The sequence below is a fragment of the Lelliottia sp. EB106-05-01-XG201 genome (assembly GCF_058791735.1).
The window spans coordinates 2,130,180-2,585,786 of the sequence record NZ_JBYTDV010000001.1; the positions used below are offsets into that span (position 1 = coordinate 2,130,180).

The window sequence follows — 455,607 nt, forward strand, 5'->3', positions numbered from 1 at the left end:
CCATATCCATCTGTGCCATTAACCAGCCGCCAAAAATATCACCGTTCGCATTGGTGTCGGCGGGCATTGCAAGTGTGCGTAAAACCAGTTCGCCCTGAGGGGCATCAATCTTTGTTGTCATTGTTTCTTAAGCTCGTTACGGAAGACGACAGGCGGGATGCTACTATGATTTCTTTACGGTGGGAATCTGCGGTGGGAAAAGAAGGGAAAGGCCAGACAGGAACTGCCTGGCCTGAAATCTTAGTGCTTGTCGTCCTGCGGCATATGGCGATAGATATACACACCACTCAGCAGCGTGAAAATCAGGGTTAACGCCGTCAGGCCGAAGACCTTAAAGTTGACCCAGATGTTCTGCGGCAGCCAGAACGCGATATAGATATTCGCCAGCCCACACAGAATAAAGAACAGCGCCCAGGCGATGTTGAGGCGCGACCACACCTGCTGCGGAAGGGTAATCTCTTTCCCGAGCATGCGCTGGATCAGCGGCTTATTCATCACCCACTGGCTGACCAGCAGCGCACCGGCGAACAGGGCGTAGATCACCGTCACTTTCCATTTGATAAACTCGTCGTTATGGAAGAACAGGGTTAATCCGCCAAACACCGCCACCAGGACAAAGGTGATCAGCGCCATTTTTTCGACTTTACGGTAGCGGAACCAGCTGTAAATCAGCACGACGGCCGTCGCGACGATCAGCGCCGCGGTCCCGGCATAAATGTCGTAGAGCTTATAAAACGCGAAAAACACGACCAACGGTAAAAAATCAAGAAACTGCTTCATTCTTCGATTCCATCATCTGCTTTCAGGGAAACTACTGGCGAATCAACATATACAGGCGGAACAAATAGACCAGCAATACGGCTGAAATCAGGTTGCTCAGCGTATTCGCGACCACCGCGCCGACGTTCGGCGTCAGTACCGCAAAGTTCGGTGCAAACAGCAGCAGCAGCGTTTTGGCCAGCAGCCAGCTGATCACCGCCGGTGCGACCAGACGCATATTCGCCCAGGCCAGTTTTGCACTGCTGCGCATCGCTGTAAATATCCCCATTTTGTCCTGCACCAGCATCACCGGGGCGAACGAAAGGATAATCGCCAGCAGCACGCCCGGCACAACGACCAGCATCACGCCGATCTGCACCAGCATGGTGGTCAAAAAGATCAGGATAAACAGCTTCGGCAATACCGGCGCGCTGGCACCGATAGCGCGCAGGGCGCTGACGCGATGACCCGCAGACACCAGCTGGACCATCAGCAATACACCACCTGCCAGAATCGCATTGCCGATCAACCCGGAGAAGGTCGATGCCGCAGAGGCGCGCAGCAAGATCTGCTGCTGTTCTGGCGTCATGTTCTGAACCAGATCAAACAACCCACCGCTGCCGGCGAGATGATCGCCCTGGCTAAGGGTCGCAATTTGATCATCACTCGGCGAAAACGCATGGCCAAGCACCACCGTGATAAACGCGCATAGCAAGGCGATCAGTAAAAAGGTAATGAACTGATTGCGGAAAAAATTCCCCGTGTCACGGTAGACGGACTTCGCCGTGATAGACATGCACTCTCCTTGAGTATTGCAGGTATTAATAAGCGGGCAATTGTACCCTGGATAACTCTGCCGTGGCAGCACCATGACTTGTATGGAAAAGCATATCTTTGTAAAGCAATGGTCATTTCGCAAAATTGACCTGCACAGGGGATATGCGTTCGTCTCTGCACGGCAAAAATTAATCTGGATCAATGAATGTTAAATTACCAGCCCAAGTGTGATCTGAGTTAGATCACTTGTTACTCATTTATGAGTATATTCACCGCGCCAATAAAACCACAACGATGGAGCGGATATGAAAAAGTTAGCAGTGGCAGCCCTGATCTTAAGCAGTATCTCTGGCGGCGCGTATGCGCATGAAGCGGGTGAGTTCTTTATGCGTGCCGGTTCGGCAACGGTGCGTCCGACGGAAGGGTCTGACAATGTGCTGGGGAGCCTGGGCGGCTTTAACGTCAGCAACAATACCCAACTGGGCCTGACGTTTACTTATATGGCAACGGACAATATCGGGGTTGAACTCCTGGCGGCAACGCCGTTCCGTCACAAGGTCGGCACCGGGCCGACGGGGAATATCGCCACCGTTCACCAGCTCCCGCCAACCCTGATGGCACAGTGGTATTTTGGTGATGCCACCAGCAAAGTGCGTCCATATATTGGCGCGGGCGTGAACTACACCACTTTCTTCGATGAGAAGTTTAACGATACAGGCAAAGAGGCGGGTCTTACAGATCTCAGTCTGAAAGATTCCTGGGGCGCTGCAGGGCAGGTCGGGCTGGATTATCTGATCAACCGCGACTGGCTGCTGAACATGTCCGTCTGGTATATGGATATCGACACCGACGTGCGCTTCAAGGCGGGTGGAGAGCAGCAGAGCGTTCATACACGCCTGGACCCGTGGGTGTTTATGTTCTCGGCGGGCTATCGCTTCTAATTGCCGGCAGAAAACTGGCCGCCGCTTGTGGCCAGTTTTCTGATAACGATGCTAATCCACCAGCTCCGGTATATTCTCCAGCACAAATTCCAGCACTTTCTCACCGTCCAGTGATGCAAACGGATAGCTTTCGATAACCGTTATCGGCTTGCCTTCGCCAATCTCAGCCCTTAACTCTTCAAGCTTGTATTGAATATGCGGCGCGACTAAAAAGGCGTCAAATGCCGGCGCGACGCTGGCGAAATTATCCAGCCCAACGGCGCTAATCAGCAGCCTCATTCCGCGCGCATCGGCAGCATGCTGCATTTTTTTGGCAAGCGACTGGGCGGTATTGCCGAACAGACAACAGATCAGTAACTTTTTCATCAGATTATCCTCATGGAAACTGGGGATACAGTATTCTCAGGCGGGAAAATAAAATGAGAGCTAACGCACCGTGTTGGCTGTTTTTTCGTCAGAAAAGAGAGGGAGACAACGCTCCCGCCAGGGAACGTTGTCAGAGGGACGTTACTTCTGAATCAGATAGCGAATGGTCGGGCCATCCTGCTGAATTTCCAGCACGGTGTAACCGTGGTTTTTGGCATCCAGCGGAATATTGTTAATTGACTGCGGACAATCGCTGACCACTTCGAGAATTTCCCCTTTTTTCAGCAGCGGCAAGGCTTCGAGCGTCGCAACAGCCGGGTAAGGGCAAGGTTCGCCCACCATATCGAGGCGGTAATTCGGGACGATTTGCGTCATGCCACATTCTCCTGTGTTTCAGTTTTGCGCGCGGTGCGGCGGAAGAAGCGCTTTTCATGGGCGATAACCAGTAAAAAGGCGATCAGCAGCAGGGCGTAGGTGACTAACAGCCCGCCCAGCGGACCGAAGGTGTTTAGCAGATTGACCTTATCCCAGCTGGTGGCGAGCGCCGGGGAGAGATCGTCCCAGTAGTAGGCCAGAATGGTGGAACCAATCACGTTGCCAAGCCCCACCCACCAGTAATGCACCTGACCTTCCACCGCGCGATACATCCAGCCGGTTTCACACCCGCCCGCCAGCACGATACCAAAGCCAAAGAGCAAACCGCCGATCACGGCGTTCGGGCCAGCCCACATGATCTTCGGCTCCACGCCCAGCTGCACATAGCTGAAAATACCGATGGCGCTCACCGCCATCCCGGCAATAATCGCTTTTGCCATCATGGTGCGACCGGTGATCCACATATCGCGGAACGCCGAGGTGAAGCAGATTTGCGCGCGTTCAATCAACAGCCCAAAACCGACGCCAAACAGCATCGCCAGCCCCAGCTTCGGCTGATTCATGGCGGTACAGAGTGCCCAGGCGATCATCGCGAAAAAGACCAGCATGCCAAGGCGGAAGCGGCGCTTCGCCTGATCCGGCTTTTGCGTCAGCGGCGAGGCGGCGCTGACTTTGGTCATTTTGACCGGAATACGGAAGACAGGCAGCAGCGTGAAACGTGCGCCAAAGTACGAGCCGATCGCCGTCGCCACGGCGAAAAACCACGCGTGCAGGGAGAACTGAGGGATCCCCGTGAAGAAAGCCGCCAGATTGCACCCCATCGCCAGACGTGCGCCAAACCCGGCGATGATCCCGCCGACAACCGCCTGTGCAATACGGATGCGGCTGCGCGGCATACGCAGTTTGACGTTATTGGCCCACAGCGCGGCGGCAAAACAGCCCCCGAACATGCCAATGATCATCATCCCGTCGATACGGGTGAGCGGGGTGCCGTCAAGATGAATCAGTTTGAAATAGCCCCATTCCTCGGCATGCACGCCCGCCAGCTGTAAAAGCTGACCGCCCCAGCGGGTAAATTCACCCGTGACCGCCCAGAAGGTGCCGGTAATGCCAAAGTAATAGGTAGAGAGGATGCCGGCTGCGATGACGGCCGGAACAGGGGACCAGAACTTAATCAGATAAGCCTGTTTGAAGTGTTGCCATGACATGTGTAAGCCTCTGAACTCAGAAGGATTTGAAGCGGCAGAGAAGCCGAAAAAGAGTGAGGATCATACACTCAGGGTCGCATTTGAAAAGCGCTGCACACCCAAAAGCTCGACCCGATCAATTTTGTCCTCACCCTAAAGACGTAGGCGCCCTGCCGCACATCCCTCAGTCCATCACAAACAGGGTTCTTTTTTTGCTGTCGTCCTGCGACCACGCCTCGGCGACATCGTCCAGTCGCGCCGGGGTGGTGGCGATGGTGAACCCGCCCGGAACGGCGGCGTGTAGCATTTCGCCCGTCGCCTGGATCAGCTGCGTCAGCGACAGGCTGCCGATCCCGCTGCCCATTAAGACAATCGGGGATGAGCGCAGCACGGCGCTGGGTAAGGCGATGTCCGCACCGGAAAGCGATCCCACCTGGACATATCGAACGGGCGTCTGCCCCGGCGTGTGTTTGGCAAGCGCCGTCAGAATGGCCAGCGCGCTCTGGCCCCAAAGATAGTCGACCACCACATCAATCTGTTGTGCGGCCAGGTCGGCCAGCTGTTGAGCGATAAGAGTGGCGTCGTCGCTGAGCAGGACGCGCACGTCAGCATCCAGCTGAGCCAGCACCTGCGGGTTACGGCCGGTCACGATAATCTTTCCTGCGCCGCGATAGCGGGCAATTTGCACGGCCAGTTGCCCGGCGCTGCCAGTGGCCCCGTTGATCAGTACCGTCTCGCCCGGCTGAAACTGTGCGCGGGTGACAAGCGAAGCCCATGCTGACATCCCAGGGTTTGCCATTGCGGCGGCCGTCGCGTCATCGAGTCCGTCGGGGAGGGGAAGACAAAGATTCGCGTCGACAGGAACGAATTCCGCCATGCTGCCCCACGGCGCTGGCGGAAACGCAAAGTAAACGCGCTGACCCTCTTCGGTCACGCCCGTCCCGTCGATTCCGGCGATAAACGGCAAGGTGCCGTCAAAACTGTAATGTTTACCGGAAGCCCGGCTTTTCACCACGTGGCTGATCGCCGAGGCGGTGACGCGAACGAGGTGCTGACCTGGCCCGGCGTGAGGCGTGGCAAAATCGGCGTAAACCGGCCCGGTTGCCGGATCAAAAACCACTGCTGCTTTCATAACCTTTCTCCTGTGCGGTAATATGTGTAAAATGCACATATCTGATAAGGGCACTATACTCGCCAGGAAAATATATGCAAGATGCACATAAATACGACGTCACGGATTTTCACGGCGCGCTGCTGGATATCATCGGCGTCATGAATCAGCCGCAGCGCGACGACACTTTGCTCACAGAGGCGGGCGTTACGCTGGATCAAATATTGTTTCCGCTGCTGGTGACCATTGACCGCTATGGGCCGCTGGGTGTCGTCGAGCTTGCCGACAGGCTGGGGCGCGATTACACCACCGTCAGTCGCCAGGTCAAACGGCTGGAAGCGCAGGGGTTAGTGCAGAAGAAGCCTGGGGCGAAGGATAAGCGCGTGTCAGAGGTCACCCCATCCGAACAGGGAAAAGCGTTAACGATGAAAATCGCTCAGGCGCGTATGACGCTGATGAATCAGATTTTCAAAGACTGGCAGGAGGAAGAAGTGAGGGCGCTGTTCCGCCTGGTACGAAAATATGCGGATAGCATTAAAGGGGAATAACCGTCTGGCGGGCCGCCAGACGGTCAGGAACATCAGGCGTTGCGCGTTGCCGCTTTCATCGCTGTCACGAATTCGTACAGCTCCGTCAGCATCTGCTCTGGCTTATCGACGTTGCGCTCGATGATTTTGACAATCGCCGAGCCGGAGATCGCGCCCGCAGCTTTAGCATCAATCGCGGCGGTCACCTGTTCAGGAGAGGAGATCCCAAAGCCCTGTAGCGGAGGAGCGGCGTGGTACTCGGCCAGTTTTTCCACCAGATGATGCAGGGGAAGCGCCGCTTTGTTTTCCGCACCGGTCACGCCTGCCCGCGACAGCAGGTAGGTATATCCGCGACCGTGAGAGGCTATCTGGCGCAGCAGTTCGTCATCGGCGTTTGGCGGGCAGATGAAGATCGGCGCGACGTTATGGCGCATCGCTGCCTGGCGGAACGGAGCAGATTCTTCCACCGGCACATCGGCAACCAGCACGGAATCCACGCCCACGCGGGCGCACTCGGCGTAAAAGTTATCGATGCCTTTGCTGAATACCAGGTTGGCATACATCAGCAGGCCAATTGGAATGGTCGGGTGCTTCTGGCGGATCGCCGCCAGCATTTCAAAGCACTGGGTCGGCGTCACGCCTGCGGCAAAGGCGCGCAGGGTGGCATTCTGAATGGTCGGGCCATCCGCCAGCGGATCGGAGAACGGAATCCCCAGCTCCAGCGCATCAGCGCCTGCGGCAATTAAAGTGTCGATGATTTTCAGCGACTGCTCAGGGCCCGGATCGCCCAGGGTGACGAAGGGAACAAACGCGCCTTCCTTGCGGGCTTTCAGTTCTGCAAATGCGTTATCGTAGCGTTCCATCAGATTTCCCCTCGTGCTTTCAGAATGTCGTGAACGGTGAAGATATCTTTATCACCGCGACCGGAAAGGTTCACCACCAGCAGTTGCTCTTTTTCCGGGTTTTCTTTAATCATTTTCAGGGCGTGAGCCAGCGCGTGAGAAGACTCCAGCGCCGGGATGATCCCCTCGTTGCGGCACAGGGTCTTGAACGCTTCCAGCGCTTCGTCATCGGTGATCGAGACATAGTCGGCGCGGCCAATGCTGTTCAGGTGTGCGTGCTGTGGCCCGACGGACGGGAAGTCCAGCCCGGCAGAGATGGAGTAAGACTCCTCAATCTGTCCTTCGTCGGTCTGCATCATTGGCGATTTCATGCCGAAGTAAATCCCGACGCGGCCGTGTTTCAGCGGCGCGCCATGCTCGCCGGTTTCAATGCCGTGACCCGCAGGTTCAACGCCGATCAGGCCGACGCTTTCGTCGTCGATGAAATCAGCAAACATGCCGATAGCGTTTGAGCCGCCGCCGACGCAGGCGATCACCGCATCCGGCAGTCGCCCCTCTTTTTCGAGGATCTGTGCTTTGGTCTCTTCCCCGATCATGCGCTGGAATTCACGCACAATGGTCGGGAACGGATGAGGACCGGCAGCGGTGCCGAGCATGTAGTGCGCGGTGTCGTAGCTGCCAGACCAGTCGCGCAGCGCTTCGTTACAGGCATCTTTCAGCGTGGCGGACCCGCTGTGTACCGGGATCACTTCCGCGCCCATCAGACGCATACGGAACACGTTCGGCGACTGGCGCTCGACGTCTTTCGCACCCATGTAGATACGGCACTTCAGGCCGAGCAGGGCGCTCGCAAGCGCTGAGGCCACGCCGTGTTGTCCGGCACCGGTCTCGGCGATGATTTCAGTTTTGCCCATGCGCTTGGCAAGCAGCGCCTGGCCAAGCACCTGGTTAGTTTTGTGCGCGCCGCCGTGGAGCAGATCTTCACGCTTGAGGTACAAAGTGGTGTTCGTGCCTTCGGTCAGGTTGCGGCATTTGGTCAGCGCCGTCGGGCGGCCTGCGTAGTTTTTCAGCAGGTCGGTAAATTCAGCCTGGAACGCCGGATCTTTCTGCGCGCTGACAAAGGCTTCTTCGAGCTGGCGCAGGGCCGGCATCAGGATTTGTGGCACATACATGCCGCCGAACTCACCAAAATAGGGATTTAATAAAGTTGTCATTTTCTCTTCCTTAATAGGCACGCAGCGTCTTAAATACCGAGGCCAGCTTACTGGCATCTTTGATGCCCGGCTGAGACTCCACGCCTGAATTGAAATCGAGGCCCGCGCAGCCCGCTTTCGCGGCTTCTACGCAGTTGTCAGGGCTTAATCCGCCCGCCAGCAGGACGTTGTCCAGCTTCTCACCGTTGAGCAGGGACCAGTCGAAGCGTTCACCGGTTCCGCCCTGGCCGTTATCCAGCACATATTTATCGACGTGCTGCAGATCGCGGGCGGGCAGTGAGTCGCTCACGCTCTGCGCTTTCCAGATTTGTACCTGCGGAGCCAGCGCCTGGCGGAGTTCGTTAATGTAAGTTTGATCTTCCTGCCCGTGCAGTTGCACCGCAGTCAGGGATAAGCTTTCAGCAAGGGCTGTCACATCAGTCACTGGCGCGTCGCGGAACACGCCGACGTAGCTCAGTGGTGCGCCAGCAATGACTTCGCGCGCCTGATCTTCGGTCACAAAGCGCGGCGAGGCGTCAACGAAAATCAGCCCACCGTAAACGGCACCCGCTTCGAGGGCGGCGGCGGCATCCTCAGGACGCGTCAGCCCGCACACCTTGTTCTCGCCCAGCAGCACGCGGCGAACGGCGGCGTTCAGATCGTCGTGAGACATCAGGGCCGAGCCAATCAAAAAGCCGTTGGCGAAATGACTCAGCTCACGAACCTGAGCGTAGGTATTAATGCCGGACTCGCTGATGACCGTGACACCCGCACCCAGACGCGGCGCCAACTGGCGCGTGCGGTTCAGGTCGATGGAGAGATCGCGCAGGTCGCGGTTGTTGATGCCAACGACTTTGGCTTTCAGCGCGATGGCGCGTTCCAGCTCCTCTTCGTTGCTCACTTCCGTCAGCACGCCCATGTTCAGGCTGTGGGCGACGGCGGAGAGCTGGCGATACTGCTCGTCATCCAGCACGGAGAGCATCAGCAGGCAGGCATCGGCCTGATAAAAACGCGCCAGCCAGATTTGGTACGCGTCAATTATGAAGTCTTTGCACAGAATCGGCTGCGGCGCAATCTGGCTGACAATCGGCAGAAAATCAAAACTGCCCTGGAAATATTTCTCATCCGTCAGCACCGAAATGGCCGACGCATGGTGTTTGTAAACCCCGGCAATGCGCGCGGGATCGAAATCGTCGCGGATCACGCCTTTCGACGGCGAGGCCTTTTTGCACTCCAGGATAAACGCGGTGCGCGCACCCTGCAGGGCATCATAAAAACGGCGCTGACTTGGAACCACTTCATTCTGGAAGCTGGCCAGCGGCTGCTGCTCTTTGCGCGCCTCTACCCAGATGGCCTTATCGGCGACGATTTTCGCTAAAACGGTCTGCATCTTTTATCCTCTTGCCGCAAGTGCGGTAACGCGGTCGTAAGCTGCGCCGGAGCGCAATACGTCCAGAACTTTTTGTGCGTTCGCCTGTAAGTCTTCTTCGCCGTGCAAACGCATCAACATCGCAACGTTGGCGGCAACGGCGGCCTCGTGGGCGGCTTCACCTTTACCTTGTAGCAAGCGTGTCAGAATGTCACGGTTTTCTTCCGGCGTGCCGCCTGCCAGCTGCTCCTGGCGATACGGCGTCAGGCCAAAGTCGGAAGCTTCAAGCTGATAGCTCTGGATTTCGCCGTCGCGCAGCTCGGCCACCAGGGTTGGGGCATGAAGCGACACTTCATCCATCCCGCCGCTGTGGACCACCGCCGCACGCTGATAGCCGAGCACGCGCAGGGTCTCTGCAATCGGCAGCACCAGTTCCGGGCTGTAAACACCGATCAGGGCCAGGGGCGGATGCGCCGGGTTGATGAGTGGGCCCAGCACGTTAAACAGGGTGCGGGTTTTCAGCTGCTGGCGGACCGGCATCGCATGGCGGAAACCGGTATGGTATTTCGGTGCGAACAGGAAACAGACGCCCAGATCGTCCAGCGCTTCACGGGAACGTTCGGCGTTCATTTCGAGGTTAATCCCGAACGCGGCCAGCAGGTCTGAAGAGCCGGAACGGCTGGAGACGCTGCGGTTACCGTGCTTCGCCACTTTCATCCCACAGGCCGCAGCCACAAAGGCGCTGGCGGTGGAGATGTTAATGCTGTTGCTGCCGTCGCCGCCGGTGCCGACGATATCGGCAAACTGATAGTCAGGGCGCGGGAACGGGGCGGCATTTTCCAGCAGAGCGGTGGCGGCACCGGCAATTTCCTGCGGCTGCTCGCCGCGCACTTTCATGCTCACCAGCGCGGCGGCCAGCTGTTCGGGTTTCAGTTCACCGCGCACCACCGCAGAGAAGAGCTGGTGGCTCTCCTGCTGGGTCATGGTCTGGGCCTGATACAGTTTTTCCAGAATCGGCTGCAGGGTGTTGGTCTGCTCCAGCTTCTGCAGCGCCCAGTTGAGGGTCTGCTCCAGCAGGCGCGCGCCGTTAGAGGTCAGAATCGATTCCGGGTGGAACTGCAGGCCGCAGACGCGATCCGCGTCGTGGCGCACGGCCATCACCATCCCTTCAAAAGAGGCGTTGATGGTCAGCCCCGCCGGAATGTTGCTTCCGACCAGAGAGTGATAGCGCGCCACCGGCAGCGGGTTTGGCAGCCCGGCGAACATCGCCTGGCCGTCGTGTTCAATGCTGGATGCTTTGCCGTGCAGGATCTCGCCCGCCTGACCCACGTATCCGCCGTAGGCTTCAACGATCGCCTGATGCCCCAGGCAGATGCCGATGATCGGCAGTTTGCCGCGCATGCGGGTCAGCAGCTCAGGCATACAGCCCGCTTCGCTCGGCGCGCCAGGGCCTGGAGAGAGCATCAGCACCGGGTTTTGCATGGTTTCCAGACGCTCGATCAGGGTCTGGGCCGGAACATGATTGCGGTAAATCACCACGTTGTGCCCGTTCGCACGCAGCTGGTCTGCCAGGTTGTAGGTAAAGGAGTCGATATTATCGAGCAGCAGAATGTCAGCCATCAGAAAATCTCCTGTGCGTGGTGTGCGGTGGCAATGGCGCGCAAGACCGCGCGAGCTTTACTGCGAGTTTCGTCAGCTTCGGACTGCGGAACAGAATCCAGAACAATACCTGCGCCGGCCTGGACGGTGGCGATGCCATCTTCCACGTAGGCGGAGCGGATGACGATGCAGGTGTCCAGGTCACCGTGCGCGGTGAAGTACCCGACCGCGCCGCCGTAGCTGCCGCGACGACGGCCTTCGGCTCCGGCAATCAGCTGCATGGCACGCACTTTCGGTGCGCCGCTCAGGGTGCCCATGTTCATGCAGGCGCGATAGGCGTGCAGGGCGTCGAGATCGTGACGCAGCTCACCGACCACGCGGGAGACGAGGTGCATCACGAAGGAGTAACGGTCGACTTTGGTCAGGTCCGCCACGTAGCGCGTGCCTGGGGTGCAGATGCGCGCCAGATCGTTACGCGCCAGGTCGACAAGCATCAGGTGCTCGGAGAGCTCTTTGTGGTCGGTGCGCATCTCCAGCTCAATGCGGCTGTCGAGATCGCGATCTAACGACCCGTCGGGGCGACGACCGCGCGGACGCGTTCCGGCAATCGGGTAAATTTCAATCTGGCGGCTCGGCGCGTCATATTTCAGCGAGCTTTCCGGCGAGGCACCAAACAGGGTGAAATCGTTGTCCTGCATAAAGAACATGTACGGGCTTGGATTGCTCTTCTTCAGCACGTCATACGCGGCCAGCGGAGACGGGCACGGGAGCGAGAAGCGGCGGGATGGCACCACCTGGAAAATTTCGCCGGCGCGAATCGCTTTCTGCATTTGACGCACCACCGCGCCGTACTGGTCGTCGGTCTGGTTCGTTTCGCACTGCATATGCTCGATGTGCTGGACCGGCAGGGCGGTTGGCTCTTCGGTCATCTGCAGCTGGAGCTGCTCGATACGCTGCGCCAGACGCTTTTTTTCAGACGCTGACGGGGTAAACAGGCTGGCCTGAATGCGGGTGTATTTTTTCTGATGGTCAATCACCATCAGCGTTTCTGCCAGATAGAAGCAGTAGTCCGGGCAGCGGTTGCCCTGTTCGGTTTCAGGCAGATCTTCAAATCCGGCGACCAGGTCATAGGCAAACAGCCCGCCGAAGAACATCGCTTCGCGCTCGTCTTCAGGCACGTCCACCAGGTTTTGCAGCAGGCGGAAGGCGTCAAAGACGGACAGAGAGCACAGGCGCGCGTCTTCGTCCAGCAGCTGGCTCACCGGCGGGAAGTGCAGAATACGGGTTTCCGGATGACGTTCATTTTCAATACCTGCAGGCAGCGCGGCATCCAGCAGCGGCAGCAGGGCGGCGCCGTTTTCTGAAAGCGCTTTAATGGTGACAGTGTCACCTAGCGCGGTAATGCGCAGCGCGCTGTCGACCAGCAGCAGGCTTTTGAGATCGTCTTTGCTGTCGATGTCAGCAGATTCCAGCAGCAGGGTGGCCGGACGTGCGCCGCAAACCTGATGGAACAGCGCGGTAGGGTTATGGCGATACACCGCTTCGCAGGTCAGCAACTCAAGGTGTGTTTTGGCTGTTTGCATAGTGTTGTTCTCATATTCTGTTCATAAAAAAGCCCGCATCGTCGCGGGCCTGGTATCTGTTTGCGTTTCGCACACGAGTGACACTGCCCGATAATCAGGAAGTGCGCCACCAGCCGTGCAAAGAGAAATGTGCTTTCATTTTCAGATACCTTCTTGAGTGAACTTGCGTACTAGTTAACTAGTTCGATGGCGTAATGTCAACCCCTGATTTCAGAATTTGCTCGCAAGCCGTTATCATAGTCTTCCTGAATACGACAAACCTGTGATGGAAACCGCTTTGAGCGAAACAAAATACGCCGTGATTTATGATTTACACAGCCACACTCAGGCCTCCGATGGCCTGCTGACGCCCGAAGCGCTGGTTCACCGCGCGGTAGAGATGCGCGTGGGCACGCTGGCAATAACCGATCACGACACCACGGATGCCATTCCGGCGGCTCGGGCCGAAATTGCCCGCAGCGAACTGCCATTAAACCTGGTCTCCGGCGTAGAGATTTCCACCGTCTGGGAAAATCACGAAATTCACATTGTCGGCCTTAATATTGATATTGAACATCCGGCCCTGTGCGCGTTTCTCGAAGAGCAGAAAGAGCGCCGCAATCAGCGCGCGGAGCTGATTGGCGAGCGGCTGGAGAAATCGCAGATCCCCGGTGCGCTGGAAGGGGCGCGACGCCTCGCCAACGGCGGGGCCGTGACGCGCGGGCACTTCGCCCGTTTTCTGGTCGAGGCTGGTAAAGCGAATAACTTTGCCGATGTATTCAAAAAATACCTCGCGCGCGGTAAAACCGGTTACGTTCCGCCACAGTGGTGTACAATAAAACAAGCTATTGATGTCATTCATCATTCTGGCGGCAAGGCGGTGCTGGCCCATCCAGGGCGGTATAACCTTTCAGCTAAGTGGCTGAAAAGACTGCTGGCGCACTTCGCCGAAAATGGCGGAGAAGCGATGGAAGTCTCCCAGTGCCAGCAGGCACCCAATGAGCGCAGTCAACTGGCGACCTATGCGCGTCAGTACGGTCTGCTTGCGTCGCAAGGCTCTGATTTTCATCAGCCTTGCGCATGGATTGAGCTGGGGCGCAAGCTCTGGTTACCCGCAGGCGTGGAACCGGTCTGGGCACTTTGGGAGCAGCCGCAGCAACATATTGAAGAGAGGGAAGCATGAGTCAATTTTTCTATATTCACCCGGATAACCCGCAGGCGCGGTTGATTAATCAGGCGGTGGAGATTGTTCGCAAAGGCGGCGTGATCGTCTATCCAACGGATTCCGGCTACGCGCTGGGCTGTAAAATCGAAGACAAAGGAGCGATGGAGCGCATCTGCCGCATCCGTCATCTGCCGGACGGGCATAACTTCACCCTGATGTGCCGCGATCTCTCGGAAATCTCGACCTACGCCTACGTGGATAACGTCGCCTTCCGCTTAATCAAAAACAACACGCCGGGCAACTATACTTTCATTCTGAAAGGGACCAAGGAAGTGCCGCGCCGTCTGTTGCAGGAAAAGCGTAAAACCATCGGGATGCGCGTGCCGTCAAACCCAATTGCGCAGATGCTGCTGGAGACCCTCGGCGAGCCGATGCTCTCGACCTCCCTGATGCTGCCGGGCAGCGATTTCACCGAGTCCGACCCGGAAGAGATCAAAGACCGTCTGGAGAAACAGGTGGACCTGATTATTCACGGCGGCTACCTCGGTCAGCAGCCGACCACGGTTGTCGATCTGACGGAAGATGCACCAGAAGTGATTCGTGAAGGCGTGGGTGACGTAAAGCCTTTCTTGTAAAGGTATAAGCGGCTATACTACGCGGCCATCAAAACAGCGGTAGACCGCTTTTTTGACCCTAATTCGACGCCTGTGAAGGCGACACCTGAAGGATGCTCAATGAGCGAAAAATTACAGAAAGTGCTGGCCCGTGCTGGCCACGGTTCACGCCGTGAAATCGAAACGATTATCGAAGCGGGTCGCGTCAGCGTTGACGGCAAAATTGCCAAGCTGGGTGATCGCGTTGAAGTCATTCCGGGGATGAAGATCCGTCTCGACGGTCACGTGATCTCCGTGAAAGAGTCTGCCGAACAGATTTGTCGCGTGCTGGCTTACTACAAGCCGGAAGGCGAACTGTGTACGCGTAACGATCCAGAAGGCCGCCCGACGGTGTTCGACCGTCTGCCAAAACTGCGCGGCGCGCGCTGGATTGCGGTGGGTCGTCTGGACGTAAACACCTGCGGTCTACTGCTGTTCACCACCGACGGTGAACTGGCGAACCGCCTGATGCACCCAAGCCGTGAAGTAGAGCGTGAATACGCGGTGCGCGTGTTCGGTCAGGTTGATGAAAACAAACTGCGTGACCTGTCGCGCGGCGTTCAGCTTGAAGACGGTCCTGCGGCGTTCAAAACCATTAAATTCACCGGCGGTGAAGGGATCAACCAGTGGTACAACGTCACGCTGACAGAAGGGCGTAACCGTGAGGTTCGTCGTCTGTGGGAAGCGGTTGGCGTGCAGGTAAGTCGTCTGATTCGCGTGCGCTACGGTGACATTCTGCTGCCGAAAGGGATCCCGCGCGGGGGCTACACCGAGCTGGATTTAACCCAGACCAACTACCTGCGTGAACTGGTGGAACTGCAGCCAGAAACCACGACCAAAGTGGCGGTTGAAAAAGACCGTCGCCGCGTGAAGGCGAACCAGATTCGCCGCGCGGTGAAACGCCACAGCCAGGTGAGCACCACTCGCCGCTCTGGCAGCCGAAACAACAACGGCTAAAAAAACAAACCCGGCTGCTGCCGGGTTTTTCATTTCTAGTAGTCGATACCGATTTGCGCTTTTATTCCGGCATCAAACGCATGTTTGACCGGGCGCAGTTCGCTGACCGTATCGGCCAGCTCCAGAATATCCCGGTGGCAGCCGCGGCCGGTCACGATCACTGTCTGATGCGCAGGACGATTTTTCAGCGCCTCAAGCACATCTTCCAGCGGCAGATAGTCGTACGCCACCATGTAAGTTATCTCATCCAGCAGGACCATATTCAGCTCCGGGTCGGCCAGCATGCGTTTGGCGTGTTCCCATACGGCAAGACAGGCGGCGGTGTCGCTCTCGCGGTTTTGTGTGTCCCAGGTAAAACCGGTCGCCATCACCTGAAACTCCACGCCGTGCGGCTCGAGCAGGTTACGCTCGCCGTTCGGCCATTCGCCTTTGATAAACTGAATCACGCCCACTTTTTGCCCGTGACCGACGGCGCGCGTCGCGGTGCCAAAGGCGGCGGTGGTTTTACCTTTTCCGTTGCCGGTAAAGACGATAACGATGCCTCGCTCTTCCTGCGCGGCGGCAACTCTTGCATCCACCTGTTCTTTCAGGCGCTGCTGACGCTGCTGATGACGTTCTTCACTCATTGCGAAATCCCTGGCTTACGGCCCGGCTGGGCGTCAAAGGTCATACCGGTTTTACGGCGGCTGTCATCGCCCATCAGCCACAGGTAGAGCGGCATAATTTCGGCGGGCGTTTTCAGCTTTTGCGGATCTTCCGTCGGGAAGGCGCTGGCGCGCATGCCGGTGCGCGTCCCGCCCGGATTGATGCAGTTTACGCGCAGATGGCGGGTCTGATACTCCTCGGCCAGCACCTGCATCATCCCTTCGGTGGCAAACTTCGACGCGGCATAAGCGCCCCAGTTGGCGCGACCCTGGCGGCCGACGCTCGATGAGGTAAAGACCAGCGAGCCAGATTCTGACTTGAGTAATAAAGGAAGCAGCGCCTGAGTGAGGAAAAAGGTGCCGTTGACGTTAACCTGCATCACCTGCTGCCAGATCTCAGGATCCTGTTCATCCATCGGGCGAACTTCGCCCAGCAGACCGGCATTGTGCAACACGCCGTCGAGGCGCGGGTAGTGCGCTGCGATTCGCTCTGCCAGTTCCGCGCAGGACTCCGGCGTACAGGTCAGCAAATCGAGGGTATACCAGCGCGGCGTTTCCCCGCTGGCGTCGGCAATCTCTTGCGCCACGCGGCGCAGCTTCTCTTCGTTACGACCAAGCAGCACGACCTGCGCGCCGTAGCGGGAATAGGTGAGCGCGGCTTCGCGACCAATGCCGTCGCTGGCGCCGGTGACCAGGATAATACGGTCCTGTAGTAAATCTTTTTGCGGTTGATAATGCACGAATACTCCTGTGGCGCATGACGGGCCTGCGGCGCCTGCTGTTCTTTCACTTTTTGGCTTTATGCCCGAAACGGCGAGTGATTTCAATCAGTCTACAGGAGAGAAGGCTTCGAAATTAACAATTTGCAACTATTTCAGTAACAAGACCAAATTCCTGAAAGCGCCTCGCAACGGTATTGTAGGACGCGAGACGCCTGGCACAGGCTGTTGTACACTGGTCGTGAAAGATTCGTGGTTAAATCAAGGTGGAACACGTGGAATTACTTTCTGAGTACGGTCTGTTTTTGGCCAAAATTGCGACGGTGGTGATCGCTATTGCGGTGATTGCGGTGCTGATCGTGAACCTGACGCAGCGTAAGCGTCAGCGTGGTGAACTGCGCATTACCCGCTTAAGCGAGCAGTATAAGGAGATGCAGGAAGATATGTCCGTGGCGCTGCTGGATGGGCATCAGCAGAAGCTGTGGCATAAGGCGCAAAAGAAAAAGCTCAAGCTGGAAGCCAAAGCGGCAAAAGCGAAGGCGAAACAGGATCATCAGGAAACAACCAAACCACGGGTCTATGTGCTGGATTTTAAAGGCAGTATGGATGCCCATGAAGTCACGTCACTGCGTGAAGAGGTGACGGCGGTGCTGGCGGTGGCAAAACCTCAGGACCAGGTCGTGCTGCGACTGGAAAGCCCTGGCGGCGTGGTGCACGGTTACGGTCTCGCGTCCTCACAGCTGCAACGTCTGCGTGAGAAACAGATCCCACTGACGGTGGCGGTCGATAAAGTGGCAGCGAGCGGTGGCTATATGATGGCCTGCGTGGCCGACAAAATTGTTGCGGCGCCCTTTGCGATTCTCGGCTCGATTGGCGTTGTCGCGCAGATCCCTAACTTCAATCGTTTTCTGAAAAACAAAGAGATCGATATCGAGCTGCATACCGCCGGGCAATATAAGCGTACGCTGACGCTGCTGGGTGAGAATACAGAAGAAGGGCGACAGAAATTCCGCGAAGACCTCAACGAAACGCATCATCTGTTTAAGGATTTTGTGAAGCGGATGCGTCCGTCGCTGGACATTGAGCAGGTGGCAACCGGTGAGCACTGGTACGGCATACAGGCGCAGGAAAAAGGGCTGGTGGACGAAGTTGGCACCAGTGACGATCTGCTCCTGAGCCTGATGGAGGGCCGTGAGCTGGTGGGTGTGCGCTATACTCAGCGTAAGAGACTGCTCGACCGCTTTACCAATAGCGCGGCGGAGAGCGCCGACCGCTTGCTGTTGCGATGGCTACAACGCGGACAAAAACCGCTGCTGTAAACAAAAACGCGAGGCATTTGCCTCGCGTTTCGCTTTAATCGACCAGGTGATATTTCTCTGAGAGCGCATGGGCCAGGTATTTAAACATGTTAAATACGGCCGTGCTCTTCGGGGTGGGTAACCCTTGCTCGTCGAGATAGTATTCGCCGCTGAACACCAGCACACCGTTGCGCTGCTCCACACCCGTGGCTTCGATACCGGCCAGGGTATCTTCGTGTTCACGAATCAGTTTATTGGCTTCGACAAGCAAAGTCTCACGATCGATAGGTTGGGTAGTTTGCTGCATATTCCACTCCTTAAACAGTGGCAATAGTCTACGCCGGACGCGCAGCCTGGGCAAATTTTCCCTGTTTTTCGCGGGGCTACGCGAAAGGGGCAAAGCTGGCGCGATTTGCTTTTGCATGCTAATAAAGTTGCGTAACAGATTTTATCAGGTAGAGTGTGCGCTTTCGTCATTCTGGCAACAGAATTGCTTGACATTCAACCGAAAGCTCGTCGCATCGTTATTTTGATGTGAGTGAAATGCCCGATAACTCAATCACCTGGACCGGTTTTGTTATTGTCCGGTCAGAACAAAGGGGTTGATATCCCCTGGCGGAGTCGCAATATCAACATCGCGTCGCCAGCGGAAGGGAAATCAACATGCGGCGTATTCCTGGAAGAATTAAATTAGGTAAAGGTGAATATGGGTAAAGCTCTCGTCATCGTTGAGTCCCCGGCAAAAGCCAAAACGATCAATAAGTATCTGGGTAATGACTATGTGGTTAAATCCAGCGTTGGTCACATCCGCGATTTGCCGACCAGTGGCTCAGCCAGTAAAAAGAGCGCAGACTCTACCTCCACCAAAGGGGCTAAGAAGCCTAAAAAGGATGAACGTAGCGCGCTCGTCAACCGTATGGGTGTCGATCCCTGGCACGAATGGGAAGCACAGTACGAAGTGCTGCCCGGCAAAGAGAAAGTCGTCAATGAGCTGAAACAGCTCGCCGAAAAAGCTGACCACATCTATCTCGCAACCGACCTTGACCGCGAAGGGGAAGCCATTGCATGGCACCTGCGGGAAATCATTGGTGGTGATGAATCACGATACAGCCGTGTCGTGTTCAACGAGATTACAAAGAATGCGATTCGTCAGGCGTTTGAAAAGCCGGGCGAACTGAATATCGATCGTGTTAACGCTCAGCAGGCGCGTCGCTTTATGGACCGCGTGGTGGGTTACATGGTTTCGCCACTGCTGTGGAAGAAAATCGCGCGTGGCCTTTCCGCCGGACGTGTTCAGTCCGTAGCGGTGCGTCTGGTCGTCGAGCGTGAGCGCGAAATCAAAGCGTTTGTGCCAGAAGAGTTCTGGGAAATCGACGCGAACGTCGCAACGCCTGGTGGTGATGCACTGCCGCTGCAGGTGACGCACGAAAAAGACAAGCCGTTCCGTCCGGTGAACCGCGATCAAACCATGGCGGCGGTTGCGCTGCTGGAAAAAGCACGCTATCAGGTGCTGGATCGTGAAGACAAACCGACGAGCAGCAAACCCGGTGCTCCATTCATCACCTCCACACTCCAGCAGGCGGCCAGTACGCGACTGGGCTTTGGCGTGAAGAAAACCATGATGATGGCGCAGCGTCTGTATGAAGCGGGCTACATCACCTACATGCGTACCGACTCAACCAACCTGAGCCAGGACGCAGTGAGCATGGTGCGTGACTATATCGGCGATAACTTCGGTAAGAAATATTTACCGGAAAGCCCGATTCAGTACGCAAGCAAAGAGAATTCTCAGGAAGCGCACGAAGCGATCCGTCCGTCGGATGTTTCCGTTGAGTCTGAAGCGCTGAAAGACATGGAAACGGATGCCCAGAAGCTGTATCAGCTGATCTGGCGTCAGTTCGTGGCCTGTCAGATGAATCCGGCAAAATACGATTCCACGACCCTGACCGTTGGCGCGGGCGATTTCCGCCTGAAAGCGCGCGGTCGTATCCTGCGCTTCGACGGCTGGACGAAAGTCATGCCGGCTCTGCGTAAGGGCGACGAAGATCGTACCCTGCCTGCCGTGAACAAGGGCGATGAGCTCTCGTTAACGGAACTGACTCCGGCACAACACTTCACCAAGCCGCCTGCGCGTTTCAGCGAAGCGTCGCTGGTGAAAGAGCTGGAAAAACGCGGTATCGGCCGCCCGTCCACCTATGCGTCGATCATTTCGACCATTCAGGATCGCGGCTACGTTCGTGCTGAAAACCGTCGTTTCTATGCGGAAAAAATGGGTGAAATCGTCACGGATCGTCTGGAAGACAACTTCCGCGAGCTGATGAACTACGATTTCACCGCGCAGATGGAAGACCGTCTGGACCAGGTGGCTAACCATCAGGCGGAATGGAAGAAGGTGCTCGACAGCTTCTTCGGCGATTTCACCCAACAACTGGAGAAAGCTGAAAAGGCGCCAGAAGAGGGCGGAATGCAGCCGAACCAGATGGTGCTCACCAGCATTGAATGTCCGACCTGTAGCCGTCAGATGGGTATCCGTACCGCAACCACCGGCGTGTTCCTCGGCTGTTCCGGCTATGCTTTAACGCCGAAAGAGCGCTGCAAAACCACCATCAACCTGGTGCCTGAGAACGAAGTTCTCAACGTGCTGGAAGGTGACGATGCAGAGACCAACGCTCTGCGCGCTAAGCGTCGCTGCCAGAAATGCGGCACGGCGATGGACAGCTACCTGATCGATCCGAAGCGTAAATTGCATGTCTGCGGTAACAACCCGACCTGCGACGGCTATGAGATCGAAGAGGGCGAGTTCCGCATCAAAGGCTATGACGGCCCGATTGTGGAATGTGAGAAATGCGGTTCTGAAATGCACCTGAAAATGGGACGTTTCGGTAAGTACATGGCCTGCACCAACGACGAATGTAAAAACACGCGTAAGATCCTGCGTAACGGCGAAGTGGCTCCTCCGAAGGAAGATCCGGTTCCGTTGCCAGAACTGCCGTGTGAGAAGTCAGACGCGTACTTTGTGCTGCGTGACGGCGCTGCGGGTGTGTTCCTCGCCGCCAACACCTTCCCGAAATCGCGCGAGACCCGTGCCCCGCTGGTGGAAGAGCTGTACCGCTTCCGCGACCGTCTGCCAGAGAAACTGCGTTATCTGGCCGATGCGCCACAGCAGGATCCGGAAGGGAATAAGACCGTTGTCCGCTTTAGCCGTAAAACGAAGCAGCAGTATGTCGCTGCCGAGAAAGAGGGTAAAGCGACCGGCTGGTCTGCATTCTTCGTGGATGGTAAATGGGTTGAAGGCAAGAAATAATCTTTTCTTACCATGACTTACCTGAAAGGGCCGGGCTTCCGGCCCTTTTTTATTGGCCGTTATTATTTTTTGTTCCGTACTATACACTCGGGATATAAATGATATAGTGGTTATAGTTAACCCCTTTCTTATTATTAAATCGTCTTAAGCGATTGTCCCTGTGCGCTAAATCGGATGGTCAGGCATGAAACTACAACAGCTTCGTTATATCGTTGAGGTGGTCAACCACAACCTTAACGTCTCTTCGACCGCAGAAGGTCTTTATACGTCTCAGCCCGGCATCAGCAAGCAGGTGCGGATGCTGGAAGATGAACTGGGTATTCAGATATTTGCCCGTAGCGGCAAGCATCTGACTCAGGTCACTCCCGCCGGACAGGAGATCATCCGTATCGCCCGGGAAGTGCTTTCCAAAGTCGATGCGATCAAATCGGTGGCAGGGGAACACACCTGGCCGGATAAAGGCTCGCTTTATATTGCGACTACCCACACCCAGGCTCGATACGCGCTCCCAGGGGTGATCAAAGGTTTTATCGAGCGCTACCCGCGTGTGTCACTGCATATGCATCAGGGATCGCCGACGCAAATCGCGGAAGCGGTCTCAAAAGGCAATGCGGATTTCGCCATTGCAACCGAAGCGCTGCACCTGTATGACGACCTGGTGATGTTGCCTTGCTACCACTGGAACCGTTCGATTGTGGTGACGCCGGAGCATCCGCTGGCAGGGAAGGGATCGGTCACCATTGAAGAGTTGGCCCAATACCCGCTGGTGACCTACACCTTTGGCTTTACTGGCCGTTCTGAGCTCGACACCGCCTTTAACCGTGCTGGCCTGACGCCGCGTATCGTCTTCACAGCCACCGATGCCGACGTCATCAAAACTTACGTGCGTCTGGGATTGGGCGTAGGCGTTATCGCCAGCATGGCCGTTGACCCGGTTTCTGACCCGGATCTGGTGCGTCTGGATGCGCACGATGTCTTTAGCCACAGCACCACCAAAATCGGTTTCCGCCGCAGCACCTTCCTGCGCAGCTATATGTATGATTTCATTCAACGCTTCGCGCCGCATTTAACCCGCGACGTGGTGGATACTGCGGTCGCCTTGCGCTCCAATGAAGATATTGAAGCGATGTTCCAGGACATTAAACTTCCGGAAAAATAATCACACCCGGTATCTTTCCGCCCGGAAAGATACCGAAATTAAGTCTTAAAGCTAAATTAGAATTATCATCATCCCCATTCTCTGCTGCATATAACCCGATAAACAGAATGAGTTTACGGCCAAACTGTCGCAAATTTGCGACAAAAGTAGAAACGAAATTCCCGCTACGCAAATTCCTCGTCTCAATTATTTATTTCTGGTCAAAAGATTAATTATTTCCCTGGAAACGTTCGTAAATTCACTAGCTTTTCAGCTAAAGTTTCTTTAGGATTTATCTCAACTCATGATTACTTGTACCGATTGTTTGGTATCAAAATGATAAGCGAAGTCGATTGTATGAGGTTAGCAATGCCGTCAGGAAGTGAAGATCCGCAAAGGGACCCGGCGCTTAAGCGTAAAGCCTGGCTGGCGGTATTTCTTGGCTCCGCCCTGTTCTGGGTGGTGGTGGCGTTACTGGTCTGGAAATATTGGGGATAGATATGGCAGTTCACATGCGTATTGAACCGGTTAAAAAAAGGTGTCAGCCAGGTGACAATGGCCATAAAGCACGTAAAGAACCTGTAACAAGCGTGCCTGCATCCTGGAAGCTCTCCGCGCAACAACAAGCCTTTATTGATACGTTCGCAGAAGACGAACCCAAAAAACAATAATTGATAATAAGGTGAGCCTGCGAATATCCAGGTGATACCTGTGTACTCTTTTATAAATACACATCAGCAATAAAGAACGGGGGAATACCCCAGCTAATCATATAAATATAAGTCTGGTGTCAGATGATGAATACTCTACAAAACATGAAGTACTGGTCCTGGATGGGGGCTTTTAGCATATCCGTCCTGTTCTGGGCGCAGCTAATCTGGCTGGCCTTAAACTAAATACAAAACCTCGCTCCGGCGGGGTTTTTTGTTTATATCCCACCGTTCATCGTTTATCCCGATTTATCAATTCGGGTTGTTATCAAAACGTTACGACATCTTTGTGTTATCTTTAATTACAGCCCCGATGATTGTCGGGGTATCCCTATCATTAAGGAGGAGCTTATGTCGTTAACCCTACGCGAAGCCAGTAAGGACACGTTGCAAGCCGAGAATAAGACCTATCACTACTACAGCTTGCCGCTGGCCGCCAGGACACTTGGGGACATCGCGCGCTTACCCAAGTCACTGAAAGTTTTACTGGAAAATCTCTTACGCTGGCAGGATGACGAGTCTGTCACTGCCGATGATATCCATGCCCTGGCGGGGTGGCTGAAAAATGCCCACGCCGATCGTGAGATCGCCTATCGCCCGGCGAGGGTATTGATGCAGGACTTCACCGGCGTGCCTGCGGTGGTGGATCTGGCGGCGATGCGCGAAGCCGTCAAACGCCTCGGCGGCGATACCGCCAAAGTGAACCCGCTTTCTCCTGTCGATCTGGTCATTGACCACTCCGTGACCGTTGACCATTTCGGCGATGACGACGCGTTCGAAGAGAACGTGCGTCTGGAGATGGAGCGAAACCACGAACGCTACGTGTTTTTGAAATGGGGCCAGCAGGCCTTTAGCCGTTTCAGCGTGGTACCGCCGGGCACCGGAATTTGCCACCAGGTCAACCTGGAGTATCTGGGTAAAGCAGTGTGGAGCGAACTGCAGGGCCAGGAGTGGATTGCCTATCCCGATACCCTGGTGGGGACCGACTCCCACACCACGATGATCAACGGACTCGGCGTGCTGGGATGGGGCGTGGGCGGCATCGAAGCCGAAGCCGCGATGCTCGGTCAGCCCGTCTCAATGCTGATCCCGGATGTGGTGGGCTTTAAGCTGCTGGGCAAACTCCGCGAAGGCATCACCGCCACCGACCTCGTACTGACCGTGACCCAGATGCTGCGTAAACACGGGGTGGTCGGTAAATTTGTGGAATTCTACGGCGACGGTCTGGATTCCCTCCCGTTAGCCGACCGCGCGACCATTGCCAACATGGCACCGGAATACGGCGCGACGTGCGGCTTCTTCCCGATCGACGGCGTGACCCTGGAGTACATGCGCCTGAGCGGGCGCAGCGATGAGCAGGTCGCGCTGGTGGAGGCCTATGCCAAAGCGCAGGGGATGTGGCGAAATACGGGCGATGAGCCGGTCTTCACCAGCACCCTGGAACTGGATATGGATGAAGTCGAAGCCAGCCTTGCCGGGCCGAAACGTCCGCAGGATCGCGTTGCGCTGCAGAATGTGCCGAAAGCCTTCGCCGCCAGCAACGAGCTGGAGCTCAACTCTGCGCAAAAAGACCGCCGTCCGGTTGATTATGTTATGAACGGGCATCAGTACCAGCTTCCCGACGGCGCCGTGGTGATTGCGGCGATCACCTCCTGTACCAACACCTCCAACCCGAGCGTGCTGATGGCTGCCGGGCTGCTGGCGAAAAAAGCAGTCACCCTGGGCCTCAAGCGCCAGCCGTGGGTCAAGGCCTCGTTAGCGCCGGGATCGAAAGTGGTGTCGGACTATCTGGCGAAAGCCAAACTGACGCCATACCTCGACGAGCTGGGCTTTAACCTGGTCGGCTACGGGTGTACCACCTGTATCGGTAACTCCGGTCCGCTGCCGGACCCTATCGAGCAGGCGATCAAGCAGGGTGATCTGACCGTGGGCGCGGTGCTTTCAGGCAACCGTAACTTCGAAGGCCGAATTCATCCGCTGGTCAAAACCAACTGGCTGGCCTCGCCGCCGCTGGTGGTCGCCTATGCTCTGGCAGGCAACATGAACATTAACCTGGCAAGCGACCCGATCGGCCACGACCGCAAGGGCGACCCGGTGTATCTGAAAGATATCTGGCCGTCGGCGCGCGAAATTGCTCGCGCCGTTGAGCAGGTCTCGACCGAGATGTTCCGCAAAGAGTATGCCGAAGTGTTTGAAGGCACGCCGGAGTGGAAAACGATCAAAGTGGAACGCTCTGACACCTACGGCTGGCAGAGTGACTCGACCTATATCCGCCTGTCGCCGTTCTTTGATGACATGGAAGCTCAGCCGAAACCGCTGGTCGATATCCAGGGAGCGCGCATTCTGGCGATGCTGGGAGATTCCGTCACCACCGACCACATCTCTCCGGCGGGGAGTATCAAACCCGATAGCCCGGCGGGGCGTTATCTGCAGGGGCGTGGCGTGGAGCGTCGCGACTTCAACTCCTACGGCTCTCGTCGCGGGAATCACGAAGTGATGATGCGCGGGACCTTCGCCAATATTCGTATTCGCAACGAAATGGTGCCGGGTGTGGAAGGCGGGATGACGCGCCATCTTCCGGGAACGGAAGTGATTTCGATCTACGATGCGGCGATGAAATATCAGCAGGAAGGCACGCCGCTGGCGGTGATCGCCGGGAAAGAGTATGGCTCCGGTTCAAGCCGCGACTGGGCGGCGAAGGGACCGCGTCTGCTTGGCGTCCGGGTGGTCATCTCCGAGTCGTTTGAACGTATTCACCGCTCGAATCTGATCGGCATGGGGATTTTACCGCTGGAGTTCCCGCAGGGCGTGACGCGTAAAACGCTGGGCTTAACCGGGGAGGAGCGGATTGATGTTCGCGATCTGCAAAACCTGAAACCGGGGGCGACCGTTCCGGTCCAGCTCACGCGCGCGGATGGCAAAACGGAAGTGCTGGATTGCCGCTGCCGCATCGATACGGCGACCGAACTGACGTACTACCAGAACGACGGCATTTTGCACTATGTGATTCGTAATATGCTGAACTAGCGGTACCGGCCCGGCGAAAGCCGGGCCATTTGACTTACTCGCTCAGAAGGTGGCCCATCTTCGCGGCTTTGGTATCAAGGTAATGGGCGTTCTTCGGGTTACGGCCCACAATCAGCGACACGCGTTCCACGATATTGATCCCGGCTTCGGTCAGGATTTCCACTTTGCGCGGGTTGTTCGTCAGCAGACGCACTTCGTCCACGCCCAGCAGTTTGAACATATCCGCACACAGGGTGAAGTCACGTTCGTCAGCGGCGAAACCGAGCTGATGGTTGGCTTCGACTGTATCGTAGCCCTGATCCTGCAGCGCATAGGCGCGGATTTTATTCAGCAGACCGATATTACGACCTTCCTGGCGGTGATAGAGCAGCACGCCACGACCCTCTTCGGCGATATGCGACAGCGCCGCTTCGAGCTGGAAACCGCAATCACAGCGCAGGCTGAATAAGGCGTCGCCCGTCAGACACTCTGAATGGACGCGAGCCAGTACCGGCGTCTTGCCGGAAATGTCGCCAAACACCAGTGCGACGTGGTCCTGCCCGGTTGCCAGTTCTTCAAAACCCACCATCAGGAAATCGCCCCATGGGGTTGGCAGATTGGCTTCTGCCACACGTTTAAGCTGCATGTGATTCTCCAGAGTATGCTGACACGTTTCGTGCCAGTCGCCCTTCGGCTTTAGTATCCCGCTATTTTGCCACAAGCCGACAGCGTTCACCTAGCTGAGGGCATGCTATACGGATGTTAAACGCACAATCCGACATTTTCACCCATTGCGTTAAATTCGGTTATGATTGTTGAGCTTAGCGAAAAAGGAGACAACATGCTTTCGATTGCCCGCCGCACGGCTGCCGGTGCCGCTATTTTACTCATTATGCCCTTAGCGGTATGGATTTCAGGCTGGGCCTGGCAACCGGGACAAAACAGCGCGTGGCTGAAGACGCTGTACTGGGTGACGGAAACGGTCACTCAGCCCTGGGGCATTATTACTCACGGGCTCCTTTGCGCATGGTTTTTGTGGTGCCTGCGTTTTCGCCTGCGTCCGGCGATCATGCTGTTTATCATTCTCGGCGGGGCGATTGTTGTTGGGCAGGGGATTAAGTCCTGGGTCAAAGATCGCGTCCAGGAACCGCGTCCTTTCGTGGTGTGGCTTGAAAAAACGCATCATATTCCGGTAGATACCTTCTACAATTTAAAGCGTAATGAGCGCGGACATCTGGTGAAAGATCAGCTGGCCGAAGCGCAGGAAATTCCGAATTTTTTACGCCAACACTGGCAAAAAGAGACCGGATTTGCCTTCCCGTCCGGCCACACGATGTTTGCGGCCAGTTGGGCGCTGTTGGCCGTCGGTTTACTCTGGCCGCGCCGCCGTACCCTGACCATCGCCGTTTTACTGGTCTGGGCGACAGGGGTGATGGGCAGTCGTCTGCTGTTGGGGATGCACTGGCCGCGCGATCTGGTGGTGGCAACCTTGATCTCCTGGCTGTTGGTGACCTTCGCGACCTGGCTTGCGCAACGTCTCTGCGGGCCGTTGACGCCGCCGCCGGAAGAGAACAAAGAGATTGCCGAACGAGAGCAAGAAGCGCCCTGATGGTTGAATTTCGCCGTTTCGCCCTCAAATCATGTTGGACCCTATCACTTTTTCCGTTTCACGCTCGCGGCTAAAATGGTAGTTTATAAGGCTGATTGCGGCGAGTTGAACATACTTTATTCGCTTGAACCACATAACGGGAAGTCATGTGAAATATCTACTCATATTCTTACTGGTGTTGGCGATTTTTGTTATTTCGGTCACGCTGGGTGCGCAAAACGATCAACTGGTGACCTTTAATTACCTGCTGGCGCAGGGCGAGTATCGCGTATCGAGCTTGCTTGCTGTGTTATTCGCCGCCGGTTTTATCATCGGCTGGCTCGTTTGTGGCCTGTTCTGGCTGAAAGTTCGTGTTTCTCTTGCGCGTGCGGAACGTAAAATCAAACGTCTTGAAAATCAAATTGCGCCTGTGGCTGACGTACCGGTTAATTCTGGTGTGCCGGTCGTGAAGGAATAAACGAATATGCTGGAGTTGTTGTTTCTGCTTTTGCCTGTAGCCGCAGCCTATGGCTGGTATATGGGCCGCAGAAGTGCGCAACAAAATAAGCAGGACGAGGCAAACCGGCTTTCCCGTGACTACGTCGCGGGGGTGAACTTCCTTCTGAGCAACCAACAGGATAAAGCGGTAGACCTGTTCCTCGACATGTTAAAAGAGGACACCGGCACCGTTGAGGCCCATCTCACCCTCGGAAACCTGTTCCGCTCGCGTGGCGAGGTCGACCGCGCCATTCGCATCCACCAGACGCTGATGGAAAGCGCTTCACTGACTTACGATCAGCGTCTGCTGGCGGTGCAACAGCTGGGCCGTGACTACATGGCTGCGGGTCTTTACGACCGCGCGGAAGACATGTTCAGTCAGCTGGTGGATGAAACGGATTTCCGCGTCAGCGCCCTGCAACAACTCCTGCAAATTTATCAGGCGACCAGCGACTGGCAGAAAGCCATCGACACCGCGGAACGCCTGGTGAAGCTCGGTAAAGACAAACAGCGCGTCGAAATCGCCCATTTCTACTGTGAGCTGGCTCTGCAGCAGATGGGCAGCGATGACATGGAAAAAGCCATGTCGCTGCTGAAAAAGGGCGCTTCTGCCGATCGCAACAGCGCACGTATCTCCATCATGATGGGGCGCGTGTTTATGGCGAAAGGCGAGTTTGGCAAAGCGGTGGAGTGCCTGCTGCGCGTGATTGACCAGGACAAAGAGCTGGTCAGCGAAACCCTGGAGATGCTGCAAACCTGCTATCAACAGCTTGGTCGTCCGGACGAGTGGGTGGCCTTCCTGCGTCGCTGCGTGGAAGAGAACACCGGCGCGACGGCGGAACTGATGCTGGCCGACGTTGTCGAGCAGCACGAAGGCAACGATACCGCTCAGGTGTACATTACCCGTCAGCTGCAGCGTCATCCGACGATGCGCGTCTTCCACAAACTGATGGACTACCATCTGAACGACGCAGAAGAAGGGCGCGCCAAAGAGAGCCTGATGGTGCTGCGTGATATGGTGGGCGAGCAGGTACGGAGCAAGCCGCGCTATCGCTGCTCGAAATGCGGATTTACCGCTTACACGCTCTACTGGCACTGTCCTTCCTGCCGCGCCTGGTCAACCATCAAGCCGATCCGTGGTCTGGACGGTCAGTAGTTTTTTAAAACCTCGTATTTTAGTTACAACATACTCATGTCGTTTTGAGAATGGTTCGGCACCGTGCGGTCTTTCGCCGGGCAGGAGGGTAAATCGATTCTGTCAATTTCTGCCGCTGGCAGGTAGAATGCTCGCCGTTTATCTATCCCGCGCCACTGCGGCGCCCATAGACGAAAAGGGCTGGTCATGACGTCTGTTGCATCCTCTTCTTCCCGCGTAGTTACTGAATCTCCCGTTGTTGTTGCACTCGACTATAACAATCGCGACAGCGCACTCGCTTTTGTCGATCGCATTGACCCACGCGACTGCCGTCTGAAAGTCGGCAAAGAGATGTTCACCCTGTTTGGACCGCAAATCGTGCGTGACCTGCAGCAGCGTGGCTTTGATGTCTTTCTCGATCTCAAATTCCATGATATTCCCAACACCACGGCACACGCGGTGGCCGCAGCGGCCGATCTCGGCGTGTGGATGGTGAACGTGCATGCCTCCGGCGGGGCGCGAATGATGACCGCCGCGCGCGAAGCGCTGGTGCCATTTGGCAAAGACGCGCCGCTGCTGATCGCTGTTACGGTTTTAACTAGCATGGAAGCGAGCGATTTGCTCGATCTGGGCGTGACGTTGTCACCAGCCGAACATGCCGAGCGTCTGGCGCGTCTGACGCAAAACTGCGGCCTCGATGGGGTGGTGTGTTCCGCACAGGAAGCGGTGCGTTTTAAAGCCGAGCTTGGTCAGGCATTCAAACTGGTCACCCCAGGCATCCGTCCTCACGGCAGCGATGCGGGCGATCAGCGCCGTATCATGACGCCAGAGCAGGCGCTGGCGGCAGGAGTCGACTATATGGTTATTGGTCGCCCGGTCACACAATCTGCTGATCCAGCGCAGACCTTAAAAGCGATCAACGCATCATTGAGCAAGGGGGCGTAATGAGCGATTCCAATAGCCGTCTGGTCTATTCAACGGATAGCGGACGTATCGACGAGCCTAAAGGGGTCGTACAACGTCCGAAAGGGGATGGCATTGTGCGCATCCAGCGTCAGACCAGTGGCCGCAAGGGCAAAGGCGTGTGCCTGATCACCGGCATTGATGAAGACGACGCGACCCTCGCCAAACTGGCGGCAGAGCTGAAAAAGAAATGCGGCTGTGGCGGCGCAGTCAAAGAGGGCGTTATTGAGATCCAGGGCGACAATCGCGATTTAATAAAGACGCTGCTGGAAGCCAAAGGAATGAAAGTCAAACTGGCGGGCGGTTGAAAATAATAAGCCACGGTATATACCGTGGCTTTTTTCTTTGTGCGTCAGTCAGAAAATAGCGTTCTGAAATAATGCAAACATACGGTGGTTATTCTATATATCTTATTTACCCACCTGGTGGCCGATGATACCACCCACCGCTGCACCACCCAGGGTACCCAGGGCACTACCATCGGTTAACACTGCCCCACCAACAGCACCCGCACCCGCACCAATCGCGGTGTTACGGTCACGTTTGGACCAGTTAGAACATGCGCTCAGAGACATGGCGAGAGTGACGGCCAAAACGGCTGCTGCTAATTTTTTGCTGGTTAAATTCATCATACTTTCTCCTGAATTATCGATTCACGGAAATAAGCTATCAGTAAGTATAGACAATGAAATACGTCAGCGTCATTTCCGTGAAACCTGGTCGCGCAGGTGTTACAAAATCACGCAGGTGATAGTCACTTCCTGTTATATCGCTAATACTAATTTTAAATTTTTGCTGGCGAAACGACAGGTAAATAGTCTTAAAGGGATGTTCAGAATTGTCTCAGATAGAATTCATGCGCTCTGCGCCCGTTGAAGCGGGCGCAGGAGAGGGTCAGGCGGAGTGTTTGACGATATCGACGGTCAGGCCGTCGCGCTGCAACTGCTGGCGATGCTCATCGCTCAGACGCTCATCGGTAATCACGCGGCTAAAGCGCGATACCGGCCCCATCATATAGGGATGCACGGCACCAAATTTAGAGCTGTCGGTCAGGACAATGGCTTCGCAGCCTTTTTCCAGCACCGCGTTGACCACATCGGAACGCATCATATCCCGGCCCGTAAAGCCCGTTTCCGGCTGCCAGCCGTCAATGCCGATAAAAGCTTTGCTGAAGTGAACCTGCTGAACATACTGACGCGTCAGCGGCCCCACCATGCTTTCGCTTTTCTTCTGATAAATACCGCCCAGCAGAATCACTTCGCAGCGCGTCTCTTTGAGCAGGTGCGCGATATAGCTGCTCACCGTAATGATGGTGATGTCTTTCTGCTCCGCCAGGGTGCGCGCCAGCAGGGCGTTGCTGCTGCCGTTCTCGATAAACACGGTTTCGCCGTTATTGACCAGTGAGGCGGCAAATTCCGCCAGCTCGCGCTTCAGCGCAAAGTTGGTCATCATGCGCGTTTCAACGTCTTCACTGTCCAGCGGTACCGCGTAGCCGTGAGCCCGGCGCAGGTAACTCTGTTTTTCCAGAAGGTTCAGGTCCTGACGGATGGTCACCTCTGACACGCCGGTTGTTTTCGCCAGCTCGACGACACTCACGCGTCCTTTGTCGATCACCATCTGCAGAATGATTTGTTGTCGGGAATTCATAGCATCCAAATAAAGAAAACGAAGACGAAAAAGGGGTGAAGATTACACTTCCCACGGGGCTTTCGGCTGGGTGGGATCCTGCGCCTGGCTTGCGCCATGCTGTGCCAGTAATTCAGATTTCAGGATCTCAAGATTACGAATAGCGGAGTGGTAATCGCCAGCGACCAGAATATCCAGCACTGTATCAATACGTTGTGCCACTTTCTGCGCGTCAACTTCAGACATCATCTCACCCTCAGAACGAAAAGTTAATAATTTCAATGATGCAGAAATTGCCGACAAAAGAGAAGGGAAAAAATGCACTAAGCAAATTACATAAATGAAAGTGATAAATTTATCCCTTCGCATACAGACGAGTTGGGGAGTGGATTAGTCTAAAACTGCGCGCAAGGCGCTTTTTTATATGAGGAATTAGACTATGACAGTCATCAACCAAGCAACCTGCAAACTGTTCACCGATCCTGAACGTTTCACCCAGCTCGCAGGCTATTACGAGGAAGAACGGCGTACGGTATGGATGATGCTGCGGGCTCAGCCGCGCCCCTGTTTCAACCATGCGTTAATCGAGGAAATCATGAACATGTCGTGGCTGGTCCGGCAATCGGGCTTTGCCGTGGACTTCTGGGTGACCGGCTCACTGGTCCCCGACATGTACAACACGGGAGGGGACTTGCGCTTCTTCGTCGAATGCATCCAGAACGGACGGCGCGAAGCCTTACGCGCTTACGCCCGGGCGTGCGTCGATTGCGTCCACGCGGCGTCACGCGGCTTTGATACCGGCGCCATTACGCTGGCGATGGTGGAGGGCAGCGCGCTCGGGGGCGGCTTTGAGGCGGCGCTGGCGCACCATTTTGTGCTGGCGCAGCGCGACGCGCGGCTCGGGTTTCCGGAGATTGCCTTTAATCTCTTTCCCGGCATGGGCGGATATTCGCTGGTCGCCCGTCGTGCAGGCATGAAGCTGGCTGAGGAGCTTATCTATCGCGGGGAATCCCACACGGCGGAGTGGCACGAGCAGTACGGACTGGTGGATGTACTGTTTGAGCCAGGCCTGGGATATGTCGCCACACGCACCTTCATCGACACCTTACAGCCGAAGCTGAACGGCGTACGGGCGATGCTCCGCGCTCGTCAGCGGGTGTTGCAACTCCCGCGCAGCGAGCTGATGGATATCACCGAGGACTGGGTCGATGCGGCATTCTGCCTGGAGCCAAAGGACATTGCCTATATGGAACGTCTGGTGATGCTGCAAAATCGTCACAACGCCGTCGGAATGCGTAAAGCCAGTTAACGCATTTTCTTTGCCTGGTAACGCTTGAGCCAGCGCTCGAATGCGGCAGCGGGCATTGGCTTCGCGAATAAAAAACCTTGCCGTTCGTTGACGCCATTCTTGGTGAGAAAGGCGTCTTCTTTCGCACTCTCCACCCCTTCGGCGATCACCTGTAAATTCAGCGCCTGGGCCACGGCCACGATGGCGCGCACCAGCGACTGGGAAATCGACTGCTTATGAATGTCGCGCACGAACACCTGATCGAGTTTGATGGCGTCAATCGGGAAACGCGCCAGCTGCGAGAGGGACGAATACCCGGTACCGAAGTCATCGAGATGGATCTGCGCCCCTAGCTGGCTGAACTGCTGGATCACCGACAAGGCCAGCTCCTCGTTCTCAATCAGGCAGCTTTCGGTCAGCTCCACATCAATCGGGCAGTATTCAAAATTGAGATCCTTCAGCGCCTGTTTGAGATCGCTGAAAATAGTCTGGTCGGCGAGCTGACGGGCAGAGACGTTCACCGCCACCCGAAGATTGATGCCTTTATCACGCCACTTCGCCACCTGACGCACCACGTCGAGCATGACCCAGCGCCCGAGCGGAACAATCAGGCCCGACTCTTCGGCGTAGGAGATAAACTCCAGCGGCGGGATCAGACCGCGCTCCGGCGACTGCCAGCGCACCAGCGCCTCGAGGCTACGCACTTCGCCGCGCCAGGTCATTTTCGGCTGATAGTGGATCAACAGCTGGTCGTTATCCAGAGCCTTGCGCAGGTTGGTGTCCAGCCACAGATATTCGAACACGCGCTGGTTCATTTCCGGCGAGAAGACGCAGAACTTGCCGCGTCCGCTCTCTTTGGCCGTGTACATCGCCGTATCAGCGTTGCGAATAATACTTTCCCGATCGGTGCCGTGCTGCGGCGCGAGGGAAATCCCCAGCGAACAGCCGGTATAGATTTCGATGAGACCGATGCGGAAGGGCTGGCGCAGACGCGTCAGGATGCGCGAGGCCATCGCCTCAAGGGTGCTTTGCGAGGTGTTGGTCGCCAGCACGATAAATTCATCGCCGCCGAGACGCGCCAGCACCTGGCCCTCTTCAAGGCAGCTTAAAATCGCCAGCGCCACCGCCTGCAACAGCTGATCGCCAAACATATGCCCGTAGGCATCGTTCACTTTTTTAAAGTTATCGAGATCGAGATACACCACGCCGACCTGAGCGTCGTCTCGCGTGTCTATTGCGTCGCTGATCAGCTCATGGATGGCGTTACGGTTGGGAAGGCCGGTGATGGTGTCCGTGTTGGCCAGCACGCGCAGGCGCTCCTGGGCACGGCGCTCTTCGGTGATATCGGTGCCAGAACAGATAAGAAAAATTTCATTTTTCCCGCTGCCGCTGTGGACGAATTTGTTTCTGAACAGAAACAATCGTTGTCCTTTCCGCGTCTTGATCCAGCGTTCCACTTCGTAAGAACTGCCGTTACGGAAGAAGCCGGAAATATTACGCTTCGACGCAGCGGCTTCGCTGCGGCTCATAAAGAGTTTAAAGACGTTTTGCCCGATGACTTCCTGCTCTTTCATGCCGGTATACTCTTCGCTCAGGCGGTTAAAGCGCTGAATATTGCCCTGCTGATCGAGGATCACAATCACCGAGTTGGCTTCAGAAACGACCTGTTCGGCGAAGGATAAACCTTGCACCAGATCACGCGCCACGGAAGGGGTGTCATTCCAGGCAGAGGCCGTACCGGCCCACTCCTTTTTATTGATTTTGCGCCCCACCAGATGCACGGGAACGTCGGAGCCATACAGGGAAAGCGTCATGGTAATGCTGGAAGTGATGACGGTGAGCTGGCGAATCTGTTCGGCCTGATCGTCGCTCAACGCAACGACCTGAGTCGTATCGGCGTTTTCGCTGGCGGCCAGATGCAGAGCATTGCTGTCCGCTGTCAGTCGCCACCAGGGACTGTGTGTGCCCATGTAACGAAACAGCAAATTATGCTCCAGTTCGTCAATCATGCTTTCTCCCGGACCCGCTCAATGGCGCAAATTATGCATTTTCATTCGATTTTACCGAGGCATTGCAGCGGCATTATCGAAGTGAACTTATTGTTTTTCCCTGAATTCTTATATTAAAACGAGAAGAGCCAAAAAGGATACATGTGGATAAAAATTCCCGTAACCAAAGATGACGGCCTTCTTTTACTGTAGATAATGGTGGTGGTTTTTGTGGGGAGTAAGCGGAAAATATTAAGAAAAAGTGATGAATATGCGGTTTATCAGCGGAGGAAAATGTCGGCGTTCCTCAAAAAGAAATCGCCGACATGTTTAAAGCTTATCAGGCGACAGGGCGCGCGATAATACTGCGGGTTTCCATGCGAACTTCGGCGATGTTTACATCAATCACATCCGTGACTTTATAAACCGTTTCACCTTTGATCTGCACGGCACCATTTTCCTGGCTGCAGGTCAGCTCATCGCGAACCGCATGCAGGAACGGCGCAGGAATAAAGGCAACCGCGCCATTGTCCACCAGACGCACGCGCATCCCGCCGCGGCTCACGTCAATGATTTCGGCAGCGAAACGGGTCTCCGTTCCGGCTTTGTCATTCAGGAAACGGGCATACAGCCAGTCGCCAACATCGCGTTCCGCCATACGGTTCAGGCGACGACGCTCCGCCATCTGCACGGTGGTCTCTTCCTGCGGACGAGCGATGGTTTCACCTTTGATGATCGCTTTCAGCAGACGATGGTTCACCATGTCGCCGTACTTACGAATCGGTGAGGTCCAGGTCGCGTAGGCCTCAAGACCCAGACCAAAGTGCGGGCCCGGTTCGGTGCTGATTTCAGCGAAGGACTGGAAGCGACGAATACGGCTGTCGAGGAAACCAGACGGCTGTGCATCCAGCTCACGGCGCAGTTTGCAGAAGCCGTTCAGCGTCAGCACTTCCTGCGGATCCACGTGGACGTCATGCGTTTTCAGCAGGGCGGCCAGCGCTTCGGTGTTCGCCGGATCAAAACCAGTGTGGACGTTGTAAATGCCGAAGCCGAGCTTGTCGCGCAGTACGCGGGCGGCGCAAATGTTAGCGGCAATCATCGACTCTTCAACGATGCGGTTGGCGATGCGGCGCGGTTCGGCAACGATATCCAGCACTTCGCCTTTTTCACCGAGCACAAAGCGGTAGTCCGGACGGTCTTTGAATACCAGCGCGTGGGTTTTACGCCATTCGCCGCGGCTCAGACACAGGCGCTGCAGCAGAGTAATCTGCTGGGCAATCGCCTCGTTTTCCGGTTTCCAGCTGCCGGTATTTTCCAGCCAGTCAGAAACATCGTCGTACGCCAGCTTCGCTTTCGACTCGATGGTGGCGGCGAAGAATTCGATATCGTCTTCGATGGTGCCATCAGCCGCAACGGTCATGCGGCACGCCAGCACCGGGCGCACTTCGTTAGGGCGCAGGGAGCAGAGGTCGTCGGAGAGTTCACGCGGCAGCATCGGGATGTTAAAGCCCGGCAGATAGTTGGTGAACGAGCGAATTTTGGCGGAATCGTCGAGCTTGCTGCCTTCGGCAATCCAGGCTGTCGGATCGGCAATCGCAACGGTCAGATGGAGTTTGTTGTCGCTGCCTTCTTCAACGTACAGCGCATCATCCATATCCTGGGTGCTGGCGCTGTCGATGGTCACGAAGTGCAGGGCGGTCAGATCGCGACGCGCCAGACCTTCATCCATCATCTCTGTCGCGACACCGTTTGGTGCCTCTTTTTCCAGATTATGACGGGCGAGGGTGACCCACCACGGCACGAAGTGGTCGTCGCCGTAGGTGATGAAATGAGTGAGTTCGGCGTAGAAGCCGCGATCGCCTTTCAGCGGATGGCGACGCATTTGAGCAACCGCCCAGTCGCCTTCTTTGAAATCGTGTTCAACGCCGCGTTCTGCGCGGCAAGGGATGGCCTCTTTCAGCAGAGGATGGTCCGGCACAATGGAAAGACGGTCGTCTTTACGATGCACTTTGCCCACAAAACGGGTCAGGAAAGGTTCGATCAATTCTTCTGGCTCGGCGGATTCACGATCTTTCTCGGTGTGAATCACTGCCGTAACACGATCGCCGTGCATCACTTTCTTCATCTGCGGAGGCGGAATGAAGTAGCTTTTCTGCGCATCGACTTCCAGGAAGCCAAAGCCCTTTTCCGTGGCTTTTACCACCCCTTCCGCACGTGGCGTCTGGGAATGCAATTGCTGTTTAAGCTGCGCTAGCAGCGGGTTGTCCTGAAGCATAGTGTTCTATTTTCGTGGCCATTGAGCGGCTGACAGTTTTACGCGAATCTCACTGTGACAGCAAGCCAATTTAGGGGTTGCGTCAGGTTATTCGCCCTTATTTAAGGCAATTTTAAGGCGACTGAGCCAGCCATAAAAAGCCTCCCAGGACAACAGGTTAATCGCTTCAACACCAGGAATACCTTCATCGATAAGCGGGGTAAACTGCGCCGCGCTGAACCGGTCGGGAGAGCGGGCCAGCAGCTCGGTCGCCCCAGAGACAGACGTATATGTCGCATAGCGAAGATTCGCCTGCTGAATATCACTTGTCAGGATCTCGCCGGTCAGGTCGAGGAGCGCAGATTCATGACACAGCACCGGCGTCAGGTCGCGCAGCAGAGGCTCGGTTTGCCAGCGCGAGAGCGACTCCAGCTGCGCAGCTGTGGCATAGCGCAGTTCAACGCCCGGGAAGATCGGCTCCCACTCGCTCATGTTGATCTCATTGAGGGCCGCATGCGGCGGAATGTGGTGCCCCGGCAGCCAGCGAACGGGATGGCCGAGCAGCGCCTGGAAGGCGGCCACCACGCGCGCCTGAAAGCCGACAAAACCAATAATCTGATTCATCACAATCATGTCGAACGTCGTCAGACCGACTTCATCCAGCTGCAGCTGCGCTTTGCCGTCGATAATATCCGGCGAACTGGCCAACTGGCGGGCGTACTGGGTGATTTGGGCGAGGCGCTGATTACTTTCACGTGAGGAGTCGGGGCCGGGAAGCGGGGCGAGCAGGGCGGCGTAATGGTTACAGAGGCGCTGAACGCCGCACGCCTGCGCCACGGTGAGCGCGGTGCTTAGCCGGTCGTAAGCGCTAAGGGTATGCAGACGATTCACCGGGACTTGCAGCGGAAACAGCAGGTGACACAACGCCCGGGCCGGATTTAGCCAGCTTTCACACGGGGTAACAATGTCTAAAGGCAGGGCTAAATCGAGCAAAAAACGATCCTCGACATGCGCGGCCTCGGGAACCAGCGGCAGAACATCATCCGGACAGTGATTTGTCTGGGTTTCGTGATACCAGTGGCCTTTGCCGGAAAAACGGCGTTGTTCCATGTGCGTTCCTTGATCTCAAATGGCGATCAATATCCTGGCGCATGGCTATCAGTGCGAAAAATATTGTTAGGTGATAACAAATAGCGGAACGGAATAACGGAAGGATTTGGCGGGGGGGAAACTCTCTTCCCGTGAGGGAAGAGAGTCAAACAGCTTATTTAATTTCCAGCTCGTTCATTGCCGCGATGTTGAAACCGCCGTCAACGTGAACCACTTCGCCGGAGATGCCAGCAGAGAGGTCAGAGCACAGGAATGCTGCTGAGTTACCCACGTCTTCGATGGTCACGGTGCGACGAATCGGGGTAACAGCTTCGCAATGCGCCAGCATTTTACGGAAGTCTTTGATACCGGAAGCGGCCAGCGTACGGATTGGGCCAGCAGAGATACCGTTAACACGCACGCCTTCAGGACCCATCGCGTTCGCCATGTAGCGCACGTTAGCTTCCAGAGAAGCTTTCGCCAGACCCATCACGTTGTAGTTAGGGATCGCACGCTCAGCGCCCAGGTAAGACAGGGTCAGCAGCGCAGAGCCCGGATTCAGCATGGTGCGGCAGGATTTAGCCATCGCCACGAAGCTGTAAGAGCTGATGTCGTGAGCGATTTTGAAGCCTTCACGGGTTACCGCGTTCACGTAGTCGCCGTCCAGCTGATCGCCCGGTGCGAAACCGATGGAGTGCACGAAGCCGTCGAATTTCGGCCAAACTTTTGCCAGTTCAGCGAACATGCCGTCAATGCTTTCGTCCTGAGCAACGTCACATTCCAGAATGATGCTGGAACCCAGCTGCGCGGCGAACTCTTCAACACGGCCTTTCAGCTTGTCGTTCTGGTAGGTGAACGCCAGCTCAGCGCCTTCGCGGTGCATAGCCTGTGCGATGCCGTAGGCGATGGACAGTTTGCTGGCGACGCCAGTCACCAGAATGCGCTTACCGGAAAGAAAACCCATAGCTTAGATCCTTATATTCATTGTTATGGCGAACGCCCTCTCATTGTGGCGATCGTCGTTAAAACGCGGCGATAATATCACGTGTCGCGTTCAGAGTTAATCCGACCACTTTATAGTAAAGCTGTCATTTATCCTTTCGCCACGCATCCGCCGTCAGCGCCTCACCAAAATGCCCGGCAATTAACCGTTTGGTCAGGTCGTGCAGCGGGGAGGCCAGCACGTCGGCGGTGCTTCCACGCTCGACCACTTCACCCTGATGCATCACCAGCACCTGGTCGCTGATGTGCTTCATCATCCCGAGATGCTGGGTCACGTAGATATACGAAATGCCCTGTTTCTCCTGCAGCTCCAGCATCAGGTTAATCAGCTGGGAGCGCATCGACATATCCAGCGACGCCAGCGCTTCATCGGCGATAATCACCTTCGGGCGCAGGATCAGCGCGCGCGCCAGCCCCAGACGCTGCTTCTGGCCGGGGGCGAGCATGTGCGGATAATAGCTGACGTGATCGGGCAGCAGGCCGACCAGGCGCAGCGTCTCGATCACGCGTTTACGCCGCTCTTCCGGCTCCAGATCTGTATTCAGACGCAGCGGGAAATCCAGAATCTGCGAGATGCGCTGACGCGGATTCAGCGACGTCGACGGGTCCTGGAAAATCATACGAATGCGCTGGCTGCGGAACGAATAATCCCCGAAAGACAGAAAATGGTCGTCAATCAGCACATCGCCCGCCGTCGGCTCGACCATCCCGGCCAGCATCTTCGCCAGGGTAGATTTCCCCGAACCGTTCTCGCCGATAATCGCCAGCGTCTGTTTCTCGCGCAGGGTAAAGCTGAGAGGCTTCACCGCTTCGACGGTCTGGCGATGAAACAGCCCCGTGCGATAGCGGAAGGTCTTACTCAGGTTGCGAACTTCCAGCAACGTTTCGACCATTTACTCTCTCTCCATGTTCAGCGGGAAATGACAGGCGTACAGATGATTTTTCGCGCCGGTCAGACGTGGCGTTTCAATGCATTCGCGCTGGGCGTAAGGGCAGCGTGGCCCCAGTCGACAGCCAATCGGCAGCGACTCCAGCAGGGGAATCGCTCCCGGCAGGGTGTTCAGGCGGCTTTTATGCGGCATCGCGCTGCCAAAATCGGGGATCGCGCGGATCAGCGCCTGGGTATAGGGATGATGCGGCGTGTTCACCAGCTCTTCGCTGATGGCCGTCTCGACCGTCTGGCCGCAGTACATCACGTCGATTTTATCCGCCCATTTGCTCAGCATCTGCAGGTCATGGCTGATCAGCAAAATGGTGGTGTTGTTGTTCTGATTGAGGCGCGACAGCAGGCGGAAAATCTGCGCCTGAGTGGTCGGCTCCATGGCGTTAGTCGGCTCATCGGCGATCAGCAGGCGCGGCTGATTAGCCAGCGCGATGGCGATCATCACCTTCTGGCACTCGCCATCCGTCAGCTCGTACGGGAAGCTGCGCATCGCATCTTTGTGATCTTTAATGCCGACGCGGTGCAGCAGTTCGATTGCGCGGCGTTTACGCCAGCCGACGCGCTGCCACCAGCGGCCTTTGTAGGTCCAGCCGGGAATGTTCTGCATCAGCTGTTTCCCGACGCGTTCCGACGGGTCGAGACACGACTGCGGCTCCTGGAAGATCATCGACACGTTGTGACCCACCAGCTTGCGGCGCTCGCGCGGCGACAGGCGCAGCAGGTCGATATCATCAAACCGCATACGGTCCGCGGTGACGCGCCAGTTATCTTTGGCGACGCCGCAGATCGCCTTGGCGATCAGACTTTTACCGGAGCCGGATTCACCCACCAGCCCGCGGATTTCGCCTTCGGCCAGGGTAATACTGATGCGATCGACCGCTTTCACCCAGCCTTCGCCGGTCTTAAATTCGATGGTCAGATTGCGGATATCAAGTAACGGCATTATTGCACCCCCGCGTTGATGGCGCGGCGAATCCCGTCGCCCAGCAGGTTGATCAGCAGCACGCTCACCATAATGGCGGCACCGGGCAGCATCACCGTCCACGGCGCAACGTAGATAAGCTCCAGCGCATCGCCGAGCATCGCGCCCCATTCAGGCGACGGCAACTGCGCGCCGAGATCGAGGAAACCGAGCGCGGCAATATCAAGTATCGCCATCGACAGGGCGCGGGTGATTTCCGTCACCAGCCCCGAGGCGATGTTTGGCATCACCGCGAACCACAAAATATTCAGCGTGGTCGCGCCGTCGAGACGGGCCGCCACCACGTACTCTTTTTCCAGTTCGTCATGCACCATGCTGTAGACCGAACGCACCATGCGCGGGAGCAGCGCCAGCCAGACGGCAAACATCGCATGGGACAGATGCGGCCCGGCGAACGCGACGACGATAATCGCCAGCAGCAGGGACGGAATCGACAGCAATGTATCGAGAATATGGTTCAGCACCGCCGAGCGCAGGCCGTGGGTGGCACCCGCGAACACGCCCAGCAGCAGGCCAAAGAAGGTCGCGGCAAAAGTCACCACGAACGCGCCGCCGACGGTCGGTGCCGCGCCGCTCAACAGACGGCTCAGAACATCGCGGCCTAAATCATCGGTACCGAGGAAGAACGAAACCTCTCCATAACGCGACCACGACGGAGGCAGCAGCTGATAGCCGAGGAACTGCTGGTCAAGCCCGTAAGGAGCAAACCAGCCGCCAAAAATACACAGCAGCGCCAGGCCAGCGCAGCCGTACAAACCGATCATCGCCGCGGTGTCGCCGTAGAATTTGCGCCACACGGTACGAACTACGCCGGGCGTGCGCTTTTCCCTGTATACGCTATCGTAAGGCATACGATTCCTTATGTTTCAGCGGGTTGGCCATCGCACCCAAAATGTCAGAAATCACGTTCACGATAATCACCAGCGAGCCGATCACCATCACCCCGGCGGAGATCGCCGCGTAGTCCTGCTGACGAATGGCGTTGATCATCCAGCGTCCAAGACCCGGCCAGCTGAACACCATCTCGGTGATCATCGCCAGGGTCAGCATGGTGGAGAATTGCAGCCCGAGGCGCGGGATCACCGGCGGAAGGGCGTTGTGCAGCACGTGCCGACGTAAAATCGTCAGGCGCGACAGGCCGCGCGTGGCGGCGGCTTTCACGTAGTTTTGGTCAAACACATCGATGGTGCTGGTGCGCATCAGGCGAATCACTTCCGTGGTCGGCGCGACGGCCAGCGTCAGAACCGGGAGCACCATGTGGCGCAGGGTGCTGATGATCATCTCGTGACGCCAGACGGAATCCGAAAGCCAGGCGTCGATAATCGCGAAACCGGTGACGGTTTTGACGGCGTACAGCAGGTCAAAACGCCCGGAGACCGGCAGCCAGCCCAGCGTCAGGGAGAAGAACAGCGTCAGGAGCAGCGCCAGCCAGAACACCGGGATCGAGAAGCCGAGCAGGGCGAGAGCGCTGATCAGCTTATCCTGCCATTTGTTACGCGTGATCCCCGCCAGCATCCCCACCGGAATACCGACCATAAGGGCAAAACCAAAGGCCAGAATGCACAGCTCCATGGTTGCCGGGAAGACCTCTTTCAGCTGTTGGGAAATCAACTGACCGTTAATGCTGGAGACACCAAAATCCCAGTGCAGCACGCCGTTGAACCAGAACAGCCACGCGTCCCAGAAGGACGAACCCTGCAGCGGGGCGTGGGGCGTGAAATAGCTCAGGCTAAAGCCGATAAAGGTCAGGAAAAACAGCGTGACGGCCAGCAGGAGCAGGCGTCGCAAGGTAAAAATAATCATGGTTTTTTCACCTCATCCTGTTTCTCACGTGACACGCCCGCGAACGAGGCGTTGCCGAATGGGCTCAGCACCAGGCCTTTAATATCATAGCGATAGGCCTGCAATCGCAGGGAAGAAGCCAGCGGCAGCACCGGCAGTTCACGGGCCAAAATGTTCTGCGCTTCATCGTACGCTTCAATGCGCGAGGCCAGTTGCTGTGACGACAGCGCCTTTTGCAGCACCGTGTCAAATTCACGGTTACACCAGTGAGCGTAGTTGGTCTGGGAACGAATGGCGGCGCAGCTCAGCAGCGGGCGGAAGAAACTGTCGGGATCGTTACTGTCCGTCGACCAGCCCGAAAGCGTCAGGTCATGATTCATGTCCATCAGACGCGCCTCCTGGAAGCGGCCTTCGACGGGGACGATCACCACTTTCACGCCGACCTGGGCCATATCGGCCTGGATCAGCTCCGCTGTTTTCAACGGACTCGGGTTCCACGCCTGGGAACTGGTCGGGACCCACAGCTGCAGGGTGAGGTTGGTCGCGCCCAGCGCTTTGAGCTGTTCGCGCGCTTTCGCCGGATCGTATTCGGTGATTTTCGCTTCGCTGTCGTACGCCCACGACGCACGCGGCAGAATCGACGCCGCCGTTTCCGCCGTGCCGTAATAGATCGACTGCATCAGGCGCTGGTTATTGATCGCCAGCGCCAGGGCATGACGCACGGCAGGATTGTTGAGCGGCGGTTTGTCGGTATTAAATGCCAGATAGGCGATATTCATGCCGGGGCGCAGGGTCAGACGCAAGCGCGGATCGTCGCGCAGAATGGTCAGCTGGCTGGCGGCTGGCCACGCGAGCACGTCGCATTCCCCGGTCAGCAATTTAGATAATCTGCCGGTCCCGCCGGAGCCCAAATCGACCACCACCTGTGGCATCAGCGGGGTGCCGCGCCAGAAATGTTCGTGACGTTGTAACCGAATGTACTGCCCGGCGCGGTACTCCGCCATCTGGAACGGGCCGGTGCCCACCGGCTGGCGGTCGAGCAGCTCCTGATGATCGGCTTTCGTCAGCTTATCGGCGTACTCCGCCGACATGACCGACGCATAGTGGGTCGCAAGATGCCACAGGAACGAGGCATCTGGGCGCGTCAGGCGAAACTCCACCGTCCGGCTGTCGAGCTTGCGCACGTCTTTCACCGTGTCGGCAAACTGCAGGCTGTCGAAATAGGGGAAGTTGCCGCCGTTGACGTTATGCCACGGGTGATTGCGGTTAAAAATGCGCTGGAAGGTAAACACCACGTCGTCGGCGTTCAGCTTGCGGGTCGGTTTGAACCACGGCGTAGACTGAAACGCCACGTCGTCGCGCAGGTGGAAGCGGTAAGTCGCGCCATTGTCCAGCACTTCCCAGCTCTCGGCGAGTTCCGGCACCAGGCGATAGGTATAAGGGTCAACATCGAGCAGGCGATCGTAAAGCTGTGCGGCGAGGGTGTCGACGATCAGGCCGCTGCCTGCTTTCTGTGGGTTCAGGGTGTCGACTTGCCCGTTCACGCAATAGACAAAACCACTGTCGCGAATATCAGGAAGCGCAGTCTGTTCGGGCGCAGCAAAGACCAGGCGGCTAAACAGACCGAGTGCAATCAGGGACGATAAAACCAGACGCATAATTTTCAGGGTTTTTAGATTCGATCTGCAAAGTGTATCGCACTTACCCCCGATTCGGAAAATGTCTGCGGGTAAGTGCCGATAATGTCAGCGCATTTGATGCTTTTTGAGCAATGCCCTTAATTGATGGTAGGTCAGACCCAGCAGTTCGGCAGCCTGCTTCTGGTTATATTTTGCCTCTTTCAGACTCAGTTCCAGCAGTTGCTGTTCCTGTTTGTGCTGGAACTGTCGCAAATCGAGCGGCAGAGAAGGGGTATCGGCGTGCGACGTCGCTTCCCGTTTTGTCGGTGCGGCGCGATGGAAGGGATCGATAATGATGTTATCCAGCTCGGTTTCGCTGCTGGCGTGGCGGTACACGGATCGCTCGACCACGTTTTTCAGCTCGCGAATATTGCCCGGCCAGCGGTAGTCCAGCAGGGTTTCCCGGGCGTAGTCGCTAAAACCGGGAAACAGCGGCATGCCCAGCTCGCGGCACATCTGAATGGCGAACTGTTCGGCCAGCAGCATGATATCGCTGCGGCGTTCGCGCAGGGGCGGGAGTTGCACCACGTCAAAGGCCAGACGGTCGAGCAGATCCGCACGGAATTTCTCCTCCGCCACCATCTCCGGCAGATTGGCATTGGTGGCGCACACCAGACGCACGTTGACCTGTAACGGTTGACTGCCGCCGACGCGCTCCAGCTCGCCGTACTCGATCACCCGCAGCAGCTTTTCTTGCACCAGCATTGGCGCGGTGGCGAGTTCGTCGAGGAACAGCGTCCCGCCGTCGGCACGCTCGAAACGCCCCGGATGACGTTTTTGCGCGCCGGTAAAGGCGCCCGCCTCATGGCCGAACAGCTCCGTATCAAGCAAGTTTTCGTTCAGCGCCGCGCAGTTTAGCGAGATAAACGGCCCGTCCCAGCGTCCGGAAAGATAGTGCAGGCGGTTGGCGATCAGCTCCTTGCCGGTCCCGCGCTCACCAATAATCAGCACCGGCTTGTTGAGCGGGGCGAGGCGGGAAACCTGCTCCAGCACTTCAAGAAAACTGTTCGCTTCGCCCAGTAAATTGTCTTTGTAATCAGCCATGATGAAATTAACCACTCGTTAGCGATATTCACCAGGTGAGAGTAGATTCTCTGTGGCGCAAAATCAACCACAATCATATAAATCAATAAGATAAAAAACTGGCACGGGATTTGTATTAGCTCATCAGCAGGGCATCGCCCGATAACAGAAATGTGAGGATTGAATTATGGGTATTTTTTCTCGTTTTGCCGACATCGTGAACGCCAACATCAACTCGCTGCTGGAGAAAGCGGAAGACCCGCAGAAGCTGGTGCGTCTGATGATTCAGGAAATGGAAGACACGCTAGTTGAAGTCCGTTCCACCTCTGCCCGTGCGCTGGCTGAAAAGAAACAGCTGTCACGTCGTATCGAGCAGGCCACTGCGCAACAGACAGAGTGGCAGGAAAAAGCCGAACTGGCGCTGCGTAAAGAGAAAGACGATCTGGCCCGTTCGGCGCTGATCGAAAAACAGAAGCTGACCGATATCGTCGCGACGCTGGAGCATGAAATCACGCTGGTGGATGAAACCCTGACCCGCATGAAAAAAGAGATTGCGGAGCTGGAAAACAAACTCAGCGAAACCCGTGCTCGCCAGCAGGCGCTGACCCTGCGCCACCAGGCCGCCAGCTCATCCCGCGACGTTCGCCGTCAGCTGGATAGCGGTAAACTGGATGAAGCGATGGCACGTTTTGAATCCTTCGAACGCCGCATCGATCACATGGAAGCCGAGGCCGAGAGCCACAGCTTTGGCAAACAGAAAACGCTGGATCAGCAGTTTGCCGATTTGAAAGCGGATGACGAAATCAGCGAGCAGCTTGCGGTGCTGAAAGCCAAAATGAAGCAAGACAATCAATAATAATGAATGCGGCACCGCGGCGTGCCGCAACGCATCGTAAGACAAGGAGACCCTATGAGTGCGCTGTTTCTGGCTATTCCCCTGACCATTTTCGTGCTGTTTGTTCTGCCGATCTGGTTATGGCTGCACTACAGCAACCGTTCTTCCCGCGGTGAACTCTCGCAAAGCGAGCAGCAACGCCTGTTGCAGCTCACCGATGACGCGAAAAAAATGCGCGAACGCATCCAGTCGCTGGAAGCGATTCTGGACGCGGAACATCCGAACTGGAGGGACAATTAATGGGCGGACTGAATCTGAATAAAAAGCTGTGGCGCATTCCCCAGCAGGGGATGGTGCGCGGTGTCTGTGCCGGTCTGGCGCACTATCTCGACGTGCCCGTCAAGCTGGTGCGGGTTGTGACCGTATTGTCCATTTTCTTCGGACTGGCGTTCATTACTCTTGTCGCCTACATCGTCTTATCCTTTGTACTCGACCCGATGCCGGACAGCGCCTGGTCATCGGAAGATGCACCGACCAGCAGCGACTTGCTCGACGCGGTCGATGCCGAACTGGCTTCCGGCGAGAAGCGGTTGCGCGAAATGGAACGTTACGTCACCTCCGACACGTTCACGCTGCGCAGCCGTTTTCGTCAGCTTTAACTGAGAGAATAAAATATGAATCGTAACTGGCAGCAGGCCGGTCAGAAAATGAAACCGGGCCTCAAAATCGCAGGCAAATTCGTTTTACTGACCGCGCTACGTTATGGCCCGGCAGGCGTCGCGGGTTGGGCGGTGAAATCTGTTGCCCGTAAACCGATTAGAATGTTGCTGGCCGTGGCACTGGAGCCACTGCTGAAGAAAGTCGCAGGCCGCTTTTCCCGCCGTTATTTTTCCTGATCGCCCTCATTCGTTGCCTTCTCTTGAGACGAGAGAGGGCAACAGCCCCTCTCTGAATATCCTTCTCACCGTTTCATCCTTTCTTTGCGGCAGCTCACATTAATGAGCAGAGTCGCTTTTTATTTGCGCTTTTCTCCCCTGAGGTTCGTTGACAGAAATTTTTAGGGGGAGTAGATTGCCTTTCGTGGGACCGCTACCATGGAAATCAATGTGAACGATAAAATAACGAATTTAATTAATCTTGTTTATGGGGAATCTTTTTCTGATAAGGATTTAAAGGTTCTTTTAGAAAAGATTGAACACGCGAAAGGGGTAATTAGTCACCAGCGTAAAAAGAACTGGGATGAAAAGGATGTGGTATTAATTACCTACGCCGATCAGTTTCAGAAAAGTCACCAGAAAGCGTTGCCGGTTTTTACGCGCTTTTATAATCGCTGGCTGGCGAACTCATTTTCCCATGTTCATCTGTTACCTTTTTACCCCTGGTCTTCCGACGACGGTTTTTCTGTGATTGATTATCATCGCGTCGCGCCTGAAACAGGCGAGTGGGGCGATGTTGCAGAATTAAAACAGTCCACAAACCTGATGTTTGATTTTGTCTGCAACCATATGTCGGCAAAAAGTGAATGGTTCCAGCGCTATTTGAATCAAAAACCTGGCTTTGAAGATTTCTTTATTGCGATCGACCCTGAAACAGATCTATCTGCCGTTACCCGTCCGCGGGCGCTGCCGCTATTAACGCCGTTCACCCTGGCAGAAGGCACCGTGCGCCACCTGTGGACCACCTTCAGCGATGACCAGATCGATCTGAACTTCGCCAGCCCGCAGGTCTTGATCGCCATGGTCGATGTGCTGCTGCACTATCTGGCGGAAGGGGCCGATTATATCCGCCTCGATGCGGTCGGGTTTATGTGGAAAGTTCCAGGAACCACCTGTATCCATCTGGAACAAACTCACCGTCTGATCCAGCTGTTCCGCGCGATCACCGAGGCGGTGGCACCCGGCACGGTCATCATTACCGAAACCAACGTCCCGCACAAAGACAACATCTCTTACTTCGGCGATGGCACCAATGAAGCGCAGATGGTGTATCAGTTCTCGCTCCCGCCGCTGGTGCTGCACAGCGTGCACAGCCAAAACGTTGAAGCCCTGTGCCAGTGGGCGCAACAGCTGGCGCTGCCTTCCGAGAAAACCACCTGGTTTAACTTCCTGGCGTCCCACGACGGCATTGGTCTCAATCCGGTGCGCGGCATTATTCCTGAGAGCGATATTCTGGCGCTGGTTGAAAAGCTGCAGCACGAAGGCGCGCTGGTGAACTGGAAAAATAACCCGGACGGGACGCGCAGCCCTTATGAAATCAATGTCACGTATCTTGATGCATTAAGCAGCCAAAGCAGTACCGATAGCGAACGCCTCGCGAGATTCTTGTTGGCCCACGCGGTGTTATTAAGTTTTCCGGGCGTGCCCGCAATTTATATTCAAAGCATTATTGGCTCGCGTAATGATTATGATAACGTCGAACGCCTGGGATATAACCGTGCGATTAACCGGCGAAAATATCAGGAAGGGGAAATGGATGCCCAGCTTGAAGATAATAAAACCCTGAGACATAACAGTTATCAGGCGCTGACAAAAATGATTGCTATTCGTCGTCAGCAAAAAGCGTTTCACCCTGACAGTCAGGCATTTTATGACGCAGTGAATCAGCATGTTCTTAGAATCATTCGCGTCGCCGGGAACGGTGAGCGAATAACGGCGCTATTTAATTTCCAGGAACATGCTCAAACTATTTTCCTGGAAATTCAGTCTGGGACGGAATTGCTCACGGGAACCCCTATTAGCGGAAATTCTGTGACGCTCAATCCGTGGCAGGTGATGTGGATTAAAGAAATCTAAAAGGACGATAAAAATGAAGATACCCAAAATTGTGCTGATATCAGCACTGGTTTCGTGCGCCCTGTTGTCAGGCTGTCGGGATGACAATAATCAGGTCGTGACCATTGAGTTCATGCACTCGTCGGTGGAGCAGGAGCGCCAGGCGGTGATCACGCAGCTCATTGAACGCTTCGAGAAAGACAACCCGTCCATCAAGGTGAAACAGGTGCCGGTGGAAGAGGATGCCTACAACACCAAAGTGATTACCCTTGCCCGTACCGGTGCGCTGCCAGAGGTCATCGAAGTCAGCCACGATTACGCCAAAGTGATGGACAAAGAGCAGCTTCTCGATCGCGATGCCATCAGTGCCGCGATTGGCGCGGTCGGCGAAAACACCTTCTACGACGGCATTCTGCGCGTAGTGCGCACGGAAGATGGCAAGGCGTGGACGGGCGTTCCGGTCAGCGCGTGGCTCTCCGGCGTCTGGTATCACAAATCGGCGCTGGCGGCGGCAGGTATCCAGGAGCCGACGACCTGGGAACAGCTGCTGAAAGCCAGCAAGGGCCTGAACCATCCGGAGAAAAAACAGTACGGCATCGCCTTGCCTACGGCAGAAAGCGTGATGACCGAACAGGCGTTTTCGCAGTTTGCCCTGTCAGGCGGCGCTAACGTCTTTAACGCGAAAGGGGAAGTCGACATCAACACCCCTGAGATGGCGAAGGCGCTGGCGTTCTATCGCGATCTGGCAGCGACGACGATGCCTGGCTCAAACGACGTGATGGAAATCAAAGACGCCTTTATGAACGGCTCCGCGCCGATGGCGATCTACTCCACCTACATTCTTCCTGCGGTATTTAAAGACGGTCATCCTGCCGATCTCGGCTTTGTCGTGCCGACGGAAAAAACCGCGGCGGTTTACGGGATGATCACCTCGCTGACCATCACCAACGGGCAAACCGAACAGGAGACCAAAGCGGCAGAGACCTTTGTCACCTGGATGGAGAAGGCACAAAACGCGGCCGATTGGGTAATGATGTCGCCGGGGGCGGCGCTGCCGGTGAACAAACTGGTGGTGGGCACGGACTCCTGGAAAAACAACAACGTTATTCAGGCCTTTGGTCAGCTGCCTTATGAGCTGATCGCCCAGTTCCCGAACGTGCAGGTCTTTGGTGCCGTGGGGGATAAAAACTTCACTCGCATGGGCGACGTGACGGGTTCGGGGGTGATCAGTTCGATGGTGCATAACGTGACGGTCGGCAAAAAAGATCTCAACACCACCTTAAGTGACAGCCAGAAACGTCTGGCCGATCTAATCTCGCAACGATAGGGGCGCTCTGCGAAAGGAATTATGAAGAGGTTGTTTTCTGGTCGTTCCGATCTGCCTTTCGCCATGCTGCTGTTGGCCCCCAGCCTGATATTGCTGGGGGGCCTGGTGGCCTGGCCGATGATTTCGAATATCGAGATCAGCTTTTTACGCTTGCCGCTGAATCCGCGCATCAGCGCCACTTTTGTCGGTCTGGATAATTACATCCGCATTCTGGGCGATACGGCGTTCTGGCACTCCCTGTGGATGACCTTCTGGTACACGGCGCTGGTGGTGATCGGCAGCACGGGCCTTGGGCTGGCGGTGGCAGTCTTCTTTAACCGCGAGTTTCGCCTGCGCAAGACGGCACGATCGCTGGTGATCCTCTCGTACGTCACGCCGTCGATCTCGCTGGTCTTCGCCTGGAAGTACATGTTCAACAACGGCTACGGCATCGTGAACTATCTGGGCGTGGATTTGCTGCACCTCTACGATCAGGCTCCGCTGTGGTTTGACAACCCCGGCAGCAGCTTTGTGCTGGTGGTGCTGTTCGCCATCTGGCGCTACTTCCCGTATGCGTTTATCTCGTTCCTGGCGATTTTGCAGACCATCGATAAATCCCTGTACGAGGCGGCAGAGATGGACGGCGCGAACGGCTGGCAGCGTTTTCGCATCGTCACGCTTCCCGCGATCATGCCGGTGCTGGCGACGGTAATCACCCTGCGCACCATCTGGATGTTCTACATGTTCGCGGACGTTTATCTCCTCACCACCAAGGTCGATATTCTCGGCGTCTACCTCTACAAAACGGCGTTTGCCTTTAACGACCTGGGGAAAGCGGCGGCCATTTCGGTGGTGCTGTTCGTGATTATTTTCGCCGTCATTCTGCTGACCAGAAAAAGGGTAAACCTCAATGGCAACAAATAAACGCACCCTCAGCCGTGTCGGTTTTTATGTCGGACTGGCGCTGTTTCTGATCGTCACGCTGTTTCCGTTTTTCGTGATGCTGATGACCTCGTTCAAAAGTGCGAAAGAGGCGATCTCGCTGCACCCGACAATCCTGCCGCAGGCGTGGACGTTGCAGCACTACGTCGACATCTTTAACCCGCTGATCTTCCCGTTTGTGAACTACTTCAGGAACAGCCTGGTGGTGTCGTTAAGTTCCTCGGTGATCGCCGTGTTCCTGGGCACGCTCGGCGCCTACGCGCTCTCAAAGCTGCGCTTTAAAGGGCGCGCCACCATCAATGCCAGCTTTTACAGCGTCTATATGTTCTCGGGCATTTTGCTGGTGGTACCGCTGTTCAAAATCATCACCGCGCTTGGCATCTACGACACCGAACTGGCGCTGATTATCACCATGGTGACCCAGACGCTGCCGACCGCGGTGTTCATGCTCCGCAGCTATTTCGACACCATCCCGGACGAAATCGAAGAAGCGGCGATGATGGACGGGCTCAACCGTCTGCAGATCATCTTCCGCATCACCGTGCCGCTGGCAATTTCCGGCCTGGTTTCGGTGTTCGTCTACTCCTTCATGGTGGCCTGGAACGACTATCTGTTTGCGTCGATTTTCCTCTCCAGCGCCAGCAACTTCACCTTACCTGTCGGGCTGAACACGCTGTTCAGTACGCCGGACTATATCTGGGGTCGCATGATGGCGGCATCGCTGGTGACGGCACTGCCGGTGGTGGTCATGTATGCGCTTTCTGAACGTTTCATTAAAAGTGGTTTGACCGCCGGTGGCGTAAAAGGCTAAGGCGGCCAGTTTTTAACAAGGAGTCAGGCATGAAAAAGTTAGTTGCGACAGCGCCGCGTGTGGCCGCGCTGGTCCAGTATGAAGACCGCCCGGTGGCGGCCAACGAAGTCAAAATTCGCGCGCGTTTCGGCGCGCCAAAACACGGAACCGAAGTGGTGGATTTCCGTGCGGCAAGCCCGTTTATCGACGAAGAGTTCAATAGCGAGTGGCAGATGTTCACCCCGCGCGAAGAGGGTACGGCTCGCGGGATTGAGTTCGGTAAATTCCAGCTCGGCAACATGATCGTCGGCGACATCGTGGAGTGCGGCGCGGACGTCAGCGGGTATCAGATCGGAGATTCCGTCTGCTGCTACGGCCCGCTGCAGGAGACGGTGATCGTCAACGCCGTTAATAACTACAAGTTGCGCAAAATGCCGCAGGGCGCGTCATGGAAAAACGCCGTCTGCTATGACCCGGCGCAGTTCGCCATGAGCGGCGTGCGTGATGCCAACGTGCGCGTCGGTGATTTCGTCGTGGTCGTCGGGTTAGGCGCGATTGGCCAGATCGCGATTCAACTGGCGAAAAAGGCGGGGGCATCCATTGTGATTGGCGTCGATCCTATCGAACACCGCTGCGACATTGCCCGCCGCCACGGCGCAGATTTCTGCCTCAACCCGATCGGGAGTGATGTGGGGCTGGAGATTAAACAGCTCACCGGCAAGCAGGGCGCGGACATCATTATCGAAACCAGCGGTTTTGCCGACGCGCTGCAATCCGCCCTGCGCGGGCTGGCGTACGGCGGCACCATCTCCTACGTCGCATTCGCCAAACCTTTCGCCGAAGGGTTCAATCTGGGCCGCGAAGCGCATTTCAATAACGCGAAGATCGTCTTCTCGCGCGCCTGCAGCGAGCCGAACCCGGACTACCCGCGCTGGAGCCGCAAACGCATCGAAGAGACCTGCTGGGAACTGCTGATGAATGGCTATCTCAACTGCGAGGATCTGATCGATCCGGTGGTGAGTTTCGAAACCAGTGCCGAAAGCTATATGACCTACGTCGATAAGCATCCGGAACTGAGCATCAAAATGGGCGTCACTTTTTAAGCTAAGGAGAGCAAACGATGAAAATTGCAACGCAGAACCAGGCCTTTTTTCCGGCCAATATTCTTGAAAAATTCCAGTACATCAAAACGATGGGTTTTGACGGCTATGAAATCGACGGCAAGCTGCTGGTAGACAATCTGGCGGAAGTCAAAGCCGCCATCAAAGCCACCGGTCTGCCGGTGACCACCGCCTGCGGCGGCTACGACGGCTGGATCGGCGATTTTATCGAAGAGCGTCGTCTCAACGGACTACAGCAGATCGAACGCATTCTTGAAGCCTTAAGTGAAGTGGGCGGGAAGGGCATTATCGTCCCCGCGGCCTGGGGTATGTTCACTTTCCGTCTGCCGCCGATGACCTCTCCGCGCAGCCTGGCGGGCGATCGCAAGGCGGTGAGCGCATCCCTGCGCTGGCTCGACGAGGTGGCGGCGCGCACCGGAACCATCGTCTACCTTGAACCGCTGAATCGCTATCAGGATCACATGATCAACACTCTGGCTGACGCGCGTCGCTACATCGAAGAGAACGATCTTAAGCACGTGCAGATCATCGGCGATTTCTACCATATGAATATCGAAGAAGACTCACTGACTGAAGCGCTGCACGCCAACCGCGACAGACTGGGCCACGTCCATATCGCCGACAACCATCGCTATCAGCCGGGCAGCGGGTCGCTGGATTTCGCCGCGCTCTTTGATCAGCTCCGCGCCGATGATTATCAGGGCTACGTGGTGTATGAGTGCCGCGTACGCGCCGAGGATCCGGCCAAAGCCTATCAGGTTTCACTCAACTATTTACGCGATTGCTAAGGATGACGAGCGTGATGAGTGCTTCAACACCTTTGCCTCTGCGCGTCGCCATTATTGGCGCCGGGCAGGTAGCAGACAAAGTGCATGCCTCGTACTACGCCACGCGAACCGATCTGCAGATGGTGGCTGTCATGGACAGCCGCCTGGATCAGGCGCAGGCGTTCGCTGAACGCCACGCCATCGCCGGGGCGTATCAGGACTTAAGGCTGATGTTGCAGGAGGCTAAACCCGACATCGTGAGCGTCTGCTCGCCAAACCGTTTTCACTTTGAACATGTGATGGCGGCGCTGGCGGCGGGCTGTCACGTAATGTGCGAAAAGCCGCCCGCGATGACGCCAGAACAGGCAGACCAGATGCGTCTGGCGGCACGAAAAGCCGGGAAAGTGCTGGCCTACGATTTTCACCATCGTTTTGCCCTGGACGCCCAACTGCTGCGCGAAGCGGTGCTGGACGGCACCTTTGGCGAGATCTATGTCACCCGTGCGCAGGCCTTGCGCCGCTGCGGCGTGCCGGGCTGGGGCGCCTTCACCAACAAGTCGCTGCAGGGCGGTGGACCGCTGATCGATATCGGTATTCACATGCTGGACGTGGCGATGTACGTGCTGGGCTTTCCGGCGGTCAAACGCGTCACGGCACACAGTTTTCAGAAGCTCGGCACCACAAAGCACTGCGGCCAGTTTGGCGAGTGGGACCCGAAAAGCTACACCGTCGAAGATGCGCTTTTCGGTACTATCGAGTTTTGCAACGGCGGGATTTTGCGCCTTGATACCTCGTTTGCGCTCAACATTCGCGAACAGTCGATCATGAACGTCTCATTTTGCGGTGAAAAAGCCGGTGCGACGCTGTTCCCGGCGCATATCTATGACGACGTGGGCGGCGAACTGCAGACGATTTTAAGCCGGGACGAAGCCGACGATCAGCGCCATCTGCGCAGCATGGATGCCTTTGTGCGCCACGTAATGGGAGAGCCGGTGATGATTGCCGACGCCGAACAGGGGCTGGTGATCCAGCAGCTGGTGGCCGCGCTGTATCAATCGGCGCAAACACGGGAGAGCGTGGAATTATGCTGACCCTTTCTCGTCTTTCCGACCCGGCGTTCAGCCCGCACAGTCTGAACAAATTTGCCTCCACTATGGCGTGTGGCAACGGCTATATGGGGATCCGCGCCTGCCACGAGGAAGACTACACGCAGCAAACGCGCGGGATGTATCTGGCTGGCGTTTATCATCGCGCCGGGCGCGATGAAACCAACGAACTCGTCAATCTTCCTGACGTGATCGGCATTGCGCTCCAGCTCGACGGCGAGCCTTTTACCCTGCTGGCGGGGGAGATCCTCTCCTGGCAGCGTGAGTTAGATTTTGCCTGCGGTGAGCTGGAGCGCCGTCTGGTCTGGCGTTCAACCACCGGAAAACGCTTCCAGATCGACAGCCGCCGCTTTGTCTCGCTGGATCAACTACCGTTAGCCGCGCTGCAATTCTCCGTCACGCCGCTGGATGACGCAGCACACATCAGCCTCTCAACGGGGATTGACGCGACGCAAACCAACAGCGGGCGACAGCATCTGGACGAAACCTCAGTTCAGGTGTTCGATCAGCATTATCTGCAAGGGGTGTACGACACCCAGGATCGCGCGACGGAGGTAGTGATTTCGGCGAGCTGTCGGCTGAATGTGGCGAGTGAAAACTGCTTCACCGCCAAAAACCGGCGTCTGAATTGCCACCACGCCCTTGTGGCGCAAAAGGGCGAGACGGTGATGCTGGAGAAAATCGTCTGGGTCACGCATCGCAGCGATAAAACCCTCGCGTCTTCTGACTTTGCGCAGAATGCGATGTGCGAGCTAAAACGTTGCGCCACCCAGGGCTACGATGCGCTGCGGGCGCAGACGGCGCTGGCCTGGCAAAATATCTGGCAAACCTGCCGCGTGGAGGTCTGCTCTGACGATCCTCAGGATCAGCGCGCGCTGGATTACGCCGTCTGGCAGCTGACGGCCATGACGCCCGCGCACGACGAACGCTGCAGCATCGCCGCGAAAGGGCTGACCGGCGAAGGTTATAAAGGTCATGTGTTCTGGGACACGGAAATCTTCCTCCTGCCGTTCCACCTGTTTACTCATCCACAAACGGCCCGCAGTTTACTGCGCTACCGCTGGCTGAACCTGGCCGGGGCGCGTGAGAAAGCCCGGCGTAACGGCTGGTCCGGCGCACTATTCCCCTGGGAGAGCGCCGCGACAGGGCAGGAGGAAACCCCTGAGTTTGCGGCTATTAATATCCGCACCGGCGTGCGGCAGAAAGTGGCCTCGGCGCTGGCTGAGCATCATATCGTGGCCGATATCGCCTGGGCCGTGGTGGCCTACTGGCATGCGACACACGACCGCGAATTCATGCGCCATGAAGGGTTGACGCTGCTGATGGAAACCGCATCGTTCTGGATTTCGCGGGCAACTGAGGTTCATGGCCGACTGGAAATCCATGACGTTATCGGCCCGGATGAATACACCGAGCACGTGAATAACAACGCCTTCACCAATTTTATGGCCTGGCAAAACGTGCATGATGCACTGGAATTTATGCAGCAGTTTGAGCGCAGCGATAACGCCTTTGTGCAGGCGGCTCAGGACTTCCTGACGCGGCTGTGGCTACCATCCCCAGACGAACGGGGCGTGATCCCGCAGGATGACACCTTTATGGCGAAGCCGGCCATCGATCTCAGTGGCTACAAAGCGAAAGCCGGTAAGCAAACCATTCTGCTCGACTACTCGCGCGCAGAGGTGAATGAGATGCAGATCCTCAAGCAGGCGGACGTGGTGATGCTCAACTATCTGCTGCCGGAGAAGTTTGACCGCGAGCAGTGTGCGGCGAACCTGGCGTTTTATGAACCCCGCACCATCCATGACTCCTCTCTGAGCCAGGCGATCCACGGCATCGTCGCTGCCCGTTGCGGTGACACTGCGCAAGCGTATCAGTTCTGGCACGCAGGCGCGGCTATCGATCTGGGTGAGGATCCGCACAGCTGTGACGACGGGATCCACGCCGCCGCGACAGGGGCAATCTGGTCGGGCGTGGTTCAGGGTTTTGCCGGGATGCAGGTTATCGACGGCGAGCTGCATCTGGCACCGAATCTGCCTGAGCACTGGCAGCACCTGAAGTTCTCCCTCAAATGGCGTGAGGCACGGCTTAATATTTTCGTGGAAGGCGCGACTGTGACGATCGATTCCACCGCGCCAGTGACGCTGACCCTGTGGGGCGAAAACCTTCATCTTGCCGGTTCAGATTTATCTTTTGTTGGGACCGCTACCACGGAGGGCCGCCGTGATGCTTAAAGCCATCATTTTCGATCTGGATGGGGTGATCACCGATACCGCGCATCTGCATTTTCTGGCGTGGCAGCACGTTGCCGCGCAGATCGATATTCACATCGATGAGGAATTCAACGCCGGGCTGAAGGGGATTAGCCGGATGGACTCTCTGGCGCGCATCTTGCGCCACGGCGGTAAGGAAAACGCCTACAGCCAGGCGGAATGCGTACAACTGGCGCAGGCCAAAAATACGCTCTACGTCGAGTCGCTTAAGGGACTTACCCGCGATTCACTCCTGCCGGGGATTGCTCAGGTCCTGGCAGACATTCGTGAAGCGAACGTGCGCATCGGGCTGGCGTCGGTCTCCCTCAACGCGCCTGCAATCCTTAAAGCGCTGGAGATTGACCGTGCCTTTGATTTCTGCGCCGACGCCTCGCGCATTCAGCACTCAAAACCGCATCCGGAAATCTTTCTCGCGGCCTGCGCAGGCTTAGACGTCAGCCCAGAGCAGGCGATAGGCATTGAAGATGCGCAGGCAGGGGTTGCGGCGATCAACGCGGCGGGGATGTTATCGGTCGGAATTGGTGACGATTTATTCGACGCCGGTTTACGGCTTTCGTCCACGGATGAACTGACCTGGCACTGTTTAACCGACTTCTGGCACGCCGCGCGCGGCCCGAACCGGCATCAATAAGGGGGCAAAATGGCTCAACTATCTCTGACACATATTCAAAAAATCTACGACAACCAGGTCCACGTGGTGAAGGATTTTAGCCTCGAAATTGAGGATAAAGAGTTTATCGTTTTTGTGGGCCCGTCGGGCTGCGGTAAATCCACGACCCTGCGCATGATTGCCGGGCTGGAGGAGATCAGCGCCGGGGATCTGGTGATCGACGGCGTGCGGATGAACGATGTTCCGGCCAAATCGCGCGATATCGCGATGGTGTTCCAGAACTACGCGCTCTATCCGCACATGACCGTTTACGACAACATGGCCTTTGGCCTCAAAATGCAAAAGATTGCCCCGGCGGTGATTGAGGAGAGGGTCAGCTGGGCGGCGCAAATCCTGGGACTGCGAGATTACTTAAAGCGTAAACCGGGCGCGCTGTCGGGCGGGCAGCGTCAGCGCGTGGCGCTTGGGCGAGCGATCGTGCGCGAGGCGGGTGTGTTCCTGATGGATGAGCCGCTCTCTAACCTTGATGCCAAACTGCGTGTGCAGATGCGCGCCGAGATCAGCAAGCTGCATCAGAAGCTGAACACCACCATGATCTACGTGACGCACGATCAAACGGAAGCCATGACCATGGCGACGCGGATTGTGATCCTCAAAGACGGGTTTATTCAGCAGGTGGGGGCACCTAAGCAGGTCTATAACGAACCGGCCAATATGTTTGTCGCCGGGTTTATTGGCTCTCCGGCCATGAACTTTATTCGCGGTGCCATTGATGGCCGTTATTTCGTCACCGAAACCCTGCGCCTGGAAATCCCGGAAGAGAAACTCGCGGCCCTGAATGCGAAGGGCTATCAGCGTAAGGCAGTGGTCTTTGGCATCAGGCCGGAAAATATCCTGACCTCTCCTGGAATACCGTCTGAAATCAACGCCAAAGTCAGTGTCGCAGAGCTTACCGGGGCGGAATTTATGCTGTACGCCGCCGTCGGTGGGCATGAATTAGTGCTTCGCGCAGGGGCAGTGAATGACTACCGCGCCGGGGATAATCTGGCGATTCAGTTTGAAATGGATAAATCTCACTTCTTCGACGCTGATAGCGAAATAGCGATTAGATAAAAAGTTCGTTGCCGGGAATTTATCTTCCCGGCTTTTTAGCTGTTATTTTATAAAGGAATATAGAAATGAGTACTCTACAAAGATGTGCTGCGCTTTTATTATGCGCAGGGGCAACATGCGTCCATGCAGCAGAAAATACTGATAAGTGGACCTTTAATATCGGTGCCATGTATGAAATTGAAAACGTCGAGGGGCAGGGCGAAGATAAAGACGGATTATATGAACCCTCTGTCTGGTTCAATGCCACTTACGACGCCTGGACAATTTCTATGGCGATGTATCAGGAAGGTCCGGTGGATTACAGCAGCATGACCCGTGGCACCTATTTCGACCGCCCGGAGCTTGAACTGCGCTATCGTTTTATCGGCACCGATGATTTTACTTTCGGCCTCACCGGCGGTTTTCGTAATTACAGTTATCATTTTAAAGATGAGCACGGTGCGAAAGACGGAACCGCAAATATGCAGCGCTATAAAATTCAGCCCGACTGGGATCTGAAACTGAGCGATGACTGGCGCTTTAGCGGCTGGTTTGCGATGTATCAGTTTGCCAACGATCTGGAAAAAACCGGTTATTCCGACAGCCGCGTGGAAACCGAAACCGGATTTACCTGGACCATTAGCGAAACCTTTTCGGCGAAAGCCAATTACTATTTAGAGCGCGGCTTTAATATGGACGGCAGCCGAAATAACGGTGAGTTCTCCACGCAGGAAATTCGCGCCTATTTACCGATCTCTCTGGGTAATACCACCTTAACGCCGTATACCCGCATTGGTCTGGATCGGTGGTCGAACTGGGACTGGCAGGACGATCCTGAGCGCGAAGGGCACGATTTCAACCGACTGGGCATGCTCTACGCCTATGATTTTACCAACGGGCTGTCCATGACCCTGGAATATGCCTACGAGTGGCAAAATCATGATGAAGGTAAAAACGACCGCTTCCACTATGCGGGCGTGGGCGTGAACTACGCGTTTTAATGGCTGGATGCCAGGGGCTGAAACGCCCCTGGTTTTAGCGCAGGGAGCGTGTTTTGGTCAGATGAGTATCGACAATCACCTGACGCGGCGCCGCTTTCCCGGCGATGCGGTTAAACAGCACCTCGCAGCTCTGCTCGCCGAGCTGTCGGGTCGGGATCTCAAAACCACCCGGCTCCGGCGTTAAAATCAGCGACAGCAAAGGGTCGGTGTATCCGGCGACCGCCAGCTGCTCCGGGATCATCAGGTTGAGCTCGTCCGCGGCGCGATACAGGGCGAGCAACTTCATGCTGTCGGTCGCAAACACGGCGCGCGGCGGCTGCCCGGAAGAGAGCAATTGGCAGGCGGCCTCAAGGGCGCTCTCGTGGGTATAACCGCCGTCGACCACCCAGTCTTCGTTGAATGCAATCTGGTGTTTTTCGAGGCTCGATTTATAGCCCGCCAGGCGATCGATGGAAACGTGATAATCGAGTGGGGCGTGCAGGCAGGCAATTTTACGATGACCATTTTGAATAAAGGTCTCGGTTAATATCTGGCTGCCGTGAAAATTATCCGTATCGACAGAGTAGATATTCTGGAAATCCCCTTCGACTTTACCAATCACCACCACCGGAATACCGTAGCTGTCGAGACGGGGGAAAAAGGATTCATCAGCCGGTGAACTGAGCATGATAATTCCCTTGACCATTTTTTGCTTAATTTTACTTTCGCATTTCTGCAAATCATCTTCGCTGCTTTTCGAGGTCTGCAAAATAACGTCAAAACCTTCCTCTTCGGCTTTTTCGGTAATGGTATGCAGAACGTCGGAGAAGAAAGGATTACCGGCTGTGGTTTTTGCTGAACGCGTGGAAATAACCATGATCGCGTCAAAGCCCGAAGAGGTCAGGGCTCGGGCAAGTTTGTTGGGTTGATAATTTAATTCATCAATCGCTTTTTGCACTTTCTCAAGCGCTTCCGGGGAGATATTTGTTTGCTTGTTAAGAACCCTGGACACGGTTGATTTTGATACGCCTGCAACGCGTGCAATATCATAAATGGTGGGTGACATACACCTTACAACTCCATGATAGCGGTAGTGGGTTTATATTACGGGAGAAAAAACGGGAATGACAGTGACAATGAATTGAAAATCAACGATCTGCCCCAATTTATTGTATTCTGAAGCTGATATCAGCGGTCTTCGGGGCAAAACAGGATGGCGATGAAGCGACTCAAAAACGAATTCAACTCACTGGTTAACCGTGGCGTAGACCGCCATTTACGGCTGGCGGTCACGGGATTAAGCCGCAGCGGCAAAACTGCGTTTATCACCGCGATGGTTAACCAACTGCTCAATTTACACGCCGGGGCGCGCCTGCCGCTGCTGAGCGCCGCGCGCGAAGAGCGCCTGCTCGGCGTCAAACGCGTACCCCAGCGCGACTTTGGTATCCCGCGTTTTACCTATGACGAAGGGCTGGCGCAGCTGTACGGCACGCCGCCCGCCTGGCCGACGCCGACGCGCGGCGTGAGCGAGATCCGCCTCGCCCTGCGTTTTCGCTCGAACGAATCTGTGCTGCGCCACTTCAAAGAGACCTCCACGCTGTATCTGGAAATCGTCGATTATCCCGGCGAATGGCTGCTCGATTTACCGATGCTGGCCCAGGATTATCTGAGCTGGTCGCGGCAAATGACCGGTCTGTTGCAGGGCCAGCGCGCGGAGTGGTCGGCAAAATGGCGTGCACTCTGCGCCGGGCTGGACCCGCTGGCACCGGCGGACGAAAACCGTCTGGCAGCGATTGCCCAGGCCTGGACTGATTATCTTCATCAATGCAAACAGCAGGGGCTGCACTTTATCCAGCCTGGCCGGTTTGTCCTGCCGGGCGAAATGGCAGGTGCGCCCGCGCTGCAATTCTTCCCGTGGCCGGATGTCGATGGCTGGGGCGAATCCAAACTGGCGATGGCGGACAAACACAGTAACGTCGGGATGCTCCGCGATCGCTTCAACTATTACTGCGAGAAAGTGGTGAAGGGGTTCTACAAAAATCACTTCCTGCGCTTCGACCGTCAGATCGTGCTGGTGGACTGCCTGCAGCCGCTCAACAGCGGGCCGCAGGCCTTCAACGATATGCGCCTGGCGCTCACGCAGCTCATGCAGAGTTTCCACTACGGGCAGCGAACCCTGTTCCGCCGCCTGTTTTCGCCGGTGATCGACAAGCTGCTGTTTGCGGCGACCAAAGCGGATCATGTGACGGTCGATCAGCACGCAAACATGGTCTCGCTGCTGCAACAGCTGGTGCAGGATGCCTGGCAAAATGCGGCGTTCGAAGGGATCAGCATGGATTGCCTGGGGCTGGCGGCGGTTCAGGCCACGCAAAGCGGGCTTATCGACGTCAATGGCGAGAAAATCCCGGCTCTGCGCGGCAACCGTCTTAGCGACGGCGAACCGCTGACCGTCTATCCCGGCGAAGTGCCCGCCCGTCTGCCGGGGCAGGCGTTCTGGCAAAATCAGGGTTTTCAGTTTGAGGCGTTTCGCCCTCAGGCAATGAATGTCGACCAGCCGTTGCCGCACATTCGCCTGGACGCGGCGCTGGAGTTTTTAATAGGAGATAAGCTGCGATGACCGAACCTTTAAAGCCACGCATCGATTTTACCGGCACGCTTGAGCAGGAGCGGGCCGAAGCTTTCAAAGCGGCTCAGGCCTTCAGCGGTCCGGAGGCCGAGAAATTTGCGCCTGTCGTCGCCGATGAACTGCTTGCGGACGAGGGGCAGGCAGAAGCGGTGGTCGAGGCGGCGCTGCGGCCCAAACGCAGCCTGTGGCGCAAAATGGTGATGGCCGGGCTGACGCTGTTTGGCGTGAGCGTGGTCGGACAGGGCGTCCAGTGGACGATGAATGCCTGGCAAACTCAGGACTGGGTCGCCCTCGGTGGTTGCGCGGCAGGGGCGCTGATCGTCGGGGCGGGCGTGGGCTCCATTGCCACCGAGTGGCGTCGCCTGTGGCGACTGCGTCAGCGCGCCCACGAGCGCGACGAAGCCCGCGATCTGTTGCACAGCCATGCCACCGGAAAAGGGCGCGCCTTCTGTGAAAAACTGGCCAGCCAGGCCGGGATCGATCAGTCGCATCCGGCGCTACAGCGCTGGTATGCGGCGATCCACGAGACGCAAAACGACCGCGAGATCGTCACGCTGTACGCCAATATCGTGCAGCCGGTGCTCGATTCCCAGGCGCGGCGGGAGATTAGCCGCTCGGCGGCGGAATCAACGCTGATGATCGCCGTCAGCCCGCTGGCGCTGGTGGATATGGCCTTTATCGCATGGCGCAACCTGCGACTCATCAACCGAATCGCCACACTGTACGGCATCGAGCTGGGCTATTACAGCCGTCTTCGCCTGTTCCGCCTGGTGCTGCTGAACATGGCGTTCGCCGGAGCCAGCGAACTGGTGCGTGAAGTGGGGATGGACTGGATGTCTCAGGATCTTGCCGCGCGATTGTCTACCCGCGCGGCGCAGGGGATCGGGGCCGGGCTGTTGACCGCACGTCTGGGGATCAAAGCCATGGAGTTGTGCCGCCCGCTGCCCTGGATTAACGACGACAAACCGCGCCTCGGGGACTTCCGTCGTGAGCTTATCGGGCAACTGAAAGAGACATTGAGCAAAAAACCGCAGTAAACGCTGAAGAAATCACCTCGCTGTCAATATTTCTTGACAGCGAGCTTCCAGCCAGACGATATCTGACATATCATTTTAAGGTTACTGGCTTAAAGAGTGAATTATCCATGCGTCTGGAAGTGTTCTGTCAGGACCGTATCGGCCTGACCCGCGAATTACTCGATCTCCTTGTTTTGCGTGACATTGATTTACGCGGCATCGACATCGACCCTATCGGGCGAATCTACCTCAATTTTGCCGAAATCGAATTCAATACATTCAGCAGCCTGATGGCTGAAATTCGCCGTATCGCTGGCGTTACGGATGTGCGCACCGTGCCGTGGATGCCGTCCGAGCGTGAGCATCTGGCGCTGAGCGCGCTGCTTGAAGCCATGCCTGAACCCTTCTTATCTCTTGATCTGAAAGGCAAAGTCGAGCGCACCAACCAGGCGAGCTGCCAGCTCTTTGGCCAGAGCCAGGAAAAACTGAGCAGCCATCATGCGGCGCAGCTGATAGCCGGTTTCAATTTCCAGCGCTGGCTCGACAGTAATCCGCAGGGGACCCAGAGCGAACATGTGGTGATCGGCGGCCAGAACTTCCTGATGGAGATCACCCCGGTGCATCTGCGCGGCGAGAACGATGTCAGCGTGCTGACCGGCGCGGTGATCATGCTGCGCTCCACCATTCGCATGGGTCGTCAGCTGCAGAATCTGTCTAACCAGGATGTCGGCGCGTTCAGCCAGATTATCGCCGTCAGCCCGAAAATGAAGCACGTGGTGGATCAGGCGCGTAAGCTCGCCAACCTCACCGCACCGCTGCTGATCACCGGCGAAACGGGAACCGGCAAGGATTTACTGGCCCATGCGGTTCACACCGCCAGCCCGCGCGCGGCGAAACCTTATCTGGCTCTGAACTGTGCGTCGATTCCGGAAGATGCGGTGGAGAGCGAGCTGTTCGGCCACGCGCCGGAGGGCAAAAAAGGCTTCTTCGAGCAGGCCAACGGCGGCTCGGTATTGCTGGATGAGATCGGCGAGATGTCGCCGCGCATGCAGGCCAAACTGTTGCGTTTCCTCAATGACGGTACTTTCCGCCGCGTCGGGGAGGATCATGAAGTGCACGTGGATGTGCGCGTTATATGCGCGACGCAGAAAAACCTCGTTGAACTGGTGCAGAAAGGCGTGTTCCGCGAGGATCTCTACTACCGACTGAACGTACTCACCCTCAACATTCCGCCGCTGCGCGACTGTCCGCAAGACATTATGCCGCTGACCGAACTTTTCGTGGCGCGCTTCGCCGACGAGCAGGGCGTTCCGCGTCCGAAATTGTCTGCAGATTTAGGCTCAATGCTGACCCGCTACGGCTGGCCGGGCAATATCCGCCAGTTGAAGAACGCTGTCTACCGCGCGCTCACCCAGCTGGAAGGTTACGAGCTACGCTCGCAGGACATTCTGCTGCCGGATTACGATGCGGGAACCGTGTCTGTGGGCGAAGAGGCGATGGAAGGATCGCTGGACGATATCACCAGCCGTTTCGAGCGTTCAGTCCTGACCCAGCTTTATCGTAACTACCCGAGCACCCGAAAACTGGCGAAACGCCTCGGCGTGTCGCACACGGCCATCGCCAATAAATTGCGCGAGTACGGTCTGAACCAGAAAAAAACTGACGAATAAAAGAGAAACGTATGAGCAACGAAATCCCTTTAAAGTTTTATGACATCGCCGATGAATATTCGAAAGAATCCACCAAGCCGTTGAGCGAAGCAGAGCGCGACGCGGTGGCCTGGTATTTCCAGTCTCTGATCACCCGTTTGATGAATAACGAAGAGATCAGCGAAGAAGCGCAGAGTGAGATGGCGAAAGAAGCCGGTATCGATGAAACGCGAATTGATGAGATCGCGGAGTTTTTGAATACGTGGTGATGGGGTGATTCTGATCCAACCCTATTGAGTGCGATGTCCGCTGACTGTTTATACGCGACCCGAAATGCATTGGGTCCGCGCTATATCAGCAGCGGGCATTTTATTTACGCCTCGCAAAACCGAATCCTGTTCCCAAACGGATCACACACTTCCAGTATTTTCCCCCAGTCCTGCTGAACGATCTCAGGCCGCCCGTAGCCGTAATGCTTCTGCTTCAGTTCATCCCTTAATAATTCAATATTGCTCATTGGAACGAAGAGGGTCGCGCCTGGACAAGCGTCGCCATGGTGTTCAGAAAGATGTAGTTGCAGGCCGTTGCGGCTGATGCCCATATACAGGGGCAGGTCAGCTTCGAAGCGGTGTTCAAATTCGACGTTGAACCCGAGAAAATCCAGATAAAATTCTCGCGCTTTTTGTTCGTCAAACATGCGAAAAATGGGAATGCTTTTTTCAAAAGAGATCATTTTTGTTCCTGTTTGTTCTGAGACGGGTAAAAAGAAAGCTCCGCATTGCGGAGCTTTCATCGCCGGGTGGCGCTGCGCTTACCCGGCCTACAAAATCAATGCAATTACGCTTTCAGCACGTCCAGCGCGGCGGTGTAATCTGGCTCGTTGGTGATTTCATTCACCAGCTCGCTGAAGATCACAGCGTCGTTTTCATCGATCACCAGTACCGCACGCGCGGCCAGGCCTTTCAGTGGGCCTTCGGCGATACCGACACCGTAGTTTTCCAGGAAATCTGGGCTACGCAGGGTAGAAAGCGTGATAACGTTGCTCAGGCCTTCTGCACCGCAGAAGCGGGACTGGGCGAATGGCAGGTCAGCGGAAATGCACAGCACCACGGTGTTGTCCACTTCGGTCGCCAGCTGGTTGAATTTACGCACGGACGCGGCGCAAACGCCGGTGTCGATGCTCGGGAAAATGTTCAGGACTTTGCGTTTACCGGCGAACTGAGCCAGCGTTACGTCAGACAGATCTTTTGCCACGAGGGTAAAAGCCTGCGCCTTGCTGCCTGCCTGCGGAATGGAACCTGCAACAGAAACCGGGTTGCCCTGGAAATGAACGAGTTGTGACATAGATATCTTCCTGTTTACATATAGTTAACGTCGTGGTTAGTGTATGACAACAGCGGATAACACGGCAAACCTATTTTGCCCTACAGGAGCGAGTGATGAGAACCGTCAAGGTCTATGAAGAAGCATGGCCGTTGCATACGCCGTTTGTGATCTCTCGCGGCAGCCGCAGCGAAGCCTGCGTGGTGGTGGTAGAAATTGAAGAGGACGGGATAAAAGGCGCGGGCGAATGCACGCCGTATCCACGCTACGGCGAAAGCCTGGCCTCGGTGATGGCGCAAATCATGACCATCGTTCCTGAGCTGGAAAAGGGCATGACCCGCGAGGCGCTGCAGCAGGCGTTACCGGCGGGTGCGGCGCGCAATGCCGTCGACTGTGCGTTATGGTCGCTGGAGGCGCATCGCCTGAATCACACCATCTCTGAGTCCCTCGGCGTGGCGCTGCCGGAGACTATCGTCACGGCGCAAACCGTGGTCATCGGCGAGCCGTCGCAAATGGCCGCCAGCGCCAGAGCGCTGTATGAGTCCGGTGCGCGGCTGTTGAAAGTCAAACTCGACGATCATCTGATTAGCGAGCGGATGGTGGCGATCCGCGGCGCGGTGCCTGACGCGACGCTGATTGTCGACGCCAACGAATCCTGGAGGAGTGAAGGTCTGGCCGCGCGCTGTCAGCTGCTGGCGGATTTGGGCGTGGCGATGCTCGAACAGCCGCTGCCGTCGGCGGAAGATGCCGCGCTGGAAAACTTCATCCACCCGCTGCCCATCTGCGCCGACGAAAGCTGCCATACGCGCGCGAGTCTCGCGGGCCTGAAAGGGCGCTATGAGATGGTGAACATTAAGCTCGATAAGACCGGCGGACTGACGGAAGCGCTGGCGCTGGCGAAGCAGGCGCGTGCAGAAGGTTTTGCCCTGATGCTCGGGTGCATGCTCTGCACCTCCCGAGCCATCAGCGCCGCATTACCGCTGACAGAGCAGGTGAGTTTCGCCGATCTCGACGGACCAACCTGGCTCGCCGTTGACGTCTCACCCGCGCTGAATTTTACCACCGGTACGCTTCACCTCTGAGAGTGCCAGCGCAGGAGCCCGGTCATCGCTTTCAGGTATTTCTCGCTCGCTTCATCCGATGAAACGGGCGGGAACTCGGCGGTGATGCAGTGCAGGCCGAGGTCCGCACACCAACTGCCAAAAGAGCCCGGTGTTTCATAGCCCACGCTGGTGACCAGCGGCAGGGCGAAAGCGTCCGCCAGCCACTCGCCTAATTCCGTGTGGCGCGGATCTTCGATGCAGGCCAGCGGATCGTGGAATGACACTACCCACGCCGGTTGCAGATGATGGATCAGCTGGCACAACCCCTGCGTTTCAGGCTCTGAGCCCGGTTTTTCGCCGGTGAGCAGCACCACGTCACGCTCGTCCGCCGCGCTGTTCCAGCGATAGACGGTTTCTCCCGCGCGCCAGTTGGCCGCCGGGAAGTTACGATTGAGATCGACACCGCGCGCGTTGGCGCGCAGCCCAAGCTGACAGCCGTCCGGGTTGACGGTTAACACCACATGATGACGGCGCAGGTCAGGGGCGAGGGTGCGCAGGGCGCAGGAGAGGGTGACGATAGAGGAGTTCTCATCCCCGTGCGTACCGGCGATGATCAGCCCGCTGTGACGGTCGGCCTGCGGGGCAGGAAACCAGATCAGCGGAGCGCCTAAAAATGAGCGACCGTAGTGTTCCGTTCCGGGCGGGAAAGCGCCACGTTCCGTTCTTGGGCGGTTAAGTGACATACGAAATCCTGATAGCGAGTTCTTTACAGCAGTGTTGTGTAAAACACGCGGTTAATCAAATAGTTTCAACGTCGCGAGAAACTGGCCCGATTTCAACTTTCCGCGCGAAGGTATTTGCATTTCTCTGTTTCGAAACAAATAATTACGCATCTGCTTGTTACCCACCATTTTAAAGGGGATCTCATGAAGCATCCTGTTTCGCTGCTCTGTACTGCGCTGTGGCTGTGCGGACTCTCATCGGTTTCCTACGCGGCCGACATTCCTCAGGGAACTCAACTTGCGCCAAAACAGGAGCTGGTCCGCCATATTAAAGACGAACCCGCCTCGCTCGACCCGGCGAAAGCCGTGGGATTACCGGAAATTCAGGTGATCCGCGATCTGTTTGAAGGCCTGGTGAATCAGAACGAAAAGGGTGAGCTGATCCCCGGTGTCGCCACCAAATGGCAGAGCAATGACAACCGCACCTGGACGTTTACTCTGCGTGATAACGCGAAGTGGTCCGACGGAACGCCGGTAACGGCGCAAGATTTTGTCTACAGCTGGCAGCGTCTGGTGGACCCAAAAACTACCTCGCCATTTGCGTGGTTTGCGGCGCTGGCGGGGATCACCAACGCCCAGAGCATTATCGAAGGCAAGGCGCAGCCCAACCAGCTTGGCATTACTGCGGTGGATGCTAAAACCCTGCGCGTACAGCTCGATAAGCCCCTGCCGTGGTTCGCCAATCTGACGGCCAGTTTTGCCTTCTATCCGGTGCAAAAGGCCAACGTGGAGAGCGGTAAAGAGTGGACCCGTCCCGGCGCGCTGGTCGGCAACGGCGCTTACGTGCTGACCGATCGCGTGGTGAATGAAAAGCTGGTCGTTGAGCCGAATACGTCGTACTGGGATAACGCCAAAACCGTGCTGAAAAAAGTGACCTTTATTCCGATTAACCAGGAGTCATCGGCCACCAAGCGCTATCTGGCGGGGGATATTGATATCACCGAATCTTTCCCAAAAAATCTCTATCAGAAGCTGCTCAAGGATATTCCGGGCCAGGTGTACACGCCGCCGCAGCTGGGCACTTATTACTACGCGTTTAACACCCAGAAAGGGCCAACGGCTGACCAGCGCGTGCGTCTGGCGCTGAGCATGACCATCGACCGCCGGATTATGGCCGAGAAAGTGCTGGGTACCGGTGAAAAACCGGCGTGGCATTTTACCCCGGATGTGACGGCCGGCTTTACCCCTGAAACCTCGCCGTTCGAGCAGATGCCGCAGGCGGAGCTGAATGCGCAGGCCAAGATGCTGTTGCAGGCCGCGGGCTACGGGCCGCAGCGTCCGCTGAAACTGACTCTGCTGTACAACACCTCTGAAAACCACCAGAAAATCGCCATTGCGGTGGCGTCGATGTGGAAGAAAAATCTCGGCGTGGACGTGAAGCTGCAGAACCAGGAGTGGAAAACCTACATCGACAGCCGTAACACCGGCAATTTCGATGTGATCCGTGCCTCGTGGGTGGGGGATTACAACGAGCCGTCAACCTTCCTGTCCCTGCTGACCTCGACGCACAGCGGTAATATTTCGCGCTTCAACGATCCGGCATACGACAAGATTATTAATCAGGCGTCGCTGGAAACCACGGCAAAAGCGCGTAATGCCGATTACAACGCCGCGGAGAAGATCCTAGCGGAAAAAGCGCCTATCGCGCCAATTTATCAATATACCAACGGTCGCCTGATTAAGCCGTGGGTAAAAGGGTATCCGATAAATAACGCAGAAGATGTGGCTTACAGTCGGACGATGTATATCGAGAAACATTAATCCGTAAAAAAGGCCCGTCGCAGTACGGGCCTGATTTTATCAGTCAGGGCGCATCTATCGTCGGATAGAGACTGCTTTCAATGAACCCCACCAGATGCCACATCTCACCGCTAAAAATAAACCAAAAACCAAATATAATTACGCTGAGAATAATTAGGATGAGTATGACTTCTGTTTTCCCCATAGCAAAAGTTACCCACCTGACGTCTGTTTATTCGAGGGGGCATTGTAACGAGGCTTTTATCAATACTCCAGTTTTCAGGCCGCGAGGACTTTATTTCGGCCATTGTTTTTGGCGCGATATAAAGCGTCGTCAACACGCTTAAACAGGTCGTCGATACTCTCGTCCGGGTTATGACGCGCCACGCCAATACTCACCGTAAAGCGGGGCAGGCCGGGGATGGCAATGCGTGCCACTTCCGCGCGAATGGTCTCGGCCACCTGCATCGCCACGTCCAGCGTGGTGCGCGGCAGCAGGAGCACGAACTCCTCGCCACCCCAGCGGAAGACAAAATCGTCTTTGCGGCTGCAGGCTTCAAGCATACGCGACAGGGAAATCAGCACCTCATCGCCTTTCGAATGACCAAACACGTCATTGATATTTTTGAAATGATCCGTATCGACCAGCAGCAAGCTGAACTGGTGCTGGGCAGGCAGATGAGAAGGATTAGTCTGTTCGGTGATGAGATAAAACTGCCGACGGTTGAGCAGGCCGGTCATGGAGTCGCGTAGCGCCGCGTGCTCCAGCTCTTGCTCCAGCCTTTTCTGCTCGGTGATGTCGTGAATGATGCACAGCATGAGCTTGTCGCCATAGATCTCAATCGGACCGGCGTAAGTTTGCACGTGGCGGGTCGAGCCGTCGGCTAAACGGTGAACGAAATTGAGCGGTTTATGTCCACCGGGCAGACGCGCAATCTCAGTCATGATCGGCAAAATATCGCGGCCTAAGGTATTAATTTCCCACGTATGTTTGCTGCACATCGTATCGTGGTGATAGCCGTAAAAATTCAGGGCGGCCAGGTTGGCATCGACGATCAGCCCGTCCCGGGCCGGGTCAATCAACAGCATGGGGGCGCTGTTGGTCTGAAAGAAGCGGGCATAGAAACCCTGTTTTTTGCGTTGATAGTTCGCCGAGCGGCTGGCTTTTAGCCCGGAAGGGGCCTGGGATACGATACCCTCGAAGACGATAACGTCGCCCACGACCTCGTGCCCGGCGAGAGACAGGCGACAGCTGAGCGTGGTTTCATGACCATCGCGCCAGACCGTCCAGATCTCGACGATATCGAGTTCGGATTTGAGATCCGGAACATACATCGCCAGTTGCTGCTGCGCGCTGGCGGAATAGATCCCCTGACGCATCTCGGTGAGCGTTTTATTACGCATCATATCGGTCGCCGCAATATTGGCGAAAATAAGATGTTCAGAAACGGGTGAAACTAACCATACCGGTGTTTTGATGAAATTCAGCGCATCAAAGCTGTGTGGCAACATAGATTCTTCCCATTCATCGGCAGACCTGCCTGATGTTCACGACGCAATATAGACTCGTGGGCTTACCAAAAACATACTCTACTTCAGCACATCAGGCATGATTTTTTTGTGAATTCAGTGGGGGTTCTATTTGATTTTTACCGATTGGTATAATTTGTTTGTCAGATTTATTTTGTAATACCAGCCACGGCACTTGTTCCGCCGGGAGAGGGCGGGAGAAATAATAGCCCTGTAAATAATCACACCCCAGGCTTGCGAGCGTCAGCTGTTGCTCTTCCGTTTCAATCCCTTCGGCGACAACGACCATATCCATAGTGCGCGCCACGTGAATAATCGTTTCGACAATCTTTTTGCTTTTCTCGTTTTCCAGCATGCTGTCGATAAAGCTTTTATCTATTTTGAGCTCTTTCGCAGGAAGCACATTGAGCATCAACAGGTTTGAGTATCCGGTACCAAAGTCGTCGATAGAGACCGTAAAACCCGCATGGTTAAATGCGTCTAATAATTCAATGCTGCGTTCAAGGTTTTTTAACGCGGTGCTTTCGGTCACTTCCAGAATCAATCGCGACGGTTCAAGGTTGTATTTCTGCATGGTGCTGGAAATGACCTCGAATATATCCTGTTGCTCAAACTGAACGGGGGACAAATTAAAGGAGAGCGTCCACTGGCTAAACCCTTGCTCCGTCCAGAACCGTAATTGCCGACACGCCTGCTCAATGGCCCACACGCCGACGGGAATGATTAAACCGGTCTTCTCCAGTGACGACAGGAATACACTCGGTAGCAGAACCCCCTGTTCTGGGTGGTGCCAGCGCAGCAGCGCTTCAAAACCGTGGATCTCTTTCAGTTCAGCGAGATAGGTGGGCTGATACCAGAGCTCAAACTGCTCGCGCTCCAGCGCCTGGGTCAAATCCTGCAGGAAAGACGGCTCGGCCGAAATGCTTTTGGACATCTCCGGGCGGTAAATCGCCCAGCCGTTTCGTCCCTCCTGTTTGATATGGTACATCGCCGCATCGGCTTTGAATTTCAGCTCGTGGAGCGTTTCACCGTGCTGCGGGTAGAGGCTCACGCCAAGGCTCAGGGTGATATTGAGCGTATGGCCGCAAATGAAGAAAGGGCGGCGGATCTCGTCGAGCAGGGTCATGGCCAGGGAGGATATTTTGTCGTCATCGCTGTCGGGCAGCAGCAGGATAAACTCATCCCCGCCGAGTCTCGCGAGGGTCACCCCTTGCGTCAGTCTGGCGGTGATCCGCTGCGCAACGCTGATTAATAGCTCATCGCCCACCTGGTGACCCCAGGCGTCATTCACCAGCTTGAAGTGATCGATATCGAGAAACATCACCGCAAACTGTTTTTTATTCAGCAGCGAAGTGTGCAGGCAATCCTGCAGGCTGAGATCCATCTGATGACGGTTGGCGAGGCCGGTGAGGGCGTCAAACCGTGCCTTGAGCTCCAGCTGTTTATTCAGCTGGCGCAGATTCTCCGTCAGGCGGTGGGTACGGAAATGAGAGTCCACGAGGGAGATAATGAGCATGATCCCCAGCAGCACCAGAGTGGTGGATGAGACCCAAATAGAGAGGCCCAGCTCGCTTACGCCGCCGGGCATGTTATCCATCTCATGGTGAAAATTCGCGGCGCTCATGCCCGTGTAGTGCATGGCGCAAATCGCCAGCCCCATCACGAAGGCGGCGGCAACGCGGTTAATAAAGACACCTTTATGGCGATGGCGCAGATGGAAAGCGAGCCAAAGGGCGGCACCCGACGCGACGATAGCAATGGCGACGGACAGCGCGACGATATTCATATTCCAGCTGATATCGTCGTGCAGCATCAGGGCTGCCATCCCGGTGTAGTGCATGGCGACGACGCCTGCGCTGAGGATCAGTGTGGATAAAAACCAGCGTGTCAACGACAGAGAGTTGCCCGGTACGGCGATATTAATTGCGCTGGTGGCCGCGATAATCGCGATAGCCAGTGAGGCCACGGTGAGCCAGAAGTGGTAGCTCATCGCCATCGGCATTTTCATGGAGAGCATACCGATAAAATGCATCGACCAGACGCCAATTCCGAGAGTGGCGCCTCCGGCAATGCGCCACCAGAGGGCGGCTTTGCGGCTGGCTCCCGATATTTTGCCCGCACTGTCGAGTGCGACAAATGAAGCGATAAAGGCCACCAGGAATGAGATGGCGATGAGTACGGGGTCCCAGGACACATCGAGCATTGTGTAATCCCACGCTAAAAGTCGTTATTGAGTTCATCCGGTGCGCGACTCATCACCGCCGTGGCTTACTCTAACTAATTCCAAGATTAGTTGCTTATCAAAAATCAACAACAAACGCGTTATTTTTTGCGAGTTAAAACGCATTGAGGATATATTCTCTCATTAATGACTTAAGTAACGCTACATGATTTTAATCACTAACAGCATTAACTCTTAATAAACTGAACGGTCATATTTAATTATCTGTTTGCTAATGATTGTTGTCACAGGAAAAGTAAGGGTTAAAAAGAGATTATGCCTGCCGTCTGGAATATTCTGATTCTCTGTGCTGACTTAAGGTAAATTCCCGGCATCCGAAGGTGAATAATAAATGCCACTTAAAATGTGGTGGAAAAAGAAAATGCGAATGCTATAACCAATATACCTCCTCCGACTTGTGGTATGGGATCAATTATGCTTAGAAATATTAGCGTAAGAACATTTATTATTTACTTTCTGCTGGTCGTGCTTTTAGTGATTGATGGTTTGGTTTGGGCTTTATCGAAAAGTACATCGCTTTTTATCGCAGTAAATATTATTAATGTGCTTGCGGTCTTGTTGCTCTGGTCCTACATGACAAAATATCTTGTGACGCCGATCAATACCGTGAAAAAAAGTATCGAAGAAGTGACCTCGGGCAATCTTGCCGTCTCCATTCCTGAGTTCGGCAATAACTGTGCAGGCCGCCTGATTCCAGGGATCAACAGTTTATCCAGCAACATCGCCACCCTGGTGCGTGAAATCCGCGCCTCGTCGCAAACCGCGATGACCCTCTCAGAACAACTCTCCTCCCGTAGCGCACAGCTGGCGGTGAAAACGGAACAACAGTCCGCTTCGCTGATCCAGACTGCCGCGAGCATGGAGCAAATGGCCGCCAGCACCCGCAACAATGCCGACAACACCCGTCTGGCGAGCGAAAGGGCGAACCTCGCCACGGTGCAGGCGCGTAAAGGGGGCGAGCTGATGGGGCAAGTCGCCAATAACATGCAGTCGATTACGGAATGCGCGCAGCAAATGACGGAGATCATCTCTCTGATCGACGGAATTGCCTTCCAGACCAACATTCTGGCGCTCAACGCGGCGGTTGAAGCGGCGAGGGCGGGCGACCATGGTAAAGGTTTCTCTGTGGTCGCTGGTGAAGTGCGCAATCTGGCCCACCGCAGTGCGGAAGCGGCCAAGAGCATCAAGTCGCTGATCGACGTGACCAGCAGCAACGTCACGCAGGGGGTGACGGTGGTCTCTGAAGCAGAAAAGAACATGCACGAGATCGTCAACGGTTCCGGGCATGTCAGTAAACTGATGGATGAAATTTCTGCGAGCACCGCCGAACAGGAAAAAGGGATTTCGCAAATCACCCAGGCGCTGTCCGAGCTGGAGCGAGTCACGCAGAGCAACGTGGCGATGGTGGATGAGCTATCGGGTTCCTCCGACGTGCTGAAAAACCAGGTGATTGAGCTTCAGACCCGCACCCGGAATTTCAGACTGGAAGGGGGCTCGCAACCTGACTGGCAGGAGTCGCCACAGCACGAACACCGGGTTTATCCGCGTCATGCCGAGCACTCGTTTTGACAAGTTCCTGATGTAGCGCAAAAGCCTGGTTCGCCAGGCTTTCTTATTTATAGCGGTTTCGTCCTTCCTGCTTCGCCTGATACAGCGCTTTGTCGGCTCCGGCAATCAGGTCTCGTGCCGTCACGCCGGGCTGCCAGAGCGCCAGCCCCTGACTCACCGTCACCCGGTCGCTCACCAGCGAGGCGGCGTGAGGAATATTCTGCGCCTGAAGTATGGCAGCGATGTTCTGCGCGGCGGTTTCCAGGGCCTTCGCATCTGCGTCGGGCAACAGCAGTACAAACTCCTCCCCACCAAAACGACCGACAATTCCGCTGGACGTCAGCGCAGCCGATTCCAGCGCCCTGGCAATCGCCGTCAGACACAGATCGCCTTTCTGATGGCCGTAATAGTCGTTATAAAGCTTAAAGTGATCGACATCGAGCATGACTAGCCCAAAGCTGTTTCCATCCTGCTGATGGCGAAGAATGGCCTGATCCATCTGCGCTTCAAAGGCGCGGCGATTCGCAATCCCGGTGAGCGGATCGTGGTTCGCCAGCAGGCCCAGCTGCTGTATCAGGTCGGCGTTTTCCTGCTCGCGGCGCAGGGCCAGCATGAACCAGCGGTTGAGAATGCGCCTGCCAGATTCAATCAATCCCGCCAGAAATATCCACTGCAAACCGTTCATCACCGTCAGGCCATCGCGGTAAAAAAGTGAGGTGATGAGGATGGTTAGCCAGATGGGCAGGATAAAACTCAGCAACACTTTCGGGTCAAAGTAGAGCGAAATCAGAGCGGTAAAAAGCAGTAAAGCGGCGGAGGGGAAGATAATCCGCACATCGTTGCTGACAATCAGCACAAAGAAACAGCCCGCCCAGCACAGGCTGAGGCCTATCACCGTCCACTTGGCTAAACCGCCCAGCCACTGCGCATTTTGCAGCGGGGCCATGCGCATGATGAATAACACGGCGGCGGAGAGCGTCAGGTCGATAACCATCATGGTTTCGAGCAGCGCCGCGGGGTGATGGAACAGCACTTCCGAGTGGGACGTAGAGAAATAGTTACGTCCGAGGATGAAGGAGGAGAACATCATGTTCACCCAAAGGAACCAGGTCACGCTGGTTTTAATGGCGATGGTCCGCATTTCTGCGAGACGAACATCGAAGGCCGCACAGGGCTTTTTCATCGTCACACTCATCAAAGATACATTTGAAAACAAATTGGCAGCATTTGCGTAACTCTACTGTTTTGCATCTTGCTGTCCAGTGATTAGAGTAGGAAAAGGGCTAATTCATGAACGAATTCAGCGCTATGCTGGCGTTAGATGTTGAATAACCTTGCGGGAAGGCTAGACTGACGATGATCATGACGAAAAGGTGGAGGCGCTGTGGAAGGCATTAAGGGATCGGACGTGAACGTTCCGGATGCAGTATTTGCGTGGCTGCTGGACGGCAAAGGTGGGGCGCGACCACTGGAAGATAGCGATGTCATCGACAGCGAGCACCCCTGCTGGCTGCATCTGAACTATACCCATCCGGACAGCGCGCAGTGGCTGGCGACAACGCCCTTGCTGCCAAACAGCGTGCGGGATGCGCTGGCGGGAGAAAGCCTGCGTCCGCGCGTCAGCCGTCTCGGGGAAGGGACATTAATCACACTGCGCTGCATCAACGGCAGCACCGACGAGCGGCCGGATCAGCTGGTCGCCATGCGTCTGTATATGGATGAGCGTCTGATTGTCTCCACCCGGCAGCGCAAAGTGCTGGCGCTGGACGATGTGGTCAACGATCTGAAAGAGGGGACCGGGCCGGAGGGTTGCGGCGCCTGGCTGGTAGATACCTGCGATGCGCTGACCGATCATGCAAGTGAATTCATCGAAGAGCTGCACGATAAAATTATCGACCTCGAAGATAACCTGCTCGATCAGCAAATTCCGCCGCGCGGTTTTCTCGCGCTGCTGCGCAAACAGTTAATCGTGATGCGCCGCTATATGACCCCGCAGCGCGATGTTTATGCCCGCCTCGCCAGCGAGCGTCTGCCGTGGATGAACGATGACCATCGACGTCGCATGCAGGATATCGCCGACCGTCTCGGACGCGGGCTGGATGAGATCGACTCCTGTATTGCCCGCACGGCGGTGATGACCGATGAAATTGCGACGGTGATGCAGGAGTCGCTGTCGCGCAGAACTTACACCATGTCGTTAATGGCGATGGTCTTTTTGCCCAGCACCTTTCTGACGGGCCTTTTCGGGGTGAATCTCGGCGGGATACCCGGCGGGGGTTATCGGTTCGGCTTTTCCGCTTTTTGCATCATGTTAGTTGTTTTGATTGGCGGTGTTGCGTGGTGGTTGCATCGTAGTAAATGGCTGTAAATTTACACTTTTTCCGCGGCGTTCCGGCTTCAAAAGGCAATTTTGTTTGAGCGAAGTCAATAAACGGCTACCCCGTTCGGTGCAGTATTACTCCCGCAGGTGAATGCAACGTCAAGCGATGGGCGTTGCGCTCCATATTGTCTTACTTCCTTTTTTGAATTACTGCATAGCACAATTGATTCGTACGACGCCGACTAAATTAGTCGGCTTTTTTTTGCCTCCAGAACCTCAGCGTCTACCCTAAAAGGGTCACCCCGATAAACTGGAGGGAAACATGAGCTTCCTGCTTTCAATGCTTCACATGCATATGACGCTGCCTGACTCGATACCCATCGATCCGGTGCCAGTCCCCGATCCCATCCCGCGCCCGCAGCCCATGCCGGACCCGCCGCCGGATGAAGAACCGATTAAATTGTCGCATCGGTAGCGCAGATCTGCGAGGATACGCGCCAACTGACTGTGATTTTTTACCTTGAGAATACATTGTGACCGCTTTTTCTACGCTGAACGTTCTGCCTGCCGCCCAACTCGATAACCTTAACGAGTTGGGATACCTCGCGATGACCCCTGTACAAGCTGCCGCGCTTCCGGCGATCCTGGAAGGAAAAGACGTTCGCGTGCAGGCCAAAACCGGCAGTGGAAAAACGGCCGCATTCGGCCTCGGTCTGCTTCAGCAGATCGACGCGGGCCTGTTCCAGACCCAGTCGCTGGTGCTCTGCCCGACGCGCGAGCTGGCGGACCAGGTGGCAGGAGAGCTGCGTCGTCTGGCCCGTTTCCTGCCGAACACCAAAATTCTGACCCTCTGCGGCGGCCAGCCGTTTGGCGCGCAGCGCGACTCGCTGCAGCATCCGCCGCACATCATTGTTGCTACCCCTGGCCGTCTGCTCGATCACCTGCAAAAAGGCACCGTTTCGCTGGATGCCCTGCAAACGCTGGTGATGGATGAAGCGGACCGCATGCTGGATATGGGATTCACCGACGCCATTAATGAAGTGATCCGCTTTGCGCCTCCGTCCCGCCAGACGCTGCTGTTCTCCGCCACCTGGCCGGAAGCCATTGCCGCGATCAGCGGTCGGGTGCAGAACAATCCGGTCACCATTGAAATTGATACCGTGGACGCGCTGCCGTCCATCGAACAGCAGTTCTACGAAACCTCGCGCAACGGCAAAATCCCGCTGTTGCAAAAACTGTTGAGCAAACATCAGCCAGCGTCCTGCGTCGTCTTCTGTAATACCAAGGTAGATTGTCAGGCGGTGTGTGACGCGCTGGAAGAGGCGGGGCAGAGCGCCCTGGCGCTGCATGGCGATCTGGAGCAGCGCGACCGCGATCAGACGCTGGTCCGTTTCGCTAACGGCAGCGCACGTGTGCTGGTGGCAACGGACGTGGCAGCCCGCGGGCTAGATATTAAATCTCTGGAGCTGGTCGTGAACTACGAGCTGGCGTGGGATCCGGAAGTGCACGTTCACCGCATCGGCCGTACGGCGCGTGCGGGTAACAGCGGGCTGGCGATCAGCCTGTGTGCTCCGGAAGAGGCGCAGCGCGCGAATATTCTCTCTGAAATGCTGCAACTGAAACTGAACTGGATGCCTGCTCTGGGCAGCATCGCGATTGCCCCTCTGGCCGCTGAAATGGCGACCCTGTGCATCGACGGCGGCAAGAAAGCCAAAATGCGTCCGGGCGATGTGTTAGGCGCGCTGACCGGTGATATCGGTCTGGATGGGGCGGATATCGGTAAAATCGCGGTGCATCCGGCGCATGTCTACGTGGCGGTACGTCAGAAAGTGGCGAACAAAGCGTGGAAACAGCTGCAGGGCGGGAAGATTAAAGGCAAAACCTGTAAGGTTCGTTTGCTGAAATAAGCCATTAAAAAAGCGTCTCAGATGCAATATCTGAGACGCCAGATTTTTACTTCACTTCTAAGACGTTCAGTCGCATTTCAGCCAGCTGAGAATCATCTTCTTCCGGCTGCCAGCCCGCTGGCTGCATCGGGATCTCTTCGCGATCGAACGCCAGATCGCCGCCATCAATCACTTCTGAACCGTGCTTAATGCCTTTGAAATCGAACAGTTCGGTGTCGCACAGGTGTGAAGGCACCACGTTTTGCATGGCGCTGAACATAGTTTCAATGCGGCCAGGGTAGCGTTTATCCCAGTCGCGCAGCATATCGCCAATCACCTGACGCTGCAGGTTCGGCTGGGAGCCGCACAGGTTGCAAGGGATAATCGGGTATTCGCGCGCCTCGGCAAAGCGTTCAATGTCTTTCTCACGGCAGTAGGCCAGCGGACGAATAACGATGTGTTTCCCGTCGTCGCTCATCAGCTTCGGTGGCATGCCTTTCATTTTGCCGCCGTAGAACATATTCAGGAACAGGGTCTGCAGAATGTCGTCGCGGTGATGGCCGAGGGCAATTTTGGTCGCACCCAGTTCGGTCGCTGTGCGATACAGAATACCGCGACGCAGGCGTGAGCAGAGAGAGCAGGTGGTTTTGCCTTCAGGGATTTTGTCTTTCACGATGCCGTAGGTGTTTTCTTCGACAATCTTATATTCGACGCCCTGTTGCTCCAGGTATTCCGGCAGAATGTGCTCCGGGAAGCCCGGCTGTTTCTGGTCAAGGTTGACCGCCACCAGCGAAAAGTTTACCGGTGCGCTTTGCTGCAGATTGCGCAGGATCTCCAGCATCGTGTAACTGTCTTTACCACCTGACAGGCAAACCATGATGCGGTCGCCTTCTTCAATCATGTTGAAGTTTGCAATGGCTTCACCCACGTTGCGGCGCAGACGCTTTTGCAGTTTGTTCAGGTTGTATTGTTCTTTCTTGTTAATTTCTTGATTTTGTTGCATTTATTCGTTACTCAACTATCAAATGGGGCACCAGTGGGACAAAACCATTTCAAAGCGCAAGCTTCGTATTCAGCATCGCCACCTGTTCGCTATTCATTTCTTCTATCCATGTAGCATAGATTTCATACACCATCTGCGCATTTTCGTGCCCCATCTGATTGGCAATAAAAGACGGGTTAGCGCCTGCAGATAACAACCAGCATGCGAAAGTGTGCCGTGTATGGTACGGATTGCGGCGACGAATGCCAGCACGTTTTACAGCAGAGTCCCAACGAGCTCCAATACTGCCCAGCGAGTAGTGCGGTTTCTGGGCTCCATTCCTGACTCGGGGCATAACAACGAAATGCAAGTTCTGTTGCTCAGGCCTCATGGATTACTGAATCCTGAAAATGACATCAAGGCTTACTCGAACAGTATAATAAAACTAAAACATGATACCTGGAACCATACGTAAGGACTCACTGCCCTGAGAAAATAACTGAATGAATTAAAAATCTTTTATCAATTGCGACGCTGCATGCAAGTTTTTTTCTAAGACAGCGACGATTGCTGATGAGATCTTTCCCTGCTTAGCAATAGTTTTAAGTTCTCCTATAGCCTCTAAAGGTTTCTTCGACTTTTTGTAAGGTCTCGGCTCAATCATTGCTGTGAAGATATCCGCGACCATGATTATTTTAGATTCGAACTCGAGTTCGTCCTGTGTTAGTCCGTATGGATAGCCACTGCCATCTAAACGTTCATGATGCTGTGAAGCCCATATGCCAATTTTTTTTAGAGAGGGTGAGTTTTCAAACATCTCCATGGTGCTAAAACTATGTTGCTTAACAAGCATATACTCTGAGTTCGATAATGGGCCTTTCTTTTCAAGCAAATTCGAAGGGACACATAGTTTCCCGACATCATGGAGAAACCCAGCAGAGTGTACCAATGTAGCCTCATTAGATGAGAATCCTAGATTGACAGCAATCAGGTTAGATATATCTCCTACGCTATGGCTATGCATATGTGTAAACCCAGAAAATGTATCGATCACATAACCTATTAGGGAGGTCGCTTCCAAAAAATCTGAAGGAGGGATCAGTGTATTTTTTGCCGGTGAATTTTTTGATACAGTGATTAAATGATTTCTTGAATCTAACGTGTACCAGAAGTAATCACAATTTCTCAACTGGTCAATGGCATGTTCAATTTTTGGACCGATATAGCTATGCTCTGCCAGAAGAAGATCGCAAATGGTATCGGCATGCACGGAAATGCGCCCTGAAAATCTCCGAAGTATTAACTCCATTCTGTCGGCAACGTGAACGATCTGGTTTTTTATACCATAGTGGTTATATTCTTGATCACTTAGATGGTGATTTTCAACGATAGGGGCTATTGATTTAAATATTTCAATATTCTTAAGTAATAAGGCTCCTTTTTTTTCATGATCTTTATTTTCGTTAACGGGGGTCGGGAAAATAATATTTCTATCCTTCGACACAGCCACGCCGACATCATGCAGCCAGGCTGCAGTATAAATTGCTGCACATTCCTTTTTACTCAATCCCGTTTTTTCCGCGAGTTGGAGAGCTATGTAAGCCACCCTAACATGGTGCATTGCAAGGTCAGGGTTTATCTGGTTAATGACCCGTTCTGTTAGATTTAAAAAGTCTTGTAAATAAAGATTCATAACTGATCCCTATGTTCATAGATAAATAAAGGTGTTTTTCCCGTTTTTTTTACCGAAGTACATGGCATTGTCCGCTCTTGTAATTGACTCATAAATACTTTCTTTATTTGATTTAGAAGAAATACCAATTGTTGCCGTGATTTTTCTATCCTCGATGGCCACGTTTTCTTCTATATTTTTTAATATTCTCTGAGCAATGTCTTTTGCTTCAGCTACATTGTGCGCTTCTAGAATGGCTAAGAATTCTTCTCCCCCATATCTTAACAATCTGTCCGTATCTCTTAATGTATCGTTAAGAATTCTGGCCACATCCTTGAGTACTTTGTCTCCGGCATCATGTCCATAGGTATCATTAATCGATTTAAAATCATCCAAATCGATAAATAAAACATAGAAGTTTGATGGTTTTGATTGTGGTTGCAGTTTTGTTTCAATATCAAGATAGTTAAGGCTATCTCTCAAATTGAGTTTAGTCAGAGGATCTATTTGCGCTCTGTTCTCATAAAAAAGATTTTTAAGATCGTTTAACTTTCCTCTAAATTTCAGAAATTCGAGCTTAAAAACTAAAAAAGTCTTTTTGCTGTTAATTTCTTCGCTAAGTTCAGATAACCGGTCGTTAATGGCAATCAAATCTTTTATGATTTCCAGCCCTTCAGTCGGGCACCTTTTTGTTGCGTATAAGAGTGTTTGAAAATGTTCATTTTTTTTACTGACATAATGTTGATCACTTTCGTCATTAAATGGTTTTGCAAAAATTGAGAATAACCAGTCATAGTAAGCAATTGTTACGCAATCAATATCATGCGAAATCTTTGGCGCAATTATCATTTAGTTTTCCGTGCAAGCGGGCTAAGGTTTCAGAGTAAATAGAATTATATTTCAAAGTAAATTGGCGGGGTATATATTAAAAAATGATTGATAGTAATTCAATTGACAATTCTAATTGTTTCGGTCGTTAATTATGATGAGGGTTATGATTATTGATTAATTAACGCCAAAAATACCCCTTTATTAGTATGTGGAGCATAAAAATAGTGTCGATATAAACCGATTTAAGAAAAGGTAAATGACAATCGGAAATGAAATTAAACATTCACACTTCCAGGTTTCAGTTTCGAATTAAACCATGATGTGTACGATTTTAAGTGGATGTTAATATAAATCGTATGAAGTGGGTATTTCGCAAAAACCGTTTTAACGTCGCACTCTCTGGGCAAAAAGGCAGCGGGTTATAGAGCACCCGTGAGAGTTTGAGAGTCGTTCAGAAATACGATGCCTGTTAATCCGCTTCCAGTGCCAGCAGAAATTCACTGAGATGATGCATGACATTGCCAAAATCAAAAATTAACGCCATCCACAAGCAGGTTAAAAAAGCGAGTGCAGCCATCGACAAACGGGTAAACACGGCGACTATCCTTGAATGCGGGTTGGGCGATAGATTTCAGTATATCGGGATTTCCTTAAACTTCCCCTTTACGACCCCATCATAAAAGCGACCTTTTGACACCACCTGCAAAAAATCATTATAGATGCGCACCGGCACCTGCTGATACTGCAGCGTCCGGCGGTCGAGAAAGCGGATTTCCAGCGTTGCGCTGCGCTCATCATAGCCAATGGAGGCGATGCGTGACGATCTGACGGGATGATGGACCATGATAATTTGTCCCTTACAGCTTGAAACAGGAGATTTATCATCTATCACGCGTCGCAGGGGCGCAACTCGTTCGTTTTTTAAAATAATCGTGATGAATGCAATTCATTGAATCATATGAAATAAAAATTATTCAACGGCAGCGGGGAAGGGTAGAATTAGCGCTGTTATATGCCTTTAAGATTCTTAATCCGTTAATGAATTGATTTAGCTATCATCCAAAATTGACAGGATATGCCCGGAGCTGATGCCCCGGGCTTTTTTTTATCACTCGCTGGTCGATTTCTCGCCTTTCCCAGCCATCTGCGCCAGGAAGTCATAGCGTTTTTGCAGATCCGCCGCCGCGTCTTTCCACAGCTGCTCGGCCACTTCTGGCTGCTGAGCATTGAGGCGACGGAAACGTTGTTCCTGCATCAGGGTTTCTGCCAGCGCATCCGACGGCGGACGGGAGTCCAGCGCCAGCGGCAGTTTCCCTTCATCGGCACGACGCGGGTCGAAGCGATACAGCGGCCAGAAGCCGGTTGCGGTGAGCTGGCGCATCTGATCGTGGCTCAACGCCAGATCGTAGCCGTGCTCTTCGCAAGGGCTGTAGGCGATGATCAGCGACGGACCCGGATAAGCTTCCGCCTCCTGAATCGCTTTCACGGTCTGGTTCAGCTGTGCGCCAAGCGAAATCTGTGCGACATACACATGACCGTACATCATCATGCTCACGCCCAGGTCTTTACGCGCTTTGCGTTTGCCGTGTTCGCCAAACTTGGTCACAGCCCCCAGCGGAGTCGCTTTCGAGGCCTGGCCGCCGGTGTTGGAATAACACTGCGTATCGAGCACCAGAATGTTGACGTTCTCCGTCAGGCTCAGGACGTGGTCCAGACCGCCGAAACCAATGTCGTACGCCCAGCCGTCGCCGCCAATCAGCCAGATCGACTTCTCGACCAGCGCGTCGGCGTCCGTTAACAGCTGCTGTGTGCCTTCCACACCCTGAAGGTGCTGGCGCAGCTCGGCCACCTGCTCACGGCGTACTTCTGGCGTCGCGTCGCTGTGCAGGGCTTCATTCAATTCAGCCGGGAGCTTATCGGCGAACTGTTCCAGCAGACGCATCACGCGGGCGCGATGCTGGTCGACGGTCAGACGGAACCCCAGCCCAAACTCGGCGTTATCTTCAAACAGCGAGTTCGCCCACGCCGGGCCGCGACCGTTCGCATCCGTGGTGTATGGCGTCGAAGGCAGGTTACCACCGTAAATAGAGGAACAGCCGGTTGCATTGGCGATCAGCATACGGTCGCCGTACAACTGGGTGAGCAGCTTGATGTATGGCGTTTCGCCGCAGCCGGAGCAGGCGCCGGAGTATTCGAACAGCGGCGTGATCAGCTGGGAAGTGCGGATATCAATGCGCTCGAGCTTGCTGCGGTCGATTTCCGGCAGGTCGAGGAAGAAGTCGTAATTCACTTTCTCCTCTTCGACATGCTCCAGACGTGACATCATATTGATGGCTTTGATTTCCGGGTTCTGACGATCTTTCGCCGGGCACACTTCGACGCATAGATTGCAGCCGGTGCAATCTTCCGGGGCGACTTGCAGGACGTATTTTTGGCCACGCATATCGCGGGATTTCACATCCAGCGAGTGCAGGCTGGCCGGGGCGTTTTCCATATCCTCAGGAGAAACCACTTTGGCACGAATGGCCGAGTGCGGACAGGCCGCGACGCAATGGTTGCACTGCGTACACAGCTCTTCCTTCCAGATCGGGATCTCTTCGGCGATGTTACGTTTTTCCCAGCGGGTGGTGCCCACCGGCCAGGTGCCGTCTGGCGGCAGAGCGGAGACAGGCAGTGCATCGCCAAGACCGGCCAGCATCGCGGCGGTAACGGTTTTAACAAAATCAGGCGCAGCGTCAGAGACCACAGGCGGACGGTTAGCGCTGCTGGCATTGACCGGCTGAAGCGGGATTTCGGAAATCGATTCGCGCGCCAGGGCCAGTGCCTGCCAGTTCCGCTCGACCAGATCCTGGCCTTTGCTGCTGTAGCTTTTGGCAATCGCGCCCTGCAGTTCCGCCAGCGCGCTGTCGCCCGGCAGAATGTTAGTCAGGTGGAAGAAGGCCATCTGCATGACGGTGTTGATACGCGCCGCCAGTCCGCATTCGCGGGCGATTTTTGCCGCGTTGACGGTAAACAGACGGGCCTGTTTCTGGTTCAGCACCGCCTGCACTTCCTGCGGCAGGCGGGACCAGACTTCGTCGGCGTGGTACGGCGTGTTAATCAGGAAAATTCCGCCCGGTTTCAGGCGTTCGGCCATCTGATATTTATCGATAAATTGCAGCTGGTGGCAGCCGACAAAATCTGCCTGCGACACCAGATAGGCCGAGCGAATCGGTTTTTCGCTGACGCGCAGATGCGAAACGGTCAGGCCGCCCGCTTTTTTGGAGTCATAGACGAAATAACCCTGGGCATACCACGGCGTGGAGTTCCCGATAATTTTGATGTTGTTCTTGGTGGCCGAGACGCTGCCGTCGCTGCCCAGACCGTAGAACAGCGCTTCGAGTTTAGAGGTCGAAGGCAGCGTGTTTTCCGGCAGCAGCAGGGAGAGATTGGTCACATCGTCGTAGATACCGACCGTAAAGCGGGGTTTCGGTTTGGCTTCGCTCAGCTCGTTGAACACCGCCATCACGCAGTCCGGCCCGAACTCTTTCGACGACAGGCCGTAGCGGCCGCCAATCACACGCGGCAGCGTTTCACGTTCGCCGCAGTTAAAGGCTTCGGCAAGCGCCGTCATCACATCCAGATACAGCGGTTCGGCGTGCGCGCCCGGCTCTTTGGTGCGGTCGAGCACGGCAACGGAACGAACGCTTTCCGGCAGAACGGAAAGCAGATGTTTTGCCGAGAACGGACGATACAGACGCACTTTCAACACGCCGACCTTTTCGCCGTGGGATAGCAGCTCGTCAACGACCTCTTCACAGGTACCAATCGCAGAGCCCATCAGCACAATCACGCGCTCGGCCTGCGGGTGGCCGTAGTATTCAAACGGCTTATAGTCGCGTCCGGTAGCGGCGGAGAAATCGCTCATCGCCTGCTCGACGTGATCGTAAACCGCGTTGTACCAGGGGTTGGTGGCCTCACGGGACTGGAAATAGGTGTCCGGGTTCGCGGAGGTACCGCGAATGACCGGATGCTCCGGGTTCAGCGCGCGGGCGCGGTGAGCATCGATCTCCGCCTGCGGCATCAGGTCCAGAATCGTATTGTCCGACAGCGGAACAATTTTATTGATTTCGTGCGACGTGCGGAAACCGTCGAAGAAATGGATAAACGGCACGCGGCTTTTGAGGGTCGCGATGTGGGAGATCAGCGCGAAGTCCTGGGCTTCCTGCACGTTGCTGGCGCAGAGCATGGCGCAACCGGTCTGTCGGACCGCCATCACATCGGAGTGATCGCCGAAAATAGACAGCGCGTGCGTGGCGACGGTACGCGCCGCGACGTGCAGCACGAATGGCGTTAATTGTCCCGCCAGCTTGTAGAGCGTCGGGATCATCAGCAGTAAACCCTGCGACGAGGTAAACGACGTCGAGAGGGCACCGGTTTGCAGCGCGCCGTGTACCGCGCCGATGGCTCCGGCTTCCGACTGCATCTCGACAACCCGTGGGACATCGCCCCAGACGTTTTTTAGCCCGTTGCCCGCCCAGGCATCAGCCTGCTCCGCCATGGTCGAACTTGGTGTAATGGGGTAGATGGCGATAACTTCGCTGGTGCGAAACGCGACGGACGCGGCCGCGCCATTACCGTCAATAGTGATCATGTGACACCCTTACATTGCGCAAAAAAGAGGGACCCGTGAAACGTCGACGAGTCCTGTAGTTATATATCCTTATTTTAGCAAAGGTCGGGCTTTCCGATTTTCGCTTTTGTGTCCTCGGTATTCCTGGCATCAATGTGTAGATCAACTTTCTGGCAAAAAAATCGCAAGATTTTGTTTCGGCGGTGCATAAATACGCAGTTCCGCTCTCGACGGGGCGGCGTGTGATGCCTATTATGCTTAGGTTTCGCAAAATGTATGGGGAAGAGAGAATGCGTTCAGCGTTTTGGGTAGGGTGTGCGGCGTTACTGTTGTCTGCATGCAGCAATGAGCCGGTTCAGCAGGCGACCGCGGCACATGTTCCGCCGGGAATGAAAGCCACGATGTCCAGTTCGGGTGAGGCCAGCTGTGCGATGGTGGGCGGTTCGTTGTCCGTTGCCCGTCAGCTTGATGGGTCTGCTGTCGGGATGTGCGCATTACCCAATGGCAAACGCTGCAGTGAACAGTCGCTTGCCGTGGGCTCTTGCGGCGCTTACTGATTAGTCTGCGCGTTTAAACATCAGCGTTTTTTCGGCTGTGGCCAGCGTGAGCTGATCCTCAGTCAGGTCTACCTGCGCGCCTTTGCTCAGCATATCGCCGATCGTCGCATCCAGCTCATTGAGCTGCGGCCCGGTGCAGAGTTTGCGCGTCATCGCCATGCCTTTGACCTTGAGTTCGCCCTCAGACAATTTCCCCTGGCCGCTGAAGCGGTTACACATCACGCCGGAGACGGCCATTTTCTCGCCAAAGCTCATTTCTGGCGGTACGGCGCTGGGTTTGATCGCCACACCGTTCACGCTTTCCAGCACAAAACGATGCCCTTCAAGTTGTCCTGCCTGCACAGAAGCCTTACCGGGATTCACACACCCGGCCAGCGCCAGGGAAAACAGGCTTAACGCCACGAGCTTTTTCATATTGCTTCTCAAACTATAAACACAATGAATATATCTGGATATTTTAACGATACCCTGAGGATTGTCATGGGTGTTTATCTGAAAGTGCGAGAAGGCCGGGCAGGGCGCGCCGCCCGGCTGTGGGAATAATTAATGCGATTTAAATCCTGCGGCGGTCATCAGAATGCGGAAGAACATCCCGACAGCAGCCAGCGCCAGCACGCTGCCACCCCAAATAATACTCAGCCACATCAGGCGTTTCCAGATCGGTTGTTGCATCAGTGATACCCCTCCCCATGTTGAACTTTTCCGCGAAACACGTAGTAACTCCAGAACGTGTAGACTAGGATAATCGGGATGATCAGCAGGGCGCCGACCAGCATAAAGCCCTGGCTTTGCGGCGGTGCCGCGGCCTGCCACAGCGTGATCGACGGCGGAATAATGTACGGCCAGATACTGATCCCAAGCCCGCTGAATCCAAGAAAAATCAGCCCCAGCGTCAGGACGAACGGCGCGTTGTGGCTCTCGGTATCGTTGAGCTTTTTCCACGCCCAGCCGCTCAACACCACCACCAGCACCGGGACAGGCAGCAGGAAAAAGAGGTTCGGCAGGCTAAACCAGCGTTCGGCGATAGCCGGGTGCGCCAGCGGCGTCCAGAGGCTGATGGCCGCGATTACCAGCAGCAACACCACCAGGAGCTGTTTTGATACCTGACGCATTCTCGCCTGCAGCGGGTTCTCGCTCTTCATCACCAGCCAGGTTGCGCCGAGCAGGGCATACGCCACCGTCAGGCCGACGCCGCAGAACAGGTTAAAGAGCGTGAACCAGTCAAACGGCCCGCCGCTGTAGGCCCGGTTTGTCACCTCAAATCCGTTAATCACCGCGCCAACGACCACGCCCTGACTGAACGTCGCCAGAATCGAGCCGCCGATAAAGGCTTTGTCCCAGAAGGGCCGATGCGCTGGTGTGGCTTTAAAGCGGAATTCAAAGGCCACGCCGCGGAAAATCAGGCCGATCAGCATCAACGTCAGTGGGATGGTTAACGCGTCGATGATCACCGCGTAGGCCAGCGGAAATGCGCCAAACAGCGCTGCGCCGCCGAGCACCAGCCAGGTTTCGTTTCCGTCCCAGACCGGAGCGACGCTGTTGACCATCACGTCACGATCGTCCGCGTCGCGGGTGGTCGGGAACAGGATGCCGATGCCTAAATCGAAGCCGTCCATCACGATATACATCAGCGTGGCGAATACGATGATCACAAACCAGATAATGGAAAGATCGATACCCATTATGGTTTCTCCTTAGTTACAAACTCAGGGCTGGCGGCAGAAAGCGGGCGAGCAGGGCGGCCATCGTTTTCCGTCGGGAAGGATTCGTGTTCCTGCGGGCCTTTTTTGATGAGCCGCACCATGTAGCTGTAGCCGACGCCAAACACCGAGGTGTACACCACAATAAAGGCCAGCAGACTCACGCTCATGTGCAGATCGCCATGAGCGGACACCGCGTCAGCCGTGCGTTGCAGGCCGTACACCACCCACGGCTGACGTCCGACCTCAGTCGTCACCCAACCGGCCAGAATGGCGATCAACCCGGACGGCCCCATCAGCAGGGCGAACCACAGGAACGGGCGCGAGGTATACATGCGCTGTTTATAGCGCAGCCACAGCGCCGCCACGCCTAACAGCAGCATCAACATTCCCAGGCCCGCCATGATGCGGAAGGACCAGAACACAATCGTCGAGTTCGGACGATCTTCTTTCGGGAAATCCTTCAGGGCCGGAACTTGTTTATCCAGGCTGTGCGTCAGGATCAGGCTGCCGAGCGCCGGGATCTCCAGCCCGTAGCGGGTACGCTCTTGCTCCATATCCGGCCAGCCAAACAGCAGCAATGGCGTCGGTTCACCCGGCGGGTTCTCCCAGTGGCCTTCGATGGCGGCAATTTTGGCGGGCTGATGTTTTAAGGTATTCAGGCCGTGCATATCGCCGACCATCGCCTGGATTGGCGCCACGATCAGCGTCATCCACAGCGCCATGGAAAACATATGGCGGATGGCGGGGGTGTTATTCCCGCGCAGCAGATGCCAGGCCGCGGAGGCGCCGACGAACAGGGCGCTGCTCAGGAAGGCGGCAATGGACATGTGGAACAGGCGATAGGGGAAGGAGGGGTTAAACACCACGGCGAACCAGTCGACGGGCACCACTACACCGTTGACGATTTCATAGCCCTGCGGAGTTTGCATCCAGCTGTTCGACGCCAGGATCCAGAAGGTCGAAATAATGGTGCCCAGCGCCACCATACAGGTGGAAAAGAAGTGCAGGCCCGGCCCGACTTTATTCCAGCCAAACAGCATTACGCCGAGGAAACCGGCCTCCAGGAAGAAGGCGGTCAGCACTTCGTAGGTCAGCAGCGGGCCGGTAATACTCCCGGCGAACTGCGAAAAGCCGCTCCAGTTGGTGCCGAACTGATAGGCCATCACCAGCCCGGAGACCACGCCCATACCAAAGTTTACGGCGAAGATTTTCGACCAGAAATGGTACAGAGAGCGCCAGACCGGGTTTTTGGTCTTCAGCCAAAGCCCTTCGAGCACGGCCAGATAGCTGGCGAGACCGATGGTGATCGCCGGAAAAATAATGTGGAAGGATACGGTAAATGCGAACTGTATCCTCGCCAGATGAAAAGCATCTAAACCAAACATGCACAGCCTCAATGTCAATCGGTGTGGTGTTATGGTATAGGGCGCGAATTCGAACGAGCAGACGCAGAAACGGGATATTTATGTATAACAGTTTGCGAAAGTGGTGAGGTTTACTCATCTGATATAGTGAGTTAACCAGTACAAATGACTGATGATTTTGTTAAAAGTTCTGATTATAAAAGTTTTCTTTTTTATCACTTTTCTTCATTTAAGGGCTTGCGTTGTTCTCTCCGCCGTGCGTTAATGCTTGCTCGGTTTGAAAGCCAAATAATATCTGACGTCGTCTCAAAGCATTTCTCATCACGTTGTGCCTCTCCGCAGCCTCTTGGGTCTTCTCTTTACACTCTGATTAGTTTTGTCTCAGACCACTATCGCCTTGAATGGCCCCAATTAGCTTATTTACGTTTTTACGTTGACTGGAGAATCCTATGATTTCTTACATCCATTTTCGTTGCCCATGCTGTCATGGCTCACAGTACCGCACATCCATTTTTGATGTGTCCGAAAAAAATCCACACGGTGCGAAGTGCATTTTCTGCAAATCGTCCATGATGACCCTTGACCACCTGGCTGCCTCTTCTTTCCCGGAGCAAGCTCAGTACAGTCACCGTCCGTCATAACACCGCGCATACCATAACAGTTCATTAAAACTGCCAATTTTCTCCTGCTGATATACTATGTTGTGAAGCAAGGAGAGAAGAATGAAAAAATACCAGCGCCTGGCGCAGCAAATCATTTCGCAAATCGAACTTGGCGTGTGGTTGCCGGGAGATAAGCTACCGTCGTTGCGTGAGCAGGTTGCCAGCAGCGGCATGAGTTTCATGACCGTCGGTCATGCATATCAAACGCTGGAAAGTCAGGGGCGAATCGTTGCTCGCCCACAATCGGGTTACTACGTTGCTCCGCGCCCGGTTAAGCAGCAGCCTGCGCCACCCGCGCAGGTGATGCGCGACGAAATGGTCGACATCAACACCTATATTTTTGATGTCCTGCAGGCCAGCCGCGATCCCTCTGTTTTACCCTTTGCTTCCGCTTTTCCCGACCCCAGACTGTTTCCGCTCCAGCAGCTCAACCGATCTCTTGCCAACGTCAGCAAAACGGCAACCGCCATGAGCGTCATTGAAAATCTGCCGCCCGGCAACGTCGATCTCCGTCACGCCATCGCCCGCCGCTACGCGCAGCAGGGGATGAATATCTCCCCAGAAGAGATTGTGATCACCGCCGGGGCGCTCGAAGCGCTCAACCTGAGCCTTCAGGCCGTGACCGAGCCGGGCGACTGGGTGATCGTCGAAAACCCCTGTTTCTACGGTGCGCTGCAGGCGCTCGAAAGGCTGAAACTCAAAGCGCTGTCTATCGCCACCGACGTGCGCGAAGGGATCGATCTGAATGCCCTGGAACAGGCGCTGAACGACTACCCGGTGAAAGCCTGCTGGCTGATGACCAACAGTCAAAATCCGCTCGGGTTTACCCTCAGCGCCGAGAAAAAAGCGCATCTGGTGGCGCTGCTGACGAAGCATAACGTCACCCTGATCGAAGATGACGTGTACAGCGAGCTCTATTTTGGCCGCGAAAAACCGCTGCCCGCCAAAGCCTGGGACAGCCAGGACATGACGCTTCACTGCTCGTCTTTCTCGAAATGTCTGGTCGCCGGGTTCCGCATCGGCTGGGTGGCGGCAGGCAAACATGCGCGTCGTATTCAACAGCTACAGCTGATGAGCACGCTCTCGACCAGCTCCCCGATGCAGCTCGCGCTGGTGGATTATCTCGCCACCAAACGTTACGACGCCCATCTTCGCCGCCTGCGCCGCACGCTGGCCGAGCGTAAACAGCAGGCGTGGCAATCCCTGATGCGCCATCTCCCCGCGGAAGTCAAAATTCACCACAACGACAGCGGCTACTTTTTGTGGCTGGAGCTGCCTGCGCCGTTAGACGCCGGAAAGCTCTCCGAACAGGCGCTGGCGCACCATATCAGCATTGCGCCGGGCAAGATGTTCTCTACCTCCGATGCCTGGACGCCATTCTTCCGCTTTAATACGTCGTGGGCGTGGGGCGAGCGGGAAGAACAGGCCGTCGTTCAGTTAGCAAAATTAATTAGCGCGATGCTGAAATAAGCCGAAAGGCTTATTTTTCACAGGCGTCATATTCCCGCATAAATAAACAATCCTTATCCTGCGACAGGCATTGGGTTTATTCCCGGATGCCTGTCATAGGAAATCTGCATACCGCCGCTCGCCGCTAACTCCTTGTCTATAATCCAGTTAACAGGGAATGCGCCCTCTGTCACAACCTGATGAAATTTCCAAAGCCCGCAGGGTGCGGCGCATTTGCGCAGTCTACGTTTATTAAGGGAGATATTTTTACGGCATGGCTGCCGCCAAATTTCATTGCGACAGGAGTAAATCAAATGAGCAAAAAATTTGCCCGCAGCAGCCTGTGCGCGCTCGGCATGACGATCATGACCGTGCAAGCCGCAGAGCCGCCGAAAGAGATCGGCAAAGGCGAGGGAAGACTGGATATCATCGCCTGGCCGGGATACATCGAGCGCGGCCAGACGGATAAAAATTATGACTGGGTCACCCAGTTCGAAAAAGAGACCGGCTGTGCGGTGAACGTCAAAACGGCGGCGACCTCCGACGAGATGGTCAGCCTGATGGCGAAGGGCGGCTATGACCTGGTCACCGCATCCGGCGACGCCTCTTTGCGCTTGATCATGGGCAAACGCGTGCAGGCCATTAACCCGGATCTGATCCCCAACTGGAAAACCATTGATTCGCGCATCGTCAAAGGCGAATGGTTTAACGTCGGGGGCAAAGTCTACGGCACGCCGTATCAGTGGGGGCCGAACCTGCTGATGTACAACACCAAAACCTTCCCGACGCCGCCGGACAGCTGGGCCGTGGTCTTTAAAGAGCAAAATCTCCCGGACGGCAAAACCAACAAAGGCCGCGTGCAGGCCTATGATGGCCCGATCTATATCGCTGATGCGGCGCTGTTCGTCAAAGCCACCCAGCCGCAACTGGGCATTACTGACCCATATCAGCTCACCGAAGCGCAATACTCAGCCGTACTGAAAGTGCTGCGCGATCAACACGCGCTTATTCACCGCTACTGGCACGATACCACCGTTCAGATGAGCGACTTCAAAAACGAAGGGGTGGTGGCTTCAAGCGCCTGGCCGTATCAGGCTAACGCCCTGAAAGGGGAAAACCAGCCGATTGCCACCGTCTTCCCGAAAGAGGGCGTGACCGGCTGGGCGGACACCACCATGCTGCACGCCGAGGCCAAACATCCGATGTGTGCTTACAAGTGGATGAACTGGTCGCTGACGCCAAAACTGCAGGGCGATCTGGCGGCGTGGTTTGGCTCTTTGCCGGTGGTGGCCGAAGGCTGTAAAGCCAGTACGCTGCTCGGCGAAAAAGGCTGCGAAACCAACGGCTACAACGAGTTCGACAAAATCATGTTCTGGAAAACCCCGATTGCAGAAGGCGGCAAATATGTTCCGTACAGCCGCTGGACGCAGGATTACATCGCCATCATGGGTGGCCGTTAATCGCCCGGGAGCAGATCATGACGTACGCAGTAGAATTTAACGACGTCTCCCGTCTGTACGGCGACGTGCGGGCGGTGGATGGCGTCACCATTGGCATTCGTGACGGGGAATTTTTCTCCATGCTGGGGCCTTCGGGCTCCGGCAAAACCACCTGCCTGCGCCTGATTGCCGGGTTTGAACAATTGAGCGGCGGGGCGATCACAATCTTCGGCAAAGAGGCGAGCGAGCTTCCGCCGTGGGAGCGCGATGTGAACACCGTGTTCCAGGATTACGCCCTGTTCCCGCATATGTCGATTATCGACAACGTCGCCTACGGGCTAATGGTCAAAGGGGTCGACAAAAAGAAACGCCAGTCGATGGCGCGCGATGCGCTGGAAAAGGTGGGATTAGGTTTCGCGGAAAAGCGTAAACCGTCGCAGCTTTCCGGCGGCCAGCGTCAGCGGGTTGCTATTGCCCGCGCGCTGGTCAATGAGCCGCGCGTTTTGCTGCTTGATGAACCCCTCGGGGCGCTGGATCTGAAACTGCGTGAGCAGATGCAGTTCGAGCTGAAAAAACTTCAGCAGGAGCTGGGGATCACCTTCATTTTCGTCACCCACGATCAGGGCGAAGCGCTGTCGATGTCCGACCGCGTGGCCGTGTTTAACAACGGACGCATTGAGCAGGTCGACACCCCGCGCGAACTCTACATGCGCCCGCGCACGCCCTTTGTTGCCAGCTTTGTCGGCACCTCGAACGTCTTTGATGCCGCCGTTGCCCGGCAGGTGTGCGGCATGGAGGGGATCTATTCGCTCCGCCCGGAACATATTCGCCTTAATGAGAGCGGAGATGTTCAGGTACAGGGCGTGGTGCAGGCGGTGCAATATCAGGGGGCGGCGACGCGGTTTGAGCTGCGTCTCGCCGATGGCGCCAAGCTGCTGGTCAGTCAGGCCAATCTGAGCGGAGCGAATATTCCGCTGGACGTGGCTCCGGGGCAGCAGGTGCTGGCCTCCTGGTCGCGCGAGGCGATGGTGCCCTTGCATGAGGAAAGGTGAGATGGATATGAGCGTTTCTCCTGCACCCTCATCCCGAGGCCCGGTCAGCCGGGTCACCACGCTGCTCTGGCGTAAACCCTCGCTCGGGCTGTTCCTGCTCCTGCTTGGCCCGCTGATGTGGTTCGGGATTGTCTATCTCGGTTCGCTGTTGACCCTGCTGTGGCAAGGTTTCTACACTTTCGACGACTTCACCATGTCGGTGACGCCGGACCTGACTTTCGCGAACATTCTGGCACTTTTTAACCCTGCCAATTACGACATCATCCTGCGCACGTTACTCATGGCGATCGCGGTCTCCCTTGCCAGCGCCATTCTCGCCTTTCCAATGGCGTGGTATATGGCGCGATATACCCGCGGCAAATGGAAAGCCTTTTTCTATATCGCGGTGATGCTCCCGATGTGGGCGAGCTACATTGTCAAGGCCTACGCCTGGACGCTGCTGCTGGCAAAAGATGGCGTCGCACAATGGTTTCTCGGCTATATGGGGCTGGAGCCGGTGCTGATGTCGGTCCTGACGCTGCCTGCGATTGGCGGTAATACGCTCTCGACCTCCGGGCTGGGGCGCTTCCTGGTCTTCGTCTACATCTGGCTGCCGTTTATGATCCTGCCGGTACAGGCCGCGCTTGAGCGTCTGCCGCCATCGCTGTTACAGGCCTCGGCGGATCTCGGCGCGCGCCCGCGCCAGACCTTCCGCTATGTGGTGCTTCCGCTGGCAATTCCCGGTATTGCCGCCGGGTCGATATTTACCTTCTCGCTGACGCTGGGTGATTTCATCGTGCCACAGCTGGTCGGCCCGCCGGGGTACTTCATCGGCAACATGGTCTACGCCCAGCAGGGGGCGATCGGCAACATGCCGATGGCGGCGGCGTTCACATTAGTGCCCATTGTTCTGATATCCCTCTATCTGGCGTTCGTGAAACGTCTGGGAGCCTTCGATGCACTCTGAACGCGCGCATTGGTTCCTGAAAGTGGCGGCCTGGGGTGGGGTGATCTTCCTGCACTTCCCGCTCCTGATTATCGCCATCTATGCTTTTAATACGGAGGACGCGGCGTTCAGTTTCCCGCCGAAGGGGCTAACGCTGAAGTGGTTTAGCGTGGCGGCGTCGCGCAGCGATATTATCGATTCAGTGACGTTGTCACTTCAAATCGCCTCGCTCTCGACTGCTATCGCGCTGGTACTGGGCACGCTAGCGGCTGCGGCGCTGTGGCGCAGCGAGTTTTTTGGCAAAAACGCCATCTCGCTGCTGCTTCTGCTGCCGATTGCGCTGCCGGGGATCATTACCGGCCTGGCGCTGCTGACGGCGTTTAAAACCATCAATCTGGAGCCGGGTTTTTTCACTATCGTCACCGGTCACGCGACCTTCTGTGTGGTGGTGGTGTTTAACAACGTCATCGCGCGTTTCCGCCGTACCTCGTGGAGCCTGGTGGAAGCGTCGATGGATCTGGGCGCTGACGGCTGGCAAACCTTCCGCTACGTGGTGTTGCCGAATCTAAGCTCCGCCTTACTGGCGGGGGGCATGCTGGCGTTTGCGCTGTCGTTCGATGAAATCATCGTCACGACATTTACGGCGGGGCATGAACGTACGCTCCCGCTGTGGTTGCTCAACCAGCTCGGTCGTCCGCGCGATGTTCCCGTCACCAACGTGGTCGCGCTGCTGGTGATGCTGGTGACAACCATTCCGATTCTGGGAGCCTGGTGGCTAACCCGCGACAACGAAAACGTGGTCGAAAGCGGGAAATAACTTTGATTTCAACAGGACAATGCTATGCAAAATCAACTGCTGATTAATGGTGAACTGGTCACCGGCGAAGGGGAAAAACAGCCGGTTTACAACCCTGCCACGGGCGAAGTGCTGCTGGAGATCGCCGAAGCCTCTGCCGCGCAGGTCGATGCGGCGGTGCGATCCGCCGATCGTGCTTTTTCCGGGTGGGGTCGCACCACGCCGAAAGCGCGTTCCGAGTGCTTACTGAAACTCGCAGATGTCATCGAAGAACATGCGGAAATTTTTGCGCGCCTCGAATCGCAAAACTGCGGTAAGCCGCTGCACTGCGTTATCAACGATGAGATCCCGGCGGTGGTGGACGTGTTCCGCTTCTTTGCCGGTGCGGCTCGCACACTGAATGGTCTGGCGGCGGGCGAGTACCTCGACGGTCACACCTCGATGATTCGCCGCGATCCGGTTGGCGTAGTAGCCTCTATCGCGCCGTGGAACTATCCGCTGATGATGGCGGCCTGGAAGCTGGCCCCGGCACTGGCCGCCGGGAACTGCGTGGTGATCAAACCCTCGGAAATCACGCCGCTGACGGCGCTGAAGCTGGGTGAACTGGCAAAAGAGATCTTCCCGGCAGGCGTGCTAAACGTGTTATTCGGACGCGGCAAAACCGTCGGCGACCCGCTGACCGGACACGAAAAAGTGCGCATGGTCTCTCTGACCGGCTCGATTGCCACCGGGGAACACATCATCGGCCATACGGCATCGTCGATTAAACGCACCCATATGGAGCTGGGCGGTAAAGCGCCTGTTATCGTTTTTGACGACGCGGATCTCGACGCGGTGGTGGAAGGCGTGCGCACCTTTGGTTTCTACAATGCGGGACAGGACTGTACCGCGGCCTGCCGGATTTATGCCCAGAAAGGCATTTACAATGCGCTGGTCGAAAAACTCGGTGCAGCGGTGGCGACGCTGAAAACCGGCGCACCGGACGACGAGTCCACCGAGCTGGGGCCGTTGAGCTCTGCGGCGCATCTGGCGCGCGTCTCTCAGGCCGTGGATGCCGCCAAAGCGCTCGGTCATGTGAAAGTGGTGACCGGGGGCAGCAAAGTGGACGGGGCAGGCTATTACTTCCAGCCTACGCTGTTGGCAGGTGCGAAGCAGGAGGACGCTATCGTTCAGCGCGAAGTCTTTGGCCCAGTGGTGAGCATGACGGAATTTGACGACGAAGAGCAGGTGCTGGCCTGGGCCAACGACTCGCAGTACGGACTGGCGTCATCGGTCTGGACCAAAGACGTGGGTCGCGCGCATCGCATGAGCGCGCAGTTGCAATACGGTTGTACCTGGGTGAATACCCATTTCATGCTGGTGAGCGAAATGCCGCACGGTGGGATGAAATTATCCGGTTACGGGAAGGATATGTCGGTGTACGGGTTGGAGGATTACACCGTGGTTCGGCATGTCATGATTAAACATTAGTGCCGCCCGGCAAAAAACGCATCAATTCCGTAGGCCGGGTAAGGCGAAGCCGCCACCCGGCAAAATCCCGTACCAAACTCTATGCCGGGCAACGCAAAGCCGCCGCCCGGCAATCATCTACCACCCGCACACATCATGCTCATTTTCTGTGTCATACGCGCGCACGGTATTCACCAAATCCTTCACGACATCCGCCGCGACATCGGGAATTAACAGCTCCATCGGGGCCTGTGTCTCGTAATCCACCGACACGCCGTTGCTGTTGTTGGTGACGGTGACGGTATACGTTGCCTTGCCCATCTTCTTACTCCTTATGTGTATTAACGACTTTACCCAGGCCCGCGCCTTCAAGTTTTGACTGCGGATCGGCGAAGAAATCAATACTGAACCAGGTATCGTCGGTCAGAAGCTCAATGCGGTGCCATTTTTGCGGCGGCGAAATGCCAAAGGATCCGGCTTCAATCACCACTTCCATATCGGGTTCGCTGGCGTCAGCGTCCGGGAAACCAAAATATTTCACCGCACCCTGCATCACCGACAGGCGACCGTATACGCCCGCTTTGGTGTTGTGATGGGTGAACAGGGCCTTCGGCGCGGAATCTTTGTTCCAGAAAGGGGTCGCACGAGTGTGAACAAAGTTTTCAGGAATACGTAGCATAGTGAGTTCCTTATAAGCGTTTATTTGCTCAAAGAGATTTCAGAACCTCGGGTTCAACAAAGAAGTCGACATTAAAAATCGTATCGTCGGTCATCGCTTCGATGTGGTGCCATTTTTCAGGTGGGAAAACGCCGAAATGACCGGCCTCGATAATGAGTTCGCTGTCAGGCTCAGGCGTGAATTCGTCGGCATAACCTAAGTAACGAATCGCCCCCTGGCTTACGGATAAACGGGGATAAACGCCCGGTCGGGTGCCACGATCAAGATGGCGCTGGAAAATGCCAGCAGGGGCGGTGTCCTTGTTCCAGAACGGGGTGGAACGGGTATGAATACAACTCGGCGGTATGCGTAACATAGTAACTCCCTCTAAAGCCTGCTGTTATTACACCACTTTCCGGACAGGACAATTGTGCAAAATGTGCATTTAAAATGCAACTTTAAAGGGGTAGGAAAAGAGGTAGAAAAGGCAGGGGGTTAGCGTGAGATAAATACTCAATTGTTATTAACCACATGATTTTGGTGGTTAATGTGTAACATTAAAACTTGATCTGTATCAACATATGACGCATATTGCGCGCGGTTATTTTATCGATCGGGTGCACAGAATGACGCTGTATCAAAAAATGTTGGTGTTTTACGCAGTCATGGCGACGATTTGCGCCCTGATCACCTGGTTTCTGTCGAAAGACCGCAAGCGCATTCGTTTTCTGAGCGCATTTCTGGTGGGCTCAACCTGGCCGATGAGCTTCCCTGTGGCGCTGTTGATCTCGCTTTTCTGAAGCACGCTTCCAGATTTTAAAGACAAAATAGCATTCTGCTGCGCGTGACTGTATAAATACACAGTGCATCGTCAAAGGAGTGCTTATGAACAGTTTTTACTCACAGCAGGCTGGCTGCACCGTCCGCTGGCAGGACCTCCCCGGTTCCGGCGACCCCGTGGTATTTATTCACGGCCTCGGCTGCGCCTCTTCTTATGAATATCCCCGCGTAGTCTGCGATCCGCAGTTTGGTGCGCGTCGGGCCATTCTTATCGATCTCCCTGGCAGTGGCTACAGCGACAAACCTGAACACTTTAGCTATCGAACATGCGATCAGGCTCAGGTCGTTGTTGAACTCCTCACTCATCTCAATCTCGACGCTTTCTGGCTCTACGGCCACAGTATGGGCGGCAGCATTGCCATTGAAACCGCCGCGCTGATTCAGGACCGTCTTCGCGGGCTGATTGTCTCCGAACCCAATTTTCACGCCGGAGGCGGAATGTTCAGCCGCGGGATTGCCGCGCAGGAGGAAACCACCTTTATCGAGAGCGGATATGCCGCGATGCTGGCCGCTGAAACCTCACCCTGGGCGGGGTGCCTGGGCAGTAATGCGCCATACGCCGTCTGGCGCGGGGCGGCGTCGTTGGTCGCAGGCGTTCAGCCCGACTGGGCCGCACAATTTTTGGCGCTGCAATGTCCGGTGACACTGCTGTTCGGCGAGCTGTCGCTCCCGGACGCGGAGGCGGCAGAGATGCAGCGAAATGGCGTGAAGACGATCGTTATCCCCAGGGCCGGGCATTCGATGTCATGGGAAAACCCTTCGGCGCTGGCAAGCGCGATCTCGGGCTGTCTTACTGATGGGTAACAGCCCGCAGCATCGCGGGCTGTTTGAGAGGCTATCGCAGAATCGCTTCTAAGGCCTGGCGCGCAGCGGGCTGAACATCATGTGGATGTTGATACCCAATGTTCTCAATCGCGCGCGTATAGAGCGCGACCAGCCAGTCGTAAACGTAAACGGTAGCGGCGTGAACCGGCTGCTCGCCGAGCTGCGTCAGCCTTGGCGTGGCGCTGCTGACTACCGGCGTCACGAAGATGGCCTGGCCCTTGCGCACACGGCTCGCCGGACGGGAAGCATGCGTGGTTTCGGCGTAACCCAGCCAGCCGATGAAGTTTCCGATGGTGGCTTGGAGCTGTGCCGCACTGCTTTTATCGGCTTCCACTATGCGCTGTAGCTGCTGCGGGAGGTTAAGTCGGTAGCTGCTGAGCACCAGCGTATCGGCAATGAGCGGCAGAACGGTAGCATCCAGCCCCAGACGACTGGCGGCGGCCTCGTTGCGGCTCCACTGACGCAGATGATTGATCCACACGCGATGGGCCAGACGCGCTTTATCTTTGGTCTGGAACATTTCCTGACCTTCGCTGGCGTTGTCGGCAAAGAGATCGATAACGTCAGTGAACAGGCCGTTGACCTGCTCTTCGCGCGGCTGCTGGACGGCGAGCAACGTTTCGAAGGCTTTCAGCGGAGGCAGCAGTCCTTCCAGCAGTTCGCCGTGGCGGGCGGCGCTGGATTGCAGGTTGCGCACCATCCCTTCGGCCTGGGTGCGCTGCGCAACAGGCTCTGCGGCGATGGGGGCCAGATAGCTTTGCATCAGCGCGCGAAGCTCACGCTGTTGCGCGGTTTTCAGAGCCAGCAGTCGAGACTGGCGCTGTGTGGAAAGGGTTGCCTGAGACAGCCACTCCATCACGCGCTGCATGCTGTGCGTGTCCAGCGCCTGCAAGGTTCCCCAGCGCTGGCCGGGCTTGCCGAGCAGATGCTGTACGGCCTCGTCGAGGTTTTGTTTGGTGAGGAAGCGCGCGTCGTGCGGGGTAATGGCCCATACCAGGCCTGGCAACGCCGACTCTTCTGCGGTCTGGGTCTCTTTCACCCAGTTCAACAGGGTCTTGGCCGTTTTAGCCGTTTGCTCATGGCGGGCGGTAGCATTGCAAATCACCAGCACATCGGGCTGCATCTGCTGGCGATAATGTTCCAGCAGCCAGGTGCATTTTGCCTCTGCCAGCGGGGACAAATCCGCCTCCGATGGCGCGGGGATATCGATGATATCGACGTTATCGAGCACGCTGTTTTCCGCCGGCAGAACCAGTTCGCGGGTCAGGAAAGCCAGCACGTCGACGGGAATACTGATGGCGTTCAGCATCTCGCCGTCATTCAGCGGATGCAGTACCGCTTCCTGCGCATCTGGTGCCGTAAATTCTGCGCGGGTGAGGAAGCCCTCGCTCGGCAGGCCGAAGTTATCGACCAGCAAACTTAGCGGAGCCGCCAGCTCGCGGGCGTGGCTGGTCTGATGCAGCACGTGAGCGAATTTCAGCCACTGTTGCGTGATTTCCTGCTGCTCGCCCCACAGCAGGGACCAGACGCTGGCGCGGGTGCTCAGATCCAGCGAGGGGATCAGCTGGGCGAACTGGTGCCACAGGGCGTCGTCCATCTGCTGTTCAGATCCGGGAACCGTCGTGCGCCAGTAGCGGGCAATGGTCGCCACTTCCTGGGCAGTGATCCCCGGTACACCCTGCGGCTGACGTAGCGCACGCCATTTATCAACGCGCGCTTCGATGACCGATTTTTCCACCGGGCGAATCAGGGTGTGCATCGTCGTGCGGGCGATAAACAGCTGGACCAGCTCGGCTTCGGTGACCAGGCTCAGGCGCAGCGGGAAGGCATCGTCGCTGACATCACTGGCGCGCGGCGTGAAACGCACGGCCATGTTGGTCAGGGCGTGGCCGGGGTTGATATGGGAAAAATAGTCGAAGGTGCGCTGGCCGGGAGAAACATCCAGTCGACCGTTTCCGCTCCCACAAAGCGACGTCAGCAGATGGGCTTTTGCCGCCTGGGAGTGGCCGTTCAGGCCAATGCTGCTGTGGCCGGTTAGAGCACGGTCGAGCGCCTGTCCGCGCGCCTGCGCACAGGTCAGGCGGGCCAGCAGGGCGTCGGCGTCGTTATCCAGCATCGGGGCGTGCAGGCGCGTTTCATTGATCCACTCGATTAAGGCCTGAGTGGTGGCAGTCATCGCTGTCATTTGAGATATACGCTCCCGCTGTCGATCCAGTAATGGCTTCCGCTGTGGCGGCGGTCGGCCAGGGTATTCAGTTTAAACGTTAAGGCGTCCGGCGGAACCGGCGTTCCGTCCTGCAGCCAGGCGTCGCTCAGCTCAAACGACTCCGGGCCTTCGTGTTTCGTGCCGCCGCGCAGCTGTAGACGCACGTTCAGCACCCCGTCACCGGCGATGGCTTTTGCCAGCTCGGCGGAGTTGATGCTCAGGGTATATAGCGGCGTGGCAGGCCAGCGGGCGTTCGCCAACTGACGGAAACCGAGCGTGACGTTGCCGCGCAGAGGGAAGTGCAGTTTTGCATCCAGCTTCGCGCCCGGTTTATCGAGATCGATGTCCTGATACCAGACGTTCTCTTCGCGAAGGGTGTTGACCGTGTTATCCAGCACGCCCAGATAACGCACGGTCGAATAGGCGCCAATATCCGCCGCCTTGAAGTTAAAGCGCGGCAAACGCAGGTCGAGGGCGAGGCTGCAGAGCATTGCGCCCACGGCTGCCGTGGATTTTGGATTGCCAATACGTCCCTGCTGACTGAACGGGTACCACTCGTGGACGCGATATTTATCCAGCCAGACGATGCGGTTGACCGGCACCGGCTGCAGGTGGCGAATCAGCGCCTGCACGCCAGGCAGACAGCCCGGACGCCCGGTGATCAGCAAAATGTCGCAGGCATAGTGGGAAATGGCTTCGCACACGGCATGCAGCGGCGCGGCAAGGGTAAACTGGCCCGCCAGCATCGCATCCTGCATCTCGTGGAAGTTCACGTGCAGCGGAACGGCAAACAGATCGAACGGCGCAGAACCGGCCGGAAGCGCATGATCGATCGCCTGCTGCAGATAGTTCATCACGTTGCGGGTTGGCTGCTGTTTGAGCAGATCGCCGAAGGTGGCGTGTAAACCCGCCAGCGGATCGTCGATGTCGCTGCTCTCCCAGGCCGCCAGAATGCCATGACCAATCGGCATAAACAGCTGAAGCGCCGTTTGCTGCCGCAGGACTGCCTGAGTATCAATGCGCCCGGAATCGCCAAACAGGGACGCCATCAGCAGGGAGGCGTCGGCGATACCCGATTTTTGCAGCTGCGTTTGCAGGGCGGGCAGGACGTAGCGCTGGATAACGTCCAGCAGCGTATCGTCGCCCGCGACTTTGAAGCCTTCGCGGAACAGCAGCTGTGGCGTGATTTTGACGTTATTCCCTGAACCATCATCCAGTTGATAGTGGGTGATCGCCATATCGGTCGTGCCGCCGCCGATATCAATAGAGGCGACGCGCAGGGAGCGCCCTGGCTGCGCGCCCGGTTCGACTTCGCGGTCCGGGCGGGCGAGGGAGGCGAAGAAGGCTTCCGTCTGGCCGCCAAAGTGGGAAATAGCCTCGTTATACAGCCACACCAGCTGACCGCAGCTCGCTTCGTCCCACTCCATCTGAATGGCCGGGACGGGAACCACGCTTTTATCCTGCTGTTTGCGGCTGGCAAAATCATCATCCTGCGGGTGCCAGCCCATCGCTTTCCAGACGATAGCGATGGCTTCAAACATGCGGCGGCGGAAAATCTCGCGCTCCTGTTTTGGCATCGCAGAAGGCAGCGTCAGGATCAGGGTGCGCAGCTGGCGCGGTGACGCCGGGAAGCCAAGGCGCAGACGCGTGGCGACGCTGTTGATCTGCCCGAGTGCCTGAGCGAGGAGCTCGCACAGCATATGGGTCATCAGGGTGCTACGGCTGTACTGCGGCGAAAAGACCGGCAGACGCTCATCCTGTGGCAGGGTGAACAGCGGCTGTCCGTCATCGTTCATCAGGTTCATCAGCGGGAACGCGGTCGCCAGCGGTTCGCGCTGGGTCTTGGCGTTCATCTGGCTAAAGCGCCAGTCCTGGACCGTTGGGGTTTCATCCCACAGATAGCGGCGCGGGCTGGAGATCCCGCTGTTGCCTTCGGTGCCCAGACGCTGCATCGCCAGTTTGCGCGCTTCGTCGCCGACGCGCACGATAGACGGCCAGACAAAGGCGTCTTCACGGCCACTTTCGACGGAGAAATGCTGTTTGCCAAAGCGGGCTTCAGAGAACTCAAGGCGGCTGGTAAACAGCGGCTCGTTCAGGAACTGCGGTTCGCTCAAAGAACGCACCTGTAATTCGGCGGTCTGGCGCAGGCCGTCGTTGGCATCGCCGTGATCTTCAATGATTACGCCGCAGGTGTGGGTGTTGCCAACATCCAGAATCAGATCCACCGGAATCGCCGGGGTGCTCAGGGTGTGAGTTACGAATTTGACTTCCGGAACGGTGATCTGCTCGCCGAGCATGGTCATCAGGTTCAGCCAGTGGGCCTGATATTCAAAGCCGCGCATCGCCTGATGCAGGTCGCGCTCGGAGCGGTTTTCCACGCCCGTCGCGTAGCCGCTGAACGCTTCGCGCAGCCAGCCGTCAATCCATGTCTGATCGAGGAAACTCAGCACCTCGTCGTCACGCCAGGCCAGCGCAAAACGGGTACCGTTCAGAATATCGTTTTCGACCGGCGACAGGCCCGGCGTGGCGTGATCGGCAATCTGGCTGTCGAGGGCGAAGGTCACGCGGTGGGTATTACCCGCACTGTCCGGCGTCTCAAGCTTACGAACCTGCGCGCGCGCCCAGTTATCCGGGCCGTCGACAAAGGTACGCGGTGGGTTAAAGCGTAAAAACGGCACCGGAATCCAGACGCCATCCAGCACCGTCAGGGACTGATGCAGGGTGAAGGTGCTCTCGGGTTTCACCACTTCCGGCTGACCGCCACGCGCCGCGGGCAGGGTGTAGCGACCATTCACCAGATCGTAGTTCAGGCGCAGCAGAGGGCCATTGGCGGTTTTACGCACGAACCGGCCCAGGCTTGCCGAGTCCTGCGGGGTCAGACCGAAATCGAGAAACTGTACGCCGCTGTTCGCAATCAGCGTGACGCTTTGTTTGTAGTCGCAAAGATTTACCAGCATAGGATCAGGCACCTGCTTTCTTGAACGTCAGCGGAACGACGGTTTTGGCATCATAACGGGCAGTACATTCCGCCACGTCGTTAGTCCCGGCTTTACAGGCGATCTCCGGCATCGGGTAGCGCGAACCGTCCGAGCAGCGAGCGTTGCCGCGGCTCTTAATCATCAGTTCGCCGTTGCTGTGCAGCCCGGAGAAAATGTCGCTGCGACACACCACGTTGTCGCCCTGGACCACACGGGCGATGCCCTTGTTGTTCTGAATCTGATAGCGCAGGGACGGCGCTTTGCCGGTCACGGGATCTTTAATGTCCAGCATGGCGCGCCAGGTGCCGTTGAGGAATTTGGTGGAGCCGGTTTTCACCTGAACCGCGTCCATCACCATCGCATCTTTAGGAATGGCGGTGATGACGACCGCTTGTGCCGCTGGTGCTGGAGCTGGTTCTGCGGCTTTCACCGGCAGGACCTCGGCCTGATGCAGCGGCAGGTTCATCGCCATCTCCACCACCGGTTTCACCGGTTTAGGAGCGATAGCGACCGGGGCTGGCGCTGGCGTGGCGACAGGTTCTGCCGTCGGCGCCTGTTTTGGCCACAGCAGCGGCGCGGCCACGGCGGCGACAATCACAGCGGCCACAGGCAGGGACCAGAGCGGAACGCGGCGCTTCTTGCGGATAACCGCAGGTGCAGGCTCTGCAGGAGCGGCCACTTCTGGAACCACCTGCGGCGCAGGTTCGGCGGAATAGAGATCGTCTTCGGTGACACGAACCACAGGCGGCGGGGCGATAAGCGGCGCGTCGGCCTGTTCAAACACAATGGTCGGCGCGGGCTCTTCGGGCTCCGGCTCTTCGACTGGCGCGGGCATCGGTTCCGGCTTGAGGGATTCGCGCAGGCAGTCGAGCACATCGTCGCGCGCGTTTTCATTGAGGTTCACGAACCCCCAAAAGGTGATAACCGGCTTGCCGTCGACGAGGAACAGGAAGTTTTCACTCGGGAACTGGAACGCTTTTGAGAGCAGGGAACCAAACAGCTGCTGAGCGGTTTTTGGCGACTGGAGGCTCTTTTTACTCAGCGACTCGACGCTGGAGAGGGTGTTCTCCAGATAGCGCAGGGCGCGAAAACGTTCGTCTTCATCGGCGGCATTCCAGCTCGCAATATCGCCATCCAGCGGCGCATACCAGTCCACCCGGTCGCCGCCGTCGTTGACCTGCGGGATTGCCAGACAATCGACTATCGCCTGCTGCTTGCGCAGACGAAGCGCTTCACGGATTTGTAGTGCTGATTCAAATACGGCCTGTCCGCCGCCGCCAACGGCCTGAAAATCATCGAGATTACCGCTGCGTAAAAGTGTTTTTGCCACGATTTGGTCCTGTAGACTTCTTCACCCCATTACTTTAACCAAACCGGAATGCAAGCAAACGGACGAGAAGACGCTAAAAGCGGCGATTTCTTACAGGATAGAAAGCGGCATTAGTGCTTGACGAAGCAGCACACTTAAGACAAATCACTGCGCGCGGGCTGTCTGTTAAACCAGCAAAAATGACGCCTTTAGAATAACCTGAGCGTGTTTCGTTATTTGCCACTCACTCGGGCCTGTGCTGTTATTGTGGTTCTATATATAAAAATCATAAGGCTTATAACCATGACCACAGGGAAAACGCTGCTCGCGCTGGCGCTGAGCACTCTCTTACCGGCAAGCGCCGCATGGGCGGCAAACACAGATACGATTATTTACTGCTCCGAGGCATCACCGGAGTCGTTTAACCCACAAATCGCCAGCTCCGGCCCGTCGTTCGTGGCCAGCTCCCAGGTGCTTTACAACCGTCTGATCAATTTTGATCCGGTGAAAAACACCGCGGTTCCTTCGCTAGCGGAGTCCTGGACTATCTCTCCGGACGGCAAAACCTATACCTTTACGCTACGTAAAGGCGTGAAATTTAACAGCAATAAATTCTTCAAACCGACCCGCGATTTTAACGCCGATGACGTTATTTTCTCGGTGCTGCGTCAGAAAGACCCTAAGCATCCGTATCACAACGTTTCGCAGGGGAATTACGAATATTTCAATGACGTCGGCCTGGACAAACTGATCCAGGAGGTCAAAAAAGTCGATGATTATCATGTCCAGTTTGTGCTGAACGAGCCGAACGCGGCGTTCCTCGCCGACTGGGGAATGGATTTCGCCTCCATTTTGTCTGCGGAATACGCGGACGTGATGCTTAAAAAAGGGACGCCGGAAAACGTCGATACCTGGCCAATCGGCACCGGCCCGTACGTGCTGCAGCAGTATAAAGTCGATTCCCTGATCCGCTACGTCGCTAACCCGAACTACTGGGACGGCGAAGTGCCGACCAAACACCTGATTTTCTCCATCACGCCTAACGTCGAAACGCGTCTGGCGAAGCTGCAAACCAACGAATGCCAGATCATTCCTGCGCCTTCGCCGGTGCAGTTTGACGTGATTAAGAAAAACAAAGACCTGACGCTGCACTCCGTGGATGCACTGAACGTCGGCTATCTGGCGTTCAACACCGAGAAAAAGCCGTTTGATAACGTGCTGGTGCGCCAGGCGCTGAACTATGCAACGGATAAAACCGCCATTGTGAACGCAGTGTTTATGGGCTCCGGTACGGTGGCGAAATCGCCGATCCCGCCAAATATGCTCGGGTATAAAAAGGACCTGAAGGATTACAGCTATGATCCCGAGAAAGCGAAAGCGCTGCTGAAGCAGGCGGGGCTGGAGAAGGGCGCGGAAGTGACGCTGTGGTCGATGCCGGTTCAGCGTCCGTATAACCCGAACTCGAAGCGCATCGCGGAGATGATTCAGAGCGACTGGGCGAAGGTCGGCGTGAAGGCGAAAATTGTCTCTTACGAGTGGGGCGAGTATCTCTCCGGAATGCGCAAAGGCGAGCACGATACGGCGCTGTTCGGCTGGATGTCGGATAATGGTGACCCGGATAACTTTGCCGATGTGCTGCTGGGCTGCAACAGCATCAAGACCGGCTCCAATGCCGCGCGCTGGTGCGACAAGGGGTATAATGACCTGGTCGAGAAAGCGAAGCTGACCAGCGATCCGGCGCAGCGCGCGGCGCTGTACGGCCAGGCGCAGGAGATGTTCTATCAGCAGGCTCCGTGGATTGCGCTGGCAAACGGCAAAACGTTCTACGCCACGCGCAGCAATGTGACGGGTTATAGCGTGAGCCTGATGGGCAGCGATTTCTCGAAAGCGAAGTTGAATTAACATTTCAGTATTTGTAGGGGCGGTGCGGCCTAAAATGCCCGGTGGCGCTGCGCTTACCGGGCCTACAAGACCGCGCAGAACCCGTAGGTCGGGTAAGGCGAAGCCGCCACCCGACAAAAAGACCGCACAGAACCCGTAGGTCGGGTAAGGCGCAGCCGCCACCCGAGAAAAAGATCGCACAGAGCCCGTAGGTCGGGTAAGGCGAAGCCGCCACCCGACAAAAAAGAACGCACAGAACCCGTAGGTCGGGTAAGGCGCAGCCGCCACCCGGCAAACTCAGTTAACAAGGAGTGACAATGTCACATTTAGATGAAGTGATTGCCCGCGTGGATGCGGCGGTGGAAGAGAGTGTTATCACCCACATGAACGAACTGCTGGTCGAGCTCAGCGAAGACACCGAACTCACCCGCGAAGATCGTTACGCCCAGCAGCAGCGTCTGCGCAACACCATCGCCCACCACGGCAAACAGCACAAAGAAGAAGCAGAAGCCCGCCATGAGCACCTGACCCAGGGCGGCTCGATTCTGTAAGGTTCAGAACTGGCGTCTCGCCACCAGCCAGGCGCCTATCACCAGCAGGACAGCCCCGCAGACCGGGCCAATCAGCGCCCGCAGCGGGATCCCCTGGCTTTTTAGCACGTCCATCACCAGCCCGCCAATCAGCTGACTGGCGACCAGCACCGCAATCGTGGTCGCCGCGCCGACGTACTGATAGCCGCTGATGCTGGCAAAGACAAAAAACGACCCTAACAGTCCCGGAATCAACGTCCACCAGCGGATCGTCGACGCCAGTTCGCTAAAGCCTGCCACGCCGTTTTTAATCAGCAAAATGCTGACAAACAGCACAATACCGACCAGAGAGTTCAGCAGCATGGCGATCAAAATCGTCGATGACGACTGGGTGATGCGCACCATCAACGTGTTCTGCACCACCAGGCCGATTCCGGCCGCCACCAGAAAAACCAGCGTCAGGGACTGATTCATCAGATGGCGTCCGGATCGTTGCGCTCGTCGAGCTGGAGCTGCATAAACGTCAGATCCAGCCAGCGGCCAAATTTAGTGCCGACCTGCGGCATCTGCCCGGTAGTGACAAACCCGAGCGTTTCATGCAGATGAATCGAGGCCTGATTTTGCGCCTCAATACCCGCCACCATCACGTGTTTGCCGATAGTGCGCGCTTCAACGATCAGCTGTTTCATCAGCTCGCGGCCAATGCCTTTTCCCTGATGATCCCGGTGAACGTAGACCGAATGCTCGACCGTGTGGCGGAACCCGTCGAAGGCGCGCCAGTCGCCGAACGAGGCATACCCCGTCACCACGCCATTTTCTTCGCTCACCAGCACCGGGTAGCCCATCAGCGTGCGCGCTTCGAACCAGGCAATACGGTTATCCGTGTCAACGGTGGTATCGTTCCAGATCGCCGCGGTATGCAGCACCGCGTGGTTGTATATCTCGCCGATAGCGGCGCAATCTTCTTTGCTGGCGTGACGAATAATCATCGGAACCTCGGAATGTGTTGTTCACTATAGTGGTACGAATAGTTTACTATGTTATCGGATTTAATAGAATCATGTTTATAAATAGTATTCGCCCACCATCACTCAGATACTAAAATGCTCGTTGATAGAATGACTTCTTGACATTCTTAGCCTGTGATTTAGAGTTGAAATTGGTTTTTTTGCATCAAAATCACAAAAAAAGGAGTTTCACTTTGCTCATTAACTTTTCATTACGCAATTTTAAGAGCTTCCGAGATGAACAAAGTTTAAGCTTTGTTTCCTCCATGGGTGATGAATTTCCTAAACATACCATTGAATTAGAAAATGGTCTTCGCGTGAACAAAATTTGTTCAGTGATTGGTGGGAACGGAGTTGGTAAGACACAACTTTTCGATGCGGTAGAGAAGTTTTCTTCAGGAATAACTTACAACACACTACATGAATTACATCTGCCATATATCTTTTCAAAAGAAAACATAGCAAAACCTACTAGTTATGAAATAATTATTACTGATTCAGAAAATAAAAACTTCCTCCGCTATGGCGTTTCTGTACTTAATAAAATGATAGTAAGTGAATATTTATTTAGTCGGCCAATAAAGAAAGGTGCGAAAGAGTCATGTATTTTTGAAAGGTTAGAAGGACAACTATCATTCAAGAAAGCCGAATATAAAAAACATGAGACTTTAATAAAGCCGGTCCTTAAGGATAGTGGTGCTGTCGTCACGTTCGCTAATTCCCTTGAAATTCCCGAATTGAATTCAATTGTTGAGTGGGGATACTCACATATTGCATATGAATCTGAGGACCCTGAACGTGAAATAAATTTCATAGAGGAACAACTTCATAACAAACTAATTTCTAATGAGAATGACAATGCAGAGTATGTTAATAGTTTTCTTTTAATGTACAATCATTATATAAAATCTTTCCCGCTGCACATTAATCGTGTTGAGTTTACTCCTTCCAGTAGCGATGGACATCATAGATTTATTTATGTGATAGATAATCTTGATGAAGGTGTTACTACAATTCCTCCTGGTGCCAGAGAATTCTTTTTTTCAAATGGCACACTAAATATCCTTGCATTTTTAAGTGTTTTTTTATGGGCGAAGGATGTTGGATTTAGCATATTTGTAGATGAAATTGATTCTTCAATACATCATTCCTTAGCCAATGCACTTGTAAAAATGGTAATTGATTATACTTGTGCTGAAAATGGTGATGGAAGTCAGTTTGTGTTTTCAACACATAATATAGCTTTATTGGATGATTGCATTAGACGTGATGAGTTAAATATAATATACAAAGATTCAGATATGTCTTCACACATAGTAAACGCTTCATCATTCTCGGTAAGAAAAGACTCGAAAATTTCAGCTAAATACTTCCGTGGCGAATTTGGAATGTTACCGGCATTTTTAGACAAGGAATAGTTCGTATGACTAGCAGAACATTTGATTATGACACACCTCGTTCTGGTGTGGTTAGTTGCGAATTAACAAGTGTTGAGTCAATTTTAACAAAGGCAAAAGGGAAAAATGTTTCCATATTCCTTGGTGCCGGTTTTTCAAAGGCTTGGAGTAACGACTATCCTTTAAGTAATGAGATATTTTCTATTTCAGAGAAAGATGCTGCAAAAGAAAGAGCGGAGTATAAATTTTTCGATTTATTTGATTCGTTGTCATTAAAGTGGGCAGATGATAATGCTTCCGACACAGATAAATCAAATGTTTTTAAAATGTTTAAGTATACAATGGATATTTACAGGAGATATCCGAGTTTATTGCCATCTCATCTTGATAAACATACCATTGATTTTTTTGAATCTGAAATCAAAGCCTACATTAAGAAAAGATTTTTTGACAAAGTTGGAATTAAGGAGGCTGAATTAAAATTACCTTCAAGGATTAGAACATCTCAAAAAGACATTTTATCTTTTTTTGACAAGTTAAGCCTAAGCTGCAATATTAATGTTATAACAACTAATTATGACATAGTAATTGATAGAATACTTCATTCCTTAAAATGTAAAAAATCAATTTTACGTGGGCATCCAGTACATATAGATGGGAAAGTACAATGCCCTTCCTCAAAAGGAATTAGTTTATTTAAGCTTAACGGAGGGTTTGAAGTTGTAAGTCAAGGTGATATATTCAAAGTTGATTATAATTCAATTGAACAAGCTTCGCTTAGTCCTAACATTATACTTCCGTCAAATGAGCAAATATATGATGACAAATACTTCAAAAATGTTTTTATAAAGTCATCTAATAAATTAAGGGCGTCAGATCTTCTTATTTTCATCGGGTATTCTTTTCCATCGGAAGACCATATTATACGTTTTTTATTGAAATCCTTTTTAGATGCCGATAGCGTCGACAAAGAAACCATTATAATTAGTCGTAGTAAAGATAGTGCAATACGTAATCATGAAGCTTCTTGCGATTTATTTAAGGAGCTGGATGACAATTCTGGGGTTTATTACTATGGAGGGGCATTTGCACAACTCTGTAATGAAATGGCAAAACTTCCCTAATTAGAGGGAACTATGCTTGTATTTTTAGATTTTGGTAGTGTGTCATACTGTTAAATTTATTGCCTTTATTTTCTGTACTCTTGATCCTTAATGTTATAAGACATATTTTTTTGTTATGACAATGCCATTGAAATCGGGTCCATACACTATAGTATGACGATATGAACACTATGCCAGACGATATGAATCAACGGATTAGCGCGCGCATTCGGGTCGAACGCGAGTCGCGCGGCTGGTCTCTTCGCGAGCTTGCTGAACGGGCAGGCGTCTCACGCGCGATGATCCACAAAATTGAACGCAGCGAAAGCAGCCCAACCGCGACGCTTCTGGCGCGGCTTTCTGGTGCGTTCGGCATCAGCATGTCGACCCTGATTGCCCGCGCCGAGATGCAGGAGGGCAAACTGCTGCGCTTCGCCAACCAGCCCGTGTGGCGCGACCCGCAAACGCATTATCTGCGACGCCACGTGTCACCACGCACGGATTTACCGATCGATTTGGTGCAGGTCGAGCTTCCCGGCGGGAGCGACGTGCCTATGCCTGCGTCGTCGTATGCGCTGGCGCGGCAGCTGATCTGGCTTCAGTCCGGCGAGCTGGTGTTTCAGGAAGGCGATACACGCCATGAGATGCAGGCCGGAGATTGTCTGGAACTGGGGCCGCCGAACGACTGTCGCTTCATCAATGAGACGCAGGAATCCTGTGTTTATCTGGTGGTGCGCCTGAATCAGTCTGGCTCGTAATGGTAAGGCAGTTGTCGAAAACAGGCGCTAGTCTCTAAGGACATTTGCGCAACTGAGGAGCAATCCATGAGTCAATCTGCAAACACAAACCGCCGTCTGGTGCTGGCCTCTCGTCCGCACGGTGCGCCGGTGGCGGATAATTTTCGCTTAGAAGAGCAGCCGATCCCGACGCCAGCGGAAGGGCAACTGTTGCTGCGTACCGTCTGGCTGTCGCTTGATCCTTACATGCGGGGCCGCATGAGCGATGCGCCGTCCTATTCACCGCCGGTCGAGATTGGTGCGGTGATGGTCGGCGGCACGGTCAGTCGCGTCGAGCAGTCGAACCATCCGAAATTTAAAGCGGGCGAGTGGGTGTTGGGTTACAGCGGCTGGCAGGAGTTCGAGCTCTCTGACGGCACGGGCCTCGTCAAGCTGGGCGAAGAAGTCGAACATCCTTCCTGGGCGCTGGGTGTGCTGGGGATGCCAGGCTTTACCGCCTACATGGGGCTGCTGGATATCGGCCAGCCGAAAGCGGGCGAGACGCTGGTCGTTGCGGCGGCCACCGGGCCGGTCGGGGCGACCGTCGGGCAGATCGGTAAGATCAAAGGCTGCTATGTGGTTGGCGTCGCAGGCGGTGCAGAGAAATGCCGTCATGCAGTCGAGGTGCTCGGGTTTGACCAGTGTCTGGACCATCATGCGGATGATTTTGCCGAACAGCTGGCGAAAGCCTGCCCGAAAGGCATCGACGTCTATTATGAAAACGTCGGCGGCAAGGTCTTTGATGCGGTACTCCCGCTGCTGAATACCTCGGCGCGCGTGCCGGTGTGCGGCCTGGTAAGCGGCTATAACGCCACCTCACTGCCGGACGGGCCGGACCGCTTGCCGCTCCTGATGGGGACGCTGCTCAAAAAACGTATCCGCATGCAGGGCTTTATCATCGGTCAGGACTACGGGCATCGCATTCAGGAGTTCCAGGAAGAGATGGGGCGCTGGATCAAAGAGGGCAAAATTCAGTATCGCGAACAGGTGACTGACGGGCTGGAAAATGCGCCGGAAACCTTCATCGGCATGCTCGAAGGCAAAAACTTCGGCAAAGTCGTGATTCGCGTCGCGAAGGATAACTAATTGTACATATTATGGCGGGAATCCCCGCCATAATATATTCTTAAAGTTTGACTATAATGTCTTTAATAATACCAGCATAGCGATCGGCCATACCGGATTCGGTGAGCCGAGGGCAAAAAAATTGCATAATTTTTGGTTTTGAAACTTTTTGCGTCATTCCAATACCAGCGTGAAGATACAGGATATATCTGACAAGTCCCGTTTAGGTCAAAACGGGGCGGTGAATAGCGCTTATTTTTAAGCTGAAGGAAATGAACATGCTTGAATTGGAACATTTAGAAAAAGCACAACGCTTGAGCCTCACGATGCAAGTTGAGGTGAGCCTGAAAGGGGCGTTGATTGCCGGAGCGCTCAAGCCAGGCGCGAGGCTAATTACCAAAGAGATTGCGGATAAATTAGGCACCAGCATCACTCCCGTTCGCGAAGCGCTGTTACGACTGGTCTCCGCCGGAGCCCTGCACGCCACCCCGGCGCAGGCCTTTCTGGTGCCGGAGATTACGCTCGATCGTTATAACGAAATTAACGCTATTCGAAAGCAACTGGAAACTATGGCCGTCGCTGCCGCCTGCGAAAATATGACCGACAGCAAGATGCTGGAATTACGGGATCTGGCTGAAAAATTCCATTCGGCGATGCGTAATGGCGAGGCGCAGCGCGCCTTACATGCCAATCGTGCGTTTCGCTTCCGACTGTATGAATACGCCCAGATGCCAACCTTAACGGCGATGATTGAGCAACTTTGGGTGCGTATTGGCCCTTGCTTTAATTATCTCTATGAAGACGTTCACGACATCACAAAATATTCCTACCGCTATGACGATCTGCTGAATGCCCTTGAGCGTCGCGACGCGGTGGCCTGTGATAAAGCGATAGATAAACTGATTGACGGGTCGACGGCGCTTTTATTGCAGCAATATTTTAATTAAGGAACGATTAAATACGGTTTTAATTTATTGTTATCACTATCCCAGTGGTGAACTATTTCCCGGAAGAATTGATCTTCCGGGAAGGTATTATATTTAACCACTCAACGTGCGTTACTCAAAACGATAGGAAACCGACATCCCCACGCCGTAATTGCGTCCCGGAGCCGGTTCGTAGTAGCGGCCATTGGATTCGTTTACGATGACCGATCCGACATACTCTTTGTCGAACAGATTATCGACGCGACCAAAGAGGTCCATTCCCCAGTTGCCGTAGTTGAATTTGTAGCCCGTATTCAGGCCGACCACGGTGTAGGAAGGGGCTTTGGCGGTGTTTTCATCGTCCGCCATGATGTCGCTCATGTAGCGTACATCGGAGCCAGCGTACCAGCCTTCTTCCGGCTGCCAGCCGAATGACGCGTAACCCATATTGCGGGCGATGCCCGGCATACGGTTGCCGTTACAGTCGGCGTCGGAGCAGACGTTGGTGCGGTAGGTTGCATCCAGATACGTCCACGCCATTTTCAGCTTCCAGTTCTCGGCAAACTGCTGATCGAGAGAAAGCTCGACGCCCTGACGACGGGTTTTCCCGGCGTTTTTATAGCTGGTGCGACCGCCGGAGCTGGCGTCTACCACGATCTCATCATCCGTATCGGTGCGGAACAGCGCCGCCGTCAACAGACCATTGCCGACGCGGGTTTTGCTGCCCACTTCGTAGGTATTGTTGGTGGACGGTTTCAGGCCGAAGTTCAGCCCGCTCTGGTTGCCGGAACGGTAGGAGAGTTCATTGATGGTCGGCGTTTCGAACCCGCGACCGGCGGCAGCGTAGACATTCCACGCATCGGTGATGGCGTATTTTAACGAGCTGGCAGGCAGCCATTTGTGATAGCTCGCGTCGCCGCTGTCATCCCCGTTGGCGCCCTGCACGTAATGATCGTTGGAATCAAACCACACGGAGCTGTAGCGCACGCCCGCATCCAGGGAGAGTTTTTGCGTCAGCTGCCAGCTGGTTTGCAGATAGGGATCGACGTTCCACATCAGGTTACGTTCATCGCGACGTTTATCGCCTTTGACGCCGTATTCTGGCACGCCGTTGTTCATGACGAAGTTTTCGTACCCGCGACGATCTTCGCTCATGTTTTCGTAGTTCAGACCGGTGGTGAAAGTGACCGGGACCAGCAGTTCACCGCGATGGGTCCAGCGGGTATCCACGCCCTGATAGTGGCGCTGCATGTCGATCACCCCGCCGGAGTGGGTCTCTTTCAACTGCGGCTGGTACGGAATCGACTGGTACTGCGTCATTTCGCGCTCACCGGCGTACATCATCACGCTGAGATCGTCCTGCTCTGTCAGCTGACGCTCATAGCGCAGGCCCGCCTGGGTCTGCTTGATGGTTTTGCGGGTGTTGTACTGGTCGGCGCGCGGCGACTGACGCGGGTTGTCGCGCCACTCCTGATAATCGAGTCCGCCCGGATCGTTGGCTTTCATATCGACGCTGTTAAAAATTAGCGTCAGTTTGCTGGCGTCATCAATGCGCACGCCCAGTTTGGCGTTTGCCAGATTTTTGCGCGCGCCGCTGTGATCGCGATAGCCCTGGGTGGTGAAACGGGTGGTCGACACGGTGTAATCCACGTCGCCCGCGTGCGTGCCGTCGCCCATCGCGCCGGTGGCTTTCAGGCCGTAGCGCCAGGTGCCGTAGCTGCCGTAATAGCTGCTCGCCTCAATGGTCGGCGGCTGTTGCCCGGTCTGGCTGGCGATATTGATCACGCCGCCCGAGGCGTTGCCGTACAGGGCAGAGAACGGGCCGCGCAGCACTTCGACGCTGTCGATGCTGGAGAGATCGATGTTTGAGGTTTGCCCCTGACCGTCCGGCATCGTCGCCGGAATGCCGTCGACATACATACGAATGCCGCGCACGCCGAAGGTTGAGCGCGCGCCGAAGCCGCGCATCGAGAGCTGCAGGTCCTGAGCGTAGTTCTGTCGGTTCTGGATCTGTAAACCCGGCACGCTGCCGAGGGATTCTGAAAGGTTGATGCGCGGCGCGGCCTGACGCATATCGTCCCCGTTGACCACGCTGACGGCGGCGGGGGTATCAAGCTCGGAAACGGTCTGCGGCGTGGCGCTGACGATCATCGTTTGCTCTTGTGCAGCCAGCGCGGCGGCAGGGGTTAAGACGATCGGTATCCACAGCAGGGAGAGCGAAGCCTGACGGGCAGAGATGATTTTCATGAATAAAAGCCGGTTATGGGAAAAAACGAACCAAATGGAACACGTGCGCGTATGGTAAATCTTTTGTAAAAGTTTTGAAAACTTTAACAGCACATTGCGTTAACAGAAGTGTAGATAAAAACGAAACGAAGCGCGAAAGAGGAAACAAAGGCTCCACATTCCGGTGAATAATGATTACTATTCTCAACAATAAAACAGGGCGGAGCGATGACTTCGTCTCAGGGAAGCAATGTCGGCATTACACATTTTTTATCAAAGGGAGTCGTCATGTCATTACGTCATCTGTGCTCGCCGCGTCTGCGTGGTTCTTTACTGCTGGGTTCACTGCTGGTAGCGGGTTCGTTTAATGTTCATGCTGCAGAAGAGATGCTGCGAAAAGCGGTCGGTAAAGGCGCTTACGAAATGGCTGTCAGCCAGCAGGAAAATGCCCTGTGGGTGGCCACCACGCAAAGCCGTAAAACGGATAAAGGTGGCGTGGTTTACCGTCTTGATCCCGTCACGCTGGAAGTGACGCAGGCCATTCATAACGATTTAAAACCGTTCGGCGCGACTATCAACAGCGCCACTCAGACCCTGTGGTTTGGTAACACCACCAACAGCGCCGTGACCGCCATCGACGCCAAAACCGGCGACGTGAAAGGGCGTCTGGTGCTGGACGATCGCAAACGCAGCGACACCGTGAAGCCGCTGCAGCCGCGCGAACTGGTGGCCGATGACACTACCAACACGGTGTATATCACCGGGATCGGCAAAGAGAGCGTGATCTGGGTGGTCGACGGCGAAACGCTGAAACTGAAAGAGACTATCGCTAACACCGGCGCGTTCAGCACCGGTCTGGCGCTGGATGCCGCGGCAAAACGTCTGTACAGCACTAACGCCGACGGCGAGCTGATCACCATCGATACGGCCACGAACAAAGTGCTGAGCCGCAAAAAAGTGCAGGACGACGGGAAAGAGCATTTCTACCTGAACCTGAGCCTGGACACCAAAGGGCAGCGCGCGTTCCTGACCGATTCCAAACAGCCGGAAGTGCTGGTGGTGAATCTGAAAGACGGGAGCGTGATCGAGAAAATCGCGGCACCTGAGTCCCTGGCGGTGCTGTTTAACCCGGCGCGCAACGAAGCGTATGTGACGCATCGCGAAGCGGGTAAAGTCAGCGTGATCGACGCGAAAACCTACCAAGTCACCAAAACCATTGATACGCCAACCTTCCCGAACAGCCTGACGCTGTCCGCCGACGGTAAAACCCTGTACGTGACGGTGAAGCAGAAATCCACCCGCCAGCAGGAAGCAACCCAGCCCGACGACGTGATTCGCATCGTGTTGTAACAGGGTGTTGTCGTTGTAGGCCCGTGCAAGCGTAGCGCCGCCGGGCAAAAAAAAGGAAGGCATATGCCTTCCTTTTTTATTGTTGTCGGGTGGCGGCTTCGCCTTACCCGACCTACAAGACCTGCGCGGGCTTGTGAGTTTCTTGCGGTTGTTCTTCCGCCAGCACCGGCGCGGTGCTGTGGATCTCGTTCACGCGTTTACGCACACCAAACCAGCCAATAATGAGCAGGATAGCCAGCAGCGGGATCGTGGCGATGGTGTAGGTGCCGTTCGGATAGTCAAACGCCATCAGCACCAGCACGCTGAACAGGAACAGCAGAGTCAGCCACGAGGTCACCGGAGCGCCCGGCATTTTGAAGCTCACGTCCGCCGCTTTGCCTTCTTTGATTGCTTTACGCAGGCGCATCTGGCACACCACGATAAACGCCCAGGAGGCGATAATGCCGATGGCCGCTACGTTCAGGACGATCTCAAACACCTGAGACGGCACCAGATAGTTCAGGAACACGCCAAAGACGTACACCACCAGCGTGGCGAGAATGCCCGCGTACGGCACCTGCTGTTTGCTCATTTTTGACATGAACTTCGGCGCGGAACCGCCCATCGACATGGAGCGCAGGATACGGCCCGTCGAGTACAGACCCGAGTTCAGGCTGGAGAGCGCTGCGGTCAGTACCACGATGTTCATGATGCTGCCCACGTAAGGCACGCCCAGCTTCGAGAAGAAGGTGACGAACGGGCTCTGACCCGCCTGATAGGCGTTCCACGGCAGGAGCAGAACCAGCAGCACCACGGAGCCGACGTAGAACAGACCGATACGCCAGATCACGCTGTTGATCGCTTTTGGCACCATGGTCTGCGGATCTTTACATTCGCCCGCCGCCGTTCCGACCAGCTCGATCGAGGCGAAGGCAAACACGACGCCCTGAACCAGCACCAGGGCAGGCAACAGGCCGTGCGGGAAGAAACCGCCGTTATCGGTAATCAAATGGAAGCCGGTCGCGCCGCCGTCGAGCGGTTTACCGCTGCCGAGGAACACGGTACCCACCACCAGGAAGATCACAATCGCCAGCACTTTGACCAGCGCAAACCAGAACTCCATCTCGGCGAACCACTTCACGCCAATCATGTTCATGGTGCCGACAATCGCCAGCGCGCCAAGGGCAAACATCCACTGCGGGACATCGCCGAACGCGCCCCAGTAGTGCATATACAGCGCAACGGCGGTGATATCGACAATCCCGGTCATCGCCCAGTTAACGAAGTACATCCAGCCCGCCACGTAGGCGGCTTTTTCGCCGAGAAACTCACGGGCATATGAGACAAAGCTGCCGCTGGAAGGGCGGTGCAAGACCAGCTCGCCGAGGGCACGCAAAATAAAGAAGGAGAAAATCCCGCACACCAGATAGACCAGTGCCAGAGCCGGGCCAGCCATTTGCAGACGTGCGCCTGCACCTAAAAACAGCCCCGTACCGATGGCGCCACCGATGGCGATCATCTGTACCTGACGGTTACCCATCGCCTTGTGATAGCCCTCTTCGTGAGAGTTCAACCAGCGACGTTTCGCAGCGTGATGATCGGCTGCGTTTTTATTGCTTGTTTTCATTGAGATACCTGTTTACCTGTCTGAATCATCTTAGGGATGCCCGTACATGGCCGTCAGCAGACCAATCGATTGCTTCTGCGCAGCCAGATGCCGCCTTTCCAGTCATTCTGCGTATGGATAAGGCAAAACATGGCGAAGCATCCTACCCGCAATCCATAAGCGACGCAAAATATAACCGGCCTGAAAGTGATACGGATCGAATGAATGCGTGTGGTCAGAGCAGACGGGGGTGACAACGTGCTGAATGGTGAACAGTTTCCAGGCAAAACATCCGATTCACTGCTGCTTTAATCATCAGTTGTGCTTAATAGTTGCTCAATGGTATTGATGAGCTGAATTCATAAGCACAAGCTTTTCTGCGCTGTAGTCCTCATGAGCTGTTCCCTCTACAGTAACAGCGTTCATTACGAAAACGCATGAGGTCAACAGATGCAACAGCGACAACTCGGACAAAATGGTTTAACAGTTTCGGCCCTGGGGCTGGGATGTATGGGCTTAAGTTTCGGCTACGGTCCGGCGACGGACAAGACGCAGGCGATTAACCTTATCCGCGCGGCGGTGGATCGCGGCGTGACCTTTTTCGATACCGCCGAAATCTACGGCCCGTACACCAACGAAGAGGTGGTGGGCGAAGCGCTGGCCCCGCTGCGCGACAAAGTGGTGATTGCGACCAAATTCGGTTTTGACTGCGATCAGCCGGGCCAGGTACTCAACAGCCGCCCTGAACATATTCGTGCGGCGATTGAAGGCTCGCTGAAACGCCTGAAAACGGATGTCATTGACCTCTATTATCAGCACCGCGTCGATCCGGATGTTCCGGTGGAAGACGTCGCCGGGACCATTGCCGATCTGATTGCCGAGGGTAAAGTGAAGCACTTTGGTCTGTCGGAAGCGGGCGTCGAGACCATCCGTCGTGCCCATGCGGTGTGCCCGGTGACAGCGCTGCAAAGCGAATATTCCCTGTGGTGGCGCGAGCCGGAGCAGGCGATCTTACCTCTGCTTGAGGAGCTGAACATCGGTTTTGTGCCCTTCAGCCCGCTGGGGAAAGGCTTCCTGACCGGGGCGATCAACGCCCAGACCACCTTTGACAGCAGCGATTTCCGCAACGTCGTACCGCGCTTTAGCGAAGCCTCGCGGCAGGCCAATCAACAGCTGGTCGACGTGGTGCAACGGCTGGCCGCCGAGCAGGGCGTGACGGCGGCGCAAATCGCGCTGGGGTGGCTGCTCGCGAAAGCGCCGTGGATTGTGCCAATCCCGGGCACCACCAAACTGCATCGTCTGGAGGAGAATCTGGGCAGCGTCAACGTGACATTGTCACCGGAAGCGCTGGCGCGCATTAATCAGGCGCTGGCCAGCATTGACGTAGTGGGAGAGCGTTACCCGCAGCATCTGCAGGCGCGCGTCGGGAAGTAATTTATCTCTGGCGCAGGGCGTCAACAAGCAGGGAAAACGCGGTGGTGTGCTGACGACGGCTCGGATAATAAAGGTGGTAGCCGTCGAAATAAGGGCTCCAGTCCTGCAATACCGGAATTAACCGTCCGTCAGCGATCGCGTCCTGCACCGTATCTTCCGGGACATACGCCAGCCCCAGACCTGCCACGGCGGCATCGATGCGCTGCGGCAGGTTGTTTAACGTCAGCTGACCGTCCACCCGGACCCGCAGTTCCCGCCCGTCCTTTTCAAACTCCCAGGCATACAGCCCGCCGAGCGTCGGCAGGCGCATATTGATGCAGCGGTGATTCGCCAGCTGTTCGGGCGAGTCCGGCACGCCGAAATGTGAGAAATAGTCCGCCGATCCCACTACCACCATGCGCATATCCGGCGCGATACGCACCGCAATCATATCTTTGGCGATCTGCTCGCCCAGCCGCACGCCCGCATCGAAACGCCCATCGACGATATCCGTCAGGCCGTTGTCCACGGTGACTTCAATGTGAATGTCGGGGTATTGCGCCATAAAGGGTTTCAGCACCGGCCACAGCACCGCCGCCATGGCGTGCTCCCCGGCGGTGATACGAATATTCCCTGCGGGTTTGTCGCGCATATCGCGCAGGGCGGTCAGCTCCTGTTCGATCTCCAGCAGATGAGGGCTTAAGCGCATAAATAGCTGCTCGCCCGCCTCGGTCGGAGCCACGCTGCGGGTAGTTCGGGTGAGCAACCGCATATCCAGACGCGCTTCGAGATTGCGCATCGCGTGGCTTAACGCCGACTGCGACACCCCCAGCTGCGCGGCGGCACGGGTAAAGCTGCGCTCGCGGGCCACCACCATAAACGACAGCAGATCGTTAAAATTGTCTTTCAGCACGGAATAACCCCAGATATATGAATTACATTCATGGTTCCTTTCTGATTATGCAGTCTAATGCTGCCTCCGGGATTGCGCTACTGTTAACGCATCAGCAAAACAGGAGGCAGCATGAAAATTATCCGAAGTGGTTCGTTACCTTCAGTGCGTGGCCCGGAGGCGTGGTTTAGCGGAACGGTGCGTATTGACGCGCCGTTTCAGGCAACAGAACCGGCGTCCGTGGGCGGTGCTACGGTGACCTTTGAACCCGGCGCGCGCACCGCATGGCACACCCATCCGCTGGGGCAGACTCTGATTGTGACGCAGGGACGCGGCTGGCTGCAGGAGTGGGGCCAGGAGGCGCAAGCGCTGAATCAGGGCGATATCGCGTGGATACCGCCCGGCGTGAAACACTGGCACGGAGCCAGTTCACAGACCGCGATGACGCACATTGCTATCGCCGAATCCGTGAACGGTAGCCCGGTGGAGTGGCTGGAAAAGGTGAGTGACGAGGAGTATCAGGGGCGTTAACCGCCAAACACAGCAATCGCCTGCTGTAGCCGCGTGGTGCGCTCCGTCAGGTGATTCGCGGCCCCGGTGACGTTATCGACCATCCCCGTATTGTTGTGGGTCATCACGCCGATGCGGGAGATGGACTCGTTGATCAGCGTCAGGGCCAGGGTCTGTTCCTGAGTCGCATGGCCGATCTCTTTGATCAGCGACGTCACCTGTAGCACGTTGCCAATCATCGCCGTGAGATGGGTTTCGGTCTGCTCGACCATCGCCACACCGGCGTTGACGCTGGCGACGTTCTTCTCGATCAAGGTTTTGATCTCTTTCGCCGCCGACGCCGAATGCTGGGCCAGATTGCGCACTTCTGCGGCCACGACCGCAAACCCGCGGCCCGCTTCGCCCGCACGCGCCGCTTCCACGGCGGCGTTGAGCGCCAGAATATTGGTCTGGAAGGCGATGCGGTCGATCACGCCGATGATATCCACGATCTGGCTGTTATCTTTCGACACCGACTGCATCATGCCGATGGTCTGCTTCATCGCCGTTTCACCGCTGTGGGCGCTACTGCTGGTACGATCCGCCATGTGGATCGCTTCTCCGGCGGTTTGCGCCGTTTGCTGTACGGCGCTGGCGATCTCCTCCACGGCGGCAGCGGTTTGCTGCAGATCGTCGGCGGTCTCTTCGGAGCGCGCCTGTAACGCCGCACCCTCTTTCGCCACCTGCTGGCTGATGGTGCTGATCCCGGCAATTTGTGTTCCGACATCATCCACCAGAGAATTTAAATTCAGCCCCGACTGATTCACCAGGCGCATCATCATGCCCACTTCATCGACGCGATCGAAATGGAAATAAGCGGGTTTCCTTCCGGAAACGACGTGCTGCATCTGATGGACAATCTTTTTCAGTGGGCGACAAATCTGGGCATTAAGATAAAACCCAAGCCCAATAAAGAGGGCAAGCAGCGCGCTGATTTGCAGAGCGCCTTGCGGTAATAAAAATGTAATAACAAAGACCAGCAGGGCGGTGGTCACTATTCCGTAATTGACTCTTTTTGCGGTGCTGATTTTTTTAAACAGCGAAAGAAAAGAAAATAAACCCCGACGGACCAGTAATCCTTTATAAAAACGATGACGGGTGACCTGGTTATTTCTGACCCGCTGATAGAGATTTTCACTGGCTTCTATCTCGTCGCGCGGCGGAATATTCCGCACGGAAATATAGCCGGTCAGGGTGTCGTTTTGATACACCGGGGTGACGTTAGCGCGAACCCAGTAGTGATCGCCGTTACCCCGACGGTTCTTGACAAGCCCAGTCCAGCTCTGGCCCTGCTGTAAAGTGAACCACATATCGGCAAAAGCTTCGGGTGGCATATCCGGGTGACGAATGACGTTGTGCGGCTCGCCAATAAGATGTTCTTCTTTATAGCCACTGGCTTCAATAAACGCCGAGTTGGCATAGGTAATATGGCTTTGCGTGTTGGTGGTCGACATCAGCGTCGACCCTTCGTTAAGTAAAAACTCGCTTTGTGTAACAGGAGTGTTATTTCTCATGAAAAACTCCATGGTGATGTCAAAAAAAACAGAGAAGCCGCCCGAAAAATATTCAGGCAAGACAAAAGTTATTGTTGTGTTTATTACGGCCTGCGCATTCTTCCACAAAACAGGGTGAACAAGAAAGCACCTGAATTAAATATTTTTTATCTATTAAACTTTGCTTATGTAATGAAATTGAAAACAATTAGAGTCTTTATTTTTAATGGCGAATTTAATTTTTCCCTTAAGTTAAATATTAAGTGAAATAGGAATGCGAAAACTGAAACTCATGCCGTTATTGCCGGGTGGCGCTTCGCTTACCCGGCCTACGAAACCTGTAGGCCAGCGCAAACGAAGTGCCGCCGGGCGACGTTCCATTTCTGATTTCCGGCAAACCAAATGTAAATTAATTGTTTCTCAGAGGTGAAATCCCCCTTTAATAATGACGACATGTTAAGTCAAACGAGAACACAACATGTCCTGGCGAATCAGCATTCTGGATAAAAGCCCCGTCGCGGTGAACGAAACGGCAGCCGATGCGCTGGCGCGCACCTTAAGTCTGGCAAAACAGGCCGAAGCGCTGGGTTTTCATCGCTTCTGGATTGCCGAGCACCACAATACCGCTCAGCTGGCCAGCCCGTCTCCTGAGCTGCTTATTGCCTGGATTCTGGGACAGACAAAGCACATCCGCGTCGGCTCCGGCGGCGTGATGCTCCAGCATTACAGCCCCTATAAAGTGGCGGAAAACTTCAACGTGCTGGCCTCGATTGCCCCAGGCCGCGTCGATCTCGGCGTCGGTAAAGCGCCCGGCGGTTTGCCGCTCTCCACCCGCGCCCTGCAGGTGGGTTTGCATCAGGATGAGAAGGGCGATTTTGCCGATCAGCTGACGCAGCTGAATCACTGGCTCATCCCGTCGGCGGATGAGCAGGACGACAGCGTCAAAGCGACACCGCTCCCGTCTGCGCCAGCGGAGAAATTCCTGCTCGGTGCCAGCGTGGAAAGCGCGCTGCTCGCCGCGAAACTCGGCTGGAACTTTGTCTTTGCCGCGCACCTCAACGGGGATGTGAATCTTCTGCGCGAGGTGCTGGAAACCTGGCGCGCCCACAGTGCGCTGAGTGTGACCGTGGCGGTGCAGGCGATCGTCGCACCGACCCAGGCGCAAGCCGATGCGCTGGCGGAAAAAGTGGAAGTGTGGGGCGTGGAGCTGGCGAACGGCCAGCGGGTGACCGTCGCCAGTGAAGAGCAGGCCTACGCCTTTGCGCGTCAGGCGGGAAGCGAACCGCTGCGTATCGCCCGTCGCGCCCAGTCGCTGATCAAAGGCACGGCGGAATCGGTACTCGACGAGCTGGAAACCCTGCATCAGACCTGGGGCATCGACGAATTTATTATCGATACGCCCGTGGCGGACGGCCTCGCCCGCACGCAATCCCTGCGCCTGCTGGCGCAAGCGAAATTCGCCGGGGAGGTGCTGGCATGAGCCTCGGACAACAGCTGATTGACTGGCGACGTGAACTGCATCGCCATCCTGAACTGTCAGGACAGGAAGTCGAAACCACGGCCCGTCTGCGCCAGTGGCTGTCGGACGCCGGGATCACCGTTTTGCCATACGATCTTCACACCGGCATTGTGGCTGAGATCGGCAAAGGGCAGAAACAAATTGCCCTGCGCGCGGACATTGATGCGCTGCCAATCGAAGAGCGCAGCGGCGTGGAATTCAGCTCGCAAAACCCGGGGGTGATGCACGCCTGCGGCCACGATATTCATACCAGCGTCATTCTCGGTGCAGCGTTGCAGCTCAAGGCTCGCGAAGCTTCGCTGCCCGGTCGCGTGCGTATTCTGTTCCAGCCCGCTGAAGAGAATTTCGGCGGTGCGAAAAGCCTGGTCCGCGCCGGTGCGTTGCAGGATGTGAGCGCTATTTTTGGGATGCACAACGAGCCGGGCCTTCCCGTCGGCGCGTTTGCCACCCGCGGCGGGCCGTTTTATGCCAACGTCGACAGGTTTGTGATCCGCGTGACGGGCAAGGGTGCCCACGCCGCCCGTCCGCATGAAGGGTCAGACGCGATCCTCCTCGCCAGCCAGCTGGTTACCGCACTGCAAAGCGTCGCCAGCCGCAACGTCAACACGCTGGATTCCGTGGTGCTGAGCGTAACGCGCATCGAGGGCGGCAATACCTGGAATGTCCTGCCGGAAAGCGTCGAGCTGGAAGGGACGCTGCGCACCCATCGCATCGAAGTGCAGCAGAATGTCAAAGCCCGCGTCGGCGAGATCGCCGCCGGGTTTGCCAGCGCCTTCAACGCTCAGATTGATATTACCTGGTACGCCGGACCGACGGCGCTGGTGAATGACGAGCGCTGGGCCGATTTTGCCACTTCGGTCGCGCGTGAAACCGGCTATGAAACCCAGCACGCGGAGCTGCATATGGGCGGCGAAGATTTTGCCGTCTATCTCCAGCATATTCCTGGCGCGTTCGTCAGTATCGGGAGTAACAGTCCTTTTGGTCTGCATCATCCGGGCTTTAATCCGGACGAGGCATTGATCGAGCCCGCCGCGCACTATTTCTCGCAGCTTGCAGAAAAAGCACTCCATCAAATTTAACCACTAAGAGGTGAATATGTCTGCAACACGACAATTGCGTCTGGGGACGATATTGCATGGCGCATCCGGAAATATGTCCGCCTGGCGTCATCCGGCGGCTATCGCTGATGCGAGTATTAATTTTGATTTCGTCAAAGAGACGGCGTTAAAAGCAGAAGAGGGCAAGCTCGACTTTTTATTCGTCGCTGACGGCCTTTATATTAACGAGAAATCGATCCCGCATTTTCTTAATCGCTTTGAGCCGGTGACCGTCTTATCGGCGCTGGCGAGTCTGACCTCCCGACTTGGCCTGGTCGGCACGCTGTCGACCTCTTACAGCGAACCCTTCACCGTTGCGCGCCAGTTTGCCAGTCTCGATCATCTGAGCAACGGCCGTGCCGGCTGGAACGTGGTGACCTCGCCGCTGGAAGGTTCGGCGAAGAACTTCTCTCGCGAGAAACACCCGGAACACGCCCTGCGCTATCGCATCGCCGACGAATATCTCGACGTAGTGAAAGGGCTGTGGGATTCCTGGGAAGAGGACGCTTTTGTGCGTAACAAACAGAGCGGACAATTCTTTAATCCAGAGAAATTACACACGCTGGATCATCACGGTGATTTCTTCCAGGTCGCCGGGCCGCTGAATATTGGCCGTACCCCGCAGGGGCGTCCTATTGTATTTCAGGCGGGCGCATCGGATGACGGTAAAAAACTGGCGGCGAAACATGCCGATGCCATTTTTACCCATCACGACACATTAGAAGAAGCTCAAGCCTTTTATCGTGACGTGAAATCACAGCTGGAATTACATGGTCGCCGTGCCGATGAACTGCATATTTTCCAGGGCGTCAGCGTAATTGTCGGAAAAGATGCGGCGGACGTGGAAGAGCAGTATCAAACCACCGCTGCGCTGGTGTCGATTAACGATGCGCTGAACTATCTCGGGCGCTATTTCGAGCATCATGATTTTAGCCAGTATCCGCTCGATGAACCCTTCCCGGATATCGGCGATCTCGGGCAGAACAGTTTCCGCAGCACCACCGATGAGATCAAACGCAACGCCCGCGAACGGAACCTGACTCTGCGCCAGGTGGCGCTGGAAGCGGCTTCTCCGCGCCCGCGCTTTTCCGGTACGCCGGAAGAGGTGGCCGATGGCCTGCAACAGTGGTTTGACGCCCATGCCGCCGACGGTTTCATCATTCAGGGCGGCACGCCGGATACCTTCCCGCGCTTTGTCGACAGCGTCGTTCCGGTATTACAGGCGCGCGGCCTGTTCCGCACGGAATACCCCGGCACCACGCTTCGCGAAAGTCTGGGCTTAGACCTGCCAAAAAACCAGTTCACACAACAATAAGAGAAAATACGCTATGCAGAAATCATCGCTCGTTCTGGCGCTCGCGCTGGCCTTTACCCCTGCCGTCTGGGCAGAGAATGTGAACATTAACGGTACCGGTGTGAGCATCGAGGCCAATAAAACCCCGGTGAATACCACTAAAAACGGCGATGCCGTGGCGCAGTTGCCGAAGGATTATCGCTTTGCGGTGCCGGGGAAATTCACCGTCGCCGTGGCAGGGCTGAACCAGCCGCCGCTGACCGTATTTTCAGATGACAACAAAACCCTGCTCGGCAGCGAAGTGGACGTCGCGCGTCTGGTGGCGGATAGCCTCGGGCTGGAGCTGAACGTGGTTCCGACCTCCTGGGAAGACTGGCCGCTCGGCGTGGCTTCCGGAAAATATGACGCGGCGATCAGCAACATTACCGTGACCAAAGAGCGCAAAGAGAAGTTTGATTTTGCCACCTACCGCAAGGATTCCCTCGGCTTCTACGTCAAATCGACCAGCCCGATCACGTCCCTTGAGAAGGCGGAAGACATCGCCGGGCTGAAGATTATCGTCGGGTCGGGCACCAATCAGGAGGCGATCCTGCTGGCGTGGAACGCCGAAAACCTCAAGAAAGGCCTCAAGCCGTTCACGCCTGTTTATACCAAAGATGACGCGGCTCAGACCCTGGCGCTCCAGTCCGGGCGCGCCGATGCCTACTTTGGGCCAAACGTGATTGGCGCGTGGAAAGCGGCGCTGACGGGCAAAACCAAATTGGTGGGCAGCGTGGACGGCGGCTGGCCGAAAGCGGCGCACATCGCCGTAACGCTGAAAAAGGGCTCCGGGCTGGTTGAACCGGTACAGACCGCGCTTAATGGGGTTATCAAAAACGGGGATTACGACAAAGTGCTGAACCGCTGGGGCGAAGGCGTCGAGCGTATCCCAAGTTCAGAAGTGAACCCGGCCGGACTCGGCGACTAAGGAGGCCACATGAGCGATCTTTTTCGCGACGTATCGCCGGAAGACGCCGATCTTCAGCCCATCATTGATGGGCTGTTCGGAGAGTACGCGGCGCGTTATGGCGATTACTTTTCCAAAGACGCCGAAATCGAACTGACCGAGTGGTATCTCGCACCGCAGGGGCTGTTTATCGTCCTGGAGCGCGACGGCAAGATCATCGCCACCGGCGCCTACAAACCCTTTGACGAGCAAACGGCGGAAATCAAACGCATCTGGACCAATAAAACCCTGCGCCAGCAGGGGCTGGCCGCGCGCGTGGTGCAGGAGCTGGAGCGCCGGGCGGTGCTGGCGGGGTACAGCGGCATTTACCTCACCACCGGTTTTCGTCAGCCGGAGGCGGTGAAGCTCTATCTGAGCCAGGGCTATGCGCCGCAGTTCGATCTCGACCGCGACCCGGAAGAGTACAGCCAGCCGCCGTTTGACGGGCGTCTGCGCTTCACCAAAACGCTGGTACGCGAAGCGTTCAGTAAATCCGCATGAGGAACGACGATGAACAACAACGTTGAAACCATCAAAGTGGTCCCGGCGCGCTACCCGTGGCGCACCGTCGGGGCGATTGCCGCGCTGTTTGTGCTGGCCGTCGTCGTTCAGTCGGTGGCCTTTAATCCGCGCTGGGAGTGGGGCGTGTTCGCGCGCTGGTTCTTTGATCCGGTGATTCTGGAAGGGGTCGGGCAGACTCTGCTCCTGACCCTGATCGGCACGGCCCTGAGCGTGGTTTTGGGCGGGATGTTAGCCCTGGCGCGGCTGTCCTCGTCGTGGCTGTTGAGCAGCCTGGCGTTTGGCTACATCTGGCTGTTCCGCTCGCTGCCGCTGATCGTGGTGTTGATCATCCTCTATAACTTTTCATATCTGTACGACACGCTCTCACTCGGCGTGCCGTTCACCAGCATCACCTGGGGCAAATTTGAGACCATCAACGTGCTGGGGCAATTTTCCACCGCGGTGGTCGGCCTGACCCTGGTCCAGAGCGCTTACACCGCCGAGATCATCCGCGGCGGCTTTTTGGGCGTCGATCACGGGCAGTACGAAGCGGCCGCTGCGCTGGGTTTACCGGCCTGGCGTCGCACGCTGCGCATTATCCTGCCCCAGGCGCTGCGCACCATTTTACCGTCCGGGTTTAATGAGATTATCAGCCTCGCGAAAGGCACTGCGATGGTGTACGTCCTCGCGATGCCGGAGCTGTTCTACACCATTCAGATGATCTACAACCGCACCCAGGAAGTGATCCCGTTATTAATGGTCGGTGCAGCCTGGTATCTGGTCATTACCACCGTCTTATCCGCGATTCAGCATGTAGTGGAACGCGGCCTGGCTCGCAGCGAACGCCGCTCGGCGGTGAATCAGTCTCGCGCCAGCGCACGCACCCGTTCCGTTACCCCTGTACAGGAGCCAATCCATGCCAGCCTCTCCTGAAGGACATATTTCGATCACCGGTGTCAGTAAGTTCTTTGGCCGCCACAAGGCGCTGGATAACGTGTCGCTGGAAATCCCGCCCGGTTCGGTGACGGTGATCCTTGGGCCCTCCGGTTCCGGTAAATCGACACTGCTGCGAACCATTAACCATCTGGAGCGCGTCGACGAAGGATTTATTCAGATCGACGGGGATTACATCGGCTATCGCCGCCAGGGCGACAAGCTGTATGAGCTGAAAGAGAAAGAGATTCTCAAACAGCGCGTTAACGTCGGGTACGTGTTCCAGAATTTCAACCTGTTCCCGCATCTCACGGTGCTGGAGAACCTGATCGAGGCGCCGATTGCGCATAAACAATTAAGCCGCAAAGAGGCGGTCGAGCGGGCTTACGGCCTACTGGATGTGGTGGGTCTGCGCGAAAAAGCCGACGCCTGGTCGCGCCATTTGTCCGGCGGGCAGCAGCAGCGCATCGCCATCGCCCGCGCGCTGGCCCTGCGACCGCGCGTCATGCTGTTTGATGAACCGACGTCGGCGCTCGACCCGGAGCTGGTGGGCGAGGTGCTGGACGTGATCAAAAAGCTCGCCCGGTCCGGCACTACGCTGGTGGTGGTGACGCACGAGATCGGCTTTGCCCGTGAAGTGGCGGATCAGGTGGTGTTTATGGTCGACGGCAAAATCGTCGAGCAGGGTAGTAGCGACGAGGTGTTAAACCGTCCATCCCATGCGCGAACGCGCCAGTTTCTGTCGAAAGTGCTGTAAGGAGAGGGTATGAAATACGGATTTCTGGCGCTGCTGGGCGTCGTATCAGTAAGCCAGGCGAGCATCGATTTAAAAGCGAACGAGCAGCCGCTGCCTGTTGCAGTCGATCAGGCGGCGATCGCCAGGATCCCTCAGGGGTATAAGTTTGTCGAGCCGGGCACATTGACGGTGGCGATTTCTGCCCTGAACTCTCCGCCGCTGGCACTGCTCGCCAGCGATAACCGCACCCGCATCGGCAGTGACCCGGATATCGCCCGTCTGCTGGCGGGGAGTCTCGGGTTAAAACTCAAACTGGTGCCGACGGCGTGGGAGGACTGGCCTCTCGGGATCAGCTCCGGGCGCTACGACGTGGCGCTGGTGAATATCGCCGTGACCGAGCAGCGCAAAGAGAAGTTTGATTTCGCCACCTATCGGGTCGATTCCCTGGCCTTTTCGGTGAAATCCACCAGCGACGTGCAGTCGATCAAAAACGCCGAAGATCTGGCGGGCAAAAAAGTGATCGTCGGCTCCGGGACCAATCAGGAACGTATCCTGCTTGGCTGGAACGAGGAGAACAAGCAGGCCGGGCGCGAGCCTGCGCTGCCGGTTTATCTGACGGATGACGCCTCAGGGAATTTGTATATCCAGTCCGGTCGCGCGGATGTGTTCTTCGGCCCGCAGTCGGTTTCGGCTTATAAAGCGGCGCTGACGGGGAAAACCCGCGTGGTGGGCCTGGGGCCGAAAAAGGCTTACGTCGCCACGACGACGAAAAAGGGCAACGAACTGGTGTATGCCCTTCAGGCGGCGCTCGACGGGGCGATTCAGCGCGGGGAGTATCAGCAGGTGCTGGCGCGCTGGGGCGAGCAGGGCGAGGGGGTGGCGCAGTCCGAGGTCAATCCGCCGGGCATCACCTACTGATGTTCTACACTTAGAATTTGTTCTGAGTGGGGGCAGTATGATTAACCTGTACGGCGTACCCGGCTGGGGATCGGCCATCAGCGAACTGATGCTCACCCTGGCCGATATTCCCTATCGGTACATCAATGTTGAGGGGTTTGACTCGCCCGGCCCGCAGCGTGTGCTGCTGGAGAAGCTTAATCCTCTGTGTCAGGTTCCGACGCTGGAGCTGGAAAACGGCGCGGTGATGAGCGAAACGGCGGCCATCGGGCTGATGATTCTCGATCGTTGCCCGGATCTCGCGCCACCGGTGGGCCATCCGGACCGGGCGCAGTTCCAGCGCCTGCTGATCTGGCTGGTCGCCAATGTCTATCCTACCTTCACTTACGCCGACTACCCGGAACGCTGGACGCCCGACGCACCGGAACAGCTGCGGGAAAACTGCATGGCGTATCGCAAATCACTCTATCTGTGGCTGGATAACCACCTCAAAGCCGCGCCCTGGGCGTTCGGCGAGCAGCTTACGCTGATTGACGTCTATATCGCGGTGATGCGCACCTGGGGCCCGCGTCATGAATGGTTTGCCGCCAACACGCCGCATATTACCGCCATCGCCGATTCCGTCTGTCAGCTGCCAGAACTGCACAAGGTGTTAAAGGCCAACGACATTATCTGATATGTTGAAAAGCTCACAACAACAGGAGCCTGCAGATGCCACACGTCGATATCAAATGTTTTCCCCGCGATCTGAACGAAGAACAAAAAACCGCCCTGGCGGCGGACATCGCCGAAGTGATTATTCGTCATTTCAACAGCAAAGACGCTTCCGTTTCCGTTGCCCTGAACCAGGTGCAACAGGAAGACTGGAAAGCGCAGGTCTGGGATACGGAGATCGGCCCGAAACTGGATGAGCTGATTAAGAAGCCTGGGTATTCGATGTAAGATTTTTGCCGGGTGGCGCTGACGCTTACCCGGCCTACAAAATCATCGGACCCGTAGGCCGGATAAGGCGCAGCCGCCATCCGGCAAGGTTTTCAGATCTACGCGGCTCGATAATAGCCTGAAACACATTTGTCACTTTTTATTGCCTCGTCAGAGGGTTATGCTGATCTGATTCACATTTTCGAGGTCACAACATGACGTTACTGCAGACATTTCAGGCACCCATGGTTAACCGTATAAAAATTGGCAATATGCTGGTGACTATGCTCAGCGATGGGTATCTGGATGCTTCATTTGAACTTCTGTCGGGAATCGATGGTTCCAGAGCCGAAGCACTCCTTCAACAGCGTGGGGTCTCTAAATTGCCGCGCATGAATATCAACGTGTACGTTATTCAGACCGGTAGTCAAACGATCCTCGTGGACAGCGGCGCAGGGAATTTTAAAGGCTGGGGCGGACGTTTGCCGGTCGCGCTGGCGGCGGCAGGGATTGACCCTCTGCAAATAGACACCATCCTGCTCACCCACGCGCACCCCGACCATATTGGTGGGATAGCCGGCCCGTTAAATACGCCACTCTTTCGCCATGTTGAAAGAGTGTATATCCACGAGAAAGAGCTGGCCTTCTGGCGTAATCAAACGGTCCAGGCGAGTGCCCCTGGCGCGTTTAATCCTTCCTTCGCGCTTGCCCAGAATGCGCTTGCTGCTTACGAGCAGAAACTGGTGCCGTTCTCTCAGGAGGATATTGTGACGGGGATTCAGGCAGTTCCGTTACCCGGACACACCCCAGGCCATACCGGGTATCTGGTCGGTAGCGGTCAGGAGTCATTATTAATCTGGGGCGATATTGTACATTTCCCCCATATCCAGGTTGAGCATCCAGAAGTGACCATTGCGTTTGATACCGATCCCGTCACCGCCGCAGCCACCCGTAAACGCCTGCTGGAAAGGATTGTCTCCGATAATATAAGCGTAACGGGCATGCATTTTAATTCACCGGTTACAGGTAGCGTGAAAAGAGATGATGCACATTTCACGCTGCACTATGACGGGTGGTCTCCAGAAGTTTAAAGTGGCAATTAAGCCGGGTGGCGCTGACGCTTACCCGGCCTACAAATTCATCAGACCCGTAGGCCGGGTAAGGCGCAGCCGCCACCCGGCATAAAAACGGCTACATCACCCGCAACAACGTATCTAACAGCCCCGGAAAACGGGCGTCCAGGTCTTCTCTTCGCAACGAAATCATATTCTCGCGTCCCTGCGGGCGCTGCCAGATCACGCCGCTGTCACGCAGGACGCGCCAGTGGTGGGTCATCGTCGATTTGGCAATGTCTTCCGGGCGCAGGGCGTTGCAGCTCAGTTCGCTGCCGTCGGCGAGCAGGCGGAGGATTTCCAGTCGCAGCGGGTTGCCGAGGGCTAACAGCACATTTTCCAGCGTGATTTGTTCAGGTTCGGGGTGGTTGGCGATCATAGACTTCCTGGGTTAGCGGGAAGGTGAGCTATCTTAATGATAGGCCCATCCTTAAAAAAATAGTTCGTATATACTCGTACAATAGGACTATTATAGCAGACGAACACACAGACGACCATTCCGGTCGTTCTACTCAAGTCAAACTGACTAAGGATTTATCATGCCCCGACCCGTCCCCCTCGAACGTTATCGCAACATCGGTATCTCCGCGCATATCGATGCCGGTAAAACGACCACCACCGAGCGCATTCTGTTTTACACCGGAATGAGCCACAAACTGGGTGAAGTCCACGATGGCGCGGCAACAACTGACTGGATGGCGCAGGAGCAAGAGCGCGGAATCACCATTACGTCCGCCGCCGTGAGCGCTTTCTGGCCTGGCATGGATCGTAATTTTGAACCGCACCGGATCAACATTATCGACACCCCAGGGCACGTGGATTTCACCATTGAAGTGGAACGATCCATGCGCGTTCTCGACGGCGCGGTGATGGTTTATGACTCCGTCGGCGGCGTGCAGCCGCAGTCGGAAACCGTCTGGCGGCAGGCGAATAAATATCACGTCCCACGCCTGGCGTTCGTCAACAAAATGGACCGCCCGGGAGCCGATTTCTTCCGCGTGGTACAGATGATGATTGACCGCCTGAAGGCCAATCCGGTGCCGATTGTCATTCCTGTCGGCGCAGAAGAGCACTTCACCGGCGTGGTCGATCTCATTAAAATGCGCGCCATTTTGTGGGACGATGCGACGCAGGGCATGACCTTTAGCTACGGTCCTGTGCCGGACGATCTGCTGAGCACCGCGAAGATCTGGCGGGAAAAAATGGTCTCCGCCGCGGCGGAAGCCACTGACGCGCTGATGGATAAATACCTGGAAACGGGCGATCTGGACGAAGCCGAAATCATCGACGGGCTGCGCCAGCGCACCATCAAAGGCGAGATCCAGCCGATGCTGTGCGGCAGTGCCTTTAAAAACAAAGGCGTGCAGCGCATGCTCGACGCGGTTGTCGAACTGATGCCGTCGCCCCTCGACGTTCCGGCCATTGATGGCGTGGATGAAAAAGGGCAACACGCCGAGCGCCATCCGAGCGATGACGAACCCTTCTCGGCGCTGGCGTTCAAGCTGATGACCGACCCGTACGTTGGCCAGCTGACCTTTATCCGCGTCTATTCCGGCGTGCTGAGAAAAGGCGATGCGGTCTACAACCCGGTGAAAGACAAGAAAGAGCGTATCGGGCGTATCGTGCAGATGCATGCCAACGACCGTCATGAAGTCGATGAACTGCGCGCGGGGGATATCGCCGCCTGCGTCGGGCTGAAAGATGTCACGACGGGCGACACTCTGAGCGATCCGGATCACCTGATCACGCTTGAGCGTATGGAGTTCCCGGACCCTGTCATTTCCCTGGCAATCGAGCCGAAAACCAAGGCCGATCAGGAGAAAATGGGGATCGCGCTGCAGCGTCTGGCGGCAGAAGATCCGTCGTTCCGCCTGCACACGGACGAAGAGTCAGGCCAGACGATCATCTCCGGGATGGGGGAGTTGCATCTGGAAATCATCGTCGACCGCATGAAACGCGAGTTTGGCGTCGAAGCGAACATTGGCCGCCCGCAGGTGACCTATCGCGAGACGCTACGCAAAGCGGTGAAAGAGATCGAAGGCAAATTTGTGCGCCAGTCCGGCGGGAAAGGGCAGTACGGGCATGTGGTTCTGAGCCTCGAACCCCTCGAGCCGGGCAGCGGCTTTAAATTTGAAGATGCCACCAAAGGCGGCGTGGTGCCGCGCGAGTACATTCCATCGGTGGAAAAAGGCCTGCGCGAAGCCATGAACAGCGGCGTGCTGGCGGGTTATCCGGTGGTGGACGTGAAAGCGACCCTGACGTTTGGTTCGTATCACGACGTTGACTCCTCGGAAATGGCCTTCCGCATGGCGGCGATCTTCGGCTTTAAAGACGGCGCGCGCAAAGCGGATCCGGCGATTCTGGAACCGGTGATGCACGTCGAGGTGGAAACGCCGGAAGAGTACGCCGGGAACATTATGGGCGATCTCTCTTCTCGCCGCGGAATGGTGCAGGGCATGGAAGAGCGGTTCGGCAGCCAGATTATTCGCGCTGACGTCCCGCTGGCTGAGATGTTTGGTTATGCGACCACATTGCGATCCATGTCGCAGGGCCGTGCAACCTACAGCATGGAGTTCCACCATTACGCCGAAGCGCCGCGCAACGTGGCGGACGACATTATTGCCAGCCGCGCGAAAGGGTAGTTGTTATCTCAGCGCCGGAGTTTACTCCGGCGCTTTCACCATCTTCCCGCTGGTGACAAAAGTTCCCGCCCCCAGGTGGTGCAAGGTATTCCGGCTGTCACTGTTGAACTGCCAGCGTCCGGCGACGAACGCCAGTTCATCCGCGGCCGCGGCCACCACTTCGCCGAACAGCGTATCGTATTTCTCGGCGGCAGAGGTCGCAGGCAACAGGCGGCACTCCATCCACGCCAGACACTTCTCTTCAATCACCGGCAGGCCCAGCACCGGGCCATTAATCGCCGGGATCCCATAGGCGTTGAACTTGTCTTCGTCGCGACCGCTAATGCTGCCGACGGCGTAGGTCCAGTTCGCCGCAGCGACACCCGGGATCACAATCCCGAACATCCCGCTGCGTTCAATCAGCTCGCGGGACCACGCGCTTTTGTCGACCACGATCGCAATCCGCGGTGGTTCAAATTCGACGGGCATTGACCAGGCGGCAGCCATCACGTTGCGTCGGTTTATGGTCTGGTCGCGGCTGGTGATCAACACCGTAGGACCGTGATTCAGAAGGCGGCTCGCATGTTTTAATTCGACGGGGCGGAAGTGGCTCACAGGAACTCCTCAGACAGGGGCGATAGGGCATTAAACGACTGAACCGAGGGTGAAAGCAAGCGGCATCCGGCGTGCGCGGCTGAGAACAGAATTATCGCGGATCTACGACTAGCATATTTCCGGGTTATGCCATACTGATCAATGAGAAACACAGTTTCAGGACGCCCGGATATGCTGCCAGATACACTGTCCCGCCTGAAGTATCGCCATCCTTTGCATCTCCAGATTGCGACGCTTTTTACCCTGCTGATTGTCATTATTGGCTCGGTCATCGTTATGTTTAGCTACAGCCAGCTGACTCGCCTGACGGAAAACAGCACCAACCAGCAATATCAGAAAACCGGTGAGGCCGTTGCGACCGAACTGGATGCCGTGACGCGCGGGATGATGATGTCCGTCAATCTGCTTGCCGGTACGACGATCGCCGACGCCACCTCGCCCGAACAGCGCATGCTGTCCGTCGGGAAGTTGATCGAAATATTGCGCCAAAACGACTACGCCAGCTCGGTTTACGTGGCCTGGCCTGACGGGGATTTTTTTATGCTGCGGCGCATAACAGAAGCCAATCGCCGCTTTTTCCAGGTGCCCGATAATGTGCAGTGGCTGGTGCAGAGCAACAGGCTGGTCGCCGGGAAATCTGAAAAGCGCTTGATGTCCCTCAACGAGCAGCTGCAGGTCATCGGCACGACAACGGCCGCTAACGATCCGTTCGATCCTCGCACACGTCCGTGGTTTATTCAGGCGTCTAAAACCTCAGATCTTATCACCTCTCCTAACTACCGATTCCATAGCACCGGCGAGACCGGGTTTACCTACAGCAGGCGGGTGGATAACCAGCAGGCGGTGCTCGGCCTGGATGTCTCCCTGGCTTCTCTGTCTCAGTTTCTGAAACAGCAGGGATTACCCGCAGGCAGTCAGGCCGCCATTGTTAACGCGTCCAATGAAATGATCGCCAGCCAGCCGCCGCTTAACGGCGGTGAAAAGGGGTTCAACCAACTGGAACGCTCGCCGGTGTTAAATACGCTGTCCGGCTTGCCCGCTGAAAACGCCGGTAAAAGTCGGCAGTTTAACGTCGACGGCCAGGACTGGTACGGTTCAGTGGTGAATATTGATAACAGCGGAAATCACTATCGGCTGATTATCGCCACGCCGTCGGCGCTTCTGACGGCAGACGCGAACGCGATCCGCAACAACGCCACCCTGATCGCCTTTGTTCTGCTGCTGCTCAGCCTGCCGGTGGTCTGGTACTTCTCCCGGCGAATCTCCAGGCCGCTTATCCGGCTGTGCAAAGATGCCGAAGCCATCAGTACGCTGACCTTCAATGAAGGTGACGCTGAGCATTCAATCATTGAAGAAGTGGATGATTTGCACCGGGCGATGGCAAAAATGAAGCGCACCCTGAATCAATTTATCTCGATGGGCAGCATCCTGTCGGCCAGAGACAATTTCCCGCAGCAGATGCAGGGGCTGCTGAATGAAACCACGGAAATCGCCGCCATGAACGGCGGGATTATTTATCTGGCGGATAAAACGCAGCATATCTTCACGCCAGTCGCCGTTAATCGCGAAAGCCAGACGTTGACCCAGCCAGAGATGGAGGCGATGCAGTTCGATGAGCGGGATACGCCTGCGTTTGCGCAAATCCGTGAAGGCCAGTCTGTCTGCGGCGTTTTTGATCTGCAATCGAATCCCACTGCCGTGCCCGCACCGTTGCGCGCCTTTTTGCAGTCTTATCATCGGGTCTCGTACATTGCCGTCCCCATGCAGACCCACGACGGCCACCTGCTGGGATTCCTGCTGCTGCTCAACTTCCACGAGATGAACGCAGAACGTCAGGCGAAAAAAATGCAGCTGGTCAACGCCCTGATCGGCAGTATGTCTGTGGCTATTGAAACCCAGTACCTGCTGCAGGAGCAAAAGCATCTCCTGAATGCCTTTATCGAGCTGATCGCCGGTGCCATCGACGCCAAAAGCGCCTATACGGGGGGACATTGTCAGCGCGTGCCTGAAATTACCAAAATGCTCGCCCGCGCTGCCGTGGAGGCGAAAGAGGGACCGTTCGCCAGTTTCACGCTCTCTGAAAATGAGTGGGAGGAGTTACACACCGCCTGCTGGCTGCATGACTGCGGGAAAATCACCACCCCGGAATTTGTGGTGGATAAAGCCACCAAACTGGAGCTGATTTACGATCGCATTCATGAAATTCGCATGCGCTTTGAGGTGCTAAAACGCGAAAAAGAGATCGCCTCGCTGCGAAGCCGCATTCCGGGCGCCTTGCTGGCAGAGCCGGATCGACAGCTGGAAGAGGCGCTTAGGAAACTGGATGAGGATTTTTACTTTATTGCACAGTGCAATATTGGCGGCGAGTTCCTGCCTGACAGCGCTCTGGCGCGCATTCAGGAGATTGCCGATTATCGGTGGACGCGAACCCTCGACGACACCGCGGGCGTTTCCAGCGCCGAGCTGGCGCGCAAAACCCGCCAGCCCGTGCAACCGCTGCCCGTGCAAGAGCCCATCCTTGCCGATAAAGAAGAGCACGTTGTTTACCGTGATACCAAAAGTCATCTGCCAGAAAGCTACCATTTCCGGCTGCGGGAGCCCGAGTATCTCTACAACTACGGTGAGATTTACAACCTGTCGATCCGCAGAGGCACGCTCACGGACGAGGAGCGTTACAAAATCAACGAGCACATCATGCAGACCATCATCATGCTCAAAAAACTGCCTTTCCCAAGGACGATGGCCAATGTGCCGGTGATCGCGGGCGGTCATCACGAGCGCATGGATGGGAAAGGGTACCCCTACCAGCTGCGCGAAGAGCAGATGAGTATTCCGGTCAGGATGATGGCGATTGCCGATGTGTTCGAAGCGCTGACCGCGGCCGACCGCCCATATAAACCGGGGAAACGACTTTCCGAGGCGCTGAATATTATGGTGATGATGGTCAACGAGAATCATCTCAACCGGGATCTGTTTATTCTCTTCCTGCAATCCGGAGTCTGGAAAACCTACTCGACGGCCTTTTTGCAGGGGGCGAATGTGGATGAAGTCGATGTCGGGAAATTGCTGGATAAGGTGGAGCTCAGGCTGGCAGTGTGACGGGGATAAAGGTGAAAAGCACTTTTGCGCCAGTGGATGCGCAAAAATAGTTTATAAACAGGGAATATCTCTATAAGGAACCCCACTATGTCCCCATTTCTGAGCGCTTATTTTGCCCGTATCGGCTGGCAGCAGCCGGTCTCCGTGGATATCGAGACCCTGCGGGCGCTGCATTTGAGCCACAACTGCGCTATTCCGTTTGAGAATATTGACGTGGTGATGACCCGCGAGATCCAGCTCGACGATCAGTCCGTAATGGACAAGCTGGTTTCCGCGCGTCGCGGCGGCTACTGCTTTGAGCAGAATGGATTGTTTGAGCGCGTGCTGCGCGAAGTGGGCTTTGAGGTGCGTAGCGTACTTGGGCGCGTGATTCTGGCGAATCCGCCGCAGATGCCGCCGCGTACGCATCGGCTGCTGCTGGTGGAACTCAACGGCGAGCGCTGGATTGCGGATGTCGGATTCGGTGGCCAGACGCTGACCGCGCCGATTCGTCTCATCACCGGGGAAGAGCAGGCGACGCCGCACGGCGTTTATCGTCTGATGAACGAGAATAACGACTGGGTGTTGCAGTTCCGTCATCACGAGCACTGGCAGTCGATGTACCATTTCGACCTGGCGACCCAGTATTTCACCGATTACGTGATGGGCAACTTCTGGTCCGCCCACTGGCCGCAGTCCCATTTCCGTCACCACCTGCTGATGTGCCGCCATCTGCCGGACGGCGGCAAGCTGACGCTGACCAACTACCACTTTACCCACTGGCAGGGCGCTCGCGCTGTGGAAACGGTCAATTTGCCGGATGCCAGTGCGTTGTATGTCGTGATGCAGGAGCGTTTTGGCTTGGGCGTGGACGATCCGAAACACGGATTTTCACTGACGGAATTAACAGCGGTGATGGCGGGGTTTGATACCCATCCGGAAGCGGGGAAATAGCGGTAAATGTCGGGTGGCGGCTTCGCCTTACCCGACCTACAAAACAAAGCGAACAAACCTAACCGTAGGCCGGATAAGCGCAGCGCCATCCGGCGCAATCAGCGCCGCGATCTCACCACCTGATACCGGCGCGTCAGATACTCCACCGGCGCGCTCCAGACGTGCACCAGTCTCGTGAATGGGAACAGCAGGAAGATGGTCATTCCGAGCACCAGATGCACGCGGAAAATATAGGCCACGCCGTCGAGATGCGCCGATGCGCCGCCGTGGAAAGTTACCACCGCCTGCGCCCAGTCGACCAGTTTCAGCATTTCACTCCCATCCGGATGCTGCGCGGAGAACGGAATCGTCGCCAGGCCGAGAATGCACTGCACCAGCAGAACGCAAAGGATCAGAATATCCGCCGTCGAAGAGGTCGCGCGGATACGCGGATTGGTTAAACGCCTCACCAGCAGCCCCGCACCGCCGACCAGCGTCAGCACGCCGCAAACCCCGCCGAGGATCATCGCCATCAGCTGTTTCTGCGACATCGGCAGGAACCACGAATAGACCCAGTGCGGCGTCAGCATCCCGAAGGCATGGCCGAAAAAGATCCCCAGAATGCCGATGTGGAACAAGTTCGACCACAGCACCATCCCGCGTTTATCCAGCATCTGGCTGGACGACGCACGCCAGGTGTACTGCCCGTAGTCGTAGCGCAGCCAGCTCCCCAGCAGGAACACCGTCCCGCACAGATACGGGTAGATATCGTAAAAGAAGACGTTCAGATAGTGCATCATTTCGGGCCTCCGGCGCTGACGTCCACGTACTGAGGCGCGACGTCCTGGCTAAAGCGTCGTTGATATTGCTGCATCGGCGAGCTGTCGCACGCCGTGGCGTTGTCCTCGATAAACTTGACCTGTTCCTCTTCCCACACGGCGTCCAGCGCCTGACGGGTGTCATCCCGCTGTTCTGTCGCCACCTGTTTCGTGACACTGTCACTTGTCAACTTGCTGGCCGCAAGCGCCAGCAGGGCGTCAAACAGCTGATACTGCGGCACATCGCGCTGTTTTAGCCGCCCGCCGATCAGCGCCAGAATCGGCGCGACGTTCTGCAATCCCTCGCGCGCCTCGTCGTCAGAAATGATGCTCAGATACTCCAGATAGAGCGGCAGATAGTCCGGCAGCTCGCGGCAGTCGAGGGCTAAACCGGCTTTCTCGTACTGGCCCATCAGATCGACCATCGCCTGGCCGCGATCGCGGGACTCGGCGTGAACATGCTCGAACAGCAGGAGCGACGTCGCGCGCCCGCGCTCGAACACCTCACACCACTGCGCCTGTTTATCGAGCAGCGCCGCGCCGAGATGCTGCTGCGCAAACGGCAGCAGCTGCGGCGCGTCCTGGGCGATCAGGGAGAGGGCTTCGTCGCGACTCTCCCAGAGCGCCTCGTCCGGGTATTCAATGAGCAGGGCGATAATTTTCAGAATGCGCATTACTCTCCCTCCCCGTGTTCACGCACCTCGGAAATATTGATGGCGTCAATGCGCTGGCTGTTGAACAGATTGAATTTGGTGTCGGAGCCGTGGCAGCCGTCGCCGAAGGTAAAGCCACAGCCGTTTTTCTCCGGGAAGGCATCGGCGGCCATTTCACGATGGTTGGTTGGGATCACGAAACGGTCTTCGTAGTTGGCAATCGCCAGGTAGCGGTACATCTCTTCCACCTGTTCCACGCTCAGGCCCACTTCGTCGATGGCGCGGGTATCGGTCACGCCTTCCACGGTTTGCGAGCGTTTGTAGTGGCGCATCGCCATCATGCGTTTCAGGGCGCGCAGCACCGGGCCGGTATCGCCCGCACTCAGCATATTCGCCAGATACTGCACCGGAATGCGCAGGCTTTCGACGGCAGGCAAAATACTGTCGGTCTGCGGCAGACCGCCGGCGTCGGCGTAGGACTGGATCGGTGACAGCGGCGGCACATACCAGACCATCGGCAGGGTGCGGTACTCCGGGTGCAGCGGCAGAGCCAGCTTCCAGTCCATCGCCATTTTGTAGACCGGCGAGCGCTGGGCCGCTTCGATCACGTTCTGCGGGATACCCTGTTTCAGCGCTTCCTCAATCACCGCCGGATCGTTCGGGTTCAGGAACACGTCGCACTGACGCTCGTACAGATCCGTTTCATGCTCGGTGCTGGCCGCTTCTTCAATGCGATCCGCGTCATACAGCAGCACGCCGAGATAGCGAATGCGCCCGACGCAGGTTTCCGAGCAGACCGTTGGCTGACCGGACTCAATGCGCGGATAGCAGAAGATGCATTTTTCCGACTTTCCGCTCTTCCAGTTGAAATAGATTTTTTTGTACGGACAGCCGCTGATGCACATGCGCCAGCCGCGGCATTTGTCCTGGTCGATCAGCACGATGCCGTCCTCTTCGCGCTTATAAATCGCGCCGCTCGGGCAGGTGGCGACGCAGCTCGGGTTCAGGCAGTGCTCGCACAGGCGCGGGAGATACATCATGAAGGTGTTTTCGAACTGGCCGTACATCTCCTTTTGCATCTTGTCGAAGTTACGGTCGCGGGCGCGTTTCTCGAATTCGCCGCCGAGCAGCTCCTCCCAGTTTGGGCCGCCGACGATTTTGTCCATTCGTTTGCCGCTGATCAGCGATCTTGGACGGGCAGTCGGGAGATGATCGCCCTCCGGCGCGCGGTGCAAGTCCTGATAGTCAAAGGTGAAAGGCTCGTAGTAGTCGTCGATGCCTGGCAGCGACGGGTTAGCGAAGATTTTCGACAGCACGCCCACGCGTCCGCCGAGGCGGGGCGTCAGTTTCCCGGTGATCCCGCGCACCCAGCCGCCTTGCCACTCCTCCTGGTCTTCCCAGTTTTTCGGATAGCCGATGCCCGGTTTGGTTTCGACGTTGTTAAACCACGCGTATTCCATCCCTTCGCGCCCGGTCCAGACGCTTTTGCACGTCACCGAGCAGGTGTGACACCCAATGCATTTGTCGAGATTCAGTACCATGCCGACCTGTGAGCGTATTTTCATTTTTTCGCCTCCTGTACCTGATCCCGACCTTCGCCATCCAGCCAGTTAATGTTTTTCATCTTGCGGATCATGATGAATTCGTCGCGATTCGAGCCGACGGTGCCGTAGTAGTTAAAGCCGTAGGCCAGCTGCGCGTAGCCGCCAATCATGTGCGTCGGTTTCGGGCAGACGCGGGTGACGGAGTTGTGGATCCCGCCGCGTCGTCCGGTCACTTCCGAACCCGGTATGTTCAGAATGCGCTCCTGAGCGTGATACATCATGGTCATGCCCGGCGGCACGCGCTGGCTGACGACCGCGCGAGCGGTGAGGGCGCCGTTGGCGTTGAAGGCTTCGATCCAGTCGTTATCTTCAATGCCTAACTCGCGGGCGTCGGTTTCGCTGATCCAGACGATCGGCCCGCCGCGCGACAGGGTCTGCATCAGCAGGTTTTCGCTGTAGGTGGAGTGAATGCCCCATTTCTGGTGCGGCGTGAGGAAGTTCAGCGCTTTTTCCGGGAAACCGTTCGGCGGGATTTCGCGCATATGGGTCACGCTGCGGGTGTCGATCGGCGGACGATAGGCCACCAGGCTTTCGCCAAAGGCGAGCATCCACTGGTGATCCTGATACAGCTGCTGACGGCCCGACAGGGTGCGCCACGGGATCAGCTCGTGCACGTTGGTGTATCCGGCGTTATAGGAAACATGCTCGCTCTCGATGCCGGACCAGGTCGGGCTGGAGATGATTTTGCGCGGCTGGGCCTGGATATCGCGAAAACGAATCTTCTCGTCTTCTTTGTTGATTGCCAGATGGGTATGGTCGCGCCCGGTAAACTCGGCGAGGGCCTTCCAGGCTTTGACCGCCACGTGGCCGTTGGTTTCCGGGGCAAGCGACAGGATCACCTCCGAAGCGTCAATGGCCGTATCGATCAGCGGACGCCCTTTGCACGGGCCATCGAGCTTGACGTAATTCAGCTTGCCGAGGAAATCGACTTCGTCCTGGGTATTCCAGGAAATACCTTTCCCGCCGTTGCCGAGCTTGTCCATCAGCGGCCCGAGCGAAGTAAAGCGCTCGTACGTTTCCGGATAATTACGCTCGATAACAGCGATGTTCGGCGCGGTTTTACCGGGAATCAGATCGCATTCGCCTTTGCGCCAGTCCTGAATATCAAAGGGCTGCGATAGCTCCGCCGGGGAGTCGTGCTGCAACGGCTGCAATACCACGTCCGTTTCAGTACCCAGATGGCCGACGCACACTTCGGAAAACACTTTGGCGATGCCCTTGTAGATATCCCAGTCGCTGCGGGATTCCCACGCCGGATCCACGGCGGCAGAAAGCGGGTGAATAAACGGATGCATATCCGAGGTATTCATGTCGTCTTTCTCGTACCAGGTGGCGGTCGGCAGGACGATATCCGAGAACAGACAGGTGCTGGACATGCGGAAATCGAGGGTCACCAGCAGGTCGAGCTTGCCCTCGATGGCGGCGGTTTGCCACTCCACCTCTTCCGGTTTGACGTCGTCGGTCGAGCCGAGATCGTCCCCCTGAATGCCGCTCTCGGTGCCGAGCAGGTATTTAAGCATGTACTCGTGACCTTTCCCGGAGGAGCCGAGCAGGTTCGAGCGCCAGACGAACAGATTGCGCGGGTGGTTTTTGCCGTTGTCGGGCTGTTCGCAGGCGAAGCGCAGATCGCCCGATTTCAGCGCCTGAACTGTGTACTCCTGCGGCGTCATACCGGCGGCATCAGCGCGGGCTTTGATGTGCAGCGGGTTGAGCGACAGCTGCGGGGCGGACGGCAGCCAGCCCATCCGCTCGGCGCGCACGTTAAAGTCGATCAGGTGCCCGGTGAATTTCGACGGATCCGCCAGCGGGGAGAGCAGCTCCTGTGCGGTGAGTTTTTCGTACCGCCACTGGCTGGCGTGGTTGTAGAAGAACGAGGTGCTGTTCATCTGGCGCGGCGGGCGGTTCCAGTCAAGGGCAAACGCCAGCGGCAGCCAGCCGGTTTGCGGGCGCAGCTTTTCCTGGCCAACGTAGTGCGACCAGCCGCCGCCGCTCTTGCCGACACAGCCGCAGAAGACCAGCATATTGATCATCCCGCGGTAGTTCATGTCCATGTGATACCAGTGGTTCACCCCCGCGCCGAGGATGATCATCGAGCGACCGTGGGTTTTGTGAGCGGTATCGGCGAATTCACGGGCGATCTGTTCGATGTGACGACGCGGCACGCCGGTGATTTGCTCGCCCCAGGCCGGGGAGTAGGCTTTAATTTCGCTGTAATCTTTAACGGCGTTGTCATCCTCCAGCCCGCGATCCAGGCCGTAGTTCGCCAGAATCAGATCGTAGACGCTGGCGACCTGCTGCTGACGGCCATCGGCCAGCGTCAGGGTTTTCGACGGCACTTTGCGGATCAGCACCGGGTCCTGTTTCACGCTGCGAAAATGCGGGTTTTCGTTGCCGCCAAAGTAGGGGAAGGCCACGTTCGCAATATTGTCGTGAGTAATCAGCAGCGAGAGCGTCAGCTCAGTTTCCTGGCCTGCTGCCAGCGCTTCGAGGTTCCATTTACCTTTTTCGCCCCAGCGGAAACCAATTGAGCCGTTCGGCGCGACCAGCCCTCCGGCGATATCAAAGGCCACGGTTTTCCATTCAGGATTGTTCTCCTCGCCCAGACCCTCGGCCAGATCCGAGGCGCGCAGCATCCGTCCCGGCACCAGACTCCCGTCGTCACGCGCATCGAGCATCACCAGCATCGGCATGTCGGTATAGCGGCGGCAGTAGTTGAGGAAGTAGTCGCTGGGGTTATCGAGATGGAATTCCCGGAGGATCACGTGGCCCATCGCCATGGCCAGGGCGCTATCGGTGCCTTGTTTCGGGGCCAGCCACTGATCGCTCAGCTTGGCAACTTCTGAGAAGTCCGGGGTGATAGCGATGGTTTTGGTGCCTTTGTAGCGCACTTCGGTGAAGAAATGGGCGTCCGGGGTGCGCGTCTGCGGCACGTTCGAGCCCCAGGCGATGATGTAGCTGGAGTTGTACCAGTCGGCGGATTCCGGCACGTCGGTCTGCTCGCCCCAGGTCATCGGCGAGGCGGGCGGCAGGTCGCAGTACCAGTCGTAGAAACTCAGACAGGTCCCGCCGAGCAGCGAGAGATAGCGCGTCCCGGCGGCGTAAGAGACCATCGACATCGCAGGGATCGGCGAGAATCCGGCGACGCGATCCGGGCCATAATGTTTAATCGTCCAGACGTTAGCGGCGGCGATCAGCTGGTTAAGCTCTTTCCAGTTCGAGCGAATAAATCCGCCGTGGCCGCGCGCTTTTTTGTAGCTGCTGGCCTTCTGCGGATCGCTCATGATGGCGTTCCACGCCAGCACCGGGTCGCTGTGCTGGCCCAGCGCTTCGCGCCACAGCTCGATCAGTTTCCGGCGCACCAGCGGGTATTTCAGGCGGTTGGCGCTGTAGAGATACCAGGAGTAACTCGCCCCGCGCGGGCAGCCGCGCGGTTCATGGTTGGGTAAGTCGGGGCGGGTGCGGGGGTAGTCGGTTTGCTGCGTTTCCCAGGTCACCAGGCCGTTTTTGACGTAAATCTTCCAGCTGCAGGAGCCGGTACAGTTCACCCCGTGGGTGGATCGCACTATTTTGTCGAACTGCCAGCGCTGGCGATAGCTGTCTTCCCAGTCGCGGTTGGTGTGCATCACCTGACCGTGGCCGTCGGCGAAGGTCTCGCCTTTTTGTTTGAAATACCGAAAGCGATCCAACAATTTACTCATGACGTTTCTCCTGACGGGGCGACGCCCACCCCGTGGTTACACTGCTCACAAATGTGTCGATCTGAGTTGTTATGATTTGACGTGTTTCTGTCGGCGGCCATAGACCAGCCAGGTGACAAACACGCAGACGATATAAAACACGAGGAAGACTTTCATCGCGCCGACAGGCGAACCGGTCATTGCCAGCGAGGTACCGAATGCTTTAGGAATGAAGAAGCCGCCGACCGCGCCGATGGCGGAGATAAACCCGAGCGCCGCCGCGGTGTCCGACACCGCTTCCTGCTGGGCTTGCTCTTCGCTGCCGCCGCGCAGTTTGACGTTGTAGATGGTGATCTGGCGGAAGATCACGGCAATCATCTGGAAGGTGGAGCCGCTGCCTAAACCTGCGGTGAGGAACAGGCCCATAAACACCAGATAGAAGGCGGTGAAGTTGCCAGAGCCGGAGCCGGGGAGCGTCAGGAACAGCAGGGCGCTGAAGACGGCCATCAGGATAAAGTTCACCAGTGTGACGCGCACGCCGCCGAGTTTGTCCGACACCACGCCGCCCGCTGAACGCGCCAGCGCGCCGATGAGCGGGCCGAAGAAGGCGAGATGGAGAATGTTCACATCCGGGAACTGGGTTTTCGCCAGCATCGCAAAACCCGCGGAAAAGCCGATAAAGGAGCCGAAGGTCGCCAGATAGAGCAGGCTCAGCAGCCACAGATGCGGCTGTTTCAGCACCGGCAGCTGGCTGGCAATCGAGGCTTTCGAGCTGGCGATATCATTCATGCCGAAAAAGGCGGCGAGGGTGGCAATCAGCAGCAGCGGCGCCCAGATCCAGGCGGCGTTGGCCAGCGACAGCACAGAGCCGTCCTCCTGCGGCACGCCGTGGACGCCGAGAAAGGCGAACATCGGCAGGAAAATCACCGCCGGGGCCACCATCTGCATCACGCTGACGCCCAGATTGCCCAGCCCGCCGTTAATCCCCAGCGCGCTGCCCTGTTTGGCTTTCGGGAAGAAGAAGCTGATATTACCCATGCTGGAGGCGAAGTTCGCCCCGGCAAATCCGCACAGCAGGGCGATGGTGATAAAGACCCAGTACGGCGTAGCGCTATTCTGTACGGCGATCCCGAGCCACACGCAGGGAACAATCAAAATCACGGTGCTTAATATTGTCCAGTAACGACCGCCAAATATTGGCACCATAAAGGAATAGGGGACGCGCAATATTGCGCCGGAGAGGGAAGGTAATGCGGTTAACATGAAAAGCTGATCGGTGGTGAAATTAAAGCCGACTTTATTAAGATTGACCGCAACAGCACTAAATAACATCCAGACGCAGAAGGCGAGGAGCAGACAAGCGACCGAGATACACAGATTTCGTCGCGCGATGTGTTTGCCTTTATTTTCCCAAAATGCCGCGTTTTCAGGTTTCCAGTTATTTAAAAGATAATGATTATTTTTCTCACTTTGTTGTGACATATCGCCCTCGTACTTACCCGTAAAAAACAGAAAAGAGAAGTGAAAACAGTCAGATGGCTGACGTTATACGATTAAGATTTTTGGAATTTTTCAGATGCTTCTGAAAGGATAGATAAGAAAGCGAATCCCTGAGTTTGTCAGGGGAAAGATGATTCGCTTTATGTGTTACCAATTGTAAAATATTGCGGTTTTTAATACTCAGAAAGGAGTATTAAAACAATTCGAGGGTAATTAATTTATCCAGATGGCTATTAAAGGCGGCGTCATCCATTTCTGGCATATTTAACACATAGATACCGTCAAGCCCGCAGACTAAACCAATCAATCGCCAGGCGATATTCTCTGCGCGATCGGAGAGGGTAAAGGCGTTTGCCTCTGCGCCCGCGCAGATAATGGCGACGGTTTCCTGATGCCACATTTCCATCGTCACCACATAGGCGCTTTTAATTTCCGGATCGCGGCTCGCGAGGATTTGCGCTTCCCTCCAAAGGCGGATGTAGGGCTCGAATGCGCCGTCATCACTGCCGAGCATGGCGTGCAGGCGCTGTCGCCAGTCGGCGTTTTCGCCGACGATTTCGGCATCAAGCAGATCGCGGATCAGACGCACAAAGGCCAGGGATTTGAGCTCACCGGCGCTGGCAAAGTGGTGATGTACCTGCCCGGAAGCAATACCGGCCTCGCTGGCTATGCGCCGCACGGTCATGGCGCTAAACCCTTCGCTCAACGCGACGCGCATCGCGGCCTGCAGGATATCTTCCCGCCGTTCGTCCTTGCTCAAATAGCTCATTTCAACTCACTCTCAATGGCGACCAAACGAGTGTAACAAAAAGCTGGACACGCGTTCAACTTTCCGTAGGATCGCATCCTGGACACGTGTCCAGATTCAGTTGAAAGGGAAATTTATGTTTCAAAGGTGGTTAGCGTTAGTGATTATCGTGCTGGTCTATATTCCGGTCGCGATTGACGCAACGGTACTGCATGTCGCCGCGCCGACGCTGAGTATGACGCTCGGGGCCAGCGGTAACGAATTGCTGTGGATTATTGATATTTACTCGCTGGTGATGGCGGGCATGGTGCTGCCGATGGGCGCGCTTGGGGATCGCATTGGCTTTAAAAAGCTGCTGATGCTCGGCAGCGTGCTGTTCGGCCTGTCGTCCCTGGCCGCGGCGTTTGCTCCGTCTGCCGCCTGGCTGATTGCTGCCCGCGCGACGCTGGCGATTGGCGCGGCGATGATTATCCCGGCGACCCTGGCGGGTATTCGCACCCTGTTTGTCGAGGCGCGTCACCGCAATATCGCGTTAGGCGTCTGGGCCGCGGTCGGTTCCGGCGGGGCGGCATTTGGTCCGCTGGTCGGTGGTCTGCTGCTGGAGCATTTCTACTGGGGATCGGTATTTTTGATCAACGTTCCGATCGTGGTGGTAGTGGTCGCCCTGGCCGCGCACTTCGTACCGAAACAGCAGGGACGCCCGGAGCAGACGCTCAATATCTCTCATGCCCTGATGCTGATCGTGGCGATTTTGCTGCTGGTCTACAGCGCTAAAACGGCGCTGAAAGGCACGCTTTCTCCGGCGATCGTGACGGGAACATTGCTGACCGGCGCGGTGATGCTGTTTATCTTCGTGCGCATCCAGCTGCGGGCCAGCAAGCCGATGATCGACATGCGCCTGTTTTGCCATCGCATTATTTTGAGCGGTGTGGTGATGGCGATGACCGCGATGATCGCCCTGGTGGGCTTCGAACTGCTGATGGCCCAGGAGCTGCAGTTTGTCCACGGCTTTACGCCGTTTGAGGCGGGCATGTTTATGCTGCCGCTGATGGTTGCCAGCGGATTTAGCGGGCCGATTGCGGGCGTGCTGGTGGGTAAACTCGGGCTGCGGCTGGTCGCGGCGGGCGGTATGGGGCTGAGTGCGGTGAGCTTTATTGGGCTTTCGATGCTCGATTTCAGCACCCAGCAGTGGCAGGCCTGGAGCCTGATGGTGCTGCTCGGTTTCAGCGCCGCAAGCGCCTTGCTGGCCTCAACCGCTGCGATCATGGCCGCAGCGCCAAAAGAAAAAGCGGCCGCGGCGGGTGCGATCGAAACCATGTCCTACGAGTTAGGCGCGGGTCTCGGGATCGCGATATTTGGCCTGCTGCTCACCCGCAGCTTCTCGGCGTCCATCGAGTTGCCACAGGAGTTGAGCGGTTCCCTAGCTGAAAAAGCCGCGTCGTCCATCGGTGAAGCGGTAAAAGTCGCGCAGGATCTCTCGCCGACGCTGGCCGAAGCCACTATCGAGGCCGCCAAAGCTGCGTTTATCACCTCGCACAGCGTAGCGCTCGGCAGCGCGGGTGCCATGCTGCTGATACTGGCGACCGGGATTTGGTTTAGCCTGGCGAAGGTGGAGCAGAAGTAAAAATAACCCCGACAGCATAACTTTGGCTGTCGGGGTTATCATTTAGGTTAACCTAAATCATGATTAACGATGGTTTTGCAAATGGCTGGGTCAGTGGCGAAATAATGAGACAGCATTGGGATGGGCTTGCATGAACTAAAGGAACTCATAAAGATAATATAAAAATAAACAAAGAGGGAAACTATATTAAATAGAACTAAGAATAATATTGATAGCATTGCTAGGAGATTTCCAGAAAAAGCAAAAACCTTTGGCACTTGATTGTCTTTAGTAAAAGGAACACATGCGATCATTATAATTCCGTATACTAGCATAGGTGCAAATGATAACATTGCCAAATGTCGACCATCAAACCAAAAGAAATTACTATCGCTAAAAAACAGCATAAAATCATGGTATGGTATATTGATAGAGAAATAGAGAAGCATACTTAGTATTGCTATGAGGACGAATGAAATCGTGGTGTATGCTGTTTTAGTTATTGTTTTAATAAGCATGATTATCTCCATTTAATAACTTATAAAGAAGGAAGAGGGTAAGCCAGTATTCATGTATTGATTGTTCCATTCTAATATTTTTTGTTCTTTTACTAATAACTCATTTATTTTTTCTTTTAATGTCGTGGACCATCCATTCTTTTCGTCCAGTCTGTTTAATGTCTTGTTTAAGTACACACCGGTAATGATGAGAAACCCGGCAGTGAGAATAACAGGGGCGCTAATTAGCGTAAACAAAAAACCAACAGCACCAACAATTACGCAGGAAATAATTGTTTTTGCCGCATCTGCAATAACATCACCAAAAAAATCAATGAGCGTGTAATCATTTTTGAAAATCAACTCCATGGCCCTAAATGCGAGAGAGAAATAAACACAAAACTTTGCACCCTGGTAAATGCTGTAAGTCATCCCGCGCCAGCCTATGCCCAATTCCAGTAACTGCATATTACCAGCGCGATAGCGGGTACCTTTTAAAATCCGTCTCAAGCTGGGGTATCCGTTAATTTTGATATAAGCAACTCCACCATAGCGGCAGGCCTTAGCCGTTATCCCCAGACCTTTTAAATTAAACTGAAGCTGGTTCGCCTCATCAAGGTACGTTGAAAATCCCGCGAAATTATGCGCTCCATCCCAGATGTCTTTAATGTTCCCTCCACCCAGCGTGTAGGAAAAGAAATCGTCCGTCTGCCCAATCAGATCGCTTAATACTCCCCGCGCTTCCGCCAGGGTTAGCAACATGAAATATTGAGTGTTTTTCTCCAGCAGTTGTTCGATTTGTGGGAGAGCATCAATATAGGGATGGTTAGGGATTAGCTGATTAATGGGCTGTTGCCCGCGCAACATATCGCCCATGTAGCCTGCCCAGGTATTGTCTCTTAAAGGATCAAAGTTATTCATATTTTCTTTCCCTAGAAAATGTTTTCTTCCCACAGACTATAGGTGCTGGTGCCTGCATTAACATGTTCCCAGCTAATGGATTTATAGCTGAATGAAACTCTGTCCTGTGCTTCCTTTCCATTTTGAGACACTGAGTGGGGAATATGTAAATCCAGTTCAGCAATCCGCGCATCCGTGAGTTTTAAACGGTAATAACACTCCATGCATCCGGCTTTGTCAGTGCGATAAAAATCGGACACGCAGCTGAGAGATTCGTTATCCGTAATGGCTTTTGCTAATAATGGAGAGGATTTATCAAGAGGTTTAACAATAGAGACATTGTGGTGATTCACGTTCCGTTCTCTTGAAAGGGTGTGGGAGAGAGAATAAACGAGTATTTGATCGCCATGCGCAACTTGCGCTTTATTACCAACAGATGCCTGAGTCAGACATCCGGAAGAGATTAACCCTTGAATTTCACCTACCAGCGTAAGATAAACTAACCCTGCCATATGATTCTTCCTTTTTCATTCATTCCATTTATAAGTGCATCACTTATCATATTGAAGTGAAACGCTGCACGATTATTCAGCGTTCATTTTTAGCAGGCAATGTGAAATAAGGAAAAATGAGGAGGTTGTTAAATATACAGCATGAATAGTCAAAAAAGCCCGGATGCGCGAAGCTTACCAGGCCTACAAATCACACCCAACCCGTAGGCCGGATAAGCGCAGCGCATCCGGCTTATTTTTCGAGTGCAGCGCTCAACACACTGTGCAGCAACACGTTCGCCCCTTTTTCTGACCACTCAGGCAGGATATTTTCCGCTTCGTTGTGGCTGATGCCTTTTTCGCAGGGAATAAAGATCATGCTCGCCGGGGCGATTTTGCTGATATAGCAGGTGTCGTGCCCGGCACCGGAAACCATCGATTTTGCCGAATAGCCGAGGGCTTCGATCGCTTTTTCACTGCGCGCCAGACAGGCTTCATCGAAGGCGATGGGCGCGTAGTCGAAGATCCGCTCAACGTTTGCGGTTACGCCCCGCGTCGCCAGTCCTTCAGCGGCCTCACGCAGCGCCACTTCCATCGCTTCCAGCACCTCGCTTTGGGGATGACGAAACTCCACGCTGCACACCACGCGTGAGGGCACGACGTTGCGGGAGTTTGGCGTGACCTGCGCCATGCCGATGGTCGCGCGACCGTCGGGTTTGTGCTGATAGCCGATCTCTTCCACCATCAGGGCCAGCTCGGCAAACGCAGTTAACGCGTCGCGGCGGCTGTGCATCGGCGTGGTGCCTGCGTGCGCGGCAAAGCCGTCCAGCGTCAGGGTAAACCAGCGCTGGCCCATCGCGGCGCGCACCAGACCGATATCAATCGCTTCGTCTTCCAGAATCGGGCCTTGCTCAATGTGCAGTTCGTAGCAAGCGTGGATCGGAAACGCGCGGGCAGGCTGGGTACCGCGATAACCGATCGCATCCAGCGCTTCGCCTACCGTAACACCCGCATTATCCGCGCGGGCGAGGGCGTACTCTTCGCTAAACTGCCCGGACCAGACGCCGGAGGCCAGCATCGCCGGGGCGAAGCGGGCGCCTTCTTCGTTGGTCCAGTTCACCAGCACGATGTCGCGCTCGGTTTCCACCTGATGGTCATTCAGGGTGCGCAGCACTTCCAGCCCGGCCAGCACGCCGTAGATCCCGTCGTAATTGCCGCCGAGCGGCTGGGAATCCACATGCGAGCCGGTCATCACCGGCGGCAGGGCGCGGTTTTTCCCGGCGCGGCGAATAAACATATTGCCCATGCTGTCGACGTCACAGGCAAATCCCGCCTCCTGCGCCCAGTCGCGCAGCAGATTGCGCGCGATGCGGTCTTCTTCACTCAGGGCCAGACGCGTCACGCCGCCCGCGGGCGTGCCGCCGATTTGTGCCATCATCGTAAGCGTGGACCACAGACGCGGCGCATCAATGCGGATCATGCTTTGTCCTTTTTGGTCTGATAGCGGAAATCGCAGCATTTTCCGCCCTGCATAATGGTGGTGGTGCGCGTCAGTTCCACGTCCGGCGCGTAGCCGACGATGAATTTCTCATCGCGGGCGCAGGAGAGCAGGTGGCCGATCTCGCCGAGCCCCATCTCGTGATACATCTCGGCGTAGCGGCAGCGCGTCACGTTGTAGTTGTACTGCTGGTCGTCGGCGTCGATCACTTTCACGTCCAGCGCGTTGTCTTTTTCCCAGAGATATTGCAGGGCGATAAAGCTTTTCACGTCCGCGCCGTTCGGCTCCTGGCGGGCAAAATGCGCCCCGGCGTCAATTGCCGCCTGTTCTATCGCTTCGCCAATCACCGCCTGGGCGCGGGTTTTCCCTATCTCGCGCACCAGGATCTCGTAAATGGGTTTAATAATTTCTGCTTCTATTTTGCGGCGGGCGAGAATGCCCAGCTCATTGTTATCGCTCATCACATTGCCTCACTGCGTTACTTCGTTTTTGCGCCGCCCAGAACGGTTTGCGGCTGCCATTTCCCGTCGACCACTTTGTAAACGGTAAAGGACGGGGATTTCAGGTTGCCCTGATCGTCAAAGGCGATCTGGCCGGTGACGCCGGAATAGCTGATGGCGCGCAGGGCGGGCAGGTACTCAGACGGATCGACGGAGTCGGCTTTTTCCATTGCCGCCACCAGCACGCGGGTGGCGTCATAGGCGAACGGGGCGTGCAGTTCGATATGGGTATGGTAGCGGGACTGGTACGCCTGCTCGAAAGCTTTGCCGCCCGGCATCTGGTCGACCGGCAGGCCTGGCTCCAGCGCCACTACGCCTTCGCCTTCTTTCTGTGCCAGCTGCAGGAAGGTCTGGCTGACGAAGCCGCCTGCGCCCATCAGGGTGGCGTTCATATTCAGCTGCTTGATGCGACGCGCCAGCGGAGCGGCCTGGCTGTCCACACCACCGAAGAACACCAGATCGGCGTTTTTACTGCGAATGGCGGTTAACACGGCGCTAAAGTCGACGGTTTTGTCGTCAACGTACTGACGGTCAACAATCTTCACGCCCTGTGCTTCCAGCGATTTGATGAATTCATCTGCCAGACCCTGGCCGAAGGCGGTGCGGTCGTCGATCACCGCGATGCGTTTGGCTTTCAGGGTTTTCACCGCATATTCGCCCGCGAACTGCCCACCGTCATCGTCGTGCCCCATCACGCGGAAACTGGTGTCAAAGCCTTGTTTGGTGTACGCGTGACCGGTGGCGACAGGCGCGACCTGGGCGATCCCGGCGTCATGATAGACACGCGCCGCCGGAATGCTGGTCCCGGTGTTCCAGTGGCCGACCACACCGGCCACGCCGCTGTCGACCAGACGCTGCGCGACGGCCACGGCGGTGCGCGGGTCGGACTGGTCATCTTCGGACTGCAGTTTGAAGGTCACCGCTTTGCCGCCGATGGTCGGGTGCTGTTTGTTGATGTCATCGATCGCCAGCTGTGCGCCGTTCTCCAGATCTTTCCCGATACGCGCGGAAGGGCCGGTGAGCGGGCCTGCCAGGCCGATGATGACGGTTTCGCTCTGGGCCGCCCATGAGGCGGAGGAGGCAAAACCACTGAGCAAAAGCGCGGCGCTGAGCGCACTGATTTTTAAGGTTTTCATTATAATTTCCCTGGTGTTGGTTGGTGTGTTAAACGGGCATTTCGCCCAAATAAATCTGTGCAATCTGGTCGTCATCGAGCAGCGCTTTTGATTTGCCGTGATGCACGATGCTGCCGCTGTCCATCACCCAGGCCTGGTCCGTCACTTCCAGCGCCAGCCGGGCGTTTTGTTCAATCAGCAGCAGGGCCACGCCGCGTTCGCGCAGCCCTTTGATAACCTGAAAAATGTTCTCGACCATTTTCGGTGCCAGACCCATCGACGGCTCATCGAGGATCAACAGGCGCGGGCGGCTGAGCAGGGCGCGGTTCAGCGCCAGCAGCTGCTGTTCACCGCCGGAAAGCAGCCCGGCGAGCTGATGCTGACGTTCGCCGAGGCGAGGGAAACGGTCGAAAATCTCGTCCATTTCTCTTTTTACTGTGACAGTGTCACGGCGCAGCCAGGCACCCATTTGTAAATTCTCCAGCACCGTCATGCGGGCGAAGATGCCGCGACCTTCCGGGACCATCACCAGCCCGTCGCGCAGCAGGGATTCGGCCTTGCGTTTGCGCACCGGCTGGCCGTTAAACAGAATGTTGCCCCCGAAGTTTTCCAGCCCGGTGATGGCGCGCACGGTCGAGCTTTTGCCCGCGCCGTTAGCACCGATCAGCGTCGCCTGTTCGCCTTCCTGCAGGGTGAACGACACGCCGCGCACCGCCTGAATCCCGCCGTAATGCACGTCCAGGCGTTCGACTTTGAGTAATTCAGACATGAGCGTTGCCTCCCAGCCAGGCGGCGATCACCGCCGGGTCACGTCGTACCGTGTCGGGCGTGCCGACGGCCAGCGTTTTGCCGTAATCCAGCACCGTGAGGCGATCGCAGATCCCCATCACCAGCTTGACGTCGTGCTCTATCATCAACAGGGTTTTGCCGTCGTCACGAATACGGGTGAGCAGTTCGCCGAGAGCGTTTTTCTCAGCGGCGTTCATGCCCGCAGCCGGTTCGTCGAGCGCCAGCAGCAGCGGGTCGGTCGCCAGCGCGCGGGCGATCTCCAGCCGACGCTGATGGCCGTATGCCAGGTCGCAGGCGCGGTAGTGGGCGAATCGGGCGATCCCGGTGTACTCCAGCCAGTGCCAGGCCAGCTCGCGGGTTTGTGCCTCTTCCGCGCGGGCGCGTTGATGGCGCGTTAGTGCCGCCCAGAGTCCGTTGCGGGTGCGCACGTGGCGACCGACCATCACGTTTTCCAGCACCGACATTTCGTTAAACAGGCGCACGTTCTGGAAGGTGCGGGCGATACCGGCGGCAGTGACTTTGTCGATCTGCTTCGGGAAATAGGGTTTATCGGCAATCGAAAACTCGCCGCTGTCCGCCGGATAGAGGCCGGTGATCAGGTTAAAACAGGTGGTTTTTCCTGCGCCGTTGGGGCCGATCAGACCGTAGATTTCGCCTTTATTAATGGAGAGCGAAACGTCGTCCACGGCGGTCAGACCGCCAAAGCGTTTAGACATATTACGCACGGTTAACAGGCTCATGCCTTGACCTCCTTGTGACGGACCGGCCAGATCCCGGACGGGCGCAGGAGCATCACCAGCACCAGCGCCAGGCCGTAGAACAATTGACGCAGGATTTCCGGGTCGATCAGCACGGTGCCAAACAGCGCCTGCTGAACGGGGGCCGCCTGGCTGCGCAGGATTTCCGGCAGGGCGGTCAGGAGCACCGCGCCGAGGATCACGCCAGGGATGTGGCCCATCCCGCCGAGTACCACCATCGCCAGCACGGCAATGGACTCCTGCAGGGTGAAGGATTCTGGCGACACGAAGCCCTGGAAAGCACCGAACAACGCACCTGCGACACCGCCAAAGGAGGCGCCCATCGCAAAGGCCAGCAGCTTGAAGTTGCGCACGTTGATGCCCATCGCGCGGGCCACGTCCTCATCTTCACGAATGGCATGCCACGCCCGGCCAATGCGCGAGTGTTGCAGGCGCAGGCAGACAAAAATAATCAGCACAATCACCAGCATCAGCAGGTAGTACCACAGCCACAGAGCCGGGACTTTCATGCCAAACCAGTGATAGACGCCGCTAAATTTCAGGCCAAACAGATTAAGGGTATCGACGCCGGTAATGCCTTTCGCACCATTGGTGATGTTCACCGGGCGGTCGAGATTGCGCATCAGAATGCGGATGATCTCCCCGAAGCCGAGGGTGACAATCGCCAGATAGTCGCCGCGCAGTTTTAGCGTCGGCGCGCCGAGGATAATGCCGCACACCGCCGCGACCAGCGCCGCCAGCGGAATAATCAGCAGGTACGAAGTGTGCAGCCCGTCCGGGAACCAGACGCTGAGGATCGGGAAGACCTCCAGCAGATGCGGGGAGGCCAGCAGCGCCGCCAGATACGCCCCGACGGCGTAAAAGGCGATAAAGCCCATATCCAGCAGGCCGGTGTAGCCGACGACGATGTTCAGCCCGAGCGCCAGCATGATGTACAGCAGCGCAAAGTCGATCACGCGCACCCAGTAGTTGCCGCCGATCTGGCTGGCGACGATCGGCGCAACCAGCAGGGCGATGACGAACAGCGTCATGCCGGACCAGAAGCGGCGCGAAGAGGCAGGAGCCTGGAGTGATGTGGTTGTCATAATTTTCCCTACGCCCTGTGCGCCACACGTTCGCCCAGCAGACCTGCCGGACGGAATACCAGTACCAGAATCAGCACGATGAAGGCGAAGACGTCCTGATAGTTACTCCCGAATACGCCATTTGTCAGTTCACCCAGATAGCCTGCGCCCAGCGCTTCGATGATCCCGAGTAAAATCCCGCCGATCATCGCGCCGCGAATATTGCCGATCCCGCCCAGCACGGCGGCAGTGAAGGCTTTAATGCCGGGCAAAAAGCCCATCGAGAAACTGGCGTTGCCGTAGTTGCTGGCCATCATTACGCCTGCGAGGGCGGCGAAGATGCCGCCGATGGCGAAGGTGAGGGTGATAATGGCGTTAGGGTTGACGCCCATCAGCGTGGCGACGCGCGGGTTTTCCGCCACCGCGCGCATCCCGCGCCCAAGACGGGTGTATTCCACGAGCAGCCACAGGCCGATCATCACGATCAGCGCCAGCGACACGGTGACGATGCCCGTGACCGTCACAATGGCCGGAGGATGGTCAACGCTGCCCGAGGTGACGGCAATGGCGTCCATCGGCAGGATTTGTGGGAACATCAGCGGGTTGCGCGTCCAGATAATCATCGCCACGGTTTGCAGCAAGACGGAGACGCCAATCCCGGAGATCAGCGGCGCCAGACGCGGGGCGTTGCGCAGGCGGCGGTAGGCGAAGCGCTCCACCGCCATCGCCAGCAGGGCGCAGACGGCCATGGCAATGACCAGCGCAAAGCCGAGCAGCAACAGCTGCGGCATATGTGGGAACGTGCTGTTCAGCGCGTTCAGGGCCGACAGCGTGGTGAGCGCGCCGACCATCAAAATGTCGCCATGGGCGAAGTTAATAATGCGCAAAATGCCATACACCATCGTATAGCCCAGCGCGATCAGCGCGTAGATGCTGCCCAGCATCACGCCATTGATCAGTTGTTGTATCAGTGTATCCAATGTGTTTACCCGACAGATTGCTCTTTCAGCGGGTAACATCCGACAATTGAATTAAATTGTAAAATACGCATATATTATTTCTTATGATATTTCGAGATTGATTTATCACAATGATTTTAAAGAGAATAGTTAATCGTCATCTTGACGAGAAGAGACCAATAAAATCAACATATGAATAAAACAGAACAATCACTCCAGCTGCCTGCGTATGCGGAAAGCCGTCTGGCGAACGATCCACCCCTGCGGGCCGTGCGCGCTTTCGAGGCGATCGCCAGGCTGGGGAGCGTCACCCTGGCGGCGCAGGAGCTGGCGATATCGCCCTCTGCCGTGAGCCATCAGCTCAAGGTGCTGGAAGGGTATCTGCAAATGCCGCTCACGGAGCGTCAGGGGCGCAGGCTGATCCTGAGCCAGCAGGGGCGCGACTATTACCGCTCGATCCGCGCGGCGTTTAACGTCCTGCGCCAGGCGACGGAGCACCTGGTGGAGCAGGCCCAGACTCGCCAGGTGACCATCAGCCTGATCCCGCTGTTTGGCATGGGCTGGTTTATTCCGCGTCTGCCCGCGTTTATGCGCGCCAACCCGCAGACGGAAATTAACGTCGTGTATGCCAACCATCGTAACTATCTCAGCGACGCGTCGGATATGTCGATTCGCTTTGGAAACGGCCAGTGGGCGGGGTATCAGAGCGAAAAACTGATTTCCGGGCAGATGGTGCCGGTGTGCAGCCGGGCGTTTTTGCGCATTCACGGGCATATCGATACCCCGGAACAGCTGCTGCAAATGCCGCTTCTGCACGACGAAGAGCGCAGTACCTGGCAACAGTGGTTTATCCAGCAGGGCGTGAAACGGACAGCGCGCAAGAGTGGTCCGCTGTTTGAGGATGGATTACTGACTCTGGCGGGCGTTCAGGCGGGGCTCGGCTGTGCGCTTATGCGCGAGCCGCTGATCGCGCCCTATCTGGAGAGCGGCGAGCTGGTGAAAATCTTCGATGCTCCCATCGATGACGGGCGCGATTATTATCTGTGCGTCCGTCAGGATTCGGACATGACCGAGGATGGCAAACTGCTGCAAGCCTGGCTCCGGCGCGCGGCGGGCAGCGTTACGGTGTAAACGAGCAGTGCTTATCCAGGGCTTCGATTTCGGTGCCGCTGAATCGGGCGTACTGGCCGGTGAGGCGCCAGAAGGCCGGTTGCGTTTCCGTATAGATTTCGGCGGCCAGCACCAGGCGACGACGATCGTCTTCGTTGAGCTCGAGCAGCGTCCAGGGGACAAAATAGCGCCCGGTGGGGGTGAGTTCAAACCACAACGGACAGCCGCAGCCGGGGCAGAACCAGCGTTCACCGCGCGCGGAAGATGAGAAGTGCGAAGGGGCAATCGAACCGCTTTCGACAATGGGTTCGCCCTGAGTTTCCAGATACATGGCAATACCGCCCGACCACTTCTGACAGTTGGTGCAGTGGCAGGCATAGACATCGAGCGCTTCGATGTTGACGCTAAAATGGCTCATCCCGCACAAGCAGCGTCCCGTATAGAGATGCATGGCGTACTCCTTTATCACGCCTGATGACTGCGATAAAAAAAGCCAGCCGCAAGGGCTGGCTTTTTTAACAGACAAATTCTTAGAACTGGTAGGTCAGACCCAGTGCAACGATGTTGTCGGTGCTTACACCAGCAGCTTTGGTGAAGGCATTGTCATCAACCAGGTTGATTTTGTAGTCAACGTAGGTGGACATGTTTTTGTTGAAGTAGTAAACGGTACCCACTTCAATGTATTTCACCAGATCCTGGTCACCGTAAGAACCGATGTCCTTACCTTTGGACTGCAGGTACGCCAGGGATGGACGCAGACCGAAGTCGAACTGGTACTGGGCAACCGCTTCGAAGTTCTGAGTTTTATTCGCAATGTAACCGTCACCGAAGTTGGTCATGTTGCGGGTTTCAGAGTAGGTGGTTGCCAGGTAGATGTTGTTCGCATCGTATTTCAGGCCAGCAGCCCAAACTTCTGCGTTTTCGCCGCCTGCGTTCAGGTTGCTTGCAGCGCGAACCTGGTTGTCAGTACGGTCAGATTTCGCATAGGTAGCACCCACGCCGAAACCGTCCATTTCATAGGTAGAAGACAGACCCCAGCCATCGCCGTTCGCGGTGGTGATGTCACGGTCGTCGTTTTTACCCTGGTACTGTGCAGCGAAGTTCAGGCCGTCAACCAGACCGAAGAAATCGCTGTTACGGTAGGTTGCAACACCGGTAGTACGGCCAGTCATGAAGCCGTCAGTCTGAGTCCAGGTGTCTCCGCCGTATTCTGGCAGAACGTCGGTCCATGCGCCGATGTCGTAAGCCACACCGTAGTTACGACCGTAGTCGAAAGAACCAAATTCGTTGAATTTCAGGCCAGCAAACGCCAGACGGGTTTTGTTGCCTTTATCGCCGTTGGATTCGTCGTTGTTGCCTTTGAACTCATATTCCCACTGGCCGTAACCGGACAGCTGGTCGTTGATCTGAGTTTCACCTTTGAAGCCCAGACGCACGTAAGTTTTGTCGCCGTCGTTGCTGGTGTCGTCAGAGAAATAGTGCAGACCTGTTACTTTACCGTACAGATCCAGCTTGTTACCGTCTTTGTTAAAGACTTCAGCCGCGTTTACCGCGCCTGCAGCCAACATTGTAGTCACTGCCACTGCAACTAATTTAAGTTTCATTTTAATAATCCTTATAATTTTCTTTGGCTATCTGCCTTTGCCATTAATAAACGATTTCTAAACGAGGTCGTTCGTCAATGGCATGCTATTTTTAAGAATGTTGTAGCCTCTTTTCAATAATAAGTTTCAAAACATTGCTGATAATTTCAATTAGTGTGACGTGGGTCCGATAAAACGGCCAATATTACGCGGAATTGATTAATTATTATTCTGATATTGAGTATTTTCTTAGAAAAATAATATGGCATCGCATAGTTTTAGTGGGTTTTTATTTATCATGGGGATTATCAATCATTGCGGATGTATGGCGGTTTAAAAATAAGCTTCGCAACCGGTAAATCAGTGGGTTACGGAGTTAGCGTTGATATAACAGACAGCTAATGGTGAAATATTCAGTCATAAACTATTGCAGCGTAGGTTATATCTAAGGGGATTATTAGAGGGTAACTAATCCCGCTGCGTTGTCAATTTGCGTCAATATAAATGTAAAAGGAAGTTTCAAGGCAGGGAGATATAAACAGAATTTAAATGTAAACACTATGTTAATTATAAATAACCGGAGGCGGGATCACATTATATTTGGGTGAGGAATACAGCAGGGGGAAAATCCCCCTGAAAACGGTTATTTTCGCGTCGCATACCAGCACAGCAACGAGCCCGCACACACCATCAGCGCCCCTTGCCAGAAGGTGAAGGACAGCGGGGCGTTGAGCAGCACGGCGGCCAGCGCAGCGGAGAGGACCGGTGTGAAATAAGAGACGGTGGCGAGCACAGAGACATTCCCGTGCAGAATACCGATATTCCACGAAGCGTAACCGAATCCGAGCGCAATCCCGCACATCAGCAGTTTAATCACCACCGGTACGCTAAATACCATTTCCGGCTGATCGCTAAACAGATATTTCATCCACAGCGCCAGCGCGGTGAGTAAAACGAACAGCGTGATACCGTTCTGACCTTTGGCATATTTACTGGTCACCGTGCAGTACGCCGCCCAGATAAATGCCCCGGCAAATGCCAGTCCGTAGCTCAGCGGATTGGAGATCACATTGGCGGTAATTTCATCGATATGCAGACCATTCTCACCGCCTAATACCCAGCAAACGCCCAGCAGCGCGAGCAATAATCCAGGGATAATCCACAGGTTCGATTTTTGACCGTTAAACAAAATAGCGAACACAATCGTCAGGCTCGGCCAGAGATAATTCACCATTCCGACTTCAATCGCCTGATGGCGGGTATTGGCGTAACCGAGTGAGAGGGCGAGACATATTTCGTAGCTGACGAATAAGACGCTGCCCGCAATAAGATAGCGGGTTGAGAAGCGTCTGATATCCGGAAAACCCACGGTGACTAAACAGAGTAACCCGCTGAGGGTGTAGATCATTGCCGCACCACCGACGGGCCCCAGTCCTTCGCTCACGCCGCGAATGAGCCCGACCATCGTGCTCCACAGCACAATGGCGGCGAGTCCCGTCAGTGTTGCTCTTTTCCTGTCCATTATTCCCCCAAAGACCTGTTCATCCAGGGGCAATTTTATAGCACTGTTTCAGGCGCTTGCGCGAATGAATCTAGCGGATCCTTTTGCCAGACGCATCAACGACTTTCTCACCATCCTCTTTGGTGAACGCCCCTTGCTGGGTTTGCGGCAGAATATCCAGCACCACTTCCGAAGGGCGGCACAGACGAGTGCCAAGCGGCGTCACCACAATCGGACGGTTGATCAGAATAGGGTGCTGGAGCATAAACCCGATCAGCTGTTCATCCGTAAAACGCGCATCGGCAAGATTCAGCTGTTCATAAGGCTCAACGTTTTTGCGCAGCAGAGCGCGCACAGGAATACCCATGTCGGCGATCAGTTTCACCAGCTCATCGTGCGACGGCGGGGTGTCGAGATAGTAAATAATATCTGGTTCAGTTCCGCTGTTGCGGATCATCTCCAGGGTGTTGCGCGACGTGCCGCAGGCCGGGTTGTGATAGATAGTAATGTTGCTCATAAGATATCTCATTACGCAGTGACAGAGAGCCGCAACGCCAGCGCGGCCAGAGTGACGAACAGGACCGGCAGAGTCATGACAATGCCGGTACGGAAATAATAGCCCCAGGTGATGTTCATATTTTTCTGGGAAAGCACGTGCAGCCACAGGAGTGTCGCCAGACTACCAATCGGGGTGATTTTCGGACCTAAATCGCAGCCGATGACGTTGGCATAGATCATCGCCTCTTTAATGACGCCCGAGGCGCTGCTGGCGTCTATCGACAAGGCGCCAATCAGGACGGTCGGCATATTGTTCATGATGGACGACAGGAATGCCGTCAGGAAACCGGTGCCGAACGTCGCTGCCCATAAACCTTTATCGGCGAGGAGATTCAGCATTCCGGAGAGGTATTCCGTCAGGCCGGCATTGCGCAGGCCATAGACCACAAGATACATCCCCAGCGAGAAAATGACGATTTGCCACGGTGCGCCGCGCAGGACCTTTCCGGTGTTAATCCTGTGACCTTTTTTGGCGACAGCAAACAGCACCGCCGCGCCGGTGGCGGCAATCGCACTGACGGGGATCCCCAGCGGCTCCAGCACGAAGAAGCCAACCAGCAGAACCACCAGCACAATCCAGCCCGTTTTGAAGGTGGCCGGGTCTTTAATCGCGCTGGCGGGAGTTTTCAGCAGCGCCACGTCATAGGTCGCCGGAATGTCCTTGCGGAAAAAGAGATGCAGCATTCCGAGCGTGGCGGCAATCGCGGCGAGATCGACGGCGATCATGATGGACGCATAGTCGGTAAACCCAAGCTGGAAGAAATCCGCCGAAACGATATTCACCAGGTTAGAGACGATAAGCGGCAGGCTGGCGGTGTCAGCGATAAACCCGGCGGCCATCACGAATGCCAGCGTCGTGCCTCGGCTGAAGCCCAGGGCATGCAGCATGGCAATCACGATCGGGGTCAGGATCAGGGCGGCACCGTCGTTAGCAAACAGTGCCGCGACCGCCGCGCCAAGCAGCACAATCCAGGTGAAGAGCAGGCGTCCGCGTCCGTTTCCCCAGCGGGATACATGCAGCGCCGCCCATTCGAAAAAGCCGGACTCATCGAGCAGCAAACTGATAATAATCACCGCAATAAAGGTTGCCGTCGCATTCCAGACGATATTCCAGACCACCGGAATATCAGCGACGTGAATGACGCCGAACATCAGCGCCAGCGCCGCGCCAATACTCGCGCTCCAGCCAATACTCAGTCCTCTGGGCTGCCAGATGACCAGGATCAGCGTCAGGACAAAAATAGTCCCTGCCAGTAACATGTATGACTCCAACAGATATGTTTTAAAGAATATGTTTATTTCAATCAGCAAGACGATGACGAAGATTTTGCCAGCCACGCGCGGACATCATCCCGCAGACATAGCCAGCTCGACGTAATGATTTCCGCCGCCCAGGCAGGCATGTGCGGGGATAAGCGGTAATGGATCCATTTCCCTGCGCGGCGGTCAATCACCAGCCCTGACTCGCGTAAAATCGCCATGTGGCGCGATATTTTCGGCTGCGACTGCCCGGTGGCCCCGCAGAGATCGCAGACGCACAGCTCTGCGGATTCCCGCAGAAGCATGACGATCGCCAGACGGGTTTCATCCGACAGAATTTTGAACAGCTGAACGGGATGTTGCATGTGTTTGCCCAGGTGAGTTTGATGTATACATATGGTAAAGCATATGTGTAATGTTGGAAACCCACTTTCATCAAAGAACATATAAGAAGCTAACCCTAAAGGATTACGCGAAGCCGCCAGGGCGGACTATTAAGGGGGCGAAGATCGAGGAGATTGATTTGACGCAAAAAAATCAGGGGCTTTGCTGATAGTTTGCGGCGCGAAGTCTCCTGAAAATAACGAGGACAACGATGGACGTCAGCCGCAGAAAGTTTTTTAAAATCTGCGCGGGCGGTATGGCCGGAACCACAGCTGCGGCGTTGGGCTTTATGCCTAAAATCGCGCTGGCTCAGTCGCGCAACTACAAATTACTGCGCGCGAAAGAGATCCGTAACACCTGCACATACTGCTCCGTGGGATGTGGGCTATTGATGTATAGCCTGGGCGATGGCGCGAAAAACGCCAAAGAAGCGATTTACCATATTGAAGGGGACCCGGATCATCCGGTGAGCCGCGGGGCACTTTGCCCGAAAGGCGCAGGCCTGCTGGATTATGTCCACAGCGACAACCGCCTGCGTTACCCGGAATATCGCGCGCCTGGCTCTGACAAATGGCAGCGTATCTCCTGGGATGATGCCTTCACCCGCATCGCCAAATTAATGAAAGCCGACCGCGACGCCAACTTCGTCGAGAAGAACGCGCAGGGCGTGACCGTGAACCGCTGGCTTTCCACCGGGATGCTCTGCGCATCTGCGGCAAGTAATGAAACCGGCATGCTGACGCAAAAATTTGTGCGCTCACTCGGCATGCTGGCGGTAGACAACCAGGCGCGCGTCTGACACGGACCAACGGTAGCAAGTCTTGCTCCAACATTTGGTCGCGGTGCGATGACCAACCACTGGGTTGATATCAAAAACGCTAACGTCGTGGTGGTGATGGGCGGTAACGCCGCTGAAGCCCATCCGGTGGGATTCCGCTGGGCGATGGAAGCGAAAAACAACAATGATGCGACGCTGATCGTCGTCGATCCGCGCTTTACGCGTACGGCATCGGTGGCGGATATCTATGCGCCGATTCGTTCCGGTACGGACATTACGTTCCTGTCTGGCGTGCTGCTGTATCTGATCGAAAACAACAAAATCAACGCCGAATACGTTAAACACTACACCAACGCGAATTTATTGGTGCGGGAAGACTTTGCCTTTGATGACGGGCTGTTCAGCGGCTATGACGCGGAAAAACGTCAGTACGACAAATCTTCCTGGAACTATCAGTTCGACGAAAACGGCTTTGCGAAACGCGATGAAACCCTGACCGATCCGCGCTGCGTGTGGAACTTGCTGAAACAGCACGTTTCCCGCTATACGCCGGAGGTGGTGGAAAACATCTGCGGCACGCCAAAAGCCGACTTCCTGAAAGTGTGTGAAGTGCTGGCCTCCACCAGCGCGGCGGATCGTACCACCACCTTCCTGTACGCCCTGGGCTGGACGCAGCACACCGTCGGTGCGCAGAACATCCGTACCATGGCGATGATTCAGCTGTTGCTCGGGAATATGGGTATGGCAGGCGGCGGCGTGAACGCCCTGCGCGGACACTCCAATATTCAGGGCTTAACGGATCTGGGGCTGCTCTCCACCAGCCTGACTGGCTATCTGACGCTGCCATCGGAAAAACAGACGGATCTCCAGACCTATCTGACCGCCAGTACGCCAAAAGCGACGCTGCCGGACCAGGTGAACTACTGGAGCAACTATCCGAAGTTCTTCGTCAGCCTGATGAAATCTTTCTACGGCGATGCGGCGCAGAAAGAGAACGACTGGGGCTTTGAGTGGTTGCCGAAATGGGACCAGGCCTACGACGTCATCAAGTATTTCAACATGATGGATAAGGGTAACGTCACGGGCTACATCTGCCAGGGCTTTAACCCGGTGGCGTCTTTCCCGGACAAAAACAAAGTCGTGCGCAGTTTGAGCAAGCTGAAGTACATGGTGGTGATCGATCCGCTGGTAACCGAAACCTCCAACTTCTGGCAGAACCACGGCGAGATGAACGATGTCGATCCGGCGTCGATTCAGACCGAAGTGTTCCGCCTGCCGTCGACCTGTTTCGCGGAAGAAGATGGTTCGATTGCCAACTCGGGCCGCTGGCTGCAGTGGCACTGGAAAGGCCAGGACGCACCGGGCGAAGCGCGTAACGACGGCGAAATTCTGGCCGGGATTTACCACCGTCTGCGCGATATGTATCGCACCCTGGGCGGTAAAGGCGTAGAGCCGCTGCTGAAAATGAGCTGGAACTACAAACAGCCAGATCATCCGGAATCGGAAGAGATTGCCAAAGAGAACAACGGCGTTGCGCTGGCGGATCTCTATGATCCGAACGGCAATCTGCTGGCGAAAAAAGGTCAGCTGCTCAACAGCTTTGCGCTGCTGCGCGATGACGGTACCACCGCGTCCTCCTGCTGGATTTACGCCGGGAGCTGGACCGAGCAGGGCAACCAGATGGCCAACCGCGATAACGCCGATCCGTCAGGATTAGGCAATACGCTCGGCTGGGCATGGGCGTGGCCGCTCAACCGCCGCGTGTTGTACAACCGTGCCTCTGCGGACATCAACGGCAAGCCGTGGGATCCGAAACGCAGCCTGATCGAATGGAACGGCACGAAGTGGGCGGGGAACGATATCCCGGACTTCAATACCGCGCCGCCGGGCAGCAAAACCGGGCCGTTTATCATGCAGCCGGAAGGTCTGGGGCGTCTGTTTGCCCTCGACAAACTGGCGGAAGGGCCGTTCCCGGAACACTACGAGCCGATGGAAACGCCGCTCGGCACCAACCCGCTGCACCCGAACGTGGTGTCGAGTCCGGTGGTTCGCCTGTACGAAGACGACGCGCTGCGCTTAGGTAAGAAAGATAAGTTCCCGTACGTCGGGACCACCTATCGTCTGACCGAGCATTTCCACACCTGGACCAAGCACGCGCGGCTCAACGCCATCGCTCAGCCGGAACAGTTTGTCGAAATTAGCGAAACCCTCGCGAAGTCGAAAGGCATTACCAACGGCGATCGCGTGAAGGTGAGCAGCAAACGCGGTTTTATTCGCGCGGTGGCAGTAGTGACGCGTCGTTTGCAGACGCTCAACGTCAACGGCCAGCAGGTGGAGACCGTTGGGATCCCGCTGCACTGGGGCTTTGAAGGGGTGGCGCAAAAAGGCTATCTCGTCAACACTCTGACGCCAAACGTCGGCGATTCCAACTCGCAAACGCCGGAATATAAAGCGTTTCTGGTCAACATCGAGAAAGCGTAAGGAGCGATCGAATGGCAATGGAAACACAAGACATTATCAAACGCTCCGCCACCAACGCCATGACACCCGCGCCTCGTGCGCGGGATTACAAAGCGGAAGTGGCCAAGCTGATTGATGTCTCCTCCTGCGTGGGCTGCAAAGCCTGCCAGGTGGCCTGTTCGGAGTGGAACGATATCCGCGACGAGGTGGGGCACTGCGTGGGGGTTTACGACAACCCGGCCGATCTGAGCGCCAAATCCTGGACGGTGATGCGCTTTAGCGAAACCGAGCAGAACGGCAAGCTGGAGTGGCTGATCCGCAAAGACGGCTGCATGCACTGCGAAGATCCGGGCTGTCTGAAGGCGTGCCCGTCGGCGGGTGCGATTATTCAGTACGCCAACGGTATCGTCGATTTTCAGCAGGATAATTGTATCGGCTGCGGGTACTGCATCGCCGGGTGTCCGTTCAACGTGCCGCGTCTGAACAAAGATGATAACCGGGTATACAAATGCACCCTGTGCGTGGACCGCGTCAGCATCGGGCAGGAGCCTGCGTGCGTGAAGACCTGTCCGACCGGCGCGATTCATTTCGGTACCAAGAAAGAGATGCTCGACGTGGCGCAAGAGCGCGTCGATAAGCTCAAAGCGCGCGGGTACGACAACGCGGGGATTTACAACCCGCAGGGCGTCGGCGGTACGCACGTGATGTACGTTCTGCATCACAACGACCAGCCAGAGCTGTATCACAATCTGCCGAAAGAGCCGGCGATCGATACCTCGATCAACCTGTGGAAAGGGGCGCTGAAACCGCTCGCGGCAGCCGGTTTTATCGCCACCTTCGCCGGGCTGATTTATCACTACATCGGTATCGGGCCGAACAAAGAGGTGGATGACGACGAGGAGGAGCATCATGAGTAAGTCGAAGATGATTGTGCGCACGAAGTTTGTCGACCGCGCCTGTCACTGGACGGTGGTCATCTGCTTCTTCCTGGTGGCAGTGTCCGGGATTTCGTTCTTCTTCCCGACGTTACAATGGCTGACCGAAACCTTCGGCACACCGCAGATGGGGCGCATTCTGCATCCGTTCTTCGGCGTGCTGATCTTCGTGGTGCTGATGTTCATGTTCGTGCGCTTCGTGCATCACAACATCCCGGACAAGCAGGATATTCCGTGGCTGAAAGGGATTGTCGAAGTGCTGAAAGGCAACGAGCACAAAGTCGCGAAAGTCGGCAAGTACAATGCCGGACAGAAGATGATGTTCTGGACCATCATGAGCATGATTTTTGTGCTGCTGGTGACCGGGGTGATTATCTGGCGTCCGTACTTTGCGCATTACTTCCCGATTCAGGTGATTCGCTACAGTCTGCTGATCCATGCGACCGTCGCCATCATTCTGATCCACGCCATCCTGATCCATATGTATATGGCGTTCTGGGTGAAAGGGTCGATTAAAGGAATGATCGAAGGGAAGGTGAGCCGCCGCTGGGCGCAAAAACACCACCCGCGCTGGTATCGTGAGGTCGAAAGACTGGAAGCGAAAAAAGAGAGTTCGGAAGGGATGAAGTAAATCGCTTTCTGCGACGCGTTAAACCTCTCCCCCTCGCCGGAGCACTGGCCGGTGCGGGGGATTAAGAAAAGATGGCCCATCAGCATGCGCATTCAGGCAATGATAAATAGCCATTTATTAACAAAAAGAATGACGCAAAAACTTAAAACGATTGATATAAAAACGAAGTCACGCCCATTACATCACTCAGGACGCTTAGTATTTAGCGGGCAGATTGATGATTTCTTTTAAAACACCATTGTTCAAAACAATGTATCCACCGGCTTTTAACTGGGCCAGAATGCGCATAATGCCACTTCGCGAAAGCTGCGTTTTACTGCGAATGTATTTCTCCGCGCTAATGTTGTCGCGAATGGCGGGCGACAGGCTCATTAACTCCATCAGCTGAAAACGTATCGCTTCATATGCACTGGGTGAAGTGATATGTGCCATATGAACGAAAAGCGAACTGGCAAGCACCTGCATATGCCTCGCGAAAATTTCCCATAAGTTATTTTTTTCAATGATGTCCATCAGGTCCGGATAGCTAATACACGCAATCTCGGAGACAGCAGCAACCCTAAAGGAAAGCTCCTGACTGCCCGTTTCCGGGACCAAACCTCTTATGCTCGGGGCTTCAAATACGCCTATAAGCACATCTTCCGGCTGTCGATAAAGGTGGATAACGCCTGTGCGAACGAGGTAACAATGGCGGATTTCAGAAGACTGCATACGCAACCAGGTTCCAACCGGATACGTTTTATATTTCGCATAAGGATCAAGTTTCTCAAAGAATATATCTGTGTAAGGAGACCTTAACATGTTTAAAGGTTTCGAAGGGTTCATTTTTTTAGTCATGATTGAGAAGGAGATTAACCTGTTTTTTAGTATTGTAGCATAGTATACAGGTTGCACCAATTTCTGCCGATTTTGCAGATGCCAAAAAAACCCTTTAGTATCATACAAATATTGAAAATGGCTGAAACAGGATGGCATGTCTACTTTTAGACAGGCTGTTACTGGAATCATTAAGAAGTTTAACTCAAAATACCTTCCATCGAAATGATATGGCCTGAAAAATTAATTCCTCAGGTTGTTTTCGATTAAACAGGCATTGCCTGTTTGATGAGCTTGTTATTTCAAATAAGCAATCATATATGTCAGGCACAACCCACCCCGCAAATAAACGTTAAGTTGCGCCAAGGAAAATATTTATCATGGAAAATTTTAAAATGAAAAAATCTTTATTAGCAATGCTGGTTATGACTTCTGCACTGGTTGGCGTAAATGCGGCGAATGCTGCTGAACCCGCTAGCGTAACGGTAAACGGCGGTACTGTGAAATTTGAAGGGACTGTTGTTGATGCAGCTTGTGCAGTTTCAAATGAATCTATCAACCAGACTGTAATCCTGGATCAGGTTCGTACCGTGCGTCTGGCAACAGCAGGTTCTGCGGCAGGTCAGCAAAAAGATTTTAATATTAAACTCCTGGATTGCGACACCACTGTAAGCCAGAACGCCAGCGTAACCTTTAATGGCCAGGCTGACGGCACAACCGCTACCGCACTGGCAAACACCGCAGGCGCTGGCGCAGCTAAAAACGTTGCTCTGCAGCTGTACGGCCCGGATGGCAAAGTACTGGCAGTAGGTGATGAGTCTTCTACCATCACTCTGGTTGACGGTACAAACGTCATTCCATTAAGCGTCGACTATGTTGCTACTGCAGCAGCTGCAACAGCGGGTAGTGTTGCTGCAACGGCAACGTTCAACGTTACTTATTCCTAATAATTCATTTTTTTCAACACCCCATGCACCCATTAAAAAATGCATGGGGTGTTTTTTTCAACGATAAAGAAGTGAGCTATGTTTCAGGGAAAGATCAGTTCCGCATTAATATCGCGAAAAATAGCTTGTTTGCTGGCAGTTTTATTACCAGCAACCGGTCTGTGCTCCAGCTATGTTACCGTTCATGGTGGGGATGTCAGTTTCAAAGGGGGGGTTGTCAGCGCCGCTTGTTCAGTCCGCTCAGACAGCCAGAATCAGGTTGTACAGATGGGGCAGGTGCGTAGTAATCAATTTTCAGAACTGGGTTCATGGGCAGATCCTACGCCGTTCAGAATTTATCTTGAAGATTGTGATACCAGTATAAGTGAAACCGCAGGCGTGCTATTTACCGGAATTAGCGATGGTAAAGATCCCACCGTGTTTAAAACCGGTTTTGGTGCCAATGCCTCCCATGGTATTGGGTTAGGTATTTTTGATGCAAAGGGTATTTTGGTGGTTCCAAACAGTAAACCATTGTGGAGCGTACCGCTCAACGATGGGGAAACAATAATAAATTACACCGCAAAATATCGCGCAACAGATCGTAAAGTGACATCGGGTGACGCCAGTACTCAGGTGTGGTTTTCAATATTATATCAGTAGTTTTAATTAAGCTGTTTCTTCTATTCAGAGCCTGTGTCTGAAACGCAGAGAGGCATCTGCATCGATCATCCGCAACAAATAGAGCAAAGAAAGGAAAAGTCATGAAAGAGTCCATCGTATGTACATTAGCAAAACCAGGTAGCAGGATAGGGCATGCCCTTGTGATGCTGGCGGGTTCTATGATTCTGCTGCTTTCCCAGAACGCTCAAGCGGGTGGTATTGCATTAGGTGCGACACGTGTCATTTACCCTCAAGGGCAAAAACAAGTTTCATTACCTATAACAAACTCTGATGATAAGGGTGTATTTCTTATTCAGACGTGGGTGGCCAATGCTGATGGAAGTAAATCAAATGACTTTGTCGTGACGCCACCATTATTTGTCAGTCAGCCTAAGAAAGAAAATATCCTTCGAATTATGTATGTTGGCGGACAGTTACCTACCGATAGAGAAGCTGTTTATTATCTTAATAGCAAAGCTATTCCTTCCGTGGATAAGTCTGGTCTTGATGGGAATACATTACAGATAGCAACCCAGAGCGTGATTAAGCTTTTTATGCGGCCAAAAACATTGCCTACAAAATCAGATGAAGCCCCTGGAACATTGCGCTGCCAGGCTGATGCTGGCGGAATTAAAATCACGAACCCATCACCTTATTATGTCTCACTGGTGCAATTGTACGTGAATGGCAACAAATTACCGAACAATATGGTTCCACCAAAAGGTTATCAGGTTATTGATGCTGCAGTTCAAAAAGGTACTGTCACATTCCAGACCGTGAATGATTTTGGTGCCAATACTGCTAAGCAAACCTGTATTTGGCAATAGAATAAAATATCTTAAGAATGGTAAAAGAGTGTGAGGGAAAGGGAATTGGGCTCATTAACACAACATACTAATAAGAAATTTAAATACTCACCTCTGGCCTTGGCGCTGCTGATTGCAGTGACACCAATGTCATCATATGCTGATAACTACTTTAACCCTCAGTTTTTATCCAGCGATCCTGAGGCTGTGGCTGATTTATCGCATTTTGAAAATGGTAATAGCCAGGCACCGGGAACTTATCGTGTCGATGTTTATCTGAATGAAAAATTCATCGCCAGTAAAGATGTAAAGTTCGTTAATAAAAAAGGGCTGACTGCACCTGCGTCAAAGAGTAATGATACTTCGCTACCGGCGAACACAGCAAGGAATATCAGTGCGCCAGCGGCCGTGGTGAAAAATGATGACACCGGTTTGCAGCCCTGCCTGACGATTAAAAGTCTGGATCTCCTTGGAGTAAAGCTGAGTTCTTTTCCTGAGCTGGCCAAACTTCCTGCTGATGCCTGCGTAGATATTAATGCAGCTATTCCTTCCGCTGGCTCAAGGTTTGATTTTGAGCAACAACGGCTGGATATTAGCATTCCGCAGGCCGCGATGAACAATAATGCCCGTGGTTATATTCCACCAGAACAATGGGATAACGGTATTCCGGCGATATTGTTGAACTACAATTTCACCGGTTCAAACAGCAAGGACATTAGTAACAATACCCATAATAGTAACAACAGCTACTTTCTTTCGCTTAATAGCGGCATAAACATAGGCCCCTGGCGTTTACGTGATTTCTCAACCGGCAGCTATACAAGTGGTGGTGATAGCGACCAATCTACGCATGACTTGCAGCATGTTAGCACCTATTTACAGCGCGCGATTATTCCTATTAAAGGGCAGTTGACCGTAGGTGATAGCTATACGCCTGGTGATGTGTTCGACAGCCTAAGCTTCCGTGGGGTGCAACTGGCCTCTGATGACAATATGCTGCCTGACAGCCTGCGAGGTTTCGCGCCTACCGTGCGCGGGATCGCGAAGAGTAATGCCCAGGTGACGGTTAAACAGAATGGGTATGTCATATATCAGACCTATGTTTCGCCGGGCGAATTTGCCATTGATGATCTTTATCCGACCTCTTCCAGCGGCGACTTACAAGTCACTGTTAAAGAAGCTGATGGGTCATCTTCCAGCTTTACCGTTCCGTATTCTGCCGTGCCGATCTTGCAACGTGAAGGCCTCATGAAATACGCATTAACGGCCGCGAAATACCGGAGCAGTAATGGCGAGCAGGACGATATGAACTTTGCGCAGGGCACATTGATATATGGCCTGCCACGCGGCTTTACGGTGTATGGCGGTTCACAGTTCGCCACAAATTATCGCTCGCTGGCCCTTGGTGCAGGGGTCAACATGGGCGACTTTGGTGCACTCTCAGCGGATGTGACTGGCGCCAAAAGTACACTTGCAGATGACAGCGAGCATACCGGGGCGTCGTATCGCCTGTTGTACGCAAAATCGCTTAACAGTATCGGCACAAACTTCCAGTTGATGGGTTATCGCTACTCAACATCGGGCTTCTATACCCTGGATGAAACTGCCTTTACTCGCATGCAGGGTTATACCGTTAAAACGCAGGATGGGGATGAAGAATACACCCCTGATTTGAGTAGCTATTACAACCTGTATTACAGCAAGCGTGGGAAATTACAGTTAAATATTTCGCAGCAGTTGGGTGATTATGGTTCCCTGTTTGCAACCGGCAGTCAGCAAAGTTACTGGCATACCGACAAGACAGATAGCTTGCTGCAGTTGGGCTTTAACAGCGTCTGGAACGATATTAACTACAGCCTGAGCTACAACTATAACAAGTCTGCGGGCCAGCCGAATTCAGATCAGATGTTTGCCTTGACGTTCTCAGTACCGTTAAGCAAATGGCTGTCGCCGAACAGGAACATGACTGACGCGGGGAATAACGCGTATGCCACTTATAGTGCGAACACTGATACTCATGGCAACACCACGCAGAACGCGGGGATTAACGGTACCTTACTTGAAGACCACAACCTGAACTATAGCGTGCAGCAGGGGTACGGTAATCATGGCGTCGGCGCCAGCGGTAGTGCGAACCTGAATTACCAGGGTGGTTACGGTAATGCCAATGCGGGCTACAACTACAGCAGCAACGGTGATTACCAGCAGGTGAACTATGGCGTTTCTGGCGGGGTAGTAGGCCATGCGGAGGGTATCACGTTCAGCCAGCCGCTGGGTGATACCAACGTACTGATTGCTTCACCGGGTGCAGACAATGTTTCAGTCGAAAACAGCACCGGTATTAAAACTGACTGGCGCGGCTATGCGGTTGTGCCTTATGCCACGACGTACCGTCAAAACCGTGTGGCGCTGGACACTAACTCTCTGGATAACAATATCGAAGTCGAAGATGGCGTGGCCACCGTCGTACCCACACAAGGAGCGATGGTGAAGGCAACATTTAAAGCGCAGGTCGGCGTACGTGTGTTATTGACGCTTATGCGCAATCAGAAACCTGTCCCGTTTGGTGCCGTTGTGTCTCTGATTGAAGGAAGCAGTACGGGAATGGTTGGCGATGATGGTCAGGTATATCTGGCCGGGATGCCACTGCAAGGCAAACTGAAAGTGCAGTGGGGCGAAGGGACAGGTGACCAGTGTATGGTTAATTATATTCTACCTGATAATTCAGTGAATCAGGCTATTACCAGAATCAAGCAGGTGTGTCAGTAATGAAATATATCCAGCAAAACAGAATGATCTCCTTTGTTTTTTTCTGTTCTCTATTATTCATGGTCTTTTCAGGGAAAGCGTTTGCGTATAATGGATGGTGCGAGATAAATTCCGGGACATTACAGTTTTCTTATGATTTTGGGAATAAGAGTATAACTAACATTGATGATAATGTGGCAGGTAAAACATTTCCTGATGCTTATACCTGGGACCTGGGGAGGTCAGCGGAAGGCTCTTGTGACTGCCCTTCGAATTACAAAGGTTCAGAAGTATTTTATCAAACTGCAACCTCATTGGTTCCCGGACATACAGATGGTACTCGTCAATATTATAAAGTTAACGACTATATAGAACTGGCTACAGAGGTTTGGGTGGCTGGTCATGTGAATCAATACATCGAAACACCATGGTATAACCAAGGAAATGATTACTTCAACCCAGATTCTTGCAAAAGTCACGCTCCGTTTGGAACAGGAAGTAAAGGGCGACTTTCAATCTATATCGCAAGACCATTTATCGGTACAACATTAATTAACAACATCAAAGTCGTTGATATTTTCGGCTCTGTGTACAGTAATAATTTTGGTGGCAGCCCGATTTCAAGTGTCTATATAAGCGGAACAGTGACGGTGCCGCAATCGTGCACTCTCAATTCGGGTTCAATTGTTACAGTAGATTTTGGAAATATTGTTGCCGGAAAATTCAACAAGCAGGGAGAGAAGCCTGATGGCGTTACCGCTAAAACAATTAATGTTCCGGTGAAGTGTAACGGTGGTGTAGAAAGCATGGCTAATTTAACCATGCGTTTTCAGGCAACACCTGATAGCGACTATAGTAGTGCAATAGTGTCAGATAAAACCGGTGTGGGTGTTGTTGTCACCGATATGAGTGGCAATATTCTGAAGCCTGATACGGGTTTAATACCATTTAAGTTAAATGATAGCCAGGCGACAGTCTCTTTCCAGACCTATCCTGTCAGTACAACGGGTATTCCTCCATCTATTGGTAAGTTTACCGCGCTGGCCTATATTCGTGTGGATTTTGCATAAATCAATCGCTGTTTTATAAGGACCAAAAATGCGAGTTATTCATTTTATTACCAGAACAACAGCGTTGTTATTTATCAGTAGTGCTGTCGTTTATGCCACACCGGTTCCGCTGGGCTACGCAAACTTTCAGGCATCCGGGACAATTACGCCACAAACTTGTGATGTCACAGTAGCAAGCAAAAATAAAACGATCACTATCGGTGATTTTGCTGCTAACAGTTTTACGACTGTTGGTAGTGTCACCCCAGCAAAAGACTTAGTCATTGACCTGGAAAACTGTGCGCAGACCAGTACGGGAAGTACCATTACTTTCAGTGGTACTCAGGATGAGACCGATCCTGCGCTCCTGAAATTGAGTGATACAAAGGGGCAGGGCAATATGGCGACAGGCATCGCGGTTGAAATTCTTGATGCCGTATCAGGGACACCCATTAAATTGAACCAGCCTTCAGCGGGGATATCCCTGGTAACGGGTGCTAATACCCTTAAATACCAACTGCGCTATAAATCTACGGCATCAACCGTCACTGCCGGTAATGCCACTGCGATTATGTATTTTGATATGAATTATCAGTAAGGACCAGGCATGAACAGCAAATTAACAGCAAGGCTATTAGCCATTCGCCCGCGCCGGTTTTTGTCTGGGACCCTGTTATTGTGGGCGGCAACAGCCTGTGCTCATGACGGTACCGTCAATATTGATGGCACAATTTTGAACAATACCTGTACGATCTCCTCTGAGTCGAAAAATATCACCGTCCCAATGGGCATGGTCGCCAGTAAGCAGTTTTACAAAGCAGGTGATACGACTAACCCCATTCAATTCTCCATTAATCTGGAAAACTGCGGTTCAGCTGTCAGTGGCGTTGATGTCACTTTTACCGGTGCAACTGATACTGCAAACAAGGATTTACTGGCAATTGATACAGGGACGGGCAATGCTACGGGTCTTGGTATTGCCTTATTAGATCAAAATAAAACATTGATTCCTATTTCCGAACCCAGCAAACAATATGCATTAACACCTGATGCAAAATCCGTGTCATTAGTGTTTTTTGCTCAATACACCGCGACTGGGGCAAAAGTTTCCGCTGGGGTCGCTAACGCAACGGCAACCTTTACATTAAATTATGCGTAATAAATTTTTGATGACCCGAATTATTGCCCCTTCGTTATTGATGGTAATGTTCTGTTCTGCCGCTCACGCTGGCGTTATTGTGGCAGGAACGCGTTTCATTTATGACGAAAAAACAAAGTCGCTAAATATTACTGTCGAAAATACAGATGAAGCCGACTATTTGGTGAAAGCACAAATCCTTCCATTTAGTCCCGATCAGGAGAGTGGGGCTCAACCTGCAAAGGGAAACATGCCATTTGTTGCCACACCGCCACTTTTTGTTTTACACGGGAAGCGGGAAAACAAAATTCGCGTATCACAAACAGACGGTAATTTACCGAACGACCGCGAAAGTGTGTATGCATTTAGCGTAACGGCCATTCCTTCAGGAGAACCGGCGCCAAATTCTGTACAAATGGCAGTGCGCTCGAGGTTTAAATTCTTCTACCGCCCATTAGGGCTGAAGGGCGATCCCCTTAAGGCCTATGAACAGCTTCGCTGGCAACGCTCGGCAGGCCAGGTCATGGTAGAAAACCCGACCCCCTATTACGTCACGTTAGTGAATTTGAAAGCCAATGGGCAGGCGGTAGAAGACGCGGCGATGTTAGCGCCATTCGAAAAACGTTCTACTGACTGGTGCGCGAAGAAGGAGAGCTGCCAAATACAGTGGCAATCAATCAACGATTACGGAAGCGTATTACCCCCAGTAACAATTCCTGTCACACCGGCAGTCAGTACTGTTGAGCCCTCAACCACTAAATAAATAGTCAGGCCAGATCAACGCTGGTATTCATCCTTAATATTGAGTTACAGACAATGAAAAATCTAAATCTCCGCGCGAATCCGCGTCATTTACTCGCCACGTTGATACTGACCTGTTTCGGCCTGAATGCCAGCCAGACACCCGTTGTATCGGCGCCATATACCCAGGAACAGAAAGCCCAGATCGGTAAAATTGCAGAGGACTACCTGACGGAACACCCTGAAAAAATGGGAGAGGTTATTGCTACTTACCTGGCGGAGAACCCTGCGTTTTTGGTGGCTGCGCAGGAAAGTCTGCATCAGCAACAAGTCATCTCGCAAAAACAAATGAAGCAGCATTTGGCTTTACAAAATAAGGCAGCACTGCTGGATCCTGAGTCTCCGTCTGTCGGCCCTGTGGATGCCAAAACTGCCGTTGTGGTCTTCTTTGATTACCAATGCATCTATTGCAGTAAAATGACGCCTGAATTTGAGCAACTCATGAAGGACAATCCCCAGGTGCGTTTTGTGTTCAAAGAATTGCCGATATTCGCCTCACGCTGGCCAGCTTCCGGTTATGCCGCTCGCGTAGGTCAAGCCGTTTGGCAGGCAAAAGGAGGGGCTGCATACGTGGAGTTTCATAACGGTATCTTTGCGACAGGGAAAACAGAAGGGGCGCTCACTACCAAAGACATCAACAGTGTGGCAAAAACCTGGCTGAGCGCTAAAGAACTGCAGGAAATTGAGAAGAATGGTAGCCCGCAAGATGCCCAGAATCTGGCTATATCGAAGAATTTACAACTTGCCCAGCAACTGCAGCTCACCGGAACCCCTGCCTTTGTTGTCCTGTCACAAGCAGAAACCGAAGCAAACAAAGTTAATGTCTTTCCTGGCAGCGTAGGCAAGGATACGTTGCAGCTCGCCATTTCCGGATCGTCTCAACCCTAAAACGGGAAAGGAAACAAACCTGCAGTAAGCGCGTGACGCCATGTGCGGATTGCAGGGATGTTTACCTTCCAGCAGGCGGAACCATTCAGCGCTTTCAGAACCGTTCCGTAATATACCTGAACGGATAATCCGTTGGTTTCACCTTACCCACCTTCCGCTTCGGCAGTTTCACCGGTTCAACGGGCAGCGTCTTGTAAGGGATCTGCGTTAGCAGATGAGAGATGACATTCAGCCGCACCCGTTTTTTATCCTCAGATCGCGCAACAAACCACGGCGCCCAGGCGGTGTCGGTGGCGGCAAACATCGCGTCGCGCGCTTCAGTGTATTTATCCCACAGCTTGAAGGATTTGATGTCCATCGGCGACAGCTTCCAGGTTTTGCGCCCGTCATCAATGCGATCGCGCAGGCGGCGTTCCTGCTCTTTGGGCGTCACCTCCAGCCAGTATTTGATCAGGATAATGCCCGCATCCACCATCGCATGCTCCATGGTCGGCGTACCATCGAGAAACTTTTGCACCTGTTCCGGCGTGCAGAATCCCATCACGCGCTCCACGCCCGCGCGGTTATACCAGCTGCGGTCGAAAATCACGATTTCACCCGCCGAGGGCAGATGCGACACGTAGCGCTGGAAATAGAGCTGGCTTTTCTCTTTCTCGGTAGGTGCGGGCAGGGCAACGACGCGGAACACGCGCGGGCTGACGCGCTCGGTGATGGCCTTAATGGTGCCGCCTTTGCCTGCGCCGTCGCGGCCTTCAAACACCACGCAGACTTTCAGACCTTTGCTGACCACCCACTGCTGGAGCTTGACCAGCTCTACGTGAAGACGCCGCAGCTCCTTTTCATACGCCTTGTCCTTCAGCGGCTGGGGCGTGCTTTTTTCTGCCGGGCTTTTCGCTTTCTTGATATTTGCCATAACGATCCTCTGCAGCTGGAGGGAGGGGTAACTCTTTGAAGTGTAATCGTGCCAGCCGACTCTCGCGGGAAATATTAGTGATACTGTGTATTTATACAGTCACCGGTAAAATCCTCATTTTTCCCGCAGTGGGATATTCACAACCCTACCCGAATTGATGGATTAACGTGCCAGAGCGCCAATTCGAACTGGCTCACCATACCCGTTTGTTCAATAATGGCTGTTGCAAATTTTTAACAAATGGCTGTGGTATGAAAAAAACCGTTTTTTCACTGGCGCTGGGCACCTTTGGTTTAGGGATGGCGGAGTTTGGCATCATGGGCGTGCTGACCGAGCTGGCGCAGGATACCGGCATTTCGATCCCCTCCGCCGGGAGCATGATTTCGTATTACGCCTTTGGCGTGGTGATTGGCGCACCGATCATCGCGTTGTTTTCAAATAAGTTCTCGCTCAAGACGGTTCTGCTGTTCCTGGTTGCCCTGTGCGTGGCCGGGAACGCCATTTTCACCTTCTCCACCTCCTATTTCTGGCTGGCCGTCGGGCGGCTGGTGTCCGGTTTTCCGCACGGGGCATTTTTCGGCGTCGGTGCGATCATCCTGTCGAAAATCGCGCCGCCGGGAAAAGTCACCCTCGCCGTGTCCGGGATGATTGCCGGAATGACGGTCGCCAATCTGGTCGGCGTGCCGCTCGGCACCTGGCTCGGGCATGAATATAACTGGCGCTACACCTTCTTCCTGATTGCGGCGTTTGACGCTCTGGTGATCCTCTCGGTGATCTTCTGGGTGCCGACACTGTACGACAAGGCGGAAACCCGGCTCACGGAGCAGTTTCACTTTCTGAAAAAACCGGAACCCTGGCTGATTTTTGCCGCGACGATGTTCGGCAATGCCGGGGTGTTTGCGTGGTTCAGCTTTGTGAAGCCGTTTATGGTCAACGTCTCCGGATTTTCGCCGGGCTTTATGACCGTCATCATGATGCTGATGGGGCTCGGGATGGTGCTGGGGAATCTGCTCAGCGGCAAACTGTCCGGGCGTTACAGCCCGCTGCGCATTGCGGCGACGACCGATCTGGTGATTGTCCTGTCGCTGCTGATGCTGTTCGCCTTCGGTGAAAATCAGTCGGCGTCGCTGGTGATGGGCTTTATCTGCTGCGCGGGTCTGTTCGCGCTGTCGGCACCGCTGCAAATTATGCTCCTGCAAAACGCGCAGGGCGGCGAACTGCTGGGCGCGGCGGGCGGGCAGGTGGCCTTTAACCTCGGCAGCGCGATTGGGGCTTATTTTGGCGGGATGATGATTATCCTCGGCTACAGCTGGAGCTACGTGACGTTACCGGCGGCGCTCCTCTCGTTCGCCGCCATGTCGTCTCTGCTGCTGTATGGCCGTCAGAAAGCCAAACGGGCTCAGGCTAACGCCCGCGCGTTAGCCTGATTGCCGTTACGGAAGGTAAGGTTCGCCGAGGGTCAGCATTAACCGGTTGGCCCAGGCGAAAAACGCCGCAGACTGAATCAAATCGAGCTGTTCAATCGTGTCCAGCTCCTGCTTCTCCAGTGCCGCCAGATGCGCGGGCGTGACCGCCGGTGGCGTCACGGACAGCGCCGCCGCAAAATCAATTTCCGCCTGCCAGCGTGCAGACTGACCCTCGCTTAACGACTGCCCCGGACGCACCGCCAGCAGCGCTTGTACGGCGTTGTCATCCTTCGACAGCTGGCTGGCTTTTCGCGCATGGACAGATGCGCAGTAGATGCAGCCGTTGATCTTGCTGGCCACCGTCGCCGCCAGTTCACGCTCCGCGCGCGGCAGGCCGCCCGGCGTGTAAAAAATCCCTTTATCGGTCAGCGTGCGCTGTTCCAGCACCGGCAGATTGCGCGCCAGCAGGCGGAAATAGTCAGAGTCCGTGTGGCCAAATTTTGCCAGAATTGCCTGTTCGTCAGCGTTAAATTCCGCCAGCGGTTTTGACGCCAGCCACGGCTCCCAGCCCAGCTCCTGCTGGGTAAACTGCACCGGTGCAGCTTTGCCGCTTTTGGTGGCTGGCGTGGCGTGCCAGATCCCCGCCACGACCGGCGTGTCGCTGGTAGCGATGCTTTTATCATTCAGCAAGCGCAGCCCGGCGACGAGACGGCTCTGGAAACTGACGAACGCGATCAGCTGCGCCAGCGTCACGATCGCCTCTTTACTCCATCCCGCCTGGGTCAGCGCCGTTAATGCGCCGGGCGTGGCCTCGACGGGAGAAAACGTCAGCAGGCGCGCGAAGGTTATTGCAGGCGTCAGTCGTAAAGAGGTGGGGTCGGCCAGACCAAACCCGGCGTAGTGCGCGGCCAGCGCATCGGCGCGGTGCCACTTCGCGACTTTCGCGGCCACCGCCACGCGCTCATCCAGCGGGAACGCCGCGTCCTGCTGGCTAAAGAGCGTTTCATAGCTGCCCTGCGCATGACGGGTGGCGGCTTCGCGGGTCGCACGCGCCGTCGCCAGCGGCGAACCGGGTGCGATCTCCGCTAATTCAGCAACAATATCCTGACTTAAAGACATAGAAACTCCTTAAAGAAGTTGAGGGGCGATATGTTCAGCGATCAGCTCAATGGAACGCAGAGTGTCCCGGTGAGACGGCTCTACGGAGTGGACCTGGAATGAAATATCCGTCGCCCGTTTAAGGACCGAATCCTCAGCCAGCGACGCCAGCACGGTGTTCGGCGCGCCGATATGGGCGTCGAACTGACGGATATAATCCGTGACACTGTCACCTATGGCGGGGTGGCCCGCCGCGCTGTGTGCCTGAGCCTGGCGGGTTAAACCGGGCGTCGCGACTTTCAGGGCATACTCATCGCTGTCGGCGACAAACGCCGTGCGCGAGGCCAGAATTCTCGGGGCAATGCCCGAGGGCAGCGCGGCGAGATAGGCGTCGACAATCGGGTTCTGGATCTGGTCGAGGGTAAGAGCGAGCTGGTCCGCCGGGCGCGGCTGAGTGCGGGACAACATCAGCCCGTGTCCGGCCTGCGCTGCCCGTACCGCGCCGTCGACGGAAAAGGTCGCGATCCACACGCGCTCCGCCAGCTGTGGCGCAGGCGGGTAAAGATGGTTATCCGGATGGGTCAGCGAATCCCCGCGCCAGGCGCTCTGGATCAGGTGCAAATGGTCGGCAAAGGTCGCGCCGCGCTGTTCAAAGGTCAGGCAAAACGGCAGAAATGAGGTCGGGGTGCCGCCGGAGCCAAAACCGACTTCGAGACGACCGTCCGCCAGCAGATCCAGCACCGCCGCGTCTTCCGCCACGCGCAGCGGGTTTTCCATCGGCAGGGTGATAATCGCTGTGCCCAGACGAATGGTTTCCGTTTGCGCCGCAACGTGGGCGAGGAACACCAGCGGAGACGGCAGGCCGCCTTCGCGCTCGTGGAAATGGTGCTGCGCAATCCAGGCCGTATCAAAACCGTGGCGCTCCGCATGGCGGATCTGTTCGGTCGCCAGGCGATAACGCTCTTTAGCTGGGGCGTCGTCCAGCAGGCGGGTAAAGAATCCCAGGCGTTTACGCGTCATGCGTACTCCTTAGTCGCAGGTGAAAAATGGGGGATAGCGTCGATCAGCTCGCGGGTGTAGCTGTTCTGCGGTGAGGAGAAGAGCGCCTCCACCGAGCCATGTTCAACCACCTGGCCGTTTTTGAGCACCGTCACGCTGTGGGCGATGCGGCGAACGGTCGCCAGGTCGTGGGTGATAAACAGGTAGGTCAGCCCCAGCTGCTGCTGGAGCTGTTGCAGCAGGGCGAGGATCTGCGCCTGCACCGTGACGTCCAGCGCCGAGGTGGCTTCGTCCAGCACCAGAATTGTCGGTTCCAGAATCAGGGCGCGGGCGATGGCGACCCGCTGGCGTTGCCCACCGGAAAGCTCGCGCGCCGTGCGATTTAATAGCTCAAGCGGCAGGGCGACGCGCGTGGTCACGGCCTCAACGCGGGTTTTGCGTTCCACTCTGGTGATTTTGCCGAAGTTTTTCAGCGGCTCTTCGATGATCTCAAACAGCGTTTGCCGCGGGTCGAGGGAGGCAAACGGGTTCTGATAGACGAACTGAATTTTCTGGCGCAGCTGGCGGCGCGCCTCCACGCTGAGCTGCGTCGCATCGATATCATCAAGGATGACGCGCCCGCTGTCCGCCTGCTCAAACCCGAGCAAAATGCGGGCAAGGGTGGTTTTCCCCGAACCGGATTCCCCGACCAGCGCATGGGTGCTCCCGCGCGGCACCTCGAAACTGACGTTATCCAGCGCCTGCAGGAAGTGGTTTTTGCTGAGGGAAAATTGTTTGCTGATCCCCTGCGCGCGAATGGCGGCAGAGGCCAGCCGGTGGCCGGATACCGGGGCGATAGTTAAGCGAGAGCCCTGCAAATCGCTCAGGAGCTGACGGGTATAGGCATGCTGCGGGGCGCGCACCACATCGGCGGTCGCGCCGTGCTCCTGCACTTCACCGTGGCGAAACACCAGCAGGCGATCGGCGCGCTGGGCGGCGAGAGCCAGATCGTGCGTCACGAACAGCACCGCCGTCCCGGATTCGCGGCGCAGAATATCCAGCAGATCGAGAATGCGTTTTTGCACCGTCACGTCCAGCGCGCTGGTCGGTTCGTCGGCGATGATCAGGTCCGGGCGCAGGGCGATGGCGATCGCGATCAGCACCCGCTGTTTCATCCCGCCGGAAAGCTGGTGCGGATACTGTTTCATCCGCTGCTCCGGGTGGCTCAGACCGACTTTGGTCAGCAGAGCCAGCACCTGATTTTCTTGCTCATCCTTCGTGATTTTCTGATGAATATGCAGGACTTCACCTACCTGCGCGCCGATGGTTTTGACCGGGTTAAGGGAGTTGCCGGGGTCCTGCGGCACCAGGCTGATGCGTGCTCCGCGCAGGGCGTTGAGCCGCTTCGCCGACCACTGGCTAATCTCTTCGCCGTTGAGCACAATTTTGCCGCTGTCGCGACGGGCGTTGTCCGCCAGCAGGCCGATGATCGCCTGCGCGGTGGTGGTTTTGCCGGAGCCGGATTCACCAACAAAGGCCAGCATTTCCCCGCGTTTCAGGGTGAAACTGACGTTATGCACCACCTCACGCCACTGGCGGCCGATGCGATAGCTTAAGGTCAGATTTTCCACGGACAGAACGGTCATGAGCGGCCTCCGCTTAACTGCTGGCTGATACGGTTGGTGGCAAGCACCACGGCGATCACCACGATGCCGGGGAAGGTGGTCAGCCACCAGGCGGTTGAAAGATAGTTGCGCCCTTCGGCAATCAACAGACCCCATTCCGGGACCGGCGGCGGAGTGCCGTAGCCGAGGAAGCTCAGGGTCGAGAGGGCAAGAATGGCCTGACCAAACTGGAGCGTTGCGAAGGCCAAAACAGCAGTCAGCGAGTTCGGCAAAATATGTCGCCACAGCACCGCCCAGAAGGTGCCGCCGCTGCCATAGGCCGCTTCGACAAAATCCGCGTGACGAATGCGCACCACCTCCCCGCGCGCCAGGCGGGCGAAGCTGGCAATCGACGCCACACCGACGGCGATGGCGGCGTTAACGGTGCCGAAACCGAGCAAAATAATCACCGTCAGGGAGAGCAGCAGCGAGGGAATCGACAGCAGCACGTCGACAAAGCGCATCAGCACCGACTCCACGCGTCCGGCAAAAGCCCCGGCAATCACGCCGATTCCCGTGCCGACCAGTAAGCCCATCGCCACGGCGGCCAGCGCGGCGCTCAGAGAATGAGACGCGCCATACACAATGCGTGCGTAAACATCCCGGCCCAGCTGATCGGTTCCCAGCCAGTGTCCGGCCTGGGGGGCTAAGCGCTGTGCGCCCGCGATCCCTTCAATCGGGCTGTACTGGGTGAGCAAACCCGGCGCGAGCGCGGCCAGGGCTGCCAGAATAATCACACCCCACGCCAGCCATAAACCGGGCTGAACGTCGAGCGAGCCAAGGGCCGGAACGCGTTTTCGCGCCGCGGCGGCGTAGTCCACCAGACTCATGATGCACCTCCGGTCACGGGTTGCAGGCGAGGGTCAAAGAGCGGCATCAGCAGATCCACCAGCAAATTAATCAGCACAAAACCGAGCGCCGAGATCATCACCACCGCCTGTAGCACGGCGATGTCCTGATTATTCACCGCCTGCTGCGTCAGCTGGCCCAGGCCGCTGCGGCCAAACACGGTTTCGGTAATCAGCGCCCCGGCGATCAGCTCGCCGAGCAAAATTCCGGCGATATTCAGCACCGGCAGCAGGGCGTTGCCGGTCACGTGACGCCACAGGACGCCCGTTTCACTCAGCCCTTTGGCGCGCGCCACGGCGACAAACGGCTGGGCCGCGACCTGATCGAGGCTGCGCATCAGGATTTGCGCCAGCGGAGCGGAGATCGGAATGGCGACGGTGACGATCGGCAGGATCAGCCCCTGCAGAGGCGACGGGTTAATCACCGGGATCAGCCGCAGCTGGAAGGAAAACAGCTGGATAAGCGCGATGCCGAGCCAGAAAGTCGGCAGGGAGATAAACAGCACCGGCACCGACTGAATGGCATTGCTTACCCAGCGCAGCCCCGGAAGACGCGCGGCAAACGCCAGCGCGAAGGCCAGCACCACCGCCAGCGCGAACGCAGGTAGGGCGAGGCTCAGGGTGTCGGGCAGATTAGTGGCGATCAGCTCGCTCACCGGCACCCCCGCCTGGAGTGAAAAACCAAAATCGCCGCGCAGCATGGCAAACAGAGTGTGGAAATACTGCTGCCATAGCGGACTGTCCGCGCCATAGGCGACGCGCATCTCCTCGATTTGCGCCGGGCTTAAGCCCAGATCCGGGTTCTGGAATTTAATCAGCACCGCGTCGCCCGGCAGCACCTGAAGCAGCACGAAGGAGAGGGTAAACGCGGCCCACAGGACCAGCAGCCCCATCCCGGCCCGTCGCAGCAGATAATGGCTCATCATCTTAATGTTTCTCGATCCACGCGCCGTAGAACGACGGACGTCCTACCGCTTCGAAATTCACCCCTTTCAGCCACGGCGCACCGGCGAAGACCTGCGGCTCCTCGAAGATCGGGATCACGTAGGCGTTATCCAGCAGATAGCGCTGGGCATCGCCCGTTAATTGCAGACGTTTTTGCGGGTCAACTTCGGCGGAGATATTTACCAGCAGTTCGTTAAGTTTGTCGTCGCGGAAGCTTTTCACCTTGTCGCTCGAGCCGCCTTTTTGCAGCAGCGCGTCGCGGTTGGCCGGGTAGAACATGCTTTTCACCACGTCCGGATCGGCGCGGCCCACTTCGGAAACGGTCAGTGGCGTTTTCAGCGGATCGAGGTTATCCAGCGTGCGGCTGCCCGCATCGCCCGCTTTGACGTTCAGCGCCACGCCGACCTGTCGCCACTGCTGGGCGACCAGCTGCAACACCTCTTTGTTTTGCGGCTGCGGCAGGGATTCGTACACCGTCAGCGCCAGGCGCTGGCCGTCTTTGGCGCGGATGCCGTCGCTGCCGGTTTTCCAGCCTGCGTCGTCGAGCAGAGCGTTGGCTTTCGCTGCGTCGAAGGTGAGCTTGTCGCTGAGATCGACAAAGCCAGCGGCAGAATCGGCAATCACCGATTTGGCCTGAGGATAGTTAGGCGAGAAGAGGGTCTCTACGACCTGTTTCGCATTGGTGGCGTGGAGCAGCGCCTGACGGACGCGCAAATCCGACACCAGCGGGTTGTCCGGGCGGAAGCTGATACTGTCATTCACGCCGCGCGTCGGGGCAGCGTAGATTTTATACCCCTGTTCGGTGGTCTGTTTCTCATCGTAGGCCTGAACCTGGCGGATAAAATCAGCCTGGCCCGCCAGCAGCGCGCCGACGCGCACGCTGTCTTCCGGCGTGACGATAAACTTAATGCCATCGAGATTCGCCGGGCCTTGCTGGGCGAGGTTTTTCGGCCCCCACTGGTACTCTTTGCGCGCCTCGAGCGTCACTTCCCGACCCAGTTTTTCCTCTTTCACCACGAACGGGCCAGAGCCGATGATGTGGCGCGCGTCGCCCAACTCCTCAAAGTTGCGCTTCAGGGTGCTCAACGAGACCAGCCCGGAGCCGATAGTCGCGGTGCCTTGCAGGAAACCCGGCGACGGTTTTTTGAAGTAGAACTTCACGGTCTGCGGATCGACCACTTCGCTGCGGTCGTAGTTGTTGATCACCTCCGAAACCGGCAGGCGCTGGGCTTTGTTGCCCAGCCCGTAGGTGTCGAAGTTTTTGGCGACGGCGTTGGCGTCCAGCGGCGTGCCGTCAGAGAAGGTCACGCCGGGACGGATTTTAAAGGTGTATTCGGTTTTGTCGGCGTTGGTGGACCAGCTTTCGGCGATCCACGGCTCCACTTCCAGCGTTTTCGGGTTCTGCCAGGTGAGCTTGTCGGTGATCTGATTCAGGATACCGCCGTTCGGATAGAAACCGCCCGCCGGGGGATAGAGATTGGTGTGCGCCTGTTGCTCCAGATAGACGAGCGTCCCGCCTTTAACCGGCGTGTCGGCGGCGTGTGCAGCAGTCGCTGCGAGGATTAACGCCGTCAGCAGCGGCAGGCGAAAAGGGGTTTGCATGGTGAATTCCTTTGTTATCTTTGTTTTAGCGTCGGATTCATCATCGGGCGCGGGTGAAAACAAGGGAACAAAGGAATTGAGATAAGGATTGCCGGAAATCGGGAATATCGAAAAACCGCTCCCGGTCAGGAGCGGTGGATTTCACTACACAAATTTCGCCAGCGGATCGGCAGCGGCAAAGGCGACCGCGCGGTCTGCGGCGGGTGGGTAGATCAGTTCATTGGTAATCGCGATTTTGAGCTTCTTCGCCTCTTCGCGCACCAGTTTCACCTCTTGTTCCCAGCCCTCGGTGTACACCGCGCCCCAGGCACCGAGATCCAGGCAGGTGACATAGTTCACCTGACGGTACGGATACGGCTCGACGTTCAGCAGGCTGGCGGCGGCGTTGTGTCCGGCAAATTTTCCGAGCTGGATCGCATGCTGACAGGTCATCAGCGCCGTATTACCCACATCGTCCGTTTTCGCATGGGCGGTGTCGCCGGTGGCGAACACATCAGGATGGGCCGGGATCTGCAGCAGTTCGTTCACGCGCAGACGCGCCTGAGCGTCGCGCTCGCCGTCAATCTGCGTCGTCAGCGGATGAGCTTCGACGCCAGCCGTCCAGACCACGGTAGAGGATTCGATGCGCTCGCCGTTTTTCAGGATGACGCCCTGGGCATCGACGGCTTCGATTTCGCTGTTCAGACGCCATTCCACGCCCAGCTCTTCGCTGGCATTCGCAATCACATCGCGCAGGGCTTCGCTGTAACGACCGCCAATCACCGGACCGCGTTCAACTACGATAACTTTAGTCTGCGTATCTTCACCGAAACGGGCACGCAGACGCGCCGGTAATTCGGTCGCCAGTTCGATACCGGTAAAGCCGCCGCCGCAAACCACCACCGTATTACGGGCCGGAGTAGAGGGCTGATGAACCAGCGCATCGAGGTGTTTTTCGAACACCTGCGCGGATTCGAGCTGGTCGATGTCAAACGCAAATTCAGACAGACCGGCGACCGCTGGGCGCTTAGTCTGACTGCCCGTGGCGAGAACCAGACGATCGTAAGTGGCGAGGGTGGTGTTGCCGTGGCTGTCGCGATACCAGACCGCTTTCTCTTTGGTATCAATACGTTCTGCGCTGCCCTGAATATACTCAATATCCAGTTCGGCGAAGAGATCCGTCAGGGGAGCCACCAGGCCTGCCACTTTTTCTTCATAGAAACGCGGGCGAACGCGCAGCTCGGGTTGCGGAGCCAGCACGCTAATACGCAGATCGCTGCTCTCGTTCAGTTCCGCCAGACGCGCCGCGCTCACCGCTGCCCACATACCGGAAAAACCACTGCCCACAATTAAAATATGCTTCTTCATCTTCGATCCTTTTGCTCATCAGGCTTTGTGTCTGACCTGACTGCAACTATACTTGTCGGAGTTAACTCCGACAACTTTTTTCTGAGTTAGCGATGATAAAAATGGAAAGTGAAGTAAAAATAACAGGTTAGATAACAAATGGTTTACAGGCTGTTTTTTCGCTCGCGAACACGGCTATAATAACCACGAATAATGAGAGCGGAGTTAAACATGGCCTTTTACAGTTCCGGTGTGGAATACGCCATTCATAGCCTGATGTGTATGGTGGATGCCAAAGGCAACGAGCGGGAGTTGAGCGTCAGGGAGATGGCGGACTTACAGGGTGTGCCTTACGACTACCTGGGTAAAATCTTCACCCGTCTGTCGCGCGCCGGTCTGGTGAACAGCACGGAAGGCAAGGGCGGTGGGTTTAAACTCGCGCGTCCGGCGGAACTCATTTCGGTGCTGGATGTGGCGCATGCCATTGATGGTGAAAAGAATATGTTTGAGTGCCGGGAAGTGCGCCAGCGGTTGGCAGTCTTTGATGAAGCGCCGCCTGCGTGGGTCTGCGACGGGCCGTGCGGCGTGCGCTCGGTGATGGACAGCGCCCAGCAGCGGATGGAAGAAGAACTGGCGCGCCACACCATTCTCGATCTGGCGCGCAAAATGTATCGAAAAGCGCCCGATACATTCCTGATTGAAGTGCAGGACTGGATTACGGATCGCCGCAGCCCGTCCTGAACCCCTTAAGAACGGAAATCAATCACCATACGGCCACGGATCTGGCCCTGTTCCATCTCTTTGAAAATCGCGTTGATGTCGCCCAGCGGACGCATCGTCACTTTCGGCACCACTTTGCCTTCGGCGGCAAACTGGAAGGCCTCGATCAGATCCTGACGGGTCCCGACCAGCGAACCGACCACCTGAATCCCATCCAGCACCAGACGCGGAATATCCAGGCTCATGGCTTCTGGCGGCAGACCGACAGCCACCACGCGGCCACCGGCGCGCACTGCGTCGACCGCAGAGTTAAACGCCGCTTTCGCGACAGCCGTGACCACGGCGGAGTGTGCGCCGCCGGTTTTTTCCTGAATCACTTTCGCCGCATCTTCGTTGCGGGAGTTGATGGTCAGATCGGCACCCATCTCTGCGGCCAGTTTCAGCTGTGCATCGTTGACGTCGATGGCGATCACTTTGGCATTGAAGACGTTTTTCGCGTACTGCAGCGCCAGGTTGCCCAGTCCGCCCAGACCGTAGATCGCAATCCACTGTCCCGGTTTGATATGAGAAATTTTCACCGCTTTATAGGTTGTCACACCCGCGCAGGTGATGCTGCTTGCGGCGGCAGATTCCAGACCGTCCGGCACTTTCACCGCGTAATCGGCGGTGACGATGCACTCTTCGGCCATCCCGCCGTCGACGGAATATCCGGCATTTTTCACGTCACGACAGAGCGTTTCGTTGCCGGAGTTACAGTATTCGCAGTGCCCGCAGCCCTGGAAGAACCATGCCACGCTGGCACGATCGCCCACTTTCAGCGAGGTCACGCCAGGTCCGATCTGTTTGACGACGCCAATCCCTTCATGGCCGAGGATCACCCCGGTTTTATCGCCAAAATCACCGTTCTTCACGTGAAGATCCGTGTGGCATACGCCGCAGCACTCCATCTTCAGCAGCGCTTCACCGTGTTGCAGGGCGCGCAGGGTTTTATCGGTGACGTCTACGTGGTGATCTTTTGTTACGACAGCAGCCTTCATATGTTTCTCCATGTTCATTTAAGTGTCTGCATAGCGTGCAAGAAAGATGAGAATCGTTCTTACTCCTTAAGGATTAATGCTTTGGTCGTTTTATACAAGGGCGGGGCAACATAATGTAATAATTTCGTTGGGATTCAGGCGATTAAAGCATCAATAAACCATTCAAGCCCTGAATAATTGGGGGGAGGGAAACTGACAACAAAACGTCATGGTTCTGTCATCTGGAAAACGTAATGTGTTGTCTTTCCAATAACCGAAGAGTTACAAGACCATGAAGCTGTTCAAAACATTGCTTGCCGTCAGTGTTCTCCTTTCTGCCTCTGCGCAGGCGCAAAATATCCTGGAATTCCCACAGCCGGAAAACAACCCGGAAGAGTTTTATGCCGTCACCGAAATTCCAGCGGGCGGGATTATCAAATACGAAACCGATGCCAAAACCGGCTTTATCGTTGCCGACCGTTTCCAGTCGATGCCGGTAGCTTACCCGGCCAACTACGGCTCTCTGACGCAGTCCCTGGCCGGAGATGGCGATCCGCTGGACGTGATTTTCTATACCCGCGCGCCGATGGCACCGGGGACGCTGATCAAGCTGCGCGCGATTGGCGTGCTGAAGATGGTCGATGGCGGGGAGAAGGACGACAAAATTGTGGCCGTCCCTGCGAGCAAAATCGACCCGACCTACGACAATATTAAAGAGCTGAGCGATCTGCCAAAAATTGAGGTGCAGCGCCTGGAGTCGTTCTTCCGCGTCTACAAAGAGCTGCCGGAAGGGCGCAAAAAGGTGGAGCTGAGCGGCTTCAACGATGCCGCCACCGCGAAGCAGGAAATCAAACAGGCGTGGGACGCCTGGAAAGAGAAAAAACCGCAGTAAAGAACTGGCCCGGCAGGAAGTCCCGCCGGGCGCAGGGTTACAGCGGGGCTTCTATCTGGTTAATCTCCTCACGCCATTGCTCCTGCAGCTGAGGCTTTTGATGCTTCGGCTTACGCGCCAAATCCTCTGCCAGCAGGGTCTCCAGCGTCACCAGTCTTTCGAGAAGATCATCACACTCATTCGGCGATGATTCTGCCGGTTTTGCTGACTCGGCAGGTAGTGTTAATCCGCCGCTTTCTCGCAGGCGTTCAAACACCGCTTCGGCGTCGTGCCATTCGCTGAGTTTTCCGTCCTCAATCAGCCAGAAGCGGTTGCAGCTTTGGCTGATCAACTGCCTGTCATGACTCACCAGCAGAACGCCACCTTCGAACTGTTGCAGGGTGTCGGCCAGCGCCTCTTTGCCTTCCATGTCCAGATGGTTGGTCGGCTCATCGAGCATCAGCAGGCTATAGCGGGCGAGCGTCAGGCCGATAAACAGCAGGCGCGAACGCTCGCCGCCGCTGAGGGTGCTAACTTTCTGCCCGTGACGCACCCAAGGAAAACCGGCGCTGATGAGCGACATTTTGCGCACCTGCGGGTCCGGGGCGAACGGCTCGAGCGCATCCAGCAGCGAGGCGTCATCCGGCAGCTGGTGTAGCGTCTGGTCGTAATAACCCAGCGTCAGGCGAGGATGGATTTTCAGCTCATCCGTCGACTGCTGTGCAACAAACTGCCGCCAGATCAGCTTCATCAGTGAGGATTTCCCGCAGCCGTTGCGGCCCACAATGGCGACGCGATCGCCGCTTTTGAGTCTGGCGATCTCCACCTCAAACAGCGCAGGCAGACCAGGAGCCGGAGGGACGTCGAGATTTGCCATCTCCAGCAGCCGGTCGGCCCGCAGGGCATCGCCGCGCAGGGTGAGCGTCCACGGGCTGCCCGTGGTGAGATCGGTCTGGCTCTCCTTCAGGCGCTCGACCTGTTTTTCCATCTGTTTGGCTTTGCGGGCCAGATCTTCGTTGTCATAGACCTTGCCCCAGGTCGCCAGCCGTTTGGCGCTGGCCGCCACACGGTCGATCTCCTTTTGCTCGGCTTTGTGCCGCAGGGCATCGCTCTCATCTTTTGCCGCCAGCGCCTGACGCGCAGCGGAGCAAGGCAGGGCGAAGCTGTGCAGGGTTTTGTCGCGCAAAATCCAGCTGCCGTTAGTGACGGCATCAAGCAGCTGTCGGTCGTGCGAAACCAGCACAAAACTCCCGGACCAGTTCTGTAAAAACTGCTCCAGCCAGAGCATGGTCGGGAGATCGAGGTGGTTGCTGGGTTCGTCCAGTAACAGCAGATCGGGATCGCTGATTAAGGCGCGCGCCAGCAGCAGCCGCGTGTGTAGCCCGCCGCTCAGTGTCGCAGATTGCAGAGTCATATCCTGCGGGGTGAAGCCCATGCCGCCGAGCAGCGTTTCAGCCCGCCAGCGCAGGCTGTCGCGTTCCGCGGCGGGCAGTTGCGCCAGCACGGCGTCGAGCATCGACAGGGGATAAATTGATTCCGGCAGATGCTGTTCCACGCGCGCCATCAGGCAGTATCCGGCGAGCGCCACGGTGCCAACAGACGGGGATTCCGTCCCGTCGAGGATCTTCAGCAGGGTACTTTTACCGCAGCCGTTATCGCCCAGCAGACCAATGCGGTCGCCTTTTTTCAGGGTAAAGGAGAGCGAGTCGAAGAGGGTGTTAAACGCCGTTTCAACGCGGAGAGATTGTGCAGTTAGTAATGTGCTCATTGTTGCTTACTCAAGTGTTACAGGCATGGAAATGCCTCGTCAAACATCGCTGACGATAACTTAGTAAGCCCGAGAGAAGGGATTAAGGTGGATGGTGTCTTCGCTCAAGCAGAAGTTATCGCAGCACGATACCGATAACGCTTGAGCTGGTGCGATCACCAAATGTATGTGAAACATTGAAAATTTCACTATACAGCATAATTAGCCTCCTTATTTATTCAGTGGGTTGATGGATGAAGGGAGTGTAGCGGGGTTTTACATGCCCGGCAAGCAGAGCGCCGTCAGGCATGGGAGCCGATAGTTGCCGGGTGGCGGCTTCGCCTTACCCGGCCTACAAAAACCTGGAACGTAGGCCCGGTAAGCGCAGCGCCACCGGGCGTTTAGGCCGCACCGTCGTTTGCTGCCGGGTGGCGGCTTCGCCTTACCCGGCCTACAAAACCCTGGAATGTAGGCCCGGTAAGCGCAGCGCCACCGGGCGTTTAGGCCGCACCGCCGTTTGCTGCCGGGTGTCGGCTTCGCCTTACCCGGCCTACAAAATCCTGGAACGTAGGCCCGGTAAGCGCAGCGCCACCGGGCGTTTAGGCCGCACCGTCGATCAGATAGACGTCCGGCGGTAGTTCCGGTACTCCGGCATCCAGAAGTTATCGTCGATGGCCTGCTGCAACGCATCGGCGGAGGTTTTGACCGCCACGCCCTGTTGCTGGGCCATTTTACCGACCGCAAAGGCTATCGCTCGCGACACCGTATGGATGTCTTTCAGCTCTGGCAGCACCAGCCCTTCGCCGTTATTCACCAGCGGAGAGTGCTTCGCCAGGGTTTCGCTGGCAGACATCAGCATTTCATCGGTAATGCGTGACGCACCGGCGGCGATCACCCCTAGACCAATTCCCGGGAAGATATAGGAGTTGTTGCACTGGGCAATCGGGTAGGTTTTGTCTTTCCACACCACCGGATCGAACGGGCTGCCGGTCGCGACCAGCGCGGCACCTTCAGTCCAGGCGATGATGTCCTGCGGCGTCGCTTCCACGCGCGAGGTCGGGTTGGAGAGCGGCATCACGATCGGACGCGGGCAGTGCTTGTGCATTTCGCGGATGATCTCTTCGGTGAACAGTCCGGTCTGGCCGGACACCCCGATCAGAATATCCGGCTTCACGTTGCGCACCACGTCCAGCAGGGAGAGCACTTCGTTGTCCGTATCCCAGTTTTTCAGGTTCTCGCGCTTTTGCACCAGCTTGGTCTGGAACGGCAGCAGGTTTGGCATGCCGTCCGTCAGCAGGCCGAAACGGTCGACCATAAACACACGCGAGCGGGCCAGCTCTTCACTTAAGCCTTCGCGCTGGGTCTGGGCGATGATCTGTTCTGCGATCCCACACCCGGCAGAGCCCGCGCCGAGGAAGACAATTTTCTGGTAGCTCAGCTGGCTGCCCGCCGCGCGGCTGGCGGCGATCAGCGTCCCGACGGTCACTGCCGCGGTGCCCTGAATATCGTCGTTAAACGAGCAGATCTCATCGCGATAGCGGTTCAGCAGCGGCATGGCGTTTTTCTGCGCGAAGTCTTCAAACTGCAGCAGCACGTCCGGCCAGCGGTGTTTGACGGCCTGAATGAAATCGTCGACGAACTGGTAATACTCGTCGTCCGTCACGCGCGGGTGACGCCAGCCCATATACAGCGGATCGTTCAGCAACTGCTGGTTATTGGTCCCGACATCCAGCACCACCGGCAACGTGTACGCCGGGCTGATCCCGCCGCAGGCGGTGTAGAGCGACAGCTTACCGATTGGAATCCCCATCCCGCCGATACCCTGGTCGCCAAGGCCCAGAATACGCTCGCCGTCCGTCACCACGATCACTTTGATATTGTGGTTTGGCACGTTTTGCAGGATGTCATCCATATTGTGGCGGTTCTGATAGGAGATAAACACGCCGCGCGAACGACGGTAGATCTCGGAGAAACGCTCGCAGGCCGCGCCGACGGTCGGGGTGTAGATCACCGGCATCATCTCTTCGAGGTGATTTTGCACCAGGCGGTAGAAGAGGGTTTCGTTGGTGTCCTGGATGTTGCGCAGGTAGATGTGTTTGTCGATTTCGGTTTTAAAGCCCTGGTACTGGATCCAGGCGCGTTCAGCTTGCTCTTCGATGGTTTCAACCACTTCCGGCAGCAGGCCGAGCAGGTTAAAGCTGCTGCGCTCTTCCGCACTGAAGGCGCTGCCTTTATTCAGCAGGGGGAATTCCAGCAGGACCGGGCCTGCGTAGGGGATGTAAAGAGAACGATGCTGTTTTACTTTGTTGTCCATGTCACTCACTCGATTTTTTGAATATCCGTCCCTGGCACTGCGTATTGTCATCTTTCTGGCTTGCTGGCAGGGCGACCTCGGGCGGCATTATAAAGGAGCTGAATGTTAATTACCGCAACACACATACAAAAACACCATCGGTTTTGCCGATGGTGTTGTGATTCAGATGCGGGATTTACTTGTCTGCGTGGCGTTTTCTGCCATGCGTGTGGGTGACTACGGTTTCGTTGCTGCCCTCGATCACCACTTTACGTTGATTCGACAGCTTGTAGTTCAGTCCCAGAATGTGACGTGCCTGACGGTTCGATTTCATGTTAACTCCTCAATCCTGTTGATAGTTTTAAGGACCAGTTTGCTTGCGCAAACGAAATGTAACCCCTTAGGTTGCAGATCCAGCATAGCAGGGTTTTTACAGGGGGCGATGTTGACCACTCACTACGTAGTTAATGGTCTGCTGGTAGATATCACTGAGGATGTCATTATCCGAGGCTTCTACCCAGCGGGTGAGTTCCATCAAAATGTCATCTTCAGTGACCGCGCCATGTTCAGCGCGCAGGCCTTGCTCAATGGCATTGACCAGCGCCGGTTGAGCGGAATGAGTATTTGCTGAGTAATGAGTAAACATGCTGCCTCCGTGTCGTTATCTGTTTAATATTCCGGTTCGCAATTCATAATTCACATTCAGAATGGCAAATATTCTTCCCGCTGTGGTTCAGATTCATCCTGGAAATAAAAATATCATATTACCCCTTTTTTTTCGATAAATCAGGGTTTCCAGCGGCGCAGTTCAGTATATTTTTCGTAGGGCATCGGGGACGGCCAGGAGATTAATTCCACCACACTTCCCCAGGGGGTTTTGCCGTAGCAAAACGCATTGCCTTCGCCGCGTTCAGCGGGAAAAGAGAGGGGTTTCGGCTCGGTAAACATCTCCCCGCCCGCGGCGGTGAAAGCAGATATTGCGGTTTTAAAATCATCGACATAGACGGCGAAGTGCTGTAGGCCGAAATCACTGGGGCGGGAGGGGGATTGCTGTTCCGGGCCGTGCATTTCAAACAGCTCGATGCCGGGGCCGTTGGGCAGGGCCAGCATCCTGATGGCGCGGATTTTTGTTCCGGGAAATAACTTTAAGGTATTTTCCTGCGCCTGATGGTCAATATTTTCACTGCCGGGTTCGACGGAGTGATATATCACGGTTGCCGCGAAGGCTTTTTCAAAAAATAACGTTGCTGCTTCGATGTCCGGAACCGTAATACCAATGTGGTCAATTCCTCTGACTGAGGTTTGCATAAGCATCTCCTGCTATAAAAAGAATAAATATAGCAGGAGACAGTTAGCCTGTTACCACTTCATTTCGCCGGTATTGACCTTCGCGCTCAGGTCCAGGGAGCTGACTTCGGCCAGGTTCGGCTGCTGTTTTTTCATCGCCTCTATCACACCCGCCGAGTCTTTATGAGCGGCCAGCGCCTGCTCAAATTGCTGCAGGTAAGTGCGGGTAAAGTTGATGGCTTCGATACCCGCTGGCGGTGTACCGAGGTAATGACCCGGGATCACGCGTTCCGGTTTGTGAGCAGCCATTTCATCGAGCGTGGCGATCCACTGCGCGCGGCTGGCTTTGGTTTGCGTATCCGCGGTCCAGACGTGAATGCCAGACGAAACGCCGGTGCCGCCGAGAATGGCTTTCGCGGAGGGGATCCAGACGTACGCGGCGTAGCTGTCAGCCTGCTCGATATCGATTTTTTCCCCGTCGACTATAAAGGTGGTTGAGGCAATCACCTGCGGCACAATCAGTTCAGACGGCGCGCCGTCTTTCATCTGCGGGCCCCAGAAGGCCAGTTTGGCATCTTTGGTGGCCTTGATATGGTCCACGACCGCCTGAGTGGCGACCACTTTGGCATTCGGGAAGGCTTTCACCAGCGGCTGCAGGCCGAAGTAAAAATCGGGGTCGCCGGAGGTGATCACAATTTTGCTAAGCGTTTTACCGCTGTCGCGCACTTTTTTAACCAGGGCTTCGCCATCTTTCACGCTGAACTGCGCGTCGAACAGCACAGCCTCTTTCGGGCCGGAGACCAGCGTCGAGGAGACGGCGAAAATCCCTTTCTCCTGCGGGTTGTAGGTATCCAGGGTTAACGGCGCGGCAAAAACCGCAGGAGTGAACAGGGCGCACAGCAGGGCAAGGCGATTGAGCTTCATCATTTTGTCTCGGTATTGTCGGAAAGTCTCTATTGTACGGATCTCTCGATTTGCCAGAATTCCTGAAACAAGACATGCTTAGTTTCATAAATCGAGCAGATGGAGTCATACCAATGGATCGCGTGATCGCCGCCCAGGTCTATAACCGTATTTGTGAGCTGGGGAGTCTGAGCGCTGCCGCCCGCGCGCTGGGTATTTCGCGCCCGATGGTCAGCCGGTATCTGGAGCAGATGGAAAAATGGGCCGGAACCAGGCTGGTGCACCGTTCCACGCGCAAACTGACGCTAACGCCCGCCGGGGAAAAGGTGCTGCAGAAGACCCGTAACCTGACGCGGCTGTCGCAGGAGATCGAGGATCACTCCTCGAAAGAGACCCCCTCCGGCACGCTGCGCGTGGCCTGCGCGCACTTTACCGCGATGCAGCTTGTCGCCCCAATGCTGCCGGATTTTCTGGCCCGTTTTCCGCAGGTGCGCGTCGAAATGGACGTTAACAACCATCCCGTAAGCCTGGTGGGCGAGCGCATCGACGTGGCGATCCGCATTACCGACAACCCCGAGCCGGGGATGATTGCCCGCCGTCTCGGCGAGTGCCGCTCTGTGCTGTGTGCGTCGCCAGACTACCTGGCCTCCCACGGAACGCCTGACGCACTGGAGGATCTGGCGCAGCACAACTGCCTGCACTACAGCTTCTTTGCCGGGCAGTCGTGGAATTTTGTTAATGAGGCGGGGGAAGTGGTTTCTATGGCGGTGAGTGGCAACCTGAGCGCCAGCATTTCGTCCCTGCTGATGGAGGCCGCCATCCATCACTGCGGCATTGCGATGCTGCCGGAATGGGAAGCGCAGACAGCGCTGGCGAGCGGAAAGCTGGTTCCCGTTCTCGGTAATTTCATGCCGAAACCGATCGGCATTTTTGGGATCTATCAGTCGCGGGATTACCAGCCTGCGGCGCAGCGTCTGTTCCTGGATGCGCTGGGCGAGTCGTTGATGGCTTTGTGAACAATTGCCTAAGACTGTTCTGCCTTCCTCTCAGATCGGAATCAACGTTCTATACTTAACCCTTTGCAAGCCAAAAGGAGAGCAATAATGACGATTCATAAGCACGGTTCGGCACACTGGTCTGGCGACATTAAGCGCGGGAAAGGGACGGTTTCGACGGAAAGCGGCGTCCTGAATCAGCAACCCTACGGCTTTAATACTCGTTTTGAAGGCGAAAAAGGGACCAACCCGGAAGAGCTGATTGGCGCGGCGCATGCGGCCTGCTTCTCAATGGCCCTGTCGCTGATGCTGGGGGAGTCCGGGTATACCGCGGATTCCATCGATACCACGGCGGATGTGTCGCTGGATAAAACCGACGGCGGATTTGCTATCACGAAAATTGCCCTGCAAAGCAAGGTGACCGTGCCAGGCATCGACCCGCAGCAGTTCGACGGTATTATCCAGAAAGCGAAAGCCGGATGCCCGGTTTCGCAGCTCCTGAAAGCGGAAATTACCCTCGATTACACCCTCAACTAAGTCTCTTGCCAGCGGCGGCTCCGCCGCTGGTTCTCGTGACGTTGTCACTGATTTCTGCACAATCGACTTATGCTTAATGCAATCGCACACCCTGATGCAGCGACCGCCAGCCATAAACTGACTCTCACCGCCTGATCCTGCTGCGCAATGGTGTTCGCCGAGACCATTACGGCCAGCAACACGCTGACCAGCGCCGCTCCGAGGCACTGACCGAAGGTGCGCACAACCGCCAGCACGCCTGACGCGTTTCCGCTCCACTCCCGCACCACGCTCGACAACATTTCACGATTATTCGGGCTCTGGAAACAGCCGAAGCCAATCCCACAGATCAGGCTGCGCAGGCCAATATCCCACTGCGCCGCTGAGTCGGGCAAGGTCGCCAGCAGCGCCAACCCGATAGCAAAGATCAGCAGGCCCGCCGTGGAGATGATCGACGGGGCGTATCTGTCCGCCAGTTTTCCGGCCCAGGGCGCAACCAGCGCAATGCCCACCGGCCACGGGGTGAACAGTAGCGCGGAGGTAAAGGCGCTGTAGCCATAGACACTCTGAAACAAGAACGGCAGGGCGACGAAGGTCACGCCCTGGCTGATAAAACTGGCCAGAGAAGTCAGCGCCGCAAGGGAAAACCGGCCTGAATGAAAAATCGCGGGCGGCAGCAGGGGTTTATCCGCCCGCCGGATGTGGCGGATAAACGCGATACCGCTGAGAAGCGCCAGCCCAAACCAGTTGATAACCGACGCGCTGATGCCGTGGTCGGCGGCGTGCGGACTGGCAAAACTGTTGGTCGCCATAATCGCCGCGCCGAGCAGGGTGGAGGAAAGTAGCGCTCCCTTGAGATCAAACGGTTGTCCGCTCAACGCCGGTTTATGCGGTATGGCTTTGTAAGCCAGCATCAGGGCGAGCAGACCGGGTACAACGTTAATCGCGAACAGCCACTGCCAGCTCAGGGCACTAAGAAGGAATCCTCCCAGCACGGGTGCGACGGCGGTGCTGGAGGCGATAAGCAATGCATTCAGGCCGAGGATGCGGCCTAACAATCGCCCCGGAAACACTGAACGCAATATCGCCGGAGCGATGCTTAAGGTGGCGGCCCCGCCCACCCCCTGCAAAATTCGCATGACGATCAGGGTTTCGGCGTTTGGCGCGAGCGCGCAGCCGAGTGAGGTCAGTGTGAAGAGGCTCAGGCCGAAGATAAACACCGGCCTGAAGCCAATGCGCGTGGCAAGTGCGGCGAAAATCAGCAGCGTCATGGCCGCCGAAAGCAGATACCCGTTGGCGAACCAGACGGCCACCGGGGCGGCAACGTTCAGCGCATGCGTCATCTGCGGCAGGGCGATGTTCACCATTGAGCCGTCAAAAACCGCCATCAGGGTAGAGGTCATGACGGCGGCCATCACCCATCCACGTTCGCGGCCCGGCAAACCTTCGTCTCCGGCTTTATCAGAAAAAAGTTCCATCATCTGTGTCTCATCAGCAAGTATGTGTATGGGAGAAACTCTATTCCCTGACCACGAGAGGCGGAAGACACAGCATTGATACTGTATAGTTGCATCAGACGCCTTATCTCTTGTTCACAGGAGTTCTCTGATGACCGATCCCGATTTTAATCTGTTGATTGCGCTGGACGCGCTGCTGACAGAGGCCAGCGTGGCGGGTGCCGCGCGAAGGATGAATGTGAGTACCTCTGCGATGAGCCGCACGCTGGGCCGGCTGCGGGAGGTGACGGGCGATCCGCTCCTGGTCCGGGCTGGCCGACATATGGTGTTGACGCCCTTTGCCGTGGCCAGTCGGGAGAGGGCGCGTAATACGGTGCTGGAGGCGAGGGCGGTATTGCAGCCGTCCGCGGCGTCACTCGATCTGGCGGAGCTGGAAAGAGTGTTTGTCGTGCGCGCCAATGACGGATTTATCGAGGCGTTCGGCCCGGCGTTGATTACACAGGTTGCCGATGCGGCCCCTCAGGTGTGCCTGCGCTTTGCGGCCAAACCGGAGAAAAGCTCGCGCTCCCTGCGTGAAGGCCTGGTGGATCTGGAAATTGGCGTGCTCAGCCAAATGGGACCGGAAATTCGTGTTCAGGCGCTGTTTCGCGATCGCTTTGTTGGCGTTGTCCGCCACGATCATCCTCTGGCGGCATTCGCCACCGTCGGCGTCAGCGATTACATTGCGTGGGGGCATGTGGTGGCTTCCCGCCGGGGCCAGATGCAGGGACCGGTGGACGAGGCATTAGCCGAACGGGGTCTGACGCGTAAAATCGCCAGCGTGGTGCCGGGGTTCCCTGCGGCGCTGGCGGTCGCCGAAGCGTCCTCCCTGATTGCGCTGGTTCCCGCGTCATTTTTGCATCGCCCGCAAACCTCCGCCCGGCTGCATGCGTTTGAGTTGCCGTTTAAAACCCGGACCATCACCGTCTCGCAAATGTGGCATCCACGGCTGGAAATGGATCCGGCTCACCGCTGGCTGAGAAAAACGGTGTTGGCCGTTTGCCGGGAGATTAAGGGTGAAGCCATGTAGTCGCGAATCATTTTTATTACGTTATGGCTTAACGATATTATTTCCATAAGTCTTTAACGTCTGCGTTAAATTATTCTAAAAGACGAACACGTCATTCATTAAAATGCCTTAAAGAATAATTAAATTATGATAATCAATTAGAAAACACTTTCTGAACATACACATAGGTGTTGCCAGTCTCAAATTCCAGATGCTTCATCCTTTTTAAGGGTGAAGTTTTACAGGTAATTAATTAACATGCTTTGCTCTTGCCCATATTCATTTCTTGTTAAGAGAATGGCTGAAAAATCAATCGGTATCCGCACAATTTTACCACCAAAGAGTCACTTGACTCTTCAGAGATTAAAAAATGTCTAATACCATGCTGTTATATAAAAATGTTACTGCATTGTCTCGTGATACACATAAATCACTAAAACTGGATCCGGTAACCGGTTTCGAAGTCGCGGCGAAGACGCATTGGGTACCGACTGCTGGCGTTGAGCTGTATCAGGCGGCGCATCATTATCCTGTTGTTTTCGTCAATGAAAACCATAATGGCGACGTCACCACTACCCCTCTTTTACTTCTGGGTCTTGAGGCTGGTCGTAATGATTTTGTCGCGAGTGATTATTCCTGGAAAAAGGGGTGTTATATTCCGGCATTTATTCGCCGCTATCCCTTTGTGATTGCCGCTGCGAATAAAGACGCCAGTGAATTCACCCTGTGCTTTGATTCTTCTTTCCCGGGTTTTAATAAGAAAAAAGGAAAAGCGCTGTTTACTAAAGAGGGTAAAAACAGCGAGTTTCTTGAAGAGACGCTTCAGTTTATGAATGGGTTTAATATTGAAATGAAACGTACACGTGAATTTGTTGACCTGCTGAATAAACATCTGCTTCTTGAAAAATGCGCCGCCCAGATAGTCAGCAGTAGCAACGTTGCATTTAACGTTCAGGATTTTCTGGTGGTGAGTGAAAAAAAACTGGCGAATCTGGACGGAGAAGCCTTGGTTGAACTCAACCAAAAAGGGTATTTGGGCTGGATAACGGCTCATTTAATGTCCCTGTCAAACTTACCCAAACTCCTCGATATGCATCTGGAGAATAAATCCTCCGCTGACGTTAAACATTAATCCTGACAACCATCTTGCGGTAAAAATTGAGAAAGGCGGCCTGATTTTGAGGCTGCCTTTTTGCTGTCTGCTTTACACTTTTGGTATCCAGCGTTATCTCTTTTACTATAGACCTCAATTTTTTCAGAAAGAGAGATCGAAATGACGACTCTGCCGTGGCGGATACGCAGGCGTTTGTGGGCGGTGACAAAACACGCCCTGGTGGTGCTGGGCATTGTGGCGGTCGTGCTGCTGGCCGTGAGAATTTATAAGTCGCAAACCGGCCCGGCGCTGCACCCCTGGCATACCTGGACGGCGGATGAGTTTTCCGTACAGGAGACCGACCGCGCCAGCTTTGGTGATTATCTGACGCGCGAAACGGCAATTTTTCACGATCTACAAACCCAGGTGACGGACAAGCTGGACGAGGCTGACCGGACGCCGCTCAACCGGTTTTATCGTCACAGCCCAATATGGCCGGGGCAGTTTCCCGACGACGCTAACCACTCCTTTGTGCTGATGCCGCAGGGCAAACCGAAAGGGGCCGTCGTTCTCCTGCACGGTCTGACGGATTCTCCCTACAGCGTGCGCAGTATCGCCGTTGATTATCAGCAGCGCGGGTTTGTAGCCGTCGCGCCGCGTCTGCCCGGACACGGTACCGCACCGGGTGCACTGACCAACGTCGACTGGGAAGAGTGGCTGGCCGTGGCGCGTCTTTCAGTGCGCGAGGCCACCCGTCTGGCGGGCAACGACGTGCCGTTGCATCTGGTGGGCTATTCCAACGGCGGGGCGCTGGCGATGAAATACGCCCTCGACGCCATTGACGATCCTCATCTTCGCAAACCGCAGCAGCTGATCCTGCTGTCACCGATGATCCGCGTCCACGCCTTCGCCCGTTTTGCCGGTCTCGCCGGACTGCCTGCGCTGCTGCCTCCCTTTGCTAAAGCGGCCTGGCTCAGCGTGCTGCCGGAATATAATCCGTTCAAATACAATTCGTTTCCGGTGAATGCCGCCCGCCAGTCCTGGCAGTTAACTCAGGCGCTGCAAAAACAGATCAACATTCTGGCACGCCAGAACAAACTGACGGCACTCCCGCCGGTGCTGGCGTTTCAGTCGGTGATGGATTCAACCGTCAGCACGCGCGGGGTGGTCGATTCACTGTTTAATCTGCTGCCGGAGAACGGCAGCGAACTGGTGCTGTTTGATATCAACCAGGCGAGTACGCTGCGCCCGCTATTCAGACCGGGCTCTTATGTGGCTGTGAATGCGCTGCTGCCGCCCACGCCGCGCCGTTTCGCGATCACGGTAGTTACCAATGCGTCTGCGCAGACCTTAGATACCGTCGCCCGAACCACGGCGGCGGGGGCAAAGGATGAAACCGTCCAGCCGTTGACGACGCCGTATCCGCGCGATCTCTACTCCTTATCCCACGTGGCGATCCCGTTCCCGCCGACGGACGATCTCTACGGCATTGTACCGGTGGATCCACGGCGTTATGGCATCAATCTGGGCAACATCGCCCTGCGCGGTGAGACCTCCACGCTGGTGGTGGGAATGGATTCCCTGATGCGCGTGACCTCGAATCCGTTTTACGGCTATATGCTGGAGCGGATTAATCAGCGGGTTGAGTGTGCAGACGCCTGTCAACCAGCAGCCAGTAAAGCATTGCCAGGCCGCTGATTGACATACCGAGCGCACACACGCCCGGCCAGGCGTAGTGGCTCCAGATCCAGGTAGCGAGTAACGCGCCGCTGGCGCTGCCGATGGAGTAGAAAAACATATACGCAGCCACCAGTCTGCTGGTGGCCTGCGGTCGTTCGGCAAAAATCAAACTTTGACTGGTGACATGAATGGCCTGGACGGCGAAATCCAGCAAGATGATCCCCGTCGTCAAGGCGATCAAGGAGGTTCCGCCCATGGCAATCGCCAGCCACGAGAGCATTAACAGCAGTAATGCGATACCGGTGACGCGCTGCCCCAGTCCGCTGTCAGCCAATACGCCCGCTCTTCTGGCAGCCAGTGCACCGGCAATGCCCGCGAGGCCGAACAAGCCGATTTGCGCCGTCGTCAGGTTAAACGGTGGGTGACTCAGCGGAAACACGACCGATGTCCACAGCACACTAAAATTCATGAATATCAGTAGCGCGAGGACTCCACGGGAACGCAGCGCGGGGATCTCCCGCCAGAGTGTCCAGACAGAGCTCATCAGCCGTAGGTAGGAATGGGGCTTTTCCGTTTTACGATCGTCTGGCGCGATACGGATAAAGAGCAGGCTTAGCAGCAGCATCGCCCCAGCGGACACCTGGATTGCCACTCGCCAGTTTGCCCATTCCGCCAGAGCTCCCGAGATCAGTCGCGCCAGTAAAATCCCGAGGACCACACCGCTGGTCACGACGCCGGTGACGTGCCCGCGACGGGCTGGTAAAGCCAGGCTTGCGGCAAATGCGACGATGATTTGCACCACCACAGCCATCAATCCTGTCAGGCCCAGCGCCGCGCTCAGCCAGTAGAGAGAAGGCGCGATGGAGGCGAGCATCAATAGCACACTGCTGGCGAGTAACATCCCTGCGACCAGATGTTTGCGGTTCACGAGATCGCCCAGCGGAACCAGCATCAGCAAACCGAGCGCATAGCCGATTTGCGTGGCCGTAATGATCATCCCCATTTTGGCCGTCTCTTCATGAAGTGAGATCGCAATTTGGTCCAGTAACGGCTGTGTCATGTAGACATTCGCCACGGCAAAAGCGCAGAGCACTGCAAAGAGCAACATCATCTTTGAAGAGAGCGGTGTGACGTTCTCTGTGCATGGGGTACAGGTCATTTGCTTTATCCTTTAATTTGGTTTTAAATAAAAACCAGTTGATCATTATGCTTTCTGGTTTTTATTTGCAACTAGTTTTGAGTGTTGATCCTATGACCTATGAAGAAACCTTTGTGACGACGACGTGCCCGGTGGCCCGCACGGTAGATTTGCTGGGCGATCGCTGGATGCTCATGATTATCCGCGATGCCTTTGATGGCATAAGTCGTTTTAGTGATTTCCAGAAGAGTTTGGGAGTCGCGAAGAATGTGCTCGCCTCGCGGCTAAAGATTCTGGTGGATGCGGGGGTTTTCTCGCTAATTCCGGCAAAAGAAGGCGGGGCGTATAAAGCCTACCAGTTGACGGATAAAGGTAAATCGCTGCTTCCGCTCATTGTGAGCCTTCGTCAGTGGGGAGAAGAGAATCTGTTTGATGAGGGCGAGGCGATTTCACACCTGGTGGATGAAAAGGGTCTGCCTGTGGCGAAACTGGTAGTCACTTCTCAGAACGGCGCCGTCCTCAAATCCGAACAGCTCCAGCGTATCGGCGGCATATCCCCGACAAGGGATAAATCGTAAATATCCCTTTGCGAGGATAATTTGCTTTTATCCGCGATCGGGGATATTTTAAATTTATCCGCGATCGGGGATAAAAGAGGACACCATGAAAATTACCACATCCGCTACGCTCGCTAACGCGATACGCGATCAGCGTAAATCGCTGCAGCTGACACAGGCAGAGACCGCCGAACGTGTGGGCATGAAGCAGACCACCGTGTCAGGCTTTGAGCAAAACCCGGATACCAGCAAGCTGGAAACGCTGTTCCGTCTGCTTTCCGCGCTGGAGCTGGAGCTGCACGTCGTCCCGCGCGGCGCGGCTGCTGACAAGGACAGCGGCTGGACTCAGGAGTGGTAAATGAAAAATAGTCAGCTCACCGTGGCGATGAATGGCACGGTAGTCGGCACGCTTTATCGCAACGGTAAAGGCGCGATGTCCTGGCAATATGCGCAGACGTGGCTGCAAACGTCCGGTGCGCGTGTGATCTCCCAGTCGCTGCCGCTCACGCCGCGTCGTCAGGAAGGCGAGGCGGTCTATAACTTCTTCAGCAATTTGCTGCCCGATTCGCAGGCGATTATTGCCCGCATGCAAACCCGTTTTAAAGTGCCGACCGATCATCCCTTTGATCTGCTGGCAAGCGTCGGACGCGACTGCGTCGGGGCGATTCAGCTCTATCCCGATGATATCGCCATGCCTGCGGTGACGCAGATACATTCCACGCCGCTGACGGATGCGGACATTGCGACGCTGCTCGACGGATACCGTAACGCGCCGCTGGGCATGAGCGACGACCAGGATTTTCGAATTTCCCTTGCCGGGGCTCAGGAGAAAACCGCGCTGCTCTGGCATCAGGGGCAGTGGCAGCGACCGCACGGCAGCACGCCGACCAGCCATATCTTTAAACTCCCGATCGGGAAAATCGAACAGAACAATATCGATCTGACGGAAAGCTGTGAGAACGAGTGGCTTTGCCTGCAGATTGCTCGGGAGTTTGGTTTCGCCGTCGCGAAGGCGTCCTTAGCGACCTGGGCGGATAAAACGGTGCTGGTCGTTGAGCGTTTTGACCGCAGATGGTCGCGGGACGGAAGCTGGCTGATGCGACTCCCGCAGGAAGATATGTGTCAGGCGCTGGGGTATTCCCCGGCGCTGAAATATGAGTCTCACGGCGGCCCCGGTATTGCGGAAATCATGACCCTGTTACTGGGTTCGCGTCGCGCTTTGCAGGATCGCGATACCTTTTTCCGCACGCAGATCTTCTACTGGTTGATTGGCGCCATTGATGGCCACGCGAAAAATTTCAGCGTGTTTATCGAGCCGGAGTCTTCGTACGTTATGACACCGCTTTATGACATCCTGTCGGCTTATCCCATTCTGGGCGCAAAGGGCATCTCTGCACAGAAAGCGAAAATGGCGATGGCGTTACAGGGTAAAAACCGTCAGTACCACTGGGCGCAAATTCAGCCGCGTCATTTCCCGGCCACGGCTGAACGTGTCGGTTTCTCGGCCACGCGGGCGAGGGCCATGATGGCGGAGATAGGATCCATGACACCTGATGTCATTGATAAAGTGAGTGCGCTGTTACCCGCTGATTTTCCTTCGCATATTAGCGAGGCGATTTTCCGCGGGATGGAAAAGCAGGCGGAAAGGCTGCTCAGGGCGGAATAAACCCGCGCTTACATTTACATTGTTTATGTATATACCAGGCAATCTGAAAACGATTTTTTGAGGATATATTATTAGTCGACAGCGATAAATTATGATAAACAATCGCTTAAAGACCAAATTATCATGACGGGATACACGCGCTGTGCTGACTACACTCATTTATCGAAGCCAGTTAAATTCATCCTGTGAACCTTTCAAACTCATTTCACTGGTCGAAAAAGCGAAGCAGCGGAATGCAGGGCTGAACATTACCGGCATTCTGCTGTTTAACGGCGCTGAGTTCCTGCAAATCCTCGAGGGGAAGGAAGAGAGCGTCGTTAAGCTGTTCCATAAAATCCGCGCGGACAAGCGTCATCACGGCGTGGTGGAGCTGATGCGCGATTATGGGCCAAGACGACGTTTCGAAAACGTCGGCATGCTGCTTTTCGATCTGCAGGTCGATACGCCTAAATCCGTACTGGAATCGGTGCTGCGCTACAGCAAACTCGAAAGCTATCTCACCTCGGAAGATCGGGTCTTTAAATTTATTCAGTCCTTTATCACCCGGCAAAAGAAGCCAGGGGATGACGGCCTGTTTCGCCCGGATTACTGGAAGCTGGAGTCCGAAGTCGCGCCTTTTGGTCGCGGCGTCGAAGGTTTGATGACCAATCAGATTTGCCAGTTTGCCTTCCAGCCAATTGTTGAACCCTCGGAGGGGAAAATTACCTCTCTGGAAGCCCTGATTCGCGGCAATGACGGCGGTAGCCCGGAGCGATTCTTTAACGAGATCCCTGCCGACAAACTCTACGAAATTGATCTCCAGACCAAAGCCTATGCCTTCGCGCTGGCGGAGAAGATTGGCATTGGCGATCACAAAATCGCGATTAACCTGCTGCCGGGTTCGCTGATTAATGTTCCTGACGCGGTGGAGTTTCTGGTCGATAACATCGCCAGACACCATCTGTTGCCTGAGCAGGTGGTGGTAGAAGTGACGGAAAACGAGATGATTTCCGGCTTCAATCAGTTTATCAGCGCCATTAAACAGCTGCGGGTAGCGGGAATAGGGCTGGCGATCGATGATTTCGGTTCGGGCTATGCCGGGCTGTCGCTGCTCACTAAATTCCAGCCGGACAAAATCAAAATCGATCGGGAAATTGTCAGCGATATTCACCTTAGCGGACCGAAGCAGGCGATTGTGAAATCCATTGTCAGCTGCTGTACCGATATGGAAATTACGCTGGTGGCAGAAGGGATCGAAAAAATGGAGGAGTGGTGCTGGCTGGAGTCTGCCGGTATCAAGCGCTTCCAGGGGTTTCTGTTTGCCCGTCCGCAGCTGAACGGCGTCGGAGATATTCACTGGCCGCAGATTAATCCTTCCCATCACATCAGAAACTAAAAGACGACGAGCCCAGACGATATTTCCCATTGTGCCATGATGTGCTTAAATAGCTAAACCGGTTTAATTAATGTTTAGCTTGAGGTGAGCATGAAAAAAATATGGGTGCTGGGCGACGCCGTGGTCGATCTTCTTCCGGATGGAGAGGGCCGACTATTACAGTGTCCGGGCGGAGCGCCAGCCAATGTGGCGGTCGGTATTGCGCGGCTTGGCGGGCATAGCGCGTTTATTGGCAGAGTGGGCGATGATCCTTTTGGTCGTTTTCTGCGTCAGACATTAATCAGAGAAAAGGTGGATGTAGAATGGATGCATCTCGACCCTCTGCATCGCACCTCGACAGTGGTGGTGGACCTGGACGAAAGCGGAGAGCGCTCGTTTACCTTCATGGTACGGCCGAGCGCTGATCTGTTTCTGACGCGAGAGGATCTGCCAGGCTTTCACGAGGGCGACTGGCTGCACGTCTGCTCGATTGCACTGAGCGCACAGCCCAGTCGTACCACGACGTTTCAGGCGATGGATGCCATCAAAGCGGCGGGGGGTTATGTCAGCTTTGACCCCAACATTCGTCCCGATCTCTGGCAGGATGATAACGAATTACGCGAGTGTCTGATGCAGGCGATGCGTAAAGCCGATGTCGTAAAACTATCCGTTGAAGAGCTAACCTTTTTGAGCGGACTTGATGAGCTGGAGCCCGCGCTGGCGCTGGTGGTTAGCCAGTCTCAGTCACCATTAGTGCTGGTGACAAAAGGCAAAGAGGGCGTTGTCGCCTGGCACAATGGGACGTTGACCGCGTATTCCGCAGCGTCGGTGGTGAGTGTGGATACCACCGGGGCCGGTGATGCATTTGTCGCCGGACTGCTGTATGGGCTGGTCAATCATACGGGCGATCTCCCTGCGATCCTGACGCTGGCGCAGCGCTGCGGGGCGCTGGCGACAACTTCGAAAGGTGCGATGACCGCGCTGCCTTACCAGCACGAACTGTAATTGCTTTCCCTCTCCAGACCGCTCGTCTGCGGTCTGAATTGTCGCCCTGGTCACATTTACTAAATCGGTTTAGCAAAAAACATTGCCGATCCAAAATTCAGCAGTTTAGTATCACTCACCTAAACCGGTTTAGCAGATTAGCAACTTTCAATAACCTCTTTTAGGGATGCGACAAAATGTATAAAAAACGCAGACTTGCCGTGATGATTGGCATGCTGGCCGGGAGTGCCTCCGTCTACGCTCAGACGGATATGAACAGTATTGAAGCGCGTCTTGCGATGCTCGAACAACGTTTGCAGGAGGCAGAGAACCGCGCGCAGGCCGCTGAAAAGCGCGCCAGTGCCGCAGAGCAGAAAACGCAGCAGCTGGTGGCCGTGCAACAGCAAACCCAGACCACCACTCAGGAAGTCGCGCAGCGTACCGCGGCGCTGGAGAAAAAAGCCGACCAAACCAGCGGGTTTGAGTTCCATGGGTATGCTCGCTCGGGTTTACTGATGAACGATGCGGCATCCAGCAGCAAAAGCGGTCCTTATCTGACGCCTGCCGGGGAAACGGGCGGTGCAGTGGGGCGTCTTGGCAACGAAGCCGATACCTACGTCGAACTGAACGTGGAGCATAAACAGACGCTGGATAACGGCGCGACCACGCGTTTTAAAGCGATGCTGGCCGACGGCCAAAAAACCTATAACGACTGGTCGGCCGATTCGAGCGATCTCAATATTCGCCAGGCCTTTGCCGAGCTGGGGCAATTACCTGATTTCAGCGGACCATTGAAAGGCAGCACCTTCTGGGCCGGGAAGCGTTTCGACCGCGATAATTTCGACATTCACTGGCTCGATTCTGATGTGGTGTTCCTCGCAGGGACCGGCGGCGGGGTGTATGACGTGAAGTGGAGCGATGATTTCCGCAGTAACTTCTCCCTGTATGGGCGCAACTTCGGCAGCCAGGAAGAGATCGACAACAACGTCCAGAACTACATCCTGAGTATGAATCACTTTGCCGGTCCGCTGCAGGTGATGGTGAGCGGGATGCGCGCCAAAGATAACGATGACCGCAAAGACGCCAACGGCGACGCCATCAAAACCGACGCAGCCAATCAGGGTGTTCACGCCCTGGTCGGTCTGCATAATGAGAGTTTCTACGGCCTGCGAGAAGGTTCTGCGAAAACCGCGCTGCTGTATGGCCACGGCCTGGGCGCCGAAGTGAAAAGTCTCGGCTCTGATGGCGCGCTACTGTCGGAGGCGGACACCTGGCGATTCGCGACCTATGGCACGACGCCAGTCGGCGGCGGGTGGCATATTGCCCCGGCGGTGCTGGCCCAGAGCAGCAAAGATCGCTATGTCAAAGGCGACAGCTACGAGTGGGTCACCCTGAATACACGTTTAATCAAAGAGGTTACGCAAAACTTTGCGCTGGCCTTTGAGGGCAGCTATCAGTACATGGATTTAGACCCGAAAGGCTACAAAGATCGCAACGCCGTCAACGGCAGTTTCTACAAACTGACCGTCGCGCCAACCTTAAAAGCCGGCAAGATCGGCGATTTCTTCAGTCGCCCGGAACTGCGTTTGTACGCCACCTGGATGGACTGGAGCAGCAAACTGGATCACTACGCCAGCGATGATGCCTTTGGCAGCAGCGGTTTCAACGCGGGCGGGGAATGGAACTTTGGGGTACAGATGGAAACCTGGTTTTAACCCTCTACGCTCCCGCACTGCGGGGGCGTCACTTACATCATAAAAATGCGTTCAGACAGAGGTGTCTATGGATTTTGATAATATCGCCCGCGCGCTTATTCCGCTGCTCGGTGGCAAAGAGAACATCGCCAGCGCGGCACATTGCGCAACGCGGTTGCGTCTGGTGCTGGTTGACGACGCGCTCGCCGATCAGCAGGCGATTGGGCAGGTCGAAGGGGTGAAAGGGTGTTTTCGTAACGCAGGCCAGATGCAGGTCATTTTTGGTACCGGCGTGGTCAACAAAGTCTATGCGGCGTTTATCCAGGCCACCGGCATTGGCGAGTCGAGCAAGTCGGAAGCGGCCGACATCGCCGCGCGTAAACTGAACCCATTCCAGCGCATTGCCCGACTGCTGTCGAATATCTTTGTGCCGATTATTCCTGCCATTGTGGCATCCGGCCTGCTGATGGGTCTGCTCGGCATGGTCAAAACCTACGGATGGGTGAATGCGGATAACGCCATCTACATCATGCTCGATATGTGTAGTTCGGCGGCGTTTATTATTCTGCCGATCCTGATTGGTTTTACCGCCGCCCGAGAATTTGGCGGCAACCCCTATCTTGGGGCCACGCTCGGTGGGATCCTGACTCACCCGGCGCTAACCAACGCCTGGGGTGTGGCCTCCGGTTTCCATACCATGGACTTTTTCGGCTTTGAAATTGCCATGATCGGCTACCAGGGAACGGTGTTCCCGGTGCTGCTGGCGGTGTGGTTTATGAGCCTCGTCGAGAAGCAGCTTCGCCGTGTGATCCCGGATGCGCTGGATCTGATCCTGACCCCATTCCTGACCGTGATTATCTCCGGCTTTATCGCATTACTGATTATTGGCCCGGCAGGCCGCGCGCTGGGCGATGGTATTTCGTTTATTTTAAGCACCCTGATTGCCCACGCCGGATGGCTGGCAGGACTGCTGTTTGGCGGGTTGTATTCGGTTATCGTCATTACCGGGATTCACCATAGTTTTCATGCGATTGAAGCGGGGCTGTTGGGCAATCCGTCGATTGGCGTGAATTTCCTGCTGCCGATTTGGGCGATGGCGAACGTCGCGCAGGGCGGAGCCTGTCTGGCCGTATGGTTCAAAACGAAAGATGCCAAAATTAAAGCGATCACGCTGCCGTCGGCGTTTTCGGCGATGCTGGGGATCACCGAAGCGGCTATTTTTGGTATCAACCTGCGCTTTGTGAAGCCGTTTATTGCCGCGCTGATCGGCGGTGCCGCGGGCGGTGCCTGGGTCGTATCGGTACATGTTTACATGACGGCGGTCGGGCTGACGGCGATCCCGGGCATGGCGATCGTGCAGGCGAACTCGCTGCTTAACTATATTATTGGAATGGTGATCGCATTCGGCGTCGCCTTTGCGGTCTCATTACTGCTGAAATACAAAACGGACTCTGAATAATGACGCTTCCTTCCCGCTGGCCTGCCGTGTTGCAGGCCGTCATGAAAGGGCAACCGCGTGCGTTAGAGGATAGCCACTATCCGCAGTGGCATCCCGCGCCCGTGACTGGTCTGATGAACGATCCCAACGGTTTTATCTGGCATGCCGGACGTTACCATCTGTTTTATCAGTGGAATCCGCTGGGTTGCGATCATCGCTATAAATGCTGGGGCCACTGGAGCTCAGAGGATTTAGTGCAGTGGCAGCATGAGCCCATGGCGCTGATGCCCGACGAAGAGTATGACCGCAGCGGCTGCTATTCCGGCAGCGCGGTCGATAACAATGGCGTGCTGACGCTCTGTTATACCGGCAATGTGAAGTTCGATGACGGTAGCCGCACGGCGTGGCAGTGTCTCGCCGTACAAAATGCCGACGGAGGATTCGATAAACTCGGCCCGGTACTGCCGCTACCGGAGGGTTATACCGGCCACGTTCGCGACCCGAAAGTGTGGCAGCACAACGGAAACTGGTACATGGTGCTGGGCGCGCAGGATCAGCAAAAACGCGGCAAGGTGCTGCTATATAAATCGGCTGATTTGCACACCTGGGACGCCTGCGGAGAAATTGCCGGGCACGGCGTGAACGGGTTGCAGGACGCGGGATACATGTGGGAGTGCCCGGATCTGTTCGAGCTGGAGGGTACGCAGGTGTTGATCTGCTGTCCGCAAGGGCTGGCACGCGAGCCGCATCGGTATCTCAAGACCTATCCCGCCACCTGGATGAGCGGTGATTTTGCCTGGGACAGCGCCACGTTCAGCCACGGACCGTTACACGAACTGGACGCCGGGTTTGAGTTCTACGCCCCGCAAACCACGCTTTCAGCCGACGGTCGCCGCATTCTGATCGGCTGGATGGGCGTACCGGACGGGGAAGAGATGCTGCAGCCCACGCGGGAACACGGCTGGATCCACCAGATGACCTGCCCGCGGGAGCTCAATTTCCGCGAGGGTAAACTCTATCAACTGCCAATCCGCGAGCTGACGTGTCTGCGAGAGCAGGAGCATCAATGGCAGGGGCGCGCCGACGATGCGCCGAGGCTTGATGCCGGTCGGCTGGAATTCACGCTGATCCCCGATGGGCCTGTGAACGTGAATTTTGCCGATACGCTCTGGCTGAGCGTGGATGAGCAGGGAATTCAGCTGCAGCGTCGAAGTCTGGAAAATGGCGACATGCTGACGCGCTACTGGTGCGGAAAGGCGGTATCGCTGCGAGTCCTGTGCGATCTCTCGAGCGTTGAGATTTTCATCAACGACGGCGAAGGGGTGATGAGCAGCCGCTATTTTCCTGAACATCCGGCGCAAATTCGCTTCGAAGGTGCGTCCGTCATCACATTACGCTACTGGTCGCTTCGCGCCTGCATGATAGAATGAGGGTTTTGGCAGCCGGGTCTAAGTCGTTGTGAGAAAAACAAAACGCGTCACCATCAAAGACATTGCTGAGCTGGCGGGGGTGTCCAAAGCGACCGCCAGCCTGGTGTTGAATGGTCGTAGTAAAGAGTTACGCGTGGCAGAGGAAACCCGCGACCGGGTTCTGGCTATTGCGAAACAGCATCATTACCAGCCGAGCATTCATGCGCGTTCACTGCGAGATAACCGCAGTCACACCATCGGACTGGTGGTGCCGGAAATCACTAACTATGGTTTTGCCGTGTTTTCTCATGAGCTGGAAACCTTATGCCGCGAGGCCGGAGTCCAGCTGCTAATCTCCTGTACGGATGAAAATCCAGGGCAGGAGACGGTGGTGGTCAACAATATGGTCTCGCGTCAGGTCGACGGGCTGATTGTGGCTTCCAGTCTGCTCAACGATGCGGATTATCAAAAACTGAGCGAACAGCTTCCGGTGGTGCTCTTCGATCGCCATATGAACGACAGCTCTTTGCCGCTGGTGATCACCGATTCCATTACCCCGACGGCCGAACTGGTGGCGGATATTGCCCGCCAGCATCCGGACGAAATCTATTTTCTCGGCGGGCAGCTGAGACTCTCCCCGACCCGCGATCGTCTTGAAGGTTTTAAGCAGGGGCTGGCGAATGCTGGCGTTGAACTGCGCCCGGAGTGGATCATTCACGGAAACTATCACCCCAGCTCTGGCTACGAAATGTTTGCTGAGCTGTGTGCCCGATTAGGCCGCCCGCCTAAAGCCCTTTTCACCGCCGCCTGTGGTTTGCTGGAAGGGGTATTGCGCTATATGGGGCAGCATCACCTCTTGCAAAGCGAAATGCGGCTGGCCAGCTTTGACGATCACTATCTCTATGATTCATTGACTATTCCGATAGATACGGTGCGCCAGGACAATCGTCAGCTGGCATGGCACTGTTTCGATTTAATTGGCAAGCTGATCGAAGGGGAAACCCCGGAACCGCTGCAACGCAAGCTGGCAGCGACACTGCAGAAACGCTATCAGGCCGGTCAATGATCCTTCACACATTCAGGAGCGATATGCGCCGTTCACTTCTTATCATGACGTCATGGTTTCTTCCCGCGCTGGCGATGGCGGCCAGCGATCTTCCGCCGATCGTGAAGCAGTTTGGCGAGCAGCAGGGCATTCAAAATATCAAAGAAATTGACGCCCCCGGCGGCATGAAAAGCTGGATTGGTCAGTATCAGGATATGGGCGTGACGTTGTTTATGACGCCTGACGGGAAGCATGTCATCTCTGGTTATCTTTATGATGAAAAAGGGAAAAACATCAGCGAAGACTATTTCCAGAAAGAGATTTACATCCCGCTGGGCCGCCAGATGTGGGAAACCCTCAACAAAACGCAGCCATTGAAAGAGGGCGCGGAAACGGCTCCGCGGAAGGTGTTTGTCTTTGCCGATCCGTTCTGCCCGTACTGCAAAAAATTCTGGGCACAAGCGCAGCCGTGGGTAAAAGCCGGGAAAGTACAGCTGAATACGCTGCTGGTTGCGTTCCTGAATCCGAAAAGCGGCCCGAATGCGACCGCCATTCTGAATGCGGCCGATCCTGTTGAAGCCTGGAAAGCGTACGAGCTGTCCGGGGGCAAAACGTTGCCGACGCTGAGGGGGGATTCATCACGTGAAACCTTCAACCTGCTCCAGCAACACCAGAAACTGATGGATGAGCTGGGCGCAAACGCAACGCCCGCCATTTATTACATGAATGCGAAGAACGAACTGCAGCAGGTGGTTGGGATGCCCGATCAGCAGCAGCTGCTGGAGATGTTCGGGCCCAAACCGGAATAGCCGCCGGGGTTATGAACCCCAGCGCGTTTTGATATAGCTGACCGCTTCCTGCGCCTGCGGCTGGTTGAGATAGTCCTCTCTGAACAGAATCGTACCGTCGATGTGCGGTACCGATTCATTCAAATCGATCTGTTTTTTCAGCTCCGGCACGCCGCCGTTCACCGTCCAGTCAGGCTCATTCTTTGACGATTCCCCCACTTTATACAGCGCCACGCCGATATAGAGACGTGTGTTGGTCGGCTTGACGACGTCCGCCCACCATTTCGCCAGTACGTCGTAGCGGGCCGCTTTGCGGGAGAAGGGCCAGTAAACCTGCGGGGCAATGTAATCCAGTAAGCCTTCTTTCACCCACAGACGGGTATCGGCGAAGGCTTCGTCATACGCGGCGGCGCCCGAGGTTTCTGAGCCTAAAGGATCGTGCGAGCGATTGCGCCAGACGCCTGCCGGGCTCACGCCAAACTCTACGCCAGGATTGAGCTGTTTGATGGTGCGCGAGACTTGCTCGATCAACTGGTGCGTGTTATGCCGACGCCAGTCCGCTTTGGACGCAAACCCTGCGCCGTATTGCTGGAAGGTCTGGTTATCGTTAAGCGTGGAGCCGGGCGTTTCGGTGTAGAAATAGTCATCGAACTGCACGCCATCGACCGGGTAGCGCGAGACGACTTCAGCCACGATGCTGGTGATCCAGTCCCGGGCTTCCGGAATGCCGGGGTCGAGCACGTAGCGGTCGCTGGCGGTGCGGATCCAGTCGCGATGGAGAACAAAAACGCTCGCCGGATTAAGGGAAATCGTGCGATTCAGCTCCGCCACGGTCCCCGGTTTGGTGTTGGTCGTCACCCGGTACGGGTTAAACCAGGCATGAACTTTCATGCCGCGTTTGTGCGCTTCATCCAGCATAAACATCAGCGGGTCGTAGCCGGGGTCCTGGCCGACATGGCCGGTGAGGGTGTCAGACCATGGCAAAATCTTTGATGGCCACAGCGCGGTTCCGTCCGGTTTGATCTGGAAAAACACCGTGTTAATCCCGAGGCTTTTCAGTTTATCCAGCTTATCAGTCAGCGCTTTTTGTTGAACGCTGTTGCGGGTGGCCGGATTGCTGATATTCACCGAAGAAACCGGCGGCCAGTCGAGACGAGACACGGTCGCGAGCCAGATACCGCGCATCGGGCCCTGATCTTTTTGCGGTTTTGCCGTCAGGGGGTGCTTTGCCACCGGCGGAAGCGGGGTGACTAAGGATTTCGGCGGTTTGGACGAGCAGCTGGCGAGCAGCAGCGCGATAAGAATGAGTGCGCCAGAACGTTTAACCTGTAAGGGCATCGTGTGTTAACTCTTTTTAAGGCGGCTATTGGCCCAGGGATCATTATCAAGATCTTCAGGGGCGGCATCTTCCAGCGAGTCGAGATACAGCGCTTCGACCTCAGCGCGAGCCCAGGGAGTGCGACGCAAAAACTTGAGACTTGATTTGACGCTCGGGTCGCTTTTAAAACAGTTAATGTTGATCAGTTTGCCGAGTTGAACCCAACCGTAGCGGGCAACCAGAGCGTTGACCTGCATTTCAAGCGTTACGCCGTGCAAAGGATCTTTGGAATTGTGTGCTGCCATAGTGAAATCCGGTTTCTGCTGTGAGTCGTCAGGGAGTGCAGGGGAAGGTTACAAGAAAGTCGGGATATCGGCAAATAAACCAGGGTTTTAAACCCTACCCGGCGGGCAGGGTTTGACGGGGTTTCAGGTCAACAAACGGCGTTATCGAAGAAATCAATATTAAACACCGTCTCCTCTTCATACATCTCAACAACATACCACCCATCGGCGGTCACTACGTAGAATTCACCCGGACGAATAATCCTGATTTTTTGTGCCTCTTTTGCCTGTTGCTGTTGGTAGCAGAGAAGCTTCACTGCGCCCTCCATGACCGAAATTCTGGCATAGGCGCCAGCCAGGATTCGGTGTCGGAGTCTGAGCGCGTCGGGGACGTTGGTATTATTAAAGAAAGGGGTGCTTTTGATTATCTGATAATCTTGTGGGATCTGTTGCATGCTATTTTCCTGGAATTTTGAGACCTCTCAGATTGCTGTTTAATCTGACGAGGACAGTCTCAAAGAGCTGGATTTCCTGGGCAGAGACATTGCCCAGAATATCGTTCCAAATATCATTGATTTTCTCATTTACCCGCCGGTTCATGGCGGAACCTTCCCGGGTAATTTCAAGAAAAATCTGTCGCTTATCGGCAGGGTTATTTTTACTGCTGCGAAGGAGACCCTGCTGTTCCAGGCGAGCAATCGACCGGGTTAAATTCTGATGAACGGTCCCGAGTTGATTCGCCAGTTCATTTTTAGTCTGACCGCTTTGGCTATCGAGTTTATCGAGGATGACGCGATCAACAAAGGTTACCCCAATCTCGTTAAGAACCGGCTCCAGGATTTGCTGCCAGGCGCTGTGATTCTCACGCAATAAATCGGTTAACTGAGTGTAATCGCGGGTCATAAGGCCTCTTAAACTTTGATATAAAACGTGAATCCGGCCATCAGCAGTTGGGTACCAATACACGCCAGTGCCAGCCAGGAGATGCGCTTGATTATATTCATAACCGTTTCACCTAACCACCGGCAAACCGGCTGGCTAAAGTAAAAAAGCACACCCAGGATCAGCGCCACCGTGACAATGGCCAGACTCACCGCCAGCGGATTATGCGTCTGTTGCGTCAGGCTAATCGCAATAGACATCACCGCCGGGCCCGCGATAACCGGAATACACAGGGGAACAATCGCGATATTCCCCGACACAGGCAGCGGATTATCGGCCTGCTCGCCGAGCCCTTTCAGACTCGACATCAGCAGAGACAACCCCCCAGCAAACTGTAACGCCGCGATGTTGATGCCAAACAGCTGAAAAATATGCGTGCCGCCTAAAACACACAGGATCAGCGTTATGGCGACAGCAATCGTCGTTTTGCTCCCAATCGTCTTCACCTCTTTTACGGGCATTCCTGAGGTGTAGGAACAAAAGAGGGCAAACATGGTTAACGGGTTAATGATAATAACGAGCCGCGACAGGCTATGGAGATAATTTGCCAACATGTGTTTGTGTATTCCGGTCAAATTCAGGCAAGCAGATTTTTCACGATTTCGCCGTTTTTAATCACCATCAGGACGTTATCTTCCTGTTCGTTAAACAGGTGAATATCGTCGAGTGGATTTTTTGGCAGCACCAGCAGATCGGCAAAGGCATCTTCGGCCACCACACCCAGCTTATCCTTCATGTCGAGAATTTCGGCATTGATGTAGGTTGCGGAATGGAGGGTATCAAACGCGCTCTCCACCTGGCTGCGCAGGGTGAGTTCGTCGTACTCAAAGCTGTGGAAATCACCAAGTAAATCGGTGCCTAAGCCAATTTTGACGTTATGCAAGCGTGCCAGCCGGATAGATTCCAGCGCCTTCAGACGAACCTCATCCAGCTTATTCACGACGGAGTCAGGAACCTCTGAACTCATATTGTTTTTAAAGGCGTTATAGATAGCGAGCGTAGGCACCAGATAAGCCTGATGGTCGTGCATATCTTTCGCGGACTGCTCATCCAGCAAATTACCGTGCTCGATGGTTTTGACGCCATATTTGACGCAGCGCGAAATCGCGGCCGGGGTATAGGCATGGGCCATCACGTAGCTGTTAAAACGGCGGGCCTCGTCAACAATCGCAATGATTTCTTCATCCGAATACTGCAGATTATCAATTTTATCCGTTGGCGAGGCGATGCCACCTCCGGCCATGATTTTGATCTGGCTGGCGCCCACGCGAAATTGCTCACGCACCGCGTGACGTACCGCTGTGACACCGTCACAGATGATCGCAATGGACGAGGCGGAGCAGAGGCTGCACGCACAAGTCACCATCTCAGACGCCTGATGACGATAATCACCGTGGCCGCCCGTCTGGCTTAACGCCCGGCAGCTCATAAACAGTCGCGGAGCAGGAAGCAGACCGTCATCAATGGATTTTTTAATGCCCATATCGGCGCCACCGGCATCACGGACGGAGGTAAACCCGCGGCGGATCATGTCGCGCAGGAAGTTAAAGGTCCGGGCATACATGTAGCCCTTATGGACATTAGCTTCGTTAAAATCTAGCTGACTGGCGGTGATGTGAACATGCGCATCGATCAGCCCCGGCATGACATATTTCCCCTTCAGGTCCAGCACCTGCACATTGCTTCCGACGGGGATCTCCTGCGAAGAGATAGCGACGATCTTGTCTCCCGCCAGTAAAATATTGCCGGCCGTAATGACGTTATCCTTACCATTGAAAATATTTGCATTTTTTAACAAAAGACTCATACAACCTCCGATTAGTGATATTCAAACGCGTCAATCTGAGGGCGATTGTGCTCCCAATAAAACTAGAAAGCAATGCTTTCTAGTTTGTTTTTTTGTGGTCAAAAAACGCACTCCAGAAGGCTGGGTTGGCGACATGGGTTGGCCGAATGGCATGCGAAAATCGCATTAATATTAATGACACTCTTCATGGGAGGGATTTTTCAAAGGGATCGGGCAACTAAGAAAAAATTAATTTAACATGTCTCGATGTTTTTCAACACACTACAAAACAACAGGTTAGAGTGCATTTAAGGTGATTTAATCTTATTTAAGATCGCATTTTTGTTATTTGAGAAAACAAAGGTTTTAATTATTGGGAATTTTCTTAAACTAGCAATCATCGTAGGGTTAATCCTATGGTGTACATAAGCTCACTGGTCTCTTACTCCACGCAAATAAATATTCCGCGCCCTGCGGAGGAGTGCTATTGCGTTGCCAGTCAGGCTGCCAGGGTATTTCTTTATTAAGGACAGACAATATGAAAATCAAACCTTCACACGCCAGCCGTTTATTTGTTGCAGGAAGCCTCGCGCTCGTCATCGCGCAAACGGCTCACGCTGACTCGGCCAATACCATCACCTTTAAAGGCGAGGTCACCGAGCAGACCTGCGAAGTCACCATCAACGGTGTGAATGCGCGCCCGGTGGTGTTACTGCCGACCGTCGCCAAAAGCGAACTGGCGACGGCGGCCTCTTCAGCGGGTCTGACGGCATTTACCCTTGGGGTGACAGGTTGCACCGTCGATGCGGATGCACTGGACATCAAAACCGTATTCGTCGCCAACAACATGACCGAGCGCGGTAACCTGGCGAATACCGGTACGGCACAAAACGTTGAACTGCAGCTGATGACCGACAGCGCGGGGACCACGGCCATCGATCTGCGTGATGCGACGCCGGTTGCCGGGATCACCGTCGCGGCAGGCAGCACTGCCGGTGAGCACGACTTTGCCGTGCAGTATTTCAGCCCGAACGGCGGGGCGACCGCCGGCACGGTGGTGGGTTCCGTGCAGTACGCCATCTCCTACCTGTAAGGGAGCACCGGTGATGAAAGGAATGGCGAGTGTTTTAGCCGGAATGCTGATCTGCGCCAGCGCGCAGGCCAGTATTGTGATGACCGGAAGCCGGATTATCTATCCGGCAGACAGCCGCGAAGTCAGCGTGCAATTGACCAACCGCGATGATTTCCCCGGTGTGGTTCAGGTCTGGCTGGATGAGGGCAACGCACAATCGGCCCCGCAAACGGCGACCGCGCCTTTTATCACCACGCCGCCAGTCTTCCGGCTGGCGGCCCATTCGGGGCAGACGGTTCGTCTGCGCTACGTCGGTAAACCGGTCGCTCAGGACAGGGAGTCCCTGTGGTGGTTCAATTTTGTGCAGATCCCACCGACGGAAAAAGGCGCGCAGCCAGATAACCAGCTCATGGTCCTGGTGCGCAGTCGGGTAAAAGTGCTGATGCGTCCGAAGGATCTTGCGGGCTCACCGCTGGAAATGGCGCGCACCAGTCGCGTCTGGCTTCAGGACGGCAAACTGTTTTTGCGTAACCACAGCGGGTATTACCTTGCGCTCTCCTCCCTGGATGTCAGCGGTGCAGGGAAAAAACAGCGCATTTTAAGTCAAACTGTCGCGCCCTGGACGACGGTTTCATGGCCCGCGACAGTTAAGCAGGTGGGTGAAGCTCAGATGCGCTGGATTAACGATCAGGGCGCAACCTTAGCCGGGCGCGTGACGCCAGGGAACCCTGGCGATGTCAGCCATTAATCCTCACTGGTGGTGGCTGATTCTGCCCGGCGTGACACCCGCTCTGGCTGGCGAATATATCTTTGATGAGGCTTTGTTGCTGGGCAGCGGCTACGAAAAAGGGCTGACGCAGTTCAACGATCAGGATGCGGTGGCCGCCGGACATTACAGCGTCGATATCTGGCTGAACGGGCAGTATGTTGCGCGCGATGACGTGCTGTTTCAGCCGGATGCCGACGGGCGTATAACGCCTTGCCTCCCGGTCAAATTCTGGGATGAGCAGGGGGTAGTCGAGGCGGAAAATGCACCGTCTGATGGCTGTCTTGCGCCTGAAGTTCGCGTTAGCGGCGGAAAGTGGACGTTCGATCAGGGTTTGCTGCGCCTCAATCTGAGCGTGCCCCAGGCCGCGCTTAAGCGCACCCCGCAGGATTATGTTCCGCCCTCGCAATGGCAGAGCGGTGAGAGCGTGCTGTTCAGCAACTATAACCTGCACGTCTATCACAATAAGAACGGCGGCCAGCAGAGCGATTACGGCTGGCTCGGCCTCAGCAGCGGATTTAACCTCGGCAGCTGGCAGTTCCGCCAGCAGTCCTCTGCGAACTGGCGGCGCGATGACTACCGCGAAACGCAGCGCTGGGATGCGCTGCAAACCTGGCTCCAGCATCCGATCGCCAGACTGGAAAGCGTGCTGACCGTCGGGGAAAGCTACACGCCGGGTAATCTGCTCGGCAGTATGGCTTTTACCGGCGTCAAGCTGGAAACCGATCAGCGGATGTGGCCCCAGTCGCGGCGCGGCTACGCCCCTGAAGTGCGCGGTACGGCGTCAACGCCATCGCGGGTGGTGGTCAAGCAAAATGGCCGTACGCTGTATGAAACCAGCGTGCCTCAAGGGCCGTTTGTGCTCGACGATTTGCCGAATACCGCCTGGGATGGCGATCTACAGGTTGAAATTACCGGGGCAGACGGCAAAAAGAGCGGCTACACGGTGCCCTACGCCAGCGTGCCGTTATCGCTGCGCCCCGGCGTCTGGCGCTATGGTCTGGTCGCGGGCAAAACCCGCGACTACAGCGCCGCCGACGGTCTGTTCGCCGACTTCACGCTGGAGCGTGGAATGAGCAATCTGCTGACCGCGAACAGCGCGGTGCGGATCGGCGAAGATTACCAGGCGCTGCTGATCGGTGGCGTGCTGGCGACCACACTCGGCGCTTTTGGCGTTGATCTCACCGGATCACGGGCGCGGATTGCGTCTCAGTCCCTGAGCGGCTGGCGTCTGCAAACCAACTGGAGCAAGACCTTCAGTCCGACCGGCACCCACGTGGCGCTGGCGGGATATCGCTATTCTACCGAGGGCTACCGTGATTACGGCGATGTGCTGGGCGAGCGAAGCGTCATTGGGGGGGATAAGGAGTGGCGCTCGGACACCCTGCGCCAGCGCAACCAGTTTACCGCTACCCTGAACCAGACGCTGGGCGGCTACGGTAATCTGTGGATCTCTGGCTCGATGATGGATTATTACGGTGGCCGTGGAAACAGTAACCAGCTGCAGGCCGGATACAACACCACCATTGGCCGCGTGACGCTTGGCGTCTCCTTCAGTCGGCAGGACACCTGGTGGCGCAGCGGGGAGAGTACCCAGGCGCAAAAAGAGAATGTGGCGACGCTGACGCTCTCGGTACCGCTCAGCTTTGGCGAACGCGAGCACACGCTGGCACTGTCTGCGAGTCAGGCCCGGCAGGCCGGGCGCAATGCGCAGGTGGCGATCTCCGGCGCACTCGACCGCGATGAAACCCTCAACTATGCGCTCTCCACGGGCTGGCAGCAGGGGCAGGGTGAGGCCAGCGATGTGACCGACTGGAGCGGATCGCTACAGAAAAACACCGCCTTCGGCACGCTGAACGGCAGCGTGTCGCAGGCGCAAAACTATCAGCAGTGGACCGCAGGCGTGCGCGGTGCGGTCGTCGTGCATCGTCACGGCGTTGTCGCGGGTCCGTGGGTGGGCGACACCTTCGCCCTGGTGGAAGCACCCGGCGCGCAAGGGGCCAGAGTCGGCGGCGGGCAGGGCGCGACGGTCAACAGCGGGGGTTACGCACTGGTCCCGTCTTTAACGCCTTATCGCTATAACAACGTCACCCTCGATGGCAGCGCAATGAACACCAGCGCGGAACTCCAGGAGAGCCAGCGCCGTATCGCACCGATGGCCGGAGCCGCCGTCAAACTGCGCTTTGCGACTCTCTCGGGGTATCCGTTACTCATTACGGTAAGTGACGATGTCACGTTTCCGGTAGGGGCATCGGTGATCGATGAACGTGGTCGCATCGTGGGGATGGTTGCGCAGGGAAATCAGGTCTATGCCCGCGTAGAAGACGAGCAGGGGCGACTGACGATCGACGGGAGCGACTGCTCGCTGCCGTGGAAACTTAACGAACAACAACGCGCAGAGCCTCTGATTGCATTAACGCTGGCCTGCGAAGTGAAAGGACGATCATGAGACGATTTCTCCTGCTGTTGGCCCTGCTGTCCCCGGGCGTGCAGGCCGCCTGCGAATACATTATCTATCCCTATAAAGCGGGGAGCAGCGGCGCGCAGGGAACGCACCGGCTGAGCGATGCATCGGACGGCATCGCCAATGACTGGCGATCCGGCGGCGGAAATGATGCCTGGAACGGGCTGCTGCCGGGGCTGAGTAAGTCTGTCGACGTGACCAGCAATAACAGTTTCCAGCCCGCGGGGACGATCCTCACTTCCGGCGGCGGAATTCCGTTCACCACCTACGCCCATAAAGGCGGCGGGTATGATCCGGAACAGGTCTTTTTCCGCTGTACGCCAGATACCGCAGGGCAGCTGTATGAAGCCTGGTCCACCAACGGCGATGATGCCTATGCGGGCTGGTATGAAGCCACGGATGTGCCGGGCGCCCGGCTGACGGTCATGAAAAATGTGGCGCTGCGTCTGACCCACGACGCAACGGGAAGCGTGTTCACCGACAGCTGGCAGCAGCGTCCGATGGAAAATCTGGATCGCGACACCAATGGCAATTTCCTGATTAAGGCCAAGAATTTCTCAACGATCAGCGCGGAGCTGATCAAAACCCTGGATACGCGCTATTACGCCAACCAGGCACAGTCCGCCAGCTACAACAGCTATGTGAACCCCAATGCTTACGTGGTATTTCGCGGGCCGGGGACGTTATCCTGGGATATTAAGGTCGGGCAGCCGCATCGCGGCGGTAACTGGGCGGGGTGGGCCAACGACTGGCCGTCGGTGATCAGCCTTTACGGGAACGGGATCACCGTTAAACGAGCGGCGATGTGCCAGGTAACAGACTTCACCCCGGTGGTGCATCTGCCAGTTATCTCGGTGGCGCAGCTGAAACGCGGAGAGTACTCCTCCGCGCCGTTCCAGATTGGCTTCGCCTGCGAATCGACGGTGGTGTCGGGCGTGGCAACAGGAAAAAGCAACGTGGCGATGGGGTTACTCGCCCCGGAAAGCAGCGTCAACAGCGCCTGGGGTTTTAACCTGATCACCGGTAAAACCGTGACCTGGCTACTCGATGCGCAATACGGCGCGCCCGGACATGCCCGCGGCGTGGGCGTGCAGGTGTATCGGGCCAGAAATTCGGTGAATTTTATGGCGGTGACCACACCCGGCAGCGGCTCGGAAGGCGGCTGGATGCCGGTTATTGGCAGCAATACGCAGCAGAACGGTAGCCAGGACGGCGTGAACTATTACAGCGAAACCTTCGAGGCGCGTCTGGCGAGCTTTGGAGCGGATACCTTAACGGCGGGGAGTTATCAGTCACATGTCCAGGTTTTACTGCGTATTCAGTAGCGTCTTGCTGCTGGCGTTCAGCGTACAGGCCGCTGTCAATATCAGCACCACCCGCGTCGTCTTCAACCACGGCGAGACGCAGCGCAGGGTGATGCTGGTGAATGACGGTGATTATCCGGTAGTGGTCCAGAGTTGGGTGGATGACGGAGCGCCAGAGAAGGGGCCATCCCAGGCCAGTGCGCCTTTTGTGGTGCTGCCCCCGGTCCTGAAAATTCAGCCGGGCGAGCAGCGTGAACTGCGGATCATGACCACGGGTAAGGGCCTGGATCAGGATCGTGAGTCCCTGTTTTGGCTCAACGTTTATCAAATTCCACCGGAGATGAAGAACGCGCCGACTGGTGAAAAAGTGCGCCTTACGCTAAGAAATCAGCTTAAAGTCCTATGGCGACCGAAAAACACAGGCGTGTTGACTGAAAAATCCATCAATCTTCTGAGTTTTCGCTATGAAGGCGGCATGATTCATGCTGTAAATGATAGTTCCTGGAACATAACTCTGGCTGAGGTTTCATTCGGAGACTATTCCACAGGTGGAATAGTGGTTTTACCGCATTCACGGAGCATGATTTTTAATTCTGTACCTCCTGAAAGACGGAATAATACGATAAACTTTGTGGTGATTAACGATGAAGGAAATCGTTGGGGATTTTCAGCTGTCGTGAATTAACCAGGAATGAACTTACTACAGCTAAATTGACAAAAATCCACATTCAGGGATCAAGATGGCAAAAGTTTTTTTGCTCAACGGCACTGTCATATTCAGTCCGGAGCGAAACGTCTTACACGCAAAATCCGATGAAACGAAACGCATTGCGTTAAGTAATCCGGCAACGCGTTGTTTATACCTGTTAATTCAGCAACAGGGCCAGGTCATTGAGCGCGATTATTTTTTTGAACACGTCTGGTTTATTAATGGGGCGCAGGTCACAAATAATACCTTCTATCAAAACATCTCCTTGCTGCGGCGCGCGTTTAAAGAGCTTGGCCTGAATGAAGAGCTGATCGTCACCGTGCCGAAAGTTGGCATCCGCCTGGAACGGCAGCTGAACGTGGTTGAGCAGGAGGCCGAAGAGCCTCGCAGCGAAAAGCCGTTGCCTGAGCCTGTTTCAGCGATAGAAACCGCGCCGATAGCGCCGCGCAGGCGTTTGCTCTGGTGGGTAGTGGCCGCAGCGGTGAGCTGCATTGTGGCCGGGATCGTCACCTGGCAGGCACAGTTCGATTCGAGGCTGAGCCGCTATGAGCCCCTGAGCCTGGTGAAAGGGTGTCACTGGAATGGGAATCAGGACGTGCTGAATTTTGATAAGCATCAGCAATTTATAAAGGCAAGCCAGCTCGACTGTCACAGTTACCCCTGGATTTATCTCACGATGTATCCCAATTTTCCGCGCATCTCGGCATTAACCTGTCGCCAGCAATATAGTCGCTGGCGTGATAATGACTGCGTAACACATTATTATTTCACGGAGTCCAGAAATGTGGGTGCGTAATATTAAATGGGTGATTTTCATCATTGTCGCCGTAATCTTGACAATTGTTGGGATGTTAATGTTCGAGAACTGGCAGCGATCGCATTTCAATTGTTCCGGGGAAATGGTCATGGAGTATCCGGATATTCGCGGCGATATTTCCGTCAGATACGTTTTCAACGGTAGCCGCGGAGTCGCTATTTTGCGCGGACAAATTACCGATAGTCATGCCGAGACGATGCCAATTAATCAGAACGTCTGGTTTACCTTCACCCGCAAAGATGACGATTACTTCCTCGAATCAGAAAATGTCGCATCCAGTGAGGGTGGGGCGACGATAAACCCGCTACTCCTCAGGACGCTGCCCGATTTTTACCTGAAGGCAAAAGAACCGTTCTATTTCAGCATACTGCGGCTCAACAGCAGCACATGGCAGTTCTATACCAGCCGATCGCCGTCGGTGTTTTGTCGGCAGTAGGTCAACTACTGCCGTCTGGCCTGCATGCTCGTTTACCGCCAGTGCAGAACGATGGCTATTTTATTGATGATAATAAAGCCATCAGGCAGCCTGCAAAGAGGAAAGCGCAGATGCGGAATGTTAAAATTTCTAATCTTTTCATTGGGGATCATCCAGGGTTTCGCCCTGGCCGCTGGATGAAATTAAGAATTTGGGGTTAGCGTATATGAAGTTACTGACTGATTTTTAATGCATTTTACCATCAGGCGTAATGGTGACCTTTTATCGCCTATTGTGTCTATTCTTTATGTTTCTGTCTCTTTGACATTTATTAATTAAAGTTATAACTATGAAGTGTTACTAATGCCTTGAGCTCATTCCTTATGGCGTGGAGAATTTTGCCTTGAATACGCATTACAGTGCGTTTAATATGCCGAACTTTCATATGAAACTACACTGTAAATTATAATGTTGCTTTATAAAAAAAACGCTTTAGGCAAATTACTCAACCTTGTTTTATTCATCATGTTCATACCGTTTTTGATGCTCTGCGGGTGGTTTTACTATGAGAGTAAAATAAAAATGACCTCGGTGGTTCATGAGTCACTCAGGTACACCGCTCATAATACAACACAACAATCAATAAAGACCTATCTGCGCAGCATTGATGAGTCATTTCAACGAATACAATCACTTGCGTTAAGAAAAGACAGCCAGTTTAATATTAACGATCGCGGTGGTCCTATCGTCAATGTGGTCCATGAGTTTTTGAATGCCCACGATCTTTTCCTGAATGCCATGCTTTACAATTCCGACGGAGAATTTCGGGTTATTCCTGAACATTTGTCAAAGATAAAAACACCGACAGATCGTCCATGGTTTCCGCATAATACCCGGGAGGGTGAAATATTCCACACTCTTGCCTATAACGTGCTGGATGCAGAAGGAAATGAATCCGGAGAGAAGCGAGTCGCGGCGGCAATGAATTTGTTTGATATTAACAGGAATAAAATCGGTAGCGTCGCCTTTGATTTAGATATGGCCAGTATCTCCCTGGGGCTGAAGAATATCCAATCCCCCTATAATAGTTCTCCCTTTGTCGTGGACAGGAATGGTACTTATATACTTCATGAAAACCCACGCAAGCTATTGAGAGAAAGTGTGCCAACACACTGGATGCCGAAGTTTCATGATGTGAGCGGTTTTTTCTATGACGACGTGACAGAAATGCATGTCCACTACAGTATTAATCCCAATCCTGAATGGATAACTATCATTACACTTCATAATGACGAATTTAAAAAAATAGTTAATTCATCATTAAATGCACTCATCTTTATCGCTATTTCCTGTCTCATTTACTACGTCGGGCTGGCTTTGATTTGTAAGCTTTATGTCGCCAACGTGATGATGCGAATCAGTTACGGTCTTGATGGGGCAGATGTGAATACGCAGGCACATGATATTAGCTCTATCTTTACTAAGATCCAAAACAAGACTGCCGAGTTCAATGATATAGAAACCCAGAGCAGAACAGATCCCTTAACGGGTCTCTATAACCGAAGAAAGCTGGAAGAAGACTTCACGCATTACATTAAAAAGAATCAGCGGATACATCTGGCCATTATCGATATTGATAATTTTAAATCCGTTAACGACACCTACGGTCATCCCGTTGGGGATAAAATCCTTACTTATATTGGAAGCTCTGCGACAGAATGGATTCGTGAGGGAATCAGCGCCTATCGCTACGGCGGTGAAGAGTTCGTCATACTTTTTCTGGATATGGATGAGACCCAGGCTCTGGAATATCTAAACCAATGGCGACAAAAGGTCTCTGAGCGTGAGTGGAGAGAGGCGGATCTGGTACTGACGTTCAGCTGCGGCCTGGCCTGTCGCATTGACGAGGATCTGCACGCTCTGGTAGAGAAAGCTGATTTAGCGTTGTATGAAGCCAAACAGGCCGGGAAGAATAGGGTGATTGTTCATCGTGAATCCCCCCGCTGAATATTGAGTTAGGATACTGAAAGCAAGGGGCAGAGGGGAGGCATAGCGTTTCTCTCTGCCTGTTTATGAAAGTCGGCAGAAAATAGTTTACTGTGGTGTTTATATTATTAAACAGAACGTTAACACTCAAATATAAAGCATGCAAAGCAAATGAAAACAATACAACATTACCTATAACAACTTGCTATAAACAGCCTTATGTTTATTTAAGTAAAAAAAGCGCAGGATTTACAATGCCTTTTTTATTTACAGTCAATATCATTAACGCTGTTTAACTCCTGTTTAAAAAACGATGCTATATTGCCTGCGCTTTAAATCATATTTTGATTTTCACCTTTCAATAGCTCAGCGTTCAATATGCGTAGTCTTAAAAAGCAGATTTTACTGATTATATTATTTTTGGCTTCTTTGTTTATCATTGAGTGTTTATTGTCTGAATGTATTGATATGGATTATTTCCGAACACTTCATCGCCGACAACAACATGTTTTTGTCCTTTAACCCATATTCCATGCATTCCTTACTGAAACATCGACAGGCTGATGAAATATAATATTGTTAATGGCTGGTTGATCAACCTCGACACTGAAACTCTTTATCATCTTGCGACAGGCAAGGAAGTGAAGGTGGGCGAGTTCCAGTTTAAGTTACTCTGTGTGCTCATTCAAAACGCGGGCACCTTATGCCAAAAAGATTATCTGCTCGAGACCGTCTGGGATGACAGGATTGTAGGGCTAAACAGCCTGACCAACGCGATACATGCTTTACGCACATTTGTTGGGGATGATGGCAAAAACCAGTCAGTTATCAAAACAGTGCCAGGGAAAGGATATGTGCTAAATCTCCAATGCTGCGAGGTTAAACCATCAGACGACGTGAGCCATGAGTCGGAAGTTCTGGCGCCGCCCAGTAGTGCATTGGGGAATCCTGGTGCAACCGGAGGAGAAGATGGCAAGCGTTCGCCCGATGTCAGAAGAACCGGAAAAGTGCATTACGCCATTGTTAAAAATCTCATCGTGCACTCGCTGTTGGTCACGACGGGTTTTCAACTGCTGAATGCGATTGGGTTCATGGTGTGGTTTATGTTTAACATCAGTCTTGATTGCTAAAGCCTGGGTGACTTAACAGGTGCAGGGAAGGTGAGACTGTTGGCGCTCAGGGCTCAGAGGGTCCGGGGAGCAACGGTGGGATATGACGTTGTTTATCTTACATATTGCATTTAACATAATAAGCCTGAAACGTAACAACTCTACAACATGTTTACATACATGTTATCAACATGTTAGATGCGGTATCCGCCACGGGCCGAGCGGCGAGGGCGGTTGCGTTTGTGGGTTCCAGAATGACGACGGAAACTCTTACGAGAACCACGTTTAGACATACGATGACGACGCATATTACCTCCATGAATTTATTGGGTAGATAACCTCAGGTTCATCATTTTTCATACCAAATGAAGAGCGTATGCGCTGACGGACTTGAGGAGGTACAACATGATTACCAGTACTACGATCCTTAACGCTTTTCGCGGAATGGGCTCCTTCGTGAAGACGACGCCAAATAGTGTCAAAAGTACCGAGAGTACTATTACCAGAATAATTAGTTCGAGCACGTTCAGCGCCTTCAGGTGTATTCAAGAAATCCGCAGTAGTTTTTGACTGTACAGCATCATAATTAGTCTTGACTGCCTGCGCCGATGATAAGCCGGTCTGCGCGGCCATAAGCCCACGTTTTGCAGATTCGGTAGTGGCCTGCTGATTGATTAAGTTCGCCTGAGCGTTCTGAACCTTAAGCTGACCAGCGGCAACCGCTGTATCGGCGACATTTTTAGCACTCTGTGCTTTTTGAAGATTGACCGTAGATGCGGTCTGAGCCGTGTTGTTAAGCGAATTTTGCTTAGCAGCGTCGGCAACTTTGGACTGCTGATAGGCTGAGTATAGCTTAGTCATAGCGCCCCCTTGATAGGGATTCTGCATCTGGGGCGTGCTGGCACCCTGTATGGCTCCATTTGTGGCAGCAAGCACAGGGTTTAACCCAGCGGCCTTTAAATCAGCGACACGACGGGATACAGCCGTATTAGACATTTGCGCGTTAGCACTGTTAGTCATACCCGTAGAAATAAGAGAACCGGCAGCATCAATAGCACCGGATATAGCAGCATCTGCCCAACCCATTTTTTGTTACTCCTGCAGGAAGTAAAAAGCGCCCCATAGGGCGCTTGGATATTAGAAGTGGTCGATATAACCAGGTACCGAGTAAGTCGGCATCGGCCGCGCGCACTTCAGGTCAAAAAACACATCCATAAGAAACTCAGGTTCATTTTGCACCGCAATAACACGATCAATGGGCGGATGCTCCTCAATAAAATCCTTGTTTAAGGTTGGAAGGCTGTCAAACTTCTGGGCCAGATGCCAGATATCTAACGATTCAGGAGACGTAGAACGCATCTTGCCAGTCACCTGCGACATACCATAGCGATACTCCGCATAACGCTCCTGATAACCGAACACACCATCATCAACCGGATTACCGTCAGCATCCTTAACAGCAGATCCTTGCGCGTAAATCTCTTTATTGAGCACAGCCTGTTCACCCAGATGAGCAAGCGTAGGCCAGAAGAAATCATAGCGAGTCTGGCGAGACCACATACGCGGAATACCCTGCTGATATGTCAAATCAGCACGAACGCAACAAATACCGATAATCGTACAGTGTTCAACGAATGAATGACTAAAGCCATGACGGAAGTCACCCGCAAAGCCGAACGCAGCGAGGTTACCCTGTGGAGACGTAGAGTCTGAAGCAGAGTTTTGAAGCACGGGATTCACATTAATATCAATCGTACCGCCGCCAAGATATTCGGGGCGTTGTACGCGGGAATCCGGCGAAATAACGCCGAAGTGAGAACGGATAATCTCTGTATAACGAGTACCACCGCGCGCATCACGTTCAAGCATACGTTGTAGCTGGAAGGCCTCACGCAATGAGTTAATTGTGAGGGCGTCAGTATTTGTAATAGAAAGACCAGGATTATCACCAAAGCCAGTCATGCGTAAATATTGAGAGCTCATATCAGTATTAGTAGGAATAATATGAGGACCAGTACCGGCTACATATTCAGACGCAAGAGGAGAAATCCACGATTGAGCACCATCAGATGTAGTGAACTGAAAATTTAATCCATCCTGAGTTGTGAGCGTAGGTGTACCGAGAGCAAGCTCAACACCGTCACCTTTTTGAGGCCATGGAAGACACGAGGTGAAATAGTCATGACGTTTTCCACGACGCTTTAAGCGGAAGTCAGTCGGGTCACCATCGGCATCACCTTTATCCACTGGAACAGAATCACATAAGTTCTCATCTCTGAACCACTCGTTATATATCAAATTATAAGCGCGCAATGGCAATGCGCTATGAGACAGATTAGGAACGCCAATCGGCAATCCCATATAATCACCCAAATCACCAGCACGATAACCAGCGCCAGTATTAATCTGAGGTATTAAATAATCAACTGAATCACCAGGGTTAGTTTGCTCACCGTTAAACTTTTGCCAATTATCCCAGACAAGACGATTAGGAACGCTGAAAAAAAAGTAATCTAATTTCAGGTTATCCATAAATGGTGTAATAGGCGTAGTAAGACGAGCAAGAATAGATGTTTTGAGATGGAAAGTATCACCGGGCAAAGTTTCATCCACAAAAAAGGGAATAAGCCAGCCAGAATTAAACGTTGTTTTATAGTTCGAGCTCCTGTTAAAGACAGACCGAGGGATGTTAGTAGACGGTATTGTACCGAAATCATGGGACATGTGAGACCGGTTAGCACGGCCAAGATAGCTACCACGACGTTTCATAAGCAACTCCAAAAGATTCCAAAAGGGTTAAGAAAGGCAACACCAAAAGCTCATCGCTGAAAGATTGGTGTCACCTGGCACAGTTACATCAAGTAGAACTGTGCCCGGCAGACGTCGGAGCCGCTGCCGGAGGTTCCGAAACCGGGGGTTTCGGGTCTCCCGACGGGTTGGACGGACCCGAAGGCGGCGGCATAGCCACCGACTTCTCTCCGCCCTCCAGTAAGCCTAATTCCACGGCTTTCCCAATGTTGTCCGGATTGGTCATAAACTCCACGTACTTATCAACGTCGTTACCGAACTCCTTACGGATGGAGGAGGGCAGGGACATGAAATCGTCCTCTACGTCAGCAATACGATCCAAAGCCTGCTGATAATCTGCATATACGGTGCAGTCATAATAACTAGCACGTTGTGTAGGCGTGAAAATCGCCATATTTTTTGTAGCAATAGCACGCGAAACAATCTGATTAATATCAGTTTCATTTTTAAAGTGTTGCTGAGTACGTGTAGGCTCAGTAAACACAATACCCGCTACAGGAGGCGGGTTATAACGTGAATAAATCTTCGGTTTAAGCATTTTCAACCTCCAGAGGCATACTAACTATATATTTACGGTCAATATCTACGACCATATTTTGGTCCTCAATGAATCCAACCTCAGCAATAACATATAGTGAGAAATTACGGTGTTGTTGCATCAGACACCAGTTATAAAAATAAGAGCCTGCGGCACCTTCATTAGTTTGAAGAAAAGTAAAGGTATCTACATTCATTGCATCGTCACGGATTACAAATAATTTAGCCATTAGTTAGTTCCTTCTTCGTATTTACGCATCATTTTATGAAATTTAAGAAAATTGAATTTTTCTAGCTGTTTAAGACGGGTTTCGTCGACCTCCACAAGGTCGTCCTTACGTCGTTGTTTATTTCGTTCCAGAAGTTCTGGGTCCATTCTTCCCAAGAGCTTGTCATAGTAACGGGGCGGCTTAGAAGCTTTGCCGCCGCGGGATATAACCTTGTCTTCAAATATAATATCTTTGCTAAAACGTTCAAAGAAAGTGGCACCAATACCGGGGCGGTTAGATGACATGGAGTATTCCGGGACTCTATCATGATAATGTTCTGAAGCGTCTGGTCCATTAATCTTCTTAACACAATATCGCGCTGTATACGCAGCCGATTCGAATGAAAAGCCAGCGACCACGGAATGCCCAAATGGCCAGCATTTTTGTAGAAGCTCCGAGATAAATAAGTCGAACTTACCGCTTCTGAATAAAGACTTATCAGGGAAGTCATAGCCGAATATCACCAAATGATAATGAGGACGGTTGAACTTAGTACCGTATTCACCACAGCCAAAGTAGCGAATTTTACGAGGGGAAATCTCCTTACGCAGCCGCTTAAGGAAAAGAGTTACATCACGAGGATCCAGAGTTGGGTAACCATACTCGGACCAAGGTAAGTCCTCGTCACGATACGTGAGAGTGATAAATGAGTTTGCTTCGTGCATCTGCGCTTCGTGAGTACAGCGAACGGCCCATTCACGAGAACGGGCCAGACGACAAGCAATGCACTGACCACAAGGGAGAGATAGCTTCTCAAAAGTCTTCTCCTCACGGAGAGAACAGTGAAAAACAATGTTACCTGAATGTGAACGCCAAGCCTTAAGAGGGCTGGTACAAGGCATCGCAAATTCTCCCAGGAAATGAGAGAGTTACGTAACAAACCTATTTAACATAATATACATTATGCGCACTGACGTTCTGGTGCGCTTTTTGTGGCATTTACTGGCTCACCAAGGTTCCAACTTATGGCCTGTACACGTCCACTTAATGCATATCGAGTCAACGGCAAAATCTTCTTCACGCCGTCTCGCGGCGCTGAGTTTCTTCAGCTTCCGTGTGGTCAGTGTGTCAACTGCCGCCTAACCCATTCCCGCGAATGGGCTATACGCTGTACGCATGAAGCGCAGATGTGGGACCACAACTGCTTTATCACGCTTACGTATGATGACGCCCACTTACCCGAAGGCGGTACACTCGTTCGTAAACATCTCACCGATTTCTTTAAGCGGCTGCGTAAGCATTTCTCCGGACGAACGATCCGTTACTTCGCCTGTGGCGAATACGGTTCTAAGCTCCAGCGTCCTCACTATCACGTCATTCTGTTTAACCTGGATTTTGATGATAAGAGGCTTTACAAACATGGTGATTTCCCGCTGTTTAATTCAGCTACCCTTTCTCAGCTTTGGCCCATGGGTTTCTCTGTTCTCGCCGGATTTTCGTTTGAGAGCGCTGCGTATACTGCAAGATATTGCGTTAAAAAAATTACCGGGCAAAAAGCCGAGAGTCATTATAACGGGCGCAAGCCGGAGTTCTCGGCTATGTCGTTACGCCCAGGCATTGGATATACATATTTTCTCAAATACTATGAGGACATTGTCAATTATGACAAAGTTATCTCTCGCGGCGGAAGGATGTCACGTCCTCCGCGTTATTACGACAAACTCTTATCCGGATGTGACCTCGAATTACTCGAAAAAAATAAACTTTCTCGCGTAGAAAATGCTGTGGTCGTCGACCCATGGCGCTTACAGCATTTGGATAAACACTCAATTCTTAAATTTCAGCAAATGATAAGGAAATATGAAAATGGCTAAACTCTTTGCAATCCGTGATGATGTAATGAATGTTGATACCTTTACTTTTCTGCAAACTAATGAAGGTGCCGCAGGCTCTTATTTTTATAACTGGTGTCTGATGCAACAACACCGTAATTTCTCACTATATGTTATTGCTGAGGTTGGATTCATTGAGGACCAAAATATGGTCGTAGATATTGACCGTAAATATATAGTTAGTATGCCTCTGGAGGTTGAAAATGCTTAAACCGAAGATTTATTCACGTTATAACCCGCCTCCTGTAGCGGGTATTGTGTTTACTGAGCCTACACGTACTCAGCAACACTTTAAAAATGAAACTGATATTAATCAGATTGTTTCGCGTGCTATTGCTACAAAAAATATGGCGATTTTCACGCCTACACAACGTGCTAGTTATTATGACTGCACCGTATATGCAGATTATCAGCAGGCTTTGGATCGTATTGCTGACGTAGAGGACGATTTCATGTCCCTGCCCTCCTCCATCCGTAAGGAGTTCGGTAACGACGTTGATAAGTACGTGGAGTTTATGACCAATCCGGACAACATTGGGAAAGCCGTGGAATTAGGCTTACTGGAGGGCGGAGAGAAGTCGGTGGCTATGCCGCCGCCTTCGGGTCCGTCCAACCCGTCGGGAGACCCGAAACCCCCGGTTTCGGAACCTCCGGCAGCGGCTCCGACGCCTGCCGGGCACAGTTCCTCTTGATGTAACTGTGCCAGGTGACACCAATCTTTCAGCGATGAGCTTTTGGTGTTGCCTTTCTTAACCCTTTTGGAATCTTCTGGAGTTGCTTATGAAACGTCGTGGTAGCTATCTTGGCCGTGCTAACCGGTCTCACATGTCCCATGATTTCGGTACAATACCGTCTACTAACATCCCTCGGTCTGTCTTTAACAGGAGCTCGAACTATAAAACAACGTTTAATTCTGGCTGGCTTATTCCCTTTTTTGTGGATGAAACTTTGCCCGGTGATACTTTCCATCTCAAAACATCTATTCTTGCTCGTCTTACTACGCCTATTACACCATTTATGGATAACCTGAAATTAGATTACTTTTTTTTCAGCGTTCCTAATCGTCTTGTCTGGGATAATTGGCAAAAGTTTAACGGTGAGCAAACTAACCCTGGTGATTCAGTTGATTATTTAATACCTCAGATTAATACTGGCGCTGGTTATCGTGCTGGTGATTTGGGTGATTATATGGGATTGCCGATTGGCGTTCCTAATCTGTCTCATAGCGCATTGCCATTGCGCGCTTATAATTTGATATATAACGAGTGGTTCAGAGATGAGAACTTATGTGATTCTGTTCCAGTGGATAAAGGTGATGCCGATGGTAACCCGACTGACTTCCGCTTAAAACGTCGTGGAAAACGTCATGACTATTTCACCTCGTGTCTTCCATGGCCTCAAAAAGGTGACGGTGTTGAGCTTGCTCTCGGTACACCTACGCTCACAACTCAGGATGGATTAAATTTTCAGTTCACTACATCTGATGGTGCTCAATCGTGGATTTCTCCTCTTGCGTCTGAATATGTATCCGGTACGGGCCCCGGTACTGGTCCTCATATTATTCCTACTAATACTGATATGAGCTCTCAATATTTACGCATGACTGGCTTTGGTGATAATCCTGGTCTTTCTATTACAAATACTGACGCCCTCACAATTAACTCATTGCGTGAGGCCTTCCAGCTACAACGTATGCTTGAACGTGATGCGCGCGGTGGTACTCGTTATACAGAGATTATCCGTTCTCACTTCGGCGTTATTTCGCCGGATTCCCGCGTACAACGCCCCGAATATCTTGGCGGCGGTACGATTGATATTAATGTGAATCCCGTGCTTCAAAACTCTGCTTCAGACTCTACGTCTCCACAGGGTAACCTCGCTGCGTTCGGCTTTGCGGGTGACTTCCGTCATGGCTTTAGTCATTCATTCGTTGAACACTGTACGATTATCGGTATTTGTTGCGTTCGTGCTGATTTGACATATCAGCAGGGTATTCCGCGTATGTGGTCTCGCCAGACTCGCTATGATTTCTTCTGGCCTACGCTTGCTCATCTGGGTGAACAGGCTGTGCTCAATAAAGAGATTTACGCGCAAGGATCTGCTGTTAAGGATGCTGACGGTAATCCGGTTGATGATGGTGTGTTCGGTTATCAGGAGCGTTATGCGGAGTATCGCTATGGTATGTCGCAGGTGACTGGCAAGATGCGTTCTACGTCTCCTGAATCGTTAGATATCTGGCATCTGGCCCAGAAGTTTGACAGCCTTCCAACCTTAAACAAGGATTTTATTGAGGAGCATCCGCCCATTGATCGTGTTATTGCGGTGCAAAATGAACCTGAGTTTCTTATGGATGTGTTTTTTGACCTGAAGTGCGCGCGGCCGATGCCGACTTACTCGGTACCTGGTTATATCGACCACTTCTAATATCCAAGCGCCCTATGGGGCGCTTTTTACTTCCTGCAGGAGTAACAAAAAATGGGTTGGGCAGATGCTGCTATATCCGGTGCTATTGATGCTGCCGGTTCTCTTATTTCTACGGGTATGACTAACAGTGCTAACGCGCAAATGTCTAATACGGCTGTATCCCGTCGTGTCGCTGATTTAAAGGCCGCTGGGTTAAACCCTGTGCTTGCTGCCACAAATGGAGCCATACAGGGTGCCAGCACGCCCCAGATGCAGAATCCCTATCAAGGGGGCGCTATGACTAAGCTATACTCAGCCTATCAGCAGTCCAAAGTTGCCGACGCTGCTAAGCAAAATTCGCTTAACAACACGGCTCAGACCGCATCTACGGTCAATCTTCAAGAAGCACAGAGTGCTAAAAATGTCGCCGATACAGCGGTTTCCGCTGGTCAGCTTAAGGTTCAGAACGCTCAGGCGAACTTAATTAATCAGCAGGCCACTACCGAAGCTGCAAAACGTGGGCTTATGGCCGCGCAAACCGGCTTATCATCGGCGCAGGCAGTCAAGACTAATTATGATGCCGTTCAGTCAAAAACTACTGCGGATTTCTTAAAAACTGATACAGGTGAGCAAGTTTTCAGGACAAATATGATGACTCGTGGTGGTGCCGGTAATCCAGGTACTTATATAAACTTGGGTAATGGTACATATCATTCTGCTAAATCATATATGAAGAATTATAAGTCTCCCCCTTCTGGTCCTGGTACGAATGCTTATGGTGCCTATGGCAAATGGAAATGAATGGGATTGGCGAGTTGAGTTTGCCAAATTACTTTGTTTGATTCGTTGGATGATTGTTGTTGTTTCTGTACTTGGGTTGGCTGCTGCTGCTTTTGTTGCAGATCACTATTAATTCAGGGGCTTCGGCCCCTTCACTAAGGAGAATAAATATGCGTCGTCATCGCATGTCTAAGCGAGGTTCTCGTCGGAGCTTTCGCAAACATTCTGGAACACACAAGCGCAATCGCCCGCGCCGCAGTGCTCGCGGAGGCTATCGTATATAGTACGGAAGTACTAACGATATAACATAACGCTACATTATGCGCACCACCCATAACCCAGACAGAATCCACCGGTTTGTGGTCATCCTTGGTCCTGATTGCTAACAGCCTCAGATCGTCACCGACACCGCTCAAGTTCCACAGTCTCTTATGTAAAGCCCCGCATTCCAGCAATTCAGAAAAGTATCTGCTCCAGGTCTACACTTTTGCCATCAAAGACGCGTCCTGGCTCGCCAGTAACAGAAACGCCTTTACCGCACCCTTCGTTTCACCATCACGGCTGATCATCAGCAGATTAGCCGTCATCTCCGAATCATTCAGACTGCGGTAAACCAGCCCAGGAATATTGACCTGCTGCAACGGCTCGGGAACCAGCGCCAGGCCGAGTCCGGCGGCGGCATGCGCCAGAACGCTGAGCGAACTGTCAGAGCGATGCGCAACTCGAAGGTCATGTTTCAGTTTCTGGCTTAACATCAGGTACAGTTTTTCGTGAGTATCATGCGCATCGTAGAGGATCAACGGCTCCCCGGAGAGCATTTCTACCGTGAGCTGCGGGTGCTCAGCCAGCGGATGCTCGTCCGACAGCGCCACCAGAATTTTCCAGTCCCCTATTCTTTGCACCTGAATTCCGCCGGTCAGCGTTTTACTGTGATCCGGCGTGTAGCCGATATCCAGCTGTCCGGCGAGGATCGCCTCAACCTGCTGCTGGGCTGGCACCTCCTGCAGAATCATCTCGACGTCTGGATAATGTCGGCGAAAAAGCCGTAAGTCATGCATCAGTTTGCCGCTAAAAATGGCGTTGCCGGCGAAGCCAATCCGCACCGTGCCGGTTTCGCCGCGCAGAGATCTTTCGACGGAACGACGAGCAAACTCAGCCTGTTCCAGCGTGCGCCGCGCCTCAGTCTCGAGCAGTTTTCCTGCTTCGGTCAGCTCGACGCTGCGGCTGGTTCGCAGAAATAATGCGCCCCCGAGCTCTTCCTCGAGCGCACGAATTTGCATACTAAGCGCAGGCTGCACGATATTTAAGGTCTGCGCTGCGCGGCCAAAGTGTTTCTCTTCCGCCACGGCCAGAAAATAGCGTAACTGGCGTAAATCCATCACTCTTCTCCAGTCATCATAAAAAATGATTAATCAGTCAATTTAATCTATTGGATGTTATCGAAGGCAGAGTGAATACTCCATACATCTTTCACGTACCGGAGCACGAAAATGGACAACAGAGTTGAAGACCGTCTGCAGATTACCGACCTGATTAACGGCTGGATCCACCGGGATTTAAACGAATGGGATCAGCTGCGTTCACTGTTTCACCCTGACGGCACCATCGAAGTCACCTGGTTCGAAGGGCTTTTTAGCGATTTTGTCAGCGGCTCGGAGCGTATGGGCGCGTCCGATATCCGCACTAAGCATCTGATGGGCAATCCGATTATCACCTTCAACGGCGACAAAGCGATTGTCGAAACCAACGCCATCATTATCGGTGAAAACGTCAAACTGAACGTGGGCTGTAACGGCCATAACCGTTTCTACGATCTGGTCGAGAAGCGTAATGGCGTCTGGAAGCTTTTCCATCGTCAGAGCATTTACGACATGGGCACTTTCACATTCCCGCTGGGACTGGTGGAAATCGACACGGCGACGGCCGAGAAATACCCGCGCGAATATGCCGCTCTGGCTTACGTGCTGGAAAAAAGCGGCTTCCCTGTGAAGCGTGTTTTTGCCACGCGCGGCAGTGAATTAGAGCGAAAAATGAAAGCCGATGGTCAGGCCTGGCTAAACGCCTGAACATAAATCATCTACACTTGCTGAAACCCGCAAACTGGAGATGCGCTGATGGCCGACTGGAACCCTTCTTTATATCTGCAATATGGCGCGGAACGCACCCGTCCCGCCGCCGAGTTGCTGGCAAGAGTAGCGCTGAACGAGGTGACGGATGTTCTGGATCTGGGCTGCGGCCCGGCGAACAGCACCGCGCTTTTGCATCAGCGCTGGCCGTCGGCACGCATTGTTGGCGTGGATAATTCTCCCGCGATGCTGGAACAGGCGCGGGTCGCCTTGCCTGAGTGCCAGTTTATCGAAGCCAATATCCAAACTTATCGCCCGCCACATTCGGTCGACCTGGTCTACGCCAATGCGTCGCTCCAGTGGATCCCCGATCACTATGAGCTGCTGCCGCACCTGGTTTCCCTGCTCAAAATGAACGGCGTTTTAGCGATTCAAATGCCTGACAATCGCGACGAACCCTCGCACGTATTGATGCGGGAAGTGGCCTACGAACAAGGTTTTCCGGACCGCAGCCGCGATCCGCTGCCCGGTGTTCACGCCTATTTTGATATTTTGACCGATGCGGGCTGTGACGTGGATATCTGGCGCACCACCTACTATCACAAAATGAGTTCTCATCAGGCGATCGTTGACTGGGTGAGCGCGACAGGATTGCGCCCGTGGTTGCAGGATCTGAGCGAACACGAGCAGCGGAACTATCTGGAACGCTATCATGAACTTCTGGAACAGCAGTATCCGTTACAGGAAAACGGACAGATACTGCTGGCCTTCCCGCGGCTGTTTATCGTTGCACGCCGCGAGCCGTAAGCGTCACTTAAAGCGAAACGCGGTAGCGGACGAAATCGTCCGCTGTAACAAACTTGTCGTAGAGTTTTCGCGCAGGGTTGTTTTGCCGCGTCACCCAGTAGAGCATTGACCACCCTTCGCGTTTACCCTCCGCCTGCAGCGCCTCAATCAGCGCATTTCCGGCACCGCTCCCACGAACGGTTTCATCGACAAACAGATCTTCCAGGTAGCAGACCGGCGCGCTCGAAAATGTCCCTTCGTGAAGCACGCACATGGCAAACCCCACCACTTTCCCGTCGATTTCCGCCACCCGGCAAAGCAGCGCCGAATCTGGATTCAGCGCCCTTTCCCACGTCGAGGCCGTCACGGACTCATCGAGTTCGCACTCATAAAACGCCGTGTAGCCATCCCACAGCGGTCGCCAGTCGGCATAATCTTCTTTATTTAACGCCCTGACCGAAACTGTCATTTTGTCTCCTCGCCGGTTAAATCCATGACCATGTTAAAACAGCGTAACTCCGCGTCGGCCATTCTGGAATAATGAATGCTCTCGCCGAGCGTCATAAAGCCTTGTTTCTCATAAAACGTCTGCGCATTGGGCGTCGAAGAGAGCGTTAATCGCGAAATGCCACGCTCGCGGGCATCGACTTTAATCGCCGCGATGATCCGCCCCGCCAGCCCTTTTCCGGCCGCTTCGGGGACGGTGAAAATGGCCTCCACGCTGTTGGCTTCAAGATCGAGATAGCCGCTTGCCACGATCGCGCCCTTCTCATCTTCGATAACATAAAAAGGATTGTCGACGATCACCTGACGATAGCTTTCAGGCATCGCGTCCGGCGTCCAGCGGGCAATCACGTCAGGAGCGTAGCTGCTCTGACAGCCTGCGCGGATCGCCAGGTTACGAACATGCCAGAGCCTTTCGGCCTCTTCCGGTGCGGCCAGTCTTAAGGTCATATTTTCCTCGGCTATTCAGACACGACAGAATGTGATAATCATGAAAATAGCAGAAGGCAAACAAAAACATAACGACAAATAATGGAGATGCGAACCGTGAAGACGCCAACGTTAACCACCGAACGCCTGATACTGAAACCGCTGGAAGCGGAGGATGCGTCGCAAATTCAGCTGCTATATCCGCGCTGGGAGATTGTTCGCTACCTGGTGGCGAGCGTGCCCTGGCCCTATCCGCCCGATGGCGCGGCGAATTACGTCAATAACGTCGCTCTGCCGGATGTCGAAAACGGCGTGGCCTGGTTCTGGACGATTCGTCGCAAAGACGACCCCGACCGTCTGATGGGCCTGATCTGCTTGTACGATGTGGAAGATAACAATCGGGGATTCTGGCTGGCGCCCGAATGGCAGGGTCAGGGATATATGCGTGAAGCCAGCATTGCCGCGACGGACTTCTGGTTTAATACCCTGAACAAACCGCTGCTGCGCGCGCCAAAAGCGGCGGTCAACGAACGTTCGCAGCGGATTTCAGCAAGCAGCGGGATGCGACTGGTCAGAACCGAAAAGAAAGCTTACGTCTGCGGCGAGCTGGATTCGGAGCTGTGGGAAATCACTCGTGAGGAGTGGAACGCCCTGCAGCGTTCCTGAATGTTCGTTACGTGAGCTGGTAATGTCTGTCCGGTAATACGCGGGCCGGGATTTCCGGCTCGTCGTTCATCTGCAGCAGATCGATCTCCATTGCATTACAGATGGCGTCCAGCGGCAAGTCGTTATTTTCTGTACCGAAAGGTTCTTCCAGCTCTTCTGCCAGCGCATCGAGAGAGATAAAGGTGTAGGAGATCAGCACCGAGACAAACGGCGTCATGTAGTGCAGATCGACCACCAGGGCAAATGGCAGCATGATGCAGAAAAGATAAACGGTACGGTGCAAAATCAGGGTGTAAGCAAACGGCACTGGCGTATTCGCGATGCGCTCGCAACCGGCCAGCACCACCGACATATCGTTAAGACGGTTATTGAGGCTGTGGAACAGAATATCGGACAAATGCCCTTCCCGGCGGCGAACTGCCAGCCACTCACCCATGATCAGTAAAATGCGATTCGACGGCGAGTTTGAACTCATCACCGCTTTCAGATGCACCGGGGAGAGATAGCGTGCAAGTTGGTCCGCCTGCGGCTGTTTTCTGAGGGTCATTCGCAGGCAATGAGCGAACGCAATTTGCAGGCGCACAAACTCATTCAGGTGCGGATCGTCCGGAAGCGTGTTTTTCACCTCGCGAAATAGCGAGCGTGACGCTATCATCAGTTGCCCCCAAAGCTGGCGAGCCTCGACGTAGCGCGAATAACAGGCGTTATTGCGAAAGCCGAGGAAGATCGCGATGGCCACACCGAGAATGCTGAACGGCGCAACGGTCAGTTTGATGCCGAGCGATGAGTACCACGGCAACATCACGATAACAGCGATGGATAACAGGAAGTTAAGGAACAACCGGGTAAAGATTTTAGACAGAACGGAACCGTGCCAGACGAAAATCAGGCGCAGCCAGTGCTGTTGAGGACGAACAATCATAGTCAGCTTCAGGTCAATAAAGAGCGCGACTATTAAACGTGATCGCCGTCACGGTTGCAAGCTTGTTACGGAATTGCTGCCCCTTTTCTCACTGTCAGACAAAAAGCGCACGATGCTGAAGTGTACTTTAAAGAAACGGGGCACATAGTATGTTGTAACTATTGTGTGTTTAAACAAAACCCGGCCGGAGCCGGGAGTCGTTATTAGCACAGCGGTTTAACGGCCGCGCGCATCCCCTGCAGCAGAATCGCATCCAGATCCAGGGTAACTTGTTCTACCAATCCGCTCACTTTCGTCAGATCCTGCTCCCAGTGTTCAGTGACGCTGAGAACCGCTTTGACCAGCTCGCTGGTGCTGATTTGTTTATCGTGGTGTTGAGTCCACAGCTGCTGGAAGCGCTCCAGCCAGTGAGCGTCGTCCTGCACCGGATAGCTTTCACCGTTACGCTCCCCGCGATAAAACGCCATCAGCGCCGCCAGTGCAAAAGTCAGTCGCACAGGCAGTTTACCGGTGGCCTTCTGCCCTGCCAGCAGCTGCGGCAGGATACGGGTGCGGTACTTCGTCATGCCGTTCAGCGCGATCGACAGCAGCTGATGTTTGATGTACGGATTACGGAAGCGCCCCGTCACCGCACTGGCGAAGGATTCCAGCTCGTCTTTCGGCAGATCCAGTACCGGGATGATCTCCTGGTAGATGGCCTTCTCGACGAATGCGCAGACTTCCGCATCGTTCATCGCTTCACCCACCGTGTCCAGCCCCGCCTGGAAAGCAACTGGCACCAGCGCCGTGTGCGCGCCGTTGAGGATCGCCACTTTGCGCTCTTTGTACGGCTTGATGTCGTCAACAATCAGCACGTTAAGCGGGAATTTATCGAGGCGCAGCTCGGCTGCCAGAGATTTTGGCCCCTGAATCACAAACAGATAGAAGTGTTCGGCGGTATCGAGGAAGCCATCGTAATAGCCCAGTTCGGTTTCGAGGGCTGCCACTTCATCACGCGGATAGCCAGTCACAATGCGGTCGACGAGAGTGGAACAGAAGCTGTTGGCATCGTTCAGCCATTGGGTAAAGGCCGCCGGGAGCGCCCACTCCTGCGCATAGCGCAGCACCAGTTCACGCAGGGCATCGCCATTATAATCAATCAGTTCGCACGGAATAATCACCCAGCCTTTATCGGCTGCGCCGTTGAAATGGCTGAAACGCTCGAACAGCAGACGAGTCAGTTTTGCCGGATAACTCACCGCTGGCGCGTCGTCGAATTTGTCGTCGGCGTGATAGCTGATACCCGCTTCGGTGGTGTTGGAGAAGACAAAGCGCATCTCCGGATTGTGTGCGAGCTTGAGGAATTCGTCGTACTGGGTGTAGACGCTGATCTCGCGGTTCACGGAGCGGATAAGACGCGCGTCGCTGACCGCTTCGCCTTTCTCATTCAGGCCACGAATAATTGTGGTGTACAGACCGTCCTGCGTGCTAAGCGATGGCGGGAAATCGCTCTGGATGGGACGGACGATCACCACCCCGGAATTCAGGTCGGTGTGCTCATTCAACAGGTCAATTTGCCAGTCGATGAACGCACGTAAAAAGTTACCTTCACCGAACTGGATGATACGTTCAGGATAGAGAGCACCGGGAAAATCACGACGATTGAGTGTGTTCACAAGGGGTTCCTTTTTTAATTAGTCATACAGCCCGATAAGATTGGTCCAATAACTTATCAAACTTTCCGACCATGAAACCCTGTTTTGATCAACTCATGACGAAATGGTGAAAAATATTATAAAAACTTATAGAACACCGAGGTGGCGGTCATTTCGCCGTCCGGCATCAGGGCATAGCGCGGGATCTCACCCACTTTTTGCCAGCCCGCACGCTGATAAAAGGTCTCTGCCCCGCTGCCCGTTGTGGTGTCAAGGACCAGCACCTTTTTCCCGTCCTCCACAGCGACCGCTTCCAGGGCTTCCATCAGCGCCATCGCTACCCCGCGACGACGGGCTTTTTCATGCACCAACAGTTTGGCGACATCAGCCCGGTGCGACTGGTTTTCCGGCTGATCGGTAATGAGTTGCACGGTTCCAAAAAACGCCCCGCTCTCGTCGCGACAGGCCAGCACGGTGCGTTCTTCTCGACCCACGCTTTCCGCGACACCTTGCCAGAACTGGCGGGATTTCTCGCGCGTAAAAGGCAGCATAAAACTCACCGACGCCCCGCCGTTAACGCAGTTTTCGAGGATCTCAGCCAGCGAATCGAGATGAAGAAGAATGTCGTCCCGTGAAAGGGAGTGAATGCGCAGGGAGGCGGTCATGGGATTTCCTAATAAAGTGACCGCCTCAGATTGCCCTTAACAATTATTTAACGCAAGAGCGGCTCTCATAGGCTTTTATGATGTTAGCCCCCGACGCCGTACTGCTGTTTCATGGCGAGGATTTTGTCGTGGGCGATCTGCAGCCAGCGCTTCAAATCATTTTGCTGATGATCGAATTCGCAAACGCCCCAGGAAAACGTCAGGCTCCAGGGATGCAGCCCGCGCTGATTGTACTCCGCCACCTGCTCGTTGAGGTATTGCATCGCAATCCACGCGCCCTGCTCGTCCGTATCCGCAAACAGGACCGCGAATTCATCGCCGCCGTAGCGCACCAGCAGATCCGCTTCGCGAAATGAGGCGCGCATCAGTTCGGTCATCGCTTTGAGCGCCACGTCGCCCTCCGCGTGGCCATAGCGGTCGTTGATTTGTCTGAACCGGTCGAGATCCATCCACGCCAGCGTCAACGGCTCTGCCCGTCGGCGGGCACCGGCTAACGCAAAGGCCGCAAACTGATTGAACCCGCGCCGGTTAAATAGCCCGGTCAACTCGTCGGTAGTGGCCGCACAGGCAGCGGCGAACTCGTCTTCCGCCAGCGCGGCCAGATCGCTCAAGGCGGTCATATCCCCCGGGCTGAACTCTCGCGGAGATTCATCGAGCAGGCACAGGGTTCCGGCAATGGAGCCGTCGGGTAAACGCAGAGGATATCCGGCGTAGAAGCGCACTTTTGACTGGCCCGCGACCAGCGGGTTATCGGCAAAACGGGTGTCATTGCGGGTATCAGGCACCACCAGCGGCGCGTTATTGAGCAGCGTGTGTCCGCATAACGAGTGGCTACGCGGCACGACGGACGCGGCGGAACCCTCTACCGAAAGCGCCACCAGCGAGCGTTCGTCGATGAGGTTAATCCTCGCCAGCGAAACGTTAAATATGCGCTTCGCCAGGCGGGTGATGCGGTCATAAGGCTGATGGTTGTTCGACTCCAGAAGCCCGGAATCATGCAGAGACAGCAGACGGTCTGATTCATTAGCCGGGATCGCGGGCGCTTTCATAATGTCTCCTGACACTGAGCTTTTTTAATAGCTTAGCCTAAACAGGAAACTTTTCAGTGGCCGAAAATTCGATTTTTACCGCCGCGCTTGGCCTGATATAACGCGTTGTCCGCCGCCTGCAGCCAGTCGGTCACGTTTAACATCTCGCGGGTGGCCCCGGCGATGCCGATACTCAGCGTACAATTGACGGTTTCTTGCGCCACATCTTCCATCACCGCGGCGGCTTCCATAATGCGCGACGCGACCACGTGGGCCTCTTCGATGGTGGTATCCGGAAGCAGGATCACAAACTCATCGCCCCCGAGGCGCGCCGGGGTATCCGTCTGACGCGTGGCGATATGAAGAATCTCGGAGACGGAGGCGAGCATCGCGTCCCCGACTTTATGCCCGAAACGATCGTTCACTTCTTTAAAATTATCGATATCAATAAACATCAGCGCCGATTCGCGACAGGCCTGCTGAAGTTTATGTAATTCGTGCTCGATGCGTTTTTCCAGCAGACGGCGGTTAGCGATATCCAGCAGCGGATCCATCATCGCGATCCGCTCCAGCTCGCGGGTTTTGATCCGAAGGCGGATGGCAATACTGTCGGTCAGGACGCTCAGGGCAATAATGTAGACAGCAATCAGCGGCAACGTTGCCAGCATGGTCTGCTGAGAAACGGTAGTTACAATCGCCATGCCCTGCAGCAGCCAGGCGGCGAGAAACACCGCCAGCATCGCGATCGCCGCGCGCTTCATCAGCGCAAAACCGCCCGCAGATAGCCGGTCGGCCAGCAGAATGGTGGCAATGACCACTGAGGGCAGCGGATTCACGGCCATCATGGCGATCCAGAAACCGCCCGCGCCCGCATCGATAATCAGATTTTGATGTTCTGCCGCCAGCGGCGTAGAGGAACGACGGGCGCGATGAAAAGCGAGCGTTGGCCAGACAAAGGCATTCACGGCCAGCAAAAGCATTAGCCATACTGAACGTTGATGCTCAATCAGGACGGAAAGAATGGGAATAAAACAGAGAAATGTGCCAAGGATACGCATCAGATACATACGTTTGACAAAACGACTCCCTGGTAAGCGATGGTTTTTACTCAGTTTATCAATTCCGTTCATCACGCGATTTTTCCGATGTGTTATCCCCGGTATCTTATTGAGCTTAAAAATACGTAGCAAGCAATTTATCAGCAATTTGATAACATCCAGACCGCATTGCGCCTGGGGTGGATGCGTTTACACCTGCTCCGGACTTTTTTGCACTTCTGCGACCAGCGGATCGTCGGGTTGACGCGCACTGGTACGATTTCGCCCCGCTTTTTTCGAACGATAGAGATACTCATCGGCTTCGGCCATCAGCTTATTAAAGACCTCCGTCAGCTGCCAGGATTCCGCTTTCGCGCTGCCAAGACCAATACTCACGGTCAGAAACAGGGTTTGCTGACGCCAGCTGAACGGATGCGAAGCAACAGCTTCTCTGATGCGTTCCGCCAGCTCAAACCCCTGACGGGCATCGACAGAATTCACCACGACCGCAAACTCTTCCCCACCCATGCGCGCCACCAGCCCATCTTCGCCGACCTCCTGCTGCACTTTACCGGCGAATTCGGCCAGCACCCGGTCGCCACACTCGTGACCGTAGTTATCGTTAATGCTTTTGAAATAATCGATATCGAGCAGCATCACCGTCAGAAAACGCGGATGACGATGGGACTCTTCATTTTTCAGAGCTTCATAAAGACCGGAACGGGAGTAGACGCGGGTCAGAAAATCGTAATCCGCGCGCAGGGAGACCTGATGAATGAGCGAGTTGATCGCCGCCACGCTCACGGAAACCATCACCGGGCAAATCGCCATGGTGGCAATCCCCAGGCGCGCAGAGAACATCATCGGCGTCGAGAGCGGCGCGGCGACGGCGATATTAATAATCGAATTCGCCACCAGGATGATCTCCACCCCGCCCGTCACAAACGTCAGCAGACAGGTCGCGGGCAGTGAATAGCGCACCGCACACCAGATTAGCGCCGGCAGCGGAAACGCCAGGCTGCCCGCCCCGCCGATCACCACCGAGGCCGCCACCGACACGATCAGCGCCAGCACCGGCATAAAATGATCTACCCGAACAGGATGTTTAATCTCCGGGATTTTGACCGTTAACAGACACGGCAGAATCAGCACGCCCGTCGAAAACTGCTCGCTGAACCAGTCGGCAAACAGCGGCCAGAAGGTTTGACTGTCAATGCCGACCGAGCCCATCGCCCCCACCAGCGCACACAGCAATGCGGCGATCAGGCAGAAGTTAAACAGGCGTAAGGCATTGATTGGGTCTGGCGTCGCGCGTCCACGCCGTCGGTCCCGCGTAACCAGCAGGGCCACGGTGACAATAAACATCATATTGGAGAGATTAATCACCACCGAGGCGATACCCCAGTTGGTCGTCACCGCGTCGTACAACAGCATCGCGACATACGACACCGCGTAATAATGGAGGCGATTCAGATAGGCATAGCGGGCAAAAACGCCAGCCATCACCCCATTCAGTGGCCAGAACAGTGAGAGCGCTTCCACCAGACGCAATTCCGCGCCGATAAAATAGAACAGCGTGGTAAGAACGAAAATCCCGACCGCGTTACGCAGTGGATTGTCGGGAAGAAAAGGCTTAAAGGAGGTCAGGGAAGATCGCATCAAATATCAATCCATATAATCGCTTAGCGCAATTATTTCGCGGTCATCAGCAGGAATAGTAAAAGATTAGCACGTATCTATAACATACATGCCCGGCATGCATAACCCATCAACCTTTGGAGTTCATCTGCAGGACCAGCCAGTGGTGGATCACCCTCACAATGTAGTGCTGCTGCTCTGGACTGAGCGCCTGCCCCTGGGGGATCTGATGCCACTTCGCGAGACAGCCGCGACAGCAGGTTGCCGTCGCATGCTGGGCGATAAAGACCGGATGTCCGCGCATCGGCGTCTGTTTGCCGTCGTTCACCGGCGAGGCCACCGCGAGACGACGGGCCACAAAATCGGCGGCATGCTGATCAATCGTCTCCGCCCCTTTGTCCCAACAATACTGCCGCTCTTTCGGACCGAGTTTAAAGCGCGAACGAAACGTGGAACGCGCTAGGCGGGCAAAGAGATCATCGAGCGTGTTCATCAGTAAACCGAGCGCCCCAGTCGCTGGGTCAGTTGTTCCAGCACCGCCACGCCTGCCAGCGAATTACCGGCGTCGTCCAGCTCCGGACTCCAGACAGCAATCGCCATCTCATGCGGCACAATCGCCACCACGCCGCCGCCCACGCCTGATTTCGCAGGCAGACCGACGCGCCAGGCAAACTCCCCGGCGTTCTGATACATCCCGCTGGTCGCCATCAGGGCATTCACCTGCCGCGCCTGCATCGGCGTCACAACCGCCTGATTATGCAGGGAGGAAAAGCCCTGATCGGCCAGAAACATAAAGGTACGCGCCAGCTCCACGCAGCTCATTTTCAGCGCGCAGTAGTGGAAATAGTTTTGCAGGACCGTCGCGACATCATTGTGGAAATTACCGAAGGATTTCATCAGCCAGGCGATGGCGGCGTTTCGCGCCGAGTGTTCAAACTCCGAACGCGCGACCGTCGCGTCGTAGCTCAGATCCGACACCCCGCTCAGCTCGCGCACAATCTCCAGCATCCGCTGGCGCGGGGCGCTAAGGCGGCTCTGCAGCATGTCGCACACCACCAGCGCACCGGCGTTGATAAACGGGTTTCGCGGTTTGCCCTGCTCGATTTCCAGCTGTAGCAGCGAGTTAAACGGCTGACCAGAGGGATCTTTTCCCACCCGCTGCCAGATCTCGTCTTCGTCGTACTGACGCATCGCCGCCACCAGGCTCAGCACTTTGGAGATCGACTGAATCGAAAAGCGCTCGGCGGCATCACCGGCCTGATACAGCTCGCCCTTCACGGTGCAGATCGCGATGCCCAGCTTATTGCCGCTGACGCACGCCAGCGCCGGAATATAATCGGCAACTTTTCCCTGCCCGATTAACGGGCGAACCTGGGCCAGAATCTCTTCCAGCATCTGATTATCAATGACCGCAGCCACATGTTGCTCCTTGCCTGGAGGCCAAAAACGGGCTGCGAGTATAACAGAGGCGAATGTGTCGCGTCAGGCGGGAAGACGAAAACGCGAAACCGCCTGCATCAGCAGATAGGACTCATCATGCAGCCGACGCGAGGCTTGCGACGCGGTCGAGACCAGCACGTCGGTCTGCTGCGACACCTGATTCAGCGCCTGCAATTGCCGCGTCATCTGATGAATGCTGTCCCCCTGGCTCAGGGTCGCCGCGGAGATGTCATCCAGCAGACTGCTCAAATTCGCCACCAGCCCGGTCACCTGCTGGAGATTGTTCTCCAGCTTCACCACCGCTTTTGAACCGTCCTCAATGCCCTGCAACGAGTGATTGATCAGCTCCTGAATGGTTTGCGTCGAGTGGCTGCTCTTTCTCGCCAGCAGCCCGACTTCACGCGCCACCACAGCAAACCCGCGCCCCTGATTGCCCGCGTGAGCGGCTTCAATGGCAGCATTCAGCGCCAGAATGTTGGTCTGGAACGCCACGCTGTCAATCATCGACACGATCCCGCGCATCTCCGAGGATCGCTCCACGATCGCCTGCATCGACGCATTCACCGTGGACATCATAATGTCGCCCCCCGCAGCCGTCTGACGCGCCTCGTCCGCACGGGTACTGGCGAGCTTCGCGTAGCCGGTATTGCCCTCTACGTGGGTTTCCAGGGTGGCGATATGCGCCGTCACGTCGCTTAGCTCCTGAGCCTGACGCGCGGACTGCTGATACAGTTTCTGATTCCCTTCCGCCAGCTCGCCAATGTTCTCTACCATCGAAGTGGTGGCGTCGCTCACCTGGGTCACCAGCTGCTGCAGGCCGCGTTGCATGGTGGTGATACTGGTGCTCAGCTGGCCGATCTCACGGTTAAAGCCATTCACCTGCGGCGCGGTACCGGAGAGGTCGCCCGCCGCGAGCTGATTGATATGGGCGATCAATTTGCGCAGCGGGGTGATCACCCAGCGTGACATGCCAAACCAGACGGCCACCGCAATCAGGAGCAACACCACCGGCGCCAGCAGGAACAGCGACTGCAGATCCGACAGGCGGTTCATCAGGGACTGACGTCCGTCGCCCGCCCGCTGTTCACTTGCAAGCTGATAGCGCGTGTAGTTGTCGTTGAAATCGGTCTGAAACGCCTGAGCGGGCACCGCAAAAAAGGCGTCGATGGAATTCGTCTTTACCAGCCCTTCCGCCTGCTCGTTGATCGCCCCGTAGAACAGCTGGTAGCTGTTGATCAGCGCCTCGTCTTTCGGCGGATTGAGCGCCAGCCACGCATTCCACGCCTGCTGCGAGGCACTCAGCGCCTTCTGCGCTTCGTCCATCAGGCTGTTCCAGCTCCCCTCCGAGCCGGTCTCTTTATCCTGCATAAAATAGACGCCCGAACGGTTGAGCAGATCGCTCGCCGCCAGCAGCGAAACGCGCGCCAGATCCAGTTTGCTCTGCTGCTGTTGCGCCAGCTGATTTTGTTGTTCGTTGCGTTGCGCGTCGCGAAGCGAGGCGGTCAGGAGAATCGACGAGGAGAGTTGTAATGCGGAAAAGAGCCCGATAATACAAAAGATGCCAGCCAGGAGACCAAACTGGCGCTTCGCAATACGGCTAAAAATTTGCGTTAGGTTCATAATATTCTTCTGTAACAGTACGTTAGACGCGTGCGAGTCTACGAAACCTAAATGACAGAACCATGACACAAAAATGACAAAGGCCTTCACAGAGAAGGCCTTCAATTGACTACACGCGGTCTTTCCAGACGGTCTGGATATTGCAGAATTCATGCAGACCGAAGTGGGATAGCTCGCGACCAAAGCCGCTTTTCTTCACCCCGCCAAAGGCCACGCGCGCATCGCTGGCGCTGAAGCCATTGATGAACACCCCGCCGCACTCCAGCTGGCGAGCAAAGGCATCGGCACGCTGCTGATCCGCCGTGAAGATCGTCGCCGAGAGGCCAAAGTCACTGTCATTCGCAAGTGTGAGGGCATGGTCTGCGTCTTTCGCGATAGTGATAGCCGCCACCGGGCCAAACAGCTCCTGACGGAACGCGGTCATCTCTGGCGTAACATTCCCGAGCACGGTTGCCGGATAGTAATTCCCCGCGCCCGCGACTTTTTCACCACCGAGCAACAGCGTAGCACCTTCAGCAAGCGTCGCCTGCACCTGCTGATGCAGCTCATCGCGCAGGTCGAAACGTGCCATCGGCCCGAGATAGTGTTCTTCGTTATCCGGCGCACCCATTTTTAGCGCTGCCGCTGCGGCGACGAAGCGTTCGGTAAACTGCTCCGCAATGCCCTCTTCGACGATAAAGCGTTTGGCCGCGGCGCAAACCTGTCCGGTATTCTGATAGCGTCCGGTCACCGCCGCTTTCACTGCCAGATCCAGATCTGCATCGTTGAGCACGATAAAGGGATCGGACCCGCCGAGCTCCAGCACGCATTTTTTCAGCGCCGCAGCCGCCTGCGCACCAATAGCCGCCCCGGCGCGCACGCTCCCGGTCACGGTAATGGCAGCGATGCGACAATCGTTAATCGCCTGACTCACGCCGTCGTTGGTGGCGTTCACCCAGCCAAACACCCCTTGCGGGAAACCAGCGTCATCGACGATCTCACCGATAAGCGTCGCGGAGCCGAGGACGTTGGGCGCATGTTTGAGCAGATAGCTGTTTCCGGCGAGCAGGATCGGCACCGCGCCGCGCAGCACCTGCCACAGAGGGAAGTTCCACGGCATCACCGCCAGAATCGGCCCCAGCGGGCGATACTCAATCACGGCTTTCTGGTTTTCAACCAGCGTCGGTTCAGTCGCCAGCATCGCCGGGCCGTGTTCGGCATACCAGTCGCACAGACCAGCGGATTTAGTGACTTCGGCGCGCGCCTGCAAAATGGGTTTGCCCATCTCGCGGGACATCATCTGCGCCATCTCTTCTGCCCGCGCTCGCAGGGCTGCACCGAGGTCACGAAGTTTCTGCGCACGATGAGCCACCGTTTCATTTCGCCACTCACGGAAACCGCGATCCGCCTGCGCTATCGCCCGATCGACCTCCGCCGTCGTGGCCCACGGATAAGCGGCAAGCGTTTCGCCAGTCGCCGGATTGATCGACAGCGCATGGGTCTCTGATGAATAAGTCATAATCTTCTCCACGTCATAGGGGTTGATTGATTGTGGCTTACTCTGCTATTTCTTAAAAATGAATAATACTGACTCACTTATTCACGAAAAGAGAATGCTATGGATTTAACTCAGCTTGAAATGTTTAACGCCGTGGCGCAGACCGGGAGCATCACTCAGGCGGCGCAGAAGGTGCATCGCGTGCCGTCGAACCTCACGACGCGTATTCGTCAGCTGGAGGCGGATCTGGGCGTCGAGCTGTTTATCCGTGAAAACCAGCGTTTGCGCCTCTCTCCCGCCGGGCATAACTTCCTGCGCTACAGCAAGCAGATCCTCGCCCTGGTCGATGAAGCGCGGATGGTGGTTGCCGGGGACGAACCGCAGGGACTGTTTGCGCTTGGCGCGCTGGAGAGTACCGCGGCGGTGCGGATCCCTGAATCCCTGGCGCAGTTTAACCAGCGTTATCCGCGCATTCAGTTTGCGCTTTCCACTGGCCCGTCCGGGACGATGATCGACGGCGTGCTCGAGGGGACGCTCAGCGCGGCCTTTGTCGACGGACCGCTGTCGCACCCGGAGCTGGACGGGATGCCGGTGTATCAGGAAGAGATGATGCTGGTGGCCGCCGCCGGACATGAGAAAGTGACCCGCGCCACCCAGGTGAGCGGTCGCGACGTCTACGCGTTTCGCGCCAACTGTTCCTATCGTCGACATCTGGAGAGCTGGTTTCATGCGGACCGGGCGATGCCGGGGCGAATTCATGAGATGGAGTCGTACCACGGCATGCTCGCCTGCGTGATTGCGGGTGCCGGAATTGCCCTGATGCCCCGCTCGATGCTGGAGAGCATGCCGGGGCATCTGCAGGTCGAGGCCTGGCCGCTGGCGGAAAACTGGCGCTGGCTCACGACCTGGCTGGTGTGGCGACGCGGCGCGATGACGCGTCAGCTTGAGGCGTTTATAGCACTGCTAAACGAACGTCAGCCACCAACGCCTTCTCCATAAACAGGCTAAGCGGATCTTCGGCGTAAGGTGGGAAAGCCGTGCGAACGTGATACCCGCAGCGTTCATACAGCTGAATCGCCGCATGCTGCTTAATGCCCGTTTCGAGGCGCAGGGTGTGGCAGTGGCGGCTAAGGGCTTCGTCCTCCAGCGCCGCCAGCAGTTTCTCCCCCAGCTTTTGCCCGCGATGAGTGGGATCGATATACACCCGCTTCATCTCCCCGCTGCCGTCCCCGTTGAGCACAATCGCCCCGCAGCCCACCGCGTTAAGCTGGTTATCACGGATCACCATCATCAGCAGCGACCCCGTCGCCAGTTGGGTGAGATCGATCAGATGATTACTTTCCGCCGGGTAAAGTTCGGTTTGATAACGGTCCAGAGCGGCGATCAGCGCCAGAATATCCGGATGAGAGGCAGATTCAGAGGTAATGGAATACATGGCAGGCTCCTTTTGTTGTTTGTTATCAACATAGCCGCCTCGCGATGCCATTGGTCATACTGTTAACTTATCTTTCTTGAGGATAATCCAACAAAGAGTGCCAAAAATGCGGGTCACTGTAATTATATACAGTATTTGTTTTTAACCCGCGTTATTATGCCCTTCGTTCGCCAACAACGGCCCTCAGAAGGAGACTGAAATGAAAAAACTGGACTGGTTTAACAACGTTGAAAATCGCACTCACCCGTGGGAAGGCATGGGGCTCACCTGGCTGACGACCGCCCTTAACGTACCGGATGTCCGCGCCGCCGTGGATTTCTACACGGGCGCGATGAGTATGGTGGCCATCGCCGAACTGGAAGGTGAAAACGGCGAACTGCTCTTTGCCCGTATTCGCTATCGCGGCACCAACTTCACGCTTAACCAGGAGGGCTGGGATTCGGAGTTGAGTAGCCCTCAAACCTCCGGCACTCCGACGCCGTTTATCTTCTACCTCTATGTGGATGATGCCGTCGCGCTGGTCGGTGAGATGGTACAGGCCGGTGCGACGGTACTAAAAGAACCGGCGGAGATGTTCTGGGGTGATTTGAAAGCCCGCGTCCAGGACCCCTTCGGCTTTATCTGGGATGTGGCGCAGAAGATCTAAAAAAATGCCCGCCTCGCGGGCACCTTAAGCGGATTTACCCCCTACTGGCGCAGGAAGATTTTGCCTTTCAGGTACAACGTGGCTTGCCCACCAATCAGCACGCGGTCGCCCTGTAATTCACAGCGCAAATCGCCGCCGCGGGCCGACACCTGGCGAGCCTGCAGCTGGGTTTTACCGAGTTTTTCGCTCCAGTAAGGGATCAGCATACTGTGGGTGGAGCCGGTCACCGGATCTTCCGGGACGCCCTCGCCCGGGCAGAAGAAGCGGCTGACAAAATCCACTTCGTCGCCAGGTGCGGTAATACACACCATCTTATCCAGCGGGATCATCGCCGAGATATCCGGGTCAATCGCTTCGACCTGCTGCTGGTTCTCCAGCACCACCATATAGTCGCGCGCCACGCGGACTTCTTTTGCAGCGGGGATGCCCAGCGAATAAAACAGCAAGGCTGGCGCGTTATCAACGGCTTCACTTGCCCAGGCCGGGAAGTTGAGGGTCAGCCAGTCGCCGTTGCGCTTGACGGTCAGTTTGCCGACAAAGCGCGTCGAGAATTCAATTTCCGTGTGCGGGTAATCGAGGTATTCAAAAATCACATGCGACGCCGCGAGCGTAGCGTGGCCGCACAGATCGATCTCATACTGCGTGGTGAACCAGCGCAGTTCAAAACCGTCGTCGGTGCGCACGAAAAACGCTGTCTCCGACTGGTTGTGTTGTTTCGCCATGCTGAGCAGCGTCTCGTCCGGAAGCCACTCTTCCAGCGGGCAAACCGCGGCCGCATTCCCACCAAAGGCTTTGTCGGTGAAGGCATCCACCAGATAAAAATCAATTTCGTGCATTGTCGTACCGCCTGTTTTTATTGTGCTGTTCCTTATCTTCAAGGAAAACAACGCCCTTCGCTACGGGCTGGATAAGGTAAATTATGAGATCTGCATCACATAATGGTTGTCTTTTCGCCAGCGAAGGCTTTAAGATCGCCTTCTCATCTTTTCAGCAACGAATCCCTCTATATCTATGACAATGAACACGGTTTCCCGCAAGGTCGCGTGGCTACGTGTGGTCACGCTTGCCATCGCTGCATTTATCTTTAATACCACGGAGTTCGTCCCCGTCGGTTTGCTTTCCGATATTGCTAAAAGTTTCCAGATGGAAACGGCGCAGGTCGGGATCATGCTGACCATCTACGCCTGGGTAGTGGCGTTGATGTCCCTGCCCTTTATGCTGCTCACCAGCCAGATGGAGCGGCGCAAACTGCTGATCGGTCTCTTCGTGCTGTTCATCGCCAGCCACGTACTGTCGTTCCTCGCCTGGAACTTTACGGTGCTGGTGATCAGCCGCATCGGTATCGCCTTTGCCCACGCTCTTTTCTGGTCGATAACCGCGTCGCTGGCCATTCGTCTTGCCCCGGCAGGAAAACGCGCTCAGGCCCTGAGCCTGCTGGCGACCGGCACCGCGCTGGCGATGGTGCTCGGTCTGCCGATCGGGCGTATCGTCGGGCAGTATTTCGGCTGGCGTACCACCTTCTTTGCCATCGGCATGGGCGCGCTGATCACCCTGCTGTGCCTGATCAAGCTTCTGCCGAAATTACCGAGCGAACACTCTGGCTCACTAAAAAGCCTGCCGCTGCTGTTCCGCCGCCCGGCGCTGATGAGCATTTATTTGCTGACGGTGGTGGTAGTCACCGCCCACTACACGGCCTACAGCTATATTGAACCTTTTGTGCAGGTTGTCGCGGGCTTTAGCGCCAGTTTCGCCACGGTTCTGCTGTTACTCCTCGGCGGGGCTGGCATCATCGGCAGCCTCCTGTTTGGCAAACTGGGCAATAAACACGCTTCGCTGCTGGTGAGCGGCGCAATCGGGGTGTTGATGCTGTGCCTGGTGTTGCTGATGCCTGCCGCAGGCAGCGAAACCCATCTGGCGATACTGAGTATTTGTTGGGGCGTGGCGATGATGATTATCGGGCTTGGCATGCAGGTGAAAGTCCTGGCCCTGGCACCGGATGCCACGGATGTGGCGATGTCGCTCTTCTCGGGGATTTTCAATCTAGGGATTGGCGCGGGCGCACTGGTGGGAAATCAAATCAGCCTGCATTTTTCGATGTCGGCGATTGGCTATCTCGGGGCAATTCCGGCGCTGGCGGCGTTGATCTGGTCGATTCTGATCTTCCGAAAATGGCCGGTGGCGCTGGAAGAGCAGACGGATCGAGGGTAGTTTTTTTGCCGGGTGGCGCTGCGCTTACCCGGCCTACAAAACACGTAGGCCCGTGCAAGCGTAGCGCCGCCGGGCAATCAAGGGTAAGTTTTAATAATTTCCAGCACGCCGTTAATAATAAACTGCACGCCCATACAGACCAGCAGGAAGCCCATCAAACGGGAAATCGCCTCGATTCCGCCCTTGCCGACCCAGCGCATGATCGCGCCGGAACTGCGCAAACATCCCCACAAAATCACGCCGATAATCGCGAAGATCAGCGGCGGCGCCACCATCACCACCCACGCTGAGAATGTCGTGCCGTCACGCACCGTTGACGCGGAGCTGATGATCATCGCAATTGTCCCTGGCCCGGCCGTGCTTGGCATGGCGAGCGGAACAAAGGCGATATTGGCGGAAGGTTCAGACTCCATCTCTTCCGATTTGCTTTTCGCTTCCGGCGATTCATGCGCTTTATGCGCCGGGAACAGCATGCGGAAACCGATAAAGGCGACGATCAAGCCCCCCGCAATACGTAACCCGGGAATCGAAATCCCGAAGGTGTTCATCACCACCTGCCCGGCGTAATAGGCCACCATCATGATGATGAAAACGTACACCGAGGCCATTAACGACTGGTGGTTACGTTCGGCGCTGTTCATGTTCCCTGCCAGCCCCAGGAACAACGCCACGGTTGTTAACGGGTTCGCCAGCGGCAGCAGCACCACCAGCCCAAGTCCTATTGCCTGAAATAATTCCACCATAGTGCGTTGTCGTCCTTATCCATAATCAACCCTCACAGTATACGGTGAAATGGCCGGACACAGCCATGATGAGAACGTAAGCAGTATTTTCCGCTGCATACCGATAACCAGACGTTATGTTTATGATTTTAAAAGGCTCAAAAAAAGTTCATGAAACGTTTTAGCAAATCGTGGCATCGGACATTACATTCGGTTGACTTATACTTGCCTGAGCAATAATATCTGGCGTGACTAAACTACTTGCCAGGGCAACCATTGTGAAAAGCACCAGTGATCTCTTCAATGAAATTATTCCACTGGGCCGTCTTATTCATATGGTGAACCAGAAAAAAGATCGCCTGCTCAACGACTATCTGTCCCCGATGGACATCACCGCGACCCAGTTCAAAGTGCTGTGCTCCATTCGCTGCGAAGTGTGCATCACCCCGGTTGAGCTGAAAAAGGTGCTCTCTGTCGACCTTGGCGCGCTCACGCGCATGCTCGATCGTCTTGTCTGCAAAGGATGGATTGAAAGGCGACCTAACCCCAATGACAAACGCGGCGTACTGGTTCAGCTCACCAGCGATGGTGCGGCCATGTGCGAACGTTGTCATGAGTTAGTAGGACAAACCCTGCACCAGGAACTAACAAAAAACTTAACGGCGGATGAAGTGGTCACGCTTGAGCATTTGCTGAAGAAAATCCTGCCGTAAACAGAAAGAGGTATGACGATGTCCAGACGCAATAATGACGCGATCACTATTCATAGCATTTTGGACTGGATCGAAGAGAACCTGGAATCGCCGCTCTCACTTGAGAAAGTGTCCGAGCGTTCAGGTTACTCAAAATGGCACCTGCAACGGATGTTCAAAAAAGAGACCGGTCATTCTTTAGGGCAATATATTCGCAGCCGCAAGCTGACGGAAATTGCGCAGAAGCTGAAAGAGAGCAACGAGCCGATTCTGTATCTGGCCGAGCGTTACGGGTTTGAATCGCAACAGACCCTGACCCGCACGTTCAAGAACTATTTCGACGTGCCGCCGCACAAATACCGAATCACCAGTATGCCCGGTGAATCCCGTTATCTGCATCCGCTAACACACTGTAACTGCTAATCGCCTGTTTTAAGACGTAACCGAGGAAATCATGAAATTTATCGCCTCCGCCGCCCTCACCTTACTGGTGCTGGTCTCCGGCCAGACTTTTGCGGAGCAAACCACTCACGCTAACCAGCAGAATACGCGTACCACAATGGTTCTGCCTGGCACGCACGTTCAATCACCGTTTGATTTCAATCATATGGATGCGGGCAGCGACAAATCCGACGAATTAGGCGTGCCGTATTACAATCAGCACGACCTCTGATTCGTTTTTGCCCCGCGTATTGCGGGGCTTTTTTCATCCCCTGACTCGCGTCGTCCGACGCAAACGCAATCCAAACACGTTGATGTACAGCCCGGCCATGATTAACACTGCGCCAATCAGCTGTAGCGTCGTCAGTTTTTCGCCCAGCAAAATCGCTGCACTCGCCAGCCCCACCACCGGCACCAGGAGCGACAGCGGCGCCACGCGCCAGGTTTCGTAGCGCCCGAGCAGCGTTCCCCAGATACCGTACCCGACAATGGTCGCGACAAACGCCAGATAGACCAGCGATAAAATGGTGGTCAGGTCGATCTCAATCAGGCTTTTCACCATCAGCGCCGGGCCGTCAAACATCAGGGACGCAAGCATAAAAGGCACCACGGGGATCAGCGCACTCCAGACCACCAGCGACATCACCGCCGGACGCGCCTCGTGCTGCATGATCAGCTTGTTGAAAATATTCCCGCACGCCCAGCTTAAACCTGCCGCCAGGGTCAGCATAAAGCCCAGCATCGCCACGTGCTGGCCGTTCAGACTGGCTTCGGCCAGAACCAGCACGCCAAACACCGCCAGCGTAATCCCCGCCAGCTGCTTGCCCTGCAGGCGCTCACCAAAGACAAACGCGCCCAGAATGATGGTAAAGAACGCCTGCGCCTGCAGCACCAGCGAGGCCAGCCCCGCAGGCATGCCGAATTTGATCGCGCAAAACAGGAAGGCGAACTGCCCGAAGCTGATGGTCAGGCCGTAGCCGAGCAGCAGACGAAACGGGATCTTTGGGCGGGCGACGAAAAACAGCGCCGGGAAGGCCACCAGTAGAAAGCGCAAACCGGCCAGCATCAGCGGCGGCATGTTGTGCAGCCCCACTTTGATGACCACAAAATTCAGTCCCCATACCACGACGACCAGCAACGCCAGCAGTCCGTCTTTGCGCGTCATACCTTGCCCCTGATTATTAAATTTTTGTAAACAGATTCAAGGTAACGAAAAAAACGAGGGAGGAAAAGATCATTCATTCTGGCAATCAGACAAAGCACTGATGGAAAAATTGGGTGGTATACAACCCCCCTGATGGCGTGATAATCATTGAGACATAAAAAAAGCATAAGCATATGTCGGACAGGAAAATGAAATCATCACTCAGGCGCTCAACCGCAGCGTTGCTGGCTTCGTCGTTGTTATTAACCATCGGCCGTGGCGCGACGCTGCCCTTTATGACTATCTACCTCACGCGCGTTTATCAGATGAGCGTCGCGAACATCGGCTATGCCCTGACCATCGCCCTGACGATTGGCGTGGTGTTCAGCATGGGCTTTGGCATCCTGGCGGATAAGTTCGACAAAAAGCGCTACATGATGTTGTCGATTCTGGCGTTTATCGCCGGTTTCGTGGCGATCCCGCTGGTGAATAATGTCACGCTGGTGGTGCTGTTCTTCGCCCTGATTAACTGCGCGTATTCCGTGTTCTCGACGGTGCTCAAAGCCTGGTTCGCGGACGTGCTGACGCCGGGCGAGAAAGCGCGCGTATTTTCTCTTAACTACAGTTTCCTGAACATCGGCTGGACGATCGGCCCGCCGATTGGCACGCTGCTGGTGATGTACAGCCTGCAACTGCCGTTCTGGCTGGCGGCCTTCTGCGCCGCGCTGCCGCTGGTGTTTATTCAGATGTATGTGCAGAAAAGCATTGGGGCGGATAGTGACAACTTAACCGTTCCGTGGCAACCGTCGGTTTTGCTGCGGGATAAAGCGCTGTTCTGGTATACGCTCTCCGGCCTGCTGGCTTCCTACGTGGGCGGCTCGTTTGCGAGCTGTATTTCCCAGTATGTGCTGGCGGCGGATTACACCAGTGAGTTTGCGGAAAAAGTGGTCGCCGTGGTGCTGCCCGCTAACGCCGCGATGGTGGTGTCGCTGCAGTATTTCATTGGCCGTAAAATTAAGGCCAGCAATATTCGCCCGCTCATGGCTATCGGCACGCTCTTTTTCCTGCTCGGGCTGGGCGGGTTTATGCTCTCCGGCACCAATTTGATCTACTGGGGCATTGCTTCGGCGGTGTTTACCATCGGGGAGATTATTTATGCGCCGGGTGAATATCTGCTCATCGATAACATCGCCCCGCCGGGGATGAAAGCGAGCTACTTCTCCGCACAGGCGCTCGGCTGGCTGGGGGCGGCGGCGAACCCGATGATTACCGGACTGATCCTGACCCACCTGCCGCACTGGTCGCTGTTTGTGATTATGATGGTCGCGATTGTGGTCGCGTGGCTAATGATTTTGCGCGGGATGAGCGTGGAACCCTATGCCGAACGGGTGGAAACGGCGTGATGGCTGGTGCGGTCTGAATTGCCCGGTGGCGCTGCGCTTACCGGGCCTACAAAAGACGTCGGAATCGTAGGCCGGGTAAGGCGAAGCCGCCACCCGGCAACAAGCGGCGGTGCGGCCTAAACGCCCGGTGGCGCTGCGCTTACCGGGCCTACAACGGCTTGCCTCAATGTTTAATGGTGCAACATCTCCTCCACCACCTGCTTCTTAAACATCTCGTTCGGGTAATAGGTCGGCCAGTTGTCCATCTCTTTCAGGAGTGCCTCGTGCGAGGTGTTGCCCATGAAGATATGGAAATGCGCCGAGGCGCGCGGGCCGATGGTGTGGTCGCTGAACTGCACAAATTTCGGCGCTTTCGAACTGGCGTCTTTACATTCAAACAGGTAACGCACGCCTTTCTTGCCTGATGCGTAGGTCAGGATCTTATAGCCGCTGTAGTCGTAGTGACAGCTCGCCACCGCTTTGCCGGTGTGGAACTCCATCACGTTATTTTCAATACCGATAGTCTCCACGTCCGTGGCGTAGCCTTTGCGGTAATAGGCTTTCACCTCGTCGAAGGATTTGCTCGGGTCTTTTTCAGCTTTCTTTTTAAAAACCGGGTCCAGTGAACCGTCCAGCAGGAAAGGATAAACCGACTGCCAGGTGCCGTCCCAGTCGGAAAGCTTACGGTCCTTAACGTCTTTATCTTCAAATACCCCGTTCGCCGCTTTTTGTTCCGCTTCGGTCATCTGATGGCCGTGCGAGTGGGCAAACAGTTGGCCGCTGACCAGCAGCGCCCCCAGAGTCATTGCAAATTTTCCAATGTGTAAAGCCAATGTGCGATCCTCACTCCATGTTATGAGAATGGAAATGTTATAATATAACATTTCAAAACACAATAACCCTAGATCGCCACCAGGCCGCGAACGCCCTCCTGCTCCATGTTCTCCCCGCGACCGCGCTGGATGATGCTCCCGCGCGACATCAGCAGGTAGTTATCCGCCAGCTCCGCCGCGAAATCATAGAACTGCTCCACCAGCAAAATCGCCATATCGCCCCGGCTGGCGAGCTGGCGGATCACCACGCCAATCTCTTTAATCACCGAAGGCTGAATCCCCTCCGTCGGCTCATCGAGAATCAACAGCTGCGGACGGCTCGCCAGCGCGCGACCAATCGCCAGCTGCTGCTGTTGTCCACCGGAGAGATCGCCCCCACGACGATGCTTCATCTCTTTCAGCACCGGAAAAAGCTGCCAGATATCCTCCGGAACGCTTTTCGCCTCTCGCGCCGCAAAGCGCGACAACCCCAGCAGCAGATTTTCTTCTACCGTCAGACGCGGAAAAATCTCGCGCCCCTGCGGAACATAGGCCACGCCGGACTGTACCCGGTGGTGCGGTTTCGCGTGGGTGATGGTTTTGCCCTGCCAGATGATCTCCCCGCTGCGCGCCGGGATCAGCCCCATCAGACATTTCAGCAGCGTGGTTTTCCCCACGCCGTTTCGCCCGAGCAGACAGGTCACTTCTCCGCCCGGCGCATCGAAGCTCACGCCGCGCAAAATGTGGCTGCCGCCGTAATATTGATTCAGTTCGTTCACCTGTAGCATGACGGCTCCTTAGCGTCCCAGATAGACTTCGATCACCTGCTCGTTGGCCTGCACTTCCCTCAGCGAGCCCTCCGCCAGCACCCGGCCCTGATGCAAAACGGTGACGTGATCGGCGATGGTTTCGACAAAGCCCATATCGTGCTCGACCACCATCAGCGAGTGTTTCCCGGCAAGCTGGCGAAACAGCTCCGCCGAATATTCGGTTTCGGCGTCGGTCATCCCGGCGGCGGGCTCATCGAGCAGCAGCAAATGCGGCTCCTGCACCAGCAGCATGCCGATTTCCAGAAACTGTTTTTGCCCGTGAGAGAGCATTCCGGCGCAACGGTCGCGCTCGGCGCTCAGGCGCAGGAGGGTTAACATCTCGCTGATACGATCGCTCTGCTCCGACGTTAATCGCGCGCGCAGACTGGCCCACACGGACTTATCGCCTTTCATTGCCAGCTCGAGGTTTTCCCACACCGTCAGCGCTTCAAACACCGTGGGTTTCTGGAACTTACGCCCGATACCCTGACGCGCAATTGCCGCGGGATCCAGCTCCATCAGATCGATGGACTGGTCGTAAATCGCCCGCCCACTTTGGGGGCGCGTTTTGCCGGTGATCACGTCCATCAGCGTGGTCTTTCCGGCCCCATTGGGGCCGATCACACAGCGTAACTCCCCGACACCGATGTTCAGCGACAGATCCGTCAGCGCCTGAAAACCATCAAAATTGACGTTAATCGACTCCAGCTGGAGCACCGGGTCGGTCTGATCGCGATAGCGATCGCCGGGTAACTGGCGGGTAAAAAGTCCTTCGGCTGGCTGCATTATTTCTCTCCCTTACGAAACAGTCCGTAGACGCCGCGCGGTAAAAAGAGCGTGACGGCGATGAAAATCAGCCCAAGAAACAGCTGCCAGTACTCCGGCATCGCCACGGTAAAATAGCTTTTCGCGCCGTTCACCAGCGCCGCGCCAATCACCGGCCCGACCAGGGTGCCGCGCCCACCGAGCGCGACCCAGATTGCGGCCTCAATAGAGTTGGTCGGCGACATTTCACCGGGGTTGATTATCCCCACCTGCGGGACGTACAACGCACCGGCCAGCCCGCACAGCACGGCGGAAAGCGTCCACACCAGCAGTTTGAAACCACGCGGATCGTAGCCGCAAAACGTCAGGCGGTTTTCCGCATCGCGCACTGCCGTCAGGATGCGGCCAAATTTGCTTTTTGCCAGCGCAACGCCGATCGCCAGCGTGGCCACCAGCAGCGCGACGGTCGCCAGAAACAGCGCAATACGCGTCGTCGTCGCCGTCACCGAAAAGCCCAGCAGCGTGGTAAAACCGGTAAACCCGTTGTTGCCGCCAAAGCCGGTTTCGTTGCGAAAGAACAGCAGCATCCCCGCGTAGGTCAGCGCCTGGGTCATGATCGAAAAGTAGACCCCTTTGATTTTCGAGCGAAAAGCAAACCAGCCGAACACCAGCGCCAGCAGGCCGGGGATCATCACCACCAGCAGCATCGCCCAGGCGAAATGCTGGGTGCCCCACCAGAACCACGGCAGTTCACTCCAGGAGAGAAACGACATAAACGCCGGGAGACTGTCGCCCGACGCCTGACGCATCAGGTACATCCCCATCGCATAGCCACCAAGGGCGAAGAAAATCCCGTGTCCGAGCGACAGCATCCCGGCGTAGCCCCACACCAGATCGAGGGCCACGGCGACGATGGCATAGCAGAGGATTTTACCGACCAGCGTCAGCATCCAGGTGGAAACCGCCAGCGGATGGCTGGCCGGAAGCAGCGCCAGAAACGGCAGGACCAGCAGAATGGCAAGGATCAGGCTGCCAAACAGTTGGGTCACGCGCGGCGCTTTACGCGCCAGAGTTAACGTCAGCGGCTGGCTCATCAGTCTGTCACCCTCCCTTTAAGCGCAAACAGTCCCTGCGGGCGTTTCTGAATGAACAGAATTATCGCCACCAGAATCAAAATTTTGCCGAGCACGGCACCCATCTGCGGTTCGAGAATTTTGTTGAAGATCCCGAGGCCAAACGCTGCCGCCACGCTGCCGGCCAGCTGTCCTACGCCGCCCAGCACCACCACCAGGAACGAATCAATGATGTAGCCCTGACCGAGCTCCGGCCCGACGTTGCCAAGCTGCGACAGCGCCACGCCGCCTAATCCTGCAATCCCTGAGCCCAGACCGAACGCCAGCATATCGACGCGCCCGGTCGGCACGCCGCAGCAGGCGGCCATGCTGCGGTTTTGCGTCACCGCCCGCACGTTCAGCCCCAGCCGGGTTTTGTTGAGAATCAGCCAGGTGAAGAACAGCACCAGCAGCACAAACCCCAGCACCACAATGCGGTTCCACGGCAGGATCAGATTGGCAAAGACCTGCACGCCGCCCGAGAGCCACGCCGGGTTAGCCACCTCCAGGTTTTGTGCGCCAAAGGTCATGCGCACGATCTGGATAATCATCAGGCTGATGCCCCAGGTGGCGAGCAGCGTCTCCAGCGGACGACCGTAAAGATGGCGAATAATGGTGCGCTCCAGCGCCATCCCAATTCCGGCGGTGACGAGAAACGCCACCGGCAGCGCCACCACCGGATAGAACGCCAGCCACTGAGGCATAAACTGCGCCATCGCCTGCTGGACCATCCAGGTGCTGTACGCCCCGAGCATCAGCATTTCGCCGTGGGCCATATTGATCACCCCGAGCAGGCCGTAGGTGATCGCAAGCCCCAGCGCCGCCAGCAGCAGGACAGACCCCAGCGACAGCCCCATAAACGCCTGTCCCAGCAGATCGCTTACCAGCAGTCGATGCTGGATTTTGCTGAGGCTGTTTTCCGCCGCCTCGCGCACGCGGGCGTCGGGTTCGGTTTGCGCCTGGGTGAAGGGCAACAGCCGGGTCTGCGTTTCGGGATCGGATGAGTGCGCTAACAGCTCAATGGCCTGCAAACGCACCTCCGCATTTGGGCTGACGAGCTGTAAATTGGCCAGCGCCACTTCCAGCGCCTGACGTACGCCCTCGTCCTTCTCCGCCTGCAGACGCTGCTGCAACATATTCAGCATTTCAGGTGTGGCCTCGCGCTGAAGCTGGAGCGCTGCGCCCTTGCGCTGCGTGACGTTGTCACTTGCAAGCTGATGCGTCGCCAGCGCCGCGGAGGCCAGCACCCGCAGGCGGTTGGTCAGGCGCACCGCTTTCGGGTCGCCCTCCGCCGCCGGTGAATCCCCCAGCGCCACCATCTCACCCTTCACGCGGGCAAAAGCGTGCTTCTGTCCGTCGGCAAACAGGTTCTCTTTTTGCAGCGCCTGCAACAGCGGCAGACGCTTCTCATCCGGGGCAACAGCCCACTTTTCCAGCAGTGCGGTTTGCTGGCTGCGGCTTGCGGCGACAAAGGTGTCCGCATCCGACGCCTGCGCCATCCCTGGCAGCAGACCGGCAAGCCAGACTATTGCGACAAACATTCGCATTACGCTCATGGCTTTTCTCCGTGCGATTAAGGCTTAGTTACTGGCGGTTTTCATCGGCTGGTCAGGTTTTTTGTCGTTACCCTGAATGAACGGGCTCCACGGCTGGGCGCGGACGGTCTCTTCGGTCTGCCAGACGACGTTGAACTGACCGTTACCTTCGATTTCACCAATCATCACCGGCTTATGCAGATGGTGGTTGGTGGCATCCATGGTCAGCGTGAAGCCAGACGGGGCTTTGAAGGATTGACCGGCCATCGCGGCGCGCACTTTGTCCACGTCGGTGGTCCCGGCTTTCTCCACGGCCTGCGCCCACATGTGGATACCTACGTAGGTCGCTTCCATCGGATCGTTAGTTACGACGGTGTCGGCGTTCGGCAGTTTGTGCGCTTTGGCGTAGGCTTTGTAGGCCGCCACGAAGGTCTGGTTGGTTGGGTTGTCGACGGACTCGAAGTAGTTCCACGCGGCGAGGTTGCCGACCAGCGGTTTGGCGTCGATCCCGCGCAGCTCTTCTTCGCCGACGGAGAAGGCGACCACCGGCACATCCGTGGCTTTTACGCCCTGGTTGGCCAGCTCTTTATAGAAAGGCACGTTGGAGTCGCCGTTGATGGTGGAGACCACCGCCGTTTTGCCGCCCGCGGAGAATTTCTTGATATTGGCGACAATGGTCTGGTAATCGCTGTGACCAAACGGGGTGTAGACCTCTTCGATATCTTTGTCCTGCACGCCTTTGGAGTGGAGGAACGCACGCAGAATTTTGTTGGTGGTGCGCGGATAAACGTAGTCCGTCCCGAGCAGGAAGAAGCGTTTCGCGCTCCCGCCGTCTTCGCCCATCAAATATTCCACCGCCGGGATCGCCTGCTGATTCGGCGCCGCGCCGGTGTAGAACACGTTCGGCGACATCTCTTCGCCCTCATACTGCACCGGATAGAACAGCAGGCCGTTCAGCTCCTCGAAGACCGGCAGCACCGATTTGCGCGAGACGGAAGTCCAGCAGCCAAACACCGCCGCGACCTTATCCTGGCTCAACAGCTGGCGGGCTTTTTCGGCGAACAGCGGCCAGTTCGAGGCGGGGTCCACCACTACCGGTTCGAGCTGTTTACCCAGTACGCCACCTTTGGCGTTGATTTCGTCGATGGTCATCAGCGCCACGTCTTTCAGCGGCGTTTCAGAGATCGCCATCGTCCCGGAGAGCGAGTGCATGATGCCGATTTTGATCGTGTCGGCGGCCTGGACGCCAAAACTCATCCCCATTGCCACAACGGAGGCCGACAGCGCGAAAGCTTTGATTAAGGTACGACGATGCATATTTTCACTCCTGAAAAGAAAGCTGTGCGAAAACGTCCGTAACCATGTGGACGCAGAATCAAACGTGTCAGCTTCAGGACAGCAAAAAGGATGCCAGAATGGAAAATAGTGCAATATCAGGGGTGTAAAAGCGGTTTAAGGCGGGAAACGTCTCAACATGGCACAGCGCTGCATTAATAAAGTGCAACGCTGTGCCCGAAAAATTACCAGACTTCGTCAGCGATCTGCGTGACCAGACGGACTTTGTCCCACTGCTGGGTTTCGCTCAGGCTGTTGCCCTCTTCCGTTGAGGCAAAACCGCACTGCGGGCTGAGGCAAATCTGCTCCTTCGCCACGTATTGCGCCGCCTCTTCCAGACGTGCTTTCACCCCTTCCGGGTTCTCCAGCTCGCCGTTTTTGGTGGTGATCAGGCCCAGCACCACCTGCTGTTTGCCCGGACGAACGAAGCGTAGCGGCGCGAAATCCCCGCTGCGGTCGTTGTCGTACTCGAGGAAGAAAGCATCCACGTTCACGGAACCGAAAAGCACTTCGGCCACCGGCTCGTAACCGCCTTCTGAAATCCAGGTGGATCGGAAGTTGCCGCGACAGACGTGCAGGCCGATGGTCAGATCCTCCGGTTTGCCTTCCAGCGCTTTGTTCAGCACGCGGGCATAGGTGCGTGCCAGCTGGTCCGCGTCGTCACCGCGCTCGGCGATCTGGCGGCGCTGATCGTCTGAGCAGAGATAGGCCCAAACCGTGTCGTCCAGCTGCAGATAGCGGCAACCTGCTTCATAGAATGCATGGATCGCATCGCGCCAGGTGGTCGCCAGATCGTCGAAATAGGCGTCCAGCTCCGGGTAAACCGTCGCGTCGATGTCTTTACGCCCGCCGCGGAAATGCAGCACGCTCGGGCTGGGAATGGTCATTTTCGGCTGGGCGTTGCCGCTGATGCTTTTCAGATAGCGGAAATCTTCCAGCATCGGGTGGTCGCCAAAGCCCAGTTTGCCGGTAACGCGCACGCCGTGGGCTTTGGTCTGTACACCGTTGAACTGGATGCCCTGATTTGAGTCGTAACGCTCCACGCCCTGTAAACCGTCGAAGAAGTCGAAGTGCCACCAGGCACGGCGGAACTCCCCGTCCGTCACCACGTGCAGGCCGCAGGCGCACTGCTGCTCAACCACCTGGCGGATCGCGTCGTTTTCAACGGCGCGCAGCTGACCGGCGTCAATCTCCCCGCTGGCAAACTGCAGTCGCGCCTGTTTAATCGCATCAGGGCGTAAAAAGCTGCCTACCACATCGGCACGGTACGGGGCGTGTTGTCGCTGCATGATTCTCTCCTTTGCTGCCGGCAATTGATTGCCCACAGTGATAATTCATAAATTGAACATTTAGACTTCTGGATGGCTATATGTCCAAAAAGATGTCATAACCCCTGCGTTGCAGCAAACGAGAAAATTTCATGCATGATGAATTTAATTCATCTTTGACTTAATCCTCACTGGCAAAAGCGAAGTTTTCATCTTCCCAGCCGGTGATGCCGCCGATCATGATTTTGACCGGCAGACCCAGGCGAGAGAGCTTTAATGCCGCTCGATCCGCGCCGTTGCAGTGTGGCCCGGCACAATAGACCACGAACAACGTGTCCTGCGGCCATTGCGCCATGGTTTCGGCGGTCATTGCTGACCAGGGTAAATGGACAGCCCCCGGCAGATGACGGCGGGCAAATTGCTCCGGGCGGCCCACCACGTGCAGCAAAACGAAATCCTGCTGATGATTTGCCAGCGCGTGGTGCACGTCGGCACAGTCGGTTTCGACGCTCAGGCGGCGCAGAAAATGGGCAACAGATTCCTGCGGGTCGGCGGCGGGAAATTCAGTGACGTAACTCATGGTGCTTTCTCCAGTTTGGCGTTTGTGTTAACAGTACGTTATCCAAAAATTCAGTCAGTGAATGCCTGCGGTTATGCCAGAAAACAGCAAAATGATGACAAACTTACGACAAACATCGCGCCCGCTGGTGGTGGTCCTGGCGTATGACGGCCTGTGCACCTTCGAGTTTGGCGTGGCGGTGGAAGTTTTTGGCCTGCCGCGCCCGGAGATGGGCGATGAGTGGTATCGCTTTGGCATCGCTGCCGTCGATGAGGGTGAATTGCGGGCCACCGGCGGGATTAGGATGGTGGCCGACGGCGATCTGACGCTCCTTGACCAGGCCAGCCTGATTGTGGTTCCCGGCTGGCGCGGCGTGGAAGAAGCGGTTCCGCCCGCATTATGCGAGGCGCTACGCAGCGCTCATCGGCGCGGCTGTCATCTGCTCTCGATCTGCTCCGGCGTGTTCGTCCTCGCTGCCGCAGGGGTGCTCGACGGGCGCAAAGCCACGACGCACTGGCGCTACACGCAGACGCTGAAGACGCGTTTCCCGGCCATTAAGGTGATCGAGGATGTGCTGTACCAGGATGAAGGAACGATTTTGACTTCAGCGGGTAGTGCCGCGGGGATCGACCTCTGTCTGCACGTGGTACGCCGTGACTATGGAACCGAGGCCGCAAACTGCGTTGCGCGTCGTCTGGTCATCCCGCCCCACCGCGATGGGACGCAGACCCAGCAGATCAGCCGCCCGGTGGCGGTGCTGCGCGAAAGCCAGCGCTTTGGACAGCTGTTTGATTTTCTGCACCAGCAGCTGACGGTCAATCACACGGTCAGTTCTCTGGCCCGGCGCGTGGGAATGAGTGAGCGCACCTTCCTGCGCCGCTTTGCCAGCGCCACCGGAACCACGCCCGCGCGCTGGTTACTGACGGAACGTCTGCTGCGGGCAAAAGAGTTTCTGGAAACCAGCCGCTTAAGTATCGACAGCATCGCTGAGCAGACTGGATTGGGTCATTCGGCGACCTTACGTCACCATTTCCGCCAACAGTACAATATGTCTCCCGCGCAGTACCGAAAACAATTTATATCCGGCCATCGCCTGGCAGAAATACCCTGAATCTAAAGCAAAAAAAACCGCCATAAACTGGCGGTAAATGCTTGCATGGATAGATTTGTATTTTGGTATCTACGTTCCGTCATTCCCTGACGGATGCGGATCGACATTAAACCTAACATTCGTAAGGTAAACGAATATTAAACCAATGGCGCAGTTTTCCGTCAGGACTGAATATTTGTCGTTTCAGTATTAATTTGCAGATACTGCATCAATCCCTGTCTGGCGCTCTGAATGGCGTTATCGTTAACGGCCTCCAGATAGAATGGCCGTGAGACGGCGTAAGGCGCTTGCTCTGCGGGATAGACTGAGTATTCAAAGCTTTTCCCTTTCATTTTGTTGTGGCAATCGAGTCGCCACTGCTGGTCGGTCATTTTGGTGCTGTTGCAGGAGACGTGGCCGTAATCGCTGGTGAGATAGGAGCCAACGCGGGTCTCTGCCGCCTGCAGATATTCTGGTTTATCGAGGAAGGAAGCGTAACTGATATAAGCTGTCGCAACCGCGGCAATACACAGTGTGGAAAGAGTGATGACTTTATTCATTTACTACTCGACTTAGTCCATAGTCAAAAGAATATTATATCGGATTCATCTTAAATGCCCAGCCGTATTATCCCCTCAAAATGACAACCACCAGAATTTAGAGGCTAAATCAGGGGTCTATATTTGGACCTGACGCCAACACGCCGCAAAAACTGACAATTTATTTGCGATAGTTTTAATTTGCGAATAATAACCCGACGTAACTATTGGCATTATGGCCGCAACTTGTGAACGGGCGGTAACGAAATGGTTAAATCATCTTTAGTATTCATACTGTTAACCTGTGCTTTATTTTCTGGTCAATTAATGGCCGGTCATAAGGGGCATGAATATCTGTGGGTGCAGAACGCCGACCACCAGCTGCGCCATAGCGCGGACAGCGACGAACTGAGAAGTGTTGCGGAGGAGTCAGCGGAGGGTTTGCGCGAGCACCATTCCTGGCAGAAATCGCGCAAACCGGATACCCATTTTCGGTGATTAAGCGCCTTTGCGCTTCGGCAGGGTTTTCATCAGCTCGTCAGGGCTGACAGAGGCCACCACGCTTCCCGGCTGTGGCATCTTGAAGATATGATTTTTCATCTTGCCGATAACGTGCATTTCGCACGGACGGCAGTCAAATTTCAGGGTCAGCACCTCGTCGCCATTCACCAGCTGCATCGGGGTCGCTTTCCAGCTTTTGATGCTGCCTTTCGCCTGCTTTGGACAGAGGTTAAAGGCAAAGCGCAGACAGTGTTTGGTGATCATCACCGGCACATCGCCCTTCTCTTCGTGCGCTTCATACGCGGCATCAATCAGTTGCACACCGTAACGATGGTAAAACGCTCGCGCTTTGTGGTTATAGACGTTCGCCAGGAACGACAAGTGCGTATCAGGATACACCGGCGCAGGCACGGATACCGCTTTGCGGCTGCCGCGAGGATAGTTTGCCAGGCGCGCTTCATCGAGCATCTCTGCCGTTTCGCGGCGGAACTGGTTCAGCAGGCTGTTCGGCACAAACAGCGCCGCAGGTAGATTCACCTGAATATCGCGCGCGTAATAAATGGTCTGTCCGAGCTTCGCCACACTGTCTTTCAGGCTGTTCAGCGCTTTCTCGGCGTTGTTGGCCTCTTCAAACTGTCCGTCCAGGGTATGAGTCACGCTCACGCCGTCTTCGCTGGTCATGGTCAGGATCAGCTGCTCTTCCCAGCCGCCCAGTTCGATATCCACGGCGATGCGACGTTCGCTGGAGGTTTTCAGCAGCGCCTGCTGCCAGTTGTGGTCCAGGTTCCGATTGAGCGCCGCGTTCGGACGCGCCTTATAGAGATCGGCAGGCATTTCGTTCGGCCAGACGCGATACTGGTTTTCGCCGGTTTTCTCCACCGTATTGGCGCGGAAGCCGACAATTTCACGCTTGATCATCACGTTCAGACCGTCGCCGTTCGCCAGCGGCTCCGTCACTTTCACATCAAGATGCTCTCTGGAGACTTTCAGCACTTCACCTACCGGCAGACCGATAAACTTCGGTGAGTCGAACGCGCCAATATCACCTTTGCGCGCATTGACGAAGTAATCCGTGCTGCCGCGGTGGAAGGTTTTATCGGTAGACGGAATGAAGAAGTGCTCGGTACGCCCGGCTGAGGCGCGCGCCAGATCGCCGCGATCTTCGATGATCGCATCCAGCATCTGACGATAGTGCGCCGTGATGTTCTTCACGTAGCTCATGTCTTTGTAGCGTCCTTCAATTTTGAAGGAGCGCACGCCCGCGTCGATCAGCTGAGCCAGGTTGGCGGTCTGGTCGTTGTCTTTCATCGACAGGAGGTGTTTATCGAAGGCCACGACGCGGCCCTGATCGTCTTTCAGGGTGTACGGCAGACGGCACGCCTGAGAGCAGTCGCCACGGTTGGCGCTGCGCCCGGTCTGAGCGTGGGAAATGTTGCACTGCCCGGAGTACGCCACACAGAGCGCGCCGTGGATGAAGAATTCGATGGTGGCGTCGGTCGCCTGGTGAATATCGCGGATCTGGTTCAGATTCAGCTCACGCGCCAGTACGATCTGGGTAAAGCCAACGTCTGAGAGGAATTTCGCTTTTTCGACGGTACGGATATCGCATTGGGTGCTGGCGTGCAGTTCAATCGGCGGAATATCCAGCTCCAGCACGCCCATGTCCTGAACGATCAGGGCATCGACGCCGGTCTGGTAGAGGTCGGTGATCAGACGCTGGGCAGGCTCAAGTTCATCATCATGAAGAATGGTGTTCAGAGTCACGAACACCTTCGCACCATAGCGGTGGGCAAATGGCACCAGCCCGGCGATATCGCTCAGGCTGTTGCTGGCGTTATGGCGAGCTCCAAAGCCAGGACCGCCGATATAGACCGCGTCCGCACCGTGCAGAATTGCCTCGCGGGCAATAGAGGCGTCACGGGCCGGGCTTAAGAGTTCAAGATGATGGGATTGCAGGCGCATACTTCGTCGTTATCCGTTATGGTCAAAATGGCGGCTATTGTAGTCAGAAGTCTACGACAGCGAAACCGTTTTGCGTACCTTTAACGGGGATAATGGATCAGCGAATGAAAGTGCACCGTCTGGCCGCTGCTGTTGCGATAGGCGTGGGGTTTGTCGCCCGCGAAACGCACGCCGGAATCCGCCGAGAGGGTGCGCCAGACGCCGTCGAGACACATCTCCAGCTCGCCGCTCACCACCACCACGTGTTCAATGACTCCCGCTTCGTGCGGCGTCGATTCGCTGAGCGCGCCGGGGGCCAGCGTAATCGAAAAATGATCAAACTTAAGCTGCTCATCCCACGGGAAAAGTGGCTTGACCACCATCGCCTGCTGCTGGGGGTCAAACACTGGCTGAGGATCGGCTTGCGGCGTGATAAAGGCGGAAAAAGGGACGTTCAGACCAGTGGCGATTTTCCACAGGGTCGAAACCGTCGGGCTGGACTCGTTGCGCTCGATCTGCCCGAGCATCGCTTTCGAGACGCCCGTCTCGTCGGCGAGCTTCGATAAGCTCCAGCCGCGCGCCTGACGCTCGTTTTTCAGCGTTGACGCAAGATGTTGAGTGATATTCATAGATCCTCCCGTTGCGGCGAAGTGTACCACTTGTACGCTATAGCGCACAGTGCTACATTCCTCCGGACGCTATAACGCACAACGGAGTTTTCATGCGCCCTTCCTCCTCACTCTTCCCGGCGGTGCTGGCCGGTTTCGTCGCCGTGCTGGTGGGTTACGCCAGCTCTGCCGCCATTATCTGGCAGGCTGCCGCCGCCGCAGGGGCCACGCCGCACCAGATAGCCGGCTGGATGACCGCGCTCGGACTGGGCATGGGGGTGAGCACGCTCGCCCTTTCCCTGTGGTACAAATCCCCGGTGCTCACCGCCTGGTCTACGCCCGGCGCAGCGCTGCTCGCCACCAGTTTGCAGGGGGTGACGCTCGCCGAAACCATCGGCATTTTCATCTTCGCCAATGCGCTAATTTTGCTTTGCGGCGTGACGGGACTTTTTGCCCAGCTGATGAAAATCATCCCCCACACCCTGGCGGCGGCGATGCTCGCGGGTGTGCTGCTGCGCTTTGGCCTGCAGGCGTTCATTAATCTTGAGGGGCATTTCCTGCTGTGCGGCAGCATGCTGGTGGCGTGGCTGATTGCGAAAGCCTTTGCGCCGCGCTATGCCATTGTCGCCACCCTGCTGGTCGGGAGCGTCACGGCCTGGGCGGGAGGTGACGTTGTCACGGACAATCTGGCATTTAGCCTGGTGATGCCCGAATTTATCGCGCCAAAATTTACCTTTACCACGCTCGTCAGTATTGGTCTGCCCTTCTTCCTGGTGACGATGGCCTCCCAAAACGCCCCCGGCTTCGCCACCATGAAAGCCTCCGGTTATCCGGTAGTCGTTTCACCGCTGATCATCTTTACCGGCGCGCTGGCCCTGCTGTTCTCACCGTTTGGCGTCTACTCCATCTGCATCGCCGCGATCACCGCCGCGATCTGCCAAAGCCCGGATGCCCATCCGGACGCAGATAAACGCTGGATGGCGGCCGCTGCGGCGGGCGTGTTTTATCTGCTGGCGGGGATTTTTGGCGGTTCGATTACTGCCCTGATGGCGGCGCTGCCGCTCAGCTGGATCCAGACGCTGGCCGGGCTGGCGCTGCTTGGGACCATTAGCGGCAGTCTGTTTCAGGCGCTGCAGCATGAGACGGAGCGCGACGCGGCGATCGTCACCTTTCTGGTGACCGCCAGCGGCGTAACGTTGCTGGGGATTGGGTCGGCGTTCTGGGGGCTTATCGCGGGCGGGATCTGTTTCGCCGTATTGTCACGCTTTCGCCGCGCGTAGCTGCGAAGGCGTCAATCCGATAGTGGCTTTAAAGCGATTGCTGAAATGGCTGGCCGAGCTAAACCCGCAGGCCAGCGCGATATCCGTCAACGGCTGCTGAGTGAACTGCACCAGCTGTTTTGCCTTGTCCATGCGCTGTTGCATCACGTACTGATGCGGCGCCATGTTCATCGACTGGCGGAACATCCGCGCGAAATGGTATTCGCTCAGTGCCGCCACCGCCGCCAGTTCCGCGAGGGTTAAGGGATCTGAGAGATGGTTGTCGACGTACTCCAGCACATTGCGCAGCACAAACGGCGAGAGACCGCCCGTCACCACCGGCAGTTTCCACTGCACGCTGGAGTAGTTCTGGATCAGATGGGTCAGCAGCAAGGTGCTGGCGGTGCTGAGGGTCAGCTGATTGGCCTGCTGCTGCCAGTCACAGCCGAGCAAAAACTGGCGATAGAGCATGGCGATTTTGGGATCGCTGGCGAAGGTTTTTTCGTCCAGTGAAATCCCGGCCGGGCTTTTGTCCCAGATTTTCTCGCCCAGTTCACGCAGATGCTCGTCGGTGCAATACAGATGCACAAAGGACAAATCGTCGCGGATATCCCAGCTCGACTCGCTCTCTTTTGGCATCAGGCAGAAACGATCCGGTCCACCGCCGTTTTTCCAGCCGCTGGCCGTTTTGTGGTAGCTCTCATAGCCGTCCGCCACGTACAGGCTCAGGGTGTGATGATTGCTTTTAACCGTCACCGTATCGTGCTTGTTGTACCACGCCGCCAGCTGGATGCCCGAATTGAGGGCGACCGTCTCCCGCAGTACGGCATTCTGTTGGCGAAGGGTTTCAAAGGTGTCGTAAGCGCGAGACATAACCGGTAGCTGGCAAGTAAACAGAGAGACAGTCTAAGAAGAGTTGTCGCCTGATACCAGAGATGAGGTAAGAAAAAAGCGCAAGAATTTGCAAGTCTGCCGCAAGCTGCTGAAAGCAGGCGCGCGTATGCCAGGTCACACTGCTCTTTTGCGCTTTGATAAGAGAGAAAAATGAACGCATTTTTGTATGGGCTGGTGGTGGTGATCTGGGGAACTACCTGGATTGCGATTTTCCTGCAACAAGGACCGGTTGCCGCGCCGGTGTCCATCTTCTGGCGCTTTGCCGTGGCGAGCGCCACCATGATGCTGGTTCTGTTGGCGCTCAGACGCCTGCGTAAAATGGTCCTGCGCGATCATCTGTTCTGCATGATTCAGGGCTGCTGCGTGTTCTGCTTTAACTTCTGGTGTTTTTACACGGCAGCGAAGTTTATCAATACCGGTCTTGAGTCGGTCATTTTCTCGATGGCGGTGCTGTATAACGCCATCAACAGTTTTATCTTCTTCGGCCAGCGTCCACCGGCGCGTTTCTGGACCGCAGCGGCGCTGGGCCTGCTGGGGATCATCACCCTCTTCTGGGACGATCTGTTGGCGAGTGGCTGGAGCCATGAACTGCTCCTCGGCATCGGCCTGTCATCGCTCGGAACCTACGGTTTCTCGCTGGGGAATATGATCAGCCTGCGCCATCAGCGTAACGGCCTGGAAACCATGACCACCAACGCCTGGGCGATGATGTACGGCACGCTGGTGATGGGCGCGATTGCGCTGATCCGCGGCGACAACTTTATGCCGCAGTGGACGGTGAGCTACATCGGTGCCCTGCTGTATCTGGCGATTTTCGGCTCGGTCATTGCCTTTGGCGTGTATTTCACGCTGGTCGGGCGCATCGGGGCTGGCAAAGCGGCTTATAGCACGCTGCTGTTCCCGCTGGTCGCGCTGTCGATTTCGACGGTGTACGAAGGCTACGTCTGGCACATGAATGCCGTGGCAGGATTGCTGCTGATTCTGACGGGGAATATGGTGATGTTCACAAAACCGGAAACCTGGTTTAAGCGACTGCGGACGGCGTAAAAAAACCGGCGGTGTGATACCGCCGGTATGGACATTATTTTTTCTTCACGTCAAACATGGTGGCATCTGTCGCCATGTCATCGATAACGTGTGTCAGGTTCGACATCGCCATCGGCGTGCTTTCGTTATTGAGCTCTTTCCCTTCGCCTTTACGGACGACTTTAACCACAGGTTTGCCCGTTGCCGCGTCAATCAACTCACCTTCAAAGAAGAGATGAGTATCCATGGTGCGGTGTCCGGTCGCCATTTGCGTACCTGCCACCACCAGCGCTACTGGCACCACTTCATAGAACTGCAACCCTTCTTCTTTCGAACTCACACCGGTAATCGCGCCGCGGAAAATCAGGCTACGTGGTCCTGGCGTCGCCACCAGCGGTTTACGCGAACCGATGGCAGGTTTCATTTTATTGTTAGCATAAGTCAGCAGCCCATCGAGGGTTTTTTGCCCTATCTGGGTTGAAGGTTTAGGCGTTGGATAATAGGTAATTGGATTCCAGACAATACTGTCGTAATTAGACGGGTTGTAGGATGGATCAACCCAGCGCAGCGTCGGTTTACCGGTCGCTGACGTTGTTTGCTGCAAGCCTGAATAATCTTTCAAAAAGCCCGAGAACTGATCGGGTTGCGCCACTTTGGACGCACAGCCGGCTAATGCCAGCAGGCCGGTAAGCGCTGCAACTTTAAAAAAAGTCTGAGTACGCATGGTTGTGGATCCCTGTTATGTGCAGATATGCATATGAAGTTATAGCAAAAGTATCAGGGGTCTGTTGTGACAAAAAAGGTGCTCGACGCACAATTCAGAAAACAGACTGCCCGTAATAGTTACGGGCAGTGATTTTATGGTTATCTAATATCCACCTGCCAGAACAGATGTTTGCCGAACGGATCGATTTCGTAGCCCGTCACCTCTTTTCTCACCGGCTCAAAAATCGTGGAGTGGGCAATCATCACCGCAGGCATTTGATCGTGCATCATCTGCTGCGCCTCTTTGTACAGCGCCACGCGTTTATCGTGATCGGTTATCGATTTTGCCTCGCTGATGATTTTATCAAACGGCTGATAGCACCATTTCGCCGAGTTCGAGCCGCCGTTGGCTGAAGTACAGGTAAACAGCGGACCGAAGAAGTTATCCGGATCGCCCGTCGCCGTGGTCCAGCCCATCAGCGCCGCCTGGTGTTCACCGCCCTTCACGCGCTTGAGATATTCGCCCCACTCATAGGTGACGATTTTTGCCTGCACGCCGATTTTCGCCCAGTCGGCCTGAATCATTTCGGCCATCCGTTTGGCGTTCGGGTTATAAGGACGCTGCACCGGCATCGCCCACAGCTCGATGCTCACGCCGTCGGCGAACCCGGCTTCTTTCAGCAGTGCTTTGGCTTTTTCCGGATCATAGTCGTAATCCTTCAGCTCGCTGTCCGCGCTCCAGACGCCCGGCGGCAGCAGGTTTTTCGCCGCGGTGCCGGTGCCGTGGAATACGGCATCGATGATCGCCGGTTTGTTGATCGCCATCGCCAGGGCCTGACGCACTTTCACGTTATCCAGCGGCGGTTTCTGGGTGTTAAACGCCAGGAAACCGGTGTTCAGTCCCGCTTTGCTCATCAGGTTGATATCTTTGTTGGCCTTCATGCGCGGCAGATCCGCCGGATTCGGGAACGGCATCACCTGACACTCGTTTTTCTCGATTTTGGCAAAGCGCACGCTGGCGTCCGGGGTAATGCTGAACACCAGCCGGTCGAGCTTCGATTTGCCCTGCCAGTATTCCGGGAACGCGGTGAAGAGGATGCGTGAATCTTTCTGGTACTGCGTCAGCTTAAACGGCCCGGTGCCGATTGGGTCCATATCCACCTTTTCCGGCGTGCCCGCTTTAAGCATCGCGTCGGCGTATTCTGCTGAGAGGATCGAGGCAAAATACCAGGCCAGATCCGCCACAAACGGCGCTTCCGGGTGTGCGAGCGTAAAGCGCACGGTGTGGTCGTCCACCTTGTCGATGGCGGTGATCAGGCTGCCAAACTCCAGGCTTTCAAAGTTGGAATAGCTGCCGTTCGAGACGTTGTGGTACGGGTGATTGACGTCTTTCTGCCGCATGAAGGAGAAGATCACGTCATCCGCGTTGAAGTCGCGCGTCGGCTTGTAGAATTTGTTGCTCTGGAATTTCACCCCTTTGCGCAGATGGAAGGTGTAAACCTTGCCGTCTTCGCTCACGTCCCAGCTTTCGGCCAGGCTTGGCACCAGTTCCGTGGTACCGGGTTTGAAATCCACCAGTCGGTTATAGACCGGGACCGCGCTGGCATCCACGCTGGTGCCAGAGGTATAAAGCTGAGGGTTAAAGTTTTCCGGCGATCCTTCCGAGCAATACACCAGTGTTTTTGCCGCCACGGTGGAACTTACCGTTAATGCGGCAATGGCCAGGGTTAATTTTGTCAGTTTGCTGTTCATCGCATTTTCCTGTCTTTTTATTCGACGGCTAATTAATTCTTTTGCCGATACACAAATACCATTAAAGTGATTATGCAAACACCTGATAATACAAATAAAGAAGGAATCACTATGGCGAAATCACTCTCCAGTCAATTAACCCAACGCTTTTATCGCTACCTGGCCATCACCAGCCAGAGCGATCCGAAAAGCAAAACGCTCCCTTCCACACCGGGCCAGCACGAGATGGCCCGCGAACTGGCTAAGGAGCTGGAATCACTGGGGTTGAGCGACATCGTGATCGACGAATTCGCCACCGTTACCGCCGTCAAAAAAGGCACGGTCAGCGGCGCGCCGCGCATCGGATTTATTACCCATATCGATACGGTAGACGTCGGATTATCACCGGATATTCATCCACAAATATTAAGATTTGCAGGAGAAGACCTCTGTCTGAATAAAGAGAAACAGATCTGGTTACGCGTAAAAGAGCATCCGGAAATACTGGCTTACCCGAATGAAGAGATTATTTTCAGCGACGGGACCAGCGTATTAGGCGCAGATAATAAAGCCGCCGTGACGGTGGTGATGACGGTGCTGGAAAACCTGACGGCGGAGCATCAGCACGGGGATATCGTGGTCGCCTTTGTGCCGGATGAAGAGATTGGTCTATGCGGCGCGAAAGCGCTGGACCTGAAACGCTTCGACGTCGATTTCGCCTGGACCATCGACTGCTGCGAAATTGGCGAGATCGTGTACGAGAACTTTAACGCCGCGGCAGCGGAAATCCGCTTCACCGGCGTGACCGCCCACCCGATGTCGGCGAAAGGCGTGCTGGTCAATCCGCTGCTGATGGCGATGGATTTCATCAGCCATTTCGACCGTCAGGAGACCCCGGAATGCACCGAGGGGCGCGAGGGATATGTCTGGTTCAACGGTATTCAGGCCGGACAAAACGAAGCTGTGCTCAAAGCCAATATCCGTGATTTCGACACCGCCAGTTTCGCCGCGCGCAAACAGCAGATCGCCGACGTCGCGCGCAAAATTGCGGAGCAGCACCCCACCGCCCGCGTCGAACATCACATCGAAGACACCTACAGCAATATCAGCAATGCGATTGGCGAAGATCGCCGCGCCATCGACCTGATGTTTGAGGCGATGGAATCCCTCGGCATCACGCCAAAACCGACGCCAATGCGTGGTGGTACCGACGGCGCAGCTCTGTCGGCGAAAGGCCTGTTGACCCCGAACTTCTTCACCGGCGCGCATAACTTCCACTCAAAATTTGAGTTCCTGCCGCTGTCATCGTTCGAGGCGTCCTACAAAACGGCCCTGCAACTCTGCCTGCTGGCCGCCCGTTAGGCCGGTTTGCGCGCCATTATAGTGGCGAAACGCAGTTTGATGCGGTTCCCGTTGGCGTCGGTGCGGTGTAACTCGCCGACGTCTTCGTTATATTTCAGCAGCTCCCAGCCTTGGTAATAGCGGCACAGTTCGCCGCTTTTGAACGCGAACGGGAACCCGACGGTGCACGGGTAATCTTCCGTATCCATCGCCGCCACAATCAGGTTGTAACCGCCAGGGACGGTGCAGCGCTGCATGTTGGCAATCAGTCCCGGAATGGTTTTGGCTTCCAGGAACATCATCACCACGGTCGAGAGAATAAAGTCATATTCACCGTCGAAGCTCAGGCTGTTCAGATCCTGAACCGACGCCTGCAGATTGTGAATCCCTTCTTCCGCCTTGATGCGCTCGATGTTATCGATGCCCATCGGGTTTTTATCCCAGGCGGTGACGTCGTAGCCATTAGCCGCCAGATACAGGCTGTTGCGGCCATTGCCGCAGCCCAGATCCAGGGTTTTACCCGGTTTGACGATCCCGGCGCTGTAGAGCACCTCCGAGTGGGTGCGGGTCAGACCATATTTTTCGGTGAAGTAGTTTTCATCAAAGTGAGTCATTTCTTTTCCTCAGCGTGCATAAGCGTGGCTTTATCTGAACGAACTAAAAGCTTTCCCTGCACCAGTAAAATGAAGGTGCGCACCAGCAGGAGCGCAATGATGGCGTTAGTAAAAATAAACAGCGGCACCGCGATCGCGTGAAAAAAGCCCGACGGACTGCTCTGCCCAAGATGCAGCCCGGTGGTCGCGAGCGCGGAGACGCCGAACGAGAAGCTCCAGAAAGAGGCGTTAAACGGCTGGGAGAGATACCAGGGCATCAGGCGCAGCATAAACAGCAGCTGCAACAGGCCGTAGCCAAACAGCATTTTGGCGAAGGTATCCGCCTCGCCGCCGTTGACGCTAAACCAGGCGCTGCAGGCCACCAGCGCGGGCGCCAGCTGAATGCCGAGCGACGTTCTGAGTGCCGTCGGCAGTTCACCAGCGCTGCGCAAGCGTTGCAAAATCACCGGTTCGAGGCTCAGCCACGAGAAAACCCCAGCGCCTAAAAACACCAGCCCCGCATCGTGGAACCCGAGCGCGCCGCAGGCCATCGCGCTGATAAAGTTATTGGCGACCGTCGGGAGATACAGACCCGGCGTGGTGGCCTCTTCAGGGTGTTTTCCCCGCCACAATCCGGCGCTTTGCCAGGCGGCATAACTCAGCTGCAATACTACGCCAATGCCAAACAGCACCAGCGAAACGGGACGAAACCAGGGGACAAAACCAATCGCCACCAGCATCGTGGTGGCCGGAAACAGGCTGACAAAACTGCTCATCACCGGGTGGCGCATCTCCGCCAGTACGCTCTGCGGGAAACGCACGGCGCGGGTGATGAAAGCCAGGGTCAGCAAAAACCAAATCAGAGTGGCTAGCGACACCAGAATCTCACCCGGCCAGCGGGAAACCGGCCAGAGGGTGCTGGCGTAACGCCAGGCGAAACCCATGCCAATAGTCCCTAATACCATGCCGAAATAGCCGAAGGGTAAGTTAAGAACTTGTTCGGATTTGTGTCTTTTATGCATTAATTTTAAAGTATAAATTATATTTGAAATGCTAGTTTAAGGGGTTTCAGACTCGGTTGCCAGTACTTCAGAAGGCGTAAAGTTTGCTACGTTTAATGAAAACGATGAGCAGAGAGACCCTCATGAAAAAATACCGACTCAGCGACGAGACCCGCCTTTATCACTTTCAGAACACAGAGGGAAAAGCCAGCGTCACCCTGCGCCAGATCATCGCCGAACGTGATTTCAGCGATGTCACCGCCGGGACCAAAGGCGGCTGGCTGGAGGATGAAAGCGCCCTGTCGCATGACGGAAATTGCTGGGTATACGATGAGAACAGCGTCGTCTTCGGCCAGGCACAAATTTGCGATAACGCGCGCATTACCCAGCCCTGCGTGATCAGCCATGCGGCAAACATCCGCGATAACAGCTGGGTGGACGGTTCTCAGGTGAGCCACGGCGCACAGATAAGTGACAACGTCACCGTTCAGTCATCCGTGGTGCGCGGCATCTGCCACCTTTACGGCAACGCGCGTATTCTGCATGAGAGCACGGTGATAGCAGCGACTGGCATGACGCCCGACCGCGAACAGGTGCTCAAAATCTACGATAACGCCACCGTCAGCCAGTCCCGCATTGTCCATCAGGTGCAAATTTACGGCGATGCGAAGGTCAATTTCGCCTTCATCGAGCACCGCGCTGAGGTGTTTGAGAACGCTCTTATCGAAGGCAATGAGGTGAACAACGTCTGGATCTGCGACTGCGCCAAAGTCTACGGTAACGCCCGACTGGTCGCAGGCCTTGAGGATGATGCCATTCCCACCCTGCGCTACAGTTCGCAGGTGGCCGAAAACGCCGTCGTTGAGGGGAATGTGATTATCAAGCATCACGTGCTGATTGGCGGCCAGGCGTGGCTGCGCGGCGGGCCGATCATGATTGACGACAAAGTGGTGATTCAGGGGCGCGCCAGAATTAGCGGCGATGTGCTGATCGAGCATCGAATTGAAATCACCGACGATGCGGTGATTGAAGCCTTCGGCGGGGACAATATTCATCTTCGCGGGGAGAAAGTGATAAACGGACAGCAGCGCATCACCCGCACGCCGCTGCTCGGGGCGCTATAGGCGGATGATTTTCGCGTAGGTGTTCACATCCTGAAATTCACCGTTCAAAAACTCGGCCTCTTTCAGGCACCCTTCCAGCGTAAAACCGTTCCGCACGGCCACGCGGTTACTCTGCGTGTTCGCCACGCGGCACTTAATGACGAAGCGACGAATTTCCCCGCGCTCTGCGTAGTAGCCCATAAACGCCTGTAACGAAAGCGACAGAATACCCTGCCGCTGACTGCCTTTATCCAGCCAGTAGCCGATATAGCCGGTTTTGTTTGTCGGCTCGATGGAATTAAATGACAGCACGCCTTTCAGCGTCTCATCCTGAAATATCAGGAACATTTTCGCGTATCCGCGCTGGTGCAGCATCTGATTGCTGAGCACGTTTTTACGCGTATCGTCCTGCGTACCGACGTACTGCGCCCAGTCAAAGGCGGTCTGCAGCCAGGTTTTATTTTTTATCACCAGGGCGTGAAGTTCGCTGGTGTAGTGCTCGTCGACGGACCGGAGTTCGATGCGGTCGGTAACGGGAATGATTTCAACGGAGGTCGCGGTCATGAGTCCTCATATTTTCCCCCTCCCACGAAGGGAGAGGGATTTGAGCGTTAGCGCATCACGCGGTCGTCAACGTAGTTGCGTTTATCCGGTGCAGGCGGGAAATACTGATACAGCCAGGTTTCACTGATCGCATCCCCCTGGCAGCGCAGGAACATGCGCATTTCAACCGGATCGGTGGAGTCGTCCGTTGGATACCAGTCAAACAGAATGCGGTAGCCGTCGAAGGGTTCGACGTAGAGGATCTCAACCTGTTTCGCTTCGCCGTTCGAGAGCGTTATGACCGGCTCGATGCCCTTCGGCGCAGCGGCTTTCAGATCGCCCCCCACGAAGTCGATGGCAAAACGACGCGCCCACACTTTCGGGTAGTTTTCGCCCGGTGCCCAGCCTTCCGGGAAACCGCCCATGCCGGTGCGAGTCGCAAAGACGTTCGCCAGCGGCGAGCGAACCGGCGGCTGCGCGCTCCAGTAAAGACGATATTTGAAGTCCAGCTCGTCGCCCGCTTTGACCGGTTTTTCCGGTTGCCAGAAGCAGACCACGTTATCCAGGGTTTCGCCGGTGGTTGGGATCTCCATCAGGCCGACGCTACCCTTGCCCCACTGATTGCGCGGCTCGACCCACAGGCTTGGACGTTTGTTGTACCAGCCCATGATGTCCTGATAGTGGGAGAAATCGCGGTCCAGCTGCAGCAGGCCAAAGCCTTTCGGGTTTTTATCCTGGAAAGCGTTGAACTGCAGTTTCTGCGGGTTATTAAGCGGACGGCAGATCCACTCCCCGTTACCGCGCCACATCGCCAGGCGATCGGAGTCGTGGATTTGCGGGTGAATGGTGTCGCACATGCGGCGTTCGTTATTGCCGCAGCTGAACATGCTGGTCATCGGCGAAATGCCGAGCTGCTTGATGTCTTTGCGCGCATACAGGTGGTTATCCACCTCCATGATCACCTGGCTCTTCTCGCAGTGAATCACGAACTTATAGGCACCGGTGATGCTTGGGCTATCGAGCAGCGCATAGACGGTAAAGGTGGTGTCGTTGGGTTTGACCGTTTCAAACCAGAACGAGGTGAAATCCGGGAACTCTTCCGGCGTATCGGTAAAGGTATCCACCGCCAGACCGCGCGCAGACAGGCCGTACTGATAAGTATCATCCACGGCGCGGAAATAGCTCGCGCCCAGGAAAGAGACGATGTCGCGACGCGCCAGTTCCGGCGCTTTGAAGGCGCGGAAACCGGCAAAGCCTAAGTCGCTCTGCCCCTGGAGCTGTTTGGTGTCGACATCCGTATCGTTGTAGCTGAACAACTCAGGGCGGAAGTGGATCTCACGCGCCTGGGACGTCGCAGAATCGAGGGAGAACATGCGCACGCGGCGGCGGAAACCCATCCCCATATGGAAGAACTGGACGTCTAACTGACGGTCTTCGATATTGTTCCACAGGGACTGTTTTTCGTCGTATTTGATGGCGTTGTAGGCCTGCGGCGTCATGGTCGCCAGCGTATTGGGCAGCGGACGCGGCGCGCCGCCCCACGAAGTTTGCGCCAGATCGTGCGCCATGGATTGCAGGACAGAGAAGTCAAAACGACGGCTCTGACCGTCGGCAATGTCCGACTCGGCAGCAAAGGCTGCACGGGAAAAGAGCGATGAGAGTCCAGCGGTACCGCTCAGGGCAGCCATGGCCAGCGAGCCTTTTAAAAAACGTCTGCGATTCATGCCTGAGAAAACGTCCTTATGGTCGTGTGAATGAGTTTCGCACGCAGCGAAACGACGGCAAGAAAGAACGCACAGCCTAAACAAAAACGGTTAAGAATCCAATTGTTGAGCGGCGATAATCTGAGCAAAGCGAGAAATATTTTCTGTCGAGGGGAATGGGCTGAATTGACGGTAAAGTTATGTATGCATCAAAAATAAAAAGCCCCTGAAGGACATCTGCATCAGGGGCAAATCAGGCGCGATATTATTATTTTACGCTGACATCGATACCCGGGAAGTATTTCTTCGCAAGCTGGTCGATCGTTCCGTCAGCGCGGACTTTCTCAATGGCCGCATCGAGCTGTTTTTTGGTGGCCTCATCACCTTTACGCAGCCCGAAACCGATCCCGCTGCCGAGGATAGTGTCGTCCGACACCGGTTTGCCAATAAAACCAAACCCTTTCCCCTGCGGCTTACTGAGGAAACCTGCTTGCCCGGCCGCTGACATCACCAGCGAGGCGTCGATACGACCATTCAGCAAGTCACCCCAGGCCATATTCTGATCTTTATAAGACACCACGGTGACACCGTGCTTCTCCCAGTGCTCTTTGGCATAGGTTTCCTGAATCGAACCCTGCAGCACGCCAATCGTTTTGCCTTTTAACCCTTCCGGCGTCGCTTCAACGCCGCTTCCTTCTTTGCCCACCAGTTGGGAAGGAATACGGTAGATCGGCTGGGTGAAGTCAATGCTCTGACGGCGCTGATCGGTGATGTTCATCGCCGAGTTAATGGCGTCAAATTTCTTCGCCATTAAGCCCGGGATCAACGCGTCAAAGGAGGTCTCAACCCAGCTGCATTTTAGCTCGGCAGCTTTACAGATCGCCTTACCCAGATCGATATCAAAACCTTCCAGTTCGCCCGACGCATTGCGGCTTTCAAACGGCGGATACTCCGCTTCCAGGCCATAGCGCAGCTCGGTCGCAGCAAAGGAAGAAAATGAACACAGCAATCCCATGCCGACAACTAATGCGTTAAATTTCATCTCAACACTCCTTAGCGTGGTTTAACCCGACACAGGGCCTGCGCACCTGCCCGTAATGTTGCCTCGTCTTTGGCAAAAGAGAGGCGGATCAATTTGTTATCTGTTCCGTCCGTATAAAACGCCGACAGCGGAATGGTTGCCACACCGGATTCGACGATCAGCCGTTTGACCATCTCGCTGTCGCTCTCATCGCTGAAGTGGCTGTAATCAGCCAGCAGGAAGAACGACCCGGCGCTCGGCAGCAGACGGAACGGCGATTCCGCCAGTAAATTTTGCAGCAGATCGCGCTTGCGCTGGTAAAACGCCGACAGCGACAGCCAGGTTTGCGGATCGGCCATGTGCTCCGCAAAGGCGTACTGCATTGGAGTATCGGCAGAAAACATCAGAAATTGATGCACTTTGCAGATTTCGTCCATCAGCTCAGCGGGAGCCACACAATACCCTACGCGCCAGCCGGTGACATGATAGGTTTTTCCAAATGATGAGATGATCACGCTACGCTCCGCCAGCTGCGGATGCGTGGCCATGCCGTGATGCGGCTGTCCGTCAAACACCACGTGTTCGTACACTTCATCAGACAAAATAATGATGTCAGTCTGGCGGGTGATCGCCGCCAGCTGTTCCAGGTCTTGTGCAGAAAAGACCTGTCCGCTCGGGTTGTGCGGCGTGTTAATGATGATCATGCGGGTGCGGGGAGTGACCGCAGCGCGAACTTCGTCCCAGTCGACGGCAAAATCTGGCACTGTGAGTTTAATCGCCACAGGCTTTGCGCCCTGCAAGCGGACAATCGGCGCGTAGCTGTCGAAAGAGGGTTCAAAATAGATAACTTCATCACCGGGATGCACCAGCCCGCTGATGGCTGAATAGAGCCCTTCGCTGGCGCTGGCGGTGATCAGCACTTCGCTGCTTGCGTCATAGCGGGTGCCATACAGCGTGGCAATTTTATCGACGATGCGCTCTTTTAGCGGCTGTAGACCTGTCATCGCGGCATACTGGTTATGCCCCGCTTCCATCGCCCGCGTGACGCCCGCGATAAGTTTAGGATCGCAGGAAAAGTTGGGCGCACCCTGAGAAAGATTGATGGCGTTATGTTGAGCGGAGAGTTGGCCAATCACGGTAAAAATCGTTGTGCCAACGTCAGGCAGTTTTGAACGGGTTTGCACGGGCGTATGCAGAGTCATCATCAATCCTTTTGCGTGGATAGTGCATAACTATTCAACAAGAACGACACCGCGGGGACAACCGAATTGTTGTCATAGTAGCCATGACGAAAATGCATAACTTGAACGTTTTTGAGGGCAAAAGAGACACTTTGACTTTTTGCTTAAAAACTCAATCAGCGATCACAAATATCAAATGACGTCCTCTGGAAATATAAAAACAAGAACAAATATTCACCATTGTTAATTAAAAACAAATAAACACCATGAATAAATAAACGAAATATATCACTCAATATAATCAAGGTTTCAATGCGTTACTTTTGACGCAAATATTAACATTTTACCGATTCATATTAATTGCCGCCGCATTCGAAACAATATTACGATTCCTCCGATTCTTGTTATGGGCAAAAGTTCATCTCAAATCATAATAAAAACCTTTCTAAGGAATGAAAAAATGAATAGAAAAGTATTGGCACTGGTCATTCCTGCGCTTCTGGCAGCAGGTGCAGCTCACTCAGCTGAGATTTATAACAAAGACGGCAACAAACTGGATCTGTACGGTAAAGTCGATGGTCTGCACTATTTCTCTGACAACACTTCTGCAGATGGCGATCAGAGCTATGTTCGTCTTGGCTTCAAAGGCGAAACTCAGATTAACGACCAACTGACCGGTTTCGGCCAGTGGGAATACAACGTTCAGGCTAACAACACTGAAGGTTCGTCAAACCAGTCCTGGACCCGTCTGGGCTTCGCGGGTCTGAAATTCGGCGACTACGGCTCATTCGACTACGGTCGTAACTACGGCGTCCTGTACGACGTAGAAGGTTGGACCGATATGCTGCCAGAATTCGGTGGCGATACCTGGGCACAGTCTGACGTTTACATGACTAGCCGTGCAAACGGTGTGGCAACCTACCGTAACACTAACTTCTTTGGTGCGGTTGATGGCCTGAACTTCGCCCTGCAGTATCAGGGTAACAACGAAGGCGACGGTAACGGTAACGAAGGCACCAACAACGGTCGCGATATTCGTCATGAAAATGGTGACGGTTTCGGTATCTCCTCTACCTATGATTTCGGTATGGGCTTCAGCGCAGGTGCAGCGTATGCCTCTTCCGACCGTACCAACGACCAGGTTAACTCTGGCGGCGGTCGTTATGCTGGCGGCGATAAAGCTGACGCATGGACCGCAGGTCTGAAATACGACGCGAATAATATCTATCTGGCAACCATGTATTCTGAAACCCGTAATATGACCATTTACGGCGACAATGATATGCAGGGCGGCATTGCTAACAAAACTCAGAACTTCGAAGTGACTGCACAATATCAGTTCGACTTCGGTCTGCGTCCAGCGATTTCTTACCTGCAATCTAAAGGTAAGGATTTAACCTACACTACCAACACAAGCACCATTAACGCAGATAAAGATCTGGTTAAATATGTTGACCTTGGCGCAACCTATTACTTCAACAAAAACATGTCCACCTATGTTGATTATAAAATCAACCTGCTGGATGAAGATGATGACTTCTATAACAAAGCTGGCATCTCTACTGACGATATCGTAGCCTTGGGTCTGGTTTACCAGTTCTAATTCTATGCATCATGTAAAACCCGCCGCGGGGCGGGTTTTTTTTCGCCGATTGACAGATTCCGCCAGCTCATGTGTGATGGACGACATGATAAAAACGCATGCCTGGAGAGTTTATGTCGCGCCGTACCTTCCCACACAATGCTGTAGACGCCTTTCTGGTCACCGCCCGTCATCTGAATCTCACCCATGCGGCAAAAGAGCTGTGCCTGACTCAGGGGGCCGTGAGCCGGAAAATTGCCAGTCTGGAAAGCTGGTTTGGCTTTCCGCTTTTTGAACGGCACGCACGAGGATTGAGACTTTCCTCACAGGGAAGCGCCCTGCTGCCTGACCTGCAGGCCGCATTCGAACATCTGTTAACGGTGGCCGAACAGGCGCGCGCGCAGCAAACGGTCGTGCGCCTGAAAGTCCCGACCTGTGCCATGCGCTGGCTGGTTCCGCGGCTGCTACAGGTCGAGAACGAACAGCCCGAGCTGCAAATTGCACTCACCACCTCTACCGATCACACGGTGAACTTCAAAACCGAATCCTACGACGCGGCGATCGTGTTCGGCACCCATCTAAACGCGGGCGATCTGCTGTTTGAGGAGGCGCTAACGCCGGTGATGAGCCCACTACGATTGAATGCCCCGCTGGAAACCCTGACCTTTCTTCACCCTACGCGGGACAAAACGGACTGGTCGCTATGGCTCTCCAGACAGGCTGAACTCGCCCTGACGATGCAGAGAAATCAGCATTTCGACACTATGGATTTGGCGATCACCGCCGCGATGCAGGGGCTGGGCGTGGCGATTGCAGATGAAACGCTGGTCGAAGAGGACATTCGCGCCGGACGACTCGCGCGCCCTTTTGACACCAGCGTCAAAACCGGCGCCAGCTATCGGCTGGTGTTACGGGAATCACGCGCGAAAGCCGCCGGACTGGCCGCGTTTCGCGCATGTTTACTCAATCAAGACTCACATGGTGCTTCATCACCCGTTTAAACAGGCTCATTCGGGCGCGCATAAAGCGGTTTTCTAGCCGAAAACCTGCATGTTTATTCAAGCCGATACGCAGCAACACGTCCCGCCCTTTACGACAGGCAGGCCAGCGCGTCGGGCCCTGTAGCGCATCGCAGGTTCGGCTCGCATGACGGGCAAAGTTGACCCAGTAATCCGCCACCTGCGCGGCAAACGCCAGATCGCGCTCGTTCACATACTGGCGTGAAGGCTCAATGTTCCCGAGCGTATCAAAAACATACGGCACTTCATTCCCGTGCCACGCGCCGTTCTGATAGGTATCGTGTTCCGCTTCCGCGACATAATCAAACCAGTAGCGCCAGCAAGGCTCGCCGACGCGCTGCTGGGCCTGCATCACCACAAATCCCATGGTGGTGAACGCCATATCGCGGCACACCTGCCGCCCCAGCTCTTCATCGCCCTTCACGCCGGGATAAAGCAGCTTGATCAGCCCCAGACCCAATCGTCGTTCGCGGCGCAGCTTCTGAATTTGCCCGGCGAGATCGATGCCAAACACCGCCATCACGCTGGCTTCGTCGCTGTTTGAGCCAATCATCAGCGGCACAGGGTGCTGGCGGGCGGCAAAGAACACATCCAGCATCGGCTCCGGCAACACGCTGTCGCCAACAATCGGCGTCGGCGCGATATTCAGAGGCGCCGCCAGGGACCAGAGGGCATCGGCCGGGATCGCCCGCAGCTGTTCTGCCGTGGCATTCTGAATACCAAAATGCGCCGCCAGCGCCTCACCTTTTTGCAACGCCTGCTCGCGCGGAGTATCGGGCAGCGTGTAGCCGCTCTGGACAATCGCCTTATGAAACAGCCCTTTTGCCAGCGGAGAGGCAAGCAATGACAGCACGCTGCGCGCCCCGGCAGACTCACCGAACAGGGTCACGTTATCCGGATCGCCGCCAAACGCGGCAATGTTGTCGCGCACCCAGTTGAGAGCTGCAATTTGATCGTACAGCGCAAAATTATGCACAACCGACGCTTCTTCACCGGCGAGCGCCGGATGGGCAAAGAAACCGAGATGGCCGAGCCGATAGTTGATCGTCACGACGACTACGTCCCGTTGCGCCAGCGCCTTGCCGTTGTATGGTGGCAATCCGCCCGCCCCGATTGTAAATCCGCCGCCGTGTAGCCAGACCATCACCGGCAGCGGCGCATTGCGTTTTGCGGGAGACCAGACGTTGAGATAGAGACAATCCTCCGAGAACCGCCCAGGGTCGCCCCCGCCCAGTTCCCGGCAGTAGTCGCTGTTTTGCCAGCTGGATGCCGATATCGTATCGGCCAGACGAATACCGTCCCAGGATTCAGGAGGTTGTGGCGATCGCCAGCGCAGTGCGCCGACGGGCGGTGCGGCATAGGGAATACCGCACCAGACATGAATATCTTCATCCGTAAAACCGCAGAGCGCACCCTGACGCGTCGTCACCACCGGGGGAGTGGAATGTTCCATAATCACCTTCTTTTTCCATCACACCCCAGCAGAGTAGCGATTTCAGAGCAAACCGCAACGCCGTTTACTGCGGTCTTCCGCCTGCTGATAGAGCTCAAACTCGTCGTACACCGGGCAACCGAGCGCGGTTTCAAATGCTTCCCGGCTGGAATTCCCGTGGCTCCGCGCCTGGGTTTCATTCCCCAGATTCGACTGGAAAATCCCCGCCGCGCTCACCGGCAGAAAATCTTCATAGGTAATGGGCTGCGCCACGACCCAGCCGCGCTCAATCAGCGGCTGCGGATCGTCGCCCGGACGAAATGCCTGCCGATGCGCCTCGCCCGCAGGCGTCAGACGGTAGCGGAAATAGGCCAGCTCCTGACGGCGGAGGAACATTTCGCTGTCCGGGAAGGTCTGGAACACTTCGCGCAGATGCAGCTGATGGGTCAGATTGTCCCTGCCGGTGCCCGCTTCGGTAAGCAGCCGATCATAAAGTTCTCGGCCCTTCGGCGTTAAGGCCACCCCGCGCTGCTCGATCTCGCCAAAGCGCGCCGTGTGCGTGCCTTTATGTTCTCCGGCAAACAGCACCGGCTCTTCCAGCGCTTTAAAACTGGTCTGACGCAGTAAAATCGGCACCTCACGACGCGGCGGGCCTTCGATCAAAATCTTCGGTTCAATGCCGTACTTCGGCATCAGCTCCTGCACCCGGTCGATATCTAAGGTGCGCGGCGTAAGATGGTTGATATGGCAGCCGCGGAAGCAGACCACGTCGGCGATCAGACGATGTTCATTGTGCAGCGCCAGATAGGTTTCCTGATCGACAGTGGCGTGGCGATGCCAGCGGAAGGTTTCCAGCGCTTCACGAACAAACTCGCGCGCCTGGGTTTCAGTAAAGTGCCCTTCCGACTCATGCAGCGCGATCAGCTCCAGGCAGCGCGGCGTGAAGATATTGCGCTGGGCGAGGATTTCCGCCGCGCGTTTGCGCATCTCCACGTTTTCGATAAGCTCCATGCGCAGCAGCGAGGTGAAAACGCGGAACGGATTGCGGGACAGCGCGGCGTCATCGATAGGGCGAAACGCCGTGGAATGGACCGGGACGCCTGCCTGGGAGAGATCGTAATAGCTGACGGGATACATGCCCATAATGGCAAACATCCGCCGCAGCGTAGAGAGTTCCTGCGCACTGCCCACGCGGATCGCCCCGTGGCGCTCGACATTCAAACGCGCCAGCTCGTCGGCGTTGGCGAGTTGTTCATGTAAGTGCGGATTATTTTCCAGTACCGCCAGATTCACATCCGCAACCAGCTCCAGCAATGTGCCGTACTGCGGAACTTCCTGCTGGTACATCCCTGACATAGCCTGCGAAAAGTGTTCCCGAATGTCATCAGCCGTGATGGTGTTCGCCATGATGTCATGCCTCCAGTGAATATTACCTGGAGTGTAGAGAAGGCCGTCCTCGTTGGGGGGAAGAATTTGCGATTTGTGATCCTGACAGGCAAGTGGTTATTCCCTGCGCTTTTTGTCACTGATTATCACGAAACGTCATAAGCGGAATGCATCGTCCGCCTGTGAAAATTTTCTTGTAACTCAAATAGATCAAATGTTAATAATATTTTGCTATCAGGTTATCAAAATTAAACATCTGTCCTTGTCACTCCCATGGCTATCTTCATAACATCGCATCATGGAAAAAAATGGTTTGTTTAGTCAGCGCATACGCTTGCGCCATCTGCACACTTTTGTGGCCGTCGCTCAACAGGGAACGCTGGGGCGTGCGGCTGAAACTCTTAATCTTAGCCAGCCGGCCCTTTCAAAAACGCTGAACGAACTGGAACAACTGACCGGAACTCGTCTTTTCGATCGCGGGCGTCTTGGCGCGCAGCTGACCTTAGTCGGCGAGCAGTTTCTGACTCATGCCGTCAAAGTTCTGGATGCCCTGAATACCGCCGGTCAGGCGCTGAATCGTAAAGACGATCATCCCGGCGACGTGGTGCGCGTGGGCGCGCTACCCACGGCAGCGCTCGGCATTTTGCCTGCGGCTATTGGGCAGTTTCATAAGCAGCAAAAAAACACCACCCTGCAGGTGGCGACCATGAGCAACACCATGCTGCTGGCGGGATTAAAGTCGGGCGAGCTGGATCTGGGGATCGGGCGCATGTCCGATCCTGAGCTGATGGGTGGCCTGAATTATGAACTCTTGTTCCTGGAATCACTGAAACTGGTGGTTCGCCCGAATCATCCGCTGCTTCACGATACGGTGACCCTGAGCCGGGTGATGGAGTGGCCAGTGGTGGTATCGCCGAAAGGCACCGCCCCGCGCCATAACGCCGAAGTGATGCTGCAAATGCAGGGCTGCAAGCTGCCGTCCGGGTGCATCGAAACCCTTTCGGCGTCGCTGTCGCGTCAGCTGACGGTGGATTATGACTACGTCTGGTTTGTGCCGTCCGGCGCGGTAAAAGAAGATCTGCGCCAGGGTTCGCTCACCTCTCTGCCGATTGCCTCTCCTGGGGCCGGTGAGCCTATCGGCATTTTGACTCGCGTCGATACGCCGCTCTCTTCCGGCGCGCAGTCGCTCCTGAGCGCGATCCGCAAGTCGATGCCAGGCTAAGATCTTTTCTGCGTCTTCCCTCAAACCCGTCGCCCTGACGGGTTTTTCGTCTGTTTAATCAAATAATGCGAAATTATTTATTAACAATTGCGCTAAACAATTTAACAGATTTATCATAGCCGCGAATTCACCAAATGGTTCACACCCTCTTTCACTCAGTGGGTTTAAAAGCCGTATAAACGGTATTCATCGTATAAATCATCATTAAATCCGTATTCAATTACCCATTTGGTACAGGCAAAACATCCTTGCTGTGGAGTGAATACGAGGTCTTTAAGGAGATAGACATGGCATTTGGCAGCGCGCCACGCGGGGTCCCAAGACTTCTGCAGTGGCTCCTGGTCGTCCTGATGGCACTCATCGGACTGGCGATCGGCGGACTGGGCCTGAAGCTCGCCACCCTAGGCGGCACCTGGTACTTCCTGATCATGGGCGTGGTGATGTTGGTCTCCGCCTTTTTAATCCTGACGAATCGCACCAGCGGTATCGTCCTTTATGCTATCGCGTTTGTCGCCTCCCTGTTCTGGGCGGTTAGCGATGCCGGCTGGGATTTCTGGCCGCTCTTCTCGCGCCTGTTTACTCTCGCCGTGCTGGCCTTCCTGTGTGCCATCGTCTGGCCGTTCCTGCGCGCGGTAAACAGCCGTCAACCGGCTAACACCAAACCGGCGTTTGCCCTGGCCGCGCTGCTGGCCGTCGCCATGCTGGTGAGTTTCGGCTGGATGTTTAAGCCGCAAACCCTGGTGGCCGCTAACGAAGCGGTGCCGGTGAAACCCGTCGCGCCAGGCGAAGAGCAGAAAAACTGGGAGCACTGGGGCAACACGACCCACGGCGACCGTTTTGCTGCGCTTGACCAAATCAACAAGCAGAATATCGGCGAGTTGAAAGTGGCCTGGACCGCGCACACGGGAGATATCCCGGTGAGCAACGGTTCCGGTGCCGAGGACCAGAACACCCCGCTGCAGATCGGCGACACCCTGTTTGTCTGCACGCCGTACAGCAAAGTGCTAGCCCTGGACGTCGATTCCGGCAAAGAGAAATGGCGCTACGATTCCAAAGCCACCGCACCCAACTGGCAGCGCTGCCGTGGGCTCGGTTTCTTTGAAGATCACAGTGTGGTGACAACGTCACAAACCGAGTCTCAACCTGCCGCCTGTTCCCGTCGTCTGTTCCTGCCGACCACCGATGCGCGTCTGATCGCCATCAACGCCGATACCGGTAAAGTCTGCGAAGACTTTGGCGATCGCGGTATTGTCGATCTCAGCGTTGGTATGGGTGAAATCAAGCCAGGCTACTACCAGCAAACCTCGACGCCGCTGGTGGCCGGGAATGTCGTCGTTGTTGGTGGCCGCGTGGCGGATAACTTCTCCACCGGTGAACCGCCGGGCGTGGTGCGTGCCTATGACGTGCATACCGGTAAACTGGCGTGGGCCTGGGATCCAGGCAACCCTGAACTGACCGGCCTGCCGCCGGAAGGTCAGACCTATACGCGCGGTACGCCGAACGTCTGGTCTGCGATGTCTTACGACGCCAAATTGAACCTGATCTATCTCCCGACCGGCAACGCGACGCCAGATTTCTACGCAGGCGAACGTACCGCGCTGGACGATAAATACAGTTCCTCGATTGTGGCCGTCGATGCCACCACCGGTCAGGTGCGCTGGCATTTCCAGACCACCCACCACGATCTGTGGGACTTTGACCTGCCTTCCCAGCCGCTGCTGTACGATCTGCCAGACGGCAAAGGCGGCACCACGCCGGTGCTGGTGCAAACCAGCAAACAGGGCATGATCTTTATGCTCAACCGCGAAACCGGTAAACCGGTGGCGAAAGTGGAAGAGCGCCCTGTCCCGGCGGGCAACATTGAAGGTGAACGTTACTCCCCGACGCAGCCGTATTCCGTTGGCATGCCGATGATTGGCAACCAGACGCTGACCGAATCCGATATGTGGGGCGCGACGCCGGTCGATCTGCTGCTGTGCCGTATCCAGTTTAAAGAGATGCGTCATCAGGGCGTCTTCACCCCACCGGGTCTCGACCGTTCTCTGCAGTTCCCTGGCTCTCTCGGCGGGATGAACTGGGGCAGCGTGTCGGTTGATCCGAACAACGGTCTGATGTTCGTCAACGATATGCGTCTGGGCCTGGCGAACTACATGGTGCCGCGCGCTAACGTGGCTAAAAACGCGAGCGGGATCGAGATGGGTATCGTGCCGATGGACGGAACACCGTTCGGCGCCATGCGCGAGCGCTTCCTCTCTCCGCTGGGCATTCCATGCCAGAAACCACCGTTCGGCACCATGTCCGCCGTGGATCTGAAAAGTGGCAAACTGGTGTGGCAGGTTCCGGTCGGTACCGTTGAAGACACGGGTCCGCTGGGCATTCGCATGCACATGCCAATCCCCATCGGCATGCCAACCCTGGGTGCGTCGCTTTCAACTCAGTCTGGTCTGCTGTTCTTCGCCGGCACTCAGGATTTCTACCTGCGCGCGTTTGATACTGCGACCGGGAAAGAGATCTGGAAAGACCGTCTGCCAGTGGGCAGCCAGTCCGGTCCGATGACTTACGTCTCCCCGAAAACCGGGAAACAGTACATCATTATCAACGCGGGTGGCGCACGCCAGTCGCCGGATCGCGGCGATTACATTATTGCCTACGCCCTGCCAGATAAGGCGTAACGATCTAATGCAAAAGGGGCCGATTGGCCCCTTTTTTGCCCGGCGGCGCTACGCTTGCACGGGCCTACGGGTTTTGGTTTTGTAGGTCGGGTAAGGCGCAGCCGCCACCCGACTTTCACCCACTCAGAACGTTTCCCAGTTATCCCCACCCGTCACTACCGCCTGACGCAATGGTGTAGACTGCGCAACTGGCGTACTCTTACTCCCGCGCCCTGCCGCTACCCCATTCAGACGAAACGCACCCACAGCTTCTGTCAGACGCGCGCCCTGTTCTTCCAGAGATGCCGCTGCCGCAGAGGCTTCCTCCACCAGCGAGGCGTTCTGCTGCGTCACTTTATCCATCTCAGAAATCGCCTGGCTCACCTGGACGATACCCCGGCTCTGCTCGTCGGACGCCGCCGCGATCTCCAGCATGATGTCCGTCACGCGCTTAACCGCTTCGACGATTTCATTCATGGTGTTACCGGCGGCAACCACTTCGCCTGAACCCTGGTCGATAAGACTGACGGATTCATGAATCAGCCCTTCGATCTCTTTCGCCGCGTTGGCACTGCGGCTTGCCAGGGTGCGCACTTCGCTGGCGACCACCGCAAATCCGCGCCCCTGTTCGCCCGCGCGCGCCGCTTCCACGGCGGCGTTCAGCGCCAGGATGTTGGTCTGGAAAGCAATGCTGTTAATCACCGCGGTGATTTCAGAGATTTTCTTCGAGCTGGTCGAGATATTGCTCATGGTTTTCACCACGCCGGAGACCATCTGGCCGCCGCGGCTGGCTTTGCCGGAGGCGTCTTCCGCCAGTTTGCTCGCGTGATGGGCGTTATCGGCGTTTTGCTTCACGGTGGCGGTCAGCTCTTCCATGCTGGCGGCGGTCTGCTCAATGGCGGCCGCCTGCTGCTCGGTGCGCGATGAGAGATCGGTGTTACCCGCGGAAATCTCGCTGGTACCACGATAAATCTGTTCCGCGCCCTCACGAACGGTGCCGACGGTGTTCACCAGCGAGTGCTGCATGGTTTGCAGATCGCGGGTCAAACGCCCGATTTCGCTGCGCCCGGTCAGGTCGTCAGCCATGGTCAAATCCCCCTTCGCAATCTGCTCGATGCGACGGGCAGCGCGTTGCAGCGGATGAATCACCGTGCGGCGCAGCACCACGAAGGTCATGGCGGTCAGCAGCAGTGCCAGCGCAAAAGCCCCGACCATAAACATCAGGCCGAGCTGGGTACGCTTGTGCGCCTGAGTGGTCAGGGCATTGGCGCGATCGGTACGGATCTTAATCGCCTTCAGCAGCACTTCATTGTACGCATCATCCAGCGGACGCGCGGACTCATTCTCATGGTTGATGATGGCTTCGAACATGCCGTTTTTGGCATATTTCAGCATCGGTTGCAGGCCGGTGATATAGGCGTCAAAGCGGGTTTTCAGTTCACCGTCCAGCGCTTCGTCAGCAGGGGTACGCACAGGACGTTTCATATAGGCGGCAAAACCCTCCTGCGACTGCTTAATGCGGGTTTCGGCTTCGGCGATGTTTTGCTTCATCGCGTCCATCTCGGCGATACGGCTGGCCGCACCGGCATGGATCATATTAATTCGGGCGGTACGCAAATGGTTCGAGCTATTCGATAACCCCGTGCGCACCTGAATTTCTGACGTGACATCCTGCAGGTCCGTATCGGCCTGCAGCAGGAAATACCCCGCCAGACCCGAACTCAGCGCGAATAACAAAATGATGCCACCGAGAATTGAGGAAAACAGCGGAACCAGCCGGATATGATGCAGGAAGCTCAGCGTTTGCGGGCTGCGCATCGTTTTGTTGTTGTCCATGACCGTCGACTCTCTTTATAGGTAAATGCGTGAAACACACGCCTGTAAAAGAGTCATCGGCACGCGACGAAATTTGATTACGGCTAAAATCGCCAGACAGGTCACACTTTAGAGAAGAATATGCAGGAAGTGCCAGCGGCAAAAAACGCTGGCAGAATAATTAGTTGCTGCCGAAATGTATGACGGTGCGGATCGACTTCCCTTCGTGCATCAGATCGAAGGCTTCGTTGATCTGCTCCAGCGGCAGACGGTGGGTGATGAACGGGTCGAGATTGATTTTCCCGACCATCGCATCTTCTACCATACCCGGCAGCTGAGTGCGCCCTTTTACGCCGCCAAATGCAGACCCGCGCCAGACGCGTCCGGTCACCAGCTGGAACGGACGGGTTTTGATCTCCTGGCCCGCACCGGCCACGCCGATGATGATGCTCTCACCCCAGCCTTTATGGCAGCATTCCAGCGCGGAACGCATAACATTCACGTTGCCGATACATTCAAAGCTGAAGTCCACGCCGCCGTCGGTCAGTTCAACAATCACGTCCTGCACCGGTTTGTCGTAGTCTTTCGGGTTGATGAAATCGGTCGCGCCCATTTCACCGGCCAGTTTGAATTTCTCCGGGTTAGTGTCGACAGCCAGAATACGCCCTGCTTTAGCCTGCACCGCGCCCTGGATCACCGCCAGACCGATCCCGCCCAGACCAAACACCGCCACGGTGTCGCCCTCTTTCACTTTCGCCGTGTTGTGCACCGCACCGATACCGGTGGTCACGCCGCAGCCCAGCAGACAGACTTTATCCAGCGGTGCCTGTGGGTTCACTTTCGCCAGCGAGATTTCCGCACAGACGGTGTATTCGCTGAAGGTGCTGGTGCCCATGTAGTGGTAAATCGGCTCACCGTTGTAAGAGAAACGGGTAGTGCCGTCCGGCATCAGGCCTTTACCCTGCGTGGCGCGAACCGCCTGGCAGAGGTTAGTTTTGCCGGATTTACAGAACTTACACTCGCCACATTCTGCGGTATACAGCGGGATAACATGGTCGCCCGGCTTGAGGCTGGTGACGCCCTCGCCCACTTCCACCACGACGCCACCGCCTTCATGGCCAAGTACCGCCGGGAATACGCCCTCAGGATCGTCACCGGAGAGGGTAAATGCATCGGTGTGGCACACGCCGGTATGGGTAATTTTGATCAGCACTTCGCCTTTCTTCGGCGGCGCGACGTCGATTTCGACGATTTTCAACGGCTGGCCGGGGCCAAATGCGACAGCTGCACGTGATTTCATATTGCTTTCCTTTATGTGATGCCAGTGTTTTATTTTAGATAAGAGCGTAGCAAATGACCGACTTCCGCCATGCGAACCGCACGCTGGTCGGCGGTGGTTTCGCCCCTCACCAGCTCATCTTTGAGGTGAATTTCAACCATCTCGCCCATCAAACCGTTCGCCGCACCGCGAACCGCCGCGATTTGCTGCAGGATGGCAAGACAGGGTTCGCCGGACTCCAGCGCCCGTTCCAGGGCATCGACCTGCCCCCGGATGCGGCGCACGCGAGTCAAAACACGTTTTTTGTCTTCGGGTGAATGTGGCATGCGCCCTCCTTAAATATACTGTAGGGGGGTATTGTATCTTCTAAAGCAACTTTATGTAAACATTAAGTTTTATATTGTTATCAGGCATTTACGCGGTATACACAAAAGACACTATCGGACATAAAAGGCCTTTTTACTGCCCCCAAATTGCCCCCCAAGCGTATTTTGCCCCCTAATTTGCCCCCAAAATTCACTCTTTTGCGTAGCTCCTTCCAGTTTCGAAACGCCTCGCTTTACCGCCTCGCTGACTTCCATCATCATTCCCCTGCTTTAAAATCATAACGTTTCGGTGCGCACCTGTTTTTTCTCCCTGCCCTATACTTTCAGTCTGACATCTGGCTGGAGGTTTCTATGTGTGGACGTTTTGCACAAGCACAAACCCGTGAAGAATATCTTGCTTACCTGGCCGATGAAGCCGATCGTAATATCGCCTATGACCCGGAACCAATTGGCCGATACAACGTAGCGCCCGGAACAAAAGTCTTGCTGTTGAGCGAACGTGATGAGTAGCTGCACCTCGATCCTGTTTTCTGGGGCTACGCGCCCGGATGGTGGGATAAACCCCCACTTATTAACGCGCGTGTCGAGACGGCAGCCACCAGCCGAATGTTCAAGTCTCTGTGGCAACATGGCCGGGCAATCTGCTTTGCGGATGGATGGTTTGAGTGGAAAAAGGAAGGCGACAAGAAACAGCCCTACTTCATTCATCGGGCCGATGGGCAGCCAATTTTCATGGCGGCGATCGGCAGCACGCCATTTGAGCGTGGAGACGAAGCAGAAGGTTTTCTCATAGTGACGTCAGCAGCTGACAAAGGCCTAGTTGATATTCACGATCGCCGGCCACTGGTACTGTCACCGGAAGCAGCACGCGAATGGATGAGACAAGATATTGGCGGTAAGGAAGTTGAAGATATAGCTACCTTCGGAGCTATTCCCGCTGCCAAGTTTATCTGGCATGCGGTGTCACGCGAAGTTGGGAATCCAAAAAATCAAAGTGCTGAACTGCTTAGCCCCATACGATGAAAAAATAATCATTCATACTTCCTAAAGTTAAACCATTGTGTGAATGTTTAATTCTAAGCCTTATTGTTATAAATAATCATTTTATGGCTTTTGCTAACGTGATATGTTTCAATGAAAGAAATAACATTAATAAAAAGGCTGACTATGTCTGATTATCTTGAATACCTCCCAACTTTAAAACGATTATCCAAATTAGATAAACTTACGGAACGTGACATCTCACAGCAATTCACAAAACATCATAATAAAGATGTTGCGATCTCTAAGATTAAACTTTGCCATGGTTCTTTTTCTGTTAAAATCAATGATTTAAACTTTTTACTTACTGAAAGACCTATATCGTACCTTAATAAGAAATGGGGGCGTTGTACAAACATTCAGACGCATGCAAACTCTCTAGGCATAGCCTTACCGTTATATATTGGAGAAGGTACGCTTTCTTCTGCAATATATAAAATAAAAGACTCAACAACACCTCTCGATAACGCTAATAAATGGCTATTTGAAAACTTCTCCCTAGAAGTGGCTATTGCTTATTTCAATAAGTACTTTACCAAAAGTGAATCATTCAAAAAATATCAAACAATTATTTTTGAAGCTATAGAAGCCTTTTACTTAGGTTACGATCACATATCTATCATGTCTCTTTTCCCTGTATTTGAGGGAGGGATGCGGAGTTTTTTCGTTAGATACGCTGATGGTGACGATACTAATACTAGCGCTGACAAATTCGAGAAAGAAATAAGAAGGCTAATCATCACATGGGGATTACGTGAGATAGATGGTTTCGACTGGCATCCTGGGAAAGGGTATGACATTGAAACTGAAATCGATTTTTTCACTCACATTAATCCTCAGTGCGATGTAATAAACTCTACCAGATCGTTTTTTAAAAATGTAATATACAAACCTACTGGAGGGATTAATGAAGGCAGCTTCAATAGACATTTAACGTTACATTTGCTTAATAGTGATTTCAATGAGCCTTCTAATTTTGTTAGGATTTTCTTAGCTTTAACTCACATAACTTTTGCCGAAAGCCTTATGAATAATAATGTACCTTTCTTGTGGCAGGGTATTGATGACAATGATCGACGCATCGCTTCTTTCATATCTAAAAGTAGCGATGTCTTTTTTACATTTCGCAGAAATGAAATTAGAAGGCTAGGATTGAATTTATATTAATTAAATCAATGTGTCTTGCATGAAGCATAAGTGATTGTTTTTAGGTTAATTTTTTTGCGCTTTAAATTTTGCTATAGACACATTGCGGATAACCACGCACCAAAGCTTCATCGAACCCTGAGAAGATCTGAATATCTTGTTGTGTAACGTGGCGAAAGCATTTCACGCTTCATCTGCCATTGCTGCTGAACGCCCTGCCCTGCAAAGTAGAGCGTTCCTTTTCCGTCTTTTGCGTTCAGGTGATCGAGCACTTCCATCAACCTTTCGCTACCGACCCGTGGCGCGTTCTCGTCGAATAGGTTGAGCTGGGCCACACCCTGGCTGAAAAAATCCCCGAGCATGATTCCTGCCTTCTGGTACCGGTGACCATCATTCCAGATTTTGTCCAAGCACTTTACCGCGGCGTAGATGATGTCGCGGGAATCCTGAGTGGGGGTGAGAAGCTTCATGGACGCGTTGTTACCGTAATATGGCTCATTAAGCGCGAATGGAGAAGTTTTCACGAAGGCAGAAATAAAGCGGCAGTACTGATGCTCACCCCGTAGTTTTTCAGCACCACGGGCCGCATAGCTGCAGATGGCCTGACGCATCTGCTCATAGTCCGTGACGCGTTCTCCGAATGACCGGCTGCAGACGATTTCCTGCTTTGCTGGTGCAAACTCCTCTAGCTCTAAACATGGTTCGCCTCGCAACTCCCGAACGGTTCGCTCCAGCACGACATTGAAGTGTTTGCGAATAATCCAAGTGCTTTGCTCTGAGAGGTCTAGGGCCGTTTTGATGCCCAAAACGTTGAGTTTCTTACTGATGCGCCTGCCGACTCCCCATACATCTTCTACAGGCACGATAGCCAACAACCGACGCTGGCGATCGATATTGGACAAATCAACAACTCCGCCCGTCTGCCTCTGCCATTTCTTGGCTGCGTGATTTGCCAGCTTAGCAAGTGTTTTTGTCTGAGCAATTCCAACCCCGACTGTAAGGTGTGTGCGCTTCAGAACCGTCGCTCGGATCTCTTTGCCAAACTCTGTCAGGTCCCGGCAGTTGCGTACTCCTGAAAGATCGCAAAAGGCTTCATCAATACTATAAATTTCCACGCGAGGACTCATCTCCTCTAGCGTGGTCATGACCCGGTTCGACATGTCAGCATAAAGCTCGTAGTTGCTACTGAAGCAAACAACGCCTGCGCGCCAGAAAAGATCCTTTTGCTTGAAGAATGGTTCCCCCATAGTGATTCCGACCGCTTTTGCTTCTGCGCTGCGTGCGATTACACAGCCATCATTATTTGAGAGAACGACAACTGGCCGCCATCTCAGGTCCGGCCTGAAAACAGTCTCGCATGATGCGTAGAACGAATTCACATCACAGAGTGCAAACATACTCAGCTCGCAGATTTAACTATGAAAGTCACGACACCGAACACATCGAGTGTGTCCTCGCTGCCGACAATAATCGGCGAGTAAGCGATATTCATCGGTATAAGTTGGACTGTCGGGCGGAGTTGCAGTCGCTTAACTGTGAACTCTCCTTCCACCGCGGCGATGACAATGTCACCATGCTCAGCGATACGCGAACTATCCACCACCAGCAGATCGCCGTCGCTGATCCCGGCCTCAATCATCGATTCGCCTGCAGCCTTGACGAAATACGTCGAGCTTGGGTGGGACACAAGTAACTCATTGAGATCGATACGCTGTTCAACGTAGTCGGCAGCGGGGCTCGGGAAACCACACTGTACGAAGTCGCTGAAAAGTGGAAGTGCGATAATTTCTCGCAGTTCTGCTGGCCTGATGAATTCCATTGCATGCACCTCAAATACTGTTTTTATATACAGTAGTTTTTGCGAGAGAACAGATCAAGTCGATACATTTTTATTTGATTGTTATTTCGCCGCTTCGTTTATAACGTCGCGCCGCTGTAGGAAATTTTGATTTGTAAATTTTTGCAGTTGCAAAGCAAAAATCCGGGTGCCTGCCGACATCAGCCAGGCCCGTAAGAAATGAGGAAAAACCTTGAAAATACGCACCATTTCCGTGGTAGGTATTTTTTTATAGGTAAGGAGCAGGAGATTGTCACGGATAGATTTGTGATTGATTTCACAAGGTTCTAAACAAAATCACCACTTGAACGGTTAGTTTTCCGTGTTCTCGTGTTTCACCGTCAAGAATCAGGTGTATCGGGCCACACAGGGTTATCGACATCAACACGACTCAACAGCACGGTGTAACGCTCCCAGGCCTCTAGAGCGGCCTTCTCCGCGTCTGTGGCTATGTCGTACTTCACCGCCCTTGAAAGTGGCGCAATCACCGCTTCGGCATTCGTCATGAGCTCTGCTTTCGTTGCCATGGCACTGGATGGCTCACTAAAGGTTTTCTCGGTCGGTTCGTAGAGTCGTACCTCACCCCATTTCCCATCTATCGCTTCCTGGTAAAGTGTTGCCCCATACGCCATGCTGTCATCTTCTGACGCGCAGAACGGCAACCATTGCTCACCGACCAAAACCTCACAGTCAATCGCTCCTGTTTCGGTATAAACCATATTACGTACATCTAAAATTTCCATGGGGTTTCCTTACAAGATTCGAATGAACAATGACACCGGATAGGAACTACCACCCACCGGACTATCATCAGCGCCACTAGTGTTAGCATGACCTAGATGCCGCCATGTTCCTGATAACGTTGCCCCTGAATAAATAACTCCGTTACCTCCGCTCCAGAAAGGCAAGCTTACGCTTGATGCCCGTAATCCTGCCCCGCTAATTGTTTGTCCATATTGTAACGACGCGCCGCCATTGTTGACGATTGCAGCCATAATTACTGAACCAACTCTATACCCCTGGTTTACATCGACAGACGGGAATTGCCCATCAGTCCATTTACTAAATGAGTATGTTTTTCCATCGTCATTTGTTTTTCCGGATCGCGTATAAACTACGCCGTCACTGTTCTCAATGATCTGAATCATGGTGTTATATCCGGCATCGGCTACACGGACGGAGGAATACATATAATCCTCTGGATATCCGCTGTTAATCGTACCCCAAAGGGTAGCGCAATGAGTCCCTGGCGTGAAAAGAGTATCGAGATCTACCAGTCCTTTTTTCGGTGCCGGGGCCGCATTAAAATCAGCTGCTTTCAGCGGATTCTTTGTAAGTGCTTTACGGGCATTACCTGATACACCAAGACGATCCCAAATGACATCTGCAACCGGCAAGCCAGATTCCGCCCTGTTCGCTGCTTCTTCTGCCCTGTTAGCCTCTCTCTCTGAGCGATCAGCCTGGTATTTAACCGAGTACGCCATTGACCTTTCAACCGATGGAGGGAGCTGGCAGGAAGTGGTCAGGGGCAAATTTGACGGAAAGACCACGTCAGAGTATCAGCGGGATCACCGGATAAATTTTCCTAAGTCCTCTACCGGCTGGTCTGTTCGGGTTCGTCGCCTTACTCCTGATTCGACGGATTCAAAACTGGTTAACGCCTTTAGCGTCTTTTCTTTCGCTGAGGTAATCGACAGTAAGCTTCGATATCCCAATACCGCGCTGCTGTACATTGAGGTTAATGCCAGCCAGTTTAATGGACCTGCGCCGAAGATAACCTGTAAGCCGAAGGGCAAAATCATTCGCGTACCTGATAACTATGATCCCGTTTATCGCAGGTACTCCGGTAGCTGGTCGGGCGGGTTTAAATGGGCGTACAGCAATAATCCCGCCTGGATTTTTTACGATCTCCTGCTGGATGAGATTTACGGTATGGGTTCGCGCATTGATGCCAGCATGGTTGATAAGTGGGAGCTGTATGAAATAGCTCGTTATTGCGATGAATCGGTTTCTGACGGAGCTGACGGCACTGAACCCAGATTCACCTGCAATGTGTTTATTCAGAGCCAGCAGGACGCCTACACGGTACTTAACGACCTGGCAGCGGTATTTCGCGGGATCACATTCTGGGGCAACGAGCAGCTTTTTGTTAAAGCTGACGTGCCGCAGGACGACGTTGACTGGGTTTATACCGTGTCAAACGTTATCAACGGCGAATTCTCTTACGCTGGCGGCAGCTACAAAAAACGTTATTCTTCATGCCTGGTGTCATGGTCTGACCCTGTCAACCATTACAGCGACACGGTGGAAGGGGTCTATGACTCAGCCCTGGTTGAGCGCTACCAGGTTAACCAGCTCACGCTTACGGCCATAGGCTGCACAAAACAGAGTGAGGCGCACCGACGCGGCCGCTGGGCGCTGCTGTCGAGCGTTAAACACGGCTCTGTAACATTTGGTGTGGGGCTTGATGGCTACATACCGTTGCCGTCGCAGGTGATTGGGGTTGCCGATCCATTCCGTGCCGGTATTCAGAACGGCGGGCGCATGAAGGCGATTAAGGGGCGCGTCGTGACTCTCGATCGCTCCATTGACTATGAGGCCGGTGCTCGTCTGGTTATGAACATGCCTGATGGTACCACCCAGTCGCGCACCATTGAGGCCGTAGACAACGAAGAGCATTCGGTAATCCTGCATACGGCCGCCGCACACATCCAGAGCAGGGTTATCCGTTGGCGTACCGTCTTTCTGAAAATACTTCGTGCCGTTGTAGTCGCAGCCATTACCAGTGCGGTACCAGCCACGCAGACACCAGGTACACACGGGGAGAATTTGCCTTGCCGGCAGCTGGAGATTCTGAATATCGAAGGGTGAACACAGTTCAAAATCGACCTGTACGCGCGATTCTGCGGTTCTGGCATTGATATAGAAAAGCTGCGCACGTTCTTCGTTCGGGTTGGCATTCAGGTTGCCATGCACCCAGTTAGCTGCATCAAGATATTTAGCGAACGTGGTATGAATGCGAACCTTAGCCTTCACCATGTCGTCATACTGCAGACAGAGCGCCGTGACGTAGTTAGAGATATTCCCCACTGAAAGAGTCGGCGTCGGCTGTGGGCCCGAACCAGATAATTCCAGACCCGTCACTTCGTAGGGATGTGGATCGTATTCGTTACCCTGCCAGATGATTGAAGGGAGATTGTCAGCAGCAAACGATGCCCAGCCTTCAGAGTGGATGTTGTAAGCGTGGAATCGAAGAACCTTATCCATCCCGAAGGATGTTCCATCAACCTCGATTAGCTGGATTTTTTCGCCAGGCTCCAGCGCCTGGAAATCAGCATTTAGACCCATAAAATTTTTCCATAAAAAAAGCCGCATACGCGGCTGGTGGAGAGATTTGACGATTAAGGCGCGAAGGCCTGTTTGAAGGAAAAGGCCAGGGTGATGACTTTCCCTGATATAAAGGTCGGTTTTATTGAGTCTGGTTTTACCCGGTAGAGTTTTTTCTCACCCCACGGATTCGACCACCAGAATGATTGATGGGCGTGCGAATGAAGAAACGCACGAATCGCAGCTACGTCATTCTTCTGACCTGTCCAGGTTAGATCCCACTGTTCAGATACATTGTTAATACCGTTAACAGCCACTTGCTCGTATCCGTCTCCGAATTGTACTGTGTATAAATTGATTGTTTCAGTTGCAGTTGGTGAGACCTGCGTGGGCCAAATGAATGTATCTGTCATTTATCACCTATAATCCTTAAACTGTGATGTTCAATTGAAAAAAACATATTTCACAGGAACAACCTCACTATAACCCCTTGAATTAAAAGCATGAGGAAGGTAACCTTGTTCCATCAGGAGTTATTCAACCCTATAAAGCATGAAGTATCGACCAAAGTTTAACTTAAGGAGAGTCAATGGAGTCTTTTGAAGCAATAAGCACTTTTATGGAAGAGCATGAGTTAGAGAAAGATCAATTTGGAAACTTGCATTTCGATGCTCTCATTCATTATAGAAGCAAAAGTAAAAATGCTACTGAACAAACAAGGGTTACAATTACCCGAAACGGATTTGACGAAGGAAAAATAAGCATTACAGAAGAAGGTGATTTAATTGCGGAAGACTATCACATGGATTTCACCATACGTTTCCAGTCTTACGATTACTCAGAGGAAAGTAAGGCACTAATAGTCTCCGGCGATTCTCAAAAGATGAATGGTAAATATTCCGTCACCATAACCCCTATTTGAGACAAAAAATAATCGCTATTTATTGACCATTAACAATAGCGATTATCAATTTTATTGCGGGCATAGTTAAACATTTTTCAACTTACCCACAAATCATACACCCAAATAAATCTATAACTCTCTACTCATCAAGTGGATTTTTAACCACCAAGCCTTTTATTATATCCATATAAGTCCTCATCTTTTAAAAACTCGTTGAAGCGGGTTAGTGTTCTTGAAATGGTGGCATTTCATACCACTCCCGTAATGTGGGAACCACTAAAATACATGTTTTAATGATTATAAGAGAGTGGCGTATAAGATCTTCATCACGTTCTTTATCGATTGCGAAAAACTTGCCTCCATGGAAAAGATTATTACGAACATTTTTGGCCGCCCACAAAGCCTTAGAGGCCATATTAGTAAGTTGACTTGGGAAATGGCTAACCTCCCATTCATAACTTGACTTTTGTTTTTTTGGTGGCGTATTCGCTAGAAAATTAATACTCTCTTGTAAAATGGGGACATTAATAGAGTTTAATCTCAACCCGATTGAAGAACATAACGATATCCAATCGGGCTCGATCCAATCACCTTTCGGAGACTTTTTGGAAAAATCGCCACATTTCATTGCATGCTCAAATCGCGAGAACACTGAGAAAAACTCTATCACTAACTCTTTTGATACATCACCTAAAATTTGTGGTGAGAGAGGATCTGCAAGTTGAGTCAAGTCATCTAAAAATAGTTGATTTGTATCTTCTGGTTCTTCCATATCGTCCTCATCATAATTGCAAAATACAACACCATTAACATAGCGAAATTGTAATGATAACAATCACATTTGCAACGTAATTTCGCCATTAATTCAAACAATAATCAACAAGGGGTCGAAACCCCTTTTACTTTTAAATCCTAGAACTCAGCTTTCATTTCACCAGGGAATTTTTTAGCTGACGCATAATAGCTACCCAAAATATATGCCTTCAATTCCTGCTCATTATCAATCTTGCATGTTGAATCATAGCAGGCGCCACCAATAATACCATACGTCGTAGCTTTTTTGTTAAGGTCCGCTTTGATTTCTTCAATACTGTTCTTGTCCATTGCGACTACACAACCACTGACTATTGCCTGAGCCTTTCTGTCATTCATACCTAAAATGACAGTATTTGCCAACTTGCTATACCCATTATTTTTATATACTTCAGCTGCATTTTCGCGACATTCGGCATAGTGTGGATTAGTTTTAATTTGATTGTAATCAGGTACGCGCATCCCTGCACAACCTGAAACACCAAGAGCAATCAACAATACTGCAATTTTTTTTGTCATATCCATTAACACTCCATTTCCAAATTTAAAGATGCTTACATTGTTCTAAGAAAGGCAAAAATAAGTAGATGAAACTCTTACCGACAAATAAAGCAGGAATAATACTATCAAAAATCTCATTGTTAACAAACATCTATACCTTTGTCTGTAAGTTAGCCATGACGAACAGCATTGACGATGCGGGTCATCCTGTCGGTTTCCAGACCCTCGGCCCACTCCCCCTGAAAAGGCTGTGACATGGTGGCGGCGTAAACCATATCCGTCGTGATGCCCTGCAACGGGTAACGCTTCAGAACGATATCGCCCCCTGGCGGATCGATGACCACCAGCAGATCGTCAATCTCCTGTTGAGTGAAGCCCGTCAGGGAAAGATTAAAATCCGCATCCAGCAAATCAGTTACTTCAAGCTTCAGCAGATCACTATCCCAGCCAGCGTTTAGCGGCAGTCTGTTATCTGCCAGCCGGTAGGCGCATTTCTGCTCCTCAGTCAGGCCCGTCAGCTTTATTGTCGGCACAGAGACAATGCCTATGGCCTCAGCAGCCAGAACGCGACCATGACCAGCGATGATCTCGCCGTTCTAGTCAATCAATACGGGATTCGTCCAGCCAAATTCCTCGATGCTGGCAACCAGTTGCGCTACCTGCTCACCGCTATGGGTTCGGGCATTTCGCGCATATGGCGTTAGTTCCTTTAACGGGCGATATACGATTTTCAGTTTATCGTTCATACAGCTCCGTTCTCACAAGATGAAAGCCGCTGGCGGTCGTGTGCAGGGTGCGCGGTAGGGAACCACTAGCCCCTTTATATCCTCAGCAAAGGATATCGCCGCGTTTATCCGTTCTGTGGGATAAACATTATCGAAGCCCCTCACGAGGAGCTTCTGTAATGCCTAATAAGATTGCTAGGTGATTTAGGAAAGTGCTGGGGAATTGATGATGTAGATCCGCCAAGCAACACCTATGTTAGAGATGTTATAAAGCAGAGCCGATAAAACTCGACTTTTATTTGAAAACAAATTGTTGAGACAGCAGAAGGTGACAATAATATTTCGCCTGAATATTGTTATCCAACCCTCTCACGTATTGTTTGTGTGTCTCAGGCAAAGAACGGCAGCAACTGATAACACGAGGGTAGCTTTCTAACATATGCTCGCACACCAAAAATGCATTATTGATAGCATTTAATTTATGGCGCAAATCCCGCAAATCTGATCTCTTTTCTATACGAATTTGTGGTGTCGCAAGATTTACAGGCAACTGAGAAAGAGCATTCGCATAATCAGCAACAGCCATTTTTAAAGCCATTTTTGCCTTTAATGCTTCTTGTTGCCTCCAAACACGTAATGCAAAACCAGCCACTAACACCGCCGCGGCTGTAAATATTGCAGACACTGCCGACCAGATCGTTGGCCAAGGCCAGTTAGAAACCGTTTGCCACATAGAAACCTCCTTGATTTAGGAGATAATTGTAACTTGGCATAGGTACAATTTTCAGCAGTTGTTGCGCTTATTTATCACATCACAACCCTCTGAAGCTGTTTTTATCCAGCCACAGGTTCTTTCCACCGTCGCACACCCCACCAATAAAAAAGGCACCAGTAAGGTAACAAGTGCCATCTTTGCGCCGCGCCGCAGCTGTCTGTGCGTCCATTGAGGGCGCTTATTTACAGGGGATTTCAACACGGTTTAGCATCCAGCCAAAAATAAAGTCCTCGTTGGCTTCCCTGGATTCAGCCAGATCCAGATAACGGGCGCCCTGACTTGAATTAAGACCGCGAAGAACGACAGTCTCACCATCCCTTCCACGATGCCGCAGAAGAGCTTTTAACGCGGTGATAGTTCGCGGACCAATTCGCCCATCGGGATCAAGGTCAGGATAGAGTTTGCCGCGCAGGTTCAGAGCCGATAACCAGCGCTGGAAAAACTTACTTGCGACAGACGGGCCCATATTCGCACCGGTATCGCAAAGCTCGTCTGCGATTTTCGGTGATAGTTCCGCAACCTGATCGAATCGCGGCCCATACCAGTAATCAGCCTCGTAAATAGCGCGAGCCTGTTCTTTAGTCAGGGAGCGGACGTCACTGTAGCCATGAGCCAGGGCAGTCTTTGCAGTGATCCCCCAATTAGTGGGGCCGCCTTTATCAGAGGGATGGTTTACGTAACCCGCTTCACGCTCCAGCAGACCATTAATAATTTCATCTTTGGTCATCGTTGATACCTTTCTTACTTGCAAATAACGTCACTGCCGCATTAATCAGAGAACGGCACCTATCGGCTCCCGCACCACCAACAGCGACCCCCACAACAAAAGACCAGTCGATGTCTGAAACCCCTAACTGCTCCAAAAAAGCTGAAACGGCCAGAGCTACAAAGAAACAGATAAAGCCAGCATTTATTGCGCGTCGCCACGCCAGCCCATCCCATAGGGAAAAAGCTATAGCTATACAGAAAGCCGTAAGAGCTGCCTGAATTGACAGGCGGTGCTTATGTAAAAAATGAAGTACCGGACCCCAGCCGCCTGGCGGGGTGTAGTTCTGCATGATTCCTCCCGAATTGCAGGCATAAAAAAACCACGCAATTGCGTGGTTAATTTATAAAATCTTTATTTAGAGGGAAGCTTTAATGGTTTCCCACTCTCTTTTTAAATATTTCTGAGATGCAGCAATGAATGCATCCAGTTCAACCCATAGTCGTGCACTGACAACTTTAAATTTATCGAAATCATCAGCCTTAAGTTCTCCTGGTTTTGCTTCAATAGATTTCATCATTGTTATTAAAGCAACACATTCTGGTTCATCATGGTTGAGCATCAGCAAAATTCGATTCTTCACATAATGTATTCTGCTTAATATTTCCTCCCTGGCTTGGTAAGCATCGTCTAGTTTACTGATAGCATTGCGGCGCTCTTCGAGAAAAACCTCATTACGTATATTTTCGTCAGTCATTTGATACTGACGAAAAAGTGTATCAGTAAGGTAATAATCCCAGTGACGCTTTAGGCATACACGGTTATCTGCCGCATACTGAGAGAGTAGATCCCTTAGCTCATTAATCCAGGTCTGCCTACTAGCTGCAACAACTTGCGCTTTAATGGTTTTATCAGCGATTTCACCCTGTTGAATTTGTTGTTGAGTAACCAACTGCGTATTAGATTTCATTGCCCTATATGCGACATAAGCAGGTATTACACCAGCTACTAAGGCAGTAAGAAACGCCTCAAGACCACCGCCTTTTTCAGGGATTTCTAAAACAATCTTAGGTAATTTATTTAATATAATCTCAGCGTGATAGAAAACCTCATCGCCTTTCATCAGAAAAGGTATGCCTTGCCAACCCATAGTTCCTCCTGTGTGATGGAGGAATTTTAACAGATCCACAGGGGAGCACACTACCCAACAAACCACCCCAGGTTAGTTGGACGGCGCAATGTGCTCTCCTGAAAAATGTGTTCTTTACCGCTTCAAGCTTGTAAGTAAAAATGTGAAGTATAGTATTGTGATCATCCTACGTGAAGCCTTGATGCCCCATCATTTACGAAACAAATAAAATCAAGGTGTTAACTTAAAAATAGAGGAATGCAACATGCTTGTTGACGTTTTTTCTGAACGATATCGCGAACAGATAATCTGGGCTTCTTATGGCACAAATGAGCAAAAATTGCTCACCCAGCTTTTTGGCTTAGCTAAAGAAGCTCTACCATATTATGCTTCTTCTGGATCTGTTAATAAAAAGAATGAAGAAAGCTGGAAAGCAATACACGACCAAGTGGCAAGGGAGATTGGTCTGAAGGAGTTAGCTCCGAGGTATTACTCCTACAAAAATCAGTCAGGCTTTCCAGTCAGCGGATTTTGGGGCTGGGACTATGTGTGTGAACAATTTGTTCTACAGCAATGCGATGCAAGAAACAACTCAGACTCATTTATCAAAGAAAGATTGAATGTAGTCGAATTAGTTTTTCGCAAAAGGTTTGATGAGATACAAAATATAAATAACAACCTTCCGCACACACTTAACTCTCTTCTAAACCAACCAATACTACCAAGAACTTCAAATACAATTAATTTACCTGGAAGTAGAAAAGAAGGTCTGGTAAGTATCAATAATGAGATCAATGAGCGCTTCAATCAGATAATAGAAGAAGTCAATGAACGCTTTAGAAGATCTTTGTGCCCTTTGAGTGTGCATAACGGGTATTTTCAGCTTGCAATAGATCAGACTATTGAACAGAGTATTTCTAAACCTTTTTGGAAGCTTTTAGAGCATCCTCAGTGGAGGAATGTTGACACGGACATAAAAGAAGCCATCGATCGTCGAGATTCAAATCAAAAAGATCCGGCACTGTACGCTGGTAGGGCCTTAGAAAGCACTATTAAAATTATTTCCGACGCTAAAAAATGGACTAGTGGCACCGAAAGAGGGGCGGCAAATTACATAGACAACCTCAGCAATGCCAAGAACGGTGCATTTATTTCTCAGTGGGAAGCTAACTTGCTAAAAGGCTTCTTTAGAGAAGTGAGAAATCCTCTGTCTCATGGCGCCGGAAATGGTGAAATGCGAGAATTAAATTTATATCAAACTGATTGGGCAATAGAAACCGTGATGTCTTGGGTTAGAACCCTTGTAAGACGAATGTAGGTAAAAGTAAGAAGGCATAAGTTCAAGGTTATGTACAACTAAGGCATCATATCAGAATTGCCTATTAAGATGACATAAAATGTAGGGTTTTGCAATCTATAGCTTGTGTTCGTATCCTGTAGATGAACTCTCAAGTTCCTCAAGATAGGCTTTGGATTGTCAAGTGGAGGTTGCATTGTTAATAATTTGCAACTTTTCAAAACATTTTATAACATAAACACATGGAGGTTGTTATGATTCTAACTATCAGCTCTAGCTTCGACAAAACGATTGACTATCTGAGAGAGCGGCATGCTACTGATAAGTTTTTCAGATTAAACGTTGATCAATTCTCTAATTATAAAATCTTCTTTAATAGAAAAGGTTTTCATATCACTAATATGGAAGGATTAACTCTTTCCGAAGAAAATTGTTCAGCAATATACTACAGAAAGCCTACCCCAGAATCGTTACCGGAGTGTATAAGTAACATTTATCACTCTCATATTTACAGAGAGGTTTTTGCTTTTGCAGATGGAATAACTGAAGCATTTAGTGGAACGTGCTTAACAAAGCCCTCTATCCTCAGAAAAGCAGACAATAAGATTTTTCAATTAAGAACTGCATTTAACTTAGGATTCCAAATACCTACCCCGTTGATTACAAATAACATAGACTACGTGCAAAATGAATTGAAAAAACCTATAGTCAAGCCATTATCATCAGGTTTAATCGAACATGGGAGTACGAAAGAATATGTCCAGACTAATTTTGTTGATTACAGTAAAAGTACTGATGCGTTAAAATATTCCCCATGCTACTTCCAGAACTATCAATCAAAAGATTATGAGGTCCGCGTTACTGTTATAGACGAGTATTTTTACCCTGTAAAGATAGTCTCTCGAAATACGATTGACTGGAGGAAAGATAATAATCATATCGAATATGAAATTATTGACATCCCTTCTAATATAAAAGAAAAATCTTTACTCCTTATGAAAAATTTATGCCTTAAGTTTGGATGCTTCGATTTTATTGTTAAAGATAGAGAGTGGTATTTCTTAGAAGTAAATGCAAATGGCCAATGGGTTTGGCTAGAAATGGAGTTAGGCCTAGATATTAGCAAAAAAATAATGGAACACTTGCAATGATTAAAAATATAATGTTTATCATATTGAAGATGTTCAATGTTAATCCTATTGTTCACATATCAATTGATGAGAATTTCGATACCATTATACCTAATTTAGTTACAAGAAAAAACACATTCAGACTTTCTCTCGTCGCTTTAAATGTAGGGACTATCAAGATTTACATAATCACCTTTTTATTTAGCCCGCAAACATTTAAGTTTAGTGAGTTGAACTTCATAAAAGCTCTTCATTTTGACAAGGTTCAGCATCGAAAAACTGATATTGAACTTCAAGCAATGACTGACACATATGAAGTTCAAACGCTGCAAAAAATAAATAATGATGATAAAGCCATGCAAGAGGAATTTTTAAAGATTAGAATCTCTGAAAATAATGATTCCTTGAGTAACATTTTTGACAAATTAAACTATTACACAACAATAACTCTTGCATTCTCAGCAGCATTGATTTACGCATACTCCAAACTTATTGAATTCCAGTTAAACATAACCACTTATTTGATCTATTATATTGCATTTATTAACCTACTAGATTTGTTAGATTTAATATTATTACTGCGGCGCTCTGTTTCCATTTCCGGATTCATACGTTCTTCTTTTAAAGATTTGCGTAAAAGTAAAACAACATATGCACTGACCAAAGCCCTTTATTTTGACTGGGCAGCTAGCACTGATGATGTAAAATACTATGCTGGATTGACAAAAAATACAGAAATGCGTTCCTTCAGAGTTATACTCTTGGGCTTTTTCTTGTTGATTAGCACAACAATTTTTTACAACAATGCTGAAAATGACAATAGTGGCACACTGTTTTACTTACAAAGTTACACATCCTTAACTAAACAATAGGTTGATAAAATGAAGCCATACATTATGTTATATAGTGAAACAACCGAGATTATACCTTTCGGTGGCTCAATCTGTGATACAACGAGAAAAACGTTTACGATTGAGTCCAATGACGATGATTGCCTTAATTTTAGTGACTTTACTACAATAACCAAAACTAGTGAAGCGAAAGATGATGATTATATTCACCTCGCTTCACATCATAGTAGCGATGACTTGGACAGATTAACCAGTACATTAGTTACTCGTTCATTAGAAAATGATGATAGTGATTATTTTCAGGCGTCGACAATTAAGACTAATACTGTTGAGTCAAGTGATGAAGACTTTATCACATTTCTTTGATTAAACCTTCTTGATTTCGCCCCAATTGTAGGGGCGAAACTTGTTATCCTATGGTTGTTACTTATCAATATTCGAGTTGTTCACTTAAGATCTTTTGCAAGATTTTTTAATGAAATAGTGTCCAGCAAGTTACAAAGGTGTTTAAATTCTTTCCAAGGTGTACTATACGTTTGATACCAAGAATCACGATGGATCGATAAAAAACTAGCCAAATGGCTTGAAGCATAATTTTTATAAGTATCATTAATATTATTTGCAGCGACCTCTTGAACAGCTAACCACACAAGTTGTATCAATCTTTTCTCGACTCGTTTCTGAATTTTTTGTTTACCATTATGTTTAGTGTATAGCTCCCAAATATGCCGACATATTTGCACTTGAAGCTCGAAGTGAAGGTCGAAACCGTAACAATATCTAAGCCATGCTTGCTGGATGGGTTCCAACTTTAATAATGCTCTACGCCAAGTACAAGTAGTAAAGGCAATATCCCCCATAGGAGTCATAGGACGACGACGGCTACGGGTTTCGAGGACGTAGATAGCACTATTTTCTGCTTTAACACGATGAACTCCACCGAGACCGTTATCAAGTTCAACAACGTGAATATGTTTGCGTGGGTTCACGCTCTTATCAGCAGGTGGATGCTCTGCGAACGCCTCCAGTTGCCCTTTAGTGCCGCCTGAGCCATCAGCCAGCGCAGCGCGTAGCTGAATGCGTACATATTCCAGTTGCTGCGCGTTCATCGTAACCCCTCATCTCGCCAGATTTTTTGTGTGCGAAGAATGCCTTCAGCGTGCATAAGCCGAAGTTCCTCGTAGGTGTATTCTTTTGTTTTAACGCGACCGTCGATCACGTCATGACAGGCGTTACAGGAAATAGCGCCTTGTTCATCATCAGGTTTGCATCCGGTACCACACGTACCCGACAGCCGGTAATGTGCGAGGCATGAGGTTTCGGGATTGTGGTTGCAGATGCCTGGGATGCGAATTGTGCACTCCCTTCCTTCCGCCGCCTTTCGCAAGTTCGGTTTTCTCTTCATGCAGCGAACTCCAGCAGCTGCATAGCTACGTTGTCGGCTTCCTGATAGTTGCGGAATTTTTTAAAGAGAATGGTGTTCCACAGGACGTTAAAAACTGCTTTGTAGACCTGGAAAAATTCGGCCTCCGTCATGTTTGAAAACGAGATCGATTTTGCCTCTCGGCGAATAGTGTTATCAGGGAGGATGAACGTATCGAAGAAACCAGCCTCAACAACGGCCCACTTTCTGAAGGCTTCGAACGATTTGGTGATTGCCGCTTCTTTTGTTCGCCACTGCCCGTGGGTTTCGTTGTAAACCTTCTCAGTTTCTAAAAGGAGATCGTCATTGCCGGCCATCGAGATCAGGTAACGAACGTACCCATGCAGATACTCTTTTTCTGCGGGGGTAATCGCCCCTCCGGTGGGTGTCCAGTACTCGAACCCAAGATTGAGCAGAGCGAAGAAGCGCTTATGGAAGAGGTAGTTTCTGGCTTGCTTAACGTCGCAGTTAAGCCACACGCCGATTTTGATACGTTGCAAAAAATCGCTGGCCTCGGGCGTAGCCGTGGTCAGAGTGGTGGGTGAAGATTTAAAGAGTTGTATTACCTGTGCCATCGTTTTCTCCGGTGGCACAGTGTTTCAGCAGGGTTGTTCAGACCCGATTGCTATTATAAATCAAAAGACTATTAGTCGTCATCCCCTTGACGCTCTTCAGGTGCAACAAGCTTGCGCGCCTCATCCACCAGCGCCAAGCTAGCTACAAACTCGTCAGGACGCATCACAAACCCATCTTTGAAGGAACCATCTCGATTTCTGCGAATAACCAGTGACCTAGTGCTGTCGTGTATACCCAATATTAGATGATCTGGAATGTACACCCGCTTATCTCCTGTTCTCTCAGAGGTTGTCCCTTTGTCTTCCTCGCGCGTCCTGACTTTGAATTTCTATAAGTACTGACTGATCAGTCAATTCTCTTTACGTCTCTTAACTCACGAGATGAAAACACTGTATACATATACAGTTATAATTTCCAGTCATAAAAGCTAATTTTTGACCAAGATTAAGCTATTAATTTAGTTGTCTATTTTATAATCAAGCCTAACAACTTATTGATACACAGGTATAAAAAGCTTTATCTTTTTAAAGCTAAGAAGCACTTAAGGTACCCTACTCTTTTTGGTAGGTATTACATGTTAAGAGAAGTATCAGCTGCGCGATTCAAGCGCAAACCACGTCGAACAGGGTATCGAACCATCAATCTTTTGTTGGATTGAAATGCTTAGCGTAATATCATGTTAGATAACGTTTTTCTGTTTGTAGTGCGATTTTATTTTTCCTCTTTGATATAGCCAATAAGTAGGCAATGTTGAGTTGGAAAGATTTTATAATTTTTAATGAACTGGAGTTGTTGGTGAATAAAATCATTATTAGCGAGTATAATCCAGACTGGAAAAATCTGTTTTTAGAAGAGGCTGAAAAAATAAAAAACGCCCTCAAACCTTCAACAGTATACATCGATCATGTCGGTTCAACTTCCGTAAATGGGCTTTGCGGAAAGCCAATTATTGATATACTAATATCACTTTGTGAATGGGCTGAAATTGAAAGAATTGTTAACGAACTAAAAAATTTAGGATACGAAGTAAATGAAAAAAGTGATGATACACCTAGATATTTTTTAACAAAATACATTGATGATTCACATAAATATCATATACATATCTGTGAACCTCAACGACATTGGGGTAGAGATATGCTTATTTTTAAAAATGAATTAAATATCGACAGTGAATTTTCAAACAAATATGCTAACCTAAAAAAAACGTTAGCTGCAACTCATGGAAATGATATTAAAAGTTATATGTTAGGAAAGAAAGAATTCATAGAAAATAGATTACAGGAAGTTGAAAGTGAATTTGGGGTAAATAGACTTCTAAGCTATCAAAGAGCTGAATCAGACGAAGCCGAGCGTTTACAAACAAGAATGATGGCATGCCAGTTTATCATATCTATCCTCGCGGCTGCTTCGGTATATTGCAATAAAAATTATACATTATTTTGGTTCGCCATGGCTGGTTTGATATGTATGCTGTGTTGGTTTTTCCTAAGCCAGAACCAGCAAAAACATCGTGCTGCAGGGGACCAAGCCAGACGTGCGGTACTATTGATTAGTGGCTTAAACGCCATGCCTTCAGCTGGTCAAAACCTTCGTATTAGAGACAAATTTAACGTCGACATAAAAAAAGGATTCCTGCGTCGAGAAGAAGACCATTTCTCGACCCGCGAAAAACCTAGTTATAAACGCTTAGCTGAAATGATCGAAGAATCAGCCTATTGGACATGTTACCTACAGAAAGCTAGCGCAAAAATGATGGGGGTACTGCTATTTACTCTTGTGATTTTAATGTTTCTAGTTACTGGTGCTGCAATTACGTTATTTGACTCCGAAAGTTTAATATCCATATCTCGCGCCATGATTGCCTTGATGGTTTTTATTATTTCAACGGACGCATTTGGGTTATTCCTTTCTTATAAAAACGCAGCAACCACTATTGAAGAAATATTCACCCGAGTGGAGTCAATTTCAGCTAAGGAGTATCCTGAATCTGATGTTCTACTTTTGATGCTTGATTATAACTCAGCTATCGAAAAAGCCCCGGCAACATTTCCAAAGATTTACAATCTTGTCCAAAAGAGGCTTAATAAAAAATGGGGGGTTTATTCAGAAGCAAAATTAAATAGTAAACAAACAGATTGATGTGTTTATTAATCTTTGTCATGCATAACTTATTCATGACGTTGCTTTTTTAAGTCAACGTCATTTTTTTCTAAGAATCAATTCTTCTTCGATAGCTTCTCCAGTCAAAATTAACCCATAACCCACTTCCCATTCGAAGGCGATCCAGTGCCCTCTCACCTGTGGCCTGAGTCAACTCTACCTCCTTCAGATTGGTCAGAATCCCAACCGGTTTTAGCATTGCCGTACGTCGATCAATCACCTGATGCAATATGACCTTTTCGTATTGTGAGTACATCTGAACGCCAACTTCATCGAGAACAAGCAAATCGACGCGCGACATCTGCTCCATTAGGTGAGCCTCTGTTTTACCACCACTAAACCCTGCTTTGAACTCGGTCATGAGGTCAGCAACGGTAATAATCAGAACGCTTTTGTGCTGAGCCAGGAGAGCATTTCCTATCGCTGCAGCAAGATGGTTTTTACCCGTCCCAGGGCTGCCACTGAAAACGAAACATGCGCAACCGGATCCGAAATTGTTCAGCCATGACTTTGCATACGACAACGCTTTGCGCTGGCCATCATTCTCTACCGAATAATTTTTGAACGAGCAGTTTTGATAACGTTCACGAATGCCCGAGCGCCCGAATGTCTTTTCTAACCTGGTACGGCTGTTCTCCAGGTTCAGCTTTTCTGAGTGCTTGCGCGCCTCCTCCTGTTGCCATGCCATAAGCTCCTCAGCACTGGAGAACTTGGGCTGTACTCCGGCAGGAACAATTTTCTGAAGCCGTATTAACACGTCAGCCATATCGCGCATGTTCACCCCGTGAAGCCGTCAGGAATTGAGCTATCTGGTTTTGAAACGCTGATAATGTCAGGTCGGCTCGTCTGAGCCATGTTGAAATTGCTTGGCGGGTATAACCCCTGATACTCCCGGGCGATGCTGTGACGAATGACCACTTCAGGAGGAATGCCCTGGCTTCGATATCTCTCCAGTTCCATAATCGAGCCTTTAGCACCCTGAGGTGTTTTTATCGGCTTACGTAATGCCTTGCGATACTCCACCCACTCAACCCATAACGCGCAGGAGAGCCAATCAGGAAGTTCAACCGCGAGAGGATCGAATTTAGTTTTCGCCAAATTCCCCTTGGGGGGATTAAGGGGGGTTTTAGGTTCTTTGACTGGATCTAATAACTGACTGATTCTGGGTGAATCTCCTGCACCCTCCCCCCCTGCACCATTTGCACCATAGGATGCAGCTACTGCACCCTGCTTTTGAGCCTGTTTTTGATAGGGTGCAGGATTTTCACCCTCATTGTTAAAGGTCAGATGATAGATATTGGATCGGTTAACGCCGCTTGAATCTCTTCGCTCTTCAACACGAACAAATCCATCTTTCACGAGCTGCCGGATATGTGTCTGAACTGAGCGAGAAGATATCTCGCATTCATACGCTATCGTTGCCACTGCCGGCCAACATTCCCCCGTATCACTGGCGTTATCTGCCAGCTTTATCAGCACCAGCTTACGGAGGGGATTTCCCACCCTCGCTTTCATGGCCTGAACCATCAAGGACATACTCATACTGCTACTCCTGCGAAATCATTACGGGTGATCCCGCCACTCAAACTGACATCAGTAATTCTGCTATTGGAATCAACGCCTGAAGCTCGTCGATAAGCCTGTTCAGCTTCACTGTTGCTGTGGGGCATCTGACCGCAACAGCCGACATAGCCGCACCGAACGACTCCATGACTTTCGCTTTAGCCAGTTCAGGCGAATGAGGTTCTTCCAGCTCTATGCGCTTGCGTGTTGGCATGGCTCGCAAAGCGACGTCTGATAGCTCTGCTGCCATCTTGACGTAACGAGGCCCACCCAAGCTGAAGATGCGCTTTACGCGTTGTTTAGCGTTACGTATGCCCTGCTCGTCAGTCGCTGGTGGTATTAGTTTGCCGCCCCCCCTGCGTTGATACCCTCGCATAAATCAGTTAGTGCAGGAGCTGTAATGACCTTCCCAACAGGTGTTGAAATTCACAATGGAAAGATCCGGTTAACTTTCACCTTTCGCGGCAAACGCTGCCGTGAAGTGCTGAAGGGCTGGATGGTCACTCCTGCAAATATCAAAAAAGCGGGAAACCTGCGCGCGCTCATCGTAAGTGAAATACAGCTGGGTGAATTCGATTACGCTCGTCGCTTCCCTGAGTCGAAAAGCGTCAAAAAATTTACATCTACGCGTGTTGCTTATACCTGGGACGAACTTACCGAACTCTGGCTGGATGCCAAAGAAGAGGATATTTCAAGAAACACCATGTCGAGAATTAAGGCGCAGCTTAGGACGATGAATAAGATCATCGGTGGTAACACGCTAATTGCCGACATCACACACAGCGACATGATGCAGTACAGAAAGGAGCTGTTGCGTGGAGAAAGCTTTTACTCTGAGGGTAACAAGAGAAAAAAGACTGGCCGCAGTGTTAACACGGTTAACGACTATATTTCACTGACCTGTCAGATCCTGCGCTTTGCTCACCGTAGCCGATTCATCACCGATAAACCGTTTGAGCACATCACAAAGCTGCACAAGGACCGTAAGAAACCCGATCCGCTGCAGCGCGACGAATACGCCACGATGATGCTGGCACTGACGGGGCAGGACAAAAACATGTGGCAGTTTGCCATAGGTGCTGGCCCCCGCCACGGTGAGATTGCCGCACTGTCCTGGGATGATGTTGATTTGGTAACCGGAAAGGTCCACATCCAGCGCAATCTGACGGGCCAGGGCGATTTTGTACCGCCCAAGACAAAGGCCGGGGATCGGATAATCACCCTGCTCGCTCCTGCGCTTGATGCGCTGCGTGCTCAGTATGCCCTGACTGGCCATCTGCCTGAAACGGAGATCGTCCAGCATTTCAGGGAGTATGGTAAAACTGAAGTACAGAAGAAGCGTTTTGTGTTTTTGCCGCGCCTGGGGACAAAAAATCCTGGTAAGTATTTTTCGACGCAGTCCATTACCGACCGCTGGGATGCTTCGGTGAAAAAAGCCGGTATTCGCCGACGCACGCCGTATCAGTCACGCCACACTTACGCTTGCTGGTCACTGGCGGCAGGAGCAAACCCTTCGTTTATTGCCAGCCAACTCGGGCACGAAGACGCTGAAATGGTGTATCGGGTATATTCGGCATGGATCAAGGAGTTTGACGGTGAGCAGGTGGAGCTGTTGAACGAGCGATTAGGGTTTGCCCCCAATATGCCCCTAAAAACAAAAATATCTAAAATAAATCAATTATATCAATAAGTTATATATAAACCCCACTACTGTAGGGGGGTATAGTAACTTTATTAATGCAAACCTGCAAACCTCATATTTTTCGTGGTTTTTAGCACATCCCAGAAAAGATATAATTGAACTCACCGGTGCGCAGATGGCAGAACCCGCAGACGTAGTCAGTGCAGAACTTATCCCCGCGCGGGATGTCCGAACCTATACTTTTTATGGCCGCCCAGTGAGCGTTAAGCTTAGAAAATCTTGCCCGCGGGTTGGGTAAAATGAATGAAACTGGCGCAAAACAAACTGACGCCAAAGATTTTTTTGAGGGAGTCATTCATGATTCGATGGATTAAGAAAGCAAACCGTTCTAAAAACTATTATTTAAAACGAACAAAACTGAAGTTAAAACTGAGACTGTTGAGCTCGATAGCCGCACAGGGTCGTACTTCCCAAACCGGACGTGAGTCAGAGACAAAGAACTTAGTCATCCCTTTTATCGGTAAAGGGATCGGTGACGCTATCGTCATTGGTGGAGTGATTGAGACGCTGGTGAGAAACAATTTCAAAGTCTCTGTTATTGCAGATAAAAGAACTCATTTCCTGTTCAAGGAGTGGGATAATTTAGAAGCTCTATACTTCTATGATAATAAAAACAAAAAAGCGTTGCTGAGGACGCTAAAAGACCTTCCCTCTTTTGTCTTTGTTGACTCACATGAAGTGACGCACTCAAATGTGGATACTTTTAATTTAATCCGCCAGGTCAAACCGCATAAAACCATCGGTTTCACCAGCAAGTATCGTATTTATGATGAGGTTGTGAACATCAGTCGTCCGCTGGAGCATATCAGCACGCGATATCTCGATCTGTTCGAACATTTAGGGGTTGCTGCGACAGACTACGATTACACCGTCATCATTCCTGATGAGGATGCCAGGGTCGCGCAGGAGTTCATTGAAAAGACCACCCATAAAAAAATTATTTCATTTATTCCTTATGGTAGCGTCAGTGAGCGTTTTTTCTCTGATGAACAAATCGCAGCCATTACCCGGCACATGGCGAAATATGACGATTTATTCCACATGGTCATTCTCGGAGAACAGCATAGAATAAAATCCATCTCCGATTCAAAAAATGTCACGAAAAATACGCTGCCATCATTCTTCTCAGCGGCGCAAATCATAAAGGAAAGTGCGCTGGTTATTTCACCAGACACCTCTTTTGTGCACGTATGCAGAGCATTCGAGAAAAAACTAATTTGCCTCTATCCGTATAAAATACTCGTCGCGCCAGCAGATAACGCCGATATTTGGGGTCCCAACTATCCCTCTGCGGTACAAATAAGACTGAAAGAACGACGCGTGATGGACGCTGAGGTCCAGCCTATTCTCCAGGTGATTGACGAGCAGATAAAAAGTATCGCGAAGTCAGTTTTGCAAGATAAATACTGACTCTCAATAGAAAAAATCCAGGACCTGCCGACATCGGTCAGGTCCCGTAAACACACAGCACTGCAGATTTGAATACACCCTGTCCGTTGGATAATGCATTTATAATCTGTCACCCTTTGTTTGTCATGGATATATTCATCATTGAAATTAAACAGACTTAAAGCAAATCATCAGGTTAAAGCCCACCTTAAGAGCGAATGTTTATTCACTTAATCAGTTTCTGGATGTTTGACGGCAACGCAGACAAAAAACCCGCTCTCGGGAGCGGGTTCGGCAGACTATCAGGAACGCTTTTTCGGCATCATGCGCAGCAGCGTATTGTCCTTCCAGTAATAATGGTGCAGCAGCGCCGCAAAGGCGTGGATCCCAATAACGAAATAGCCGATGTTTGCCAGCGTCACGTGCCAGGATTTCAGGGTGTCAACTAAGTCGAAATTCGCTTCAGCCGCATGCGGCATCACCAGACCGAAGGCCAGCCACGGGTTACCGCGGTTATACATCATCACCAGGCCAATCAGCGGCAGCGCAATAAACAGCAGATAAACCACCAGGTGCCCGAGGTGCGACATCCCGGTGATCATTGGTTTTGGCTTAGGCTGAATCGGCGGTGCCGGAAATTTGAGGCGCACCAGCAGACGCGCGACCATCAGCACCAGGATCGAAATCCCGCAGGAAACATGAATCATATTGATCACCGGACGCGCGGTGCGCGGGAAAAATCCGCGTAACTCCATCGCCGCGTAGGCCACGATGACCAGAAGAAACACCAGCCAGTGAATGCCAATTTGCAGGCCAGTATATTTATTACGCATATGATTTCCTGGATAAAGTCGAACAAAGCGTCAACATAACGGGCTTTACTTAAAAATTCATTAACTTTTCTTTATGGGTTTTCAAAAACTTCGCCCGCGCATGAATCATCTTCAATTGCCTCACCCGCCGTCATGGTCTAAGCCTGGAGGAGTTTTCAAACTGTCGCATCGTTCAGTTCATACAGGAGTCAACCATGAGTAAAATTGGCATTAATGGTTTTGGCCGCATCGGGCGTCTCGTCCTGCGCCGTCTGCTTGAAACTCAGGACAGCAACACCGTCGTGGCGATTAACGATCTCACCTCCCCCAAAGTGCTGGCCTATCTGCTGAAACACGACTCGAACTACGGTCCTTTCCCGTGGAGCGTCGATTTCACCGAAGACTCGCTGATTGTCGATGGCAAATCGATCTCCGTGTACGCCGAAAAAGAGGCCAAACACATTCCATGGACCTCAGCGGGCGTGGATCTGGTGGTGGAATGCACCGGTTTCTATACCTCGGAGGAGAAATCGAAAGCCCACCTTGACGCCGGGGCGAAAAAAGTGCTGATCTCCGCGCCCGCTGGCGATATGAAAACCATCGTCTTTAACGTCAACGACGACACCATTGACGCCAGCGACACCATTATTTCGGTGGCGTCCTGCACCACCAACTGCCTGGCCCCACTGGCGAAAGTGCTGCATGACGCCTTCGGCATTAAGGTCGGCACCATGACCACCATCCATGCCTACACCGGCACCCAGGCGCTGGTCGATGGCCCGCGCGGGAAAGATCTGCGCGCTTCGCGTGCGGCGGCGGAGAATATCATTCCGCATACCACCGGGGCGGCGAAAGCGATTGGGCTGGTCATTCCGGCGCTGAGTGGCAAGCTGAAAGGTCACGCCCAGCGCGTGCCGGTGAAAACCGGATCGGTGACGGAGCTGGTGTCGATTCTGGAGAAAAAGGTGACCGTCGATGAGATCCACGCCGCGCTGAAAAAAGCGACCGAGGGCAATGAATCCTTTGGCTATACGGACGAGGAGATCGTCTCCTCAGATGTGATCGGCTCGCACTTTGGCTCAATCTTTGACGCCACGCAGACGGAAGTGTCCGAGGCGGGAGACGTACAGCTGGTGAAAACCGTAGCCTGGTATGACAACGAGTACGGTTTTGTCACCCAACTGGTGCGCACGCTCGATAAATTCGCCGCACTTTAATTGATTGCGGGCAGCCTCGCTGCCCGCTAATCACAATATTACGACTGGAGATAAACCACCTGAGTTTGCAGATATTCATGCAGACCGTGTTTCCCGTCCGCCCCGCCGATACCCGACTTGCGCCAGCCCGCGTGGAAGCCCTGCATCGCCTCGAAGTTTTCGCGGTTGATGTAGGTCTCGCCGAATTTCAGCCCTTTGATGGCTTTCATCGCTACGTTCAGATCCTGGGTATACACCGAAGAGGTCAGGCCGTACTCGCTGTCGTTGGCCATCGCCAGCGCGTCTTCGAGAGAATCAAACGCCACCACCGGCAGCACCGGGCCGAAGGTCTCTTCGTGCATGATGCTCATCTCCTGGCGCACATCCAGCAGCAGGGTCGGCGGATAGTAGTAGCCTTTGCCTTCCACCGCCTTGCCGCCGAGCGCCACTCGCGCCCCCTCCTGCACCGCGCGCGCCACTTTCTGCTCGACGCGCTCCAGCGCCGCGGCGTTAATCAGCGGGCCCATCGCGATATCCGTGCGCTCCGCCGGATTGCCAAACTGCACCGCTTTCATCGCCTCACCCAGACGGTTCACAAAGCGGTCATAAATGCCTTTCTGGACATACACGCGCTCGGCGCAGTTACACACCTGACCGGTGTTAATAACGCGCGAGTCGACAATCGCTTTCACCGCCAGCTCCAGATCCGCATCGTCCATCACGATCGCAGGCGCTTTGCCGCCCAGTTCCAGGCACACTTTGGTGATGTTTTTCGCCGCGGCGGTCATGATCTTCTCACCGGCGGTGACGCTGCCGGTCATGCTGACCATCGCTACTTTCGGGTTGCCCGCCAGCTCCTGGCCGACGGTTTCGCCGCGGCCCAGCACCAGGTTAAAGACCCCTTTCGGCAGACCGATCTCGTCGACGATTTTGGCAAACGCGATGGCATTGTTCGGCGTGAATTCGCTTGGTTTGATAACGATGGTGTTGCCCGTCAGCAGCGCAGGCGCCAGCTTGCGGGCAATCAGGAAGAACGGGAAGTTCCACGGCAGAATGCCGGTCGTCACGCCGAGGGCGCGTTTAAAGACCAGAATGTTTTCGCCCGGACGATCGCTCTGGATAATCTCGCCTTCGTAACGACGCGCCCACTCGGCCATGTAGTCGATGTAATCGGCGGTGAAATTGACTTCCACTTCAGCCAGCTGTTGAATTTTGCCGCCCTCGGCGACAATCAGGGCGCTGATTTCACTCACGCGCTCACGAATCCCGGCGGAGATTTTGCGCAGCCAGTTCGCACGCTCAATCGCCGGAAGCGCTTCCCAGCCCGGCTGCGCGCGGTCGGCGGCCTCTATCGCTTTGCGGGCGTCTTCGGCACGCCCATCGGGAATACGGGAAATGACCTCTTCGGTGGCCGGATTGGTGACATCAATCCAGGCGTCACCTTGCCAGGCAACAAACTGTCCATCGATATACATAGGATGTTGTACGGGTACTGTCATGACCTGCTCCTGTGATTGCACTGTTTTTAACACGTGAAATTATTGTTAAAAATTACAGTGAGGATTCAGGAGACCCAGGGTATCGCGCTGTTTTTGTGAGACATCTCAAAAAAGAATCGCGTCAGCAAAACATTTCGATTACAGGTGAGCAACATAAAATGCCCGTTTGCGACGCAGGCTGCGCAAACGGGCAAGGGTTACAGAAGGGAGCGGCTGACCAGCGCCTCGGTGAGCGTGGTGTCATGGCGTAAAATCTGCCAGGCGGCTTCGACGTGAGGCGGAATATCCACGTGAGCGATAAAGTCGCGCCCCGCCGGGCCGTAACCGTTGGCATCATCCCGCAGGCGCGGGAGTTCGCCGAGCACCAGCGACAGATAACGCTCCACCGGCCACAGCCCCTCGCCGCCACCGCTGAACACCAGACCGTCGTCGCTGTTTTGCAGACGCGGAATAATGCCCGGATGGCTGGTCAAGTGTGGCGGCACGCACTCATCACGACACACCCGCGCAAAGGTCGCCATCGTACGCCGCTGCATCGTCGGGTCTTGTACCACCAGAATGCGTTCCGGGACTGGCGCATGATGTTTGAGCATGTTCCAGCTAAAGCGCGCGTTTTCTCCGCAGTTGGTGGACTGGTCTTCAATCAAAATGCGTTCATCGGGAATGTGCCAGAACTGGCGCGCGATATCGGCCAGAATCGCCGCCTCTGCGCGTCCGGTGGTCGGAACGGTGTTATAGCGCGGGTGACGGGCCGTCGCCGCATACAGAAAAGTCGTTGAGTGGCCGATACCCCCGCTAATGATCAGCGGAATCGCCTGCTCAGACGCGACCCGGCAGGCGGCGTCGATGGCCGGGATGACCGCGTTCCCGGCAAGTATCACAGCATCAAACGGCTGGCCGTGACGATAATCGTCCTGCGCCAGCCACTCACCGGTCGTATTGACCGCCGCGAGGGTTGCCTCGGGCAGGCAGGGAAAAAGGTTAAGCGTCATCGTGACCTCCTTACATCAGGTTATGTTCAGAGTAACGCGTATGTCGTGACGAAACAGAGGATCTCTCCGAAAGCCGCCCGCCCGTTACTGCAGATGGCGGCAATCATATTTGATTTAATGCACTATTTCATATTCACTTGAATTATGATTTCTGCCACAGGTAGAATCGTTAGCCCACTAACTATTCAATTTTTCCAAAGGTAACTGACGTTATGCGCCTGCCTCAACGCGATCCTTATGCTCCTCGCGAGTGGCAGCCACATGAGAAACCCGCCCTGCTCGGTTCGCCTTCGACGCCCCTTCACAGCACGCCAAAACGCGTGGCCTATGGCGTGGTGGGTTTGCTGGTCTGCCTGACGGGGGCGCTCGGCAACGCGATGGTTGCCGCCAACCTGCAAAATCTGCAGGGCACCTTTGCCGTCTGGTCGACGGAGATCGCCTGGCTTCCCGCCGTCTACGTGATGACCAACGTCTCGATCAACCTGCTGCTGGTAAAATTTCGCCAGCAGTTCGGGCTGCGCGCCTTTACGGAAGGCTTTCTGGTGCTCTATGTGCTGGTGACCTTTTTCCACCTGTTCGTCAATGATTTGAGTTCCGCGCTGATGGTCCGCGCCGCCCACGGGATGGTCGCCGCCGCCCTGAGCTCGCTGGGCATTTACTATCAGATTCAGGCCTGGCCGGCGAAACACCGTCTTAAAGCGCTGACCATCGGGATCACCGGCTCCTCGCTCGCGATCCCCATCGCCCGCCTGTTCTCCACCGAACTGTTGCAGCTCGACGAATGGCGCGGGCTCTATTTCTTCGAGCTCGGTCTGGCGCTGATTTCGCTCGGGTGCGTGATCGCCCTGAAACTCCCGCCCGGCGATCGGAAAAAAGTCTTTGAGAAGAAAGATTTCATCACCTTCTTCCTGCTGGCACCGGGCATGGCGCTGCTCTGCGCGGTGCTGTCCCTCGGGCGTCTCGACTGGTGGTTTGAAGCGCCGTGGATCGGCTGGGCGCTGGCGGCCTCGCTGGTGCTGATCCTCTCCGCCATCGTCTTTGAACATAACCGCAGCAACCCGCTGCTCAATACCCGCTGGCTCTCCAGCGGCAGCATTCTGCGCCTGGGGCTGATTATGCTGCTGATCCGCATCGTGCTGGCGGAGCAAAACACCGGGGTGATCGGCTGGCTGCAGTATGTCGGGTTGCAGAACGAACAAATGACCCACCTGGCCTGGTCGATCTTCGCCGGGATCGCCTGCGGGATTGTCGCCAGCTGCCTGACCATTAAGCCGACCAAACTGGCCTGGCCGATCGTCACCTCCCTGCTGCTGATGATTGTCGCCTCCCTGCTCGACAGCCAGTCCACCAGCTTAACCCGCCCGGATCAGCTGATGCTCAGCCAGTTCTTACTCGGCTTTGGCAGCGCGTTTTTCCTCGCCCCGGCGATGCTGGCGGGGATTGGCGGCGTGATTGCCGATCCCCGCAACCTGGTCAGCTTCTCGGTGCTGTTTGGCATGAGCCAGAACGTTGGCGGCCTGCTCGGTTCCGCGATCCTCGGCACCTTTCAGACCTGGCGCGAGAAATATCACTCCAGTTTATTAGCCGATCAGCTCACCACGCTGAACCCGCTGGTCAACGAGCGGCTACAAATGTACAGCCAGATGTACCAGAATTTGATTGGCGACAGCGCCCTGCTTGGCACCCAGGCCGTGCTGCAGCTGCAAACCGTCACCACGCTGGAGGCCAATATTCTGGCCTATAACGATACCTATATGCTGACGGCGGGGATTGCCACCGCCACGCTGGTCTGGATTTTGTGGCGCTTGCTGCGTCTGAGAATCACCGCCCGGATGGCGCTAAAACGCGCCACGGGCACCAAATAACAGAAGAAAATCAATAATGAACATAGCTTTACCCCGGGAGACGTTATGAGTCAGCAGGATGCCGCCAAAGAGCAGGCCAACACCCGCAATAACTTGCGCATTGTTTCTATTTTTACCGCGGCGGCCATCGGCATCGTCGGGGTACTGGTGATCCTGTACGCCTGGCAGTTGCCGCCGTTCACGCGTCACACCCAGTTTACCGATAACGCCTACGTGCGCGGGCAGACCACCTTTATCAGTCCGCAGGTCAACGGCTACATCACCGAAGTGAAAGTGCAGGATTTCGAGCAGGTCAAAAAAGGCGACCTGCTGCTGCAAATTGACGACCGCATCTACCGCCAGCGCGTGCATCAGGCCGAGGCCCAGTTGGCAATGAAACAGGCGGCGCTGGAAAATAATCTCCAGCAGCGGAAAAGCGCTGAAGCAGTGATTGCCCGCAACGACGCGGCGCTGAAAAACGCCCGCGCCCAGAGCCTGAAAACGCAGGCAGATTTAAAGCGCGTGAAAGATCTCACCGCCGACGGCTCGCTGTCTATTCGCGAGCGCGACGCGGCTCTCGCCAGCGCCGCTCAGGGCAGCGCCGATATCGACCAGGCTAAAGCCACGCTGGAAATGTCGCGTCAGGATTTGCAAACCGTGATCGTCAATCGCGGCTCGCTGGAAGCGGACGTCGAGAATGCGAAAGCCGCGCTGGAGCTGGCGCAGATCGATCTGCAGAACACGCGGATTATCGCCCCGCGCGACGGTCAGCTCGGGCAGATTGCCGTGCGTCTCGGCGCGTACGTCACCGCTGGAACGCATCTCACGACGCTGGTTCCGCCGCAGCACTGGGTCATCGCCAACATCAAAGAAACGCAGCTGGCGGATCTGCGCGTCGGGCAACCCGTCACCTTTACCGTCGATGCATTAAACAACAAAAAGTATCAGGGGCGCGTGCAGAGTATCTCTCCGGCGACCGGCGTGGAGTTCAGCGCCATCACGCCGGATAACGCCACCGGCAACTTTGTCAAAATCGCCCAGCGAATTCCGGTGCGTATTGAGGTACTCGGCAAACCGGAAGAGACCGCCCTGCTGCGCCCTGGGATGTCCGTGCAGGTGAATATTGACACGCGGGAGGCGAAAGAATGACCCTTCGTCCCGTGGCCTGCGCCCTCGTCGCCCTGTGGCTGGCCGGGTGTCAGTCGGCAGATGTCGCCCCGGCGAAAAACTCGCTGCAAATCCCGGCCCAGTGGCGCGCGGCGACCGGCCCCGCCAGTCCGGCAGAACAGCTGTGGTGGCGAAATTTTCACGATAACCACCTCAACCGCTACGTCGATCGGGCGCTGAAAAATAACAGTGACGTGCTGATCGCCCGCGAGCGGATCAACGAATATCAGGCGCGCGTTTACGCCGCCGACAGCAGCCTGTTTCCGTCGCTCGATGCAGGTGTGAGCGGCACCCGGGCGCGCGCACAGTCCGCCGCCACCGGGCTGCCGATTTACAGCACCTTGTACAAAGGCAGTCTCACCGCCAGCTACGACGTGGATATCTGGGGCGTTAACCGCAGTACCGCGAATGCCGCCGAAGCCACGCTGGAAGCACAAAAAGCAGCAGCAGCCGCCGCGGATCTCACGGTCGCGTCGTCGGTGGCGTCGGGCTATGTCACCCTGCTTTCACTCGATGAACAGCTGCGCGTGACGCAGTCGACGGTCAAATCGCGGGAAGATGCGCTGGCTCTGGCTAAACGCCAGTTTGAAACGGGCTATAGCTCACGGCTGGAGCTGATGCAGTCCGACTCCGAACTGCGATCCACGCGCGCGCAGATCCCACTGCTTCAGCACCAGATCGCCGTGCAGGAAAATGCCCTCAGTCAGCTGCTGGGAGACAATCCCGGCGAGGTGGCGCGTAGCGACAGTTTCAGTTCGCTGACGCCGCTGAAACTCCCGTCCCAACTGCCCTCGTCGCTGCTCAATCGCCGCCCGGATATCGTGCAGGCGGAACGCCAGCTGATTGCAGCCGACGCCACGCTCGCCGCCTCTCGCGCCAGCCTGTTGCCGTCGATCAACCTCACCGCCACGGGATCGATACAGGATCGCACTTTGCCGGGCTTGCTGGATAATCCGCTGCAGCTCTGGAGTCTCGGCGGGAGCATCCTGGCACCGCTGCTGAACCGCAAGGCGCTCAACGCGCAGGTGGATATTTCCCAGTCCCAGCGCAATCAGGCGCTGTACGCCTACGAAAAAACCGTGCGCAACGCTTTCCGGGAAGTGAACGACAGCCTGGATGCCATCACACGCTATCAGGAACAGCTGACCGAGTTGCTGGCGCAGCAGGACGTGGCGCAGGAGACCCTGCGCATCGCGCAAAACCGCTATCGCAACGGGTACTCGTCCTATCTGGACGTCCTCGACGCACAGCGCACGCTGTTCTCAGTGCAAACCAGCGTGGTGCAGGTGAAAAATAATCTGCTGCTGGCGCAGATTGATCTGTATAAGGCGCTGGGCGGGGGATGGTCACATTAAAGGCAAAAGGCGCAGTCTTTAGTGGCTGCGCCTGAGGTTTATTCGTCCAAAACCTTAATGATGTTTGATAGTCTGATCGCTCTCATTATAAATGAACTGAACATCTTCACTCTGCGAGGCCGGCATTTTCATTTCAATTACCGGGATAAGAATATGCCCCGTCGTATTATTATAAAAATCCTGCTGGTTACTTTGCGCGCTGCTTAATCCGCTGGTGCCGCTAATGTAGAAAAAGGCCTCCATTGGTAGCGTATTCTGCATTCCCTGCGCCCAGGTTGCTAGACGGAGCTCATTCTGCTCATTAAATGACGGCGCTCCAATTAACGCCATACTTAAAAGAGTCTGATAAAAACCATCCGCAGTGTTATAAACGCTGTTATCACTCGTTTCAAAGCTGCATTGATATTGATGGTCATTATTTCCCTGTTGATAATGCTGATACCATTGTGCAGCCGTATATATTCCTTGCGCCTGACAATTGACGCTAGCTTGAGGGTAAGCCGCAGAACTGCCGCACCCTTTGTCACCGCGATTCTCTGATGCTGCATCGATGGGGAAGGAGCACATAATATCGATATTGGTATCTTTACCCTCTGGAGCATTAAAATAGGGATAAAAAATAAACCCGTTGTTATACCCGTAGGCCAGTTTATTGAATTTAGAATCCTTTCTCAGATACGAGAAAGATACACCACCGCTGGTTTGTGAAGAAGGGCTTGGGTCCCAGGAATGGAAACTGGAAGAATACGCATTAGTACCACGAATGAGCACACCAGAGCACAGAAACGCCGGTCGTGACGATGCTCCACAGTCCGTGCTGATATTTGCATAACTTTGATTTAAAGCATCCTGAGCCTCGTTACCAACATTTTGTTGTTGACCATAAGCACCGAAGCATAATAGATAAACCAAAGGGACGAGTCTTAATATTTCTCTTAACATGAATAACTCCTTATAAGCTGGAGTTTTTAATCTATGTTTTAACAACAAAGTGCACTGCGCTATTTACAGCTTAGACTGGCGTTATTTTTGCGCACTCCTTTTGCTGCCTTCAAGAACCATTCGTCAGGATCGTGTAATCTTGATGTGATATTAAGAAATACGATAGATTTGTAGGCCCGGTAAGCGCTGCGTCACCGGGCATTTGTCAGGAAATCAACTATGAGGTCAATCTATGCAACAAAAATGGTCTGCGGTAGACAATTACATGATTTCTTCACTTATCCCTCAGGACGCGGTGCTGCAAAAAGTTCTGGAAAATAACAAACGAGCCGGATTGCCCGAGCATGACGTCGCGGCAAATCAGGGACAGTTACTGGCATTATTCGTACAGATGACGCAGGCAAAGCGCGTGCTGGAAATCGGCACGCTGGGGGCTTACAGCACTCTCTGGATGGCGCGAGCTTTACCGCCTGGCGGCAAAATCATCACCCTCGAATCCGATCCCGTTCACGGTGACATCGCCCGACACAATATTCACCTCGCCGGGTTACAGGATCGGATCGAGCTGATTGAAGGCCCAGGATTACAGTCACTTGAGGCTTTTGGTGACATACCTCCCTTTGATCTGATCTTTATCGATGCCGATAAGCCCAACAATCCGGGCTATCTGGAGTGGGCGCTGCGCTACTCCCGTTCGGGGACCGTGATTATTGGCGACAACGTGGTGCGTGATGGTGAAGTTATCAATGGACAAAGTGATGATGACCGCGTCCAGGGCGTGCGACGTTTTATCGAAATGATCGGGGATAATCCCCGTCTCACGGCCACGGCGCTGCAAACCGTAGGTATCAAGGGTTGGGATGGGTTTACGTTAGCTATCGTCAATCGTTGAAGAAACGCCGGGCTCATCATTTAATGCTCTCCCGCGCCTGCCTATTGCCCCCTTCTGCACCCTTTCACCGCGTACTCTGTCCGAAATTGAGGTCGCAGACGGGGAACACAGATGGGAAATCTTTCTGAACATTTCAGCAGCAGTGAATTTGCGTGCCGGTGTGGGTGCGGTTTTATGAGTATTTCGCAGGAGCTTATCGCGGTGCTGGAAAGCGCACGCTGTGCGTTCGATGCGCCTGTCACCATTAACTGCGGCTGCCGCTGTCCCGCGCATAATGTAGCTGTCGGCGGAGTGCCAGACAGCCAGCATTTGCTGGGAACCGCGGCGGATATCGTGATTGCGGGAAGTACGCCGTCAGCGGTACATCGCTGGTTTGATGAGCATTATCCGGAGACGCTGGGGCTGGGAAGTTATAAGACGTTTACCCACGTCGACGTGCGCGGTCAGCGGGCTCGCTGGAAAGGATAAGCAACAATTCTGCCCGAAAAAAAAACCGGGTGGCGGCTACGCCTTACCCGGCCTACGTTTTGGTGCTGTAGGCCCGGTAAGCGCAGCGCCACCGGGCAGGGTTTAAGCCGTAATTTGCTCCATCGCCTGCAAAATACGCTTATCGGAGATCGGATACGGCGTTCCCAGCTGCTGCGCGAAGAAGCTGACGCGCAGCTCTTCGATCATCCAGCGGATCTCCTGTACATCCTCGTCGTCGCGGCGCGCGGGGGGCAGTTTGTTTAACCACTGCTGCCACGCCTGCTGGACGCTCTCCACTTTCAGCATTTGCGCGCGATCGCGGTGCGGATCGACGGCCAGTTTCTCAAGGCGTTTTTCAATCGCATTCAAATAGCGCAAGGTATCGCCCAGACGTTTGAAGCCGTTGCCGGTGACAAACCCGCGATACACCAGCCCGCCCATCTGCGCTTTCACGTCCGACAGGGCCAGCGCCATGGTCATATCCACGCGCCCTTTCAGGCGTTTGTTGATATTGAACACCGCCGTCAGGATCTGTTCGACCTGCTTCGCGATGGTCACCACCGTCTCGTTCAGCCCGGCGCGCACTTTGTCGTGCAGAGCCGCAAAGCCCTCTTCCGTCCACACCGGTCCACCGGCTTCGTCAATCAGCTTGTCGACCCCGCACGAAATGCAGTCGTCGATAAGATCCAGCACCTTGCCGTACGGGTTAAAGTACAGCCCGAGCTTGGCTTTGTTCGGCAGCTTTTCATGCAGATATTTGATCGGCGACGGGATGTTCAGCAGCAGCAAGCGACGCAGACCGCGCCACATTGCCTGCTGTTGTTCCTGCGGATTATCAAACAATTTGATCGCCACGCTGTCGCGCTCATCCACCAGCGCAGGCCAGGCTTTGACGCGATAGTTGCCGCGCTTTTGCTCGTAGTGATCCGGCAGATTACCGAAGCTCCAGATATGCAATCCGCTCTGCTCGATACCGTCGTCCGCTACCGCCGAGAGCGTCTCCTGCACTTTGCCTTTCAGCGCATCCTTAAGTTCGCTCAGCGAGCGGCCTTCGTTGAGCTTTTTGTTTTTATCATCCACCACCCGGAAGGTGATTTTCAGGTGATCGGGCACCTGATCCCAGTGCCAGGACTCGCGGTCAATGGTCACGCCAGACATGCGCCGCAACTCTTTTTCCAGCGCATCGAGTAGCGGCAGCTCCAGCGGCGTGACGCGGCCTAAGAAAGCTTCAGCGTAGTTCGGGGCCGGAACAAAGTTACGCCGCACCGGTTTCGGCAGGGATTTGATCAGCGCAATGATCAGTTCGCGGCGCAGGCCAGGAATTTGCCACTCAAAACCACTCTCATCCACCTGATTGAGCAGCGGCAGCGGAATGTGAACCGTCACGCCGTCGGCGTCCGCGCCCGGCTCAAACTGATAGGTCAGACGCAGCTTGAGGTTGCCCTGATGCCAGAAGTTCGGGTAGTCCAGCTTGCTGACCTGCTCCGCGCCCTCTTTGATCAACATGCTCTTTTCAAAGTTGAGCAGGTCCGGCGACGCTTTACTGGCCTTTTTCCACCAGCTGTCGAAGTGGCGCGCAGAAACCACGTAGTGGCTGATGCGCTGGTCGTAAAACTCAAACAGCGCTTCGTCGTCCACGAGGATGTCGCGACGACGGGATTTGTGCTCCAGCTCTTCGACTTCGGCGCGCAGCTTCAGGTTTTCGCGGAAGAAGGCGTGACGCGTCTGCCAGTCGCCCTCCACCAGCGCGTGGCGGATAAACAGCTCGCGGGAGAGCGTCGGATCGATCGGGCTGTAATTCACCTTACGCGCCGCCACGACCGGCAGGCCGTAGACGGTCACTTTTTCTGTCGCCATCACCGCGCCCTGCGCGCGCTCCCAGTGCGGTTCACTGTACGAGCGTTTCAGCAGGTGTTGCGCCACCGGTTCGACCCACTCGGGATCGATACGCGCCGCGATGCGGCCCCACAGACGGCTGGTTTCCACCAGCTCCGCCACGATGGTCCATTTCGGCGGTTTCTTGAATAAGCCAGAACCCGGGAAGATGGAGAAACGAGCGTTACGTGCGCCGGTATATTCCTGCTTATCGGCGTCTTTCATGCCGATATGGGAAAGCAGCCCGGTCAGGAGCGCCATGTGAATTTCGCGGTACTCTGCCGGTTCGCTGTTGACCGGAATGCCCAACTCTTTCACCACCTGGCGCAGCTGGGTGTAGATATCCTGCCACTCTCGCACGCGCAGATAGTTGAGATATTCGACCTTACACTGGCGGCGAAACTGATTCGACGACAGCGCTTTTTGCTGCTCGCCGAGGTAGTTCCACAGATTCACAAAGGCGAGGAAATCGGACTCTTTATCGTGAAAACGCTGATGTTTCTCGTCGGACGCCTGCTTTTTGTCCATCGGCCGCTCGCGCGGGTCCTGAATGGAAAGCGCCGAGGTGATGATCATCGCCTCACGCACGCAGCCGTGTTTTTGCGCCTCAATCACCATGCGCGCCAGACGCGGGTCCACCGGCAGCTGGCTTAGCTGACGCCCCATCGGCGTCAGTTTGTAGGCTGTAGCCTGTTCATCGGTGGTGATCGCGCCCAATTCTTCCAGCAGACGCACGCCGTCCTGAATATTGCGTTTATCCGGCGCTTCGACAAACGGGAACGCGGCGATATCGCCCAGACCGAGCGCGGTCATCTGCAGAATGACGGACGCGAGGTTGGTACGCAGAATTTCCGGGTCGGTAAATTCCGGGCGCGACAGGAAATCGTCTTCGGAATAGAGACGAATACAAATACCTTCCGAGACACGACCGCAGCGGCCTTTACGCTGATTCGCCGAGGCCTGTGAAACCGGCTCGATCGGCAGACGCTGGACTTTGGTGCGGTAGCTGTAACGGCTGATACGCGCCGTGCCGGGGTCGATCACATACTTGATGCCCGGCACCGTCAGCGAGGTTTCAGCGACGTTGGTCGCCAGCACGATGCGGCGGCCGCTGTGGGCCTGGAACACGCGGTTCTGCTCGCTGTTGGATAAGCGCGCGTAGAGCGGCAGGATCTCCGTGTGGCGCAGGTCGCGCTTGCTCAGGGCATCGGCGGTGTCACGGATTTCGCGCTCACCGCTCATAAAAATGAGGATGTCGCCGGGGCTTTCACGGCCCAGCTCATCCACGGCGTCAAAAATCGCCTGCAGCTGGTCGCGATCGACATCGTCTGCCTCTTCTACAATCGGGCGATAGCGCACTTCCACCGGGTAAGTGCGGCCAGAGACTTCAATGATCGGCGCGTTGTTAAAGTGGCGCGAGAAGCGCTCCGGATCGATAGTCGCGGAGGTAATGATGATTTTCAGATCCGGACGACGCGGCAGCAGTTCGCGCAGATACCCGAGCAGGAAATCGATATTCAGACTGCGCTCGTGGGCTTCATCGATGATGATGGTGTCGTACTGCATCAGCAGGCGGTCCTGCTGGATTTCAGCCAGCAGAATACCGTCGGTCATCAGTTTGACCATGGTGTTGTCGCTGACGTGATCGCTGAAGCGTACCTTATAGCCGATGCAACCGCCCGGCTCCGTTTGCAGCTCTTCAGCAATACGGTTCGCCACGGTACGCGCCGCCAGACGACGGGGCTGGGTGTGACCGATCAGGCCCTTGATTCCGCGCCCCAGCTCCATACAGATTTTTGGCAGCTGCGTGGTTTTACCGGAACCCGTTTCCCCGGCGACAATCACCACCTGGTGATCGCGCACGGCTTCGAGGATTTCCTGTTTCTTCTGGCTGACGGGCAGGTTTTGCGGGTATTCAATCTTAGGGCGTGCCGCTTCGCGCAGCACGACTTTCCCGGCTGACTGTTCAATCTCTTTCGCCATCTCCTGGTAGATGGCCTGTTGTGCATCAGGATTTTTAACCTTTTTAATCCCGTGCAGGCGACGTGCGAAGCGCTGCTTGTCGCGCAGCATCAGCGTATCGAGCTGTTGCATCAGCATCGGGAAGGTTAATTTTTGTTGTTCTGTCATAGTGTTAGGGGGCAGTGCTCTGCCAGGCTAAATCTCACTTGAATGATGGGTATAGAGTACCACACCACCGCTTTGACTGCCTTATTCAAAAAAATCGAACATAGGCTTCGATATATTGCGCTATCTCTGCGACAGGATTGTGAATAAAGTGTCAGCAAGCAACGGGGAACACCCCTATCCAAACCAATTAAAGGAATCACCCATGAGCAAAGTATTAGTTCTCAAATCCAGTATTCTGGCAGGGTACTCTCAGTCCGGTCAGCTGTCTGATTACTTCGTTGAACAGTGGCGTGAACAGCACAGCGCTGACGAAATCACCGTTCGCGATCTGGCTGCAAACCCGATTCCGGTACTGGACGGTGAGCTGGTTGGCGCGCTGCGTCCAAGTGATGCCCCACTGACTCCACGTCAGCAGGAAGCGCTGGCGCTGTCTGATGAGCTGATTGCTGAGCTGCAGGCGCACGACGTGATCGTGATCAACGCCCCGATGTACAACTTCAACATCCCAACGCAGCTGAAAAACTACTTTGACCTGGTGGCTCGCGCTGGCGTCACTTTCCGTTACACCGAAAACGGTCCGGAAGGTCTGGTGAAAGGCAAACGCGCTATCGTGCTGTCCAGCCGTGGCGGTATTCACAAAGATACCCCAACTGACCTGGTAGCACCGTACCTGACCCTGTTCCTGGGCTTCATCGGTATTACCGACGTGAACTTTGTCTTCGCTGAAGGCATCGCTTACGGTCCGGAAGTGGCAACCAAAGCACAGACCGATGCGAAATCCGCTATCGACAGTCTGGTCGCTGCATAAGAATTTCCCCCTCTCACCGCCCGGTGGGAGGGACTTTCCTTCTCAATATCCGCACGCTATTTTCCTCGTCGTTATCCTTTTCGCGCAAATAATAATACGGAATCATTCTGAAATATTTTCGACAGGATTTTAGGGCGAAGAGGCGATAATTTTTTAAAGCAGAAATGAATACGAGCTATTTGAGGGTGATACGTGTATGGTAGCAGGCCAATTACACAGGAAATGCCTATGTCCGATCGCAAAGATGGAAAAGCCCGCCGTAACTTTCTGATTAAATGCCCTTGCCCAAACTGCTCTAAAGACTCTGAACACAGCTATACGCGCGTTCAAAAAGGGTCACTGCTGGTTTGCCCTTACTGCAGCACGATGTTCAAATCCAACCAAAAAGTCTGATTTGTTGATCCTCTGCGATTCTGACTACTCAGGCTTACGCCCTCATCGTGGTTGCAGACTCGCAGAGATCAAAGCAGGTTAGTCGCGCAGAATCACGTTGGCAGCAGCCGGGCCTTTTGCGCCCGCTTCAATCACGAATTCCACTTTCTGGCCTTCAAACAAGGTTTTGAAATTATCGCCCTGCAATGCAGAGAAATGCACAAAAACATCTTTGCTGCCATCTACCGGAGAAATAAAGCCAAAGCCTTTATCTTCGTTAAACCACTTCACTAAACCAATAATTTTTGCAGACATATAAGGCTCCTTTTTTCTGGCCTTTCGGCTGGCAAAATTTTTTACATTGTAAACGCTGGGCATTAATGCACGGCCCCCCATATTTAGCAATGTTTATTTTTACCGCACATGTCAACAGTGGCTGAATTAATTGACGAAATAATTCTGCACTGACGCAAATATACAAATTTATTTGGTCTGCGACGATTTGGGCCGCAAATTCTCGTCAAACACCAGACGCGTTCTGCCCGGCTCCACTTCCCGCAGCGGCTCGACCTGATGCAGGGTCATTTTGCACCGCTCGACGAGCACCTGGTATTCACGCGTCCCCTGCTTTTTCCACTCGAGCTCCTGATCGCTCAACTGACGAATGGCTTTTGCCGGACTGCCGATAATCAGATAATTCGCTGGCATTTCTGCTTTGGCTTTCACAAACGCCGCCGCGCCGACGATGCTGTTCTCGCCGATCACCGCCCCGTCCATCACCACCGCATTCATCCCGACCAGCGCGTTTTTACGGATCACGCAGCCGTGCAAAATGGCGCTGTGCCCGATATGGCCGTGCTCTTCCACCACCGTATCCTGCTCAGGAAAGCCGTGCATCACGCAGTTATCCTGAATGTTCGCCCCGTCTTTCACCACGATTCGGCCAAAGTCGCCGCGCAGGCTGGCGTTCGGCCCGACGTACACGCCTTTTCCTAAAATGACATCGCCAATCAGCACAGCCGTAGGATGAACATAGCTCTCATCGGGCACGACTGGGGTCAGTCCATCTATTTGATATACAGGCATACTTCCTCCGTTATGCGATATTCAGGCCGCCGAAGCGCTGGAAATAGAGCGTGCCCGGCACCGGCAGTTCGCCGACCGAGGTTTCGCCTTTTTCGCTGACAAACGCCAGGGCGCCCGGTGCCACGCGCTGATAGATATTGATGCACAGCTGGCGAGCGGTTTGTCCGGCCCAGTGCGCGGGGAGGAGCTCCTCGGGCAACAGCGGATCTTTCAGCACCACGCGGCGATAAAAATGGATCAGCAACAGCTGGATCTGGAAACAGCGCTCTGGCGTGAGTTCATCCGCGCCCGCCTCTTTCAGCAGCGGCAGCAAGGGCCGGAACGAGTCGATAAAGGTTTCATACATCACGTTCTGCTCGGTCAGCTGCCAGCACTCCTCCACGCGGGAGCGTAGCGCCGCGCGCGACAGCGCCAGCGGGGAGTGGGCTTCGAAGCAGATCACGTTCTCCGCCACGCCTGCCTCATGCAGCAGGGACTGCACATCGGCCATTTTCTGCGACGGCGAGGCCATCAGGCTGGAAGCAAGCGTCCCGAACCCCTGCCAGATCAGCTGCTTTTTCACATCAGCGAGCGTGGTTTTATCCAGCCCTTCCGAGAGCAATAACAGCCATTTTCCGTCCCACGCCGGTAACTCTGCGCGGTAAATTTTGTTCTCTGCGCGACGGGTCAGACGCAAACCTTTGTCGCTCAGGCGGTAGAAGCTGCGCCTGCCGATGCGGGAGACATCCAGCCAGCCCTCTTTGTTGAGGCGAAACAGCGCGGTACGCACAAAACGCTCGCCAAATCCCATCCCTTCGAGCAGTGCCGCCAGGCTCCCGAGCCAGATTTCACCGCCGCGATGGGAGAGCGAGTCGCCATACAGGGATGAAATCAGCGAGGTTCCGCTGATCGGCACAGAGCTAACGGCGTGCTGAATAAAAGTATCGAGTTTACTCATCTGATTCATTCTGTTGTGGTTTTTGTCCTGGATGAATCATAGCATAGAATTTTTGCGCGCCCATTACCCCTCACCCCGGCCCTCTCCCCAGGGGAGAGGGAGAAAACCGGACAATCCCCTCTCCCTGTGGGAGAGGGTTAGGGTGAGGGGAGCAAATCGCACCCCACCTACCCGTTCGCCGCCACCTTCCTCAAATCAAACACCCGGCACGCCTTGCCTTCGGAGCGCGGAATGCTGCCGCAGTTGACGATCGTCACGTCGGTCGAGATCCCGACCATCGACTTAATCCGATGGCGCAGCTGATGACACACCTGGCAGCGCTGCTCGTGGCTGAGCACCAGGCTGCTCTCTTTCAGCTCCACTTTCACCGAAAGTGAATCAAGATGTCCGCGACGGTTCACCTCCAGCTGGTAGTGCGGCGACAGATGCTCAAATTTGACGATTTCCTCTTCCAGCTGTGACGGGAAGACGTTCACGCCGCGAATGATCAGCATGTCATCGCTGCGCCCGCTTATCCTGTCCATACGGCGCATGGTGCGCGCCGTACCCGGCAGGAGACGCGTCAGGTCGCGGGTGCGATAGCGGATCACCGGCAGCGCCTCTTTGGTGAGTGTGGTGAAAAGCAGTTCGCCCTGCTGGCCGTCGGCCAGCGGTGTGCCGTCGTTCGGGTTGACGATCTCCGGGTAGAAATGGTCTTCCCAGATGGTCGGGCCGTCGGCGGTTTCGATGCACTCCATCGCCACGCCCGGTCCCATCACCTCTGACAGACCGTAAATATCCAGGGCGGTGATCCCGAGGCGACGCTCGATTTCGTGGCGCATCGCCAGAGTCCAGGGTTCCGCGCCAAACACGCCGACGCGCAGGGAGCACTGGCTGGCGTCGCCGCCCATCTGGCGCTCCAGCTCTTCAATCAGGTTCAGGCAGTAGGACGGCGTCACCATAATCATATCGGGCTGGAAATCGCGGATCAGCTGCGCCTGTTTCTCGGTCTGTCCGCCGGACATCGGGATCACCGTCGCCCCCAAACGCTCGGCACCGTAGTGCGCGCCCAGCCCGCCGGTAAAGAGTCCGTAGCCATAAGCGACGTGAATTTTATCCTTGCGCGTACCACCGGCTGCGCGCAGGGAACGGGCCACGATGTTGGCCCAGTTGTCGATATCGTTTTGCGTGTAGCCGACTACCGTCGGTTTACCGGTGGTTCCGGAGGACGCATGAATGCGCACCACCTGCTCCATCGGCACCGCGAAGGTGTCAAATGGGTAGTTATCCCGCAGATCTTGCTTGGTCGTGCAGGGGAATTTGTTGAGATCGGACAGCTCTTTAAAATCGTCAGGATGTACGCCCGCCGCGTCGAACTTACGCTTATACATCGGCACATTGTTGTAAGCATGCTTCAGTGTCCACTTCAGGCGTTCGGTTTGCAGCGCCTGTAATTCGTCCACGGAGGCAGTTTCAATCGCATCAAGTTGTGTTGTTGTTGTCGTTGTCATTTTGTAGGGTACTCGCAGGTAGTTTTGCTCAAACACGCTCCAGGATCAGGGCAATGCCCTGGCCCACACCGATGCACATCGTACAAAGCGCGTAGCGCCCGTTGCGTCGATGCAATTCATTGCTGGCCGCCAGCACCAGTCGTGCCCCGCTCATCCCCAGCGGATGGCCCAGGGCGATCGCGCCGCCGTTCGGGTTCACATGCGCGGCGTCATCCGCTAACCCGAGCTGGCGCAGCACGCCCAGTGCCTGTGACGCGAAAGCTTCATTCAGCTCAATCACGTCCATATCGTTGATGCTCAGACCCGCGCGCTCCAGCACTTTGCGTGTTGCCGGAACCGGGCCCAAACCCATCAGTCGTGGCTCGACGCCCGCGCTTGCCATCGCCACGATGCGCGCCCGCGGGGTTAATCCCTGCTGTTCGGCCATCTCACGGCTGGCGATAATCAGCGCCGCCGCGCCGTCGTTGACGCCAGAGGCGTTGCCCGCCGTCACCACGCCGTTTTTACGGAACGGCGTTTTCAGGGCGGAGAGCTGTTCAAGGGTGGTGTCGGCGCGCGGATGTTCGTCAATCAGCACTTCCGTGATGGCGCCCTTCTTGCCCACCACGCTCACCGGCACGATCTCCTGCGCCAGGACCCCGTTCTGCTGGGCTATCGCCGTCCGCTGCTGGCTGCGCAGCGCGAAGGCATCCTGATCGGCACGGCTGATATTTAACAATTCAGCTACATTCTCTGCCGTTTCGGGCATGCTGTCAGTTCCGTATTGCTGATGCATGAGCGGATTCACAAAACGCCAGCCGATGGTGGTATCAAACATCTCCGCCTGACGCTGGAACGGCGTGGTCGCTTTGCCCATCACGAACGGCGCGCGGGACATGGACTCCACGCCACCGGCGATCAGCAGATCCGCATCGCCCGCTTTAATCGCCCGAGCGGCAAAACCGACGGCATCAAGTCCAGATCCGCACAAACGGTTGATCGTCGTGCCGGACACCGTCTGCGGGAACCCGGCCAGTAGCGCCGCCATGCGCGCCACGTTGCGGTTATCTTCCCCGGCCTGGTTGGCACAGCCGAAGATCACATCGTCAATACGCTCTGCATCCAGTTGCGGATAGCGCGCCAGCAGCGCGCGCAGCGGGACGGCTGCCAGATCGTCGGCGCGCACGCCCGACAATGCGCCGCCATAACGTCCCACCGGGGTACGAACACCATCACAGATAAATGCATCACGCATCAGGCTTCTCCTGTCACACTGCCGCCAATGCGGTGCGATTTACCGCGGAACAAGGCGACTGTTTTTTGTTGTTGGTTAGTAATTTCGATGTCGTACACGCCGGTCAGTTTGCCCTGGTGTTTCACCCGGGCGCTGGCCGTTAGCTTGTCTCCGGCAAAGCCAGGACGCAGAAAATCAATGGTGCAGGCCGAGGCCACCGCCGCCAGCCCCTGGCTGTTGCAGGCGTAGGCGAACGCCGTATCGGCCAGGGAAAACAGCTGTCCGCCGTGGCAGGTTTTATGGCCGTTGAGCATCTGCGGGGTGATGGTCATCGTCACCACCGCGTAGCCTTCGTCCATCTCGACGATGTCGATGCCCAGCGCCTGAGCGCAGGCGTCGTTTTCATACATGGTGCGGGCGTTGTGCCAGGCGTTATGACTCATAGCTACTCTCCAGAAGCGCACGCTGGCGCAGCAGGGAACAGGGGCGATAACGTTCTTCGCCGTAATGGCGTTGCAGGTTTTCCAGCAGGATCAGCAGGCGCTGCCAGCCGAGGCGTTCACCCCAGGCGATCGGCCCAACCGGGTAGTTCACACCGAGGCGCATGGCGGTGTCGATATCCTGTTCGCTGGCGACCCCTTTTTGCAGGGCATCCAGCGCTTCGTTGATGATCATCGCCACGGTCCGCCAGAGAAGCAGGCCGGGATAATCGCTGATCTGCAGGACGCGTTTTCCCTGCTGCTGCAGGTGATAAATCGCTTTTTGGGTGGCGGAGTGCGGATTACCGGCCGCGGCGGCGATCACCACCGCCTCGCCGTCCATGCGGTCGACCACCACCACCGGGCGGTTATGGCGCAGAGCGAGGCTTTGCGCCGTTTCACCGGTGGTTTCTACCAGCAGCACATCATCTAATTCAGTGACACCGTCACTTCTCTTATTCGCGATAACCGGACTAAAGGTCGCGCCAACGGCTGCAAGCCACTGGGCGGCAGGACGTTCCCCGTGCCAGTCGTACACCCCCTGCCCGGTTTTTTTGCCGAAACGGCCGCCGAGCACCAACTCCTGCTGGACCAGCGACGGCAGAAAACGGCGCTCCTGCCAGAAGGCGTTGAAGACGGAACAGGTCACAGCGAAATTGACGTCCTGACCGATCAGATCCGTCAGTTCCAGCGGCCCCATAGGGAAACCGCCCCCTTCGCGCAGGGCGGCGTCGATGTCCTGCGCCGGGGCTACGTTCTCTTCCAGCGCGCGCCACGCTTCGGAGTAGAACGGACGCGCCACGCGGTTGACGATAAATCCCGGCGTGGACTGGCAGCGCACGGGCTGTTTGCCCCAGTTCACCGCCAGCTCGCACAGCAGATCCGCCACTTCCGTGGAGGTCGCCAGCCCGCTCACCACTTCAACCAGTTTCATCACCGGCGCCGGATTGAAGAAATGCAGCCCCGCGACGCGCTCCGGATGGCGCACGTCGGCCGCCACCGCGGTGATCGAAATCGACGAGGTGTTGCTGGTAAGTAAAGTTTGCGGCGGGCAGATCTCGCCCAGCTGTTTGAACAGCGCTTTTTTGACTTCAAGGCGCTCGGAGGCCGCTTCAATCACCAGATCGGCGGCAGCGAGGGCATGAATATCGTTGACCGGGAGCAGACGCGCGACGATTTTCTCGCAGGCCTCGGCGGTCAGTTTTCCGCGCGCCACGCGGGAGTCCAGCCGCGAACGTATCCCGTCGATGGCGCGGGCCACCACGTCAGCGGCGATGTCGTACACCAGCACCTGATGTCCGCTGCTGGCGGCCACTTCGGCGATCCCGGCCCCCATGGTGCCGCTGCCGATCACGGCGACGGTGTGAATTCTCATCGTCATCTTATTTCCCCGTGAAATTCGGCGTGCGTTTGGCGAGGAACGCGCTCACGCCCTCACGGTAGTCGTCGCTGCGCCCGGCCATGCGCTGGTAATCGCGCTCGAGATCGAGCTGCTCGTCCAGCGTATTGGTTTCAGCGGCGTTCATCGCCTGCTTAATCAGACCCAGACCAAAGGTCGGCTGAGAGGCAAAATGGATCGCCAGTTTCTGCGCCGTGGAAGAGAGCTCTTCGTCGTCGACCACCTGCCAGATCATCCCCCAGGCGTGGGCCTGTTCGGCGCTGAGTTTGTCGCCGAGCAGCGCCAGCCCCATCGCCCGCGCCCGTCCGGCGACGCGCGGCAGCAGCCAGGTGCCGCCGCAGTCAGGCACCAGGCCCAGCTTGCTAAAGGCCATCATAAAGTTCACCGAACGGGCGGCGATCACCATATCGCAGCCCAGCGCCAGCGTTGCGCCGGCTCCGGCGGCCACGCCGTTGACGGCGGCAATCACCGGTTTCGGCAGTTTCGCCAGACGGCGCACCAGCGGGTTGTAGAAGGTTTCCACGGAGTAACCCAGATCCGGCGCAGGGCCGTTCGGGTCAACGTTTCGGTCGTTCAGATCCTGCCCGGCGCAGAACCCGCGTCCGGCCCCGGTGATCAGCAGACAGCGGATGGTGTCGTCCCGCTCGGCCTGTTTCAGGCATTCGGCAAGCTGCTGGTGCATCACATCATTAAAGCTGTTCAGACGCTCCGGGCGGTTCAGGGTAATGGTCATCACGCCCTGCTCAACATGACTCAGAATAAATTCCACAATTAGCGTCCTTTAAAGTCGGGGGTGCGTTTTTGTAAGAAAGCGGCGATGCCTTCCCGGCGATCTTCCGTGGCAGAGAGCAGCGTAAACAGCTGGCGCTCCTGCGCCAGGCCGGCCTGCAGCGGCACTTCCTGCGACTGGCGCAGCGCCTGTTTCGCGGCCTGCAGTGCCAGCGGCGAGTGACGCGCCATCAGCGCGGCCTGCTTCAGGGCATATTCCAGCACCAGCGCCGAGGGGAATACGTCGCTCACCAGCCCTGCCGCCTGCGCCTGCTGCGCGGTAATGCTTTCCCCCGTCAGCACCATTTTGCTGGCGAGAGATTTCCCGACACAGCGGATCAGACGCTGAGTGCCGCCCGCGCCCGGCATGATGCCCAGCGTAATTTCCGGCAGACCGAAACGGGCGTTATCGCCTGCGATCACCACGTCACACAGCAGCGCCAGCTCGCAGCCAGCGCCCAGCGCATAGCCGTTCACGGCGGCGATCAGCGGCTTGTTGAAGTTGTTGATGCGCGCCCAAATCTGCGGGCGAACGACGTTCAGGGTGGCGGGCAGATCTTTCTCCGCCATCTCGTTGAGATCGGCTCCGGCAGCAAAGCAGCGCTCATTGCCGTAAATCACGCAGGCGGAAATTTCGCCGTCCTGCGCCGCGCTTTCCAGTTCATCGGCGATGCCTGAGAGCAGCGCATTGTTGAGGGCATTGCGCGCCGCCGGACGATTGAGCGTCAGGAGCAGCACGCGGCCATGACGGGTGACAATCAGCTCGCTCATACCATCCCCTTCGCATCAAAATCGACCACTACGTCGGCGGTCAATGGCAGCGCCTGACAGCTCAACACGTATCCCGCGGCCAGCTCGTCCGGCTCGAGGCTGTAGTTGGTCGCCATATCCACTTTCCCGCGCAGCACTTTGCATTTGCAGGTGGCGCACACGCCGCCCTTACAGGCGTACGGCAGGTCCGCGCCCTGACGCAGAGCCGCGTCGAGAATGCTTTCGTCGTCGGCGGTGAGCGTGATTTCGCGGTCGCGCCCGTCCTGACGCACGGTAACTTTTTGCCCCTGCGCCTGCACCGTTGAGGCACGTTTCACGGCGCTGCCCGGCGTGTTGAAGCGCTCCAGGTGAATAGTTTTCTCCGGCATTCCCAGCGCTTTTAGCGCCAGTTCGGCGTCGTCCATCATCGCCGACGGGCCGCAGATAAAGGCTTCGTCGAACAGGCTGAAATCAATCAGGGTTTTCCCCAGCTGATGCAGTTTTTCGCCGTCGATACGCCCGTGCAGCAGCTCGCTGTCAAGCGTCTCCTGGCTGAAGATATTCACCAGCTGCAGGCGCTGCGGGTATTTATCTTTCAGATCCGCCAGCGCCTGGCGGAACATCATGCTCTGGCTGCTGCGATTGCCGTAGATCAGGGTGAAGTGGCTCTGTGGCTCGACCAACAGCGTACTGGAGACAATCGCCAGCATCGGCGTAATCCCGGACCCGGCGGCGATCGCCAGATAGCGCCCGGCGCGTTCCGCCTGTGGCTGATAGCCGAAGTGGCCCTGCGGGACCATCACTTCCAGCGCCATGCCCTGTTTGATCTCATCCCGGGCATAGCGAGAAAAACGCCCGCCGTCGATGGCTTTTACCGCCACGCTAATTTCGCCCGGCGTCCGGCTTTGGCAAATGGAATAACAGCGGCGTAACTCTTCCCCCGCCAGACGCGCTTTGAGCGTCAGATGCTGGCCAGGGCGGAAACGGTAAGCGTCCTGCAAAGTCTGTGGGATCGCGAAAGTGATGGTCACCGCATCGCGGGTTTCGGGTTCCACTTTTGCCACCGTTAAGGAATGAAACGTTGTCATGGCAACCTCAGATACATTTGAAATAGTCGAAAGGTTCACGGCAGGCGTTGCAGCGATAGAGCGCTTTGCAGGCCGTCGAACCAAATTCACTGATAACCGACGTGTTGGTGCTGTCGCAGCGCGGACAGGCCACTTCGGCAGGCGCGTGGGCGTGGCAGCTGTGGCCGACCGGCGGGCTGATGCCGTACTCACGCAGCCGCGCGCGGGCGTCGTCGGTCATCCAGTCGGTGGTCCAGGCCGGGTCGAGCTGGAGGACGATATGCACCGGCGTGAATCCGTGGGCGGTCATCGTCTCGCGAATGGCACCCAGCAGATGCTCCGTCGCCGGACAGCCGGAGTACGTCGGCGTAAAGCCAATCACCCAGCCGCCCGCCTGGGCAGACACGCTGCGTACCATGCCTAAGTCGGTGATGGTGAGCACCGGCACTTCCGGGTCCGGGATCTGGCTTAACAGGGACCAGATCTGCGGGATTTCCGCCGGGGCGATGTCAGCGAGACGTTGCATAGGGACCTCCTGTTACCACTGCTGGCCGGGATACATGCGCTGGAGATACTGCATCTCCGCCAGCATCGGTCCCAGATGTTCGGTGTGCAGCCCTTTTTTGCCGCCGGTGCGGTACGCCGCTTCTTGCGGAACGCTCAGGCAGGCCTGCTCGAAACCGGCAAACACTTCCGCTTCCCACTCGGCGCGCAGTTCGCGCGGGTCAACGGCGATACCTTCGGCGATCAGCTGTTGCTCCAGCGCATCGGCCTCGAACAGTTCGGCGGTGAAGCGCCACAGAGAATCAATCGCCTGCTGCATTTTCTGCGCGGAAACCTCGGTGCCGTTGCCCAGACGCTCTAACCAGCCGCGGCTAAAGCGCAGGTGGTAGCGCGCCTCTTTGATCGCTTTCGCGGCAATCGCCGCAATTTGCCCGTCGCGGCTTTGGGTCAGACGGGTAAAGAGCGCCACGTGCCAGGCGTCGATGAAATACTGACGCACCAGGGTGTCAGCGAAATTGCCATTCGGCTGTTCCACCAGCAGCAGGTTGCTGAACTGGCGCTCATCGCGGCCAAAGGCCAGCGTGTCTTCGTCGCCCTGACCTTCCAGCTCGGCGGCGTAGGTTAAGAAATTGCGCGCCTGGCCGAGCAGATCGAGGCCGATATTGGCCAGCGCCAGGTCGATCTCCAGCTCCGGCGCATGGCCGCACCACGCGCCGAGGCGCTGGGACAGGACCAGACAGTTATCGCCCAGACGCAGGGCATATTGGGTAGTCGGTTTCATCGCCATCCTCACATGTGCTCGATGCCATCAGGGATGGTGTAGAACGTCGGGTGGCGGTAGACCTTGCTCTCCGCCGGGTCGAAAAACTCGCCGCGATCTTCCGGCTGCGAGGCGACGATTTCGCTCGCTTTCACCACCCAAATCGAGCAGCCTTCGCTGCGGCGGGTGTAGGCATCGCGCGCGTTTTCCAGCGCCATGCGGTCATCGGCGGCGTGCAGGCTGCCGACGTGACGGTGGGATAACCCCTGTTTGCTGCGGACAAACACTTCATATAACGGCCAGTAGACATTGCTCATCTTGACTTCCTCTTACGCGGCGGTGCGGGCGTGTTGTTTTTCTGCGTGCGCCAGTGCGGCTTCGCGCACCCACGCCCCTTCTTCCCAGGCTTTGTTTTTCGCGGCGAGGCGTTCGTGGTTGCACACCCCGCGTCCGTTAATCACTTCTTCAAATTCCTGCCAGTCGATTTCGCCGAAACGGTAGTGACCGCTCTCCTCGTCGAAGTGCAGATCCGCATCCGGGACGGTCATGCCGAGCATTTCGACCTGCGAAACCGTGTTGTCGACGAAGCGCTGGCGCAGTTCGTCGTTGCCAAAGCGTTTGATTTTCCACGCCAGGCTGCGGGCGCTGTTCGGGGAGTTGTCGTCGTTCGGGCCGAACATCATCAGCGCCGGCCACCAGAAACGGTTGATGGCGTCCTGCAGCATCTGACGCTGAGATTCGCTCCCCTGCGCCAGCGCCATGCAGGCTTCAAAACCCTGACGCTGATGGAAGCTCTCTTCTTTACAGATTTTCACCATCGCGCGGGCATACGGCCCGTAAGAGGTGCGGCACAGGGCCACCTGGTTAACGATGGCCGCGCCGTCCACCAGCCAGCCAATCACGCCGATGTCGGCCCAGCTCAGGGTCGGGTAGTTGAAGATTGAGGAGTATTTCATCTTGCCGTCGAGCATCTTCTGGTAGATGTCTTCCCGCGCGCAGCCCAGGGTTTCCGCCGCGCTGTAGAGATAGAGTCCGTGCCCCGCCTCGTCCTGCACCTTCGCCAGCAGAATCGCTTTGCGGCGCAGGGTGGGTGCGCGGGTGATCCAGTTGCCTTCCGGGAGCATGCCGACAATTTCGGAGTGCGCATGCTGACCAATCTGGCGGATCAGAGTTTTGCGGTAGGCGTCCGGCATCCAGTCTTGCGGCTCGATGGCTGTCTCCTGTGCGATGCGCTGCTCAAAGCGTTGTTCTTCCGTCACGTCGCCACCTTTATGATTCGTTAAATCGTTAATCATCGTTTAATGATGAATCACTTCGTTTCTTAAAAGTTACACAAAGGTTAAATATAACCCCAAGGAGTGTTTGTCTATTTTGTGATGTCGCTCGCAAGGCTTTTGCATCAGGCCGCTGATGGCGGGCGCTATTCGCCTGAGGATTCATCCGGCAAGATCACATTGTTAACAAATCATTAAAACATCGCTTGCTTTTTATGATTCATAATCAAACTATCTATAGTGAAATTACGTAACATTTGGAGAAGAGAGATGCAGCAGTTAGCCAGCTTCTTGTCCGGCACCTGGCAGTCTGGCCGGGGCCGTGAGCGCCACATTCATCACGCCATCAGCGGCGAAGCCCTGTGGGAAGTCACAAGCGAAGGTCTGGATATGGCGGCGGCGCGTCGCTTCGCCATCGAGCGCGGGGGTGAATCACTTCACGCCATGACCTTTATCGAACGCGCGGCGATGCTGAAAGCGGTCGCGAAACATCTGTTGAGTCAGAAAGAGCAGTTTTACGCCCTGTCGGCAGAAACCGGCGCGACTCGCGCGGACAGCTGGGTGGATATCGAAGGCGGGATCGGCACCCTGTTTACCTACGCCAGCCTCGGCAGCCGCGAGCTGCCGGACGACACCCTGTGGCCGGAAGACGAGCTGATCCCCCTGTCGAAGGAAGGCGGTTTTGCCGCGCGCCACGTGCTGACCTCGAAATCCGGCGTGGCGGTGCATATCAACGCTTTCAACTTCCCGTGCTGGGGGATGCTGGAGAAACTGGCCCCGACCTGGCTTGCCGGGATGCCTGCCATTATCAAACCGGCGACCGCCACCGCACAGGTGACGCAGGCGATGGTGAAATCCATTGTCGACAGCGGCCTGGTGCCGGAGGGTGCGATCAGCCTGATCTGCGGCGGCGCGGGCGATCTGCTCAATCATCTGGACAGTCAGGACGTGGTGACCTTTACCGGCTCCGCCTCCACCGGCCAGATGCTGCGCGTTCACCCCAACATCGTTGGCAAATCCATTCCCTTCACCATGGAAGCGGACTCCCTGAACTGCTGCGTGCTGGGCGAAGACGTCACGCCGGAGCAGCCGGAGTTTGCGCTGTTTATCCGCGAAGTGGTGCGTGAGATGACCGCCAAAGCCGGGCAAAAATGTACCGCCATCCGCCGCATCATCGTCCCACAGGGGCAGATTGAGGCCGTCAGCCAGGCGCTGATCGCTCGTCTCGAGAAAGTGGTGGTCGGCGATCCGGTGCAGGAAGGCGTCAAAATGGGCGCGCTGGTGAACGCTGAACAGCGTGCCGATGTGCAGGAAAAAGTGGATCTGCTGGTCGCGGCTGGCTGTCAGATTCGCCTCGGCGGCAAAGCCAGTCTTCAGGCCGCAGGCGCGTTCTTCCCGCCGACGCTGCTGTTCTGCCCGCAGCCGGACGAGTCCCCTGCCGTTCACGCCACCGAAGCTTTTGGCCCGGTTGCGACGCTAATGCCCTATCGCGACGCGGAACACGCCATGACTCTGGCGCGCGCCGGTGAAGGGAGCCTGGCGGGAACGCTGGTCACGGCGGATTCACGCATCGCCCGGCAGTTTATTTCCGGTGCGGCGCGGGCGCACGGGCGTATTCAGATCCTCAACGAAGAGTCGGCGAAAGAGTCCACTGGCCACGGCTCCCCGCTGCCGCAGCTGGTTCACGGCGGTCCGGGACGTGCGGGCGGTGGCGAAGAGCTGGGCGGTCTGCGCGCGGTGAAACACTATCTGCAACGCACGGCGATTCAGGGCAGCCCGTCGATGCTGGCCGCCATCAGCCAGCAGTGGGTGCGCGGTGCGCAGGTGCAGGAAGACCGCGTGCATCCGTTCCGCAAATACTTCGAAGAGCTGCAGCCTGGCGACAGCCTGCTCACCCCGCGCCGCACCCTGACCGAAACGGATATCGTCAATTTTGCCTGCCTGAGCGGGGATCATTTCTATGCCCACATGGACAAAATTGGTGCGGCGGAGTCGATCTTCGGCGAGCGCGTGGTTCACGGTTACTTTGTGATTTCGGCGGCGGCGGGTCTGTTCGTTGACGCGGGCGTCGGGCCGGTGATTGCCAACTACGGCATGGAAAACCTGCGCTTTATCGAGCCGGTGAAACCGGGCGATACCATCCAGGTGCGTCTGACCTGCAAGCGCAAAACCCTCAAGAAACAGCGCACGGCAGAAGAGAAACCGACCGGTGTGGTGGAATGGGCCGTGGAGGTCTTTAACCAGCACCAGCAGCCTGTCGCGCTGTACTCCATTCTGACGCTCGTCGCTCGCCAGCAGGGCGATTTCACCGACTGATCCGTTCTTTTTACCGGGAAGGTCCCTTCCCGGTTTTTAATTTGGCAAGAGTGACAAATAACCTGGCAGGTGCAGGCAAACAGTTTGCGCCCGCTCCTGCCAGGATAAAGCTGCACAACACTAATAACACAATAATGATGAGGTCAACGATGGGAAGCCCTTCTTCTTCTTTTTCTGCCCGTAAAACGGCATTGGCCATGGCAGTCGCGTTGTTATGCTCCTGGCAGTCACCGGTTTTCGCCCACGGCGGCGAAGCGCATATGGTCCCAATGGACAAAACCCTGGCCGAGTTTGGCGCCGATGTGCAGTGGGATGATTACGCCCAGATGTTCACCCTCAGCAAAGACGGCGCTTTTGTGAAGGTTAAACCGGGCGCGAAAACCGCCATCGTCAACGGCAAGCCGCTCACACTGCAGGTGCCGGTGGTGATGAAAGGTAAAAAAGCCTTTATCTCCGAGACCTTCATCAACGATGTCTTCCAGTCGGGGCTTGATCAGACCTTCCAGGTGGAAAAACGCCCGCACCCGCTGAACGCGTTGACCGCAGACGAAATTAAACAGGCCGTCGAGATCGTCAAAACCTCGGCGGATTTCAAACCCAATACCCGTTTCACCCAGATCGCGCTGGCCGAGCCGGACAAAGCCAAAGTGTGGGATTTCGTGCTGAACGGCACGGCGGTTGACGCTCCCCGCCAGGCGAATGTCACCATGCTGGATGGCAAACATGTCATTGAAAGCGTGGTCGACCTGAAAGACAAAAAAGTCGTGAGCTGGACGCCGGTCAACGATGCCCACGGCATGGTGCTGCTGGATGATTTCACCTCCGTGCAGCAGATTATTATGGCCAGCCCGGAATACGCCGAAGCGCTGAAAAAACACGGCGTGACCGATCCGAAGAAAGTGATCGGCACCCCGCTGACCGTCGGCTATTTTGACGGCAAAGACGGCCTGAAACAGGAAGATCGCCTGCTGAAAGTGGTCAGCTATCTCGACACCGGCGACGGCAACTACTGGGCGCACCCGATTGAAAACCTGGTGGCGGTCGTCGATCTTGAGCAGAAAAAAATCCTCAAAATTGAAGAAGGTCCGGTGGTGCCGGTGCCGATGCTCGCCCGTCCGTATGATGGCCGCGACCGCATCGCGCCGGTGAAAAAACCGCTGGAGATCGTCGAGCCGGAAGGCAAGAGCTACACCATCACCGGGGACATGATCCACTGGCAGAACTGGGACTTCCACCTGAGCCTCGACTCCCGCGTCGGGCCGATCATCTCCACCGTGACCTACAACGACAACGGCAAAAAGCGCCAGGTGATGTATCAGGGATCGCTCGGCGGGATGATAGTGCCGTACGGCGACCCGGACGTCGGCTGGTACTTTAAAGCCTATCTCGATTCCGGTGACTATGGCATGGGTACCCTGACCTCTCCGCTGGTGCGCGGCAAAGATGCGCCGTCGAACGCGGTGATGCTCAACGAAACCATCCCGGATTACACCGGTGCGCCGATGGAGATCCCGCGCGCGATTGCCGTCTTTGAACGCTACGCCGGGCCGGAATATAAACATCAGGAGATGGGCCAGCCGAACGTCAGCGCCGAGCGCCGCGAACTGGTGGTGCGCTGGATCAGCACAGTCGGCAACTACGACTACATCTTTGACTGGATTTTCCACGAAAATGGCACTATCGGCATCGATGCGGGGGCAACCGGCATCGAAGCGGTGAAAGGCGTGCAGGCCAAAACCATGCATGACCCGAGCGCCAAGGACGATACTAAATATGGCACCCTGATCGACCACAACATCGTCGGGACCACCCATCAGCACATCTACAACTTCCGTCTGGATATGGACGTGGATGGCACCAACAACCGTCTGGTGGCGATGGACCCGGAAGTGAAACCCAACACCGCCGGTGGCCCGCGCACCAGCACCATGCAGATCAATCAGTACAATATTGATACGGAACAGCAGGCCGCGCAGAAGTTTGACCCAGGCACCATTCGTCTGCTGAGCAACACCAGCAAAGAGAACCGCATGGGCAACCCGGTGTCGTACCAGATTATCCCTTACGCGGGCGGCACTCATCCGGTCGCCACCGGCGCGAAATTCGCCCCGGACGAGTGGATTTACCACCGTCTGAGCTTTATGGATAAACAGCTGTGGGTGACGCGCTACCATCCGAATGAGCTCTACCCGGAAGGGAAATTCCCGAACCGGTCGATTCACGACAGCGGTCTGGGCAAGTACAGCAAGGATAACGAATCGATTGATAATCAGGATGATGTGGTGTGGATGACCACCGGCACCACTCACGTGGCGCGCGCCGAGGAGTGGCCGATCATGCCGACCGAGTGGGTGCATACCCTGCTCAAACCGTGGAACTTCTTCGACGAGACGCCAACGCTTGGCAAGAAGAAGGACGAGAAGTAATGACAAAGGTCGGGCAGATGCCCGGCCGCTAATGGGATGAATATTGAGGTGGTTTCTTCCACCTCATGTTCATCTGCATATCATCGCCGCGCGTAATATCCACTTCCAACGTCAGCGGTAGCAAACAGCCCTTTTATTGCAATGAGGACGCATTAATCAGGAATAACGAATACGCTACCCTTATCGTCCCGCTCCAGCAGCGACCAGCAGGCACGGTATTTCTTACCGTGTCTGTCTTCAAACTCTGGTAGCACCTGCCCTTCACGGGTCTGAAGATATTGCGTCGTCCCGTTAACGATGGTCGCCCAACGTCCAGCGTACGGGGCTAAATCGCCATCCCAGCGGGTGATGCGCACTGGCTCAAATGATTTTCCTTCATCCTCTTTTTCCAGCTCTGCGCTGGCGTGATCAAAGCGCCTGTACCACTTCATCGTAGATACTTTATCGAACTGGAAGTTCTCATGTTCTGAGTAGAAATGTAGCGAACGTGAGCCATTGAAGCGTACGGGCTTAATTAACTGATTTACTTTTACCAGTAATGGCGGCAACTCTTCGGTTTTCGTCTCGCCCAGTGCTGGCGGTAGGGCTCCAGCCTTGAGAATAATACCGCTGTTATAGGGCAACAGCTCAATCTCTGGCGTTTTCTTCAGCCGGTGAGCCAGTTTCTCAATACCGCCTAGTTTTTCCAGCCACGGATTGCCCAGTATGGTATACCAGCAGGCTCCTTTCAGACTTATCGCGGCTCCAGATCCTTCGAGAGTACCAATCGAGTCCACCATCACACCAGGAAAGCGTTGGGCCAGTGCATATTCATAGGGGAACATTCGATGGAATTCTTGCGGAAGAATAAAAGATAATCCCGCATAACCACTTTCGACTGCAAAAGTATCACATAGCCACATCAGCCAGGTTTGATAGCGTTCTTTGTCATCCGAGTCTTTCAATAGCGATATCGGGAATGTCAGCTTAATAACAGAGCGATCATTATCATTATGAAAAACACGCGTATTCATCACCAGGATACTGTAATCCGGCGACTCATAATCCTTCTCAGCGCTTCCCAGATACCAGGAAGCTGTTTCCTCCTCGGTCAGTTCTAAAAGCTGCTGCCGCTTTTTCTGGTAATTATTCTCTGTGATCCCAACCCATTTTTTCCCGTATACCGTTTTCTTCAGATATGGCTTAAATTCGCAATAGAAGCGATCAACACACTCCACCATCTTACGGAGAACTTCCGGAGTATGACCGTCCTTAAAAAACACAGTAATAATCAGCCCAAGATTTACCGCCTGACTGCCATCCTTGTACTTTACCGACGCTTCCGGCAGCCACTTCTCGATATAATTCAGTTCAAAATCCTTCAGTTCCATCATCATTCCTTATTGGGTTGCCAGCGTGGTTCCCCCCAGCAGGCAAGATTTCGAAGAAATGCTCAATTCCCACCATTGAGCAAATCCCGAAACTGAATCTTCACCGAATTAATCAGGAATATAGAAAACACTGCCCTTGTCGTCGCGCTCCAGCAGCGACCAGCAGGCACGGAATTTTTTGCCGTACTTATCCTCAAACTCCGGTAGCACCTGCCCTTCACGGGTCTGAAGATATTGCGTCGTCCCGTTAACGATGGTCGCCCAACGTCCAGCGTACGGGGCTAAATCGCCATCCCAGCGGGTGATGCGCACTGGCTCAAATGATTTTCCTTCATCTTCTTTATCCAGTTCGGCACTGGCTTCATCGAAGCGAGCAAACCATGCCATCGAGGACTTTTCTTCAAACTGAAAGTTTTCGTTCTCGGAATAGAAATGTAGGCCGTTGTGCCCGTCCTGACGGATGGGTTTAATCATCTGGTTTACTTTCACCAGTAGTGGCGGAAGCTCTTCGGTTTTCGTCTCGCCCAGCGCTGGCGGCAGTGCTCCTGCTTTCAAAATAATGCCGCTGTTATAAGGAAGTAGCTCGATTTCTGGTGTCTTCTTCAAACGATGCGCCAATTTCTCAGCACCGCCCAGTTTTTTCAGCCATGGATTGCCCAGGATGGTGTACCAGCAGGCTCCTTTTACTCCCTCTACAGCCTCGCCACCCTCCAGTGTCCCCAAAGAATCAACCATCACGCCCGGGAATCGTTGTGCCAAGGCATATTCATACGGAAACATTCGCTCGAAAGCGTAGGGCAAAACAAACGACAGCCCCGCATAGCCACTTTCAACATTGAAAGCGTTACACAACCACATCATCCAGTCCTGATATCTCTGCTTACCATCAGGCTCTTTTAGCAGTGATAACGGGAATACCAGTTTGATGACAGAACGATCATTATCATTATGAAAAATTCGCTTACCCATGATGAGTATTTCATAATCGGGTGCGTGATAATCCGTATCAACACTCCCTAAGTACCAAGAGAAAATTTCTTCTGGTGATGAGTCCAAGATTGTTTGTCGTTTTTTCTGATAGTTCTTTTCGGTGATCCCAACCCATTTTTGCGTGAGGGTCTTCTTTAAGTACGATTTAAACTCACCGTAGTAACGATCCACGCACTCCACCATCTTATGGCGGACTTCGGGGCTATGACCGTCCTTAAAAAATACGGTGATAATCAGGCCAAGGTTAACCGCCTGACTGCCATCCTTGTATTTCACCGACGCCTCAGGCAACCACTTTTCAAGATAATCCAGCTCAAAATCCTTCAGTTCCATCATCATTCCTTATTGGGTTGCCAGCGTGCCGACTGCACCGGCACCGAGGACCGCAGCCAGTGTTTCCCACGCAGAGATTGCCAGACGCACAATCAGTAAAAATGCTGCCAGAAGGGCTTCCGGGATGCCGAGAGTAACGACCAGGACTCCCACCCCAACGGCAACAAGCACCACACCAACAGTAATCGCCACGTCCGTCAGCACCTGTACCCAGTCCACCTGTTTCAGCATCGCCAGCGTCATATCCGTCGCTTTCTGTATCGCTGACCATGCGGCCCGGAGCTGTTCATCCGTCCACATTGCCGCAGCACGCCCGGTTCGGCTTACCCAGCGCCATGCCTGGCTGCCCTGATAATACACCCACTCGCCGCCGTCATTCAGCCAGCCTGCAGTCTGGCTCAGTTCCTGCTGCATCTCCTTTGACAGAGCATTCCAGCCTGCTGCCACGTTGTTGACGACCCCTTCGCTAAGGTCGGCAACCGCCTTTCCGGCATAGGCCCATGGCTCGACTCTTGCTGGTGTTGGTGATGCTGGTGGCCGGGGAGTAAAGATCGGTGGATACAGGAACAGCGGCCAGTATTTCGCCCCGCTGGTCTTCCAGGCTTTCATCGTCACATTAACCACTTGATCGCTCCACTGCTGCTCTTCTGGACGGCAATCGTGGATCTCCAGAATGGTCATACGATTACGATCTCTCCCAACGATTTTCATGTATTCATCATATTGCTCGCGAGCGAGCACATCCCCCGGAAACTTAACCTCAACCAGCCTCTCCAGATTATCCACATGCATCTGGCCTTCCGTATCCGGCCCCGCCAGCCCCGGCCAGCGGTCATATTTGTTCTTCACAATAATGACATCCGGGCGACGGTAGATATTCTTTCCTGGCACAGGGAAAGGATTAGTGGTGTGTCGCCTTCCGGGTCCCTCACTCAGGAGCGTACTGCTGAGAAACGGCCGCGGCGGCGTGGTTCGCATATCGAACGGCACTTCGGCCTTATACCACCATTGATAATTGCGGGCGATTTCATCCCCCCTGATGAGCCCACTCATCATCAGTTGCTTGAGGCTCATCTGGTAGCTTTTGCCGTCACGACGAATTTCTGCCGACAGCCGGGGAAAGCGCATTGCGTATTCCACTTTGATGTGCAGATATTGACGGTTCTCTGGTGTCAGCAGTCGTGACGGTTTCTCCACCATTTCAACACCGGATGTCGTGCAGTCCCACGCTTTATTGTTGGTCCCGGTAGGGGCGTCTGCTGTCGGAGTATCGGGTAAATCTGGCATCGTCATGATTTCTTCTCCCTGAGTTCAGTAGCCAGTTGCTGATTGTCCTCATCACCGATAAACCACATGGTTTCTTTCGGCTCTGGCTTGCTTTGCACGATGTGCAGTTCCACATCTTCCTGCTCAGGGGTATAAACCGGAACAGTCCAGCCTTCATCATTGCTGTAGCCTGTTGCAGTCTGTCCGGACGGAGTTTTAAGACTGTAAGGCGCTCCTGCCAGAATATTGCCCTGTTCATCCTGAAGCTGGTATACGGCGGAATAAATATGCGATGTCCCCATCAGCGGAAACGTTACCGGCATCGTTGCCGAGCCAGTCGTCACCGAGCGTTTGATCTTGCGGGTGTAGGTCGTGTCCGTGCCGTACTCGATTTTCCCTTCCTGAAGAATGAGGTAACTCCCGCCACCAATCAGCGTCACCTTCTTCTTACCCGCGAACAGCATGTCCCCCATCGAGATGAGGCTCAGTTTCTGCTCAGCGGAGAGGTGCATTTCGCCATTCTGGGCCTGAATCTGGACCGGGCCTTCACTGGCATTGAGGCTGAGCTTACCGGTGCGGGCGAACAGGCCGATTTTATCTCCGGCAAGGATACTGGTGTTGCCCATCGAGCCGATGCTGACATCGCCCCCGGCATTCATCGCCACGTTATCGGCAGCGGCAAGCTGCATATGCTCCCCGCTGGTAAACGCCACTCCCTCCGGGCCGTGGAAATGAATCATTTCGTTCAGCGGTTGCAGCCGTTTATCAAACATCGCTATCTGGCTGGCAATATCCGCTTCCAGCGCCTGCGCCTGTTCGGCGGCTGCAGCTAATTGCTGAAGCTGATTACGGCAGACTTCGATTTCCTTAAGCGCCGTCGCCATATCCAGCACTTCACCGGCGGCTTTTGTCTGTCCGTCGGCGGTGATAAACAGCCCCTTTGCCACCCGAATCACACCGTACTCATCGGTTCGCAGCTCAAAGCCGGAGCCTCGCGGCTTGTCCTGCTCATCGGTGATATGGCCCTGATTCAGCTGCGTGGCCCCGAACGGCGTGGTCAGGGCGATATGTTCTTCGCCCCGCTGGTCCTCCATCCGCAGCTCATTCCCGGCAGCGGTTCGCAGGATATTCTGGCTGCGGTTGTCCCGGGTCACGATGTCAGCATGTTCAGAGTCATGGAAGGCATGGGCGATGTACGGCCGGTCAATATCGCCATCGTCATAGGCAATGCCCACCTCCGTGCCATCCGTCAGCGGCATATGCCAGCCGTGCACGTCCCCGGCATACGGCTTCGCCTGACGCACCCACAGGTAGTTAAACCCCGGTTCGGCATCCTCACGGCTGAAATCCAGCTTCACCCGGTAGCGGCCTGCGCTGTCGAGATGGGCGTAAATGTCATGCTTCTCCCGGCTCTCAATACGGGCAGGAAGCGTGCCGTGAATCTGCGGACGGGGGATTTCTGGCGGACGAAAGCAGAACTGCTCGCTGTAGGGCATGCCCCACACTGAAACATGCAGACGAGAATCCCGGGCAGCCTGGAAGGAGGTGAAGGTAATCAGTACCCCTTCACTCAGGGCGCTGAGCGTGCTGCCGGATGTTTCCAGCACCTGACCGGGAGTCAGACCTGAGGCGTTACTGAACAGGTGTAATCTTGCGGATTTATTGAGTTCACGCTCGTGGTGGATACGGGCCAGGAATGCGCCGCTTTCCGTTTCTGGCTCAGAGGTGGTGTCATCGCCAGCCTCCAGAAAGGGGCCGCCGTAGCGGTAATGCTCCCCGGTGGTGGTGGCATCGTTACGGACAACGACCGTTGAGTTCATCGGCTCTGCGGCCCGGCAGTAGTTGTAATCGCGGGTCTGCACCTGACCAGTCACGGTGTTGTGCCAGCTTCGCAGACCCCAGACGGACTCCTGCGCCCCGTCGTACAGTCCGGCGGGCTCCTGATAAGGCTGCGTGACGCCAAACTGATAGCCGGTCTGGCTGTCGGCAAAGGTCACGGTGTCCATTCCGGTGGCGTTGTTCACACCGCAGCGATACCAGATGCCCGTTTCGGCCAGCAGCCGATGAATAAACTCAAGGTCACTCTCCCGCCACTGGGTTATCAGGTCGCGTGTCGGGTAGCGCCGTTCAAGCCGGAATTCAAAATCACTGCCTTCCAGACCGTGCGCCCGCAAAATCCTCTCCACCAGTTCCGGCACGGACAGGCTCTGCCAGACAGCGCAGCGACGGGTCAGGTTCATCAGAGAAAGGCGGGAGGTGAGCGTGACCGCGTAGTGAGACTGGTCGCGGCTTCTGCCCAGCCACTCAAAACCCGTGATAACGCCGTGAAGGGTTTTACCACTGCGCATAAACAGGCTGGCGTATTTCAGCAGAACGTCACTGCTCGCCACGTCATGCAAAGTGGTGAACTCGATACGCCAGGAGAAGGGTTTGCTCAGTGCTTCAGTGCCACGAAAACGCAACACATCGGGTAAAACAGGGCTGTCATTGATCGTCAGAGTATAGGGGGTGGCTGGTTCCATCAGCTTAATCCTGAATATAATCAGAGTCCTGAGATTCTCCGCTCAGAAACCATACGCATCAAGTGGATTAAAGACATTTCAGACAAAAACGCCCTGTCGGATAAGTATTTTTACAGCACGGAGGTTAAGTGCACGGAAGGATTCCATTTCTGGCATTAAGCGTTTGAGAAAATTCATTGGTCATTGAAACTTTGCCATTTTGCTTAACTGACAGCATTAGCCCTATGACCGATCTTTTATTTCATTCACTTGCCGAATGAGTTAGCCCGATTATAGTTACTCATGCCTCCCCGCTTTATTTTCATCTCTTGAACCATTTTTCAGCCAGGACACGAAGTTTCACACGCAACGTCGTACTTACTTCTGAGAGGTTTTAGAATGAGATTGAACGCCATAGCCACAAGCCTCGCGCTGGCGGGACTGTTTATTTCCTTCAGCCCGAACGCCCTGGCGGCAGAAGCGCCTAAGGACGCCACTGCCTCCACCCAACAGGCCAATAACGCCCTCTACAGCCAGCTCCCGTTTAACGACAACACCGACTTTACCGATGCGCACAAAGGCTTTATCGCCCCCATTCCTCAGGACGTGATTAAAGGGGAACAAGGGAACGTGGTCTGGAATCCGCAGCAGTACGCCTTTATCAAAGAGGGTGACAAAGCCCCAGATACCGTCAACCCGAGCTTATGGCGTCAGGCGCAGCTTATTAATATCAGCGGTCTGTTCGAAGTCACCGACGGGGTGTATCAGATCCGCAACCTCGATCTGTCGAACATGACCATTATCGAGGGTAAAGAAGGCGTCACCGTTGTCGATCCGCTGGTCTCTGCTGAAACAGCGAAAGTCGGGATGGATCTCTATTTTAAAAATCGCGGCCAAAAACCGGTGGTGGCGGTGATTTATACCCACAGTCACGTCGACCACTACGGCGGCGTGCGCGGCGTCGTTGATGAAGCCGACGTCAAAGCCGGGAAAGTGAAAATTTATGCCCCGTCCGGGTTTATGGAAGCCGCCGTGGCGGAAAATATCATGGCCGGGAACGTGATGAGCCGCCGCGCCAGCTACATGTACGGCAACCTGCTGAAACCGGATCCGAAAGGCCAGGTCGGCGCGGGACTGGGAACCACCACCTCTGCCGGGAACGTCACGCTGATCGCGCCGACCAATATCATCGAGAAAGACGGCCAGAAAGAGGTGATCGACGGCCTGACCTATGACTTCATGCTGGCGCCGGGGTCGGAAGCGCCGTCGGAAATGCTGTGGTATATCGAAGAGAAAAAACTGATCGAATCCGCTGAGGATGTGACCCACACCCTGCACAACACCTACTCCCTGCGCGGGGCCAAAATCCGCGAGCCGCTGCCGTGGTCGAAATACATCAACGAGGCGATTGTGCGCTGGGGTGACAAAGCCGAGATCATCATGGCCCAGCACCACTGGCCGACCTGGGGGAATGACAACGTGGTCAAGCTGCTGAAAAGCCAGCGTGACCTCTATCGTTACATCAACGACCAGACCCTGCGCATGGCCAACGAGGGGCTGACGCGCGACGAAATTGCCGCTAACTTCAAGCTCCCGGATTCCCTGGCCCACACCTGGGCAAACCGCGGCTATTACGGCTCGGTGAGCCACGACGTGAAAGCCACCTACGTGCTCTATCTCGGCTGGTTTGACGGCAACCCGGCGACGCTCGACGAACTGCCGCCGGAAGAAGGCGCGAAGAAATTTGTTGAGTACATGGGCGGTGCCGATGCGATTTTGCAGAAGGCCAAAACCGATTTTGACCAGGGGAACTATCGCTGGGTGGCGCAGGTGGTGAGCAAAGTGGTGTTTGCCGATCCGAATAACCAGGCGGCGCGCAATCTGGAAGCTGACGCGCTGGAACAGCTCGGCTATCAGGCCGAATCTGGCCCGTGGCGTAACTTCTATCTGACCGGCGCGCAGGAGCTGCGTAACGGCGTGCAGAAACTGCCAACCCCGAACACCGCCAGCCCGGATACTGTGCGCGCCATGACGCCAGAGATGTTCTTCGACTATCTGGCGGTGCATATCAACGGGGAAAAAGCCGGGGATGCGAAGTCGGTGTTTAACATCGATCTCGGCAGCGACGGCGGAAAATATAAGCTCGAGCTGGAAAACGGCGTGCTCAATCACACGGCCAATGCCGAAGCCAAAGACGCGGACACCACGATTTCCCTCAACCGCGACACGCTGAATAAAATCATCCTCAAAGAAGTGACGCTGAAACAGGCGCAGGACAGCGGCGACGTGAAAGTGACCGGCGACGGCGCTAAACTCGATCAGATGCTGGGCTATATGGATAAGTTTGAATTCTGGTTCAATATTGTGACACCGTAACTTTACGGCGGGCGAGCCGCTCGCCTGCCGCTTTTCTTCATCTGACACAGTGAATGTATGGAAAAACGTCACCCTCTCTCTTCTGAACTGACCTCATGGCCGACCCGCCAGGCGATGGTCTCTCGCGGATTGACCATCAACATGCCGTGGCTGGCGTTCGTGCACGTCAGCTTTGCGCTGATGATTTTGCTGCGTAACACGCTGGTGCACAATTTCGACCCCGCCCACGTCACCGGGCAGCCGATTTCATCCCTGGTCGATGCGGCGATGCTCGGGGTGATCGCCCTGTCGGCGGCGCTGATTATCATGAGCTGGCGGCATATCACCGGGATTAGCCTGGTGCTGTTCACCTCGGGGCTGCTGTGGGCCCTGTGCTGCTACTGGTTTATCGTGGACTGGCAGCTTCCCCACGCCTGGCCTCTGTGCACCATTCTGCTGCTGACCGCCGTCACCGCGCTCTATTTCTATCCCGTGGGGTTGCTGTCCTGCGTGCTGCCCCTGTGGTTTACCCTGCCGGTCGCCAGCGTGGTGCTCAATCACGGGTTGAATATGCGCTTCGCGGCGGTGTGGATTGTCTTTACGCTGATCCTGATTTGCGGGCGTTTTATTCTCCTGCGCTGGTTCGATGAAGCCTGGCAGCGTAACCAGCAAAACCAACTGCTGATCGCCCGTCTCGACGCCCTGGCACATCAGGATCCGCTGACCGAAACGGCCAACCGACGGGAGATGGAAAACGTGCTGGAGCGCGCGGTGAATCAGGGGAAATCCTTCACGCTTCTGATGCTGGATGTGGATTATTTCAAGCTTTACAACGACGCCTACGGGCATCAGGCGGGCGATGAGTGTCTGGTGCGGGTCGCGCAGGCGCTGAAAGCTTCTGTTCGCACGCCGGAGGATGTGGTGTCGCGCTACGGCGGCGAGGAGTTTTTATTGATCCTCTTCGATTGCCCGCCCGATGCGGCAGAACAGGTGGCGAAACGCATTCAGGAGAATTTGCGTCAGGCGGCGATTGCGCATAAAGCCTCGAAGGTGAGCGAGTATGTGACCGCCAGTATGGGGATTGCCGGAATGACGGCGGGGTTGACCGCCGACGAGACGGTGGCGCAGGCGGATGCGGCGTTGTATCGGGCGAAGGAAGCGGGACGAAACAAATGGTCCCGGTGAACGGTCTTGTCGGGTGGCGGCTTCGCCTTACCCGACCTACAAAACCTGAACGTAGGCCGGATAAGGCGAAGCCGCCATCCGGCAAAAAAACTAGTACCGCACGCACACCGACTTGGTCTCACACCAGCCATCCAGCCAGTCCGGGCCGAAATCACGCCCGGTGCCGGACTGTTTCATGCCGCCGAACGGCAGGTTGGCGTCGATCAGCGTATGGCTGTTCACCCACACCGTTCCAGCCTGCAGTCGGTCCGTATACTCCAGCGCTTTGCTGATGTTCTGCGTCCAGACGCTGGCCGTTAGGCCGTACTCCGTATCGTTCGCCAGTTGCAACGCCTCTTCCCCGTCCGCCACGCGCACCAGATTGACCACCGGGCCAAACACCTCTTCGCGGGTCAGGCGCAGGCTGGCGTCCGGGTTCACCACAAGCGTTGGCGCAACGTAATAGCCCTGTTTATCCGGTCCGCTGTTGCCGGTAATCAGCTCAGCGTGGCTGGACTGGGCTTCGTTGAGGAAAGTCTGCACTTTATCGCAGTGGGCGCGGGAGACCAGCGGGTTGATATGCGCCGTCGGCGACATACCCGGCCCGACGCTCAGGGATTTCACCGCCTGCTCGAAGTGGCTCACCAGGGTGTCGAACAGCGGTGCTTCGATGTAAATGCGCGAGCTGGCGGCGCACACCTGCCCCTGATTGAGGAAACTGCCGGTCATCAGCCCTTCCACCACCCACGCCGGGTCGGCATCTTTCAGCACGATGGCCGGGTTTTTACCGCCCAGCTCCAGCGTCACGCCCGTCAGGGTATCGGCGGCGACGCGCGCAATCTGCTTACCCGTCGCCGTCGAGCCGGTAAAGCTCACTTTCGCGATATGGGGATGCGAGGTTAACGCCGCGCCACACACCGCGCCGCTCCCGGTAACGACGTTAAAGACGCCATCGGGCACGCCCGCCTCGCAGGCCAGCTCCGCCACGCGCAGCAGCGTCAGCGGCGTGGTTTCCGACGGTTTGATCACGATGGAACACCCGGCGGCCAGCGCCGGCATCACTTTCCACATGCCGATCATCAGCGGGAAGTTCCACGGCACAATTCCGGCGACCACGCCGACCGGCTCTTTACGGGTCCACGCCTGATAGCGCGCGCCCTGCGGCAGCGGAATGGACAGATCCAGAGTTTTACCGGCGATTTTGGTGGTTAAACCGGCGGTGTAACGCATCCAGTTCAGAGTGCAGCCCACTTCAAAGGCACGGGAGATGTTGATCGATTTGCCCTGCTCCAGGGTTTCGAGCTGGGCGAGTTCTTCCGTATGCTGCTCCACCAGATCGGCAAAGCGCAGCAAAATGCGTTCACGTTCGGCGGGCAGCTTCCCGGCCCAGCTGCGGGAGACAAAGGCGCGCCAGCCGGACATCACCGCGCGATCCACATCATTCACGCTGGCATCAGCCGTGGAGGCAATCACTTCCCCCGTCGCCGGATTGAACACGTTCAGACGTTTTTCGCTGTCAGACGCAGACGGGCGGCCCTCAATCCACAGGCCATGTTGGCGGTCTAAAAACTGCTGCACGCTCGGTAGAATAGCGGTCTGTGACTCAGACATGGGGTGCTCCTTCATTATTATTCGCAGGGTGTCAACGCAGTCTAAGATGGGTTTGCTTAACGCGCTTTTATCTGTGTGACATTCGTTTTGCCACCTGTGACAGCCCCCGCAAATCACGATAATTCCGGCTTATAACACTATTCTCAGCGAGTGTTCTTTCCTATAGTCAGCCCAGACCTCTGACAAAATGCAACACAAATGCAACAATGCAAAAACATTAAGTGCAGCGAGATGAAAGATGGCGTGTGCAAGCGAGCAGGAAAAATATCAGCAGTGGCTGGCGCAAATTAATCAGGTGTGTGGCAGCTTTGCCGCGCGTCCGCTGGCCGGTCCGTTCCTCGGCGAACTGGAAACCAGCTACGCCAGAAGTCTGAAACTCAGCACCGTCACCGCGGCGGGCGTTAACCTGTTCCGCACCCGTCAGGAGATCAAAACCAGCAACGACGCGTGGTTCTACACCGTGTTTCAGCTGGAAGGCAACGCCACCCTGGAGCAGGACGATAAGCAGATAGTGATCGAAGCGGGCGACATTACCCTGATCGACGCCTCGCGCCCCTGCTCGATCTACTGGCACGACAAGTCGCGCCAGATTTCCCTGTTACTTCCGCGTCAAATTCTGGAGCAGCAGTGCCGTTTTCAGGAGGTGAGCTGCGCGCACAAACTGTCGCGCACCCTGCCGACCGTACAGCTGAGCTATCGTCTTTTGCAGGAGAGCATGGATAACGCGCAGCTGAGCGATATGGAGAGCGAAGCGGCGCTGGAGGCGATGGTGTGTCTGCTGCGCCCGGCGTTTCAGCAGCGTGAAACCGCGCCGCCGCGCAAAGAGCGTCAGTTCCAGAATGTGCTGTCGCTGATTGACTCCCACATTCAGTCGGAAGCCCTGCGCCCGGAGTGGATCGCCACCGAGAGCGGAATGTCCGTGCGCAGTCTGTATCGCATGTTTGCCGATAAAGGGCTGGTGGTGGCGCAGTACATCAAAAACCGGCGGCTGGACCTGTGCGCGCAGGTGTTACGCGCGACAGGCGATGATGAAAAACTGGCGGGGATTGGCTACAGCTGGGGCTTTGCCGACCATAGCCACTTCTCGACGGCGTTTAAACAGCGCTTCGGCGTGTCGCCAGGCGAGTACCGCAAGCGCTACCGCTGATCACTTCTTCAGCCACTTCCCGTTAATGCCCTTCACGTATTCGCCCGGCTGCGCGCGGGCCACCAGTTTTTGTCCGGCCATTTTCGCCACCTCATCCACCGGCAGGTTATTGCTGTCCGCCAGTTTCTGATAGCTTTCCGTGCGCGCGGCGTTGATTTCGTTCACCAGCGCCAGCGTCTGTTTGTCCTGGCGTAGCGGTGCGATGTAGCCGCTCAGGGTTTCGCCGACCAGGCCCTGCGCGCGGGCTTCATTCAAGGTGATTGCCTGCGCCTGAACGCTTACGCCTAACACCAGCAGACCGATTGCAAGAAGTCGTTTCATGGCATCCTCAGAACAGATCGCTGCGCGATTTCAGCAGGGTTTCGACGTCTTTATCCACTTTGATGTGGATCTCGTGCTCGATTTTGACGTTCATATTGATGGTGATCGGCTCTTTCGGGGCCGCGACTTCAATACGCGGCGTACAGCCCGAGAGCATCGCGACCATGATCACGCCGGCCAAGCCTGCCAGATTTTTCATTGTTGTTCCTCACATTCCTTGCCTGCCTGACAGCGGGCATCCGGTAACGCCGCGTGTTGCTCAAGCCATGCCTGTAAATTATCCCCATAGCGCAGGCTGCGCCACAGGGTAAAAAGATTCTCTTCGTGAGTGTAATTGAGGTGCACGGTGTTGCTTTTTCCGTCGACGCGGCTGGTGCCGCTGATGGCCGATTGCATGGTCAACACACCCAAATTATCTACATTGATTTTCGTCCACGAGCGAGAAATTTCCATATAACGGAGCCAGTTAATCGCCACGCCTGCCGCCATGTTGTCCTTGACGATCGCATCCGCCGTGTCTTTGTCGATACGCAGAGTCATCGGACCGGGGTTGGTCAGCCAGCCGTCTTTGATGATCCATTTTTCATTCTCCAGCCAGAACGGCAGCGCCCCGCTCACCGGGCCGGACATGGCAAACTGTTTAGGATTCACGGCGCTGATCAGCTCGCTGGCGGAGATATTCTGCACCCGCAGCAGGGCCGGATCGTGCTGCGGCATCCGCAGCTGCTGCATGGTGATTTTCCCGCCCAGCACGTCGGTGCTGACGTTGGTCAGCAGCAGCGGATTCTGTTCGCTCCACGGGTAATCGCCCTGCAGATCCGCGGTGATATTGCGTGCGGTGACCTGGTTCACCACCTCGGCGATACGCAGCGTGACCGGGCCGCGCGTGCCCAGCGACCAGGTGCCTTCGCTAAAACGGAACGGCAGGACAAAATCGACGCCGTTGATTTGGTTATCCGGCATCCAGACACTGCCGCTTTTCAGCACGCCGTGACCGCCCGCTTCAAAACCCTGCCCGGCGGCGGCAGAAAACGCCACCTGGGCGTACAACTCGCCGTCGCGCAAATTCATTTTCCAGTCAGGCGGCACCAGCGGCTGGAACACCGTCAGGGACTGTTTCGGCCACCAGGCCTGACCGCGCAGACGCTCCCCGTCCCAGCGACCGTTCACCTGAACCGGGCCGATGTCTGCCGCGTGCAGATCGCCTTTGAACTGGAAGAAGGTCGGGTCCGTGCCGTCGACGCTGAATTTCAGGGTCGACGGCGGGAGCACGCTGCCGCCGGAGAACGAGGTCTGCTCCGCATCCAGCGAAAGCGCCCCGCTAAAGTGCGGATTATTTTCCCCGCGCAGCCAGCGCACCGGCTGATCCAGCACCAGGCGCGGCTTGTTCACCAGCATGGTCCCGTACTGCAGTTTGTCGAAACCGGTCGACAGCTGCGTCAGTTCGATGGTGCTGTCGCGCCATTCGCCTTTGCCAGCCACGTCCCAGCGGGCGTTCATCGGCGTGAAATGACCGTCGCCCCAGTAACGCCACTGCCACAGGCCGCTGTCCGGCAGGAAGTCGTTCGCCTGGCCGTCGAGATGCAGGACAAAATCGCCCATTTCGTTTTCATGGGCTTTGAGAATGGCTTGTAATCGCCCATCTACGCCCTTCTGCGAGAGTTTGACGCCTGCCAGCGGCCAGCGGATTTCGTCGATATTCAGAGAATCAATCACCCGACCGCGCGAGCGCAGCAGCGCGCCGGGTTCAAAAGAGAGGAGCGGATCGACGAGGCTGCCCGTCAGCTGCGCAGGAAGAATGGCGTAGAGGATCAGATCGCCCTGCTTGGCTTCGCCCGTCACCTGCAGCGGCATGGCGCTGTTGTCCATGCTCAGCTTGCCCGGCCCGAGGGTCAGCACGGCGTTGCCTTTCCCCCCATCGCCCTGGGTCAGCACGTTCAGACGACCGGTAAAGGTGGCGTTTTCCAGCCCCTGCTGCCAGTTATCCACTTTCAGCCCCACGCGCCCGCTTAACGGCAGACCGGTAAGATCCCAGTGCCAGCGCCCGTCGCTGATCGTCAGCTGTTCGGCGGTGAGTCGCCACGGCAAATCCAGCAGCGGATCGGGGTTATCGCGGGCGGTCAGGACCAGCTGGCCGCGGTTCTCTTCCCAGTCGAGATCGGCATCCACCGGAGACGGGATTTGCGGTACGGTCAGGGTCGCTTCCGCGTGGCCTTTCACCGGCACGCCGTCTGGTATCAGCGGCAGCGTGAATTCCCCTGCCAGGCGGATCGGCTGCGGGTAATCCGGGAGATGAACTTCGAACTCGCTGACCGTCAGGTCTTGTCCGCGAAGTTTCCCGCGCACTTTCACCTGTTCGCCCTGATAGGTGACTTCCTGGACGGAGGGCGTTAATGAGACCTTGAGTTGGCCCTGCCACTGCTGCCACGGGGAGAGCGTTAAGCGATCGATTGTCAGCCAGGTATTGGGCAGCATCGACTGCCACTCGGCGAGGGTTTTGGGTGCGGTGTTGGCCTGCTCCGCCTGCGGAAGTTTGCTCAGGCAGGCGGTATTGAGATCGAGCGCGCCAACGTCCAGCTTCCAGCGGCTGGGGTGCGACAGGGTGGCGTTTTCCACGCGGGCGATTTCGCAGTCCTCCACGAGGTAGCGAAGATCGGGGATCACAATCTGGTTGCGCGTCAGGCGCGGGCTTTTCTCGAAGGCAATGCGCGTCCCCACGGGGAGCCAGATCCCGGCAAGGGTCGGTACCCACTGGGCGAGCGTCATCAGCAGCGTCAGCGGCAACAAAATGATCAACAGCAATAGCGCAATTGCGGCTTTGTATTTACCCCTCATGGGCAGTTAATATCCTGATTTAGCGAAAAAATAAGCCGACAGTGCCCGTCATTGTGGCATGTTTAGCCAGTCAGTTGAAGTCAACGCCAGTTTTAAGGATAGTTGCTCTAGAATTATTGATAGAACTTATTGAATTCAATAAATTTTTATAAATTGTAAGATTATTTTAATCATGCTAACGTGATGGTAAAATCACTGGAGAAAGTCTTATGAAACTCGCGGTATATAGCACAAAACAGTACGATAAAAAGTATCTGCAACATGTTAACGAGGCTTACGGATTCGAGCTCGAATTTTTTGACTTTCTGTTGACCGAAAAAACCGCCAAAACGGCGAACGGATGCGAAGCGGTGTGTATTTTCGTCAACGACGACGGCAGCCGTCCGGTGCTGGAAGAGCTGAAAAAGCACGGCGTGAAGTACATCGCGCTGCGCTGCGCGGGCTTTAACAACGTCGATCTGGACGCGGCGAAAGAGCTGGGTCTGAAAGTGGTGCGCGTCCCGGCCTACTCCCCGGAAGCGGTGGCGGAACATGCCATCGGCATGATGATGTCCCTCAACCGACGTATTCACCGCGCTTATCAGCGCACCCGTGATGCCAACTTCTCTCTCGAAGGCCTTACCGGCTTTACCATGTACGGTAAAACGGCGGGCGTGATCGGCACCGGTAAAATCGGCGTCGCGGCGCTGCGGATCCTGAAAGGTTTCGGAATGCGTCTGCTGGCGTTTGATCCGTACCCAAGCGCGGCGGCCCTGGAGCTGGGCGTGGAGTATGTCGATCTGCCGACCCTGCTTTCCGAGTCGGATGTGATCTCCCTGCACTGCCCGCTGACGGCGGAGAACTATCACCTGCTGAATCAAAGCGCATTTGAGCAGATGAAAGACGGGGTGATGATCATCAACACCAGCCGTGGCGGTCTGATCGATTCTCAGGCAGCGATTGAAGCCCTGAAAACGCAGAAAATCGGCGCACTGGGGATGGACGTGTACGAGAACGAACGCGATCTGTTCTTTGAAGATAAGTCTAACGACGTGATTCAGGACGACGTGTTCCGCCGTCTGTCCGCCTGCCACAACGTGCTGTTCACAGGGCACCAGGCGTTTTTGACCGCTGAGGCGCTGATCAGTATTTCGGAAACGACGCTCGGGAATCTGAAGCAGCTCGAGAATGGCGAAGATTGTCCGAACGAAGTCGCGTGATGGATAGCCGGGTGGCGCTGGCGCTTACCCGGCCTACGGTTTTGTAGACCCATGCAAGCGCCACCCGGCCTACGATTTTGTAGGCCCGTGCAAGCGCAGCGCCGCCGGGCGTTAGTTGCTCAACCCACGATTCTTCAACATCGGCTCGATCAACGGATCGTGCCCTCGCCAGTCACGATATAAGGCTTCCAGATCGCTGCTGTTCCCACGCGACAAAATCGCCTCACGGAATCTCTGCCCGTTTTCACGCGTTAACCCGCCCTGCTCGACAAACCACTGATAGCCGTCGTCGGCCAGCATCTGCGTCCACAGATAGGCGTAGTACCCCGCCGCATAGCCGCCGCCGAAAATGTGCGCGAAATAGCTGCTGCGATAGCGCGGTGGTACGGCGGGCAGATCCAGCCCCTCTTTTTTCAGCGCCGCGGATTCAAACGTATCAACATCGCGGATGGTCTCCTGCGCCCCGATGCCGTGCCAGTTCATGTCCAGCAGCGCGGCGCTCAGCAGCTCCGTCATGTCGTAGCCTTTGTTGAACTGCGTCGCGCTGAGCATTTTCTCACGCAGGGCATCCGGCATCGGCTCGCCGGTCTGATAGTGACGGGCATAGTGGGCGAACACCTGCGGATGGCTGGCCCAGTGCTCGTTAATTTGCGACGGGAATTCCACAAAATCGCGCGGCGTGTTAGTCCCGGAAAGCGTGGCGAAGCGCTGATCGGCAAACAGGCCGTGCAGCGTATGGCCGAACTCATGGAACAGGGTGATCACATCGTCCCAGGAGAGCAGCGCCGCCTGGCCCGCGGCGGGTTTCTGGTAGTTGCAGACGTTGTAGATCACCGGACGCGCGGCGAATTCGTGAGATTGCTCGACGAAATTCCCCATCCACGCCCCGCCGCCTTTGGAATCCCGCGCGAAAAAATCACCGTAGAACAGCGCCATGCCTTCCCCGGTATGATCGAAGATCTCCCAGACGCGCACGTCCGGATGGTAAACCGGAATATCGAAACGCTCGACAAAGCGAATGCCAAACAGCTGGCTGGCTGCCCAGAACACACCGTCGCGCAGAGTGGTGTCCAGCGCAAAATAGGGTTTGATCTGCGACTCATCGAGAGCGTATTTCTCCAGACGCACGCGCTCGGCGTAGTACGCCCAGTCCCAGGCCTGAACGCTGAAGTCTCCCTCAATGACCTTCTGGATATCCGCCTGTTCGCGCTCGGCACGCGCCTTTGCGGCAGGGACGATCCCGCGCATAAATTTCAGCGCCGCATCAGGCGTTTTCGCCATCTGATCGGCGGTGCTCCAGCTGGCGTAGCTGTCGAACCCAAGCAGCTGTGCGCGGCGGGCGCGCAGTTGTGCCAGTCGAATCACGATTTCGCGAGTGTCGTTTTCGTCGCCCTTTTGGGTGCGAATCCAGCCTGCTTTGAACAGATTTTCCCGCGTCTGACGATCGTTAAGCGCCGCCAGCGCCGGTTGTTGCGTGGTATTGAGCAACGGAATCAGCCAGCGATCGGCCAGCCCTTTTTCAGCGGCAGCACGCGCGGCAGTCGCAATTTCATCCTCGCTTAAGCCGTCGAGCTGATGAACATCATCCACCACCAGACCGCCCGCTTTGTCGGCGGCCAGCAGCCGCTGGTTGAACTGGCTGGTGAGCGACGCCGCTTCGGTGTTTAGCGCTTTGAGCTCCGCTTTTTGTTCATCGGTGAGCTGTGCGCCCGCCAGAATAAAGCGCTGGTGGAGCTCTTCCACCAGCCTGCGCGACTCCGCATCCAGCGAATCGCGCCCTTCCCATACCGACTCCACGCGGGCAAACAGCGTGTTATTGAGCCAGATATCGTTGGACAGCCCCGCCAGCTCGGTGGAGAACGCTTCGTCGAGCTCCTGCAAATAGTCGTTGGTATGCGCTGAGGTCATGGCGAAAAACACGCTGCTGACGCGGGACAACATCGCGCCGCTTTTTTCCAGCGCCAGAATAGTATTGGCAAAATCGGGTGCGGCGGCGTTAGCAATAATGGCATCAATATCTGCGCGCTTCTGGCGCATCGCTTCGTCAAATGCCGGGCGGTAGTGGCTCTCTTCGATGAGATCGAATCGAGGCGCCTGATAAGGCAATACGCTGACTTCAAAAAACGGATTGGAAACCGACATCGTTGACTCCTGGGCACACAATAATCCACCCAGAGTAGGACAGGCCGCGGCGGGCTGCAATGCTTCGCATACGTCAGGTAACAAAAGTCGTCTTAACGCACTCCCCACCAGCATGCTATGGTTACACAACACAAAAAGCGTTGAGGAACAGTGAGATGATCGTATTAGTTACCGGGGCAACAGCGGGTTTTGGTGAAAGCATCACGCGTCGCTTCGTCGCCAACGGACACAAAGTGATTGCAACGGGCCGTCGTCAGGAGCGTTTGCAGGAGCTGAAAGATGAGCTCGGCGACAGCATTTTGACCGCGCAGCTCGACGTGCGTAATCGCGCGGCCATTGAAGAGATGCTCGCTAACCTGCCCGCAGAGTGGCGCGCCATTGATATTCTGGTGAACAACGCCGGGCTGGCGCTGGGTCTGGAGCCTGCGCACAAAGCCAGCGTGGAAGACTGGGAAAACATGATCGACACCAACAACAAAGGTCTGGTGTACATGACCCGCGCGGTGCTGCCGGGCATGGTTGAACGTAATCGTGGCCATGTGATCAACATCGGTTCGACCGCAGGAAGCTGGCCTTATGCGGGCGGGAACGTGTACGGGGCGACCAAAGCCTTTGTACGTCAGTTCAGCCTGAACCTGCGCACCGACCTGCACGGCACGGCGATCCGCGTGACGGATATCGAGCCGGGTCTGGTGGGCGGGACCGAGTTCTCCAACGTGCGTTTCAAAGGTGACGACGCGAAAGCGGGTAAAACCTATGAAAACACCGAGGCCCTGACCCCGGAAGATGTGACTGAAACCGTCTGGTGGGTCGCGACGCTGCCAAAACACGTCAACATCAATACCGTGGAAATGATGCCTGTCAGCCAGAGCTTTGCCGGTTTAAGCGTGCATCGCGGCTGATCCTTCCCTGCCCGGCCTGCGGGTCGGGTATGGGATGCCCTGCAAAAGAATGGTAGTATTAGAGCGTTAACTCTTTGAGAAACCACATCCCATGGCCGCCGAATCGCAACTGAACCCTACCCAGCCTGTTAATCAGCAAATTTATCGCATTTTACGGCGTGATATCGTTCATTGCCTGATCCCGCCAGGCACCCCGCTCTCTGAAAAAGAGGTTTCGGTTCGCTTCGACGTGTCGCGTCAGCCGGTTCGTGAAGCCTTTATTAAACTGGCCGAAAACGGTCTGATTCAGATCCGCCCCCAGCGCGGCAGCTACGTAAATAAAATTTCCCTCTCGCAGGTGCGCAACGGCTGTTTCGTCCGTCAGGCGATCGAGTGCGCGGTGGTGCGCCGGGCGGCATCTCTGGTTGACGATCATCAGTGCTACCTGCTGGAACAGAATCTCCACCAGCAGCGGATTGCGATTGAGCGTAAGCAGCTGAATGACTTTTTCCAGCTCGACGACGAATTCCATCAGAAGCTGGCGCAAATTGCCGACTGTCAGCTGGCGTGGGACACCATTGAGAATATTAAAGCGACGATGGACCGCGTGCGCTATATGAGCCTCGATCACGTCTCACCGCCGGAAATGCTGCTGCGTCAGCACCACGATATATTCGCCGCGCTGGAAAAGCGCGACGGTGAGGCAGTCGTTAAAGCGATGACCGTGCATTTGCAGGAAATTGGCGAGTCGGTGCAGCTTATTCGCCAGGAAAATAGCGACTGGTTTTCGGAAGATTAATCATGACCGCATCCCGACGATATTCCGGGATGCGGCGTACGAATTAACGTACGACTAAGACCGGTATTTTGGCATAACGGATAACGGATTCCGCATTGGAGCCGAGTAAGTGGCTGGATATTCCCGGCGTCTTTGAGCCGATCACAATCACCTCATAATCCTCTTTATTACTGATACTGATAATCTCATCGCGAACATTACCGAAGCGCACTTCGGTGCGAATATTCTCTGGCGCGATATCAAATAACCGTTTTAATTCATTCATCTTTTTCTCTGACTCAGCGACCATATAGGCCTCAAACTTTTTGATGTCAGAGTTGAACCCGCGCAGCAACGAACGGCTGCTGAGCGGCAGGATGTTCAGCAAGGTGATGGTGGCGTTGTCCGCCTTCGCGAGGAACTCGGCGTGGCGCACCGCTTTATCGCTGAGGTTCATTTCAAATACGTCCACAGGCATTAATATTTTCTTGTACATAAGCCCTTCCTTATCCAAATAAAATAATTACTTATCTGACTTAAGAGTGACATGGCTATTTGAAACAAAGGCTAAACCGTTCACTGGCGGAACTATCAATAAACGAAAACAATTGTCCGTTTTGTCAATTTGCGTCGGCCCGGGTCAGCGCGGATAAAATGCAGACAAAAAAGTGTGAGCTTGATCAAAAACAAAAAAATGTTGTCGCAAGAGGCGTATTTATATTCTCCCGTCAGCGGCTGTAAAAAAGAGAGCCGTGATGTGTAGAGAAGAGGAGAAATAACCATGATGACTTACGATCGCAACCGCAACGCTATTACCACCGGCAGCCGAGTGATGATTAACGGCACCGGACACACCGGGATTATCCGCGCTATCCATGCCGAAGGTCTGGATGCCGCGCAGGTTCGCCGCAGCAAAACGGTTGAAGTGGAAGGTTGTGAAGGCAAGTTCGAACCGATTGAACTGATTCGTCTTGGCATGCACTGAGTGTGCAATGACATGCCGCCGCACGCGGCGGCATGATAAGAGATTACTTCTGAGAAAGTACCTGCGCCACGGTCGCCTTCGCGCCCTGCTCCAGCAACATCTTGTACGCGCTCATGACCGCATCCACAAAGCGGGCTTCCAGCGGCAGTTCATTGCCGAAAATCGCCTCGATACCTAACAGCGCTTTCACGCGGCTTTCACCCTCTGCGCTGCCGTTAACCGCCGCCTGAATAGTGCTCAGCAGCGGATCGCAGACTTCGATCGCGTTTCCGCTTTCATCCACGCCGCCGACATAACGCATCCAGCCAGCTACGCCCAGCGCCAGCAGCGGGAAACTGCGCTGATGCGCCAGATGCCAGCGCACAGAATCGAGCATACGCTGCGGTAACTTCTGGCTGCCATCCATCGCGATTTGCCAGGTGCGATGACGCAGCGCCGGGTTGCTGTAGCGCTCGATGAGCAAATCAGCGTAACGGGCCAGATCAACACCCTTCACTTTCAGGGTTGGCGCTTGTTCGTTCAGCATTAACGCATGCGCGGCATGACGATAGTTCTCGTCTTCCATACAGTCGTTGATGTGCTGATAGCCCGCCAGGTAGCCGAGATAGGCGAGGAAAGAGTGGCTGCCGTTGAGCATGCGCAGTTTCATCTCTTCGAACGGGATCACGTCTGCCACCAGTTCGGCACCCGCTTTTTCCCACTCAGGACGCCCGGCGACAAAGTTGTCTTCCACCACCCACTGGCGGAAGGGTTCGCAGGCCACACCAGCCGGGTCGCGCACGCCGGTAATGTGTTCGATTTTATCCAGCGTTTCGGCGGTAACGGCCGGAACAATACGATCCACCATCGTCGACGGGAACGTCACGTTCGCTTCGATCCAGTCTGCCAGTTCAGCGTTGACGGCGCGGGCATAGGCGCAGGTGACGTTACACATCACATGGCCGTTCTCCGGCATGTTGTCGCAGGACATCACGCTGAACGCCGGTAAACCTGCCGCTTTGCGGCGTGCCAGGGCTTCAACCACTACGCCGGGCGCAGATTTTGGCTGATGCGGGTTTTGCAGATCGGCGGCGATCAGCGGGTGATCGAGCATCAGCTGGCCGGTCGCCGGGGCGTGGCAGTAGCCTTTTTCAGTGATGGTGAGCGAGACAATCGCCACCTGCGGCTCGCACATAGCGGCCAGCACGGTTTCCAGACCATCTACCTGCGCGTGAAGCGCTTTTTTCACGACGCCGACCACGCGTGCGGTCCAGGCGTCGGCAGACATTTCTGCCACGGTATAGAGATTATCCTGGGCCTTAAGATCGGCAATCTGCTGTTCGCCGCCAATCAGGTTCACTTCGGTGTAGCCCCAGTCGCTGCCGTGTTCAGCCGCGAGGATATCGGTATAAACCGCCTGATGGGCACGGTGGAATGCGCCGAAACCGAGGTGCACGATGCGTGGCACCAGGTTGTTACGGTCGTAGGCAGGAAGTGACGCTTTGGCATTCAACAATTTATTATTCATGAGGAGGCTCATTTTAGTGAGGAGTCGTCGAATCTGAGGAGGTAGACCATCTCACGCAATTGGTATGACATCTTTGATTTCCATCAACTACCATACAAGAAGAGAAGAAAAGGCGGGAATGACCTTCCCGCCCTCTTTCACTTACAGATTCACCCTGTGACCCAGGGGCACCGCGGAAACGGCTTTTTCGGCGGCGTCTTCCGCGAGGCTCAGATCGCGGTCGCGCACTTCCGGCATCAGCACGGCTGACACCAGGCCAATGACGGAATAGACCACCATCATCGCCACAATCGGCCACCAGGATCCGGTCATGTTACAGAAAATCCCCGCCAGTACCGGGCCGAAACCGACCGCCACCAGACCACCGGCCTCTTTCGAAATCGCCATACGGGTAAAGCGATTGCGCGAGCCAAACATCTCCGCCATGGTGATGTTTTCCAGCGCGAACAGCCCCAGCACCGCAAAGTTGTGAATGACGATGATCGACAACATGATCACGCCCGGGCTGTAGCTTTTATCGACAATAATCGACAGCATCGGGTACGCCAGGATAATGGCGGAGATGTTGAGCAAAATGTACGGCAGACGGCGCCCGACTTTATCCGAGAGCCAGCCCAGCAGCGGGATGGAGATGAACCCGAGAATGGAGCTGATCATCAGCGCGTCGGTCGGGATGCTTTTATTAAACAGCAGCGTCTGCACCAGATAGCCCGCCAGGAAAGTCTGGATCAGGCCCGAGTTCCCCGCCTGACCAAAACGCAGCCCCGTCGCCAGCCAGAAGGATTTGCTTTTGAACATCGCGCCGAGCGAGGTTTCTTCCGCCGTCACCACCGGGCTGCTTTCGTCGTTCACCTTCTCAAACACCGGACTCTCTTTGAGGTTCATTCGCAGCCAGATGGCAAAGATCATCACCACCACGCTTGCGAGGAACGGCACGCGCCAGCCCCAGGCCACCAGCTCTTCGCGGTCGAGAGCAAAGAACATCACCGCCCAGATCGCCGTGGCGCTCAGGGTGCCGCAGTTGGTGCCCATCGCCACCAGGGACGAAATAATGCCGCGTTTCCCCTTCGGCGCGTACTCCGCCAGCATGGTTCCCGCGCCGGAAATCTCGGCTCCCGCGCCCAGCCCCTGGATAATACGCAGCGTCACCAGCAGCACCGGGGCAAAAATCCCGATCTGTGCATAGGTCGGCAGGACGCCAATCAGCGTGGTGCAGATCCCCATCATGGTGATGGTGATAAACAGCACCTTTTTACGCCCAATGCGGTCGCCCATTTTGCCGAAGATAAAGGCCCCGACGATGCGCGCAATATAGCCTGCGCCGTAAGTCCCCATCGCCAGAATCAACGCCATCGCGGCGGACTGCTCCGGGAAGAAGATCTCGTGAAAGACCAGCGCCGCACCCAGCGAATAGAGCTGGAAATCCATGAATTCCAGCGCGGTGCCAAGCCAGCCGGACACCGCTGCTTTCACCAGATCCGACGTCGTTCTTTGAGGTTGTGTCTGAGTCATAATGGCTATCTCTGTGTAGGTAAGATGCGTACCACGTAACCGCGTTTGTTGTTATTGGCCGAACGTGAGCAAGACCTTGCAGCACTGCCGCTGGTCTTTCTCAAACAGTTCGATGGCGTCGGTGACGTGGTGATAGTCAAAAGAGTGAGTGATCAGTTTATCTGGGTCGATCAGCCCCTTTTCCAGCCAGTCGATGACCACCGGGAATTTGTTGGCGTTGAGGCGCGAGGAGAAGATCGACAGCTCTTTGCCGGTGATCCCCTGCTGCGCGACCTGACTCGGTTCGCTGGAGAAGCCCATCAGCACGATGCGCCCGCCCGGCGACGCGAGGGTAATCGCCTCCTGGAGGATCGTCGGATGACAGGCGGCATCAACGATTAACGTCGGTTTAATCCCTTTCTCTTCCAGCGCCGCCTGCAGCGACTGTTCTGCGTTGTTGAACGTCCAGTCCGCGCCGCTGCGTTTCGCCATCTCCAGCCGCTCGTCAATCCGGTCGACCACGATCACCTGCTTCACCTTGTAGACGCCTTTCAGCGCCTGAACGGTGACGAGGCCCATCGGACCGGCACCGTAGATCAGCGCGATATCCTGGTCCGTCGGCTGCGCGTGTCCGGTGACGTTAGCCGCAATGGTGAAGGGCTCCACCATCACCGCGTGACGGTCGGGAATCGCATCCGGGATCGTCCACGCATTTTTTGCCGGGACGACGGCGTATTCGCTGAACCCGCCGTCACGATGCACGCCCAGCACCACCAGCGAGGTGCAGACGTTGGGTTTGCCGACCGAGCACGGCCAGCAGTGTCCGCAACTGATAACCGGATCGACGGAGACGCGCTGCCCCAGACGCCCGGCCTCCACGCCTTCACCGAGCGCGTCAATCACGCCGAAGAACTCATGCCCGATGACGCGCGGATATTTGGCGAACGGGTTATGGCCGCGATAGATATGGCTGTCGGAACCGCAGATCCCGGCGAGGCTAATTTTGACCCGCACTTCCCCTGCGGCGGGCGCAGGCAGCGGACGTTCTTCAATCAGCAGCGCGTTCGGTTTTTGAATCACAATACTTTTCATGGTTGCTCCTGGCGGATCTCACTCATTGTTATAGAGAACTTAATCAATCCGGTGTTTCACAATAAACAGGTAACACATCGCCCCGACAAAGGTGACGCAGGCCGCGACCACCAGGGCGAGATTAAAGGAGTGCGTTTTGTCGACGATCCAGCCGGTGACGATGGGCGCGAAGGAGGCGAAGACAAAGCTGCCGAAGTTCTGAATGGCGGCCACGGAGGCGACTTTGCTTTCCGAGACCATCACCTGCACCAGCCCCCACGCCGAGGTACCGGCAAAATGGACGCAGAACAGGGCTAAAGAGATAAAGGTGACGGCTTCCGCCGGAGACGAGGATTGCACCACCAGCAGCGTGCCTAACGCCGACAGGATCAAGCCCACCACAATCGCCGTTTTGCGCGTTCTGGCGAGGTCATAGCCTTTTTTGGCGAGGGCATCGACCACCAGCCCGTTGACCCACATCCCGACGGCGGCCGCGAGGAACGGGATCGCCGAGACCCAGCCGGTTTTCGCCAGGCTAAAGCCCTGCTGTGCCTGCAGATAGCCGGGCAGCCAGGCGATATACAGCCAGCCGGTGTAGTTCACGCCGGAGAAACCTAAGATCATCCCCCAGGTGGTGCGGCGTTTGAACAGCGCAATCCACTCGCTGAACTGTAACGTCGGGCGCGGTTTGACCGGCGCGGAAAGGTATTCGCGCTCGTCGGGCTGGAACGCGAACTGCGCGCGGTTGCGATACCAGGCGTACCAGCAAACCCCGACCGCCACACCCAGTAGACCGATGATTACGAACATCGCCCGCCAGCCCCAGAGGATTTGCATCGTCACCAGGATTGGCGGCGCAATCGCCTGGCCTAACACGGTGGAAGAGTTAAAAATCCCCAGCGCCGTCCCCCGCTCTTTCTGCACATACCAGTCGGTAATCGACTTCACCCCGGCGGGCATAAAGGGCGCTTCACCGATGCCTAAGCCGATGCGCAGCAGGATGAAATGGCTAAAGGAGTTCACCATGCCCGTCAGGGCCTGCATCAGTGACCAGAAGATCACCCCAGCGCCCAGCACCAGCCGCGGGCCGTAGCGGTCGAGCAAGATCCCTGACGGCAGCTGCGCCAGTCCGTACGAGAGTGAAAATGCGGAAAGCAAAAAGCCAAATTCCGTGGCGGATAGCCCCATCTCGCCGCGAATCGCTTCCCCGGCCACGCTCAAGGACGAACGGTCGAGAAAATTGACAATTCCGGCCAGAAATAGCAGCACCAGGGTGATTGTCTGTATTTTTTTGATTCGGGCAGGCTTGGTTAAGCTTTCAGTATTGATGGTTTCAGTTGTCATACGGACTCCCGATCTCAATTTACCAGTTCCACAAGGTGCCATCTTCCAGGCGCGCGACCGGGAGATACGCCGGGTCATACGGGTATTTCGCAGCCAGTTTTTCGTCGAATTCGATGCCGATACCCGGTTTGTCGCCCGGATGCATATAGCCGTTATCGAAAGTCCAGCTGTGCGGGAACACTTCCAGCATTTGCTCGGAGTAGCCCATGAACTCCTGAACGCCGAAGTTCGGCACCCACAGGTCGAAATGCAGCGCGGCGGCGTGGCAAATCGGTGACAGATCCGACGGGCCGTGCGAGCCGGTGCGTACCTGATACAGGGAGGCGAAATCGGCGATCCGGCGCATCCCGGTGATCCCGCCCGCGTGGGTGATGGTGGTGCGGATGTAATCGATCAGCTGCTCTTCAATCAGCTGTTTGCAGTCCCAGATGCTGTTGAACACCTCCCCGACGGCAATCGGCGTGACCGTGTGCTGGCGGATCAGGCGGAAGCATTCCTGGTTTTCGGCAGGCGTCGGATCTTCCATCCAGAACATGCGGAATTCTTCGATGCTCTTGCCAAAGCGCGCGGCTTCGATCGGGGTCAGGCGGTGGTGCATGTCGTGGAGAAGATGTTCGTTGAAGCCAAACTGGTTGCGCACGGCGTCGAACAGTTTGGGGGTGAAATCGAGGTATTTTTCCGTGGACCAGAGTTGCTCTTCCGGCCAGTGGCCTTTGGTCGCCGGTTCGTAGGCCAGCCCTTTTCCTTTCGCCATTCCGTAGGTGGTTTTCATCCCCGGCACGCCGCACTGCACGCGGATCGCTTTGAACCCCAGCTCTTTGTGACGGGCATAATCTTCCAGCACATCGTCAATGGTATGCCCGGTGGTGTGGCAATAAACCATGACACCTTCGCGCGATGCGCCGCCCAATAACTGATAAAGCGGCATACCGGCGGCTTTGGCTTTGATATCCCACAGGGCCACATCGACGGCAGAAATCGCCGACATGGTGACCGGCCCGCGCCGCCAGTAGGCGCCTTTATAGAAGAACTGCCAGATATCTTCGATGCGGTGCGCATCGCGGCCAATCAGCTGCGGACAAACGTGATCTTTAAGGTAGGAGGCAACGGAGAGCTCGCGTCCGTTAAGAGTGGCATCACCCAGGCCGACGATGCCGTCGTCGGTGGTGATTTTCAGAGTGACAAAATTACGCCCCGGGCAGGTGACAAAGACTTCGGCCCCGACAATTTTCATGATCCAGTTCCTTACATCGCTCGTTGTGATGCAAGAAACTTACGCAATTACACGACTACCATACAAGTATAGCGATCAAAAAATCATCCATGGATCACAAATAAAGACGCTTATGCGCGTCCCCAGCCCGCTACGATGATCAACATCCCGCACAACGCAATCAGCGCCCCCGCCCAGTCATAGGCGCTAAGCTTCACGCCATCAACGACCCGCAGCCAGATAAGCGCCGTGCAGACATACACCCCGCCGTAAGCCGCATAGACCCGCCCGCTGGCCGCCGGATGTAAGGTCAGAAGCCAGACAAACAGCGCCAGCGCGATCCCCGCAGGGAGCAGCAACAGCACGGACGCCCCGCGTTTCAACCACAGCCATGGCAGGAAGCAGCCGATGATTTCGCACAGAGCAGTCGCAAAGAAAAGTAAGGTTGTTTTAATCATTTTGCCGAGTGAGTGAGAATAGGTTTAACCATGATACGCGATAATGGCGCGACCTTTTCCATCCCAGCCGCGTGGGTATGCCACCTTTTCGGATTGGTGTAGAATTGGCAACGGGTACACCCACTACAAGGAACATGCAATGAGTACATTAAGCCAACGCCTCAGCCTGGCGGCGATGCTCACCCTGACGGCGTTTGCCTTCAGCGCGCCAGCGTCTGCCGATACCAGCAAACTGATCATTGAATCCGGTGACAGCGCGCAAAGTCGTCAGAATGCTGCCATGGACAAAGAACAATGGAATGACACCCGCAGCCTGCGTCAGAAAGTGAATAAACGCGCCGAAAAAGAGTGGGACAAAGATGACGTCGCCTTTGATGCGCGTGATAACTGTCAGCAAAGCGCGAACGTCAACGCCTACTGGGAGCCAAACACCCTGCGCTGCCTGGATCGTCGCACCGGCCGCACGGTAGCACCTTAATTTCCACAGCCAGAAAGGATGATTATGGCCAGCCCGTTAACGGTAAAACTCAGACCGCTGGAGCGCGAGGATTTGCGCTTTGTTCACCAGCTCGACAACAACGCCAGCGTGATGCGCTACTGGTTTGAAGAGCCTTACGAGGCGTTTGTCGAGCTGTCAGATCTGTACGATAAACATATTCACGACCAGAGCGAGCGCCGTTTCGTTGTCGAGTGTGACGGGGAAAAAGCCGGTCTGGTCGAACTGGTTGAGATCAACCACGTCCACCGCCGGGCGGAGTTTCAGATTATTATTTCGCCGGAATACCAGGGCAAGGGCCTTGCGACGCGTGCAGCGAAACTGGCGATGGACTACGGATTTACGGTCCTCAACCTGTATAAGCTGTATCTGATCGTGGATAAAGAGAATGAAAAAGCCATCCATATTTACCGTAAGCTTGGATTTATGGTGGAAGGCGAACTGATTCATGAGTTCTTTATTAACGGCGAGTACCGCAACACCATTCGTATGTGTATTTTCCAGGATAAATATCTGGCAGAACACAAAGCGGCAGGTTCTCACCTCCTGAAGCCTACGGCCCAGTGATGCGTTTGTTGCCGGGTGGCGGCTTCGCCTTACCCGGCCTACAAAATCCACACAATATGCCGTTGTAGGCCCGCGCAAACGAAGTGCCGCCGGGCGGTTTTACAAACCGCGCATTTGCCGACAATCAATAATATTCAATACTGTTTTTAATCGTGTACTTGTGCTCGACCGCCGGTTTGACGCTGTCGTCCGTCATCTGCAACTCACAGCTCACCGGGTTGTCGTGACGATCGTAATCACAGCTCTGCTTCACCGTACCCAGCGGTTTGTCGTTGAGCAGGCTGATGGCGGAATAATCGAGCTTCTTACGCTTGTCTTTCGACGGCGTGGCCGACACCGACAGATGCTGATCGCCTGACACCGTGGTTTTCCCCAGCGGATAACCGTCCGCGTCGTAGCGATACTTCACTTCCATCGCCTTGCCGTGGGCGGTCACGATAAAACCATTATCGTCCGTATCCCAGGTCACGCCTGCGGCCGGGAGTTCAGCCAGCTGGCATTTCCCCTGCAGCTTAATTTTCTGCTGCTGGGTTTCGGCATCAAGATAAAAATTGGCGTCCAGCACCAGCGCCACGCCGGTGTTGGCGTCAAGATCGTGCAGTTCGAGGGTATCGAAACACCCTTCCTGCGAGAGCGATCCCGTGACGCGTTTGCTCACTTCCCCTTTCTCATTGAACAGCGTCTGGGTGAAGTCTTTTACCGGCCCGCGCAGGGGATCAAAATCAAATTCGTTCGAAAAGCTCGCCATTTCCGGCGTAAACGACAGCGGCGCGGAGCTGTTATCGCATCCTGCCAGCATACTTGTCAGCCCAATCATTACTGCTAGTTTCTTCACATTCTCACCGATGCGTGGAAGTTAATCCCAATCATTTTAGCCAATTTAGATGTCAACATTATAGCGAAACCGCACCGGCAATTTATGACTTTACGTGTGACCCACCTCAGGCCAGAACCGCCTCCACAATCGACAGATAGGACGGTGTATGAATGACCCGATTAATTTTCAGCCCCACTTCCCCTAACATGTGTGCATACTCTTTCTCGGTGCGGGCGCGTCCGCCGTCGAAACCCGACAGCAGGATAAGATCCATCTCATACCTCCCCTGTTCGTTATCCTGATCTTTAATCATCGGCTCGAGAATTAATAAACGGGAGCTGGGTTTCATTGCTTTGCGGCAGGTTTTTAATATCTGGCTGGCTTTGTCGTCCGGCCAGTCCATCAAAATATATTTCAGCATATAAATATCTGCGACCGGACAAGCTTCAAAAAAACTCCCGGCCACGGTTTCCCAGCGCGAATCATCCCCCAATAAATGCAGGCTATTTTCAGTGAGAACGTTTGGACGATCGAATAAAATACCGTGCAGCGTTGGATTGCGGCGTAAAACTGTTAACAGAAGATTCCCCAGCCCACCGGCAATATCCACGACCGTGGCATGTTCCGGGAAGGGATAATTATCCACCAGAATATCGTTTTCTACGCTCGACATGGATGCCATCCCGGCGTGAAAACCGTCGTCGCCTGACGGCGTTTTTTTCGTCCCCCAGTATTCGTAAAAAGGCATGCCAAATAATTCGTTAAAGACCGGTTTGCCTTTGACGATATCCGTCATTTCGCCTGCGGGCTGCCACATGGTTTTATCCGTTAGCATCAGCACCCCTTCAAGCAGGGAGTACGGGGTGTCCGAGCGCAGAAACTCGGCGGCAGGCGTGAGGCTGAACAGACCGTCGTCAGTCATTTTAAATACGTCGCGCGAAGCCAGGGTTCGCAACACACGGTATAAAAACCCGGCATCCACGTGCAGCTCCTGCGCGAGCTGTTCAGCGGTTTTCGCTTCCTCTTTAAGATGATCCGCAACCCGTAATAACGCCGCGGTGCGCAGTGCAGCCTGCCAGACAAACCCCATGCTTTGCTCTAAAACATACATACCATCCCGACGTTCTTTATCCGATAAACTTTTTTGGTTTAACATTTTGTTTCTCCTGTGACGATAATTTAAAAGTACAGAATGAAAATGAAACGTCCGCCATCAAGCCTAATGGGATTAAATAAATTAGCCATCAAATAACTTTTATTCTTTTTTATCATCATGGCAATTTAAATCCACGACCTGATGAACCCTGTACAGGAATATGGCCAACAATTGGCTTTATTAGAAGGCTACTCATCGCCGAAATAAATAATCACAGCACGCACATAATAATGATAAATTGACCTCTCAGATTTTTCAGAAAATTTCTCTGCAATACAGCTATTTACATTATCCCTGCTAAAATAAAGTCCACACACAGAGATAAGGAGCAAGATATGAAACGGTTACCCTGGATTACCGCGCTGCTGTTAACCAGTATTTCTCCTGCGGTGCTGGCCGCCCCCGACTCCTGCGAGCGCGTGAAAAGCGATATTCAACAGCGCATTATTAACAACGGTGTCCCTGAGTCGGGTTTTACCCTGAACATCGTCCCTAACGACCAGGCCGATCAGGCTGATGCCCAGGTGGTAGGCCATTGCGCCAACGATACCTTTAAAATTCTCTATACCCGCACCGGCAGCAGCAGCGCGCCAGCGGGTGGCGCCGGCACGCAGGATAATGCTCCGGCCGAACCGCAGTAATTTCTCTGCGGGATTTCCCTTAGCTTGATAAGGATTAAAGTTTATTACCCCTGAATGAGTAACACTCACTCCATCTGTCGCCCGGTTGTATTCGTGGGTCAATCTCATACGTAATGACAAAGATGGAGTGAGTCATGTCCGATGTCGAACATCACGGCGGGATCAGCCGTCGAGCTTTGGTGAAATCCACTGCAATTGGCTCTCTGGCACTCGCTGCCGGAGGGCTCTCTCTCCCCTTCGGCCTGAAAAGCGCCGCCGCTGCCGTGCAACAGGCGGTTCAGCCTGCCGCCGATAAAGTGGTCTGGGGTGCCTGTTCGGTCAACTGCGGCAGCCGCTGCGCCCTGCGACTGCACGTCAAAGACGACGAAGTTTACTGGGTCGAAACCGACAACACCGGCGAAGATATCTACGGCAACCATCAGGTTCGCGCCTGTCTTCGTGGCCGCTCCATCCGCCGCCGTATCAACCACCCCGATCGCCTGAACTATCCGATGAGACGCGTGGGCAAACGCGGCGAAGGCAAGTTCGAGCGCATCTCCTGGGATGAAGCGCTGGATACCATCACCAAAAGCCTGAAAGGCGTGGTCGAGAAATACGGCAACGAAGCCGTGTACATCAACTACTCCTCCGGGATTGTCGGCGGCAACATTACGCGCTCTTCGCCTTACGCCTCGCTGGTGGCGCGCCTGATGAACTGTTACGGCGGCTTCCTCAGCCATTACGGTACCTACAGCACCGCGCAAATCGCCTGCGCCATGCCTTATACCTACGGCACCAACGACGGCAACAGCACCTCGGATATCGAAAACACCAAACTGGTGGTGATGTTCGGCAACAACCCGGCGGAAACGCGCATGAGCGGCGGCGGGATCACTTACTTCCTCGAGCAGGCGCGTGAACGCTCCAATGCACGGATGATCGTCATCGATCCGCGCTACACCGACACCGCCGCCGGGCGTGAAGATGAGTGGATCCCTATCCGCCCAGGCACCGATGCCGCGCTGGTCGCCGGTATCGCATGGGTGTTAATAGACGAAAACCTCGTCGATCAGCCGTTCCTCGACAAATACTGCGTCGGCTACGACGAAAAAACGCTGCCTGCCGATGCGCCCGCCAACGGCCACTACAAAGCCTACATTCTCGGTCAGGGCGAAGACGGCACGGCGAAAACGCCTGAGTGGGCGTCGCGCATCACCGGCATTCCCGCCGACAGAATCATCAAACTGGCGCGCGAAATCGGCAGCGCCAAACCGGCGTATATTTGCCAGGGCTGGGGACCGCAGCGCCAGGCCAACGGCGAACTGACCTCCCGCGCCATCGCCATGCTGCCAATTCTGACCGGCAACGTGGGGATCAACGGCGGTAACAGCGGCGCGCGTGAATCCACCTATACCATCACCATCGAGCGGATGCCGCTCCCGGATAACCCGGTTAAAACCCAGATCTCCTGCTTTAGCTGGACCGATGCCATTGTCCGTGGTCCGGAGATGACCGCCACTCGCGACGGCGTGCGCGGGAAAGATAAGCTGGATGTGCCGATCAAATTCATCTGGAACTACGCCGGAAACACCATCACCAACCAGCACTCCGATATCAACAAAACCCACGACATTTTGCAGGACGAAACCCTGTGCGAAACCATCGTGGTGATCGACAACTTCATGACCTCGTCGGCGAAATACGCCGATATTCTGCTGCCGGACCTGATGACCGTCGAACAGGAAGACATTATTCCGAACGACTACGCGGGCAACATGGGCTATCTGATTTTCCTCCAGCCCGTCACCGCGCCGAAGTTCGAGCGCAAACCAATCTACTGGATTATGAGCGAAGTGGCGAAACGCCTGGGTCCGGATGTGTATCAGCAGTTCACCGAAGGCCGCACCCAGGAAGAGTGGCTGAAACTTCTGTACGCCAAAATGCTGGAGAAAGACCCAAAACTGCCGTCCTACGAGGCGCTAAAAGAGATGGGGATTTACAAGCGCAAAGATCCGAACGGTCATTTCGTGGCGTACAAAAAATTCCGCGATGACCCGGATGCCAACCCGCTGAAAACCCCGTCGGGCAAAATTGAAATCTACTCCAGCCAGCTGGCAAAAATCGCTAACAGCTGGGAGCTGGAAAAAGACGAGACCATCAGCCCGCTGCCGGTATACGCCTCAACCTTTGACGGCTGGGACGCGCCGGAGCGCAGCCAGTTCCCGCTGCAGATGTTTGGCTTCCACTTTAAGGCCCGGACTCACTCCAGCTATGGCAATATTGATATCTTACAGGCGGCCTGCCGTCAGGAAGTGTGGCTGAACCCGGTCGATGCCGGTCAGCGCGGCATTAAAAATGGCGATTTGGTGCGCGTGTTTAACGCCCGCGGCGAGCTGCGCATCCCGGCGAAGGTGACGCCGCGCATCATGCCTGGCGTGAGCGCGATGGGCCAGGGCGCGTGGCACGAGGCCAACATGACCGGCGACCGCGTCGATCACGGCTCCTGTATCAATACCCTGACCACACATCGCCCTTCGCCGCTGGCGAAAGGCAACCCGCAGCACACCAACCTGGTGCAGATCGAGAAGGTTTAAAGGAACGTTGTTATGAATGAAGTTTTACCGCGTGAGTCGTTTGCATTGTCTGCCCGGGTGCTGGGAGCCTTGTTTTACTTTTCTCCAGACAGCGAGCAGGCCGCGCCGCTGGTTTCGGCTCTGACCACCAGCGACTGGCATCAGGACTGGCCGCTGGATCAAGCCAGCTTACTGCCGATTGCAGAGACCCTGCGCACTCCGTCCGACGAGCCGCTGCCCGACGCCTGGCAGCGTCTGTTTATCGGCCCGTGGGCGCTGCCCGCGCCGCCGTGGGGCTCGGTGTGGCTGGATCGTGAATCGGTGCTGTTTGGCGATTCAACCCTCGCCCTGCGCCAGTGGATGCGGGAAAACAACATTGCGTTCGAAATGCAGCAGAACGAACCGGAAGACCATTTCGGTACGCTGCTGATGCTGGCCGCCTGGCTGGCTGAAAACGGACGTGACGCCGAGCGCGATCAACTGCTGGCATGGCATTTGCTGCCGTGGAGCCAACGCTTCCTGACGGTGTTTATTGAGCAGGCCGGGCATCCGTTTTACACCGGTCTGGCCCAGCTTGCCCGCCTGACGCTGGCTGACTGGCAGTCGTCACTGTTAATCCCCATTTCCGACAAACCGCTTTATCGCTAATCTTCTTTTCGCACGGCGCATCTGCCGCCGTGCGAAACACTGACTTGTTACAGTGTCACTTCCCCCGTTATACCTTTAGGACTATTCTGCCCATACCCCGTTCAGGCCTTATCCCATAAGGCGTAACCCCCTGTTTACATTGTTAACTTCTGTGAACTGATTTAGCGCTTCGCTGGAACCCTTCCCAATCGCTTGCTATAGCTCATGTACCCCTGCCGAAACATGGCATAACAACAGGCAATCAATGGGTTGCTATACCCTAAATAATTCAAGTTACTTGAAGTATGACGGGTAATAACGCATGCGCACAGGGAGACACACCGCAATGCACTCATCATTAGTCAAACGCACGCTGCTTTTCATCGCCGCGATTGTTGCCGTTCTTGCGCTCCTCGCGTGGGGCATTGGGCTGGATACAATTAAAGCGCGCCAGGTTGACCTGCTGTATCTCGGTCAACAGCACCTGATTTTGGTTTTCTCTTCGATGTTCTTTGCCCTGCTGGTCGGTATTCCGAGCGGGATTTTGCTGAGCCGCCCGGCGGCACGCGGCACCGCCGAATACGTGATGCAAATCTTTAACGTCGGCAACACGCTGCCACCGCTCGCCGTTCTGGCGCTGGCGATGGTGGTGCTCGGTATCGGCGACAAACCAGCGATCATCGCCCTGTTCCTCGCCTCGCTGCTGCCGATTGTGCGTAACACCTACGCGGGATTGTGCTCAGTGCCTGCTTCGCTGCTGGAAGCGGCGAACGGGATCGGGATGACCAAATGGCAACGCCTGCGTCAGGTGGAGATCCCTAACGCCTGGCCGGTGATGCTCTCAGGCATCCGCATCGCCACGGCGATTAACGTCGGTACCGCGCCGCTGGCGTTCCTGATTGGCGCCAGCAGCTACGGCGAGCTGATTTTCCCCGGCATCTACCTGAACGATTTCCCGACGCTGATTCTGGGTGCGGCGGCCACAGCGCTCTTTGCGCTGATTCTGGACACGCTTCTGGCCGCACTGGGCCGTCTGATGAGCCCACATCTCGCACGATAACAATAACAAGGAGCTTTTATGAGACTGTTTTCACGCCTGGCGGCGCTGGTGGCCGCCGCGTTTCTGGTGAGCCAGGCCCAGGCCGCCCCGCTGATTCTGGCGACCAAGAGCTTTACCGAGCAGCATATCTTGTCCGCCATGACCGTTCAGTATCTGCAAAAGAAAGGGTTTCAGGTTCAGCCCCAGACCAATATTGCGACGGTGATTTCCCGTAACGCGATGATCAACAAACAGATTGATATGACGTGGGAATACACCGGGACGTCGCTGATTATCTTCAACCACATCAACAAACGCATGTCGCCGCAGGAGTCGTACGACACGGTGAAACGCCTGGACGCGAAACACGGTCTGGTGTGGCTCAAACCGGCGGACATGAACAACACCTACGCCTTCGCCATGCAGCGCAAACGCGCCGACGCGGAACACATCAATACCATGTCCGAGCTGGTCGCCAAAATTGAGCAGGTCCGTAAAACCGATCCGGACAACAACTGGCTGCTGGGCTTAGACCTTGAATTTTCCGGGCGTAGCGACGGCATGAAGCCGCTGCAGGAGGCTTACCAGATGGATCTGGATCGCCCGCAAATCCGTCAGATGGACCCCGGTCTGGTTTATAACGCCGTGCGCGATGGCTTTGTCGATGCCGGTCTTATCTACACCACCGACGGGCGCGTGAAAGGTTTCGACCTGAAAGTGCTGGAAGATGATAAAGGCTTCTTCCCGAGCTACGCGGTGACGCCGGTGGTGCGCAAAGACACGCTGGAAGCCAATCCGGGCCTGGAAGAGGCGCTCAATACCCTCTCCGGCCAGCTCAACAACGACGTTATCACCGAGCTCAACAAAAAGGTTGATATCGACCATCAGTCACCGCAGCAGGTCGCCCGTGATTTCCTGCGTAGCAAGCAGCTGCTGTAAGGAGGCGCTATGGAGACCATTCACTACATCCTTGATAACTGGGATTATTTGTTGACGCTGACCTTCCAACATCTGTGGCTGGTGGCGTTAGCGGTCGGGCTGGCGATTATCATCGGCGTACCGCTGGGGATTTTAATCGTGCGTCACAAATGGCTGGCGACGCCGGTGCTGGGTATCGCCACCATCGTCCTGACGATCCCGTCGATTGCCCTGTTCGGCCTGATGATTCCGCTCTTTTCGCTGATCGGTCAGGGTATTGGCGCCCTGCCCGCCGTCACCGCCGTGTTCCTCTACTCGCTGCTGCCGATTGTGCGTAACACCCACACCGCGCTGGACAGCCTGCCGCCCGGTCTGCGTGAAGCCGGACGCGGGATCGGCATGACCTTCTGGCAACGTCTGCGCTGGGTGGAAATTCCGATGGCCCTGCCGGTGATTTTCGGCGGCATTCGTACTGCCGTGGTGATGAACATTGGCGTCATGGCGATTGCCGCGGTGATCGGCGCAGGTGGCCTGGGCCTGCTGTTACTCAACGGTATTGGCGGGAGCGACATTCGCATGCTGATCGCCGGTGCCTTAATGATTTGTCTTTTAGCTATTGTGCTCGACTGGTTGCTGCATCGTCTGCAGGTCGTGCTGACTCCGAAGGGGATTCGATAATGATAAAACTGGAAAACCTCACCAAACAATTTTCACAGAAAAATGGTCAGACTTTTAAGGCCGTCGATAACGTCAATCTGAACGTGCCCGAAGGGGAAATGTGCGTTCTACTGGGGCCGTCCGGGTGCGGGAAAACCACCACCCTGAAGATGATCAACCGGCTGATCGCCCCGAGCAGCGGCAATATTTTGATTAACGGCGAAAACACTAACGAGATGGACACCGTCACCCTGCGCCGCAATATCGGCTACGTGATCCAGCAGATTGGTCTGTTTCCGAACATGACCATCGAAGAGAACATCACCGTGGTGCCGCGTATGCTCGGCTGGGACAAGGCGCGCAGCAAAGCGCGGGCCGAAGAGCTGATGGATATGGTGGCGATGGACCCGCATAAGTTCCTCAACCGCTATCCGCGCGAAATGTCCGGCGGTCAGCAGCAGCGTATCGGCGTGATCCGCGCCCTGGCCGCAGATCCTCCGGTCCTGCTGATGGATGAACCCTTCGGCGCGGTGGACCCGATCAACCGTGAAGTGATTCAGAACCAGTTCCTTGAGATGCAACGCAAGCTGAAAAAGACGGTGATGCTGGTCAGCCACGACATCGACGAAGCGCTCAAACTCGGGGATCGTATCGCCGTGTTCCGTCAGGGCCGTATCGTGCAGTGCGCGAGCCCCGACGAACTGCTGGCGAAACCGGCAAATGAATTTGTTGGCTCCTTTGTCGGGCAGGACCGCACGCTGAAACGCCTGCTGCTGGTCTCGGCGGGAGACGTTACCGATCAGCAGCCGACCCTCACCGTGCGTGAATCGACTTCCCTGCCGGAGGCGTTTGCCACCATGGATGATAACGATATTCGCGCCATCACCGTGGTCGATGACAACGGGAAACCGCTGGGCTTTGTGAAGCGTCGTGAAGCGCGCCACGCCACGGGCGCCTGCGCCGATATGCTGCATCCGTTCCGGATGACCGGCAAAGCGGAAGACAACCTGCGCGTGGTGCTGTCGCGTCTGTATGAGAGCAATACCAGCTGGATGCCGATCGTCGATGAAGAGGGTCGCTACAACGGTGAAATTTCGCAGGATTATATTGCGGAGTATCTGAGTTCAGGCCGCACGCGTCGTGCGCTGAATATTCACGAGAGCTAATGTCAGATGCGGGCAGTCAGGATGGCTGCCCGCTTTTGGCGTTACGCGACGACCTTCTCAACGGAAAAGGAGCTGTCTAACATCGTCAGATCGATGTAACGCGCCAGATCGCGCTGCTCAGCGCGCGGCAGATACGGCAGTTCACCCACCAGCGGGCCCTGCAGCTTTTTGCTTAACACCTCGATGATTTCGGCGTAGTGCGCAAGACCTGGGTTAATACGGTTCGCCACCCAGCCAATCAGCGGTAAACCATCGTTAGCGATGGCCTGCGCGGTCAACAGCGCATGGTTGATGCACCCTTCCTGAATACCCACCACCATCAGCACGGGCAGCTGTTCCTGCACCACCCACTCGGACAATGGACGCAGATCGTTCATCAGGCTGCGCCAGCCGCCGGTACCTTCAATCACCACGTGATCGACCTGGTTACCAAGATTTGCCAGCCCGTTGGACAGCAAGGAATAGTTGATCAGACCGCTGTGCGCGACGCTGCTTTCGTCTTCACTCAGCGCAATCGGGTTGATGGCCTGATAAGGCAGCTCAAGGCTAGAAACGCTTTGCAGCACCAGCGCATCTTTATTGCGTAGTCCTTCTGGCGTCTCTTTACTTCCTTTCGCGACCGGTTTATACCCTGCCACACTCTTACCGCCTGCCGCCAGGGCCTGCAGCAAAGCGCGGGACACCACCGTCTTGCCGACAGAAGTATCAGTACCCGTTACAAAGAAACGCTTAAGCATCACTTACTCCACCTTTTGGGCATATGCTTTGAAAATATAAACCAAGTAAATAATTCAGTGGAGTGAGTCTAAGGTATGCGCCATCCCTTCAGTTTGAGATAGCGCAATTTTTATGAGATCAGCGAAAAATAGCCTTAACCCTGCAGGAGACGGATCAATAGTGAGCCGTTATACATCGCGTCTTTGACCAGCGCGGCACCGGCCATCGTGCCCTGATTGGAAAACTGCGTGCTCTCGACCACCATGTTCTTGCTGTAGGCCGGAAGGGATTGCTGGCGAATACAGTCGGAAATCGCCGGGAAGAGGATGTCAGCGGCCTGATTCAGCGGCGAACCAATCAAGATTTTTTGCGGGTTAAACAGGTTCACCATAATCGCGAGGATCCGCCCGACGTTGTTGCCCACGCCGGTAATAATATCCTTCGCCAGCAGATCGCCCTGCCGAGCCGCGCCGCATAAGGACTCGACGGTCAGCGGCTGGCCGTGCAGCGAGGAGCTCATCGACTGACTCAGACGCAGCTGCGCCAGCTCCATCACGCTCTCGACGCTGGCGATGGTCTCCAGGCAGCCGTGGTTGCCGCAATAGCAGCGCTTGCCGTAAGGGTCGACCTGAGTATGGCCAATCTCCACCAGGCTGCTGCTGCCCGCGTGTAACAGGCGGCCGTCGGTGATGACGCCAGCCCCGACGTTGTGGTCGATCACCACCTGGATCACGTCGCGCGCGCCGCGAGAGGCACCAAACAGCGCCTCGGCCATCGTCCAGGCGCTGATATCATGCTGAATATAGACCGGCACGCCGGTGTGATTCTCCAGCACTTCGCCAAGCGGCATGTCTTTCACATCGTCGTAAAACGGCATGCGATGCACAATACCATTCTCCGTATCAATGATTCCCGGCATGGTGATGGCAATAGAGGTCAGACGCTCCAGCTTCTGCTGGTGGCGAATAAAGAACTGATCGATATGGGCAATTATGCGTTCAAGCAGGGTTTGCTCTGACTGGAGCGGCAGTTCGAGGCGGTCTTCCACCACCAGTTTGCTGCTTAAATCGCGCAGGGCGAGGATCACTTCCGCGCGGCTGATGCGGATCGACAGATAGTGCCAGGCTTCCGTTTCCACCACCAGCCCGACGGCAGGACGGCCACGGCTGCCCGGCTCCTGGATCTCCGTCTCTTGCACCAGGTGAGCTTCCAGCATTTCACGCACAATTTTGGTAATACTGGCTGGCGCAAGTTGAGCCAGTCGAGAGAGATCGATACGCGAGACCGGGCCAAGCTGATCAATCAGGCGATAAACGGCGCCCGCATTGGTCTGCTTAATTTGATCAATATGTCCTGGCTGACTATCAGCAACCACCGCTTACATCCTTATTTTTCGCGCTTCGAAATAAACTTTGGGCTATGGTGAAGCACTTCGCAGGCAGTCGTCAAATTTAAACTTAGCCATGTGATTTACCGCACATTTTTTGCCCTTTTTCAGGCCGTTACTGGACGCTTTGAGGCGGCAATCAGCTGGTTTTTGAAACGCTGTGCCGCGTTGCTCTGCTCATGGTGTTTCGGCCACACCAGCCACATCTCAGAGACCGCATCCTCTTCTGCTATCGGTACCCAGCGCATTTCGCTCAGCTGAACGCGTTTAAATGACGCCGGAAGAATCGACACCCCCAGGCCCGCCGCGACCAGACCAATAATCGTCATCGCCTCGCCGACCTCCTGGGTGATGACCGGCGCCAGCCCGTAGCGGCGCATCAGACCAAGGATATCATCATACAAACCGGTTCCCACATGCGGATCGAAAAAGACAAACGGCTCCTGCGCCAGTTCCGCCAGAGTGACCGCATCCAGCGATGCCAGCGGGTGATCGCGCGGGATCATCGCCAGCAGCGGTTCGCGGAGGATCACCTCCCAGGCCAGGGTATCGGGCAAATGCGTGTTGCGCATCAGCCCCAGATCCAGCGAGCCCTCGTTGAGCGGAACGATCTGCTCCCGGGTGTTGATCTCGCGGGTCTGGATATGTACGTCAGGGTAATGACGGCGAAACGATGACAGGGTGTCCGACACCGCGCTGATAAACGGGGCCGACGAGGTAAACCCGATGCGAAGCTCGCCCGTCTCCCCCAAATGCAGCCGCTCGGCGCGGGCCGCGGCGTCATCAACCAGGCTCAGAATCTGGCGGCTGTCGGCCAGAAACTGCCTTCCGGCTTCCGTCAGGCTGACGCTGCGGTTGGTGCGGGCCAGCAGGCGCGCCCCGACCTGCTGTTCAAGGATCTGGATCTGCTGGCTCAGGGGCGGCTGGGAGATGTTCAGCCGGGCCGCCGCGCGCCCAAAATGCAGCTCTTCGGCGACGGCGATAAAGTAGCGTAAATGGCGCAGCTCGATATTCATATGTTTAACGTATCATTTGAGATTATTAATATATTAGACAGAATATTTACAATTTCCTACCCTGATTTTGTGGTCATACCCGTCACCAGAAATCACGGGGATGTTTAAGCAAGGAACTTTTGTGAGTCGTACATCTACCCTTGATATCGCCCCGGCAAGCGACATTGATGATTTACCTGCAGCACCCGCCACCACTCAGTTTATCAAACGGGGCACCTCCCAGTTTATGCGCGTCACGCTGGCGCTGTTTTCCGCAGGCCTCGCGACCTTCGCCCTGCTGTACTGCGTCCAGCCGATCCTCCCGGTTCTGTCTCATGAGTTTGGCGTGTCGCCCGCCAGCAGCAGTATTTCCCTGTCGATCTCAACCGGGATGCTGGCGATCGGTTTGCTGTTTACCGGTCCGCTCTCTGACGCCATCGGCCGCAAGCCGGTGATGGTGACCGCCCTGCTGCTCGCCTCAGTGTGCACCTTGCTCTCGACGATGATGACCAGCTGGCACGGGATTCTGGTGATGCGCGCCCTGACTGGTCTGTCCCTGAGCGGCGTGGCGGCGGTCGGGATGACTTATCTCAGCGAAGAGATCCACCCAAGTTTTGTCGCGTTTTCGATGGGGTTGTATATCAGCGGGAACTCGATTGGCGGCATGAGCGGACGTCTGCTGAGCGGGGTGTTCACGGATCTGTTTAGCTGGCGCATCGCCCTGGCGGTGATCGGCTGTTTTGCCCTGGCGTCGGCGCTGATGTTCTGGCGCATCCTGCCCGAGTCCCGCCATTTCCGCCCTACTTCCCTGCGGCCCAAAACGCTGTTTATCAACTTCCGCCTGCACTGGCGCGATAAAGGGTTGCCGCGTCTGTTCCTGATGGGCTTCCTGCTGATGGGATCGTTCGTCACCCTGTTTAACTATATTGGCTACCGGCTGATGCTCTCGCCCTGGCACCTGAGCCAGGCCTTTGTCGGCCTGCTCTCCGTGGCCTATCTCACCGGGACCTGGAGCTCGCCGAAAGCGGGCGCGATGACCGCGCGCTTCGGTCGCGGCCCGGTGATGCTGGTCTCGACCGGCGTGATGCTGGCAGGTCTGCTGCTGACGCTGCTTTCATCCCTGTGGGTGATTTTCGCCGGGATGCTGCTCTTCTCCGCAGGCTTCTTCGCCGCGCACTCGGTCGCCAGCAGCTGGATCGGTCCGCGCGCCCGTCGCGCCAAAGGCCAGGCCTCTTCGCTGTATCTGTTCAGCTACTACCTGGGCTCCAGCATCGCCGGAACGCTCGGCGGCGTGTTCTGGCACAACTACGGCTGGAATGGCGTCGGCGGGTTTATTGCGCTGATGCTGTGTACCGCGCTGCTGGTGGGGATGAGCCTCCATAAGCGTCTGCACTAAGGGCACTGTAGGCCGGATAAGCGTCAGCGCCATCCGGCTTTGTTTTTTTCAGGAAGGCAAAAAAGGATAAAACCGATACACCGCCACCATCGCCGAGATACTCACAATCACGCTGACGATAAACCAGGTTTTGAACGGCTGTTTTTGCGTTTTATGGCGGAAGAGTTGTTGACCCAAAACCGCACCCGGCCACCCTCCTACCACTCCAAACACCAGCAACGTAGATTCCGGCACTCTGCGCCAGGCCTTTCGCGCCGCCATTTTGTCTGCGCCGTAAATCAGCAGCGTCAGTAGATTGGCGAGTAAGAGCCAGGTGGCAACGGGGTGCGGGGTAAAAAAGCTGCCGATGGCGGAGAGGATCAGGAGTAAGTAGCAAAAGCGGTTGAGGTTCATAGGGTTGGTTCGAATAGTTTTTTAGGGGGTGTTTGGGGGGATTATACGTGGTGGAGATCGGGGACGAAATAGATACCTAGAGTTTGAAACGAGGGTCTTTCGTTGGTTCGGCTTTGGCTACTGTGAGCGAGGAGCAGACATTCTTGTACAAAGCATAGCGTCGGAATACAGTGAGATCATTGATTGATAAGTGAGTCGAATCAGAACAGTAGCCAATGAAACAAAAACTTCGCAAACGTAACCAAGACTGGATATCAAGGCAATTGCAACGTGCGCAAAAAGAGGAAATGCCGTTAAGTTTCTTTATTAACTTTCCCTCAATACGAGCAACTGCTTGTAATGGTGGGCGCCTTAAACGGCGGGTCGTCTCAAGCCGGACTGGGGTCGCGCATCGTTTCATCAGGGTTGGGGAGAAGTGCCGATTGTTGGACCAAAAGGTACAGTTTACTGGTTTGAGGGATTTGATAAGGAACAGTTGCCTGTTGAATGGGTGCCGCTGTGGGAAGATGCCTGAATGTATTCGTTTTGATTTGATCTCACAGTGCAACACACAATCAACTCATATTGTCTGCCGTGAGCGAGGAACGGAAGTTCTCAACTGTCTTCGCCATTGATGATGCTCTACTCACCTTCCCGTGTGTTAATCGACAGGGAGCATGTCAATGAACCTGACTACAGTCGACCTGCAATATGATTCGTATACATGGGTGGTCGGTCGCTGCATTTGCATGTTTAAGTTATCAAACACCTATTTAACTGGCTATAAAAACTCTCATTCATCTACCTCCTCGGATGTATAATATTACAAAAGGATTACAGAATTCTTTGTTTTACCCTACTCTCAATAAAAAATGTTATCTCAGCGTCTTTTACTAGATGATTAAAACATTTTTATGTCAATGAGCTTAATCATCATTGATGTCAATTGAATAAAATAAAATTGCCGTTATATTTACACAATCTAATCTCACTTTAATTTATTGACTACGGTTCTTGGCGGGGATGGTCATCAATCATTATATTTAAACAAGAGTTCTGACACCCACTTTAATAAGCCTACTCGTTAGTTTATGACTAATTTATAACACAGCCATACTTAATTGAATTGTGAGAATTTTATGAAAAAAAACCAACTGATTACTATATTTAGTCTACCTCTTATTCTTACAGCCTGCAGTTCAGGAAAACTGGCCATGAACCATGCCGAAGATGTTGCTAAATCAGGCCGTGACATCATAAAAGTCACTAAAGAATATAATGGAAATTTAATAACTCTGCATAATGACTGGGTAGCTACACTCCTTGGCTCCGATCCCAATTGCAGACTTAAATCTGATATGACAATCCCCGTCAGAGAGAAACAAAGTTCTAATCCTAGGATTGGTATGTGCGTGACACCACGTGAAGAAAAGAGAATTAAGACTATCTATCTAAATGCAAAACCTATTGACAGAAAAATATTTGAAGAAAATGAACAAATCCTGTCTGCATTCTCAGATTATTTGATAGCATTGACAGCTTATACGTCGGATGAACCTTCATATTCTGTTAGCAAACTCGTTGATAAAGCGCTTGAAAATGCTGAAAACATCAATAAAAATAAAACCGTTAGCCTTAGTGATAAACAGAAGAAATCCATTAGTGGACTTGTCTCGTTTTTACAACGGCTAGCGGCAGAGGAAAAAAACAAGGGAGATATTTCTTCCGTATTAAAAGAAATGGGCCCAAAGCAATCTGAAAACCTAGATTTACTAAAAAAAGATATAAAGGAGAAAAAAGAGATATATTTCAACTCAATGAATAGAGACATATTAAACATAGCTTTATTAAATTTCAACAACCGAGCTAAACTTCCACCACAGCAGTCTGTTTCTTCTAAAGAAATAGTACAACTTAATTATACAACACAAAATTATATCAAAAACATAACCGCTGCTGAAGTAGCCATTGAAAAATACAAAGTATATAATAATGGACTTGTTTCAATAATTGATGAAAATATTACCGATAAAAAAACAAAAGAGGAGAAACTGGCCATTCAAAAAGAAAACATGAAAGAAGCGTTCGGATATATTAAAGATTTCATTCAAGAACTTGGCCCAGTCATTATGGCTGCAATGTGATAGGGGGTAGTTTATGGCTACACAACAGCAGAAGGATGATCTTATTAATATAATTCTAAAATTAAAAGAATTATGCAATTCAAAAATTAATGGTGAAAATGGTGGTGTATACGTATATATCAGCATCAAACTAACATCCTTTTTAATAACTATAGATAGTTATGATCATTCTATATTCAGCAATCAAGTCATCATTGACTTAATGTTCTGGGCAAACCAGGCTATTAATGCATTGCAAACACCTACCGAAGAAGATGATTTAGCTGCATTAAATATTATTGTTGGAAAGCTCGCATACCAATTCCCTGTAATTAAATAGCATCCCTGAATAAAAATGTGCATCTACACAATAAATGATAGCCAGAATTATTCTGGCTGTCTTTATATCATCTATCAAAATAACACATAATAACTATGTCACTCAGCTGCAGTATCCTCATCATTTAACAGGCTCAACGAGCTCCGCCCACTGATTCTTCACATTCCCGACTGCGCGCATTACTGGATGCCAGTTGAAACCGCTCTGTCAGTGGCTATCTTTTCCGCCTCTTTACCAGAAACATCCTGCCTCATCCATTCCCGGACAGCTTCGGCCACCTTAATGCTGAGTAGACGACGTTCGTGTATATCGATCAGATCTTCATCAGCAGCAGTGATAATCAGAAATCCTTCCGCCTCAACGCCACGCTCAAACGGTGTGCTTTCGATCGAAGCCAGGAATATCAGCTAGCCATCTTTGCGGTGAATGAAGTAGGGTTGCTTTATATCGCCTTCCTTCTTCCACACGATTTAATTATTGATATACTTGCTGACCAGTTAGTCGACACCACAACAATATCCCTCCCTAACGTAACGAACGTCCGTTCTTAGCACAAAGCTGGCCAACTGAAGCGTCGCGTGGTCTGCTATGAGCGAAAAGCGGGCCTTAAAATATGATCTATGCTATGTAGATTTTTATTATTCTTGCTTCACTGATGGGAGAGATATCGTCGCCTCCAAAATCATTTTTCCATTGCATAAGCCTCGATTAGTCTCCAAAGCAATCGTCCCATAGGTAATCGATAAATGTCGCTGTGCGCATCTCCCCCCGTACCCAGTGAGTTGTATTCCGTTATTCCGTTTGAGGTGTCAATGTAATCAATCATTCTCGGTCCAATATTGGGTTTTAGCGGGTCTGCACATTCATCAGAATTTTCACCGCGGTTGCATAATAAAAATTGCCCGTATTCAGCTTTAGAAGAAGTATCTGAGCCTGTCATACAGTGAAAGACTCCAGAGTAAACAGATTGTGTACAAGCTTTTTCATAGCTTTTATATCCTCCGGTTGGGGTAGTCCATTTCGCATTCTTAACTGCTGAATCGAATCGCGAAGCTGTAAGTACTATTTTTGTATTAGTCAATCTGGCATAATCTCTATATGGACCCCCTTCATCGCCTAATTTTCGAAAGAATCTGTTTATGCTCATAGCCCCCTGCAATGAAACAGCTAAATTGACAGGGCTCGTGACCATTTTTTCATTTTTTATAAATGGACTGCTAAATAGTGCTCGAGTCATTGCCCGTGCACCAAAACTATGACCGATGGCGATAACAGGTAGTTTGACCCCTGATTCGCTCATGCTTTCTGGTATAGTTTCATTGATAAATTTATTAAGCCAAACTATCCCCAATTCGTCTGCATCGTTTGCCTTATTTGGATAGCTGCTTACATTCACAATTCCATTTGACCAGTATGAAGGCCACGTTATACCAATTATGAGAGGTCTAAATATACGTTTATATTCACTTTCCTTAGGTCCTATAACCCGTGATCTTGTAACTATCATTTTGTTTAGCTTTGCTGATGGGTTATCATCAACCTCTTTTCTTTGCTCAAGAGAGGCAGTAATAATATTTCCTGCAATGTCATTGAAATTACGAACTGCTTCGCTTTGAGATGTGTTCCAACCCATGACGATGATTAGTATATGGCTATAAGCTCCAGTTTTAAGGTCGTGCTTGAGATTGTCTTTAAGAGACTTTAACCCTATATCGCTATTTTTATAAAAGGATAGCAATTGAGCATCCGCAGCATCATTACTAGAGTTGGGTATTTCGCATGCATTCCATCCATTTATTTTTGCTAGATCTACACCAGATTTCCCCACCAATTCATGGGAAATATATGAGTTGTAAACAAAACAGTAATTATTAGTAATATAAGGGGTATTAAAACTTCCTTTTATAACATTAAAATCATTTTTAATGATATGAGAAATAAACATGGACTTTCTATCGAGTTCTGTAAATCTATTTATTTGTTTTCTAGTGTCATTGATGCCACGTATCTCACCATCAAGATAAATGTCGTTTTTTAATAAATCATCATCCGACTGTTGCTTTGGTCCTCCAATGGTTTTTTTAGGTGACTTTTCAACTCCAATAATATATCCTGGATTGTGAAGTGCCTCGCCTGATGGATAATATAACATTGAATGAAAACTCCGGGTGGTTGAACCATCTAGTTCAAGTTTTTTTTCATATGGAGCCATTACCGTATCAGTAGCACTACAGTTGAGGGCCGCACAACTACAAAGCATTAAAGTAAATATCTTAGATAAGTTCATATGCTTTCACTCTGCCATTTGCTGTGTATCTAATATGTATTACATAGTGATAATACACCATGACTAATTGATTTTATTTAAATCCTCTAAGCTAATAAATGAGACTCTCCTTTGGGTTGTATGTGATTTAAATGATTAGGCTGAGAATTATACTTAACTTGTATTATGGATTTATTGAAGCATATATAACCCTATCTCGCACATCAAATTTACGTTAATTATTAACCTCGCGAATATTGAGTTTATTTGAATAACTATAAATTCAAGGTGAAGCTATTACTTTATTCTATATTATAGTTAGCAGATAGTTTTAACCTCTAAAACTTAAGCATTGGGAATTATTTTTCATCTTTTTAATAGTTTAGTTTTTCCTGGAGGATGTTGCGTTTTGTATAAAAATCGAATAGTTATGCTTTGCAATGCATGTTCTCAGACATAACTATCGGTAAAGAAATGTTTCGCAGATTTTAATTACCCTTATTTGAGGTGACAACGTCCGCTCCTGGCACAAAGCAGACCACCAATCTCAACCCTCCAACAAAAAGCCGGATGGCGCTAACGCTTATCCGGCCTACCGATTCTGTTTAGTGCGCTGTCTGCTGGCGAGCCCAGCGCGGTGCATTTAGCTCCCCTGCGAACATCCACATCAGTTCACACAGCAACCCGCGCAGGGATTTTTCCATCGCCGGTAACAGCGACTGCTGGCAGAGCAGCTGAGTCAGCGTCTGGCAGTATTCGCACAGCGCTTCGGCGTCAGGCTCAAAATACGATGGCGTTTCTGGCAGCGTGTCGACGGTAAAGCGCTCGATCAGGTGCGCCGGGATGGGTTCGCAAAGCGTCGGGCGCAGCAACGCAAGGCACGCACTGATTCGGCCCAGCAGCGCCAGTTTGTACGCGGGTTCGTGGCATTCCATCAGGGTTTCGGCAAAACGGTCGCAGCAGTCGGCGAGATCGGTGAAGTCTGTCGCAGCGCTGAACGGCACGCTCAGTAAATCGTGAGCGGGGGTGAAAATGGTGGTCATGGGGAAACTCCAACAAGATGTTTGTGATAACCGCCAGCGGAGAGGTCAATCTCACGGGTGGCAGATCCGGGCGGGGTTGACCTTACCGATCTTGTTGGCAACCGGCGCGTCTTGCGACGCCCCCACCCGGCCCGCCATTGTAGCGTAGCCGTGTGCACGACACAAAACAGGCGCGGACGCGCCGGAGTGTCGCCAACAAGAGTGTTTCAGGAGGTCAATCCCGGTACCTGATTTTGCAGGTGCGGATGAAGAATACGGCGATAACCGGATATCGACAACGGGTATTACCGGAAGGAGGATCTCGTTGTTGAATGTAATTTTTTCAACGAGTTACATCATTCAAATCTATTTGTTAAGCATGTTATCCAGTTATAGTTAACTCTCGCTAAAACCTATTACCAGGAGGCCGTGACTAACGTATCAATGCTTTATGCTGACGCTGATTGATGAACATGATGACTGATTTGCGTATTCCCACTTGTTTTAATCCCTGTAGGCCGGATAAGCGTTAGCGCCATCCGGCTTCACATTCAAAGCATTAAAGCGAAACAGGAAAAACCTGATACACCGCCACCTTCGCCGGGATACTGACAATAAACCAGGTTTCGAACGGCTGCTTTTGCATTTTATGACGAAAGAGTTGTTGACCCACAATCGCGCCCGGCCCCCTTCGACAACCCCAAACTTTTGACAAAATACATTTGATTCAACTTATCACCAGGCGTGTTAGTTGTTAAGGAACATCAGAGCAGGAAGAGATAATGTGTTATTATAATAAAAATGGGTTCTTGAGGGTTTAAGGATTATAAATATATGAGATTTTATAGTATCGATTATCTACAAATGCAGTCTAACATCAATGATTATTTAAAATACATCATTATATTTAGCACTTTATTTATCTTAATTGTTGTTTTTAGCCTGTATATGCGTCATCGTCTGCAAACGAAATATCGTGATTTAACCATCATCGCCTTCTTATTTTTACTCTTCCTTTCTGGTGTTCAGTATGCAGATTATACTGACAGCCAAAATATACACTCCCAATCATCACAGATGGTGAACTTTGTCAGGCTATTATCACAAGAAAAAGAAGTAAATGTGAACTCTATATTTTCCAGCTCCGTACAACTCTCGGATGGCATTATCATTAAAATCAATAATTTTTATTATCGGGTTAACTTAAGCCCGGATCAAAAAACATACAGCCTGGTTGAAGTTTCGTTAGTAAACCCAAAAATAGAAATCATAAAAAATTGAGGATGAGAAATGATTATTTATACACCTATTATTATAAAACTGGGTCTGGGGATACTGTGTTTAATTGTACAAATAAACCTCATGGGGAAAGGGAATCTGGCCCCTTCATCCGCAATGGATCAGGTTCAGAACTATGTTCTCGGGGGGATTATCGGCGGCGTAATTTACAATGAATCGATAACAGTACTACAGTTTGTCCTGGTGCTAATTATATGGACTTTTCTCGTCTTTGTTCTTAAATTTTTAAAAGAGAATAATCGGTTAGTTAAACGTATTATTGATGGCAAACCTATCACTTTGGTACATAATGGCAGTGTTAATGTCAAGGAGTGTTTACGCAATGGTGTTTCTGCAAATGATTTAATGTTCAAATTGAGAGCAAATGGTATTTATGAAATAGAACAACTCAAACGCGTGGTTCTGGAACAGAATGGGCAGTTAACCATTATACAAAGTGGTGATGAGAATATACGTTATCCTATTATAGTGGATGGCCTGGCCAACCATGACCTGCTCGAAATCCTTAATAAAGACAATGACTGGTTAGAAAATGAAGTGATAAAGCAAGGCTTCAGTAAAATCAGTGAAGTATATTTAGGTGAGTATTTATCGGGTAGAATTAATTTGTACGGATATGAAAAATAATTTCCAAAATTAATACCCATATTATCAGGAGGCAGCCATTTCAGGTGTGCCTCTGCCTGAGAACACTGACATCAACGTCCGCTCCTGGCACAACCCAGACCATCATCCTCCCCCCTCCAGATAAATCTGCAAAAAAGCCGGATGGCGCTAACGTTTATCCGGCCTACAGGTTCTGCTGATAAGCCCGTTACATCATTCAAATCTATTGATTAGGCACGTTGTCCAGTTGTAGTTAACTCTCGCTAAAACCAGCTCCCCCGAAACCTCTCCGAAATCGACCGCCTGATGCCGGGCAAAAAACTCGCGCAGTGCTTCAGGTAAAAATTGCGCGCTGTATCGCAATAGCGTGCTGTGCCAGAACGGCGCGGGTAATGGGCTACCGGTGTGACGCTGCAGCAGCTCCTCTTTCCATTGAGATTTTAAAACGCTTTCGCAAAATGACTGACGCATCGCAATGGCAGGATCATCAGGAATACCGGCCAACAACAGCTGACCAGGGAGCGCAACCAGCCTCAGGTGCTTGATCACAATGTGCTTGCCCTGGTATTCACGCCAGATATCTTCCAGTTGCCCTGCTTTCGCCGGGAGCGGTTCGTTTTCCTCATACAGCGGCAGCGTCAGGGGCAGAAAGGTAAAATGCACGCTGCTGAGAGGGAGCATATCGGCCAGTCGATCCCTTTGCACCCGCGCTGCCAGCTCACGAATAAGCCCTGCGACTGGCGCAGCCACTTGCGGTCGAATGCCCGTTGCCAGCGCCAGTTTGTCAGGATCGTAGTAGCGCTCTGTTCTGATTTCACCGATACCGGGGTTTTCCCGCCAGAGATTGAGTGTCTTTTGGTTAGTCGCGCTGTAAACGTTTTGCAGTTGACTGGTTCTCATGACAGAGCCGCCCTCCTCTCATCAGGCAGTCTCAGCGTCCAACAGAGACGTGCCATACGAATTATCAATGGTACACAGCCAGCGACCGCCCTTTTCCTGCCGGAAAACATAGGTTGCACGCCGCGTGGTTTCGACCGTTCCGCCCTGACCATCAGGGAAACGAAGTTTAGTTTCCATGATCACCAGCGCATCGCCGCCGCCTTCGATAACCTGCATCTCTCCCTGCTCAACAATAAGTTGATCCTGAAAGTAATCTGAAATGGCGATGAAGGCTTTACGGATATTCTCTTTTCCGGTCACGATCAAACCGGGCTTCACCACCAGAGCAGCCTCTTCGGCGTAATTCTCCATCAGAGCATCAAAATCTTTCGCGGAAATTGCTCTGTCACAGGATTCAATAATCTGGCGTAGCGGATGTGAGTGCATGGATATTATCCTGTTAAGTGTTTCGTTGGATCCTCAGTGTATATGAGTCCTTGAGGTTAACACGTTATTTAACGAGGCTTTGTGCGCACACGTCCAGGTGGCGTACGGACATTTTTAGGACTTCAGTCACGGTAAAAATAATTCTGGTCATTACCAAAACTGGCAGTTGATTGTTATTTGTATGACTTTTAGAATAAACCCGCAACTTATTGATTGAATTTACTTTAGGGAAATAATAATGAAAAAAAGTAGCGTTGCGATAATGATGATGGCCACGTTTTCAGGTGCAGTTTATGCGGAATCCTCGCCATGGACACCGGATTTTTCCCCGGAGAGTCTCAGTGTTTCAGCCTCCGCTGGCATGCTGAGCGGGAAATCCCAGGAGAGGGTTTATGACGAGGTAACCGGTCGAAAGGTCAGCCAGCTGGACTGGAAAATTAAAAATGTCGCCATTCTGAAGGGCGATATTTCCTGGGATGCGTACTCGTTCCTGACCCTGAACGCCCGCGGCTGGACGTCTCTGGCATCAGGATCCGGTCATATGGATGACTACGACTGGATGAACGAAAGTCAATCCTCATGGACAGACCACTCATCCCATCCGGCGACGAATGTCAATTATGCCAATGAATACGATCTTAATGTCAAAGGCTGGGTCTTCCAGGCCGAAAACTATAAAGCAGGCGTCGTCGCGGGTTATCAGGAAACCCGTTTCAGCTGGACGGCGACCGGTGGGTCTTATAATTACGATAACGGCACAAATACGGGGAATTTCCCGGCAGGCGAACGCGGGATTGGTTATAGCCAGCGATTCTCAATGCCCTACATTGGCCTCGCGGGGCAATATCGCTTTAATGACATTGAATTGAACGCGCTGTTTAAATTCAGTGACTGGGTCAGGGCGCATGATAATGACGAGCACTATATGCGCGATCTGACTTTCCGTGAGAAAACGTCCAACTCACGTTATTACGGTGCGTCTGTTGATGCCGGATATTACGTCACACCGCACGCCAAAGTCTTTGCTGAATTTGCCTATAGCAATTACCAGGAAGGCAAAGGCGGTACTCAGATCATTGATAACAACAGCGGTGAATCAGGATCGATTGGCGGAGATGCGGCTGGCATCTCTAACAAAAACTATACCATTACCGCCGGTCTCCAGTATCGCTTCTGATTAAGCGCACCGCATCACAAATTGATAAAAAATACGAAGCCCCTGACGGGGCTTTTTTGTTGATTTAATTTCCAAAAAAGAACCAGATATAGGTTTCGTAAAGGTGGCCTGCCCCTGGTGAGGATGAGAAAATTCACTTCAGCCAGTGACAAATCAAAAATACGATCTAAGATTTTGAAGGAAGAAAACGGATTACAAGGAGTTTCTGATGATTATTGTTGTGGCAGCAGTCTTAGTATCCCTGCTCGTTGTGTTGGGACTTAACTACATCTTGCAACAGCTGATGAGTGCATGGTGCGATCCGGATGGTCATTAAGTCTCGCTGAACTGTTAAACGCCCCGCTCCCGGCCCCTCGTGTTTTGCCGTTGCAACCTCCCGTCTCGTGGGCAGCTCAATGCTGCCCTCAGGCTTGACCTGAAGTTAACTTGAGCTTTTAAGATACCCATCAGGTACTCAAAAAAAGGACTCAGGTTATGAAAGAGGTGGATGTTGGTTTTACCCACGTGGCGTTCGTCGTGAGGGATCTGGATAAGAGTATTGATTTCTATCACCGCTATGCGGGCATGGACGTTGTTCACAAACGAGAGCCCGACGTCCCGGAGGCGCGCAAAGTTGCATGGCTAAGCGATCGCACCCGTCCGTTTGCCCTCGTCCTTGTCCAGGCCGATGTGGTGACCGACACCCCGCTGGGCAATTTTGGTCATCTTGGCGTCGCATGCGCCAGCATCGAGGAGATCGACCAAAAAGTGGAGATGGCACGTTCAGAGGGCGTGTTGCGCAAAGAGCCGGTGCAGGCCGGCGATCCCGTTGGCTACTTTGTCTTCTTCGCTGATCCTGACGGGAATACTTTAGAGCTATCCTACGGTCAAAGGGTTGGACTGGAAGCTTCTGGTTCCGGCACTGAACCCAACGCTTAACTGAGCTTACGAGTGATTTCGGTGACAGATATCCGTTACATCACTCCGTGCAAAAATAAAGCCGGATGGCGCTGGCGCTTATCCGGACTATGGGCTGGTGCGAGGTTAACATAAAAGCCGGGTGGCGGCTGCGCCTTACCCGGCCTACAACTGCAGGCTCCCGTAGGCCCGGTAAGCGCAGCGCCACCGGGCGAAGTCTGGTACGAGGTCAACAAAAAGGCCCTGAATAATCAGGGCCTTCAGATCTGGAGGGGGATATTTTTTAATGTTCAGTGTGCTGCCGAGCCCAACGCGGCGCGTTTAGCTCCCCCGCAAACATCCACATCAGTTCGCACAGCAACCCGCGCAGGGACTTTTCCATTTCCGGTAACAGCGACTGCTGGCAAAGCACCTGAGTCAGGGTCTGGCAGTAATCACACAGCGCCTCGGCGTCAGGTTCAAAATACGACGGCGTTTCTGGCAGCGTGTCGACGGTAAAGCGCTCGATAAGATGGGCCGGAATGGGCTCGCAAAGCGTCGGGCGCAGCAGCGCGAGGCATGCACTGATTCGTCCCAGCAGCGCCAGTTTGTACGCAGGTTCATTGCATTCCATCAGGGTTTCGGCAAAACGGTCGCAGCAGTCGGCGAGATCGGTAAAGTCTGTCGCGGCGGTGAACGGGACGCTGAGTAAATCGCGGGCTGGGGTGAACATGGTGGTCATAAGGTTTGTTTCCGCTAAGTGATACTTAATACCGCCAACGGAGAGGTCAATCTCACGGGTGGCGGTTCCGGGCGGGGTTGACCTTACCGGCCTTAGTGGACACCGGCGCGTCTTGCGACGCCCCCGCCCGGCCCGCCATTGTAGCGTAGCCGTGCGTACGACACAAAATGGCGCTGACGCGTCGGTGTGCCGTCACTAAGGTTTTTCAGGAGGTCAATCCCGGCGCCTGTTTTTGCAGGTGCGAAGGAAGAATACGGCGATAACCTGACATCGACAACGGGTATTACTGGAAGGAGGATCTCGTTGTGGAATGTAATTATTTTTGGGCAGTTACATCATTTAAATCAATGGATTGGGTGGATTTATTTGCCATGCTGAGCGAGTAAATGTTGCAACCCTGTTGCGGTTCAATCACTCCCCTCTGTATAAACAAATATCGAAAATGCCAAAACGGGAGAATGACCATGATTTCAAAGGACAATGCCGAGCATTACGTCTGGGGTGATAATTGTGACGGTTGGTATCTCGTGAACCGCAAAGATATGCTGGTTATACACGAAAAAATGCCCCCAGGAACCAGCGAGAAACGTCACTATCATTCCGTTTCTCGGCAGTTTTTCCTTGTTCTTCAGGGCGTTCTGACCATGGAGCTTGAAGGTGAACGACATGAAATCATCGCCCAGCAGGGAATAGAAATCCCGCCTGGATCCGCGCATCAGGCCAGTAACACCACTCAATCTCCGGTAGAGTTTATTGTTATCTCTCAGCCTAGTACGCGGGGTGATCGTAATGACGTTCCTGCTTCTTGATTAAATGTGGCTGATACAGAAAGAGCTTCGATTATCTCTGTACCATCAACCCAAACGCCCTGAGGTATTCGACAAACCAGGATCAATTCCAGTATTCGTATTTCGTCGTCATCACGGCTTTGTGCTTGTGCACATATTGTTTACCCGTCTGATCGGCTGGGGCGATTGTGATATCCATATTGGCGCGTACGCATTCTCCATGTGAGTTCCACTTCTCGCAGGTGGTAAGGGTCTTTTCGATGGTGAAATACTTCTGGGTCTTGCTGAGGGACAGCTCACGGCCCTCATTATCATAGGAATACTCTTCGATGGTTGAAGGGGATTGAGTTTTGATCAGGCGATGATTGCCGTCATAGTTGTATACGAGAGTATAATTGTCTATCGCCAAACTTCCTTTGTTTACCGTGCGTGCCAGCAACCCTGATGAATTGAAAACGTACTCTATTGTCCCTACAGTGGTTTTGTCTTTATCTTCTGGCTTATGGGCCGCGATAATTGAACGGTTAACCGCGTGGCTGATAATTCCTTTATCGTTAAGTTGGTACATTCCCTCCAGCGTTTGCCGATAGAGTTGCATGGTCTTTTGACTGTTGTTATCGGCTATGACTCCGTTTGTCTCCATCTGGATGCGCCAGCCAAATTCAGTCTTATTCAACTGAACTTCACTGTTTGCCGTGAAAACTGTTTTCGGGCCTGTTGAAGTTTTAACTTCTTTTAGACTGCCACTAATTAGCTCACCGCATTGGCTAAAGTTGCTTCGGGCCGATACGCGAACATATCCATCAGGACTATCAATAGTGGCTTCAATAGATTTTGGGACTTCTGTTTTTATCTGCTGGTTGAGCAGGATAAAAGTGTTCAGTTTGTTTTTAGCGAAGCTTTCCGCTATGCATTGTGCTGCATGAGTCTGGAATGCGCAGAAGGATAAAAAAGTAATGAACAGCGTTTTATAATTAAATGACATTATTGGTTGTCCTTATGAACGGAGTTTGAAGCCCAACCGTACGGAAATTTACGCTAACTACGTTTTTTGAATGATGGTGACGGGTGCTTTTTAGACGTGCTACTGAATATGTCCTGAACATGCTAACGGTTATAATCTTCCTGGCAGATGATAGCGCACTCCCCATCATTGGGTATGAGGTATTTCCATTCAACCAATTCATTACGATATAGTTTACGGGGTTTATTCAGTTGATAAGTACTCATAGAACTACCAAAAAATCCGCTTCTGGCACAAACCTGACCACCAGCTCATTCCTCACAAACCCACAAAAAGCCGGATGGCGCTGGCGCTTATCCGGCCTACGAGTTCTGCCCCCTACTTCTTCAACAATCTCGGCAACTGGTTATCCAGCTCCAGCAGGCACGCATCCATCATTTTCTGCGTTTCCTGGGTGACTTTCGCGTAGTTGTTGGCTTTCCAGTCACTCAGCGGTGCGGCTACGCGTGTAGGGGCGCATTCTGCCACCACAAAGGCGCTCAGCAGATTTCCGCCTTCCGGACGCTTATAGAATTGCACGCGGTAGGTTAAATCGTAATTGCTGTTGGTCGCCGACATATCGGTATAGACCAGTGACCATTGGGCAGCAGCGATTTTCAGCGGCTGCGTGTAGGCATATCCGCCACCATTTTTACCCAGCCAGTCCTGGATTTTATGCTCTGCTTTGGGACCGAAATAGAGGGCCGTGGGCTCCGGCATCGCATCAATGGATGAACCTTTGTAATTCTCCTTGTCGAAGTCTCCAGTTCTTATTCCTCCACCGAGGACTGCGGACACGATAGCCAACCCCATGCCGGTTCCAGAATGCACCGGTTCAACCACACGTAACTTCGTATCCGCATAGCGGTTGTTGTTCATATCGTTTGTTGCAAAGACAGTCGCGACCTCCAGCGAGCTGCCGTCAGTAGCCTGAATTTTGTGCGGCTTGACCTGGCCTGCACAGCCCGTCAGGAAGGTTAAGGACAGTGCACTGGTGATAAGTACTTTTTTCATGATGTGTTCGAACCCTTTTTAGAATGTCATTTTCCGTAGGGTTTATTTCGGACAAATCAGAAAAACCTTTAGTTTCGTACTGTCTTTATTCCTCCCCACTCCCCTCGTCTTTCCCCCCACCAAATGCTACTTTTGACCTCAGCCGTTCCAGACAAGAGGACCTCATGAAAAATAACAACTATCAACAACTCACCCGCACGTTCCTGCGCTTATCCCGTTTCTCCCATCTCTCATCTATCGCCAGCTGGGACATGTTCGCCATGATGCCGCCGGGCGGTAGCCAGGCGCGCGGTGAAGCGCTGGCGGAAATGAGCGTGTTGCAGCATCAAATCCTGACGGATAAAAAAGTCGGCGACTGGCTGGCCGCTGCTGAAAGCGAAGATCTGAACGACGTTGAACGCGCCAACCTGCGCGAGATGACGCGCCACTTCCAGCAGGCGTCGCTCCTGCCGGAATCGCTGGTCGAAGCGAAATCCCTTGTGGGCAGTAAATGTGAACACGCCTGGCGCACCCAGCGTCCGGCGAATGACTGGCAGGGTTTTTCCGCCAATCTGAAAGAGGTGGTGAAGTTTAGCCGTGAAGAGGCGCGTCTGCGCGCTGAAGCCAAAGGCTGTACGCCTTACGACGCCCTGCTCGATATCTTTGAACCGGACATGACCAGCGCTCGCCTCGACGTGCTGTTTGGCGATCTGAAATCCTGGCTGCCGGATCTGCTGGCGCAGGTTGTCGAAAAACAGTCGCAGAAATCCTTCGTTCCGCCGCAGGGTCCCTTCCCGACCGCCGTTCAGCGCGAGCTGGGGCTGGAAGCGATGAAAATGCTGGGCTTCGATTTTAACGCCGGTCGTCTCGACGTCAGCGCCCATCCATTCTGCGGCGGCGTGCCGGAAGATGTGCGCATTACCACCCGTTACGATGAAGATGAACTGCTGAGCGCGCTGTTTGGCGTGGTGCATGAAACCGGTCATGCGCGGTATGAGCAAAACCTGCCGCACAACTGGCTCGGACAGCCCGTCGCGCTGGCGCGTTCTACCGCCATCCACGAATCGCAAAGCCTGTTCTTTGAGATGCAGCTGGGCCGCAGCAATGCGTTCCTGAAACATCTGCTCCCGGCGGTACATGCTCGCTTTGGCAGCCAGGCGGCGTTTAGTGAAGAGAACTTTATTGCCTGGAACCAGCGCGTGAAACCGGGCTATATCCGCGTCGATGCAGATGAAGTGAGCTATCCGGCGCACGTGGTGCTGCGGTATGAAATCGAACGTGCGCTGTTCAACGGTGAAATCGAAGTGGATGACATCCCGGCGCTGTGGGATGAGAAAATGCAGGCGTGGCTGGGGTTGTCGACCAAAGATAACTTCCGCAACGGCTGTATGCAGGATATCCACTGGACCGACGGCGGTTTTGGTTACTTCCCGTCTTATACCCTGGGCGCGATGTATGCCGCACAGCTGTTCAGCGCGGCGAAAACGGCGCTACCGGGGCTGGAGTCATCTATTGCTGAAGGTGACTTCTCGGCGCTGTTTGACTGGCTGAACCAGAACATCTGGCAGCACGGCAGCCGCTTCACCACTTCGCAGCTGATTACTCAGGCGACAGGCGAAGACCTGAATAGCCGCTACTTCCGCGAACACCTGACCTCCCGCTACCTGTAAACCTTTCCGCGATCTGCCCCTGAGTGCTCAGGGGCAAACTCATCTTATTGCTTAATGATGGTCATCGTACTGATGCTCGATCACCATCCCTTCCGCCACGCTGGCCACATGGCGTGCGCGAGGATGATAGACCGGTGCAGGAGCCGGTGCGGCGTACACCGTCTGAGGCGCTGGTGCGGTAACAACGACAGCCTGAGGAACAGTCACGGATGAAGGCACAATCACCACTTTATAGCCACTCGGTACATCCACGGTAACACTCTGTGCCAGGGCCGAACCGGCCATCCCTAACCCTGCAAGCGCAATAAGAAGAATCTTTCTCATATAACAATAACCCGCTAAATAATGTGAGAATCTACTATCTGAGAAAAAGATTAAGTGAAAATTAGGACGGCGCGGTTCGATGGTGCAAGAAATGCCTTTCCTCCGCCAGCCGTGTACATGCGCTTTGTACATTAGGTTACACGCCGATACCAATGACTCACGGAAGCCTCGAATCCATAAGGATATAGTTATTTCAACGGCCCCGCAGTGGGGTTAAATGAGAAACCAAATTCGAGGGTATGAGAATGAAAAAAGTATTAGCTCTGGTTGTTGCCGCTGCTATGGGTCTGTCTTCTGCTGCGTTTGCTGCTGATGCTGCAACGTCTGCTACCCCAGCTCCGGCTGCTGCTGCGACCACTAAAGCGGCGCCAGCAAAAACTGTGCACCACAAAAAACACAAGAAAGCCGCTGTAGAGCAGAAAGCTCAGGCCGCTAAAAAGCACCACAAAAAAGCAGCAACCAAACCAGCAGCAACCACCACCACTGCTGCACCAACTGAGCAGAAAGCCCAGGCTGCGAAAAAACACCACAAGAAAGCGGCTGCTAAACCTGCTGTAGAGCAGAAAGCTCAGGCTGCTAAAAAGCACCACAAAAAAGCAACCAAACACGAAGCCGCTAAACCAGCTGCACAGCCAGCTGCATAAGCCAACTCGTTAAACCGTGCCCCTCGCGGGCACGTTGCTAAACCGGCGCTGAGTGGTTTTCCCCGGCGCCGTTTTTTTATCCGGAGGGCGTATGCTGCGGCGCTATCGGTTTGAGTTCATTCTTATCACGCTTATTTTATGCGCGATTATCGCCAGCATGTTTTACCTTTCCTGAATGTAGCACGCTGATTTTACTCCCACTTTAACGCCGTCCCGTCTATAGTATTTTCACAGGGTTCAACTTTTTATAATCATAATTACCCCACCAGAGTGTGATATGCGGAAAACTGTTGTGTTGTTACTGGGAACGTTCTGTCTCTTTTCTGGCCTGACACATGCGGACGATGGCGACGATAGCGCCATTGATGCGAAAGAGATCAAAACGCTGTTTTTTGGTCATGATGACCGCTCGCGTGTCGCCGATCCGACCCAGGCTCCCTGGGATGCTATCGGGCAGCTGGAAACCGCCAGCGGCAACTTGTGCACTGCGACCCTGATTTCTCCTCACCTGGCGCTGACTGCCGGGCACTGTTTACTGATCCCACCGAAAGGCAAGCCTGACAAGGCCGTTGCCTTGCGCTTTATCTCCAAAAAAGGCATCTGGCGCTATGAGATCCACGGCGTCGAAGGCCGTGTCGATCCGTCACTGGGCAAACGCTTAAAGCCGGACGGCGATGGCTGGATTGTGCCGCCTGCGGCAGCGGAGTGGGATTTTGGTCTGATTGTTCTGCGCTATCCGCCATCGGGGATCACCCCGCTGCCGCTGTTTGACGGCGACAAAGCGGCGCTGACGGCAGCCTTAAAAACAGCCGACCGTAAAGTGACGCAATCGGGTTATCCGGTCGATCACCTGGATTCGCTTTACACGCACACGGACTGCATCGTCACCGGTTGGGCACAAAACAGCGTCTTGTCCCACCAGTGCGATACGTTGCCGGGCGATAGCGGCTCGCCATTGATGCTCAAAACCGACAACGGCTGGCAGCTGATTGGCGTACAAAGTTCGGCACCTGCGGCCAAAGACCGCTGGCGCGCCGATAACCGGGCGTTATCTGTGACTGGTTTTCGGGAAAAACTGGAAGCGCTGGCGCAGGAATAGCCTACACATACCTGACTTTGCGTAATTCAATAATCGCCTCGATGGGCATCGGCTGACTGAACCAGAATCCCTGTAACTGGTCGCAGCCCGCGAGGCGCAGCAGTTTCATCTGCTTTTCGTTTTCCACCCCTTCCGCCACCACCGCCATCCCCAGCGCACTGGCAATCCGCACGGTGCCGCTCACCAGCGCCGCGGCCTGTTCGTCGTTATCCACCAGCCCGGCGAGAGATTTGTCGATTTTGATGGTGTCGAAATTAAAGCGGCGCAAATAGCCAATGCTGGAGTAGCCAGTGCCGAAATCATCCAGCGCCACGGCGGTGCCCAGCGCTTTGAGATTGGAGATAGCCGCCCTGGCGCGCTCCGGATTTTCCAGCACGTAGGTTTCCGTCACCTCCAGCTGGAGGCGATTGGCCGGGAAACGGGTCATCTCAATGACGCGCGCGACTTTATCTTCAAATTCAGGATCGCGAAACTGCGCCGGAGAAATGTTCACCGACAGCTTCAGGTCGCCAAAAGGTTCCAGATCCTGACAGGCGCGGCGCAGAACAAACTGCCCCAGACCGTAAATCAGGCCGCTGGTTTCGGCGATGCTGATAAAGGCATCCGGCCCCAGCTCGCCCGCCGGGCGGCGCGGCCAGCGCAAGAGCGCCTCGACGCTGGTCATTTTCTGGCTGCGTGCGTCGATAATCGGCTGATACCAGACCTCAAACTCGTCCCGCTCCATCCCGCTGCGGATCTCATTTTCAATCGCCAGCTGCTGCTCGCGTACGCTGTTCAGCTCCGCATCGTACTGGGTGACGCGACCTTTGCCGGTAATTTTCGAGTGATACATGGCAATATCCGCCCGGCGGAACAGCTCCGAGCTGGTGCATTCGATCAGCGTCCCGCTGGCGATCCCGATACTGGCGCTAATGTGGATCGTACGCTCGCCGAGGCGTAGCGGTGCGCCGAGGAAATCGAGTACCTTGCCCGCAAAGGTCGACGCCCGCGCCTGGGAGTGGTCGCCACCAATCATCATCGCAAACTCATCCCCGCCCATGCGGGCCAGCATGCCCCCTTCCGGCACCCGATCGCGCAGGGCGCGGGCCATCATGATGATCAGGTCGTCGCCCACGTCGTGGCCGTAAATATCATTCACATCCTTAAAGCCGTCGAGATCGATAAAGACCACGCTTTTGACATCGATATCCCCGCGCAAACTGACCCGCTCCAGCTCCTCGATCAGCGCCCGTCGGTTGGGCAGATGGCTGAGCCAGTCCGTGCGCGCCACCCGTCGGGCCTGGTTTTCGCCGCGCGCCAGTTTGTACAGTCCGACGCTGCTCAGCAGAATAAACAGCAGGATCAGCCCCGCCGCCAGGAGCACGATTTGCGTGATGTCGTTCGACGCCGCGCTGGCCGCCTGCGCACCGGGCAAACGCGGCTGCCAGTTAAGATAGCCCAGCAATTCCCCAGCCGAACTTTTCAGCGGAACGCTGGCCTCGCTGGTGTGCTGTTCGGTGAAATTAAGGTCTTCAATCTGAAAGGTATTCCCGAGATCGCTCAGGATTTGCGGGTTGAGATGGCGGGTAATCACCAGATAGCGGCGCACGTCGTTGTGCACCTGCAGGCGGCCAATCATCGGGCGAATCAGGCCAATGCCGACAAACGCCACCCCCTGGCGCGTGCGGGTGATCCCGGCGTAGATATTTTTCTCTGATTTCAGCGCATCGGCGTTATCACGGATCAGCGCTTTCAGGCCATTGCCAAAAAAATCGAGATTTTGCTCGTGAAAGGCTTTGCTCTTAAACGATCCCCACAGGACGTTGAAATGTTCGTCCAGCACGAAGGTGCCGTCATACAGGTTGTTGATTTTAAAGCCCGCGCCCCAGGTGTTGTACAGCCATTCGGTGTTCAGAACCGGAGGATAAACTTCGCGGACGGCGTCATCCCAGACGGCGTTATCAATCACCAGCGACCAGACGCGGTTGGCCGAGGTCTGGATCGCCCCCTGCACGGAGAGCGCCGAGCGGTGTTCATCTATTTCATTGGTTTTACTGCTGATCAGGTGCAGGGAGAGATAAAGCAGCGCCACGACGGAGACGATCAGGCCAATCCCGGCCATAAAGATCATGACGAAAAGGGTTTTCGCGGTGGGAATATTGCGCCAGCTTAATGGGTTATACATTCGCCGCCCTCTCAAAAGCACTTCTTTCTAAGAGTAATACAGGTAGCGAATTTCGCTGCCCGTAATAACAGGCAGCGATCACATCAGGCCAGTTTTATCATGATCATGCCGGCGAGCAGCAGAACCAGGCCAATCCAGCCTTTACGGTTCAGACGTTGACCGAACAAAATCCAGCCCGCCGCCAGCGTCGCGGCGATACCGAAGCCGCCCCACAGGGCGTAGGCCACGGAGAGATCGATCCCTTTCACCGCCTGCGAAAGGGCGCTGAACGCGCCCAGCACGGCGGCGATGGACAGCAGGCCGTAGGCCTTGCGTCGGAAGCCGTCAGAAAATTTCAGGAACACGTTGGCAACGATTTCCAGCACGATCGCCAGACCCAGCCAGGCCGCATGAATCCACTCAAACTGCTGCATGAGCTGGCTCCTGCGGCTGTTTCTTCGCTTTGCGGGTGCCCGATTTAATCAGCACAATACCCGCAACCAGCGTTGCCAGACCGGCAATTTTCATTGTTGACAGGGTTTCATCAAATAACATCACACTGAACAGCGTGATTAACAGAATACCGATCCCCTCCCATAGCGCATACGCCACGCCGAGCGCGATTTTTTTTACCGCGAACGACAGGAAAATATACGAAAGGGAAATCATCACCAGCATTAAAATAAATCCGGTGTTGCCGTCGCTGACACTTGCCCATTTCATCGACAAGGTTCCGGTAATTTCCGCGACAATGGCCAGGGCTAACAATATCCAGTAAAACATGGTGCATCTCCTGCAAGAGAATATAAATCACTGCAGCTTGTCGAAAACGACAAACCCAGAAAAAATGATATTAATCAGATAGCTGAACGCGTGGCGTTAGCTTAAGCAGAAGACGGGACTATAGCGCGTTGCGCCAGTGTTGCTCACCGGACAGCAGGCAGAGGGAGGTTGAAAAAACAGCGGTGTTATTTGAAAAGTACGTCCTGAACAGATTGTCCATAATATTACAATTATCCGCGGTATTGCTTCTCGTCATTGCGGATGAAAATTGTCCTCGGTAGTTAAACACGCCTGATTTGTACCATAAGCCAGGAATTAACTCAAAACCTTTTCACTTCTTTACCCTGCCCGTTTGACCTGTGTTAGTAGAGTAAATGAATATTCCCGTTATGATATAGATATAAGAATTAACTCAGGAACACACATGGCAAAGCCCATCATTACCCTGAACGGATTAAAAATTGTCATCATGCTCGGAATGCTGGTGATCATTCTTGCGGGGATCCGTTTTGCTGCCGACATCATCGTGCCTTTTATCCTGGCGCTGTTTATCGCGGTGATCCTTAATCCGCTGGTGCAGCGAATGGTGCGTCTGCGCGTTCCGCGCGTGCTGGCGATTTCCTTGCTTATCACGGTGATCATTCTGGCGATGGTGCTGCTGGTGGCGTATCTGGGAACCTCCCTGAACGAGCTGGCGCGCACCCTTCCGCAATACCGCTCCTCGCTGGTCGTGCCGCTCCAGCACCTCGAACCCTGGCTGCAGCGCGCCGGGATTGAAGTCTCCGTGGAGGAGTTGCTGAAGTATATCGACCCGAACGCCGCCATGACTCTGGTGACGGCCCTGCTGTCGCAGCTTTCGAGCGCTATGACCTCGATATTCCTGCTGCTGCTGACGGTGGTGTTTATGCTGATCGAAGTCCCGCAACTGCCGATGAAACTGCAGCAGATCATGTCCCGCCCGGTGGAAGGGATGGAGGCGATTCAGCGGGCGCTGGACAGCGTGTCGCGCTATCTGGTGCTGAAAACGGCCATAAGTATTGTGACGGGTCTGGTCGCCTGGGCCATGCTCGCCGCGCTGGACGTGCGCTTTGCCTTTGTCTGGGGGCTGCTGGCCTTTGCGCTCAACTATATTCCCAACATCGGCTCGGTGCTGGCCGCCATTCCCCCTATCGCCCAGGTGCTGGTGTTTAGTGGATTGTACGACGCGCTGATTGTGCTGACAGGTTATCTGATCATTAACCTGGTGTTCGGGAACATTCTTGAACCGCGCATGATGGGCCGCGGGCTGGGGCTGTCGACGCTGGTGGTCTTTTTATCGTTAATCTTCTGGGGCTGGCTGCTCGGCCCGGTCGGGATGCTGCTCTCCGTGCCGCTGACCATTATTGTGAAGATTGCGCTGGAGCAGACGGCGGGCGGCCAGAGCATCGCCGTGCTGCTGAGCGACGTCAGCCATCGCTGAATCTAAACATCGGCTTTGCGATCCTGCCCGCCTCGCGGTAACAGGCCAGCGCCGAACGCCACGCGGTGAGGGAAAACAGCGTGGCATCCCCAATGGAACTGGCCTGTAGTTTCGGCCAGATTTCACGAAACTGCCCCTGCCACGCGTCTGCGCTCATTGCATCCAGATAATTGCGGATATGGAACCAGCGCACCTGCTTTTGCTGCCTGAACATCTGCCCGGACAACAGGCCGTAGCAGACAAAAACCCCCGCCTCGGGCAGCCTTTCCAGAATCTGTTCTGCTACCTCGCCTCCCGTGGCGTCGTAGACTATCTCCGCATCGCTGGCGATGGCGCGAATCGCTGCCGTGTCGTGCTGTGAAATCGGCGTGATCCCCAGCGCCTTGAGCCGCCCGGCGTGGACGGCGGAACGGTGAATGCCATACACGGCTTCAGCCCCTGCGCTGAGCGCCCACTGTCCCAGCAGCACCGCGCAGTCTGACCCGGCCGCCGTCAGCAGCACGCGTTTTCCCTGCGGGGGATAGAGTTTGAGCATCAGCTGCGCGGCGAGCGGATTAATGTACGCGCGGGCAGCCAGCATGGAGTCGATATAATCGGGCACCACAATCGCCAAATCCGCCGGGCAATCCACCACCTGCTGCCAGGTTCCCTGCCCGCGCAGCGGCAGTACGCGTTTTCCCATCAGTTCGGTTGACCCGTCAATCACCACGCCGACCCCCTCATAGCCCGCCACCGCAGGCAGCGGCGTGCGATGGCGATAAGCGCCGGTGATGGGGATCAGATCTGAGGCGTTGATCGGGGAGTAAAGCATCTTCACCCGTAACTGACCGGGGTTCAGCCGATCGAAGCGGAAAGCTTCCGCTTGCAGCACCGACTCAGGCTCACCAAAACGGCGATAGATTAACGCGAGATTGTTCATAAACGGCCCAGAAAAAGTCACGGCAAGAGCTTACTGGCTCAGACGTTCAGGGAAAACGTTTATTTCGCCACAGGTAGATCCGCGTAGCGCGTCGTATATCCAGGCGAGAGCATTTCGCGCTTCATGGCCCAGTTTTTCTGACTTCCCTGACCGGCAAACCATACCGTGCCGCGCCCGGAGAGATTTAACCTGTCGATAGTCTGCATCAGCGCCTGACTGTTGTGTCGGGGCTGATAGTCATCAAACAGGTTCAACTGCGCGACGCCCTGGCTGAAAAAATCACTCAGCATCACGCCCGCTTTCATGTAGCGAAAACCATCCTGCCAGATCCGCTCCAGCGCCTGGCCGGCGACGCGGATAATGTCGCGCGTATCGTTCGACGGGATTGCCAGCCGACCGCTGGCCTGCGGGCCATAGAACACTTCGTTTTCGGCGTGTGGGCTGGTGCGCATAAAGACGCTGATCACGCAGCAATACTGCCTTTCCGCCCGCAGTTTCTCCGCCGCCCGCTCCGCGTAGGCGCACACCGCCTGCTGCATATCGCGGTACTCGGTGATGCGTTGCCCAAAGGAGCGGCTACAGATTATCTGCTGTTTGGCGGGTGCAAACTCATCCATCTCCAGGCAGGGTTCGCCGCGCAGCTCGCGCACCGTGCGCTCCAGCACCACGTTAAAGTGTTTGCGGATCACCCAGGTTGAGCACTCCGCCAGCTGCAGCGCGTTTTCAATCCCCATCAGATTGAGTTTCTTGCCGATTCGCCGCCCCACGCCCCACACTTCGCCCACCGGCACCAGCGCAAGCAATTTTCGCTGGCGCTCAGGATCCGACAGATCCACCACGCCTTTGGTTTTACTCCATGTTTTCGCCGCAAAATTGGCCAGCTTGGCGAGGGTTTTGGTCGGCGCGATGCCGACGCCGACGGTCAGCCCGGTATTTTTCAGGATCTGCTCGCGGATCTGGCGGCCAAACGTCTCCAGCGCAATGCAGTTCGCCACGCCGGAGACATTAATAAACGCCTCATCGATGGAATAGACTTCCACCGCGGGTGCCATCTCCGTGAGAATCGACATCACGCGATGGCTCAGATCCGCGTACAGCGCATAGTTCGAGCTAAACACCGCCACGTTCTGCCGCCGCAGCTCGTCTTTGATCTTAAAATAGGGCGCGCCCATTTTGATGCCCAGCTTTTTGGCTTCTGCCGAGCGGGAGATAATGCATCCGTCATTATTCGACACCACCACCACCGGTTTACCCAGCAGATCGGGACGAAACACGGTTTCGCAGGAGGTGTAGAAACTGTTGACATCAACGAGCGCGAACATGTCGGTGCGATTTCACGGTGTGCGTCACCACGCCAAAGAGTTGCAGTTCGTCCTCTGACTGGAAAACGATGGGAGAAAAGTTTTTGTTGTGCGGCAGCAGATGGAGATACGGACGGGTTCGCAGCTCTTTCACCGTGAACTCCCCCGCAATCGCCGCCACCACAATATCTCCATGCTCAGCCGTTAACGAGCGGTCGATCACCAGCAGATCCCCGTCGCCAATCCCTGCGCCGATCATCGAATCGCCGCTCACCTTCACGAAATAGGTGGCGCTGGGATGCTGGATGAGAAGCTTGTTGAGATCGAGACGATCCTCGACATAATCCTGCGCCGGGCTGGGAAAGCCGCACGGGACACGCTCCAGAAAAAGGGGTAATTCGATGATTTCTTTCAATTCACATGAAAAAACGGGATTCATGATGGTCAACCTGATAATAACTGTATATAAATACAGTATTATGCATTAACCGGTCAGATCAAGTCGATTCTGGCTCGCGAAAATGAAGCCGTTGACACCACAGGGAATTTAAAAGGAGAGATCATGCTGAAAGTTATCGCCGAAGATTTTATTAAACCGGAAGCCATAGAGACCGTCCTCCCGCTCTACCGCGCGCTGGTGGAAGCCACAAAGCGGGAGCCGCTGTGCATGGCTTACGATTTATACGTGGATGAGAAAGATGCAGGGCATTTTGTCTTTATCGAAGAGTGGCCGGATCGCGCGGCGCTGGATGTGCACTGTGCGAGCGAACACTTCCGGCGTCTGGTGCCGCTGATCAATCAGCACCAGCGAAAAGAGCCGACGTTTATCCTGATGAACAGTTTCAGCCCTACAGTTTAAAGGTGAAATCGGCGATGTAGCGCTCGCCGCCGTCGGCAATCGCTTTCGACAGCTTCTTGTAATACCGCTCGACGCCGTAGGCTTCGATGTGCTGGATTTGCGCGCGAACCGGTGCGCAGAACAGCGCGGCATTTCCGGCCCCTACCCGTTTGCTGTTGGGCGGCAGCTCGGACGAAATCGCTTTAAACCAGGTGCGCACGGCGCTTTTCAGGGGGCCGGGTACTTTGGCAACTTCGTCGATGTCCGTCAGCACTTGCACCGTCGGAAACTGGTTAGCCTCGACGGCTTTTTTCAGACGGGTAAAGAACTGGCTGAATAATTCGAAAGATCCCAAATCAGAAATCTTCTGTTTCGTGGAGCCGCGGGTTTGACGGGCCGCTTTCACGCCGGTTTTCCCGCGTTTCGGGCTCTCTTCGAGCTGGAGATCAAACAGCAGATTGCAGTGCTCGCGGCGTTTCTTCACATCAGAGAACATTTCGAGGAAGGTAGAGATAAACTGCGGGGTCATCAGATCGTGAAGTTCGTGGTTCACCAGCCACTGAGAGCGCGCAAACGCGCCTGGTGTGATGAACCAGTCCGGCGTGTCGGTGAATCGCGTTGACTGACCTTTGCTGTCGAATTCGACGAACTCGGCCCCGTTCGCAAACGCGAAACGGCAGTTTTTCAGGCTGGTGATCGTCTGGTTCATGATCAGCGCATCTTTGATAAATCTCGCCACCACCGCACTCATCACAAAGGCGGTGTGTTTGTCATCGCGGATGACATACTTCAGATCTTCTACAGACTTCACGCCGGGTTCAAGATTATCGAATTCTAAGAAAAGGTGATACATACCCATGACTTCCTGATAGCGCCAATCCGCAAAGAATAACACAGATTACTATCACGGATGTGAGTTGCCAGCCTGCCCTTATCGAAACGCAACACGCTTCACATACACTACAATTAAAAACATAGCACACTAACAAACATAAACGAGGTCACTTTATATAAAAAACAGACACTACAAAATCACTAAAATAAAACTTTCTCAGAATTTTATGCTGTTTTTTTACCTGCCATTTCGCCCGTTCTTTGCGGAGATGTTACATCCTTCGCCCCCGTCTTTCAGCGCACTGTCGGCGAAAAAAACGACGCCGTAATTTTGTCATGCATAGAAAAGCAGTAAATTGCATATGTAAACATTTAGCGCTGCCAGTGTGTTTAATGGCTCACACTTCTGTAATTCATTGAGCGGATTTATGATTACTTCGGAATACGTTCATAAATGTGATATGCAGAAAATGGAAGCGTTTACACAGTATGCAAAAGCGGATGCGTAGTTTCCGCTATTTTGCCCACTTTCCATACTCAAGCCTTTCCCCTTTCAAATGAAAAGCAGCGCAAAAGGCGGGCAGATTTTTAACGGATTTAATACAAATTAAACCGCAGTTTTAGAAAGTTGACTTGTTTTCACTCTCCACGCATATTTCACAGCACGAATTAACAAGACAACGTTTGGAGGACTTGAGCAATGCCAAGCCGAGATTACCCGGACAAGCGTGTAGCACGCGGCACCGCAAAGGATGCGGACTTAAAAATGTTAAGCGCCAGAATTCAGTCTGCGCTGGTCGAATATGTCCGGGCCACGGCGTATGAAACGCGGCTCAGCAAGCAGGAGATTGTCGCCGAAGCGCTGGAACTGCACAGAAGAAGTCGAATGACGCAAGCGGCCACCGAGTAAACGCGTGGCCGTGAGGCGGGCGCGTTATTCCGCCAGCGCGTTCAGCGAGGCGAGAGCCTCATCCGGCAACACCAGGTCGCCAGCCGCCAGGTTTTCATGCAGATGCGCCACCGACGAGGTGCCCGGGATCAGCAGAATATTCGGCGAGCGTTTCAGCAGCCACGCCAGCGCAATCTGCATCGGCGTGGCACCCAGTGAATCGGCGACTGCCTGCAGACCGGATGATTGCAGCGGCGTAAATCCCCCTAACGGGAAGAACGGCACATAGGCAATCCCCTGCTCCGCCAGGCCGTCAATCAGTGCATCGTCGCTACGATTAACGATATTATAGAGGTTTTGCACACAGACGATCGGCGTGATGCTCTGCGCCTGCGCAATTTGCGCGGCGGTCACATTACTCAGACCAATATGTCGCACCAGCCCCTGACGCTGCAGTTCCACCAGCGTGGCTAATGGTTCTTCGATCGATCCCTCGGCAGGCCCGTGCGCGCTGAACATAATGCGCAGGTTCACCACATCCAGCACGTCCAGCTGTAAATTTCGCAGGTTATCGTGCACCGCCTGGGTGAGTTCCTGAGCCGAAAACGCCGGCAGCCAGGAGGCATCTTCCCCACGACGGGCGCCGATTTTGGTGACGATCGTCAGATCGTCCCGGTAGGGATGGAGCGCTTCCCGAATCAACTGGTTAGTCACATGCGGGCCGTAAAAATCACTGGTATCGATGTGATTTACCCCAGCGGCCACCGCTTCGCGCAGCACCGCCAGCGCCGCCTCTTTATCCTTCGGCGGACCAAACACGCCTGGCCCCGCCAGCTGCATCGCCCCATAGCCGAGTCGGTTAACGAAATGCGTACCTAACATATAACTGCCACTTTTATCAATTCGGGTCATATTCATCAGCCTGTTGATTAAGCATTAGTAAAATTAAAGTTTAGCCCCACTACGTCGATAACAATGATGCAACTTCTGCACATCAAATGGGCTTCCGTCATGCTGAAAAATCTGCACGTCATTACCGGGATTGTCTTTGCTCTCACTATATTCTGCCTGTTGCAAGTCGTCACGGGGGGATTGTTCTATTCCGCCGTCAGTAACGACCGTCATAATTTCCAGAACTCAGGCAGCCTCAATGCGCAGCAGGAGAGCCTGAGCGACAGCGTCAATACGCTGGTCAAAACCCGCGTCACGGTCACACGCGTCGCCATTCGTTACCTTAAAAATCAGCGCGATCCGGCCTCTCTGGCGGCAATCAACAAGCTGCTCGGTAACGCGGGTGACTCTCTGACCAAAGCTGAAAACTACTATAGTGCCTGGCAGGCGATGCCGCCCGTGCAGGGCCAGAGTCAGGCACTGACCACCGAAATGCAGAAAGCGTACACCCAGATGCACGAGGTGATGCGCCTGTCGATTGAGTATCTGCGTGCCGATAACTATCAGGCGTATGGCGATCTCGACGCCCAGCAGGCTCAGGATGATATGGAGGCCGTCTACACCCGCTGGCGCGCGGAAAATAACACCCTGCTGAAAGCCGCCGCCAAAGAGAACCAGAGCAGCTTTACCCATATGCAGTGGACGCTCGGCACCATTTTCCTGGTGGTGATTGCCGTGCTGATCGTGTTCTGGCAAGGATTGCAGCACCTGCTGCTGAAGCCCCTGCGCAGCGTGATGAACCATATTCGCACCATCGCCAGTGGCGATCTGACGCAGACGATTTCCATCGACAGCCGCAATGAGATGGGTCAGCTGGCGGCGGGTCTGCATGAGATGCAAACCTCGCTGGTGAGCACCGTCAGCGCGGTGCGCGGCAGTACCGATTCGATCTACACCGGCGCAGGCGAAATCGCGGCGGGCAGTAACGATCTCTCCGCCCGTACCGAGCAGCAGGCCTCTTCCCTGGAAGAGACGGCGGCCAGCATGGAAGAGCTGACCGCGACGGTGAAACAGAACTCCGATAATGCCCGTCAGGCGACGCTGCTGGCGAAAAATGCCTCGGAAACCGCCGATCGCGGCGGACGCGTGGTGAATAACGTCATCCGCACCATGACCGAAATTGCCGACAGCTCTCAGCAAATTGCCCACATCACCAGCGTGATCGACAGCATCGCCTTCCAGACCAACATTCTGGCACTGAACGCCGCCGTTGAAGCCGCACGAGCGGGTGAACAAGGCCGCGGATTTGCCGTGGTCGCCGGGGAAGTGCGTACCCTGGCCAGCCGCAGTGCGCAGGCGGCAAAAGAGATCAAAGCGCTGATTGAAAACTCCGTCAGCCGGGTCAATACCGGCTCCGGACAGGTCAGCGAAGCCGGGGAAACCATGAAAGAGATCGTCGCCGCCGTCACCCGCGTGACCGATATTATGGGGGAGATCGCCTCGGCTTCCGATGAGCAGAGCCGCGGTATTGAGCAGGTGAGCCTGGCGGTTTCGCAGATGGATAGCGTAACGCAGCAGAACGCCGCGCTGGTGCAGGAATCCGCCACGGCGGCGGCCGCGCTGGAGGATCAGGCGGAGCAGCTGCGCCAGGCCGTCGCCGCCTTCCGTCTGAACGTAAAGACGCAAACCGCCGCACCGCGCGCGACACACCTGAAAACACCGCAGGTATTGCGCCCGGCCACAGCGTCCGCCGGAGACGGCAACTGGGAAACGTTCTGACCGTTAGCGGCTGCGCTTGGCGTGCCGCTCCCGGTTTTCCAGCTTAGCTTCACCCGATTTTTGTAGCGCAACATAGCACGCCCCGCTGCCGCCATGATGGGGCAGCGCCACGCAGACGGCCTGCACGGCGTCGAATTCGGTCAGCCAGCGCGCCAGATAACTGCGCACAATGTTGGCGTGCGAGTTATCTTCCCGGCCTTTGCCGTGAATGATGATCAGGTTGCGCAGGCTGTCCTGCTGAGCCTGCTGAATAAAGGCAAACAGCATCTGGCGGCACTGCTCGACCGGCTGGCGCAGTAAGTTCAGGCTGGCCTGACGCGGGTATTTACCGGTGCGTAATTTATCCATCACGCCCTGCTGAACGCCTTCGCGCTGAAAAGTGAGCGGTTCGGCAAGCGGCAGAACATCAAGGAAGCCGAGCGTGAGAAAGTTATCGAGCTGCGTGGTGTCGATACTCTGGCGGGTACGTTGATTGCGACTCGGCTGCCAGGTGATATCGGTGCAGCGTTTCAGGGGCTGGACATCTTCCATGGCGTCAAGAAAAAGGGATTTGTCGTCAGGTTTCATGGTGCTCCTCCAGCGGCATCTGAAGGCGTACTCTACCCGCGCCAGAGGGGTGTTTCAATATCCATGGGCGACGGAGAAAAAATGATCACGCAGTGAAAGATATTAATTTGGCTAATAGATAACAATGAAGCCGCCTTAAAATAAATTTAATCAATCATTAACTGTATAATTTAAGTTAAAAATAAGTGAAATCAGGCACTCCGATCACTTTATTTTTAGGCGAAAGCTGTTATAACTAAATAAACCTGCATAACGGACAAATAAAGCGGGAGTTGGCAAAAGGACGCACTGCTGTGTGTACTGTAGGGTCTGTCCGATGTCGGCAGGCTCTATTTTTTTATTTCCCTTCGTTAAGCAATATTCCGCGGGCCTGTCTTCTGAACTGGGTTATTAATGACGCAGTTAACGGAGTTTGTCGGGAATCACGTCTCTGGATTAGATAATAAGCGGCTTTGGGTAAGATCTCTTCGACCGGCAACATCACCAGACGGTGCGCCAGGAGCGGATCACAGCCCAGTTCCTGCGGTAAAATGCTCAGAAAATCACTCTGCGCTACCAGACTAATACAGGATGAGAATGTTTCGCAAACAACGCCAATTTGCGGTAATTGTGAGCGATAACGGAATATATCCTCCAGCTGTTTATAATAACTCCCGCGCGGTGTAGGCATCGTCCAGTTATAATTCATAAGCTCACTAATTGATTTTGCACCGATGGCCGGATGACCCTGCCGACAAAATATTGCAAAGGGTTTTTCGAACAGTTTTTCAAAGGTAAATTCGTGATCGTAGGGTCCCTGATAATAGGTATTGATGGTGAAATCCAGCTCTCCCTGGCGTAATTCATTGATCATCGATACCAGCTGCCCTTCCATAATTCGCACTTTCACCTGCGGGTGCTGCTCGTGAAAACGGGTGATCACCGCGGGCATTAAGGTGCGCGCGACGCTGGCCCCCATCCCGATATTGATCTGCCCGCCCTGCAGCCCCTGCCGCTGGCGAATGTCGTCCTGCGCGGCGCGCAGCTCTTCGAGGATCAGGTTGGCGTGCTGATAAAAACTCTCGCCACACTCCGTCAGCGCCACGCCTTTACTGCGTCGCACAAACAGCTGCGCGGCCATGCCCTCTTCGAGTTCTTTAATGGATTTGGTCAATGCCGGTTGCGAGAGATTCATCGCCCGGCTGGCACCGCGAATACTGCCCTGACGCGCCACTTCTACGAACGCGCGGATCTGATGAAATTTAACCTGAAATGACATAGTTCGACCGATAACCGTTGTTTATCAGAGTAAAGAAATTGTCATCTACTTTAATGGAAATGGATATGCGAGGGTAATTCCTGAACGGTTAAAACTGTGAAAAATTGGTTAGTGATAAGTAAAAACTATCACAGCGTGAAGCAGTTCACATATTTTAATGATGACAGGAACAGAGATGGATTCACTGACACAATCCCTTGAAAAATTAATGTCTCAGCTGATCGCCTGGCGGCGTGATTTTCACCAGTATGCCGAATCGGGCTGGGTGGAGTTTCGCACCGCGGCAAAGGTCGCGGAGATCCTTGATAGCCTGGGCTACGAACTGGCGATGGGCCGCGACGTGGTCGACGCCGACAGCCGTATGGGCCTGCCCGACGCCGACACTCTGGCTGCAGAATATGCCCGCGCGCGCCAGCAGGGTGCGCCGGAAAAATGGCTCAGCGCCTTTGAAGGCGGATTTACCGGCCTTGTCGCCACGCTGAACACCGGACGCCCCGGCCCGACGCTCGCCTTTCGGGTGGACATGGACGCACTGGATCTCAGTGAAGCCCTCGACGAGAGTCACCGCCCGTTCCGCGACGGTTTTTCCTCCTGTAATCCCGGGATGATGCACGCCTGCGGTCACGACGGACACACCACCATCGGCCTCGGGCTGGCGTATCTGCTGAAGCAGAACGAATCCCGGCTGAACGGCACCATCAAACTCATCTTCCAGCCCGCGGAAGAAGGCACCCGCGGCGCACGGGCGATGGTCGCTGCCGGTGCGCTGGACGGCGTCGATTACTTCACCGCGATCCACATCGGCACCGGCGTTCCGGCCGGGACCGTCATCTGCGGCAGCGATAACTTTATGGCGACCACCAAATTTGACGTGCGCTTTACCGGCGTCGCCGCCCACGCTGGTGGCAAACCGGAAGACGGACGTAACGCCCTGCTCGCCGCCGCGCAAGCCGCCCTGGCCCTGCACAGCATCGCGCCCCACAGCGAAGGCGCGTCACGCGTTAACGTCGGCGTGATGCAGGCGGGCAGCGGGCGCAACGTGGTTCCGGCCAGCGCGCTGTTAAAAGTGGAAACGCGCGGCGAAAGCGAAGCCATTAATCAGTATGTCTTTGAGCGCGCTAAGGGCGTGATTGACGGCGCGGCGGCGCTGTACGGGGTGAAAGCCGAGATGCGTCTGATGGGTGCCGCAACCTCAAGTTCCCCTTCTCCGGCCTGGGTGGACTATCTGCGCGAGCAGGCAAGCCAGGTGGCGGCGGTCCATCAGGCCATCGACAAGGTGAAAGCCCCGGCGGGTTCAGAAGATGCCACCCTGATGATGGCCCACGTGCAGCAAAACGGCGGTCTGGCTTCGTACATGGTGTTTGGGACTGATTTAAGCGCCGGGCATCACAATGAGAAGTTTGATTTTGACGAGCAGATCATGGGCGTGGCGATTGAAACGCTGGCCCGTACTGCGATCAATTTTCCCTGGACGCGAGGTGTGTAATGCAGGAGATCTACCCTTTTATTGACGATGCCATCGAAACCCGATGTCAGACCTTTACCGATATTGCCGATGACATTTGGGATCATCCGGAAACACGCTTTGAGGAGTTCTGGTCCTCCGACCGTCTGGCCAACGCGCTGGAGGCGGAAGGTTTTACCCTGACCCGTGAGGCAGGCGGCATTCCCAATGCCTTTATCGCCAGCTTCGGCAGCGGAAAACCTGTCGTCGCCCTGCTAGGGGAATTTGACGCGCTGGCGGGCCTGAGCCAGTCGGCGCACTGCGCCACCCCACAGTCGGACACGCCGGGCGCGAACGGCCACGGCTGCGGACATAACCTGCTCGGCACCGCCGCGCTGGCGGGCGCGGTGGCGGTCAAAAGCTGGCTGGAACAGCATGGCGGCAGCGGAACGGTGCGTTTTTACGGCTGCCCCGGCGAAGAAGGCGGCTCCGGGAAAACCTTTATGGTGCGCGAAGGGCTGTTCGATGACGTCGACGCCGCCGTGACCTGGCACCCGGAGGCTTTCGCCGGAATGTTTAACGTCAGCACCCTGGCGAATATCCAGGCCTCATGGCGCTTTCAGGGCATCGCCGCCCATGCCGCGAACTCGCCGCATCTCGGGCGCAGCGCGCTGGATGCCGTCACCCTGATGACCACCGGCACCAACTTCCTCAATGAGCACATCATCGAAAAAGCCCGCGTGCACTACGCCATCACCAACACCGGCGGGATTTCGCCGAACGTGGTGCAGGCGCAGGCTGAGGTGCTGTATCTGATCCGCGCCCCGGAGATGGCCGATGCGCAGCAGATCTACGAGCGCATTGAGAAAATCGCACAAGGCGCGGCGCTGATGACCGAAACCACCGTCGAGCGGCGTTTCGATAAGGCCTGCTCGAGCTATCTCCCGAACCGCACGCTCGAAGCCGCGATGTACAGCGCCTTACAGCATTACGGCACGCCAGAGTGGACGGACGAAGAGCGCGCGTTTGCCGGGGAGATCCGCAAAACCCTGACGGCTAACGATCTGCAAAACAGCCTGAAAAATATCGCCGCCACGGGCGGAGAGGAAGGCAAAGCCTTTGCCCGCAGAAACCGCGAGACGCTTCTGGTGGAGGAAGTGGCCCCGTACGCCATCACCGATAACGTGCTGGCTGGTTCCACCGACGTAGGTGATGTGAGCTGGAAAATGCCGGTCGCGCAGTGCTTCACCCCCTGCTTTACCGTCGGCACGCCGCTGCATACCTGGCAACTGGTGGCTCAGGGCCGCACGTCAATCGCCCATAAAGGGATGCTACTGGCCGGGAAAGTGATGGGCGCGACGGCGCTGAACCTGCTACAGGATGCGACACTGCTGCAGGCCTGCCGGGATGAGTTTGAACAACAGATCGCAGAACGACCGTACGAGTGTCCGATACCGCATAACGTGACGCCGTCACCTTTAAAATAATAAAACACGCAAACACAATAACATAACAACACAACAGTCCCGAGGAACGCCCATGAGTATGTCTTCCATACCTTCGCATTCCCCATCCGGTAAGGTCTATGGCTGGGTTGAGAGGATCGGCAACAAAGTGCCGCACCCTTTCCTGCTTTTTATCTATTTGATTGTGATCCTGATGATCGCCACCGCCGTGCTTTCCGCTTTTGATGTCTCCGTGCGCAGCCCGGCGGACGGCAGCATGGTGGCGGTGAAAAACCTGCTCAGCGTGGAAGGTCTGCACTGGTTTTTGCCGAATGTGATTAAAAACTTCAGCGGCTTTGCGCCGCTCGGGGCAATTCTGGCGCTGGTGCTGGGCGCGGGTCTGGCGGAACGCGTCGGGCTGTTGCCTGCCCTGATGGTCAAAATGGCGTCGGTGGTGAACGCCCGTTACGCCAGCTACATGGTGCTGTTTATCGCCTTTTTCAGCCACATCTCCTCTGATGCGGCGCTGGTGATCATGCCGCCGATGGGGGCGCTGATTTTCCTCGCCGTCGGGCGGCACCCGATCGCGGGCCTGCTGGCCGCTATCGCCGGGGTCGGGTGTGGATTTACAGCTAACCTGCTGATCGTCACCACCGACGTGCTGCTCTCCGGCATCAGCACCGAAGCGGCGAAAACCATCGATACGGCCATGCACGTCAGCGTGATCGACAACTGGTACTTTATGGCAAGCTCGGTGATTGTGCTGACCATCGTCGGCGGCCTGATCACCGATAAAATCGTCGAGCCGCGGCTGGGCACCTGGGAAGGCAGTCGCGATGAAAAACTGGAGTCGCTCAGCCAGGCGCAGCGCCACGGCCTGCGCGTAGCGGGCGTGGTCTCTCTGCTGTTTATCGCGGCCATTGCCCTGATGGTGGTTCCGGAAAACGGCGTGCTGCGCGATCCGGTGAAACACACGGTCCTGCCGTCGCCGTTCATTCAGGGCATCGTCCCGCTGATTATCCTGTTCTTCTTTATTGTCTCCCTCGCCTACGGCATCGCCACCGGCAAAATCCGCCGTCAGGGCGATCTGCCGCAACTGATGATCGAGCCAATGAAAGAGATGGCCGGATTTATCGTGATGGTGTTCCCGCTGGCGCAGTTCGTGGCGATGTTTAACTGGAGCAACATGGGCAAGTTCATGGCCGTCGGCCTGACCGATGCCCTGGAATCTGCCGGGCTGAGCGGCGTGCCGGCGTTTGTCGGCCTGGCGCTGCTCTCGTCCTTGCTGTGCATGTTTATCGCCAGCGGGTCTGCCATCTGGTCGATTCTGGCGCCGATCTTTGTGCCGATGTTTATGCTGCTCGGTTTTCATCCGGCGTTCGCGCAGATCCTGTTCCGCGTGGCGGATTCCTCGGTGATCCCACTGGCCCCCGTATCGCCTTTTGTTCCGCTGTTCTTGGGCTTCCTGCAACGCTACAAGCCTGAGGCAAAACTGGGTACCTACTATTCGCTGGTGCTGCCGTATCCGCTTATCTTTTTAGGGGTATGGCTGGTGATGTTGGTCGCGTGGTATCTTGTCGGTCTGCCAATTGGACCGGGGATTTACCCACGGCTGAATTAAGGGACAAAGGATGCTGAGATTACTCGAAGATAAGATTGCCACGCCTCTTGGCCCGCTGTGGATCATTGCCGATGAGCAGTTCAACCTGCGCGCGGTGGAGTGGGAAGAGCACAGCGATCGAATGGTTGAGTTGCTGAATATCCACTATCGCGACGGCTATGAACGCATCAGCGCGACCAACCCTGGCGGGTTGAGTGCGAAGATGGCGGATTACTTCGAGGGCGATCTCAGCATTATCGATACCTTACCGACCGCCACGGCAGGAACGCCTTTCCAGCGCGAAGTGTGGCAGGCTCTGCGCGCCATCCCCTGCGGGCAAGTTATGCACTACGGCCAGCTCGCCGAGCAGCTTGGTCGCGCGGGTGCTGCTCGCGCCGTAGGTGCGGCCAATGGCTCAAATCCGGTCAGTATCGTGGTGCCCTGCCATCGCGTGATCGGACGCAACGGCACCATGACGGGCTACGCCGGTGGCGTGCAGCGCAAAGAGTGGTTATTGCGCCACGAAGGGTATTTGCTGCTTTAGAAATCCAGGCTTTTAGTGCTTAATTTTCTATGATTTAGGTCATTATTCCACAATCAAACTGTGGAATATCAAGAAGATGGCGACGCATTGTCGCCACTTGTCTCTATTGATGGTTTCCCAGGCTTACGCGCACTCCAAAAAGATGTTAAAATTGACCAATATCAATTAAGGCTTGAGCAGACCTATGATCCCGGAAAAGCGAATTATACGACGCATTCAGTCTGGCGGTTGTGCTATCCATTGCCAGGATTGCAGCATTAGCCAGCTCTGTATCCCGTTTACCCTGAATGAGCATGAACTCGATCAGCTTGATAATATCATCGAGCGCAAAAAGCCTATTCAGAAAGGGCAGACGCTGTTTAAGGCGGGAGACGAACTGAAATCGCTCTATGCTATCCGTTCTGGCACCATTAAGAGCTACACCATCACCGAGCAAGGCGATGAGCAGATCACCGGCTTCCACCTGGCGGGCGATTTAGTCGGCTTTGACGCTATCGGTACCGGCCACCACCCGAGCTTCGCTCAGGCGCTGGAAACCTCCATGGTTTGCGAAATCCCGTTCGAAACCCTGGACGACCTGTCAGGCAAAATGCCGAACCTGCGTCAGCAGATGATGCGTCTGATGAGCGGCGAGATCAAAGGCGATCAGGACATGATCCTGCTGCTTTCCAAAAAGAATGCGGAAGAGCGTCTGGCAGCCTTTATCTACAACCTGTCGCGCCGCTTTGCCGAACGTGGTTTCTCTCCACGTGAATTCCGCCTGACCATGACCCGTGGTGATATCGGTAACTACCTGGGCCTGACCGTTGAAACCATCAGCCGTCTGCTGGGTCGTTTCCAGAAAAGCGGAATGCTGGCGGTGAAAGGCAAATACATCACCATTGAAAACGGTGAAGCGCTGGCGGTTCTCGCCGGTCACTCCCGCAACGTCGCTTAAGCCTCATCTCTCTTCTGCCGGATCGATAAATTTTCGTGATTTATTGATCTGGCAAAACCTTCTCCCCTGTTTCATTCAACATATATAGGTTACTCTTTTAATTACAGACTGTGGTGACAGTAGTAAGGAGACCTGTATGGCAAAGTATCAAAACATGCTGGTGGCCATCGATCCTAATCAGGACGATCAACCGGCGTTACGGCGAGCTGTCTATTTACATCAACGGATTGGCGGCAAAATCAAAGCGTTTTTGCCGATCTATGACTTCTCATATGAGATGACCACCCTTCTGTCGCCTGACGAGCGCACTGCTATGCGTCAGGGAGTGATCAGCCAGCGGACCGCGTGGATCCGCGAGCAGGCAAAATATTACATCGATGCCGGTATCCCCATCGACATCAAAGTGGTGTGGCATAACCGTCCTTTTGAAGCCATCATTCAGGAAGTCATGAGCGAACAACATGACCTGCTGCTGAAGATGGCGCACCAGCACGACAAACTTGAAGCCGTGATTTTTACCCCAACCGACTGGCATCTGCTGCGTAAGTGTCCATGCCCGGTATGGATGGTGAAAGACCAGCCGTGGCCGGAAGGCGGTAAGGCGCTGGTGGCGGTGAACCTCGCCAGCGAAGAGAATTATCACAACGCCCTGAACGAAAAACTGGTGAAAGAGACGATCCAGCTTGCCGAACAGGTCAATCACACCGAGGTCCACCTGGTCGGTGCCTATCCGGTCACCCCTATCAATATCGCTATCGAACTGCCTGAGTTTGACCCGAGCGTGTATAACGACGCGATCCGCGGTCAGCACCTGCTGGCGATGAAAGCCCTGCGCCAGAAATTCAGTATCGACGAGAAGATGACACACGTAGAGAAAGGCCTGCCTGAAGAGGTGATCCCGGATCTGTCGGAGCATTTGCAGGCGGGGATTGTGGTGCTCGGCACCGTCGGACGCACCGGGATTTCCGCGGCGTTCCTTGGCAATACGGCGGAACAGGTGATCGACCATCTGCGCTGTGACCTGCTGGTCATTAAACCGGATCAGTATCAGACCCCGGTTGAGCTGGATGACGAAGAAGACGATTGACGTTTTAATATGAAAAAAGCCGCCAATTATGGCGGCTTTTTTATTGCCGGGTGGCGCTGACGCTTACCCGGCCTACATGTATCGCGTAGGCCCGGCAAGCTTGCGCCGCCGGGCAAAACACACTTACAGCGCTTTCAGAATCGCATCCACGCTGGCTTTGGCATCGCCAAACAGCATGTGGGTGTTCTCTTTGAAGAACAGCGGGTTCTGCACGCCTGCGTAGCCGGTGTTCATCGAGCGTTTGAAGACGATAACGTTCTGCGCCTTCCACACTTCCAGAACCGGCATACCGGCAATCGGGCTGCCAGGATCGTCCTGCGCCGCCGGGTTCACCGTATCGTTCGCGCCGATAACCAGCACCGTGTCGGTGTCGGCGAAATCATCGTTGATCTCGTCCATCTCCAGCACCACGTCGTAAGGCACTTTCGCCTCCGCCAGCAGCACGTTCATGTGACCAGGCAAGCGCCCCGCCACCGGGTGAATACCGAAACGCACTTTGATCCCGCGGGCACGCAGCTTCTCGGTGATTTCCGCCACCGGGTACTGCGCCTGCGCCACCGCCATGCCGTAGCCTGGGGTGATGATCACGGAGTGGGAGTTTTTCAGCATATCAGCCGTGTCTTCCGCCGTGATTTCACGGTGCTCGCCGACTTCTTCGTCACCGCTGGACGACGCACCGTCGGTACCAAAACCACCGGCAATCACGCTGAAGAACGAACGGTTCATCGCCTTACACATGATGTACGACAGGATCGCACCCGACGAGCCCACCAGCGCACCGGTGACAATCAGCAGGTCGTTGCTGAGCATAAAGCCCGCCGCCGCTGCCGCCCAACCGGAATAGGAGTTCAGCATCGACACCACGACCGGCATGTCCGCCCCGCCGATCGACGCCACCAGATGCCAGCCAAACGCCAGCGCAATAACGGTCATCACCAGCAGCGCCAGAACCTGCATACCGGTACTTTCGGTACGCACAAACACCACCAGCAGCAGGAAGGAAACCACCAGCGCCGCGAGGTTCATTTTGTGGCGGTTTGGCAGCATCAGCGGTTTAGACGAAATCTTGCCGCGCAGTTTGCCGAACGCCACGATAGAACCGGTGAAGGTCACCGCACCGATGAAGATCCCGAGGAACACTTCGGTCAGATGGATGTTGACCAGAATCGGCTCCATGCCCGGTTCGTGATACAGGTAGCTGTTAAAGCCCACCAGCACCGCCGCCAGACCGACAAAGCTGTGCAGAATCGCCACCAGCTCTGGCATCTCGGTCATTTCCACGCGCTTCGCCAGGCGAATACCGATCGCACCACCGATAATCATCGCCACCAGAATCCATGCGACGTTGCCGGTATCCGGCCCGAAGATGGTCGCAATCAGCGCGATCGCCATACCGGCGATACCAAAGTGGTTCCCGCGCTGCGACGTTTCGTGTTTCGAAAGCCCCGCCAGACTGCAGATAAACAGGATTGCAGCAACAATGTATGCCGCTGTGACTAATCCTCCAGACATATGCTACCCCTTAGCCTTTACGAAACATTTTCAGCATGCGCTGAGTCACGGTGAAACCACCGAAAATATTGATACTGGCGATCAGCACCGCGATAAAGCTCAGGAAGCTAATCCAGCCGCCGTGACCAATCTGCAGTAACGCCCCCACCACGATAATCCCTGAAATGGCGTTCGTGACCGACATTAAAGGCGTGTGCAGCGCGTGAGACACGTTCCACACCACGTAGTAACCGACAACACACGACAGCGCGAAGACGGTGAAGTGTCCGAGGAACTCTTTCGGTGCCACGTCAGCCAGCCAGCCGAAGAGAATAATCACCAGCGCCATCAGGGCATATTTACGCCACGGAGAGACCGGTTGAGCCGGTTCTTTAGGCGCAGGAGCCGCTTTTGGTGCGGCCTGTGGCTGAGCGGAAACCTGAATCGGCGGAGCCGGCCAGGTGATTTCGCCGTCACGGATCACCGTCACGCCGCGCACCACCACATCATCAAAATCAACTACCACGTTGCCGTCTTTCTCTTTGCAGAGCAGTTTCAGCAGGTTAACGAGGTTGGTGCCGTACAGCTGAGAAGACTGGGTTGGCAGACGGCCTGGCAGGTCGGTGTAACCGATAATCTTCACGCCGTTTGCCGTGGTCATCACTTCGTTCGGTACCGTATATTCACAGTTACCGCCGTTCTGCGAGGCCAGATCGACAATCACGCTCCCGGCTTTCATGGAGTCAACCATTTCGCGGGTGATCAGCTTCGGAGCCGGTTTACCCGGGATCAGTGCGGTGGTGACGATGATATCGACATCTTTCGCCTGGGCCGCAAAGAGTTCCATTTCCGCTTTGATGAAGGCTTCGGACATCACTTTGGCGTAACCATCACCGCTGCCCGCTTCTTCTTTGAAGTCCAGCTCGAGGAACTCAGCGCCCATACTCTGGACCTGTTCTTTGACTTCCGGACGGGTATCAAAGGCACGAACGATGGCGCCGAGGCTGTTGGCCGCGCCGATGGCAGCAAGACCAGCCACACCGGCACCGATCACCATCACTTTCGCCGGAGGAACTTTGCCCGCCGCGGTGATTTGACCGGTAAAGAAGCGACCAAACTCATGGGCAGCTTCGACGATCGCACGATAACCGGCGATGTTTGCCATTGAACTCAGCGCATCCAGCGACTGGGCGCGGGAGATACGCGGCACGGAGTCCATCGCCATGACGGTGACACCGCGTGCGGCGAGTTTCTCCATCAGCTCCGGGTTTTGCGCAGGCCAGACGAAGCTCACCAGCGTCGTGCCCGGATTCAGTAAGGCAATTTCGCTCTCGGTTGGCGCATTCACTTTCAGAATCACCGGCGACTGCCAGATATCAGCCTCGCTCACAACCTCAGCGCCAGCCTGAATAAATGCCTCGTCATCGAAACTCGCCAGTTTGCCCGCGCCGCTTTCAACCGCGACGGTAAAACCCAGTTTAAGCAGCTGCTCGACCGTTTTCGGCGTGGCAGCAACGCGGGTTTCATTGGCTAACCGTTCTTTTGGTACCCCAATACGCATAGTTTTCCCTTCCATCGGTTCTTGATGATGGTTTGTCGATAAATGACCGCGATTTGCATAAGCGTCGCCAGTGAGTCCTGGCTGATGAATAATCACGGAAAATAAAACAGTAACAAACTTTCTATAACCTACTGAAAATAGCGCCTGTGATCTACAGCAAGAAAACACTATTTCTGACTTTATCTGTGAAAAATAAGTGATCGTCGTCTCTGACAGCGATATTTACCTTAATTTCCTCGCCAGGCCCGATAAATAGCTCAAGCGAAGCGGTAAAAACATGATATAGCGCCGTATTAAAACAACTTATTAACATTAAATTAACTTGTAAAAGTCATATGCTTAATCAGTTTTCCTGCTCAAACCCCTGTTTACTCGACATATCAGTAAATGTTATCGAATTTGATCCTGTCGGGAGCACAGGGAGTGAAAAATGCCGCAGACAGCGACGGGTTTTAAATGCCATAATCGGCGACGATTTCAAATTAACAACAACACCAGTATATGGTTTGCGCAAGGCGAAGGATTATTTTTATGAAGCTTAAGAACACTCTCCTGGCGTCCGCACTTCTTACTGCGACCGCCCTGTCCGCAAATGCCGCGACAGAGTTGACGC

Annotated in this window: 436 protein-coding genes, 9 pseudogenes and 1 other annotated feature (2 of these 446 running past the window's edge); of the genes and pseudogenes, 203 read left to right on the plus strand and 242 right to left on the minus strand. The window is 54.7% G+C overall.

The genetic code is table 11. The features are described 5' to 3' along the window. The 4 genes and pseudogenes from yciA to AC3WS9_RS09955 all read right to left on the minus strand — a co-directional run. Positions 1–121, minus strand: partial view of an acyl-CoA thioester hydrolase YciA gene (gene yciA / locus AC3WS9_RS09940; protein WP_282495339.1) — the 5' portion only. Its footprint begins 278 nt before the window's first position; 121 of the gene's 399 nt are visible here — the first part of the coding sequence; its start codon is at positions 119–121; its stop codon lies beyond the left edge, outside the window. Positions 122–240: 119 nt separating this feature from the next. After that, complete coding sequence (locus AC3WS9_RS09945) at positions 241–780, minus strand: septation protein A (RefSeq protein WP_282495338.1); 540 nt, start codon at positions 778–780, stop codon at positions 241–243. Between the two features lie 31 nt (positions 781–811). Continuing rightward, positions 812–1,555, minus strand: coding sequence for a YciC family protein (locus tag AC3WS9_RS09950; protein WP_285146351.1), 744 nt, complete (start codon positions 1,553–1,555; stop codon positions 812–814). Between the two features lie 25 nt (positions 1,556–1,580). Further along, positions 1,581–1,667: pseudogene (locus AC3WS9_RS09955) on the minus strand (YkgJ family cysteine cluster protein); the annotation flags it as partial. 174 nt (positions 1,668–1,841) lie between these two features. Between AC3WS9_RS09955 and ompW the strand changes: the two are divergent. Continuing rightward, positions 1,842–2,477: an outer membrane protein OmpW gene (gene ompW, locus AC3WS9_RS09960; protein ID WP_285146352.1), complete on the plus strand. Its 636-nt coding sequence runs from the start codon at positions 1,842–1,844 to the stop codon at positions 2,475–2,477. A gap of 51 nt (positions 2,478–2,528) precedes the next feature. On the opposite strand, the gene AC3WS9_RS09965 is transcribed toward ompW, so the two are convergent. The 4 genes from AC3WS9_RS09965 to AC3WS9_RS09980 form a co-directional block, all read right to left on the minus strand. Beyond that, positions 2,529–2,843 (minus strand): PTS sugar transporter subunit IIB, encoded by a 315-nt coding sequence (locus tag AC3WS9_RS09965; RefSeq protein WP_492488064.1) that lies wholly within the window; start codon positions 2,841–2,843, stop codon positions 2,529–2,531. A gap of 141 nt (positions 2,844–2,984) precedes the next feature. Continuing rightward, a complete protein-coding gene (gene yedF, locus AC3WS9_RS09970; RefSeq protein ID WP_492488065.1) occupies positions 2,985–3,218 on the minus strand; it encodes a sulfurtransferase-like selenium metabolism protein YedF in 234 nt (77 codons plus the stop codon). After that, positions 3,215–4,426, minus strand: a complete 1,212-nt coding sequence (gene yedE / locus AC3WS9_RS09975) for a selenium metabolism membrane protein YedE/FdhT (protein ID WP_492488067.1) — start codon at positions 4,424–4,426, stop codon at positions 3,215–3,217. Before yedE ends, yedF begins: the two co-directional genes overlap by 4 nt. Before the next feature lie 163 nt (positions 4,427–4,589). After that, entirely contained in the window at positions 4,590–5,537 is a 948-nt protein-coding gene (locus AC3WS9_RS09980; RefSeq protein WP_492488069.1) for a quinone oxidoreductase family protein, read from the minus strand. A 74-nt stretch (positions 5,538–5,611) separates the two neighbouring features. On the opposite strand from AC3WS9_RS09980, the gene AC3WS9_RS09985 reads away from it, so the two are divergent. Further along, positions 5,612–6,064 carry a MarR family winged helix-turn-helix transcriptional regulator gene (locus AC3WS9_RS09985; protein WP_492488071.1) on the plus strand — a complete coding sequence of 151 codons (453 nt, stop codon included), beginning with the start codon at positions 5,612–5,614 and terminating at the stop codon, positions 6,062–6,064. Between the two features lie 32 nt (positions 6,065–6,096). Here the strand turns inward: AC3WS9_RS09985 and trpA are convergent, their stop codons facing one another. The 6 genes from trpA to trpL all read right to left on the minus strand — a co-directional run bounded on the left by trpA (position 6,097) and on the right by trpL (position 12,768). Further along, positions 6,097–6,906 carry a tryptophan synthase subunit alpha gene (gene trpA, locus AC3WS9_RS09990; protein ID WP_492488072.1) on the minus strand — a complete coding sequence of 270 codons (810 nt, stop codon included), beginning with the start codon at positions 6,904–6,906 and terminating at the stop codon, positions 6,097–6,099. Continuing rightward, positions 6,906–8,099 carry a tryptophan synthase subunit beta gene (trpB, locus tag AC3WS9_RS09995; RefSeq protein WP_102103873.1) on the minus strand — a complete coding sequence of 398 codons (1,194 nt, stop codon included), beginning with the start codon at positions 8,097–8,099 and terminating at the stop codon, positions 6,906–6,908. The genes trpA and trpB overlap by 1 nt, the downstream gene beginning before the upstream one ends. Before the next feature lie 10 nt (positions 8,100–8,109). Then, the gene (gene trpCF, locus AC3WS9_RS10000) at positions 8,110–9,468 is read right to left on the minus strand and encodes a bifunctional indole-3-glycerol-phosphate synthase TrpC/phosphoribosylanthranilate isomerase TrpF (RefSeq protein ID WP_492488074.1); all 1,359 of its coding nucleotides are present in this window, start codon (positions 9,466–9,468) and stop codon (positions 8,110–8,112) included. Positions 9,469–9,471: 3 nt separating this feature from the next. Then, positions 9,472–11,067, minus strand: coding sequence for a bifunctional anthranilate synthase glutamate amidotransferase component TrpG/anthranilate phosphoribosyltransferase TrpD (gene trpD, locus AC3WS9_RS10005; protein WP_282495329.1), 1,596 nt, complete (start codon positions 11,065–11,067; stop codon positions 9,472–9,474). Then, a complete protein-coding gene (locus tag AC3WS9_RS10010) occupies positions 11,067–12,629 on the minus strand; it encodes an anthranilate synthase component 1 (RefSeq protein ID WP_492488076.1) in 1,563 nt (520 codons plus the stop codon). The genes trpD and AC3WS9_RS10010 overlap by 1 nt, the downstream gene beginning before the upstream one ends. A gap of 23 nt (positions 12,630–12,652) precedes the next feature. Further along, positions 12,653–12,747, minus strand: a sequence feature (Trp leader region). Then, positions 12,724–12,768, minus strand: coding sequence for a trp operon leader peptide (gene trpL, locus AC3WS9_RS10015; protein ID WP_107704263.1), 45 nt, complete (start codon positions 12,766–12,768; stop codon positions 12,724–12,726). It overlaps the preceding feature by 24 nt. A 138-nt stretch (positions 12,769–12,906) precedes the next feature. Here trpL and rnm point away from each other — a divergent pair, with 138 nt between their 5' ends. From rnm to rluB, 3 genes are all read left to right on the plus strand, one after another. After that, the gene (gene rnm / locus AC3WS9_RS10020) at positions 12,907–13,791 is read left to right on the plus strand and encodes an RNase RNM (RefSeq protein ID WP_282495327.1); all 885 of its coding nucleotides are present in this window, start codon (positions 12,907–12,909) and stop codon (positions 13,789–13,791) included. Continuing rightward, the gene (locus AC3WS9_RS10025; protein WP_095282224.1) at positions 13,788–14,408 is read left to right on the plus strand and encodes an L-threonylcarbamoyladenylate synthase; all 621 of its coding nucleotides are present in this window, start codon (positions 13,788–13,790) and stop codon (positions 14,406–14,408) included. Before rnm ends, AC3WS9_RS10025 begins: the two co-directional genes overlap by 4 nt. Before the next feature lie 99 nt (positions 14,409–14,507). Then, a complete protein-coding gene (gene rluB / locus AC3WS9_RS10030; protein WP_492488078.1) occupies positions 14,508–15,383 on the plus strand; it encodes a 23S rRNA pseudouridine(2605) synthase RluB in 876 nt (291 codons plus the stop codon). A 35-nt stretch (positions 15,384–15,418) separates the two neighbouring features. On the opposite strand, the gene cobO is transcribed toward rluB, so the two are convergent. Both cobO and AC3WS9_RS10040 read right to left on the minus strand, forming a co-directional pair. Next, the gene (gene cobO / locus AC3WS9_RS10035) at positions 15,419–16,009 is read right to left on the minus strand and encodes a cob(I)yrinic acid a,c-diamide adenosyltransferase (RefSeq protein WP_492488079.1); all 591 of its coding nucleotides are present in this window, start codon (positions 16,007–16,009) and stop codon (positions 15,419–15,421) included. Then, entirely contained in the window at positions 16,006–16,767 is a 762-nt protein-coding gene (locus AC3WS9_RS10040; protein ID WP_492488081.1) for a YciK family oxidoreductase, read from the minus strand. Before AC3WS9_RS10040 ends, cobO begins: the two co-directional genes overlap by 4 nt. Before the next feature lie 254 nt (positions 16,768–17,021). Between AC3WS9_RS10040 and sohB the strand changes: the two genes are divergently transcribed. Next, positions 17,022–18,065, plus strand: coding sequence for a protease SohB (gene sohB, locus AC3WS9_RS10045; RefSeq protein WP_285146364.1), 1,044 nt, complete (start codon positions 17,022–17,024; stop codon positions 18,063–18,065). A gap of 34 nt (positions 18,066–18,099) precedes the next feature. On the opposite strand, the gene AC3WS9_RS10050 is transcribed toward sohB, so the two are convergent. After that, entirely contained in the window at positions 18,100–18,351 is a 252-nt protein-coding gene (locus tag AC3WS9_RS10050; RefSeq protein WP_282495322.1) for a YciN family protein, read from the minus strand. A 399-nt stretch (positions 18,352–18,750) separates the two neighbouring features. Between AC3WS9_RS10050 and topA the strand changes: the two genes are divergently transcribed. The 6 genes from topA to acnA all read left to right on the plus strand — a co-directional run bounded on the left by topA (position 18,751) and on the right by acnA (position 26,223). Beyond that, on the plus strand, positions 18,751–21,348 hold the full coding sequence (topA, locus tag AC3WS9_RS10055; RefSeq protein ID WP_282495321.1) for a type I DNA topoisomerase: 2,598 nt from the start codon (positions 18,751–18,753) through the stop codon (positions 21,346–21,348). A 184-nt stretch (positions 21,349–21,532) separates the two neighbouring features. Next, positions 21,533–22,507, plus strand: a complete 975-nt coding sequence (cysB, locus tag AC3WS9_RS10060) for an HTH-type transcriptional regulator CysB (RefSeq protein ID WP_095282217.1) — start codon at positions 21,533–21,535, stop codon at positions 22,505–22,507. A 336-nt stretch (positions 22,508–22,843) separates the two neighbouring features. Further along, positions 22,844–22,984, plus strand: a complete 141-nt coding sequence (locus AC3WS9_RS10065; RefSeq protein WP_213015984.1) for a YmiA family putative membrane protein — start codon at positions 22,844–22,846, stop codon at positions 22,982–22,984. Positions 22,985–22,986: 2 nt separating this feature from the next. Continuing rightward, positions 22,987–23,157 (plus strand): YciX family protein, encoded by a 171-nt coding sequence (locus AC3WS9_RS10070; protein WP_492488083.1) that lies wholly within the window; start codon positions 22,987–22,989, stop codon positions 23,155–23,157. Positions 23,158–23,283: 126 nt separating this feature from the next. Further along, positions 23,284–23,382, plus strand: a complete 99-nt coding sequence (gene ymiC, locus AC3WS9_RS10075) for a small membrane protein YmiC (RefSeq protein ID WP_348996385.1) — start codon at positions 23,284–23,286, stop codon at positions 23,380–23,382. Positions 23,383–23,547: 165 nt separating this feature from the next. After that, entirely contained in the window at positions 23,548–26,223 is a 2,676-nt protein-coding gene (gene acnA, locus AC3WS9_RS10080; RefSeq protein WP_282495319.1) for an aconitate hydratase AcnA, read from the plus strand. Between the two features lie 34 nt (positions 26,224–26,257). On the opposite strand, the gene ribA is transcribed toward acnA, so the two are convergent. Continuing rightward, on the minus strand, positions 26,258–26,848 hold the full coding sequence (gene ribA, locus AC3WS9_RS10085; protein WP_282495318.1) for a GTP cyclohydrolase II: 591 nt from the start codon (positions 26,846–26,848) through the stop codon (positions 26,258–26,260). A gap of 195 nt (positions 26,849–27,043) precedes the next feature. On the opposite strand from ribA, the gene pgpB reads away from it, so the two are divergent. The 5 genes from pgpB (at position 27,044) to yciH (ending at position 30,694) form a co-directional block, all read left to right on the plus strand. After that, entirely contained in the window at positions 27,044–27,811 is a 768-nt protein-coding gene (gene pgpB, locus AC3WS9_RS10090; protein WP_492488085.1) for a phosphatidylglycerophosphatase B, read from the plus strand. Positions 27,812–27,959: 148 nt separating this feature from the next. Further along, positions 27,960–28,268 (plus strand): LapA family protein, encoded by a 309-nt coding sequence (locus tag AC3WS9_RS10095; RefSeq protein ID WP_285146368.1) that lies wholly within the window; start codon positions 27,960–27,962, stop codon positions 28,266–28,268. Between the two features lie 6 nt (positions 28,269–28,274). Then, positions 28,275–29,444, plus strand: coding sequence for a lipopolysaccharide assembly protein LapB (gene lapB, locus AC3WS9_RS10100; RefSeq protein WP_282495315.1), 1,170 nt, complete (start codon positions 28,275–28,277; stop codon positions 29,442–29,444). Between the two features lie 186 nt (positions 29,445–29,630). Continuing rightward, on the plus strand, positions 29,631–30,368 hold the full coding sequence (gene pyrF, locus AC3WS9_RS10105) for an orotidine-5'-phosphate decarboxylase (RefSeq protein WP_492488087.1): 738 nt from the start codon (positions 29,631–29,633) through the stop codon (positions 30,366–30,368). Beyond that, positions 30,368–30,694: a stress response translation initiation inhibitor YciH gene (yciH, locus tag AC3WS9_RS10110; RefSeq protein ID WP_492488089.1), complete on the plus strand. Its 327-nt coding sequence runs from the start codon at positions 30,368–30,370 to the stop codon at positions 30,692–30,694. The genes pyrF and yciH overlap by 1 nt, the downstream gene beginning before the upstream one ends. Positions 30,695–30,796: 102 nt before the next feature. Here yciH and osmB read toward each other — a convergent pair whose 3' ends face one another. The 3 genes from osmB to AC3WS9_RS10125 all read right to left on the minus strand — a co-directional run bounded on the left by osmB (position 30,797) and on the right by AC3WS9_RS10125 (position 32,258). Then, the gene (gene osmB, locus AC3WS9_RS10115) at positions 30,797–31,015 is read right to left on the minus strand and encodes an osmotically-inducible lipoprotein OsmB (RefSeq protein WP_095284293.1); all 219 of its coding nucleotides are present in this window, start codon (positions 31,013–31,015) and stop codon (positions 30,797–30,799) included. Between the two features lie 265 nt (positions 31,016–31,280). Beyond that, positions 31,281–32,033 carry a DNA-binding transcriptional regulator YciT gene (gene yciT / locus AC3WS9_RS10120; protein ID WP_282495312.1) on the minus strand — a complete coding sequence of 251 codons (753 nt, stop codon included), beginning with the start codon at positions 32,031–32,033 and terminating at the stop codon, positions 31,281–31,283. Positions 32,034–32,075: 42 nt separating this feature from the next. Beyond that, positions 32,076–32,258 carry a YciZ family protein gene (locus AC3WS9_RS10125; protein WP_492488091.1) on the minus strand — a complete coding sequence of 61 codons (183 nt, stop codon included), beginning with the start codon at positions 32,256–32,258 and terminating at the stop codon, positions 32,076–32,078. Between the two features lie 193 nt (positions 32,259–32,451). Between AC3WS9_RS10125 and AC3WS9_RS10130 the strand changes: the two genes are divergently transcribed. After that, the gene (locus AC3WS9_RS10130; RefSeq protein WP_285146371.1) at positions 32,452–33,321 is read left to right on the plus strand and encodes a crotonase/enoyl-CoA hydratase family protein; all 870 of its coding nucleotides are present in this window, start codon (positions 32,452–32,454) and stop codon (positions 33,319–33,321) included. Here the strand turns inward: AC3WS9_RS10130 and pdeR are convergent. The 10 genes from pdeR to pspF form a co-directional block, all read right to left on the minus strand. After that, on the minus strand, positions 33,318–35,309 hold the full coding sequence (pdeR, locus tag AC3WS9_RS10135; protein ID WP_282495309.1) for a cyclic di-GMP phosphodiesterase: 1,992 nt from the start codon (positions 35,307–35,309) through the stop codon (positions 33,318–33,320). The genes AC3WS9_RS10130 and pdeR overlap by 4 nt on opposite strands. Positions 35,310–35,628: 319 nt before the next feature. Beyond that, the gene (locus AC3WS9_RS10140; protein ID WP_492488093.1) at positions 35,629–37,563 is read right to left on the minus strand and encodes an exoribonuclease II; all 1,935 of its coding nucleotides are present in this window, start codon (positions 37,561–37,563) and stop codon (positions 35,629–35,631) included. Between the two features lie 87 nt (positions 37,564–37,650). Further along, a complete protein-coding gene (locus tag AC3WS9_RS10145; RefSeq protein ID WP_492488095.1) occupies positions 37,651–38,652 on the minus strand; it encodes a CMD domain-containing protein in 1,002 nt (333 codons plus the stop codon). Positions 38,653–38,806: 154 nt separating this feature from the next. Continuing rightward, positions 38,807–39,595, minus strand: coding sequence for an enoyl-ACP reductase FabI (gene fabI / locus AC3WS9_RS10150; RefSeq protein WP_282495306.1), 789 nt, complete (start codon positions 39,593–39,595; stop codon positions 38,807–38,809). A 124-nt stretch (positions 39,596–39,719) separates the two neighbouring features. Beyond that, positions 39,720–40,526: a putrescine export ABC transporter ATP-binding protein SapF gene (sapF, locus tag AC3WS9_RS10155; protein WP_282495305.1), complete on the minus strand. Its 807-nt coding sequence runs from the start codon at positions 40,524–40,526 to the stop codon at positions 39,720–39,722. After that, on the minus strand, positions 40,527–41,519 hold the full coding sequence (gene sapD, locus AC3WS9_RS10160) for a putrescine export ABC transporter ATP-binding protein SapD (RefSeq protein ID WP_095282201.1): 993 nt from the start codon (positions 41,517–41,519) through the stop codon (positions 40,527–40,529). Continuing rightward, positions 41,519–42,409 carry a putrescine export ABC transporter permease SapC gene (gene sapC / locus AC3WS9_RS10165; protein ID WP_282495304.1) on the minus strand — a complete coding sequence of 297 codons (891 nt, stop codon included), beginning with the start codon at positions 42,407–42,409 and terminating at the stop codon, positions 41,519–41,521. The genes sapD and sapC overlap by 1 nt, the downstream gene beginning before the upstream one ends. Then, positions 42,396–43,361: a putrescine export ABC transporter permease SapB gene (gene sapB / locus AC3WS9_RS10170; protein ID WP_285146375.1), complete on the minus strand. Its 966-nt coding sequence runs from the start codon at positions 43,359–43,361 to the stop codon at positions 42,396–42,398. The genes sapC and sapB overlap by 14 nt, the downstream gene beginning before the upstream one ends. Then, complete coding sequence (gene sapA / locus AC3WS9_RS10175) at positions 43,358–44,998, minus strand: ABC transporter substrate-binding protein SapA (RefSeq protein WP_282495302.1); 1,641 nt, start codon at positions 44,996–44,998, stop codon at positions 43,358–43,360. The genes sapB and sapA overlap by 4 nt, the downstream gene beginning before the upstream one ends. A gap of 87 nt (positions 44,999–45,085) precedes the next feature. After that, entirely contained in the window at positions 45,086–46,063 is a 978-nt protein-coding gene (pspF, locus tag AC3WS9_RS10180; RefSeq protein WP_492488099.1) for a phage shock protein operon transcriptional activator, read from the minus strand. 166 nt (positions 46,064–46,229) lie between these two features. Between pspF and pspA the strand changes: the two genes are divergently transcribed. The 15 genes from pspA (at position 46,230) to AC3WS9_RS10255 (ending at position 60,656) form a co-directional block, all read left to right on the plus strand. Beyond that, the gene (pspA, locus tag AC3WS9_RS10185) at positions 46,230–46,898 is read left to right on the plus strand and encodes a phage shock protein PspA (protein ID WP_285146377.1); all 669 of its coding nucleotides are present in this window, start codon (positions 46,230–46,232) and stop codon (positions 46,896–46,898) included. Between the two features lie 54 nt (positions 46,899–46,952). Then, a complete protein-coding gene (pspB, locus tag AC3WS9_RS10190; RefSeq protein ID WP_095282195.1) occupies positions 46,953–47,177 on the plus strand; it encodes an envelope stress response membrane protein PspB in 225 nt (74 codons plus the stop codon). Next, entirely contained in the window at positions 47,177–47,536 is a 360-nt protein-coding gene (pspC, locus tag AC3WS9_RS10195) for an envelope stress response membrane protein PspC (protein WP_282495299.1), read from the plus strand. Before pspB ends, pspC begins: the two co-directional genes overlap by 1 nt. Before the next feature lie 15 nt (positions 47,537–47,551). Beyond that, on the plus strand, positions 47,552–47,773 hold the full coding sequence (gene pspD / locus AC3WS9_RS10200; RefSeq protein WP_100779994.1) for a phage shock protein PspD: 222 nt from the start codon (positions 47,552–47,554) through the stop codon (positions 47,771–47,773). Positions 47,774–47,971: 198 nt separating this feature from the next. Further along, on the plus strand, positions 47,972–49,669 hold the full coding sequence (locus tag AC3WS9_RS10205; protein ID WP_492488102.1) for a sugar phosphorylase: 1,698 nt from the start codon (positions 47,972–47,974) through the stop codon (positions 49,667–49,669). A gap of 13 nt (positions 49,670–49,682) precedes the next feature. After that, entirely contained in the window at positions 49,683–50,975 is a 1,293-nt protein-coding gene (locus AC3WS9_RS10210) for an ABC transporter substrate-binding protein (protein WP_492488104.1), read from the plus strand. 21 nt (positions 50,976–50,996) lie between these two features. After that, a complete protein-coding gene (locus AC3WS9_RS10215; protein WP_285146380.1) occupies positions 50,997–51,878 on the plus strand; it encodes a carbohydrate ABC transporter permease in 882 nt (293 codons plus the stop codon). Further along, on the plus strand, positions 51,865–52,707 hold the full coding sequence (locus AC3WS9_RS10220; RefSeq protein ID WP_492488106.1) for a carbohydrate ABC transporter permease: 843 nt from the start codon (positions 51,865–51,867) through the stop codon (positions 52,705–52,707). Before AC3WS9_RS10215 ends, AC3WS9_RS10220 begins: the two co-directional genes overlap by 14 nt. A gap of 29 nt (positions 52,708–52,736) precedes the next feature. After that, positions 52,737–53,789: a D-guloside 3-dehydrogenase gene (ycjQ, locus tag AC3WS9_RS10225; RefSeq protein ID WP_492488107.1), complete on the plus strand. Its 1,053-nt coding sequence runs from the start codon at positions 52,737–52,739 to the stop codon at positions 53,787–53,789. A gap of 17 nt (positions 53,790–53,806) precedes the next feature. Further along, positions 53,807–54,595 carry a 3-dehydro-D-guloside 4-epimerase gene (gene ycjR, locus AC3WS9_RS10230; protein ID WP_492488109.1) on the plus strand — a complete coding sequence of 263 codons (789 nt, stop codon included), beginning with the start codon at positions 53,807–53,809 and terminating at the stop codon, positions 54,593–54,595. A gap of 11 nt (positions 54,596–54,606) precedes the next feature. Then, positions 54,607–55,665, plus strand: a complete 1,059-nt coding sequence (gene ycjS / locus AC3WS9_RS10235) for a D-glucoside 3-dehydrogenase (protein WP_492488111.1) — start codon at positions 54,607–54,609, stop codon at positions 55,663–55,665. Further along, positions 55,659–57,914 carry a glycoside hydrolase family 65 protein gene (locus AC3WS9_RS10240; RefSeq protein ID WP_492488113.1) on the plus strand — a complete coding sequence of 752 codons (2,256 nt, stop codon included), beginning with the start codon at positions 55,659–55,661 and terminating at the stop codon, positions 57,912–57,914. Before ycjS ends, AC3WS9_RS10240 begins: the two co-directional genes overlap by 7 nt. Continuing rightward, entirely contained in the window at positions 57,907–58,584 is a 678-nt protein-coding gene (pgmB, locus tag AC3WS9_RS10245; RefSeq protein ID WP_492490319.1) for a beta-phosphoglucomutase, read from the plus strand. Before AC3WS9_RS10240 ends, pgmB begins: the two co-directional genes overlap by 8 nt. 9 nt (positions 58,585–58,593) lie before the next feature. Continuing rightward, positions 58,594–59,676 carry an ABC transporter ATP-binding protein gene (locus AC3WS9_RS10250; protein WP_492488115.1) on the plus strand — a complete coding sequence of 361 codons (1,083 nt, stop codon included), beginning with the start codon at positions 58,594–58,596 and terminating at the stop codon, positions 59,674–59,676. Positions 59,677–59,741: 65 nt separating this feature from the next. Beyond that, positions 59,742–60,656 carry an OmpG family monomeric porin gene (locus AC3WS9_RS10255; protein ID WP_492488117.1) on the plus strand — a complete coding sequence of 305 codons (915 nt, stop codon included), beginning with the start codon at positions 59,742–59,744 and terminating at the stop codon, positions 60,654–60,656. Between the two features lie 34 nt (positions 60,657–60,690). Here AC3WS9_RS10255 and AC3WS9_RS10260 read toward each other — a convergent pair whose 3' ends face one another. Continuing rightward, positions 60,691–61,701, minus strand: coding sequence for a LacI family DNA-binding transcriptional regulator (locus AC3WS9_RS10260; protein ID WP_282495287.1), 1,011 nt, complete (start codon positions 61,699–61,701; stop codon positions 60,691–60,693). 153 nt (positions 61,702–61,854) lie between these two features. Between AC3WS9_RS10260 and AC3WS9_RS10265 the strand changes: the two genes are divergently transcribed. From AC3WS9_RS10265 to AC3WS9_RS10280, 4 genes are all read left to right on the plus strand, one after another. Then, positions 61,855–63,252: a YcjX family GTP-binding protein gene (locus tag AC3WS9_RS10265; protein ID WP_492488119.1), complete on the plus strand. Its 1,398-nt coding sequence runs from the start codon at positions 61,855–61,857 to the stop codon at positions 63,250–63,252. After that, complete coding sequence (locus tag AC3WS9_RS10270; protein ID WP_492488121.1) at positions 63,249–64,298, plus strand: TIGR01620 family protein; 1,050 nt, start codon at positions 63,249–63,251, stop codon at positions 64,296–64,298. The genes AC3WS9_RS10265 and AC3WS9_RS10270 overlap by 4 nt, the downstream gene beginning before the upstream one ends. Positions 64,299–64,405: 107 nt before the next feature. Continuing rightward, the gene (tyrR, locus tag AC3WS9_RS10275) at positions 64,406–65,947 is read left to right on the plus strand and encodes a transcriptional regulator TyrR (protein ID WP_282495284.1); all 1,542 of its coding nucleotides are present in this window, start codon (positions 64,406–64,408) and stop codon (positions 65,945–65,947) included. Positions 65,948–65,958: 11 nt separating this feature from the next. Beyond that, positions 65,959–66,195 (plus strand): DUF2543 family protein, encoded by a 237-nt coding sequence (locus tag AC3WS9_RS10280; protein ID WP_492488123.1) that lies wholly within the window; start codon positions 65,959–65,961, stop codon positions 66,193–66,195. A gap of 104 nt (positions 66,196–66,299) precedes the next feature. On the opposite strand, the gene AC3WS9_RS10285 is transcribed toward AC3WS9_RS10280, so the two are convergent. Continuing rightward, positions 66,300–66,659 (minus strand): glyoxalase superfamily protein, encoded by a 360-nt coding sequence (locus tag AC3WS9_RS10285; RefSeq protein ID WP_492488125.1) that lies wholly within the window; start codon positions 66,657–66,659, stop codon positions 66,300–66,302. 104 nt (positions 66,660–66,763) lie between these two features. Beyond that, entirely contained in the window at positions 66,764–67,270 is a 507-nt protein-coding gene (tpx, locus tag AC3WS9_RS10290; RefSeq protein WP_095282188.1) for a thiol peroxidase, read from the minus strand. Between the two features lie 95 nt (positions 67,271–67,365). On the opposite strand from tpx, the gene ycjG reads away from it, so the two are divergent. After that, positions 67,366–68,331, plus strand: a complete 966-nt coding sequence (gene ycjG, locus AC3WS9_RS10295; protein WP_492488127.1) for an L-Ala-D/L-Glu epimerase — start codon at positions 67,366–67,368, stop codon at positions 68,329–68,331. Here the strand turns inward: ycjG and mpaA are convergent. Beyond that, positions 68,322–69,035: a murein tripeptide amidase MpaA gene (mpaA, locus tag AC3WS9_RS10300; RefSeq protein ID WP_282495280.1), complete on the minus strand. Its 714-nt coding sequence runs from the start codon at positions 69,033–69,035 to the stop codon at positions 68,322–68,324. The genes ycjG and mpaA overlap by 10 nt on opposite strands. A gap of 183 nt (positions 69,036–69,218) precedes the next feature. Here mpaA and AC3WS9_RS10305 point away from each other — a divergent pair, with 183 nt between their 5' ends. After that, positions 69,219–70,835 carry a peptide ABC transporter substrate-binding protein gene (locus AC3WS9_RS10305; RefSeq protein WP_492488129.1) on the plus strand — a complete coding sequence of 539 codons (1,617 nt, stop codon included), beginning with the start codon at positions 69,219–69,221 and terminating at the stop codon, positions 70,833–70,835. A 43-nt stretch (positions 70,836–70,878) separates the two neighbouring features. Here the strand turns inward: AC3WS9_RS10305 and AC3WS9_RS10310 are convergent, their stop codons facing one another. The 3 genes from AC3WS9_RS10310 to AC3WS9_RS10320 form a co-directional block, all read right to left on the minus strand. After that, complete coding sequence (locus tag AC3WS9_RS10310) at positions 70,879–71,019, minus strand: Ecr family regulatory small membrane protein (RefSeq protein WP_282495278.1); 141 nt, start codon at positions 71,017–71,019, stop codon at positions 70,879–70,881. 74 nt (positions 71,020–71,093) lie between these two features. Continuing rightward, positions 71,094–72,326 carry a sensor domain-containing diguanylate cyclase gene (locus AC3WS9_RS10315; protein ID WP_492488132.1) on the minus strand — a complete coding sequence of 411 codons (1,233 nt, stop codon included), beginning with the start codon at positions 72,324–72,326 and terminating at the stop codon, positions 71,094–71,096. Between the two features lie 91 nt (positions 72,327–72,417). Then, a complete protein-coding gene (locus tag AC3WS9_RS10320; RefSeq protein WP_492488134.1) occupies positions 72,418–74,547 on the minus strand; it encodes a putative bifunctional diguanylate cyclase/phosphodiesterase in 2,130 nt (709 codons plus the stop codon). A 453-nt stretch (positions 74,548–75,000) separates the two neighbouring features. Between AC3WS9_RS10320 and AC3WS9_RS10325 the strand changes: the two genes are divergently transcribed. After that, complete coding sequence (locus AC3WS9_RS10325; RefSeq protein WP_285146399.1) at positions 75,001–76,155, plus strand: methyl-accepting chemotaxis protein; 1,155 nt, start codon at positions 75,001–75,003, stop codon at positions 76,153–76,155. 43 nt (positions 76,156–76,198) lie between these two features. Here the strand turns inward: AC3WS9_RS10325 and AC3WS9_RS10330 are convergent, their stop codons facing one another. Further along, entirely contained in the window at positions 76,199–77,317 is a 1,119-nt protein-coding gene (locus AC3WS9_RS10330; RefSeq protein ID WP_492488136.1) for a GGDEF domain-containing protein, read from the minus strand. A 201-nt stretch (positions 77,318–77,518) separates the two neighbouring features. Here AC3WS9_RS10330 and zntB point away from each other — a divergent pair, with 201 nt between their 5' ends. The 3 genes from zntB to dbpA all read left to right on the plus strand — a co-directional run bounded on the left by zntB (position 77,519) and on the right by dbpA (position 80,361). After that, entirely contained in the window at positions 77,519–78,502 is a 984-nt protein-coding gene (zntB, locus tag AC3WS9_RS10335) for a zinc transporter ZntB (RefSeq protein WP_282492918.1), read from the plus strand. 292 nt (positions 78,503–78,794) lie between these two features. Continuing rightward, a complete protein-coding gene (gene ynaL / locus AC3WS9_RS10340; protein WP_492490320.1) occupies positions 78,795–78,929 on the plus strand; it encodes a proline-rich small protein YnaL in 135 nt (44 codons plus the stop codon). A gap of 58 nt (positions 78,930–78,987) precedes the next feature. Next, positions 78,988–80,361, plus strand: coding sequence for an ATP-dependent RNA helicase DbpA (gene dbpA / locus AC3WS9_RS10345; RefSeq protein WP_282492919.1), 1,374 nt, complete (start codon positions 78,988–78,990; stop codon positions 80,359–80,361). 46 nt (positions 80,362–80,407) lie between these two features. On the opposite strand, the gene ttcA is transcribed toward dbpA, so the two are convergent. The 7 genes and pseudogenes from ttcA to nifJ form a co-directional block, all read right to left on the minus strand. Next, positions 80,408–81,343 (minus strand): tRNA 2-thiocytidine(32) synthetase TtcA, encoded by a 936-nt coding sequence (ttcA, locus tag AC3WS9_RS10350; protein WP_492488139.1) that lies wholly within the window; start codon positions 81,341–81,343, stop codon positions 80,408–80,410. 49 nt (positions 81,344–81,392) lie between these two features. Beyond that, a pseudogene (locus tag AC3WS9_RS10355) lies at positions 81,393–81,710 on the minus strand (tyrosine-type recombinase/integrase); the annotation flags it as partial. 120 nt (positions 81,711–81,830) lie between these two features. Further along, positions 81,831–83,015, minus strand: coding sequence for an HD domain-containing phosphohydrolase (locus AC3WS9_RS10360; protein WP_492488141.1), 1,185 nt, complete (start codon positions 83,013–83,015; stop codon positions 81,831–81,833). A 15-nt stretch (positions 83,016–83,030) separates the two neighbouring features. Beyond that, complete coding sequence (locus AC3WS9_RS10365; protein ID WP_492488143.1) at positions 83,031–83,843, minus strand: GGDEF domain-containing protein; 813 nt, start codon at positions 83,841–83,843, stop codon at positions 83,031–83,033. A 451-nt stretch (positions 83,844–84,294) separates the two neighbouring features. Then, positions 84,295–84,420 carry a hypothetical protein gene (locus tag AC3WS9_RS10370; RefSeq protein ID WP_492488145.1) on the minus strand — a complete coding sequence of 42 codons (126 nt, stop codon included), beginning with the start codon at positions 84,418–84,420 and terminating at the stop codon, positions 84,295–84,297. 36 nt (positions 84,421–84,456) lie between these two features. Beyond that, the gene (locus tag AC3WS9_RS10375) at positions 84,457–84,669 is read right to left on the minus strand and encodes a KTSC domain-containing protein (protein ID WP_282492924.1); all 213 of its coding nucleotides are present in this window, start codon (positions 84,667–84,669) and stop codon (positions 84,457–84,459) included. Positions 84,670–84,933: 264 nt separating this feature from the next. Continuing rightward, positions 84,934–88,458 (minus strand): pyruvate:ferredoxin (flavodoxin) oxidoreductase, encoded by a 3,525-nt coding sequence (gene nifJ, locus AC3WS9_RS10380; protein ID WP_492488148.1) that lies wholly within the window; start codon positions 88,456–88,458, stop codon positions 84,934–84,936. Positions 88,459–88,727: 269 nt separating this feature from the next. Here nifJ and AC3WS9_RS10385 point away from each other — a divergent pair, with 269 nt between their 5' ends. After that, positions 88,728–88,994, plus strand: a complete 267-nt coding sequence (locus tag AC3WS9_RS10385; RefSeq protein ID WP_492488150.1) for a putative hemolysin — start codon at positions 88,728–88,730, stop codon at positions 88,992–88,994. On the opposite strand, the gene hslJ is transcribed toward AC3WS9_RS10385, so the two are convergent. The 4 genes from hslJ to AC3WS9_RS10405 all read right to left on the minus strand — a co-directional run bounded on the left by hslJ (position 88,995) and on the right by AC3WS9_RS10405 (position 92,082). Next, positions 88,995–89,408 carry a heat shock protein HslJ gene (gene hslJ / locus AC3WS9_RS10390; protein WP_492488152.1) on the minus strand — a complete coding sequence of 138 codons (414 nt, stop codon included), beginning with the start codon at positions 89,406–89,408 and terminating at the stop codon, positions 88,995–88,997. A 129-nt stretch (positions 89,409–89,537) separates the two neighbouring features. Then, positions 89,538–89,666 (minus strand): DUF2474 domain-containing protein, encoded by a 129-nt coding sequence (locus AC3WS9_RS10395; protein WP_492488154.1) that lies wholly within the window; start codon positions 89,664–89,666, stop codon positions 89,538–89,540. Then, positions 89,666–90,676, minus strand: coding sequence for a cytochrome d ubiquinol oxidase subunit II (gene cydB, locus AC3WS9_RS10400; RefSeq protein WP_285146415.1), 1,011 nt, complete (start codon positions 90,674–90,676; stop codon positions 89,666–89,668). The genes AC3WS9_RS10395 and cydB overlap by 1 nt, the downstream gene beginning before the upstream one ends. Continuing rightward, positions 90,676–92,082: a cytochrome ubiquinol oxidase subunit I gene (locus AC3WS9_RS10405; protein WP_282492930.1), complete on the minus strand. Its 1,407-nt coding sequence runs from the start codon at positions 92,080–92,082 to the stop codon at positions 90,676–90,678. The genes cydB and AC3WS9_RS10405 overlap by 1 nt, the downstream gene beginning before the upstream one ends. A gap of 428 nt (positions 92,083–92,510) precedes the next feature. On the opposite strand from AC3WS9_RS10405, the gene ymcF reads away from it, so the two are divergent. The 7 genes from ymcF (at position 92,511) to patD (ending at position 99,854) form a co-directional block, all read left to right on the plus strand. After that, positions 92,511–92,702, plus strand: coding sequence for a cold shock small protein YmcF (gene ymcF / locus AC3WS9_RS10410; RefSeq protein WP_095282171.1), 192 nt, complete (start codon positions 92,511–92,513; stop codon positions 92,700–92,702). An 81-nt stretch (positions 92,703–92,783) separates the two neighbouring features. Next, the gene (locus AC3WS9_RS10415; protein WP_324722571.1) at positions 92,784–94,193 is read left to right on the plus strand and encodes an aminotransferase-like domain-containing protein; all 1,410 of its coding nucleotides are present in this window, start codon (positions 92,784–92,786) and stop codon (positions 94,191–94,193) included. A 293-nt stretch (positions 94,194–94,486) separates the two neighbouring features. Further along, positions 94,487–95,632 (plus strand): putative ABC transporter substrate-binding protein YdcS, encoded by a 1,146-nt coding sequence (gene ydcS / locus AC3WS9_RS10420; protein ID WP_285154203.1) that lies wholly within the window; start codon positions 94,487–94,489, stop codon positions 95,630–95,632. Positions 95,633–95,649: 17 nt separating this feature from the next. Next, positions 95,650–96,663, plus strand: coding sequence for an ABC transporter ATP-binding protein (locus AC3WS9_RS10425; protein ID WP_282492933.1), 1,014 nt, complete (start codon positions 95,650–95,652; stop codon positions 96,661–96,663). Between the two features lies 1 nt (position 96,664). Next, positions 96,665–97,609, plus strand: coding sequence for an ABC transporter permease (locus tag AC3WS9_RS10430; RefSeq protein WP_492488158.1), 945 nt, complete (start codon positions 96,665–96,667; stop codon positions 97,607–97,609). Further along, on the plus strand, positions 97,599–98,405 hold the full coding sequence (locus AC3WS9_RS10435; RefSeq protein WP_285146422.1) for an ABC transporter permease: 807 nt from the start codon (positions 97,599–97,601) through the stop codon (positions 98,403–98,405). The genes AC3WS9_RS10430 and AC3WS9_RS10435 overlap by 11 nt, the downstream gene beginning before the upstream one ends. 24 nt (positions 98,406–98,429) lie before the next feature. Then, positions 98,430–99,854, plus strand: a complete 1,425-nt coding sequence (gene patD / locus AC3WS9_RS10440; protein ID WP_492488161.1) for an aminobutyraldehyde dehydrogenase — start codon at positions 98,430–98,432, stop codon at positions 99,852–99,854. 117 nt (positions 99,855–99,971) lie between these two features. On the opposite strand, the gene AC3WS9_RS10445 is transcribed toward patD, so the two are convergent. Genes AC3WS9_RS10445 through AC3WS9_RS10455 form a run of 3 tightly spaced genes read right to left on the minus strand, consistent with a single transcriptional unit; the run spans position 99,972 to position 100,867 of the window. Continuing rightward, a complete protein-coding gene (locus AC3WS9_RS10445; protein WP_095282123.1) occupies positions 99,972–100,154 on the minus strand; it encodes a DUF1869 domain-containing protein in 183 nt (60 codons plus the stop codon). 4 nt (positions 100,155–100,158) lie between these two features. Next, on the minus strand, positions 100,159–100,512 hold the full coding sequence (locus AC3WS9_RS10450) for a TehB family protein (protein WP_492488163.1): 354 nt from the start codon (positions 100,510–100,512) through the stop codon (positions 100,159–100,161). 28 nt (positions 100,513–100,540) lie between these two features. Beyond that, complete coding sequence (locus tag AC3WS9_RS10455) at positions 100,541–100,867, minus strand: TehB family protein (protein WP_282492939.1); 327 nt, start codon at positions 100,865–100,867, stop codon at positions 100,541–100,543. 250 nt (positions 100,868–101,117) lie between these two features. Here AC3WS9_RS10455 and AC3WS9_RS10460 point away from each other — a divergent pair, with 250 nt between their 5' ends. Both AC3WS9_RS10460 and AC3WS9_RS10465 read left to right on the plus strand, forming a co-directional pair. After that, entirely contained in the window at positions 101,118–101,291 is a 174-nt protein-coding gene (locus AC3WS9_RS10460) for a GhoT/OrtT family toxin (RefSeq protein WP_492488165.1), read from the plus strand. 85 nt (positions 101,292–101,376) lie between these two features. Further along, positions 101,377–102,135 carry an alpha/beta fold hydrolase gene (locus AC3WS9_RS10465; protein WP_492488167.1) on the plus strand — a complete coding sequence of 253 codons (759 nt, stop codon included), beginning with the start codon at positions 101,377–101,379 and terminating at the stop codon, positions 102,133–102,135. A gap of 31 nt (positions 102,136–102,166) precedes the next feature. Here AC3WS9_RS10465 and AC3WS9_RS10470 read toward each other — a convergent pair whose 3' ends face one another. From AC3WS9_RS10470 to AC3WS9_RS10480, 3 genes are read right to left on the minus strand one after another with little or no spacing between them, the layout of a single operon-like run. Further along, on the minus strand, positions 102,167–104,341 hold the full coding sequence (locus tag AC3WS9_RS10470; protein WP_492488169.1) for a virulence factor SrfC family protein: 2,175 nt from the start codon (positions 104,339–104,341) through the stop codon (positions 102,167–102,169). Then, complete coding sequence (locus tag AC3WS9_RS10475) at positions 104,338–107,319, minus strand: virulence factor SrfB (RefSeq protein WP_285157203.1); 2,982 nt, start codon at positions 107,317–107,319, stop codon at positions 104,338–104,340. Before AC3WS9_RS10475 ends, AC3WS9_RS10470 begins: the two co-directional genes overlap by 4 nt. A gap of 4 nt (positions 107,320–107,323) precedes the next feature. Then, a complete protein-coding gene (locus AC3WS9_RS10480; RefSeq protein WP_492488171.1) occupies positions 107,324–108,670 on the minus strand; it encodes an SrfA family protein in 1,347 nt (448 codons plus the stop codon). Between the two features lie 282 nt (positions 108,671–108,952). Between AC3WS9_RS10480 and AC3WS9_RS10485 the strand changes: the two genes are divergently transcribed. Then, positions 108,953–110,551 (plus strand): ABC transporter substrate-binding protein, encoded by a 1,599-nt coding sequence (locus tag AC3WS9_RS10485; protein ID WP_492488173.1) that lies wholly within the window; start codon positions 108,953–108,955, stop codon positions 110,549–110,551. Between the two features lie 296 nt (positions 110,552–110,847). Next, complete coding sequence (locus AC3WS9_RS10490) at positions 110,848–111,081, plus strand: DUF2526 family protein (protein WP_285148884.1); 234 nt, start codon at positions 110,848–110,850, stop codon at positions 111,079–111,081. Between the two features lie 3 nt (positions 111,082–111,084). On the opposite strand, the gene AC3WS9_RS10495 is transcribed toward AC3WS9_RS10490, so the two are convergent. Both AC3WS9_RS10495 and AC3WS9_RS10500 read right to left on the minus strand, forming a co-directional pair. Continuing rightward, the gene (locus AC3WS9_RS10495) at positions 111,085–111,534 is read right to left on the minus strand and encodes a DMT family transporter (protein WP_102103794.1); all 450 of its coding nucleotides are present in this window, start codon (positions 111,532–111,534) and stop codon (positions 111,085–111,087) included. Then, positions 111,534–112,049 carry a GNAT family N-acetyltransferase gene (locus tag AC3WS9_RS10500; RefSeq protein ID WP_492488176.1) on the minus strand — a complete coding sequence of 172 codons (516 nt, stop codon included), beginning with the start codon at positions 112,047–112,049 and terminating at the stop codon, positions 111,534–111,536. The genes AC3WS9_RS10495 and AC3WS9_RS10500 overlap by 1 nt, the downstream gene beginning before the upstream one ends. A gap of 212 nt (positions 112,050–112,261) precedes the next feature. On the opposite strand from AC3WS9_RS10500, the gene AC3WS9_RS10505 reads away from it, so the two are divergent. The 5 genes from AC3WS9_RS10505 to AC3WS9_RS10525 all read left to right on the plus strand — a co-directional run bounded on the left by AC3WS9_RS10505 (position 112,262) and on the right by AC3WS9_RS10525 (position 117,355). After that, positions 112,262–113,485, plus strand: a complete 1,224-nt coding sequence (locus AC3WS9_RS10505) for an AAA family ATPase (protein ID WP_492488178.1) — start codon at positions 112,262–112,264, stop codon at positions 113,483–113,485. Between the two features lie 5 nt (positions 113,486–113,490). Further along, positions 113,491–114,588, plus strand: coding sequence for an SIR2 family protein (locus AC3WS9_RS10510; RefSeq protein ID WP_492488180.1), 1,098 nt, complete (start codon positions 113,491–113,493; stop codon positions 114,586–114,588). 161 nt (positions 114,589–114,749) lie between these two features. Next, entirely contained in the window at positions 114,750–115,325 is a 576-nt protein-coding gene (locus AC3WS9_RS10515; RefSeq protein ID WP_492488182.1) for a helix-turn-helix domain-containing protein, read from the plus strand. Between the two features lie 66 nt (positions 115,326–115,391). After that, the gene (curA, locus tag AC3WS9_RS10520) at positions 115,392–116,429 is read left to right on the plus strand and encodes an NADPH-dependent curcumin/dihydrocurcumin reductase (protein WP_492488184.1); all 1,038 of its coding nucleotides are present in this window, start codon (positions 115,392–115,394) and stop codon (positions 116,427–116,429) included. Between the two features lie 257 nt (positions 116,430–116,686). Further along, positions 116,687–117,355, plus strand: a complete 669-nt coding sequence (locus tag AC3WS9_RS10525; protein ID WP_282492962.1) for a GntR family transcriptional regulator — start codon at positions 116,687–116,689, stop codon at positions 117,353–117,355. A 111-nt stretch (positions 117,356–117,466) separates the two neighbouring features. Here the strand turns inward: AC3WS9_RS10525 and pqqU are convergent, their stop codons facing one another. Continuing rightward, the gene (gene pqqU / locus AC3WS9_RS10530; protein ID WP_285144384.1) at positions 117,467–119,581 is read right to left on the minus strand and encodes a TonB-dependent receptor PqqU; all 2,115 of its coding nucleotides are present in this window, start codon (positions 119,579–119,581) and stop codon (positions 117,467–117,469) included. Between the two features lie 267 nt (positions 119,582–119,848). Here pqqU and yncE point away from each other — a divergent pair, with 267 nt between their 5' ends. After that, positions 119,849–120,910 (plus strand): 7-bladed beta-propeller protein YncE, encoded by a 1,062-nt coding sequence (gene yncE, locus AC3WS9_RS10535; protein ID WP_492488187.1) that lies wholly within the window; start codon positions 119,849–119,851, stop codon positions 120,908–120,910. Positions 120,911–121,022: 112 nt separating this feature from the next. On the opposite strand, the gene ansP is transcribed toward yncE, so the two are convergent. Next, a complete protein-coding gene (ansP, locus tag AC3WS9_RS10540; RefSeq protein WP_492488189.1) occupies positions 121,023–122,516 on the minus strand; it encodes an L-asparagine permease in 1,494 nt (497 codons plus the stop codon). Between the two features lie 429 nt (positions 122,517–122,945). On the opposite strand from ansP, the gene AC3WS9_RS10545 reads away from it, so the two are divergent. Further along, the gene (locus tag AC3WS9_RS10545) at positions 122,946–123,929 is read left to right on the plus strand and encodes an aldo/keto reductase (RefSeq protein WP_492488191.1); all 984 of its coding nucleotides are present in this window, start codon (positions 122,946–122,948) and stop codon (positions 123,927–123,929) included. A gap of 1 nt (position 123,930) precedes the next feature. Here the strand turns inward: AC3WS9_RS10545 and AC3WS9_RS10550 are convergent, their stop codons facing one another. Beyond that, the gene (locus tag AC3WS9_RS10550) at positions 123,931–124,821 is read right to left on the minus strand and encodes a LysR family transcriptional regulator (RefSeq protein ID WP_492488193.1); all 891 of its coding nucleotides are present in this window, start codon (positions 124,819–124,821) and stop codon (positions 123,931–123,933) included. 111 nt (positions 124,822–124,932) lie between these two features. On the opposite strand from AC3WS9_RS10550, the gene AC3WS9_RS10555 reads away from it, so the two are divergent. Then, the gene (locus tag AC3WS9_RS10555; RefSeq protein WP_324722554.1) at positions 124,933–125,331 is read left to right on the plus strand and encodes a (R)-mandelonitrile lyase; all 399 of its coding nucleotides are present in this window, start codon (positions 124,933–124,935) and stop codon (positions 125,329–125,331) included. Here the strand turns inward: AC3WS9_RS10555 and AC3WS9_RS10560 are convergent. Further along, positions 125,328–126,863 (minus strand): methyl-accepting chemotaxis protein, encoded by a 1,536-nt coding sequence (locus AC3WS9_RS10560; RefSeq protein ID WP_285144389.1) that lies wholly within the window; start codon positions 126,861–126,863, stop codon positions 125,328–125,330. The genes AC3WS9_RS10555 and AC3WS9_RS10560 overlap by 4 nt on opposite strands. A 457-nt stretch (positions 126,864–127,320) precedes the next feature. Between AC3WS9_RS10560 and AC3WS9_RS10565 the strand changes: the two genes are divergently transcribed. The 10 genes and pseudogenes from AC3WS9_RS10565 (at position 127,321) to AC3WS9_RS10610 (ending at position 136,816) form a co-directional block, all read left to right on the plus strand. Beyond that, entirely contained in the window at positions 127,321–128,322 is a 1,002-nt protein-coding gene (locus tag AC3WS9_RS10565; protein WP_492488196.1) for an LLM class flavin-dependent oxidoreductase, read from the plus strand. Beyond that, positions 128,319–129,440 (plus strand): M20 peptidase aminoacylase family protein, encoded by a 1,122-nt coding sequence (locus tag AC3WS9_RS10570; RefSeq protein ID WP_492488198.1) that lies wholly within the window; start codon positions 128,319–128,321, stop codon positions 129,438–129,440. Before AC3WS9_RS10565 ends, AC3WS9_RS10570 begins: the two co-directional genes overlap by 4 nt. Before the next feature lie 16 nt (positions 129,441–129,456). Beyond that, positions 129,457–131,719: pseudogene (locus AC3WS9_RS10575) on the plus strand (NtaA/DmoA family FMN-dependent monooxygenase). Between the two features lie 9 nt (positions 131,720–131,728). Beyond that, the gene (locus AC3WS9_RS10580; protein ID WP_492488200.1) at positions 131,729–132,238 is read left to right on the plus strand and encodes a GNAT family N-acetyltransferase; all 510 of its coding nucleotides are present in this window, start codon (positions 131,729–131,731) and stop codon (positions 132,236–132,238) included. A 9-nt stretch (positions 132,239–132,247) separates the two neighbouring features. Further along, positions 132,248–133,171: an amino acid ABC transporter permease gene (locus tag AC3WS9_RS10585; protein WP_492488202.1), complete on the plus strand. Its 924-nt coding sequence runs from the start codon at positions 132,248–132,250 to the stop codon at positions 133,169–133,171. Next, positions 133,155–133,928 (plus strand): amino acid ABC transporter ATP-binding protein, encoded by a 774-nt coding sequence (locus AC3WS9_RS10590; RefSeq protein WP_095282096.1) that lies wholly within the window; start codon positions 133,155–133,157, stop codon positions 133,926–133,928. Before AC3WS9_RS10585 ends, AC3WS9_RS10590 begins: the two co-directional genes overlap by 17 nt. A gap of 9 nt (positions 133,929–133,937) precedes the next feature. Then, complete coding sequence (locus AC3WS9_RS10595) at positions 133,938–134,825, plus strand: transporter substrate-binding domain-containing protein (RefSeq protein WP_492488204.1); 888 nt, start codon at positions 133,938–133,940, stop codon at positions 134,823–134,825. A 37-nt stretch (positions 134,826–134,862) separates the two neighbouring features. Beyond that, the gene (locus AC3WS9_RS10600) at positions 134,863–135,480 is read left to right on the plus strand and encodes a glutathione S-transferase family protein (RefSeq protein WP_492488206.1); all 618 of its coding nucleotides are present in this window, start codon (positions 134,863–134,865) and stop codon (positions 135,478–135,480) included. 35 nt (positions 135,481–135,515) lie between these two features. Next, positions 135,516–135,746 carry a tautomerase PptA gene (gene pptA, locus AC3WS9_RS10605; protein WP_095282093.1) on the plus strand — a complete coding sequence of 77 codons (231 nt, stop codon included), beginning with the start codon at positions 135,516–135,518 and terminating at the stop codon, positions 135,744–135,746. A 194-nt stretch (positions 135,747–135,940) separates the two neighbouring features. Then, positions 135,941–136,816, plus strand: a complete 876-nt coding sequence (locus tag AC3WS9_RS10610) for an MBL fold metallo-hydrolase (RefSeq protein WP_492488208.1) — start codon at positions 135,941–135,943, stop codon at positions 136,814–136,816. 100 nt (positions 136,817–136,916) lie between these two features. Here AC3WS9_RS10610 and AC3WS9_RS10615 read toward each other — a convergent pair whose 3' ends face one another. After that, positions 136,917–137,216: an ArsR/SmtB family transcription factor gene (locus AC3WS9_RS10615; RefSeq protein ID WP_282495157.1), complete on the minus strand. Its 300-nt coding sequence runs from the start codon at positions 137,214–137,216 to the stop codon at positions 136,917–136,919. Between the two features lie 160 nt (positions 137,217–137,376). Between AC3WS9_RS10615 and fusA the strand changes: the two genes are divergently transcribed. After that, positions 137,377–139,479, plus strand: a complete 2,103-nt coding sequence (gene fusA, locus AC3WS9_RS10620; RefSeq protein WP_492488211.1) for an elongation factor G — start codon at positions 137,377–137,379, stop codon at positions 139,477–139,479. 21 nt (positions 139,480–139,500) lie between these two features. On the opposite strand, the gene AC3WS9_RS10625 is transcribed toward fusA, so the two are convergent. After that, entirely contained in the window at positions 139,501–140,073 is a 573-nt protein-coding gene (locus AC3WS9_RS10625; RefSeq protein WP_492488213.1) for a flavin reductase family protein, read from the minus strand. A gap of 174 nt (positions 140,074–140,247) precedes the next feature. Here AC3WS9_RS10625 and AC3WS9_RS10630 point away from each other — a divergent pair, with 174 nt between their 5' ends. Together AC3WS9_RS10630 and nhoA are read left to right on the plus strand one after the other, a co-directional pair. Continuing rightward, entirely contained in the window at positions 140,248–143,172 is a 2,925-nt protein-coding gene (locus AC3WS9_RS10630) for an HD domain-containing phosphohydrolase (protein ID WP_492490321.1), read from the plus strand. Positions 143,173–143,259: 87 nt separating this feature from the next. Next, positions 143,260–144,105 carry an N-hydroxyarylamine O-acetyltransferase gene (gene nhoA / locus AC3WS9_RS10635; protein WP_492488215.1) on the plus strand — a complete coding sequence of 282 codons (846 nt, stop codon included), beginning with the start codon at positions 143,260–143,262 and terminating at the stop codon, positions 144,103–144,105. Positions 144,106–144,203: 98 nt separating this feature from the next. Here nhoA and narI read toward each other — a convergent pair whose 3' ends face one another. From narI to AC3WS9_RS10665, 6 genes are all read right to left on the minus strand, one after another. Then, on the minus strand, positions 144,204–144,884 hold the full coding sequence (gene narI, locus AC3WS9_RS10640; RefSeq protein WP_282495162.1) for a respiratory nitrate reductase subunit gamma: 681 nt from the start codon (positions 144,882–144,884) through the stop codon (positions 144,204–144,206). Then, the gene (gene narW, locus AC3WS9_RS10645; protein WP_285154226.1) at positions 144,881–145,576 is read right to left on the minus strand and encodes a nitrate reductase molybdenum cofactor assembly chaperone; all 696 of its coding nucleotides are present in this window, start codon (positions 145,574–145,576) and stop codon (positions 144,881–144,883) included. The genes narI and narW overlap by 4 nt, the downstream gene beginning before the upstream one ends. Next, a complete protein-coding gene (gene narH / locus AC3WS9_RS10650; RefSeq protein ID WP_492488218.1) occupies positions 145,576–147,120 on the minus strand; it encodes a nitrate reductase subunit beta in 1,545 nt (514 codons plus the stop codon). Before narH ends, narW begins: the two co-directional genes overlap by 1 nt. After that, positions 147,117–150,857 carry a nitrate reductase subunit alpha gene (locus tag AC3WS9_RS10655; protein WP_492488220.1) on the minus strand — a complete coding sequence of 1,247 codons (3,741 nt, stop codon included), beginning with the start codon at positions 150,855–150,857 and terminating at the stop codon, positions 147,117–147,119. Before AC3WS9_RS10655 ends, narH begins: the two co-directional genes overlap by 4 nt. Positions 150,858–150,926: 69 nt before the next feature. Further along, a complete protein-coding gene (locus AC3WS9_RS10660) occupies positions 150,927–152,318 on the minus strand; it encodes a NarK family nitrate/nitrite MFS transporter (RefSeq protein ID WP_282495166.1) in 1,392 nt (463 codons plus the stop codon). 211 nt (positions 152,319–152,529) lie between these two features. Then, positions 152,530–153,105, minus strand: a complete 576-nt coding sequence (locus AC3WS9_RS10665) for a TetR family transcriptional regulator (protein ID WP_492488222.1) — start codon at positions 153,103–153,105, stop codon at positions 152,530–152,532. A 115-nt stretch (positions 153,106–153,220) separates the two neighbouring features. Between AC3WS9_RS10665 and AC3WS9_RS10670 the strand changes: the two genes are divergently transcribed. Next, entirely contained in the window at positions 153,221–154,708 is a 1,488-nt protein-coding gene (locus AC3WS9_RS10670; protein WP_492488224.1) for an MFS transporter, read from the plus strand. A gap of 47 nt (positions 154,709–154,755) precedes the next feature. On the opposite strand, the gene AC3WS9_RS10675 is transcribed toward AC3WS9_RS10670, so the two are convergent. The 10 genes from AC3WS9_RS10675 to AC3WS9_RS10720 form a co-directional block, all read right to left on the minus strand. Further along, positions 154,756–155,205, minus strand: a complete 450-nt coding sequence (locus AC3WS9_RS10675; protein WP_282495169.1) for a hypothetical protein — start codon at positions 155,203–155,205, stop codon at positions 154,756–154,758. A 12-nt stretch (positions 155,206–155,217) separates the two neighbouring features. Beyond that, positions 155,218–156,105: a hypothetical protein gene (locus tag AC3WS9_RS10680; RefSeq protein ID WP_492488225.1), complete on the minus strand. Its 888-nt coding sequence runs from the start codon at positions 156,103–156,105 to the stop codon at positions 155,218–155,220. An 11-nt stretch (positions 156,106–156,116) separates the two neighbouring features. Then, complete coding sequence (locus AC3WS9_RS10685; RefSeq protein ID WP_492488227.1) at positions 156,117–156,596, minus strand: Hcp family type VI secretion system effector; 480 nt, start codon at positions 156,594–156,596, stop codon at positions 156,117–156,119. Between the two features lie 232 nt (positions 156,597–156,828). Continuing rightward, a complete protein-coding gene (locus AC3WS9_RS10690) occupies positions 156,829–158,055 on the minus strand; it encodes a Zn-dependent hydrolase (RefSeq protein WP_492488229.1) in 1,227 nt (408 codons plus the stop codon). Further along, positions 158,052–158,534: an L-2-amino-thiazoline-4-carboxylic acid hydrolase gene (locus AC3WS9_RS10695; RefSeq protein ID WP_282495173.1), complete on the minus strand. Its 483-nt coding sequence runs from the start codon at positions 158,532–158,534 to the stop codon at positions 158,052–158,054. The genes AC3WS9_RS10690 and AC3WS9_RS10695 overlap by 4 nt, the downstream gene beginning before the upstream one ends. Positions 158,535–158,551: 17 nt before the next feature. Continuing rightward, positions 158,552–159,709: a branched-chain amino acid ABC transporter substrate-binding protein gene (locus AC3WS9_RS10700; protein ID WP_285148848.1), complete on the minus strand. Its 1,158-nt coding sequence runs from the start codon at positions 159,707–159,709 to the stop codon at positions 158,552–158,554. A gap of 28 nt (positions 159,710–159,737) precedes the next feature. Beyond that, a complete protein-coding gene (locus AC3WS9_RS10705; protein ID WP_492488231.1) occupies positions 159,738–160,457 on the minus strand; it encodes an ABC transporter ATP-binding protein in 720 nt (239 codons plus the stop codon). Then, positions 160,450–161,217: an ABC transporter ATP-binding protein gene (locus tag AC3WS9_RS10710; protein ID WP_285157222.1), complete on the minus strand. Its 768-nt coding sequence runs from the start codon at positions 161,215–161,217 to the stop codon at positions 160,450–160,452. The genes AC3WS9_RS10705 and AC3WS9_RS10710 overlap by 8 nt, the downstream gene beginning before the upstream one ends. Continuing rightward, positions 161,214–162,320 carry a branched-chain amino acid ABC transporter permease gene (locus AC3WS9_RS10715; protein ID WP_492488232.1) on the minus strand — a complete coding sequence of 369 codons (1,107 nt, stop codon included), beginning with the start codon at positions 162,318–162,320 and terminating at the stop codon, positions 161,214–161,216. Before AC3WS9_RS10715 ends, AC3WS9_RS10710 begins: the two co-directional genes overlap by 4 nt. An 8-nt stretch (positions 162,321–162,328) precedes the next feature. Further along, positions 162,329–163,279, minus strand: a complete 951-nt coding sequence (locus tag AC3WS9_RS10720; protein ID WP_492488234.1) for a branched-chain amino acid ABC transporter permease — start codon at positions 163,277–163,279, stop codon at positions 162,329–162,331. Positions 163,280–163,450: 171 nt separating this feature from the next. Here AC3WS9_RS10720 and AC3WS9_RS10725 point away from each other — a divergent pair, with 171 nt between their 5' ends. Then, positions 163,451–164,389, plus strand: a complete 939-nt coding sequence (locus AC3WS9_RS10725; RefSeq protein WP_324722535.1) for a LysR substrate-binding domain-containing protein — start codon at positions 163,451–163,453, stop codon at positions 164,387–164,389. On the opposite strand, the gene AC3WS9_RS10730 is transcribed toward AC3WS9_RS10725, so the two are convergent. From AC3WS9_RS10730 to AC3WS9_RS10755, 6 genes are all read right to left on the minus strand, one after another. Next, a complete protein-coding gene (locus AC3WS9_RS10730) occupies positions 164,379–164,819 on the minus strand; it encodes a GFA family protein (RefSeq protein WP_282495180.1) in 441 nt (146 codons plus the stop codon). The genes AC3WS9_RS10725 and AC3WS9_RS10730 overlap by 11 nt on opposite strands. Positions 164,820–164,898: 79 nt before the next feature. Further along, complete coding sequence (ompC, locus tag AC3WS9_RS10735) at positions 164,899–165,972, minus strand: porin OmpC (protein ID WP_282495181.1); 1,074 nt, start codon at positions 165,970–165,972, stop codon at positions 164,899–164,901. Between the two features lie 622 nt (positions 165,973–166,594). Beyond that, entirely contained in the window at positions 166,595–167,473 is an 879-nt protein-coding gene (gene yddG / locus AC3WS9_RS10740; RefSeq protein WP_492488237.1) for an aromatic amino acid DMT transporter YddG, read from the minus strand. Positions 167,474–167,543: 70 nt separating this feature from the next. Beyond that, positions 167,544–167,969: a glutaredoxin-dependent arsenate reductase gene (gene arsC / locus AC3WS9_RS10745; RefSeq protein WP_492488238.1), complete on the minus strand. Its 426-nt coding sequence runs from the start codon at positions 167,967–167,969 to the stop codon at positions 167,544–167,546. An 11-nt stretch (positions 167,970–167,980) separates the two neighbouring features. After that, a complete protein-coding gene (locus AC3WS9_RS10750) occupies positions 167,981–169,270 on the minus strand; it encodes an arsenic transporter (RefSeq protein WP_492488240.1) in 1,290 nt (429 codons plus the stop codon). 44 nt (positions 169,271–169,314) lie between these two features. Further along, the gene (locus tag AC3WS9_RS10755; RefSeq protein ID WP_492488241.1) at positions 169,315–169,635 is read right to left on the minus strand and encodes a metalloregulator ArsR/SmtB family transcription factor; all 321 of its coding nucleotides are present in this window, start codon (positions 169,633–169,635) and stop codon (positions 169,315–169,317) included. Positions 169,636–169,865: 230 nt separating this feature from the next. Here AC3WS9_RS10755 and fdnG point away from each other — a divergent pair, with 230 nt between their 5' ends. The 3 genes from fdnG to fdnI are packed head-to-tail and all read left to right on the plus strand — an operon-like array spanning position 169,866 to position 174,458. Beyond that, the gene (gene fdnG, locus AC3WS9_RS10760; protein ID WP_492488243.1) at positions 169,866–172,913 is read left to right on the plus strand and encodes a formate dehydrogenase-N subunit alpha; all 3,048 of its coding nucleotides are present in this window, start codon (positions 169,866–169,868) and stop codon (positions 172,911–172,913) included. Between the two features lie 11 nt (positions 172,914–172,924). Further along, positions 172,925–173,809, plus strand: a complete 885-nt coding sequence (fdxH, locus tag AC3WS9_RS10765; protein WP_282495187.1) for a formate dehydrogenase subunit beta — start codon at positions 172,925–172,927, stop codon at positions 173,807–173,809. Then, the gene (gene fdnI, locus AC3WS9_RS10770; protein WP_285144423.1) at positions 173,802–174,458 is read left to right on the plus strand and encodes a formate dehydrogenase-N subunit gamma; all 657 of its coding nucleotides are present in this window, start codon (positions 173,802–173,804) and stop codon (positions 174,456–174,458) included. The genes fdxH and fdnI overlap by 8 nt, the downstream gene beginning before the upstream one ends. Positions 174,459–174,653: 195 nt before the next feature. Here the strand turns inward: fdnI and AC3WS9_RS10775 are convergent, their stop codons facing one another. Beyond that, positions 174,654–175,283, minus strand: coding sequence for a winged helix-turn-helix transcriptional regulator (locus AC3WS9_RS10775; protein ID WP_492488246.1), 630 nt, complete (start codon positions 175,281–175,283; stop codon positions 174,654–174,656). Between the two features lie 386 nt (positions 175,284–175,669). Here AC3WS9_RS10775 and AC3WS9_RS10780 point away from each other — a divergent pair, with 386 nt between their 5' ends. From AC3WS9_RS10780 to AC3WS9_RS10820, 9 genes are all read left to right on the plus strand, one after another. Beyond that, on the plus strand, positions 175,670–176,221 hold the full coding sequence (locus AC3WS9_RS10780) for a fimbrial protein (RefSeq protein ID WP_492490322.1): 552 nt from the start codon (positions 175,670–175,672) through the stop codon (positions 176,219–176,221). A 78-nt stretch (positions 176,222–176,299) separates the two neighbouring features. Beyond that, positions 176,300–176,863: a fimbrial protein gene (locus AC3WS9_RS10785; protein ID WP_492488248.1), complete on the plus strand. Its 564-nt coding sequence runs from the start codon at positions 176,300–176,302 to the stop codon at positions 176,861–176,863. A gap of 164 nt (positions 176,864–177,027) precedes the next feature. Next, a complete protein-coding gene (locus AC3WS9_RS10790) occupies positions 177,028–177,690 on the plus strand; it encodes a fimbria/pilus periplasmic chaperone (RefSeq protein ID WP_492490323.1) in 663 nt (220 codons plus the stop codon). A gap of 45 nt (positions 177,691–177,735) precedes the next feature. Further along, positions 177,736–180,438, plus strand: coding sequence for a fimbrial biogenesis usher protein (locus AC3WS9_RS10795; protein WP_492488250.1), 2,703 nt, complete (start codon positions 177,736–177,738; stop codon positions 180,436–180,438). Beyond that, complete coding sequence (locus tag AC3WS9_RS10800) at positions 180,438–181,487, plus strand: fimbrial protein (protein ID WP_492488252.1); 1,050 nt, start codon at positions 180,438–180,440, stop codon at positions 181,485–181,487. Before AC3WS9_RS10795 ends, AC3WS9_RS10800 begins: the two co-directional genes overlap by 1 nt. Positions 181,488–181,515: 28 nt before the next feature. Next, positions 181,516–182,064 carry a fimbrial protein gene (locus AC3WS9_RS10805; protein ID WP_282495193.1) on the plus strand — a complete coding sequence of 183 codons (549 nt, stop codon included), beginning with the start codon at positions 181,516–181,518 and terminating at the stop codon, positions 182,062–182,064. Positions 182,065–182,073: 9 nt separating this feature from the next. Continuing rightward, a complete protein-coding gene (locus AC3WS9_RS10810; RefSeq protein ID WP_492488254.1) occupies positions 182,074–182,625 on the plus strand; it encodes a fimbrial protein in 552 nt (183 codons plus the stop codon). A gap of 10 nt (positions 182,626–182,635) precedes the next feature. Continuing rightward, entirely contained in the window at positions 182,636–183,367 is a 732-nt protein-coding gene (locus AC3WS9_RS10815; protein ID WP_492488256.1) for a fimbrial biogenesis chaperone, read from the plus strand. A 53-nt stretch (positions 183,368–183,420) separates the two neighbouring features. Further along, the gene (locus AC3WS9_RS10820) at positions 183,421–184,293 is read left to right on the plus strand and encodes a thioredoxin domain-containing protein (RefSeq protein ID WP_492488258.1); all 873 of its coding nucleotides are present in this window, start codon (positions 183,421–183,423) and stop codon (positions 184,291–184,293) included. A gap of 94 nt (positions 184,294–184,387) precedes the next feature. Here AC3WS9_RS10820 and ppk2 read toward each other — a convergent pair whose 3' ends face one another. Continuing rightward, on the minus strand, positions 184,388–185,206 hold the full coding sequence (gene ppk2, locus AC3WS9_RS10825; protein ID WP_492488260.1) for a polyphosphate kinase 2: 819 nt from the start codon (positions 185,204–185,206) through the stop codon (positions 184,388–184,390). Between the two features lie 251 nt (positions 185,207–185,457). Here ppk2 and araJ point away from each other — a divergent pair, with 251 nt between their 5' ends. Continuing rightward, a complete protein-coding gene (gene araJ / locus AC3WS9_RS10830) occupies positions 185,458–186,633 on the plus strand; it encodes an MFS transporter AraJ (protein WP_282495198.1) in 1,176 nt (391 codons plus the stop codon). A 6-nt stretch (positions 186,634–186,639) separates the two neighbouring features. Here araJ and AC3WS9_RS10835 read toward each other — a convergent pair whose 3' ends face one another. From AC3WS9_RS10835 to AC3WS9_RS10865, 7 genes are all read right to left on the minus strand, one after another. Beyond that, entirely contained in the window at positions 186,640–187,731 is a 1,092-nt protein-coding gene (locus AC3WS9_RS10835; RefSeq protein ID WP_492488262.1) for an alkylhydroperoxidase domain protein, read from the minus strand. A gap of 9 nt (positions 187,732–187,740) precedes the next feature. Further along, positions 187,741–188,730, minus strand: coding sequence for a putative FMN-dependent luciferase-like monooxygenase (locus AC3WS9_RS10840; RefSeq protein WP_492488263.1), 990 nt, complete (start codon positions 188,728–188,730; stop codon positions 187,741–187,743). Beyond that, positions 188,727–190,334 carry a dipeptide ABC transporter ATP-binding protein gene (locus AC3WS9_RS10845; RefSeq protein ID WP_492488264.1) on the minus strand — a complete coding sequence of 536 codons (1,608 nt, stop codon included), beginning with the start codon at positions 190,332–190,334 and terminating at the stop codon, positions 188,727–188,729. The genes AC3WS9_RS10840 and AC3WS9_RS10845 overlap by 4 nt, the downstream gene beginning before the upstream one ends. After that, entirely contained in the window at positions 190,331–191,182 is an 852-nt protein-coding gene (locus AC3WS9_RS10850; protein ID WP_492488266.1) for an ABC transporter permease, read from the minus strand. Before AC3WS9_RS10850 ends, AC3WS9_RS10845 begins: the two co-directional genes overlap by 4 nt. Then, the gene (locus tag AC3WS9_RS10855) at positions 191,179–192,123 is read right to left on the minus strand and encodes an ABC transporter permease (protein WP_492490324.1); all 945 of its coding nucleotides are present in this window, start codon (positions 192,121–192,123) and stop codon (positions 191,179–191,181) included. The genes AC3WS9_RS10850 and AC3WS9_RS10855 overlap by 4 nt, the downstream gene beginning before the upstream one ends. A gap of 4 nt (positions 192,124–192,127) precedes the next feature. After that, complete coding sequence (locus tag AC3WS9_RS10860; RefSeq protein ID WP_492488268.1) at positions 192,128–193,747, minus strand: TIGR04028 family ABC transporter substrate-binding protein; 1,620 nt, start codon at positions 193,745–193,747, stop codon at positions 192,128–192,130. 144 nt (positions 193,748–193,891) lie between these two features. Then, a complete protein-coding gene (locus tag AC3WS9_RS10865) occupies positions 193,892–195,094 on the minus strand; it encodes an NAD(P)/FAD-dependent oxidoreductase (RefSeq protein ID WP_492488270.1) in 1,203 nt (400 codons plus the stop codon). 210 nt (positions 195,095–195,304) lie between these two features. Between AC3WS9_RS10865 and AC3WS9_RS10870 the strand changes: the two genes are divergently transcribed. Then, positions 195,305–195,814: an RrF2 family transcriptional regulator gene (locus AC3WS9_RS10870; protein WP_282495205.1), complete on the plus strand. Its 510-nt coding sequence runs from the start codon at positions 195,305–195,307 to the stop codon at positions 195,812–195,814. A 5-nt stretch (positions 195,815–195,819) separates the two neighbouring features. Here the strand turns inward: AC3WS9_RS10870 and adhP are convergent, their stop codons facing one another. Beyond that, entirely contained in the window at positions 195,820–196,830 is a 1,011-nt protein-coding gene (adhP, locus tag AC3WS9_RS10875) for an alcohol dehydrogenase AdhP (protein ID WP_324722521.1), read from the minus strand. A 271-nt stretch (positions 196,831–197,101) separates the two neighbouring features. On the opposite strand from adhP, the gene AC3WS9_RS10880 reads away from it, so the two are divergent. Next, a complete protein-coding gene (locus AC3WS9_RS10880; protein ID WP_492488272.1) occupies positions 197,102–197,701 on the plus strand; it encodes an inorganic diphosphatase in 600 nt (199 codons plus the stop codon). A gap of 37 nt (positions 197,702–197,738) precedes the next feature. Here the strand turns inward: AC3WS9_RS10880 and AC3WS9_RS10885 are convergent, their stop codons facing one another. The 6 genes from AC3WS9_RS10885 to AC3WS9_RS10910 form a co-directional block, all read right to left on the minus strand. Further along, positions 197,739–199,448, minus strand: a complete 1,710-nt coding sequence (locus tag AC3WS9_RS10885) for an ABC-F family ATP-binding cassette domain-containing protein (protein WP_492488273.1) — start codon at positions 199,446–199,448, stop codon at positions 197,739–197,741. A 595-nt stretch (positions 199,449–200,043) separates the two neighbouring features. Further along, positions 200,044–201,741, minus strand: a complete 1,698-nt coding sequence (locus tag AC3WS9_RS10890) for an NAD-dependent malic enzyme (RefSeq protein ID WP_282495209.1) — start codon at positions 201,739–201,741, stop codon at positions 200,044–200,046. Between the two features lie 175 nt (positions 201,742–201,916). After that, on the minus strand, positions 201,917–202,054 hold the full coding sequence (gene sra / locus AC3WS9_RS10895; RefSeq protein WP_102103745.1) for a stationary-phase-induced ribosome-associated protein: 138 nt from the start codon (positions 202,052–202,054) through the stop codon (positions 201,917–201,919). A gap of 96 nt (positions 202,055–202,150) precedes the next feature. Continuing rightward, positions 202,151–202,366: a biofilm-dependent modulation protein gene (gene bdm, locus AC3WS9_RS10900; protein WP_100780123.1), complete on the minus strand. Its 216-nt coding sequence runs from the start codon at positions 202,364–202,366 to the stop codon at positions 202,151–202,153. A 140-nt stretch (positions 202,367–202,506) separates the two neighbouring features. Next, positions 202,507–203,028: a VOC family protein gene (locus AC3WS9_RS10905; RefSeq protein ID WP_492488276.1), complete on the minus strand. Its 522-nt coding sequence runs from the start codon at positions 203,026–203,028 to the stop codon at positions 202,507–202,509. Positions 203,029–203,079: 51 nt separating this feature from the next. Beyond that, positions 203,080–203,931 carry a Vmh family MBL fold metallo-hydrolase gene (locus AC3WS9_RS10910; protein ID WP_492490325.1) on the minus strand — a complete coding sequence of 284 codons (852 nt, stop codon included), beginning with the start codon at positions 203,929–203,931 and terminating at the stop codon, positions 203,080–203,082. A gap of 113 nt (positions 203,932–204,044) precedes the next feature. Here AC3WS9_RS10910 and AC3WS9_RS10915 point away from each other — a divergent pair, with 113 nt between their 5' ends. Together AC3WS9_RS10915 and AC3WS9_RS10920 are read left to right on the plus strand one after the other, a co-directional pair. Further along, positions 204,045–204,926 (plus strand): LysR family transcriptional regulator, encoded by an 882-nt coding sequence (locus AC3WS9_RS10915; protein ID WP_492488278.1) that lies wholly within the window; start codon positions 204,045–204,047, stop codon positions 204,924–204,926. Positions 204,927–205,013: 87 nt separating this feature from the next. Continuing rightward, on the plus strand, positions 205,014–205,442 hold the full coding sequence (locus AC3WS9_RS10920; RefSeq protein WP_285144446.1) for an OsmC family protein: 429 nt from the start codon (positions 205,014–205,016) through the stop codon (positions 205,440–205,442). Positions 205,443–205,486: 44 nt separating this feature from the next. Here AC3WS9_RS10920 and AC3WS9_RS10925 read toward each other — a convergent pair whose 3' ends face one another. After that, positions 205,487–206,899: an MFS transporter gene (locus AC3WS9_RS10925; RefSeq protein WP_492490326.1), complete on the minus strand. Its 1,413-nt coding sequence runs from the start codon at positions 206,897–206,899 to the stop codon at positions 205,487–205,489. Between the two features lie 130 nt (positions 206,900–207,029). On the opposite strand from AC3WS9_RS10925, the gene AC3WS9_RS10930 reads away from it, so the two are divergent. The 3 genes from AC3WS9_RS10930 (at position 207,030) to AC3WS9_RS10940 (ending at position 210,717) form a co-directional block, all read left to right on the plus strand. After that, positions 207,030–207,947 (plus strand): LysR family transcriptional regulator, encoded by a 918-nt coding sequence (locus AC3WS9_RS10930; RefSeq protein WP_492488280.1) that lies wholly within the window; start codon positions 207,030–207,032, stop codon positions 207,945–207,947. 349 nt (positions 207,948–208,296) lie between these two features. After that, positions 208,297–209,058, plus strand: coding sequence for a SapC family protein (locus tag AC3WS9_RS10935; RefSeq protein WP_285144448.1), 762 nt, complete (start codon positions 208,297–208,299; stop codon positions 209,056–209,058). A 141-nt stretch (positions 209,059–209,199) separates the two neighbouring features. After that, entirely contained in the window at positions 209,200–210,717 is a 1,518-nt protein-coding gene (locus AC3WS9_RS10940) for an alpha/beta hydrolase (RefSeq protein WP_492488282.1), read from the plus strand. Here AC3WS9_RS10940 and AC3WS9_RS10945 read toward each other — a convergent pair. Further along, positions 210,650–211,858, minus strand: a complete 1,209-nt coding sequence (locus tag AC3WS9_RS10945) for an MFS transporter (protein ID WP_492488284.1) — start codon at positions 211,856–211,858, stop codon at positions 210,650–210,652. The two genes, AC3WS9_RS10940 and AC3WS9_RS10945, sit on opposite strands and share 68 nt — an antisense overlap. 92 nt (positions 211,859–211,950) lie before the next feature. Between AC3WS9_RS10945 and AC3WS9_RS10950 the strand changes: the two genes are divergently transcribed. The 10 genes from AC3WS9_RS10950 (at position 211,951) to dsbG (ending at position 222,793) form a co-directional block, all read left to right on the plus strand. Beyond that, the gene (locus tag AC3WS9_RS10950; RefSeq protein WP_492488286.1) at positions 211,951–212,415 is read left to right on the plus strand and encodes a winged helix-turn-helix transcriptional regulator; all 465 of its coding nucleotides are present in this window, start codon (positions 211,951–211,953) and stop codon (positions 212,413–212,415) included. Between the two features lie 85 nt (positions 212,416–212,500). After that, on the plus strand, positions 212,501–212,752 hold the full coding sequence (locus AC3WS9_RS10955; protein ID WP_285157235.1) for a helix-turn-helix domain-containing protein: 252 nt from the start codon (positions 212,501–212,503) through the stop codon (positions 212,750–212,752). After that, the gene (locus AC3WS9_RS10960) at positions 212,753–214,060 is read left to right on the plus strand and encodes a type II toxin-antitoxin system HipA family toxin (protein WP_492488288.1); all 1,308 of its coding nucleotides are present in this window, start codon (positions 212,753–212,755) and stop codon (positions 214,058–214,060) included. A 142-nt stretch (positions 214,061–214,202) separates the two neighbouring features. Next, a complete protein-coding gene (locus AC3WS9_RS10965; RefSeq protein WP_285148803.1) occupies positions 214,203–215,435 on the plus strand; it encodes a diguanylate phosphodiesterase in 1,233 nt (410 codons plus the stop codon). A gap of 90 nt (positions 215,436–215,525) precedes the next feature. Further along, positions 215,526–216,419: a fructokinase gene (gene cscK, locus AC3WS9_RS10970; protein WP_492488290.1), complete on the plus strand. Its 894-nt coding sequence runs from the start codon at positions 215,526–215,528 to the stop codon at positions 216,417–216,419. 176 nt (positions 216,420–216,595) lie between these two features. Continuing rightward, entirely contained in the window at positions 216,596–218,113 is a 1,518-nt protein-coding gene (locus tag AC3WS9_RS10975; RefSeq protein WP_285148801.1) for a carbohydrate porin, read from the plus strand. A gap of 67 nt (positions 218,114–218,180) precedes the next feature. Continuing rightward, the gene (locus AC3WS9_RS10980; protein WP_285154257.1) at positions 218,181–219,551 is read left to right on the plus strand and encodes a sucrose-specific PTS transporter subunit IIBC; all 1,371 of its coding nucleotides are present in this window, start codon (positions 218,181–218,183) and stop codon (positions 219,549–219,551) included. Continuing rightward, on the plus strand, positions 219,551–220,960 hold the full coding sequence (locus AC3WS9_RS10985; RefSeq protein ID WP_492488293.1) for a sucrose-6-phosphate hydrolase: 1,410 nt from the start codon (positions 219,551–219,553) through the stop codon (positions 220,958–220,960). The genes AC3WS9_RS10980 and AC3WS9_RS10985 overlap by 1 nt, the downstream gene beginning before the upstream one ends. A gap of 28 nt (positions 220,961–220,988) precedes the next feature. Then, positions 220,989–222,005 (plus strand): LacI family DNA-binding transcriptional regulator, encoded by a 1,017-nt coding sequence (locus AC3WS9_RS10990; RefSeq protein WP_492488294.1) that lies wholly within the window; start codon positions 220,989–220,991, stop codon positions 222,003–222,005. Between the two features lie 44 nt (positions 222,006–222,049). Beyond that, positions 222,050–222,793 (plus strand): thiol:disulfide interchange protein DsbG, encoded by a 744-nt coding sequence (dsbG, locus tag AC3WS9_RS10995; protein WP_492490327.1) that lies wholly within the window; start codon positions 222,050–222,052, stop codon positions 222,791–222,793. 9 nt (positions 222,794–222,802) lie between these two features. Here the strand turns inward: dsbG and AC3WS9_RS11000 are convergent, their stop codons facing one another. The 6 genes from AC3WS9_RS11000 to AC3WS9_RS11025 form a co-directional block, all read right to left on the minus strand. Then, on the minus strand, positions 222,803–224,110 hold the full coding sequence (locus AC3WS9_RS11000; RefSeq protein WP_282495227.1) for a glycoside hydrolase family 10-like protein: 1,308 nt from the start codon (positions 224,108–224,110) through the stop codon (positions 222,803–222,805). A 6-nt stretch (positions 224,111–224,116) separates the two neighbouring features. Continuing rightward, positions 224,117–224,395 (minus strand): VF530 family protein, encoded by a 279-nt coding sequence (locus AC3WS9_RS11005; protein ID WP_282495228.1) that lies wholly within the window; start codon positions 224,393–224,395, stop codon positions 224,117–224,119. A 128-nt stretch (positions 224,396–224,523) separates the two neighbouring features. Beyond that, positions 224,524–224,829 (minus strand): TehB-like domain-containing protein, encoded by a 306-nt coding sequence (locus AC3WS9_RS11010; protein ID WP_282495229.1) that lies wholly within the window; start codon positions 224,827–224,829, stop codon positions 224,524–224,526. Position 224,830: 1 nt separating this feature from the next. Beyond that, a complete protein-coding gene (locus tag AC3WS9_RS11015; RefSeq protein ID WP_282495230.1) occupies positions 224,831–225,277 on the minus strand; it encodes a MarR family winged helix-turn-helix transcriptional regulator in 447 nt (148 codons plus the stop codon). Positions 225,278–225,285: 8 nt separating this feature from the next. Continuing rightward, the gene (locus AC3WS9_RS11020; protein WP_492488298.1) at positions 225,286–225,870 is read right to left on the minus strand and encodes a MarC family protein; all 585 of its coding nucleotides are present in this window, start codon (positions 225,868–225,870) and stop codon (positions 225,286–225,288) included. 23 nt (positions 225,871–225,893) lie between these two features. Further along, positions 225,894–227,123, minus strand: coding sequence for a metal-dependent hydrolase family protein (locus AC3WS9_RS11025; RefSeq protein WP_285144460.1), 1,230 nt, complete (start codon positions 227,121–227,123; stop codon positions 225,894–225,896). Between the two features lie 517 nt (positions 227,124–227,640). On the opposite strand from AC3WS9_RS11025, the gene AC3WS9_RS11030 reads away from it, so the two are divergent. The 9 genes from AC3WS9_RS11030 (at position 227,641) to AC3WS9_RS11070 (ending at position 237,765) form a co-directional block, all read left to right on the plus strand. Further along, positions 227,641–228,195, plus strand: a complete 555-nt coding sequence (locus AC3WS9_RS11030) for a fimbrial protein (protein WP_282495233.1) — start codon at positions 227,641–227,643, stop codon at positions 228,193–228,195. Positions 228,196–228,208: 13 nt separating this feature from the next. After that, a complete protein-coding gene (locus tag AC3WS9_RS11035; RefSeq protein WP_285154264.1) occupies positions 228,209–228,922 on the plus strand; it encodes a fimbrial biogenesis chaperone in 714 nt (237 codons plus the stop codon). Further along, positions 228,909–231,389, plus strand: a complete 2,481-nt coding sequence (locus AC3WS9_RS11040) for a fimbria/pilus outer membrane usher protein (protein WP_492488301.1) — start codon at positions 228,909–228,911, stop codon at positions 231,387–231,389. Before AC3WS9_RS11035 ends, AC3WS9_RS11040 begins: the two co-directional genes overlap by 14 nt. Further along, on the plus strand, positions 231,386–232,729 hold the full coding sequence (locus AC3WS9_RS11045) for a fimbrial protein (protein WP_492488303.1): 1,344 nt from the start codon (positions 231,386–231,388) through the stop codon (positions 232,727–232,729). The genes AC3WS9_RS11040 and AC3WS9_RS11045 overlap by 4 nt, the downstream gene beginning before the upstream one ends. After that, on the plus strand, positions 232,701–233,393 hold the full coding sequence (locus AC3WS9_RS11050; protein ID WP_492488305.1) for a fimbrial biogenesis chaperone: 693 nt from the start codon (positions 232,701–232,703) through the stop codon (positions 233,391–233,393). Before AC3WS9_RS11045 ends, AC3WS9_RS11050 begins: the two co-directional genes overlap by 29 nt. 55 nt (positions 233,394–233,448) lie before the next feature. Next, positions 233,449–234,213 (plus strand): winged helix-turn-helix domain-containing protein, encoded by a 765-nt coding sequence (locus tag AC3WS9_RS11055; RefSeq protein ID WP_492488307.1) that lies wholly within the window; start codon positions 233,449–233,451, stop codon positions 234,211–234,213. Further along, complete coding sequence (locus AC3WS9_RS11060; RefSeq protein ID WP_282495239.1) at positions 234,200–234,670, plus strand: YqeJ family protein; 471 nt, start codon at positions 234,200–234,202, stop codon at positions 234,668–234,670. Before AC3WS9_RS11055 ends, AC3WS9_RS11060 begins: the two co-directional genes overlap by 14 nt. A gap of 447 nt (positions 234,671–235,117) precedes the next feature. Continuing rightward, positions 235,118–236,656 carry a GGDEF domain-containing protein gene (locus AC3WS9_RS11065; protein WP_492488309.1) on the plus strand — a complete coding sequence of 513 codons (1,539 nt, stop codon included), beginning with the start codon at positions 235,118–235,120 and terminating at the stop codon, positions 236,654–236,656. 542 nt (positions 236,657–237,198) lie between these two features. Further along, the gene (locus AC3WS9_RS11070) at positions 237,199–237,765 is read left to right on the plus strand and encodes a winged helix-turn-helix domain-containing protein (RefSeq protein WP_492488311.1); all 567 of its coding nucleotides are present in this window, start codon (positions 237,199–237,201) and stop codon (positions 237,763–237,765) included. Positions 237,766–238,053: 288 nt separating this feature from the next. Here AC3WS9_RS11070 and AC3WS9_RS11075 read toward each other — a convergent pair whose 3' ends face one another. From AC3WS9_RS11075 to AC3WS9_RS11095, 5 genes are all read right to left on the minus strand, one after another. After that, on the minus strand, positions 238,054–238,830 hold the full coding sequence (locus AC3WS9_RS11075) for a hypothetical protein (RefSeq protein ID WP_492488313.1): 777 nt from the start codon (positions 238,828–238,830) through the stop codon (positions 238,054–238,056). 51 nt (positions 238,831–238,881) lie between these two features. Further along, on the minus strand, positions 238,882–240,513 hold the full coding sequence (locus tag AC3WS9_RS11080) for a major capsid protein (RefSeq protein WP_492488315.1): 1,632 nt from the start codon (positions 240,511–240,513) through the stop codon (positions 238,882–238,884). 88 nt (positions 240,514–240,601) lie between these two features. After that, positions 240,602–241,090 carry a hypothetical protein gene (locus AC3WS9_RS11085; RefSeq protein WP_492488317.1) on the minus strand — a complete coding sequence of 163 codons (489 nt, stop codon included), beginning with the start codon at positions 241,088–241,090 and terminating at the stop codon, positions 240,602–240,604. Further along, the gene (locus AC3WS9_RS11090; RefSeq protein ID WP_492488319.1) at positions 241,083–241,319 is read right to left on the minus strand and encodes a hypothetical protein; all 237 of its coding nucleotides are present in this window, start codon (positions 241,317–241,319) and stop codon (positions 241,083–241,085) included. Before AC3WS9_RS11090 ends, AC3WS9_RS11085 begins: the two co-directional genes overlap by 8 nt. Further along, a complete protein-coding gene (locus AC3WS9_RS11095; protein WP_492488321.1) occupies positions 241,319–242,023 on the minus strand; it encodes a rolling circle replication-associated protein in 705 nt (234 codons plus the stop codon). Before AC3WS9_RS11095 ends, AC3WS9_RS11090 begins: the two co-directional genes overlap by 1 nt. 300 nt (positions 242,024–242,323) lie before the next feature. Here AC3WS9_RS11095 and AC3WS9_RS11100 point away from each other — a divergent pair, with 300 nt between their 5' ends. The 6 genes from AC3WS9_RS11100 (at position 242,324) to AC3WS9_RS11125 (ending at position 246,506) form a co-directional block, all read left to right on the plus strand. Beyond that, complete coding sequence (locus AC3WS9_RS11100) at positions 242,324–243,172, plus strand: rolling circle replication-associated protein (protein WP_492488323.1); 849 nt, start codon at positions 242,324–242,326, stop codon at positions 243,170–243,172. After that, complete coding sequence (locus tag AC3WS9_RS11105) at positions 243,165–243,401, plus strand: hypothetical protein (RefSeq protein WP_492488325.1); 237 nt, start codon at positions 243,165–243,167, stop codon at positions 243,399–243,401. The genes AC3WS9_RS11100 and AC3WS9_RS11105 overlap by 8 nt, the downstream gene beginning before the upstream one ends. Continuing rightward, positions 243,394–243,882 (plus strand): hypothetical protein, encoded by a 489-nt coding sequence (locus AC3WS9_RS11110; protein WP_492488326.1) that lies wholly within the window; start codon positions 243,394–243,396, stop codon positions 243,880–243,882. Before AC3WS9_RS11105 ends, AC3WS9_RS11110 begins: the two co-directional genes overlap by 8 nt. Before the next feature lie 88 nt (positions 243,883–243,970). After that, a complete protein-coding gene (locus tag AC3WS9_RS11115) occupies positions 243,971–245,614 on the plus strand; it encodes a major capsid protein (protein ID WP_492488328.1) in 1,644 nt (547 codons plus the stop codon). 51 nt (positions 245,615–245,665) lie between these two features. Continuing rightward, entirely contained in the window at positions 245,666–246,394 is a 729-nt protein-coding gene (locus AC3WS9_RS11120; RefSeq protein WP_492488330.1) for a hypothetical protein, read from the plus strand. Then, entirely contained in the window at positions 246,378–246,506 is a 129-nt protein-coding gene (locus AC3WS9_RS11125) for a hypothetical protein (RefSeq protein ID WP_492488332.1), read from the plus strand. Before AC3WS9_RS11120 ends, AC3WS9_RS11125 begins: the two co-directional genes overlap by 17 nt. Positions 246,507–246,852: 346 nt before the next feature. Here the strand turns inward: AC3WS9_RS11125 and AC3WS9_RS11130 are convergent, their stop codons facing one another. Further along, positions 246,853–247,752 carry a LysR substrate-binding domain-containing protein gene (locus tag AC3WS9_RS11130; RefSeq protein ID WP_492488334.1) on the minus strand — a complete coding sequence of 300 codons (900 nt, stop codon included), beginning with the start codon at positions 247,750–247,752 and terminating at the stop codon, positions 246,853–246,855. A gap of 111 nt (positions 247,753–247,863) precedes the next feature. On the opposite strand from AC3WS9_RS11130, the gene AC3WS9_RS11135 reads away from it, so the two are divergent. Next, positions 247,864–248,439, plus strand: a complete 576-nt coding sequence (locus AC3WS9_RS11135) for a nuclear transport factor 2 family protein (protein ID WP_285144470.1) — start codon at positions 247,864–247,866, stop codon at positions 248,437–248,439. A gap of 48 nt (positions 248,440–248,487) precedes the next feature. After that, the gene (tam, locus tag AC3WS9_RS11140) at positions 248,488–249,246 is read left to right on the plus strand and encodes a trans-aconitate 2-methyltransferase (RefSeq protein ID WP_492488336.1); all 759 of its coding nucleotides are present in this window, start codon (positions 248,488–248,490) and stop codon (positions 249,244–249,246) included. A 7-nt stretch (positions 249,247–249,253) separates the two neighbouring features. Here tam and AC3WS9_RS11145 read toward each other — a convergent pair whose 3' ends face one another. Both AC3WS9_RS11145 and AC3WS9_RS11150 read right to left on the minus strand, forming a co-directional pair. After that, positions 249,254–249,694, minus strand: a complete 441-nt coding sequence (locus AC3WS9_RS11145; RefSeq protein ID WP_492488338.1) for a GNAT family N-acetyltransferase — start codon at positions 249,692–249,694, stop codon at positions 249,254–249,256. Continuing rightward, positions 249,691–250,179, minus strand: coding sequence for a GNAT family N-acetyltransferase (locus tag AC3WS9_RS11150; RefSeq protein ID WP_492488340.1), 489 nt, complete (start codon positions 250,177–250,179; stop codon positions 249,691–249,693). The genes AC3WS9_RS11145 and AC3WS9_RS11150 overlap by 4 nt, the downstream gene beginning before the upstream one ends. A gap of 96 nt (positions 250,180–250,275) precedes the next feature. Here AC3WS9_RS11150 and AC3WS9_RS11155 point away from each other — a divergent pair, with 96 nt between their 5' ends. Next, positions 250,276–250,824: a GNAT family N-acetyltransferase gene (locus tag AC3WS9_RS11155; protein ID WP_492488342.1), complete on the plus strand. Its 549-nt coding sequence runs from the start codon at positions 250,276–250,278 to the stop codon at positions 250,822–250,824. A gap of 7 nt (positions 250,825–250,831) precedes the next feature. On the opposite strand, the gene AC3WS9_RS11160 is transcribed toward AC3WS9_RS11155, so the two are convergent. The 10 genes from AC3WS9_RS11160 to sad all read right to left on the minus strand — a co-directional run bounded on the left by AC3WS9_RS11160 (position 250,832) and on the right by sad (position 262,306). Next, entirely contained in the window at positions 250,832–251,746 is a 915-nt protein-coding gene (locus AC3WS9_RS11160; RefSeq protein WP_492488344.1) for a bestrophin family protein, read from the minus strand. Positions 251,747–251,949: 203 nt separating this feature from the next. Continuing rightward, entirely contained in the window at positions 251,950–253,401 is a 1,452-nt protein-coding gene (locus AC3WS9_RS11165; protein ID WP_492488346.1) for a tagaturonate reductase, read from the minus strand. Between the two features lie 116 nt (positions 253,402–253,517). Further along, complete coding sequence (locus AC3WS9_RS11170) at positions 253,518–254,045, minus strand: GNAT family N-acetyltransferase (protein ID WP_492488348.1); 528 nt, start codon at positions 254,043–254,045, stop codon at positions 253,518–253,520. An 83-nt stretch (positions 254,046–254,128) separates the two neighbouring features. Further along, positions 254,129–255,094, minus strand: coding sequence for a sensor domain-containing diguanylate cyclase (locus AC3WS9_RS11175; protein WP_492488350.1), 966 nt, complete (start codon positions 255,092–255,094; stop codon positions 254,129–254,131). A 53-nt stretch (positions 255,095–255,147) separates the two neighbouring features. Then, positions 255,148–256,140: a diguanylate cyclase gene (locus AC3WS9_RS11180; RefSeq protein WP_492490328.1), complete on the minus strand. Its 993-nt coding sequence runs from the start codon at positions 256,138–256,140 to the stop codon at positions 255,148–255,150. A gap of 180 nt (positions 256,141–256,320) precedes the next feature. Continuing rightward, positions 256,321–257,769 (minus strand): GGDEF domain-containing protein, encoded by a 1,449-nt coding sequence (locus tag AC3WS9_RS11185; protein ID WP_492488352.1) that lies wholly within the window; start codon positions 257,767–257,769, stop codon positions 256,321–256,323. 109 nt (positions 257,770–257,878) lie between these two features. Continuing rightward, positions 257,879–258,241, minus strand: a complete 363-nt coding sequence (locus AC3WS9_RS11190) for a DUF4186 domain-containing protein (protein WP_492488354.1) — start codon at positions 258,239–258,241, stop codon at positions 257,879–257,881. Beyond that, entirely contained in the window at positions 258,241–259,167 is a 927-nt protein-coding gene (gene glsB / locus AC3WS9_RS11195; protein WP_282495255.1) for a glutaminase B, read from the minus strand. The genes AC3WS9_RS11190 and glsB overlap by 1 nt, the downstream gene beginning before the upstream one ends. 63 nt (positions 259,168–259,230) lie before the next feature. Beyond that, complete coding sequence (locus AC3WS9_RS11200; protein ID WP_492488356.1) at positions 259,231–260,808, minus strand: methyl-accepting chemotaxis protein; 1,578 nt, start codon at positions 260,806–260,808, stop codon at positions 259,231–259,233. 109 nt (positions 260,809–260,917) lie between these two features. Next, on the minus strand, positions 260,918–262,306 hold the full coding sequence (gene sad, locus AC3WS9_RS11205; protein WP_492488358.1) for a succinate-semialdehyde dehydrogenase: 1,389 nt from the start codon (positions 262,304–262,306) through the stop codon (positions 260,918–260,920). A gap of 99 nt (positions 262,307–262,405) precedes the next feature. On the opposite strand from sad, the gene ptrR reads away from it, so the two are divergent. Beyond that, positions 262,406–263,284 carry a putrescine utilization regulator PtrR gene (gene ptrR / locus AC3WS9_RS11210; protein WP_282495258.1) on the plus strand — a complete coding sequence of 293 codons (879 nt, stop codon included), beginning with the start codon at positions 262,406–262,408 and terminating at the stop codon, positions 263,282–263,284. Here the strand turns inward: ptrR and AC3WS9_RS11215 are convergent. After that, entirely contained in the window at positions 263,238–263,720 is a 483-nt protein-coding gene (locus AC3WS9_RS11215; protein WP_492488361.1) for a GNAT family N-acetyltransferase, read from the minus strand. The two genes, ptrR and AC3WS9_RS11215, sit on opposite strands and share 47 nt — an antisense overlap. 199 nt (positions 263,721–263,919) lie before the next feature. Between AC3WS9_RS11215 and AC3WS9_RS11220 the strand changes: the two genes are divergently transcribed. Continuing rightward, on the plus strand, positions 263,920–264,366 hold the full coding sequence (locus AC3WS9_RS11220; protein ID WP_285150485.1) for a VOC family protein: 447 nt from the start codon (positions 263,920–263,922) through the stop codon (positions 264,364–264,366). Between the two features lie 41 nt (positions 264,367–264,407). On the opposite strand, the gene AC3WS9_RS11225 is transcribed toward AC3WS9_RS11220, so the two are convergent. Further along, complete coding sequence (locus AC3WS9_RS11225) at positions 264,408–265,202, minus strand: PhzF family phenazine biosynthesis protein (RefSeq protein WP_492488363.1); 795 nt, start codon at positions 265,200–265,202, stop codon at positions 264,408–264,410. Between the two features lie 175 nt (positions 265,203–265,377). On the opposite strand from AC3WS9_RS11225, the gene AC3WS9_RS11230 reads away from it, so the two are divergent. After that, positions 265,378–266,574, plus strand: a complete 1,197-nt coding sequence (locus tag AC3WS9_RS11230) for a sugar transporter (protein ID WP_492488365.1) — start codon at positions 265,378–265,380, stop codon at positions 266,572–266,574. A gap of 77 nt (positions 266,575–266,651) precedes the next feature. Here AC3WS9_RS11230 and AC3WS9_RS11235 read toward each other — a convergent pair whose 3' ends face one another. Then, positions 266,652–267,317: a MarC family NAAT transporter gene (locus tag AC3WS9_RS11235; protein WP_282495263.1), complete on the minus strand. Its 666-nt coding sequence runs from the start codon at positions 267,315–267,317 to the stop codon at positions 266,652–266,654. A gap of 257 nt (positions 267,318–267,574) precedes the next feature. Here AC3WS9_RS11235 and marR point away from each other — a divergent pair, with 257 nt between their 5' ends. The 3 genes from marR to marB are packed head-to-tail and all read left to right on the plus strand — an operon-like array spanning position 267,575 to position 268,661. Continuing rightward, the gene (gene marR / locus AC3WS9_RS11240; protein ID WP_100780183.1) at positions 267,575–268,009 is read left to right on the plus strand and encodes a multiple antibiotic resistance transcriptional regulator MarR; all 435 of its coding nucleotides are present in this window, start codon (positions 267,575–267,577) and stop codon (positions 268,007–268,009) included. 18 nt (positions 268,010–268,027) lie between these two features. Continuing rightward, complete coding sequence (gene marA / locus AC3WS9_RS11245; RefSeq protein ID WP_146052590.1) at positions 268,028–268,411, plus strand: MDR efflux pump AcrAB transcriptional activator MarA; 384 nt, start codon at positions 268,028–268,030, stop codon at positions 268,409–268,411. A 31-nt stretch (positions 268,412–268,442) separates the two neighbouring features. Next, positions 268,443–268,661, plus strand: a complete 219-nt coding sequence (gene marB, locus AC3WS9_RS11250; RefSeq protein WP_492488368.1) for a multiple antibiotic resistance protein MarB — start codon at positions 268,443–268,445, stop codon at positions 268,659–268,661. Positions 268,662–268,694: 33 nt separating this feature from the next. Here the strand turns inward: marB and eamA are convergent, their stop codons facing one another. Then, positions 268,695–269,594 carry an O-acetylserine/cysteine exporter gene (eamA, locus tag AC3WS9_RS11255; RefSeq protein WP_282495265.1) on the minus strand — a complete coding sequence of 300 codons (900 nt, stop codon included), beginning with the start codon at positions 269,592–269,594 and terminating at the stop codon, positions 268,695–268,697. Between the two features lie 188 nt (positions 269,595–269,782). On the opposite strand from eamA, the gene ydeE reads away from it, so the two are divergent. Continuing rightward, entirely contained in the window at positions 269,783–270,976 is a 1,194-nt protein-coding gene (gene ydeE / locus AC3WS9_RS11260) for an efflux MFS transporter YdeE (protein ID WP_492488370.1), read from the plus strand. 170 nt (positions 270,977–271,146) lie between these two features. Here ydeE and zinT read toward each other — a convergent pair whose 3' ends face one another. The 8 genes from zinT to AC3WS9_RS11300 form a co-directional block, all read right to left on the minus strand. After that, positions 271,147–271,788, minus strand: coding sequence for a metal-binding protein ZinT (gene zinT, locus AC3WS9_RS11265; protein WP_492488372.1), 642 nt, complete (start codon positions 271,786–271,788; stop codon positions 271,147–271,149). 68 nt (positions 271,789–271,856) lie between these two features. Next, positions 271,857–272,555, minus strand: coding sequence for an urea ABC transporter ATP-binding subunit UrtE (gene urtE, locus AC3WS9_RS11270; protein ID WP_492488373.1), 699 nt, complete (start codon positions 272,553–272,555; stop codon positions 271,857–271,859). Between the two features lie 9 nt (positions 272,556–272,564). Beyond that, positions 272,565–273,362, minus strand: a complete 798-nt coding sequence (urtD, locus tag AC3WS9_RS11275; protein ID WP_282493101.1) for an urea ABC transporter ATP-binding protein UrtD — start codon at positions 273,360–273,362, stop codon at positions 272,565–272,567. After that, the gene (gene urtC / locus AC3WS9_RS11280; protein ID WP_492488375.1) at positions 273,362–274,435 is read right to left on the minus strand and encodes an urea ABC transporter permease subunit UrtC; all 1,074 of its coding nucleotides are present in this window, start codon (positions 274,433–274,435) and stop codon (positions 273,362–273,364) included. Before urtC ends, urtD begins: the two co-directional genes overlap by 1 nt. Further along, positions 274,435–276,009: an urea ABC transporter permease subunit UrtB gene (gene urtB, locus AC3WS9_RS11285; protein WP_492488377.1), complete on the minus strand. Its 1,575-nt coding sequence runs from the start codon at positions 276,007–276,009 to the stop codon at positions 274,435–274,437. The genes urtC and urtB overlap by 1 nt, the downstream gene beginning before the upstream one ends. Positions 276,010–276,033: 24 nt before the next feature. Continuing rightward, positions 276,034–277,305: an urea ABC transporter substrate-binding protein gene (urtA, locus tag AC3WS9_RS11290; RefSeq protein WP_282493104.1), complete on the minus strand. Its 1,272-nt coding sequence runs from the start codon at positions 277,303–277,305 to the stop codon at positions 276,034–276,036. A gap of 203 nt (positions 277,306–277,508) precedes the next feature. Then, positions 277,509–278,612, minus strand: coding sequence for a cobalamin-independent methionine synthase II family protein (locus AC3WS9_RS11295; RefSeq protein WP_285150475.1), 1,104 nt, complete (start codon positions 278,610–278,612; stop codon positions 277,509–277,511). A gap of 160 nt (positions 278,613–278,772) precedes the next feature. Beyond that, entirely contained in the window at positions 278,773–279,171 is a 399-nt protein-coding gene (locus AC3WS9_RS11300; RefSeq protein ID WP_282493106.1) for a rhodanese-like domain-containing protein, read from the minus strand. 73 nt (positions 279,172–279,244) lie between these two features. On the opposite strand from AC3WS9_RS11300, the gene ftrA reads away from it, so the two are divergent. Next, positions 279,245–280,261: a transcriptional regulator FtrA gene (gene ftrA / locus AC3WS9_RS11305; protein WP_492488380.1), complete on the plus strand. Its 1,017-nt coding sequence runs from the start codon at positions 279,245–279,247 to the stop codon at positions 280,259–280,261. Positions 280,262–280,422: 161 nt separating this feature from the next. Here ftrA and AC3WS9_RS11310 read toward each other — a convergent pair whose 3' ends face one another. Then, positions 280,423–280,800 carry a hypothetical protein gene (locus AC3WS9_RS11310; protein ID WP_285144496.1) on the minus strand — a complete coding sequence of 126 codons (378 nt, stop codon included), beginning with the start codon at positions 280,798–280,800 and terminating at the stop codon, positions 280,423–280,425. 246 nt (positions 280,801–281,046) lie between these two features. Between AC3WS9_RS11310 and AC3WS9_RS11315 the strand changes: the two genes are divergently transcribed. Further along, on the plus strand, positions 281,047–281,277 hold the full coding sequence (locus tag AC3WS9_RS11315) for a DUF2554 family protein (RefSeq protein ID WP_282493109.1): 231 nt from the start codon (positions 281,047–281,049) through the stop codon (positions 281,275–281,277). Here the strand turns inward: AC3WS9_RS11315 and AC3WS9_RS11320 are convergent, their stop codons facing one another. After that, on the minus strand, positions 281,278–283,242 hold the full coding sequence (locus AC3WS9_RS11320; RefSeq protein WP_492488382.1) for a peptidase U32 family protein: 1,965 nt from the start codon (positions 283,240–283,242) through the stop codon (positions 281,278–281,280). A gap of 80 nt (positions 283,243–283,322) precedes the next feature. Beyond that, on the minus strand, positions 283,323–283,850 hold the full coding sequence (locus AC3WS9_RS11325; protein ID WP_285150470.1) for a helix-turn-helix domain-containing protein: 528 nt from the start codon (positions 283,848–283,850) through the stop codon (positions 283,323–283,325). Between the two features lie 92 nt (positions 283,851–283,942). Between AC3WS9_RS11325 and AC3WS9_RS11330 the strand changes: the two genes are divergently transcribed. Further along, entirely contained in the window at positions 283,943–285,109 is a 1,167-nt protein-coding gene (locus AC3WS9_RS11330) for a benzoate/H(+) symporter BenE family transporter (RefSeq protein ID WP_492488385.1), read from the plus strand. Here AC3WS9_RS11330 and AC3WS9_RS11335 read toward each other — a convergent pair. Continuing rightward, entirely contained in the window at positions 285,089–285,961 is an 873-nt protein-coding gene (locus AC3WS9_RS11335) for a helix-turn-helix transcriptional regulator (RefSeq protein ID WP_492488387.1), read from the minus strand. The genes AC3WS9_RS11330 and AC3WS9_RS11335 overlap by 21 nt on opposite strands. 171 nt (positions 285,962–286,132) lie before the next feature. Between AC3WS9_RS11335 and AC3WS9_RS11340 the strand changes: the two genes are divergently transcribed. Beyond that, positions 286,133–287,029 (plus strand): DMT family transporter, encoded by an 897-nt coding sequence (locus AC3WS9_RS11340; RefSeq protein WP_492488389.1) that lies wholly within the window; start codon positions 286,133–286,135, stop codon positions 287,027–287,029. Positions 287,030–287,063: 34 nt separating this feature from the next. Here the strand turns inward: AC3WS9_RS11340 and AC3WS9_RS11345 are convergent, their stop codons facing one another. Both AC3WS9_RS11345 and AC3WS9_RS11350 read right to left on the minus strand, forming a co-directional pair. Continuing rightward, positions 287,064–287,732 (minus strand): DUF3313 domain-containing protein, encoded by a 669-nt coding sequence (locus tag AC3WS9_RS11345; RefSeq protein ID WP_285150468.1) that lies wholly within the window; start codon positions 287,730–287,732, stop codon positions 287,064–287,066. 140 nt (positions 287,733–287,872) lie between these two features. Further along, positions 287,873–289,465: an ABC transporter substrate-binding protein gene (locus tag AC3WS9_RS11350; protein WP_492488391.1), complete on the minus strand. Its 1,593-nt coding sequence runs from the start codon at positions 289,463–289,465 to the stop codon at positions 287,873–287,875. 111 nt (positions 289,466–289,576) lie between these two features. On the opposite strand from AC3WS9_RS11350, the gene pepT reads away from it, so the two are divergent. After that, positions 289,577–290,806, plus strand: a complete 1,230-nt coding sequence (gene pepT, locus AC3WS9_RS11355) for a peptidase T (protein ID WP_492488393.1) — start codon at positions 289,577–289,579, stop codon at positions 290,804–290,806. Here the strand turns inward: pepT and tehB are convergent. Together tehB and tehA are read right to left on the minus strand one after the other, a co-directional pair. After that, positions 290,803–291,399 (minus strand): tellurite resistance methyltransferase TehB, encoded by a 597-nt coding sequence (gene tehB, locus AC3WS9_RS11360; protein ID WP_492488395.1) that lies wholly within the window; start codon positions 291,397–291,399, stop codon positions 290,803–290,805. The genes pepT and tehB overlap by 4 nt on opposite strands. Further along, positions 291,396–292,400 carry a dicarboxylate transporter/tellurite-resistance protein TehA gene (tehA, locus tag AC3WS9_RS11365; protein WP_492488397.1) on the minus strand — a complete coding sequence of 335 codons (1,005 nt, stop codon included), beginning with the start codon at positions 292,398–292,400 and terminating at the stop codon, positions 291,396–291,398. The genes tehB and tehA overlap by 4 nt, the downstream gene beginning before the upstream one ends. Before the next feature lie 122 nt (positions 292,401–292,522). Here tehA and ydcK point away from each other — a divergent pair, with 122 nt between their 5' ends. After that, positions 292,523–293,503 (plus strand): YdcK family protein, encoded by a 981-nt coding sequence (gene ydcK / locus AC3WS9_RS11370; RefSeq protein WP_492488399.1) that lies wholly within the window; start codon positions 292,523–292,525, stop codon positions 293,501–293,503. Here the strand turns inward: ydcK and rimL are convergent. From rimL to AC3WS9_RS11390, 4 genes are all read right to left on the minus strand, one after another. Continuing rightward, positions 293,498–294,046, minus strand: coding sequence for a 50S ribosomal protein L7/L12-serine acetyltransferase (gene rimL, locus AC3WS9_RS11375; RefSeq protein WP_492488401.1), 549 nt, complete (start codon positions 294,044–294,046; stop codon positions 293,498–293,500). The two genes, ydcK and rimL, sit on opposite strands and share 6 nt — an antisense overlap. 47 nt (positions 294,047–294,093) lie before the next feature. Next, the gene (locus AC3WS9_RS11380) at positions 294,094–295,749 is read right to left on the minus strand and encodes a glucan biosynthesis protein D (RefSeq protein WP_492488403.1); all 1,656 of its coding nucleotides are present in this window, start codon (positions 295,747–295,749) and stop codon (positions 294,094–294,096) included. A 247-nt stretch (positions 295,750–295,996) separates the two neighbouring features. Further along, positions 295,997–296,770, minus strand: a complete 774-nt coding sequence (locus AC3WS9_RS11385; RefSeq protein ID WP_285154947.1) for an ABC transporter substrate-binding protein — start codon at positions 296,768–296,770, stop codon at positions 295,997–295,999. 11 nt (positions 296,771–296,781) lie between these two features. Beyond that, positions 296,782–297,951: a pyridoxal phosphate-dependent aminotransferase gene (locus AC3WS9_RS11390; protein WP_285154981.1), complete on the minus strand. Its 1,170-nt coding sequence runs from the start codon at positions 297,949–297,951 to the stop codon at positions 296,782–296,784. Positions 297,952–298,390: 439 nt separating this feature from the next. On the opposite strand from AC3WS9_RS11390, the gene ompC (AC3WS9_RS11395) reads away from it, so the two are divergent. Both ompC (AC3WS9_RS11395) and AC3WS9_RS11400 read left to right on the plus strand, forming a co-directional pair. Further along, entirely contained in the window at positions 298,391–299,533 is a 1,143-nt protein-coding gene (ompC, locus tag AC3WS9_RS11395) for a porin OmpC (protein ID WP_492488405.1), read from the plus strand. 113 nt (positions 299,534–299,646) lie between these two features. Further along, a complete protein-coding gene (locus AC3WS9_RS11400; RefSeq protein ID WP_492488407.1) occupies positions 299,647–300,513 on the plus strand; it encodes a LysR substrate-binding domain-containing protein in 867 nt (288 codons plus the stop codon). Here the strand turns inward: AC3WS9_RS11400 and AC3WS9_RS11405 are convergent. Next, positions 300,476–301,984 carry a carboxylesterase/lipase family protein gene (locus AC3WS9_RS11405; RefSeq protein WP_492488409.1) on the minus strand — a complete coding sequence of 503 codons (1,509 nt, stop codon included), beginning with the start codon at positions 301,982–301,984 and terminating at the stop codon, positions 300,476–300,478. The genes AC3WS9_RS11400 and AC3WS9_RS11405 overlap by 38 nt on opposite strands. 42 nt (positions 301,985–302,026) lie before the next feature. Beyond that, the gene (hglS, locus tag AC3WS9_RS11410; protein ID WP_492488411.1) at positions 302,027–303,370 is read right to left on the minus strand and encodes a 2-oxoadipate dioxygenase/decarboxylase HglS; all 1,344 of its coding nucleotides are present in this window, start codon (positions 303,368–303,370) and stop codon (positions 302,027–302,029) included. 277 nt (positions 303,371–303,647) lie between these two features. On the opposite strand from hglS, the gene AC3WS9_RS11415 reads away from it, so the two are divergent. Together AC3WS9_RS11415 and AC3WS9_RS11420 are read left to right on the plus strand one after the other, a co-directional pair. Next, the gene (locus tag AC3WS9_RS11415; protein WP_282493129.1) at positions 303,648–304,571 is read left to right on the plus strand and encodes a LysR substrate-binding domain-containing protein; all 924 of its coding nucleotides are present in this window, start codon (positions 303,648–303,650) and stop codon (positions 304,569–304,571) included. Between the two features lie 287 nt (positions 304,572–304,858). Then, complete coding sequence (locus AC3WS9_RS11420; protein WP_492488413.1) at positions 304,859–307,243, plus strand: membrane-bound PQQ-dependent dehydrogenase, glucose/quinate/shikimate family; 2,385 nt, start codon at positions 304,859–304,861, stop codon at positions 307,241–307,243. 123 nt (positions 307,244–307,366) lie between these two features. On the opposite strand, the gene AC3WS9_RS11425 is transcribed toward AC3WS9_RS11420, so the two are convergent. The 3 genes from AC3WS9_RS11425 to AC3WS9_RS11435 form a co-directional block, all read right to left on the minus strand. Then, complete coding sequence (locus AC3WS9_RS11425; RefSeq protein ID WP_492488415.1) at positions 307,367–309,058, minus strand: methyl-accepting chemotaxis protein; 1,692 nt, start codon at positions 309,056–309,058, stop codon at positions 307,367–307,369. 160 nt (positions 309,059–309,218) lie between these two features. Further along, positions 309,219–310,337, minus strand: a complete 1,119-nt coding sequence (locus AC3WS9_RS11430) for an S-(hydroxymethyl)glutathione dehydrogenase/class III alcohol dehydrogenase (RefSeq protein WP_282493132.1) — start codon at positions 310,335–310,337, stop codon at positions 309,219–309,221. A 29-nt stretch (positions 310,338–310,366) separates the two neighbouring features. Continuing rightward, positions 310,367–310,642, minus strand: a complete 276-nt coding sequence (locus AC3WS9_RS11435) for a metal/formaldehyde-sensitive transcriptional repressor (RefSeq protein WP_492488418.1) — start codon at positions 310,640–310,642, stop codon at positions 310,367–310,369. Positions 310,643–310,993: 351 nt separating this feature from the next. On the opposite strand from AC3WS9_RS11435, the pseudogene AC3WS9_RS11440 reads away from it, so the two are divergent. Next, positions 310,994–311,665, plus strand: a pseudogene (locus AC3WS9_RS11440) (SOS response-associated peptidase). Positions 311,666–311,809: 144 nt separating this feature from the next. Continuing rightward, a complete protein-coding gene (locus tag AC3WS9_RS11445) occupies positions 311,810–312,850 on the plus strand; it encodes a hypothetical protein (RefSeq protein WP_492488420.1) in 1,041 nt (346 codons plus the stop codon). 107 nt (positions 312,851–312,957) lie between these two features. On the opposite strand, the gene AC3WS9_RS11450 is transcribed toward AC3WS9_RS11445, so the two are convergent. The 4 genes from AC3WS9_RS11450 to AC3WS9_RS11465 form a co-directional block, all read right to left on the minus strand. Further along, positions 312,958–314,226: a Y-family DNA polymerase gene (locus AC3WS9_RS11450; protein WP_492488422.1), complete on the minus strand. Its 1,269-nt coding sequence runs from the start codon at positions 314,224–314,226 to the stop codon at positions 312,958–312,960. A gap of 2 nt (positions 314,227–314,228) precedes the next feature. Continuing rightward, positions 314,229–314,648 carry a translesion error-prone DNA polymerase V autoproteolytic subunit gene (locus AC3WS9_RS11455; RefSeq protein WP_492488424.1) on the minus strand — a complete coding sequence of 140 codons (420 nt, stop codon included), beginning with the start codon at positions 314,646–314,648 and terminating at the stop codon, positions 314,229–314,231. Between the two features lie 359 nt (positions 314,649–315,007). Beyond that, complete coding sequence (locus AC3WS9_RS11460; RefSeq protein WP_492488426.1) at positions 315,008–315,409, minus strand: tail fiber assembly protein; 402 nt, start codon at positions 315,407–315,409, stop codon at positions 315,008–315,010. Between the two features lie 9 nt (positions 315,410–315,418). After that, positions 315,419–316,063, minus strand: a complete 645-nt coding sequence (locus AC3WS9_RS11465) for a hypothetical protein (protein ID WP_492488427.1) — start codon at positions 316,061–316,063, stop codon at positions 315,419–315,421. 70 nt (positions 316,064–316,133) lie between these two features. Between AC3WS9_RS11465 and AC3WS9_RS11470 the strand changes: the two are divergent. After that, positions 316,134–317,366: pseudogene (locus AC3WS9_RS11470) on the plus strand (TipJ family phage tail tip protein); the annotation flags it as partial. On the opposite strand, the pseudogene AC3WS9_RS11475 reads toward AC3WS9_RS11470, so the two are convergent. Both AC3WS9_RS11475 and AC3WS9_RS11480 read right to left on the minus strand, forming a co-directional pair. Further along, positions 317,337–318,014: pseudogene (locus AC3WS9_RS11475) on the minus strand (phage minor tail protein L); the annotation flags it as partial. The pseudogenes AC3WS9_RS11470 and AC3WS9_RS11475 overlap by 30 nt on opposite strands. Before the next feature lie 53 nt (positions 318,015–318,067). Further along, on the minus strand, positions 318,068–318,406 hold the full coding sequence (locus AC3WS9_RS11480) for a phage tail protein (protein WP_492488429.1): 339 nt from the start codon (positions 318,404–318,406) through the stop codon (positions 318,068–318,070). A 176-nt stretch (positions 318,407–318,582) separates the two neighbouring features. On the opposite strand from AC3WS9_RS11480, the gene AC3WS9_RS11485 reads away from it, so the two are divergent. After that, complete coding sequence (locus AC3WS9_RS11485; protein WP_492488431.1) at positions 318,583–318,915, plus strand: hypothetical protein; 333 nt, start codon at positions 318,583–318,585, stop codon at positions 318,913–318,915. A 205-nt stretch (positions 318,916–319,120) separates the two neighbouring features. Here the strand turns inward: AC3WS9_RS11485 and AC3WS9_RS11490 are convergent, their stop codons facing one another. The 8 genes and pseudogenes from AC3WS9_RS11490 to AC3WS9_RS11525 all read right to left on the minus strand — a co-directional run bounded on the left by AC3WS9_RS11490 (position 319,121) and on the right by AC3WS9_RS11525 (position 323,567). Next, positions 319,121–319,669, minus strand: a complete 549-nt coding sequence (locus tag AC3WS9_RS11490) for a hypothetical protein (RefSeq protein ID WP_492488433.1) — start codon at positions 319,667–319,669, stop codon at positions 319,121–319,123. Between the two features lie 140 nt (positions 319,670–319,809). After that, positions 319,810–320,235, minus strand: a complete 426-nt coding sequence (locus tag AC3WS9_RS11495) for a hypothetical protein (protein ID WP_196760042.1) — start codon at positions 320,233–320,235, stop codon at positions 319,810–319,812. Positions 320,236–320,381: 146 nt separating this feature from the next. After that, on the minus strand, positions 320,382–320,621 hold the full coding sequence (locus tag AC3WS9_RS11500) for a hypothetical protein (protein ID WP_492490329.1): 240 nt from the start codon (positions 320,619–320,621) through the stop codon (positions 320,382–320,384). An 81-nt stretch (positions 320,622–320,702) separates the two neighbouring features. Beyond that, a pseudogene (locus tag AC3WS9_RS11505) lies at positions 320,703–320,957 on the minus strand (ParB/Srx family N-terminal domain-containing protein); the annotation flags it as partial. Positions 320,958–321,231: 274 nt separating this feature from the next. After that, the gene (locus AC3WS9_RS11510; RefSeq protein ID WP_063439444.1) at positions 321,232–321,669 is read right to left on the minus strand and encodes a hypothetical protein; all 438 of its coding nucleotides are present in this window, start codon (positions 321,667–321,669) and stop codon (positions 321,232–321,234) included. A gap of 220 nt (positions 321,670–321,889) precedes the next feature. Further along, positions 321,890–322,438: a glycoside hydrolase family 108 protein gene (locus AC3WS9_RS11515; RefSeq protein WP_492488436.1), complete on the minus strand. Its 549-nt coding sequence runs from the start codon at positions 322,436–322,438 to the stop codon at positions 321,890–321,892. Beyond that, the gene (locus tag AC3WS9_RS11520; protein ID WP_492488438.1) at positions 322,425–322,769 is read right to left on the minus strand and encodes a phage holin family protein; all 345 of its coding nucleotides are present in this window, start codon (positions 322,767–322,769) and stop codon (positions 322,425–322,427) included. Before AC3WS9_RS11520 ends, AC3WS9_RS11515 begins: the two co-directional genes overlap by 14 nt. A 66-nt stretch (positions 322,770–322,835) precedes the next feature. Next, entirely contained in the window at positions 322,836–323,567 is a 732-nt protein-coding gene (locus AC3WS9_RS11525; RefSeq protein ID WP_492488440.1) for a hypothetical protein, read from the minus strand. Between the two features lie 244 nt (positions 323,568–323,811). Between AC3WS9_RS11525 and AC3WS9_RS11530 the strand changes: the two genes are divergently transcribed. The 4 genes from AC3WS9_RS11530 (at position 323,812) to AC3WS9_RS11545 (ending at position 327,190) form a co-directional block, all read left to right on the plus strand. Then, a complete protein-coding gene (locus tag AC3WS9_RS11530) occupies positions 323,812–324,864 on the plus strand; it encodes an AbiJ-NTD4 domain-containing protein (RefSeq protein WP_196350024.1) in 1,053 nt (350 codons plus the stop codon). Positions 324,865–325,097: 233 nt separating this feature from the next. After that, the gene (locus AC3WS9_RS11535) at positions 325,098–325,994 is read left to right on the plus strand and encodes an MvdC/MvdD family ATP grasp protein (protein WP_492488442.1); all 897 of its coding nucleotides are present in this window, start codon (positions 325,098–325,100) and stop codon (positions 325,992–325,994) included. Continuing rightward, complete coding sequence (locus tag AC3WS9_RS11540; RefSeq protein WP_492488444.1) at positions 325,991–326,845, plus strand: hypothetical protein; 855 nt, start codon at positions 325,991–325,993, stop codon at positions 326,843–326,845. Before AC3WS9_RS11535 ends, AC3WS9_RS11540 begins: the two co-directional genes overlap by 4 nt. A gap of 9 nt (positions 326,846–326,854) precedes the next feature. Then, positions 326,855–327,190, plus strand: coding sequence for a hypothetical protein (locus AC3WS9_RS11545; RefSeq protein WP_492488446.1), 336 nt, complete (start codon positions 326,855–326,857; stop codon positions 327,188–327,190). An 80-nt stretch (positions 327,191–327,270) separates the two neighbouring features. Here AC3WS9_RS11545 and AC3WS9_RS11550 read toward each other — a convergent pair whose 3' ends face one another. Genes AC3WS9_RS11550 through AC3WS9_RS11560 form a run of 3 tightly spaced genes read right to left on the minus strand, consistent with a single transcriptional unit; the run spans position 327,271 to position 328,822 of the window. Continuing rightward, the gene (locus AC3WS9_RS11550) at positions 327,271–327,933 is read right to left on the minus strand and encodes a bacteriophage antitermination protein Q (protein ID WP_492488448.1); all 663 of its coding nucleotides are present in this window, start codon (positions 327,931–327,933) and stop codon (positions 327,271–327,273) included. Then, complete coding sequence (locus AC3WS9_RS11555) at positions 327,930–328,229, minus strand: DUF1364 domain-containing protein (protein ID WP_232929704.1); 300 nt, start codon at positions 328,227–328,229, stop codon at positions 327,930–327,932. The genes AC3WS9_RS11550 and AC3WS9_RS11555 overlap by 4 nt, the downstream gene beginning before the upstream one ends. Then, positions 328,226–328,822 carry a DUF1367 family protein gene (locus tag AC3WS9_RS11560; protein WP_492488450.1) on the minus strand — a complete coding sequence of 199 codons (597 nt, stop codon included), beginning with the start codon at positions 328,820–328,822 and terminating at the stop codon, positions 328,226–328,228. The genes AC3WS9_RS11555 and AC3WS9_RS11560 overlap by 4 nt, the downstream gene beginning before the upstream one ends. Positions 328,823–329,618: 796 nt before the next feature. On the opposite strand from AC3WS9_RS11560, the gene AC3WS9_RS11565 reads away from it, so the two are divergent. Then, positions 329,619–330,965 (plus strand): GrpB family protein, encoded by a 1,347-nt coding sequence (locus AC3WS9_RS11565; protein WP_492488452.1) that lies wholly within the window; start codon positions 329,619–329,621, stop codon positions 330,963–330,965. Positions 330,966–331,035: 70 nt separating this feature from the next. On the opposite strand, the gene AC3WS9_RS11570 is transcribed toward AC3WS9_RS11565, so the two are convergent. Genes AC3WS9_RS11570 through AC3WS9_RS11580 form a run of 3 tightly spaced genes read right to left on the minus strand, consistent with a single transcriptional unit; the run spans position 331,036 to position 332,925 of the window. Continuing rightward, positions 331,036–331,761 (minus strand): ATP-binding protein, encoded by a 726-nt coding sequence (locus AC3WS9_RS11570; RefSeq protein WP_492488454.1) that lies wholly within the window; start codon positions 331,759–331,761, stop codon positions 331,036–331,038. 2 nt (positions 331,762–331,763) lie between these two features. After that, the gene (locus AC3WS9_RS11575; RefSeq protein ID WP_492488456.1) at positions 331,764–332,528 is read right to left on the minus strand and encodes a helix-turn-helix domain-containing protein; all 765 of its coding nucleotides are present in this window, start codon (positions 332,526–332,528) and stop codon (positions 331,764–331,766) included. Positions 332,529–332,568: 40 nt separating this feature from the next. Further along, positions 332,569–332,925, minus strand: a complete 357-nt coding sequence (locus AC3WS9_RS11580; RefSeq protein WP_492488458.1) for a toxin YdaT family protein — start codon at positions 332,923–332,925, stop codon at positions 332,569–332,571. Positions 332,926–332,949: 24 nt separating this feature from the next. Here AC3WS9_RS11580 and AC3WS9_RS11585 point away from each other — a divergent pair, with 24 nt between their 5' ends. Together AC3WS9_RS11585 and AC3WS9_RS11590 are read left to right on the plus strand one after the other, a co-directional pair. Beyond that, positions 332,950–334,239 carry a site-specific integrase gene (locus tag AC3WS9_RS11585; protein WP_492488460.1) on the plus strand — a complete coding sequence of 430 codons (1,290 nt, stop codon included), beginning with the start codon at positions 332,950–332,952 and terminating at the stop codon, positions 334,237–334,239. Positions 334,240–334,494: 255 nt separating this feature from the next. Beyond that, positions 334,495–335,661 carry a glycosyltransferase family 9 protein gene (locus AC3WS9_RS11590; RefSeq protein WP_492488462.1) on the plus strand — a complete coding sequence of 389 codons (1,167 nt, stop codon included), beginning with the start codon at positions 334,495–334,497 and terminating at the stop codon, positions 335,659–335,661. 281 nt (positions 335,662–335,942) lie between these two features. Here the strand turns inward: AC3WS9_RS11590 and cybB are convergent, their stop codons facing one another. Next, a complete protein-coding gene (cybB, locus tag AC3WS9_RS11595; protein WP_282493134.1) occupies positions 335,943–336,473 on the minus strand; it encodes a cytochrome b561 in 531 nt (176 codons plus the stop codon). Positions 336,474–336,667: 194 nt separating this feature from the next. Here cybB and gap point away from each other — a divergent pair, with 194 nt between their 5' ends. After that, positions 336,668–337,669: a type I glyceraldehyde-3-phosphate dehydrogenase gene (gene gap / locus AC3WS9_RS11600; protein WP_492488465.1), complete on the plus strand. Its 1,002-nt coding sequence runs from the start codon at positions 336,668–336,670 to the stop codon at positions 337,667–337,669. Between the two features lie 38 nt (positions 337,670–337,707). On the opposite strand, the gene aldA is transcribed toward gap, so the two are convergent. Continuing rightward, the gene (gene aldA / locus AC3WS9_RS11605; RefSeq protein WP_285157284.1) at positions 337,708–339,147 is read right to left on the minus strand and encodes an aldehyde dehydrogenase; all 1,440 of its coding nucleotides are present in this window, start codon (positions 339,145–339,147) and stop codon (positions 337,708–337,710) included. A 197-nt stretch (positions 339,148–339,344) separates the two neighbouring features. Continuing rightward, a complete protein-coding gene (locus AC3WS9_RS11610; RefSeq protein WP_492488467.1) occupies positions 339,345–340,139 on the minus strand; it encodes a YdcF family protein in 795 nt (264 codons plus the stop codon). A gap of 212 nt (positions 340,140–340,351) precedes the next feature. Between AC3WS9_RS11610 and AC3WS9_RS11615 the strand changes: the two genes are divergently transcribed. Genes AC3WS9_RS11615 through AC3WS9_RS11625 form a run of 3 tightly spaced genes read left to right on the plus strand, consistent with a single transcriptional unit; the run spans position 340,352 to position 344,505 of the window. Next, entirely contained in the window at positions 340,352–342,004 is a 1,653-nt protein-coding gene (locus tag AC3WS9_RS11615) for an MFS transporter (protein ID WP_390888245.1), read from the plus strand. Between the two features lie 45 nt (positions 342,005–342,049). Next, positions 342,050–343,132 carry an HlyD family secretion protein gene (locus AC3WS9_RS11620; protein WP_492488469.1) on the plus strand — a complete coding sequence of 361 codons (1,083 nt, stop codon included), beginning with the start codon at positions 342,050–342,052 and terminating at the stop codon, positions 343,130–343,132. Next, positions 343,129–344,505, plus strand: a complete 1,377-nt coding sequence (locus tag AC3WS9_RS11625; protein WP_492488471.1) for an efflux transporter outer membrane subunit — start codon at positions 343,129–343,131, stop codon at positions 344,503–344,505. Before AC3WS9_RS11620 ends, AC3WS9_RS11625 begins: the two co-directional genes overlap by 4 nt. 54 nt (positions 344,506–344,559) lie before the next feature. Here AC3WS9_RS11625 and AC3WS9_RS11630 read toward each other — a convergent pair whose 3' ends face one another. Beyond that, a complete protein-coding gene (locus tag AC3WS9_RS11630; protein ID WP_492488473.1) occupies positions 344,560–345,447 on the minus strand; it encodes an HvnC protein in 888 nt (295 codons plus the stop codon). 232 nt (positions 345,448–345,679) lie between these two features. On the opposite strand from AC3WS9_RS11630, the gene AC3WS9_RS11635 reads away from it, so the two are divergent. Together AC3WS9_RS11635 and AC3WS9_RS11640 are read left to right on the plus strand one after the other, a co-directional pair. Further along, positions 345,680–346,339: an O-methyltransferase gene (locus AC3WS9_RS11635; RefSeq protein ID WP_492488475.1), complete on the plus strand. Its 660-nt coding sequence runs from the start codon at positions 345,680–345,682 to the stop codon at positions 346,337–346,339. A 111-nt stretch (positions 346,340–346,450) separates the two neighbouring features. Next, the gene (locus AC3WS9_RS11640; RefSeq protein WP_492488477.1) at positions 346,451–346,807 is read left to right on the plus strand and encodes a D-Ala-D-Ala carboxypeptidase family metallohydrolase; all 357 of its coding nucleotides are present in this window, start codon (positions 346,451–346,453) and stop codon (positions 346,805–346,807) included. A gap of 102 nt (positions 346,808–346,909) precedes the next feature. Here the strand turns inward: AC3WS9_RS11640 and hrpA are convergent, their stop codons facing one another. Further along, a complete protein-coding gene (hrpA, locus tag AC3WS9_RS11645; protein ID WP_492488479.1) occupies positions 346,910–350,812 on the minus strand; it encodes an ATP-dependent RNA helicase HrpA in 3,903 nt (1,300 codons plus the stop codon). A gap of 202 nt (positions 350,813–351,014) precedes the next feature. Here hrpA and azoR point away from each other — a divergent pair, with 202 nt between their 5' ends. Both azoR and AC3WS9_RS11655 read left to right on the plus strand, forming a co-directional pair. Beyond that, the gene (gene azoR / locus AC3WS9_RS11650; protein ID WP_095281956.1) at positions 351,015–351,620 is read left to right on the plus strand and encodes an FMN-dependent NADH-azoreductase; all 606 of its coding nucleotides are present in this window, start codon (positions 351,015–351,017) and stop codon (positions 351,618–351,620) included. A 228-nt stretch (positions 351,621–351,848) separates the two neighbouring features. Beyond that, positions 351,849–352,013 carry a YnfU family zinc-binding protein gene (locus AC3WS9_RS11655; protein ID WP_282493143.1) on the plus strand — a complete coding sequence of 55 codons (165 nt, stop codon included), beginning with the start codon at positions 351,849–351,851 and terminating at the stop codon, positions 352,011–352,013. A 78-nt stretch (positions 352,014–352,091) separates the two neighbouring features. On the opposite strand, the gene AC3WS9_RS11660 is transcribed toward AC3WS9_RS11655, so the two are convergent. The 14 genes from AC3WS9_RS11660 to paaA form a co-directional block, all read right to left on the minus strand. Continuing rightward, positions 352,092–352,307, minus strand: coding sequence for a cold shock domain-containing protein (locus AC3WS9_RS11660; protein WP_095281955.1), 216 nt, complete (start codon positions 352,305–352,307; stop codon positions 352,092–352,094). Between the two features lie 168 nt (positions 352,308–352,475). Then, a complete protein-coding gene (paaY, locus tag AC3WS9_RS11665) occupies positions 352,476–353,078 on the minus strand; it encodes a phenylacetic acid degradation protein PaaY (RefSeq protein WP_100780229.1) in 603 nt (200 codons plus the stop codon). Between the two features lie 10 nt (positions 353,079–353,088). Next, positions 353,089–354,024, minus strand: coding sequence for a phenylacetic acid degradation operon negative regulatory protein PaaX (gene paaX / locus AC3WS9_RS11670; RefSeq protein ID WP_282493144.1), 936 nt, complete (start codon positions 354,022–354,024; stop codon positions 353,089–353,091). Between the two features lie 158 nt (positions 354,025–354,182). After that, positions 354,183–355,505 carry a phenylacetate--CoA ligase PaaK gene (gene paaK, locus AC3WS9_RS11675; protein WP_285144553.1) on the minus strand — a complete coding sequence of 441 codons (1,323 nt, stop codon included), beginning with the start codon at positions 355,503–355,505 and terminating at the stop codon, positions 354,183–354,185. A gap of 28 nt (positions 355,506–355,533) precedes the next feature. Beyond that, on the minus strand, positions 355,534–356,739 hold the full coding sequence (gene pcaF / locus AC3WS9_RS11680) for a 3-oxoadipyl-CoA thiolase (protein WP_324724307.1): 1,206 nt from the start codon (positions 356,737–356,739) through the stop codon (positions 355,534–355,536). Next, on the minus strand, positions 356,739–357,161 hold the full coding sequence (gene paaI, locus AC3WS9_RS11685) for a hydroxyphenylacetyl-CoA thioesterase PaaI (protein WP_282493147.1): 423 nt from the start codon (positions 357,159–357,161) through the stop codon (positions 356,739–356,741). The genes pcaF and paaI overlap by 1 nt, the downstream gene beginning before the upstream one ends. After that, entirely contained in the window at positions 357,151–358,578 is a 1,428-nt protein-coding gene (paaH, locus tag AC3WS9_RS11690) for a 3-hydroxyacyl-CoA dehydrogenase PaaH (protein ID WP_492488484.1), read from the minus strand. The genes paaI and paaH overlap by 11 nt, the downstream gene beginning before the upstream one ends. A 1-nt stretch (position 358,579) precedes the next feature. Further along, a complete protein-coding gene (gene paaG, locus AC3WS9_RS11695; protein WP_285154980.1) occupies positions 358,580–359,368 on the minus strand; it encodes a 2-(1,2-epoxy-1,2-dihydrophenyl)acetyl-CoA isomerase PaaG in 789 nt (262 codons plus the stop codon). Next, positions 359,368–360,135 carry a 2,3-dehydroadipyl-CoA hydratase PaaF gene (gene paaF / locus AC3WS9_RS11700; RefSeq protein ID WP_492488486.1) on the minus strand — a complete coding sequence of 256 codons (768 nt, stop codon included), beginning with the start codon at positions 360,133–360,135 and terminating at the stop codon, positions 359,368–359,370. Before paaF ends, paaG begins: the two co-directional genes overlap by 1 nt. Continuing rightward, entirely contained in the window at positions 360,132–361,202 is a 1,071-nt protein-coding gene (paaE, locus tag AC3WS9_RS11705; RefSeq protein ID WP_492488488.1) for a 1,2-phenylacetyl-CoA epoxidase subunit PaaE, read from the minus strand. Before paaE ends, paaF begins: the two co-directional genes overlap by 4 nt. A 7-nt stretch (positions 361,203–361,209) precedes the next feature. Next, a complete protein-coding gene (gene paaD, locus AC3WS9_RS11710) occupies positions 361,210–361,707 on the minus strand; it encodes a 1,2-phenylacetyl-CoA epoxidase subunit PaaD (RefSeq protein ID WP_492488489.1) in 498 nt (165 codons plus the stop codon). 12 nt (positions 361,708–361,719) lie between these two features. Then, complete coding sequence (paaC, locus tag AC3WS9_RS11715) at positions 361,720–362,466, minus strand: 1,2-phenylacetyl-CoA epoxidase subunit PaaC (RefSeq protein ID WP_492488491.1); 747 nt, start codon at positions 362,464–362,466, stop codon at positions 361,720–361,722. Between the two features lie 8 nt (positions 362,467–362,474). Beyond that, complete coding sequence (paaB, locus tag AC3WS9_RS11720) at positions 362,475–362,762, minus strand: 1,2-phenylacetyl-CoA epoxidase subunit PaaB (protein ID WP_282493153.1); 288 nt, start codon at positions 362,760–362,762, stop codon at positions 362,475–362,477. A 12-nt stretch (positions 362,763–362,774) separates the two neighbouring features. Beyond that, the gene (gene paaA, locus AC3WS9_RS11725; protein WP_285144558.1) at positions 362,775–363,704 is read right to left on the minus strand and encodes a 1,2-phenylacetyl-CoA epoxidase subunit PaaA; all 930 of its coding nucleotides are present in this window, start codon (positions 363,702–363,704) and stop codon (positions 362,775–362,777) included. 285 nt (positions 363,705–363,989) lie between these two features. Here paaA and paaZ point away from each other — a divergent pair, with 285 nt between their 5' ends. Further along, entirely contained in the window at positions 363,990–366,035 is a 2,046-nt protein-coding gene (gene paaZ, locus AC3WS9_RS11730) for a phenylacetic acid degradation bifunctional protein PaaZ (RefSeq protein WP_492488494.1), read from the plus strand. A 10-nt stretch (positions 366,036–366,045) separates the two neighbouring features. On the opposite strand, the gene AC3WS9_RS11735 is transcribed toward paaZ, so the two are convergent. Continuing rightward, complete coding sequence (locus AC3WS9_RS11735; protein ID WP_492490358.1) at positions 366,046–366,234, minus strand: hypothetical protein; 189 nt, start codon at positions 366,232–366,234, stop codon at positions 366,046–366,048. Here AC3WS9_RS11735 and tynA point away from each other — a divergent pair. Then, a complete protein-coding gene (gene tynA / locus AC3WS9_RS11740; protein ID WP_492488496.1) occupies positions 366,185–368,461 on the plus strand; it encodes a primary-amine oxidase in 2,277 nt (758 codons plus the stop codon). The genes AC3WS9_RS11735 and tynA overlap by 50 nt on opposite strands. A 152-nt stretch (positions 368,462–368,613) precedes the next feature. Here tynA and AC3WS9_RS11745 read toward each other — a convergent pair whose 3' ends face one another. The 4 genes from AC3WS9_RS11745 to AC3WS9_RS11760 all read right to left on the minus strand — a co-directional run bounded on the left by AC3WS9_RS11745 (position 368,614) and on the right by AC3WS9_RS11760 (position 374,942). Next, the gene (locus AC3WS9_RS11745) at positions 368,614–369,831 is read right to left on the minus strand and encodes a DUF3396 domain-containing protein (protein WP_492488498.1); all 1,218 of its coding nucleotides are present in this window, start codon (positions 369,829–369,831) and stop codon (positions 368,614–368,616) included. Positions 369,832–369,939: 108 nt separating this feature from the next. Next, positions 369,940–371,154, minus strand: coding sequence for a DUF3396 domain-containing protein (locus tag AC3WS9_RS11750; RefSeq protein ID WP_492488500.1), 1,215 nt, complete (start codon positions 371,152–371,154; stop codon positions 369,940–369,942). A 9-nt stretch (positions 371,155–371,163) separates the two neighbouring features. Further along, entirely contained in the window at positions 371,164–372,447 is a 1,284-nt protein-coding gene (locus AC3WS9_RS11755) for a VRR-NUC domain-containing protein (RefSeq protein WP_492488502.1), read from the minus strand. Beyond that, positions 372,444–374,942, minus strand: a complete 2,499-nt coding sequence (locus tag AC3WS9_RS11760; protein ID WP_492488504.1) for a type VI secretion system Vgr family protein — start codon at positions 374,940–374,942, stop codon at positions 372,444–372,446. Before AC3WS9_RS11760 ends, AC3WS9_RS11755 begins: the two co-directional genes overlap by 4 nt. Before the next feature lie 378 nt (positions 374,943–375,320). Here AC3WS9_RS11760 and AC3WS9_RS11765 point away from each other — a divergent pair, with 378 nt between their 5' ends. Both AC3WS9_RS11765 and AC3WS9_RS11770 read left to right on the plus strand, forming a co-directional pair. Then, positions 375,321–377,297 carry an alkyl/aryl-sulfatase gene (locus AC3WS9_RS11765; protein ID WP_285144563.1) on the plus strand — a complete coding sequence of 659 codons (1,977 nt, stop codon included), beginning with the start codon at positions 375,321–375,323 and terminating at the stop codon, positions 377,295–377,297. Between the two features lie 57 nt (positions 377,298–377,354). Then, entirely contained in the window at positions 377,355–378,461 is a 1,107-nt protein-coding gene (locus AC3WS9_RS11770; protein WP_492488506.1) for a GGDEF domain-containing protein, read from the plus strand. Positions 378,462–378,551: 90 nt separating this feature from the next. Here the strand turns inward: AC3WS9_RS11770 and AC3WS9_RS11775 are convergent, their stop codons facing one another. Next, entirely contained in the window at positions 378,552–380,051 is a 1,500-nt protein-coding gene (locus AC3WS9_RS11775) for an aldehyde dehydrogenase family protein (RefSeq protein ID WP_285155380.1), read from the minus strand. 238 nt (positions 380,052–380,289) lie between these two features. Between AC3WS9_RS11775 and feaR the strand changes: the two genes are divergently transcribed. Beyond that, positions 380,290–381,198 carry a transcriptional regulator FeaR gene (feaR, locus tag AC3WS9_RS11780; RefSeq protein ID WP_285144566.1) on the plus strand — a complete coding sequence of 303 codons (909 nt, stop codon included), beginning with the start codon at positions 380,290–380,292 and terminating at the stop codon, positions 381,196–381,198. Here feaR and AC3WS9_RS11785 read toward each other — a convergent pair whose 3' ends face one another. The 3 genes from AC3WS9_RS11785 to AC3WS9_RS11795 are packed head-to-tail and all read right to left on the minus strand — an operon-like array spanning position 381,199 to position 384,354. Beyond that, complete coding sequence (locus tag AC3WS9_RS11785; protein WP_285150420.1) at positions 381,199–381,519, minus strand: YdbL family probable chaperone protein; 321 nt, start codon at positions 381,517–381,519, stop codon at positions 381,199–381,201. 7 nt (positions 381,520–381,526) lie between these two features. Further along, positions 381,527–381,718: a YnbE family lipoprotein gene (locus AC3WS9_RS11790; RefSeq protein ID WP_282493163.1), complete on the minus strand. Its 192-nt coding sequence runs from the start codon at positions 381,716–381,718 to the stop codon at positions 381,527–381,529. Further along, positions 381,715–384,354, minus strand: a complete 2,640-nt coding sequence (locus tag AC3WS9_RS11795) for a YdbH family protein (protein WP_492488509.1) — start codon at positions 384,352–384,354, stop codon at positions 381,715–381,717. Before AC3WS9_RS11795 ends, AC3WS9_RS11790 begins: the two co-directional genes overlap by 4 nt. A 209-nt stretch (positions 384,355–384,563) precedes the next feature. On the opposite strand from AC3WS9_RS11795, the gene AC3WS9_RS11800 reads away from it, so the two are divergent. Then, a complete protein-coding gene (locus tag AC3WS9_RS11800; protein ID WP_285150418.1) occupies positions 384,564–385,553 on the plus strand; it encodes a 2-hydroxyacid dehydrogenase in 990 nt (329 codons plus the stop codon). A gap of 111 nt (positions 385,554–385,664) precedes the next feature. On the opposite strand, the gene dcp is transcribed toward AC3WS9_RS11800, so the two are convergent. Next, positions 385,665–387,695: a peptidyl-dipeptidase Dcp gene (gene dcp / locus AC3WS9_RS11805; protein WP_492488511.1), complete on the minus strand. Its 2,031-nt coding sequence runs from the start codon at positions 387,693–387,695 to the stop codon at positions 385,665–385,667. 155 nt (positions 387,696–387,850) lie between these two features. On the opposite strand from dcp, the gene ydfG reads away from it, so the two are divergent. Beyond that, the gene (gene ydfG / locus AC3WS9_RS11810) at positions 387,851–388,597 is read left to right on the plus strand and encodes a bifunctional NADP-dependent 3-hydroxy acid dehydrogenase/3-hydroxypropionate dehydrogenase YdfG (protein ID WP_102103648.1); all 747 of its coding nucleotides are present in this window, start codon (positions 387,851–387,853) and stop codon (positions 388,595–388,597) included. Between the two features lie 91 nt (positions 388,598–388,688). Then, a complete protein-coding gene (locus AC3WS9_RS11815) occupies positions 388,689–389,375 on the plus strand; it encodes a GntR family transcriptional regulator (RefSeq protein ID WP_492488513.1) in 687 nt (228 codons plus the stop codon). Positions 389,376–389,418: 43 nt separating this feature from the next. On the opposite strand, the gene AC3WS9_RS11820 is transcribed toward AC3WS9_RS11815, so the two are convergent. Next, complete coding sequence (locus AC3WS9_RS11820) at positions 389,419–389,850, minus strand: universal stress protein (RefSeq protein ID WP_282493169.1); 432 nt, start codon at positions 389,848–389,850, stop codon at positions 389,419–389,421. Positions 389,851–390,135: 285 nt separating this feature from the next. Here AC3WS9_RS11820 and ydfZ point away from each other — a divergent pair, with 285 nt between their 5' ends. Next, on the plus strand, positions 390,136–390,339 hold the full coding sequence (gene ydfZ / locus AC3WS9_RS11825; protein WP_282493170.1) for a putative selenium delivery protein YdfZ: 204 nt from the start codon (positions 390,136–390,138) through the stop codon (positions 390,337–390,339). Between the two features lie 43 nt (positions 390,340–390,382). On the opposite strand, the gene AC3WS9_RS11830 is transcribed toward ydfZ, so the two are convergent. The 6 genes from AC3WS9_RS11830 to AC3WS9_RS11855 form a co-directional block, all read right to left on the minus strand. Next, entirely contained in the window at positions 390,383–391,846 is a 1,464-nt protein-coding gene (locus tag AC3WS9_RS11830; protein ID WP_492488516.1) for a mannitol dehydrogenase family protein, read from the minus strand. Between the two features lie 141 nt (positions 391,847–391,987). Beyond that, the gene (locus tag AC3WS9_RS11835; RefSeq protein ID WP_324724288.1) at positions 391,988–393,358 is read right to left on the minus strand and encodes an MFS transporter; all 1,371 of its coding nucleotides are present in this window, start codon (positions 393,356–393,358) and stop codon (positions 391,988–391,990) included. Between the two features lie 51 nt (positions 393,359–393,409). Then, a complete protein-coding gene (locus tag AC3WS9_RS11840; protein ID WP_285144575.1) occupies positions 393,410–394,429 on the minus strand; it encodes a Zn-dependent oxidoreductase in 1,020 nt (339 codons plus the stop codon). A gap of 39 nt (positions 394,430–394,468) precedes the next feature. Further along, entirely contained in the window at positions 394,469–395,752 is a 1,284-nt protein-coding gene (locus AC3WS9_RS11845) for an MFS transporter (protein WP_282493174.1), read from the minus strand. A gap of 19 nt (positions 395,753–395,771) precedes the next feature. Further along, the gene (gene manD / locus AC3WS9_RS11850) at positions 395,772–396,986 is read right to left on the minus strand and encodes a D-mannonate dehydratase ManD (RefSeq protein WP_492488519.1); all 1,215 of its coding nucleotides are present in this window, start codon (positions 396,984–396,986) and stop codon (positions 395,772–395,774) included. Positions 396,987–397,096: 110 nt separating this feature from the next. Continuing rightward, positions 397,097–397,423 (minus strand): YnfA family protein, encoded by a 327-nt coding sequence (locus tag AC3WS9_RS11855; protein ID WP_285144578.1) that lies wholly within the window; start codon positions 397,421–397,423, stop codon positions 397,097–397,099. A gap of 139 nt (positions 397,424–397,562) precedes the next feature. Between AC3WS9_RS11855 and AC3WS9_RS11860 the strand changes: the two genes are divergently transcribed. Next, a complete protein-coding gene (locus AC3WS9_RS11860) occupies positions 397,563–397,901 on the plus strand; it encodes a DUF1283 family protein (RefSeq protein ID WP_282493177.1) in 339 nt (112 codons plus the stop codon). 24 nt (positions 397,902–397,925) lie between these two features. Continuing rightward, the gene (gene speG / locus AC3WS9_RS11865; RefSeq protein WP_285144579.1) at positions 397,926–398,486 is read left to right on the plus strand and encodes a spermidine N1-acetyltransferase; all 561 of its coding nucleotides are present in this window, start codon (positions 397,926–397,928) and stop codon (positions 398,484–398,486) included. Between the two features lie 124 nt (positions 398,487–398,610). Here the strand turns inward: speG and AC3WS9_RS11870 are convergent, their stop codons facing one another. Together AC3WS9_RS11870 and AC3WS9_RS11875 are read right to left on the minus strand one after the other, a co-directional pair. Beyond that, the gene (locus AC3WS9_RS11870; protein WP_492488522.1) at positions 398,611–399,321 is read right to left on the minus strand and encodes a YnfC family lipoprotein; all 711 of its coding nucleotides are present in this window, start codon (positions 399,319–399,321) and stop codon (positions 398,611–398,613) included. Positions 399,322–399,427: 106 nt separating this feature from the next. After that, positions 399,428–400,459: a methyltransferase gene (locus AC3WS9_RS11875; protein WP_492488524.1), complete on the minus strand. Its 1,032-nt coding sequence runs from the start codon at positions 400,457–400,459 to the stop codon at positions 399,428–399,430. Positions 400,460–400,794: 335 nt separating this feature from the next. Between AC3WS9_RS11875 and AC3WS9_RS11880 the strand changes: the two genes are divergently transcribed. The 7 genes from AC3WS9_RS11880 (at position 400,795) to osmV (ending at position 408,059) form a co-directional block, all read left to right on the plus strand. After that, a complete protein-coding gene (locus tag AC3WS9_RS11880) occupies positions 400,795–401,100 on the plus strand; it encodes a DUF1161 domain-containing protein (protein ID WP_282493181.1) in 306 nt (101 codons plus the stop codon). 134 nt (positions 401,101–401,234) lie between these two features. Further along, positions 401,235–403,673, plus strand: a complete 2,439-nt coding sequence (ynfE, locus tag AC3WS9_RS11885) for a selenate/tellurate reductase subunit YnfE (RefSeq protein ID WP_492488526.1) — start codon at positions 401,235–401,237, stop codon at positions 403,671–403,673. Positions 403,674–403,685: 12 nt separating this feature from the next. Continuing rightward, positions 403,686–404,300, plus strand: a complete 615-nt coding sequence (gene dmsD, locus AC3WS9_RS11890) for a Tat proofreading chaperone DmsD (protein WP_492488528.1) — start codon at positions 403,686–403,688, stop codon at positions 404,298–404,300. Positions 404,301–404,625: 325 nt separating this feature from the next. Beyond that, complete coding sequence (gene osmY, locus AC3WS9_RS11895; RefSeq protein WP_285144584.1) at positions 404,626–405,339, plus strand: osmoprotectant ABC transporter permease OsmY; 714 nt, start codon at positions 404,626–404,628, stop codon at positions 405,337–405,339. An 18-nt stretch (positions 405,340–405,357) separates the two neighbouring features. After that, a complete protein-coding gene (gene osmX / locus AC3WS9_RS11900) occupies positions 405,358–406,257 on the plus strand; it encodes an osmoprotectant ABC transporter substrate-binding protein OsmX (protein ID WP_492488530.1) in 900 nt (299 codons plus the stop codon). Between the two features lie 9 nt (positions 406,258–406,266). Next, complete coding sequence (osmW, locus tag AC3WS9_RS11905) at positions 406,267–406,914, plus strand: osmoprotectant ABC transporter permease OsmW (protein ID WP_492488532.1); 648 nt, start codon at positions 406,267–406,269, stop codon at positions 406,912–406,914. Beyond that, complete coding sequence (gene osmV / locus AC3WS9_RS11910) at positions 406,914–408,059, plus strand: osmoprotectant ABC transporter ATP-binding protein OsmV (RefSeq protein ID WP_285144586.1); 1,146 nt, start codon at positions 406,914–406,916, stop codon at positions 408,057–408,059. Before osmW ends, osmV begins: the two co-directional genes overlap by 1 nt. Before the next feature lie 41 nt (positions 408,060–408,100). Here the strand turns inward: osmV and bioD are convergent, their stop codons facing one another. The 3 genes from bioD to AC3WS9_RS11925 all read right to left on the minus strand — a co-directional run bounded on the left by bioD (position 408,101) and on the right by AC3WS9_RS11925 (position 411,179). Further along, on the minus strand, positions 408,101–408,796 hold the full coding sequence (bioD, locus tag AC3WS9_RS11915; protein WP_285144587.1) for a dethiobiotin synthase: 696 nt from the start codon (positions 408,794–408,796) through the stop codon (positions 408,101–408,103). Between the two features lie 134 nt (positions 408,797–408,930). Continuing rightward, positions 408,931–410,151, minus strand: coding sequence for a sugar metabolism global transcriptional regulator Mlc (gene mlc / locus AC3WS9_RS11920; protein WP_282493189.1), 1,221 nt, complete (start codon positions 410,149–410,151; stop codon positions 408,931–408,933). A gap of 119 nt (positions 410,152–410,270) precedes the next feature. Next, the gene (locus tag AC3WS9_RS11925) at positions 410,271–411,179 is read right to left on the minus strand and encodes a LysR family transcriptional regulator (protein WP_285144588.1); all 909 of its coding nucleotides are present in this window, start codon (positions 411,177–411,179) and stop codon (positions 410,271–410,273) included. Positions 411,180–411,300: 121 nt separating this feature from the next. On the opposite strand from AC3WS9_RS11925, the gene AC3WS9_RS11930 reads away from it, so the two are divergent. Next, positions 411,301–412,554, plus strand: a complete 1,254-nt coding sequence (locus AC3WS9_RS11930) for an MFS transporter (RefSeq protein WP_492488535.1) — start codon at positions 411,301–411,303, stop codon at positions 412,552–412,554. 48 nt (positions 412,555–412,602) lie between these two features. Here AC3WS9_RS11930 and AC3WS9_RS11935 read toward each other — a convergent pair whose 3' ends face one another. Beyond that, complete coding sequence (locus tag AC3WS9_RS11935; RefSeq protein WP_492488537.1) at positions 412,603–412,947, minus strand: DUF1294 domain-containing protein; 345 nt, start codon at positions 412,945–412,947, stop codon at positions 412,603–412,605. A 1,193-nt stretch (positions 412,948–414,140) separates the two neighbouring features. Between AC3WS9_RS11935 and AC3WS9_RS11940 the strand changes: the two genes are divergently transcribed. Together AC3WS9_RS11940 and AC3WS9_RS11945 are read left to right on the plus strand one after the other, a co-directional pair. Beyond that, positions 414,141–415,070 carry a hypothetical protein gene (locus AC3WS9_RS11940; protein WP_492488539.1) on the plus strand — a complete coding sequence of 310 codons (930 nt, stop codon included), beginning with the start codon at positions 414,141–414,143 and terminating at the stop codon, positions 415,068–415,070. 13 nt (positions 415,071–415,083) lie between these two features. Further along, positions 415,084–415,389: a hypothetical protein gene (locus AC3WS9_RS11945; RefSeq protein ID WP_492488541.1), complete on the plus strand. Its 306-nt coding sequence runs from the start codon at positions 415,084–415,086 to the stop codon at positions 415,387–415,389. Positions 415,390–415,509: 120 nt separating this feature from the next. Here the strand turns inward: AC3WS9_RS11945 and AC3WS9_RS11950 are convergent. From AC3WS9_RS11950 to AC3WS9_RS11965, 4 genes and pseudogenes are all read right to left on the minus strand, one after another. Then, positions 415,510–415,853 (minus strand): annotated as a pseudogene (locus AC3WS9_RS11950) (SOS response-associated peptidase family protein); the annotation flags it as partial. Positions 415,854–416,071: 218 nt separating this feature from the next. Further along, a complete protein-coding gene (locus AC3WS9_RS11955) occupies positions 416,072–417,676 on the minus strand; it encodes a hypothetical protein (protein ID WP_492488543.1) in 1,605 nt (534 codons plus the stop codon). A 584-nt stretch (positions 417,677–418,260) separates the two neighbouring features. Beyond that, positions 418,261–418,698 carry a hypothetical protein gene (locus AC3WS9_RS11960; protein ID WP_492488544.1) on the minus strand — a complete coding sequence of 146 codons (438 nt, stop codon included), beginning with the start codon at positions 418,696–418,698 and terminating at the stop codon, positions 418,261–418,263. Between the two features lie 538 nt (positions 418,699–419,236). Then, positions 419,237–419,382 (minus strand): annotated as a pseudogene (locus AC3WS9_RS11965) (DUF1294 domain-containing protein); the annotation flags it as partial. Positions 419,383–419,511: 129 nt separating this feature from the next. Here AC3WS9_RS11965 and AC3WS9_RS11970 point away from each other — a divergent pair. Then, complete coding sequence (locus AC3WS9_RS11970) at positions 419,512–419,958, plus strand: DUF3290 domain-containing protein (protein WP_492488546.1); 447 nt, start codon at positions 419,512–419,514, stop codon at positions 419,956–419,958. Positions 419,959–419,967: 9 nt separating this feature from the next. Continuing rightward, positions 419,968–420,603 (plus strand): DUF421 domain-containing protein, encoded by a 636-nt coding sequence (locus tag AC3WS9_RS11975; protein WP_282493199.1) that lies wholly within the window; start codon positions 419,968–419,970, stop codon positions 420,601–420,603. A 192-nt stretch (positions 420,604–420,795) separates the two neighbouring features. Here AC3WS9_RS11975 and AC3WS9_RS11980 read toward each other — a convergent pair whose 3' ends face one another. Then, positions 420,796–421,482, minus strand: coding sequence for a hypothetical protein (locus AC3WS9_RS11980; RefSeq protein WP_492488548.1), 687 nt, complete (start codon positions 421,480–421,482; stop codon positions 420,796–420,798). A 21-nt stretch (positions 421,483–421,503) separates the two neighbouring features. Then, positions 421,504–421,908: a YybH family protein gene (locus AC3WS9_RS11985; protein ID WP_492488550.1), complete on the minus strand. Its 405-nt coding sequence runs from the start codon at positions 421,906–421,908 to the stop codon at positions 421,504–421,506. Between the two features lie 238 nt (positions 421,909–422,146). Here AC3WS9_RS11985 and AC3WS9_RS11990 point away from each other — a divergent pair, with 238 nt between their 5' ends. Together AC3WS9_RS11990 and AC3WS9_RS11995 are read left to right on the plus strand one after the other, a co-directional pair. Further along, positions 422,147–423,085, plus strand: coding sequence for an omptin family outer membrane protease (locus AC3WS9_RS11990; RefSeq protein WP_285144599.1), 939 nt, complete (start codon positions 422,147–422,149; stop codon positions 423,083–423,085). A gap of 474 nt (positions 423,086–423,559) precedes the next feature. Beyond that, on the plus strand, positions 423,560–424,003 hold the full coding sequence (locus AC3WS9_RS11995; protein ID WP_492488552.1) for a VOC family protein: 444 nt from the start codon (positions 423,560–423,562) through the stop codon (positions 424,001–424,003). Between the two features lie 262 nt (positions 424,004–424,265). On the opposite strand, the gene AC3WS9_RS12000 is transcribed toward AC3WS9_RS11995, so the two are convergent. Continuing rightward, a complete protein-coding gene (locus AC3WS9_RS12000; protein WP_492488554.1) occupies positions 424,266–424,703 on the minus strand; it encodes a hypothetical protein in 438 nt (145 codons plus the stop codon). A 464-nt stretch (positions 424,704–425,167) separates the two neighbouring features. Between AC3WS9_RS12000 and AC3WS9_RS12005 the strand changes: the two genes are divergently transcribed. Then, positions 425,168–425,512 (plus strand): cupin domain-containing protein, encoded by a 345-nt coding sequence (locus AC3WS9_RS12005; protein ID WP_492488556.1) that lies wholly within the window; start codon positions 425,168–425,170, stop codon positions 425,510–425,512. An 82-nt stretch (positions 425,513–425,594) separates the two neighbouring features. Here AC3WS9_RS12005 and AC3WS9_RS12010 read toward each other — a convergent pair whose 3' ends face one another. Further along, positions 425,595–426,476 (minus strand): hypothetical protein, encoded by an 882-nt coding sequence (locus AC3WS9_RS12010; RefSeq protein WP_492488558.1) that lies wholly within the window; start codon positions 426,474–426,476, stop codon positions 425,595–425,597. Positions 426,477–426,833: 357 nt separating this feature from the next. Beyond that, positions 426,834–427,508 carry a hypothetical protein gene (locus AC3WS9_RS12015; RefSeq protein WP_492488560.1) on the minus strand — a complete coding sequence of 225 codons (675 nt, stop codon included), beginning with the start codon at positions 427,506–427,508 and terminating at the stop codon, positions 426,834–426,836. Between the two features lie 164 nt (positions 427,509–427,672). Between AC3WS9_RS12015 and AC3WS9_RS12020 the strand changes: the two genes are divergently transcribed. Next, positions 427,673–429,157 carry a carboxypeptidase M32 gene (locus tag AC3WS9_RS12020; protein WP_492488562.1) on the plus strand — a complete coding sequence of 495 codons (1,485 nt, stop codon included), beginning with the start codon at positions 427,673–427,675 and terminating at the stop codon, positions 429,155–429,157. Between the two features lie 51 nt (positions 429,158–429,208). Here AC3WS9_RS12020 and AC3WS9_RS12025 read toward each other — a convergent pair whose 3' ends face one another. Continuing rightward, entirely contained in the window at positions 429,209–429,481 is a 273-nt protein-coding gene (locus AC3WS9_RS12025; protein WP_282493217.1) for a hypothetical protein, read from the minus strand. 245 nt (positions 429,482–429,726) lie between these two features. On the opposite strand from AC3WS9_RS12025, the gene asr reads away from it, so the two are divergent. The 3 genes from asr (at position 429,727) to AC3WS9_RS12040 (ending at position 431,224) form a co-directional block, all read left to right on the plus strand. After that, positions 429,727–430,125 carry an acid resistance repetitive basic protein Asr gene (asr, locus tag AC3WS9_RS12030; RefSeq protein ID WP_282493218.1) on the plus strand — a complete coding sequence of 133 codons (399 nt, stop codon included), beginning with the start codon at positions 429,727–429,729 and terminating at the stop codon, positions 430,123–430,125. Positions 430,126–430,216: 91 nt separating this feature from the next. Beyond that, positions 430,217–430,300 (plus strand): small membrane protein YdgU, encoded by an 84-nt coding sequence (gene ydgU / locus AC3WS9_RS12035; protein WP_095281883.1) that lies wholly within the window; start codon positions 430,217–430,219, stop codon positions 430,298–430,300. 102 nt (positions 430,301–430,402) lie between these two features. Further along, positions 430,403–431,224: a trypsin-like serine peptidase gene (locus tag AC3WS9_RS12040; RefSeq protein WP_492488564.1), complete on the plus strand. Its 822-nt coding sequence runs from the start codon at positions 430,403–430,405 to the stop codon at positions 431,222–431,224. Between the two features lies 1 nt (position 431,225). On the opposite strand, the gene AC3WS9_RS12045 is transcribed toward AC3WS9_RS12040, so the two are convergent. From AC3WS9_RS12045 to AC3WS9_RS12060, 4 genes are all read right to left on the minus strand, one after another. Then, on the minus strand, positions 431,226–433,388 hold the full coding sequence (locus AC3WS9_RS12045; protein WP_492488566.1) for a bifunctional diguanylate cyclase/phosphodiesterase: 2,163 nt from the start codon (positions 433,386–433,388) through the stop codon (positions 431,226–431,228). An 83-nt stretch (positions 433,389–433,471) separates the two neighbouring features. Beyond that, entirely contained in the window at positions 433,472–433,801 is a 330-nt protein-coding gene (gene mdtI / locus AC3WS9_RS12050; RefSeq protein WP_282493221.1) for a multidrug/spermidine efflux SMR transporter subunit MdtI, read from the minus strand. After that, entirely contained in the window at positions 433,788–434,150 is a 363-nt protein-coding gene (mdtJ, locus tag AC3WS9_RS12055; RefSeq protein WP_285144613.1) for a multidrug/spermidine efflux SMR transporter subunit MdtJ, read from the minus strand. The genes mdtI and mdtJ overlap by 14 nt, the downstream gene beginning before the upstream one ends. 118 nt (positions 434,151–434,268) lie before the next feature. Beyond that, on the minus strand, positions 434,269–434,439 hold the full coding sequence (locus AC3WS9_RS12060) for a protein YdgV (RefSeq protein WP_095281878.1): 171 nt from the start codon (positions 434,437–434,439) through the stop codon (positions 434,269–434,271). Between the two features lie 135 nt (positions 434,440–434,574). On the opposite strand from AC3WS9_RS12060, the gene AC3WS9_RS12065 reads away from it, so the two are divergent. Further along, complete coding sequence (locus tag AC3WS9_RS12065; protein ID WP_282493223.1) at positions 434,575–435,609, plus strand: AI-2E family transporter; 1,035 nt, start codon at positions 434,575–434,577, stop codon at positions 435,607–435,609. Here the strand turns inward: AC3WS9_RS12065 and AC3WS9_RS12070 are convergent. The 3 genes from AC3WS9_RS12070 to umuD are packed head-to-tail and all read right to left on the minus strand — an operon-like array spanning position 435,596 to position 438,268. Beyond that, a complete protein-coding gene (locus AC3WS9_RS12070) occupies positions 435,596–436,528 on the minus strand; it encodes a zinc-dependent alcohol dehydrogenase family protein (RefSeq protein WP_492488569.1) in 933 nt (310 codons plus the stop codon). The genes AC3WS9_RS12065 and AC3WS9_RS12070 overlap by 14 nt on opposite strands. A 59-nt stretch (positions 436,529–436,587) precedes the next feature. Beyond that, positions 436,588–437,850, minus strand: a complete 1,263-nt coding sequence (gene umuC, locus AC3WS9_RS12075) for a translesion error-prone DNA polymerase V subunit UmuC (RefSeq protein ID WP_492488571.1) — start codon at positions 437,848–437,850, stop codon at positions 436,588–436,590. Then, positions 437,834–438,268: a translesion error-prone DNA polymerase V autoproteolytic subunit gene (gene umuD, locus AC3WS9_RS12080; protein WP_285144616.1), complete on the minus strand. Its 435-nt coding sequence runs from the start codon at positions 438,266–438,268 to the stop codon at positions 437,834–437,836. The genes umuC and umuD overlap by 17 nt, the downstream gene beginning before the upstream one ends. Positions 438,269–438,391: 123 nt before the next feature. On the opposite strand from umuD, the gene AC3WS9_RS12085 reads away from it, so the two are divergent. Beyond that, on the plus strand, positions 438,392–438,688 hold the full coding sequence (locus AC3WS9_RS12085) for a putative quinol monooxygenase (protein WP_285155331.1): 297 nt from the start codon (positions 438,392–438,394) through the stop codon (positions 438,686–438,688). Here the strand turns inward: AC3WS9_RS12085 and AC3WS9_RS12090 are convergent. After that, positions 438,678–439,520 carry a hypothetical protein gene (locus AC3WS9_RS12090; protein ID WP_492488574.1) on the minus strand — a complete coding sequence of 281 codons (843 nt, stop codon included), beginning with the start codon at positions 439,518–439,520 and terminating at the stop codon, positions 438,678–438,680. The genes AC3WS9_RS12085 and AC3WS9_RS12090 overlap by 11 nt on opposite strands. 747 nt (positions 439,521–440,267) lie before the next feature. Between AC3WS9_RS12090 and AC3WS9_RS12095 the strand changes: the two genes are divergently transcribed. Beyond that, on the plus strand, positions 440,268–440,411 hold the full coding sequence (locus AC3WS9_RS12095) for a hypothetical protein (RefSeq protein ID WP_285144620.1): 144 nt from the start codon (positions 440,268–440,270) through the stop codon (positions 440,409–440,411). Between the two features lie 24 nt (positions 440,412–440,435). Here AC3WS9_RS12095 and AC3WS9_RS12100 read toward each other — a convergent pair whose 3' ends face one another. Beyond that, on the minus strand, positions 440,436–441,302 hold the full coding sequence (locus tag AC3WS9_RS12100; protein ID WP_492488576.1) for an aldo/keto reductase family oxidoreductase: 867 nt from the start codon (positions 441,300–441,302) through the stop codon (positions 440,436–440,438). A gap of 99 nt (positions 441,303–441,401) precedes the next feature. On the opposite strand from AC3WS9_RS12100, the gene tcp reads away from it, so the two are divergent. Further along, the gene (gene tcp, locus AC3WS9_RS12105; RefSeq protein ID WP_492490330.1) at positions 441,402–443,060 is read left to right on the plus strand and encodes a methyl-accepting chemotaxis citrate transducer; all 1,659 of its coding nucleotides are present in this window, start codon (positions 441,402–441,404) and stop codon (positions 443,058–443,060) included. Positions 443,061–443,063: 3 nt separating this feature from the next. Here the strand turns inward: tcp and smrA are convergent, their stop codons facing one another. Beyond that, positions 443,064–443,627 (minus strand): DNA endonuclease SmrA, encoded by a 564-nt coding sequence (gene smrA / locus AC3WS9_RS12110; protein WP_282493232.1) that lies wholly within the window; start codon positions 443,625–443,627, stop codon positions 443,064–443,066. A gap of 337 nt (positions 443,628–443,964) precedes the next feature. Next, positions 443,965–444,885 carry a LysR family transcriptional regulator gene (locus AC3WS9_RS12115; RefSeq protein WP_285144623.1) on the minus strand — a complete coding sequence of 307 codons (921 nt, stop codon included), beginning with the start codon at positions 444,883–444,885 and terminating at the stop codon, positions 443,965–443,967. 175 nt (positions 444,886–445,060) lie between these two features. On the opposite strand from AC3WS9_RS12115, the gene AC3WS9_RS12120 reads away from it, so the two are divergent. From AC3WS9_RS12120 to uspE, 6 genes are all read left to right on the plus strand, one after another. Further along, on the plus strand, positions 445,061–446,371 hold the full coding sequence (locus tag AC3WS9_RS12120) for a M20 family metallo-hydrolase (protein WP_492488579.1): 1,311 nt from the start codon (positions 445,061–445,063) through the stop codon (positions 446,369–446,371). Next, positions 446,371–447,816, plus strand: a complete 1,446-nt coding sequence (locus AC3WS9_RS12125) for a M20 family metallopeptidase (RefSeq protein WP_492488581.1) — start codon at positions 446,371–446,373, stop codon at positions 447,814–447,816. Before AC3WS9_RS12120 ends, AC3WS9_RS12125 begins: the two co-directional genes overlap by 1 nt. Before the next feature lie 52 nt (positions 447,817–447,868). Continuing rightward, complete coding sequence (gene abgT, locus AC3WS9_RS12130) at positions 447,869–449,395, plus strand: p-aminobenzoyl-glutamate transporter (protein WP_282493236.1); 1,527 nt, start codon at positions 447,869–447,871, stop codon at positions 449,393–449,395. 10 nt (positions 449,396–449,405) lie between these two features. Continuing rightward, positions 449,406–449,918 carry a methylated-DNA--[protein]-cysteine S-methyltransferase gene (ogt, locus tag AC3WS9_RS12135; RefSeq protein ID WP_282493237.1) on the plus strand — a complete coding sequence of 171 codons (513 nt, stop codon included), beginning with the start codon at positions 449,406–449,408 and terminating at the stop codon, positions 449,916–449,918. Positions 449,919–450,102: 184 nt separating this feature from the next. After that, positions 450,103–450,855, plus strand: a complete 753-nt coding sequence (gene fnr / locus AC3WS9_RS12140; protein WP_014070017.1) for a fumarate/nitrate reduction transcriptional regulator Fnr — start codon at positions 450,103–450,105, stop codon at positions 450,853–450,855. A gap of 136 nt (positions 450,856–450,991) precedes the next feature. After that, on the plus strand, positions 450,992–451,942 hold the full coding sequence (gene uspE / locus AC3WS9_RS12145) for a universal stress protein UspE (RefSeq protein ID WP_282493238.1): 951 nt from the start codon (positions 450,992–450,994) through the stop codon (positions 451,940–451,942). A gap of 123 nt (positions 451,943–452,065) precedes the next feature. Here the strand turns inward: uspE and pntB are convergent, their stop codons facing one another. Further along, a complete protein-coding gene (pntB, locus tag AC3WS9_RS12150; RefSeq protein ID WP_100780347.1) occupies positions 452,066–453,454 on the minus strand; it encodes a Re/Si-specific NAD(P)(+) transhydrogenase subunit beta in 1,389 nt (462 codons plus the stop codon). Positions 453,455–453,464: 10 nt separating this feature from the next. After that, entirely contained in the window at positions 453,465–454,994 is a 1,530-nt protein-coding gene (gene pntA, locus AC3WS9_RS12155) for a Re/Si-specific NAD(P)(+) transhydrogenase subunit alpha (protein WP_285144632.1), read from the minus strand. A 531-nt stretch (positions 454,995–455,525) separates the two neighbouring features. Here pntA and ydgH point away from each other — a divergent pair. Beyond that, positions 455,526–455,607, plus strand: partial view of a DUF1471 family protein YdgH gene (ydgH, locus tag AC3WS9_RS12160; protein WP_282493240.1) — the 5' portion only. Its footprint extends 863 nt past the window's final position; the window shows 82 of its 945 coding nt (coding positions 1–82); its start codon is at positions 455,526–455,528; the stop codon falls past the right edge of the window.

What these genes read in the sequence shown, in the direction of transcription:
- AC3WS9_RS09945 (WP_282495338.1), bottom strand. Translation starts at nt 780, where the DNA reads ATGAAGCAGTTTCTTGATTTTTTACCGTTGGTCGTGTTTTTCGCGTTT.
- AC3WS9_RS09950 (WP_285146351.1), bottom strand. Translation starts at nt 1,555, where the DNA reads ATGTCTATCACGGCGAAGTCCGTCTACCGTGACACGGGGAATTTTTTC.
- ompW (WP_285146352.1), top strand. Translation starts at nt 1,842, where the DNA reads ATGAAAAAGTTAGCAGTGGCAGCCCTGATCTTAAGCAGTATCTCTGGC.
- AC3WS9_RS09965 (WP_492488064.1), bottom strand. Translation starts at nt 2,843, where the DNA reads ATGAAAAAGTTACTGATCTGTTGTCTGTTCGGCAATACCGCCCAGTCG.
- yedF (WP_492488065.1), bottom strand. Translation starts at nt 3,218, where the DNA reads ATGACGCAAATCGTCCCGAATTACCGCCTCGATATGGTGGGCGAACCT.
- yedE (WP_492488067.1), bottom strand. Translation starts at nt 4,426, where the DNA reads ATGTCATGGCAACACTTCAAACAGGCTTATCTGATTAAGTTCTGGTCC.
- AC3WS9_RS09980 (WP_492488069.1), bottom strand. Translation starts at nt 5,537, where the DNA reads ATGAAAGCAGCAGTGGTTTTTGATCCGGCAACCGGGCCGGTTTACGCC.
- AC3WS9_RS09985 (WP_492488071.1), top strand. Translation starts at nt 5,612, where the DNA reads ATGCAAGATGCACATAAATACGACGTCACGGATTTTCACGGCGCGCTG.
- trpA (WP_492488072.1), bottom strand. Translation starts at nt 6,906, where the DNA reads ATGGAACGCTACGATAACGCATTTGCAGAACTGAAAGCCCGCAAGGAA.
- trpB (WP_102103873.1), bottom strand. Translation starts at nt 8,099, where the DNA reads ATGACAACTTTATTAAATCCCTATTTTGGTGAGTTCGGCGGCATGTAT.
- trpCF (WP_492488074.1), bottom strand. Translation starts at nt 9,468, where the DNA reads ATGCAGACCGTTTTAGCGAAAATCGTCGCCGATAAGGCCATCTGGGTA.
- trpD (WP_282495329.1), bottom strand. Translation starts at nt 11,067, where the DNA reads ATGGCTGACATTCTGCTGCTCGATAATATCGACTCCTTTACCTACAAC.
- AC3WS9_RS10010 (WP_492488076.1), bottom strand. Translation starts at nt 12,629, where the DNA reads ATGCAAACAGCCAAAACACACCTTGAGTTGCTGACCTGCGAAGCGGTG.
- AC3WS9_RS10025 (WP_095282224.1), top strand. Translation starts at nt 13,788, where the DNA reads ATGAGTCAATTTTTCTATATTCACCCGGATAACCCGCAGGCGCGGTTG.
- rluB (WP_492488078.1), top strand. Translation starts at nt 14,508, where the DNA reads ATGAGCGAAAAATTACAGAAAGTGCTGGCCCGTGCTGGCCACGGTTCA.
- cobO (WP_492488079.1), bottom strand. Translation starts at nt 16,009, where the DNA reads ATGAGTGAAGAACGTCATCAGCAGCGTCAGCAGCGCCTGAAAGAACAG.
- AC3WS9_RS10050 (WP_282495322.1), bottom strand. Translation starts at nt 18,351, where the DNA reads ATGCAGCAAACTACCCAACCTATCGATCGTGAGACTTTGCTTGTCGAA.
- topA (WP_282495321.1), top strand. Translation starts at nt 18,751, where the DNA reads ATGGGTAAAGCTCTCGTCATCGTTGAGTCCCCGGCAAAAGCCAAAACG.
- cysB (WP_095282217.1), top strand. Translation starts at nt 21,533, where the DNA reads ATGAAACTACAACAGCTTCGTTATATCGTTGAGGTGGTCAACCACAAC.
- AC3WS9_RS10065 (WP_213015984.1), top strand. Translation starts at nt 22,844, where the DNA reads ATGAGGTTAGCAATGCCGTCAGGAAGTGAAGATCCGCAAAGGGACCCG.
- AC3WS9_RS10070 (WP_492488083.1), top strand. Translation starts at nt 22,987, where the DNA reads ATGGCAGTTCACATGCGTATTGAACCGGTTAAAAAAAGGTGTCAGCCA.
- ymiC (WP_348996385.1), top strand. Translation starts at nt 23,284, where the DNA reads ATGAATACTCTACAAAACATGAAGTACTGGTCCTGGATGGGGGCTTTT.
- acnA (WP_282495319.1), top strand. Translation starts at nt 23,548, where the DNA reads ATGTCGTTAACCCTACGCGAAGCCAGTAAGGACACGTTGCAAGCCGAG.
- ribA (WP_282495318.1), bottom strand. Translation starts at nt 26,848, where the DNA reads ATGCAGCTTAAACGTGTGGCAGAAGCCAATCTGCCAACCCCATGGGGC.
- pgpB (WP_492488085.1), top strand. Translation starts at nt 27,044, where the DNA reads ATGCTTTCGATTGCCCGCCGCACGGCTGCCGGTGCCGCTATTTTACTC.
- lapB (WP_282495315.1), top strand. Translation starts at nt 28,275, where the DNA reads ATGCTGGAGTTGTTGTTTCTGCTTTTGCCTGTAGCCGCAGCCTATGGC.
- pyrF (WP_492488087.1), top strand. Translation starts at nt 29,631, where the DNA reads ATGACGTCTGTTGCATCCTCTTCTTCCCGCGTAGTTACTGAATCTCCC.
- yciH (WP_492488089.1), top strand. Translation starts at nt 30,368, where the DNA reads ATGAGCGATTCCAATAGCCGTCTGGTCTATTCAACGGATAGCGGACGT.
- osmB (WP_095284293.1), bottom strand. Translation starts at nt 31,015, where the DNA reads ATGAATTTAACCAGCAAAAAATTAGCAGCAGCCGTTTTGGCCGTCACT.
- yciT (WP_282495312.1), bottom strand. Translation starts at nt 32,033, where the DNA reads ATGAATTCCCGACAACAAATCATTCTGCAGATGGTGATCGACAAAGGA.
- AC3WS9_RS10125 (WP_492488091.1), bottom strand. Translation starts at nt 32,258, where the DNA reads ATGTCTGAAGTTGACGCGCAGAAAGTGGCACAACGTATTGATACAGTG.
- AC3WS9_RS10130 (WP_285146371.1), top strand. Translation starts at nt 32,452, where the DNA reads ATGACAGTCATCAACCAAGCAACCTGCAAACTGTTCACCGATCCTGAA.
- pdeR (WP_282495309.1), bottom strand. Translation starts at nt 35,309, where the DNA reads ATGATTGACGAACTGGAGCATAATTTGCTGTTTCGTTACATGGGCACA.
- AC3WS9_RS10140 (WP_492488093.1), bottom strand. Translation starts at nt 37,563, where the DNA reads ATGCTTCAGGACAACCCGCTGCTAGCGCAGCTTAAACAGCAATTGCAT.
- AC3WS9_RS10145 (WP_492488095.1), bottom strand. Translation starts at nt 38,652, where the DNA reads ATGGAACAACGCCGTTTTTCCGGCAAAGGCCACTGGTATCACGAAACC.
- fabI (WP_282495306.1), bottom strand. Translation starts at nt 39,595, where the DNA reads ATGGGTTTTCTTTCCGGTAAGCGCATTCTGGTGACTGGCGTCGCCAGC.
- sapF (WP_282495305.1), bottom strand. Translation starts at nt 40,526, where the DNA reads ATGGTCGAAACGTTGCTGGAAGTTCGCAACCTGAGTAAGACCTTCCGC.
- sapD (WP_095282201.1), bottom strand. Translation starts at nt 41,519, where the DNA reads ATGCCGTTACTTGATATCCGCAATCTGACCATCGAATTTAAGACCGGC.
- sapC (WP_282495304.1), bottom strand. Translation starts at nt 42,409, where the DNA reads ATGCCTTACGATAGCGTATACAGGGAAAAGCGCACGCCCGGCGTAGTT.
- sapB (WP_285146375.1), bottom strand. Translation starts at nt 43,361, where the DNA reads ATGATTATTTTTACCTTGCGACGCCTGCTCCTGCTGGCCGTCACGCTG.
- sapA (WP_282495302.1), bottom strand. Translation starts at nt 44,998, where the DNA reads ATGCGTCTGGTTTTATCGTCCCTGATTGCACTCGGTCTGTTTAGCCGC.
- pspF (WP_492488099.1), bottom strand. Translation starts at nt 46,063, where the DNA reads ATGGCTGATTACAAAGACAATTTACTGGGCGAAGCGAACAGTTTTCTT.
- pspA (WP_285146377.1), top strand. Translation starts at nt 46,230, where the DNA reads ATGGGTATTTTTTCTCGTTTTGCCGACATCGTGAACGCCAACATCAAC.
- pspB (WP_095282195.1), top strand. Translation starts at nt 46,953, where the DNA reads ATGAGTGCGCTGTTTCTGGCTATTCCCCTGACCATTTTCGTGCTGTTT.
- pspC (WP_282495299.1), top strand. Translation starts at nt 47,177, where the DNA reads ATGGGCGGACTGAATCTGAATAAAAAGCTGTGGCGCATTCCCCAGCAG.
- pspD (WP_100779994.1), top strand. Translation starts at nt 47,552, where the DNA reads ATGAATCGTAACTGGCAGCAGGCCGGTCAGAAAATGAAACCGGGCCTC.
- AC3WS9_RS10205 (WP_492488102.1), top strand. Translation starts at nt 47,972, where the DNA reads ATGGAAATCAATGTGAACGATAAAATAACGAATTTAATTAATCTTGTT.
- AC3WS9_RS10210 (WP_492488104.1), top strand. Translation starts at nt 49,683, where the DNA reads ATGAAGATACCCAAAATTGTGCTGATATCAGCACTGGTTTCGTGCGCC.
- AC3WS9_RS10215 (WP_285146380.1), top strand. Translation starts at nt 50,997, where the DNA reads ATGAAGAGGTTGTTTTCTGGTCGTTCCGATCTGCCTTTCGCCATGCTG.
- AC3WS9_RS10220 (WP_492488106.1), top strand. Translation starts at nt 51,865, where the DNA reads ATGGCAACAAATAAACGCACCCTCAGCCGTGTCGGTTTTTATGTCGGA.
- ycjQ (WP_492488107.1), top strand. Translation starts at nt 52,737, where the DNA reads ATGAAAAAGTTAGTTGCGACAGCGCCGCGTGTGGCCGCGCTGGTCCAG.
- ycjR (WP_492488109.1), top strand. Translation starts at nt 53,807, where the DNA reads ATGAAAATTGCAACGCAGAACCAGGCCTTTTTTCCGGCCAATATTCTT.
- AC3WS9_RS10240 (WP_492488113.1), top strand. Translation starts at nt 55,659, where the DNA reads ATGCTGACCCTTTCTCGTCTTTCCGACCCGGCGTTCAGCCCGCACAGT.
- pgmB (WP_492490319.1), top strand. Translation starts at nt 57,907, where the DNA reads ATGCTTAAAGCCATCATTTTCGATCTGGATGGGGTGATCACCGATACC.
- AC3WS9_RS10250 (WP_492488115.1), top strand. Translation starts at nt 58,594, where the DNA reads ATGGCTCAACTATCTCTGACACATATTCAAAAAATCTACGACAACCAG.
- AC3WS9_RS10255 (WP_492488117.1), top strand. Translation starts at nt 59,742, where the DNA reads ATGAGTACTCTACAAAGATGTGCTGCGCTTTTATTATGCGCAGGGGCA.
- AC3WS9_RS10260 (WP_282495287.1), bottom strand. Translation starts at nt 61,701, where the DNA reads ATGTCACCCACCATTTATGATATTGCACGCGTTGCAGGCGTATCAAAA.
- AC3WS9_RS10265 (WP_492488119.1), top strand. Translation starts at nt 61,855, where the DNA reads ATGAAGCGACTCAAAAACGAATTCAACTCACTGGTTAACCGTGGCGTA.
- AC3WS9_RS10270 (WP_492488121.1), top strand. Translation starts at nt 63,249, where the DNA reads ATGACCGAACCTTTAAAGCCACGCATCGATTTTACCGGCACGCTTGAG.
- tyrR (WP_282495284.1), top strand. Translation starts at nt 64,406, where the DNA reads ATGCGTCTGGAAGTGTTCTGTCAGGACCGTATCGGCCTGACCCGCGAA.
- AC3WS9_RS10280 (WP_492488123.1), top strand. Translation starts at nt 65,959, where the DNA reads ATGAGCAACGAAATCCCTTTAAAGTTTTATGACATCGCCGATGAATAT.
- AC3WS9_RS10285 (WP_492488125.1), bottom strand. Translation starts at nt 66,659, where the DNA reads ATGATCTCTTTTGAAAAAAGCATTCCCATTTTTCGCATGTTTGACGAA.
- tpx (WP_095282188.1), bottom strand. Translation starts at nt 67,270, where the DNA reads ATGTCACAACTCGTTCATTTCCAGGGCAACCCGGTTTCTGTTGCAGGT.
- ycjG (WP_492488127.1), top strand. Translation starts at nt 67,366, where the DNA reads ATGAGAACCGTCAAGGTCTATGAAGAAGCATGGCCGTTGCATACGCCG.
- mpaA (WP_282495280.1), bottom strand. Translation starts at nt 69,035, where the DNA reads ATGTCACTTAACCGCCCAAGAACGGAACGTGGCGCTTTCCCGCCCGGA.
- AC3WS9_RS10305 (WP_492488129.1), top strand. Translation starts at nt 69,219, where the DNA reads ATGAAGCATCCTGTTTCGCTGCTCTGTACTGCGCTGTGGCTGTGCGGA.
- AC3WS9_RS10310 (WP_282495278.1), bottom strand. Translation starts at nt 71,019, where the DNA reads ATGGGGAAAACAGAAGTCATACTCATCCTAATTATTCTCAGCGTAATT.
- AC3WS9_RS10315 (WP_492488132.1), bottom strand. Translation starts at nt 72,326, where the DNA reads ATGTTGCCACACAGCTTTGATGCGCTGAATTTCATCAAAACACCGGTA.
- AC3WS9_RS10320 (WP_492488134.1), bottom strand. Translation starts at nt 74,547, where the DNA reads ATGCTCGATGTGTCCTGGGACCCCGTACTCATCGCCATCTCATTCCTG.
- AC3WS9_RS10325 (WP_285146399.1), top strand. Translation starts at nt 75,001, where the DNA reads ATGCTTAGAAATATTAGCGTAAGAACATTTATTATTTACTTTCTGCTG.
- AC3WS9_RS10330 (WP_492488136.1), bottom strand. Translation starts at nt 77,317, where the DNA reads ATGAAAAAGCCCTGTGCGGCCTTCGATGTTCGTCTCGCAGAAATGCGG.
- ynaL (WP_492490320.1), top strand. Translation starts at nt 78,795, where the DNA reads ATGCTTCACATGCATATGACGCTGCCTGACTCGATACCCATCGATCCG.
- ttcA (WP_492488139.1), bottom strand. Translation starts at nt 81,343, where the DNA reads ATGCAACAAAATCAAGAAATTAACAAGAAAGAACAATACAACCTGAAC.
- AC3WS9_RS10360 (WP_492488141.1), bottom strand. Translation starts at nt 83,015, where the DNA reads ATGAATCTTTATTTACAAGACTTTTTAAATCTAACAGAACGGGTCATT.
- AC3WS9_RS10365 (WP_492488143.1), bottom strand. Translation starts at nt 83,843, where the DNA reads ATGATAATTGCGCCAAAGATTTCGCATGATATTGATTGCGTAACAATT.
- AC3WS9_RS10375 (WP_282492924.1), bottom strand. Translation starts at nt 84,669, where the DNA reads ATGGTCCATCATCCCGTCAGATCGTCACGCATCGCCTCCATTGGCTAT.
- nifJ (WP_492488148.1), bottom strand. Translation starts at nt 88,458, where the DNA reads ATGATCACTATTGACGGTAATGGCGCGGCCGCGTCCGTCGCGTTTCGC.
- AC3WS9_RS10385 (WP_492488150.1), top strand. Translation starts at nt 88,728, where the DNA reads ATGCGTTCAGCGTTTTGGGTAGGGTGTGCGGCGTTACTGTTGTCTGCA.
- hslJ (WP_492488152.1), bottom strand. Translation starts at nt 89,408, where the DNA reads ATGAAAAAGCTCGTGGCGTTAAGCCTGTTTTCCCTGGCGCTGGCCGGG.
- AC3WS9_RS10395 (WP_492488154.1), bottom strand. Translation starts at nt 89,666, where the DNA reads ATGCAACAACCGATCTGGAAACGCCTGATGTGGCTGAGTATTATTTGG.
- cydB (WP_285146415.1), bottom strand. Translation starts at nt 90,676, where the DNA reads ATGGGTATCGATCTTTCCATTATCTGGTTTGTGATCATCGTATTCGCC.
- AC3WS9_RS10405 (WP_282492930.1), bottom strand. Translation starts at nt 92,082, where the DNA reads ATGTTTGGTTTAGATGCTTTTCATCTGGCGAGGATACAGTTCGCATTT.
- ymcF (WP_095282171.1), top strand. Translation starts at nt 92,511, where the DNA reads ATGATTTCTTACATCCATTTTCGTTGCCCATGCTGTCATGGCTCACAG.
- AC3WS9_RS10415 (WP_324722571.1), top strand. Translation starts at nt 92,784, where the DNA reads ATGAAAAAATACCAGCGCCTGGCGCAGCAAATCATTTCGCAAATCGAA.
- ydcS (WP_285154203.1), top strand. Translation starts at nt 94,487, where the DNA reads ATGAGCAAAAAATTTGCCCGCAGCAGCCTGTGCGCGCTCGGCATGACG.
- AC3WS9_RS10425 (WP_282492933.1), top strand. Translation starts at nt 95,650, where the DNA reads ATGACGTACGCAGTAGAATTTAACGACGTCTCCCGTCTGTACGGCGAC.
- AC3WS9_RS10430 (WP_492488158.1), top strand. Translation starts at nt 96,665, where the DNA reads ATGGATATGAGCGTTTCTCCTGCACCCTCATCCCGAGGCCCGGTCAGC.
- AC3WS9_RS10435 (WP_285146422.1), top strand. Translation starts at nt 97,599, where the DNA reads ATGCACTCTGAACGCGCGCATTGGTTCCTGAAAGTGGCGGCCTGGGGT.
- patD (WP_492488161.1), top strand. Translation starts at nt 98,430, where the DNA reads ATGCAAAATCAACTGCTGATTAATGGTGAACTGGTCACCGGCGAAGGG.
- AC3WS9_RS10445 (WP_095282123.1), bottom strand. Translation starts at nt 100,154, where the DNA reads ATGGGCAAGGCAACGTATACCGTCACCGTCACCAACAACAGCAACGGC.
- AC3WS9_RS10450 (WP_492488163.1), bottom strand. Translation starts at nt 100,512, where the DNA reads ATGCTACGTATTCCTGAAAACTTTGTTCACACTCGTGCGACCCCTTTC.
- AC3WS9_RS10455 (WP_282492939.1), bottom strand. Translation starts at nt 100,867, where the DNA reads ATGTTACGCATACCGCCGAGTTGTATTCATACCCGTTCCACCCCGTTC.
- AC3WS9_RS10460 (WP_492488165.1), top strand. Translation starts at nt 101,118, where the DNA reads ATGACGCTGTATCAAAAAATGTTGGTGTTTTACGCAGTCATGGCGACG.
- AC3WS9_RS10465 (WP_492488167.1), top strand. Translation starts at nt 101,377, where the DNA reads ATGAACAGTTTTTACTCACAGCAGGCTGGCTGCACCGTCCGCTGGCAG.
- AC3WS9_RS10470 (WP_492488169.1), bottom strand. Translation starts at nt 104,341, where the DNA reads ATGACAGCGATGACTGCCACCACTCAGGCCTTAATCGAGTGGATCAAT.
- AC3WS9_RS10475 (WP_285157203.1), bottom strand. Translation starts at nt 107,319, where the DNA reads ATGCTGGTAAATCTTTGCGACTACAAACAAAGCGTCACGCTGATTGCG.
- AC3WS9_RS10485 (WP_492488173.1), top strand. Translation starts at nt 108,953, where the DNA reads ATGACCACAGGGAAAACGCTGCTCGCGCTGGCGCTGAGCACTCTCTTA.
- AC3WS9_RS10490 (WP_285148884.1), top strand. Translation starts at nt 110,848, where the DNA reads ATGTCACATTTAGATGAAGTGATTGCCCGCGTGGATGCGGCGGTGGAA.
- AC3WS9_RS10495 (WP_102103794.1), bottom strand. Translation starts at nt 111,534, where the DNA reads ATGAATCAGTCCCTGACGCTGGTTTTTCTGGTGGCGGCCGGAATCGGC.
- AC3WS9_RS10500 (WP_492488176.1), bottom strand. Translation starts at nt 112,049, where the DNA reads ATGATTATTCGTCACGCCAGCAAAGAAGATTGCGCCGCTATCGGCGAG.
- AC3WS9_RS10510 (WP_492488180.1), top strand. Translation starts at nt 113,491, where the DNA reads ATGACTAGCAGAACATTTGATTATGACACACCTCGTTCTGGTGTGGTT.
- AC3WS9_RS10515 (WP_492488182.1), top strand. Translation starts at nt 114,750, where the DNA reads ATGAACACTATGCCAGACGATATGAATCAACGGATTAGCGCGCGCATT.
- curA (WP_492488184.1), top strand. Translation starts at nt 115,392, where the DNA reads ATGAGTCAATCTGCAAACACAAACCGCCGTCTGGTGCTGGCCTCTCGT.
- AC3WS9_RS10525 (WP_282492962.1), top strand. Translation starts at nt 116,687, where the DNA reads ATGCTTGAATTGGAACATTTAGAAAAAGCACAACGCTTGAGCCTCACG.
- pqqU (WP_285144384.1), bottom strand. Translation starts at nt 119,581, where the DNA reads ATGAAAATCATCTCTGCCCGTCAGGCTTCGCTCTCCCTGCTGTGGATA.
- yncE (WP_492488187.1), top strand. Translation starts at nt 119,849, where the DNA reads ATGTCATTACGTCATCTGTGCTCGCCGCGTCTGCGTGGTTCTTTACTG.
- ansP (WP_492488189.1), bottom strand. Translation starts at nt 122,516, where the DNA reads ATGAAAACAAGCAATAAAAACGCAGCCGATCATCACGCTGCGAAACGT.
- AC3WS9_RS10545 (WP_492488191.1), top strand. Translation starts at nt 122,946, where the DNA reads ATGCAACAGCGACAACTCGGACAAAATGGTTTAACAGTTTCGGCCCTG.
- AC3WS9_RS10555 (WP_324722554.1), top strand. Translation starts at nt 124,933, where the DNA reads ATGAAAATTATCCGAAGTGGTTCGTTACCTTCAGTGCGTGGCCCGGAG.
- AC3WS9_RS10560 (WP_285144389.1), bottom strand. Translation starts at nt 126,863, where the DNA reads ATGAGAAATAACACTCCTGTTACACAAAGCGAGTTTTTACTTAACGAA.
- AC3WS9_RS10565 (WP_492488196.1), top strand. Translation starts at nt 127,321, where the DNA reads ATGTCCTGGCGAATCAGCATTCTGGATAAAAGCCCCGTCGCGGTGAAC.
- AC3WS9_RS10570 (WP_492488198.1), top strand. Translation starts at nt 128,319, where the DNA reads ATGAGCCTCGGACAACAGCTGATTGACTGGCGACGTGAACTGCATCGC.
- AC3WS9_RS10580 (WP_492488200.1), top strand. Translation starts at nt 131,729, where the DNA reads ATGAGCGATCTTTTTCGCGACGTATCGCCGGAAGACGCCGATCTTCAG.
- AC3WS9_RS10585 (WP_492488202.1), top strand. Translation starts at nt 132,248, where the DNA reads ATGAACAACAACGTTGAAACCATCAAAGTGGTCCCGGCGCGCTACCCG.
- AC3WS9_RS10590 (WP_095282096.1), top strand. Translation starts at nt 133,155, where the DNA reads ATGCCAGCCTCTCCTGAAGGACATATTTCGATCACCGGTGTCAGTAAG.
- AC3WS9_RS10595 (WP_492488204.1), top strand. Translation starts at nt 133,938, where the DNA reads ATGAAATACGGATTTCTGGCGCTGCTGGGCGTCGTATCAGTAAGCCAG.
- AC3WS9_RS10600 (WP_492488206.1), top strand. Translation starts at nt 134,863, where the DNA reads ATGATTAACCTGTACGGCGTACCCGGCTGGGGATCGGCCATCAGCGAA.
- pptA (WP_095282093.1), top strand. Translation starts at nt 135,516, where the DNA reads ATGCCACACGTCGATATCAAATGTTTTCCCCGCGATCTGAACGAAGAA.
- AC3WS9_RS10610 (WP_492488208.1), top strand. Translation starts at nt 135,941, where the DNA reads ATGACGTTACTGCAGACATTTCAGGCACCCATGGTTAACCGTATAAAA.
- AC3WS9_RS10615 (WP_282495157.1), bottom strand. Translation starts at nt 137,216, where the DNA reads ATGATCGCCAACCACCCCGAACCTGAACAAATCACGCTGGAAAATGTG.
- fusA (WP_492488211.1), top strand. Translation starts at nt 137,377, where the DNA reads ATGCCCCGACCCGTCCCCCTCGAACGTTATCGCAACATCGGTATCTCC.
- nhoA (WP_492488215.1), top strand. Translation starts at nt 143,260, where the DNA reads ATGTCCCCATTTCTGAGCGCTTATTTTGCCCGTATCGGCTGGCAGCAG.
- narI (WP_282495162.1), bottom strand. Translation starts at nt 144,884, where the DNA reads ATGATGCACTATCTGAACGTCTTCTTTTACGATATCTACCCGTATCTG.
- narW (WP_285154226.1), bottom strand. Translation starts at nt 145,576, where the DNA reads ATGCGCATTCTGAAAATTATCGCCCTGCTCATTGAATACCCGGACGAG.
- narH (WP_492488218.1), bottom strand. Translation starts at nt 147,120, where the DNA reads ATGAAAATACGCTCACAGGTCGGCATGGTACTGAATCTCGACAAATGC.
- AC3WS9_RS10655 (WP_492488220.1), bottom strand. Translation starts at nt 150,857, where the DNA reads ATGAGTAAATTGTTGGATCGCTTTCGGTATTTCAAACAAAAAGGCGAG.
- AC3WS9_RS10660 (WP_282495166.1), bottom strand. Translation starts at nt 152,318, where the DNA reads ATGTCACAACAAAGTGAGAAAAATAATCATTATCTTTTAAATAACTGG.
- AC3WS9_RS10665 (WP_492488222.1), bottom strand. Translation starts at nt 153,105, where the DNA reads ATGAGCTATTTGAGCAAGGACGAACGGCGGGAAGATATCCTGCAGGCC.
- AC3WS9_RS10670 (WP_492488224.1), top strand. Translation starts at nt 153,221, where the DNA reads ATGTTTCAAAGGTGGTTAGCGTTAGTGATTATCGTGCTGGTCTATATT.
- AC3WS9_RS10675 (WP_282495169.1), bottom strand. Translation starts at nt 155,205, where the DNA reads ATGCTTATTAAAACAATAACTAAAACAGCATACACCACGATTTCATTC.
- AC3WS9_RS10680 (WP_492488225.1), bottom strand. Translation starts at nt 156,105, where the DNA reads ATGAATAACTTTGATCCTTTAAGAGACAATACCTGGGCAGGCTACATG.
- AC3WS9_RS10685 (WP_492488227.1), bottom strand. Translation starts at nt 156,596, where the DNA reads ATGGCAGGGTTAGTTTATCTTACGCTGGTAGGTGAAATTCAAGGGTTA.
- AC3WS9_RS10690 (WP_492488229.1), bottom strand. Translation starts at nt 158,055, where the DNA reads ATGATCCGCATTGATGCGCCGCGTCTGTGGTCCACGCTTACGATGATG.
- AC3WS9_RS10695 (WP_282495173.1), bottom strand. Translation starts at nt 158,534, where the DNA reads ATGAGCGATAACAATGAGCTGGGCATTCTCGCCCGCCGCAAAATAGAA.
- AC3WS9_RS10700 (WP_285148848.1), bottom strand. Translation starts at nt 159,709, where the DNA reads ATGAAAACCTTAAAAATCAGTGCGCTCAGCGCCGCGCTTTTGCTCAGT.
- AC3WS9_RS10705 (WP_492488231.1), bottom strand. Translation starts at nt 160,457, where the DNA reads ATGTCTGAATTACTCAAAGTCGAACGCCTGGACGTGCATTACGGCGGG.
- AC3WS9_RS10710 (WP_285157222.1), bottom strand. Translation starts at nt 161,217, where the DNA reads ATGAGCCTGTTAACCGTGCGTAATATGTCTAAACGCTTTGGCGGTCTG.
- AC3WS9_RS10715 (WP_492488232.1), bottom strand. Translation starts at nt 162,320, where the DNA reads ATGACAACCACATCACTCCAGGCTCCTGCCTCTTCGCGCCGCTTCTGG.
- AC3WS9_RS10725 (WP_324722535.1), top strand. Translation starts at nt 163,451, where the DNA reads ATGAATAAAACAGAACAATCACTCCAGCTGCCTGCGTATGCGGAAAGC.
- AC3WS9_RS10730 (WP_282495180.1), bottom strand. Translation starts at nt 164,819, where the DNA reads ATGCATCTCTATACGGGACGCTGCTTGTGCGGGATGAGCCATTTTAGC.
- ompC (WP_282495181.1), bottom strand. Translation starts at nt 165,972, where the DNA reads ATGAAACTTAAATTAGTTGCAGTGGCAGTGACTACAATGTTGGCTGCA.
- yddG (WP_492488237.1), bottom strand. Translation starts at nt 167,473, where the DNA reads ATGGACAGGAAAAGAGCAACACTGACGGGACTCGCCGCCATTGTGCTG.
- arsC (WP_492488238.1), bottom strand. Translation starts at nt 167,969, where the DNA reads ATGAGCAACATTACTATCTATCACAACCCGGCCTGCGGCACGTCGCGC.
- AC3WS9_RS10750 (WP_492488240.1), bottom strand. Translation starts at nt 169,270, where the DNA reads ATGTTACTGGCAGGGACTATTTTTGTCCTGACGCTGATCCTGGTCATC.
- AC3WS9_RS10755 (WP_492488241.1), bottom strand. Translation starts at nt 169,635, where the DNA reads ATGCAACATCCCGTTCAGCTGTTCAAAATTCTGTCGGATGAAACCCGT.
- fdxH (WP_282495187.1), top strand. Translation starts at nt 172,925, where the DNA reads ATGGCAATGGAAACACAAGACATTATCAAACGCTCCGCCACCAACGCC.
- fdnI (WP_285144423.1), top strand. Translation starts at nt 173,802, where the DNA reads ATGAGTAAGTCGAAGATGATTGTGCGCACGAAGTTTGTCGACCGCGCC.
- AC3WS9_RS10775 (WP_492488246.1), bottom strand. Translation starts at nt 175,283, where the DNA reads ATGAACCCTTCGAAACCTTTAAACATGTTAAGGTCTCCTTACACAGAT.
- AC3WS9_RS10780 (WP_492490322.1), top strand. Translation starts at nt 175,670, where the DNA reads ATGAAAAAATCTTTATTAGCAATGCTGGTTATGACTTCTGCACTGGTT.
- AC3WS9_RS10785 (WP_492488248.1), top strand. Translation starts at nt 176,300, where the DNA reads ATGTTTCAGGGAAAGATCAGTTCCGCATTAATATCGCGAAAAATAGCT.
- AC3WS9_RS10790 (WP_492490323.1), top strand. Translation starts at nt 177,028, where the DNA reads ATGCTGGCGGGTTCTATGATTCTGCTGCTTTCCCAGAACGCTCAAGCG.
- AC3WS9_RS10800 (WP_492488252.1), top strand. Translation starts at nt 180,438, where the DNA reads ATGAAATATATCCAGCAAAACAGAATGATCTCCTTTGTTTTTTTCTGT.
- AC3WS9_RS10805 (WP_282495193.1), top strand. Translation starts at nt 181,516, where the DNA reads ATGCGAGTTATTCATTTTATTACCAGAACAACAGCGTTGTTATTTATC.
- AC3WS9_RS10810 (WP_492488254.1), top strand. Translation starts at nt 182,074, where the DNA reads ATGAACAGCAAATTAACAGCAAGGCTATTAGCCATTCGCCCGCGCCGG.
- AC3WS9_RS10815 (WP_492488256.1), top strand. Translation starts at nt 182,636, where the DNA reads ATGACCCGAATTATTGCCCCTTCGTTATTGATGGTAATGTTCTGTTCT.
- AC3WS9_RS10820 (WP_492488258.1), top strand. Translation starts at nt 183,421, where the DNA reads ATGAAAAATCTAAATCTCCGCGCGAATCCGCGTCATTTACTCGCCACG.
- ppk2 (WP_492488260.1), bottom strand. Translation starts at nt 185,206, where the DNA reads ATGGCAAATATCAAGAAAGCGAAAAGCCCGGCAGAAAAAAGCACGCCC.
- araJ (WP_282495198.1), top strand. Translation starts at nt 185,458, where the DNA reads ATGAAAAAAACCGTTTTTTCACTGGCGCTGGGCACCTTTGGTTTAGGG.
- AC3WS9_RS10835 (WP_492488262.1), bottom strand. Translation starts at nt 187,731, where the DNA reads ATGTCTTTAAGTCAGGATATTGTTGCTGAATTAGCGGAGATCGCACCC.
- AC3WS9_RS10840 (WP_492488263.1), bottom strand. Translation starts at nt 188,730, where the DNA reads ATGACGCGTAAACGCCTGGGATTCTTTACCCGCCTGCTGGACGACGCC.
- AC3WS9_RS10845 (WP_492488264.1), bottom strand. Translation starts at nt 190,334, where the DNA reads ATGACCGTTCTGTCCGTGGAAAATCTGACCTTAAGCTATCGCATCGGC.
- AC3WS9_RS10850 (WP_492488266.1), bottom strand. Translation starts at nt 191,182, where the DNA reads ATGAGTCTGGTGGACTACGCCGCCGCGGCGCGAAAACGCGTTCCGGCC.
- AC3WS9_RS10855 (WP_492490324.1), bottom strand. Translation starts at nt 192,123, where the DNA reads ATGAGCCATTATCTGCTGCGACGGGCCGGGATGGGGCTGCTGGTCCTG.
- AC3WS9_RS10860 (WP_492488268.1), bottom strand. Translation starts at nt 193,747, where the DNA reads ATGCAAACCCCTTTTCGCCTGCCGCTGCTGACGGCGTTAATCCTCGCA.
- AC3WS9_RS10865 (WP_492488270.1), bottom strand. Translation starts at nt 195,094, where the DNA reads ATGAAGAAGCATATTTTAATTGTGGGCAGTGGTTTTTCCGGTATGTGG.
- AC3WS9_RS10870 (WP_282495205.1), top strand. Translation starts at nt 195,305, where the DNA reads ATGGCCTTTTACAGTTCCGGTGTGGAATACGCCATTCATAGCCTGATG.
- adhP (WP_324722521.1), bottom strand. Translation starts at nt 196,830, where the DNA reads ATGAAGGCTGCTGTCGTAACAAAAGATCACCACGTAGACGTCACCGAT.
- AC3WS9_RS10880 (WP_492488272.1), top strand. Translation starts at nt 197,102, where the DNA reads ATGAAGCTGTTCAAAACATTGCTTGCCGTCAGTGTTCTCCTTTCTGCC.
- AC3WS9_RS10885 (WP_492488273.1), bottom strand. Translation starts at nt 199,448, where the DNA reads ATGAGCACATTACTAACTGCACAATCTCTCCGCGTTGAAACGGCGTTT.
- AC3WS9_RS10890 (WP_282495209.1), bottom strand. Translation starts at nt 201,741, where the DNA reads ATGGACAACAAAGTAAAACAGCATCGTTCTCTTTACATCCCCTACGCA.
- sra (WP_102103745.1), bottom strand. Translation starts at nt 202,054, where the DNA reads ATGAAATCGAACCGTCAGGCACGTCACATTCTGGGACTGAACTACAAG.
- bdm (WP_100780123.1), bottom strand. Translation starts at nt 202,366, where the DNA reads ATGTTTACTCATTACTCAGCAAATACTCATTCCGCTCAACCGGCGCTG.
- AC3WS9_RS10905 (WP_492488276.1), bottom strand. Translation starts at nt 203,028, where the DNA reads ATGCAAACCTCAGTCAGAGGAATTGACCACATTGGTATTACGGTTCCG.
- AC3WS9_RS10910 (WP_492490325.1), bottom strand. Translation starts at nt 203,931, where the DNA reads ATGAAGCTCAATCGCCTTGCCCTGCTGTGCGCCCTGTTCACTCCTGCG.
- AC3WS9_RS10915 (WP_492488278.1), top strand. Translation starts at nt 204,045, where the DNA reads ATGGATCGCGTGATCGCCGCCCAGGTCTATAACCGTATTTGTGAGCTG.
- AC3WS9_RS10920 (WP_285144446.1), top strand. Translation starts at nt 205,014, where the DNA reads ATGACGATTCATAAGCACGGTTCGGCACACTGGTCTGGCGACATTAAG.
- AC3WS9_RS10925 (WP_492490326.1), bottom strand. Translation starts at nt 206,899, where the DNA reads ATGGAACTTTTTTCTGATAAAGCCGGAGACGAAGGTTTGCCGGGCCGC.
- AC3WS9_RS10930 (WP_492488280.1), top strand. Translation starts at nt 207,030, where the DNA reads ATGACCGATCCCGATTTTAATCTGTTGATTGCGCTGGACGCGCTGCTG.
- AC3WS9_RS10935 (WP_285144448.1), top strand. Translation starts at nt 208,297, where the DNA reads ATGTCTAATACCATGCTGTTATATAAAAATGTTACTGCATTGTCTCGT.
- AC3WS9_RS10940 (WP_492488282.1), top strand. Translation starts at nt 209,200, where the DNA reads ATGACGACTCTGCCGTGGCGGATACGCAGGCGTTTGTGGGCGGTGACA.
- AC3WS9_RS10945 (WP_492488284.1), bottom strand. Translation starts at nt 211,858, where the DNA reads ATGACCTGTACCCCATGCACAGAGAACGTCACACCGCTCTCTTCAAAG.
- AC3WS9_RS10950 (WP_492488286.1), top strand. Translation starts at nt 211,951, where the DNA reads ATGACCTATGAAGAAACCTTTGTGACGACGACGTGCCCGGTGGCCCGC.
- AC3WS9_RS10955 (WP_285157235.1), top strand. Translation starts at nt 212,501, where the DNA reads ATGAAAATTACCACATCCGCTACGCTCGCTAACGCGATACGCGATCAG.
- AC3WS9_RS10960 (WP_492488288.1), top strand. Translation starts at nt 212,753, where the DNA reads ATGAAAAATAGTCAGCTCACCGTGGCGATGAATGGCACGGTAGTCGGC.
- cscK (WP_492488290.1), top strand. Translation starts at nt 215,526, where the DNA reads ATGAAAAAAATATGGGTGCTGGGCGACGCCGTGGTCGATCTTCTTCCG.
- AC3WS9_RS10975 (WP_285148801.1), top strand. Translation starts at nt 216,596, where the DNA reads ATGTATAAAAAACGCAGACTTGCCGTGATGATTGGCATGCTGGCCGGG.
- AC3WS9_RS10980 (WP_285154257.1), top strand. Translation starts at nt 218,181, where the DNA reads ATGGATTTTGATAATATCGCCCGCGCGCTTATTCCGCTGCTCGGTGGC.
- AC3WS9_RS10985 (WP_492488293.1), top strand. Translation starts at nt 219,551, where the DNA reads ATGACGCTTCCTTCCCGCTGGCCTGCCGTGTTGCAGGCCGTCATGAAA.
- dsbG (WP_492490327.1), top strand. Translation starts at nt 222,050, where the DNA reads ATGACGTCATGGTTTCTTCCCGCGCTGGCGATGGCGGCCAGCGATCTT.
- AC3WS9_RS11000 (WP_282495227.1), bottom strand. Translation starts at nt 224,110, where the DNA reads ATGCCCTTACAGGTTAAACGTTCTGGCGCACTCATTCTTATCGCGCTG.
- AC3WS9_RS11005 (WP_282495228.1), bottom strand. Translation starts at nt 224,395, where the DNA reads ATGGCAGCACACAATTCCAAAGATCCTTTGCACGGCGTAACGCTTGAA.
- AC3WS9_RS11010 (WP_282495229.1), bottom strand. Translation starts at nt 224,829, where the DNA reads ATGCAACAGATCCCACAAGATTATCAGATAATCAAAAGCACCCCTTTC.
- AC3WS9_RS11015 (WP_282495230.1), bottom strand. Translation starts at nt 225,277, where the DNA reads ATGACCCGCGATTACACTCAGTTAACCGATTTATTGCGTGAGAATCAC.
- AC3WS9_RS11020 (WP_492488298.1), bottom strand. Translation starts at nt 225,870, where the DNA reads ATGTTGGCAAATTATCTCCATAGCCTGTCGCGGCTCGTTATTATCATT.
- AC3WS9_RS11025 (WP_285144460.1), bottom strand. Translation starts at nt 227,123, where the DNA reads ATGAGTCTTTTGTTAAAAAATGCAAATATTTTCAATGGTAAGGATAAC.
- AC3WS9_RS11030 (WP_282495233.1), top strand. Translation starts at nt 227,641, where the DNA reads ATGAAAATCAAACCTTCACACGCCAGCCGTTTATTTGTTGCAGGAAGC.
- AC3WS9_RS11035 (WP_285154264.1), top strand. Translation starts at nt 228,209, where the DNA reads ATGAAAGGAATGGCGAGTGTTTTAGCCGGAATGCTGATCTGCGCCAGC.
- AC3WS9_RS11040 (WP_492488301.1), top strand. Translation starts at nt 228,909, where the DNA reads ATGTCAGCCATTAATCCTCACTGGTGGTGGCTGATTCTGCCCGGCGTG.
- AC3WS9_RS11045 (WP_492488303.1), top strand. Translation starts at nt 231,386, where the DNA reads ATGAGACGATTTCTCCTGCTGTTGGCCCTGCTGTCCCCGGGCGTGCAG.
- AC3WS9_RS11050 (WP_492488305.1), top strand. Translation starts at nt 232,701, where the DNA reads ATGTCCAGGTTTTACTGCGTATTCAGTAGCGTCTTGCTGCTGGCGTTC.
- AC3WS9_RS11055 (WP_492488307.1), top strand. Translation starts at nt 233,449, where the DNA reads ATGGCAAAAGTTTTTTTGCTCAACGGCACTGTCATATTCAGTCCGGAG.
- AC3WS9_RS11060 (WP_282495239.1), top strand. Translation starts at nt 234,200, where the DNA reads ATGTGGGTGCGTAATATTAAATGGGTGATTTTCATCATTGTCGCCGTA.
- AC3WS9_RS11065 (WP_492488309.1), top strand. Translation starts at nt 235,118, where the DNA reads ATGTTGCTTTATAAAAAAAACGCTTTAGGCAAATTACTCAACCTTGTT.
- AC3WS9_RS11070 (WP_492488311.1), top strand. Translation starts at nt 237,199, where the DNA reads ATGAAATATAATATTGTTAATGGCTGGTTGATCAACCTCGACACTGAA.
- AC3WS9_RS11075 (WP_492488313.1), bottom strand. Translation starts at nt 238,830, where the DNA reads ATGGGTTGGGCAGATGCTGCTATATCCGGTGCTATTGATGCTGCCGGT.
- AC3WS9_RS11080 (WP_492488315.1), bottom strand. Translation starts at nt 240,513, where the DNA reads ATGAAACGTCGTGGTAGCTATCTTGGCCGTGCTAACCGGTCTCACATG.
- AC3WS9_RS11085 (WP_492488317.1), bottom strand. Translation starts at nt 241,090, where the DNA reads ATGCTTAAACCGAAGATTTATTCACGTTATAACCCGCCTCCTGTAGCG.
- AC3WS9_RS11090 (WP_492488319.1), bottom strand. Translation starts at nt 241,319, where the DNA reads ATGGCTAAATTATTTGTAATCCGTGACGATGCAATGAATGTAGATACC.
- AC3WS9_RS11095 (WP_492488321.1), bottom strand. Translation starts at nt 242,023, where the DNA reads ATGCACGAAGCAAACTCATTTATCACTCTCACGTATCGTGACGAGGAC.
- AC3WS9_RS11100 (WP_492488323.1), top strand. Translation starts at nt 242,324, where the DNA reads ATGGCCTGTACACGTCCACTTAATGCATATCGAGTCAACGGCAAAATC.
- AC3WS9_RS11105 (WP_492488325.1), top strand. Translation starts at nt 243,165, where the DNA reads ATGGCTAAACTCTTTGCAATCCGTGATGATGTAATGAATGTTGATACC.
- AC3WS9_RS11110 (WP_492488326.1), top strand. Translation starts at nt 243,394, where the DNA reads ATGCTTAAACCGAAGATTTATTCACGTTATAACCCGCCTCCTGTAGCG.
- AC3WS9_RS11115 (WP_492488328.1), top strand. Translation starts at nt 243,971, where the DNA reads ATGAAACGTCGTGGTAGCTATCTTGGCCGTGCTAACCGGTCTCACATG.
- AC3WS9_RS11120 (WP_492488330.1), top strand. Translation starts at nt 245,666, where the DNA reads ATGGGTTGGGCAGATGCTGCTATATCCGGTGCTATTGATGCTGCCGGT.
- AC3WS9_RS11125 (WP_492488332.1), top strand. Translation starts at nt 246,378, where the DNA reads ATGGCAAATGGAAATGAATGGGATTGGCGAGTTGAGTTTGCCAAATTA.
- AC3WS9_RS11130 (WP_492488334.1), bottom strand. Translation starts at nt 247,752, where the DNA reads ATGGATTTACGCCAGTTACGCTATTTTCTGGCCGTGGCGGAAGAGAAA.
- AC3WS9_RS11135 (WP_285144470.1), top strand. Translation starts at nt 247,864, where the DNA reads ATGGACAACAGAGTTGAAGACCGTCTGCAGATTACCGACCTGATTAAC.
- tam (WP_492488336.1), top strand. Translation starts at nt 248,488, where the DNA reads ATGGCCGACTGGAACCCTTCTTTATATCTGCAATATGGCGCGGAACGC.
- AC3WS9_RS11145 (WP_492488338.1), bottom strand. Translation starts at nt 249,694, where the DNA reads ATGACAGTTTCGGTCAGGGCGTTAAATAAAGAAGATTATGCCGACTGG.
- AC3WS9_RS11150 (WP_492488340.1), bottom strand. Translation starts at nt 250,179, where the DNA reads ATGACCTTAAGACTGGCCGCACCGGAAGAGGCCGAAAGGCTCTGGCAT.
- AC3WS9_RS11160 (WP_492488344.1), bottom strand. Translation starts at nt 251,746, where the DNA reads ATGATTGTTCGTCCTCAACAGCACTGGCTGCGCCTGATTTTCGTCTGG.
- AC3WS9_RS11170 (WP_492488348.1), bottom strand. Translation starts at nt 254,045, where the DNA reads ATGACCGCCTCCCTGCGCATTCACTCCCTTTCACGGGACGACATTCTT.
- AC3WS9_RS11175 (WP_492488350.1), bottom strand. Translation starts at nt 255,094, where the DNA reads ATGAAAGCGCCCGCGATCCCGGCTAATGAATCAGACCGTCTGCTGTCT.
- AC3WS9_RS11180 (WP_492490328.1), bottom strand. Translation starts at nt 256,140, where the DNA reads ATGTATCTGATGCGTATCCTTGGCACATTTCTCTGTTTTATTCCCATT.
- AC3WS9_RS11185 (WP_492488352.1), bottom strand. Translation starts at nt 257,769, where the DNA reads ATGCGATCTTCCCTGACCTCCTTTAAGCCTTTTCTTCCCGACAATCCA.
- AC3WS9_RS11190 (WP_492488354.1), bottom strand. Translation starts at nt 258,241, where the DNA reads ATGAACACGCTCGATGATCTCTTTGCCCGCCTAGCGCGTTCCACGTTT.
- AC3WS9_RS11200 (WP_492488356.1), bottom strand. Translation starts at nt 260,808, where the DNA reads ATGAACCTAACGCAAATTTTTAGCCGTATTGCGAAGCGCCAGTTTGGT.
- sad (WP_492488358.1), bottom strand. Translation starts at nt 262,306, where the DNA reads ATGACTTATTCATCAGAGACCCATGCGCTGTCGATCAATCCGGCGACT.
- ptrR (WP_282495258.1), top strand. Translation starts at nt 262,406, where the DNA reads ATGGATTTAACTCAGCTTGAAATGTTTAACGCCGTGGCGCAGACCGGG.
- AC3WS9_RS11215 (WP_492488361.1), bottom strand. Translation starts at nt 263,720, where the DNA reads ATGTATTCCATTACCTCTGAATCTGCCTCTCATCCGGATATTCTGGCG.
- AC3WS9_RS11220 (WP_285150485.1), top strand. Translation starts at nt 263,920, where the DNA reads ATGAAAAAACTGGACTGGTTTAACAACGTTGAAAATCGCACTCACCCG.
- AC3WS9_RS11225 (WP_492488363.1), bottom strand. Translation starts at nt 265,202, where the DNA reads ATGCACGAAATTGATTTTTATCTGGTGGATGCCTTCACCGACAAAGCC.
- AC3WS9_RS11230 (WP_492488365.1), top strand. Translation starts at nt 265,378, where the DNA reads ATGACAATGAACACGGTTTCCCGCAAGGTCGCGTGGCTACGTGTGGTC.
- AC3WS9_RS11235 (WP_282495263.1), bottom strand. Translation starts at nt 267,317, where the DNA reads ATGGTGGAATTATTTCAGGCAATAGGACTTGGGCTGGTGGTGCTGCTG.
- marA (WP_146052590.1), top strand. Translation starts at nt 268,028, where the DNA reads ATGTCCAGACGCAATAATGACGCGATCACTATTCATAGCATTTTGGAC.
- marB (WP_492488368.1), top strand. Translation starts at nt 268,443, where the DNA reads ATGAAATTTATCGCCTCCGCCGCCCTCACCTTACTGGTGCTGGTCTCC.
- eamA (WP_282495265.1), bottom strand. Translation starts at nt 269,594, where the DNA reads ATGACGCGCAAAGACGGACTGCTGGCGTTGCTGGTCGTCGTGGTATGG.
- ydeE (WP_492488370.1), top strand. Translation starts at nt 269,783, where the DNA reads ATGAAATCATCACTCAGGCGCTCAACCGCAGCGTTGCTGGCTTCGTCG.
- urtE (WP_492488373.1), bottom strand. Translation starts at nt 272,555, where the DNA reads ATGCTACAGGTGAACGAACTGAATCAATATTACGGCGGCAGCCACATT.
- urtD (WP_282493101.1), bottom strand. Translation starts at nt 273,362, where the DNA reads ATGCAGCCAGCCGAAGGACTTTTTACCCGCCAGTTACCCGGCGATCGC.
- urtC (WP_492488375.1), bottom strand. Translation starts at nt 274,435, where the DNA reads ATGAGCCAGCCGCTGACGTTAACTCTGGCGCGTAAAGCGCCGCGCGTG.
- urtB (WP_492488377.1), bottom strand. Translation starts at nt 276,009, where the DNA reads ATGAGCGTAATGCGAATGTTTGTCGCAATAGTCTGGCTTGCCGGTCTG.
- urtA (WP_282493104.1), bottom strand. Translation starts at nt 277,305, where the DNA reads ATGCATCGTCGTACCTTAATCAAAGCTTTCGCGCTGTCGGCCTCCGTT.
- AC3WS9_RS11295 (WP_285150475.1), bottom strand. Translation starts at nt 278,612, where the DNA reads ATGCAGCGACAACACGCCCCGTACCGTGCCGATGTGGTAGGCAGCTTT.
- AC3WS9_RS11300 (WP_282493106.1), bottom strand. Translation starts at nt 279,171, where the DNA reads ATGAGTTACGTCACTGAATTTCCCGCCGCCGACCCGCAGGAATCTGTT.
- ftrA (WP_492488380.1), top strand. Translation starts at nt 279,245, where the DNA reads ATGCCAGAAAACAGCAAAATGATGACAAACTTACGACAAACATCGCGC.
- AC3WS9_RS11310 (WP_285144496.1), bottom strand. Translation starts at nt 280,800, where the DNA reads ATGAATAAAGTCATCACTCTTTCCACACTGTGTATTGCCGCGGTTGCG.
- AC3WS9_RS11315 (WP_282493109.1), top strand. Translation starts at nt 281,047, where the DNA reads ATGGTTAAATCATCTTTAGTATTCATACTGTTAACCTGTGCTTTATTT.
- AC3WS9_RS11320 (WP_492488382.1), bottom strand. Translation starts at nt 283,242, where the DNA reads ATGCGCCTGCAATCCCATCATCTTGAACTCTTAAGCCCGGCCCGTGAC.
- AC3WS9_RS11325 (WP_285150470.1), bottom strand. Translation starts at nt 283,850, where the DNA reads ATGAATATCACTCAACATCTTGCGTCAACGCTGAAAAACGAGCGTCAG.
- AC3WS9_RS11330 (WP_492488385.1), top strand. Translation starts at nt 283,943, where the DNA reads ATGCGCCCTTCCTCCTCACTCTTCCCGGCGGTGCTGGCCGGTTTCGTC.
- AC3WS9_RS11335 (WP_492488387.1), bottom strand. Translation starts at nt 285,961, where the DNA reads ATGTCTCGCGCTTACGACACCTTTGAAACCCTTCGCCAACAGAATGCC.
- AC3WS9_RS11340 (WP_492488389.1), top strand. Translation starts at nt 286,133, where the DNA reads ATGAACGCATTTTTGTATGGGCTGGTGGTGGTGATCTGGGGAACTACC.
- AC3WS9_RS11345 (WP_285150468.1), bottom strand. Translation starts at nt 287,732, where the DNA reads ATGCGTACTCAGACTTTTTTTAAAGTTGCAGCGCTTACCGGCCTGCTG.
- AC3WS9_RS11350 (WP_492488391.1), bottom strand. Translation starts at nt 289,465, where the DNA reads ATGAACAGCAAACTGACAAAATTAACCCTGGCCATTGCCGCATTAACG.
- pepT (WP_492488393.1), top strand. Translation starts at nt 289,577, where the DNA reads ATGGCGAAATCACTCTCCAGTCAATTAACCCAACGCTTTTATCGCTAC.
- tehB (WP_492488395.1), bottom strand. Translation starts at nt 291,399, where the DNA reads ATGACTCACTTTGATGAAAACTACTTCACCGAAAAATATGGTCTGACC.
- tehA (WP_492488397.1), bottom strand. Translation starts at nt 292,400, where the DNA reads ATGCATAAAAGACACAAATCCGAACAAGTTCTTAACTTACCCTTCGGC.
- ydcK (WP_492488399.1), top strand. Translation starts at nt 292,523, where the DNA reads ATGAAAAAATACCGACTCAGCGACGAGACCCGCCTTTATCACTTTCAG.
- rimL (WP_492488401.1), bottom strand. Translation starts at nt 294,046, where the DNA reads ATGACCGCGACCTCCGTTGAAATCATTCCCGTTACCGACCGCATCGAA.
- AC3WS9_RS11380 (WP_492488403.1), bottom strand. Translation starts at nt 295,749, where the DNA reads ATGAATCGCAGACGTTTTTTAAAAGGCTCGCTGGCCATGGCTGCCCTG.
- AC3WS9_RS11385 (WP_285154947.1), bottom strand. Translation starts at nt 296,770, where the DNA reads ATGAAATTTAACGCATTAGTTGTCGGCATGGGATTGCTGTGTTCATTT.
- AC3WS9_RS11390 (WP_285154981.1), bottom strand. Translation starts at nt 297,951, where the DNA reads ATGACTCTGCATACGCCCGTGCAAACCCGTTCAAAACTGCCTGACGTT.
- ompC (WP_492488405.1), top strand. Translation starts at nt 298,391, where the DNA reads ATGAATAGAAAAGTATTGGCACTGGTCATTCCTGCGCTTCTGGCAGCA.
- AC3WS9_RS11400 (WP_492488407.1), top strand. Translation starts at nt 299,647, where the DNA reads ATGTCGCGCCGTACCTTCCCACACAATGCTGTAGACGCCTTTCTGGTC.
- AC3WS9_RS11405 (WP_492488409.1), bottom strand. Translation starts at nt 301,984, where the DNA reads ATGGAACATTCCACTCCCCCGGTGGTGACGACGCGTCAGGGTGCGCTC.
- hglS (WP_492488411.1), bottom strand. Translation starts at nt 303,370, where the DNA reads ATGGCGAACACCATCACGGCTGATGACATTCGGGAACACTTTTCGCAG.
- AC3WS9_RS11415 (WP_282493129.1), top strand. Translation starts at nt 303,648, where the DNA reads ATGGAAAAAAATGGTTTGTTTAGTCAGCGCATACGCTTGCGCCATCTG.
- AC3WS9_RS11420 (WP_492488413.1), top strand. Translation starts at nt 304,859, where the DNA reads ATGGCATTTGGCAGCGCGCCACGCGGGGTCCCAAGACTTCTGCAGTGG.
- AC3WS9_RS11425 (WP_492488415.1), bottom strand. Translation starts at nt 309,058, where the DNA reads ATGGACAACAACAAAACGATGCGCAGCCCGCAAACGCTGAGCTTCCTG.
- AC3WS9_RS11430 (WP_282493132.1), bottom strand. Translation starts at nt 310,337, where the DNA reads ATGAAATCACGTGCAGCTGTCGCATTTGGCCCCGGCCAGCCGTTGAAA.
- AC3WS9_RS11435 (WP_492488418.1), bottom strand. Translation starts at nt 310,642, where the DNA reads ATGCCACATTCACCCGAAGACAAAAAACGTGTTTTGACTCGCGTGCGC.
- AC3WS9_RS11445 (WP_492488420.1), top strand. Translation starts at nt 311,810, where the DNA reads ATGTCTGATTATCTTGAATACCTCCCAACTTTAAAACGATTATCCAAA.
- AC3WS9_RS11450 (WP_492488422.1), bottom strand. Translation starts at nt 314,226, where the DNA reads ATGTTTGCACTCTGTGATGTGAATTCGTTCTACGCATCATGCGAGACT.
- AC3WS9_RS11455 (WP_492488424.1), bottom strand. Translation starts at nt 314,648, where the DNA reads ATGGAATTCATCAGGCCAGCAGAACTGCGAGAAATTATCGCACTTCCA.
- AC3WS9_RS11460 (WP_492488426.1), bottom strand. Translation starts at nt 315,409, where the DNA reads ATGGAAATTTTAGATGTACGTAATATGGTTTATACCGAAACAGGAGCG.
- AC3WS9_RS11480 (WP_492488429.1), bottom strand. Translation starts at nt 318,406, where the DNA reads ATGACAGATACATTCATTTGGCCCACGCAGGTCTCACCAACTGCAACT.
- AC3WS9_RS11485 (WP_492488431.1), top strand. Translation starts at nt 318,583, where the DNA reads ATGGAGTCTTTTGAAGCAATAAGCACTTTTATGGAAGAGCATGAGTTA.
- AC3WS9_RS11490 (WP_492488433.1), bottom strand. Translation starts at nt 319,669, where the DNA reads ATGGAAGAACCAGAAGATACAAATCAACTATTTTTAGATGACTTGACT.
- AC3WS9_RS11495 (WP_196760042.1), bottom strand. Translation starts at nt 320,235, where the DNA reads ATGGATATGACAAAAAAAATTGCAGTATTGTTGATTGCTCTTGGTGTT.
- AC3WS9_RS11510 (WP_063439444.1), bottom strand. Translation starts at nt 321,669, where the DNA reads ATGTGGCAAACGGTTTCTAACTGGCCTTGGCCAACGATCTGGTCGGCA.
- AC3WS9_RS11515 (WP_492488436.1), bottom strand. Translation starts at nt 322,438, where the DNA reads ATGACCAAAGATGAAATTATTAATGGTCTGCTGGAGCGTGAAGCGGGT.
- AC3WS9_RS11520 (WP_492488438.1), bottom strand. Translation starts at nt 322,769, where the DNA reads ATGCAGAACTACACCCCGCCAGGCGGCTGGGGTCCGGTACTTCATTTT.
- AC3WS9_RS11525 (WP_492488440.1), bottom strand. Translation starts at nt 323,567, where the DNA reads ATGGGTTGGCAAGGCATACCTTTTCTGATGAAAGGCGATGAGGTTTTC.
- AC3WS9_RS11530 (WP_196350024.1), top strand. Translation starts at nt 323,812, where the DNA reads ATGCTTGTTGACGTTTTTTCTGAACGATATCGCGAACAGATAATCTGG.
- AC3WS9_RS11535 (WP_492488442.1), top strand. Translation starts at nt 325,098, where the DNA reads ATGATTCTAACTATCAGCTCTAGCTTCGACAAAACGATTGACTATCTG.
- AC3WS9_RS11540 (WP_492488444.1), top strand. Translation starts at nt 325,991, where the DNA reads ATGATTAAAAATATAATGTTTATCATATTGAAGATGTTCAATGTTAAT.
- AC3WS9_RS11545 (WP_492488446.1), top strand. Translation starts at nt 326,855, where the DNA reads ATGAAGCCATACATTATGTTATATAGTGAAACAACCGAGATTATACCT.
- AC3WS9_RS11550 (WP_492488448.1), bottom strand. Translation starts at nt 327,933, where the DNA reads ATGAACGCGCAGCAACTGGAATATGTACGCATTCAGCTACGCGCTGCG.
- AC3WS9_RS11555 (WP_232929704.1), bottom strand. Translation starts at nt 328,229, where the DNA reads ATGAAGAGAAAACCGAACTTGCGAAAGGCGGCGGAAGGAAGGGAGTGC.
- AC3WS9_RS11560 (WP_492488450.1), bottom strand. Translation starts at nt 328,822, where the DNA reads ATGGCACAGGTAATACAACTCTTTAAATCTTCACCCACCACTCTGACC.
- AC3WS9_RS11570 (WP_492488454.1), bottom strand. Translation starts at nt 331,761, where the DNA reads ATGCGCGATATGGCTGACGTGTTAATACGGCTTCAGAAAATTGTTCCT.
- AC3WS9_RS11575 (WP_492488456.1), bottom strand. Translation starts at nt 332,528, where the DNA reads ATGAGTATGTCCTTGATGGTTCAGGCCATGAAAGCGAGGGTGGGAAAT.
- AC3WS9_RS11580 (WP_492488458.1), bottom strand. Translation starts at nt 332,925, where the DNA reads ATGCGAGGGTATCAACGCAGGGGGGGCGGCAAACTAATACCACCAGCG.
- AC3WS9_RS11585 (WP_492488460.1), top strand. Translation starts at nt 332,950, where the DNA reads ATGACCTTCCCAACAGGTGTTGAAATTCACAATGGAAAGATCCGGTTA.
- AC3WS9_RS11590 (WP_492488462.1), top strand. Translation starts at nt 334,495, where the DNA reads ATGAAACTGGCGCAAAACAAACTGACGCCAAAGATTTTTTTGAGGGAG.
- cybB (WP_282493134.1), bottom strand. Translation starts at nt 336,473, where the DNA reads ATGCGTAATAAATATACTGGCCTGCAAATTGGCATTCACTGGCTGGTG.
- gap (WP_492488465.1), top strand. Translation starts at nt 336,668, where the DNA reads ATGAGTAAAATTGGCATTAATGGTTTTGGCCGCATCGGGCGTCTCGTC.
- aldA (WP_285157284.1), bottom strand. Translation starts at nt 339,147, where the DNA reads ATGACAGTACCCGTACAACATCCTATGTATATCGATGGACAGTTTGTT.
- AC3WS9_RS11610 (WP_492488467.1), bottom strand. Translation starts at nt 340,139, where the DNA reads ATGACGCTTAACCTTTTTCCCTGCCTGCCCGAGGCAACCCTCGCGGCG.
- AC3WS9_RS11615 (WP_390888245.1), top strand. Translation starts at nt 340,352, where the DNA reads ATGCGCCTGCCTCAACGCGATCCTTATGCTCCTCGCGAGTGGCAGCCA.
- AC3WS9_RS11620 (WP_492488469.1), top strand. Translation starts at nt 342,050, where the DNA reads ATGAGTCAGCAGGATGCCGCCAAAGAGCAGGCCAACACCCGCAATAAC.
- AC3WS9_RS11625 (WP_492488471.1), top strand. Translation starts at nt 343,129, where the DNA reads ATGACCCTTCGTCCCGTGGCCTGCGCCCTCGTCGCCCTGTGGCTGGCC.
- AC3WS9_RS11630 (WP_492488473.1), bottom strand. Translation starts at nt 345,447, where the DNA reads ATGTTAAGAGAAATATTAAGACTCGTCCCTTTGGTTTATCTATTATGC.
- AC3WS9_RS11635 (WP_492488475.1), top strand. Translation starts at nt 345,680, where the DNA reads ATGCAACAAAAATGGTCTGCGGTAGACAATTACATGATTTCTTCACTT.
- AC3WS9_RS11640 (WP_492488477.1), top strand. Translation starts at nt 346,451, where the DNA reads ATGGGAAATCTTTCTGAACATTTCAGCAGCAGTGAATTTGCGTGCCGG.
- hrpA (WP_492488479.1), bottom strand. Translation starts at nt 350,812, where the DNA reads ATGACAGAACAACAAAAATTAACCTTCCCGATGCTGATGCAACAGCTC.
- azoR (WP_095281956.1), top strand. Translation starts at nt 351,015, where the DNA reads ATGAGCAAAGTATTAGTTCTCAAATCCAGTATTCTGGCAGGGTACTCT.
- AC3WS9_RS11655 (WP_282493143.1), top strand. Translation starts at nt 351,849, where the DNA reads ATGTCCGATCGCAAAGATGGAAAAGCCCGCCGTAACTTTCTGATTAAA.
- AC3WS9_RS11660 (WP_095281955.1), bottom strand. Translation starts at nt 352,307, where the DNA reads ATGTCTGCAAAAATTATTGGTTTAGTGAAGTGGTTTAACGAAGATAAA.
- paaY (WP_100780229.1), bottom strand. Translation starts at nt 353,078, where the DNA reads ATGCCTGTATATCAAATAGATGGACTGACCCCAGTCGTGCCCGATGAG.
- paaX (WP_282493144.1), bottom strand. Translation starts at nt 354,024, where the DNA reads ATGAATCAGATGAGTAAACTCGATACTTTTATTCAGCACGCCGTTAGC.
- paaK (WP_285144553.1), bottom strand. Translation starts at nt 355,505, where the DNA reads ATGACAACGACAACAACAACACAACTTGATGCGATTGAAACTGCCTCC.
- pcaF (WP_324724307.1), bottom strand. Translation starts at nt 356,739, where the DNA reads ATGCGTGATGCATTTATCTGTGATGGTGTTCGTACCCCGGTGGGACGT.
- paaI (WP_282493147.1), bottom strand. Translation starts at nt 357,161, where the DNA reads ATGAGTCATAACGCCTGGCACAACGCCCGCACCATGTATGAAAACGAC.
- paaH (WP_492488484.1), bottom strand. Translation starts at nt 358,578, where the DNA reads ATGACGATGAGAATTCACACCGTCGCCGTGATCGGCAGCGGCACCATG.
- paaF (WP_492488486.1), bottom strand. Translation starts at nt 360,135, where the DNA reads ATGAGCGAGCTGATTGTCACCCGTCATGGCCGCGTGCTGCTCCTGACG.
- paaE (WP_492488488.1), bottom strand. Translation starts at nt 361,202, where the DNA reads ATGACAACGTTTCATTCCTTAACGGTGGCAAAAGTGGAACCCGAAACC.
- paaD (WP_492488489.1), bottom strand. Translation starts at nt 361,707, where the DNA reads ATGCAACGTCTCGCTGACATCGCCCCGGCGGAAATCCCGCAGATCTGG.
- paaC (WP_492488491.1), bottom strand. Translation starts at nt 362,466, where the DNA reads ATGAAACCGACTACCCAATATGCCCTGCGTCTGGGCGATAACTGTCTG.
- paaB (WP_282493153.1), bottom strand. Translation starts at nt 362,762, where the DNA reads ATGAGCAATGTCTACTGGCCGTTATATGAAGTGTTTGTCCGCAGCAAA.
- paaZ (WP_492488494.1), top strand. Translation starts at nt 363,990, where the DNA reads ATGCAGCAGTTAGCCAGCTTCTTGTCCGGCACCTGGCAGTCTGGCCGG.
- tynA (WP_492488496.1), top strand. Translation starts at nt 366,185, where the DNA reads ATGGGAAGCCCTTCTTCTTCTTTTTCTGCCCGTAAAACGGCATTGGCC.
- AC3WS9_RS11735 (WP_492490358.1), bottom strand. Translation starts at nt 366,234, where the DNA reads ATGGCCAATGCCGTTTTACGGGCAGAAAAAGAAGAAGAAGGGCTTCCC.
- AC3WS9_RS11745 (WP_492488498.1), bottom strand. Translation starts at nt 369,831, where the DNA reads ATGGAACTGAAGGATTTTGAACTGAATTATATCGAGAAGTGGCTGCCG.
- AC3WS9_RS11750 (WP_492488500.1), bottom strand. Translation starts at nt 371,154, where the DNA reads ATGGAACTGAAGGATTTTGAGCTGGATTATCTTGAAAAGTGGTTGCCT.
- AC3WS9_RS11755 (WP_492488502.1), bottom strand. Translation starts at nt 372,447, where the DNA reads ATGACGATGCCAGATTTACCCGATACTCCGACAGCAGACGCCCCTACC.
- AC3WS9_RS11760 (WP_492488504.1), bottom strand. Translation starts at nt 374,942, where the DNA reads ATGGAACCAGCCACCCCCTATACTCTGACGATCAATGACAGCCCTGTT.
- AC3WS9_RS11765 (WP_285144563.1), top strand. Translation starts at nt 375,321, where the DNA reads ATGAGATTGAACGCCATAGCCACAAGCCTCGCGCTGGCGGGACTGTTT.
- AC3WS9_RS11770 (WP_492488506.1), top strand. Translation starts at nt 377,355, where the DNA reads ATGGAAAAACGTCACCCTCTCTCTTCTGAACTGACCTCATGGCCGACC.
- AC3WS9_RS11775 (WP_285155380.1), bottom strand. Translation starts at nt 380,051, where the DNA reads ATGTCTGAGTCACAGACCGCTATTCTACCGAGCGTGCAGCAGTTTTTA.
- feaR (WP_285144566.1), top strand. Translation starts at nt 380,290, where the DNA reads ATGGCGTGTGCAAGCGAGCAGGAAAAATATCAGCAGTGGCTGGCGCAA.
- AC3WS9_RS11785 (WP_285150420.1), bottom strand. Translation starts at nt 381,519, where the DNA reads ATGAAACGACTTCTTGCAATCGGTCTGCTGGTGTTAGGCGTAAGCGTT.
- AC3WS9_RS11790 (WP_282493163.1), bottom strand. Translation starts at nt 381,718, where the DNA reads ATGAAAAATCTGGCAGGCTTGGCCGGCGTGATCATGGTCGCGATGCTC.
- AC3WS9_RS11795 (WP_492488509.1), bottom strand. Translation starts at nt 384,354, where the DNA reads ATGAGGGGTAAATACAAAGCCGCAATTGCGCTATTGCTGTTGATCATT.
- AC3WS9_RS11800 (WP_285150418.1), top strand. Translation starts at nt 384,564, where the DNA reads ATGAAACTCGCGGTATATAGCACAAAACAGTACGATAAAAAGTATCTG.
- dcp (WP_492488511.1), bottom strand. Translation starts at nt 387,695, where the DNA reads ATGTCGGTTTCCAATCCGTTTTTTGAAGTCAGCGTATTGCCTTATCAG.
- ydfG (WP_102103648.1), top strand. Translation starts at nt 387,851, where the DNA reads ATGATCGTATTAGTTACCGGGGCAACAGCGGGTTTTGGTGAAAGCATC.
- AC3WS9_RS11815 (WP_492488513.1), top strand. Translation starts at nt 388,689, where the DNA reads ATGGCCGCCGAATCGCAACTGAACCCTACCCAGCCTGTTAATCAGCAA.
- AC3WS9_RS11820 (WP_282493169.1), bottom strand. Translation starts at nt 389,850, where the DNA reads ATGTACAAGAAAATATTAATGCCTGTGGACGTATTTGAAATGAACCTC.
- ydfZ (WP_282493170.1), top strand. Translation starts at nt 390,136, where the DNA reads ATGATGACTTACGATCGCAACCGCAACGCTATTACCACCGGCAGCCGA.
- AC3WS9_RS11830 (WP_492488516.1), bottom strand. Translation starts at nt 391,846, where the DNA reads ATGAATAATAAATTGTTGAATGCCAAAGCGTCACTTCCTGCCTACGAC.
- AC3WS9_RS11835 (WP_324724288.1), bottom strand. Translation starts at nt 393,358, where the DNA reads ATGACTCAGACACAACCTCAAAGAACGACGTCGGATCTGGTGAAAGCA.
- AC3WS9_RS11840 (WP_285144575.1), bottom strand. Translation starts at nt 394,429, where the DNA reads ATGAAAAGTATTGTGATTCAAAAACCGAACGCGCTGCTGATTGAAGAA.
- AC3WS9_RS11845 (WP_282493174.1), bottom strand. Translation starts at nt 395,752, where the DNA reads ATGACAACTGAAACCATCAATACTGAAAGCTTAACCAAGCCTGCCCGA.
- manD (WP_492488519.1), bottom strand. Translation starts at nt 396,986, where the DNA reads ATGAAAATTGTCGGGGCCGAAGTCTTTGTCACCTGCCCGGGGCGTAAT.
- AC3WS9_RS11855 (WP_285144578.1), bottom strand. Translation starts at nt 397,423, where the DNA reads ATGATTAAAACAACCTTACTTTTCTTTGCGACTGCTCTGTGCGAAATC.
- AC3WS9_RS11860 (WP_282493177.1), top strand. Translation starts at nt 397,563, where the DNA reads ATGAGTACATTAAGCCAACGCCTCAGCCTGGCGGCGATGCTCACCCTG.
- speG (WP_285144579.1), top strand. Translation starts at nt 397,926, where the DNA reads ATGGCCAGCCCGTTAACGGTAAAACTCAGACCGCTGGAGCGCGAGGAT.
- AC3WS9_RS11875 (WP_492488524.1), bottom strand. Translation starts at nt 400,459, where the DNA reads ATGTTAAACCAAAAAAGTTTATCGGATAAAGAACGTCGGGATGGTATG.
- AC3WS9_RS11880 (WP_282493181.1), top strand. Translation starts at nt 400,795, where the DNA reads ATGAAACGGTTACCCTGGATTACCGCGCTGCTGTTAACCAGTATTTCT.
- ynfE (WP_492488526.1), top strand. Translation starts at nt 401,235, where the DNA reads ATGTCCGATGTCGAACATCACGGCGGGATCAGCCGTCGAGCTTTGGTG.
- dmsD (WP_492488528.1), top strand. Translation starts at nt 403,686, where the DNA reads ATGAATGAAGTTTTACCGCGTGAGTCGTTTGCATTGTCTGCCCGGGTG.
- osmY (WP_285144584.1), top strand. Translation starts at nt 404,626, where the DNA reads ATGCACTCATCATTAGTCAAACGCACGCTGCTTTTCATCGCCGCGATT.
- osmX (WP_492488530.1), top strand. Translation starts at nt 405,358, where the DNA reads ATGAGACTGTTTTCACGCCTGGCGGCGCTGGTGGCCGCCGCGTTTCTG.
- osmW (WP_492488532.1), top strand. Translation starts at nt 406,267, where the DNA reads ATGGAGACCATTCACTACATCCTTGATAACTGGGATTATTTGTTGACG.
- osmV (WP_285144586.1), top strand. Translation starts at nt 406,914, where the DNA reads ATGATAAAACTGGAAAACCTCACCAAACAATTTTCACAGAAAAATGGT.
- bioD (WP_285144587.1), bottom strand. Translation starts at nt 408,796, where the DNA reads ATGCTTAAGCGTTTCTTTGTAACGGGTACTGATACTTCTGTCGGCAAG.
- AC3WS9_RS11925 (WP_285144588.1), bottom strand. Translation starts at nt 411,179, where the DNA reads ATGAATATCGAGCTGCGCCATTTACGCTACTTTATCGCCGTCGCCGAA.
- AC3WS9_RS11935 (WP_492488537.1), bottom strand. Translation starts at nt 412,947, where the DNA reads ATGAACCTCAACCGCTTTTGCTACTTACTCCTGATCCTCTCCGCCATC.
- AC3WS9_RS11940 (WP_492488539.1), top strand. Translation starts at nt 414,141, where the DNA reads ATGAACCATGCCGAAGATGTTGCTAAATCAGGCCGTGACATCATAAAA.
- AC3WS9_RS11945 (WP_492488541.1), top strand. Translation starts at nt 415,084, where the DNA reads ATGGCTACACAACAGCAGAAGGATGATCTTATTAATATAATTCTAAAA.
- AC3WS9_RS11955 (WP_492488543.1), bottom strand. Translation starts at nt 417,676, where the DNA reads ATGAACTTATCTAAGATATTTACTTTAATGCTTTGTAGTTGTGCGGCC.
- AC3WS9_RS11960 (WP_492488544.1), bottom strand. Translation starts at nt 418,698, where the DNA reads ATGACCACCATTTTCACCCCCGCTCACGATTTACTGAGCGTGCCGTTC.
- AC3WS9_RS11970 (WP_492488546.1), top strand. Translation starts at nt 419,512, where the DNA reads ATGAGATTTTATAGTATCGATTATCTACAAATGCAGTCTAACATCAAT.
- AC3WS9_RS11975 (WP_282493199.1), top strand. Translation starts at nt 419,968, where the DNA reads ATGATTATTTATACACCTATTATTATAAAACTGGGTCTGGGGATACTG.
- AC3WS9_RS11980 (WP_492488548.1), bottom strand. Translation starts at nt 421,482, where the DNA reads ATGAGAACCAGTCAACTGCAAAACGTTTACAGCGCGACTAACCAAAAG.
- AC3WS9_RS11985 (WP_492488550.1), bottom strand. Translation starts at nt 421,908, where the DNA reads ATGCACTCACATCCGCTACGCCAGATTATTGAATCCTGTGACAGAGCA.
- AC3WS9_RS11990 (WP_285144599.1), top strand. Translation starts at nt 422,147, where the DNA reads ATGAAAAAAAGTAGCGTTGCGATAATGATGATGGCCACGTTTTCAGGT.
- AC3WS9_RS11995 (WP_492488552.1), top strand. Translation starts at nt 423,560, where the DNA reads ATGAAAGAGGTGGATGTTGGTTTTACCCACGTGGCGTTCGTCGTGAGG.
- AC3WS9_RS12000 (WP_492488554.1), bottom strand. Translation starts at nt 424,703, where the DNA reads ATGACCACCATGTTCACCCCAGCCCGCGATTTACTCAGCGTCCCGTTC.
- AC3WS9_RS12005 (WP_492488556.1), top strand. Translation starts at nt 425,168, where the DNA reads ATGATTTCAAAGGACAATGCCGAGCATTACGTCTGGGGTGATAATTGT.
- AC3WS9_RS12010 (WP_492488558.1), bottom strand. Translation starts at nt 426,476, where the DNA reads ATGTCATTTAATTATAAAACGCTGTTCATTACTTTTTTATCCTTCTGC.
- AC3WS9_RS12015 (WP_492488560.1), bottom strand. Translation starts at nt 427,508, where the DNA reads ATGAAAAAAGTACTTATCACCAGTGCACTGTCCTTAACCTTCCTGACG.
- AC3WS9_RS12020 (WP_492488562.1), top strand. Translation starts at nt 427,673, where the DNA reads ATGAAAAATAACAACTATCAACAACTCACCCGCACGTTCCTGCGCTTA.
- AC3WS9_RS12025 (WP_282493217.1), bottom strand. Translation starts at nt 429,481, where the DNA reads ATGAGAAAGATTCTTCTTATTGCGCTTGCAGGGTTAGGGATGGCCGGT.
- asr (WP_282493218.1), top strand. Translation starts at nt 429,727, where the DNA reads ATGAAAAAAGTATTAGCTCTGGTTGTTGCCGCTGCTATGGGTCTGTCT.
- ydgU (WP_095281883.1), top strand. Translation starts at nt 430,217, where the DNA reads ATGCTGCGGCGCTATCGGTTTGAGTTCATTCTTATCACGCTTATTTTA.
- AC3WS9_RS12040 (WP_492488564.1), top strand. Translation starts at nt 430,403, where the DNA reads ATGCGGAAAACTGTTGTGTTGTTACTGGGAACGTTCTGTCTCTTTTCT.
- AC3WS9_RS12045 (WP_492488566.1), bottom strand. Translation starts at nt 433,388, where the DNA reads ATGTATAACCCATTAAGCTGGCGCAATATTCCCACCGCGAAAACCCTT.
- mdtI (WP_282493221.1), bottom strand. Translation starts at nt 433,801, where the DNA reads ATGCAGCAGTTTGAGTGGATTCATGCGGCCTGGCTGGGTCTGGCGATC.
- mdtJ (WP_285144613.1), bottom strand. Translation starts at nt 434,150, where the DNA reads ATGTTTTACTGGATATTGTTAGCCCTGGCCATTGTCGCGGAAATTACC.
- AC3WS9_RS12065 (WP_282493223.1), top strand. Translation starts at nt 434,575, where the DNA reads ATGGCAAAGCCCATCATTACCCTGAACGGATTAAAAATTGTCATCATG.
- AC3WS9_RS12070 (WP_492488569.1), bottom strand. Translation starts at nt 436,528, where the DNA reads ATGAACAATCTCGCGTTAATCTATCGCCGTTTTGGTGAGCCTGAGTCG.
- umuC (WP_492488571.1), bottom strand. Translation starts at nt 437,850, where the DNA reads ATGTTCGCGCTCGTTGATGTCAACAGTTTCTACACCTCCTGCGAAACC.
- umuD (WP_285144616.1), bottom strand. Translation starts at nt 438,268, where the DNA reads ATGAATCCCGTTTTTTCATGTGAATTGAAAGAAATCATCGAATTACCC.
- AC3WS9_RS12085 (WP_285155331.1), top strand. Translation starts at nt 438,392, where the DNA reads ATGCTGAAAGTTATCGCCGAAGATTTTATTAAACCGGAAGCCATAGAG.
- AC3WS9_RS12090 (WP_492488574.1), bottom strand. Translation starts at nt 439,520, where the DNA reads ATGTATCACCTTTTCTTAGAATTCGATAATCTTGAACCCGGCGTGAAG.
- AC3WS9_RS12095 (WP_285144620.1), top strand. Translation starts at nt 440,268, where the DNA reads ATGTTAAGCGCCAGAATTCAGTCTGCGCTGGTCGAATATGTCCGGGCC.
- AC3WS9_RS12100 (WP_492488576.1), bottom strand. Translation starts at nt 441,302, where the DNA reads ATGACCCGAATTGATAAAAGTGGCAGTTATATGTTAGGTACGCATTTC.
- tcp (WP_492490330.1), top strand. Translation starts at nt 441,402, where the DNA reads ATGCTGAAAAATCTGCACGTCATTACCGGGATTGTCTTTGCTCTCACT.
- smrA (WP_282493232.1), bottom strand. Translation starts at nt 443,627, where the DNA reads ATGAAACCTGACGACAAATCCCTTTTTCTTGACGCCATGGAAGATGTC.
- AC3WS9_RS12115 (WP_285144623.1), bottom strand. Translation starts at nt 444,885, where the DNA reads ATGTCATTTCAGGTTAAATTTCATCAGATCCGCGCGTTCGTAGAAGTG.
- AC3WS9_RS12120 (WP_492488579.1), top strand. Translation starts at nt 445,061, where the DNA reads ATGGATTCACTGACACAATCCCTTGAAAAATTAATGTCTCAGCTGATC.
- AC3WS9_RS12125 (WP_492488581.1), top strand. Translation starts at nt 446,371, where the DNA reads ATGCAGGAGATCTACCCTTTTATTGACGATGCCATCGAAACCCGATGT.
- abgT (WP_282493236.1), top strand. Translation starts at nt 447,869, where the DNA reads ATGAGTATGTCTTCCATACCTTCGCATTCCCCATCCGGTAAGGTCTAT.
- ogt (WP_282493237.1), top strand. Translation starts at nt 449,406, where the DNA reads ATGCTGAGATTACTCGAAGATAAGATTGCCACGCCTCTTGGCCCGCTG.
- fnr (WP_014070017.1), top strand. Translation starts at nt 450,103, where the DNA reads ATGATCCCGGAAAAGCGAATTATACGACGCATTCAGTCTGGCGGTTGT.
- uspE (WP_282493238.1), top strand. Translation starts at nt 450,992, where the DNA reads ATGGCAAAGTATCAAAACATGCTGGTGGCCATCGATCCTAATCAGGAC.
- pntB (WP_100780347.1), bottom strand. Translation starts at nt 453,454, where the DNA reads ATGTCTGGAGGATTAGTCACAGCGGCATACATTGTTGCTGCAATCCTG.
- pntA (WP_285144632.1), bottom strand. Translation starts at nt 454,994, where the DNA reads ATGCGTATTGGGGTACCAAAAGAACGGTTAGCCAATGAAACCCGCGTT.